General features: G+C 48.1%; 366 protein-coding genes, 13 tRNA genes and 1 other RNA gene (2 of these 380 cut by a window edge). 215 read left to right on the top strand and 165 right to left on the bottom strand.

From position 1 onward, the window contains the following. A protein-coding gene (locus AADH33_RS12195) for a Tex family protein (RefSeq protein WP_348549051.1) crosses the window boundary here: on the top strand, nt 1-1,804 show its 3' portion. It extends 719 nt beyond the left edge of the window; the window shows 1,804 of its 2,523 coding nt (coding positions 720-2,523); its start codon lies beyond the left edge, outside the window; it ends in the stop codon at nt 1,802-1,804. 171 nt (nt 1,805-1,975) lie between these two features. Here the strand turns inward: AADH33_RS12195 and AADH33_RS12190 are convergent, their stop codons facing one another. The 3 genes from AADH33_RS12190 to AADH33_RS12180 all read right to left on the bottom strand — a co-directional run bounded on the left by AADH33_RS12190 (nt 1,976) and on the right by AADH33_RS12180 (nt 5,398). After that, on the bottom strand, nt 1,976-2,500 hold the full coding sequence (locus AADH33_RS12190) for a hypothetical protein (RefSeq protein ID WP_348549050.1): 525 nt from the start codon (nt 2,498-2,500) through the stop codon (nt 1,976-1,978). Nucleotides 2,501-2,798: 298 nt separating this feature from the next. Further along, nucleotides 2,799-3,611 (bottom strand): hypothetical protein, encoded by an 813-nt coding sequence (locus tag AADH33_RS12185; RefSeq protein ID WP_348549049.1) that lies wholly within the window; start codon nt 3,609-3,611, stop codon nt 2,799-2,801. A gap of 500 nt (nt 3,612-4,111) precedes the next feature. Then, nucleotides 4,112-5,398 (bottom strand): saccharopine dehydrogenase family protein, encoded by a 1,287-nt coding sequence (locus tag AADH33_RS12180; protein WP_348549048.1) that lies wholly within the window; start codon nt 5,396-5,398, stop codon nt 4,112-4,114. A gap of 536 nt (nt 5,399-5,934) precedes the next feature. Between AADH33_RS12180 and AADH33_RS12175 the strand changes: the two genes are divergently transcribed. Further along, a complete protein-coding gene (locus AADH33_RS12175; RefSeq protein ID WP_011512513.1) occupies nt 5,935-6,090 on the top strand; it encodes a DUF1328 domain-containing protein in 156 nt (51 codons plus the stop codon). A 143-nt stretch (nt 6,091-6,233) separates the two neighbouring features. On the opposite strand, the gene AADH33_RS12170 is transcribed toward AADH33_RS12175, so the two are convergent. Beyond that, complete coding sequence (locus AADH33_RS12170; RefSeq protein WP_348549047.1) at nt 6,234-6,527, bottom strand: 4a-hydroxytetrahydrobiopterin dehydratase; 294 nt, start codon at nt 6,525-6,527, stop codon at nt 6,234-6,236. A 103-nt stretch (nt 6,528-6,630) separates the two neighbouring features. Beyond that, nucleotides 6,631-6,933, bottom strand: coding sequence for a GNAT family N-acetyltransferase (locus tag AADH33_RS12165; RefSeq protein ID WP_348549046.1), 303 nt, complete (start codon nt 6,931-6,933; stop codon nt 6,631-6,633). 479 nt (nt 6,934-7,412) lie between these two features. On the opposite strand from AADH33_RS12165, the gene ettA reads away from it, so the two are divergent. After that, the gene (gene ettA / locus AADH33_RS12160) at nt 7,413-9,074 is read left to right on the top strand and encodes an energy-dependent translational throttle protein EttA (RefSeq protein ID WP_100748724.1); all 1,662 of its coding nucleotides are present in this window, start codon (nt 7,413-7,415) and stop codon (nt 9,072-9,074) included. A 122-nt stretch (nt 9,075-9,196) separates the two neighbouring features. On the opposite strand, the gene plsB is transcribed toward ettA, so the two are convergent. Next, complete coding sequence (gene plsB / locus AADH33_RS12155; RefSeq protein WP_348549045.1) at nt 9,197-11,896, bottom strand: glycerol-3-phosphate 1-O-acyltransferase PlsB; 2,700 nt, start codon at nt 11,894-11,896, stop codon at nt 9,197-9,199. A gap of 352 nt (nt 11,897-12,248) precedes the next feature. Here plsB and ybaK point away from each other — a divergent pair, with 352 nt between their 5' ends. Continuing rightward, complete coding sequence (gene ybaK / locus AADH33_RS12150; protein ID WP_348549044.1) at nt 12,249-12,737, top strand: Cys-tRNA(Pro) deacylase; 489 nt, start codon at nt 12,249-12,251, stop codon at nt 12,735-12,737. A gap of 209 nt (nt 12,738-12,946) precedes the next feature. Here the strand turns inward: ybaK and AADH33_RS12145 are convergent, their stop codons facing one another. After that, entirely contained in the window at nt 12,947-14,767 is a 1,821-nt protein-coding gene (locus AADH33_RS12145; RefSeq protein WP_207968939.1) for an acyl-CoA dehydrogenase C-terminal domain-containing protein, read from the bottom strand. Nucleotides 14,768-15,215: 448 nt separating this feature from the next. Here AADH33_RS12145 and AADH33_RS12140 point away from each other — a divergent pair, with 448 nt between their 5' ends. Continuing rightward, nucleotides 15,216-15,338: a hypothetical protein gene (locus AADH33_RS12140; RefSeq protein ID WP_256713775.1), complete on the top strand. Its 123-nt coding sequence runs from the start codon at nt 15,216-15,218 to the stop codon at nt 15,336-15,338. A 17-nt stretch (nt 15,339-15,355) separates the two neighbouring features. After that, nucleotides 15,356-16,477: an FUSC family protein gene (locus AADH33_RS12135; RefSeq protein ID WP_348549043.1), complete on the top strand. Its 1,122-nt coding sequence runs from the start codon at nt 15,356-15,358 to the stop codon at nt 16,475-16,477. An 18-nt stretch (nt 16,478-16,495) separates the two neighbouring features. On the opposite strand, the gene aroE is transcribed toward AADH33_RS12135, so the two are convergent. Further along, entirely contained in the window at nt 16,496-17,356 is an 861-nt protein-coding gene (aroE, locus tag AADH33_RS12130) for a shikimate dehydrogenase (protein WP_348549042.1), read from the bottom strand. A 671-nt stretch (nt 17,357-18,027) separates the two neighbouring features. On the opposite strand from aroE, the gene AADH33_RS12125 reads away from it, so the two are divergent. Together AADH33_RS12125 and AADH33_RS12120 are read left to right on the top strand one after the other, a co-directional pair. Next, a complete protein-coding gene (locus tag AADH33_RS12125; protein WP_348549041.1) occupies nt 18,028-18,657 on the top strand; it encodes a hypothetical protein in 630 nt (209 codons plus the stop codon). Nucleotides 18,658-18,665: 8 nt separating this feature from the next. Continuing rightward, nucleotides 18,666-19,706: an aminotransferase class IV gene (locus tag AADH33_RS12120; protein ID WP_348549040.1), complete on the top strand. Its 1,041-nt coding sequence runs from the start codon at nt 18,666-18,668 to the stop codon at nt 19,704-19,706. A 4-nt stretch (nt 19,707-19,710) separates the two neighbouring features. On the opposite strand, the gene AADH33_RS12115 is transcribed toward AADH33_RS12120, so the two are convergent. Together AADH33_RS12115 and AADH33_RS12110 are read right to left on the bottom strand one after the other, a co-directional pair. After that, nucleotides 19,711-19,902: a DpnD/PcfM family protein gene (locus AADH33_RS12115; RefSeq protein WP_348549039.1), complete on the bottom strand. Its 192-nt coding sequence runs from the start codon at nt 19,900-19,902 to the stop codon at nt 19,711-19,713. A 79-nt stretch (nt 19,903-19,981) separates the two neighbouring features. Next, complete coding sequence (locus tag AADH33_RS12110; RefSeq protein WP_348549038.1) at nt 19,982-20,746, bottom strand: DpnI domain-containing protein; 765 nt, start codon at nt 20,744-20,746, stop codon at nt 19,982-19,984. Between the two features lie 125 nt (nt 20,747-20,871). Between AADH33_RS12110 and mltG the strand changes: the two genes are divergently transcribed. Continuing rightward, nucleotides 20,872-22,179, top strand: coding sequence for an endolytic transglycosylase MltG (gene mltG / locus AADH33_RS12105; protein WP_348549037.1), 1,308 nt, complete (start codon nt 20,872-20,874; stop codon nt 22,177-22,179). 175 nt (nt 22,180-22,354) lie between these two features. After that, nucleotides 22,355-22,987 carry a dTMP kinase gene (gene tmk / locus AADH33_RS12100; protein ID WP_348549991.1) on the top strand — a complete coding sequence of 211 codons (633 nt, stop codon included), beginning with the start codon at nt 22,355-22,357 and terminating at the stop codon, nt 22,985-22,987. Between the two features lie 85 nt (nt 22,988-23,072). Here tmk and AADH33_RS12095 read toward each other — a convergent pair whose 3' ends face one another. Beyond that, entirely contained in the window at nt 23,073-25,343 is a 2,271-nt protein-coding gene (locus AADH33_RS12095) for a cation:proton antiporter (RefSeq protein WP_348549036.1), read from the bottom strand. A 1,017-nt stretch (nt 25,344-26,360) separates the two neighbouring features. Between AADH33_RS12095 and AADH33_RS12090 the strand changes: the two genes are divergently transcribed. The 7 genes from AADH33_RS12090 to AADH33_RS12060 all read left to right on the top strand — a co-directional run bounded on the left by AADH33_RS12090 (nt 26,361) and on the right by AADH33_RS12060 (nt 33,244). Beyond that, nucleotides 26,361-27,815 (top strand): Do family serine endopeptidase, encoded by a 1,455-nt coding sequence (locus AADH33_RS12090; protein WP_348549035.1) that lies wholly within the window; start codon nt 26,361-26,363, stop codon nt 27,813-27,815. A 527-nt stretch (nt 27,816-28,342) separates the two neighbouring features. After that, nucleotides 28,343-29,518 (top strand): hypothetical protein, encoded by a 1,176-nt coding sequence (locus tag AADH33_RS12085; protein WP_348549034.1) that lies wholly within the window; start codon nt 28,343-28,345, stop codon nt 29,516-29,518. A 473-nt stretch (nt 29,519-29,991) separates the two neighbouring features. Continuing rightward, entirely contained in the window at nt 29,992-30,897 is a 906-nt protein-coding gene (gene dapA / locus AADH33_RS12080; RefSeq protein ID WP_075102200.1) for a 4-hydroxy-tetrahydrodipicolinate synthase, read from the top strand. A gap of 40 nt (nt 30,898-30,937) precedes the next feature. Beyond that, entirely contained in the window at nt 30,938-31,249 is a 312-nt protein-coding gene (locus AADH33_RS12075; protein ID WP_305956343.1) for a hypothetical protein, read from the top strand. Nucleotides 31,250-31,373: 124 nt separating this feature from the next. Next, a complete protein-coding gene (gene purC, locus AADH33_RS12070) occupies nt 31,374-32,087 on the top strand; it encodes a phosphoribosylaminoimidazolesuccinocarboxamide synthase (protein ID WP_348549033.1) in 714 nt (237 codons plus the stop codon). Nucleotides 32,088-32,233: 146 nt separating this feature from the next. Next, nucleotides 32,234-32,881 (top strand): DNA-3-methyladenine glycosylase, encoded by a 648-nt coding sequence (locus tag AADH33_RS12065; protein WP_348549032.1) that lies wholly within the window; start codon nt 32,234-32,236, stop codon nt 32,879-32,881. 51 nt (nt 32,882-32,932) lie between these two features. Beyond that, entirely contained in the window at nt 32,933-33,244 is a 312-nt protein-coding gene (locus AADH33_RS12060) for a Nif3-like dinuclear metal center hexameric protein (RefSeq protein ID WP_075102203.1), read from the top strand. Between the two features lie 38 nt (nt 33,245-33,282). On the opposite strand, the gene AADH33_RS12055 is transcribed toward AADH33_RS12060, so the two are convergent. The 5 genes from AADH33_RS12055 to AADH33_RS12035 form a co-directional block, all read right to left on the bottom strand. After that, nucleotides 33,283-33,651 (bottom strand): hypothetical protein, encoded by a 369-nt coding sequence (locus AADH33_RS12055; RefSeq protein WP_348549031.1) that lies wholly within the window; start codon nt 33,649-33,651, stop codon nt 33,283-33,285. 190 nt (nt 33,652-33,841) lie between these two features. Next, complete coding sequence (locus tag AADH33_RS12050) at nt 33,842-34,507, bottom strand: hypothetical protein (protein WP_348549030.1); 666 nt, start codon at nt 34,505-34,507, stop codon at nt 33,842-33,844. 808 nt (nt 34,508-35,315) lie between these two features. Next, complete coding sequence (locus tag AADH33_RS12045) at nt 35,316-35,519, bottom strand: CsbD family protein (protein WP_075102206.1); 204 nt, start codon at nt 35,517-35,519, stop codon at nt 35,316-35,318. 544 nt (nt 35,520-36,063) lie between these two features. Further along, nucleotides 36,064-37,392, bottom strand: coding sequence for a D-amino acid dehydrogenase (locus AADH33_RS12040; protein ID WP_348549029.1), 1,329 nt, complete (start codon nt 37,390-37,392; stop codon nt 36,064-36,066). A gap of 57 nt (nt 37,393-37,449) precedes the next feature. Beyond that, entirely contained in the window at nt 37,450-38,202 is a 753-nt protein-coding gene (locus tag AADH33_RS12035) for a CAF17-like 4Fe-4S cluster assembly/insertion protein YgfZ (protein ID WP_348549028.1), read from the bottom strand. 285 nt (nt 38,203-38,487) lie between these two features. Between AADH33_RS12035 and AADH33_RS12030 the strand changes: the two genes are divergently transcribed. After that, a complete protein-coding gene (locus tag AADH33_RS12030; RefSeq protein WP_075102209.1) occupies nt 38,488-38,841 on the top strand; it encodes a zinc ribbon domain-containing protein YjdM in 354 nt (117 codons plus the stop codon). A 72-nt stretch (nt 38,842-38,913) separates the two neighbouring features. After that, nucleotides 38,914-40,215 carry a glutamate-1-semialdehyde 2,1-aminomutase gene (gene hemL / locus AADH33_RS12025; RefSeq protein WP_348549027.1) on the top strand — a complete coding sequence of 434 codons (1,302 nt, stop codon included), beginning with the start codon at nt 38,914-38,916 and terminating at the stop codon, nt 40,213-40,215. Nucleotides 40,216-40,310: 95 nt separating this feature from the next. Here the strand turns inward: hemL and AADH33_RS12020 are convergent, their stop codons facing one another. After that, complete coding sequence (locus tag AADH33_RS12020; RefSeq protein WP_241900619.1) at nt 40,311-40,646, bottom strand: DUF962 domain-containing protein; 336 nt, start codon at nt 40,644-40,646, stop codon at nt 40,311-40,313. A 510-nt stretch (nt 40,647-41,156) separates the two neighbouring features. On the opposite strand from AADH33_RS12020, the gene ppx reads away from it, so the two are divergent. The 5 genes from ppx (at nt 41,157) to AADH33_RS11995 (ending at nt 47,588) form a co-directional block, all read left to right on the top strand. Further along, nucleotides 41,157-42,683: an exopolyphosphatase gene (gene ppx / locus AADH33_RS12015; protein WP_348549026.1), complete on the top strand. Its 1,527-nt coding sequence runs from the start codon at nt 41,157-41,159 to the stop codon at nt 42,681-42,683. 391 nt (nt 42,684-43,074) lie between these two features. After that, nucleotides 43,075-43,878: an acetyl-CoA carboxylase carboxyltransferase subunit alpha gene (locus AADH33_RS12010; RefSeq protein ID WP_348549025.1), complete on the top strand. Its 804-nt coding sequence runs from the start codon at nt 43,075-43,077 to the stop codon at nt 43,876-43,878. A gap of 313 nt (nt 43,879-44,191) precedes the next feature. Continuing rightward, nucleotides 44,192-45,850, top strand: coding sequence for a tRNA lysidine(34) synthetase TilS (tilS, locus tag AADH33_RS12005; RefSeq protein ID WP_348549024.1), 1,659 nt, complete (start codon nt 44,192-44,194; stop codon nt 45,848-45,850). A 202-nt stretch (nt 45,851-46,052) separates the two neighbouring features. Next, complete coding sequence (gene proC / locus AADH33_RS12000; RefSeq protein WP_348549023.1) at nt 46,053-46,886, top strand: pyrroline-5-carboxylate reductase; 834 nt, start codon at nt 46,053-46,055, stop codon at nt 46,884-46,886. Between the two features lie 132 nt (nt 46,887-47,018). After that, entirely contained in the window at nt 47,019-47,588 is a 570-nt protein-coding gene (locus tag AADH33_RS11995; RefSeq protein WP_105244639.1) for a YggT family protein, read from the top strand. 75 nt (nt 47,589-47,663) lie between these two features. On the opposite strand, the gene AADH33_RS11990 is transcribed toward AADH33_RS11995, so the two are convergent. After that, nucleotides 47,664-48,470 carry a hydroxymethylpyrimidine/phosphomethylpyrimidine kinase gene (locus tag AADH33_RS11990; protein WP_348549022.1) on the bottom strand — a complete coding sequence of 269 codons (807 nt, stop codon included), beginning with the start codon at nt 48,468-48,470 and terminating at the stop codon, nt 47,664-47,666. Between the two features lie 437 nt (nt 48,471-48,907). Here AADH33_RS11990 and AADH33_RS11985 point away from each other — a divergent pair. The 3 genes from AADH33_RS11985 to AADH33_RS11975 all read left to right on the top strand — a co-directional run bounded on the left by AADH33_RS11985 (nt 48,908) and on the right by AADH33_RS11975 (nt 50,164). After that, nucleotides 48,908-48,997, top strand: a tRNA-Ser gene (locus AADH33_RS11985). A gap of 188 nt (nt 48,998-49,185) precedes the next feature. Then, nucleotides 49,186-49,262 (top strand) — tRNA-Arg (locus tag AADH33_RS11980). A 227-nt stretch (nt 49,263-49,489) separates the two neighbouring features. Continuing rightward, entirely contained in the window at nt 49,490-50,164 is a 675-nt protein-coding gene (locus tag AADH33_RS11975; protein ID WP_348549021.1) for an RDD family protein, read from the top strand. Between the two features lie 97 nt (nt 50,165-50,261). Here AADH33_RS11975 and AADH33_RS11970 read toward each other — a convergent pair whose 3' ends face one another. From AADH33_RS11970 to AADH33_RS11920, 11 genes are all read right to left on the bottom strand, one after another. After that, nucleotides 50,262-51,272, bottom strand: coding sequence for a calcium/sodium antiporter (locus AADH33_RS11970; protein WP_348549020.1), 1,011 nt, complete (start codon nt 51,270-51,272; stop codon nt 50,262-50,264). Nucleotides 51,273-51,287: 15 nt separating this feature from the next. Then, the gene (locus AADH33_RS11965) at nt 51,288-51,458 is read right to left on the bottom strand and encodes a hypothetical protein (RefSeq protein ID WP_348549019.1); all 171 of its coding nucleotides are present in this window, start codon (nt 51,456-51,458) and stop codon (nt 51,288-51,290) included. 117 nt (nt 51,459-51,575) lie between these two features. Then, the gene (panD, locus tag AADH33_RS11960; RefSeq protein WP_075102220.1) at nt 51,576-51,956 is read right to left on the bottom strand and encodes an aspartate 1-decarboxylase; all 381 of its coding nucleotides are present in this window, start codon (nt 51,954-51,956) and stop codon (nt 51,576-51,578) included. A 145-nt stretch (nt 51,957-52,101) separates the two neighbouring features. After that, nucleotides 52,102-52,680, bottom strand: a complete 579-nt coding sequence (gene pth / locus AADH33_RS11955; protein ID WP_348549018.1) for an aminoacyl-tRNA hydrolase — start codon at nt 52,678-52,680, stop codon at nt 52,102-52,104. Nucleotides 52,681-52,869: 189 nt separating this feature from the next. After that, on the bottom strand, nt 52,870-53,544 hold the full coding sequence (locus AADH33_RS11950) for a 50S ribosomal protein L25/general stress protein Ctc (RefSeq protein ID WP_100748754.1): 675 nt from the start codon (nt 53,542-53,544) through the stop codon (nt 52,870-52,872). Nucleotides 53,545-53,938: 394 nt separating this feature from the next. Then, nucleotides 53,939-54,886 carry a ribose-phosphate pyrophosphokinase gene (locus tag AADH33_RS11945; protein WP_058367921.1) on the bottom strand — a complete coding sequence of 316 codons (948 nt, stop codon included), beginning with the start codon at nt 54,884-54,886 and terminating at the stop codon, nt 53,939-53,941. A 110-nt stretch (nt 54,887-54,996) separates the two neighbouring features. After that, nucleotides 54,997-55,072, bottom strand: a tRNA-Gln gene (locus tag AADH33_RS11940). Between the two features lie 163 nt (nt 55,073-55,235). Further along, nucleotides 55,236-55,311, bottom strand: a tRNA-Gln gene (locus AADH33_RS11935). Between the two features lie 301 nt (nt 55,312-55,612). Further along, nucleotides 55,613-56,569: a 4-(cytidine 5'-diphospho)-2-C-methyl-D-erythritol kinase gene (gene ispE / locus AADH33_RS11930; RefSeq protein ID WP_348549017.1), complete on the bottom strand. Its 957-nt coding sequence runs from the start codon at nt 56,567-56,569 to the stop codon at nt 55,613-55,615. A 104-nt stretch (nt 56,570-56,673) separates the two neighbouring features. Next, a complete protein-coding gene (lolB, locus tag AADH33_RS11925) occupies nt 56,674-57,252 on the bottom strand; it encodes a lipoprotein insertase outer membrane protein LolB (protein WP_348549990.1) in 579 nt (192 codons plus the stop codon). A gap of 274 nt (nt 57,253-57,526) precedes the next feature. Next, nucleotides 57,527-59,425: a tetratricopeptide repeat protein gene (locus tag AADH33_RS11920; protein ID WP_348549016.1), complete on the bottom strand. Its 1,899-nt coding sequence runs from the start codon at nt 59,423-59,425 to the stop codon at nt 57,527-57,529. A 564-nt stretch (nt 59,426-59,989) separates the two neighbouring features. Between AADH33_RS11920 and hemA the strand changes: the two genes are divergently transcribed. The 4 genes from hemA to AADH33_RS11900 all read left to right on the top strand — a co-directional run bounded on the left by hemA (nt 59,990) and on the right by AADH33_RS11900 (nt 63,726). After that, the gene (gene hemA / locus AADH33_RS11915; RefSeq protein ID WP_348549015.1) at nt 59,990-61,345 is read left to right on the top strand and encodes a glutamyl-tRNA reductase; all 1,356 of its coding nucleotides are present in this window, start codon (nt 59,990-59,992) and stop codon (nt 61,343-61,345) included. A gap of 123 nt (nt 61,346-61,468) precedes the next feature. Further along, nucleotides 61,469-62,602: an aminotransferase class V-fold PLP-dependent enzyme gene (locus tag AADH33_RS11910; RefSeq protein WP_348549014.1), complete on the top strand. Its 1,134-nt coding sequence runs from the start codon at nt 61,469-61,471 to the stop codon at nt 62,600-62,602. 189 nt (nt 62,603-62,791) lie between these two features. Further along, the gene (locus AADH33_RS11905; RefSeq protein ID WP_075102227.1) at nt 62,792-63,229 is read left to right on the top strand and encodes a YeeE/YedE family protein; all 438 of its coding nucleotides are present in this window, start codon (nt 62,792-62,794) and stop codon (nt 63,227-63,229) included. Nucleotides 63,230-63,306: 77 nt separating this feature from the next. After that, nucleotides 63,307-63,726: a DUF6691 family protein gene (locus AADH33_RS11900; protein ID WP_172953035.1), complete on the top strand. Its 420-nt coding sequence runs from the start codon at nt 63,307-63,309 to the stop codon at nt 63,724-63,726. Between the two features lie 130 nt (nt 63,727-63,856). Here the strand turns inward: AADH33_RS11900 and AADH33_RS11895 are convergent, their stop codons facing one another. Beyond that, nucleotides 63,857-65,524, bottom strand: a complete 1,668-nt coding sequence (locus AADH33_RS11895; protein WP_348549013.1) for an AMP-binding protein — start codon at nt 65,522-65,524, stop codon at nt 63,857-63,859. A 641-nt stretch (nt 65,525-66,165) separates the two neighbouring features. Between AADH33_RS11895 and AADH33_RS11890 the strand changes: the two genes are divergently transcribed. Continuing rightward, a complete protein-coding gene (locus tag AADH33_RS11890; protein WP_348549012.1) occupies nt 66,166-68,301 on the top strand; it encodes an NADPH-dependent 2,4-dienoyl-CoA reductase in 2,136 nt (711 codons plus the stop codon). Between the two features lie 100 nt (nt 68,302-68,401). On the opposite strand, the gene AADH33_RS11885 is transcribed toward AADH33_RS11890, so the two are convergent. After that, nucleotides 68,402-69,406, bottom strand: a complete 1,005-nt coding sequence (locus tag AADH33_RS11885) for a lipoate--protein ligase (RefSeq protein WP_348549011.1) — start codon at nt 69,404-69,406, stop codon at nt 68,402-68,404. Nucleotides 69,407-69,593: 187 nt separating this feature from the next. On the opposite strand from AADH33_RS11885, the gene AADH33_RS11880 reads away from it, so the two are divergent. Continuing rightward, nucleotides 69,594-69,848 (top strand): DUF4282 domain-containing protein, encoded by a 255-nt coding sequence (locus AADH33_RS11880; protein WP_348549010.1) that lies wholly within the window; start codon nt 69,594-69,596, stop codon nt 69,846-69,848. A gap of 204 nt (nt 69,849-70,052) precedes the next feature. Here the strand turns inward: AADH33_RS11880 and AADH33_RS11875 are convergent, their stop codons facing one another. Continuing rightward, nucleotides 70,053-71,660: a GMC oxidoreductase gene (locus AADH33_RS11875; RefSeq protein ID WP_348549009.1), complete on the bottom strand. Its 1,608-nt coding sequence runs from the start codon at nt 71,658-71,660 to the stop codon at nt 70,053-70,055. Between the two features lie 314 nt (nt 71,661-71,974). Here AADH33_RS11875 and trpB point away from each other — a divergent pair, with 314 nt between their 5' ends. Together trpB and AADH33_RS11865 are read left to right on the top strand one after the other, a co-directional pair. Then, a complete protein-coding gene (gene trpB, locus AADH33_RS11870) occupies nt 71,975-73,249 on the top strand; it encodes a tryptophan synthase subunit beta (protein ID WP_348549008.1) in 1,275 nt (424 codons plus the stop codon). Nucleotides 73,250-73,382: 133 nt separating this feature from the next. Continuing rightward, the gene (locus tag AADH33_RS11865) at nt 73,383-74,285 is read left to right on the top strand and encodes a DMT family transporter (RefSeq protein WP_100748769.1); all 903 of its coding nucleotides are present in this window, start codon (nt 73,383-73,385) and stop codon (nt 74,283-74,285) included. An 89-nt stretch (nt 74,286-74,374) separates the two neighbouring features. On the opposite strand, the gene AADH33_RS11860 is transcribed toward AADH33_RS11865, so the two are convergent. Then, on the bottom strand, nt 74,375-75,142 hold the full coding sequence (locus AADH33_RS11860; protein ID WP_348549007.1) for a hypothetical protein: 768 nt from the start codon (nt 75,140-75,142) through the stop codon (nt 74,375-74,377). A gap of 219 nt (nt 75,143-75,361) precedes the next feature. Between AADH33_RS11860 and AADH33_RS11855 the strand changes: the two genes are divergently transcribed. Further along, nucleotides 75,362-76,789 (top strand): outer membrane protein transport protein, encoded by a 1,428-nt coding sequence (locus AADH33_RS11855; protein ID WP_348549006.1) that lies wholly within the window; start codon nt 75,362-75,364, stop codon nt 76,787-76,789. Nucleotides 76,790-76,795: 6 nt separating this feature from the next. On the opposite strand, the gene AADH33_RS11850 is transcribed toward AADH33_RS11855, so the two are convergent. Next, entirely contained in the window at nt 76,796-77,983 is a 1,188-nt protein-coding gene (locus AADH33_RS11850; RefSeq protein ID WP_348549005.1) for a hypothetical protein, read from the bottom strand. 447 nt (nt 77,984-78,430) lie between these two features. Between AADH33_RS11850 and AADH33_RS11845 the strand changes: the two genes are divergently transcribed. Then, entirely contained in the window at nt 78,431-79,540 is a 1,110-nt protein-coding gene (locus AADH33_RS11845; protein ID WP_348549004.1) for an alkene reductase, read from the top strand. A gap of 235 nt (nt 79,541-79,775) precedes the next feature. Here the strand turns inward: AADH33_RS11845 and AADH33_RS11840 are convergent, their stop codons facing one another. Both AADH33_RS11840 and AADH33_RS11835 read right to left on the bottom strand, forming a co-directional pair. Further along, entirely contained in the window at nt 79,776-80,783 is a 1,008-nt protein-coding gene (locus AADH33_RS11840) for a pirin family protein (RefSeq protein WP_348549003.1), read from the bottom strand. Nucleotides 80,784-80,991: 208 nt separating this feature from the next. Beyond that, nucleotides 80,992-82,293, bottom strand: coding sequence for an NAD(P)/FAD-dependent oxidoreductase (locus AADH33_RS11835; protein WP_348549002.1), 1,302 nt, complete (start codon nt 82,291-82,293; stop codon nt 80,992-80,994). 407 nt (nt 82,294-82,700) lie between these two features. Between AADH33_RS11835 and acs the strand changes: the two genes are divergently transcribed. The 4 genes from acs to pgsA all read left to right on the top strand — a co-directional run bounded on the left by acs (nt 82,701) and on the right by pgsA (nt 87,800). Then, nucleotides 82,701-84,662 carry an acetate--CoA ligase gene (gene acs / locus AADH33_RS11830; RefSeq protein ID WP_348549001.1) on the top strand — a complete coding sequence of 654 codons (1,962 nt, stop codon included), beginning with the start codon at nt 82,701-82,703 and terminating at the stop codon, nt 84,660-84,662. Between the two features lie 223 nt (nt 84,663-84,885). Then, complete coding sequence (locus AADH33_RS11825) at nt 84,886-86,100, top strand: NAD(P)/FAD-dependent oxidoreductase (protein WP_348549000.1); 1,215 nt, start codon at nt 84,886-84,888, stop codon at nt 86,098-86,100. 73 nt (nt 86,101-86,173) lie between these two features. Then, nucleotides 86,174-86,614 (top strand): MgtC/SapB family protein, encoded by a 441-nt coding sequence (locus AADH33_RS11820; RefSeq protein ID WP_075102627.1) that lies wholly within the window; start codon nt 86,174-86,176, stop codon nt 86,612-86,614. Nucleotides 86,615-87,119: 505 nt separating this feature from the next. Beyond that, on the top strand, nt 87,120-87,800 hold the full coding sequence (gene pgsA / locus AADH33_RS11815) for a CDP-diacylglycerol--glycerol-3-phosphate 3-phosphatidyltransferase (protein ID WP_075102629.1): 681 nt from the start codon (nt 87,120-87,122) through the stop codon (nt 87,798-87,800). 232 nt (nt 87,801-88,032) lie between these two features. Here pgsA and AADH33_RS11810 read toward each other — a convergent pair whose 3' ends face one another. Continuing rightward, entirely contained in the window at nt 88,033-88,527 is a 495-nt protein-coding gene (locus AADH33_RS11810) for a pyridoxamine 5'-phosphate oxidase family protein (protein WP_348548999.1), read from the bottom strand. 537 nt (nt 88,528-89,064) lie between these two features. On the opposite strand from AADH33_RS11810, the gene purL reads away from it, so the two are divergent. Further along, nucleotides 89,065-93,072 carry a phosphoribosylformylglycinamidine synthase gene (gene purL, locus AADH33_RS11805; protein WP_348548998.1) on the top strand — a complete coding sequence of 1,336 codons (4,008 nt, stop codon included), beginning with the start codon at nt 89,065-89,067 and terminating at the stop codon, nt 93,070-93,072. Between the two features lie 94 nt (nt 93,073-93,166). Here purL and AADH33_RS11800 read toward each other — a convergent pair whose 3' ends face one another. The 6 genes from AADH33_RS11800 to rsfS all read right to left on the bottom strand — a co-directional run bounded on the left by AADH33_RS11800 (nt 93,167) and on the right by rsfS (nt 97,826). Beyond that, nucleotides 93,167-94,246: an XRE family transcriptional regulator gene (locus tag AADH33_RS11800; RefSeq protein WP_348548997.1), complete on the bottom strand. Its 1,080-nt coding sequence runs from the start codon at nt 94,244-94,246 to the stop codon at nt 93,167-93,169. Further along, nucleotides 94,236-94,946 (bottom strand): hypothetical protein, encoded by a 711-nt coding sequence (locus tag AADH33_RS11795; RefSeq protein ID WP_348548996.1) that lies wholly within the window; start codon nt 94,944-94,946, stop codon nt 94,236-94,238. Before AADH33_RS11795 ends, AADH33_RS11800 begins: the two co-directional genes overlap by 11 nt. A gap of 113 nt (nt 94,947-95,059) precedes the next feature. Then, nucleotides 95,060-95,260 (bottom strand): hypothetical protein, encoded by a 201-nt coding sequence (locus tag AADH33_RS11790; protein ID WP_348548995.1) that lies wholly within the window; start codon nt 95,258-95,260, stop codon nt 95,060-95,062. 28 nt (nt 95,261-95,288) lie between these two features. Continuing rightward, the gene (locus AADH33_RS11785) at nt 95,289-96,119 is read right to left on the bottom strand and encodes an N-acetylmuramoyl-L-alanine amidase (protein ID WP_348548994.1); all 831 of its coding nucleotides are present in this window, start codon (nt 96,117-96,119) and stop codon (nt 95,289-95,291) included. Nucleotides 96,120-96,409: 290 nt separating this feature from the next. Continuing rightward, on the bottom strand, nt 96,410-97,201 hold the full coding sequence (locus tag AADH33_RS11780; protein ID WP_348548993.1) for an MOSC domain-containing protein: 792 nt from the start codon (nt 97,199-97,201) through the stop codon (nt 96,410-96,412). Between the two features lie 223 nt (nt 97,202-97,424). Continuing rightward, nucleotides 97,425-97,826, bottom strand: coding sequence for a ribosome silencing factor (gene rsfS / locus AADH33_RS11775; protein ID WP_348548992.1), 402 nt, complete (start codon nt 97,824-97,826; stop codon nt 97,425-97,427). A gap of 71 nt (nt 97,827-97,897) precedes the next feature. Here rsfS and AADH33_RS11770 point away from each other — a divergent pair, with 71 nt between their 5' ends. Then, a complete protein-coding gene (locus AADH33_RS11770) occupies nt 97,898-98,056 on the top strand; it encodes a hypothetical protein (RefSeq protein WP_348548991.1) in 159 nt (52 codons plus the stop codon). On the opposite strand, the gene AADH33_RS11765 is transcribed toward AADH33_RS11770, so the two are convergent. From AADH33_RS11765 to AADH33_RS11755, 3 genes are all read right to left on the bottom strand, one after another. Further along, nucleotides 98,030-98,938: a nicotinate-nicotinamide nucleotide adenylyltransferase gene (locus AADH33_RS11765; RefSeq protein ID WP_348548990.1), complete on the bottom strand. Its 909-nt coding sequence runs from the start codon at nt 98,936-98,938 to the stop codon at nt 98,030-98,032. The genes AADH33_RS11770 and AADH33_RS11765 overlap by 27 nt on opposite strands. A gap of 207 nt (nt 98,939-99,145) precedes the next feature. Then, a complete protein-coding gene (gene pta, locus AADH33_RS11760) occupies nt 99,146-101,293 on the bottom strand; it encodes a phosphate acetyltransferase (RefSeq protein ID WP_348548989.1) in 2,148 nt (715 codons plus the stop codon). Nucleotides 101,294-101,442: 149 nt separating this feature from the next. Next, on the bottom strand, nt 101,443-102,675 hold the full coding sequence (locus AADH33_RS11755) for an acetate/propionate family kinase (RefSeq protein ID WP_348548988.1): 1,233 nt from the start codon (nt 102,673-102,675) through the stop codon (nt 101,443-101,445). A gap of 737 nt (nt 102,676-103,412) precedes the next feature. On the opposite strand from AADH33_RS11755, the gene AADH33_RS11750 reads away from it, so the two are divergent. From AADH33_RS11750 to AADH33_RS11735, 4 genes are all read left to right on the top strand, one after another. After that, nucleotides 103,413-103,727, top strand: a complete 315-nt coding sequence (locus tag AADH33_RS11750) for an LPS translocon maturation chaperone LptM (protein WP_348548987.1) — start codon at nt 103,413-103,415, stop codon at nt 103,725-103,727. Between the two features lie 267 nt (nt 103,728-103,994). After that, nucleotides 103,995-105,353 carry a diaminopimelate decarboxylase gene (lysA, locus tag AADH33_RS11745; RefSeq protein ID WP_348548986.1) on the top strand — a complete coding sequence of 453 codons (1,359 nt, stop codon included), beginning with the start codon at nt 103,995-103,997 and terminating at the stop codon, nt 105,351-105,353. 115 nt (nt 105,354-105,468) lie between these two features. After that, nucleotides 105,469-106,356, top strand: coding sequence for a diaminopimelate epimerase (gene dapF, locus AADH33_RS11740; protein ID WP_348548985.1), 888 nt, complete (start codon nt 105,469-105,471; stop codon nt 106,354-106,356). 43 nt (nt 106,357-106,399) lie between these two features. Next, nucleotides 106,400-107,440 (top strand): tyrosine recombinase XerC, encoded by a 1,041-nt coding sequence (locus AADH33_RS11735; RefSeq protein WP_348548984.1) that lies wholly within the window; start codon nt 106,400-106,402, stop codon nt 107,438-107,440. A gap of 93 nt (nt 107,441-107,533) precedes the next feature. On the opposite strand, the gene AADH33_RS11730 is transcribed toward AADH33_RS11735, so the two are convergent. Next, on the bottom strand, nt 107,534-108,433 hold the full coding sequence (locus tag AADH33_RS11730) for a carbon-nitrogen hydrolase family protein (protein ID WP_348548983.1): 900 nt from the start codon (nt 108,431-108,433) through the stop codon (nt 107,534-107,536). 288 nt (nt 108,434-108,721) lie between these two features. On the opposite strand from AADH33_RS11730, the gene rpoN reads away from it, so the two are divergent. Together rpoN and raiA are read left to right on the top strand one after the other, a co-directional pair. Then, the gene (gene rpoN, locus AADH33_RS11725; protein WP_348548982.1) at nt 108,722-110,443 is read left to right on the top strand and encodes an RNA polymerase factor sigma-54; all 1,722 of its coding nucleotides are present in this window, start codon (nt 108,722-108,724) and stop codon (nt 110,441-110,443) included. 590 nt (nt 110,444-111,033) lie between these two features. After that, entirely contained in the window at nt 111,034-111,414 is a 381-nt protein-coding gene (gene raiA, locus AADH33_RS11720) for a ribosome hibernation-promoting factor, HPF/YfiA family (protein WP_075101832.1), read from the top strand. A gap of 276 nt (nt 111,415-111,690) precedes the next feature. Here raiA and thiS read toward each other — a convergent pair whose 3' ends face one another. From thiS to AADH33_RS11700, 4 genes are all read right to left on the bottom strand, one after another. Beyond that, nucleotides 111,691-111,891 carry a sulfur carrier protein ThiS gene (thiS, locus tag AADH33_RS11715; RefSeq protein ID WP_075101831.1) on the bottom strand — a complete coding sequence of 67 codons (201 nt, stop codon included), beginning with the start codon at nt 111,889-111,891 and terminating at the stop codon, nt 111,691-111,693. Nucleotides 111,892-112,004: 113 nt separating this feature from the next. Beyond that, nucleotides 112,005-112,382 (bottom strand): DUF423 domain-containing protein, encoded by a 378-nt coding sequence (locus AADH33_RS11710; RefSeq protein ID WP_348548981.1) that lies wholly within the window; start codon nt 112,380-112,382, stop codon nt 112,005-112,007. An 82-nt stretch (nt 112,383-112,464) separates the two neighbouring features. Then, nucleotides 112,465-113,328, bottom strand: a complete 864-nt coding sequence (gene rpoH, locus AADH33_RS11705; RefSeq protein WP_198335748.1) for an RNA polymerase sigma factor RpoH — start codon at nt 113,326-113,328, stop codon at nt 112,465-112,467. A 241-nt stretch (nt 113,329-113,569) separates the two neighbouring features. Continuing rightward, nucleotides 113,570-114,028: a sulfurtransferase TusA family protein gene (locus AADH33_RS11700; protein WP_348548980.1), complete on the bottom strand. Its 459-nt coding sequence runs from the start codon at nt 114,026-114,028 to the stop codon at nt 113,570-113,572. A 273-nt stretch (nt 114,029-114,301) separates the two neighbouring features. Between AADH33_RS11700 and AADH33_RS11695 the strand changes: the two genes are divergently transcribed. Further along, the gene (locus tag AADH33_RS11695; RefSeq protein WP_348548979.1) at nt 114,302-115,999 is read left to right on the top strand and encodes a M48 family metalloprotease; all 1,698 of its coding nucleotides are present in this window, start codon (nt 114,302-114,304) and stop codon (nt 115,997-115,999) included. 88 nt (nt 116,000-116,087) lie between these two features. Here AADH33_RS11695 and AADH33_RS11690 read toward each other — a convergent pair whose 3' ends face one another. Both AADH33_RS11690 and rpsU read right to left on the bottom strand, forming a co-directional pair. Then, nucleotides 116,088-116,537 (bottom strand): GatB/YqeY domain-containing protein, encoded by a 450-nt coding sequence (locus AADH33_RS11690; RefSeq protein WP_317053002.1) that lies wholly within the window; start codon nt 116,535-116,537, stop codon nt 116,088-116,090. Between the two features lie 227 nt (nt 116,538-116,764). Further along, complete coding sequence (gene rpsU, locus AADH33_RS11685) at nt 116,765-116,980, bottom strand: 30S ribosomal protein S21 (RefSeq protein WP_010195908.1); 216 nt, start codon at nt 116,978-116,980, stop codon at nt 116,765-116,767. 444 nt (nt 116,981-117,424) lie between these two features. Here rpsU and AADH33_RS11680 point away from each other — a divergent pair, with 444 nt between their 5' ends. The 4 genes from AADH33_RS11680 (at nt 117,425) to crcB (ending at nt 120,007) form a co-directional block, all read left to right on the top strand. Then, nucleotides 117,425-117,793 carry a hypothetical protein gene (locus AADH33_RS11680; RefSeq protein WP_075101826.1) on the top strand — a complete coding sequence of 123 codons (369 nt, stop codon included), beginning with the start codon at nt 117,425-117,427 and terminating at the stop codon, nt 117,791-117,793. Nucleotides 117,794-117,870: 77 nt separating this feature from the next. Further along, nucleotides 117,871-118,395 carry a c-type cytochrome gene (locus AADH33_RS11675; protein ID WP_348548978.1) on the top strand — a complete coding sequence of 175 codons (525 nt, stop codon included), beginning with the start codon at nt 117,871-117,873 and terminating at the stop codon, nt 118,393-118,395. A gap of 152 nt (nt 118,396-118,547) precedes the next feature. After that, the gene (gene tsaD, locus AADH33_RS11670) at nt 118,548-119,585 is read left to right on the top strand and encodes a tRNA (adenosine(37)-N6)-threonylcarbamoyltransferase complex transferase subunit TsaD (RefSeq protein WP_348548977.1); all 1,038 of its coding nucleotides are present in this window, start codon (nt 118,548-118,550) and stop codon (nt 119,583-119,585) included. Nucleotides 119,586-119,635: 50 nt separating this feature from the next. Further along, entirely contained in the window at nt 119,636-120,007 is a 372-nt protein-coding gene (gene crcB / locus AADH33_RS11665) for a fluoride efflux transporter CrcB (RefSeq protein ID WP_348548976.1), read from the top strand. Nucleotides 120,008-120,132: 125 nt separating this feature from the next. Here the strand turns inward: crcB and AADH33_RS11660 are convergent, their stop codons facing one another. The 5 genes from AADH33_RS11660 to potA form a co-directional block, all read right to left on the bottom strand. Continuing rightward, entirely contained in the window at nt 120,133-120,636 is a 504-nt protein-coding gene (locus AADH33_RS11660) for a GNAT family N-acetyltransferase (protein ID WP_348548975.1), read from the bottom strand. A gap of 275 nt (nt 120,637-120,911) precedes the next feature. After that, nucleotides 120,912-121,802, bottom strand: a complete 891-nt coding sequence (locus tag AADH33_RS11655) for a LysR family transcriptional regulator (protein WP_100748798.1) — start codon at nt 121,800-121,802, stop codon at nt 120,912-120,914. Between the two features lie 107 nt (nt 121,803-121,909). Continuing rightward, nucleotides 121,910-122,710: a spermidine/putrescine ABC transporter permease PotC gene (gene potC / locus AADH33_RS11650; protein ID WP_100748799.1), complete on the bottom strand. Its 801-nt coding sequence runs from the start codon at nt 122,708-122,710 to the stop codon at nt 121,910-121,912. Beyond that, nucleotides 122,710-123,597 carry a spermidine/putrescine ABC transporter permease PotB gene (gene potB / locus AADH33_RS11645; RefSeq protein WP_348548974.1) on the bottom strand — a complete coding sequence of 296 codons (888 nt, stop codon included), beginning with the start codon at nt 123,595-123,597 and terminating at the stop codon, nt 122,710-122,712. The genes potC and potB overlap by 1 nt, the downstream gene beginning before the upstream one ends. After that, complete coding sequence (gene potA, locus AADH33_RS11640) at nt 123,597-124,862, bottom strand: spermidine/putrescine ABC transporter ATP-binding protein PotA (RefSeq protein ID WP_243456217.1); 1,266 nt, start codon at nt 124,860-124,862, stop codon at nt 123,597-123,599. Before potA ends, potB begins: the two co-directional genes overlap by 1 nt. Nucleotides 124,863-125,503: 641 nt before the next feature. Between potA and AADH33_RS11635 the strand changes: the two genes are divergently transcribed. From AADH33_RS11635 to AADH33_RS11625, 3 genes are all read left to right on the top strand, one after another. Beyond that, nucleotides 125,504-126,142, top strand: a complete 639-nt coding sequence (locus AADH33_RS11635; protein ID WP_207969706.1) for a carbonic anhydrase — start codon at nt 125,504-125,506, stop codon at nt 126,140-126,142. Nucleotides 126,143-126,341: 199 nt separating this feature from the next. Beyond that, complete coding sequence (gloA, locus tag AADH33_RS11630; RefSeq protein WP_348548973.1) at nt 126,342-126,920, top strand: lactoylglutathione lyase; 579 nt, start codon at nt 126,342-126,344, stop codon at nt 126,918-126,920. A gap of 77 nt (nt 126,921-126,997) precedes the next feature. Next, on the top strand, nt 126,998-127,969 hold the full coding sequence (locus AADH33_RS11625) for a mechanosensitive ion channel family protein (protein WP_348548972.1): 972 nt from the start codon (nt 126,998-127,000) through the stop codon (nt 127,967-127,969). Nucleotides 127,970-128,080: 111 nt separating this feature from the next. Here AADH33_RS11625 and AADH33_RS11620 read toward each other — a convergent pair whose 3' ends face one another. The 3 genes from AADH33_RS11620 to ribA form a co-directional block, all read right to left on the bottom strand. Further along, nucleotides 128,081-128,548 carry a c-type cytochrome gene (locus AADH33_RS11620; protein ID WP_348548971.1) on the bottom strand — a complete coding sequence of 156 codons (468 nt, stop codon included), beginning with the start codon at nt 128,546-128,548 and terminating at the stop codon, nt 128,081-128,083. A 413-nt stretch (nt 128,549-128,961) separates the two neighbouring features. Further along, nucleotides 128,962-129,996 (bottom strand): oxygen-dependent coproporphyrinogen oxidase, encoded by a 1,035-nt coding sequence (gene hemF / locus AADH33_RS11615; protein ID WP_348548970.1) that lies wholly within the window; start codon nt 129,994-129,996, stop codon nt 128,962-128,964. Between the two features lie 7 nt (nt 129,997-130,003). Then, nucleotides 130,004-130,690, bottom strand: coding sequence for a GTP cyclohydrolase II (ribA, locus tag AADH33_RS11610; RefSeq protein WP_348548969.1), 687 nt, complete (start codon nt 130,688-130,690; stop codon nt 130,004-130,006). A gap of 464 nt (nt 130,691-131,154) precedes the next feature. Between ribA and dxs the strand changes: the two genes are divergently transcribed. Then, nucleotides 131,155-133,188: a 1-deoxy-D-xylulose-5-phosphate synthase gene (gene dxs, locus AADH33_RS11605; RefSeq protein WP_348548968.1), complete on the top strand. Its 2,034-nt coding sequence runs from the start codon at nt 131,155-131,157 to the stop codon at nt 133,186-133,188. Between the two features lie 268 nt (nt 133,189-133,456). Beyond that, nucleotides 133,457-134,284 carry an inositol monophosphatase family protein gene (locus AADH33_RS11600; RefSeq protein ID WP_100748806.1) on the top strand — a complete coding sequence of 276 codons (828 nt, stop codon included), beginning with the start codon at nt 133,457-133,459 and terminating at the stop codon, nt 134,282-134,284. Between the two features lie 37 nt (nt 134,285-134,321). Here the strand turns inward: AADH33_RS11600 and AADH33_RS11595 are convergent, their stop codons facing one another. Both AADH33_RS11595 and AADH33_RS11590 read right to left on the bottom strand, forming a co-directional pair. Next, complete coding sequence (locus AADH33_RS11595; protein ID WP_075101810.1) at nt 134,322-135,761, bottom strand: WS/DGAT/MGAT family O-acyltransferase; 1,440 nt, start codon at nt 135,759-135,761, stop codon at nt 134,322-134,324. 93 nt (nt 135,762-135,854) lie between these two features. Further along, nucleotides 135,855-136,673, bottom strand: coding sequence for a thiazole synthase (locus AADH33_RS11590; protein ID WP_348548967.1), 819 nt, complete (start codon nt 136,671-136,673; stop codon nt 135,855-135,857). Between the two features lie 434 nt (nt 136,674-137,107). On the opposite strand from AADH33_RS11590, the gene gspE reads away from it, so the two are divergent. Beyond that, nucleotides 137,108-138,655, top strand: coding sequence for a type II secretion system ATPase GspE (gene gspE / locus AADH33_RS11585; RefSeq protein ID WP_100748809.1), 1,548 nt, complete (start codon nt 137,108-137,110; stop codon nt 138,653-138,655). A gap of 143 nt (nt 138,656-138,798) precedes the next feature. On the opposite strand, the gene AADH33_RS11580 is transcribed toward gspE, so the two are convergent. Beyond that, nucleotides 138,799-139,296, bottom strand: coding sequence for a RidA family protein (locus AADH33_RS11580; RefSeq protein WP_348548966.1), 498 nt, complete (start codon nt 139,294-139,296; stop codon nt 138,799-138,801). A 38-nt stretch (nt 139,297-139,334) separates the two neighbouring features. Then, entirely contained in the window at nt 139,335-140,117 is a 783-nt protein-coding gene (locus AADH33_RS11575; RefSeq protein ID WP_348548965.1) for a DUF4442 domain-containing protein, read from the bottom strand. Nucleotides 140,118-140,390: 273 nt separating this feature from the next. Here AADH33_RS11575 and AADH33_RS11570 point away from each other — a divergent pair, with 273 nt between their 5' ends. From AADH33_RS11570 to AADH33_RS11460, 23 genes are all read left to right on the top strand, one after another. After that, a complete protein-coding gene (locus AADH33_RS11570; RefSeq protein WP_348548964.1) occupies nt 140,391-141,863 on the top strand; it encodes an McrB family protein in 1,473 nt (490 codons plus the stop codon). Continuing rightward, nucleotides 141,863-143,386, top strand: coding sequence for an McrC family protein (locus tag AADH33_RS11565; RefSeq protein WP_348548963.1), 1,524 nt, complete (start codon nt 141,863-141,865; stop codon nt 143,384-143,386). Before AADH33_RS11570 ends, AADH33_RS11565 begins: the two co-directional genes overlap by 1 nt. A 249-nt stretch (nt 143,387-143,635) precedes the next feature. After that, nucleotides 143,636-143,712: transfer RNA gene (locus tag AADH33_RS11560), tRNA-Pro, on the top strand. Between the two features lie 104 nt (nt 143,713-143,816). Next, a tRNA-Arg gene (locus AADH33_RS11555) sits at nt 143,817-143,893 on the top strand. A gap of 38 nt (nt 143,894-143,931) precedes the next feature. Further along, nucleotides 143,932-144,007 (top strand) — tRNA-His (locus tag AADH33_RS11550). 401 nt (nt 144,008-144,408) lie between these two features. Continuing rightward, nucleotides 144,409-145,332, top strand: a complete 924-nt coding sequence (locus AADH33_RS11545; protein WP_207969719.1) for an AraC family transcriptional regulator — start codon at nt 144,409-144,411, stop codon at nt 145,330-145,332. A 238-nt stretch (nt 145,333-145,570) separates the two neighbouring features. Continuing rightward, nucleotides 145,571-146,611: a hypothetical protein gene (locus tag AADH33_RS11540; RefSeq protein WP_348548962.1), complete on the top strand. Its 1,041-nt coding sequence runs from the start codon at nt 145,571-145,573 to the stop codon at nt 146,609-146,611. 154 nt (nt 146,612-146,765) lie between these two features. Next, entirely contained in the window at nt 146,766-147,842 is a 1,077-nt protein-coding gene (locus AADH33_RS11535; RefSeq protein ID WP_348548961.1) for an RNA-guided endonuclease InsQ/TnpB family protein, read from the top strand. 75 nt (nt 147,843-147,917) lie between these two features. After that, a complete protein-coding gene (gspF, locus tag AADH33_RS11530; protein ID WP_348548960.1) occupies nt 147,918-149,120 on the top strand; it encodes a type II secretion system inner membrane protein GspF in 1,203 nt (400 codons plus the stop codon). Between the two features lie 499 nt (nt 149,121-149,619). Next, nucleotides 149,620-150,081, top strand: coding sequence for a type II secretion system major pseudopilin GspG (gene gspG, locus AADH33_RS11525; protein ID WP_348549989.1), 462 nt, complete (start codon nt 149,620-149,622; stop codon nt 150,079-150,081). Nucleotides 150,082-150,515: 434 nt separating this feature from the next. Beyond that, on the top strand, nt 150,516-151,055 hold the full coding sequence (locus AADH33_RS11520; RefSeq protein ID WP_348548959.1) for a protein-disulfide reductase DsbD domain-containing protein: 540 nt from the start codon (nt 150,516-150,518) through the stop codon (nt 151,053-151,055). 51 nt (nt 151,056-151,106) lie between these two features. Next, nucleotides 151,107-153,326 (top strand): cytochrome c biogenesis protein CcdA, encoded by a 2,220-nt coding sequence (locus AADH33_RS11515; RefSeq protein ID WP_348548958.1) that lies wholly within the window; start codon nt 151,107-151,109, stop codon nt 153,324-153,326. Between the two features lie 537 nt (nt 153,327-153,863). Continuing rightward, nucleotides 153,864-155,348 (top strand): phospholipase A, encoded by a 1,485-nt coding sequence (locus AADH33_RS11510; protein ID WP_348548957.1) that lies wholly within the window; start codon nt 153,864-153,866, stop codon nt 155,346-155,348. Nucleotides 155,349-155,394: 46 nt separating this feature from the next. Next, entirely contained in the window at nt 155,395-156,216 is an 822-nt protein-coding gene (locus AADH33_RS11505; protein ID WP_241900600.1) for a ComF family protein, read from the top strand. Between the two features lie 304 nt (nt 156,217-156,520). Next, nucleotides 156,521-157,465 (top strand): pilus assembly FimT family protein, encoded by a 945-nt coding sequence (locus tag AADH33_RS11500; RefSeq protein WP_348548956.1) that lies wholly within the window; start codon nt 156,521-156,523, stop codon nt 157,463-157,465. Continuing rightward, nucleotides 157,462-158,109 (top strand): type IV pilus modification protein PilV, encoded by a 648-nt coding sequence (pilV, locus tag AADH33_RS11495; protein WP_207970148.1) that lies wholly within the window; start codon nt 157,462-157,464, stop codon nt 158,107-158,109. Before AADH33_RS11500 ends, pilV begins: the two co-directional genes overlap by 4 nt. Next, nucleotides 158,110-159,069, top strand: a complete 960-nt coding sequence (locus AADH33_RS11490) for a PilW family protein (protein WP_243456343.1) — start codon at nt 158,110-158,112, stop codon at nt 159,067-159,069. It begins immediately after the preceding gene. Between the two features lie 20 nt (nt 159,070-159,089). Then, nucleotides 159,090-159,899: a pilus assembly PilX family protein gene (locus tag AADH33_RS11485; protein ID WP_100748968.1), complete on the top strand. Its 810-nt coding sequence runs from the start codon at nt 159,090-159,092 to the stop codon at nt 159,897-159,899. A 59-nt stretch (nt 159,900-159,958) separates the two neighbouring features. Beyond that, nucleotides 159,959-163,672, top strand: coding sequence for a pilus assembly protein PilY (locus tag AADH33_RS11480; RefSeq protein ID WP_348548955.1), 3,714 nt, complete (start codon nt 159,959-159,961; stop codon nt 163,670-163,672). Nucleotides 163,673-163,728: 56 nt separating this feature from the next. Continuing rightward, a complete protein-coding gene (locus tag AADH33_RS11475; RefSeq protein ID WP_348548954.1) occupies nt 163,729-164,316 on the top strand; it encodes a prepilin-type N-terminal cleavage/methylation domain-containing protein in 588 nt (195 codons plus the stop codon). Continuing rightward, nucleotides 164,316-164,762, top strand: coding sequence for a type IV pilin protein (locus tag AADH33_RS11470; RefSeq protein WP_348548953.1), 447 nt, complete (start codon nt 164,316-164,318; stop codon nt 164,760-164,762). The genes AADH33_RS11475 and AADH33_RS11470 overlap by 1 nt, the downstream gene beginning before the upstream one ends. A 313-nt stretch (nt 164,763-165,075) precedes the next feature. Then, nucleotides 165,076-165,501 (top strand): pilin, encoded by a 426-nt coding sequence (locus AADH33_RS11465; RefSeq protein ID WP_348548952.1) that lies wholly within the window; start codon nt 165,076-165,078, stop codon nt 165,499-165,501. A gap of 238 nt (nt 165,502-165,739) precedes the next feature. Further along, complete coding sequence (locus tag AADH33_RS11460; protein ID WP_348548951.1) at nt 165,740-166,210, top strand: pilin; 471 nt, start codon at nt 165,740-165,742, stop codon at nt 166,208-166,210. A 90-nt stretch (nt 166,211-166,300) separates the two neighbouring features. Here AADH33_RS11460 and fdxA read toward each other — a convergent pair whose 3' ends face one another. Both fdxA and mutS read right to left on the bottom strand, forming a co-directional pair. After that, complete coding sequence (gene fdxA, locus AADH33_RS11455; RefSeq protein WP_011279554.1) at nt 166,301-166,624, bottom strand: ferredoxin FdxA; 324 nt, start codon at nt 166,622-166,624, stop codon at nt 166,301-166,303. Nucleotides 166,625-166,828: 204 nt separating this feature from the next. Then, nucleotides 166,829-169,870, bottom strand: a complete 3,042-nt coding sequence (gene mutS / locus AADH33_RS11450; protein ID WP_348549988.1) for a DNA mismatch repair protein MutS — start codon at nt 169,868-169,870, stop codon at nt 166,829-166,831. Between the two features lie 552 nt (nt 169,871-170,422). Between mutS and secA the strand changes: the two genes are divergently transcribed. Then, the gene (gene secA / locus AADH33_RS11445) at nt 170,423-173,224 is read left to right on the top strand and encodes a preprotein translocase subunit SecA (RefSeq protein WP_348548950.1); all 2,802 of its coding nucleotides are present in this window, start codon (nt 170,423-170,425) and stop codon (nt 173,222-173,224) included. 248 nt (nt 173,225-173,472) lie between these two features. After that, the gene (locus AADH33_RS11440; RefSeq protein ID WP_334221056.1) at nt 173,473-174,024 is read left to right on the top strand and encodes a hypothetical protein; all 552 of its coding nucleotides are present in this window, start codon (nt 173,473-173,475) and stop codon (nt 174,022-174,024) included. A gap of 281 nt (nt 174,025-174,305) precedes the next feature. Here AADH33_RS11440 and AADH33_RS11435 read toward each other — a convergent pair whose 3' ends face one another. From AADH33_RS11435 to AADH33_RS11415, 5 genes are all read right to left on the bottom strand, one after another. Next, on the bottom strand, nt 174,306-174,947 hold the full coding sequence (locus AADH33_RS11435; RefSeq protein ID WP_348548949.1) for a YsnF/AvaK domain-containing protein: 642 nt from the start codon (nt 174,945-174,947) through the stop codon (nt 174,306-174,308). Nucleotides 174,948-175,180: 233 nt separating this feature from the next. Next, nucleotides 175,181-176,029, bottom strand: coding sequence for a PRC and DUF2382 domain-containing protein (locus tag AADH33_RS11430; protein ID WP_289056401.1), 849 nt, complete (start codon nt 176,027-176,029; stop codon nt 175,181-175,183). Nucleotides 176,030-176,433: 404 nt separating this feature from the next. Next, entirely contained in the window at nt 176,434-177,615 is a 1,182-nt protein-coding gene (locus AADH33_RS11425; protein ID WP_348548948.1) for a thiolase family protein, read from the bottom strand. An 89-nt stretch (nt 177,616-177,704) separates the two neighbouring features. Next, entirely contained in the window at nt 177,705-179,048 is a 1,344-nt protein-coding gene (locus AADH33_RS11420) for a homoserine dehydrogenase (protein ID WP_075101784.1), read from the bottom strand. Between the two features lie 272 nt (nt 179,049-179,320). Continuing rightward, a complete protein-coding gene (locus AADH33_RS11415) occupies nt 179,321-180,172 on the bottom strand; it encodes a DsbC family protein (RefSeq protein WP_207970162.1) in 852 nt (283 codons plus the stop codon). A gap of 343 nt (nt 180,173-180,515) precedes the next feature. Here AADH33_RS11415 and AADH33_RS11410 point away from each other — a divergent pair, with 343 nt between their 5' ends. Beyond that, the gene (locus tag AADH33_RS11410) at nt 180,516-181,592 is read left to right on the top strand and encodes an RNA-guided endonuclease InsQ/TnpB family protein (protein WP_348548947.1); all 1,077 of its coding nucleotides are present in this window, start codon (nt 180,516-180,518) and stop codon (nt 181,590-181,592) included. 470 nt (nt 181,593-182,062) lie between these two features. After that, nucleotides 182,063-182,989, top strand: coding sequence for a DUF808 domain-containing protein (locus tag AADH33_RS11405; RefSeq protein ID WP_348548946.1), 927 nt, complete (start codon nt 182,063-182,065; stop codon nt 182,987-182,989). Nucleotides 182,990-183,122: 133 nt separating this feature from the next. On the opposite strand, the gene AADH33_RS11400 is transcribed toward AADH33_RS11405, so the two are convergent. Further along, nucleotides 183,123-187,238, bottom strand: coding sequence for an Rne/Rng family ribonuclease (locus AADH33_RS11400; RefSeq protein ID WP_348548945.1), 4,116 nt, complete (start codon nt 187,236-187,238; stop codon nt 183,123-183,125). Between the two features lie 526 nt (nt 187,239-187,764). Continuing rightward, on the bottom strand, nt 187,765-187,932 hold the full coding sequence (locus AADH33_RS11395; RefSeq protein WP_172953039.1) for a hypothetical protein: 168 nt from the start codon (nt 187,930-187,932) through the stop codon (nt 187,765-187,767). A gap of 461 nt (nt 187,933-188,393) precedes the next feature. Between AADH33_RS11395 and AADH33_RS11390 the strand changes: the two genes are divergently transcribed. Together AADH33_RS11390 and AADH33_RS11385 are read left to right on the top strand one after the other, a co-directional pair. Further along, nucleotides 188,394-189,419 carry an RluA family pseudouridine synthase gene (locus AADH33_RS11390; RefSeq protein ID WP_348548944.1) on the top strand — a complete coding sequence of 342 codons (1,026 nt, stop codon included), beginning with the start codon at nt 188,394-188,396 and terminating at the stop codon, nt 189,417-189,419. A gap of 280 nt (nt 189,420-189,699) precedes the next feature. Then, entirely contained in the window at nt 189,700-190,440 is a 741-nt protein-coding gene (locus AADH33_RS11385; protein WP_348548943.1) for an HAD family hydrolase, read from the top strand. Nucleotides 190,441-190,749: 309 nt separating this feature from the next. Here AADH33_RS11385 and yihA read toward each other — a convergent pair whose 3' ends face one another. Continuing rightward, nucleotides 190,750-191,514, bottom strand: coding sequence for a ribosome biogenesis GTP-binding protein YihA/YsxC (gene yihA, locus AADH33_RS11380; protein WP_348548942.1), 765 nt, complete (start codon nt 191,512-191,514; stop codon nt 190,750-190,752). 384 nt (nt 191,515-191,898) lie between these two features. Here yihA and AADH33_RS11375 point away from each other — a divergent pair, with 384 nt between their 5' ends. From AADH33_RS11375 to AADH33_RS11360, 4 genes are all read left to right on the top strand, one after another. Next, nucleotides 191,899-192,231, top strand: coding sequence for a c-type cytochrome (locus AADH33_RS11375; protein ID WP_207970238.1), 333 nt, complete (start codon nt 191,899-191,901; stop codon nt 192,229-192,231). Between the two features lie 317 nt (nt 192,232-192,548). Then, the gene (locus AADH33_RS11370) at nt 192,549-193,217 is read left to right on the top strand and encodes a c-type cytochrome (protein WP_075101776.1); all 669 of its coding nucleotides are present in this window, start codon (nt 192,549-192,551) and stop codon (nt 193,215-193,217) included. A 425-nt stretch (nt 193,218-193,642) separates the two neighbouring features. Then, nucleotides 193,643-194,785, top strand: a complete 1,143-nt coding sequence (locus AADH33_RS11365; RefSeq protein ID WP_348548941.1) for a hypothetical protein — start codon at nt 193,643-193,645, stop codon at nt 194,783-194,785. Further along, the gene (locus tag AADH33_RS11360; protein WP_256713751.1) at nt 194,773-195,105 is read left to right on the top strand and encodes an RnfH family protein; all 333 of its coding nucleotides are present in this window, start codon (nt 194,773-194,775) and stop codon (nt 195,103-195,105) included. Before AADH33_RS11365 ends, AADH33_RS11360 begins: the two co-directional genes overlap by 13 nt. Nucleotides 195,106-195,124: 19 nt before the next feature. Here AADH33_RS11360 and bamE read toward each other — a convergent pair whose 3' ends face one another. Continuing rightward, nucleotides 195,125-195,544: an outer membrane protein assembly factor BamE gene (gene bamE, locus AADH33_RS11355; RefSeq protein ID WP_083608584.1), complete on the bottom strand. Its 420-nt coding sequence runs from the start codon at nt 195,542-195,544 to the stop codon at nt 195,125-195,127. Nucleotides 195,545-195,906: 362 nt separating this feature from the next. Here bamE and fur point away from each other — a divergent pair, with 362 nt between their 5' ends. Continuing rightward, on the top strand, nt 195,907-196,341 hold the full coding sequence (gene fur, locus AADH33_RS11350; RefSeq protein ID WP_075101773.1) for a ferric iron uptake transcriptional regulator: 435 nt from the start codon (nt 195,907-195,909) through the stop codon (nt 196,339-196,341). A 155-nt stretch (nt 196,342-196,496) separates the two neighbouring features. Here the strand turns inward: fur and AADH33_RS11345 are convergent, their stop codons facing one another. Further along, nucleotides 196,497-197,618 (bottom strand): PilT/PilU family type 4a pilus ATPase, encoded by a 1,122-nt coding sequence (locus AADH33_RS11345; protein ID WP_075101772.1) that lies wholly within the window; start codon nt 197,616-197,618, stop codon nt 196,497-196,499. Between the two features lie 124 nt (nt 197,619-197,742). Further along, nucleotides 197,743-198,798, bottom strand: a complete 1,056-nt coding sequence (locus AADH33_RS11340) for a type IV pilus twitching motility protein PilT (RefSeq protein WP_075101771.1) — start codon at nt 198,796-198,798, stop codon at nt 197,743-197,745. A gap of 351 nt (nt 198,799-199,149) precedes the next feature. On the opposite strand from AADH33_RS11340, the gene AADH33_RS11335 reads away from it, so the two are divergent. Beyond that, entirely contained in the window at nt 199,150-199,845 is a 696-nt protein-coding gene (locus AADH33_RS11335) for a YggS family pyridoxal phosphate-dependent enzyme (RefSeq protein WP_348548940.1), read from the top strand. A 34-nt stretch (nt 199,846-199,879) separates the two neighbouring features. On the opposite strand, the gene AADH33_RS11330 is transcribed toward AADH33_RS11335, so the two are convergent. After that, complete coding sequence (locus AADH33_RS11330; protein ID WP_348548939.1) at nt 199,880-201,154, bottom strand: hemolysin family protein; 1,275 nt, start codon at nt 201,152-201,154, stop codon at nt 199,880-199,882. Nucleotides 201,155-201,374: 220 nt separating this feature from the next. Next, a complete protein-coding gene (locus AADH33_RS11325) occupies nt 201,375-203,066 on the bottom strand; it encodes an NAD+ synthase (RefSeq protein ID WP_348548938.1) in 1,692 nt (563 codons plus the stop codon). 836 nt (nt 203,067-203,902) lie between these two features. Between AADH33_RS11325 and AADH33_RS11320 the strand changes: the two genes are divergently transcribed. From AADH33_RS11320 to epmA, 3 genes are read left to right on the top strand one after another with little or no spacing between them, the layout of a single operon-like run. After that, nucleotides 203,903-205,030, top strand: coding sequence for an AI-2E family transporter (locus AADH33_RS11320; RefSeq protein ID WP_207970234.1), 1,128 nt, complete (start codon nt 203,903-203,905; stop codon nt 205,028-205,030). Between the two features lie 39 nt (nt 205,031-205,069). Beyond that, nucleotides 205,070-206,227, top strand: coding sequence for a 4-phosphoerythronate dehydrogenase (locus AADH33_RS11315; protein ID WP_348549987.1), 1,158 nt, complete (start codon nt 205,070-205,072; stop codon nt 206,225-206,227). A gap of 43 nt (nt 206,228-206,270) precedes the next feature. Beyond that, the gene (gene epmA / locus AADH33_RS11310; RefSeq protein ID WP_348548937.1) at nt 206,271-207,329 is read left to right on the top strand and encodes an EF-P lysine aminoacylase EpmA; all 1,059 of its coding nucleotides are present in this window, start codon (nt 206,271-206,273) and stop codon (nt 207,327-207,329) included. A gap of 113 nt (nt 207,330-207,442) precedes the next feature. Here the strand turns inward: epmA and AADH33_RS11305 are convergent, their stop codons facing one another. The 6 genes from AADH33_RS11305 to AADH33_RS11280 form a co-directional block, all read right to left on the bottom strand. Further along, the gene (locus AADH33_RS11305) at nt 207,443-208,081 is read right to left on the bottom strand and encodes an NAD(P)H-binding protein (RefSeq protein ID WP_348548936.1); all 639 of its coding nucleotides are present in this window, start codon (nt 208,079-208,081) and stop codon (nt 207,443-207,445) included. A gap of 262 nt (nt 208,082-208,343) precedes the next feature. Then, entirely contained in the window at nt 208,344-208,793 is a 450-nt protein-coding gene (locus tag AADH33_RS11300) for a YaiI/YqxD family protein (RefSeq protein WP_075101764.1), read from the bottom strand. Beyond that, nucleotides 208,793-210,175 (bottom strand): 5-(carboxyamino)imidazole ribonucleotide synthase, encoded by a 1,383-nt coding sequence (locus tag AADH33_RS11295; protein ID WP_348548935.1) that lies wholly within the window; start codon nt 210,173-210,175, stop codon nt 208,793-208,795. Before AADH33_RS11295 ends, AADH33_RS11300 begins: the two co-directional genes overlap by 1 nt. A gap of 212 nt (nt 210,176-210,387) precedes the next feature. Continuing rightward, nucleotides 210,388-210,942, bottom strand: coding sequence for a 5-(carboxyamino)imidazole ribonucleotide mutase (gene purE / locus AADH33_RS11290; RefSeq protein WP_207970230.1), 555 nt, complete (start codon nt 210,940-210,942; stop codon nt 210,388-210,390). 142 nt (nt 210,943-211,084) lie between these two features. Beyond that, nucleotides 211,085-212,035, bottom strand: coding sequence for a metallophosphoesterase (locus tag AADH33_RS11285; protein ID WP_100748853.1), 951 nt, complete (start codon nt 212,033-212,035; stop codon nt 211,085-211,087). Nucleotides 212,036-212,179: 144 nt separating this feature from the next. Beyond that, entirely contained in the window at nt 212,180-212,788 is a 609-nt protein-coding gene (locus AADH33_RS11280) for a rhomboid family intramembrane serine protease (RefSeq protein WP_075101761.1), read from the bottom strand. Nucleotides 212,789-213,659: 871 nt separating this feature from the next. Here AADH33_RS11280 and AADH33_RS11275 point away from each other — a divergent pair. Both AADH33_RS11275 and AADH33_RS11270 read left to right on the top strand, forming a co-directional pair. Further along, nucleotides 213,660-215,258 (top strand): hypothetical protein, encoded by a 1,599-nt coding sequence (locus AADH33_RS11275; protein ID WP_348548934.1) that lies wholly within the window; start codon nt 213,660-213,662, stop codon nt 215,256-215,258. 321 nt (nt 215,259-215,579) lie between these two features. Continuing rightward, nucleotides 215,580-217,172, top strand: coding sequence for an OmpA family protein (locus AADH33_RS11270; protein WP_348548933.1), 1,593 nt, complete (start codon nt 215,580-215,582; stop codon nt 217,170-217,172). A 61-nt stretch (nt 217,173-217,233) separates the two neighbouring features. Here the strand turns inward: AADH33_RS11270 and AADH33_RS11265 are convergent. Continuing rightward, nucleotides 217,234-217,985 (bottom strand): IS5 family transposase gene (locus tag AADH33_RS11265; RefSeq protein ID WP_198411581.1). Its coding sequence is split into 2 segments (ribosomal slippage): nt 217,234-217,757 and nt 217,757-217,985, totalling 753 coding nucleotides; the frame shifts between segments, so codons are not numbered across the junction. Between the two features lie 180 nt (nt 217,986-218,165). After that, on the bottom strand, nt 218,166-219,248 hold the full coding sequence (gene nagZ, locus AADH33_RS11260; protein WP_348548932.1) for a beta-N-acetylhexosaminidase: 1,083 nt from the start codon (nt 219,246-219,248) through the stop codon (nt 218,166-218,168). 620 nt (nt 219,249-219,868) lie between these two features. Between nagZ and AADH33_RS11255 the strand changes: the two genes are divergently transcribed. Next, the gene (locus AADH33_RS11255; protein ID WP_348549986.1) at nt 219,869-222,085 is read left to right on the top strand and encodes a carboxy terminal-processing peptidase; all 2,217 of its coding nucleotides are present in this window, start codon (nt 219,869-219,871) and stop codon (nt 222,083-222,085) included. Nucleotides 222,086-222,626: 541 nt separating this feature from the next. On the opposite strand, the gene AADH33_RS11250 is transcribed toward AADH33_RS11255, so the two are convergent. After that, nucleotides 222,627-223,112 carry an FKBP-type peptidyl-prolyl cis-trans isomerase gene (locus AADH33_RS11250; protein ID WP_207970292.1) on the bottom strand — a complete coding sequence of 162 codons (486 nt, stop codon included), beginning with the start codon at nt 223,110-223,112 and terminating at the stop codon, nt 222,627-222,629. Nucleotides 223,113-223,458: 346 nt separating this feature from the next. On the opposite strand from AADH33_RS11250, the gene AADH33_RS11245 reads away from it, so the two are divergent. Further along, complete coding sequence (locus AADH33_RS11245; RefSeq protein ID WP_348548931.1) at nt 223,459-225,456, top strand: M61 family metallopeptidase; 1,998 nt, start codon at nt 223,459-223,461, stop codon at nt 225,454-225,456. A gap of 117 nt (nt 225,457-225,573) precedes the next feature. Here AADH33_RS11245 and AADH33_RS11240 read toward each other — a convergent pair whose 3' ends face one another. After that, entirely contained in the window at nt 225,574-226,443 is an 870-nt protein-coding gene (locus AADH33_RS11240) for a CopM family metallochaperone (RefSeq protein WP_348548930.1), read from the bottom strand. Nucleotides 226,444-226,553: 110 nt separating this feature from the next. Continuing rightward, a complete protein-coding gene (locus tag AADH33_RS11235; RefSeq protein ID WP_348548929.1) occupies nt 226,554-227,186 on the bottom strand; it encodes a pseudouridine synthase in 633 nt (210 codons plus the stop codon). A 527-nt stretch (nt 227,187-227,713) separates the two neighbouring features. Between AADH33_RS11235 and icd the strand changes: the two genes are divergently transcribed. Next, nucleotides 227,714-228,973: an NADP-dependent isocitrate dehydrogenase gene (gene icd / locus AADH33_RS11230; RefSeq protein WP_348548928.1), complete on the top strand. Its 1,260-nt coding sequence runs from the start codon at nt 227,714-227,716 to the stop codon at nt 228,971-228,973. Between the two features lie 181 nt (nt 228,974-229,154). Here icd and AADH33_RS11225 read toward each other — a convergent pair whose 3' ends face one another. Then, nucleotides 229,155-231,374 carry an NADP-dependent isocitrate dehydrogenase gene (locus AADH33_RS11225; protein WP_348548927.1) on the bottom strand — a complete coding sequence of 740 codons (2,220 nt, stop codon included), beginning with the start codon at nt 231,372-231,374 and terminating at the stop codon, nt 229,155-229,157. Nucleotides 231,375-232,226: 852 nt separating this feature from the next. Here AADH33_RS11225 and AADH33_RS11220 point away from each other — a divergent pair. The 3 genes from AADH33_RS11220 (at nt 232,227) to glyA (ending at nt 235,757) form a co-directional block, all read left to right on the top strand. Beyond that, nucleotides 232,227-233,603 carry a GNAT family N-acetyltransferase gene (locus AADH33_RS11220; RefSeq protein ID WP_348549985.1) on the top strand — a complete coding sequence of 459 codons (1,377 nt, stop codon included), beginning with the start codon at nt 232,227-232,229 and terminating at the stop codon, nt 233,601-233,603. Nucleotides 233,604-233,670: 67 nt separating this feature from the next. Next, nucleotides 233,671-234,216 (top strand): chorismate--pyruvate lyase family protein, encoded by a 546-nt coding sequence (locus AADH33_RS11215; RefSeq protein WP_348548926.1) that lies wholly within the window; start codon nt 233,671-233,673, stop codon nt 234,214-234,216. Nucleotides 234,217-234,500: 284 nt separating this feature from the next. Further along, nucleotides 234,501-235,757, top strand: coding sequence for a serine hydroxymethyltransferase (gene glyA / locus AADH33_RS11210; RefSeq protein WP_348548925.1), 1,257 nt, complete (start codon nt 234,501-234,503; stop codon nt 235,755-235,757). Between the two features lie 205 nt (nt 235,758-235,962). Here the strand turns inward: glyA and AADH33_RS11205 are convergent, their stop codons facing one another. From AADH33_RS11205 to AADH33_RS11185, 5 genes are all read right to left on the bottom strand, one after another. Continuing rightward, nucleotides 235,963-236,661 carry a ZIP family metal transporter gene (locus AADH33_RS11205; protein WP_348548924.1) on the bottom strand — a complete coding sequence of 233 codons (699 nt, stop codon included), beginning with the start codon at nt 236,659-236,661 and terminating at the stop codon, nt 235,963-235,965. A gap of 209 nt (nt 236,662-236,870) precedes the next feature. After that, a complete protein-coding gene (gene gltS / locus AADH33_RS11200) occupies nt 236,871-238,145 on the bottom strand; it encodes a sodium/glutamate symporter (RefSeq protein WP_100748866.1) in 1,275 nt (424 codons plus the stop codon). A gap of 88 nt (nt 238,146-238,233) precedes the next feature. Next, nucleotides 238,234-238,575, bottom strand: coding sequence for a barstar family protein (locus AADH33_RS11195; protein WP_348548923.1), 342 nt, complete (start codon nt 238,573-238,575; stop codon nt 238,234-238,236). A gap of 1 nt (nt 238,576) precedes the next feature. Continuing rightward, on the bottom strand, nt 238,577-239,110 hold the full coding sequence (locus AADH33_RS11190) for a ribonuclease domain-containing protein (RefSeq protein WP_348548922.1): 534 nt from the start codon (nt 239,108-239,110) through the stop codon (nt 238,577-238,579). A gap of 554 nt (nt 239,111-239,664) precedes the next feature. Continuing rightward, the gene (locus tag AADH33_RS11185) at nt 239,665-240,966 is read right to left on the bottom strand and encodes a glutamate-5-semialdehyde dehydrogenase (protein ID WP_348548921.1); all 1,302 of its coding nucleotides are present in this window, start codon (nt 240,964-240,966) and stop codon (nt 239,665-239,667) included. Nucleotides 240,967-241,346: 380 nt separating this feature from the next. Between AADH33_RS11185 and AADH33_RS11180 the strand changes: the two genes are divergently transcribed. The 10 genes from AADH33_RS11180 (at nt 241,347) to AADH33_RS11135 (ending at nt 253,068) form a co-directional block, all read left to right on the top strand. Continuing rightward, a complete protein-coding gene (locus AADH33_RS11180) occupies nt 241,347-241,667 on the top strand; it encodes a hypothetical protein (RefSeq protein ID WP_348548920.1) in 321 nt (106 codons plus the stop codon). Nucleotides 241,668-241,996: 329 nt separating this feature from the next. Beyond that, entirely contained in the window at nt 241,997-242,794 is a 798-nt protein-coding gene (locus AADH33_RS11175) for an ABC transporter ATP-binding protein (protein ID WP_105244772.1), read from the top strand. Between the two features lie 381 nt (nt 242,795-243,175). After that, complete coding sequence (locus tag AADH33_RS11170) at nt 243,176-243,976, top strand: transporter substrate-binding domain-containing protein (protein WP_172953041.1); 801 nt, start codon at nt 243,176-243,178, stop codon at nt 243,974-243,976. A gap of 106 nt (nt 243,977-244,082) precedes the next feature. After that, on the top strand, nt 244,083-245,018 hold the full coding sequence (locus AADH33_RS11165; RefSeq protein ID WP_348548919.1) for a transporter substrate-binding domain-containing protein: 936 nt from the start codon (nt 244,083-244,085) through the stop codon (nt 245,016-245,018). 101 nt (nt 245,019-245,119) lie between these two features. Next, a complete protein-coding gene (locus AADH33_RS11160) occupies nt 245,120-246,028 on the top strand; it encodes an ABC transporter substrate-binding protein (RefSeq protein WP_348548918.1) in 909 nt (302 codons plus the stop codon). 487 nt (nt 246,029-246,515) lie between these two features. After that, entirely contained in the window at nt 246,516-247,250 is a 735-nt protein-coding gene (locus tag AADH33_RS11155) for an ABC transporter permease (RefSeq protein WP_075101739.1), read from the top strand. 12 nt (nt 247,251-247,262) lie between these two features. Then, entirely contained in the window at nt 247,263-247,988 is a 726-nt protein-coding gene (locus AADH33_RS11150) for an ABC transporter permease (RefSeq protein WP_075101738.1), read from the top strand. A gap of 126 nt (nt 247,989-248,114) precedes the next feature. Next, nucleotides 248,115-248,765 (top strand): fumarylacetoacetate hydrolase family protein, encoded by a 651-nt coding sequence (locus AADH33_RS11145; protein ID WP_348549984.1) that lies wholly within the window; start codon nt 248,115-248,117, stop codon nt 248,763-248,765. A 346-nt stretch (nt 248,766-249,111) separates the two neighbouring features. Further along, a complete protein-coding gene (locus tag AADH33_RS11140) occupies nt 249,112-251,313 on the top strand; it encodes a PhoX family protein (RefSeq protein ID WP_348548917.1) in 2,202 nt (733 codons plus the stop codon). A 246-nt stretch (nt 251,314-251,559) separates the two neighbouring features. Beyond that, nucleotides 251,560-253,068 carry an alpha/beta fold hydrolase gene (locus tag AADH33_RS11135; protein ID WP_348548916.1) on the top strand — a complete coding sequence of 503 codons (1,509 nt, stop codon included), beginning with the start codon at nt 251,560-251,562 and terminating at the stop codon, nt 253,066-253,068. Between the two features lie 111 nt (nt 253,069-253,179). On the opposite strand, the gene AADH33_RS11130 is transcribed toward AADH33_RS11135, so the two are convergent. Then, the gene (locus AADH33_RS11130; RefSeq protein WP_348548915.1) at nt 253,180-254,151 is read right to left on the bottom strand and encodes an Hsp33 family molecular chaperone HslO; all 972 of its coding nucleotides are present in this window, start codon (nt 254,149-254,151) and stop codon (nt 253,180-253,182) included. A gap of 317 nt (nt 254,152-254,468) precedes the next feature. On the opposite strand from AADH33_RS11130, the gene AADH33_RS11125 reads away from it, so the two are divergent. The 11 genes from AADH33_RS11125 to AADH33_RS11075 all read left to right on the top strand — a co-directional run bounded on the left by AADH33_RS11125 (nt 254,469) and on the right by AADH33_RS11075 (nt 268,844). Beyond that, the gene (locus AADH33_RS11125; protein ID WP_348548914.1) at nt 254,469-255,458 is read left to right on the top strand and encodes a glutamate/aspartate ABC transporter substrate-binding protein; all 990 of its coding nucleotides are present in this window, start codon (nt 254,469-254,471) and stop codon (nt 255,456-255,458) included. A gap of 87 nt (nt 255,459-255,545) precedes the next feature. Next, nucleotides 255,546-256,292 carry an amino acid ABC transporter permease gene (locus AADH33_RS11120; protein WP_075101980.1) on the top strand — a complete coding sequence of 249 codons (747 nt, stop codon included), beginning with the start codon at nt 255,546-255,548 and terminating at the stop codon, nt 256,290-256,292. Beyond that, the gene (locus AADH33_RS11115; RefSeq protein WP_348548913.1) at nt 256,289-256,960 is read left to right on the top strand and encodes an ABC transporter permease subunit; all 672 of its coding nucleotides are present in this window, start codon (nt 256,289-256,291) and stop codon (nt 256,958-256,960) included. The genes AADH33_RS11120 and AADH33_RS11115 overlap by 4 nt, the downstream gene beginning before the upstream one ends. Before the next feature lie 150 nt (nt 256,961-257,110). Continuing rightward, nucleotides 257,111-257,842: an amino acid ABC transporter ATP-binding protein gene (locus AADH33_RS11110; RefSeq protein ID WP_100748976.1), complete on the top strand. Its 732-nt coding sequence runs from the start codon at nt 257,111-257,113 to the stop codon at nt 257,840-257,842. A 228-nt stretch (nt 257,843-258,070) separates the two neighbouring features. Beyond that, nucleotides 258,071-259,375, top strand: coding sequence for an FAD-dependent oxidoreductase (locus tag AADH33_RS11105; protein ID WP_348548912.1), 1,305 nt, complete (start codon nt 258,071-258,073; stop codon nt 259,373-259,375). Nucleotides 259,376-259,676: 301 nt separating this feature from the next. Beyond that, complete coding sequence (locus AADH33_RS11100) at nt 259,677-261,434, top strand: AMP-binding protein (protein WP_348548911.1); 1,758 nt, start codon at nt 259,677-259,679, stop codon at nt 261,432-261,434. Between the two features lie 198 nt (nt 261,435-261,632). Then, the gene (locus AADH33_RS11095; protein WP_348548910.1) at nt 261,633-263,243 is read left to right on the top strand and encodes a carboxyl transferase domain-containing protein; all 1,611 of its coding nucleotides are present in this window, start codon (nt 261,633-261,635) and stop codon (nt 263,241-263,243) included. Between the two features lie 136 nt (nt 263,244-263,379). Continuing rightward, nucleotides 263,380-264,174, top strand: coding sequence for an enoyl-CoA hydratase/isomerase family protein (locus AADH33_RS11090; protein WP_348548909.1), 795 nt, complete (start codon nt 263,380-263,382; stop codon nt 264,172-264,174). Between the two features lie 56 nt (nt 264,175-264,230). Next, nucleotides 264,231-266,336: an acetyl/propionyl/methylcrotonyl-CoA carboxylase subunit alpha gene (locus tag AADH33_RS11085; protein ID WP_348548908.1), complete on the top strand. Its 2,106-nt coding sequence runs from the start codon at nt 264,231-264,233 to the stop codon at nt 266,334-266,336. Nucleotides 266,337-266,545: 209 nt separating this feature from the next. Further along, the gene (locus AADH33_RS11080; protein ID WP_348548907.1) at nt 266,546-267,466 is read left to right on the top strand and encodes a hydroxymethylglutaryl-CoA lyase; all 921 of its coding nucleotides are present in this window, start codon (nt 266,546-266,548) and stop codon (nt 267,464-267,466) included. A gap of 190 nt (nt 267,467-267,656) precedes the next feature. Further along, the gene (locus AADH33_RS11075) at nt 267,657-268,844 is read left to right on the top strand and encodes an isovaleryl-CoA dehydrogenase (protein WP_348548906.1); all 1,188 of its coding nucleotides are present in this window, start codon (nt 267,657-267,659) and stop codon (nt 268,842-268,844) included. A 100-nt stretch (nt 268,845-268,944) separates the two neighbouring features. Here AADH33_RS11075 and AADH33_RS11070 read toward each other — a convergent pair whose 3' ends face one another. Then, nucleotides 268,945-269,673, bottom strand: a complete 729-nt coding sequence (locus AADH33_RS11070; RefSeq protein ID WP_075101988.1) for a pantothenate kinase — start codon at nt 269,671-269,673, stop codon at nt 268,945-268,947. Between the two features lie 123 nt (nt 269,674-269,796). Beyond that, entirely contained in the window at nt 269,797-270,813 is a 1,017-nt protein-coding gene (locus AADH33_RS11065; protein WP_348548905.1) for a biotin--[acetyl-CoA-carboxylase] ligase, read from the bottom strand. Nucleotides 270,814-271,118: 305 nt separating this feature from the next. Here AADH33_RS11065 and AADH33_RS11060 point away from each other — a divergent pair, with 305 nt between their 5' ends. Continuing rightward, entirely contained in the window at nt 271,119-271,922 is an 804-nt protein-coding gene (locus AADH33_RS11060) for a sulfite exporter TauE/SafE family protein (RefSeq protein WP_348549983.1), read from the top strand. Between the two features lies 1 nt (nt 271,923). On the opposite strand, the gene AADH33_RS11055 is transcribed toward AADH33_RS11060, so the two are convergent. After that, nucleotides 271,924-272,223 carry a DUF4298 domain-containing protein gene (locus AADH33_RS11055; protein ID WP_348548904.1) on the bottom strand — a complete coding sequence of 100 codons (300 nt, stop codon included), beginning with the start codon at nt 272,221-272,223 and terminating at the stop codon, nt 271,924-271,926. 138 nt (nt 272,224-272,361) lie between these two features. Here AADH33_RS11055 and AADH33_RS11050 point away from each other — a divergent pair, with 138 nt between their 5' ends. The 3 genes from AADH33_RS11050 (at nt 272,362) to ligA (ending at nt 279,747) form a co-directional block, all read left to right on the top strand. Further along, a complete protein-coding gene (locus AADH33_RS11050; protein WP_348548903.1) occupies nt 272,362-276,273 on the top strand; it encodes an AAA family ATPase in 3,912 nt (1,303 codons plus the stop codon). 234 nt (nt 276,274-276,507) lie between these two features. Then, complete coding sequence (locus tag AADH33_RS11045) at nt 276,508-277,515, top strand: cell division protein ZipA C-terminal FtsZ-binding domain-containing protein (protein ID WP_348548902.1); 1,008 nt, start codon at nt 276,508-276,510, stop codon at nt 277,513-277,515. A gap of 153 nt (nt 277,516-277,668) precedes the next feature. After that, nucleotides 277,669-279,747, top strand: coding sequence for an NAD-dependent DNA ligase LigA (gene ligA / locus AADH33_RS11040; protein ID WP_348548901.1), 2,079 nt, complete (start codon nt 277,669-277,671; stop codon nt 279,745-279,747). Nucleotides 279,748-280,016: 269 nt separating this feature from the next. Here ligA and AADH33_RS11035 read toward each other — a convergent pair whose 3' ends face one another. The 4 genes from AADH33_RS11035 to AADH33_RS11020 all read right to left on the bottom strand — a co-directional run bounded on the left by AADH33_RS11035 (nt 280,017) and on the right by AADH33_RS11020 (nt 284,684). Next, complete coding sequence (locus tag AADH33_RS11035) at nt 280,017-280,532, bottom strand: hypothetical protein (protein ID WP_348548900.1); 516 nt, start codon at nt 280,530-280,532, stop codon at nt 280,017-280,019. A 338-nt stretch (nt 280,533-280,870) separates the two neighbouring features. Next, nucleotides 280,871-281,290, bottom strand: coding sequence for a hypothetical protein (locus AADH33_RS11030; RefSeq protein ID WP_348548899.1), 420 nt, complete (start codon nt 281,288-281,290; stop codon nt 280,871-280,873). A gap of 377 nt (nt 281,291-281,667) precedes the next feature. Next, nucleotides 281,668-284,112: a YgiQ family radical SAM protein gene (locus tag AADH33_RS11025; RefSeq protein ID WP_348548898.1), complete on the bottom strand. Its 2,445-nt coding sequence runs from the start codon at nt 284,110-284,112 to the stop codon at nt 281,668-281,670. 104 nt (nt 284,113-284,216) lie between these two features. Beyond that, nucleotides 284,217-284,684, bottom strand: coding sequence for an Lrp/AsnC family transcriptional regulator (locus tag AADH33_RS11020; RefSeq protein WP_348548897.1), 468 nt, complete (start codon nt 284,682-284,684; stop codon nt 284,217-284,219). Between the two features lie 227 nt (nt 284,685-284,911). Between AADH33_RS11020 and rarD the strand changes: the two genes are divergently transcribed. Further along, on the top strand, nt 284,912-285,916 hold the full coding sequence (gene rarD / locus AADH33_RS11015; protein WP_348548896.1) for an EamA family transporter RarD: 1,005 nt from the start codon (nt 284,912-284,914) through the stop codon (nt 285,914-285,916). Nucleotides 285,917-286,018: 102 nt separating this feature from the next. On the opposite strand, the gene smpB is transcribed toward rarD, so the two are convergent. Then, nucleotides 286,019-286,495, bottom strand: a complete 477-nt coding sequence (gene smpB, locus AADH33_RS11010; RefSeq protein WP_348548895.1) for an SsrA-binding protein SmpB — start codon at nt 286,493-286,495, stop codon at nt 286,019-286,021. A 223-nt stretch (nt 286,496-286,718) separates the two neighbouring features. Between smpB and coaD the strand changes: the two genes are divergently transcribed. From coaD to pdxJ, 19 genes are all read left to right on the top strand, one after another. Beyond that, on the top strand, nt 286,719-287,237 hold the full coding sequence (gene coaD / locus AADH33_RS11005; RefSeq protein ID WP_075102063.1) for a pantetheine-phosphate adenylyltransferase: 519 nt from the start codon (nt 286,719-286,721) through the stop codon (nt 287,235-287,237). A gap of 97 nt (nt 287,238-287,334) precedes the next feature. Then, the gene (locus tag AADH33_RS11000; RefSeq protein ID WP_348548894.1) at nt 287,335-287,583 is read left to right on the top strand and encodes a YfhL family 4Fe-4S dicluster ferredoxin; all 249 of its coding nucleotides are present in this window, start codon (nt 287,335-287,337) and stop codon (nt 287,581-287,583) included. 111 nt (nt 287,584-287,694) lie between these two features. Next, nucleotides 287,695-289,008: an adenosylmethionine--8-amino-7-oxononanoate transaminase gene (bioA, locus tag AADH33_RS10995; protein ID WP_348548893.1), complete on the top strand. Its 1,314-nt coding sequence runs from the start codon at nt 287,695-287,697 to the stop codon at nt 289,006-289,008. Further along, entirely contained in the window at nt 289,005-289,730 is a 726-nt protein-coding gene (bioD, locus tag AADH33_RS10990) for a dethiobiotin synthase (protein ID WP_348548892.1), read from the top strand. The genes bioA and bioD overlap by 4 nt, the downstream gene beginning before the upstream one ends. A gap of 86 nt (nt 289,731-289,816) precedes the next feature. Next, an RNA gene (gene rnpB, locus AADH33_RS10985) (RNase P RNA component class A) lies at nt 289,817-290,173 on the top strand. A gap of 171 nt (nt 290,174-290,344) precedes the next feature. Beyond that, nucleotides 290,345-290,421: transfer RNA gene (locus AADH33_RS10980), tRNA-Met, on the top strand. Between the two features lie 247 nt (nt 290,422-290,668). Continuing rightward, entirely contained in the window at nt 290,669-291,481 is an 813-nt protein-coding gene (locus AADH33_RS10975; RefSeq protein ID WP_207969427.1) for an ABC transporter permease, read from the top strand. Between the two features lie 61 nt (nt 291,482-291,542). Further along, on the top strand, nt 291,543-292,214 hold the full coding sequence (locus AADH33_RS10970) for an ABC transporter ATP-binding protein (RefSeq protein ID WP_075102002.1): 672 nt from the start codon (nt 291,543-291,545) through the stop codon (nt 292,212-292,214). Beyond that, nucleotides 292,183-293,298 carry a capsule biosynthesis protein gene (locus AADH33_RS10965; RefSeq protein ID WP_075102003.1) on the top strand — a complete coding sequence of 372 codons (1,116 nt, stop codon included), beginning with the start codon at nt 292,183-292,185 and terminating at the stop codon, nt 293,296-293,298. Before AADH33_RS10970 ends, AADH33_RS10965 begins: the two co-directional genes overlap by 32 nt. A gap of 71 nt (nt 293,299-293,369) precedes the next feature. Continuing rightward, nucleotides 293,370-295,139, top strand: coding sequence for a polysaccharide biosynthesis/export family protein (locus AADH33_RS10960; RefSeq protein WP_348548891.1), 1,770 nt, complete (start codon nt 293,370-293,372; stop codon nt 295,137-295,139). An 82-nt stretch (nt 295,140-295,221) separates the two neighbouring features. Continuing rightward, nucleotides 295,222-297,825, top strand: a complete 2,604-nt coding sequence (locus AADH33_RS10955; protein WP_348548890.1) for a capsular polysaccharide biosynthesis protein — start codon at nt 295,222-295,224, stop codon at nt 297,823-297,825. A gap of 155 nt (nt 297,826-297,980) precedes the next feature. After that, a complete protein-coding gene (locus tag AADH33_RS10950; RefSeq protein ID WP_348548889.1) occupies nt 297,981-299,207 on the top strand; it encodes a capsule biosynthesis protein in 1,227 nt (408 codons plus the stop codon). Between the two features lie 373 nt (nt 299,208-299,580). Then, nucleotides 299,581-301,380: a translation elongation factor 4 gene (lepA, locus tag AADH33_RS10945; RefSeq protein ID WP_348548888.1), complete on the top strand. Its 1,800-nt coding sequence runs from the start codon at nt 299,581-299,583 to the stop codon at nt 301,378-301,380. 105 nt (nt 301,381-301,485) lie between these two features. Next, nucleotides 301,486-302,388: a signal peptidase I gene (gene lepB, locus AADH33_RS10940; protein WP_348548887.1), complete on the top strand. Its 903-nt coding sequence runs from the start codon at nt 301,486-301,488 to the stop codon at nt 302,386-302,388. Nucleotides 302,389-302,611: 223 nt separating this feature from the next. Further along, nucleotides 302,612-303,004, top strand: coding sequence for a DUF4845 domain-containing protein (locus AADH33_RS10935; protein ID WP_241900609.1), 393 nt, complete (start codon nt 302,612-302,614; stop codon nt 303,002-303,004). Between the two features lie 93 nt (nt 303,005-303,097). Then, on the top strand, nt 303,098-303,895 hold the full coding sequence (gene rnc / locus AADH33_RS10930; RefSeq protein ID WP_348548886.1) for a ribonuclease III: 798 nt from the start codon (nt 303,098-303,100) through the stop codon (nt 303,893-303,895). 238 nt (nt 303,896-304,133) lie between these two features. Continuing rightward, nucleotides 304,134-305,246, top strand: coding sequence for a GTPase Era (gene era, locus AADH33_RS10925; RefSeq protein ID WP_348548885.1), 1,113 nt, complete (start codon nt 304,134-304,136; stop codon nt 305,244-305,246). Nucleotides 305,247-305,316: 70 nt separating this feature from the next. Continuing rightward, nucleotides 305,317-306,114, top strand: coding sequence for a DNA repair protein RecO (locus tag AADH33_RS10920; RefSeq protein WP_348548884.1), 798 nt, complete (start codon nt 305,317-305,319; stop codon nt 306,112-306,114). Between the two features lie 93 nt (nt 306,115-306,207). After that, nucleotides 306,208-306,987: a pyridoxine 5'-phosphate synthase gene (gene pdxJ / locus AADH33_RS10915; protein WP_348548883.1), complete on the top strand. Its 780-nt coding sequence runs from the start codon at nt 306,208-306,210 to the stop codon at nt 306,985-306,987. Nucleotides 306,988-307,061: 74 nt separating this feature from the next. Here the strand turns inward: pdxJ and AADH33_RS10910 are convergent, their stop codons facing one another. After that, nucleotides 307,062-307,832, bottom strand: a complete 771-nt coding sequence (locus tag AADH33_RS10910) for a prepilin-type N-terminal cleavage/methylation domain-containing protein (protein ID WP_348548882.1) — start codon at nt 307,830-307,832, stop codon at nt 307,062-307,064. A 586-nt stretch (nt 307,833-308,418) separates the two neighbouring features. On the opposite strand from AADH33_RS10910, the gene AADH33_RS10905 reads away from it, so the two are divergent. Together AADH33_RS10905 and typA are read left to right on the top strand one after the other, a co-directional pair. After that, the gene (locus AADH33_RS10905; RefSeq protein ID WP_348548881.1) at nt 308,419-309,732 is read left to right on the top strand and encodes an OmpA family protein; all 1,314 of its coding nucleotides are present in this window, start codon (nt 308,419-308,421) and stop codon (nt 309,730-309,732) included. A gap of 367 nt (nt 309,733-310,099) precedes the next feature. After that, the gene (gene typA / locus AADH33_RS10900) at nt 310,100-311,947 is read left to right on the top strand and encodes a translational GTPase TypA (protein ID WP_075102015.1); all 1,848 of its coding nucleotides are present in this window, start codon (nt 310,100-310,102) and stop codon (nt 311,945-311,947) included. Nucleotides 311,948-312,129: 182 nt separating this feature from the next. Here typA and AADH33_RS10895 read toward each other — a convergent pair whose 3' ends face one another. The 6 genes from AADH33_RS10895 to cysM all read right to left on the bottom strand — a co-directional run bounded on the left by AADH33_RS10895 (nt 312,130) and on the right by cysM (nt 320,414). Continuing rightward, nucleotides 312,130-312,570 carry a hypothetical protein gene (locus AADH33_RS10895; RefSeq protein WP_100748912.1) on the bottom strand — a complete coding sequence of 147 codons (441 nt, stop codon included), beginning with the start codon at nt 312,568-312,570 and terminating at the stop codon, nt 312,130-312,132. A gap of 326 nt (nt 312,571-312,896) precedes the next feature. Then, nucleotides 312,897-313,832, bottom strand: coding sequence for a bifunctional DNA-formamidopyrimidine glycosylase/DNA-(apurinic or apyrimidinic site) lyase (gene mutM, locus AADH33_RS10890; protein WP_348548880.1), 936 nt, complete (start codon nt 313,830-313,832; stop codon nt 312,897-312,899). A gap of 76 nt (nt 313,833-313,908) precedes the next feature. After that, nucleotides 313,909-316,461: a RelA/SpoT family protein gene (locus tag AADH33_RS10885; RefSeq protein WP_348548879.1), complete on the bottom strand. Its 2,553-nt coding sequence runs from the start codon at nt 316,459-316,461 to the stop codon at nt 313,909-313,911. Between the two features lie 354 nt (nt 316,462-316,815). Further along, on the bottom strand, nt 316,816-318,357 hold the full coding sequence (rlmD, locus tag AADH33_RS10880; RefSeq protein ID WP_105244821.1) for a 23S rRNA (uracil(1939)-C(5))-methyltransferase RlmD: 1,542 nt from the start codon (nt 318,355-318,357) through the stop codon (nt 316,816-316,818). Nucleotides 318,358-318,575: 218 nt separating this feature from the next. Continuing rightward, nucleotides 318,576-319,400, bottom strand: a complete 825-nt coding sequence (locus AADH33_RS10875) for a 3'-5' exonuclease (protein ID WP_348548878.1) — start codon at nt 319,398-319,400, stop codon at nt 318,576-318,578. Nucleotides 319,401-319,424: 24 nt separating this feature from the next. Further along, nucleotides 319,425-320,414, bottom strand: a complete 990-nt coding sequence (cysM, locus tag AADH33_RS10870; protein ID WP_348548877.1) for a cysteine synthase CysM — start codon at nt 320,412-320,414, stop codon at nt 319,425-319,427. Nucleotides 320,415-320,857: 443 nt separating this feature from the next. Here cysM and AADH33_RS10865 point away from each other — a divergent pair, with 443 nt between their 5' ends. The 11 genes from AADH33_RS10865 (at nt 320,858) to tsf (ending at nt 334,403) form a co-directional block, all read left to right on the top strand. Continuing rightward, nucleotides 320,858-324,283 carry an ATP-binding protein gene (locus AADH33_RS10865; protein ID WP_348548876.1) on the top strand — a complete coding sequence of 1,142 codons (3,426 nt, stop codon included), beginning with the start codon at nt 320,858-320,860 and terminating at the stop codon, nt 324,281-324,283. A 334-nt stretch (nt 324,284-324,617) separates the two neighbouring features. Continuing rightward, nucleotides 324,618-325,430, top strand: a complete 813-nt coding sequence (locus AADH33_RS10860; RefSeq protein WP_348548875.1) for a crotonase/enoyl-CoA hydratase family protein — start codon at nt 324,618-324,620, stop codon at nt 325,428-325,430. 301 nt (nt 325,431-325,731) lie between these two features. Next, nucleotides 325,732-326,991: a multidrug effflux MFS transporter gene (locus AADH33_RS10855; RefSeq protein ID WP_348548874.1), complete on the top strand. Its 1,260-nt coding sequence runs from the start codon at nt 325,732-325,734 to the stop codon at nt 326,989-326,991. Nucleotides 326,992-327,315: 324 nt separating this feature from the next. Further along, entirely contained in the window at nt 327,316-328,191 is an 876-nt protein-coding gene (locus AADH33_RS10850) for a substrate-binding periplasmic protein (RefSeq protein WP_348548873.1), read from the top strand. Between the two features lie 12 nt (nt 328,192-328,203). Further along, complete coding sequence (locus tag AADH33_RS10845; RefSeq protein WP_348548872.1) at nt 328,204-328,572, top strand: hypothetical protein; 369 nt, start codon at nt 328,204-328,206, stop codon at nt 328,570-328,572. Then, nucleotides 328,505-330,454, top strand: a complete 1,950-nt coding sequence (locus AADH33_RS10840) for an ATP-binding protein (protein WP_348548871.1) — start codon at nt 328,505-328,507, stop codon at nt 330,452-330,454. Before AADH33_RS10845 ends, AADH33_RS10840 begins: the two co-directional genes overlap by 68 nt. A gap of 59 nt (nt 330,455-330,513) precedes the next feature. Beyond that, nucleotides 330,514-330,876 (top strand): response regulator, encoded by a 363-nt coding sequence (locus tag AADH33_RS10835; protein ID WP_075102026.1) that lies wholly within the window; start codon nt 330,514-330,516, stop codon nt 330,874-330,876. Nucleotides 330,877-330,905: 29 nt separating this feature from the next. Further along, the gene (locus tag AADH33_RS10830; protein WP_075102027.1) at nt 330,906-331,355 is read left to right on the top strand and encodes a chemotaxis protein CheX; all 450 of its coding nucleotides are present in this window, start codon (nt 330,906-330,908) and stop codon (nt 331,353-331,355) included. Nucleotides 331,356-331,394: 39 nt separating this feature from the next. Further along, nucleotides 331,395-331,844, top strand: a complete 450-nt coding sequence (locus AADH33_RS10825) for a chemotaxis protein CheX (RefSeq protein ID WP_083608603.1) — start codon at nt 331,395-331,397, stop codon at nt 331,842-331,844. Between the two features lie 469 nt (nt 331,845-332,313). After that, nucleotides 332,314-333,093 (top strand): 30S ribosomal protein S2, encoded by a 780-nt coding sequence (rpsB, locus tag AADH33_RS10820; protein ID WP_348548870.1) that lies wholly within the window; start codon nt 332,314-332,316, stop codon nt 333,091-333,093. Between the two features lie 428 nt (nt 333,094-333,521). Continuing rightward, entirely contained in the window at nt 333,522-334,403 is an 882-nt protein-coding gene (gene tsf, locus AADH33_RS10815) for a translation elongation factor Ts (protein ID WP_075102030.1), read from the top strand. A gap of 133 nt (nt 334,404-334,536) precedes the next feature. On the opposite strand, the gene AADH33_RS10810 is transcribed toward tsf, so the two are convergent. The 4 genes from AADH33_RS10810 to hflX all read right to left on the bottom strand — a co-directional run bounded on the left by AADH33_RS10810 (nt 334,537) and on the right by hflX (nt 339,021). Then, nucleotides 334,537-335,364, bottom strand: coding sequence for a lytic transglycosylase domain-containing protein (locus tag AADH33_RS10810; RefSeq protein ID WP_207969415.1), 828 nt, complete (start codon nt 335,362-335,364; stop codon nt 334,537-334,539). A 442-nt stretch (nt 335,365-335,806) separates the two neighbouring features. Continuing rightward, a complete protein-coding gene (locus AADH33_RS10805) occupies nt 335,807-336,496 on the bottom strand; it encodes an LrgB family protein (RefSeq protein WP_348548869.1) in 690 nt (229 codons plus the stop codon). A gap of 34 nt (nt 336,497-336,530) precedes the next feature. Beyond that, nucleotides 336,531-336,989, bottom strand: coding sequence for a CidA/LrgA family protein (locus AADH33_RS10800; protein ID WP_348548868.1), 459 nt, complete (start codon nt 336,987-336,989; stop codon nt 336,531-336,533). A gap of 589 nt (nt 336,990-337,578) precedes the next feature. After that, nucleotides 337,579-339,021, bottom strand: coding sequence for a ribosome rescue GTPase HflX (gene hflX / locus AADH33_RS10795; protein WP_348548867.1), 1,443 nt, complete (start codon nt 339,019-339,021; stop codon nt 337,579-337,581). A 333-nt stretch (nt 339,022-339,354) separates the two neighbouring features. Here hflX and AADH33_RS10790 point away from each other — a divergent pair, with 333 nt between their 5' ends. Beyond that, nucleotides 339,355-340,155: a lysophospholipid acyltransferase family protein gene (locus tag AADH33_RS10790; protein WP_100748926.1), complete on the top strand. Its 801-nt coding sequence runs from the start codon at nt 339,355-339,357 to the stop codon at nt 340,153-340,155. 121 nt (nt 340,156-340,276) lie between these two features. On the opposite strand, the gene AADH33_RS10785 is transcribed toward AADH33_RS10790, so the two are convergent. Further along, a complete protein-coding gene (locus AADH33_RS10785; protein ID WP_207969411.1) occupies nt 340,277-341,317 on the bottom strand; it encodes an NADP(H)-dependent aldo-keto reductase in 1,041 nt (346 codons plus the stop codon). Between the two features lie 63 nt (nt 341,318-341,380). Further along, complete coding sequence (gene fkpB, locus AADH33_RS10780) at nt 341,381-341,878, bottom strand: FKBP-type peptidyl-prolyl cis-trans isomerase (RefSeq protein ID WP_075102068.1); 498 nt, start codon at nt 341,876-341,878, stop codon at nt 341,381-341,383. Between the two features lie 124 nt (nt 341,879-342,002). Here fkpB and AADH33_RS10775 point away from each other — a divergent pair, with 124 nt between their 5' ends. After that, nucleotides 342,003-342,686: a DUF1294 domain-containing protein gene (locus AADH33_RS10775; RefSeq protein ID WP_348548866.1), complete on the top strand. Its 684-nt coding sequence runs from the start codon at nt 342,003-342,005 to the stop codon at nt 342,684-342,686. Between the two features lie 426 nt (nt 342,687-343,112). On the opposite strand, the gene lspA is transcribed toward AADH33_RS10775, so the two are convergent. The 4 genes from lspA to AADH33_RS10755 form a co-directional block, all read right to left on the bottom strand. Next, complete coding sequence (lspA, locus tag AADH33_RS10770) at nt 343,113-343,757, bottom strand: signal peptidase II (protein ID WP_348548865.1); 645 nt, start codon at nt 343,755-343,757, stop codon at nt 343,113-343,115. Continuing rightward, a complete protein-coding gene (ileS, locus tag AADH33_RS10765; RefSeq protein ID WP_075102038.1) occupies nt 343,750-346,611 on the bottom strand; it encodes an isoleucine--tRNA ligase in 2,862 nt (953 codons plus the stop codon). Before ileS ends, lspA begins: the two co-directional genes overlap by 8 nt. A gap of 408 nt (nt 346,612-347,019) precedes the next feature. Beyond that, nucleotides 347,020-347,571 (bottom strand): protein disulfide oxidoreductase, encoded by a 552-nt coding sequence (locus AADH33_RS10760; protein WP_075102039.1) that lies wholly within the window; start codon nt 347,569-347,571, stop codon nt 347,020-347,022. Nucleotides 347,572-347,823: 252 nt separating this feature from the next. After that, complete coding sequence (locus tag AADH33_RS10755) at nt 347,824-349,461, bottom strand: carbon-nitrogen hydrolase family protein (RefSeq protein ID WP_348548864.1); 1,638 nt, start codon at nt 349,459-349,461, stop codon at nt 347,824-347,826. A gap of 194 nt (nt 349,462-349,655) precedes the next feature. Here AADH33_RS10755 and AADH33_RS10750 point away from each other — a divergent pair, with 194 nt between their 5' ends. Continuing rightward, complete coding sequence (locus tag AADH33_RS10750) at nt 349,656-349,778, top strand: hypothetical protein (protein ID WP_256713765.1); 123 nt, start codon at nt 349,656-349,658, stop codon at nt 349,776-349,778. A 149-nt stretch (nt 349,779-349,927) separates the two neighbouring features. After that, the gene (locus tag AADH33_RS10745; protein WP_256713766.1) at nt 349,928-350,557 is read left to right on the top strand and encodes a BLUF domain-containing protein; all 630 of its coding nucleotides are present in this window, start codon (nt 349,928-349,930) and stop codon (nt 350,555-350,557) included. A 102-nt stretch (nt 350,558-350,659) separates the two neighbouring features. Here AADH33_RS10745 and AADH33_RS10740 read toward each other — a convergent pair whose 3' ends face one another. Next, nucleotides 350,660-352,102, bottom strand: a complete 1,443-nt coding sequence (locus tag AADH33_RS10740; RefSeq protein ID WP_075102041.1) for an FAD-binding oxidoreductase — start codon at nt 352,100-352,102, stop codon at nt 350,660-350,662. Between the two features lie 320 nt (nt 352,103-352,422). Between AADH33_RS10740 and serA the strand changes: the two genes are divergently transcribed. Beyond that, entirely contained in the window at nt 352,423-353,649 is a 1,227-nt protein-coding gene (gene serA, locus AADH33_RS10735; RefSeq protein ID WP_100748933.1) for a phosphoglycerate dehydrogenase, read from the top strand. Between the two features lie 118 nt (nt 353,650-353,767). On the opposite strand, the gene AADH33_RS10730 is transcribed toward serA, so the two are convergent. From AADH33_RS10730 to AADH33_RS10715, 4 genes are all read right to left on the bottom strand, one after another. After that, nucleotides 353,768-354,850 carry an oxygen-dependent tRNA uridine(34) hydroxylase TrhO gene (locus AADH33_RS10730; RefSeq protein WP_348548863.1) on the bottom strand — a complete coding sequence of 361 codons (1,083 nt, stop codon included), beginning with the start codon at nt 354,848-354,850 and terminating at the stop codon, nt 353,768-353,770. A gap of 273 nt (nt 354,851-355,123) precedes the next feature. Continuing rightward, entirely contained in the window at nt 355,124-355,705 is a 582-nt protein-coding gene (locus AADH33_RS10725) for a tetratricopeptide repeat protein (protein WP_317053806.1), read from the bottom strand. A gap of 391 nt (nt 355,706-356,096) precedes the next feature. Then, nucleotides 356,097-356,714, bottom strand: a complete 618-nt coding sequence (gene metW, locus AADH33_RS10720) for a methionine biosynthesis protein MetW (protein ID WP_317053805.1) — start codon at nt 356,712-356,714, stop codon at nt 356,097-356,099. Further along, nucleotides 356,711-358,024, bottom strand: coding sequence for a homoserine O-acetyltransferase MetX (locus tag AADH33_RS10715; protein WP_348549982.1), 1,314 nt, complete (start codon nt 358,022-358,024; stop codon nt 356,711-356,713). Before AADH33_RS10715 ends, metW begins: the two co-directional genes overlap by 4 nt. A gap of 358 nt (nt 358,025-358,382) precedes the next feature. Between AADH33_RS10715 and hemH the strand changes: the two genes are divergently transcribed. Beyond that, on the top strand, nt 358,383-359,402 hold the full coding sequence (gene hemH / locus AADH33_RS10710; RefSeq protein WP_201585995.1) for a ferrochelatase: 1,020 nt from the start codon (nt 358,383-358,385) through the stop codon (nt 359,400-359,402). Between the two features lie 121 nt (nt 359,403-359,523). Here hemH and AADH33_RS10705 read toward each other — a convergent pair whose 3' ends face one another. After that, nucleotides 359,524-359,841, bottom strand: a complete 318-nt coding sequence (locus AADH33_RS10705) for a hypothetical protein (protein WP_100748938.1) — start codon at nt 359,839-359,841, stop codon at nt 359,524-359,526. Nucleotides 359,842-360,114: 273 nt separating this feature from the next. Between AADH33_RS10705 and AADH33_RS10700 the strand changes: the two genes are divergently transcribed. Beyond that, nucleotides 360,115-361,404, top strand: a complete 1,290-nt coding sequence (locus AADH33_RS10700; protein ID WP_348548862.1) for a right-handed parallel beta-helix repeat-containing protein — start codon at nt 360,115-360,117, stop codon at nt 361,402-361,404. 43 nt (nt 361,405-361,447) lie between these two features. Here AADH33_RS10700 and AADH33_RS10695 read toward each other — a convergent pair whose 3' ends face one another. From AADH33_RS10695 to AADH33_RS10665, 7 genes are all read right to left on the bottom strand, one after another. Next, nucleotides 361,448-362,236, bottom strand: a complete 789-nt coding sequence (locus AADH33_RS10695; protein ID WP_348548861.1) for an SDR family NAD(P)-dependent oxidoreductase — start codon at nt 362,234-362,236, stop codon at nt 361,448-361,450. A 187-nt stretch (nt 362,237-362,423) separates the two neighbouring features. Continuing rightward, nucleotides 362,424-363,578 (bottom strand): RNA-guided endonuclease InsQ/TnpB family protein, encoded by a 1,155-nt coding sequence (locus AADH33_RS10690; RefSeq protein ID WP_348548860.1) that lies wholly within the window; start codon nt 363,576-363,578, stop codon nt 362,424-362,426. Then, nucleotides 363,575-364,189: an IS607 family transposase gene (locus AADH33_RS10685; protein WP_348548859.1), complete on the bottom strand. Its 615-nt coding sequence runs from the start codon at nt 364,187-364,189 to the stop codon at nt 363,575-363,577. Before AADH33_RS10685 ends, AADH33_RS10690 begins: the two co-directional genes overlap by 4 nt. Before the next feature lie 214 nt (nt 364,190-364,403). After that, nucleotides 364,404-364,946 (bottom strand): hypothetical protein, encoded by a 543-nt coding sequence (locus AADH33_RS10680; protein WP_348548858.1) that lies wholly within the window; start codon nt 364,944-364,946, stop codon nt 364,404-364,406. A gap of 260 nt (nt 364,947-365,206) precedes the next feature. Continuing rightward, nucleotides 365,207-366,373: a hypothetical protein gene (locus AADH33_RS10675; protein ID WP_348548857.1), complete on the bottom strand. Its 1,167-nt coding sequence runs from the start codon at nt 366,371-366,373 to the stop codon at nt 365,207-365,209. A 344-nt stretch (nt 366,374-366,717) separates the two neighbouring features. After that, entirely contained in the window at nt 366,718-369,663 is a 2,946-nt protein-coding gene (polA, locus tag AADH33_RS10670; RefSeq protein ID WP_348548856.1) for a DNA polymerase I, read from the bottom strand. A 256-nt stretch (nt 369,664-369,919) separates the two neighbouring features. Next, nucleotides 369,920-370,333: an organic hydroperoxide resistance protein gene (locus AADH33_RS10665; RefSeq protein WP_105244849.1), complete on the bottom strand. Its 414-nt coding sequence runs from the start codon at nt 370,331-370,333 to the stop codon at nt 369,920-369,922. Between the two features lie 340 nt (nt 370,334-370,673). Between AADH33_RS10665 and AADH33_RS10660 the strand changes: the two genes are divergently transcribed. From AADH33_RS10660 to rimI, 11 genes are all read left to right on the top strand, one after another. Continuing rightward, a complete protein-coding gene (locus AADH33_RS10660) occupies nt 370,674-371,606 on the top strand; it encodes a hypothetical protein (RefSeq protein ID WP_348548855.1) in 933 nt (310 codons plus the stop codon). A gap of 188 nt (nt 371,607-371,794) precedes the next feature. Next, a complete protein-coding gene (locus tag AADH33_RS10655; RefSeq protein ID WP_348548854.1) occupies nt 371,795-373,390 on the top strand; it encodes a peptide chain release factor 3 in 1,596 nt (531 codons plus the stop codon). Nucleotides 373,391-373,772: 382 nt separating this feature from the next. Next, nucleotides 373,773-374,660, top strand: coding sequence for an RsiV family protein (locus AADH33_RS10650; RefSeq protein ID WP_348548853.1), 888 nt, complete (start codon nt 373,773-373,775; stop codon nt 374,658-374,660). 103 nt (nt 374,661-374,763) lie between these two features. Beyond that, on the top strand, nt 374,764-375,702 hold the full coding sequence (locus AADH33_RS10645; protein WP_348548852.1) for an FHA domain-containing protein: 939 nt from the start codon (nt 374,764-374,766) through the stop codon (nt 375,700-375,702). 272 nt (nt 375,703-375,974) lie between these two features. Then, nucleotides 375,975-377,471, top strand: a complete 1,497-nt coding sequence (locus AADH33_RS10640) for an anthranilate synthase component I family protein (RefSeq protein ID WP_348548851.1) — start codon at nt 375,975-375,977, stop codon at nt 377,469-377,471. Nucleotides 377,472-377,663: 192 nt separating this feature from the next. Next, nucleotides 377,664-377,739 (top strand) — tRNA-Thr (locus AADH33_RS10635). Between the two features lie 67 nt (nt 377,740-377,806). Beyond that, a tRNA-Tyr gene (locus AADH33_RS10630) sits at nt 377,807-377,890 on the top strand. A gap of 80 nt (nt 377,891-377,970) precedes the next feature. Further along, nucleotides 377,971-378,044: transfer RNA gene (locus AADH33_RS10625), tRNA-Gly, on the top strand. 115 nt (nt 378,045-378,159) lie between these two features. After that, nucleotides 378,160-378,234 (top strand) — tRNA-Thr (locus AADH33_RS10620). A 521-nt stretch (nt 378,235-378,755) separates the two neighbouring features. Then, entirely contained in the window at nt 378,756-379,946 is a 1,191-nt protein-coding gene (tuf, locus tag AADH33_RS10615; protein WP_075102673.1) for an elongation factor Tu, read from the top strand. 121 nt (nt 379,947-380,067) lie between these two features. After that, complete coding sequence (gene rimI, locus AADH33_RS10610; RefSeq protein ID WP_348548850.1) at nt 380,068-380,559, top strand: ribosomal protein S18-alanine N-acetyltransferase; 492 nt, start codon at nt 380,068-380,070, stop codon at nt 380,557-380,559. Between the two features lie 70 nt (nt 380,560-380,629). Here the strand turns inward: rimI and AADH33_RS10605 are convergent, their stop codons facing one another. From AADH33_RS10605 to trxB, 3 genes are read right to left on the bottom strand one after another with little or no spacing between them, the layout of a single operon-like run. Further along, the gene (locus AADH33_RS10605) at nt 380,630-381,067 is read right to left on the bottom strand and encodes a MerR family transcriptional regulator (protein WP_192995269.1); all 438 of its coding nucleotides are present in this window, start codon (nt 381,065-381,067) and stop codon (nt 380,630-380,632) included. Nucleotides 381,068-381,088: 21 nt separating this feature from the next. Next, nucleotides 381,089-381,883, bottom strand: coding sequence for a leucyl/phenylalanyl-tRNA--protein transferase (aat, locus tag AADH33_RS10600; RefSeq protein WP_348548849.1), 795 nt, complete (start codon nt 381,881-381,883; stop codon nt 381,089-381,091). Further along, nucleotides 381,884-382,906: a thioredoxin-disulfide reductase gene (gene trxB / locus AADH33_RS10595; protein ID WP_348548848.1), complete on the bottom strand. Its 1,023-nt coding sequence runs from the start codon at nt 382,904-382,906 to the stop codon at nt 381,884-381,886. Between the two features lie 687 nt (nt 382,907-383,593). On the opposite strand from trxB, the gene AADH33_RS10590 reads away from it, so the two are divergent. Together AADH33_RS10590 and AADH33_RS10585 are read left to right on the top strand one after the other, a co-directional pair. After that, on the top strand, nt 383,594-386,851 hold the full coding sequence (locus AADH33_RS10590; RefSeq protein ID WP_348548847.1) for a DNA translocase FtsK 4TM domain-containing protein: 3,258 nt from the start codon (nt 383,594-383,596) through the stop codon (nt 386,849-386,851). Nucleotides 386,852-387,108: 257 nt separating this feature from the next. Further along, a complete protein-coding gene (locus tag AADH33_RS10585) occupies nt 387,109-388,602 on the top strand; it encodes an amidase (RefSeq protein WP_348548846.1) in 1,494 nt (497 codons plus the stop codon). Nucleotides 388,603-388,783: 181 nt separating this feature from the next. On the opposite strand, the gene AADH33_RS10580 is transcribed toward AADH33_RS10585, so the two are convergent. Both AADH33_RS10580 and rlmH read right to left on the bottom strand, forming a co-directional pair. Further along, nucleotides 388,784-389,674, bottom strand: coding sequence for a DODA-type extradiol aromatic ring-opening family dioxygenase (locus AADH33_RS10580; protein WP_348548845.1), 891 nt, complete (start codon nt 389,672-389,674; stop codon nt 388,784-388,786). A gap of 83 nt (nt 389,675-389,757) precedes the next feature. Continuing rightward, nucleotides 389,758-390,246, bottom strand: coding sequence for a 23S rRNA (pseudouridine(1915)-N(3))-methyltransferase RlmH (gene rlmH, locus AADH33_RS10575; protein WP_348548844.1), 489 nt, complete (start codon nt 390,244-390,246; stop codon nt 389,758-389,760). A 214-nt stretch (nt 390,247-390,460) separates the two neighbouring features. Between rlmH and AADH33_RS10570 the strand changes: the two genes are divergently transcribed. Continuing rightward, nucleotides 390,461-390,907, top strand: a complete 447-nt coding sequence (locus tag AADH33_RS10570) for a DUF2147 domain-containing protein (RefSeq protein ID WP_348548843.1) — start codon at nt 390,461-390,463, stop codon at nt 390,905-390,907. Between the two features lie 47 nt (nt 390,908-390,954). Here AADH33_RS10570 and AADH33_RS10565 read toward each other — a convergent pair whose 3' ends face one another. The 6 genes from AADH33_RS10565 to dapC all read right to left on the bottom strand — a co-directional run bounded on the left by AADH33_RS10565 (nt 390,955) and on the right by dapC (nt 398,491). After that, nucleotides 390,955-391,488 carry a DUF421 domain-containing protein gene (locus tag AADH33_RS10565; RefSeq protein WP_348548842.1) on the bottom strand — a complete coding sequence of 178 codons (534 nt, stop codon included), beginning with the start codon at nt 391,486-391,488 and terminating at the stop codon, nt 390,955-390,957. 298 nt (nt 391,489-391,786) lie between these two features. Next, nucleotides 391,787-392,302 carry an ABZJ_00895 family protein gene (locus AADH33_RS10560; RefSeq protein ID WP_348548841.1) on the bottom strand — a complete coding sequence of 172 codons (516 nt, stop codon included), beginning with the start codon at nt 392,300-392,302 and terminating at the stop codon, nt 391,787-391,789. A 38-nt stretch (nt 392,303-392,340) separates the two neighbouring features. Then, nucleotides 392,341-394,350 (bottom strand): D-alanyl-D-alanine carboxypeptidase/D-alanyl-D-alanine-endopeptidase, encoded by a 2,010-nt coding sequence (locus tag AADH33_RS10555; protein WP_348548840.1) that lies wholly within the window; start codon nt 394,348-394,350, stop codon nt 392,341-392,343. A 167-nt stretch (nt 394,351-394,517) separates the two neighbouring features. Continuing rightward, nucleotides 394,518-395,123 carry a 3'-5' exonuclease gene (locus tag AADH33_RS10550; protein ID WP_075102575.1) on the bottom strand — a complete coding sequence of 202 codons (606 nt, stop codon included), beginning with the start codon at nt 395,121-395,123 and terminating at the stop codon, nt 394,518-394,520. 33 nt (nt 395,124-395,156) lie between these two features. Next, on the bottom strand, nt 395,157-397,094 hold the full coding sequence (locus tag AADH33_RS10545) for a DUF294 nucleotidyltransferase-like domain-containing protein (RefSeq protein WP_075102574.1): 1,938 nt from the start codon (nt 397,092-397,094) through the stop codon (nt 395,157-395,159). Between the two features lie 176 nt (nt 397,095-397,270). Then, a complete protein-coding gene (gene dapC / locus AADH33_RS10540) occupies nt 397,271-398,491 on the bottom strand; it encodes a succinyldiaminopimelate transaminase (RefSeq protein ID WP_075102573.1) in 1,221 nt (406 codons plus the stop codon). Between the two features lie 189 nt (nt 398,492-398,680). Here dapC and AADH33_RS10535 point away from each other — a divergent pair, with 189 nt between their 5' ends. Continuing rightward, nucleotides 398,681-399,349, top strand: a complete 669-nt coding sequence (locus AADH33_RS10535) for a hypothetical protein (protein ID WP_348548839.1) — start codon at nt 398,681-398,683, stop codon at nt 399,347-399,349. A 100-nt stretch (nt 399,350-399,449) separates the two neighbouring features. Here the strand turns inward: AADH33_RS10535 and glnD are convergent, their stop codons facing one another. After that, the gene (glnD, locus tag AADH33_RS10530) at nt 399,450-402,206 is read right to left on the bottom strand and encodes a [protein-PII] uridylyltransferase (RefSeq protein WP_348548838.1); all 2,757 of its coding nucleotides are present in this window, start codon (nt 402,204-402,206) and stop codon (nt 399,450-399,452) included. Nucleotides 402,207-402,302: 96 nt separating this feature from the next. Next, nucleotides 402,303-403,097 (bottom strand): type I methionyl aminopeptidase, encoded by a 795-nt coding sequence (map, locus tag AADH33_RS10525; protein ID WP_348548837.1) that lies wholly within the window; start codon nt 403,095-403,097, stop codon nt 402,303-402,305. Between the two features lie 296 nt (nt 403,098-403,393). Here map and AADH33_RS10520 point away from each other — a divergent pair, with 296 nt between their 5' ends. The 9 genes from AADH33_RS10520 (at nt 403,394) to AADH33_RS10480 (ending at nt 417,519) form a co-directional block, all read left to right on the top strand. After that, the gene (locus AADH33_RS10520) at nt 403,394-404,470 is read left to right on the top strand and encodes an esterase/lipase family protein (RefSeq protein ID WP_289056820.1); all 1,077 of its coding nucleotides are present in this window, start codon (nt 403,394-403,396) and stop codon (nt 404,468-404,470) included. Nucleotides 404,471-404,529: 59 nt separating this feature from the next. Next, nucleotides 404,530-405,633 carry a lipase secretion chaperone gene (locus AADH33_RS10515; RefSeq protein WP_348548836.1) on the top strand — a complete coding sequence of 368 codons (1,104 nt, stop codon included), beginning with the start codon at nt 404,530-404,532 and terminating at the stop codon, nt 405,631-405,633. Between the two features lie 305 nt (nt 405,634-405,938). Then, nucleotides 405,939-406,127, top strand: coding sequence for a hypothetical protein (locus AADH33_RS10510; protein WP_348548835.1), 189 nt, complete (start codon nt 405,939-405,941; stop codon nt 406,125-406,127). Between the two features lie 92 nt (nt 406,128-406,219). Then, on the top strand, nt 406,220-406,708 hold the full coding sequence (locus tag AADH33_RS10505) for an META domain-containing protein (protein WP_348548834.1): 489 nt from the start codon (nt 406,220-406,222) through the stop codon (nt 406,706-406,708). A gap of 156 nt (nt 406,709-406,864) precedes the next feature. After that, the gene (locus AADH33_RS10500; protein ID WP_348548833.1) at nt 406,865-407,860 is read left to right on the top strand and encodes a Xaa-Pro aminopeptidase; all 996 of its coding nucleotides are present in this window, start codon (nt 406,865-406,867) and stop codon (nt 407,858-407,860) included. A 107-nt stretch (nt 407,861-407,967) separates the two neighbouring features. Next, nucleotides 407,968-408,624 (top strand): hypothetical protein, encoded by a 657-nt coding sequence (locus AADH33_RS10495; RefSeq protein ID WP_348548832.1) that lies wholly within the window; start codon nt 407,968-407,970, stop codon nt 408,622-408,624. Nucleotides 408,625-408,891: 267 nt separating this feature from the next. Next, nucleotides 408,892-410,913: a hypothetical protein gene (locus AADH33_RS10490; protein ID WP_348548831.1), complete on the top strand. Its 2,022-nt coding sequence runs from the start codon at nt 408,892-408,894 to the stop codon at nt 410,911-410,913. Between the two features lie 219 nt (nt 410,914-411,132). After that, on the top strand, nt 411,133-417,318 hold the full coding sequence (locus AADH33_RS10485) for a DNA repair ATPase (RefSeq protein ID WP_348548830.1): 6,186 nt from the start codon (nt 411,133-411,135) through the stop codon (nt 417,316-417,318). Between the two features lie 15 nt (nt 417,319-417,333). After that, nucleotides 417,334-417,519 (top strand): DUF2256 domain-containing protein, encoded by a 186-nt coding sequence (locus tag AADH33_RS10480; RefSeq protein ID WP_075102564.1) that lies wholly within the window; start codon nt 417,334-417,336, stop codon nt 417,517-417,519. 34 nt (nt 417,520-417,553) lie between these two features. Here the strand turns inward: AADH33_RS10480 and AADH33_RS10475 are convergent, their stop codons facing one another. After that, on the bottom strand, nt 417,554-419,047 hold the full coding sequence (locus tag AADH33_RS10475) for a hypothetical protein (RefSeq protein WP_075102563.1): 1,494 nt from the start codon (nt 419,045-419,047) through the stop codon (nt 417,554-417,556). Between the two features lie 424 nt (nt 419,048-419,471). Next, nucleotides 419,472-423,284, bottom strand: a complete 3,813-nt coding sequence (gene metH / locus AADH33_RS10470) for a methionine synthase (protein WP_075102562.1) — start codon at nt 423,282-423,284, stop codon at nt 419,472-419,474. A 744-nt stretch (nt 423,285-424,028) separates the two neighbouring features. On the opposite strand from metH, the gene AADH33_RS10465 reads away from it, so the two are divergent. Together AADH33_RS10465 and AADH33_RS10460 are read left to right on the top strand one after the other, a co-directional pair. Further along, nucleotides 424,029-424,583 (top strand): fasciclin domain-containing protein, encoded by a 555-nt coding sequence (locus AADH33_RS10465; protein WP_100749062.1) that lies wholly within the window; start codon nt 424,029-424,031, stop codon nt 424,581-424,583. Between the two features lie 234 nt (nt 424,584-424,817). Next, nucleotides 424,818-425,450 carry a fasciclin domain-containing protein gene (locus AADH33_RS10460; RefSeq protein WP_075102585.1) on the top strand — a complete coding sequence of 211 codons (633 nt, stop codon included), beginning with the start codon at nt 424,818-424,820 and terminating at the stop codon, nt 425,448-425,450. Nucleotides 425,451-425,631: 181 nt separating this feature from the next. Here AADH33_RS10460 and AADH33_RS10455 read toward each other — a convergent pair whose 3' ends face one another. Beyond that, nucleotides 425,632-427,191 (bottom strand): alanine/glycine:cation symporter family protein, encoded by a 1,560-nt coding sequence (locus AADH33_RS10455; protein WP_075102560.1) that lies wholly within the window; start codon nt 427,189-427,191, stop codon nt 425,632-425,634. A gap of 1,063 nt (nt 427,192-428,254) precedes the next feature. Between AADH33_RS10455 and AADH33_RS10450 the strand changes: the two genes are divergently transcribed. The 4 genes from AADH33_RS10450 to AADH33_RS10435 all read left to right on the top strand — a co-directional run bounded on the left by AADH33_RS10450 (nt 428,255) and on the right by AADH33_RS10435 (nt 432,016). Beyond that, the gene (locus AADH33_RS10450; protein WP_075102559.1) at nt 428,255-428,887 is read left to right on the top strand and encodes a LemA family protein; all 633 of its coding nucleotides are present in this window, start codon (nt 428,255-428,257) and stop codon (nt 428,885-428,887) included. A gap of 156 nt (nt 428,888-429,043) precedes the next feature. Continuing rightward, nucleotides 429,044-430,207, top strand: coding sequence for a TPM domain-containing protein (locus AADH33_RS10445; RefSeq protein ID WP_075102558.1), 1,164 nt, complete (start codon nt 429,044-429,046; stop codon nt 430,205-430,207). Between the two features lie 55 nt (nt 430,208-430,262). Next, nucleotides 430,263-430,787, top strand: coding sequence for a TPM domain-containing protein (locus AADH33_RS10440; protein WP_075102557.1), 525 nt, complete (start codon nt 430,263-430,265; stop codon nt 430,785-430,787). Between the two features lie 230 nt (nt 430,788-431,017). Further along, on the top strand, nt 431,018-432,016 hold the full coding sequence (locus AADH33_RS10435) for an adenosine deaminase (RefSeq protein WP_075102247.1): 999 nt from the start codon (nt 431,018-431,020) through the stop codon (nt 432,014-432,016). 120 nt (nt 432,017-432,136) lie between these two features. On the opposite strand, the gene AADH33_RS10430 is transcribed toward AADH33_RS10435, so the two are convergent. Beyond that, a complete protein-coding gene (locus AADH33_RS10430) occupies nt 432,137-432,973 on the bottom strand; it encodes an SIR2 family NAD-dependent protein deacylase (RefSeq protein WP_075102248.1) in 837 nt (278 codons plus the stop codon). A 35-nt stretch (nt 432,974-433,008) separates the two neighbouring features. Between AADH33_RS10430 and AADH33_RS10425 the strand changes: the two genes are divergently transcribed. Both AADH33_RS10425 and AADH33_RS10420 read left to right on the top strand, forming a co-directional pair. Then, nucleotides 433,009-433,371 (top strand): hypothetical protein, encoded by a 363-nt coding sequence (locus AADH33_RS10425; RefSeq protein ID WP_075102249.1) that lies wholly within the window; start codon nt 433,009-433,011, stop codon nt 433,369-433,371. A gap of 907 nt (nt 433,372-434,278) precedes the next feature. After that, entirely contained in the window at nt 434,279-434,671 is a 393-nt protein-coding gene (locus AADH33_RS10420) for a hypothetical protein (RefSeq protein WP_348548829.1), read from the top strand. Between the two features lie 388 nt (nt 434,672-435,059). On the opposite strand, the gene AADH33_RS10415 is transcribed toward AADH33_RS10420, so the two are convergent. Together AADH33_RS10415 and AADH33_RS10410 are read right to left on the bottom strand one after the other, a co-directional pair. Next, complete coding sequence (locus AADH33_RS10415; RefSeq protein WP_348548828.1) at nt 435,060-435,605, bottom strand: ImmA/IrrE family metallo-endopeptidase; 546 nt, start codon at nt 435,603-435,605, stop codon at nt 435,060-435,062. A 21-nt stretch (nt 435,606-435,626) separates the two neighbouring features. Continuing rightward, nucleotides 435,627-435,974 (bottom strand): helix-turn-helix domain-containing protein, encoded by a 348-nt coding sequence (locus AADH33_RS10410; RefSeq protein ID WP_348548827.1) that lies wholly within the window; start codon nt 435,972-435,974, stop codon nt 435,627-435,629. 182 nt (nt 435,975-436,156) lie between these two features. Between AADH33_RS10410 and rhuM the strand changes: the two genes are divergently transcribed. The 7 genes from rhuM (at nt 436,157) to AADH33_RS10375 (ending at nt 447,285) form a co-directional block, all read left to right on the top strand. After that, nucleotides 436,157-437,194, top strand: a complete 1,038-nt coding sequence (rhuM, locus tag AADH33_RS10405) for a RhuM family protein (protein ID WP_348548826.1) — start codon at nt 436,157-436,159, stop codon at nt 437,192-437,194. Nucleotides 437,195-437,436: 242 nt separating this feature from the next. After that, entirely contained in the window at nt 437,437-439,824 is a 2,388-nt protein-coding gene (locus tag AADH33_RS10400; RefSeq protein WP_348548825.1) for a type I restriction-modification system subunit M, read from the top strand. Then, nucleotides 439,821-441,131: a restriction endonuclease subunit S gene (locus tag AADH33_RS10395; protein WP_348548824.1), complete on the top strand. Its 1,311-nt coding sequence runs from the start codon at nt 439,821-439,823 to the stop codon at nt 441,129-441,131. The genes AADH33_RS10400 and AADH33_RS10395 overlap by 4 nt, the downstream gene beginning before the upstream one ends. Nucleotides 441,132-441,194: 63 nt before the next feature. Further along, nucleotides 441,195-441,920, top strand: a complete 726-nt coding sequence (locus tag AADH33_RS10390) for a hypothetical protein (RefSeq protein WP_348548823.1) — start codon at nt 441,195-441,197, stop codon at nt 441,918-441,920. A 183-nt stretch (nt 441,921-442,103) separates the two neighbouring features. Further along, nucleotides 442,104-442,814, top strand: coding sequence for a hypothetical protein (locus tag AADH33_RS10385; protein WP_348548822.1), 711 nt, complete (start codon nt 442,104-442,106; stop codon nt 442,812-442,814). 172 nt (nt 442,815-442,986) lie between these two features. Beyond that, entirely contained in the window at nt 442,987-443,877 is an 891-nt protein-coding gene (locus tag AADH33_RS10380) for a tetratricopeptide repeat protein (protein ID WP_201611068.1), read from the top strand. Between the two features lie 144 nt (nt 443,878-444,021). Continuing rightward, nucleotides 444,022-447,285, top strand: coding sequence for a type I restriction endonuclease subunit R (locus AADH33_RS10375; protein WP_348548821.1), 3,264 nt, complete (start codon nt 444,022-444,024; stop codon nt 447,283-447,285). A 407-nt stretch (nt 447,286-447,692) separates the two neighbouring features. Here AADH33_RS10375 and AADH33_RS10370 read toward each other — a convergent pair whose 3' ends face one another. From AADH33_RS10370 to AADH33_RS10330, 9 genes are all read right to left on the bottom strand, one after another. Beyond that, entirely contained in the window at nt 447,693-449,963 is a 2,271-nt protein-coding gene (locus AADH33_RS10370) for a YfjI family protein (protein ID WP_348548820.1), read from the bottom strand. Further along, nucleotides 449,950-450,120 (bottom strand): hypothetical protein, encoded by a 171-nt coding sequence (locus AADH33_RS10365; protein ID WP_274631570.1) that lies wholly within the window; start codon nt 450,118-450,120, stop codon nt 449,950-449,952. The genes AADH33_RS10370 and AADH33_RS10365 overlap by 14 nt, the downstream gene beginning before the upstream one ends. Further along, a complete protein-coding gene (locus AADH33_RS10360) occupies nt 450,107-450,283 on the bottom strand; it encodes a hypothetical protein (protein WP_274631569.1) in 177 nt (58 codons plus the stop codon). Before AADH33_RS10360 ends, AADH33_RS10365 begins: the two co-directional genes overlap by 14 nt. After that, nucleotides 450,270-450,554, bottom strand: a complete 285-nt coding sequence (locus AADH33_RS10355; RefSeq protein WP_274631568.1) for a hypothetical protein — start codon at nt 450,552-450,554, stop codon at nt 450,270-450,272. Before AADH33_RS10355 ends, AADH33_RS10360 begins: the two co-directional genes overlap by 14 nt. Then, nucleotides 450,551-450,835 carry a helix-turn-helix domain-containing protein gene (locus AADH33_RS10350; protein ID WP_299040039.1) on the bottom strand — a complete coding sequence of 95 codons (285 nt, stop codon included), beginning with the start codon at nt 450,833-450,835 and terminating at the stop codon, nt 450,551-450,553. The genes AADH33_RS10355 and AADH33_RS10350 overlap by 4 nt, the downstream gene beginning before the upstream one ends. 3 nt (nt 450,836-450,838) lie before the next feature. Further along, nucleotides 450,839-451,114, bottom strand: a complete 276-nt coding sequence (locus AADH33_RS10345; RefSeq protein ID WP_348548819.1) for a helix-turn-helix transcriptional regulator — start codon at nt 451,112-451,114, stop codon at nt 450,839-450,841. 146 nt (nt 451,115-451,260) lie between these two features. Then, nucleotides 451,261-452,136, bottom strand: a complete 876-nt coding sequence (locus AADH33_RS10340) for a coiled-coil domain-containing protein (RefSeq protein ID WP_348548818.1) — start codon at nt 452,134-452,136, stop codon at nt 451,261-451,263. A gap of 218 nt (nt 452,137-452,354) precedes the next feature. After that, nucleotides 452,355-453,866 carry a tyrosine-type recombinase/integrase gene (locus AADH33_RS10335; protein WP_348548817.1) on the bottom strand — a complete coding sequence of 504 codons (1,512 nt, stop codon included), beginning with the start codon at nt 453,864-453,866 and terminating at the stop codon, nt 452,355-452,357. 110 nt (nt 453,867-453,976) lie between these two features. Further along, nucleotides 453,977-454,053, bottom strand: a tRNA-Arg gene (locus AADH33_RS10330). 301 nt (nt 454,054-454,354) lie between these two features. Between AADH33_RS10330 and AADH33_RS10325 the strand changes: the two genes are divergently transcribed. The 4 genes from AADH33_RS10325 (at nt 454,355) to queF (ending at nt 458,081) form a co-directional block, all read left to right on the top strand. Further along, the gene (locus AADH33_RS10325) at nt 454,355-455,023 is read left to right on the top strand and encodes a c-type cytochrome (protein WP_075102250.1); all 669 of its coding nucleotides are present in this window, start codon (nt 454,355-454,357) and stop codon (nt 455,021-455,023) included. 320 nt (nt 455,024-455,343) lie between these two features. Then, on the top strand, nt 455,344-456,306 hold the full coding sequence (locus AADH33_RS10320) for an ABC transporter ATP-binding protein (protein WP_075102251.1): 963 nt from the start codon (nt 455,344-455,346) through the stop codon (nt 456,304-456,306). A 47-nt stretch (nt 456,307-456,353) separates the two neighbouring features. Beyond that, complete coding sequence (locus tag AADH33_RS10315) at nt 456,354-457,127, top strand: ABC transporter permease (protein ID WP_075102327.1); 774 nt, start codon at nt 456,354-456,356, stop codon at nt 457,125-457,127. 84 nt (nt 457,128-457,211) lie between these two features. Continuing rightward, the gene (queF, locus tag AADH33_RS10310) at nt 457,212-458,081 is read left to right on the top strand and encodes an NADPH-dependent 7-cyano-7-deazaguanine reductase QueF (RefSeq protein WP_075102252.1); all 870 of its coding nucleotides are present in this window, start codon (nt 457,212-457,214) and stop codon (nt 458,079-458,081) included. Between the two features lie 94 nt (nt 458,082-458,175). Here queF and AADH33_RS10305 read toward each other — a convergent pair whose 3' ends face one another. Next, nucleotides 458,176-459,900 carry a proline--tRNA ligase gene (locus AADH33_RS10305; protein ID WP_075102253.1) on the bottom strand — a complete coding sequence of 575 codons (1,725 nt, stop codon included), beginning with the start codon at nt 459,898-459,900 and terminating at the stop codon, nt 458,176-458,178. Between the two features lie 789 nt (nt 459,901-460,689). Here AADH33_RS10305 and AADH33_RS10300 point away from each other — a divergent pair. Further along, nucleotides 460,690-461,373: the 5' portion of a DUF4230 domain-containing protein gene (locus AADH33_RS10300; RefSeq protein WP_075102254.1), read on the top strand. 99 nt of this gene lie beyond the right edge of the window; only the first 684 of its 783 coding nucleotides appear in the window; it begins with the start codon at nt 460,690-460,692; the stop codon falls past the right edge of the window.

The raw sequence follows: 461,373 nt of genomic DNA, 5'->3' as shown, positions 1-461,373 counted from the left end.
CTTTGAGCACAGTGAGAGCCTAGCGCGTCTGCCCAATCATCGCTTGCTTGCGATGCTGCGTGGCCGCCAAGAAAACGTTTTGGGCCTAAAAATTGATGGCGAAGACGCTCCCTTTATCGAAAAAATCATCAGTCACTTTGATATCGATGCCAAAGCGCCTGCTGCCCGTCGTGAGTTTTTGCAGGCGGCGGCGACCAGCCTGTGGAAGGATAAATGGCGTCCGCATATCGAGCATCGTTTATTGACCGAAAAACGTCTGACCGCTGAGGCCGATGCGATTGAGGTGTTTGCCAATAACTTACAGCATCTACTCATGGCTGCACCTGCTGGCCGCAAGGTGATTTTGGGCGTCGATCCAGGTATCCGTCACGGCGTGAAGATGGCGATTGTTGATGCCCAAGGTCATGTCATGCTAGATGGCGAAGAAAAGCCAGTCGTCGCCACCGTTTATCCGTTTGCCCCTGATAATAAGATGGATGAAGCCAAAAAAGTTATCGATGAGTTATTAAGCACTTATAACGTTGATTTGGTCGCTATCGGTAATGGTACGGCGAGCCGCGAAACCGATGCGATGATCAAAGAGATTTTGGCCGCCAACGCTGAATTAAAAGCCAAAGCCGTGATCGTCAATGAGTCAGGCGCGTCTGTTTATTCTGCCAGTGAGCTTGCCAGTGATGAGCTTGCTAATTTAGATGTCTCGGTACGCGGTGCGGTTTCTATCGCCCGTCGCTTGCAAGATCCGCTATCTGAGCTGGTCAAGGTCGATCCAAAAGCCATTGGCGTGGGTCAATATCAGCACGATGTCAACCAAAACCAATTGGCCGACAGCCTAGACAAAGTAACTCAAGACAGCGTGAACGCCGTTGGTGTTGATGTAAATACCGCCAGTCCTGCTATTTTGGCGCATATCGCTGGTCTAAACAAAAACGTCGCTCAGCAAATCGTGACTTACCGCAAAGAGCACGGCGCTTTTGATAGCCGTGAAGCCCTCAAAAACGTGCCACGCCTCGGGGTCAAGACCTTTGAGCAAGCGGCAGGGTTTTTGCGTATCCACGGCGGCAGCAATTCGCTGGATGCGACAGGCGTCCATCCAGAGAGCTACGCGCTGGTTGATAGCTTGCTGGCGCAAACCGGTAAAGCATTGCCAGAGGTACTGGGTAACGATGGGGTGTTAAACAGCATCGATACCACAGCACTGGCGGTCAATGACGACAATGTCAGTATAAAAGCCATCATTGAAGAGCTGGCAAAACCTGCGCGTGATCCACGCCCTGAGTTTAAGACCGCTAACTTCCGTGAAGACGTCAATAGCATTAAAGACTTAAGCGAAGGCATGCAGCTAGAAGGCGTGGTCACCAACGTCACCGCCTTTGGGTGTTTTGTGGATGTCGGTGTGCACCAAGACGGGCTGGTACATATCTCGCAGATGGCCAATGATTTTGTCGCTGATCCGATGAACCGTGTCAAACCAGGCGATATCGTTTCAGTACGTGTCATCTCTATCGACGAAAAACGCGGCCGTATTGGCTTTAGCATGAAGCCTGAAGCAGAAAAATCAGCGCGGCCAGCCGCCAAGCCTGCGACCCGCAATACTGGTGGTGATGAAAAAGCGAGCCGTCCGCGCAGCAATCGTCCAAACAACAAGCGCCCAGCGGATAAACGTGCAACAAAACCGCGTGACCATCGTCAAGCTAATGACAGTGCCTCTAACCGCAGCAAGGCTCCAAAAGCCGACGCACCAGCCAAAATGGGGACTTTGGGCGCACTGCTACAAGAAGCCGGCGTGACCAAAAGCAAAAAATAATCAGTATTATCAAAGATAAAAAAAGGCAGCCATTGAGCTGCCTTTTTTGTGTCATACGCTTGTATCAATTGTGCCTTACTAGGCAAGATGCCATCTGTGTTTATGCTGTTTGTTAGCGACGCTATAATTGGGGCGCTGCTATTATCGAGACGCTATTATTGCGCCCAAATCTTAGCGTGCGATAGCGATACGGCGATTTTCTTTAAACTCGACATCCGCAGGCTGCGTTGCGAGTAGCTCACCACGCTTGTCTTTTTTCTTTTCTTGTAATGTGATTTCTGTGTTGGCAGCTTCGTCGTCGGTTGCGCCTTCACCTGCCAATAGTGGCTGATAGTTTGCATCACTGTGCTGCATGTTGAGTGCTGGTGCAGGCTGCTCGGTTTGCGCAGGTTGCATGCCAGCCGCTGCCATTGCATCATTTTCTTCCTCAGTCGCTTCTTCAGCAGCTTCCTCAGTCGCCACCTCCATGGTTGCTGCATCTGTGATAGCGACTGCCTCTTCACTTTCTACAGCGCCAGGTTGAGTGGCCAGTAACTCACCATCTGGGCCTTCGACTTCAGCCTGTAAGGTATTGTCTACGGGTTCGGCCAGTTTATCCGCTGGGGTCACCTCTGCTGTGTTGACTGGGGCTGCCATCGCCATGGTTGGTAAGATAAGCGTTGCACCCATAAGTAGTGATAAAGCCGTGTTTTTCATGATAAAACTCCAAAATATAATAAGATGATTATGTATAAAACCACAAATCCGCGCATAAGATGGTGAACTTTGAGTCACTACCTTATGTGCTGATATGAGCTTGTTATTATTCCCAAACGCAAAATACCAGCTCTAGGGCCAGTATTTCAGTAGTAAAGTCATTAAGGTTCTAACAGCTTGGTGTTTTCTTGTAACATTATGAAACATTGGTAATACATTTGCGACAATGTCTATCCAAGCTTGTCTTTGCTTTTTGGCGCTTTGAGCGCGTATTTAAAACAGGTTATATGCCAATCCTTTATTCATTTACTTCTTTCGTTACCTGGGGCATCTCGTCAGCATCAGGAACGCGAACCACAGGGAAGGTTTGGTTGATCTCTGTGTTATCAAGGACGTCGGCATCGGCCTCTTCGCCCACAATCACAGCGCGATTGGCACTATCTTCGATGGCGATTGCCGTGCCTTGAGTGGTGTTGACGCGTTTGATCTGATCGTCTGGGGCGATGATGACTTCTTTGACGCTGTATTTGGCTGGACGTATCACGCGCGTTGTCTCAACGACGACAGGCTCTACGCTGCGCGCTTCATTGACCGCAATTTGTGCCTCTGGGGCAGGGGCCTCACTGACGATAGGTGTGGGAAATTTATCGCCAAAATGGTTGTCACATTGCTGCATACTCAAGCGAACTGGGTTGCCAGCTTTGTCCATATAGACGTTGACGGGCATATCAGCAGCGATAGGGACATATTTGCCGACTAACGCGCCCGATACCCCATAACGACCGTTTGATTGTCCAACGCCTAAGTCACAGGCTCCTGCAGAGTAATCCTTAGTAGGTAAGTTATGGCGATCGACCACGCTTTGGGGGATCATCACTTCTGCTAGCGTCATTTGTTTGACGGCGGCTTCACCAGCTTGGCGCTTGGGGTTTTGATAAGTATAAGGGGTATAAAATTTGGCTGAACCATCTTTGACTGCGCTGACGCACTCATCATAGCTATCATAGCCAACGTTGCCATGGCTATCGGTGGTCATAGCTGCATTGGCAGAGCTTGCCAACATCATAAGGCCTGAAGTAAATACAGCGGCGGTTAATACGTGCAATTTCATTGTGGTTCCCTCTTCATTATTATTGATTTTGCTCTGTCTTGTATCGGTCTCATGGCTACGTAACATGAACGATGTGCCATTCACTGTGCGTTATCAGAAGCTAAGTGGTCAGGAGCGGTATTTATAAGGTGTTTATTCTTCATAAGATGTTTAGAAATAAGGCACAAAAAGTTATACGACCTTTGTTGTGCGACCTTTTTTATCCTACGCTAGTGACCAAAAGATGGTTGTGACATTAGGCTAGGAATGTGTAGCATAATGTATAAAAAAATCGTCAACAGGCAACATCTGTCACTAAAAAAGTACACTAGTTGTATTTTTTAACAGCCGCTCAGATTTGTCATTTGATGTTTCACTACATTTTCTAAAAATTTTTGCCATAAAAAACCGCACCTTATAAATAAGATACGGTCAGAGACTATAGTCGATCTGCTATAAAATAAGTACAGTGCGGCTGGGATGAATGTGATGCAGCCCCTCATCTACCCATGATAATAATGTTAGGCATCGAGCACCTCAAAACGAAGGCCGGCATGCTCCTCTAAGCGCGACAGTAAGGTATCGCCCATCGCGGCGGCTGGCGTCCAAAATCCGCCGGCCACATCGTCTTTGCTGGTATCTTGTGCCAAGCAAAGAGCGGCCTGTGCCAACATACGCGAAGTGCTGCCGTAACCTGGGTCTTTATCGCCGGTGACTTTGGTATTGATGGTCTGGTTGTCAGTGGTTTGACCAAACAGGCGAATATCGAAGTAGCCGTTTTCTTGCTCTTCTTTAGAAGGGCCAGAGCCTGACTTGGGCAGCACATGCTTAGATAGTAGCTCACGACTGGGTTTGATCATCATCGCTGTGGCAAATCCAAATAAGCCTGCGCTCATCGCATAGCTCGATAGTTGACCTTTGACGCCATCCTTCATCCACATCGCTTCATCGTATTTAAACTGACGCCCGTACTCATAGCCGAGCAGTTGGTTGGTACGATGGACGATACGGGTATTGATACTGGCCATGACAAAGGGCGCAAGCCAGCGTTTGTGCTCGCTGTCATATTTTGGTTTACTGACGTTGTCTTGGCGTACGTTTGGCGCGTCTTTATCATCGTTTAGCAAATAAGGGTTGGCCACTTGCTTGCGGCGCGATTTGTCTTCTCCGACTTCTTCAAATATCGTTGCCATTGAGGCAATAGTGCCGCCAGACAGCCCACCTTTTGCCGCCTTGACGCGCATATGAATGACATCGCATGTCTCACCAAATCTCTCTTCGGCTTGCTTTTGGGTAAAATAAACCCCCAAATCTGAAGGAATGGAGTCAAACCCACAGGAGTTGACAATACGAGCGCCACTTTGCTTTGCCGCCTCCTGATATTTATCCATCATGTCTTTGATAAAGATGGCCTCACCGGTCAGATCGACGTAATCGGTGCCATTTTCTGCACAAGACTTAATCAGTGGCTCGCCGTACTTGAGGTAGGGGCCGACGGTTGAGATGATGACTTGGGTTTGTTTGGTCATCGCATCGAGGCTGGCGGCGTCGTTACTATTGGCAATGATGGTGTCGACTTTGCTGGCAAGTTTGGACTGCAAGTCGTTTAGCTTTGCTTCATCACGGCCGGCGATGGCCCATGTGACATTAGAGCCGTCTTTGTTTTTGGCATTTGACAAAAAATGGGTCAAGTAATGGGCGGTGATCTGCCCGACAAAACTGGTCGCCCCATAGAGTACGACCGCATAAGGTCGTTTTTCAGTATTGTTTGCAGCGGTGTGATTGGTCGTATCCGTATTGGTATCCATAACTCTCTTCCTTATATGAATGGTTGTTTTTAGCGGCTCGTTCATTATCGTAGCTACCATCATCATAGCAACTTTTGCTCAATGATCATCTGGTCAAGTGCAGTACTAACAGTCATTTTATGGTTGGGTTGCGACAGTCAGTTCTCTATAAAAATGTGAGAGCAAGGCTGATGATTAGGGCGTGTCCTCCATACTGTGCCTAGCTGCTTTTTAGTGGGTCACTTTTTTAATGGGTCACTATGAGGGGTTATAACAGATTTAATGGACAAAAAAAGCGTGACTTATAAAACACCAACTGTCGCTACACACAATCTTTATAAACACAAACAAGATTTGGCGAGTATTAAGATTTGCTACAAAGGTTACATAATCCACCGATATTATTACCAAAATGAACGTTGTCTGGCGACAAATGTTGCTAATCTATGGTCGTAAGCCGTTGTAATAGGTATAAAAACAACAATTAATAAGTATGAAAACAAGGGATAGCAGACAGATCTGCGATCTGGTTTCGATTATCATTCAAGGAGAAGATTATGTTTCGCTGGGCTATTATTTTTGCCGTTATCGCATTGTTAGCAAGTTTCTTGGGCTTCGGCGGTGTCGCAGGCTTATCAGCAAACTTTGCGTATATTTTATTGGCATTGGCGGTGATTTTGTTCATCGTCGCATTTGTGAGCCGCCGTATGTAGTCGGCAGTTAAGAAGCTAAGATATTTAAATATACAGGCAAGATGCTTGAGTGTATTTGGTAAAAAAAGTCCTCGATTTGAATCGAGGACTTTTTTGTGGCTGCTGTGTTTTTGTGGCTGCTGTGTTTGTCTGCCAGATAGCGCTTATAAGCGTTTGGGCTGAATGATGTGCTCCATGCGTTTGGCCAAACGGATATCCAAGCTTGAGATGCCACCGGTATCGTGGTTGGTCAAGCGCACTTCTACCACATTGTAGATATTACGCCATTCAGGATGATGCTCGAGCGCCTCCGCATGAAAAGCGGCTTGATTCATAAAGCTCATGGCTTCGACAAAGTCGCTAAAGTGATAGGTCTTGACGATACTATTGCCGTCACGTTGCCATCCTGCCAGCTCTTCTAACTGTAGGTTGATTTGTTTGTCAGATAAACTACTCATATTAATAACCTTTATTGTTATGTGGTTTGGTTTATTAAAAATAACGATGACGTCAGCTGACTGGCGAACAGTCTTTTATATCAAATCCTTTATATCAATTTTTTTATACTAAATCTTGATACTCAGGTCGTCTATTGATGTATGAGGCGACAAATGAGCATTGCGGCACCACCTTTTTATCATGAGCGCGCGCATAGTCGAGAGCATGCTTGACCAGCGCTGTACCAAGACCACGGCCGCCTAGCTCTTTTGGTACGATGGTATGGTCATACACCAGTTTGTCGCCGCGCTCCTGATAGCTGATATAGCCTGTATGACCGTCGATGGTGGTCTCAAAGCGGTTTGCGGACTCGTTGTGGGTGATGGTTGGGGCGTTGCCTGCGGTAAAATCCTGTGTACTCATCATATGCTCCGTTATTGGTTTTATTAGATTGTTTTAGGTCGGGGGTATTTAGACAGTGGCTTTTATACGAAAACCCTCGATCAATGAATCTTATAAAAAGGCTCTCGATCGATGATAGGTGGCGTCATTGTCTATTTATTATCTGCCCAAATACGTTATGCCTTATTATGCGCTGTCTGCGAGGAAATTTATAGCCCTTTCGGGTAATCGTGGATAGGGTAAATGTTACGATAGCCTACCCTTATCAAAATCATTAAGGCTCGTTGAGGCCGGCAAAAAACTCGATAAGGTTGGCTTGTTTCACCAATTAATCCAATACTTTAGCAGAAAAGGCACGAAAGCCGTCTACTTGCTTGCAGGGTATGCGCCACAATGCGATAATGGCAGACAATTTACAACCCTGATTTTTGAGGCGCAGCCCACTGAGCATCCGTGCAAAGTGCGACTGTCACGCCTTGTCTATGCAGTCTATCGGAGTGTTAATGGCTCAATATATTTACACGATGAACAACGTGTCAAAACTTGTTCCGCCTAAGCGTGAGATTCTAAAAAACATCAACCTATCATTTTTCCCTGGTGCCAAAATTGGTGTGCTAGGTATCAACGGTGCGGGTAAGTCTACCTTGCTACGTATCATGGCAGGTGTCGATACTGAGTTTAGTGGTGAGGCGCGCGCGCAAACAGGTACCAAAGTCGGTTACCTACCGCAGGAGCCACAGCTTGATGACAGCAAAGACGTCCGTGGTAACGTCGAAGACGGTATGCGTGAGGCGTTAGATGCGCTCGCGCGTCTGGATGAGATTTATGCCGAATACGCAGAGCCCGATGCCGACTTTGATAAGCTGGCCGAAGAGCAAGGCAAGATGGAAGACATCATCCAAGCGTGGGACGCTCATAACCTAAATACCCAGCTGGAAAAAGCCGCTGATGCGCTACGTCTGCCGCCATGGGATGCAGATGTCAGCAAATTATCTGGTGGTGAAAAACGCCGTGTGGCGCTATGCCGTCTGCTATTGTCACGCCCTGATATGCTACTACTTGACGAACCGACCAACCACTTGGACGCCGAATCTGTCGCGTGGCTTGAGCAGTTCTTACAAAACTACAGTGGTACCATCGTCGCCATTACTCACGACCGTTATTTCTTAGACAACGTCGCGCAGTGGATTTTGGAGCTGGACCGTGGCCATGGCTATCCTTATGAGGGTAACTATACTGAGTGGCTCGAGCAAAAGAACAACCGTCTTGAGCAGCAGCAAAAGCAAGAAGAGTCTTTTGCCAAAGCACTGAAAAAAGAGCTTGAGTGGATTCGTAAAAATCAAAAAGGCCAACAAGCCAAGTCCAAATCTCGTGTGCAGCGTTTTGAGGAGCTAAACTCAACTGAGTTCCAAAAACGTAACGAAACCGCTGAGATTTATATTCCACCTGGTCCACGTCTGGGTAACAAGGTCATCGAAGTCAACAATATCTCCAAGTCTTTTGGCGATCGTTTGCTTTATGAAGACCTCAGCTTTAACGTGCCAGCAGGCGCCATCGTCGGTATCATCGGGCCAAACGGTGCGGGTAAAACCACGCTATTTAACATGATTACCGAGCGTGATACCCCAGATACTGGCTCAGTCGAGCTGGGCGAGAGTGTCAAAGTGGCGTATGTCGGTCAGGTACGTGACAACTTGGACGATAACAAAACCGTCTGGGAAGAAGTATCAGACGGCCTTGATATCATCAAGGTAGGCGACTATGAGACCCCAAGCCGTGCTTATATTGGCCGCTTTAACTTCAAAGGCTCAGACCAGCAAAAGCATGTCGGACAGCTATCAGGTGGTGAGCGTAACCGTTTGCAATTGGCTAAGACACTAAAGCAGGGCGCTAACGTATTGCTACTCGATGAGCCATCAAACGACTTGGATATCGAAACTTTGCGTGCGCTAGAGGATGCGATTCAAGTATTCCCCGGTACCGTCATGGTGGTCTCGCATGATCGCTGGTTCCTTGACCGTATCGCCACCCACATCTTGGCGTTCGAAGAAGAAGGCCCAGTTTGGTTCGATGGTAACTACTCTGAGTTTGAAACCTATCGCAAAAAGACCATGGGTGATGATGCCACGCCTAAGCGTATGAAGTATAAAAAGATTTCTACCTAAGAGCGGTGCTTATGGTGCCCAATAAAATATAGTGCTCAATAAAAAAAGACCTCTAATCAGTTAGAGGTCTTTTTTTATTTATGCTGCTCAGTATCGTGAGCGGCTTAATATAATGGTATCAATTAACGTTTACGACCAAACTTACGCTGCTTTTTATTGCTAATCTCAGTAATCGCGTGGGTAATTTCCTCTTCATCTAGGCTTGCAACTTGCTGCAAGATTTGCATCATATCAGGCGTCAGGACGTACTTAGCATGGTGAGCGATGTCATTGATACGATGATCAAAGGTCAGCACCCCAGTTTCTTCCTCTTTTTGTAAGTAGTCAAGGCGCGTCAAGGCACTGATAAAGCTAGTAAACAACGCCCGATCAAAGAAATCTGGAATGTCGTCGGCATATAGCACCGACAAGCGCTGACCGAGCAAGTGACACAAATCCACGACCTCGTTTTCAGTCAGATTGCCCGAGCCTTGCTGCGCGAGTAGGGCAAGGGTCATAAAGTAACGCTCAAGACTCTGCCCGACAGGCGTGGCCAGTACTTGTAGCTGCTGATAGCCTTTGCTATTGGACTCAGGGACGCTCAAGATACCATCGCCAAGCTCGACGATAAGACCATGAGCGAGCAGGCTATCGACTTTTTTGTTGAGGGTATCGTTTAGGCTGTGCGCCGGATAGTACAAAAACAGCTCGCTTTGTAAAAACGGATACAGCTGCGTGGCAATATTGTCCAAACGGCTGCGCTCGATGCGGCCATTACGAGCGACCAAGGCCGATAAGAACGACAGCAAAATAAAGACGTGCAAGATATTGTTACGGAAGTAGCTGAGCAACGCTGCCTGCTTGCCAGCAATCTGAATGATGTCGCCTAAGATGTGCGGCGTGCGCTCGATGAGCTTGAGCTTGATACCATAATCAATGATTTGCTGCGGGCTCATATCGGTGATAAAAGTATCATCGGCATAAGGCAGCTGCTGGGCGAGCCCCTGATACAAGGCGATTTGCTCGCGGCAAATGTCTTCATCAAGCGCCGCTTTTGGGGCTGATAGCAATACCAGTGACAATAGCGATACTGGCGTGATGACAGCGGCTTTGTTGATATGCTGCATGATTTTGACGCCGATATTGTCCACCATGGCGCTGGTTTTTTCGTCAAGCGGGGTATCGGTGCGATCGGCAGGCAGGCTGTCTGCTGGCACATCAAACTTGGTCATAAAGTCGCTTAGGTGCAACGGCGTACCAAAGCTCAAATGGACATTACCAAAGATACGCTCGATCTTGCGCCCGACTTTGAGTAAGCCGATAAGGGATTCGGACTCTTTTGGCTTGCCCTTTAGCTCACCAACGTAGGTGCCGCCCTCCATGATGCGCTCATAACCGATATAGGTCGGAATAAATACCACAGGCTTGTTGGTACGGCGCAGCTGGCTATGAACCGTCATCGCCAGCATGCCCATCTTCGGCGGTAACAATCGCCCTGAGCGAGAGCGGCCTCCTTCGATAAAGTACTCAATCGGCGTGTTGCGGGTGATGAGAGTATGCATATACTCACGCAATACCGCGGTATAAAGCGCGTTACCACGGAAACTACGGCGAATATAAAACGCCACCGCGCCGCGTAGTAGCGGCCCTAATACTGGTACGTCTAAATTGTCACCAGCGGCGACATAAGGAATGCTCAGACCGCGCTTGTAGATGACATAAGACAATAGCAAATAGTCGACATGGCTACGATGACATGGCACATAGACAAGCTCGTAGTCTGCCGCCAGCTCGCGTACACGCTCGAAATGATGGACTTCGACGCCATCATATAGCTGTGTCCATAGCCACGTCAAAAACTTGTAAAAACCACGAATGATCGAGTGCGAGTAGTCGTTGACCATCTCATTGGCATAGCCTTTGGCGACACTGCGCGCTTCACGTACGCTGGTGCCCGTAGCCTTGGCTTCGGCTTCTATTGCGTGCTTGATGGCAGGCGAGTACACGAGCTTGTCTACAAGGTTGCGGCGGTCTGATAAATCAGGGCCCAGCATACTGGCGCGCTGCTTGTCCAGATAGGTGGTGATCTGCTGCTGCAACATCCGCACCAGCTCGCGATTGCCATCCGCGCCAGTGGTCATGGTATAAGCGGGCATCTCGTCGCTGATAGGTTGAGTATGGTCGTCTTCTACGGGCGTGGTATGTAACTGCTCGTGGATCAGCGCGCGCAAGTCCTGCGGCGGATGAAACTGCACAAAGGTATCGCGCCCCATCACTCCGATATTAAATAATTGCTTGGTGATACTAGGGTCTTCCCAGTTATCGGCGGTCAACAACTTAAATAACGAGTCCTCTTTTTCTGGCGCACGCCCCCACAAAATAGACACCGGTACCAACCGAACCTTTAGCTCTGGGTACTGCAACACCGCAGAGACCAAACGCGATAGTCGCGGCGAGAGTTGGCTGTCTTTGGCACTTGGGTGCTTTAAAAAGATAATAGCGGCGTTTTCTTTGATGTTATGAGCGCTATCTTGGACGCCGACCAACGCAGGCGGCAGGTTGTGCTCTTGGGTTTGTAGGTCAATCAAAATACTATTGGAGCGCGAATAATCTTGCAGCACATAAAACCTGAGCGTCTGATCGTCGCTGTCAAATTCAGGCAGCTCTCCTAGTAATTTGGGTTTGACCGCGACGTCCAGCATTTGACCCGATAGCTTGCGATAGAGCTGATTGATCGGGGCATTTGCATAAGGCTTAGGCGTGATTGGTTGGCCGTCAGTTGCGGTATTGTCCGTGGTGACGGGCGCTTTAAAAATCCGTTTTTTTAGGAACTTCGGTATCATAATCAGTATCAAAAGTCATCAAATATAGTGCGCTTATGATGCCATAAAAGCCAGCAAAGCGATATATGCTGTCTGTATATACTACCAATATTCATAAGCCAGCGGTCATTGCTTATCTATCAATCATCGGGCAGTAAGCGAAAGCAGCGCTTAAAGACAGCACTTAAAGACAGCAGAGAAAGACAGCAGAGAAAGACAGCTTTTAAAAACAAGGCTAGGCGCGCGCAGCTGGCGGTACAATTGTTTGAAAGTTGATCCGTTTAGCGCAATAATGGACGCATTGACTGATGAAAGCCGCTCTGTTCTGATATCTATTAAAATACATCTATTAAAAAAGGTAAGTGAACCCCCTATGACGCCTGCTATCAATCTTGCCAAAAAACACCGTCTGGATTATCAATTACACGAATACACTCACGATGCACAAGCAGCCTCTTTTGGTCTGGAGGCGGCAGAAAAGCTGAGCGTGGATGCCGCTCAAGTCTTTAAGACCTTAGTGGTATCGAGCGATGCAGGCGCGCTTGCCGTGGCCATATTGCCCGTTGATAAGACCTTAAACTTCAAAAAAATGGCCAAAGCGTTGTCTGCTACCAAAGCCTTGTCTTGCAAAAAAGTACAAATGGCAGATATCAAACTGGTTGAGCGCACAACCGGCTACGTACTGGGCGGCGTCAGCCCGCTTGGACAAAAAAAGTGCTTGCCGATGATGATAGATTGCTCAGCTCAAACGCAGTCTACCATCTATGTCAGCGGTGGCCGTCGCGGCTTAGAGATAGAGTTGCCGCCGCATCAATTGGCCACGACGCTAAATGCGCATTTTGCTGCGATCACCGATGACTAGCAGCATGGTATCGACATGGTATCGATAGGCTGATGGCTGTTGGTATTTGTGACTATCGTTTTTATACTGAACTCACCATATATAACTCGACCACATTTTTATCTTCTCGCAGATATTTTCCCCCGCTTTTTGGTATTCTATGACACATAAAAAAAGCGCCTAAATCATAGGCGCTTTTTCATCGTTATAAATGAGTGCGAGGGGCAGTCTTAGTCTAAGAAAGCAAAGCTGTCGATATCCATCGCTGTCATGCTCTCGCTAGGGGCGACCATGGCTTCGGCGTGACCTGACGTACGTGGCAGTAGCTTATCGAAATAGAACTCGGCGGTTTGGATTTTGGCTTGGTAGAACTCTGGCGCTTCTGTACCGCCGTTTTCGAGTTTGTCATACGCGACCGCTGCCATACGCGCCCAGTGATAGCCCATCATCACATAGCCTGAGTACATCAAGAAGTCATCAGAGGCTGCAGAGATGATTTCGCGGTCTTTACGTGCCATCAGCATCAGACGAACGGTCAAGGTGTTCCACTCAGCACATAGCTTGGTCAATGCCCAAACGAACTTGCGCATGTCTTTATCCAGCGCATACTCGCCGCACCATTTCATGATGCTTGAGGTATAATCACGGATGATCTTGCCTTTAGATTGCAAGATGACCTTACGACCGAGCAAATCTAACGCCTGTACGCCCGTGGTTCCTTCGTACATGGTCGCGATACGAGCATCACGAGCGATCAGCTCCATGCCCCATTCTTTGATATAGCCATGGCCGCCATAGACTTGCTGACCGTGCTTGGCCGCTTCGATACCCAGCTCAGTTAAAAAGCCTTTTAGGATAGGGGTATAAAAACCAAGCTTGTCATCCCATTTTTCAAACTCTGCTTCATCGCCATTGGCCACGCCTTGTGACATTTTGTCCGCATAGCGCGCTGAGTGATAGATCATCGAACGACCACCTTCAGCAAAGGCTTTTTGGGTCAAGAGCATACGACGAACATCAGCATGATGAATGATGGCATCTGCCACTTTTTTAGGATCTTTGGTGCCTGATAAAGTGCGCATCGAGCGACGCTCTTTGGCATAAGGCAAGGCGTTTTGGAAAGACAGCTCAGTGTGCGCCAGACCTTGGATACCCGTACCGATACGCGCGGTGTTCATAAAGGTGAACATCGCTTTTAGGCCTTTGTTTGGCTCGCCGATTAGGTAGCCTGTCGCGCCATCGTAGTTAAGGACGCAAGTTGATGATGAACTGATGCCCATTTTGTGTTCGATAGAGCCACAAACCACCGCATTGCGCTCGCCTGACTCGCCATCGCTATTTGGCAAAAACTTCGGTACGATAAACAGCGAGATGCCGCGCGTGCCTTCTGGGGCATCGGGTAGGCGTGCTAAAGTAATGTGAATGATGTTGTCGGTTAGGTCGTGCTCACCGCTTGAGATAAAGATTTTGGTGCCGCTGATTTTATACGTACCGTCTTCTTGCGGGATGGCTTTTGATTTTACTTGCCCCAAATCGGTACCACACTGCGGCTCAGTCAGACACATGGTACCTGACCATGAGCCTTCGACCAGCTTTGGTAGATAGATGGCTTTTTGCTCATCAGAGCCGTACTGTAATAAAGTATTGATACAGCCAGTAGATAGGCCTGGATACATCGCCCATGGCCAGTTGGCCGTGCCGATCATCTCAGCTTTGATGAGGTTGATGGACATCGGCAAGTTCATACCGCCGTACTCTTCAGGGTATGAGATGCCTTGCCAGCCGCCTTCGACGAACTGCTGATAAGCTTCTTTAAAGCCCTTTGGGGTAGTGACTTCACCGTTTTCAAAATGACAGCCTTCTTCGTCAGCAGGCTGGTAAAGTGGTGATAGGACGTTTTCGGCAAAATCCGCCATGCCTTGCAAAATCATATCAACGGTTTCGGGATCAGCGTTTTCGCCGTTGTCTAAGCTTTTGTAATGCGTCTGATAATCAAACACATCGTTGATCAAAAATTTGATATCACGTAAGGGTGCTTTGTAAGTTAACATAATCGCTCTCTTTGGTTGGTTCGCTCTCATAGGCTTGTGGCGCAGTCGTTGAGCCAGTGTTTATGTAAGCGATCTTTACTTATTTGGGATAGAGGTAGACACTGTATCTATTTGATAACCAATGGTCTGTTGGTCGTCTGTCAGTGGTCATGGAGTGTGATAAGAGCAGCCAGTCGATGTCTTCCATGAAAGCCCTACAAACGTCCTTAGTAAAAGTCAGCTGCTATGGCGTTTGTATGAGTATAAATCTTCTATGCATACAAATATACAATAGATAACTAATATTCATGTTTTTAATAAAAGTTTATTACTTTTAGTTTTGTTGAAATACGAATGATGGGGCTTTTTTTAGTCTGTTACTTTTATCACTTTTCTTTTAGCAGTTTTATCTTAGCACTTTTATATCAACACCTTTATATCAGTGTTTTTATATCAGTGCTCTGCTTTTGTGGCCACCGTTATCACAGCGGTTTGGGAGCAAGAGCAGCGTGACAATAATCAACAGGCATTACCTAAGCAAGCATTACCTAAAGAGCAGGGTAGGCCACCGAGCAAATACACCTATATCTAGGAGACAGTAGGCCAATTATGGGCAAAAAACTACGCAACCAGCATGTCGTTTGGCGCACCGCCTTGTGGACTCGTATCAAGTCGCTCATCGATGGCGAGCTGGATCATCTGCTTAAGGTCAATCGCAGCAAAAGACCATGGCACATGCCCATTATCGCCGCCCTTGCTATTAGTTTTCCGGTGTTTGTCGGGGCATATTTTGATGCGCTGCCTTCAGGTATTAAGGCGTCGCTGGGGGCGATGATTATCTTAAACCTACCGCTGGTGGGTACGTTGCCGTATCGGTTGGTGACGGTCATGGCATGGGGGTTTGCGATGGCGATGAGCTTTGCTTTAGGGCTGATAGCTCAGCAGTTGCCATGGCTTAGGTTGCCGGTGTTTGTGCTGATGGCCTTTGGGGTCGTGGTGCTGGGGCGTTACTATCGTCAGCCGCCACCTGCGGGGTTGTTTGTGATGATGGCAGGCGCGATAGCACTGTTTATGCCGACACCACTGGCGCAGGTGCCAGCGGCGATGGGGTTGGTGGTATTGGGCAGCGGGGCGTCGATGTTATTGGCGGCGCTGTATACGCTGTTTTTGTTGATGACGCGTACGGTCGCGCCTGCGCCTGTCTATCATTATGAAGCAGATACGATCGGTGATAGTGCGATTGTGGCGGGCTTTGTCAGCTTGACCTTGGCGCTCGCCATGTTTTTTGAGATGCCCTATCCTTACTGGGCGGCGATGAGCTGTTTTATCATCATTCAGGGTATGCAGCTACGCACGATGTGGATCAAGCAGCTACACCGACTACTCGGCACCATTGCTGGCATGGCGGTCGCTGGCTGGATGCTGTCGTGGGGGCTGTCACAGTGGGGCGTGGCCGCCTCGATACTCGCGATGATGCTGTTGATTGAGTCATTGGTCGATCGGCATTATGGTCTGGCCGTCATCTTTATCACGCCGCTGACTATCTTTATCGCAGAGTACGGCAGTGCCTCGATGGTGGCACCGATAGCCGAGGAAGTCATGCGTGCGCGGATGCTTGATACAGCGCTCGGCTGCGTGGTCGGCCTAGGTGGCGGGCTGGCCATGCATTCGATGCGCCTACGTCGCCCATTGAGGCGTATAGAAAACTGGCTGCTGGCGCGTGTTGGTTAGGCGCTATTTATCACAGTATTATTTATCATGTAACGCCGCAGTCGCTACGGCGACATCTACCTTTTGCGTCGTCCAGCGCTCAAAGCTCAAGGCTGCTTGGCCGATGAGCATGCCGTAACCGTCTGATGTCTGCGCGCCGCGAGTGGCAAAGTGCTGCAAAAACGGCAGCGTGCGTCCGTACATCATGTCATAGGCATAATGAGCCGTTAGCGTATCTGCCAGTGGCAACGTCTCACCAGATAGCCCAATAGAGGTGGCATTGATAATAATGTCAAAGGCTCCTGTCAGCTCGCTTGTCGCGCAGGTCGAGATAGCATGTGCGTCAATCACGTCGCTTGCAGCGCTCAGCTCACAAGCCAACTCCTCCGCCTTGCTCACTGTGCGATTGGCAATGCTCAAATCACCGATACCTGCCTGAATCAGTGGCAAAATCACCCCGCGAGCTGCGCCGCCAGCGCCGATCAGTGCCACGCGCGCGCCTGCGAGTGGCCAGCCCAAGCTCAGTATATGATTGACCAAACCTTGACCGTCTGTGTTATCGCCATAAATGGCCTCAGAGATGGATGCACCGTTTTTTAACAATGCTGTATTTAACCATAAAGTATTGACTGCGCCTGCTACTTTGGCATGTTCAGACAAGCCGCCACGCGCCGCGCAGCATGCATAGGCGACTTGTTTAAACGGTACAGTGACATTGGCACCCACGCCGCCGCCATGAAAAAACGCTTCGAGCAGCGCAGTAAAGCTGGCGGCATCATCAGGACAGTATTGACGCTGATAGCTAATATTCATCCCCGTCTGAGCGGCAAACTGGGCATGAATCTCAGGGGATTTACTGTGGGCAATGGGATTGCCGATGACGATAAAGTGTTGGGTCATAGAGAGTCCGCGGATAAACAATGGGCAAAAGATAATCGATAAATCGCTGCTAGAGGCCAATCATCATAAGGGATAACGCGGGTGTTGACAAACCCTACGCTTGAGCAGATTGATATAGGTCATGGCTATGCGGAAGCGGAAGTACGCTATGCGTTTTTTTGACAACAGGTTTTCCAAAAAAGGTTTTGCTGAAAAAGGCTTTGCTGGGTTAGGTTTTTAACAAATCTGTACTTTCTGGGAGGGGGATGCGTAACGTAAAGGGTAGTCAAGTGTTATGCAGTTGGGTAAACTAACAAGCGTATGAGGCGCGTATGAGCTATATAGTCGATGCCCTCTAAAAAGCGCATAGCGCTACTGGGATGCTATTTTTAAACGTAGGTTGCGCAGCCTCTGGGAACGCAGCACGCAAGTAAAATTTATACCAGTAGCGCGTTTAAATTTATATAACAGTTTTATTTTCAACTGACTATATAGAGTAGAGCATCACTATTTTATAAAGTACCAGTGAATATAAAGTACAAGTGAATAAAGCATAAGCTGTTACCCAATCATTCATCGTTATCAGCGGCATCGCTGCCAGCTCGTTAATACTACGTTGAGACCCATCTAAAAGTGTGAGTAAATTGCCCATGTGGAATAATAACCTACAGACCCTTCTAGTCGGTACAATAATGGCGACGGCTCTGTCATTGAGCGGCTGTGATAGCAACAAAAACGATCCCGAAACCTCAGATGCGGCCACCGATAGCAGTGCGCAGACCGTTACTGAACCGCAAACCCAAGACAATGCGGCTTCAAACTCAGACCTCGACGGCGCGGTGGCTGAGCAGGGCACGCCTGTCAAATACGATGTCTCGGCATGGAGCAATGAAAAAGTAGAGCCCCTAAAGGTCACCGAGCTGGACGGCATCAAAACCACATTTGGCAAAGTGCTTAGTACAGATGAAAACAGTCTCGACTATGCCAGCAATCCAGCATCCAAATATCGTTTTATGAAGACCGACGCGCCGTATCTGGATATTATCGACTCCGAAAAATATCTCGAGCTTGGCTGGTACTATGCCAACCCCACCGACTCAGAAACAGAAAAAGAGCACAGTCAAAACCATGCCAAAAAAGCCTACAAGCTGGCACGGCAACTGATGGGCGACGATGGCGGTAAAGTCATCGCCGATATGCTGGCGGGCCAAGTCGTCAAAAACAAAGTCATCGGTGGTCAAAAAGTCGAGCTGGCCAAGTGTGAGTTTTATAGCTGTATGCTGATCATCAATAAATCAGCCGCCCAAACAGATGACGGCTAAGCGATTCGATGCTGCCATCTGATATAGCACTACCGCCTGCTAACGCCGCCTCCCTACCGAGCAGTGCTTGGCACTGTCTACAATTGGCCGGCCAGCACCTAGAGCCGCTAGACTTAGATGCTGCAAAACAACGATCAGCAGCATCTGCAGTCGCCTTAGACAATCGCGGACTGGCATACGCTGATGGTTTCTTTACCACCATGGGCGTCGTCGACGGGCAGATACTGTGGCAGCAGCAGCATCGACAGCGACTGCTTAGCCATGCAAAAGCACTGCAGCTGGATATAGACTGCCCAGCACTCATGAGCCAACTGTCCGTCTATGGCAAACAGCTGCAACAAGGCATGCTAAAGCTGATCGTCACGCGTAGTACGCAGGCGGTACGCGGCTATGGCTATGCGTCTGATGCAGCTGGTCGCGCCTGTGATGTCTGGCTAAAAGTGGCCGCTATGCCTGTCAAGACAGCAGAGCAAATCACGCTACCTGATGGACGCAGGATGCCTAGGCAGCCTAATTGTGCCGCCGTTTGTCTATCGGCGAAGATCGCTTGCCTACCGCCGCCATTGGCTGGACTCAAAAGCCTCAATCGCTTGGATAATGTCCTCGCAAGCGGTGAGCTGCAACGGTACAAAGCGCAATGGTTAAATGCTCAGCCGGTGCCAAACCCTCCACAGCCAGAGATCGGCGAAGGTCTGCTACGCGATATGAGCGGACACTGGGTGGAGGGCACGATGAGCAATGTGTTTTATCAACTAGCAGAGTCGCCGCCACCTGTGTCAACCAGCAGCGATAACGACCAGACTCAGGCCAATTATCTGATCACTGGCCAATGGTATACGCCGTCGATGGCGCAGTCGGGTGTCGCTGGGGTCATGCGACAGGTAATCATCGATGCGCTTGCGAATACAGAACGACCAGTAGTCATGCGTTCATTACATGATGAGGATTTGCCACAGATAACGCGGCTATTCTTTTGTAATGCGCTGCGCGGAGTAATGCCGATGAGCTCGCTTACTTTGCTATCAGGTGAGGTGGTTGAGTTTAATTAGTCGCTTACTTCACATCAAAAATATTAAATTTGGTATCAACTAAATCATCATAATTTAACTCAATATCTTCATTTCTATACTTCTCTTGCGCTTGCATAATCGCTGAAGAATCGTCTTCAGCCTTTATGTCTATAATAGCGCTCATCGTTTCAACTATTTCTATTTGATAAGTTTTTAAGCCTGTGTCATTTTTCATAATCATTCTCACTGTTGCTAGGGTTGGTGCTGCTGATCCTAGCAAAAAGACTTTAGAGAAGTGATCGCCTATAGTAAGCTTATCTTAATTTTCGATACTGGCCACGGCCCACAAACTCAATAATGCCTTTATCTCGTAGCACTTGTAGTTGCTGGCGAATTTTATCTTTTACATGGTTGTTGTCAGGATGCTTGAGTTGTAATTCATCAGCAAAAGCATAAACTTGTTGTAGGCTAAATTTATCACCCAATCTATCAATACACTGCCAAACATCTAGCGTCCAACCTCGTGAAGTGATGGATTGCTGACGTAAAAACAACGTCTTTTGAAACTGCTGCGTGACACTGTCGCGCGGTATCACTTGCTGGTCTTTGACCAAAAACACCTTTCCCGTTTCTGGTACTCGGCGCAGGTCAATATTGCAGCCAACCCAACCTGCACGTCTGGCAGAGGCTGCCAATGGTTTGCGTTTTATAATGATATCGGGCTTAAAAAACTGCTTAGGGATAATCAAAAAATTATTAACGCGATACTCTTGGGAGTAGGTCAAAAAGAAGAAGCTTGGATTGTCGTCGCTATTGATACGCGCAAGCATGGTGGCATAAGCGCCATCATTGATAATATTGCTTAGTTTTGATTGTTTGCTTTTTAGCTCGTATTGCTCGGCACAAGCTGCACAATAAAAATCAGCCACAGGTTTATTATTGCTAAACTCAGCTAATGGTTGAATGCCGCAGTTGGGGCAGTAACCGTTGTCTTTTACCCATGCCTCACTAAGCACACGAATAATCTGTGGTTTGGAGTTGTAGTTTTCGGCCAGACTTTGATTAAAATATAAGTTCATGATGCGTTTTTGTGCCCAGTAAGTAGGTGTAAGCGCTGCAGTAAAAGTAACAAGCTAAACAAATCCCATTGAAAATCACACGGTTCAGTGCTAAATTCTAGCAAACTTCTGCCCTGCGAGTTGTCATGAGCACACCAACCCCTGAGTCGCCGCCCGAACGCCCCAATGATACACCAGAAAACCAGCAAGACCATGCTGCATCGTCGAATGCTGAAAAGCCGCGTACGGATGACACGCCTGTAGAATCGTCAGCCACCAACGTAGCAGACACCCCTGCGACAGATGTATCGCTCATCAGCGGCGAGGGCAAACCGCGCACTTACAAAGTCGACAATCCGTCGTTTTTTATGCAGCGGGGCTATCAGGTGCTACTGGTGCTGGGGCTAATCGCCGCGTTTTTTTTGGTGATGGTTTATCAGACGCTGTTTGGCCGTATCGAGCAGCCAGCGCAGATGGTGACGATTGAGCAGGGTCAGACTTACTATGGGCTATTGCCGCAGTGGCAACAGCAGATTCCGCTGTTTTCTGCCAGTGTGGCCAAGCTCTATATCAAGTCGCAAGTCGATGCGCCGCTGCACGCTGGTATCTATCAGCTGCCTGAAAATCCAACCATCGCTGAGGCACTACAGATACTAGAGCAAGGCGCAAAAGCTGCCATGGTCAAGATACAGATCATCGAAGGCAAGACCGCAAGCGACCTTTATCAGACTTTACGTGACAACCCAGGCATCAAAAAAGAAGTATTGCTAGATAGTGACGACAGCACCCCTCCCGCGAGTAATGCCAGCATCGCTCAGGGGCTCGACTTGGTCGGTATCTTGCCAGAGGCGGTAATCAGTAGCAACGATCCCATCGTCAATCACAACCTTGAGGGCTGGTTTGCGCCAGACACTTACTATTATGGGGAAGGCTCAACCGATAAGCAGGTACTAACGGATCTGTATAAGCGTCAGCAGCAAGCGCTGTTTGATGCGTGGGAAAGCCGTGCGCCGAACCTGCCGTATCAGACGCCTTATCAGGCACTGGTCATGGCCTCTATTATCGAAAAAGAAACCAGCATCGCTGATGAGCGTCCGTTGGTGTCGGCAGTGTTTAAAAACCGTTTGGATAAGGGCATGCGCCTGCAAACAGACCCAACCATCATCTATGGTATGGGCAGCCGTTATGATGGTAATATTCGCCGTAAAGACATCGATGAAGAAACGTCATATAACACCTATCAAATCGATGGGTTGCCGCCAACGCCCATTGCCCTGCCGTCGGCCGCTTCTATCGAGGCGACCTTGCATCCAGCAGATAGCGAGGCGCTATATTTTGTGGCAACAGGCAATGGCGGGCACAAATTTACCAATAGCTTGGCTGAGCACAATCAAGCGGTAAAAGATTACCTAAGCGTCATGCGCGACAAGAAAGCACAAACACCGCCGCAGTAATACCCGTTAGCAATAATTTCCGTTACGTGATGCTCTTTTTGAAACCATACCCCTATTTATCAAGCGCTATGTCACCTCATAGCGCTTAGCCATGACACAAGGTCATCTCATGTCTGTATCTATACCTGCCAATGCCGATAACAATCTGGCGCAAGACACTACTAGTAATCAGATAATACAAGGTCGCTTTATCAGTTTTGAAGGCACTGAGGGCGTGGGTAAAACCACAGCGATCGAGCAGCTATGCACACGTTTAGATAGCCGTGGTATCGACTATCTGCGTACCCGCGAGCCTGGTGGCAGCCCATTTGCTGAGCATCTGCGCCAGATACTCCTAGACCCTGCGACCGACATAAATGACGACACTGAGCTACTGTTGATGTTTGCTGCGCGCTGCGATCATATGCAGCAAGTGATTTTGCCCGCGCTACAAGCTGGCAGGTGGGTGATATGTGATCGTTTTACCGACTCAACCGTGGCTTATCAAGGGTTTGGCCGCGCCCATGGTGATGAGGCTGTGCGCACGAAGATTGATATGCTGATTGCCCAGTTTGTACCGCAGTTGCCTGAGCTGACGTTGTGGTTAGATTTACCAGTCGCTGAGGGGATGCGGCGTGCTGGCAAGCGCAGCGCTGCCGATCGCTTTGAGCAGCAAGCGGATGCGTTTTTTACGCGGGTGTATGAGGGGTTTGACACGCTTGCGCGCCAGTATCCTGAGCGCATACAGCGCATCGAGGCGTCGGGCAGCGCCGAGGAGGTTGGTGCGCGCATCTGGCAGGCGGTACAACAGAGGCTGGAGCTAATATAAAAGCGGCGGCGTAGAAAAAACCCCCAACGTCGGTTGGGGGTTTCTCTATGGTTACTTGTCTGGTGATGCGTCAGTTATGGCTCAGTTATGCGTCTGGGTCTTTGTGGCTGTCCATGTCGGTTGCAGTATCTTGACCGGAATCAGGGAAGCGATTGGGATCCAGCGAGCCTTTTTTGGTCTTAGGCGCATGACCATTGCCATTGGTATTGCTGCTATTAGCTGCCTTGGTTTTGGCGACTGTAGCGGAGCTGGCAATATCAGCGTTTTGTACTTGAGCTGCTGAGCGGTCTGGCGTCGCGGCATCCAACGTCGCGGCGGCGTTTGCGGCTGTATCCAAGCTGCTGCTTGCGTCTTTTGGCATGTGCGTTGGCGCATTTTGCTCAGGATTTTGCTCGGCAGTTGTATCGCCAGCGACTTTGTCTGCGCCCGTTACGCTCACAGGCTCGGTAGCGTCAGTACTTTCTTCGTTCAGCTCTTTTTCTTTGCGTTTTTCAGGCGCTTTGGAGCTGGATTCAAAGTTGGCATCCGCCGCCATACGCGCTTGCTCTTGCTTTGGCGTTACATCGACTGGCTTTGGTTGCACCTCATCGTCCACTACCAAGGAGATAAGCTTGCGATCGCGCGGCACCGTCCCATCAAACTTGTCGGTGATGACGTGGAGCTTGCCTTCTTTGTCGACGGTATAGAGCGGCACAAATTGTTTATTATCGGCCTTATACTGCTCAAAACTATAGCTGTCAGTGATGTTGGTGATTTTGATACGTGCCTTTTTGGACAGCATACTGGCAAGCTTGGTATAGGTGACGTCTTTGCCAAACAGCCATTGTGAGTGGAAGTTTGACTGCTTATCGTCGCGCTCGCTTTTGACTTTTTCGTCACTAAACTTAAGACGATACAGCTTACGCTCACCGAACTCGTGACGATAATGTATCTCAGATAAGGTGTTCATCTCCTTATCCATACTCATGGCAAACAGACGGCCGATACCGATCAAATCCAGATGATGGTCGGCGTGGTCTGAGATGGGGTTGCCAAAGTAAGTACGTAGGCCACTCATGCGGGCGCGAGCAATATTGGTGTAGTTGTTGTGAGCGACGATGACATCAAAGCCTTGGTCCTTGAGTGAGGTGGCGATAAGAAGCGCGACAGGGTTTGAGCCGACCACCAATATGCCATTGGTTTCAGGCTCACGCACGCCCAGCAAGTTCCCGACCATTTTGGCACCCAAGCCTTGGATCAAGACCGTACCGATGATGACCATAAACACCAGTGGCACTAGCAGCTCGACGCCTTGGATATCATACTCTTGTAAGCGGATAGCAAACAAAGATGAGATAGCAGCAGCGACGATACCACGCGGCCCAATCCAGCTGATCATCAGCTTTTCATTGGTCTTAAGGTTTGAGCCGATGGCCGATGCCCAGACAGACAAAGGCCGCGCCACAAACATGACGATAGCCAGCAGCACCAATCCTGCAAACCCAACACTTAGCAAGCTTGCCAGCTCAACACGGGCAGCAAGGATGATAAAGAGCACAGAGATGAGCAAGATGGTTAAGGATTCATTAAACTCCAAAATCGTCTCGCGCGGGAATTTGGGCCAGTTGGCCAGCGCCACGCCCAATACCGTCACGGTCAATAGACCAGACTCGTGCTCTAAATGGTTCGATACCGAAAACAGCACCAGCACAAAGGCTAGGGTAAAGACATTGCGCAAAAACTCAGGAATCATATGACGACGCATGAGGAATGCAAGCAGCCAAGCGCCTGCCATCCCAAGTGCTGTCGCTAGTACCACAATCTTGGCAAACAATAAGATACTGCTGGCTTCGCCGCCTGAGATGATGTACTCATAGACCAATACCACAGCGATGGCGCCGATCGGGTCGATGATGATGCCTTCCCATTTGAGGATATTGGAGATGGTCTTATTGGGGCGTACACTACGCAGTAGCGGCATGATGACTGTCGGGCCTGTCACACAAACCAAGGCGCCGAATAGCAGGGCAATCAGTGGATCGACATCAAATAATAAATACGTCGATAACGCCACGATAGCAATGGTGATCAGTACGCCGACCGAGACCAGCATTTGTACGACAGTGCCGTGTTGCTTGATTTCATCAAACTCTAGCGTCAGCGAGCCTTCAAATAGAATAATCGCCACCCCCAAAGAGATGAAAGGGAACATCAGCTCACCGAGCACCAAATCAGGGTCAAAAATACCCAAGACTGGCCCGACGATGATACCTATCAATAATAAAAATAAAATGGACGGTTGCTTTAAATACCAAGCCAGCCATTGGGCGGCGATGCCAATCCCAACCACGCCAGATAGTAATAGGGCGGTATCCATACATTAATCCTTTTGTAATCTTGTCATATGTTATATCTATCCATTGCTTGGGCGACCGCGCTGCCTACTATCTGCAGTGTGTATCGATGTCGCAAACGGTCGCAAGCTTTTTAGTAGCAAGGCCATCGGCAGATAGCCATCATGCATCCAAACATGAGCCAGATGTGATATATACTATAAAGTAATAAAGACAAAAGCATTCCTAGATAAAAATACCAAATCCAACAGTCAATCCGTGTCATCAAACCTACGCCAATCATGGTACTCGGTTGGCAGGTTTATATGACTCGTATGGCCTACTTAGTAGCTGATAGGCGGTTTTGAGTTATTGACAAGGTTGAGATAAGGTATAAACGCCTCTAGTCATGCAAAAGATGGAAAATAAGGGCGATACGAGCCAAGTTGATAAACGCAAGGTCAATCCAATCAATACTTTTAATTGACTTTTGTTTGTTTATAAAGTTATTTGGCTTGCTATCATAACATGATTTTATTTCATCGCTGCTAGTTGCCGTGTGACTGACTATTGCGTGATAACCGACCATATTGAGCAGCGATAGCGCCGCAGCAGAGCACAACGGGATGCTAAAAGATACCGCTCTTATGCAGATAATACAGGCCAGCGCTTTGATTTATCATACAGTAGCTATCTTTTTGTCGCCATCTTTGTCGTACCGATGGCCTAACATTATCATAAAGACACGGATGGCCAATGGTATTGCAGCAAAAAAACCAGTAACCTATTGCATAACAAAAAGGGATTGAAATCAGGGACAACAGTACGGATAAAACGATAAGACATGGCCATAGCCCACTTTTGCATCAAGCGGCTATTTTGCATCACATGGCTGTGCTGCTACATTGTTTGTCTCGTCCTGTCCGAATAGGTTTTATTGCGTGCTATCAGGTGTCATACAGACTGTGCAAAACGTATTCCAGCAGCACTGTACATAGCATCGTCTTTGAGATGCAGAACGGCCACTGACAATAATAATGATCACTCATATGGAGGACACGATGCCTATCAATATGTCTACAGCGCCAGCCAAACCTCGTATGCGCCATTGGCTACAGCGCAGCACTTTAGCGCTTGCCATGAGCACAGCGATGCTGACAGGGGTATATACCACGGCGATGCCAAGCGCGCATGCTGCCGTCACCACGGCGGATTTTTCGGATTTGGTACAGCAGGTCACCCCAGCGGTGGCGCGTGTCAATGTCACCAAAACCGTCAGTGAGGCGGAGCTTGCTAAGGCGCAAACGGCAGAGCTGCTCAGGCAGTTTTTTGGCGATCGTCTGCGTATTCCGGATCAAGCCGCGACCCCAGCGATTGAGCATGCCTACGGCACCGCGTTTTTTGTCACTACAAATGGCTATATGTTGACCAACCATCATGTGGTCGAAGGTGCGGACAAAATCACCGTCACGCTCAACGATAGGACAGAGCTGGATGCTACCTTAGTCGGTAGCGATGAGCGCTCGGATGTGGCAGTACTAAAGGTCAGTGGTAAGCAGTTTCCCGCGTTACCGATCGGTGATTCAAATGGTTTAAAAGTTGGGGAGCCTGTACTGGCGATTGGCTCGCCCTTTGGTTTTGATTATTCGGCCTCGGCTGGTATCGTCAGCGCCAAATCGCGCAATTTTTCACGCGATACCAGTGTGCCGTTTATCCAAACCGACGTGGCACTGAACCCAGGGAACTCAGGTGGCCCACTGTTTAACCAGCGCGGCGAGGTCATCGGTATCAACTCGCGTATCTTTAGTGGTACAGGTGGCTATATGGGGCTGTCGTTTTCTATCCCGATTGATGCGGCGATGGATATCTACGAGCAGCTAAAAACCCATGGTGAAGTCGCCCGTGCTTATCTGGGTATCTATCCACAAGACATCGATCGCAACTTGGCAGAAGCGTATAACTTGGCGCGTCCGCAAGGGGCGTTGCTGACTCGCGTATCACCAGATTCGCCTGCCCAAAAAGCAGGGCTAAAATCTGGCGATATTATTTTGCAGTACAATGATGTGAAAATCATGCGTGCCTCGGATTTGTTGAATTTACTCAACCGTGCCAAGCCCAACGACGCATTTCATGTGCAGATTCAGCGCGATGGTAAACGGATGCTCGCGCGTGGCACGCTGGCCTATGCGCCCAATGATGTCCGAGCACAAAGCGGCGATCAGCAAGACAATGATATACAGCTTGGGCTGCGCTTACGTGACTTGACCGCCGATGAGCAAGCAGAGCTGGCAGTTGACAATAAAACCGGCATCTTAGTCACCACAGTCGATCCCACAGGGCTGGCGGCGCGCTCAGGCATCATGGCAGGCGATGTGATTACCAATTTTCACCAAAAGCCGATTAAAAAAGTCACTGATTTTTCCAGTGCTATCTCAACGTTACCCAAAAAAGGCGTGGTGACCATTGAGGTCATTCGTCAAGGTATCCCAGGTATCATCGGTCTGCGTATCGAGTAGCCTTGTGTCATACAGGAGCCGTCACGCAATACGAGCATCTGACTGGAGGGAGCTGGATAAATAGGGCAATGATTGACATAGGCTGTCAGTATAATGAAGCAGCCAGCAGAATGATGAGTGGGTCGATCAATCCTATGCTTCATTCCTATGGCTCATTAGAGACGTCTCGGTAATGATCATCAGTACGACACGCAAGATAGGTCCAGTGAATACATGGGTTTACAATTGTGCTTGTCTATCATAGAGCTCGGCCTCTATAATGGCTGATTTTTTATCCAACTCGCCACATATCGTTTGGGCGATGCTGGCTTGTCGCACGTTTGGTTGTGGCAGGCGTTGTCTGATCGCTAGGGTTTGCTAGATACTGCTTTATGATCTGCGTCTTGTCAGCCCTATGTGGTCGGCCTAGTTTATAAGGCATTGTAGCCCCTGCGAAATAAGCATTGATTGATAAGCAATAAGGGCTAAGTGCTGCTTAAAAGCCACTGTTTGATTGTTCCACCTTCACCCATAACCGCTAGGTAATTATGACTGACCACGCATTTTATACGCTAAGTATCTCTATAGCAGCCGCATTGCTTGCGTATATTCTACTATGGTCAGGATTACAGACGTTCAATGCCAATCCGACCAAACGGTTTTTGCGTATCTGGGGCAAGCTCATACTGTATTATGCCGCGTACACCATGCCTATTTGGGCGCTGCTCCTACTGACAGGCTGGATGGAGGGTCTATTTGCCTTAGCGTGGCCGGTGCTGCTCATCGCGGTGGCGGCCATGCTACTCTATTTTTATACCGTTATCATTCAGCCCAATTGTTTGCGCCTTGAGCACCATACTGTCGATTTGGATTTGTCGACACCACTGACGGTCGCTGTATTGGCAGACCTACGCATTGGGTTATATAGTGGCAAGCCGCGCCATATTCGTAAGCTGGTTGCGACCATCAATGACTTGGCAGTGGATGCGGTTTTGATTACCGGTGATTGGCTGTATTATCCTAGCGCCGATTTGGTCGGGCAGTTGATGCTGTTTAAAGGGGTCAACAAACCGGTCTATACAGTGATGAGTACCTCAGACTTGCGTTATCAGTCGCTCAACACCACCAAGCAAGGCCAGCCATTATTAGAAGACACTTTGGCCTGCGCATTTGATGTGCTTGATATCAGCTACATTGGTCAGCAGTGTACCTCGTTGCCGCTCAGATGCGCCGCCATGCCGCCATCTGCCAGTCGTTTTGACAATACAAAAGAACCCCAACGTTTAGCGGCGCACGCAACAGATGCGCCTGTAGCCGTGCTGTGTGGTTGGCAAGATGTCCCTGTACAATGTGGCGAAATCAATGAGAAAAACAGCGCGGACAAAGCCAAGCTTGGGACAAAAATCACCCACGCGCGTCAGCCGGTGATTATTTTGGCCTCACGGTTTGATAGTATCAGCGATTTGCCAAAATCGCCACAACCACGGCCGTTATTGATCACAGGGGCAGCAAAAGCCACACAAAAAAACATATGGCAGGCGCAAAAGCAACAAGACATCCAGCGCAGTGGCCACAAAGGTATGCTTGGCAATAGTCGTATGGGTAAGCAGCGCGGTTTATACCAGCATGCCAGTGCCCAGATATTTGTCAGTAGCGGTATTGGCACGCGTGGTCTGCCGTTTCGCTTGTATCGGCCCACTATCGATGTGTTGACGATTCGTTAATATTTTGTCAAACACTTATCAGCGCTGCTGCATTGCGCTACACTAATCAGTCATTAATAAGCCACCAAACGGTGACTCATTAATGACGGGTAGCACTTTTGATGCAGGTCATGGATGAGCGGGGGTGAGCATTTTATTGATTGACAACGTAGATGTAATCTCAATTGATTGATAGCGGTCAAATCAAAATATGCTACACTAACAGGCGTTTTTTATGATTATGTGTTAATGATTCTGTTTTAGAATCAGACAGATTTAGAATCAGACAGACGCATTTATATCGCAAGTGCTTGGTGTACACCAGCATTTCCACAGTACGACAGTACGTAAGATAAAACATCGCACGTAATACCATGAGCGTCTATTTTTGCCTATATAACGATAGGTAGAGTAGAGGCGCACACTGGCATTTGCAAACGACCTATCATGTGACAGCTTTGATAAAAGCTAGGATAATACAGTAAGGCACGGTTATGAGCACAGCATACGACGAGATTAAAACCCGACTACAAGGCTCAATGGTAGCCTTGGTAACGCCCATGCACCCTGACGGCACGGTCGATTATAAACGTCTGGCAGACCTCATAGATTGGCAGATTGAGCAAGGTACGCATTGTCTGGTGGCCGTTGGTACTACCGGCGAGTCAGCAACGCTATCGATGCAAGAGCATAGCGATGTGATTCGTTATTTTGTGCAGCATGTCAAAGGTCGCGTACCGGTGATTGCGGGCACAGGCGCCAACAACACCATGGAAGCCATCAAGCTGACCCAAGATGCTGCCGACGCTGGTGCAGATTGTGCCTTGCTCGTTGCGCCTTATTATAATAAGCCGCCGCAAGAAGGGTTGTTTCAGCATTACAAGACCATCGCCGAGGCGGTCAACATTCCGCAGATGCTCTATAACGTGCCAGGACGCACCGTCGTCGATATCGCCCAAGAGACCGTCGAGCGCTTATGTGATATCGACAATATCGTTGCTATCAAAGACGCCACAGGCTCAGTGGGCCGCGGTGAGCAGCTGATCAAAGCTGTAGGTGATAAAATGGTGGTGCTATCTGGTGATGATGGCACCGCGCTTGATTTGATGAAAGTCGGCGGTAAGGGCAATATCTCCGTGACGGCCAACGTCGCACCAAAAGCCATGAGTGAGACCTTTACCGCTGGTCTGCGCGGCGACTTTGCCGCTGCTGACAAAGCTCATGATGTGGTCAAGCATCTGCATCGTGATCTGTTTATTGAGTCAAGCCCGATTCCTGCCAAATATGCCTTGCACAAAATGGGTATGATCGACAAAGGGATTCGCTTGCCGTTGGTATGGCTGGCACAAAAGCATCATGCCACTATCGATGAAGCCTTGGTGCGTGCCAACTTACTATAGTAGTATCGAGCAATAATTGCTAACTCAGAGAGATAACATGATGAAAACATCATCGACGATCACAAAGATAATCCCTGCGCTGCTAACCGTCGTTTTGGGCAGCACCTTCGTATTGAGCGGTTGCCAAAGTATCAAAAACGTACTTGGCAAACGCGACAATGGTAGTTTGGAATACCAACAAAGCAAAAAACTGGCACCGATTGAGTTGCCAGCGAATAAAGAGCCTGCACCTTTTGTCCCTTTATATCCTACGCCTAACGCTGGTACAAACACCCTAACACTAAAAAATGACTCAGGCAGTCAGTATCAACTGCCAAAGCCTCAGCGTACGGTTAGCACGCCTTCAAACTAATTTTATTTCTTTACTTATACCGCTGAGTTTTTGCCTTGCCGATTGTATATGATCGACTGAGCCAAACCAAAGCGGTAGCTGCGCGTTTTTACCACATAAGCTTGAACGAACAGGAACTCCCATAATGCAAAAGCAACAACTGCTGTACAAAGGTAAGGCCAAATCTGTATATGAAACAGAAGACAATGATCTTCTGATTTTGCACTTCCGTGATGATACCTCAGCGCTGGATGGTAAGCGTATCGAGCAATTGGCACGCAAGGGCGTCGTCAATAACCGCTTTAATGCGTTTATCATGCAAAAACTGGCGGATGCGGGTATCGAAACCCACTTTGAAAAGCAGCTGTCAGAAGATGAAGTGTTGGTCAAGCGTCTGGATATGATTCCGGTAGAGTGCGTGGTGCGTAACTTTGCCGCTGGCAGTTTGGTACGCCGTTTGGGCTTAGAAGAAGGGCAAGCACTGACGCCGCCTACTTATGAGCTGTTTTATAAAGACGATGCGCTGGGTGATCCTATGGTAAATGAGTCACTGGCCATGTCTCTTGGTTGGGCGACCAAAGAGCAGTTGGCAAAAATGCAAGAGCTGACCTATCAGGTCAATGACGTACTAAAAGCGCTGTTTGCCGCTGGTGATTTGATCTTGGTCGATTTCAAACTTGAGTTTGGCGTATTCCATGACCGTATCGTCTTGGGTGATGAGTTTTCACCCGATGGCTGCCGTATTTGGGATAAAACCACCAAGAAAAAACTGGACAAAGACCGTTTCCGTCAGTCATTGGGTGATGTGATCGAAGCATACGAAGAAGTGGCCAACCGCATTGGCGTCCCATTAAGCTAAGCGATTTTTTTAGACCGTTATAAAAGACTGAGCCGTGTGCTCAGTTTTTTTATGCAAAAAATTACGGAACTGGTAAAAAAGACGCACGGTACAAGTACGGTATTCTACTTATAATACCTTTGAATGTGTCACGTAGGTCGATAGTCATGTCTCACACGCGGTTTCCCAAAACAAACAGCAAGGCACTAGAGCCGATTTGGTTTACGCGTCCCACCTGTGTGGTCGCCGCTGATTTGATAGGTAAGGTACTGTGCAGGCGGCTGATAGATAGCGACGGCACAGAAAAAATCCTACGTATGCGCATCTCGGAGACCGAAGGCTATATTGGGGCAGCAGACCCAGCTTGCCACGCTCATGCTGGCACGCGCACCTCACGTACCAAGATTATGTATGAGCCAGGTGGCGTATTTTATGTTTATCTGACTTATGGCGTTCATCATATGCTCAACTTAGTCAGCGGCGCTGCCCAGTCGCCCGAGTCTGTGCTGATACGTGCAGGGTTTTTGACCGGCGACAGTGACTGTCTCACAGACGAGCAGCCATGGAGTCCCCGTAAGCAGCTGACAGATCCCAAACAGTTTGCAGGACCAGGTAAGCTCACCAAACGCTTGCACATTGATCGTGATTTATATGGCAAGCCTATTGCCCCTGTATCTGACGTTTGGGTCGAAGACGATGGCTGTCAGCCGCCAGTGTCATTGCGCCCGCGTATCGGCATCGACTATGCAGGCGACGCCAAGGACTGGCTACTACGCTATATATGGACTGATCATCCATCGTTATCTAAAAAATAGTAAGTTTATAGCTATAGTAATTTTTTTAAATAAGCTCGAAGGAAGTGTTTTATGTATAAATTAACCGTTTTTATCCCTGATGAGGCGCTCGAGGCGGTAAAATCAGCGCTGTTTGCCGCGGGCGGCGGTAAGATTGGCAATTATGAAGCATGCTGCTGGCAAGTGCAGGGTACAGGGCAGTTTAAGCCTTTGGCAGGTAGTCACCCGCATATCGGGGCGCAGGATAGACTAGAAAAAGTAACCGAATGGCGCGTTGAGATGGTGGTGGCAAAAGAAAATATCGAGCAGGTCATCAGTGCGTTAAAGCAGGCGCACCCTTATGAGACGCCTGCTTATGATGTCATTGAAGTACTTGACTGGTAAGAGATGAGGCAGGATAGCGAATAGTGGCTTAATTAGGTTCAATCTTCTTTTATTTTAATCACCTGATAGCTTGGGTAATCAAGCTCGATCTTATAGTCTTCGCCGCCGCGTCTGGCTTTTACCTTTATTTTGTGGTCGCCTTTTTTGTATTTTACATCTTTGACACGGTACCCCATGCTGCTGACTTTATTGGCAGCGCGCTGTTCGATTGCAGGCTGATACAGCTCTTTATCGATATTTTTCAGCGTTTTTTTGTGCTTCTTATACAGCTTGGTGTCTTTATAAATGTCTTCATATAGATCGCCATAGGCATTGTAGCCAGGCGCGGTGACGCAGCCAGTCGTCAGCGCCAAGGCAGCAACCATAGCAGTCACTGCGGCAGGCTTTACAAAAGTAGTGATGTGCATAAAAACCTCTTATGGGGTCAAAATGTGATGAGTCAGTTTATAAAAAATGGCCAAACAAACCAAGGGCTGGCTTATTTGACCAGAGGCATCAAGACCACAACGATGCCAAAATCTAATAAAAAGTCGCGCGAATAATGCACGGACAAACAAGAATAATCGATAAGACGCGCACTATCTTATCAAATACATATTAGTCTTTTTCTATTTTGATGACATTTAGGTTGGGATAGCCAAGCAGGATTTCGTACTCTTGGGAGCCGCGTTTTGCCTCAATCTCAAACACTCCGCGATTGTTTTTTTCTTCCAGCTCAATATCTTTGACGCGGTAACCCATGGCGCCAACCTTTCTGATCGCCCGTTGTTTGATGGCAGGGTAGCGTGACTCTTGTTTGATACGGTCTTCGACATCATCACCTTTATAGTGCTTATTGTACTTACCATGATTCTTATATTTATCGTTTTTATATTTACCGTTCTTATAGTAGTCTTCGTCGTCCCAAATATTGGACCAAGATTTTTTGTTTGAGCTGATCAAGCGCAGATCAGGATAGCTATATTTTAGCTCATATGCTTGGTTGTTCTTTTTGGCATAAGCAATGAGCGCGCGGCGGCCTCGATGACTGTCTGCTCTAATATCCATTACTTGATAGCCTTTACGGCGCAAGTTATTGCGTAGCTGCTGACTGACGCGCTTATAACTGACACGGTCATAATCACCATCTCCGCTGTAGATGGGGTAATCATAACCGTATCCAGGCGCGGCGACCGTGCAACCGACGGTAGAGACACTCAGTAATGCGATAGCAAGACCAGAGGTGACCACCGCTGATAAAGACGAAGGTCGTAATATTTTCACAATGTCTTCTCCTATAGGTGATATTTCTTCTTTTTGAAATATTTGCTTACATAACCATAGTAGGACGCTAATCTCATTGCTGCGTGTCTTGGCTGTTAATAAGTTGTAAACTTTGCAAATATTTGCGTAAGCATCGGCTACTTTGGGTGACTAATGTGCGGGATGCAGAGAGGTTCAGCGCCAATCTATTTTTATTGCCATATGATTTTTTCAAGCAGGCGGTTATTTTTATAAAATAAAATGGATAATTATCAATAGTTTGGATGGATAAAAATGAGTGTATAAGGTTTGATGTAAGTATATGCTTACACGCAATGACGCTTACGCCACTTAACATCACATTATAGATTGGGCATTATAGTCACACGGCATTAGGGAATGTGACTCAAGGATTGAGTAAACCGCATTAAGGATAATGATTCAGTGATCAGCATCAGGATGATAATGGGAACTGAAGTAAGGACACATTTTCTTTGCTGACAACAGCAGTGATTGCTGGTAGTCGTAGAAAAAGGGCAGGATGCCCAGTATCACATTATGTTGAATAGCGTGCAAGGATGCACATGACGCAACCGTGATAGGTAACATGGATGGTTAACAATAAAACCGCATAACAATTCATTGCTATGCGGTTTTATTGTATCTGCTCGTTCAATACAAAAAAAAGACCGCATACTCTCATGCGGTCTTTTTTATTCTCTACTATTTATCATTTACTTAACAGCAAGTACTCAAAAGCAAGTAATTAAGCTGGTCACTGTGAATGAGTAAAGAAGACTAGCTTAGTAAGTACAATTAGTAGTTACTGTTAGTAATTATTGTGGCGACGCCATTCGTCTACTTCGCGCTCTGCATGGTCCTTGGCATGGCCATAACGCTCTTGTACACGGCCTACTAGCTTGTCGCGGCTGCCTTCGATATGAGTGAGGTCATCATCGGTGAGCTCTGCCCATTTTTGTTTAACCGCACCTTTCATTTGGTTCCATTCACCTTTTAACGTATGTTCATTCATTATTATATTCCTTCTGTTATGATCGAGTTTAGTATTGAAGCTAAGTCTAAAGGCTAAGCTTTTAGATATTAAGCCTTAGAATATTAAGTGATAAGACATGCGTTCCATCTGTCTTTTTATACCGTATCACTCAGTGGCTGCTGATTGTTACCAACACTTAACTTGCATTGGCAATCAAGCGTGAGCCAACTGGTGATATCTAATATAGGCGCTCACAATAGCCTTGTCTGTATAGGCAGTGTTTAGAGTGTTGCACCATTATAGAGATCTACGTGCCTGTGTTAGGAGTGGCATCTTTGTGTAATAAAAGGCAGGTTTTTCAACAAAGTACCGTAAAGACAATATCGCAAAAATGGAAATGGATAAAAATTTATTAGCAAGATTAGGGACTAAATATTAGGTACTAAACATATTAGCCATTAAATATAGTCAATCCGAAATAAAGCTGGTATGCAAGATACTATTTGCTACAGGGCGTCACGTGCTACGAGTATTTAGCGTCACGGGCTACGGGTATCTATTTTACGAGAATGCTCGGCAGCTTTTATGCAGTAGTCACACCGACAAAGTCAAAATCGACGGATGGAGTTTTGCCCTGTATTAACAGACTAATAGCTTTTGCCGAACCACAAGCGTGGGTCCAGCCAAGTGTGCCATGCCCCGTGTTTAGCCATAAATTATCAAAACTCGCCGCCGTATTGTGACTACCGTGACGGACATGGCCTTTGTGCGCGCGGCCTATCAGCGGTACGTTTGATGGGGTCATCGGCCGCAGCCCTGTCCAGTATTGTACAGAGCTTGCAATGATGCCTTTTGGAAATAGCTGCTGCACACGGCGAGTGATGGCCGCGCAGCGAGTGGGGTTTAGATCCAGATTGTAGCCGTTGAATTCGGCGGTGCCCGCGACCCGTAGCTTGTCACCGAGGCGCGATGCCACCAGTTTAAACTCATCATCGATTAGGCTGACAAACGGCGCTAGATGCGGGGCGCGAGGATTGACTTGATAAGTGGCTGAGTAGCCTTTGGCGGGGAAAATAGGCAGCTGTACATCGAGCGGTTTCATCAGGGCGACGCTATGGCTACCAAGCGCCAGCACATAGCTGTCGGCGCTAAAGCTCTGGGCGTTTTCGTCTTTGGGCCGAAGGGTGACGCTATGCACGTGCGGCTGCGACGTTTGGGTATCAAGATTGATGGCGAGGACATCAGTATCATACAAAAACTGTACGCCAGCTTTGAGGCAGCGCGCAGCCAAGCGCTGAGTAAATAAATGGGCGTTGCCCGACTCATCACGGCTGGTATAGGTTGCGCCCGTGAGCTTATGAGCGATGGGGTAGAGCGCAGGCTCTAAGCTGACTGCAGTACAAATATCGATGATATGGCGCTCACAGCCAAGTGCTTGCATACGCTCGGTCGGAGCAATGGCTGCCTCAAACTCTGCTTGATCGGTATAAAAATGCATGATGCCGCGCGTTTGCTGCTCATACTCGATACCGATATCCGCGCGTAGCTGCTGCAAAGCCTCTCGTGAAAACAGCCCCAATCGGACCATCTGTACCAGATTGGCATCTGCTCTGTTCGCGCGGCACTCTTGCAAAAACTGCAGCGCCCATCTGAGCTGCGCCTTGTCCGCTCGCAGGCGATACAGCAGCGGTGCGTCTTCTTTACCTAGCCACTTTAGCGCTTTTTTCGGGGTTGCAGGATTGGCCCAAGGGGTGGCATGCGAGACCGAAATCTGCCCGCCATTGGCAAACGAGGTCTGCATTCCTGCTGCGGGTTCACGCTCGATGACGGTCACATCATAGCCTGCTTGGCGAAGATACCATGCGGTGGTCACACCCACCACGCCTGCCCCGAGTACCGCGATATGTGTCATAGATTGCTCTGCTGCGTTTTTAAAAAAAGTGCTGTTACGGCTGCGAGATGTTTTGTGCTATGGCTGGCGGGCCACATCCGCTTGCAATGCTGGTGGCAATGCCAACACTGTCAGCTCGCTGTCGGCTAAATGTTCTGGACGGGCAACGACTAACGCCTCAAAGCCATTATTGCTAGCAATGGCGTTGACCACCTGAATCTTACCGAGTTTGTCGCCGGCTGCTGGCATCTCGCCTGTGTCACTGACGTAGTGCAAAAACGCCTTTGGCGCTGATTTAAAATAAATACGGGCGATGACTTCTTGACCCAAGTAGCAGCCTTTATCGTAGTCCATTCCGCCGCGCTGATGCAGGCGTAGCTCTTGCGGCTGAAACTGCCCTTGTGTCGCCGCGACGATCCAGTAGTTGCCAGTGGCGATACTTTGCTGCGCCCATGCATTGGCCTCTTCTATCGTATGGTGCTCGTCTTTGTGACTAAAAGTCGGCTCATCAGCGAGCACACAAGGATAGATGGCGGCTGGAGTGCTGGTCTCAAACTTCGAAAATGCGCCGTACTTTTTAAGATGGGCTTGTAAGCTGTCGGCACAGTCAGCGCTGATGACGATATCAAAGTGATTTTCGGCTTGTTTTTTGATCCAAATGCCAAACTCGATGCGGCCCTTTAGGTTGCTAATGGCAGCAGCTTGATAGCTGAGTCCGAGTTTGGTGACGTCAATGGTCAGCTGACTTTGCAAGAATTTTTCGGCATCCTCGCCTTGGAGCGTCAATTGAGAAAACTGCGGCAGAGTCGGTATATCGGTAGATTGAGTCATTGTTATTATCCTTTTTTGAGCGCTGATTAGCAGGGTTTGCGCATAGTAGGTAAGGGCTGGTATCAGACTCCTTTGACCAAATACGCGCCTATAAAAACCAGATGAGATTAAGAAGAGTACCACAAAAAGTACTGCCGTAAAAAACAACAGTGCCTCGCCAATGGTTACGGTATAAGTTGGGTAGAGTGACCATTTTTCAACCGTACAAATTGGTTAAAGATGGCGAGTTACGGTACAATGTTAGCTCTACAATACACCTAAATATTGCTGGCTGCCGAGGAAACGATGAGCTTACCAAATTGTCCAAAATGTGATGCTGAATATACGTACGAAGATGGTGCGTTGCTGGTATGTCCCATGTGTGCTCATGAGTGGACAGCCGCGGAAACTGACGCTGCAGAAGCCGAGGCTCAAGGCGCTGTCATCCGCGATGCCGTCGGCAACGAGCTACAAGATGGCGACGCGGTGACCGTCATCAAAGATTTAAAAGTTAAAGGCTCCTCACTCATCATCAAGGTAGGCACCAAGGCCAAAAGCATTCGCTTGCTACCAGACGCAAGCGATGGTCATGATATCGACTGTAAGCTCGATGGCTATGGGCCGATGAAGCTAAAATCCTCGGTGGTAAAAAAGGCATAAAATGCCTGCAAGCCAACAGACGAAAGATGGCTTATGTCACCATTACCTTTACTACAATAATAGAGAATATTTATGAGTACTAAAAACGAACAACTATTTGCGCAAGCTCGCAAACATATCCCAGGCGGTGTCAACTCACCTGTCCGTGCCTTTGCTGGAGTGGGTGGTACGCCGATTTTTATGCATCGTGCCAGCGGTAGCAAAATCTATGATACCGAAGACAATGGCTATATCGATTATGTTGGCTCGTGGGGGCCGATGATTTTGGGTCATGCTCATCCAAAGGTGATCGATGCGGTCAAAAAAGCGGCGGATGATGGCCTGAGCTTTGGTACACCAACCCCGTTTGAAACCACCGTTGCCGATAAGATCTGCGAGATCGTGCCAAGCGTTGAGATGATTCGCATGACCAACTCAGGCACGGAGGCGACCATGAGCGCCATCCGTTTGGCGCGTGGCTATACGGGACGTGACAAAATCGTTAAGTTCGAAGGCTGCTACCATGGCCATTCAGACAGCTTATTGGTCAAAGCAGGCTCAGGAATGCTCGATATCGGCGAGCCAACCTCAAAAGGCGTGCCAGCGGATTTTGCCAAGCATACCATCACCATTCCTTATAACGATCCGCAAGCGATTAAGGATTGTTTTGAAAAGTGGGGTGATGAGATTGCTTGTGTCATCTTGGAGCCGATCGCTGGCAACATGAATATGGTCGTGCCCACGCAAGCGTTCCACGATACCTTGCGTGCTGAGTGTACTGCCAACGACGCCGTGCTGATTTTTGATGAAGTGATGACGGGTTTTCGTGTCGGTCTTGGCGGCGCGCAGGCACATTTCGGTATCGACCCTGATTTGACTTGTTTTGGCAAAATCATCGGCGCTGGCCTGCCAGTAGGCGCATTTGGTGGAAAAGAGAAAATCATGTCTTGTATTGCCCCACTAGGCGGCGTTTATCAAGCGGGTACGCTATCGGGCAACCCACTTGCCATGCGTGCAGGTATCGCGATGTTTGAGGACTTAACAGTCGCAGGTTTTTATGACGAGCTATCGGCCAAAGTAGATAAGCTAATCAGCGGCTTTCAGGCAGCTGCGGACAAACATGGTATCAATCTACGCACCAATAACGTCGGCGGCATGTTTGGCATGTTTTTTGTCAAAGACTGCGACACTACTGTACCGCAAAACTTCAATGACGTGACGCAGTGTGATATGGAAGCCTTTAACACCTTTTTCCATGGCATGTTAGATCGCGGTATTTACTTGGCGCCGTCAGCATATGAAGCAGGCTTTATGTCTATCAAGCACAGCGATGCAGACATCGATGCCTCAATCAAAGCCGCTGACGAGATATTTGCTGAGATGGCAGCAGCGTAATTGCGGTTTTTAGCTTGGGTTTGAACGCCCTAAGAGGGTCAGTATCATAAATGGTGCTGACCTTTTTTTATGGATATGAATGCGGTGTACAGCCTTTATTTGATTTTATCAAACTTAGCATCTTTTAGGCTCAGTCGGCCGCGCAGTACGTCACTGTACATACGAAAGTCGCTGACAAAGCTTTTTAGTGGAGACTTAAACGACGCGGGTTTGTTTTTTTCAAAGAAAAAATGCCCGACCCAGGCACAGGCATAACCTGCGGCGATGCCTTTAAGCAGCGGGGCGGGCGAGCGCGACTTGACCGACTTTGCCAGGCCCAGTAAGCCAAAGCTACTACCTGCGAAGTGCAACCGGCGGCAAGCCATGTTTTGATGCTCATCTAAATAAAAATCATAAAAGCTTTGTTTGGTTGGGCTGACAGCTATCATCATGCTTTTTTTAGCATTGCTGGCCGCTTGAGCATCGGTGTTTTTGGTAGTGTTTTGTATGGTAGTTTGATTCATTTATTTAGCTTCCTTGCTAATCGTTTATTGAGTGTGGACATTAGGGGGCTTTTTGTTTTACTAAAACGGCTAGGTGGTCATTAAGTGACTGTTATTTATTATAATATTGGTCGTTTTTAATGTAGCAAAACGCTATCCTTAACACAAGCAATGGATGTTTATGGCGCATTTGTTATTTTGTCGATGATGCGCTTGCTGCTTAATTAGCATTTGGGTCGCTTGCCAGTGTTTGGCATAAATGCTTTAATGGCGAAAATTGTGTCACTGCTGTCTGTTGGCCTCTTACATTGATGTTGATGGCCCGTTTTTGTCATGTGGTTTTTATAGTTTGGTTATTATAAGGTGTTTGACAGCTTGGCTTTGCTTGAGCCAGCCGTTTGACCCAGCGCCGCCCATGTATGTACCTTTTATCCCACTAATATGGTAACGATTTCGCTTATGCCCATTGATTATTTTACAAACCCGCCAATCGCCGACGATGAAATGATGGCCGCCATTGATATCGGCTCCAATAGTTTTCACTTAGCCATCGCTCGTTTAGATCATGGGGAGGTGCGTAAAGTCGTCTCTATGTCAGAAAAAGTGCAGCTGGCCGCGGGGCTGGATGAACACAACATCCTAAGCGCGGCGGCTGAAAAGCGCGGCCTTGAATGTCTTAGCCGCTTTGTGGCGCGTTTGGATTCGGTGCCGCCTGAGCGCATTCGGGTGGTCGCCACCAACGCCTTGCGCCAAGCCAAAAACGCCAATGACTTTATCAGCCGTGCCAATAAAATTTTGCCCAAGCCTATCGAGATTATCGCAGGACGAGAAGAGGCGCGTTTGATTTATTTGGGCGTCTCACATACCAATGCCAGTAGTGATAAGCGTTTGGTCATCGATATTGGTGGCGGCTCGACGGAGTTTATCATCGGCCAAGAGTTCGACCCGTTACTAACGGAGAGCTTGCAAATGGGCTGCGTGGCCTTTACCCAAAAGTACTTTGCTGATGGGCAGATTACCAAAGACGCGTTTACCAATGCCATCGCAGGCGCACGTAAAGAAGTATTGGCGATCAATGGCCGCTACCAAAAAGTCGGCTGGAGTAGTGTGGTCGGCTCAAGCGGTACCATCAAAGCGGTACGAAATGTCTTGGTGTCAAAGGGCTGGGCCGATGAGCAAGAGCGCATCACCTATAAAGGGGTGAAAAAACTCGAAAAGCTGCTGCTAAAGATTGGCAACGTCGGCGATATCGATTTAGAAGGTGTCAAAGAGCACCGAAAGGCGGTGTTTCCAGCGGGGGTGGCGGTGCTGCGCGCGGTGATGAAAGTGCTGGGCATCGAAACCATCGTCTATTCTGACGGCGCGCTGCGCGAAGGCGTCATGTATGATATGTTGGGGCGTTTTGCGAGTGAAGACGTGCGTGACCGCAGTGTGCTGGCGTTGATCAAACGCTATTCGGGCGACAAAAAACAAGCCAAACAAGTGGTCAAAACCAGCCGGCATTTATTTGAACAAGTCAAAGACACGCTGGGTCTGAGTAGTGATGATGGCGATTTGCTCAGACGGGCGGCGTTTTTGCACGAGATAGGGCTGGCGATCAGTCACAGTAGCTACCATAAGCACAGTGCTTATTTGCTTGAGCACTCAGATATTCCGGGGTTTTCACAGGTCGACCAAAAGCGCATGGCGCAGCTGATGCTCAATCACCGCCGTAAGCTAAAAGCCGATATGTTGGAGCAGACCTGTACCATCGGCGGCAACCAGCTGGTCTATCTGTGCTTGCTCTTGCGTTTGGCAGTATTGGCGCATCACAGCCGCAGCGACCATGAGCTACCAGCATTACAGCTCGCTGTCGTCGATGATCACTGCTGGCAGATCACGGTTGCCGATAGTAGTGAACACTATGCGTTTTTGTTGCCAGATTTGCATACCGAGATTGATCAGTTTGCCAAATGGGGTATCAAGCTTAGCGTGATAGAGGCCTGATGGCTCTAGCATTTATGACTATAGTCAGTTCGAAATAAAATCGATACGCTCATATAAACGTGCAACTGGTACGAATTTTCCTTGCTTGCTGTGTCTACGCTGACAGAGGCTACGCAAAATTCATACCAGCTGCACTATATCGGTTTTAAAGTGAATTAACCATATTATTATGCCAGATGACGGACAACATCGACGTATCAATGTGCCTTACCGGTGGCATGTGCCCTATCGTTAGTAAGATGGTTTACAGATCTAGGTAACAAAAGCCGCTTTGACAATAATGTCATGCCATTTAAGATGTGCTACTATAGCTTCTGTTGAGTTTACAACTGTACTTTCATTATCAAAAACCGATAACATTATTGAGTATAATTATTAAAGGGAAGCATTTATGAGCACTGTCTGGGATAGTGTGCAGCTTGCACGGCACGCCAAGCGTCCATTATTTATGGACTATGTCAATCAGCTGTTTACCGAGTTTGATGAATTACATGGCGACCGCGCGTTTGCCGATGACAAGGCCATCGTGGGTGGTCTGGCGCGTTTTGAGGGTCAGCCTGTGATGGTCATCGGTCAGCACCGTGGCCGTAGTACGCGTGAGCGTATCGCCCATAACTTTGGTATGGCCAACCCCGAAGGCTACCGTAAGGTCATTCGTTTGGTAAAAATGGCCGAGCGGTTTAATATTCCGGTGATGACCTTTGTCGATACCCAAGGCGCGTATCCAGGAGTGGGCGCAGAAGAGCGCGGCCAAGCACAAGCCATCGCGGAGAGTATCGCAGTCTTCTCTAGTCTACAAGTTCCTATTATCGTGACCATCATCGGTGAAGGCGGCTCAGGCGGTGCGCTGGCCATCGGCGTGGGTGACAGGGTCAATATGCTACAAAACAGTATCTACTCGGTCATCTCACCTGAAGGCTGTGCTTCTATCTTATGGAAGACGGCCGAAAAAGCCCAAGACGCCAGTGAAGCATTGAAGCTAAACGCGGTAAACCTGCATCAAATGGGTCTAATTGATGCGGTCATTGAGGAAGGTAAGGGCGCGCACGTCCAGCCGCAGCCTGTCATGGATGCGCTAAAGTCCTTGCTCACTGAGCAATTAAAAGCGCTCAATGAGATGGATGTTGAAACTCGCTGCGCGCTGCGTTATGAAAAGCTCAAATCCTTTAACTCTGAAGTGATGCTGCCTTGCTGATTTGTTGATGAGTCATATCGCAAAATAAAAGTGCTAAAATAAAAACGTGTCATTATATGGCGCGTTTTTTTATGCATAGGTGATTTATAAGATTTTGAGCCAATAAATTGCCCAATCATCTAAGCGCCCAGACATTCTCCGCTACTTTTTAACTACTACGATTTAAACACTTTAAAAAATAACTTTGTATTGAGTGACTTGATCGCCATGTATCTGACGTATTTGGACTTTACTATAATTAGCAGCACCATTTCTATACGACGTATATATGTTAAGGCTCATGATATTTTGATTGGTACAGACAAGGCTGATTATGACCAGTAGCGCAATTATTCCCTCTCCTATTAAGCCAATAGCGACGCGACCGATTGATGAAGGTTTGGCGCAGGCATTGCTGAGTAGTCTGACAGAATACAGCGCGCAGCTGCATGGCCGGCGTGTCTGGCTGGCCTGTAGTGGTGGGCGAGACTCTTTAGCGCTGGCGGCGCTGTGTGTCCAGCTATATCATCGCGGCCGCTTGCCGTTTTTGCCGCAGTTGCTGCACGTCGATCATGGCCTGCAAGCAGATAGCGGCGTCTGGGCGCAGCATGTCGCGCGTTGGGCCACCGCGCAAAATATGCATTGTCAAATCTTGCGCGCACAGGTCGAAGGTCAAGATGAGCAGGCAGCACGGCATGCCCGCTATGAGGTGATGCGCGCCGTACTCAAGACCGACGATATACTGATGCTTGCGCATCATGCTGATGACCAAGCCGAAACGATACTGATGCGGCTGATACAAGGCGCTGGGGTCAATGGGCTATCAGGTATGCAGCCGTGGCGCAAGCAGACACAAGGTGGCCGGCGCAACGCACTGTGGCGGCCATGGTTGACCGCCAAACGTATTACGATCAGCCGTTATGCGCAGCGTCTACAACTCCCCTATATTGATGACCCAACCAATGAGGCAGGGGACAACGTCCGTAGTGGTCTGCGCCGCGATGTCATGCCAGTTTTGGCCACGTACAACCCAAACATCATTGATAATATCGCCCGCAGCGCCCAGCTATTAAGTGACGCACAATCCATCGTCAATGATCAGGCAGTAGCGGATCTGCAGCGGGTAGCAGTCAGGGATTTGCAGCTCGCGTCCGCCCAGCGGGTACTAGATATAGCAGCGCTAAACACGCTGCCGCCATACCGTCAGCGCCAATTGCTGCATCATTGGCTTACTCAAGATGAGCCATTACCACCCACAAAGCAGCTGGTAGATGCGGTATTTGGCCTTAGCCGGCGTCAGGACTCTAACCACCAAACCGCGCTTTTTTGGCAAGCGAGTCTACAGTCTTACGTCATTCGCCGTTATCGTCAGCGGCTGTATCGCATAAGTAGCGACTGGCTGGATTGGCTGACGTTACCGCTGGGTAAGGTGGAGCATGTAATCTCTGATCTGACAGATGAGGTAGCTAGTACACCTGCTATCAGACCGCAGCCTATATTGATGACATTACGCAGTGACACACATTTCGTTTGGCAAGCCAAGATTTGGCCTCATGCTTTGGCTACTTTATTGGGTGGTGATAGAAGCGGCAGTGCTGCGTTAATCAAGGACACGTTAAGCAGGGACAAGTTAAGGGATAAGCTTAACCATCAGGGTACCATTCGTCTCTCGTTTGCGCCGTTAGCGCGGCAGCAGCGCGTGCGCACGCTGTCCATGCCGCGGCCACAAGCGGGCAAAAAACTATATCAAACGCTGGGCATACCAGTATGGCTGCGTGAAAGCTTGGTGATAGTAAGCGTCGACTGTAGCTCAAAAGACGGACAAGACGATCTGATCGAAAACGCAGCTGCCGTGCCTATCTTATTGCTGTCGCCTTTTAATTGTTGGATATTGCACACAAATATCATACGCGTAGAGAGTAATCACTCAGTGGTGCTTGATGAGATAGCTGAGGGTGTCGTCAGTCAGATTATGATACAAAAAGCGCGCTAGACAACAAAGCCAGCAATACCAAAGCAACACTAAAGTCCGTCCAAATAGAGGCGATAACTCTATCAGTCAATGAGGCAACAAGCGGGCAAGTAAGCCGCTGAATTTATCAAACGATGCCAGTAGCAGTATGGTAAACTGAGTGTCATTTTCCCTAGCAGTATGTTAGTTTGAATACTTTTGGATTTTCGCGTAGGAGACAAGTATGTCAGTATTAGATAATAAAAAAATCAGCTTTATCGGCGGCGGCAACATGGCGCAGGCTCTGATTAGTGGGCTTGTCAGCTGCGGTGTGGAGCCAAGCTTGATTATAGTCGCTGACCCTAGTAGCGAGGTGCGCGAGCAGCTATCTGCTAAAGGACTAAACGCTGTTGACCCAGCCGCCGATGCCACAGCTGCTGTTATCGGTGCTGACATCGTGGTATTGGCCGTCAAGCCGCAAGTGATGAAAGCGGTAGTGAGCGGCTTTGCCGATGCGCTAGATCAGCAACTGGTGATTTCGGTCGCGGCAGGTCTGTCGACGGCTTTATTGACAGACATGCTCGGCGGCTATAGCAATATCGTGCGCGCGATGCCAAACACACCAGCGATGATTCAGATGGGTGCGACTGGTCTATATGGTACAGACGCTATCTCTGCAGAACAAAAGCAATTGGCAACGGCGGTGATGGAAGCTTCAGGGCTAGTCATGTGGGTCGATGATGAAACACATATGCATGCGGTCACGGCCGTTTCAGGCTCGGCGCCTGCTTATATGTTTTACTTTATCGAGTCGATGGTTGATGGTGCAGTCGCGCTGGGATTGGATAAAGAGCAAGCGTCAGCACTGGCCATGCAGACCATGCTAGGCGCGGCAAAAATGGCGATGAATAGCGATGACGCACCAGCCGAGCTGCGCCGTAAGGTCACCTCGCCAAATGGTACGACGCAAGCGGCCGTCGAGTCTATGCAAGCCAACGAGATTGGTCGTCAAATCATTGAAGCCATGCAAGCCTGCTACGATCGCAGCCAAGCGCTGAGCGAAGAGATGAGTAAATAATCGCTGACTACTGTTTTTCTATCTTGGGATATGTCATGCATGATGGCATATCTCACTTATAATCAAAAAACGCCTGATAAAGACATTCGTCTTCTTAAAATCCGTCAATAACGTCACATTGAGTAGCGCTTCATGAACAACATGTTATTTCAAATCTTTGATTTGGTCACCACTTTCGCCATGATGTTGGTGTTTATTCGTTTTATGCTGCAGTTCGCTGGTATGGATGCTCGTAACCCCATGATAGCCCCTGCCTATAAAGCGACCCATATCGTCGATGTGTTTGGGCGTATTTTTCCGACCGTCGCGCAAGGCCGTATCAGCATCGCTGCCATTGTACTGATGTTTTTGATCCGTCTGATCGACATCTCTGGCAAAGCCGCTTTGATGCATAAAGGCATTGCGCCGGTGCCGTTGTTTTTTACGGGCACCACCAGCTTATTATTAGACTTTTTGCGTATGTGTCGCTACTTGGTCATCGGCTCTATTATCGTCAGCTGGATTGTGGTGTTTACCCAGTCTCAGCATCCGATTATCGGTATTATCATCAGTCTGGCCGAGCCTATTTTGGCGCCGTTTCGCCGCATCACGCCAAACTTAGGCATGCTTGATTTGTCACCGATGGTGGCTTTTTTGGCGTTTTATTTACTCGAGATATTCATCGGTGGTTTGGCCGCCAGCTTTATGCCAATGTTGGGCTAACACTAGGGCGCTGCGCTGTTAATTAGCCTGAGTAAAGGGCGCTCTATCGATATAGAGCGCCCTTTTTGTATATATTTATTGGATAGGTGAATAATTGACAAAACGATTGGGTATCAATTGGGCGGCGTCATCGTCAGGGTGCGGGACGTCAGCGGCGCGTAGCGTCTGAGTGATCCAATTATCTGCCGCTTTGACGGCGTCAATCAGCGCATCGCCCATGGCTAAGCGGCCCGCGATAAAGCTGGCAAGCGAGCAGCCAGAGCCATGAAACTCGCCTTTTAGGCGCGGCAAGATACTCTGATGTACCATCTCACCATTGATATACAGATACTGCTCGATATCGCCGCTGTCGAAGTCATGAGAGGTTTTTATCAAGACGGCATGGGTGCCTTGCGCACACAGTTTTTGTGCAGCGACATGTAGGTCTTGCTCGCCGCTTAGCGCACGCAGCTCATGCGTATTGGGTGTGATTAAGGTGGCGTAGGGGAGCAGCTTGCGAAAGGCGGTGACCAAGGTCTGCTCGTCGCCCAAGCTGCCGCCGCTATTGGCAACCAGCACAGGGTCCAAGACAAAAGGCGTGTCGGCGTCGATGGTTTGCTTGGTAAACAGCTCTGTGAGCATGGCGATATTGTCAGTGGTGCCAAGCATACCGGATTTTATGGCACGGACCGGCAGATCTTCGAGCACGGCGCCGGCTTGATCTTTGACCAAACTGGCGGCGCACGCCTCAAACCCAAACACCTGCTGCGAGCTTTGGATGGTGATGGCGGTACAAGCGATGGCGGCATGGGCGCCGGCTTGGCCGATGGCCTCGATATCCGCTTGTAGTCCAGCACCGCCTGAGGGGTCCAATCCTGAAAAACACAGTACCACGGGTCGCATAACATATCCTTTTATTTATAAGAGCTATCAAAAAAACTGATAAATACTATAGCCAGCCAATAAGAAAAAAGCCAGCGCCAGCATGGCGTTAACCTGTTTTAAAATAAGTAGCGCTCTACAGACATAAAAAGCGCCAGTTTTGTGTTGCATTGATTGTACCCATGGCAGGTGTTTTAATCAGCCAAATCAATTCATTGTAACCCTAAAGATAGGGGGCATCTAATGTACAGATTTGGGCAGTATTTTTGGTCACAATGAGCGATAAAAGCATTTAAATCAGTAATTATCATAAAAGCGAGATTAAATCTGCCCACAAGGCTTGCAATTCGTTTTGGCTTTGTTATAATACTCGCCCACGACATAAGACGTATCGTTAGCATCGATACTGTATTTGTAAGGCTGTTTTTGAACAGTATTATGAGTGTCTTACTTCGTTCGGTGAAGTGGGTGAGTGGCTGAAACCAGTTCCCTGCTAAGGAACCATACGTGTAAGCGTATCGAGGGTTCGAATCCCTCCTTCACCGCCATTTATTTTGTTGTTATAATAGTGCTAACGCAGTATATCGACGATAAATGATTTTTTAGCGATGACCTCAAAAAATAATTTGAAATTATCTTAAAAAACCAGTTGACACAAGCGATATTATCTATATAATGACCAACCTAATTTACTGCAATTGTTATTAAACACTGTGGTGAATGATATGCAAAATACGCGCCTGTAGCTCAGTTGGATAGAGCACTTGGCTACGAACTAAGGGGTCGGGAGTTCGAATCTCTCCAGGCGCACCATTTGCATACTAGCTTATCTTGTTAAGATTTAAGCACAACTTAAAATAATCGCCTGTCTTATGACACTTTGGCGATTTTTTTGTGTCTGTCTTTTTTATATCTATCATTTGTGTACAATACATACCAGTAGCAGGTAGCGCATATGTCTTTAATCATCAATGGTACGATAAGCGTTTGAATTACGGTACAATAGCGCTACTATCCACTGCTTGCTATGAGCTTGTACCATGTCAAAAAGTTTACCCAAACGCCGGCCAAAAACTGCGCCCAAACCCTCTGCGCCCAACCCATCTTCGTCCGGCGCGCCTGTACAGCAAGACCCAAATGAAGCACCTAGCATTGCCAAACCCTTAACTCGGGTGGTGGCGATTTTGTATGATGGTATGCTGATTTTGGCGCTGTTGTTTTTGGTCGGTACGATGTTGACGGTGATTGGTACTTTGCTGACCATGGAAACCGGCACCGAATCGTCGCAAGCGCAGTCGCTACCGACTTGGTATCAAAACCTTGTCATGACGCCGGCCTTTGTTTTGACCTTGGTGGCGTTTTATGGGATATTTTGGCGGCGCGGCGGACAGACCCTTGGCATGCAGACGTGGCGGCTAAAGACCGTCAACAATGCTGGGCATTTATTGACTTGGGGGCAGTCGTTTAAACGCATATTGGCGGCTTGTTTGATGCCGTTGCTGTTTGGTGTCATCGGTAGCCTGATCGGTGGGTCGCGCACTATTATGCTAACCAGTGCGTTCTTGGGTTTAATTTTTAATTACGTGTTTTGTTTGTTTAATCGCCGCGGTCTTGCCGTACAAGATATGCTCTCAAACTCCATTACTCTTAAGATGCCAAAAGTGGCGCATGAGGGACTATGGCGCGGTTTTAAAAACCGTAAGAAAAATCAATAACTGTGAGTTTGTATGATAAGCGTCGTTTGTACCGCTTATCATACAGGGATGATAAAGCGCTGGCAGTTAGCGCACCTACCTCAATCTCATCTTATCTCTACATATTGACGGTTTGCATCAGCCACAGTGTGTAGCCGACAAAAAACAGCATCAACGCTGTACCTGAGCCTCGGCCAAAGGGGCGATGTTTGATAAAAGCGGCGCCGCACAGCACGACAAGTAACAGCGTAATCGCACTCATCGCCAGCACATCACGCGACAAAATAATCGGGCTGGCGCTAATCGGAGCGATGACTGCTGCCAGACCCACCACGCCTAAAGTGTTGAAAATATTAGAGCCGATGATGTTGCCCAGTGCCATATCGTGTTCGCCTTTGCGTGCCGCTGATAGGCTGGCCACCAGCTCAGGCAAAGACGTGCCGACGGCGACGATGGTCAGACCAATAATCAGCTCGCTCAATCCCCATAGTGTCGCCAACTCTACTGCACCCCAGACGATGGCGCGTGAGCTGGCCACCAGCATGGTCAGTCCAAGGAACAACGCCCACAAACCACGTAGCAAGCTTGGCTCACTATCTGCTGCGCTCAGTGCGTTATCTGCTATGCTGTGCTCTATAATTTTATTATCATCGATATCATCGACCTTATGTGAGCTGCCTTCTCGCAAGCTCAGCACGATTTGGATGCCTAAGACCACGACCAATAGTGCTAAGAGTACCAGTCCGTCAATGATACTCAGCTGTCCGTCACGCAGCTGCCACGCGGCCAAAGCGGTAATGATGAGCAATATTGGCAGATCGCGTTTTATGATGCCTTTATGGATGATTATGGGGCTTATTAGGGCAGTTGCGCCCAGTACCAAGGCGATATTGATGATGTTTGAGCCATAGGCATTACCCAGTGCCAGCTCCGGACTGCCTTCTAAGGCGGCCAGTACCGACACCACCATTTCGGGTGCAGAAGTGCCAAGACCCAAAATAATGACCCCAATCAAAAAACTGGGTACATTGAGTTTTTTTGCCAGCGCCGTGGCACCATCAATAAAAACGTCTGCACTCCATACCAAAATCGCCAAGCCGATCAATACAGCAATAACTGCCAACCACATCAGTATGTTTCCTTATCAATGAATCATGACACCAAACTCAAAAAGCACGCCAAACCCTGTCAAGCCGTTAAAACTTGTCAAACCGTTAAAAATAGGTTTATCTACAAGGTAGCTGGCAGGTATTGTCCAGCGCCGCCCATCTTTAAGTTTGGAGAAAAATATAAATGTGCCAGATAAAAATGGCACAAAAAAAGCTGAATCCTCTGTAGAGTCAGCTTTTATGTACGATAGTCATATATATGCCCTGACGGCTGACAGCGGTGATGCCTAATATGGGTCAGCAGCGCTTGGAGCGTCAGGCGCTTAAGCCACTTGTACAGGGATAATATTGGCGGTGTCTTTTACCGTGTTGTCTTCGTTGCAGTAAACCAGTTTTGGCTGGTAGGTCGCAGCTTCTGCTTCATCAAAGTGCGCATAAGCACAGATAATGACGATATCACCTAAGTCTGCCATATGAGCAGCAGCACCATTTAATGAGATGATACCAGAGCCTGCCTCGGCGCGAATCGCATAAGTACGAAAACGCTTGCCATTGGTGACATTATAGATGTCGATTGATTCGTTTTCGCGCAGACCGGCGAGGTCCAATAAATCACCATCGATACCGCATGAGCCTTCGTAGTGCAGCTCGGCATGAGTGACGCGGGCACGATGTAATTTGCATTTAAGCATATTAAGTAGCATAAGTTGCTTCCTTAGCGTAACAAAGATTAATGAACGAAATCATCATGTTAGTGGGGGCGATTTTGCCAAAATAAAAGACTACTATAAAGTATCACGTAACAAGTCCAGCGGTAAAAACCCAGCGGTAAAGGTCTGGCCATTATAATTAGGGCAGTTTAAAGCCATTAATTTGGGAACGGGCTTTTTCGATATCACCGCCTAACAGCAATGGCAACGCATCAAACGCGGCGCTCAGAGCACTGTCGATGGCAATCTGCTCATCAGGTGAGGCCTTTGAGAGGACATGTCCACTGACCTTTGATTTGTGACCTGGATGCCCGATACCGATACGCAGTCGATGAAAGTCGTTGCCGATATGCGGGGTGATATCGCGCAGACCGTTATGACCGCCATGGCCGCCATTGGTTTTGAGCTTGATACTACCCGCTGGAATATCCAGCTCGTCGTGCGTGATCAACAGCTCATCGTTGTCGATGCCATAAAAGTTGACCATCGGTACCACCGATTGACCCGATTTGTTCATAAAGGTCGATGGCATCAGCAAGCGTACATCAGCGCCATGAATCTGTCCGCGTCCCGTTATCCCATGAAACTTTTTGTCAGGAGAAAGGGCGATATTGAACTGCTGCGCCAAATGATAGACAAACCAAAACCCTGCATTATGACGCGTAAACATATACTGCTGACCGGGATTACCAAGACCGACAATAAGCTTTATGGCCATAAAAACATCCTGCTTAAATGTGATAAATGAGCGTAAGGTTGGTCGTGCTGTCGTTTATGTCTGACAGCACTGTGATGCTCAAACCCTACTTACAAAAACAGCAGGAGATATACATCACCTGCTGTTTTTTTGACGAAACGAACCTATCAGCAGGTCGACGGCATAGTGCCACGACCTAGCGGTCGTTTATTATTCGCCGTCTTTGTTTTCAGCGCCTTGCTCGGTCGCAGGTACGTCAGCTGCATCAACTTCGTCAGCATCTTCATCAACTTCTTCAACCGTTGGTGGCTGCATGTTAACGATAGTACGGTCGTGTGCATCTTCCATATCAAGTTCGAAGATGATAACACCTTCTGGTAGTTTGATGTCTGATAGACGGAATAGATCGCCGATTTCCATGCCTGATACGTCAACTTCTAGGTATTCAGGTAGTTGTGATGGTAGGCAAACGATTTCGATATCAGAGACTAGGGTAGACAAGATACCGCCAGCTTTTGTACCTGGTGCTTCTTCACGGCCAGTGAAATGCACAGGAACATTCATGTTGATTTTCTGACCTTTTACAATGCGCTGGAAATCAGCATGCATTGGGAAGCCTTTCGCTGGATGGCGTTGTAGGTCTTTGATAACGACCTGATGCGCTTCGCCATCGACATTTAGCGTCAAGATGTGTGAGAAAAACGCTTCAAATTCAAGAGACTTAACCAGCTCATTGATTTTGATAGAAACCGCAGTTGGCTCTTCGTCACCACCATAGATGATAGCAGGTACTAGGTTCTGCTTACGTAGGCGGCGGCTCGCACCTTTACCTTGCTGTTCTGCAGAACGGGCAACTGCACTTAGTTCGAAATGATTAATACTCATGGATATAATCCTATAAAAAGATAAATGAAGTGTCTGGTCATAAAAAAGTGGATTTGCGACCAATCCACTAATACGTGATGAAAGCTCGATGACCGGTCATCAGTGACGCTGACAACCAAAAAACAGAGCAATATGTTTGCCGTCATCGTTTACTGACAAATATCAGCAAAAACCTATCTGGCAAACGTGATCAGCACTTTTAAAGATGCCAACCATCAAAGATCACACAAACGGTCGGCACAGGCGCGCATTATACGTGGTTTTGTAGCAATAATAAAGACCTACGAAAAATGCGAACATAAAAAACAGCGCCATATCATCAAATATGGCGCTGTTTTTTTATATCAGGTGTCTGTGTAGCTGTATGTGCAAACCGCCACTGACACAGAAGTCGTTAGGCGTCAAACATGGCGCTGATAGACTCTTCGTTATTGATGCGGCGTAAGCTCTCAGCGAGCATCGGTGCGATACTGACTTGGCGGATTTTGCTACAAGATTGAGCAGCAGGAGACAATGGAATGGTATCAGTCACGACCACTTCATCTAGGGCTGACTCAGAGATGTTTTTTAGCGCATTACCCGATAGTACAGGGTGGGTGATGTAAGCCAATACGCGGCGCGCGCCGTTTTCTTTTAATGCTTCAGCGGCTTTGCATAGGGTGCCTGCAGTATCGACCATATCATCAACGATGACGCAGTCACGATCACGTACATCACCGATGATGTGCATCACTTGCGACTCATTGGCACGGGCACGGCGTTTATCGATGATCGCCATGTCGGTGTCGCCCAATTGTTTGGCCATCGCACGAGCACGTACCACACCGCCAACATCAGGTGATACCACCATGATGTTGTCGTAGTCTTGTTTTTGTAGGTCATTTAACAGGACAGGGGTGCCGTAGATGTTATCGACAGGGATATCGAAGAAACCCTGAATCTGATCTGAGTGCAAATCTACGGTCATGACGCGGTCGATACTGACGATATTTAGCATATCGGCGACGACTTTGGCTGAGATAGGAACGCGAGCTGAGCGTGGACGACGGTCTTGACGGGCATAACCAAAGTACGGCATCACTGCTGTGATACGGCCCGCACTAGAGCGACGAAGCGCATCCGCCATCATCATGATTTCCATCAAATTGTCGTTGGTCGGTGCACAAGTCGGCTGCATGATAAATACGTCTTTACCGCGCACGTGCTCTTTGATTTCCACGGCAATTTCGCCATCAGAAAAACGCGTGATGTCAGCTTTACCAAGAGGAATGTGTAGGTGGTCGGCGACGGTTTTCGCAAGTTCTGGATGGGCGTTGCCCGTAAAAATTGCCAAATAAGGCATGACTGAAGTCCTATTTATTGACTCAAGCAGCGACCACTAAGCAGTGTCTAACTGCCCAAATAAAGAAAAGAGTGGTGAAAGTAATTATAGACTACTAAGATAGTAAAAAATGGCAGGGGTAGCTGGACTCGAACCAACGGATGTCAGGATCAAAACCTGATGCCTTACCAACTTGGCTATACCCCTGTAATGTCTAGGCAGGACGAGCGCTGAATGCTAACAAAGTATTAGCTAGGCGTCGCTACCTATCAACCGTCTAAGACGGCGTTCCCTAGCGGTGTTCATTGCGAACTATACCGAAATTGGGAAGGTGTTGTCAATTGCTATCACTAGCAATCCAAACTAAAAATGGCAGGGGTAGCTGGACTCGAACCAACGGATGTCAGGATCAAAACCTGATGCCTTACCAACTTGGCTATACCCCTATTGTGGCGACCTATTATAAGTAAATTTTTAGATTTTGCAAGTCATTTGCGCCTTTTTCTGGTATTTATTCAAAAATTTTGCACTCGATTTTTTATATAGTCGATTCCAAATAACACAGATACACTATATTTCAACGTGGAGCGGGTATAAATTTTTCTGGCGTGCTGTTGTGATACTCTTTTTAAATACAGTTACGTAGTCTCCATCGGCGTAGCGCGCAAGGAGCATTTATATCAGCCGCCTTAGTGTGTATAGGAAAGCCGCTGCTTTTGGGACGCAGCCTGTACTCTGATAGCGCCATTATAAGTTATCTACCAAGTAAGCAGGGCAAGGCGCATTTGCCAGCCACTTTTTTATCAATGCCTTATCGGTAGCAATACTGGCATCCAATGGCAAAAACACCGCACTACCAGAACCGGTCATCCGTGCTGTGCTACGTGCTACCGTCTCTAAGCTTTGTAAATATTGTAATGCGTCATCGACGGCAGGGGCGAGGCCGGTGACGACAGGCGTGAAGACATTGTGATAAGGCATCTGTAAATATTGCACATAAGAGTTGGACTGGTTTTTCATCGTCTCAATTGATATTGCCGCGATATCACGCTGCAACTTAGGATGGGCAAACAGCTCAGCGGTGCTGACATGCGCCGTAGGCGTCAAAACCAAATACTGCTGATCTGGTAGTGCTATCGGTGTTAATTGCTCGCCAATGCCCTGCGCAATCGCGGCCTGACCAAAGATAAAAATCGGCACATCCGCGCCCACTGTCGCACCGATATTTATCATCTCATCTTGGGAGAAGTCAAACGCCCATATCTCATTAAGTGCCAGCAGCGTCGTTGCCGCATTAGAGGAGCCACCGCCCAGCCCTGCGCCCATGGGTAAGTGTTTGTCCAGCTCAATCGTCACTGGCGCAAGCTGCTTGGGTAGCTTGTTTGACGCTATGGCCGCGGCCAATAAAGCGCGGGCAGCCTGAAAGATCAAATTGTCCGTGACATGGCTGGTGATGGCTTCTGCGCCTGTCAGTCTTAATAGTCGCCCACATAGCTGGTCGATCGCTAAAGTGCTATCGATGTCTACTAGGCCATCTACAAGTGAGAAATGCAGATAATCGCCCCAATCAAGCAGGCGAAAAACCGTTTGCAGATCATGATAGCCATCAGCGCGCTTGCCAGTGATGTGCAAAAACAAATTGAGCTTGGCAGGTGAGAGACGAGTCATCGTAGAAGCAGTTGATGCTGCTATATTTTCAATCATACGTTTTCAGTCATGTTTTTTCATCATAAGGTACAGTCATAAAAAGCTATCTTAACGAGCAACGATGGCTTTTGAAAGGCGATCCGTTGTTGGTACCTGATGGATTAATGGTTAATCGTCATGACAACCTTGTTGCCTTGTGGCTGCACTGCGCTGATTTTGGAAGGTCGTTTGTCTGAGCCTTTATAAGTAAAGCTGGCTGTCCACTCACCATTGACCGAGCTTATCAGGCGGTTTTGTGCATCGAGCTTGGGCGCGCTGTCTGAGGGCGCGGGGCGACCAGATATCCAGTAGGGCATTTGCGAGATGGGCGCTTGCCAGCCTGTGGCTTTTTTTAGTAGGGTCTCAGGATCATCAGCGGTCAAAGTACCGGTTTTTTCACTGACCAAGGTGGCCGTCTGACCATCGTATTCGATATTGGTTTTGCCAATACCGAGTGCGCCAATCAGCTCGATGGCAAATCGATCGTCTTGTTGGCCCCATGCATAAAACGCACTGCCACCTTGTGCGCCGCTACTGTCGCTGGCAGGTGTGGTAACACCAATCTTGCCGGTGATATTAAAGCGCTCAAGCTTGTTTGGCTGCTCGCTGTTTTGACCTTGTATCATGGTGCCTGATTGATGGCTAGCATTGGCAGTCTTTAGAGACTGACAGCCAGAGGTGATGGCAAGGGTAGCCGCCATCGCTGTCAGCAGGATCAGCTTTTGCGATTTAGCTTTAGACTGAAACTTAGATTTGCACTTGGATTTATATTTAGATTTGGATTTAAACTCGGCAGAGAGCTGAAAAAAAAGGGTGGTAACTGGCATAAAACATCCTCAAAAACAAACAAATTTGCAAAAATAATAATTTTGATCAAAGGCTAGCTTAAGCGCTATTTGTTACTCGCTTATACGCGGCTGTTAGCTTCTTATAAGTGCCTTGTAACCGGTACTCCGCCCCCGCTTTTCACAGACTCTAATACAGTTGTATGCGGTCGCTGATATTATGCTGACCAAATGAAAAGCGCTGCTGCAAGTCGGCAAGCAAGGCCTCGACTTTGGCGTTATCGCCCAGGCCTTGATAGGCACGTAGCAACAGCGTGCCTGAGCGTAAGGTCGGAAAGACATCATAAGGCGTCTGTAGATAGTCGATGACTTGCTGATAGCGTTGGTTGGTCAAGGCGTTACTTGCCAATATGTTGAGCGCTTGCAAGTGCAGCTCGTTGTCGTAGCGTGGATCATCATAACGAATCTGGATGATGTCGGTCGCCAAGGCCAAGCCTTGCTCAGAGTTTGGCTCATTGGCCAAGAGCAGCTGGGCGTAACTTAGCTGATAGGCCATATTGCTCGGATCGAGCGCGCGCAGATGATTGAGCAAGGTGCGTTTGACGATATAGTCGTTTTTATCATCGAGGAGCTGAGCGCGAGCAAACAATAGCATCTCATTGTCAGGGTATTTACGCGCTGCCCGAGTCAACAGCCGTAGCGCTTCATCCGGCTCGTTTTGTTGCCATAAAATATCGGCCTGCATGACATAAGTGTCAGGGGCAAAGACGCTAAATTGTTTGCGTAGTTTTTCTAAAGTACTGATGGCGGCAGCGACATCGTCATCAAGTAGCTCAAACGCCACCACCTTTCGACGTGCCTCTAATACCAAGTCTTCTTGCATCACTGCATTGAGATAGTGTTTGGCTTGCTCAAAGCGCTGCTGACGCTCAGCACTGATGCCTAGATAGTAATAGGCCCGATCGAGATAAGCCGGAGATTTGGCGAGTATATTTAGCAGCTCATCAGCGCTGCGGTACTCTTCGATATCCAGACTGACCAAGGCGGCAAGCAAGGTAATCTCCGCATCCTCACGAAAACGCTCGTGCGCTTGTAGTAATAATTGCCACGCCTCTTGGCTTTGTTTTAAGTCCAGTAAATAGCGAATCTCGTATAGGTACAGACTCTTGCTATCAGGGTTGCGCAGGCGCGCTTGGCTAAGGTAATTGACCACGGTTTCGGCGGTGACGATTTTGCGTAAGATATCTGCCTTTAGGGTAATAAAAGGCACATAATCAGGCTGGCGTGCCAGCGCACGGTTGATATGTACAATAGCAATCTCAGGCTCATTAAATTGATAGAGCAGGCCTGCCTTTAGTACCGACAATGACGCATTTTGCTTGCTATCGAGCGGCTGAAGCGCGGCGAGTAGATCGCGTTTGTCAGCATCGGTATTGGGATAGATACCGATTAATATCTCGCTTAAGTCGGCGCGTGGATCGTAGCGTAAGATGCGGTTTAGTGTCTCGCCTGCCAAGACGTAATCGTGTGCGCGTAGTGCCAAATGCGCGACATAAAACCACGCAGGCACGTGATCGGGGTTTTGCTCTTGCCACGTTTTGGCAAACTGTAACGAGTCGCCCACACTCTCGTTTTGTAAAGATAAGCTCAGCGCCCGCTCAAAGACAGCGGTGGCATCTTTTTTGAATGATTGCTGTTTATAAATGGCGACGGCGCGTTGTTTGTCATCGCGATCAGCGGCAAACTCCGCCGCCAAAAGCGCGTACAAGCTTGGCTCGTTTAGCTCAGGCTGCCAGATATTAGCAGGAGCCAAGCGCTGCACATCGACAGTCTCTGGCAGTCTTTCGCCGGCGCTGGGTGTCGCTGCGCTCGTAAGGGTGCTGGCGCTGTTTTGCTGGTTTTCTGCCTTCGCTGGAATATCGATAGCACTGGCGTGCACAGGGGCAGATAGGCACAGACAAACAGCCAACGATAGCGTTAGCCGATAGCGTTGGCACAAGCGCTCTATAATGAGGTTTAATAAAGCGCGTAGGCTCAATCGCTCATCAAGTGCTGGCGGTGCCCGAAATAATGACCCAAAAAAAATCATAAATAGCTGTGTTCGCCCGATAGTGACTGCCTAATCCATAGGTAGCGTTTAATAAGGGGTGGTTCGTCAGGTTAAGGTGCGTTTTCAATGATGCAGGCTGAGATGAAAACTTAGGGTAACACTCAGATGAAAGCGCCTGTCAAACATTATAAGAGTAGAATGACAAGATAAACAATAGCAGCCGTGTTACTCAAATAGCGCACAATTACAGATGCAGGACATCATGTAATTATACCCGTCATAAAAGTCGCCTAGGTGGTTGATTTGTCGGGCAAGTGCCCAGATACAAGCAAATACTCATCCGAAGTGGGTGAGTGTTAATTAACGCTGGTAATAATGATATAATAGGCGATTTTAAGCTCTTCCTTTTAGCGCTGTCGTCGCAAACGGTACTTTTTGTTTATATATTATATATAGTGAGTTTAGGATAAAAACGATACAGTTCCGTGTTGAAATGCAATGTATCTGTTTTATTTAGAGTCGACTATATAAGAATTGGTTTATATAAACAATCGAAACACCGTATGGCTGGCAGGTGAGCGTCATTTTTATGGTCTATCAATAATGAGATTAGTGGTCATTGGGGTCAATCACAAAACCGCACCAGTCGCTCTACGAGAGCGCTTGGCGCTTGTTGGTGACGATGTGAATGTCGCACTCGAGCAGTTAGAGGCCTTTACCGATGGCAGCGTGATCGTCTCGACCTGTAACCGTACCGAGATTTATGCACTGGTACCGCAGCCTGTAGAAAGCGAGCCTGCCCAGTCTGCAACCAACGCCGCTACGACTAGCAGCACCACTCTATCGGCCGCCGCCATCAGCGCTCATATTGTCAAGATAAAAACATGGCTGGCTGAGTTTAAGCAGCTGCCACTGGCCGAGATTGAGCCTCATCTATACGTGCACCGTGACACCCATGCTCTGACGCATTGGCTGCGAGTGGCCGCAGGTTTGGACTCGATGATATTGGGTGAGCCGCAAATCCTTGGTCAAATCAAGCGCGCCGTCCATTTGGCACAAGACCAAAAAGCCTTGAGTAATCAGCTCGGCTGGATTGTCGATCAAGTCTTTGCCGCGGCCAAACGCGTGCGAAATGAGACTAAGGTGGGCGCGCAAGCGGTGTCGCTTAGCTTTGCTGCGGCCAAACTGGTCACGCAGATATTTGATGATTTGCCCAGTCGGACGCTATTGGTCGTTGCCGCAGGGGAGATGAACCGCTTGGTGGCGACGCATATCGCAGGGCTGGGTGTGGGGCGAGTGATTATTTGTAACCGCAACCCTGAGCGCGCCGAAGCCTTGGCGGCCGAATTGCGCCATCCCAATCGCCGCGTCGAGGTCAGAGCACTTGCAGAGCTGCCGCAAGTGCTGGGTGAGGCCGATATTGTCAGTAGCTGTAGTGGCAGTATGGATGTACTCATTGATAAAACCATGACGCTACAGGCACTCAAGCGCCGTCGTTATCAGCCGATGCTGATGATCGACTTGGCAGTACCGCGCGACATCGACTCGACCATTAGCCGTATCGATGATGTATATCTGTACTCGGTCGATGATTTGCAGCATGTGATTGCAGGCAACATCGAGCAGCGCAGGCAGGCAGCGGTCGATGCCGAGTTGCTGGTCAGTCAGTTGGTCGTTGAGATGGATCGCCGCTTTCAGGTCCGTCAAGTTGGCAAAGACATCCAGCAGTACCGTGCCCGTACTCATGATCAGGTGGACAAGCTGCTACAAGCCTCTATCGCCAAGCTACAGCAAGACAATGCCGATCCCGAAGACATCCTCACCGAGCTGTCACGTCGCCTTACCCAGACGCTGACCCACGCACCATCCAAGCTTATGCGCAAAGCCGCCCGCCAAGGCGATAGTGAGCTGCTAGATTTTGTGGTCTCGGGACTCCAAGACGCCCACCGCCGCCGCTAAATCTCTTACTCGCCCGTTCACTAAACACGGGTTGGTTTTTTGGTAGATTACCCCCTATAATCAATGGGGCGAAAACACAGGTTATACCCATCCAGAAATCCGACAACGAGCAAGGAGCATCCCATGACTGCCTTACGTCAAGATATTGATCCAAACGGCCTACTAGAATACTCCGTGGTCTATACTGACCGCGCCCTAAACCATATGTCAAAAGCCTTTCAGCAAGTCATGAACGACTTATCTGCTGACCTAAAATCTGTCTATAACGCCGATGCGGTCGCCATCGTTCCTGGCTCTGGCACTTATGGAATGGAGGCTGTGGCGCGCCAGCTGGCCAATGATGAAGACTGCTTGATCATTCGTAACGGCTGGTTTAGTTATCGTTGGACGCAAATTTTAGACAAAGGCAAAATCGCCAAGTCATCAACGGTACTGACAGCACACCGCGAAGACGGCGATACGCCAAAGCCGTTTGCTCCTGTCGCGATCGAAGATGCAGTCGCTAAAATTAAAGAGACCAAGCCTGCCATGGTATTTGCCCCGCACGTCGAAACCTCATCAGGTATTATCTTATCAGCAGACTATATCAAGGCATTGGCCGAAGCGGTCCATAGCGTTGGTGGCTTGCTGGTCATTGACTGTATCGCCTCAGGGTGTGTCTGGCTTGATATGAAAGACTTGGGCATCGATGTGCTGATCAGCGCCCCACAAAAAGGCTGGAGCAGCACCCCAGGCGCAGGGCTGGTCATGCTAAGTGAAGCGGCTGTACAAAAAGTAGACAACACCGAGTCGGACAGCTTTAGTATTGATCTAAAACAGTGGCTAAATATCATGCGCGCCTATGAAAACGGCGGCCATGCTTATCATGCGACGATGCCCACTGACAGCTTGCGTCAGTTCCGCGACACCGTCAATGAAGCCAAAAAAATCGGCTTTGATCAGTTATGTGAGGCGCAGTGGGAGCTGGGTAAGCGCATTCGTCACGTGCTCGAAGCCAAAGGGATTGCGAGCGTGGCAGCAGAAGGCTATCAAGCACCAGGCGTGGTCGTCTCATATACTGACCGTGATGATATGCATAAAGGCGCGGCGTTTGTGGCGGCTGGCGTACAGATCGCCTCTGGTGTACCGCTCAAAGTCGGCGAGCCTGATAATTTTAAAACCTTCCGCTTAGGTCTGTTTGGTCTGGATAAATTGACTGATATCGACGGCGCAGTGCAGCGTTTTGAAACTGCGCTAGATGAAGTATTGGCCAGTTAATAGCTCGTATTAAACTGAGGGCATGCCCTAATCACCATTTATCTGATTGGGCATCATCCAGATCACATACTGAACCTATAATCATTGGGTTCAGTATTTTTTTACCCTTTTATTATATTTTATTATATAATGTATTTATGTAAAACGAATGTATTTTATTTTTGATAAAAATTGGCTTAGGTAAATATGATGAGTATACAAATAGATTGGCTGGCCTTTACGCCGATATCCTTGGTTGGCGGTCTGCTACTAGGGACATCGACTGTTGTTTTGCTATTGGGTATTGGGCGTATTGCCGGCATCAGCGGTATCGTGTCAAGCGTGCTAAAACCCAAAAATATAGAGATGTGGCAGATACTGTTTATCGCAGGTCTTATCGTCTCGCCTTTACTATATAGTCTGGTGCGACCACTGCCGGATATAGAAATCACCACGTCATTGCCCTTGTTGCTCGTTGCTGGGTTATTAGTGGGTTTTGGTACGCGTTTGGGGTCAGGCTGTACCAGTGGCCATGGTATTTGCGGCAACGCGCGCCTGTCAAAACGCTCAATGGCAGCGACGGCGACATTTATGTTGTTTGGTGTCGTGACTGTGTATGTGGGCAGGCATGTACTCGGTATGTTTTAAAAATGACTTAACGCAGTATAGACGGCTCGTTTTATCTATAACGGCTTGAATAAACAGATGAAGTATGAGGCACAATAATGCTAAAAAATATGATTGGATTACTGGCCGGTTTATTATTCGGCTTGGGACTGCTGATAGCAGGCATGACCGACCCTGCTAAGTTGCAAGGGTTTTTGGATGTCTTTGGCGCGTGGGATATCTCCTTGGCCTTGGTGATGGGTGGGGGGCTGCTAGTGGCGATCATCGGTGTACAGTTGGCCAAGCGGCAAAAAACCAGCTGGGCGGGCACTTTTATCTTATTGCCAAGTAAGACTGTGATTGACAAAAAGCTGCTAATGGGCGCGATGATGTTTGGTATCGGTTGGGGGCTTGTGGGTATCTGTCCAGGCCCAAGCATTGTGCTACTGGGGACAGGGCACTGGCAAGCGTATGTATTTGCCGCTGCTATGCTAGCAGGTATGCTCATCTATCAGTGGGTGGAGCCAAAGCTTGATTGAGCGCTGGTGACTTAAGTGACAATACCCATATATCAAAACTTATGCATCAAAACTTATGCATCAAAAAGGTCAGCCTAACGATAGCCGTTAGGCTGACCTTTTTACAGTAGTGATATAAAACGATTAATGGTTATGCTTTGGCACTGGCGGTGACTTTGGGTATCTCGTGTGCCAGTGATTTGGCCGCTTGGCGCAGCTCGTATTTTTGTACTTTGCCCGTGCTGGTCTTAGGTATTTCAGCAAAGATAATGTACTTGGGCACTTTAAAGCCTGCCAAGTACTGCTTGCAGTGCTCCATCACATGGTCGCGCTGCAAGGTGCTACCAGCATGAATCTCGATAAAGGCCACGGGCACTTCGCCCCATTTGTCGTGCGGTGCGGCGACGACGGCGCAGCTTTGGATTTCAGGCATTTTGTATAAGACGTTTTCGACCTCGATACTTGAGATATTCTCGCCGCCTGAGATGATGATGTCTTTTAGCCTATCCATAATCTTGATATAGCCATCAGGGTATTTGACCCCCAAGTCACCGGTGCGGAACCAACCATCAGCAAAGGCTTCTTCGGTCGCTTTGCGGCTTTTTAGGTAACCTTTCATCACCATATTGCCGCGCAGGGCCAGCTCGCCCATCTCTTCCCCATCAGCGGCGACTGGCTCCGTGGTGCCTTGTTTAAACAGCTCAAAACCTGTCATCAGATGCGAGGTCACGCCTTGACGTGATTTTTTCTGGGCGCGGCCAGCGACATCCAGCGTCTCCCACTCGTCTTGCTCAGCGCAGATGGTGACTGGCCCATAGACTTCGGTGAGACCGTAGACGTGCGAGATATGAAAGCCCATGGCTTCCATCGCCGCCAGCATGGTCTCAGAGGGCGGCGCACCAGCGACCCAGCCTTTGACTTCATGAGTAATGGCTGCTTTATATTCAGCCTTGCCACCTGCGATCATGTTGTGCACCACAGGCGCTGAGCAGTAATGCGTCACTTGGTGCTTGGCAATCAGCTGCAAAATCAAATCTGCATCAATCTTGCGCAGGCAGACGTTGACACCGGCGCGCTCGGCGATGGTCCAAGGAAAGCACCAGCCATTGCAGTGAAATAGGGGCAGTGTCCATAGATACATCGGATGTTTGGGCATGTCCCAATCTAGAATATTGGAAACAGCGTTAAGCGTGGCACCGCGGTGGTGATAGACCACGCCTTTTGGTTTGCCCGTGGTGCCCGAGGTGTAGTTAAGGGCGATGGCATCCCACTCATCCGTTGGACGTTCCCAGTTGTCTAGGTTGTCTGAGCTGGCGATGAGCTCTTCGTAGCTCATTTGACCAAAACGCTCAATATCGATCGCGGCATCTGTCGCATGAATGACGATAAGATTGGGAAAGGCCTCATCAATAATCTCGGCATGCTCAGCAAACTCACTGTCCAAGATCAATACTTTGGCTTCTGAATGCTGCAAACAAAAGCTAAGCGCATTGATATCGAGACGGGTATTAAGGGTACAAAGCACACCGCCTGACATCGGCACCCCAAAGGCGCATTCGACCATCGCTGGCGTGTTTGGCATCATCACCGCGACGGTATCATTCTTATCGATACCCAGTTTGCGCAGACCATCAGCCAGCTGACGACAGCGATCATAAGTCTGTTGCCAGCTCTGGGTGAGGTTGTTGTGCGTCAGATCGTCGTAGATAATGGCGGTTTTGTCAGGGTAGACCTGCGCGCTACGGATGATGAAGTCGATAGGAGTGAGCGGTTGGTGATTGGCAGGCGTTTTGCCAAGACCGGTATGAAAGTCTGTCATTAGGATAGTCCTTTATCGTATTTCTATAATGCGATGGTGCAAGGGATGAGCGAAGCGGCTGCTAAGTCAGCTCAACCCAAAGTCAGCTCAAAATAACACAGCGACGCCAATGTCATCGTATTACTGGTAAAACGCGACTCACGTGCGGTGCATTGGTCATCAGAGTTATCGGCTCAAAGCCTGCGAAAAACTGCTCGCAGTCGCATGGTGGCAGCTGTAACGTCACTCAACGACAACGTTTGTCACTGAATGGCGGCTGTCAGTAAACTGCCTAGCGTATCACTGAATGGCCCGCTAAGTAGAGTGAGTTTTGCGTCACAGGCGACAGGCTTTTTGTCTGGTTGCTTGACCGACTGTTTGGCTGAGCAAAAAGCAGCGCCCCGCTATTATAGCCAATCGTACCGAAAATGGGGCAGGTTTTATGGCGGATGTTTAAACAAATGTCAAAAACCGTATTGTCCATCCATCGCGGCAATATATTGCCCACTCATCAGTCGCTTGTCCGCGTAGCTGATAATAATAGCGGTGTGTTAGGATATCAGCAATGCTCAATCCCGCAGCCCAGCTGATATAAAAGCGGAACTTTTGCACGCTCAGCCAGCTTAAAAGTAGTCTCACAAACCATTCATAAGGAAAATGATATGACAGCCAGCCGCACTGCCAAAACCATAGAAACTGCTCGCGCAAACGACCACTATCCACATCTATTCGAGCCATTAGATTTAGGCTTTACCACCTTAAAAAACCGTCTGGTCATGGGCTCGATGCACACCGGCCTTGAAGACCGTTTTTATAATTATGGCAAGCTGGCGGCTTATTTTGCAGAGCGCGCAAAGGGCGGCGTGGCGATGATGATCACAGGTGGTATCTCGCCCAATCGCGAAGGTTGGCTGCTACCCGCTGGCGGCACCATGAATAGCAAAATGGACGTCATCAACCATCAGCGCGTCACTCGTGCGGTACATAAGTTTGATAGCAAAATTATCATGCAAATCTTGCACAGTGGCCGCTACGGTTATCATCCATTTATCGTGTCATCAAGCCCCATCAAATCACCCATCACGCCGTTTAAACCGCGCAAGATGAGCGTCAAAAACATCGAGCAAACCGTCGAGGACTACGCACGCTGCGCCAAGCTTGCCAAGCAGGCAGGCTATGATGGTGTTGAGATTATGGGCTCAGAGGGCTACTTGCTCAACCAGTTTTTATCTCGTCATGTCAATAAACGCAGCGATCAATACGGCGGTGATATCAATGGCCGTATGAAGTTTGCTGTCGATGTGGTCAAAGCCGTTCGTGCGGCGGTGGGTGAAGACTTTATCATTCTGTTCCGTTTGTCAGTGATTGACTTGGTCAAAGACGGCAACGTCATGGACGAGGTCATCACAGTCGCCAAGGCACTAGAAGAAGCGGGCGTCACCATTATGAATACCGGTATTGGCTGGCATGAAGCACGCGTCCCGACTATCGTCACCAGCGTGCCGCGCGCCGCTTTTGTCGATTTCACCGCTGAGATTAAAAAGCACATCAGTATCCCAATGATGGCAGCCAACCGTATCAACATGCCAGAGACAGCAGAGGATATCGTCGCCAGTGGTCAGGCGGATATGATTCAGATGGCGCGTCCGTTCTTAGCCGATGCGCACTGGGTTAATAAAGCCAAAAATGGTCAGACGGATCGCATCAATACTTGTATCGCTTGTAACCAAGCCTGCCTCGACCATACGTTCGAGAATAAACGCTCGACTTGTCTGGTCAACCCACAAGCCTGCTATGAGACGGAATTGGTTTATAAGAAAACCAAAAATCCAAAAAAAGTCGCAGTCATCGGTGGCGGCGTCGCTGGTATGTCAGCCGCTCATGTCGCGGCATTGCGTGGGCATGACGTGACATTATTTGAAGCCAAAGACGTCTTGGGCGGTCAGTTTAACTATGCCAAAGTCATCCCTGGTAAAGAAGAGTTTTTTGAGACCATTCGCTACTATATCAATGAGCTTGAGCACTTAGGTGTTGAGATTAAACTCAATACCAAAGTCGATAAAGCCATGCTTGAGAAAGCCAAGTTCCATCATGTTATTGTCGCGACAGGCGTAGTCCCAAGAAGCCTTGAAGGCAAGCTAGAAGGTGCTGAGCTGCCACAAGTCATCAGCTATGCTGAGCTGCTATCGGGCGAAAAATCAGTTGGCGAGACGGTTGCAGTCATAGGCGCAGGCGGTATTGGCTTTGATGTCAGTGAATATCTGACAGCCAACCACGGTCAATCACTTGATGAAATCGGCCCTGACGTGCTAAAAGATCCAAGCTATCGACCAGAGCCGCAGTCTATCAGCGAGTGGCGCGCAGAGTGGGGCGTGACCTCTGATACGAGTTACCAAACCGAGGGCGGCTTGATTAAGCCTGAAGCCATTAAGCCGGTTCGCCAAGTGTACTTGATGCAGCGCACTAAAGGCCGTCTGGGTAGCGGACTCAATAAAACCTCTGGCTGGGTGCATCGCGCTCATATTAAGTCGCACGGCGTCATCCAAGTTGCTGGCGTACAGTATGATAAAATCACCAACGAAGGCATTTGGGTGACCAATGCCCAAGGTCAAAGCCAGCTGCTGCGTGTCGATAGCGTGGTGGTCTGTGCCGGTCAAGAATCCGTGGTAGAGTTGATGCCAAACGTTGGCGATGCGCCAGACGCGCAGTATCATTTGATTGGCGGTGCAAAGCTCGCCGCTGAACTAGATGCCAAACGTGCGATTCGTGATGGCGCTGAGGTTGCGGCGAGTATTTAGTCAGACGTTCTAACGAGTATGCATAGGCTGAGTTTTAGAACAGTCAGCCTAGCAAGTTTAAATATAAAAAACGGCAGAAAGTATTCTCTGCCGTTTTTTATTAACCTTCCATCTCACTAGTCAGCCACTTAGACACGTCATCAATTTGCGCTGCCAAATCAGCATGAGCCTTACCTAATTCAGCAAGCTTGGCTTTTATCTCATGTCTATCATATTTGATATCAGTCAATGTCTCTTTTAATAGATCAATTAATTCAACGTTTAGCGCATCAGAGAAGATAACCACATCGCGTATCACTGCTTGCTTCACATCAAGGTGCAAATCAATAATGCCCCAATCAAATCGCGTCTCGATATGATGGCTAAATTCAGGCGTCTTACCAAAGCGCCAATCCCAATCTGCCATTTGTTGATAGTATTTATTGAGAGCTGGCTGCTTGGCGAGACTGGCTTCATCCAACTCTTCTACTGGCGCGGTATCATTATAATATTCGTAAAACGCTTCGATAATCGCATCCGATAAAGTCTCGTGATTGATATTCTCATTAAACTCAACCAAGTTTGCCACGCGCGCACGAACCGATTTAATGCCTTTGGCTTTGAGTTTAAGCGGATGCGGATTGAGATAGTCGCCGAGCTTTTGCATGTTGGCATTGACGAGTAACGTACCATGATGAAAGCTGCGATCGGCGGCATGTTTAAAGGCGCTGCCGGATATTTTCTTATCACCAACTTGCATGTCGTTGCGCCCAGATAAATCCGCCTCTATGCCCAATTTCTTCAGCGCATTAATAATAATGGTAAAGTTTGCGTCTTGGTCATAGTCGTTTTTGGGTGATAAAAAGGTAAAGTTGGTATTGCCCAAATCATGAAACACCGCACCGCCACCACTTTGCCGCCGCGCCAAAAACACCTCGTCTGCTTCCATCTTATCGATTTTGCATTCCACCCACGGATTTTGCGAGCGGCCAATGACCACGGTCTCGCTATTGCGCCATAGGAATAATGTGTGCGAGTCTGCGTCGAGGGTATTAAATATCCAATCTTCGGTGGCGAGGTTAAACCACGGGTTGGTCACGGCGGATTTTAGGATGCGTAGTTTCATTTTTTGTCCTTTTTCAATTATTTAAAAGCAGTATGAAAATTAATCACGATTAAAGTGAACTTATGTCTCTAATTAGATTGTTTTGTTAATCTACATAGGTATAATGTTGCTACAATATTACACTTAATATTAAGCTTTATTTTGTCATTAGCTTTAACAATCCGCATTCCATTTAGGACATTAGACCATGAATTCGTTATTATCATTTGATTCTTTCATTACACCCAGAGTTATCACTATTATATATTGGCTATCGCTATTTGCCGTTTTTGTTGGCGGAATTAGTGTGATGTTCTCAGGTATGGGTGCGGCAGGATTTTTTGCAGGGTTAATGGTTATGGTGTTTGGTGCAATCTCTGTCAGAGTGTATTGCGAGCTTATTATGGTTATATTCCGCAATAATAAATACTTAAAGACAATCAGTGAGAAAAGTCAACGGTAAGTAAGCGCTTGAAAAAAAGTGTTCGGTCTTAACAAGCTGTGCCTAAGTAGGTTAGCGCATATATAGCCCACCGTTTAAGACCAAACATGATTTTTGATATAGTCATAGCAGTTTTATCTTAATTCACAATAGGCATAAATATATTTATAAAGAAATGCTACCAAGAGGTTTTTCCACCTAAGAAAATTCTAAAACTCTAACACCCTACCCAAAATCTTCTTTTAAAACCCTCGCCATATTCCGCTCAGCAAGCCCAGTGATAAATACATACGGATTGACCCCAGCGCTACCGGGGATGAGCGCGCCGTCTTGCACGTAGATATTCTTATGCCCTTTGACGCGGCCTACGTCATCAGTCGCCAAGCCGAGCACACAGCCGCCTAGCGGGTGATAGCAAAAGTCATCACCGAAGCCTTTGGTAAACAGCAAGTTTGAAGTCGAGCCGCCATTTACTTTGGCGAGTTTGTCGATCAGCTCTTTAGCAGCGTTCACCGAATACTCGTTTTGCTCGCGTTTCCAGTTGAGTTTCACGGTTCTGCTGGCTTTGTCATAGTAGTAATTGCCGCGCTCTGGATTGTCCGTAATGGCAAGATACAGCGTCGTCCACGTCTCAAGGCCGAGTGGTAGGGGCGCAAGCTCAGCAAAGATTTTATACTTAGAGCCGTCTCTGTCGCCGTCCCACATATTGATGCCCTTGACTGGAATGGTCGATTGGGTAGTCCCCGCGGCATGGACGAAATTGCGCCCCGTCATGATGTTGCCATTAGGGCCCCAATGCTGGCCAATGTGTTTGTTTAGGTTATTCAGCTTGCCTTCGGCTTGGCTTTTGAGCAATAGCTCTGAGGTGCCGGTACTACCAGCGTTGAGGAACAGTTTGTCGCAAGTGTAATGCTCGATACTAGCGATGTTATCGATGCCGCCCGTGGTATTGAGGACATGAACTTCTAATCTGAGTTGCTCATTATCGAGCGCTTGGATGCTATTGACTTTGCGTAGGGTTTTTACCGTGACATTGCCCGTGACTTCGGCATCTTTGAGGTAGGTTAAATCAAGTGAGAACTTGCCAGCGTTATTGCCGTAGATGACTTCACCGCCGAGTGCTGAGGCATAGACTTCGCCACGCGCTTCCTTTTGCATGTAATCAAAGTCATAGCTGTTGCCAAAGAATTCGGTTTTCATGCCTGCTCTCTCTGCTTGGCGTTCCGCAGCGCGGGTAAATTCGTAATGCTCGGATTCATTAAAAAACGACTCAGGAATTTGGCTGACTTTCAGGTTTTTCATGGCACGGGGAAAATAAGTATCGTACATCTCGTCACTATCTATCCACGGAAAGACGGTTTCAAAATGCGCGCGCCTTGGCTGGATAGCAATTGCGCCATTGACGATAGAGCCGCCGCCGTAGGCGCGTCCAGCAAAAACTTTCATCTCGTCATACTCAATCAAATCTAACACGCCGGGATATTTCTTAATAGGAATGGGAATCGGAATCGGGGCGTTTGGCATATTGCTAAACCAGCTGGAGCGTTTATCGGCGCTGATCATTTTGCAAAAGGTATCGTGCTCAGGCGTTCTGTCCCAGCGCATGCCCATCTCAAGTATCAGTACTTTATGGCCTTGCTCGCTTAAGCGCAGTGCCGATACCGCGCCGCCGTAGCCACTACCGACGATGATGTTAGGAAAGTGACCCGCTTGGGTGACAGTCGTAGGCAGTTTTGGCTGCTTGGCGAGAGTTTGGCAACCGCTGATGGCTGCAGAGGTGCTGACGGCTCCCAGCCCTAAGCCCATGGCTTTGATAAGTTGACGACGCTGCATAAGCTTCCTGATGGTCTGATTTATCTAATGAACGAGAGTCTAGCAATATTACCTTACTTTATTATTTCTTGGTGACAGTTTGTGCGATGTCTGCCGTCTCAGTGACATATCGTGCATAAAAAACGGTGCATGACGCGAGGAAGGGGCAGTCAAATATACGATGCGACTTGACCTAGATGACAAGTTGGCTTAGAATTTGTTTCAATGTACTAGAACAAAGGTACAACTAAATTTGTTAACCAAGTTTGTTACAGTCAAATCTGTTTTTAATGAAAAAATCACGGCGTCACATCAAATAGATATAAGGGTTCACGATGACAACAAAAAACACCGCCAGCAGCCATACCACACAAAACCATAATACAAAAAACGTAACAGACAGCTACGGTCTGCACCAATCAATCTTGCCGAGTAATGACGGGCTATATGGCGAGTTCGGCGGCAAAATCGCTCATCCTCAGCTGGCTCAAGCCATGAGTGAGATCGAAGCTGGGTTTCGCAATATCATCAAAGACGATGATTTTATCACTGAGATGCAGCGCTTGCGTGAGACGTATGTGGGCAGACCAAGTCCGATATTTCATGCTAGGCGACTAAGCGCACACTGTGGCGGCGCACAGATTTATTTTAAGCGTGAAGACCTCAACCATACGGGCGCGCACAAGATCAACCACTGCCTAGGTGAAGTCTTACTCGCCAAAAAACTGGGCAAAACCAAAGTCATCGCCGAGACGGGCGCAGGCCAGCATGGGGTAGCACTAGCCACGGCCGCGGCGCTGATGGGCGTGGAGTGCGAGATACACATGGGTGTGGTCGATATCGAAAAAGAACATCCAAACGTCAGCCGTATGCAAATCTTGGGTGCCAATATCGTGCCTGTCTCGCATGGAGCGGGGACGCTAAAAGAAGCGGTCGACAGTGCTTTTGAGACGTATCTCAATGAGCTGGACACCAGTATGTTTGCCATTGGTTCGGCGCTCGGGCCTGCGCCATATCCAGAAATCGTCAGCTACTTTCAGTCAGTGATTGGCCGTGAGGCACGCGTACAGTTTTTGGACGCTACTGGAAAATTGCCTGACAAAGTAGTCGCTTGTGTCGGCGGCGGCTCCAATGCCATTGGTCTTTTTAGCGGGTTTTTGGGTGATAACAGCGTAGAAAAAATAGGGGTCGAGCCAGCTGGCGAGGGGTTGGAGACGGCCAATCATGCTGCCACCATGACACTTGGAGTCAAAGGCGAGATTCATGGGTTTAAATGCTACGTGCTACTCGATAAAGACGGCGAGCCTGCGTCTGTGCATTCGATCGCCTCTGGTCTGGACTATCCAGGTGTCGGCCCGCAGCACTCACTCTTGAAGGATAACAATCTGGCCACTTATGAGTCGGCGACAGATGCAGAGTGCCTAGAGGCATTTATGGCGCTATCGCGGCTTGAAGGCATCATACCTGCTCTAGAGACGGCACACGCCATCGCCTATGCGATGCGTGCGGCCAAAGACATGTCGCCTGATGAGACGATTTTGGTCAATTTATCAGGCCGCGGTGACAAAGATATTGATTTTGTCTTAGACAAAGTGGATTTGTCAAAATAACAATCAGATGTCGATATTTAATCGCTACTTACGCTATGTTCAATACGTCCTAAGCTGTTATCATTGCCATGTTTTATCACATGGCATTTTTTATGACTGCTAAGACAGTCTCAGCGCTAACTAGGACGAACCCATGAGCAAACGCGATCTCATTATTTTTATCACGCTGTCGTTTATGTGGTCGCTGTCGTTTGTTTTTTATCGCATTGGCGTGCCTGAGTTTGGCTCATTAGCGTTTGCCAGTCTACGGGTGATATTTGCTGGACTGGTGATGCTGGTGTTTGTCATGGTCAATAAGAAAAACCGTGACGGTCTGCGCGATCATTGGCAGCTGCTGGCACTCGTCGGTATCTTTTCTGCGGCACTGCCCTTTATGCTATTTTCTTTTTCAGCACAGTCGGTCAATGCAGGAGTGTTGGCGGTGCTCAATGCCTCTGTGCCAATGATGAGCGGCTTTATCGCCAGTACTTTTTTTAAAGACCGGCTGTCCAAAAGACAAGTGCTGGGCTTAGTAATCGGCGTAATCGGAGTCGCTATTTTGATGAGCGAAAGCTTGTTTGCTGGCGGTGTCTCAGAGGCCGGATTGGCTAACGGTTTGTTGCCGATGGGCTATGCGCTACTTGCCTGCGTCGGCTATGCAGTCGGAGCCAATATCACCCGTCATTATTTATATAATGTCTCACCCGTGGCCATCACTGCAGGCTCGCTGATCATCGCCAGTATTTTGATGCTGCCTGTGGCCTTTTATGCTTTTCCTTATGATCAGAGCATCAGCGCCAAGGCGTGGGTGTCGGTGGTTTGTATAGGTGTCTTTTCTACAGCGATTGCCCTCATCTTTATGAACCAATTGATCAAAAATATCGGACCGACGCGGGCGACGAGCATCACTTTGGTGATTCCGATTTTTGCCATTATCTTGGGCTATGTGCTGCTGAGCGAGGCGCTAGATACCCGCGCCATCATTGGCTCGGTGGTGATATTAATCGGTACCTATCTGTCGCTTGAGCTGTCGGTTAAAAAACTGCTGAAATCCTAAAGTCGCGCAGGCCATCTCATCGCTGAAAGGTAAGGATTTGCAGTCAAATACTAGCAGCCAAATACCATGTCAAGCCCGCGGCGGCGTGGTTAATTTGCGCCTCCGATCATGATCAGCTGAATAGGGAAGGTAATGATGTCAAAGGCTTTGGCAAGAGGCATCAACGCCTTTAGCCTTTTTTCTTCTGCCAACGTGGTGTCTGGCTGATAATGATAAAACGTCAGGGCGATTGGCTGAGCAAAACGGTAAGGCAGCGTCTCGCTATTTTTAATGGCCGGTGCTACCGTGACGGGCAGACGCCGCAAGGTTTTTGTACAGCGGGTCATGCCGCCAGCAAAGCCATCGTGACACGTAAAGCCAGCGTCCTCAAGCTGATCCGTTTCACCGGCGGCGAGCTGCTGCGTTGATTTTTCATACCCTAGTCTCAAAGCCATACAGCCCTGCACTGAGGGGCAGCCGCTTTCACCAACTCTTATCGCAAAATGCGGCGTGTCTTTTGTTGGCATGGGTTTAAAGGAAAAATGCGCCAGATCGACGTGATTCAGTATAGCTGTCAGCTCAGGGTCTTGGTTTGCGCTTTGTACTAGATAGCTGTGTTTTTCCCCTGCAAACACAATCGCATTATCCACGCCCTCAATAGGCGCGCTAGGCTTACCAACGGCGATGAGTCTATCGGTCAGCTGCTCGTCCGCGACCCATTTTGCGTCTTCTTGTCGCATTAGCTGATAGTCGAGCTTTTCTGTCGCAAGACAGCCGCTCAAGGCCAACATAAGCCCCACACTACAAGCCGCTGGCAAGTATTTTTTTGCAAGGTGTTTTCGATACTTTGTTTGGGGCGCTTCGGTTGGCGTTTGCATGTTTTTTCTCTGTTCGATCGATGTTTTTGATACGTTAAATACGCGATATTGCCACTATTTAATACGAATAAAACACCGCCTATTGGATGACGGCGTTGCTTTCATATTGACAAATGTTAGCTTTCTCTATTTAATCGAGAGACACACAAGCTAGGGATAGGACGGTGGTCTCGCGTTTTGTCCTATCTTAGCGTTTTTTACTGACAAAAGGATATTGTCATGACATCTCTGCCATCTGCACGGTTGGCTCGCACGGTTGCGACTTCTCGTTTTTCTTATTTTAATCCAGCCTCACGATATCTGCTGGCGGCCAGTAGTCTCACCGCACTGAGTCTGAGTTTAAGTATCAGCGCTGCGCATGCCGCTGGCCTAGAGTATAGCAAGCAGTCTGTTGCGCCGTTTTTTGAGCCGGGCAACTATGCTGAGCTGTCCTACGCCTATATCGATCCAAAAATCGAAGGCACCGATATCGCCGGCAACAAAATCGACGACATGATGGATGATTTCGACTTGCCTGGAGCGGCGATAAAAATTGCACCGACCACCAACACCGCGTTGGCGCTGATTTACGAAAAGCCTTTTGGAGTCGATACCAAATATCCAGCAGGCAATATATTTAATAATGAAATGGGGCCGACAGAGGCGCGCATCGAGACGACAGGTATCACGTTATTGGGCGGCGGTAAGGTAACCAACAATATCTGGCTGTATGGCGGGCTTGAGCACCAGACACTAAAGGGTAAAGTCACAGGCGCGCAGCCTGTGGGCATGACTACGGCAGTGGCGGAAGTGCTGGATCTGGTCGGTGCCGCGTTTGGCGTGCCAACTCTGGCGGAGTATAACAATCTGGTCGATAAGCAAAACAACGGCACCATTAGCGCAGCGGAAGCAGCAGCGTTAGAGACGGTCAATGGTCTTGCCACGCCAGTGGCAGAAGCGCCGACCTATTATACGCTGGACTTTGAAGACAAAAGCACCCTCGTACCAGTACTGGGCATGGCTTATGAGATACCCAAGATTGCCCTACGAGCGGCATTGACCTATCGTGCGCCTGCCAAGTATCAGGTGGCAGGGGTGGAGAATTTGCAAGTGATTTTGCCGCCTGCTGCTGGCGGTGATGGGGTCACGCCCAGCCCTGCTACCGATGAGGTTGCCTTACCATTATCCGGTAAGTCAGAGGTAAAAATGCCGCAATCGCTCAACTTTGATTTTCAAACCGGTCTGAGTGAAAAATACCAGCTACTTGGGATGCTCAATGCGCGCTGGGTGGACTGGAGCGATTTTAGCGTGACGCCGCCGGTGGCTACCGTGGCCACACAAGAGCCGCTCGCCGCTTACAAAAAAGATGGCTACGCAGTCGAGGTGGCACTGGGTAAGCAATTTAACCCACAGCTCTCAGGAGAGATTCGCGCCGGTTATGACCATGGCACTGGCGCACCGCTTAGCTTATTGGGGCCTTATGACGCCATCACCACCTTGGGACTGGGCGCACAGTATAAGCTTAGCGAGCAATTGAGCGTTTCTGCCGGTGGCCAGTACATGTGGTTTGAGGGTGGCCCTGTCGATACCAAGGTCGATGGCCGTGTGGCAAATATCGACGACGGCACTGGCTACGCGCTGGGCATGAAGCTTGGCTACCACTTCTAGTGCTTTTTATGCAGCGGCTTGCGCGTCTATGCACACAATACCTGTCAAGCAGTCCTTGCTATCTGCTGGCTGCGGTAGCGCGAGGTTTAGGGCGCGGCTTAATTGATAGCGGGCGATGTTGTCTTTATTGATGTTATCGCCGCCACGTTCACCGCTAGCAGGTATCGGATAGCTCTGCTGGCGCTCGCTCGCCGTCTGCTGCATAAATGCCAAAAAAGTCTGTGCGTCTTTTGCCAGCTGACTATTTGGACGGCTGGCCAGCTGCTGGAGCAGCCTATCATTTGTAGGCTGAGTCAGTGTTCGTATGTCATCATCTGTCCACCGCGTACGCTCTGAGCCAAAAAACAGTAGATATCGATACAGCGTAAATAACCGTTTGGCATCATCATAAAAATAGCTGTCAGGATAGCGCGCCATAAAACCCTCCCAAAACACCGCGCGCTCAGCCACAGTATCAAAGGGTATGGTAATCGCGGCATCAAACCACAGCTTGTGCTGGTTGTCCTGCCCCATACGCTGGATAAAATCACGCTGATCGTCTGGCAGATAAGGGGTAAATATCTCTGCCATGGCGGTCAGATCATGATAAAACTCAAAGTTGCCTGCGCCGATATAGCGTACCTCGATATCAGAGCGGCCCATGACCAGACCAATGAGATAGCGAACCCGTGGCGGCACTTGTTTTAGTTGTGCCACGGTGATTTTTTCGCCGCGCTCGACGGCATTCATCACTGTAAAAAACGCGGCGCTGTCGGTCGGACGATTAAACTGCAAAAAACGCTGATACATCGCTTGATACTCGATCAGCAGTTGCAGCACTTCGGTATTATTGGCGCTTGGTAAGCACGTTTGTATCTGGCGCTGCACTGTGTGAATGCTTTCTGCCTGACTTTTATGATCGATGGCGTTTATGGTGCCGTGTAGTTTGGTACAGATTAGCTGCTGTTTTAGGGTTTCTTCAGATAGCGCCACCAGTGCTTTGGTCAGCGCTTTTGGCGTTCTGGCTTCTGTTAGCTTGGGCGTGTCAGTAGTGGTCGGCACAGGGGCGCTTGGTGATTCGGTGGTTGGCGCATCCGTAGCGGTATCCTCCAATGGGGTGCTATCTGCTGCCGGTGGCTGACAAGCGCTGATGCCCACGCACAATAGTCCAAGCACCATACTGTATGCCAATTTGCTTTTTTGTCTAAACTGCATCCCCTTTATACTCTATCGCATGACATATCTATAGTCGATTCTAAAGAAAACAGATACATTATATGTCAACGTGGAACTGGGATAAATTTTCCTTGCGTGCTGTGCCTGCGCTGCTCGATGCTGCATAAAACTCATCCCAGTCCCACTGTATTGTTTTTATACTGAACTCACTATAGTTTACTTATCAGTGAGGTGTTTTTGTTTGTAACGCTTGCTTGAATAAACCCATCCGCTCCCTATAAAGATAACGGTCGTTCAATATGACTTTTTATGTCTCTATTCGGTCGCAGCGCATATCGATACGAAGCGCACCGATACCATAATAAGTCTGCATGACAAAGCATTGAGCGACGTGATAGCGATGTATCTGATTTATTTAGCGTCGACTATAATCAGCAGCATAATAACGAACATTCACCAATAACGACAAACACCATAGGGCACAATATGGCACACGATAATTTATTTGAACCCGTAAAAATGGGCACCCAAACCCTAAAAAACCGCATCATTATGGCACCTCTGACCCGTCTGCGCGCAGTCGAGCCAGGCGATGTGCCGACCGCATTGGCAGGCGAGTATTATTCGCAGCGCGCAGGGGCAGGGCTGGTCATCACCGAAGCGACGCAGGTGTCCTTTCAGGCCAAAGGCTATGCTGGCGCGCCTGGTATTCATACGCCAGATCAAGTCACTGCATGGAAAGCTGTGGTCGATAATGTCCATGCCAAAGGCGGCAAAATCGTCGTGCAGCTGTGGCACACAGGACTGGTCGCGCACAAAAGCGTGCAGCCAAATGGGCAAGCGCCGATCTCCGCCTCCGATGTCAAGGTCGGCGCTCGAACCTCACTGCGTGATAGCAACGAGCAAGCGATCCGTGTGGAGGCCACGCCGCCGCGTCCAGCCACACTAGATGAGATAGAGCAAGTGATCAAAGACTTTGCGCAAGCGACAAAAAATGCCAAAGAAGCGGGGTTTGATGGGGTAGAGATTCATGGCGCTCATGGTTATCTGCTGCATCAGTTTTGGGTTGAGCAAACCAATAAGCGCGAAGATGCGTATGGTGGTAGTCGCGAAAACCGCGCGCGTTTGACGCTCGATGTCATCGATGCTTGTGTCGATGCATGGGACGCCGATCATGTCGGTATTCGTGTGTCACCGCAAGGCTCGTTTAATGGCGTAGATGCTGGCTACGATGAAGACGATAATATTTGGCTGATCGAGCAGATCAATGCGCGCGGCCTGATGTACCTGCATATCTCAGAGCCTGATTGGGCGGGTGGTACGCCTTATACCGAAGGCTTCCGCCAGCGTATCCGCACAGCGTTTGACAACATGATTATCGCAGCTGGCGGCTATACTGCCGAAAAAGCGTCGCAAAATATCCAAGCCGGCTACATCGATGCGGTGGCATTTGGTCGCGACTATATTGCCAACCCCGACTTGGCCGAGCGTATCCGCCAAGCGGCGCCGCTTAATGAGCAGCATCCGCAGACTTTTTATGGTGGCGGCAGTGAGGGCTATACTGACTATGCGTTTTTGAATAAAAAACAAGCCTAACGTCGCGATGACTAACTTTAAATCTTAAGCGTTAAAAAGCCGCTTTACATCTTTGTAAAGCGGCTTTTTTATGAGAAATTCGATGTTAGGACTTCGATATTTGTTAATTTTGACAGATCCTTTAGTAGGGTGTGTCCTCATTTTTAGCCCATTTAGATGGCTATTGATTGAATTGAGATACGCCCTAGTATCGACGATATAGCGGTCATTGACATAGCGGCGACTGATACAGGGGTTATTGACCAAAACGACCCGCTTGATAATCACGCAAGGTTTGATGCAGCTCTTCTTTGGTATTCATGACAAAGGGTCCGTGGGCTGCTACAGGCTCGCCGATAGGCTCACCGCTAAGTAGCAGCAGTTTGGCAGACGTTTCGACAGGCGTTTTTTGGATAGGCGCTTCGACAGGAGTAGCGTCCAGCTCGTCAGTGTGAGCGGCGAGAAGGCACAGCTCAATACGGTCATGAGTTGCCACTTGCTCCGCCGCCATCTCAGCGCGGTGCTGGGTAGGCGCGGCAAATTGTATCAAATGACCCGCACTGATGGCGGTGCCATTCACCAGCACCTCGCCTTCTTGTACCAGCAGGAGCACATTGTGGGTATTAGGGAGCTGTAGCGTCGTTGCACCTGCACGGTGTAGTGCGATGTCCCAGAGGTTGATGGGCGTAAAGGTACTGGCCGCCCCTTTGATGCCTTGCCAATCACCAGCGATAATCGCCGCTGTGCCAATCGCTGTTTGATGATTACTATCTGCTGTCAGCGTCACCATCGGCATGTCGGCGCGCTTGATGCTCTGATATTTTGGCGCTGTTAGTTTATGAGCGCTCGGCAGATTGACCCACAGCTGTACCATGCTAAAGAGCCCGCCGCGCGCACCAAACGCCTCAGAGTGAAACTCCTCATGCGTGATTCCGCGCCCTGTGGTCATCCACTGGGCATCACCTGCCAAAATATCGCCGCGACCGCCGGTCGAGTCAGCGTGGCTGATCTCACCTGCATACGCGACAGTCACTGCCTCAAAGCCTTTGTGCGGATGTTGTCCGATGCCGTGCGGCTTGGTCTGATAATGAGGGTTTGGGGCAAAGGTGGTCGGCTGGCCATAGTCAAATAACAAAAACGGGTCAGTATGGCGATAGTTAATGTCGGAGTCATTATCCAAATGGTTGATTAAGGTTTTTACATAAAAACCATCACCTATCCAGTGCGGCGCTTTGTCACCATGAATATGTTTGATCGGACGCATGTATCACCTCATAAAAATAGTATATGGCTTATGCAGCATAACGGGAGCCAAGCGTCAGATGCCCCAATGTAGTATTATCTTACTATATATTCAAAATAACACATATTATGCTTGTTTGAGTCATTATCTCACTGACGCAAGATTGGTTGGGTTGGGTTTTTTGCACAGAGCAAGAGCAGTGGAGGCATGATAATGCGGCTTATACCACTTATACTACCTCGCCGCATACATGGCCACTGGCCCACGCCCACTGAAAATTATAGCCGCCCAGCCAGCCGGTGACGTCTAACACCTCACCGATAAAATATAAGCCCTCTTGCAAATTGCTTTGCATGGTCTTTGATGATACCTCGTCGGTGGTCACCCCGCCGCGTGTGACCTCGGCGGTGCGGTAGCCCTCGGTGCCAGAGGGTTTGAGCTGCCAGCTGTTGAGCGCCGCGCCCAGCTCCAGTAGCCGCTCGTCCTTGATATTGGCAAGCTCGGTTTCTTTGATATCATCCCACAGATGCGCTTGTAGGGCGGAGAGCAGTTTTTTGGGTAGCGGGCTGGTGGTATGGTCAGCCAAAACGGTACGAACCAGCTGGCGCGGATGGGATTTTTTGTGAGCAAGCAGGAGCGCAGTCATATCAGTATCTGGCAGCAGGTTGATACGGATGGTTTCTCCAGTATGCCAATAGTTTGAAAGTTGAAGCATGGCAGGGCCTGAGAGCCCGCGATGGGTAAATAGTAGCGGCAGTCTAAAGGAGATGCGTTCATTGCTGGCAATTACCGGTAGGCTGATGCCTGCCAGTGAGCGGATAAGCTCGCCAGTCTGATCGGTAAAGGTAAAAGGCACGAGGCTGGCATCGGTTGCCACCAGAGTATGATCAAACTGCTGCGCCAGCTCATAGCCAAGACCACTGGCACCCATCGTCGGAATCGACAAGCCGCCCGTTGCCACCACCAGCGACTCACAGCGGTAAGTGGTTTGTGGCAACGTCGGCGAGCTTGTGGCCTCTTTTCTTGCTTGCTTTTCTTTTTTACTCAGCGATCTGCTGGTGCTCAACTCAAAGCGTGCACTGTTGGCACTATCGATCGGTTTTACGCCATCAATCTGTGTACTAAGCTTGATATGCACACCGGCTGCCGCGCACTCATCTAGCAGCATGGTCACGATGTCTTGGGCTGAGTCGTCACAAAATAGCTGACCGTGCTCACGCTCATGATAGGGAATATGGTGCGCCGCTACCATACCGATAAACTCCCAATTGGAATAACGGCTCAAGGCCGACTTACAAAAGTGCGGATTGTCGCCGATAAAATGGCTCGGCTCGACGACATAGTTGGTAAAATTGCAGCGTCCGCCCCCTGACATGAGGATTTTCTTGCCTGCTTTATTGGCATGGTCGAGCACCAGCACGCGGCGACCACGGCGACCAGCGGTAAGCGCACAGTATAGACCGGACGCGCCCGCACCGATGATGATGACGTCGTAATGGGTAGAGTGGGAAGCGGGACGATGGTTACTCATGGGGATCTCATAAATAAAAAGGGGTGGAGGATGCGCGTGACGTCTAAATCAGCCCATATAAAGGGAAGCTGAACAGGTTAAGTAAGTGACAACAGCCAAAAACCCTCATCGGCGAAAAAAAGCCAATATAGGCGCGTGTCATCGCCGCTGGCGTGTAGCTATTGTCCATATTTCATATCAGGTTACAAGGATTAAATGTAATGGTGTAGTCGCGCGCCAGCAATAAGCAAGTATACGGTTGTACAGTGAAATTGTTATGAATGGGCGTTGATGCCTTGCAACCGTCCCGCTTATTTGTCAAACTAACACAGAGTGTCACACATTATGGAAGATGACTCTTATTGCTTGTACAGGCAGTCGCGCGCGGCGGTTTGTGCGAGTCATAATAATGAAAAAGGATGAATACTATGACGCAAAAATCATTTCCTGTTGCAGACGACTTTCTTGCCGCCGCCAATACCAGTGCGGAGCAATACCAAACAGACTACCAGCAATCTATCGAATCTCCTGAGAGTAATGATGCCTTTTGGGCACAGCGTGCCGAGCTGGTCGATTGGATAAAAAAACCCACCAAAATCAGCGACGTCAGCTATGATTTGGACGATTTTCGTATCAAATGGTTTGAAGACGGTCAGCTCAATATCTCTGTCAACTGTCTCGATCGTCATCTAAAGACCCATCCTTACAAGCCTGCCATCATTTGGGAAGGCGATCATCCGTCACAGCATAAAATCATCTCATTTAAAGAGCTGCACGAAGAAGTCTGTCGGTTGGGCAATGCACTGCGCAAGCTGGGTGTCGAAAAAGGCGATCGAGTGACCCTATATATGCCGATGATACCAGAGGCGATGATCGGTATGCTGGCCTGTACCCGCATCGGCGCAGTACACTCTGTGGTATTTGGCGGTTTTTCTGCCGAGAGCTTGGGCAATCGCTTGGTTGATAGTCGCTCCAAAGTCATCATTACCGCAGACGAAGGCGTGCGCGGCAATAAACACACCCCGCTAAAAGCCAACGTCGATCGGGCGTTGGACATGGATGGCACCGACACGGTCACCAACGTCGTCGTCGTGCACCGTACTGGTAACTCAGTACCGATGAGTGGCCGCCGTGACATTTGGTACCATACCTTAATCGATGGCGAGTCTGAGCATTGCGAGCCTGAAGTGATGAATGCCGAAGACCCGTTGTTTTTATTATATACCTCAGGCTCCACGGGTAAGCCCAAAGGCGTGCTGCACACCACAGGCGGCTATCTGACGTATGCCATCTCAACTTTCCGTGACGTGTTTGATGTCAAAGACGATGACGTCTATTGGTGTACGGCGGATGTCGGCTGGGTGACGGGGCATACTTATACCACTTATGCACCCCTTGCCAATGGTACGACGACCGTGATGTTTGAGGGGGTGCCTGAGTATCCAACGTGGGCGCGCATTGGTCATATCATTGATAAGCATGACGTGACGATTTTGTACACGGCGCCGACAGCGATTCGAGCGATGATGAAAGAGGGCGATGCCTTTGTCCGTGAGTCGGATCGCTCCAGCCTACGCTTGCTGGGTACGGTCGGCGAGCCAATCAACCCAGAGGCTTGGGACTGGTATTATCATATCGTTGGTAGTGGCAAATGCCCCATCGTTGATACATGGTGGCAGACTGAGACAGGCGGTATTCTCATGGCTCCCATACCAGGTACAGTGGCGCCAAAACCAGGGGCGGCGATGAACCCGCTATACGGTATCAAGCCAGAGATTGTCAATAGTGATGGCGAGGTTTTAGAAGGCGCTGCCGAAGGCAATCTGGCAATTAAAAGCAGCTGGCCGGGGCAGATGCGTACGATTTATAACGACCATGAGCGCTTTTTAAAGACATACTTTAGTGAGTACCCAGGTTATTACTTTACAGGGGACGGCGCGCAGCGCGACGAAGATGGACACTACTGGATCACCGGCCGTGTCGATGATGTGCTCAATGTCTCAGGCCATCGCTTAGGCACAGCGGAGATCGAAAGCGCGGTGGTGGCGCATCCGGCGACCGCTGAGGCGGCCATCGTCGGTATGCCGCATGAGATACGCGGCATGGGGGTCTGTGCTTTTATTATCCTAAAATCTGGCGAGGCGGCCACAGAGTCGCTAAAAGCCGAGCTAAATCGCCATGTGCGTACAGAAATCGGTCCGATTGCCAATCTTGATGCCATCTATATCGTCGATGCACTGCCCAAAACCCGCTCAGGCAAGATCATGCGCCGTATTTTGCGTAATTTGGCTGCAGGGCAGTATGTGGGTTTGGGCGACTTATCCACGCTTGCCGATAGCTCAGTGATCAATCAGCTGGTTGAGGTGGTCAAGGCGGAACGCGGTGAGTAAGCAGGCAGATAATTAAGCAATAGTATCAACAATAAAAGAAGCCATGTTATCGACGGTAGCATGGCTTCTTTACGTAGATGATATTGATATCAGCAGGTTTTAGGGGTTCAATAGCTTTTATGAGCTTCGCTGCCTGTATATGGCCTGTCTTCACATGACGGCCTGCATATGCTGGCTTACGCATATTATTTTTGATCAAAACACCACAAGGCCGACTGTCGTTATGTCTGAGCACACTCTACACTCTTGCCATCCTGCCGATACCGCCGCACCGACTATCGCCATCATCGGTGGCGGGTTGACGGGACTGTTTACCGCCACTTTGTTGGAGCGTGCGTTTGGTCACACGCCTGCTACCCAGCCAATGCCGCAGCTGACGATTTTTGAAAAATCACGCAGCGTGGGGCGTTTGGCCACCCGATATCGCCGCGACAGCCAAACGCATAAAAACTGGCAATGGGCGTTTGGGGCGCAGTTTTTTACTGCAAAGACCACCAGCTTTCAGCAGTTTATAGCGCCATGGCTCGACGTGGGTATGATACAGCCGTGGTGTGCCAACGTGGTCGAGCTGATCGCTGCCCATACGGCGGGTCAGCGGCCCTCTACCATAAAAAAAGAGCGCTGGAATACCGAGCAAGCCCGCTATATAAGTACCCCAAAGATGACCAGTTGGGGGCGCGCGCTGGCAGGCGAGCTACAGCACACCACCATGCGCTTTCAAACCCGTGTGGCACCACTGGCGCAGTACACTGAGCCAGCAGCTGGCGAAAATAAGCAACAAACTAAGCAAAAGACTGAGCTGTTTGATGAAGCAGGCCATAGTCTTGGGCTATTTGACTGGGTGATCTGTACCGCGCCAAACGTGCAAGCGGGCGAGCTGATGGCTGGCAGTGGCTTTGACAAACAAGAGAGTATCAGCGCCATCAAGATGCAAGCTTGCTACACGCTGATGCTCGGCTGGGATGAAGGGCAGGCGCTTCCCGCGGCGCTGACGGATGCAGAAGACGGTGGCAGATGGGACGTCGCTTATGTCAATGATTCGATCATCGATAGGATATTTATAGAGCAGCGAAAACCTGCCCATGAAACGCTGCTACCGAGTATCACCATCCATGCCCGCAACGACTGGTCCGAGCAGCAGGTCGATGAAGAGATAGAGCCTGTACAAGCTGCGCTATTGACAGCAGCGCAGCATGCTTTGGGCTGGGATGATGCCTGTGCTCTCACACAGATCGACTGTCATCGCTGGCGCTATGCCGCGACGCGCTCCGATGCGCAAACCCCCGCCCAAGGCGTACTCACTGATTCGTCTCGTCAATGGATCGTCAGTGGCGACTGGTGCGGACAAGGCAATATCGAGAGCTGCTATCACATGGCGCAGCAGACAGCTGATGTGATCTGCGCCGCGCTTGCAGGGCGGTGCGTTGCTACCCCTTGATAATGACAGAGGGCATTTATAATAACCGGCGCTGGGCGGGAGGCCCGTTGGTAATATCCAAGGAGGAGATGCTATGTTTGGATTCGATATAGACTTAGACCTCATGCAGTACCACTTTTTTCAATTGGGTATTGCCTTTATTTTATCATTGCCCATCGCGCTCAACCGCGAGATGAAAGACAACGGCGCGGGGCTGAGGACGTTTCCGCTAGTGACGATAGCCTCTTGTGCATTTATGCTGGTGGGTATGGATATCTATGAATCAGCAGGTGAGGCGAGGATTATGTATGCCATCATCACGGGTATGGGTTTTATCGGCGGCGGGGCGATATTTAAAAACGAGATGGGTTCAAAAGGCACTGCCACGGCGGCCAGTTTATGGAACACGGGCGCAATCGGTATTTCGGTGGCCTATGGTCGCTACGAGATTGCCATTATTCTGTCAGCGGTTGGTTTTTTGATTTTGCAGTTTTCTGAGCCCTTTAAGAGCAAAAAAGAAAAAGACACCCCATAATCTGCTGTAGAAAACCTACCAGCCAAAAAAAAGCCCACAGAGGAGGTGCTGTGGGCTGAGGAAAACTGGACAGGTAGCAAAATCGTGCTACAAGGCAGTGGTGGTGTCTTGTTGTTATTATGCGGTTATTACGTGTTTTCATCGACACTGCATGGCACTAAACACATCAGTAGTATGCTTAAAAGTACTGTATATGGCCGTGTTGGTTCTTATCTACAAAGAGCTCTAAAAAGATATCTTCAGTACTGACTATACTTACTAAGATTAGGGCAATTATAATCCGTTCAATAGGCAGATATATTTACTTACATATTTAAGTGTACAAGTGTTTTATTTTGCATGGCCATCATAACGCAACTGATGGTGACTTGGCTACGATTCGGCGATTTTGGTTACATGACATTACGTTTTATCTTTGGGGGCAGTATAAGAGATGGCATGACGGCTTGCCCGAAAAGTGCTAAGCTATCTGCCATTATTATGTCTATATAAAACTGGGTTTGCCATGACTGAGAGTACGCATTTGCATACGCAGGAACCACCAAGTAAGCAAAATACCAAAAGTATTTTTAACTTGCCAAACAATCTGACCATTGCTCGTATCTTAATGATTCCGCTGTTTGTAGCCATTGCTTACTGGCCGCCAGCGATGGGAATTGGCATGCCTGCCATCTCAGATAATGTCATCGCGCGGGTAGGGATGAGTGAGTTTAGCGATAGCTTACTGCGCCATTTATTATTGACGGGTGTGTTTATCTTAGCGGCGATTACCGATTGGCTCGACGGTTATTTTGCTCGTAAGCTCAATGTCACCTCAGCCTTTGGCCGCTTTTTGGACCCTGTCGCTGACAAGCTGATGGTGGCGGCAGCTTTGATTATCCTCGTGCAGTGGCACCCAAATATCATCATGGCCATCGCAGCGATTGTGATTATCTCGCGTGAAATCGCGGTATCGGCGCTACGTGAGTGGATGGCTGAGCTGGGCAAAAGCACCAGTGTGGCGGTCTCTTATGTCGGTAAGCTCAAGACCACTTTTCAGATGGTAGCGATTACCGTACTGCTGCTAAACTGGGAGTCGCTTGAAACCATTGGTTACGCGCTTATGGTGGCCGCCGTGGTTTTGACGCTATGGTCGATGATGATTTATCTAAAAGCGGCGTGGCCGTACCTCAAACAAAACGGCTGATATTTAACTGTGTCTATATATTTAACTGTGTCTATAAAGTCATCTACAGGTCAAAGACCCTAGTTTTTAATACTCGATATCAGCACATAATCCTCAACACATCATACTTAACACCTAATTCCCAGCAAAAAAACGCCAGTCGCATCAGCCACTGGCGTTTTTTGCTATGGTTATCGCTTATATTTATACTTCTTATTATTTAATACTTCTTATAGCGCGATTGCCTCTATAGTTATAGCGTTACTGAATTGTTTTCCCCCAGATTGGTCGCTTTTTTGCCATCCATGACCACAGCGGTGGTCATCTTAAACATATTGACCACTGAGCTACCACTGAGCCAATATTCAGCGCCATGTGGCACGACTTTGATGAGCTGGACATTTGGGTCTTCTTTGCCTTGCTCGTAGAATGCATTATAAATCGGCGACCATAGCTCATCGAGCTTTTCTTGGTCTTCGACCAGTTCGGCTTTACCATTGATCGAGACGTAATTTTTGGCATCTTGGCTGACATAAGCCAAGTTTACTTGTGGGTTTCTTTCGATGTCTTTGACGGTTTCGGTGGTTTTATCACCGATAAACCAAATCTCTTTGGCACCGATGCTGGTTTCACTAGTGGTCATCGGGCAGGCATGCAGGTGGTCTTCATGCGTACGGGTGGTCATCATGGCAAATTTGACATCTTTTACCAATTCTTGCACTTTATCGATATGGTCTTGTCTACTCATAGGGATTTCCTTTTCTTTATAGTTTGTTAGGGTTATAGATTGTTGATATTTGATAGTGTGTTATTTGATGGTGATGTCGATTGGCTTTGAGCAGAGGCTTTGGATAAAAATATAAAAGACCTCCGCTATCAAGCAACTGCCATCTAGCATAACGACTACTGGCAAAGCATTTATATAGGCTGCCAGTAATGCGATGTGACGGTTTGTAAGGACTATAAGTATTAGGTAAAAATTGTGACGGCATCCATCAAAGCTTGCTGCTTTGCAAATCCTCAATGCTAAACAGATAAGTCAAGTAAGACTATATGAGTAAGGCTATCTATGCATAAAACATCAATGAATGACAATGCGCCATGTGGCTCTAACGGACAAAAGGACAGTCATTAGCACAGCAGATTGCTGCTGCATCAGGTAAAGAAAGCTGTCACTTCGGCAATTTATCGTGGTTTTGGCCTGCTTATTATGGGGCTTCTTGTTATAATACGCAGACCATTTACTTTGCATGGCAGAGATGCCTTTCTTACGGATTATGCCTTTATGATGACCATCGCCGGACAACCGTTTCTTACCGATTTTCAGACGCAGCAACTCATCAGTCAGTTTCAGCAAAAGACCGAACTAAATGTCAGCCAGATCCATACTCAGCAAGTGTATGTGCTATCACGAAAGCTTGTTGATGAAGACGCGCAAAAAGCGCGGGACTTGCTGGGCGTCACAGCGGGCACTGAGCTTGTCGCCCCAGAAGCCAATCAGATACAAGTGATCGTCGGGCCACGTTTTGGGACGATCTCGCCATGGGCAAGTAAAGCGACCGATATTTTTAATAACTGCGACATCGCGCTCAATCGCACTGAGCGTGTCGTGGTATATACCCTCACCGTTGCAGGCGGCACTACGGGCACTGATGGCAAGCTGCCTGCTGCCGCTGAGCAGTTGTTATTTGACCGTATGACCCAGAGCTTGGTTTATGACTTAAACGACGTGAGCAAGTTGTTTGATGACGAACCACCAGCGGCGCTCAACCGTATCGATGTGATGGGTGAAGGACGCAGTGCCCTTGAGTCGGCCAATACCCAGTTTGGTTTTGCGCTATCGAGCGAAGACATCGACTATTTGATGAATGCCTATGTCAATGAGCTGCAGCGTAATCCGACCGACGTCGAGCTGATGATGTTTGCGCAGGCCAACTCAGAGCATTGCCGTCACAAGATATTCAACGCTGAGTGGACGATCGATGGCGAAGTGCAGCCAAAATCATTGTTTCAGATGATAAAAAACACCTATCAATCAAACCCGCAAGGTATCTTGTCTGCTTACAAAGACAACGCGGCGGTGATGGCAGGGGCAGAGGGGCTGCGTTATTATCCGGTGCCGACCGATGCGATGGATGCCAACTCAAGCCATCCGTATGACTTCCATCAAGAAGCCATCGATATTTTAATGAAAGTCGAAACCCATAACCACCCAACGGCGATTGCTCCTTATGCTGGCGCGGCAACGGGCGCAGGCGGTGAGATTCGTGATGAAGGCGCAACAGGCCGCGGCGGTAAGCCAAAAGCCGGTCTGACAGGCTTCCACGTATCGCACTTGCATATCCCTGAGATGCCTGAGAAGTGGGAGCAGTCTGGTCAATTAAGCACGCAGGATTACGGTACGCCAGATCGTATGGCCACCAGCCTTGAGATTATGACCGAAGCACCACTTGGTAGCGCCAACTTCTCTAACGAGTTTGGTCGTCCCAACCTATGCGGCTATTTCCGCAGTTTTCAGCTTGATACCTCGGCGGCAAAAGACGGCAGCGAGATGCGCGGCTATCATAAGCCAATTATGCTGGCGGGCGGTTATGGCAATATCAAACGCAACCTCATTGAAAAAAACGCCATTCGTGAAGGCGACCTGCTTATCGTCCTTGGTGGCCCTGCGATGCAAATCGGTCTGGGTGGCGGAGCAGCATCGTCAGTCGATAGCGGTGAGTTGGATGAAGGTTTAGACTTTGCTTCAGTGCAGCGTGATAACGCCGAGATGGAACGCCGCTGTCAAGAAGTCATCGATCGCTGCTGGGCCTTAGCGGGTAACGATGCTGACGCTAGTAATGCCAGTAAAGACGGCAACCCAATCGTCTCTATCCATGATGTTGGGGCAGGCGGCCTGTCAAATGCCATGCCTGAGTTGGTCGATGACCATGACATGGGCGCGCATTTAAACCTACGTAAAATCCCATCGCTAGAAGCAGGCATGTCGCCAATGGCCATCTGGTCAAATGAGGCGCAAGAGCGTTATGTCCTCGCGATTCGCCCAGAGAGTAAAGAGCAATTTGATGCGATCTGTGCTCGTGAGCGCTGCCCGTATGCTATCTTAGGTAAAGCGACTGAAATACGTCAGCTTGTCGTTAATGACGAATTACTACCTGAGCAGCCGGTTGATATGCCGATGCAAGTATTGCTCGGTGGCACGCCAAAGATGCAGCGCAGCTTTGAGCGTCAAGAGACTGAGTTGTCTGCACTGGACTTGGCTGATATCAGTTTAACCGAATCCATCAAAGACGTGCTACGTCATCCAACTGTCGCTAGCAAGTCTTTCCTTATCAGCATCGGTGACCGCTCGATCACCGGTATGGTGGTACGTGATCAGTATGTGGGCCGCTATCAAGTGCCAGTCGCTGACTGCGCGGTGACAGCATCAGGTCTGGTGGCGCTAGATGGTCAGCCGATGACTGGTGAGGCTATGAGTGTCGGCGAGCGTACGCCTGTCGCCCTTATCAATCCAAAAGCCTCGGCGCGTCTGGCGGTTGGTGAAGCCATTACCAATATCGCCGGTGCCCGTATCGCTCAGCTATCCGATATCACCATGTCGGCGAACTGGATGGCGGCATGTGGCGACGACGCGGAAGACGCGGCATTGTTTGACGCCGTTCACGCAGTTGGTGAAGAGCTGTGCCCGGCACTCGGTATCGCTATTCCAGTCGGTAAAGACTCGCTATCGATGCGTGCCAACTGGACGGATAATGATGAAGGTGAAAACCAAGACAAATCAGTCGTCTCGCCTATGAGTTTGGTCGTGACGGCCTTTGCACCGGTCGCTGACGTGGCAAAAACCCTCACCCCTGAGCTGGTCAACGGCGACAGTGCGTTTTACCGTATTGACTTATCTAAAGGCAAGCTGCGTCTGGGCGGTTCAATCCTCGCGCAAACGGCAAGCCAATTGGGCAACGAATGTCCTGACCTTGAAAAGCCAAGCGATTTAATCGATTTCTTTAACTTTATCCAAGCGGGTAACGCGCAAGGCGTCATTAGCGCCTATCATGATATTGGTGATGGTGGTTTGCTGGCGACGATTGCAGAGATGCAGTTCACCAGCCGTCAAGGTATCAAGCTGTCATTGGCTGATGATAACCTACTCGGTCAGCTGTTCAGTGAAGAGCTGGGCGCGGTCATCCAAGTGTTACCAGAAAACGTCGCAGCTTTGATGGAGCTAGCGGAGCAATATAACGTCGGTGATATGCTTAGCCTCGTCGGTCAAAGCACTGAAGAAGACAGCCTGCTTATTCAAACCCCTGCTCTTATGGGTGACGATACCCTACGCTTTAGCCGTTCTGAGCTACAACAAGAGTGGAGTCAGGTCAGCTATCAAATAGCGCGTCGTCGTGACAATCCAGCGTGCGTCCAGCAAGAGTATGACTTGATTAGCGATGCTAGCCATCAAGGGCTCATCGCTGCGCCAAACTTTGATCTCAATCAAAAAGTCGAAGAGCCATATTTAGCTAGCCGTGAAAACAAGCCAAGAGTCGCAATCCTGCGTGAGCAAGGCGTCAACGGTCAGACAGAAATGGCAGCAGGCTTTACCCAAGCAGGTTTTGAAGCGGTCGACGTGCACATGAGTGACTTGCTTGAAGGTCGTATCAATCTACGTGACTTCGATGGTCTGGTCGCTTGTGGTGGCTTTAGCTATGGTGACGTACTGGGCGCAGGCTCGGGCTGGGCAAATTCTATCTTGTTCCATGACGAATTACGCATGCAGTTTGTGCGCTTCTTTGCCCGTCCTGATACCTTCTCACTCGGTGTCTGTAACGGTTGTCAGATGATGGCGCAGCTCAAAGACCTCATCCCAGGCGCAGAAAACTTCCCAAGATTTATTGCCAATAAATCGGCTCGATTTGAAGCGCGTACCGTCAACGTCAAAGTTGAGCGCACCAAGTCTATCCTGTTCAAAGGTATGCAAGACAGCATCTTGCCAATTGCTGTGGCGCACGGTGAAGGCTACGCCACGCTGGACAACACCGAGATTGACGGTATGGCAAAACACGGTCAGCTTGCCATGCGCTTTGTCGACAGCCAAGGTCGTCCAACCGAGACGTATCCGCTCAATCCAAACGGTTCGCTCGGCGGTGTCACGGGTCTGTGTAGCACTGACGGCCGCGTCACCATCATGATGCCGCACCCTGAGCGTAATCTAAAAGCCTATAACCACAGCTGGAAACCAGAAGCGTGGGATGAGGACGGCGCGTGGATGCGTATGTTCCGTAATGCGCGGGCTTGGTTGCGTTAAAGTCGACTGAGTCGATTTAGAATATTGTTTGAGGTAATAAAAAAAAGGTGGGCGTAAAGCTCACCTTTTTTTGTTTGGGATTATTTGAAAGGACCTATAGTAATCTTAGTTTAGGCTTAGTATTCTCACTAATCAAATTGAACGTTATATCGTCTAAAATTTGAAACCCAAAATCAATATTCTCATAAAAACTTCTACCTTCTTTTTCCAAAAGAACCTTAATAATCTTATTTAATAAAATAGGTTTTTCACGTTCAATAGGGTCAGGCTCTGATTTATTATATCCTAGCTTACTAAACTCGATACAATTAGAACGATAAAGCCAATCAGTTAATAATCTGTTTGTATGTAAGTTATAGTTCATAGCTGCAAGAGATACTTTCCAATATTTTTTATAGCTTATAAGATTCGGTAGGTTTAGATTGTTTGGAGCCATAGCGACAAATGCTTCTTTCGGCATTAAAAAGCTGGATGCAAATCTATCAGCTTCGTGCTCTTTGTCTTTCATGTTTTCAAGTACATTTTTATCATCACTATGTAGAACTAGGTGACCAAGTTCATGAGCCGCATCGAAACGCATTCTTTCTGCTGACTTTGCTGTATTCAAAAATATTATAGGTTGTCCATCATGATAAAAAGAAAATGCATCAACCTCTTTTACTTCCATAGGTAAACGAAATACTGCAATGCCATGTGATTCAAGCAATGCAATAATATTTTTAATCGGTAGAACACCTAATTGCCAATCACCACGAAGTGTTAAAGCAGCTTTCTCAGGCTCATTAACTAAAGTGTCAATGTCGAAACCTTGAAAAATAGGGAGATTAGAGATCTTTTTATCAAAATATTCTAAGGTTTGAATTGCAAATTCACTATAAGCACGCGCAGAATTTCTGTATCGAGCCTTTATGCGCCTATATGAACGGAAGAATATCTGCTCATCTATTACTTGTGTTTCGAAAGTAGAGTTAAAGAAACTAAAGGGTAATCTTAATGACTCACTCAATATCACTACTTTTTCAAAATCAGGAACAGAAGTCTTTTTTTCATTCAGATAGTTTGAGATGGTAACTTCAGTACAAGACAAAATATTTGCTAAATCTTTATTAGTCTTACCCTTCAAATCCTTCGCTATTTTTAAACGGCGCTTATTGAATTCAAAGCTACTCTTCATTACTCGCATTTTTATACCCAATTTCAAATGAGTCTTCATTTACTGAATCGTCAGCAAACTCACTCATGTATGACTGAACCTCATTTTCTAAATCTGAAGAAAACATTAATCTACAGTCATGGTCGATTGGAAAAAATTTTCCATCATCCATTTCTATATAAGACATTGGTCTTGCTAGTTCATAAATTAGACTTGGAGCATCATCTTGGTAGATTTCATGTTTTCTAGATGGATAGTATAAGATCCAAGTTTCTAGCTTTCCGCCAGTCATATTTCTATACTTATTTACATCAATCTTATGTTTGGTTTCAATGCCTTTTGAACAGTTTGAAGATATTGGCAAGTCCATATTGCCCAAGGCATCATTACTAGACATAATAATAATTTGAATGTTATTACCAATGATAGTTAAGGTAGGTTGGCCTTGATCTCGGTTGAACTCAACTTCATTAGAAATAAGCTGGAGAGCTATATTTTCTCCAATGTCACCCCAGCGTGCTATACCGCTTGCGCAATTCACTGTAGTCTTCATATTGAAGTTTTGATCAGCTTTTTGTATAGCGTCAAATACAACTTTCGGAGTAAAACCAAATTTTTCTTTCAGCACTTCGATAGCTTCTTCATTATTTATGAGTTCACCGTCTTTGTTACGGCTATTTAAATCACTGAACATCTCATACTGCGGTGCTTGGTACGTCATATCTATCTCATCCATGTTATTTTTATAAATTATAACATCATTCAATGTAGTAAAAAATAAAAATAATGAGATAGGTTAAACTTTTTATGATTTACTTAATTATCCAAATCACGCTATTTATTTTCTCTCTGAGCCTCAGCGATCAACTCATGAATCCTAGCGCTTTCTCTTAGCACACAAGCCTCATAAGCCGACAGCTGCTCAGGCTCTTGTTCTTTTTGCTTTTCTTGCTCCTGCTCTTGTTTGGCTTTTTCTTCTAGGTATTTCTGTAGCTCGTCTTGTTCATTTTTCTCATTGTATTGTGAGTTAGTCATGGTTTATGTCTCCTAATGTGTTTATCACTTAATAAAAGTCATCACGACCAGCATACTTTTTATTTAATGCCCTTAAGATAGCATAAGTCTCCAAATCCATCTCGCCCGTTGGTCGCTCTGGGCGAAAATGTAGCTGAAAGGCATAGACGACATCTCGGCTGGCTTTGTCCCACGCGTCTGTGTCATTGATTTGATAACCGTAATCACGAAACGCTTGCTTAATCTCGGGTATCGTCGCTGCGGCAAAGGCGTCTGGATGCATAAAGAACTGCTTATCAAACTCATCATACCAAGCGCCAACGCCGTACTCTTTATATAGATGCTCCCAAGGGAACTTGGCACCGGGGTCGATTTTACGGGACGGCGCTATATCAGCATGGCCGACGATGTTTTTCGGCGGGATGTCATAACGCTTGGCAATATCTTGCACCAGCTCGGCGACTTTTTTAATCTGTAATTCATCAAATGCCACAAAATGCTCGTACGGATGATAGTCGAGCGCGCCATTGTTTAGAGTGTTGCGATATTCAGGCTTGATGCCTGCATTGACAATCTCGATGCCGATGGAGGTATCGTTAAGTATCGTCCTACCGGCAAACCCGCTGTCGCCTGCATGCCAAGCGCGCTCGCTCTCATCTACCAAGCTATAAATCTTATCATCGCGTGTCTCCAAAATCAGATAGTGGGCGCTGACTTGACCGGTGGTCAGGGTTTTTATCGAGCGCTCATTGTCTGAGACGGTGTAGTGCAGGACGATGGTTTTAATGCGCTGGCTTTTGCCCGTAGCTTGATAACTGGTGCTATCAATGACATAACGCGGCGTCGATGTTGCCACGCAGCCGCTGAGTGGCAGGATCATGCACAGAGCCCATGCGAAAGGTTTTACCATGTTTGGCCTATTTGAAAGTTTTTGCTTTTACAATAATGATGTACTCTTAAGAATGCATTCTAAGGCGTGGCCTCAATCCAATCGACTGTCATTTAACACAGTCAGCTAAACGGCTTATAAATGGCTAAATCTGGCCAAGTGCTGTCAAACGGCAATTTGTCTCATTTTTATCCCTATTTTTCAAATGAGGGCACGCCCTAGTATAAGGCTTTTGCGTATTTATTTTTTCAACCATTATGATTGGTATTGCTATCTGTTTTTTAGGTCGATGGGCGATCAGCACTGTGTGTCTTGATGGTATCTTGTCGTATTTTTTTGGCCAAAACGGTCTTCCAGCTATCCTCCAAGCACTCAATCGCCAACCACGGCTCGATCACCTTGGCATCATACTTTTCTTTTGAATTGGACAACTGCCATAGCGTTTGGAGCGTCGCAAAGGGATAAGGACGCTTGACCAGATAGACAGGCAAACCTGCATCGACCATCCCATCGCGCACCACCTGAAAGTACCAGCCAGCGATGCCTTGTTTGCTTACCCATGCCGCGATGTTGGGCACTTTGGTAAACTGGCCGATTTGGTCGTTTATTTTGTAGCAAGGACGGCGTGGCTGGACGATACGCAGCTGGAGGCTGGCAGTATTCTCTATTTCACCATACTGAAAAACATCACCGATACAGACGCTAGACTCTTCCATTTCAGGCAGGTCATTTACTGCTTCAGTGATTAGGTTTTCGCCGAGTGTGCCGACCCGCACGTTAAGATCAAACGCTGTATTGATCTTGGTATAAGTGGCGCGCGGCAGCTGGTGCACCGCTTTTAGCGGGCCGCCATGATGCTTACGATCGGCTTGTTCGTCTGTGGTCAAGCCCATAAAGTCAACGGCGACAGGGGCGCTAATCGGTGCTTTGTCAATTGCGCTCATGGCTTCGCGGGCGAATGGCATGGCTTTGCCTGCGCGCACCTCTATCAAGGTCGCGATATGCAGCGGTAACGGGTGATTAAAATCTGTATGAGCGTTTGGGGTAGCGGTGTTGGCAATGGCAGTACTCATGGCGTGTCCTAGCAGATAATTATCTGGAGATAAAATGGTTTTATCATGACACCATAGTAGCGCAAACGCGGCGCAGTTGCAGTCTTGTTGACCAAAACCCAAAAAAAAGACCAGACGGGTTCGCTGATCTTTTTTGTATCACTTGCATTAGCCTATATAAGGCAGTCGGCTAATATAAGTCGATATATATGCGTCTGTAGAAAAGACAGCTGGTGGCCGTAGATTAATTGCGGCGACCGGCTTTCTTTTCGCGCGGGGTAGCGACCAGCTCAGCTAGGCTCTCAGGCGATGACCACAGACCCTCTAGGTCATAAAACTCGCGGGCTTGCGGGGTCATCATATGCACGACGACAGCCCCTAAGTCGATCAAGGTCCAATCCGAGTCGTTACCGCCTTCACGGCCAAGTGGCATAAAGCCTGCTTGCTTGACTTCGGCTCCGACGCTGTCAGCCATCGCGCGGACATGGCGCTTTGAGGTACCGTTTGCGATGACGATACGCTCCATGACATCGGTTAGGCTCTCTACATTCATCACGGTGACGTTTTTTGCCTTCATGTCATCGAGGGCGCTTTCTACAATGGCTAAGCATTCTTTTAAACGGTCGTCAGTCATGGTATTGGTCATAAATTTTCATCTCTTAAATCGTAAATATATAAAATAAAATGTTAAAGCATCCGTCTGCCTAGGACGACATTATGTCAAAGTGGCTATTATGTCAAAGTGGCTATCAAGCCAGTAATCCAACCATTCGCCAAAACATCAGTCAGCGTATCAGCGGTCAAGTCCTAGAGAGGCGAGCGTGGCAAAATAACAAAGATAAGGCGATTTTAACGGAATTGCGCCGCAGAATATAGCTGATGGGCGATAATATAATGATAAACAGCAGGATTTAGCCATTTAGCGAGTGGATCGGGCGGGTTCATAATAGCATTGATAGCGGATGCTGCGGTCATTTGCTCGTCTATAACTGGCTTGGTATGGTTGCCAGCCGCGCTATCAGGCACCGCTTCGCTATCACCACGGGGCTGCTGCTGTAGCGTTTGCCGTATCTGCGTGCTGGAGATGGCTGCTACTTGCCGCATGTCTATATAAATGCGGCCAGACGCTGGGTTTTTCAAGATGGCCTGCTCTATCGTAGGGTCTGTAGGCGTTTGAATAAAAGAAGGCTGAGAGATAGGCTGGGTCAATGCCGCTGGCGAGTCGGTGACTGCTGCCTGCAAAGGTGTGGGCAGCCAATATTGTAGCGCTAGTCTAGTGTTACCCATATCAGGGACTGACATACTATCGCGATAAAAGACCCACAGATGTACATAATCGGTCAACTGTAGCCCATCTTGCCATTTATTCAAACTGCGGGCGCTGTCCATACCCATGATAAATATCAAGCTGTCGGCAGGATAACGCTGGCGCAAAGTGCGCACGCTATCGATGGTATAGACAGGCGGCGGCTGCCAAATCTCAAGCTCATCTATGTATAGTGGCGTGTCTTGTATCGCCAGCTTTAGCATGGCCAAACGATGCTTAGGATCGCTGCTTTGGCGCTTGAAGGGTGAGCGCGCATTGGGCAACAACGACACATAAAGCGCGCGCTGCTGCGCTTGGGCGAGTGGTAGCAGGCTTTGATAGACTGCCATCGCCATCTGTACATGCCCGCGATGGACAGGGTCAAACGAGCCGCCAAGATAGGCGCGAATGGCAGGTGCAGGTTGCGCAGGTTGCAGGGCAGTATTTGACATAGATAAACGAATAAAAAGCGGATAAAAATGTAGTGGCTCAAAGACGTGAGATGAACTATAGCATCATTGTGAGAGTGTGGCAGCAGATGTCATGAAAAGCGCACTATATTTGCTTAAATCTCACTAATAAAAAAACCGACCATCAGTATGACAGTCGGTTAAATAACAGAAAAAATAAAAGACAGTACTACGTAAGCCAAGCGATGATTAAATCAAGTCGCTATAGGCTTGGATGGCGGTCAGGGCGATGGTATAGATGATATCATCGACCAGTGCGCCGCGAGATAAGTCATTTACCGGCTTGTTGAGGCCTTGTAGCATGGGGCCGACGCTGACCACATTGGCACTACGCTGTACGGCCTTATAAGTGGTGTTGCCCGTGTTTAGGTCTGGGAAGATAAAGACATTGGCTTGACCTGCGACCGGTGAGTCGGGCGCTTTTTGTTTGCCGACACTCATCACAGAGGCGGCGTCATACTGTAGCGGGCCATCGACTTTTAGCTCGGGTGCCCGCTCGCGGACGATTTGGGTGGCACGCGTGACTTTTTCCACATCCGCGCCGCTCCCTGATGAGCCAGTAGAGTAGCTGATCATGGCAACTTTTGGGTCGATACCGAAGGCGGCGGCCGACTGCGCTGACTGAATAGCAATCTCGGCGAGCTCTTCGGCATTTGGGTCTGGGTTGATGGCGCAGTCACCATAGACCACCACTTGCTCAGGCAACAGCATAAAGAACACCGACGATACTAAGGAGTATTGCGGTGCGGTTTTGATGAGCTGAAAGGCAGGGCGCACAGTGTTTGCTGTGGTATGAATAGCACCAGATACCAAGCCGTCGACTTCGTCTAGCTGTAGCATGATCGTCCCTAAATAGACCGTGTCTTTTAGGTATTCGGCGGCCACTTCTGCACTGGTCTTGCCTTTGCGCCGCTCGACGACAGCAGCGATATATTTGCTCATATCAAGGCTATCGGGATCGATGATTTCAAGGCCATCAGGAATGGTCAGATCGCGGTTTTTGGCCACTTGCTCGACATCGGCGCGCTTGGCGAGCAGCACACAGTTGGCGATACCGCGGCTTTGACAGATGCAGGCTGCTTCGACCGTACGCGGCTCCGCGCCTTCTGGTAGGACGATGCGTTTTTTGGCATGTTGGGCTTTTTTGACCACTTGGTGACGAAACGCAGAAGGCGACAGGCGCGGCTCATGGTTTTGGCTAAAGTACGTCTTAATCCAGCTCAAATCTAGGTGCGCGGCCACATAACGCGCCACTTCATCAGCGCGCTCGGTGTCGTCACTTGGAATCTCAGAGCTCATATGTACAAGACTTTGTACCGTCTCGTAGCTGTCGGACTCGACACTCATGACCGGGATGCCCGTTTTGAGCGCCGACTGCCATAGCTCAGCGACGGTGGCACTTGGCTCGACGCCGCCTGTCAATACCAGTCCTGCCAGCGGGATACCATTGATACAGGCCAAGCCTGCAGCCAATAGCAAATCATCGCGATCGCCTGGTACGACGATCAGAGTGCTGCGTTTAAACACCTCGTCGACACGTGACACCGAGCGTGCGGTGAGGCTAATGCGGGTGATGCGGCGCGATTTGGCTTCGCCGACGTTGAGCCACTTGGCATCAAGCTCGGTGGCGATATCCCACGTGCGGGGCACAGACAGCGAGTCACTAAACGGCACTACCCCGATCAGGCGAAATGCATCGGTATTAAAAGTAGGGGAGAGGCGCTGCACCTCTTGCATAAAGGTGTCATCTAAGCTGACGATGGCCTCGCCTGGTGCGACGGGCTGCGTCTCAAAGGTGTTTGGCACGTCGTGTACGCGCATCAAAATCACCCCAAGGGTGCGGGCGTTGACGATACCGCCGAACTCGCGCGCGTGCACATCGATTTTATCTGCCAAATGCGCCGGATTTTTGGTGTCGGCCGTGCTGACAAAGATGATTTTGGCATCGAGTGCATGTGCGATGGCACGGTTGATCTGTGAGGCATAAGAGGTTTCTGTGGTTGGCACCAGACCTTCACAGATGACCACGTCATGATTGTCGCCAATCGTATGATAATTGACCACCACTTCTTCCATCAAATCGTCTAGGTTGTCATCACCCAGCATACGCTCAACGCGCTGACGGCTGATCGATTTTGGTGGATTGAGACCAAAAGCATGCATGGTCAAAGCGCTGGTACTGTCCAAGCTATGCTGCTTATCAAAGGTATCATCTTGCAAAAACGGCTTCATAAAGCCGGCTTTGATACCGTTATAATCAAAAGCGCGAATCAGGCCGAGCGCCGCTGATGTCACACCGATACCGCGACTAATGGGAACAAGTAAAATGGTTTGCATAGTGTATCCTACGGTTTATTGTATTTTTAAAGCGTGTTCATCCTTGCCAGAATGAGTCAAATGCCGCGCTTTTTGATAGCGATCATCGAAGGCACGGACAAAAACGCTGACAAACCCATCCTAACGACGGATCTGTCAGCAGACAGAATCTAGGTGAGGCTCAAGGCTTCACGGGTTTCTTGAGCGATGCGGCATTCTTCGTCCGTTGGGACGACCCAAAGCTCCAGATGGCTGTCCTCTGCGTGGAAACTGCCTTCGCTACCGCCAAACAGCCCTGCGTTTTTGTTGGCATCGACCTTGATACCAAAATGACGCATCACTTCTAAGATACGAGTACGCGTGGTGACCGAGTTTTCACCGATACCACCGGTAAAGACGATACCCGTCAGCTCAGGCAGCGCACAGCTTAAGCTGGCCAGATACTTACCCACGCGGTAGCAGAACATCTCGATAGCCAGTTTGGCATCTTGGTGGCCTTCGTTGGCCGCTTCTTCGACTGTACGCAGGTCGTTCGATAGCCCTGAGATACCCAGTAGGCCACTTTCGTTATTGAGCATCGCATCGATGTCTTCTAAGCTCATATCGAGCTGGCGCTTTAGGTGCATGTGCAAGCTTGGGTCGACATCGCCACTACGGGTGCCCATCATCAAGCCCTCAAGCGGGGTCAGCCCCATGCTGGTATCCAGACTCTTACCATCATAGACGGCGGTCGCCGAGCAGCCGTTGCCCAGATGGGCGGTTAGCCAGCCATGCGGGCCTTTTGTTTGAGTGATTTCACTGGCGCGCTCTGAGACATAGGCATGAGAGGTGCCATGAAAGCCATAACGGCGGATTTTATGCTCTTCGTAGAGGGCTTTTGGTACCGGGTAGCGAAATGCCACCGGCGGCATGGTTTGGTGAAAGGCGGTATCAAAAACCACCACCTGCGGAATCTCGGGGTAGATGGCTTGTACCGCTTCGATGCCCAAAGCGTGAGCTGGGTTGTGTAGCGGGGCCAATATTTTTAGGCGTTTGACTTCGTCTAAGACATGCTCGTCGACACGTACCGCTTCTGAGTACTCGCGGCCACCATGGACCACGCGGTGTCCGACAGCGATAAAGTGATATTGCTCTAATAACTCAAGGATTTTTTGTAAGGCCAGTTTGTGCCGGCCGCCTGGGATAGAGATTTCTAGCTTATCGCCATTGATGGTGGTGTGTTTGATACGGGCGGTGTCAAGGCCTAAGTTTTCGGCCAGCCCAGTAATACGGATAGAGTTATCTTCGCTGATGAGGGCGTATTTGATAGAAGAAGAACCGCAGTTGAGGACTAAGGTAGGGTTGGTTAGGGTGGATGTTTCTGCGTTTTGGTCGTAAAAATTGGGATTTAGGCTGTCGCTCATACTTTCTCTATCCTTAGATGGTTTTTGTTAAATGGTGACTCAGCAAATGAGTCGCGGGGTAATACACAAAAACCAGCGATATCCAAGCTGACATAGGTCAAGCAAGCATATGGCTGATTTGAGGTATCCTTGGCTGTCACGGTCGTTCAGTGTGTGTTGAGTTGCCCGCTAGCACCCAAACACAGTCGCAAGGTCCGTCTATAATGTAACACATTTTTGTGGCTATACCATGATAACTATCAGGGTTAAAGCCATAAATCGTTGCTTGGCAAATACAACTGTACACCGAGTGTAGTCAATGTCTATCGAGCGTTAACACAAAAAATAGCAGCCAATAAAAATTGTAAGAAAGTTTGTCTAAATCAGGATAATGCGCTTTTTTGTGCTTAAAAACTGTCCGTTTGTCCGCCAGTAAAACGATGAGGAATTTATTACCCTATCATATTCAGTATAGGGGGCGCTTTATGTCATAATGCGATTACCCAATCCGCCCATGGACGCTTTTTTGGCGGACTCATTCGCTTATTTATAGTCGATTCTAAATAAAACAGATACGTTATATTTCGACGCAGAGCTGGTATAAATTTTTTTGGCGTGCTGTGCCTGCGCAGACAGATGCGGCGCAAAATTCATCCCAGTCGCACTGTATCAGTTTTTATACTGAGCTCACTATATATTGTTATATATCATACTGTTATATACACCATTATCGGTCATTCACATAGGTCATTCACGCTATGCTTTTTACTCGCCGCTCGACTCATCTCCAGAACGCACCCAGCGCAGTCGCTCATCGCCGCGCCGGCCTTTCTTCTATGAAGCCAGTATTTATCATGAGCGCCGTATCACTGCTGGTTTTGTCAGGCTGCGGGCAAAAGGGCGGCCTGTATCTGGTGGATGATAGTCACCAAACAGTGCAGCAAAGCACAGAGACGCTCGGCAGTACCAGCCATCCGCAAGATGCCGCCTTTGCTGGTATTGATGATGATAAGTATCAGCCGCGCCATGATTGGCAGCTACCAGCGCCCAGTACCGATCCCAACGACTACTAAGGCAAATGACCAAACTAGTAAGTTATGAATTCACTAAGCAACTAGCAACTAGCAACTAGCAACTAGCAATTAAGCATCGCAGGGTAGCCGCTCTTAGTACAAGCCAGCTTGTGAGCTTGATTGTCTCGGTGTCCACACTGTTATGGCAGTGTTTGGGAGTCGTTTATATGCTAGCCATACAATCTTCGATAGGGCTGTTGCCGCGCTAGTCGTGCATTTTTGTCCTTGCCATCTTCTTAATACCTTGATCAATGTAGAGATATTTATATGAGTCATTCTGAGCAAAAAATCGGCGAATCCGTCACTACCCATACCGCACAAGGGCTGTATATCGACCCGCAGGCGTTAACCGCCCATCTGCCTGCGCTGGATTATCGCGATGGCGCACTGCATATGGAGCAGGTCAATATCGATGAGGTGGTCAAGCACTACGGCACGCCATGCTATGTATACTCCAAACAAGCAATATTGGACGTTTATCACGCCTATAGCAAAAGCTTTGCCAGCGTAGAGCATCAGATATGCTACGCCGTAAAAGCCAACTCAAACCTTGCGGTGCTAGGGGTGCTGGCACAGGCGGGCGCTGGGTTTGATATCGTCTCACGCGGCGAGCTGATGCGCGTACTGGCAGCAGGGGGTAGGGCTGATCGCGTGGTATTCTCAGGCGTCGGCAAAACCTATGGCGATATTGAGTATGCCCTCACCCAAGGTATCGGCTGCTTTAACATCGAGTCTATCAGCGAGCTTGCGTTGATCAACGAGGTAGCAAAGACGCTGGATAAGCCTGCACCGATCTCTCTACGTGTCAATCCAGACGTCGATGCCAAGACCCATCCATATATCTCAACGGGCCTAAAAGACAATAAGTTTGGTGTCGCGCACCAAGAAGCGCTCGCGGTCTATCAGCAAGCCGCGACTTTGTCGCATATCGAGATTGTCGGTATTGACTGTCATATTGGTTCGCAGCTGACAGAAGTGGCGCCTTTTGTAGCGGCATTAGATAAAGTCATTGAGCTGATACAGGGTTTACATGATAACGGTATTGAGCTGCGTCATATCGATTTGGGCGGGGGCCTCGGCGTCCGCTATATCGATGAGATGCCAGTATCTATCGAGGACTTTGCGCAAGCGTTACTGCCTAAGCTGAGTGAGCTGGGATTGACAGTGTTTTTTGAGCCGGGCCGTAGCATCGTGGCCAATGCTGGTGTACTGTTGACCCGAGTTGATGTCCTCAAGCCGACAGCGCACAAAAACTTTGCCATCGTCGATGCGGCAATGAATGATTTGATCCGTCCAGCGCTCTATCAGGCTGAAATGGCAGTGATACCAACTGTGCTGCCAAGCGCTGGTATCGAGACGCCTGATACCCAAGCGTGGGATATCGTCGGCGCTATCTGTGAGACGGGCGACTTTTTGGCAAAAGATCGTCTGCTATCCTTACAGACAGGCGATACGCTGGCCATCACAGGAGCGGGGGCTTATGGCTTTACCATGAGTAGTAACTACAACTCACGCCCGCGAGCCAGTGAAGTCATGGTAGCGGACGGGCGTCATCAACTGATTCGCCCGCGCGAGACAGTCGAGGCGCTCTATGCAGATGAGCAGCTGTGGCAGGATGCGCCCTAGCCTGTATGGCCGAACTGATGACGATAATTGGGTATTTAACGGTGATAATTATCATTGTATCTGACAGCGTGCTAATATAACGCATACATAAAAATTAGGATAGGATATCAAGGGTATGCTAATAGAATTTACAAAAATGCATGGTCTGGGCAATGATTTTATGGTCATCGATTTGGTGACCCAGCGCTTAGATCTCACCAGAGAGTTGGTGCAATTGTTGGGCGATCGTCATCTCGGTATCGGCTTTGATCAGTTATTGGTCGTCGAGCCGCCTATGCGTCCTGACGTGGATTTTAGCTATCGTATTTTTAATACCGATGGTACAGAGGTAGAGCAGTGCGGCAATGGCGCGCGCTGCTTTGCCCGTTTTGTGCAGGCACGAAAGCTATCATTTAAGCAGCGTCTGCGTGTCGAGACGGCCAGCGGCATCATCTCGTTGACCACCGACCGCTACGGCTGGGTCGAGGTCGATATGGGCAAGCCCAAGTTTGAGCCAGCCGAGATTCCCTTTACCCCAAAAGCCACCACCAAGATTCAAAACGCCTATCATCTCGATGTCGATGGCACGCCTGTGCAGCTTTATGTGGCCAATATGGGCAATCCCCATGCGGTAATCAAGGTCGATGACGTCCTAAGTGCTGATGTCGAGATGTTAGGTAAAGCCATTGAGTCGCACCCTGCTTTTCCAGAGCGGGTCAATGTCGGCTTTATGCAAATCATGAATCAGCGGCACATTCGCTTGCGTGTCTATGAGCGCGGTGTGGGCGAGACCCAAGCGTGTGGTACAGGTGCCTGTGCGGCGGTGGCCGTCGGTATTCGTGAAGGCTGGCTCGACGAAGGCGAAGAGATACGCGCGCAGCTATATGGCGGTAGTATGATTATCAAGTGGCAGCCTGGTTATTCGGTGATGATGACCGGCCCGACGGCCTTTGTCTACGAAGGAGTGTTTAGTCCGGATGGGCTGATGGCGCAAGCGGGTATCAAACCAAGCTCTGAGGGTTAATAAAAACTGCCCAGCGTGTACGTTTGGCGAGTAGGTAACAGCAATGGTCATGTCCAGCAAAAGGACGTCTCATAACAAGACGCAGCGACGCACCAGTCAAACACAAGACTTAGATAAAGAGGTAGATACAGACTTAGGGCGAGCGGCGGCACTGCGTGAGCTGCTGTCCCCAGTGCATCGCTGGCTCAACACTTTGTCGGTACGCAATCACTCTGAGCACACCTTAACGGCTTATTTTGCTGGGTTAAATCAGTTGGCGCTGTTTTTGTGGGGCAAGCGTCTGACATGGACGCGCTGCGACAAGCGCCAGTTGGCTCAGCATATCAGCCAGCGTCTCGATGAAGACAAGCTTGCCCTGGCCAGCGTCCAACAGGAGCTGTCCGCTATTCGCCATTTTTATGGTTGGCTGATAGAGGAGGGCATAGCCCGTATCAACCCAACCACTGGTTATCAGCTCAAACGCAGTGCCAGACCTCTACCATCTATCGCGGATGTTGATTTACTTACTCAATTGCTTGAGCAAGAAGTGCCCGATACTCCAGAGCAGGCGCGCCTTTGGTTACGTGATAAGGCGATGTTTGAGCTGCTCTATAGCAGTGGTCTTCGTGTCGGCGAGCTGGTGGCACTTGATGTGAGCGATATCGACTTGTCTGACTTACGCGTGCGCGTTACAGGAAAAGGCAACAAAACGCGTTTGCTACCGCTAGGGCGCAAAGCCGCTGAAGCCATACGCCGCTATCTGCCGCACCGTGAGCTGTGGGTTGAGCAGATGGACACCGCGCTGTTTATCAGCGAAAAGTTGGGCACTCGCCTATCGACCAGAGCGGTGCAGCAGCGTCTAAAAGTAGCCGCTGCCCGCGCTGGTATCGCCCAAAACATGTATCCACACTTGCTGCGTCACTGTTTTGCCTCACACATGCTCTCAGGCAGTGGTGACCTGCGTGCGGTACAAGAAATGCTCGGGCACAGTGATATCAGCACCACACAGATCTATACCCATGTTGATTTTGCCAAGCTCACGCAGGTTTATGACCGCGCTCATCCGCGTGCCACTCACACACAAGTTGATGGTGATACCGAGTAGGTTTGGCCTTATCTATAAGGTTCTATCGTCTTGTGCCTTGTGACGGCATTGCCCTATTAACAATTTAATCATCAAATTATTTGTCAGACGGCTTTATGCCAAACGATGACAGTCAAAAATCGGCAATTTTTGTCGTCCTTGCTGCTGTTGCGATTTGTCTAAAGACGCCATCACCATGGCATAGCGCTGGTTTTCTGTGGTGCTCATTTTTTGTAGCTTACTGTCATCGTAGCTGCTGAGCACCGTGCCATCATAGGCGGTGATGGCAGCATGTCCCCATGTCTGCCGTGTGTGACCGTCCTGGTAAGTGTGATCTCCTCCTTGCGCCGCCCCAATCACCATGCATTGACTGTCTAGTGCCCGTGCCCGTAGCAGCAGTGACCAATGCGCTTGCCCAGTCAGATAGGTAAAGGCTGAAGGAGCACTCAGCATATCTGCCCCAGCTTGACGCAGGCGCTGAGCCAACGCTGGAAAACGCAAATCAAAGCAGACCATCATACCCAGCTGGTAGACTGTATCCTCAGTCTCTAGCGGCGCTACGACGGTTTGGGTGCCAGGCTCAAAGGTCGCCGCTTCATTATAGCTGCCTGTTTTGTCAGCGACTGTCGCGGTAAACAGATGAATCTTGTCATAGCGAGCCACGCGCGTACCGTCAGGGGCAAACACTTGGCTGACTTGACGCAGCCTACCATCAGGGACGACTATACCATCAGGGCGATAAGGACAAGGCAATGAGCCTGCCAGCACATAGATACCATGAGTGCTGGCATAGCCTGCTATCGTCGATGATAGCTCATCGAAGCGCTCGGCTGTGGCAGACTGTTGCCCCATGCTACAGCAGTTTTCTGGTAGCACCACCATGTGAGCGCCTTGTTGGGCGGCGGCGCTAATGGCCGTCTCAATGTCTGCTAGGTTTTGCTCGATGTCCTGCTGGCTATTCATTTGAATGGCAGCGACGGCAAATGATTGGTCGTTCGCTTGGTTGTGGTTCATAGTATTCTCAATTGTGTTTTAGTTGTCGTTTGTTTTGGTGTTTATTTTAATATTGAGCTTTTGCAGGCTTTGCCAGTCGGCTGCGTCGGCATGCCAGCAATGATAGCGAAAACATTGATTTTAGAAGGTTTTATAGTAATAGTAAAATAAGCGTATCTGGGCTGGGTATAAATTATCGTAGCGAAATTGCAACAAAAAATGCTATCGTCGTGTCCTGTTAGGGCTAAATCATGATCTTAGCCAGTTGTTTATTGACTATCACCATCGTCGGAGTGTAATAAGCCACCCATGAGTATGTCGTTCGGATTGGCAACCACGCTGAGTACCTCACAAAAGCTGACCCCGCAGATGCAGCAAGCCATTAAGTTGCTGCAGCTCTCTAGTCTTGAGCTGGCGCAAGAGGTTCAGGCCAAGCTCGATAGCAATCCTCTGCTCGAACGCATCGAGGACGGTGAAGAATATGGCGACAGTGAGGGCTCTGACAGCGGCGCGAACGACAGTATGGAGACAGCTGAGCATAGCTTAACGCTTGATGACTGGAATCAGACGACGGCCACCGATGCGTTTAGTAGCACCGCAAAAAAGACGGACGAGTATGAGGCAGATAGTGGCGTAGACATAGACCGTTTGGAGACAGCTGGTCTGGAGACAAACGGCGCTCCTGCAGGTGATGATAATCTAAAGGACTTCGACGCAGCGGCCTACAATGATGATGACAATGTTACAGACTATCGTACAGATAACTATAGTGCCGATAATTATAATACCGATAACTATGCATCCGCCGCGAGCAGTCAGACGACCAGCAGCGCGCAGCACGCGAATGAGGACTTTGATAGCTATCAAGGGGGCACCTCTGCCACTATTCAAGACCATGTGCGCTGGCAATTAAACTTTAAGCGTTTATCAGACACCGATACCTTGATCGCTGAGTATTTGATCGACTCGATGGATGAGATGGGGTTTGTTCGGCTCGATATCGATGAGCTGTTACAGAGCTTGGATACCATGGCCAGCTTTTATCAGTGGGAGGAGCGGGTCGAGCGCGATGAGATACTGGCCGTGCTTCGTATTGTCCAGTCTTGCGATCCACTGGGCGTTGGCGCTCGTGATTTAAGCGAATGCCTTGCCCTGCAGCTCGCAAAGCTCGATCCCAGTACCGCATATCTAAAAGAAGCTCACGCGCTTTTATCTGCTAGTGAGTATCTGGTCAGCAATAATATCAAGGCATTGACTGAGTACACAGGGCTGACTTCTGAGGACATCATGCCTGCCTTGACGTTACTGCGCACATTGACCCCGCTACCAGGCGTCGTCTTTCAAAAAAACCAGCCCGACCATGCTCAGTCGCCAGACAGCTACGACATACCCGATGTGCTGGTCACGCCCATTCGTCGCCCTACGGGTTTGCCTGACGCGCAGGAGGCCGGCTGGCAAGTACGCCTAAACCCTGAGACGCTACCCAAGCTACGGGTCAATCAAGAGTACGCCAGCTTGGTCAAGCGCGGTGATGATAGCCCTGATAATCAGTACCTGCGTGACAACCTCACCGATGCCAGATTGTTTATCAGGAGTATCGAAGAGCGCAATCAAAACCTACTAAAAGTCGCGACCAGCATCGTGCATCATCAACAAGCGTTTTTGCAGCAGGGTGCCACCGCCATGCAGCCATTGGTTCTCAAAGTCATTGCCGATGAGGTCGGGCTGCACGAATCGACGGTCTCACGTTTGACCACCAGCAAAACCATCTTGACACCGCAGGGCTTATTTTCGCTTAAGCACTTTTTTTCTTCGCATGTCAGTAGCGCAGATGGTGATGTCTCATCGACCGCTATCAGCGCCATGATAAAACAGCTGATCGCCGACGAAGACCCCAAAAAGCCCTTATCAGACAGCCGTATCAAAGAGACGCTATTGGCGGATGGTATCGATATCGCTCGGCGTACGGTGGCCAAGTACCGTGAAGCGATGAATATCGGCTCGTCCACCCAGCGTAAACAAAAATATTAACGCATCTTTTTATCATCAAGCACTCATGTTCAGGCGCTTATTTTCGAATAGATATGTCTTCAGTCCATTTCATTTTATATGCTCAAAAACTAAAATAGCGCCGCTAGTATCACGATATGAGCGGCGTTATTTTTTTGCGTCAATATCAGCCATAGACCATGCTACTGTGTTGCTGCACTCTATATCTAGATATAAAAAATAAAATTTTTTGATTATATAGAAACTTGATAGAAACAACAGTTTTTATTACATTTAATTACAATTTAATGGCTTGCTACTACGCCGCTTTCATGACAAATTAGAGTCATACCAACAACGAAACCCAAGTACAAAATCTAAGAGTTTAACCTCAGTACGTATTTATAGAATGTATTTACCTTGACGGTATTTATCTTCATTAGCAACCAAAGAGACGATATAAGGATACGTTGATTTTTGCTAAAGATACTGGTGGCTAACGGTCTATCTATCAGAGGCATAGCTAACAAGGGTCTTAGATTTGATTAATGAGTTGTTGGTAAGGCAGGGTGATACAGGCAGGACGGCTATGTCATCTGTTGATTGTGAGTTATAAACAAAAGGACAATAATATGAATGTTTCTATCAGTGGTCATCATATCAGTGTTACCGAAGCCATGGACAAGGCAGTTCGCGAAAAGCTAGAAAAAGTAGAGCGACATTTTGATCAGATACAGAGTATTAAAGTGATACTATCGCTCGATAATAGCGGCGCCAGTGACGGCGGCATGAAGAGCCATAAGGCCGAAGCCATTATGCGAGTGGCGGGTCAAGAGATGTTTGTCCAAGCGTCTGAAGATGATATGTACAAAGCCATCAACGACATGGCAGACAAGCTCGATAGACAAGTCCGTAAGTACAAAACCCGTCAAGAGCGTAAGAAAACACAAGGGGCAGGGCGTGATGGACGTTATCAAGATGTGACGCCAGCCGAGATAGCGCCAGCGGTATGATCCTATTAAGGTCTAATAGGGCGTAGGACAACACAACTACTATTATAATGTCATTACCTTATTAGGCCTTAATTTCTTATAAACAAATAAACGGCATAAAAGAAAAGACCTTAGCTCATAAGTGCTAAGGTCTTTTTATTTTGTGCCATTTACTATATCAGAGCCGGTTGCTATATCAGAACTATTTAATCAGAGCCGTTTATTATCAGCATAGCGATTTTATATCGAACTGACGATACGTAACGGCAGAGTAAATAGCTATACGGTCGCTAAGACCTAGCCACCGCCGACGGCTTGTACCACTTCGATGCTCATGCCTTCTTTGACACGCATGCCAGCAAGCTCGCTTTTTGGTATCAGCTCGCCGTCGACTTCTACCGCATAGCGACCTTTACTCAGGCCAAGCTCATTGATGACCAGCTGCACCGTCTGGTGTGTGGTTTGTAGATGTTTACCATTGACACTAATAGTACTCATAACAGATGCTCCCTAACGCAGTCTTGTTCCTTTTATCGGCGCTGACATATGGGTCATACTATCAGTCGCCTTACTCTTTATCATTTTTTATCATGGCTATCAGCCCTGACAAGCTATTTTGCGGCCGCCGGCTTGATGGCAAACGCGGATATCGCCAGCCATAGCCAGCCTGCTATCATCAGTACGCCGCCGATAGGCGTGATAGCGCCAAACCAGCGCGGCGCGCCCAGCGTCATCGCATATAGGCTACCAGCAAATATGATAATACCGACTTGTAGCAGCCATGCGGGGGCTTGCGTCGCGTACCTTAGACGTATCAACATGCCGACGATCAGCAGACCGAGCGCATGGACAAATAAATACAGCGTTGCGGTATGCCACCACTCTAACTGCTGCAGGCTGACGAGGTTTTTTAGACCATGCGCGCCAAATGCCCCTAGAGCCACGGCAATGGCCATATTAATCGCCGCAATTCCTATCCAATTTACCATAGCAAAACTCGTGTTATGTACTGCATCATGCTCTGCACTATCTATTTCTCTGTACCATTTGCTGCCATGTACTCTGTACTGTCTATTGAATGTCATCAGGTAAGATAACGCTATCGATGGTCATGGCATCGCGAATCTTGTCCATGGCGTTTTTTTCGATCTGGCGTACGCGCTCCGCTGAGATAGAGTAGACTGCTGCCAGCTCATGCAAGGTGGATTTTTGCTCAGAAAGCCAGCGCTGCTCGACGATGTCACGTGAGCGATCATCCAATGTGCCCATCGCAGCAAGCAGTGCTGAGGAGTTGTTTTCTTCCCAGTCTTCTTCTTCGAGCTGTTCGGCGGGATCGATGCCATCTTCTAAAAACAACTGCGGCGCATAGCGGCCGTCGTCATCATCACTAGATTGTGCTTCAAATGAGGCGTCGTAAGAGGTCAGACGCGATTCCATCTCTAGCACTTGCTTACGCGTGACGTTTAAGTCCTTGGCAATAGCATCCGCTTCTTCTAGCGTCAGCTGGTTATTGGTTTTTTTTAAGCTGCGTAGATTAAAAAACAGCTTACGGTGCGCTTTGGTGGTGGCGACTTTGACGATACGCCAGTTACGAATCACAAACTCATGAATCTCTGCCTTGATCCAATGAACGGCAAAGGATACCAAACGTACGCCTTTATTAGGATCAAATCGTTTAACCGCCTTCATCAGCCCTAAGTTGCCTTCTTGAATCAAGTCCGCCTGCGGCAATCCGTAGCCTGAGTAGCTACGAGCAATATGAATGACAAAACGCAGATGTGACATGACCAATAAGCGCGCCGCTTCTACATCGCCTTCGTCATAGTAGCGATGCGCCAGCTCCTGCTCTTGGGTCGGTGTCAAGATGGGGATTTGATGAACAGTATTGATATAGGCACCCAAGTTGACGCCTGGCGCGGACAAGTGGGTCGGCATCGCAGGCACCAAGTCACGGGTGCTAGTGTCGCCAAGGGTGCGAGCGTCGTAGGGTGGCCGCTCGGCCGCGGCTTTTAGCGCCGCATCGCGTGCTTCATTTTTTATCGGCGCTGCCTCGTCTTTTTTACTCGTTTTTGCAGCATTATTAGAAGGATTAGCCATATTTTTGACCTTGGTTAAATAGTTAAGCAAATCGTCAGATAAAAATCTTTATAGTTGTAATTGTAAAGGATAGCCATCGTTAGTTGCTATCGGTTTTGGTAATGATGAAGTGATATATTGTATCGAAATGCGCGACAGATTTATCGTCATTGGCAGGTTGATGGGTCACTTCATGGACGCTTAAAGACAAGGGTGCTGCGCTGCCCGTTTGCTGGCTTTGGCGACAAAACGCGGTGATATCTGCTTGTGAATTGGGGTCAGTCGCTACCACATATAGCGACTCGCCTGCTGCCACCTCACGCAGAGCCACTTTGGTCTTTAATAAAGGCATCGGGCAGGCCAATCCGCGGCCGTCGACCAGTTTTTTTATCGTCAGGCGCGGCGGTGTCATGTCCAGCGGCGTATCGCTGATGAGTACTGCGTCACCCAGCAATCGTAGCAGCTCGCAGCTTTGCTGTTGCTCAGTTGCAGGCAAATCCGCCGCAAAGTAAATAACGTCAGAGGCGGGGCGGGTAATGGGCTGACTATCGGCAGACATAAACAAACCTTATCGTATGCGAGGGTTTTAACTTAAGAGGGGAGTGATGGCTTGTCATTATAACAAATAGCGCAAGGGCGATTGCAGTTGAATATAGTCAACGTCATATTCGGTTCATTAGAATGATAATGAGATAACGATTGCACAGTCATGTTGCACAATCGTGACGGTCTGCGTGGTGATTGGTAGTCACAAGCGCGGGACAATTGATTTTGCCCAAACAAGCTCGTATAGTCGAAACGATGTTAGGGTTTATTTGTATAGGATGCGCATTTGTTTCATTTTCATCAATCGCTCACAGGCCGTACAGTCGCCTATGAAGTAGCAAAGTCGCCGACTTTACTGACGCCTGATACTGTCTCTATCCATAGGCGCAGCGTGGCTCACCGGCTGTCCTTATCTATCCTATCAGCGGCGATATTGACCATATCGGCGATGACCGCTGTGACCCCTAAGAGTAGTCACGCCGCCGGCAATGATCTGCGTCAAGCGTCGTCTGCGCCTTATGATTCGTGGCAGTCCACCGACACACAAGAGCTAAGCTTGCCAAGCTTACGCGGGCAAGGGCTGAGCTTTGCTGAGCAGTATCAAAATAAGCTGCTCGGTGAGTGGTCATTACGCAATATCAATAAAAGCATCAAGATGGAGCATGATCCGTGGATACACGAGACCGTCAAAGACATGACATGGCGACTCAATGCGCAAGCAAGGCAGCAGGCACCGATGGGCTTGGTCATTATTGATAATCCAAGTATCAACGCTTTTGCCGCGCCAGGGGGCGTCATCGGTATCAACACGGGGACGATACTCGCCGCCAGTAGTATGGATGAGCTGGCAAGCGTCGTTGCTCACGAAGTCGCTCATATTAGTCAGCGCCACTATGAGAGCGGGGCAGACGAGCGCAAAAAAGCGCTACTGATGCAGATAGGTGGTATGCTGGCAGCCATTGCGGCGTCGGCGGTCGATGGAGATGCTGCCGCAGCCGTGATGATGGGGAGCCAGACTGCGACGATGAACAGCAGCATGGCGTTTAGCCGCAATAACGAGCGCGAGGCCGACCGTGTGGGTATGCAAATTATGACCCAAGCGAGCTATGATCCAAGGGCGATGCCAAGATTTTTTGCCACCATGAATCAGCAAAGCCAGCTCAATCAAGTTGAAAATCGATTTTTACCAAGCTTTGTGCGCTCGCATCCACTAAGCAACGAGCGTTTGAGCGAATCGCAAAGCCGAGCCCAGCACTATCCGCCTTTATCATTGTCCGAGCAGCAGCGCCACCAAGCACTGTTTGATCTGCTCTATTGGCGCGTACAGAGTACAGGTCAGCATGCGTCAGAAACGGTGCTGACGACAGCCGCCAAAAACAGCGTTGGGGCCAAGCTGGCATTGATGCACTGGTATGGTGAGCAGCAGCGCTTTGATGATGCCAATGAGGTACTTGCAGCACTAAACAAACTGCCCGCAGCTCAGCGTCAAGGGCTTGAGCCACTTTTATCGATTACTCATAGCCAGTTGTTAGCTGAGCAAGGCAATTGGGCGAAAGCGGCGGACATTTTGGCCAGCCAGCAGCGCCTATATCCTGAGCGCCGTGATTTGCGACTCTATTTGGCAGAAGCGCTGACCAATAGCAATCAGCCGCTCCAAGCGCAGGCATTACTCAAGCCTTTGACTCAGCAGCAGCCAAGTGACCGCTATGCGTGGCAAAGCCTGCAATTGGCTAACGAAAAACTGGCCAAAACCACCACCACACCAAAGCTGGCTAATATCGCCACCATCAATGCGCTGCGCTATCGCAGTCATGACCAGCTGTGGAGTGGGCGTTATGATGCCGCGCTTACCTCGTTGACACAAGCCAAGCAGCTGGCAGAGAATCTCCAAAACACTGCGCAAGCTGGTAGCGTGCGCCCACTACTGGCCAGTATTAATGCTGAAATCAAAAACGTAAAAACCGCCCAAGACTTTGAGCCTTAGGCGGTTACTGATTGGGGCGGTTACTGATGTAAATGCTCACTGAGATACAGCTGCTCGCGCGAAACCGTTATACTTAGATTTGCAGCGCTTAGCCTTGTAGCGCGTTTTTGACCAGCTTTGAGATGGTGGCAGGGTCGGCGCGGCCTGCTGTTTTGCTCTTTAGCGCGCCCATGACACTGCCCATATCGCGCATCGATGTTGCGCCTTGTGCTTGAATCTCTGCATTGACCAAGGCGGCAAGCTCGTCATCGTCCATCTGGGCAGGCATAAACTCATTAATGACATCGATCTCAAACTGTTCTTTGGCTGCCAAATCATCACGGCCATTTTCGGTAAAGATACCGAGTGACTCTTGGCGCTGTTTTAGCTGCTTTTGTAGTACCTCTAAGACGGCGGCATCGTCTAGCTCGGTCTGACGGTCGATTTCGATTTGTTTGACGACTGACTGCACGTTGCGTAGCACCTTAACGCGCTCGAGCTCACGCGCTTTCATAGAGGCTTTGATGCTGTCTGACAGTGTTTGTTTGAGTTGGCTCATTGTTATTATCCTTATGGGTTAGAGATTAGGGAAGCGTGCCATAAAAACAGCCTGCGTTGGTGTTTTTTATGGATATGGTTTATGAGTATAGTTTTATGAATACAGTATAAGCTGATAACAATATATCAATAATAATAACAAAAATTGTAGCACAAAAAACGCCACTGATATCGATCGATAGCAGTGGCGTTCCTGTAGCGCTGGTATTTAGCTAATCAAATAAGTGATTAGTACATACGAGTGGTACGAATGGTTTCGCGTTGCAATTTTTTCTTATAACGCTTTACAGCAGCGGCTTTTTTGCGCTTGCGTACTTGCGTTGGTTTTTCATAAAACTCACGCTTACGTACGTCTGATAGTACGCCGGCTTTTTCACAAGCACGTTTGAAACGACGGATAGCGATGTCAACTGGTTCGTTTTCTTTAACCTTAACTGCAGGCATGAAGACTCCTTGATTAGGATGAGATATAAGGGCATTAGTTTGGCTGTATAGTAGTATTTAGCCGTAATATCTCAAGATTACCGGCATCAGCTCAAACTAGGACAATTTTGTGCTAGAGCACAAGGGCGAGTATTTTAATAAAAAATAGTAGTAAAGTCAATGGTTTTTGCTGATTAATCCATAATTATCATTAAGTTGCGCCCTTTTTATCCACTGGTACAGTATAGCGGCGTCATGAATACCAAACAAAAGCGAATGACGCCGTGAGAAGGCTTGATTGGTCAGTGCAAGGTGAGATGGACTATATGCATCAGTAGAGCTGCTTTTGGCAGGTGTGGCCATCAAGAAAAAACCCTACTGTCTATAACGGTTTGGGTAGAGTTTATGCTATGATTATTTGCATCATATCAATCGTTTTATGTGCACTTTATTGAGGATGTTGCAATGAAAAAATCAGTACTAAATACGGCGCTAAGCACCGCATTTGTCGTCGCTTTAGGCTTTGGTATCAGCGCGTGTAGTGGCGACAAAGAAGGCGAGTCGCATCAAGTGTTGGCCAAAGACCGTGTCGATGAGGCCTCTGAGCTTGCCCGTAGCAACGCTCCTGCAGCTGAACAGATGGATTTCCCCGAGACAGCGCCGATGGCGACAGAAAGCACTGATGCTGAAAGTACCGATGCCGAAAGTACAGACGCCCAAGATGAGGCGACAGATGCTGGCACTGCTGAGGCCGCTGCTACCGATAGCGCAGCTGACATGGCAGCTAGTGATGCGGAAGCAGACGCCGATGCTGAGCCTGCGACCGACGAATAACGCTCTTTTGGCGATCTATCAGTGTATGCGCTGTCGTCGGCAGCCATCGACATACAATAGCAAATAGAGGTGTGATCATGATGAACAAACCACAGCGTATAAATACATTGACCGTATCGGCCATCAGTATCAGTGCATTATTGATGCTAAGCGCTTGTAGTGATAATAACACTACCGAGCCGCCCGCGGATTCGCCTGCCGAAACGAGCACGGCAGTAGAGGAGGCACCTGCCGCCGCGCCTGAAGCGCCTGAACCGCAGACGTCTGAGCCAGCCGTGCCGGCAGAAGCGCCAGCAACGACGACAGCTGAACCGGCCGAAGCAGTCGAGCCACCAACCCCAGATGAGCCTGAAGTGTTGGCAGCTGATGCAGGGGCGAAGCTATACGAGTCCAACTGTAAAGTCTGCCACGAAGCAGGTCTGCTCGATGCACCAAAATACGGTGATAAAGCAGCATGGACGCCCCGCCTTGCTAAAGGTATAGATACGCTACATATGCACTCAGCGCAGGGCTTTAACAAGATGCCCGCGCAGGCGACTGACAAAGTAAGCGAAGCGGAGGTCTATGCAGCGGTTGATTATATGGTAGCTGCCGTGAGCTGATTTAGGCGATATGAGCCATTGAAATTTGCTAAACTGGCCGTCATTGTGATAGACAATGGCGGTTTTTTTTGTGCAAGTGCTTAGATAGAGAGTCGCAGATAAAAGCGTGGTCAAAACCAACACGCAGACCAAGGTATGATAAAGGCAAAAATATGAAGGTATTGGGTTTAGAGACGTCTTGTGATGAGACGGGGCTGGCGATCTTTGACAGTGAGCAAATGGATAGCGACAATCAAGGTTTGGTCGGGCAGGTGCTGTATTCACAAATAGAGCTGCACGCCCTTTACGGCGGCGTGGTACCCGAGCTTGCCAGCCGCGATCATATTCGCAAACTGGTGCCATTGCTCAATGAGCTACTCGAGCAGTGCGATGTCAAAAAAAGCGAGCTCGATGCCGTCGCGTATACCAAAGGCCCAGGCCTAATCGGCGCGCTGATGACGGGCGCGCTATTTGGTCGCAGCTTGGCATATGGCTTGGATATCCCTGCGATAGGGGTCCATCATATGGAAGGGCATCTGCTGGCGCCGCTGATGGGTGCCAATCCACCAGCGTTTCCGTTTGTCTCGCTACTGGTATCTGGCGGGCACACGCAGCTGATCGCCGCACAGGGTATTGGACAATATGAAATCCTAGGTGAGTCCATCGACGATGCCGCGGGTGAGTGCTTTGATAAAGCGGCAAAAATGCTCGGCCTGCCGTATCCTGGCGGCCCTAATATCGCTAAATTAGCCGAAAATGGCGATCCCAGTGCTTATGACTTGCCGCGTCCGATGCTGCATCGTGGTCTGGATTTTTCTTTTAGCGGTATGAAAACAGCGGTGCATAATCTTATCAAAGACACTGCTGGCTCTGATAGCGACCCACAAGTGCGCGCCGATATTGCCGCCAGCTTCCAACATGCCATGGTCGATACGCTAGTCAAAAAATGCGTGAAGGCGTTAAAACAAGTAGAGATGAGTCGCCTAGTGATCGCAGGCGGTGTCAGTGCCAATACGCACTTGCGGGAGACCTTGGAGCGCGAGCTGGCCAAGATCAATGCCACCGTGCATTACGCGCCGCCAGCGTTATGTACTGACAATGGCGCGATGATTGCTTACGCTGGCTTTGAGCGCCTGCAAGCAGGGCAGGCCGATGATCTAGCCGTCAGCTGCGTACCGCGTTGGCCGATGACGGAACTGCCTGCGGTGTAATGTTTAGCAGCCATATACAGTTTAAAAGCCATACAAAGGAAGGATAATCTATGCAGTGGCTTGCCATCGGTTTGGGAGCAGCACTTGGCGCTTGCCTGCGGGCGTGGCTGTCGCGTTTTAATCCCGTACATAGCTGGATACCGCTTGGTACGCTTGGCGCGAATGTGTTGGGCGGTCTGCTAATTGGTCTGGCGCTGGTATGGTTTGAGCGTATGGGGAGCCATTTGCCTGATCATGTACGGGTATTTGTGATAACTGGGTTTTTGGGCGGGCTGACCACCTTTAGTACCTTTAGTGCTGAGGTATTTGGATTTATCCATGATGGGCGGCTGTTGGCAGGTCTGGTGTTGATTGGTCTGCACGTTGGGCTGACACTGCTGGCGACTGCGATTGGCTTTTACTTTTTTAAGTTGGTTTTGTGAGCTTTGCTAGATATTACTTGCTTGATGGTCTGATATAAGTGGTTCTATTATACCAGTCTGTTTTAAGTGGTCTGTTAATAGGTTTGAAGGGTGAAATGACTGGTTCCGCTAGGGTATACCCAGAATCACCCGTTTTTAGCTTTCCGAATTCTTGCCATCTGATAGGCATTAACATACTCGCCATTGCGATAAGCATAATCCACCATTTCACCTTCTATCATAAAGCCCAAGCTTTTATATAAACCAATGCCTCCGGTGTTATCGGTATAGGTAGTAATCTCAATACGTTTTATATCCAGCCAATTATCGCCCAAATCTAGCGCTGCAGTTATAAGCGCTCGCCCCACACCCTTACCTTGTGACGCGGACTTCACGCTGACCCCAAAACTTGCTACATGGCGTCGACGTTTTGATATCATGGTCTCAAGCCCTAGACACCCTACTACTTCACCCTCAACTTCAGCCACCAGAAAATACGTATTTTCAGATATATCCGCCAGTCGTTTACGCCATAAGGTCTTGGACGGCATAGGCAATTGCAAAGTATTTGCATATAATGCTTCATCTGCATGAATGGCTTGCAACGCTTCTGCATCTTCTGGCTCGGCATGACGTATTTCAATTTTCATTATATTTATCCTTAAATACGAATTGTTGTGTAACTTGCACGTTGAACCGCCCCGGGATTATCAGAGACTCAACTCTCTGAGATATAGCATATAGTTCGATGCCTGTATAGCGCATCGATTACGAATAGAGTGTGTATGGCAGGTACACAACGAAGTACACTGCGACTATTTCAGTGAGCAAAATCACTGATACCATTAGCCTACAGCCAAACGTTCAAGTCCTCACTAGGGTACCGAACTTTTACCCATAAAGAGTGATTATGGTAAATAAAACTTTAAACCGGCTTTACAATCCCTTCCAATAAACTCGCAAATCCCTGCATATACGCCATATCTTGACTCGCTGTACGCGTTGCGGCATATAGCTGACAATGCACGCCGTCCCCCAATGGACGAGATACCACCCAGCCTTTTTTCTCATACTCCGCCACCACCCAATCAGGGAGAGCCGCAACTCCGCGCTCACTGGCGACCAGCTGTATCAGCATCGCCGTCAGCTCTGTGGTACGGACATTTTTGAAACTCACATCGCTTGGGGTCATAAAGCCTGCGATGATATCGAGGCGTTTGGCTTCGACGGGATAAGCGATCAAGGTTTCATCGATTAAGTCATGAGGCGCGATAAAGTCTTGCGCCGCCAAGTCATGCGTGGGCGACAGTACCAAACGGCTCTCATACTCAAATAGCGGCTGATAGCTGATACCCTCTATCGGCAAATCACTGGTGGTGATAAGCAGATCAATATCGCCCTCCATCAATAGATGATGCGGCTCCGGCTCAAACCCTGTGGCAAAGTCCAGCTCGACATCCGACCACTCACGGCGATACTGATTGAGTATCGGCATCAGCCAATCAAAGCAGCTATGGCACTCAGAGGCCAGACGCAAACGACCAGCTTGCCCATGGGCGAGGCGTTTTAGGTTGGATTTGGTGCGGGTGACTTGCGGTAGGATGCTGTCGGCCAATGCCAGCACTATCTTGCCTGCTGGGGTAAAGCTCAGCGGGCGCGTGCGGCGATTGACGAGGCTGACATCATAATAGTTTTCCAGCTCTTTTAGCTGATGCGAGACGGCAGAGGCGGTGACATGCAGCTCATCGGCCGCCGCAGCCAGCGAGCCATGCGCGCGCAGTGCCGTCAATGTATTGAGATGACGAAGCTCTAACATAAGATAACCTAAGCACTTGAGTGAGAAAAATTCATTATAAACAATCTATCAGTGAATTCCACTCAAATATTTCTATCAAGTGCTTGCTATTAGCCAGCCTTCAACGTCTAGCGTCGCCGTAATAATAGCTGTGAGATGACGACCAGTACCAAAGAGGCTACCAGTAGTAACGTACCGATGGCGTTGACCTCAGGTTTGAGGCCGACGCGTACCATCGAATAAATCCGCAGCGGCAAAATCTCATAGCTAGGCCCTGTGACAAAGGTCGACACCACCACATCATCGAGTGATAAGGTAAAGGCGAGCAACCAACCTGCCATCACCGCTGGCAAAATCACTGGAATCAGGACGGTGCGTACCATGGTCGATTCACTAGCGCCCAAGTCGCGTGCCGCTTCCATCAAGCGCTCATCCAAGCTGCTCAGGCGTGCAAACACGGTGATGACCACAAAGGGCAAGCAAAAGGTGATATGGGCGAGCAGCAGCGAGACAAAGCCTAACTGCAGACCAATTAACAAAAATAAGGCCAATAGTGAAATCGCAAGGACAATCTCAGGCGACATCATCAGTACAAATAGCAGCCCGTTTAACAAGCCTTTGCCGCGAAAGTCGTAACGATGTAGGGCAAGAGCGGTGAGCGTGCCGATTAAGGTTGAGACGGTGGCGGCAACCAAACCCAAGACGATAGAATGCCAAAATGCATCGAGCATCGCTTGGTTGTTGAATAGCGACTCGTACCATTTGAGGCTAAAGCCGCCCCAGTTGTAGCCGATTTTTGATTTATTAAATGACATCACCACCAAGACGATAATGGGCAGATATAGCAAAGCATAAATCAGACCAAGATAGCCTTTGGCCGCGATACTGCCGAGGCTCGGCGGTTTGATGTGGCGTTGGTTATTAGGCATTAGGCCACCTCATTAAAATCAGTCTTACCAATGCGGTGGCTACTGGCACGATAAGCGAGCAATAGCACGGCCATCGCCAGTGTCAACAGCACGCTTGCCGCTGCCCCAAAGGGCCAATCACGCGCGTCCAAAAACTGGTTTTTGATGATATTGCCAACGAGCAGGTTACGCGAGCCGCCCAGTACGTCCGCCACATAAAACATCCCCATCGCAGGCAGCAGCACCAAGAGCACCCCTGAGATAATCCCAGGCGTGGTCAGTGGCAGCACCACGTGCCAAAAAGTCTGGGTTTTCGACGCACCCAAGTCTTGCGAGGCCAGCAGCATGTCATTGCGCAGATCGGTAAAGACCGCATACAGCGGCAGCACCATAAACGGAAACAGCAAATACGTCAGGCCTGCTATCACCGCGCCTTGCGTGTACAAGATATCGATAGGCGCGTCGATGATACCCAGCGTCAGTAGGGACTTATTGATCAAACCATTATTGGCAAACAATAATTTGAGCGCATAAGTCCGCACCAAAGAGTTGGTCCAAAACGGCAAAATTAAAAGCATCATCAGCAGCGGCTGCCAGCGCGTCTGGGCTTTGGAGACCAGCCAAGCAAACGGATAGCCGAGTAATAAACAAATCACCGTGGTGATACCAGCCATCCAGAGGGAGTGGACAAACACCTCAAAATACAGCGGATCCACCATACGTATATAGCTGTCGATATTGACAGGCAGGCTGATAAAGGCGCTGCTATCACGGGTCAAAAAACTGACCGCGATGACCAAGATATTTGGCAATAAAGCAAATATCAGCAGCCAACCCCAGATGAGCCATAGCGTTGCAGTACGAAACGGGCTTTTATTACCCAAGTTAAAACGGCTAGTACGCGCCATTAGCTGACATCCTTTTGTATGGCTGTTTTTTGTATAGCCACGCTTTGCTCAGGCGCTTGTGGTTCTGTTAAATGGTCTTCGGGCAATACCCACTCCCAGCCATCGACCCACGCCACCTTGACCGCTTCATTGAGCTTATAATCAAAGCTAGGGTCGTCTTCATCAAAAAACTCAGAGGCTTTGATGATATGACCATTGGCCAGCTCGATAATCGAGTCTAAGGTACTGCCTTTATAGTTACTCTCGATGACACGGCCCAGCAAGCCTGCATGGCTGTCGTCTTTGGGATCATAAATGCGTAAGTCTTCAGGGCGCAGCAGTAGGTTGACGATGTCGCCTACTTGTACATCGTTGGCAAAAGCAGGACGACGTAGATTACGCAATGTGGCTTTACCTTCTTGCACCTGCGCTTCACAAACTTCGACCTCGATGCGGCCATTGGTCACGCGTCCATCACGATCTGGCTGATCGGGGTACACGCCTTTGACCTCTGCCTTAAACAGATTGGTCTCACCGATAAATTTGGCCGTAAATAGATTGGCAGGGGTTTCATAAATCTCGATCGGCGTACCGATTTGCTGAAACTTGCCGTCTTTCATCACCGCGATACGGTCGGACATCGACAGTGCTTCTTCTTGATCATGAGTGACAAAAACAAAGGTAATGCCAAGCTCGCGCTGCAAGCGTTTGAGCTCTGACTGCATCTGCAGACGCAGCTTGTGATCGAGCGCCGATAAAGGCTCATCGAGTAACAGTAGTTTGGGGCGATTGATGACCGCGCGCGCAATGGCCACGCGCTGCTGCTGACCGCCAGACAGATCTTGCGGGCGACGATTGGCAAGGTGCTCTAGCTGCACCATTGCCAGCATCTCACGTACCCGCGACCGAATCTCGTCTTTGGGGACTTTTTTGAGCTTAAGGCCATAGGCGACGTTTTGCGCGACGCTCATATGCGGAAACAGCGCATACTGCTGAAACACGGTGTTGACCGGACGTTTATCCGCGGACAGCCCTGCCATCTGCACGCCGTCTAGATAAATCGCCCCTGCCGTCGGCTGCTCAAACCCCGCGATTAAACGTAGCAGCGTGGTCTTGCCGCAGCCTGACGGGCCAAGCAGGGTCAAAAACTCACCATGCTGGATATCAAGATTGATGTCTTTTAAGACCTCAGTTTGATCGTAGGTTTTTTGTAGGCCAGTCAGTTGTAGCAGTACAGTGTCTGATGACGCAGGGTTGGTATGCGTGTTTGCTAAAGATTGGGTCATAAATCTGGTTCCTAAGCCTCTTGCCTGTCCGTACTTTTTTTAATATCAGTACTTTTTTAGTATAAGACACAACAAGGGCTGGCATGAGCATGGTCTGGTTATTGCGTATTATAACAAACCCTTACTATAAATCAGTGCAACTTCGTTATCAGTTACGCGAGTCATACCCGCAAGCCAAAGCGGATGGCGCGGATGGCGATAGCGCTCGTTATATGGTTTTTACGGTAGTATAATAGTAAGGCGTTTATGTGCTTGGGCATTTTTCTTTTGGGCAGACTGTATTATCCTAAGCGCGGCTTTTGTGTGGTTAATCTACTTAAAATAGGTGCCGTCCTATTGGCATAAAGTGTGTTGATATGCAACGTGCCAGTTTTATGTTGAATGGGTTGCATTTCATCATGAGCATGAGGGTCTTGGGGATAGTGGTCGTGGCGTTTATAGCGATGTTAACGACATTAAAACAAAAGTTTTTAGCATTTTTTTGTCGGTGTTCCTATACAATCATGTCATGGCTGACACCAAAGTGTGCGGCATGACCTCATCGTCATTGGCCGTCTTTTGGTCTATATATCCAGCATCTTCTTCATCCGCGATATATGAGCAGCCATCTATCATTTAACATTCGAAAAAAAGGATTTCTCATGCCTAACGACACACGCCCCAAAACTGGTCAAGAAGCGCTTGAGCTTTTAAAAGAAGGTAACGCCCGTTACGTCGACAGCCTCACCAACCCAGATCCTGCGATGCAGAGGCGTCCAGAGCTTATCAGTGATCAAGACCCGTTGGCGATTATCTTGGGCTGCTCAGATGCACGCGTACCGGTTGAGATTGTCTTTGACCAAGGGTTAGGGGATTTGTTTGTGATTCGGGTGGCAGGAAATGTCGTCGCACCGTCACAGATTGGCTCGGTTGAGTTTGCTGCCGAAAAATTCGGTACCAAGCTGGTGGTGGTGCTCGGCCACTCACACTGCGGTGCGGTGACCGCTTGCGTAGAAGCGCTCATCAACCCTGAACAAAACTACACGCCAAACCTGCAGTCTATCGTCGATCGTATTCGTCCAAGTGTTTACAATTTGCATGAGCTGGCGACTGCCAATGGTCAAGACGTCGATGCCGATGAGCTGTTAGATCGCTCTATCAGTGCCAACGTGCGTATGTCTGTCAGTCAGCTCAAACATGGCTCCCGAGCTCTAGAGGACTTGACGACGAGTGGTAAACTGCTCATCGTTGGGGCAGAGTACGACTTAGAAACCGGTAAGGTACGGTTTTTAGAAGACTGATCTGTGCTTGGGGTTTTGTACTCACTTGACGAAAGCTGCCCTCAAACCAGAGCGGTGCGCTTTTTGCTTACAAAACCCTATCATTGATTGGTGCATTTTTGATTATCATAAAAGTAGCAAGCGCATTGCCATGCTGTGATTCGCTTGCTGATTCATTTGTTTTTTATATTAATTTTATATTAGGTATATTAGGATTGTTATGTCTCATTCAGCGTCTAGCTCAACCTCTCTTGATGATGCGGCGACTATCGCGCAGCCTGCCAGCAGCGTCGCGCATGCAGGTATTCAGCCGATCTCAGCGCAAACCTCAGGCTTTACCTTTAACCACACCATGCTACGCGTAAAAGACCCTGCCAAGTCGCTTGAGTTTTATACTGGGGTGCTGGGTATGACCCTATTGGCGGTCAAAAAATTCCCTGAGATGGAGTTTGATTTGTACTTTTTGGCCAAGCTGACCGATAGTGAGCGTGAGAATCTGCCGTCAGGTGCCGATCTAGAGATCTTTGCCTTTCGTCAGCGCGGTATCTTGGAGCTAACCCACAACTATGGCACAGAGAGTCAGGCCGATTTTAGCTATCATGATGGCAATAGTGGGCCGCAAGGCTTTGGTCATATTTGTTTTAGTGTGCCAAATTTGGCAGACGCGGTGGCTTGGTTTGACAAAAACAATGTCGAATTTAAAAAACGTCCAGAAGATGGCAGCATGAAACACATCGCCTTTATCAAAGACGTCGATGGCTACTGGATCGAGATTGTGCAAGCAGACTTGATGGCGTAGAGTGCTAAGGCGCATGATGCGCCACAAAACACAATGAGCCGCTGCGTTACCCAATCAATCAAAGGAGTGAACCGCCCATGCCTACCCCTGAGGCAGGAACCACAGTAAACGCTGACCGTGCCCCTGAGTCGACGACTGACACGCTGACGTATCACAGCATCTTTGATTCGGCCAATGACATCATGGTGGGGTTTTTGGAGCGTATTCCTTATTTTGTCGCATCGCTCATTGTTATCCTGATTTTTTGGTTTTTGTCGATACTTTTCAAAAAAATCGTTCATAAACTTTTAGGTAGCCGTAGTCGCCATCAAAACTTGGTTAAGGTGTTTCAGCGGGTAGGCGGGGCACTGATTATTTTTATCGGCTTTATGATTGCGATGGTGATTGCGGTGCCAGGGTTTACGCCCGCCAAGCTGATTGGCGCACTCGGTATCGGCTCGGTGGCGATTGGTTTTGCGTTTAAAGATATCTTCCAAAACTTACTATCAGGTATTTTGCTGCTGCTCTCAGAGCCGTTTCGTATCGGTGATCAGATTGTCTCAGGCGACTATGAAGGGACGGTGGAGGACATCAAAATCCGCGCCACCACCATCAAGACTTATGACGGTCGGCAAGTGGTCATTCCCAACTCAGATCTTTATACCTCGGCGTTGACGGTCAATACGGCCTATAAGCAGCGCCGTTTGCAGGTGGCAGTCGGTATCGGCTACGAAGATGATATCGAAGCGGCAAGAGCGGAGATTTTACGTGCGTTAGATAAGGCCGATAGCGTCTCGACGAAAGCTCAGCCTAGCGTGATTGCGACTGGATTTGGCGGCTCGTCTATCGATCTGACGGTACGCTGGTTTATCGAAGATGGCACGCAGGCCAATAAAGTCGCTTCCATTCATCAAGTCATCGTCGAGATCAAAAAAGCGCTGGATGCGGCAGGGGTCAATATCCCGTTCCCAATACGTACCATAGATTTAAGCGATCCGTCTGTCAGTGCTATTGTGGATAAAATGCAGACGCAGCAATCTCCTGCTACCGATCCGCAAGCGGCAAAGTAAGCCGATAGATACTTTTATAGCAACCAAACAACCTATAGCAAAAAAAACCGCCAAATCAGCAGATAAGGCGGTTTTTTGTGTCAGGTGGTTTTGACAGATGTTGCTCTAGACTTAGTCGTTTTTGACTTTAAAGTCAGTGTGGCATGATTTGCAGCTTTGGCCCACTTGACCAAACGCTGGCATGACATCATCCATGCTAGTGGCGGTTTGGGCGGCTGCATTTAGCTCAGCTGTCACTTGTTGGAAGTTTTCTGCTTCCGCGCGAAAGCCGTCAACATTTGACCATACCGCTTCAGTTGCGTTACCCGCGGCTTCTTGGTTTTCAAAATGGCTCCAAGGCGTGGCGGCATCTTCTGCCAAAAACGCAGCCTGCTCTTTAAAGATCTCTGCATCAAAGGTGTCAGGGGCTTCGGCCATATCGCCCATGACGCCCATCGCATCGCCCCAGCTTTTCATGCTGTCTTGACGCGCTTTGACATCAGGGTCCACAGAGGTGCTACAAGCGCTGAGGCCTAAAGCGGCCGCCATCAATGTGATACCAAAGACCGAGGTAAGTGAGGATTTGATAACTTGGGCCATATAAATTACTCCTTTAAATTTGGCTAATCGTCGGCGTGCTGAGAAAAACGCGCCACAAATGACGTTTTATTATAAAAATGAACGCATAACGTTTAGAAACATCAGTGCTTCTAAATGACTTTTGCTAAAAATACACTCTATTGTAACGGTTAACTAAGTAAGGATAGTTAAAATAGTTGTTATCTCATCGTAATATCCATCGCAAGCGCGTTTGTCAGACGTGGCCTATCAGGCATCGTCGACGTGTCTTGGCGGATGGTTTTGCTGTTTTGATATCTGCCTTATATAAATAAGGTCAGCCATGACAGCTGACCTTATGTGCACTTGGTAAGTGAGACAAAAACTTAAGCAATAGAAACGTAAGCAATAAAAACAATAGAAAAATACCTTGGTCTTTATTATAGGCAGACCTGCTATAGAGTCAACCAGTCGCGCGGTTTTAAGTAAAAATCTGTCAGCTCAAACTCAGGCGAGCCAGGCTCTGGCTCAAAGCGGTAATGCCAGCTGGCAAGCGGCGGCATACTGACTAGGATAGACTCGATGCGGCCATTACTTTGTAGCCCAAAGAGGGTACCGCGGTCATAGACGAGGTTGTACTCGACATAGCGGCCGCGCCGATACAGCTGAAACTGACGCTGCTCGTCGGTATAAGGGGCGGCTTTATGCTGCTCAAAAATAGGCAAAATACCATCGAGATAGCCGTTGCCTACTGCTTTCATAAAGTCAAAACACGTCTCAAAGTCCCAGCCGCGGCTCTCGCTATTGACATCGTCATAAAACAACCCGCCAATGCCGCGCTGCTCATTGCGATGACGCAGATGAAAATACTCATCGCACCACTGTTTGAAATCAGGATAAACGCTGTCGCCAAACGGCGCGCACAAATCATGACAGACCTGATGCCAGTGGACGCAGTCCGCTAGCACAGGATAAAACGGTGTCAAATCAAATCCGCCGCCAAACCACCAAATTGGCGCTTCGCCTTCTGCTTCGGCGACGAATAAGCGCACGTTGGCATGGCTGGTCGGGACGTTTGGGTTTTTGGGATGGACGACGAGGGACACGCCCATGGCTTGTGCTTTGCGCCCTGCGATATTGGGGTGGCGCGCCGTCGCCGACGCGGGCAGGTTGTGCACGTGAATGTGGCTAAACATCACGCCGGCTTTTTCGATCACCTCACCGTCTGCTAAGACACAAGAGCGGCCGCCGCCGCCTTCTGGGCGCTGCCAATCATCAGGGACAAAGGTGGCATCACCGCCGCCGTCACGCTCTTGTGCTTCGAGCGCTTGGCAAATACGTGCTTGCAAATCGACCAAAAACGCGCGGACGCGAGCGATATCGTTATCGTTTGGTATGGCAGGGTTTGCCGCATCTGCTTGTGCCTGAGCGACGTTTTTGTCTATGACGTTTTGGTCTATATTGGTATTAGCTGTATCTGGAATACTCATAACATATCTATTTATTTAGGTGTATGGCAGTATTAAAGTCTTTGTCGAGCAAATGTCCCATGCGGTCGCGTTTGGTGGCGAGGTAATCCGCATTCATATCGTTGACACCCACCAGCAGAGGCACGCGCTCCACCACATTGATACCGTGTTCGGTCAAGTAGGCGACTTTATCTGGATTGTTGGTGATGAGCCGCACCGCATCGACGCCGACATGGGCGAGCATGGGGCCGCACATGTCATAAATGCGCGCATCAGCAGGTAAGCCTAACATTAAATTGGCATCTAGCGTATCATGGCCCTGATCTTGTAGCGCATAGGCGCGGATTTTGTTGGTCAAACCAATACCGCGGCCTTCTTGGCGCAAGTACAAAATAGCGCCGCAGCCTGCTTCTTGGATGGCTTGCATGGCAGTATTGAGCTGCGGGCCACAGTCACATTTTAGTGAGCTAAAGGCATCGCCAGTAAGGCATTCAGAATGAATACGTACCAAGGGCACCGGCGGCTCTGAGGCTGCATGTGCTGTGCTCGGCACACCGAGGTTGTCTGCCGTCTTATCAGCCGCTACTTGCTCACACGCAGACAGACCAACGGTCAGCATCACATGCTCTTGGCCGTCGTCGTTTTCAAAAACATGAATATCAAACTCGCCATGACGAGTTGGTAGTTTGGCACTGGTAATAAATTGATATGACATTACTGTCCTACATAAGCCGGTGGTGGTGGCAGTAGAGTCTGTAAAAACGCGATCACCTGCTCATGACGATAGCATGGTTTTGCGCTTTATGGTAAAAACACACAAAGTTCACAGACGGCGCACGATGATTAAAGCGACAATTAAAAAAAAATGCTATTATGCCATACTATTTTGACGGATACAGTGACAAGTCTTTACCCTTACATTACTATGTCGTCACGAACATTCGGTATTGATGTCTGATAATAAGGCATAATACTCATCCCAAGCCGCGCCGCGCTATATATTATGCTCGCGTGCTTGCTGTGAGACGCCGCATGATGGACTTTATGCCGGTGTTACATAAATAACTATATGGCTTGTTACATCAATAATGATGTAGATATTATTGACGTCGCTTGGCTATCTTTTTTTTATACCCTAAAGCACGTTTTGTCAGCAGATTGGTAGGTATCGTACGGTTTATGCAGCAGTCACCTTATTCCCCACAGTCTCAGTCCGTATCTGCGTCAGCCACTACGTCTGCGGTTCAACTGCCCAGTCTGCAGCAGACTTATACGGCGATCCCACGTGTGCGCCCGCAGACGCCGCTGCTCGATAGTATCGATACGCCTGCTGATTTAAATGCCTTTAGTAGCGCTCAGCTGATTGCGTTAGCCGATGAGCTGCGCCTTTTTTTGTTGTATTCGGCCGGTCAAAGTGGCGGACACTTTGGTGCCAACCTAGGTGTGGTCGAGCTGACCATTGTCCTGCATTACTTGCTAGATGCGCCGCACGATCAAATCGTTTGGGATGTGGGACACCAAGCCTACGCTCATAAAGTGCTGACGGGTCGCCGCGATCAGCTGGGCAGTATCCGTGCAAAAGACGGGTTGACGGCGTTTCCTGAGCGCGCCGAGTCTGTGTACGACACCTTTGGTGTTGGTCATTCATCGACCTCCATCTCAGCGGGTCTCGGCATGAGTCTGGCGCTGCGGTATCAGGGGCTGCCGCAGACGGTCGCTTGTATCATCGGTGATGGGGCGATGACAGGCGGCATGGCGTTTGAAGCCATGAACGACGCGGTGCAGCAAGATGCCGACTTGTTGGTGATTTTAAATGATAATGACATGTCGATATCTTGCTCGATTGGCGGGTTTTCGCGGCATTTGGCCATGCTATGGGAGTCGGGGTATCAAGTAGATATCTCTGATACCGGTCAGCCTATCGTCTGCCAGCGCCCTGATATGCAGGGGTTTGATCGGCGCAAACGCCACAAAGAGATGCGCGATGTGCCGCAGCTCGAGGACAATTTATTCAAAGCCATTGGCTTTACCTACTTTGGTCCCTTTGATGGCCACAATATACCTGAGCTACTGCGCGTCTTGTCATTAGCAAAACAAGTCAAAGGCCCCGTGCTGGTACATGTCTATACCACGAAAGGCAAAGGCTTTGCGCCTGCAGAGCTAGACCCAGTTGGCTATCATGCCATTAGTAAGCTACCAGATGAGCAGCCGCATGATACGCCGCTTGCTGCTAAAAAATCGCAGCCTGCGCTAAAGTACTCGCAAGTATTTGGCCAGTTTTTGTGTGACAAAGCGCATGAAGATGACAAATTGCTCGCCATCACGCCAGCGATGGAAGAAGGCTCAGGCATGACCGACTTTGCCCGTCAGTTCCCAGAGCGGTTTTTTGATGTGGCGATTGCTGAGCAGCATGCCGTCACACTGGCTGCTGGTATGGCAACGCAAGGCGTCAAACCCATCGTGGCGATATACTCGACGTTTTTGCAGCGCGGCTACGATCAGCTGATTCATGATGTGGCTTTGCAAGATCTTGATGTCACGTTTGCCATCGACCGCGCAGGATTGGTGGGCGAGGACGGCGCGACCCATGCGGGTGTGTTTGACTTTGCTTTTTTGCGCTGCGTACCCAACATGCTAATCGCGGCGCCAAAAGATGAAAACGAGTGTTATCATTTATTAAATACTTGCTATGAGTATCAAGGCTGTACGGCTGTTCGTTATCCGCGCGGCGTCGGTACAGGTGCTGCCATCGAGCGCCCCGCGCAGACCTATGACATCGGCAAGGCAATGATTGAGTCGGTAGTAGGACAAGATGAGGCCCCTCTCAAACTGGCGCTACTGGCGTTTGGTAGCATGGTCGCCGCCGCTGATTCGGCTGCTCAAGATATCGCTCAGCAGTTGCACTGTCAGGTACATGTGGTCAATATGCGCTGGGTGAAGCCACTAGATACCGTATTGTTAGAAGAGATACTGGCAGACGGCATCACCCATATCGCCACCCTAGAGGAGCACATGCTGATGGGCGGCGCGGGCAGTGCAGTCAATGAATACTTGCTCAATGAGTCGGCGGTCTTTAAGCATCATCGCCCAGCCATTTGCAATATCGGTATTCCGGATCGTTTTATCGCGCACGGCGCGCCCGCAGAGCAAATGGCCGACTGTGGTCTGGATGTTGCAGGTGTGGTCAGTCAGCTCAAGCAACTGCTAAAATAAAACCCTATCATTCATAAAAAATTGCTAAAATAGCAGAGTAAAAAATAAAGCTTATAGGTTTTTTTCTTAAACCTCGCCTACTTGCCGTAGGTGTGAATTATTTGACAACTTGGGCGGTGCCACGACTAGCAATCATCTATTTGGTTTGCTTGGCGGCTAGGGTTTTTGTTAGGTTGATAGGATTTAGTTTTAAGTCGGCTTTATTTTTTGTACATTTTATCAGTGTTATCTCTTAAGTATATTCATTCATCAAGCAAATAGGTTATCTATGGAACCCATGGTCGTCATCGCAGCACGTGCTGCTGAAAAAGTCGGTAAAGAGATTTTATACGCGCATCAAAACCGTCACAAAATCGAGCTAGACATCGAGTCAAAAGGGCTTGATGGACTGGTCACCCGTATTGATCGTTTTAGCGAAGAGCTGACGATTGAGACACTAAAAGCCAGCTACCCAAACCATTCGTTTTTGGGTGAAGAGTTTGGTATGCAAGAAGGCCGCGGCGAAGATGCCGACTGGTGCTGGATTATCGATCCACTAGACGGCACCAAAAACTTCGTCCATGGCGTGCCGCAGTTTTGTGTCTCTATTGCCGTACAGTATAAAGGCGTGACCGAGCACGGCGTGATTTATGATCCTGTGCGTGACGAGATGTTTTCTGCCAGCCGCGGCAAAGGCGCGCGTCTCAACCAACGCCGTATCAATGTCAGTGAGCGTAAAGTCATCGACGGTGGGCTATTTACCACCGGTCATCCGCTTGAGCGCAAACGCAATGGCGAAGTCATCTCTTATGCCAAGCAGCACTTTGAAAGCCTACAAAAAATCTCTGAAGCGGGCGGACAAGTTCGCCGTTTAGGCTCAGCCGCGCTGGATCTGTGCTATGTGGCGGCAGGTCGTTTTGATGGTTATTTTGAGATGTCTATCAAGCCGTGGGACATCGCAGCAGGTGAGCTGATTGTCACCGAAGCACGCGGCGTGGTCGTCGATCATACTGGCGCGCACAACTCGATGACATCAGGCTCTATCTTTGCTTGTAACGTCAAGCTGCTCAAGCCATTGATGCAAGTGGTGGTACCGACTTGGGGCGATGCGTTTTAAGCTGCCTTCAACGATCAAATCTTAAAAGCTGGTACCATTATGGTGCCAGCTTTTTTATGTGCTTAGGGTTTTGGTCATCACACTTGTCCTTGACCGTGATGCCCTGAAACTCAAGCTCTTTGCTGGTCGCCTCTAGCAAATCCAGCTCTTCTTCGATCAGTATCAGCATGTCTTGTATATGCGGTAGCGCTTTACTACAGGCAGTGATGCCAAACTCAATCCTATCGAGGTAGCTGGCGAGCGTGATATTCATCGCTTGACCATCAAAGACGATAGAGGCAGGGTATAGCGATTGTAGCTTTGCGCCATTCCAGTATAAGGGCTTGGTTGAGCCGGGTACATTGGAGATGATCAGGTTAAAGGCTTGTTTTTTGGGGAATAAGCCTGTCGCCAGATTGATGCCTTCCCACGCATACGCAATCACGCTGTAATTGATCACTTGGGCCTGATTCATACGGCGAAAACGGCGTTTGCCGTTATTCATGCTGCGGTGGATAAGCTCGATGCGGCGTAGTGGATCATCAAGGTGCGTGCCGAGGTTTGCTAGGACAAATGACAGCTGGTTACCTGAGACGCTATTATCAGTACGTAGCGACATCGGGACAAAAGCGATCAACGGCTTGCTGGGTAGGGCATCCATGGCGAGCAAATAACGACGAATGGCCCCTGCACAGACGGCAAGCACCACATCATTTTTGCTGATTTTTAGGCGGGCGGCGATATCGTTAAAGCGTTCGATATCATAAGACTGCGCAGCGATACGACGAGAGGCGGAGATACGTTTGTTTAAGATGCTCATCGGCGCATCAAAGGTGCCGACATAGCCTTCGTCGCCATGGTTTTTGAGGTTGTCCAGCAGCTCAGTAAACACCGGTTTGATGGTAGAGATTTGCTCTTTGATGATGCGCCGCACGGAGCGCTCTTTGGGCAGTATGGCGTTGACTTGGTTGCGGTGGCGCGCCATCAGTGACCACACAGGCAGGGTGACAGGCTCGGTGGCGGACTGCGATAGGGATTTTTGTACCAAACGCATGGCTGCAATACCGTCCACCAATGAGTGATGGATTTTAAAATACAGCGCAAATCGCTCAGCACCGCCCTCAGTCTCGGGCTGGATGCCTTCTATCACGTGGCATTCCCATAGCGGCATGGCGCGATCTAGCAGCCGTCCGTGCTCCCTTGACACATACATCAGCAGCTCGCGAATCCGCGCAGGGTTTGGCAGCGCGACATGATGCAGATGATGCTCCACATCGAAGTTTTTGTCTTTTTTCCAAAAGATCAGATGCTCTAGCACTTGGTTAAAAGGAAAGCTTGGCGGCACGTCGGACTCTTGCATTTGTTTTACCAGCTGATAGACAAAATCACTATCCGCCGCTTTTGGTAATTCAAATAAAAACAAGCCGCCAACGTGCATGGGCTGTTTACGCGACTCAAGAAGTAAAAATAATTGATCGACTGCTGTGAGAAGTCGCATAATAAATCCTTTTATGAGGTTGGAGAAAAGACCTGTGATGGTGGTGTCATATCTAGCGCCACACGATCAGGTGTCCGCTGAGCTAGCAAACGTCTACTGAAAAAAGTAGCCTGTCTGCGGCGAGCTGGCGGCTGCCATTTTGCGCATCGGCATACGGCCCGCCAAAAACGCCTCACGCCCAGCCCATATAGCGTGCTTCATGGCTTCTGCCATCAAGACTGGGTTTTGCGCATTGGCAATGGCAGAGTTCATCAAGACACCATCGCAGCCAAGCTCCATGGCAATCGCTGCATCCGAGGCAGTGCCGACGCCTGCATCGACCAATACGGGTACGTTGGCGTTTTCGATGATTAGGCTGAGGGTATGGCGATTGAGCAGGCCAAGTCCAGAGCCAATCAAGCTACCGAGCGGCATAATCGCCACGCAGCCCATGCTCTCAAGCTCTTGGGCGACGATAGGATCGTCAGACGTATATACCATCACCTCAAACCCATCCTCTATCAAAACTTTGGCCGCTTTTAATGTTTCCATGACGTTAGGGTAGAGGGTTTTTTCATCGCCCAACACTTCAAGCTTGACCAGATTGTGCCCGCCCAGCAGCTCGCGAGCAAGCTTACAGGTACGAACCGCCGTTTCGGCATCAAAACAACCAGCAGTATTTGGCAAAATAGTGTATTTGTCTGGAGAGATGACGTCGAGCAAATTGGGCTCATCGTTGTTTTGCCCAATATTGGTACGGCGAATGGCGACGGTGACAATCTCTGCCTCCGACGCGCCGATGGCCTCACCTGTCTGCGCCATGTCTTTATATTTTCCCGTCCCGACCAATAACCGAGAAGAAAAGGTACGACTACCGACGTTAAAGGTGTCTGATAGCAGCGGCGTGGGAGTGGGGTGGGCGTTTTCTGACATAACTCAAATCCTAATAACGGGCGGCAAGATGACCTAATAAATAGACAGTCAAATATGAAAGGGTGTGTCTTAGTGCAAACATGCACCGCTTATCAGACAAGTCTTAAACTGATAATAGCGCACTATCGACAAAATAAAAATCCTCTGTGGACTTGGCGCGTTAGATGGCGCAATTGGCACCAAGCGATAGGGGCGCGCGTCTTGCAGATAAACTAATACGCATCTGACACAAAATGCTATTATACCAAACTCATGCAGGTTTACAGGCAGTCTTTTTTGGACTAAGGCGGTGCGCCGCTGAGCCGCGCTATGCTAAGCCGCGCTCTATAGTCAAGAGCGCTATGCCATTTTAGAGAGAGTCGATTTTACACATACCTCTGCTGTCATCATATGCTGCTCATACCGCAGTTATTCTTAGTTATCAGGTCGTTCTTATGATGCAATTGCCTTATAGTTTTGCCAAACGCCATCAGGTTTTGGTCATCCTTGCGATAGACCCTGAGCTGCCCGCGACGCTGGTACTGACCAAGGCCACACCGCTATCGGCGATTAATGAAGCGGTGCGGTTTTTGCAGCAGCAGGGCGTGCGCGGCGTGCCAACCTATGACAGTGTCAGCGCCGATGAGTTTGAAAAACGCCTAAACGCCGCTTATGCAGGCAATACGGGCGAGTCACAGCACATTGCTGCAGGACTTGAAGACCATCCGGATCTCGATAGCTTGGCAGATAGCGTGCCTGAGACAGAAGACTTGATGGATCAGCAAGACGACGCCCCCATCATCCGCCTGATCAATGCGCTACTGTCTGAGGCCATCCGTCTCAATGCGTCTGATATTCATATCGAAACCTTTGAAAAACGCTTGGTCGTGCGTTTTCGCGTCGATGGCGAGCTAAAAGAAATCATTAGCCCAAAACGTCAATTAGCGCCGCTCTTGGTCTCGCGTATCAAAGTGATGGCCAAACTCGATATCGCCGAAAAACGCGTACCACAGGATGGCCGTATCAGCTTGCGTCTAGCAGGGCGTGAAGTCGATGTGCGGGTGTCGACGCTGCCCTCTAGCTTTGGCGAGCGGGTGGTGATGCGACTGCTCGATAAGCAAGCAGGCCGCTTAAACATGACCTATCTGGGTTTGTCTGACAGCGACTATAGTGAGCTTAAGCGCCTTATCCATCGCCCGCACGGTATCATCTTGGTGACTGGGCCGACGGGGTCTGGTAAGACCACTACTTTATACTCGGCATTGACTGACCTAAATGATCAGACTCGCAATATCTTGACCGCTGAGGACCCGATAGAGTTTCAGCTCGATGGCATCGGCCAGACGCAGGTGAATAATAAAGTCGATATGACCTTTGCCAAGAGTCTGCGCGCGATGTTACGACAAGATCCAGACGTGGTGATGGTCGGTGAGATCCGCGATTTAGAAACCGCAGAAATTGCTGTACAGGCGTCACTTACCGGACATTTGGTATTATCGACGCTACATACCAACACCGCTATAGGGGCCGTCACCCGCTTACAAGACATGGGGGTTGAGCCTTTCTTATTGTCATCATCACTGATAGGGGTCGTCGCCCAGCGTTTGGTACGCACCTTGTGCCCGCATTGTCATGGCTGGCAAGCTGCAGATAGTGAGCAGGCCAAGCTCTTTACCGAGATTGATCTGACATCGGGGCCATCAGGCGCACAAGCGACAGACACCTTTATCAAACTCCCCAAACCCGTCGGCTGCGACAAATGCAATCAGACAGGCTTTAAAGGTCGTACCGCCATATATGAGGTGGTGCCCATCGATGATACGCTGCGCCGTATGATTCATAGCAACACCGCTGAGTATGAGCTAGAAGCCTACGCCCGCCAAAAAACATCGTCGATTCGCGCTGATGGACTGCACAAAGTGATAGCAGGTCGGACGACGTTAGAGGAAGTGCTGCGCGTGACCAAAGAAAGCGCGCTAAATGATGAACCGCTTTTAAATTGATAGGGGGGTTATAAAGGTGCCTAGCATATAAACGGCAAAAAAATAACTGACTATCAAAGCCAGTTATTTGGTCGTGCTCTATTGGTAATGACTGGTATGCAGTAGCACATTGATAGTGAATACCGCAATAGTGAATACCGCGATTATTTGACAGCGATACATTCAACCTCGACGCTTGCGCCCGCCGCCAGATCTGAGACGCCAAAGGCTGAGCGCACCGGATAAGGCTTGGCCATCGTGGCTTTGTAGACGTCATTAAAGTCAGCAAAGTCATCCATGTCGGTCAACATCGCCATGCATTTGACCACATCTGACTTTTGGTAGCCATACTTTAGGAGCGTGGCGTGAATGTTGTCTAGCGCTTGCTTGGTTTCGGCTTTGACGCCGCCTTTGACCAGCTTGCCGTCTCTAAAGCCGATCTGGCCTGACATATATAGTGTATCGCCGACCCGCACCGCTTCAGAAAAAGGATAGTTGCCACCGTCTCCCAAAAAGACAGGGCTGGATTTGCTAAGCGTGGCATGTTGGCTGGCATTTGCTGGAGCGGCTGCGGCAGTCATGCTAAGCCCCAACGCGCAGGCGCTGACCAGCAGTACCTTGGATAAAGGGGCTGTCAATGTATGGATAAGTTTGGACATCATTGTCTCCTTGTTATGGGTTTTTTATTTAATCACGCAATCTATGTGCTTTTGGCCATATCTGTAGTGGCGGCAGACAAGTCTTGCGCAGAGGGTGTATCGCTTAGTTGTGAAGCGGGTTGAGCGTCATCGATCTGGTCGTCACGCGCATCTGCCAATGCTGCGTCAGCGCTTGCTGCTGTTTGCGCATTCGCTTTACCTTGACGTCTGGCTTCTAGCTCTGATTTGGGTATCCAAGCCCATGTCATCTCGACCACGATAGGGTCGCGATCGCTATCAGACTCGCGATCATGGATGACGCAAGGGATGACCATCTCGCCTTTTGGGGTATTGAGGATGGTCAAGCGCTGCTCATCAGACAAGGTGGCGATAGCAGCGATCTGGCCTTTTTTGATGGGGCGATAAAAATCTACCGAGTAAGATTTAATCAGCAGGACACGGTCAGAGGGCAGGTTTAGACCCAAAATAAACCCCGTGGCTGTTTCGGCCAGCAGGGTGATGGCAACGGCGTGGATAGAGCCGATATGGTTTTGTACGGCTTTGGTGTTGTTTAAGCTGACCGCCACTTGGTTTGGCTCAACCGTCTCATAGTAGACGCCCGTGGTGCCGACATAGGGCACCACTTTACCAAAAGCCTTGGATAAAATACTAGAGCGGGCGCTGGCCGGTAAGTATTTGGTCACTGACAATAGCTTGGTAAATTGGTTACTGACGGGCTTGAGCGTGCTGTTTGGTGGTTCGACTGGCGATCTTGTGCTGTCAGCTACTTTGGCTGGCAATTTATTGGTCAGCTTGGTAGGGAGTTTTTTTAATAATCCTGACATACAAAATTCCTTTATATAGATAGGTTAAAGGTGACATTGCGTATGATGAAACCTCATCAATAACGACGAAGCGCCTATTGGCTGCCAAGTCGTCACCGCTACTATGGTACATTAACCGCGTTCTGCCTACTATTATTAGCATGAACTGCTGCGCTTACAAAATGATAGAAAGGTAACGAGCAGACCGCCCTAACGTCGCCATTTTCCTTGTTATAATCAGCCCGCCTATTGCTTGTTTCATGTTTATACACTTTTGCTCTGCTGGATAATGTTATGTCTGATGTCTTGCTCACTCAACCAAACCGCTCTCACCAACCGGTCAATATCATCTACACGGGTGTCGCTGGTACCGGTAAGACTTATCGATTGCTACAAATCGCCCAGCAATACACCGACGATCTGCCCACCGCTGATGATGAGGCGCTATTGGCCCAGCTGTTACAGGACTTGAGCTGGCGCGAGGTGCTATGCTTGATATTTTTGCAGATGCGCAAGTCGCAGCAGGACTTACTAAAAGTACCAGAGATTGTCGCCCATCCTTTTTTTGTGGCAAAGGCAGCCAAAAATGCCCGCGACAAAAACTTAAGCAGCACCGCTTGGTTGGCGCTGCGTCGCCACAGTCCTGCTGACTCGCAGACGGTCAGCTGTGACAATCGTGCCAGTCAAGCGTATTTTGATAAGGATGAGAGCGGTGCGTGGTATTTGCTGCCTGATAGCATCGACTTGCTAGAGGGTTTATCACAGCAGCTAGCCGAATTTGAGCACGCGCAGCTCGACAATAGTGCGCGCCAGCAAGCCCTTAGCCAGCAGCGCTTTAGTATGGTGAGCTTTCACCAAGCATACGGCTATGAAGAGTTTGTCGAAGGGATTCGCCCTGTCATGACACCTGCCAATACCGCTACCAATGCCGCAGGCCGACAGATGCAGTATGGCATTCAAGATGGCGCGTTTTTGTTGTTGTGTCAGCGCGCCGCTCGCGACCCCAAACAGCGCTATGCTATGCTGATCGATGAGATCAACCGTGCCAACGTATCACGAGTCTTTGGTGAGCTGCTAAGCTTAATTGAGCCAGATAAACGCACTGGCATGGCCAATGCGATGATGGTAAAGCTGGCGTATTCTGGCCGTACTTTTAGTATTCCGGCCAATGTTGATATTTATGCCACCATGAACACGCAAGATCATTCTTTAGCTCCGCTAGATATGGCGCTGCGCCGGCGCTTCCGATTTGTCGATTGTCCGCCACAGCCTGAGCTGCTACCCAGTATAAAGACAGACCACAGCGCAGACAGTGCTGAGCCAGTTGCCACGATAGCGCTCGATAAACTACTCAGCAGCCTCAATCAGCGCATCACGCAAACGCTCGGCAGCGAGTCGCAGTTGGGCCATGCGTTTTTGTGGGCGATAGAGAGTCTGGAGTACTTACAACGCGCACTGGCCGAGCAAATCATTCCACAATTAGCGCAAGCCGCAGGTGGGCAGGTGGCGGTGCTACAATATATCTTTCAAGATGACGAGCAGCCGCTAGCGATGCAGTTTATACAAGACAGCCAAGCGCTGCTGGCAGGTAGCCGGCCTACACAGACGGCGACGCAAAACGACAGCGCCGCTGGCTATTTGGGTCATGATTCATTTTTTGGTCAGCCGCACTCGGCTCTAGGGGCAGGGAGCTATAGGATAAATGCAGATCTTATAGCAGGCACAGGCGCATTTGCGCAGGCGGCTATCTATCAGCGGTTATACTGATGACTGTGCTCCATAACGATAGCGACCTTCATACCGCTGGTAATCCTGAGCTGCGGCGGCCAGCTGTTTCTCAGACAGGCATTATGACAGTGTTTGAGCATCAGCGGCTGACCGCGCGCGACTTTGCGTACGTGACTGATTTTGAGTGGCTACTGGCGCAAGAGTTTGCGGTATTTGGCATCAAGCGCAAGCGGGGCCAGTGGCAGCTTCAGGTGGGTCACTATATCGGTATTGTGCACCTGCCAAGTGGCATGGTGCTCGAGATATTACCCAAACGGATGGCAGCGACAAATACACCGCCTCAGCGTCAGTCGCCATCAAAGCAGCAGCGCGCTATCAGCCGCACTCGGCTTTGGGTGCAGAGGATGCTGGCAGATTTGATCGCCAGTAATGACTCATCACCGCAGACACTGCCAAATAGCAAACATCTTGGGCAGTTTGGTCGCCACGCCGCACCCTTACCGATCAACGCTTTGCCATTGTCAGATTGGCTCATTCAGCAGTTTTTGCAAGGACTGACGCAGCACCCACCCACCCAGCACTATCAAACGCAGATCGATAACCAAACCTCATTGCAAGGTCGCCTAGTGATAAAAGCGCAACTGCAGCGCAACCTGCTGCAGCCTCATAAGTTCGTGTGTGAGCGCAGTGTGCTCAGCCAAGAGATGCTAGCCAATCGGCTGATCAAAAGTGCTTTAGAGCAACTCAGCCCATTACTACAGACCTCCGTGCGTTTTCGTCGCATCGGTGCTCAGTTGTCGACGACATGGCAGCGGATCTCTGCGCTACATACTCATGAGCTGACGCAGTTGGCGACGGTCTATCAGCAAGCCAAACGCCAGTTTGCTATGCAACCACTGCATGCGAACGCCATGCAAGGTGCGCAGCAGCTATTAGAGATGGCGTATTGGCTACTGCGCCAGTCAAGTGTCGCTGGGGCAAATGGTATCGCGCCACCTGCAATAAAACAGCGGCCACCATCACTACGTTTGTGCCTACTGCTAGATATGAACCAAGCTTTTGAGCAGTGGGCCAGCTTACGTATCGCCGCACTGTTTCGGCGCGTCAGTACGGATTATCAGCCGCTGTTTCAGGCGCAGCGGGTCTGGTTAAATGACGAGGAGGGGCGAGCTTGTTTGTCTATCCGCCCTGATTTGTTGATTTATCAAACGCCGCCTGACAATGACAACTCAACTCATACAGATCACAAAGCAAAGGCGATCACTGACAGGGCAGGTTGCTATAGTCATGTGATCGATATCAAATGGAAAACGCTAGCCAATGCTGCTGCTATCAGCCCCAGCGATGCTTATCAATTGGCCAGCTATGCGCAGGCTTATCAAGCGCCGCAGGCTTGGCTGGTGTATCCTGTACAAGATGACACGCAGCAACCGACGAGGCTTCGCCAGCTGCCTGTCACAGAAGCGCTCGCCAGCAAGGTGCCAGATTATGCCACGCTATGGCTAATACCCTTTAACGTCAACACAGGCACGATAAATAAGGGCAGTGACTTGCTTCCTTGAGAAAATGTAGTATAATGCCCCTGTCGATGAGTAGGTAACATCGATATTAAGGCGTTGATTGTGGCCTTTTTTATAAAAACATGCGTTTTTGCGGTGATTTAATAATTCTTTTAAATTTATCAAAAATAGGTGTTGACACAATCGGCTTTACCCCTTAATATATGCACCTCGATAGCGATGAACATGAACAAGTTAGCGGCCTTGCCAACGACAAGTTACTTAACAAAACTATCGTAAAAATAGAAATATCGGAGTGTGGCGCAGTTTGGTAGCGCATCTGGTTTGGGACCAGAGGGTCGTAGGTTCGAATCCTATCACTCCGACCATCTATTTATTTAAGAGCCTTACAGGCTTTTTTTTATGTATAATGATTGAGTTTATACTACAATAGTATTGTAATCTTAATTAGATATATAAAAAGCCCTTAAGAGCGCCTGTAGCTCAGTTGGATAGAGCACCTGCCTTCTAAGTAGGTGGTCGCAGGTTCGAATCCTGCCAGGCGCGCCATTTAGCCTGCATATCTTGCCTTCCTTGGCCATATTATGGCGGTTGTAGCTCAGTTGGTAGAGCCCCGGGTTGTGATCTCGGTTGTCGTGGGTTCGAGTCCCATCAGTCGCCCCAATTTTTCTTTTTCTCTCTTTATCTGTCAGCAGCCTCTTTGGCTCTATTGCTGAACCTCTTTTGTTTCTTTATTAGACTTCCCTGTCGTTACTCTTTATATTTATCCTTCGATGCTCATAAATAATGACACTGGTTTTGGCCGGCGTTTTTTTGTGCCTGCGTGTTTATACCGCGATCTGATGCTTGGCGCTCATATTTGTCATTCTACCGTTTGATTTAAGTGCCATTTGCCGAGCACATAAGTGCGGACAGTATTGGCGCGCCTCGAGTTTGGTCTATGTGTCTAACGTATGTATATTTTTAACCAGAGTCCACGAGCGGATATTTGACTTGTGTCATCTCTATGAGATAGTTTATTTTGCTAGATTTGGACACTGCTGATAATCACTGAGGAACGACAGATGGACGCTCTAAGCGTATTGCTACAAAATGTGCATTTGTTTGAAACCAAATACTATCGGCTAAATTGCGTCGGTAATTGGTCTTATTCATTGACGAGAAAAGACACAATTTTATTTTACTTGGTGATGTCTGGCAGTTTTTGTATCGATGTTGGCAATGATCGACGAGAGGTACAGGCAGGCGATATTATCATGATTCCCAATACGCATCAGCACACAAGCTATGCGCTAGCGTATGATGGTGATGCCGCCCAGCCGCTAGATGAGATGCTCAATAGCTGCAAAGCGCAGACGCTAGATGTCAAAGGTGAGGGCGAGTCTAATTCGTCTCTGATTTTGATTGAGTGTAAGTATGACAAAGAGATGATACGGCCTTTATTGTCTGTCCTGCCATCGATTTTGCCCGAAATCAATGAAGAGTCCGATGGCAGGTTTGAGGTCATCGATGTGGAGATTAAGCTGCTGACCTTGGAGGCTGAGCGCGAGCGTATGGGTAAGACTGCGGTCATCAATCACTGGGCGAGTATCATGATGATTGAGTGTTTGCGCGTCTATATCGAAAGCTTGCCCGAAGCCACTGAGAATTGGCTAAAGGCCATGAAAGACCCATTTTTGACCAAAGCCTTGGCCGCCATGCATGAAGCCCCAAGCAAAAGCTGGACGATACATAAGCTGGCAGAGGTCGCGGGGATGTCGCGTTCAAGCTTTGCGCAGCGCTTTAAAGACACAGTCGGTATGCCGCCGCTAACGTATCTGATTGATTATCGCTTGCGTTTGGCGGCGCGCTATTTGCGGTTGCAACAAAACAGCATCAGCCGTATCAGTGAGCTGGTCGGCTATGCGTCGGATTCGACCTTTAGCCAAGCATTCAAGCGCGTTTACGGCGTCTCGCCCAAAGCCTATCGCCAGCAGTATCACGGCTAGCGCATGACGTGATGCCGCGTTTATCTGGCTAGGTATTTTGTCTAGTCTAGGTGTTTTAAGCCGCGTGCGGCGGTGGGTATTTTGCTGATGGACGGCTGACAATACGTCGATGTTCAGGTACTATGGAATATTGAGTCATCTGGACGCCAGCGCTTGTGACAAGCGCGCTATATTTCCTTATAAAGCAGGCATATAGTCAGATCTAGATGATGTTTCATTTTGCTGCAGATGGTATGTTATGACTGAACCAACCGCAAAGCCAAACGCCCAAGCCGGTAGCCAATCCGCTATCGAAGCCAATGGCAACAAACCAAGTAATGCGCCTCAAGGCACCGTCTGTGATGCGCAATACCCCATGACAGACGCTCAAACGGATGACAGCGCTGTGACTTTTGATAAAGCGGCACTGTTGGCCTTGTTTACGGTTGATAGCGCTGCGGACACGGCGCATACAGTCACGTCACAGGTGCAAGCTGATGCTTCTACCGATAAGGACAGCGTTGCCGCCCAGCGTCTGGCCTTGTACCGTGCTCAGCATGAGCGTACGCGGCTCTTGTATATGGCTCCTGCCAATATCCGTCCGACTTATTTGGTACAAACGCTCAAATCACAGTTTGTAGAATACCAGCAATATTTGCTGGCGCAGCAGCTTGATAAACGCGGGCTGATTGATACCGATGGGCTTGAGCGCCTTTGGCAGCAGCTACATGTGGTCGACGACATCATCGCTGATATCGTCCGCCACATGCCCGCGCAGCAGCCAGCAGGGTGGCAGCTGACCACTCAAGATGGCCGTAACCCGCTGTGCTTTGCCACGATCGGTAGGCTCAAAAACACCAAACCTATCTTTGATCAAGGCAGCCTCAATAGCTATGTGCTTGGGCACTTTGGGGTGAGTAGTTTTACTTACGATAGAGGCTATTATATCGGCCATGTAGTCGGCTATTTATTTAGTTGTTATTTTTGCGCGCATCTGTCCATTAGCTATAGCGTCACGGCGCTTGCGCCCGAGGTGGTGGCGGATTATAACTATGCCAGTTTAGAGACACCGCATATGGTGCGGCTGCTACAAGGGCTAGACGGCTATTGCAAAAAACGCATTTATCAATTGGCCGTCATCTGTGCACGGCTGAGCGTGTTTGCCAGTGACAAACGCATCGAGAGAATGCTGATCGCTGAGGTCAATGACTTTGATAAAAAGCTCCAACAGCAGCATTTAGATGTCTTGCTCCTCCAAGGGCTGATGCCGGATAGCAACGACTCCACACCGCTGTTTTAGGCGACAAAGCCATACCCTAAGGTTTTGAGCGCTGTTTTATCATCTAACGCCGTAAAGCCACATCTTTCTAGGGCGTAGATATCAGACGTCAGCCATTGTCGCCCAATATTGCGAGTGCCTTGATAACCAAACGCATTGAGATCATAATTATTCCATGAAAACGCTCAAACTACGCATCAAAGACAAACATGCCACTCAGCTCAATATCTTGGCTGGGGCGGTTAACTTTGTCTGGAATTACGTCAATGAGCTAAGTTTTAAACATTTACAGCGCACAGGCAAATTCTTTTCAGCTTATGACTTGGCCGCTTATACCAAAGGGGCGGGTGAATACCTAAATCTGCACAGTCAAACCTTGCAAGCCATCTCTGAAACCCATGCCAAGGCTCGTAAACAATTTAAAAAAGCCAAACTCAACTGGCGTACCAACAACCCAAAGGCCAAGAGAAGAAGTTTGGGCTGGATTCCTTTTAAAAAGACCGCTATTAAGCACCTAGCAACCCGTCAGTCAGGCAAGAAAAGCCTTAAATCTACTATTCAGCTAAGCCTTGCTAAGGGTGAAAAGCTAATCATTGATATGTGGGATAGCTATAACCTCTCGCTCTACAACATCAACACTTGCGAATTGGTACAAGACAATCGTGGTCACTGGTACGCCTGTATCACCGTTAAAGAGTTTCCAAAGATTAAGTGCGGCACGGGTCAGGTTGGTATTGATTTAGGTTGTAAAGATTCAGCAGTCAGTAGTGAGGGTGACAAGCTACAAATCAAAGTCACCCATCAATACGCCGAAAAACTGGCCATTGCCCAAAGAGCCAATAATAAAAAACGAGTTAAGGCGATACACGCCAAAATCAAAAATACCCGCCAAGATTTAATACATAAATTCACATCGAAGCTTATTAAGGCCAACAGCCTAATCGTTGTTGGTAAAATTAAATCAACATCATTCACTTCAAGCAAACTGGCCAAATCCGTCTATGATGCTGGTTGGTTTGAAATAAAGCGGCAACTGGACTACAAATGCGCGAACGCAGGTTGTCACTATATCGAAGTCAATGAAGCGTACACCACCCAAACCTGCTCGTGTTGCGGCTCTCGCCAAGACAGTCCGAAAGGTAGATCAGGTCTTGGTATAAGAGAGTGGTTTTGTCGTTCTTGTAAAACGATCCATAACAGAGATGTTAATGGAGCAAAAAACATTCTTGCGGTCGGGCTTGGCCGTCTTTAGTAGGAATCCCCGTCCTTTAGGTCGGGGAGGAAGTCAACATTCACTCTCTTTGATCTTCTTAGGATATCTGCTGCTATGCCAGCCTATCATTTTAAAGCGCTTGATGAGCGCGGCAGTATGCAAAAAGGCCTGCTCGAGGGCGATTCGGCGCGGCAGATACGACAGCAGCTGCGTGATAAGCAGTGGACGCCCGTGGAAGTCAGTGCGGTCAATGACAGACAAGCTAAGCATAAAAACCGCTATAAAAAACCCTCCGCTTACGAGCTGGCGCTCTTAACCCGTCAGCTGTCAGTCTTGCTGGCAGCGGGTATTCCGTTAGAGGAGACGCTTGCCGCCGTCGCCAAACAATCACCAAAGACGCATATTAAATCTCTCATGCTCGCTGTGCGCTCTCATGTGTTAGAAGGCTTGAGTCTTGCGCGCGCACTACAGCAAGCAGCCAGCTTTCCGCCGCTATATATCGCGACCATTGCGGCAGGCGAGAAATCTGGTCATCTGGATTTGATCCTCAACCAATTGGCAGATTACACCGAAAACCGTTTTGCTTTACAAAAGAAAATCCAAGGGGCGATGGTCTATCCGATTGTGCTGATGGTGATGGCGGTCGGAGTAATCATGGGCTTGATGAGTTTTGTGGTGCCAAAAATCGTCAAGGTCTTTGAGCAATCAGAGCAAGCGCTACCGCTGATCACCCAGATCGTACTCACACTGTCCAATTTTATCACTCAGTGGTGGTGGCTGATGCTGTTGGTATTGGCCGCGCTGGCCTTTTTGTGTTATCGCTTTGCCCAAACGCAAGCGGGCAAGCTGGCCATTGACAGTCTGGTACTCAAGCTACCGATAATGGCGCGCTTGTCTAAGGGGCTCAATGCCGCGCGCTTTGCCAGTACTTTGGCGATATTGGTGCGCTCAGGGGTGCCGCTGATTGAAGCCCTACATATCGGTGCGGCGGTGACGACCAACTTACATATCAAGCAAACCATTGTGAGCGCAGCCGATCGAGTCACAGAAGGCGCTAGCCTCTCTACGCAGTTAGAAAAATCTTCCTATTTTCCGCCGATGATGGTGCAGATGATCAAAAGCGGTGAAAACTCAGGCGAGCTAGAAAACATGCTCAGTCGAGCGGCCAACATGCAAGAGGCCGAAGCCACCAACTTTATCAGTACGTTACTGTCATTACTTGAGCCTTTGATGCTGGTGTTAATGGGCGTGGTGGTGATGATTATCGTCATGGCAGTGATGCTGCCGATTGTCAATATGAATGATTTGGCCGGTTAAACGCTATGTAACTTAGGGTGAATCGACGATATAGACTTTGTTTTGAGCGAAATGTATGGGCGATTAGATAACGGTGAGCCGTGGGTCTATCTTACTTAAACTTGCGCCAGCTTACTTAAGCTTTACTTACTGTTGTACATTGTTGACTGCGAGCAGGATAAACTTCTGCCAACCCCCGTAGTAAGCTATAGTAGCCAGCGTCAGTGTCTCTAAAACCTGCCCGCTGGTTTATAAAACCAAAAAATATATAAAGCCAAAAAAGGTAAATTCATAAAATAAGTCATCTGGCGGCGCTGGATAAAAATAAAATCATGGTCTATAGTGACCATGATGCCGATATCGATAGATAACGGCAAATAAATCAAATCAGGTAACCATACGCCAAGTAGCGCCAAGTATTAAACGCCATGTAAGCGCCCTGATAACTGACACAACTGCGATGATAAAAGTGATGATAATGACTGACAAAACCCCAGCCGCCCCCCGAGCACAGATGACGATGGACAATACAGGTAGCAGCCCGATAAATACCACTCATGCGAAGCCAAGTGGCCAATCCGGCTTTACCTTGATCGAGATTATGGTGGTGATTGTCATTTTGGCCATCCTAGCAGGCCTTGTGGTACCCAAAGTGGTGGGACAAAGCGACAGAGCCCGTATCAAAACCACTGAAACCGCGCTGGCCACTGTCTCAAACGCGCTTGATATGTATAAAGTGGACAACTCGCGTTATCCTACCACCGCGCAGGGACTAGAGGCACTGCTCACGCCGCCAATCGACGCCAAAAACTATCCCGAAGGCGGCTATATCAAAGGTGGCTATCCGACAGATGGCTGGGAAAATGAGATGCAGTATGTCGCTCCAGGTAGCGAAGGCCGTCCTTATGACTTGTTTTCATTAGGAGCCGACGGCCAGCAGGGCGGTGAAGGGCAAGATGCGGATATTTACGCGCAGCTATAGTCCATAATAACAGGATAAGCAATGTATTGCGGCACAGGCTATAGCCAGTCCAAAATGACATCGACATGCCGATATTACCCGTGCTACTGCTATCAATTTACTTGCGGGCTGTGCTCCTAGAGGTTACGAAAAACTCATTCCAATAGCACTGTACCAGTGTTAGAAAGAAGCAGGCTCAAGCTTTGCAGTTTTTTATAATGATTAGATATCAACCAATAACAGATTATTGGTTGATATTTTTTATTAGTGACACAAATTATGATTTTTGTTAACCACTCTTTATTGAGTGCGTTTTGCTATAGACTGTCTCGGTATATATATTAATATTATAATTATTTTTAATGTATTTTGCTTTGTATAAGCAGCCTCGCTGCTTTGAGCATGATTTAATCTGCGTTATCAAGTTTGACATCAGTTATTAAGAGGTATCATTTATGGGTATATCGACATCTACGACAAAATACCAGTCAGCCAGCGTGCGTACGGCGGCCATCATTTTTGCTAGTAGCTTACTGATAGCAGCGGGAACCATAAGCGCTCAAGCAGCCAGCCTTAGCGGTTTATTTAACAGCAGCAATAACGGGTCGTCAAAGTTTTTATCAGTTGAGCAAGCGTTTAGCGTGGATAGCAGCAGCAAGGCCACCAAAAAAGGCACGCAGCTGTCGATTACGTTTGATATCACCCCTGAACATTATGTTTATAAAAACCAGCTGAAACTGCGCTTCCCTAAAGGCATCAACGCCACGCCATTTACCTTTAAACAAAAGCCTGTGACCATTGATGATCCAACCTTTGGCAAAGTGCCTGTATTTACTCAAAAAAGTGTCACCGCTACCACCACCTTAACCACTGCCAATGGCAAGGGCGCAAAAAACGTCCCTGTGGTGATTCATTGGCAGGGCTGTGCTGAGGCAGGGTTATGCTATCCGCCAGAGAAGATTGCGACCAAAGTTGATATCGCAGTGCCACGCTAAGCCGTTGCTGACATTTTGATTCGATTCTGAGTAATAAATAGGTAGCCTTTCATGCCCGCACATATAGCAACACCGCCGCCGACCACGACTACCCGCGAAACCATCGCTCCTAAACAAGCCAAGCATGCGCCCCATTACAGAGTAAAAAACCGCCCTTATCTATCGGCACTTGTGCTAAGTACCAGCGCTTTGCTGGCAGGGCTAAGCGCGCCGATGCCCGCGCACGCAGCAGGATTGGGCGATTTGTTTGGTGGTAGTAGTGACAGTCGTGCACAAAAAAAGTTTTTATCCATCGACGAGGCCTTTGATGTCAGCAGTAGCAGCAGCCCTGCCAAAGCTGGCACGCGCTTGTCGATCAATTTTGATATCACCCCTGAGCACTATGTTTATCAAAATCAGCTCAAGCTGACACTGCCTGATGAGGTAAAGGCCGCGCCGTTTACCTTTAATCATCAGCCCGTTTCTATCGACGATCCGACCTTTGGCCGCGTGCCAGTGTTTGATCAGGCCAATGTAGTGGCGAGCACCACGCTGAGTACGACAGATGGCAAGCCTTTAGACAATGCTGCGATAACAATTGGCTGGCAAGGCTGCGCCAAAGCAGGGCTGTGCTATCCACCAGAGAAGATAAAAACCACAGTCAGTATCGCCGCTGCACCCTCCCAGAGCCGCGCCAATAATGCATCAGCGACTGGCCAAGGCGCGACAGCTAAAAGCACTGCGGCCAATGCTGATGCTAATACCGTAGATACTGACGCTCAAGATAAGGCGACCATCAGTGAGCCGCTAACTACATCATCGGCTACTGCGTCGCCAGAGAGTGCCAGTGGCCTTGCTGGTGGGCAGATGGATGATGAAGTCGTCGATTATGATTTGATAGAAGAAGTGTCATTGGAGGGTGAGATTGCCGGTGCAGCTGCGCCCATAGCAGACACCCAGCAGTCTTCTGATCGCGCCTCAAGTAGTAGTGAGACTGCCGCTATCGGCGCGATGGATAGCGACCCTTTTGGTCTAGCGTCTCATCCATGGCTGGCATTGGCATTGCTGTTTTTAGCAGGTTTGGGCTTGGCCTTGACGCCTTGCGTCCTGCCTATGCTACCCATTGTGGCCAATATCGTCGCCCGTGAAGACAATCCCACGGTCAAACGCGGTGTGCTTTTGACAGGCAGCTACGCCATTGGGGTAGCCACCGCTTATGGGATTTTAGGTGCGGTGATTGCGGTGTTTGGTGAGTCTTTGGGTATCATCGGCTGGCTACAAAACCCGATTATCTTAATCAGCTTTGCCATTGTGTTTGTACTTTTGGCGTTATATATGCTGGGTGTTTTTAGTATTCGTTTGCCCAATGCCATCAGTAGTAAGATGCAGCGCTTGAGTCAAGCAGGAGATAGCAAGCTTGGTAGTGCGGGCGGCAGCCTAATCGCTGGTTTTTTATCGGCGCTGGTGGTGTCGCCCTGTGTCTCAGCACCGTTATTTGGCGCGCTGCTGGCGGTGTCTACCATTGGCAGTCCGCTGCTTGGGTTTGTCGCTTTATTTATGCTGGGTTTCGGTCTGTCCGCGCCGCTGATCCTAATCGGTGCCACTCAAGGCAAAATCATGCCCAAAGCTGGCGAGTGGATGAACTGGGTCAAGCAAGGTTTTGCGTTGCTGCTTTTTGCTGTGGCGCTGCTGCTGATTGAGCGCGTCTTTATCTCGCCTGTCATGCTGGTCGTATGGGCGCTTTGGTTTATGGTACTGGCGACATGGGCATGGAGCTGGCTTGGTAAAGGTCGTATCTTAACCCAAGCGCTGGGCTTAATCGCTGGGATTTGGGCGGCTTGTCTGATGGTGGGTGCCGCTTTGGGTAACGACGACAGTCTGCATCCGCTGGCCTCTCTAAGCGCCGCGCCTATGATGATGACATCTGCAAACGGCGTAACAGGTGCGAGCAATAGCGCCAATGACGCGCACATCACCACCCTTGCCGAGCTAGATGCTATTTTGGCTGACAATCCGAAAGTCATTGTCGATCTGACAGCAGAGTGGTGTGTTGAGTGCCGTATTATGGACAAAAACCTATTTCACAATCGTCCCGCCCAGATGCAAGACTGGCTGCTGGTCAGACTCGATATCACAGAGACGACAGAGGACTCAAAAGCCATCTTAGCGCGTTATCAACTATTTGGGCCGCCAGCATTGCTCTATTATCAAGACGGGCAGTTGGTCAATCAGCAAGTAGGGGAAATCGGGCGTTCGGTATTTGAGCAGACTTTAGAGGCGCTCAATCGCTAATTATCTACATGGATGAATAATAGCTGAAAGGGTGAATGTCTCACCTTCAAACACCCGCCTGATGTAACAGCTAATGCTGTATATTTTGCCAATCAAAAGCTAAGCGCCTACTATGTTAGGCGCTTGGCTTTTTTGGTAAGGTGTCTTGGAAGTAGGAGAGTGACCGACTAACTATTTGCTTTTATAGGTATTAAATGTCTTTGTCTGTTTATCTTGTCTGTTTATCTTGTTTGTTTATACAGACATGGTGCTTGATATAATGGTAACCTTTATTGTCTCTCGTTAGTCAAAGTAAGCTCATACGGAGATTTGTCTTTTTGTGTTTGTTATTATCTGTATTTGCAGCAAGGATAACGCTAGTATAGTGCCTATATTTTCATTACAATAAAGCAACAATGCTGAAGGGGCTAGGCGAATTGTCAGCACAGCCCTCGATGTCCATTAATGAATGGTTTTTATATTAGCGCTGATGCTAATGGTATATTCATTATCTAAAATACTCTACTGACCTTATTATTGGTCAGATAAAGGACACCTATGTTTGCCCATATCATTACTCAACGTCAATTACCGCAAGCCTGTGCCACAAGCCAGCCATCTGATGGCTTATCACTCAACTGTCGTCAAAGTAGCCATCGCCATCTATGTGTTGCAATCGCGGCGGCTTTGAGCTTGACGGCCTTACAAGCTCATGCTGCGATGGACGAGCAAACTTATCGGGAGCTGCCAGTTCCAGACGCGGCGTTTGAGTATGAGGATTATGAGGTGCCGCAGAGTGAGGCCGATACTGAGCAACCAGCGAGCGCAGAGGCAGGTAAGCAAAACCGTAAAGTGGTCAGTAAAGAGTTTATCGCCAAACAAGCAGAACTGTTTGCTGAATGTACCGAGGTACAGCTGGCGACCGCGCGTTTGGCTTGTTTTGATAAAGTGGCAGAGCAAGGCAAAACGCCGAGCTATACCACCACCAAACAGCCTGTGGACTTAGCCAAAACCTTTCAAAGCACACTGTCAGGCAACCCGCAAGTGGTGTTTGTAGAAGAAAGTTCTACCATCACAACCGATAGCAGCAGCGCCGTCGCTGCCGAGCTGCCCCAACAAGCGGCGTCCTCGCCTGAGACGCAGAGTCTAGACACGGTGGGGTTGACCCAGCGAGAAGCCAAAGTGCTCGAAAGTGTCGGTGTCAAGCAAACGGACATCGAAAAGTACACCCCGCTGAGCCTATCTTATGATTTGGATAAAAACAGTGAGCGCGGTACTTGGACCGTCAGACCTTATCGTCCAACCTACGTATTGCCGCTGTTTTATACCTTTGACCCTAACTTGGGGCCAAGCACCCCTTCACAAGATACCGAGCCTTTTACGTCCAATGACGTCCGTGAGACGGAGCTGAAGTTTCAGCTGTCGTTAAAGACCAAAGTGGCAGAGGACTTGTTTGATAGTAGTGCTGATTTATGGTTTGGCTATACCCAAGAGTCGCACTGGCAGGTATATAACGAAGATAACTCTCGACCGTTTCGCGCCACCGACTATCAGCCTGAAATATTTTTGACCCAGCCTGTGACCGCTGACTTACCCTTTGGCGGCCGTCTACGTATGCTAGGTGCAGGTGCCATTCATCACTCTAATGGCCAAGATGATCCGTTATCGCGTTCGTGGAACCGCGCGTATCTGATGGCAGGGGCTGAATGGGGTAAGTTGTCGGTCGTGCCGCGGCTCTGGGCGCGCGTCAATAACGAAAGCAGCAGCAGCGAAGACAACCCTGATATCGAAGACTACATGGGCTATGGTGATATCAAATTCTTATACGACTTGCCAGATCAGCAAAGCCTAAGCGGCACGTTGCGCTATAACCCCAGCACCAACAAAGGCGCGGCGCAGATCGACTACATTTATCCACTGACCGAAAACGTCAATGGCTATGTACAGCTGTTCCAAGGCTATGGCGAGTCTATCATCGACTATAACCACGAAAACACCTCCATCGGTTTTGGTATCGTCTTAAATGATTGGAAGGGGTTTTAAGGCCTTATCGGCGTCGACGGTCTTTGACTGCTAAGGAGTACAAGCAATGCGCCGACTGGCTCCTTATCAAACTGGACTATGGCTGGCAGAGTATGTAGATATACGCTGCCAGCTATGCCGCGTATATCGCAGCACCGCACCATCCCAGCTGCTGTCTTCTCATCTATCCCCAGCCACTCCTCCGATTGCTGATTCAATGCTTACCGATATTTACCGTGGTAAGGTTGCTCGGTATATCCATCGTCACTTGAGTCGCGGTCTGCTCTGTGCTCATTGCCATCATGGTATTACGTGGCTACCCAAACCATTTAGAGTCGATATCGCAGCTGGCAGCGCCTTGAGCATTCATGCGTCTACTTTTTATGACTATCCTATTCGGCAAGCCATTCGCGCTTTCAAGCATGACGAAGACATGAGCAAACTGCCACTGCTGCTCCATGCGATTCGTCAACTACCACGGCCACATGGCTGCCATCACGATAATGCTGTCATCGTCGCGATGCCAACCACCCCTCAACGTCTGGTAAAACGTGGCTTTGATCCGGTCAGTATCTTAGCCGCGCAGCTGTCTAAGCATTGGCAGATACCGCTATGGCAAGGTGTCCGGCGTATCGATCACACCGTCAGCCAGCAAGGCCTGACACGCGCTGAGCGCCTCAGTAATCTCAATAATGCTTTTGTGCTGACCGAAACCCCGCCAGTTAAACGTTTACTGCTGTTCGATGATGTCGCAACCACAGGCGCGAGCCTACAAGCGCTGGGTCGCGCTTTGTATAAGCCAGCTACCAATACCGCCTCTGCGTCCTCATTGCCGACCAACCGCTACCACCTATCTGCCTATGCACTCGCTCATGGGAGTCAGCAGTAAGCTTGCTGGCTTGCGACTTCGATTTGATATACACTAAATAATTCTGGAATGTTTCTGTAACGATGATATGAGTAACTGATAAGATAAGAGACCGTATCGCTAGACTTGGTAAATCTATTAGATCAGCAATGAGCATAGACTTGAGTAATAGTAAATGGTACAAAAATTGCAGGTATATAGTTCAAGCCTATTAAACAACCTTTTAAGATGCCTTTATAAAGATTAAATTTCAAGCGGTTAAATACGCTATTGTTTGATAAGAATCACGTCAGTTTTTGACAGTAACCAAGAATAGGATAGCGACATGCATAATTCTACGGTAAAGATATCACAAGCCAGATTTATAGCTTGCTTAGGGTTTACATTAGTTGAGCTAATGGTGACGATCGTGGTCTTAGGTATTGTTGCAAGCATTGCTGCTCCTAGTATAAGTAAACAGTTAGCAAATCAGCGAGTCAAATCAACAACCGCTACTTTAGTAAATGTGTTAAAAGAGGCTAGAGCTGAAAGTAGTATTAATAAAATACCCGTAACCGTCAGCTATATTAATGGAAATCAGTCAAACAATATGATCAATGTTGAGGTTCCCTATTCAGGCCCGTTAGTATCTTTAACAGTAACAAGGCCTAAAGACTGGACAAGCTTTTTTATTAATTCAGCATGGGCGTTAGATAAGCCACCGACAGATCCAGATAGTGGCGGAAACGGAAACGGAAACGGAACTGGGAACGGAACTGGGAACGGAACTGGGAACGGAACTGGGAACGGGAACGGGAACGGAAACGGAAACGGGAACGGGAACGGGAACGGGAACGGGAACGGGAACGGGAACGGGAACGGAACTGGGAACGGGAACGGGAACGGGAACGGGAACGGGAACGGGAACGGGAACGGAAACGGGAACGGGAACGGAACTGGGAACGGAACTGGGAACGGAACTGGGAACGGAACTGGGAACGGAACTGGGAACGGAACTGGGAACGGAACTGGGAACGGAACTGGGAACGGGAACGGGAACGGAGCTGGAAACCCTACAGAATCAAACTTAGTAATTATTGCGACTTATCCATATGATGCGAAGAGTATTGTAAAGTCTTCAGCGAATAAGATAACTTTCAGGCCTAATAAAACAGTAAGTACCGGGGTCACATATACTATTTGTGATAGTAACAAATCCGCCACCTCTAGACAGGTAGTTGTTAGTAGCGTAGGACTAATCAGTAGCAAGCTAGGAGGGGTTTGTGAATGAGAGTTAATAATAGGCAGTCAGGTATCGGGCTAGTAGAGGTATTGGTTGCTGTATTACTGTTGTCTGTTGCAGTATTGGGATTTAGTGCCTTGCAAATGCGGGCCATTAGCGCAACTGACGAGAGTCTTATACGCACAAAGTCTTTGACTATAATACGTAACTTAGCTGAGGTTATGCGTGCCTATCCTGAAGCATATGTGACAGGTAGTGGCAGCAGCTTTGCCAAAGCAGTAGCTAGTGATAACAACGCAGTACCAACTGTACAAGCGGTGGTTAGTAGTAATGCAACGGATAGCGTTACGATCGATAGTCAAGTCGTGAGTATTGTAGGAACAGATAGCTGTCTATCTACCACCACTAAAACCATAGAAGGTAAAGAGATCGCCCAGCAGTCCTGTGATATCAATCAGTTAGCAGCACGTGATGCTTTAATAGTTAAAAAAATGGCAAAAGATCAAGATCTTAGTGTTAGTATCGTTATGTGCCCAGGTACATCTGCACAAGCCATTCAACAGCAAATGTGTGTTATCACGGCATGGAGTGATACCAAGGCTATCCTTGATGATAATGATAGTAAAGCTTGTGCCTCTGCTAATGGTGTATATAAGACAGGTAGTCACTGTCTTATCTCGGAGGCTTACTAGATGACAAAATACCGTACTGCCCGTTTGTTGTCCAATGCATCTTTAACGAGCATGCGTGGTTTCACTCTTATTGAGTTGATGATTGCTTTAGTTCTTGGGCTTTTGGTTTCTGCAGCTGTAATGCAGGTCTATTTGATTAATACTCGTACCATCACTATCCAACAAAGCGCTTCTGAGGTACAAGATAGCAGTATTTTCGCTATGCAAGCTATTGAAGAACACGTTCGTCTAGCAAATCTAGGGAACCCTATCAGTTATATCACGGATGCTACTGATCATGGTGGTATTGTATTAACTCAAACCAACTTAGGTACAAATAATACAACCGCCACCAAGTACCTTACATTAAATAGCGCTACTGGTTTATCCAACATCAAAGATAAGCCAAGTGACCAATTAACTATTCAGTATAAGAACATCACTCCATATGATCTATATGATTGTGAAGGTGGAAAAATTGAGGTAGCAGAACAAGACTGGGTCGTTGAGCGTTACTTTGTGCGTCTAGCAACAGGTGCAAGTAATTCAGCTACCACTAAAGACTTGGTATTAGCTTGTACAGCAGGGCGTGTAGATACAGATGGTAATGTGACAGAGGCATTTACTGGCAATGGTGAAGTAGTAGTTGCAGCTATTGATCAATTCAAAATCCTTTTGGGTGTGCAGGCAGCTGTCGATCAGCTGACTTATTTGCCACCTAGCGTTTATTTAGATATTGATAAGCCAACTGAGGGCGAAAAACCTGCTATTACAAGCGTCAAGCTTGGCATGATCGTACGTAGTAACACACCGCTCATCACTGATACTGATGCAGATGAGTTTACTTTGTTAGGCACAAAGCACGAACTTAAAGCAGATAGCTCGCGTAAAAAATACTATCGACGTAGCTATGAATCGACTATATTGTTACGAAGTGCTCGGATAATGAGCATTGTGGCTACTGTCAATAACACACCATAAAGGAGAGTCAAGTGTCTGATATGCCGAGCTCATATCCTAGCGAGTTGCCAGTTGCCCAACAGGGTGCTGTATTAATCGTGGTATTGTTATTTTTGATGTTAATCATCTTGGTAGGTGTTATTGCGGTCAGACAGAGTACGACAGACTTACGACTGGCCACCAGTGACCAAATAAATACCTTATTATTACAGTCAGCTGATAATGCTCATCAAAATATAGAACAGAGCATCAATGGCAGTAGTAACACAAATATTTATAACGACATGATCTCACGTAGTGGTCCTTTTGGACACTTCATGTTAAATAGCGATAGTATAGATCATGAGTATATCTTTTGCTTTCGTCCACGGGGGCAATTTTTTGACATCAATAAAGCCTCAATCATTACTCCATCTGGTAGTTTGAATAATAAAGGTTATTGTAATCCAGCTGTGTCTGATGACTACATCAGCGCTCGTAATGCCAGCATGACTCAGGTCAGTGTTGCCCTAACGCCGCCTAGCTCTGAAAACGAGCCTTTTAGAAGTTATACAATCGGTCAAGACAGTAGCGAGATATCTAGTCAAGCTTTTACTTTTGATATCAATAGTACGGCAGTATTACCAGCATATGGTGACACATCGGTAGGTAGCAAAAATTGTTTTGAACAAACAAGCCGCTTACACTCAGTAAATGATACGGCTGATACTATCGGAGGCTGTATGACAAAAGCGGGTGTGCCAAGTACGGTCATCTATGAGATGGCCAATGTCGAAAACCAATCTAAACGCACTAAATGTGTCAATTTTGGTAAAGGTAGCGGTAAGCTCTGCACATTACCTACTAGTTAGTCCAACCACCATAGTTATGTCTGAGTCAAATATTAAAATATTGCTATTAGGAGTAGGTCATGATCTACAGAAATAACAAATCGTACTCACGCAAGTGGCCTATCAAAGCATTGACAGCGTCAATAATTATGGGTCTGATAACGACATCTGCGCATACCAATACTGCCACTATTAAGCGTAAACCGATTGGCGACTTAGAGATTTATGCACCTGCTAAGCCTGGAACGGCTGCTATTTTTATGATGTTAGATACATCAGGAAGTATGAGCTATTATGACGGCTCTTGTAAGGGTAAAAAGAGCGATAGAACAGATAAAGCCATTCAGCTGGTTGTGTATGAGCGTGAAAAAGATGCAAATCAGCCCGATGGTCTGCTACGAGATGAAAACGGTAATACAGTTTTAAACTTTAATAAAGTGCATGCGCAAGGAACCTATACTCCTTATGGTTGTACTGATAGGTATGATCAAAGTAATATAACAACTGATCGCATGACACAGCTCAAATTAGCCCTTTTAGAGCTACTTGCTGATAGGGTTTATAACGTACAAGATGGAAGTCTCAAACCGACAGGTTCGCTACCTGATGATTATAGTATTGGCATGGGGAATTATAGCCTCAATGGTGATGGTAGTCGGGCAGTTATTCTAACACCTACCCGCGAGTTGAGCGCAGAGCAGCGTGTTGAATTGCTCAATAAGGTCATAGGTCTAAACCCTACTGGAGGAACGCCTACAGCCCACGCTTTAGCAGAATCAGGTGCTTATATGATGGGCACCTCTACAAAAGATAGTGGTTATAGTAATAGTACTTGGTGGAGCGGTTTTGACTACTCTGATAACAGTACCAAAAATAACGGCAGTTATATATCGCCCCTCAATGATGAAGAATGTAGTGGTAATGGTATTTATCTATTAACTGATGGTTATCCTAATGGTAGTAGCACTAGCAGAGCAAAAGCTATTATGAATAACTCACTGTCTTACTCATCATCTTTATCTATAAATACTTGCAGTGGTTTGCCAAATGTAGATAGTAATAGAGGCTGGGCATGTATGGCAAGCTATGCTGCGCTACTACGTAACCCTGCTAACAACCCAAAAGGGCTGCCGATCAAAACGGCGACCGTTGGGTTTGGTAAAGATTTTGATGGCTTAACAGGTACTCGTAATATTATTGTCAATGGTAAATCAAAAGAAGTCACCGATTGCAACAGCGGAAACAATGTCGATGACGATATTCGTAACCTTTGTAAGCTTGGTGAACGCAAAGGTGATGATGAAGTAAAAACCTTTGGCGATGGCGGTTTTTACTATACAGAAAAGTCTGAAGATATTGCTGCCAGTATCGTTGACTTTGCTTCAGGTTTGGTTCAAATAATCAACACAGCACCCTCTGGCACGATCACAATTCCTGATGATCCATATCGTGCTGCTAATCAGCTACCTTATGCCTATCTACCTATGCTAGATCCAGATATTGCCTCAGCAAGCAGTATCTGGCGCGGCAACCTAAAAAAGTATGACCTAAATAAAGGCACATTATATGGTAAAAACGATAAGCTGCTATATGAAGATGTCGCAGGTAACCTAAGTGCTGCCACTCAAGACTTGTGGCAAACCGTTGGAGTTAGTGTAGATGGTAAGCCGGCTAACAATAATATTGCCGCTGGCGGTGTCTATGCACAGCTGAAGTCACCAAACTCCGGACTATCTAGTCTGCGTACTGTCTATGTAGAAGACACTCTACAGGACAAAAAGACGCCTGTTTTACGCAAAATAACTGTGGATAGTAATGGTAAGCCACAAAACTTCGGCAACCTTGTTGATAGTGTTTATACCGACGCAAATGAAATAAACAAACGTCGTTTACTGAGCTTTTTAGGTTTTAGTGAAGTATTGACTAAAGATGGTCAGTCGACTAGCTCTGATGAAGTAGATAAGCTAAAACTCGACCAGCCTACCAATGAAGTCAAGGTACTTGGTGGAGTAGTGCACTCTACACCCACAGCAGTCTCTTATGGCGCGACCTTAGATAACAATGGCCGTATCACTGATACGCGCGACGATTACGTATTATTTGGCTCAATGGATGGGGCACTGCATTTAGTCGACGCTGATACAGGTGTAGAAGAGTTCGCTATCATCCCTAAGCTTATGGTGGAGACGCAACCAAAAGCATTGGTAGAAGGTTCTATAAAAGATGAAGTTGGAACACCATATTTCGGTGTTGATGCGCCGTGGCTGGTCACCACTGATTATAAATACGATTTAGAGAATAAAAGAGTCACAGTGGACACTACAGATGATAAGGGTATGTTTGCTTATGGTGGCTTGCGAATGGGTGGACAAGCTTTCTACGGTATAGACATTAGTGATAAATCCAGTCCTAAAATTAAATTTAGTATCACGCCAAACACCTTAAACGGTGAGCCCTCGACGAAGTTTTCTCGACTTGGACAAATTTGGAGTAAACCAACAGCGGCCAAAATTCGCTTAAATAAAGGATCAGACGCTAACAAAAACACTAAACCTACTGATGTCCTGATATTTGGTGGTGGCTATGATATGAGCTACGAAGACGCTGAGTATGCTCCTACTGATAGCAAGCCTGCTAAAGGCAATGCTATCTACATGATTAATGCTAAGACTGGCGATTTAATTTGGTCAGCGACCAAAAGTGATAATAGCAACATGATTCATAGTTTTACGGGCGAAATTACCGTACTTGACCGTGACAATGACGGGCTGATGGATCATCTTTATGCTGCTGACCTTGGTGGACAGGTGTTTCGAGCAGACTTTGAAAATGCGCGAATCGAGCAGTTTGGTTTTGACGCAGTTGATAAGTTTAGCAATAAAAGTATGACTCGTATCCTAAATGCCAGTGCTGATGTCGACAAAAAATATGCATACCGTTTTTATACCCGTCCAGTAGTAAGCTTCTACCGTAGCGAAGGCGGCTCTAACAACGGTAGTATCTTTGCCCTTATTAATGTCATCTCTGGTAATCGTAGCTCGCCACTGTCGACGTTGCGTGACAACAATGAGTATGCCAATCGAGTCTACGGTATCATTGACACTGATATCTCGAGTATTGATTTATACAAAGATGGATTCACTAAAACCGTCACTAATTTGAAAAATGAAAACTTGGTGAATTTGGCCGATAAGCTTGCGGGTACTGTGACTGCCGATAAGAAGTCTGAGGTCAAGAAGTTGATGATTACGGGTGGCAAAAAAGGCTGGTATTATCCACTGACTCGTTTTGACGGCTATAGTAAAGTCAGGTACAACAAGGGTGTAGGTGACATGGCTGCTATCAACAATATCTTATATACCACTGTCTATAACCCCGATAAAATCTATGGCGCCGTCTCAAGTTGTGCAGCACGAATCGTAGGTGGTTCAGAGCGTCAGCTATATTGTCTACCTTACGGTATCTGTATGGATGATGATTCAGTGACAGGCACTGGTGGCTACGTTCCGGCAGGACAAGGTATTCAAGAGCTGACGCTTGGTGCATACAACGCTGATAACAAAGACATAAAGGTCTTGATAGGTACTACTACTATTGTTGATCGTATCGAAGCTGCAAACCGTGCTGGATACGGTCAAGATGGTTTTAAAAACGACAGTAATATCAAAGATCTTTATCCTGGTACTGATAAGCCAAGTCAAGCTGGCGGTGATGGTAGCGCAACGGAATACTTATTTAATGAGCGCTATACGCTACAGCCAAAAGCATGGTATGAGCAAAACAGCAGTCAATAAAAAACTGGTGTTTTATAGTGAGACTTCGTCAAGATAAAAGATAAGGGTGACAAAAGATGGCGGCAAACATAATGGCATATCGCTCATCAGTCGCGCGCCGCGTGGCTCAGGGCTTTACGCTTATCGAGCTGATGATTATCATTTTTATCATCGGTATACTAGCTGCCATTGCTATTCCTAGCTATCGGCGCTATGCAGTACTAAATGCGGAGCGTGACGTCCAAGCTAAGATGCAACAACTTCAAATAGAGCTGGAGCGATGGCGCAGCAGACAGCTTAGCTATCAAGGGTTTGCTCCGCAAAAAATAACTACTAGCAACGGTACTGCTACTCCAACTTATGTTTATGACGACAGACCAACCAATAAGACGATTTATGTCCCAAGTGGGAGTAACGCTAGTAATTACCGTTACCAGATTACGTTGGTTGATGGTAGAGACACCAGCAGCTCTTTGATAACTAGCGGCACTGATGTTGATACAGTCACAGGTCGCTCATGGAAAATGCTAGCTTCACCTAACAACACAGGTATCACTAAAAATGCTCACTATATGATGCTCGGCAGTAACGGTGTGCGTTGTCAAAGTAAGAATGAAGTAAAAATAGGCGATAAGAACTGCGGCACAGGCCAGAAGGAGTGGTAATGATCAACAGTAGCAAGCATACACAGAGTGGCTTTACTCTCGTCGAGATGATGATCGTCGTCGCTATCATCGGTGTGCTCGCGGCTATCGCTTATCCCAGCTATCAGCGCTATGTCATCAAGACCAAGCGGGTCGATATGATGACAGAGATGCAAAATATCGCCTCAGAGATTGAAAGTCGCAAGCTGGCACAGGGTAGCTACCGTGCTATCAGTGCGCAGATCAAAGCAGACTTTGCGACCGCCTATCCTCAGCAAGGTGCAGCGCTATATACGGTCGGCTTTACCCCTGATCCGCTCGCTTCTACGTGGATGATTACGGCAACGCCGAAGTCTGGTACGCAAATGGCAAGTGATGGCGTCTTGAGTCTTAATTATCAAAACATTAAATGCCGTACTATCGGTACTGAAAAAAAATGCGGCACTGGCAGCGAGTGGAATGACTAAAAAATAGTCTGGCAACTGACAATTATTGTCAGTTATTGTCAACGAAAGTGGCCACTATTGACATAAACTGACACTTTTAGGTATGATTAGCGTAACAATTAGTGTCAGTAGATAGCAGTATGGTAAGTATCTGCACGAAAATAGCGATAAGAATTGGGCACTTAGCATATATACCTACTGTGACTAATGATATTGGCACGCTATATGCATCTACTAGAGCACGAAAGACCAATACACTATATCCATTACATAACATAACGAGAGATAGCGCGAGCGAATATCCGTTATCTTTATCCCCTCTAAAGGAGTTCTTATGAACGCTCAAAAAGGTTTTACCCTAATCGAACTAATGATCGTGGTTGCTATCATCGGTATTCTAGCCGCAGTTGCTATTCCTGCGTATCAAAACTATATTGCTAAATCACAGGTATCTGTCGGATTAGCTGATATAACTGCTGGTAAAGTGAATACTGAGTCACAACTGGCCGAAGGCATAAGTGCTGCTATTACAACTCCAGCCGAGATTGGTTTAGCTGCTGACACATCAGCCTGTTCTGGCATTACTGCAGCTGTTGCTACAGATGGTGAGTCAACAATTGAGTGTACCTTACAAGGGGCTTCACAAATTACAGGTGAGACTATTACATGGTCTCGCACTGCCGATACTGCAGGTACTCCTGGGGTATGGACATGTGCTTCAACTGTGGACGGTAAGGTAAAACCTAAAACTTGCTCTTAATAAATGAAGTTTAGTCTGGATTTGAGCTTCTCAAGGAAAATTCTTTAAATAGTATTTTCTATAACTTCGCAAAGTTCGAAAACTTAACGAAATGTCCAGTGTATGCAAAGTCTGATTAAACGCAAAAAAGCCAAACGAATTGTTTGGCTTTTTTGCGTTTAATAACTGGCTAGTCGCCAAACCTAACTGGCACACTCTCTGCACCATAGCAATTATCACATCAATTGATAATAACGCTATGAAGTATCAATATAATACTGCCGCAAATCGTCATCTGACACAATCAGGCAGCGCACAATCCGGCTATACCTTGATAGAGTTAATGATCGTCGTCGCTATCATCGGTATCTTGGCAGCGACAGCGACCATCAGCTATCAGATGCAGGTCAGAAAGACCCAGATCATGACTGTTTATAAAGAAATAAATCAGTATCAAATGCCATATCGCACACTGATTGACAATGGCGCAGGGGTGACAGGTTTTAGTCCTCGTGGGCTAAATATGCCAGCCCAGACCAAATATTGTCAGTTTACCGTCACAGCACCGCTGTCTGGCAGTACGACAGCAAATGCTATTATTTGTCGTATTCAAAACCTGCCTTATTTGCAAGCGCAGACGCTCAGCCTTGATTATTTAGCAGATGGGACGTGGCAATGTCGGGCAAGTGCGGGTATCAAAGACGCATATTTACCACAAGCTTGTCAGTAGTTATGATAAAAAAACCACCGAATAGCCTCTGCCGCTCGGTGGTTTTTTATTGACGGGGTTTATCCCCGCATCAAAGTGCAATCAGGCTGCCTACTTCTCTAAATACTGAATCTTACCCTCGACGCCGTCCCATTTGGCGGCTTCTGGCATCTGCTCTTTCATCTCTGTGATGTTTGGCCATTTTTGCGCCAGCTCTTCATTTAGCTGAGTGAACATCTCTTGCCCCTTCGGCACCTCGTCTTCTGAGAAGATGGCATTGGCAGGGCATTCAGGCTCACATAGCGCGCAGTCGATGCACTCATCAGGGTCGATGACCAAAAAGTTTGGTCCTTCATAAAAGCAGTCCACAGGACAGACTTCCACACAGTCGGTGTATTTGCAAAGAATGCAGTTATCTGTAACGACAAAGGTCATAGTGATGTCTACCTGTTATTGATTTGGCTGATATGGTGCCTGTATCGTCAGCACCTACCGCGGCGAGTATGACGGCGATCGCGATACTCAATCGTCGCGGCAGTCTGCCTAATGATGCACCATAAGGGCTAGAGTAACTAAAAAACTAGATTGACTAAAAACAAGCCACATTTTAGCGCCTTTATGCTGATTTGACAATTCCCTTTAGTGACTAATGATATCCTTAAGATGATAGAGCAGATCATGCGCTTGTTTGGGTGTTAGGTTGTCAGGGTTGATGGCGGCCAGCTCGTCTTGCAAGCTAAATAGTTGATTTTGCTGTGGAATATCTACCGCTGCTTGCTCATGGCTTAGAGGGCTGGCCTCTATCGTGGTCAGCGGCTTTTGATTATCAAGCTGGCAATTATCCGTTCGCGACTTAGCTAAGTCGCTTTTGTCATCAACGCCTTGAGAGTCATCAACGTCTTGAGAGTCATTAACGCTTTGAGTATTCGCCACCATCGTTGGATGATCGCGCAAGTAGCGTTTGGCATCACCAATCACCGATGGCGGAATGCCGGCCATCTTGGCGACATGGAGGCCAAAGCTAGAGCTGGCCGCGCCATCACGGATTTGGTGCAGCAGTAGTAGTTGACCGTCGATTTCACTGGCGGCGACATGGACGTTACGAATACCTTTATTTTGTGCAGCCAATTGTGTCAGCTCAAAGTAGTGGGTGGCAAACAGGGTCAAGCAGCCGATCTCAAGCAGCCTGTTGACACAAGCGTGGGCGATGGCCAGCCCGTCGGTGGTGGCGGTACCGCGGCCGACCTCATCCATGAGCACCAGTGACTTATCGGTCGCTTGGTTTAAGATATTGGCCGTCTCGATCATCTCGACCATAAAGGTAGACTTGCCGCCTGCCAGATCATCAGCCGAGCCAATACGGGTAAAGATGCGGTCGATATCACCGATGCGCGCGCTGGCCGCTGGCACAAAGCTGCCGCAGTGCGCGAGCAAGACAATAAGAGCGGTCTGGCGCATGTAGGTGGATTTGCCGCCCATATTGGGGCCTGTGATCATCAGCAGGCGCTCAGGATGTCCTTCTTTAGTATTGGCACTGCCCAGCGCGCAGTCGTTGGCGACAAAGGCATGGGCGCGCGCAGGTTTGCTAGTGTGTTGGCTGGGGTTTTGGCTAAAGGTCTGCGTTGCGCCTTGCGCGGCTGGGCTGCTGGTATTGTCGGGGGTTAATGCCGCCTCGACCACCACATGGCGGCCTTGCTGGATGTCGATACTGCTCTGGTCGATACGGGTCTGGCTGCTGTTTTTTAACAAGTTGCCATCGTTTGAATCGTTAGTCATAACGGGACGTTGCCAATTATAAAGGGTCGCAAGCTGCGCCCAGTTGCTGAGCACATCTATTTGGGCGATGGCAGCGCTTAGCTGCTGCAATGCGGCCAAATGACTACTGAGTATCGTCAGCAGCTCATGATATAGCTGTTTTTCGCGAGCCAGTGCTAAGCTTTGTGCGCTTAGATATTCGGTCTCGACTTCCTTTAGCTCATCGGTGATAAAACGCTCACTACTCTTGAGCGTCTGTCGCCTGATAAAGTGCGCGGGTGCGTTTTTGGCTTGCATTTTGGGCAGCTCAAAATAAAAGCCGCTGACTTTATTAAACCCGACTTTTAGACTGGGTAGCTGGTTGTCCTGACGGGCGCGCGCGACCATCTCATCTAGTGTCACTTGGATATTGTCATGCAGGTGTGTGAGGCGATCAAACTCGGCGTCATAGCCTGCTGCCAGCATACCGCCATCGCGGATATGAGCAGGCGGCTCTGGGATAATGGCACCTTCGATCAGCTCGGCGACAGATTGTACCGCAGGTAGCTGCGCGGGCAGTTGCTGCATGAGCATGGCCAGCAGTCCTGCCTGCTCGTGATGGATGCCTGCTTGCTCTAATAAGGTGCTCAGCTGCGCGCTGCTGTTGATACCGTCCACCAATTTGCGCAAGTCTCGCGGTTTGGCGCTCATCAGGCCGATGCGGCTGGTGATGCGCTCGATATCACCGATGGCGCTTAGCGTGTCGCGTATATGGCTGACCAGTGAATTACTTTCTACATGCTGATTAGTATGTTTGTTTTCGCCAGACTGGCTGTTTATCTGCAAGAGACTGGCTATCGCATCTAAGCGCATATTGATACGCGCATGCTGGCGCAAGGGGCGTTTCATTTGTTGCACCAGCAGGCGACGTCCCATCGGCGTTTGGCAGTGACCCACGACCGAGATCAGCGATGTGCCGCTGCTACTGACTGGAGCAAACAGCTCAAGGTTTTGCTGACTACCGGCATCGATGATCAAGTAATCATCGCTAAACTCGACGATAAGCTGATTGACCTGCGGCACGTGACGCTGCTGGGTTTGCTGCGCATAATGAATCAAGGCGGCACAGCTAGACTGGCTAAGCGGCGCGTCATGGATACCAAGCCCATCGAGACGCTGCACCCCAAACTGCTGACAAAGGGTGTCTGCGGCATGGGCGCGATGAAAGTCATTGGCAGCGACTTCGATGATCGGACAGTCCAGGTGCTGTCGCAGCCATAGCGGCCAGTCGGTATCAGCACTGCCAGTAGCATTGCTTAGTGCTTCGCTGATGATACATTCGCTAGGGGCGAAGCGGGCGAGCACCGTCAGCATCTGCGTTTGTAGGTCATCGTAGTCATCATGATTGGCGCTCAGACTCTGAGTGGTCAAGGTGCCAGCGGCCAAGTCGAGCTGACTGACGGCGGCCTGTAGTGGCTGCTTGCTGTTTGCGCGCGGCTGGGCGGTATCGATTGCCACCACCGTCGGCGTGTGGTTGGGCGCGATCAGTGCGTCATCCGTGATGGTGCCTGCGGTCAGCGTTTTGACCACCTCACGGCGCATGATACCAGTGGCCTTGCTACTCTTTTTTTGTTTATCGCCCATCGCCGATGGGGCGGATGAGGGGCTGGCTGCATCGGTTGATGCGTCGTCCACTTGCTCACAGACGACCACTGTCTGACCTGCCGCGATGAGCCGCGCCATGTAGCTGTCGGCAGCATGAAACGGCACACCCGCCATGGCAATGGTATTGCCTGCCTTGTCGGTGCCGCGGCGCGTGAGCGTGATGTCTAGTATTTGCGCGGCGCGCTTGGCATCATCAAAAAATAGCTCATAAAAATCACCCATCCGGTATAGCAGCAGCGCTTGTGGATAGTTGGCTTTCATGGTTAGATATTGCACCATCATCGGCGTGTGATCGGCCAAATGATAAACAGTATCGCCGATAAGTAGCTGATCGGCGTCTGCAGATTTGGCAGCGCTTGCCTTGGATGAAGGCTGTTTGGCCGCGGTATCTGTTGTGGGCGCAGGATGGCTAATACGAGCGTGCGGGGCAGAGGTGTTGACGGTCATGCAGAGTCTCTTATGGTACTTAAATGGGTTTGCTTAGAAAGAATGCGTACTTTTTAGAATAAATCAGGGATGCAGGTTGGCAGCTATTTGCGTTTATTGATATCACCAAACAGCTGTTAAATTAAGGGTATAGGCGCTATTTTAACACGTTCAGCGCTGTTTTTACGTCGGCAAATATCTGCTCACAGCCCTTGTATCCATCAGCGTCATAACCATATATAATGACGGCACACTTAATTGGGCGATACTTAGTTAGGCGCAGTATCATAAAATAGCGCGCAGTATTAGATAAACTGCGCCGAGTGACGACAAGCACCCAGTAGGGTGCGACGCTAGGCATTGGCTAATGCGCACTAATTATCGAATATTTCCATAGGTCAAAAAATTATGTTATCAAAGATTATAGGCAGTGTGGTTGGCACCAAAAATGACCGCGAACTAAAACGCATGCGCCGCGTGGTCAGTAAGATCAACGCACGAGAGGCTGAGATACAAGCCCTGTCTGATGAGCAATTACAACAAAAAACTGCCGAGTTTAAAGCGCGGCACCAAAACGGCGAGAGCTTGGATGCGCTATTGCCAGAAGCGTTTGCTGTCTGCCGTGAGGCGTCATGGCGCGTCAATGGCATGCGCCACTATGATGTGCAGCTGATCGGTGGTATCACCTTGCACGAAGGCAAAATCGCCGAGATGAAAACAGGTGAAGGTAAAACCCTCATGGGTACCTTGGCCATGTATCTAAACGCTATCAGCGGCAAAGGCGTGCATCTGGTCACGGTCAACGACTATCTTGCGGCGCGTGATGCGGAGCTAAACCGTCCGCTCTTTAACTTTTTGGGCATGACCGTCGGCGTGATTTACTCACAGCAGCCGCCACAAGAAAAAATCGACGCCTATCAAGCTGATATCACGTACGGTACCAACAACGAGTACGGTTTTGATTATTTGCGTGACAACATGGTGTTTAGCCTCGCTGAGAAAAAACAGCGCCCGCTGAATTTTTGTATCATCGATGAGATTGACTCAATTTTGATTGATGAGGCACGTACGCCGCTGATTATCTCAGGGCAAGCCGAAGACTCTTCACGCATGTATGCGCTGATTAACACTATCATTCCACGGCTTAAGCGCTCAAAAGACGAAGAAGCCAATAAAAATAACGAAGATGAAGATTTTTGGATTGATGAAAAAAACCGTCAGATTGAGATTAGCGAAAAAGGCTATGAAAAAATCGAGCGTTTTTTAACAGAAGTCGGTGAGCTTGGCGAAAACGAGAGCTTGTATAGCCCAAGTCGCTTGCCGCTGCTCGCGCACGTCCAAGCCGCCATTCGCGCCCATCATGTGTTTGTCAAAAACGTCCACTATATCGTTGATGACGGTGAAATCATCATCGTTGATGAAAACACGGGCCGTACCATGCCCGGTCGCCGCTGGTCAGAGGGCCTGCACCAAGCGGTAGAAGCCAAAGAAAACGTCGAGATTCAGGCAGAAAACCAAACGCTTGCGACCACAACTTTCCAGAACTATTTCCGTCTTTATGACAAACTCTCTGGTATGACGGGCACGGCCGATACCGAAGCGGCGGAGTTTAAATCCACGTATGATTTAGACGTCGTCGTGATTCCAACGCACGAGCCGATCGCCCGTATCGACATGGACGATCAGATTTTCTTGACCAAGCTTGGTAAATACAAAGGCATCATCCGCGAGATCAAAGAGATTCAGGCCAAAGGTGCGCCGGTACTGGTCGGTACAGCGACGATTGAGGCCAGCGAAGAGTTGTCTTATCTGCTCGATCAAGAAGGCATCAAACATAACGTCCTAAACGCCAAGCAGCACGAGCGTGAGGCAGAGATTATCGCGCAGGCAGGTAGCCCAAAAGCGGTGACCATCGCCACCAACATGGCAGGCCGTGGTACTGACATCATCTTGGGCGGTAACTGGCAGTCGTTTATCGAAGACATCGATGCGGTCAGCCCAGAAGAGATGGCGCGCCTAAAAGCAGAATGGCAAGTCAAACATGACCAAGTCGTGGCCGCTGGTGGTCTGCATATCATCGGCTCTGAGCGTCATGAGTCACGCCGTATCGACAACCAGCTACGTGGCCGTGCCGGTCGTCAAGGTGACCCTGGCATGTCGCGCTTCTTTTTATCATTAGAAGATGACTTGATGCGTATCTTCGCAGGCGACCGCGTGGTCAATATGATGCGCGCCATGGGGCTAAAAGAAGACGAAGCCATCGAGCATAAGATGGTCTCAAAATCGATCGAAAACGCCCAAGGTAAAGTCGAAAGCCGCGACTTTGATGCCCGTAAAAATCTACTCAAATACGATGACGTCGCCAATGAGCAGCGTAAAGTCATCTATAGTCAGCGCGATGATTTGCTCGCAGAGATGGACTTAAAAGAGGCCATCGATGTCATGCATCATGAAGTCTATAATGCCATGATCGATCAGTTTATTCCGCCAGGCTCTATCGATGACCAGTGGAATATCGACGGCTTAGAAGACGAGCTAGAGGATGAGTTTAAAATCTCGATGCCGATTAATGATTGGCTGGATGAAGACCGCCGCCTAGATGAAGAAGGCTTGCGAGCCAAAATCATCCAAACGGCATTGGATCGTTATCATACTCGCCGCGAGCAAATGGGCGAAAAAGACGCCGCCCAGCTTGAGCGTCACTTTATGCTGCAAAGTTTGGACAAGCACTGGAAAGAGCACTTAACCCAGATGGACCAGCTACGTAAAGGTATCCATCTGCGCGGTTATGCACAAAAAAACCCAGAGCAAGAGTACAAGCGCGAGTCCTTTGAGCTGTTTCAGATGATGCTTGGTGCCATCAAGTCTGAGACCGTACAAGACTTATCACGCGTACACATCCCGACCAAAGAAGAATTAGAAGCGCTAGAGGCGCAGCAGCGTGAAAACGCCGCGCAAATGCAGATGCAATTTGAGCACAATGATGTCGATAACTTAGACAGCAACGCCGGTGCCGCGCAGCCACCAGCGCAAAACCGTAACCAAGCAGCAGGCGCGGCCGCCGCTGGTATGACGGCCGGTGCTGCAGGTGCGAATGCCAGTGCGAGCGCTGCTGGGGAAAACCCATATGCAGGCATGCATATCAGCCGTAACGCGCCTTGTCCTTGCGGCTCAGGCCTGAAGTACAAGCAGTGCCATGGCAAGATCTAAGCATATCAAGCAGTTTAAATGAGATGTTTACAGGCCCTTATCTTGCACAGATAGGGGCTTTTTGATGAATGAGATTAGGACATCAAGAAAGACACCAAGAAAGACATTAAGTGTCTTTTTTGGCTTGCAGACAGCCTCTAGAAGCAGGTAAATGCTCACTGTTTTTGTATGGATTGTTTACAAATTGTACATAGGCGCGCATTTAGGGACACGCTATAGTATTTAACATATTTGTTTTGGAGAGTGTGATGAACGTAGAATTATTAAAACAATTTCGAACCTCTGTCGTTTTAACGGGCTTATTGGCTGGTGTCATGACTGTCAGCGCTTGCCAAAAACAGCAAGAAACTGAGCCTAGCCTAGAAGAAAGCATCAGCGAAGAGCAATCTGTACCGATGTCTGCTGAGCCTGCCGAGCCAAATGATGTGGTAATGGACGCGCCAGCTGATGAGGTGGCAGATGATACGGTCGCGATGGTCAATAGTGGTGTCACTCAGATGACCTACTCATGCTCGCCAGCATTGGAGGTAAAAGCAACTTATAAAGACGCTGATAATCAAGTGGTCATCGAAACAGCCAATGGCACTGCGACTTTGACCAAAACCAATGATGCGAGCAACCCAGAAGTTTTCAATCTCGATACCGCCATCGATGGTGGTGTAGGGTTTGTACAGTGGCGTGTGGCGCATACAGAGCGTGAGACAGGTATAATGCGTACCGCTGGTGCCGATGCCGATAATGTCAGCACTTATGAATGTAAAAAATCAGCCGAGCCTAGCGCCGATGAGTCAGCTGCCTAACCACGCCGTCGTGATTTTATCATTAGACAGCTAACCAACTAAACAGCTAACCAGCAGTGAGAGCGAGTCTGCAGTCGATAATGACTAATACACTCATATGGTTATATTTATATTTTACGAATCCGCATTGATGATCGATACTGTACGCAAAAAGCAACGCTACCACAGCGTTGCTTTTTTTGTCGTATTGCCTTGTATTACCTTTATGTCGTCAGCTTACTTATCGTGGGCTTCTGATAAAGCTGTTAAAGTTGATGCACATTAAGATGCACCTATCGGTTTTATTTTGAATTGGCTATATCATCAGTGGCATCATGCTCATGAGCCAAAAACCCTTCTTCGGTGACATCAAGCTCTTCATGCTTCAAGGTCACCTGAATACTATCGGTATGGGTATGTGTGGTTTTATTGACATCAACTTCTTGAATGGCAAATGTCTCCTTGGTAATGGTGGCAACTTGACGAGATAAGACGATCTCGAGCGGTGCTTCATCGATTTCAATCTGCTGGCCATTGACCGTCACCACCGCTTTGCTATCTAGCGCAGGCTCGACGTGACGCAAAATATCTTTATCATCGTACTGACCTGATAGTAAGTCTTGGCTTTCGGCATCATGGTATTCAGTACGAATGGTAAGATATTCTTCTACCAGCTCTATTGGCACATCGATGGTCTTGGTGCGACGGTGCTTGGTCACTGTGACTTTGCCGACATCAAGACGCTCTTTGTTGACCACAGGGCGCTCTTCTAGCAGCTCTAAATGACCAACCTCTTGTGATGAGGGATGTCGGTCAGCTGCTGGATCTGTATCTTCGGCCGTCTGCGTGGTGTCTTTGTGAAGAGGAGTGACTGATGTAGAGATGCCATCGTCTTTCGATGGGGCGCGGTTGGAGTCGGTGACGGCATTAGGGTCAGTGGTCATTTTGATATCCTTATATTATGAAATACTATCAATGTCATGGCGCAAGATCGATATGCTATTTGGTGAAAGCCAGAAAAAAGGCCAGAGACATGCTCTGGCCTTTATTTGCTAAGTGACGCTGCCTCCTATCTTGTAGTGCAGGCATACTTAACTGTAAGTGGCGACTATGACTGGTGTGTTTGTTATATTATTATAACCAATCAGGGAGGCGGCCAGTATAAGGCTGTTGTGGATTACATACCGCGAGCACGGCGTACGTCTTCGGCAGTGATGTCGTCACGATTGACGATGTTGCCTTCACGGTCTACCACATTACCATCACGGTCAATGTCTAGCTCTTCGCGCTGAATGGTTTCGACGATCGTCTCAGTATGGCGCTCAGTCGTCTTACCGACGTTGACTTCTTCTGCCACATAAGTGTCTTTGCCCACGCGTGCGCGCTCTGCTTCTAGCTCGACTTCGATGGTTTCATTACCATCGACATCTCCGATGCGGCGATCTGTTGGACGATCGACATTGGTACGCTGGATATTGGCATGCTCTTCTTCTAGCTCGACATCGACGTTGCGCTCTTCTGTGACCACATGTTTACCGACTTTGACCAGACCTGCTACGATGCGATCTTTATTGACGGTTAGACGCTCTTCTAGTAGCTCTAGGGTGTTTGGTGCCTCATAAGCATGGTCAGCAATTTCCATACGCTCAGCTTCTGGCACGCTGTCTGCGACAAAGGCTTGACGGTCTTTTTCGTATTGCTCTTTATAGCTGTACTGATAATCATGGTCGTATACTTCCATCGCTTCGACTTGCGCTTCTGTTAAGCTATCGAAGAATACATCATCACCGACGATACGTGCCAGACCTGCTGGGACAAGGACTTCTTTTGAGCTAAACCAGCCGCCTACATCTACGATCAAATAACGGATACGGCCAGTAGTGTCCTCTACCAGTGCACCTTCGATTTTACCGATTTTTTCTTCATTGACGCCATAGGCAGTCTTGCCCGTTGGGTCGTAGTAGTCATCACCGATTAGGTCGCGGTGCGTGGCTTGGATGTCTTTTAAACGGATTAGCTGGCTCATTATTGTCTTCCTTTTTTATGAGTTCATTATTGATTATTAAAATGACAACGTTTGGTTAAGTCATTGAATGTTACCTCGGCAGTTGCTACCTCAACTTGTAATTATCGTAACACCCTGATTTTAGATGAGATATATAAGCAAGGTAGCAAAGTGTGCGCTTGAGGTAATGACGTGTAATAGGCTGTAAGTGTCATAACAGAGTAAGGGGTACAAGTTAACGCGTTTTTACACGGTGCAATAATTTGGCTATTTTAGGAAATGACAAACACAAAAAAAACCGCAGAGCATATCGCCGTGCGGTTTTGATACATTTAAGAGCTTTATATATTAAAGAATAAGCAGCCTGACTGCTATTAAGGCTTATATTAATCTAAATATTGCCTCTATCATCAGGCAGCTGCTGATTAAGCAAGCTCGATGGCTACCGCCACGGCTTCGCCGCCACCGATACATAAGGTCGCCACGCCTTTTTTGCCGCCTGTACGCTTAAGTGAATTGATCAAAGTGACCAAGATGCGCGCGCCAGAGCATCCAACTGGATGACCAAGAGCACAAGCGCCGCCTTCGACGTTGACGTTGGCATGGTCAATGTTTAGCTCATCCATCGCCGCCATCGTGACCATAGCAAAGGCCTCATTGATCTCCCAAAGATCGACGTCTGCAATCGTCCAACCAGCTTTTTCTAGAACCTTTTCAATCGCCCCAATCGGTGCAATGGTAAACTCGCTTGGATGACGAGAGTTAGACGCGGTGGCGATGATACGTGCTTGATAGCCACGACCTTCTTCTTTGGCTTGTAATTCTTTCATCAACACGACTGCTGCTGCACCGTCTGAGATTGAGCTGGCGTTTGCGGCGGTGATGGTACCGTCTTTGGCAAATGCTGGGCGCAGGGTAGGGATGCGCTCGGCGTTGGCAAGACCTGGCTGCTCATCGGTATCGACCGTTTGCTCGCCCTTGCGGGTTTTAAAAGTAACGGGTTCGATCTCGTCTTTAAAGTGATCGTCTTTGATTGCTGTCAGCGCACGATTGAGCGATTCGATGGCAAACTCGTCCATTTGCTCGCGTGTATAGCCTTTTTCGTCAGCCATTTCTTGGGCAAACATGCCCATCAGCTTGCCCGTTTCTGCGTCTTCTAAACCGTCTAAAAACATATGGTCTTTGACTTCTTTGTGTCCCATACGGTAGCCTGCGCGCGAGCCTGGCATGATATAAGGAGCGTTGGTCATCGACTCCATACCACCTGCGACTGCGACCTTAAAGCTGCCCGCTTTGATGCCATCGTGAGCCTGCATGACCGCTTTTAGGCCTGAGCCGCACAGTTTATTGATAGTGACCGCGCCTGTCGCATCAGACAAGCCGGCGTTGCGCATCGCTTGGCGGGCAGGACCCTGACCTAAGCCTGCTGTCAAAATACAGCCCATAATGACTTCATCAATACTGTCGACATCGACACCTGAGCGCTCGACAGCGGCTTTGATCGCCGCCCCGCCAAGCTCGGTTGCGCTCACATCTTTTAGCGAGCCTTGAAAACCGCCCATAGGAGTACGGGCACCGTTTAAAATCACAATTGCATCATTTGACATCGTTATTATTCCTTTTTACGTATTTAAATGAACGTGTGGCACTTTTTGGCCAAACGCTGACAGGCTAGCAGCTATCCATCTTGCTGTTTTTACGCTAGCTCATCTAGGCGAATGCGTACTACTTTATCAGTAATTGTGTCTAGTTTTTCGATTTTTTCGATGGCCAGATTCATGCGGCTCTCAACCACAGGCAGCGTCAAGATAATGACAGGCACCTGACCAACCTTGTGCGCCGGTTTTTGCAAAATCGCATCGATATTGATACCTGCATCGCTGAGGATACGCGTGATATCGGCCAGCACTCCTGGGCTATCATAAGCATGGACGCGCAAGTAGTAACCCGTGGTCATCTGCTCAGCGCGTAGGATCGGTGTGTCAGATAGTTGCTCAGGGATAAACGCGAGGTGCGGCACATGGTGACCGTTGTTGCTTGTATCGTCGGCATCCTTGCTACCTAACACACGTACCAAGTCCATGACATCAGCCATTACCGCCGACGCGGTCGCGCCTGCACCGGCGCCATCACCGCAGTACAAGGTCTGCCCGAGTGGGTGTGAATTGACCAAGACTGCGTTTTTTACGCCATTGACATTGGCCAAAAGAGCGTCTTGCGGGATGAGGGTCGGATGGACGCGCAGCTCGATACCAGTCGCAGCATCGTCGCCTGTGCCATCACGGCGCACCGCAAAACCTAAATGCTTAATGCGATAGCCCAGCTCTTCGGCATAGTTGACGTCTTGTAAGGTGATATCTGTGATGCCTTCGCAATAGACCTTATCAAACTGTAGCGGGATGCCAAAGGCGATAGAGGCCAGTAAGGCCAGCTTATGCGCCGCATCGATACCCTCGACATCGAACGTTGGGTCGGCTTCGGCATATCCTAACGCTTGGGCTTCGCTCAGTACATCAGCAAACGGACGACCCTTATCACGCATTTCTGTCATGATAAAGTTGCCCGTGCCGTTGATGATGCCGGCCAGCCACTCTACTTTATTGGCTGCCAAGGCTTCACGCATCACTTTGATGATTGGAATACCGCCTGCGACTGCTGCCTCGTATGCCACATGGACATGGTGTTCTTCTGCAAAAGCAAAGATCTCATTGCCGTGTTCGGCGAGTAAGGCTTTGTTTGCGGTGACCACATGCTTACCGTTTTTGATGGCATGCATGATGACTTCGCGGGCGAGTGTGGTGCCGCCGATCACCTCGATCACGATGTCGACATTGTCGCTTGCCGCAATTGCCATCAAGTCACTGCTTTGCATAATATTGGGATCAATATCATCACGATGACGGCGCGTACCCACTTCGGTAATGGTAATGTCTTGGCCGCTGCGGCGTTTTAGCTCATCTAAATTGTCATTGATTAGATTGATCACGCCCGTTCCGACGGTGCCTAGACCAAGTATCGCTAGTTTGATGGAATGACTCACAGTATCCTCAAGAGGTTAAATATAAGACGCCCAGCATAACACTGCTATCAGATAAATGCGCTGGTCGTATCGAGCATACGGTGGGCGCAAATGTCGTTTTTGATAGGGCTATCAAGGCGTCATTATCGTTGAATAAAAAAGACTCACATTGATGTTTACACTACGGTTGTGTTGCTGATGTTTTATGACACTTCATCGTATCATACCGACATGCAGTTGTGACGTCCACCCAAACTGACTGTCGCCAAAGTCAATGATATAAAAGCAGCGTGCTAGCTGGCGTCAATCGCTGTTTGTGCCAGCTGCTCAGCCGGCAGATAGCCACCGATTTGCTGGCCAGACTCCGTAAAGATAGCTGGCGTACCGCGCACGCCCAATCTTGCGCCTAATGCCATATGCGCTGCAACTGGGTTTTCGCAGCTAGGCGCTTGCACGTTGGCGCCCATTTTTGCTTGGTTCATAGCGGCATGGCGATCTTGGCTGCACCAGATTGCCTCCATTTTGGGTACCGATGCTTGACTACGAGGCCACGCCAAATAACGCACTTCGATGCCGCGCGCATTGATATCAGCCATCTCTTCATGCAGCTTGGTGCAATAAGGGCAGTCGGCATCGGTAAACGAGTAGACCACCGCTTTGGTCTCACCCTTGGCTGGGTAAATAATCAGCTCATCTTTATCGACTGCTTGCAATGCTTTTTGGGCGGTATTGGCCACCAATGCGGCGCTGATATCGACCGGCGCGCCGTCACCGACCGCGATGATCTGACCTTGAATGATGTGCTTGCCCGACTTATCCGTAAAAAAAGACGGCAGCCCTTCAGCGGTCGCCCAATAGATACCGTCCATATCTGTCGGTACGGCTGAGAGGATAGTCTCCTCGATCCCCGAGGTTTTTAGGTTTTCTTGCAACGCGCTGACCACCGCTGCATCACTCTCTGCCGATACTGTCTTGGTATTTGCCTGAGTGCTATTGACCACGCCGGTGTTGCTGGTGGCATCGGCGGCATTGTTTGAGCAGCCAGCAGCAATGGCGACCAATAACGCCCCCATCATAAAGCGTGATAGGCGGGTTTTGCGAAATCCAATGACAGCGTGGGCTTTTTGGGTGATGGAGGATGACATATAGGTTTCCTGTAGGCATTGCGCCTAATCATAAATGCGTCGGCATAAAACAAATAAACGCTATCGCGTGCAGTATGAGGCAACGTGAGAAAACTGCCGCCATCATGCCAGACTGTGATCGCAGATATAGCGCTTATCAATGAAAGTTAAAAGGTTCAATATAAAGGGGTTTTTCTCTCAAACGAGAAACGTCCCCACTTGATAATGCCGCTTATCTTAACATATTTATGATCCAGCGCCTTATATTCACATCCTTCTAGAGCGTGGATATCAGGCGTCAGCCATTGTCGCCCAGTATGGCGAACCCCTTGATACCCAACTGCATTGAGATCATAATTATTCCATGAAAACGCTCAAGCTACGCATCAAAGACAAACACGCCACTCAGCTCAATATCTTGGCTGGTGCGGTTAACTTTGTCTGGAATTACGTCAATGAGCTTAGTTTTAAACACCTTAAGCGCACAGGTAAATTCTTTTTAGCTTATGATTTGGCCGCTTATACCAAAGGTAGTGGCGAATATCTAAATCTGCACAGTCAAACCTTGCAAGCGATTAGTGAGGTTCACGCTAAATCCCGTAAACAGTGTAAAAAAGCCAAACTCAACTGGCGTACCAATAATCCAAAGGCCAAGAGAAGAAGCTTGGGCTGGATTCCGTTTAAAAAGACCGCTATTAAGCACTTAGCAACCCATCAATCAGGCAAGAAAAGCCTTAAATCTACTATTCAGCTAAGCCTTGCTAAGGGTGAAAAGCTAATCATTGATATGTGGGACAGCTATAACCTCTCGCTCTATACCATCAACACCTGTGAGCTGGTACAAGATGCACGAGGCAGATGGTATGCCTGTATCACCGTTAAAGAGTTTCCAAAGATTAAGTGCGGTACTGGTCAAGTCGGTATTGATCTAGGCTGCAAAGATTCAGCAGTCAGTAGCGATGGCGATGTTCTAACCACTAAGCTGACCCATCAATATGCTGAAAAACTGGCCATTGCTCAAAGAGCTAAAAACAAAAAGCGGGTTAAGGCGATTCACGCCAAGATTAAAAACACCCGTCAAGATCTGATCCATAAATTCACATCAAAGCTTGTTAAGGCCAACAGCCTAATCGTTGTTGGTAAAATCAAATCAACATCATTCACTTCATCCAAACTGGCCAAATCCGTCTATGATGCTGGTTGGTTTGAAATAAAGCGGCAACTGGATTACAAATGCGCGAACGCAGGTTGCCACTATATCGAAGTCAATGAAGCGTACAGCACCCAAATCTGCTCGTGTTGCGGCTCTCGCCAAGACAGTCCGAAAGGTAGATCAGGTCTTGGTATAAGAGCATGGTTTTGTCGTTCTTGTAAAACGACCCATAACAGAGATGTTAATGGAGCAAAAAACATTCTCGCGGTCGGGCTTGGCCGTCTTTAGTAGGAATCCCCTCACTTTAGGGAGGGGAGGAAGTCAAGATAAATAATAGCCATAGCTGAGCAAGCCTAGCGATGGTCAGGTACGGCGATCTTATATACTTCTATGACGGCGCTAAATAAACACCAGCAGCACGTGGCACATAGTAGTTGTTATGTCCGTTTTATTTGGGGCTGATGATATCTAAAATGACGTCATCGCGATGTTGAAAAACATAACGTTTATACACCTAAATTCAAAAAACAAGATACATTTGTACTATGTAATATCAAAGCTTGGCTAGTTAATATCAATGTTTAGCTACCGTGCTGAGCCACAACATCTGGTTATGATGTCTGATCGTGATGTTCGAGCAGATAGTCTACTGCTAATGGCATTGTTTTTGCTAAAAATTTATATAAATTCTTTGTATATATCCCCTTAATATTATTTATTTCAATCACTCACTTCAATGATTGCGCTAAGGAGCCCACATGGCAGGTGCCAGTTTATTAACCCTACTCGATGATATCAGTGTGATATTGGATGACGTCTCCGTCATGACCAAAGTCGCGGCCAAAAAAACCGCGGGGGTGCTGGGCGATGATTTGGCGCTAAACGCAGAGCAAGTCACGGGAGTCAAGGCCAACCGCGAGTTACCAGTGGTGTGGGCAGTCGCCAAAGGCTCTTTTGTCAATAAGCTAATATTAGTCCCAGCGGCACTTATTATTAGTGCTATTTACCCGCCTTTAGTGACATTTTTATTGATGTGTGGCGGGTTGTTTTTGGTTTATGAAGGTGCAGAAAAAGTCATTCATCGATTTTGGCCGCATGCTTTGCCGCATGATGAAGAGCAAAACGCTCGCCGGCAGGCCAATGCCGATGAAACCGTGGACTTGGTCGCCTTTGAAAAAAACAAAATCAAAGGGGCGATACGGACCGATTTTATTTTATCAGCTGAGATTATCGTCATTGCCTTAGGGTCGACAGCGAGTGCCACGTTGTTGGAGCGCAGCCTAGTATTGTCCATCCTTGCCATCGCTATCACCATCGGTATTTATGGGCTGGTGGCAGGTATCGTCAAGATAGATGATGCTGGTTTGCATTTGATGGAGCAAGAAAGCAATTTTAAACAAAAACTTGGAAAAGTGATGTTTGCTGCCGCGCCAAAACTGATGAAGTTTCTTTCTATCGCCGGTACTTTAGCGATGTTTTTGGTCGGTGGTGGTATCTTGGTGCATGGCATTGGCTTTTTGGACCACGGTGTCGAGGACATCGCCCATTTGACGGGTATCTTTGAGAGCGTGACCACCGCTATTTTAAATGGAGTTATCGGTTTTATTATTGGTGCTGTTATTGTTGGGATTTTTACTATCGTTGGCAAAATGCGCGACGACGATACAAAATCAGCGACGCACTGAGCTTGAATGAAAAGCGCTAAACAGATAACGCATTACTCAGCAAAGTGAAGAAAAATAAAAGCCCCGATAGTGAACTATCGGGGCTTTTGAGTATTTATGCTTGTACTGTTTTTAATAATACAAGCGACGGTGATTAACTGTCTGCTTGCTTATCGGCATCCTCAGCGTCTGGCTTTTCAGCTTGTGTCGGCTTTTTGTGCTCAGTCTTCGGCTTACGACTGCGCGCCTTAGGAACCTTGGGCGTGGTCAAGTTAAACATGCCAGTCTGTGGCAATAACTGCTCGGCCACATTTTCAATCATGTTTTTATAACTGGCGATCGTGGTTTTGGACTTGGCCGCTTGGCTGTCTTCCTTTTCTGCGCCTTTGTCTGCGTCTTTAGACGGCGCCTCTGACTCAGATGTATCGCCTTGCTGAGCGACTTCGCTGTCAGACTCAGCCGTCTTTGTGCGAGTATCGGCATTGTCAACATGATCAGCTGATGAACTAGTAGCAGGCGCCACGTTTTCATCGGCTTTTAGCAGTTGCTCACTTTCAGTGCTGACATTGTCTGCCTGTGCTTGATTGGCTAGGGCAGTTGCATCGACATCATGAGCGTCCACCTCGTCTGCCTGATAATCAGGATGCTGACCACGGGGGTCATTGCTAGCGCGTTTGCCGATCGCTCGCGGCGCGACTGCTGTTTTGCCTTGGGTGGTCGCAAACTGACTAACGGCCTGAGTCATCGCCTCAAAGCGCGCCAGATAGTCTGCCGCCAATGGCTGGTAGCCATAGTTGCTAAAGTCAAAGTCTCGAGCTTGAACGTCAGCAACTGGCCGCTGTGCTTGTGGCGCGGTGTCAGCAGATTTTGCTTGCTGTGAGTGTGCTTCGATAGCTTCGATAAAGCAGCGGATCACACCGTCATTTTTTAGACGGCTCTCGGCATCGGTGAGTGCTTGACGCACAAAGTCACCAACGCTACCACTTACCGTTGGTACAGGTGTTGCCGATTCTACCGCTGGCTGCTGAGTGGGCTGTGCCTGCTGACGACGCACGACACGAGGGTCGTTACTGGCCTGTCCAAATTTCTGAGCGGTGACGTAACGGTTGGCAAACAAGGCATCATGCGTGAGCAAGGGTGCTGCGCCAACATCCACACCGGCTTTATCCGCAGTAGGACTGCTTTCGGCACTTATGCTCTGTGTGCCTTTGGCAGTGGCGTGCGTCTGTTTTGCAGAGCTGCCATGTGTATTGCTGGTATCACGGTTACCCGTATTTGCCGCGGTGTCCTGCGACTTGGCAGCAGCGCTATCAGCCGGAGCGGGGCTCTTCGCAGCTGATGGCTCATCGGCGGTCGGCTGTTTAGCAGTTGCCTGCTCATTAGCGGTTACCGTTTTGCTGTGCACCGCTTTATCACCGCTGGTATCTGCCTGCGCCGTAGAGCCGTTTTTACCAGATTTCTCTGCGCTTTGGCGATTTGCTGACTGCTTATCGACAGGCAATTTTTGTGAATCGCTTTTAGCCGTAGCTGCTTGATCAGCGTTTGTTTTGCTCGCAGTATCGTTTGCTGTACTGTCATTTGCTGAATGGGGCTTGTCAGCAGATGAGCGTTTGGCAGAGGCCGGCTTACTATCATCTAAGGATAGATGCACCACTTCTGGCGATTTTAGCACTGCTGGGGCTTCGTTGACCTGCAGCATGACCTCGTTTGGGTCTTGGTTACGGCGCGTGTTCGCGGCGTGTTTGTTGGTGTTTGCGTCGCCGTTTTTGCCAGAGGGCTGCTTGACGCTATCAGAGGTAAGCGTCTCACCGCGCTCTAGCTTGCCACGTGAGCCGCGTTGGCTGTGCGACTTACGTTTATTGAGCGGCTGCTCGTCTGCTGCCTTATGCTCACTGGTGCTGCTATCCGTATTATGACGCTCGCCAGTATCGCGGCCGTTATCTTGGCGGTTGTGGCGACTGCGCTCACTGCTACGTCTGTTGTCTTGCTGACGTTTGTTTTGCTCCTCATTTGCGCTTTCGGCGGTATCGGAGCTGCTTTGGGTCTCAGCGCTTGCGTTTTGATTACTCTCGCTATTTTGCTCTTTGCGTTGACGCGGCTTAGCAGAGCGAGACTTACGTGATTTGCGTCTTCTTCTGTCGTCGCTGCTCTCTTCGTTTTTATTGTCTGAGCTGCGACGCGCTTGCTGGCGGTTGGCGCTGTCTGATTTGCCATCGGTCTGCTGTTCAGGGGCTTGTGAGGTTTGCTCGGTGCTCGTGGTACGGCTTTCGGTACGGCTTTCGACACTAAGCGCGCTGTTATCGATTTGACCAAAGGCGCCTAAGCTTTGTGCGCCAGTGTTGACCAAGGCTTCGATTGCTTCGGCAGCATCACGGCTGCTCACGGTAGGCGTGGTTGATGCTTGCGGTGCCTGAGCAAACAGGTTGGATAGCCAAGCAACGGCTTGCGGCTGGGCGGCGGTCACACTCGCTGACGGCGTGGCTGCTGGTTGAGGCTTATCCGCTTGCGGCGCGCGCGTCGCGGTGTTGGTGCTGTTGTTTTGATGACGATCTTTTTGATGACGGTCTTTTTGATGGCGTTCGCTTTGCTGCGCGCTGTTGTTTTGCGCTTGTGCAGGAGCGTTTGACGGTGCTTGGGCGCGGCTTTTGTTTTTCTGTGCTGCGCTTTTGTCGCTGCTTTGGCGCGGCTGACGCGTTGGCTGCTGCTCAGGGCGTTCGTTGTCCGCCGTTTGCCAGTCAACGTCGTAGCCAAGATCGCTATACTCTTGCTGCTGGGTATCAGTGATACGCTCGTAGCTGGATGGGGCAAAACCATCGCGGTTGAAGTGCAGCTTAAAGTTGGGTGACTCAAGATGCGCGTGCGGCAAGATGGTGATACGCGTGCCGCTGTCTTGCTCGAGATAAACCAAGCTGTCGCGTTTTTCGTTTAACAAAAACGCCGCGATATCGGTCGGTACTTCGGCCTGTACTTCACCTTGACGCTCTTTTAGGGCGATCTGCTCGATTTGACGCATGATTGACAATGACAATGAGCGCAAATCACGAATCATACCGTTACCATGACAGCGCGGGCAGATATAGCCGGTTGATTCTTCAAGTGACGGACGCAAGCGCTGACGGCTCATCTCCATCAAGCCAAACTTGGAGATATCACCGAACTGCACGCGGGCGCGGTCGTATTTGGTCGCATCAATCAGACGTTTTTCGACTTCTTTTTGATGCTTATTGTCATTCATGTCAATAAAATCAATGACAATCAAGCCACCCATATCACGTAGGCGTAGCTGACGGGCAATCTCGTCAGCGGCTTCTAGATTGGTGTGATAGGCGGTTTCGGCGACGTCTGAGCCTTTGGTTGATTTGGCGGAGTTGATATCGATAGAGACCAGCGCTTCGGTTTGGTCAATGACGATAGAGCCACCTGAGGGCAAGCGCACTTCGCGCTGATAGGCCGTCTCGATTTGCTTTTCGATATTAAAGCGCGAAAACATCGGCTCATAATCGGTGTATTTGCGCAGCTTTTCAGCTTGTTTTGGCATCACTGCATCGATAAAACCTGCCGCTTCGATATAGGCGTTTTCGTTATCGATCCAAATCTCAGCGATATCGTCACGCAGATAGTCACGCACCGCACGGGTGACCACGCCAGCTTCTTGATGCACTAAGCGCGGCGATGGGTATTTTTTATTCTGCTCTTGGATGGCTTGCCAGATGTTGAGCAAGTGATTGAGATCGTGCTGCAAGTCTTCTTGGGTTTTGCCGATACCAGCGGTACGGATGATGACACTCATACCTTTTGGCAAGTCAAGATTGCCTAGCATGCGCTTCATGTCTTCACGCAGCTTGCCTGATATTTGGCGGGAGATACCGCCGCCACGAGGGTTGTTGGGCATCAGTACCAGATAACGGCCAGCGAGTGATACATAAGTCGATAGGGCTGCGCCTTTATTGCCGCGCTCTTCTTTTTCGACCTGAACGATTAGCTCGTCGCCTTCTTTGATGAGCTTTTTGATGTTTTCATCACGTGGGTTGCCGCTTAGATACTCAGCAGAGATTTCACGAATCGGCAAAAAGCCCTGACGCTGTGAGCCGTATTCGACAAAAACCGCTTCAAGCGATGGCTCGACACGGGTCACATGACCTTTATAAATGTTGGATTTTTTTTGTTCGCGGGTGCGGTTTTCTAGATCAAAATCGTATAGATGGTTGCCTTTACAAAGGGCGACGCGAATCTCTTCGTTTTGAGTGGCGTTGATCAAAATGCGTTTCATATTTTATCCTATGAGTACGCATAACGACGACTAAGCTTGGACTTTAGGAGGTGCCGGCAAGTGCTGCAAATGGCGACATCGGCGGCAGATATGGTGACCGGAGAACATAAGCAGTCAGCCTCAAGGGCTGCTTTACGGTGATCTAAAGAGGCCAGCAGTGTCAGACAAGCTATATCAAACAAGCTATGCCAAACCATGCAAACGCAGATTGTTCTAAACATCTATGCATCAGCGTCTTAGGTAAGTTTTTGGTCAGTGGTTTTTAGGGTCATTATGACCGCACACTTTGTCAGAGTGGGCAAGCCTTAGCGACAGCTCTAAAAATACTGATCCTAAAAAAGGCGCTGTGTTGTTGCTGCTATGCATCCTCAAAGTCTAGCAATAATTGCTGTCATCAATACTATTATAAAAAAATAGCGCGATGCAGCATCTGTTAGATCAGGTAAAACAATGGGTCTTGCTTTATTTTTCGTTCTTTTGCGATTACGTCAATCATATCTTGGGCGTTTTGTTAGCTATAGTCGCATCAGTCATCGGCGGGGCGTACTTGGCAAACAGAGTAAATGACCGGCTTATCGGCACGGTTTATGTCTATGTCTTTATTGTCATCTGTTTGACCACCGATACTAAGGCGGCTATCGATATCTGTCTCGATGCTAAGGTAAAACGTCCCATACTTGCTCGGCTGCCTCACATAAAAGACGTTGATAATGTGTTATCAAAAACAGTCGTGATTATGCGGGTAGTAAATCAGTGTTATGGGGTAAATGGTCAATAAATAGGCGTTTTGCCAGCATTATTCACGCAATGGTATTTTGTGTCACTATCAGTTTTATCATACAAATAGCCATGCGGTAAAGAAACTTGCTTTTATCAAAAAAGAAGCATTCATGCCGCGTTTACAATTTATGGGGCGGTCTGAGAAGCGATGTCTATAAAAACAGCTTTACTCAGTTTATGCACCCTAAAATCAGATGAGACGGCCCATCTTGGCAGAGGCATCGCTAACTGCGCTTGGGCAATCACTCATAAAGCCGTGATTGGCAAAATAGCGTTAGGCAATCTTTTGCAATAATGATTATTGCGCAGCTTCTGCTTAATTGGCGCTCAACATGCTAAACTATAGCAAATCTTTGTGTAAATACCTAACGAAAAATGACAAACTCAAAAACGACCGATGACGCGCCGATCCACGAAGCGCCTGCTATTTTCAATAGCAAAACACGCCCGCAAAGCGCTGATGATGAAATCAGCAACTTTGCCAGAGTCAATTATCTAGAGGTAACGCGCCATCAGCATGACCAGCGTTTGGATAATTTTTTGCTCAACCGCCTAAAGGGTCTGCCAAAATCGCACATCTACAAAATGATTCGCTCGGATGAAGTGCGTGTTAATAATAAACGCTGTAAAGCACATGATAGAGTCCAGCGTGAAGACGTCGTGCGTATCGCGCCCATTCAGCTGGCGACGCGCGAAAAGCCCATCATCAGCAACGAGTTTGCCAATAGCTTGCTGGCACGAGTGGTGTATGAAGATGAGGGGATGTTGGTGCTAAACAAGCCTTCGGGCATTGCGGTGCATGGTGGTAGCGGGTTGGACTTTGGTGTCATCGAGGCCATGCGTGAAGTCACTGGCAAAAAATATCTGGAGCTGGTGCACCGTATCGACAAGGATACCTCAGGCTTGCTGATGATCTCTAAAAAACGCTCAACGCTAAAAGCCTTGCAGCAGCATCTGGTGGATAAAACCATCCAAAAGCACTATCTGTGTATCGCCAAAGGCCAGCCTGTGATGGGTGAGCAACGTATCGATGCGCCATTGTTACGCTATACGCTTGCTAATGGTGAGCGCCGTGTCAAGGTGGATAGCCAAGACCCGCAAGCCAAAGACAGCCAGACGGACATTATCATTCATGAACGTTTTATGCTGGCCGATCAGCCTGTGAGCTTGATTGAAGCCAAGCCGCTCACTGGGCGCACCCATCAGATTCGTGTACACTTAGCGCATATCGGTCATGCCATCTTGGGCGATGATAAATATAACGTGCACGACAAATCAGGCGTCCATCGTCTGTGCTTGCACGCGTGGCGTTTGGATATCCCAGGCTATAAGAGTATCACTGCGCCGCTGCCAGAAGACATGGCCGACTGGCTCCCTGAGCAGAGCACATTACCTGATTAGTATTGTCCCATTAGTGTTGTCCCACTCTCGCGTATGATGACAGTGTGTCTATCTTCTTGTGACTGTTCAACACGACGCGCTAAGGACGGACGATAAAGTCGAATACGTGCGCTAAACGTCACGCCCGCTTATTTTTGATAAGTCGCCGTGACGTTTTTGTATTGACACTCGCCATGTATCGTCGTTATTCATAGTCTTTATTCATAAAAGTCATCAAGTCACACGTCAGCTTATCAAGTTTTAAAGGTCGTCAAGTCTTAACAGTTATCAAGGTTTATTTATGAATCCACAATCTGCTGCCAGTATTGCTATTGCCGAAGCCAGCTCTCACGTATCCAACCCGCATAATCTAGCCGATAAAACGCTGATTATCTTTGATTGGGACGGCACCTTGATGGATTCGGTGGGTTTAATCGTGGAGGCCATGCATGTGGCAGGGGAGGCGCACGGGTTTCAAACGACAGATAAGGCTGTGCAAGATATCATCGGTCTTAGCCTGATGAATGGCATTGATATTTTATATCCGCAGGCCAGCGATTTACAAAAGCAGGGCATTCAGCAAAGCTATGCTGAGTACTATATCGCCAATAGCCACCGCACGCCGCTGTTTGCTCCGATAGAAAGCATGCTACAAACGCTACAGCGTCAAGGCAAACAGCTGGCCGTGGCCACAGGCAAAAAACGAAAAGGTCTAGATCGGGTGCTTGCAGCCTCGAGCAGTCATCAGTATTTTGTGATGACCCGCTGTGCTGATGAAGCAGGCTCAAAACCTGATCCGCAGATGCTCATTGATATATTACAGGCTACTCAGCAGGGTATCGCCGACGCTGTTTTTGTCGGTGATAGCGTCTATGATATTGAGATGGCGACGCAGCTGGGTATGAGTAGTATTGCGGTTAATTACGGTACAGCATCAGCGGCAGAGCTTGCCGCACAGCAGCCTACCTATCAGGTTGAGACGCCGCAAGCATTAATGGCGCTATTATGTGGCGAGGGCGTGTCTTCAAGTCACTCGCTATAGTCAGTTGAAAATAAAACTGTTATATAAATTTAAACGCGCTACTGGTATAAATTTTACTTGCGTGCTGCGTTCCCAGAGGCTGCGCAAAATTCATCCCAGTAGCGCTATGCGCTTTTTAGAGTGCATCGACTATAGTTATCTACATGGGCTAAAAATGGCCAAATTTTGTCAACCATCGTCAAATAGCTGGTCTATATCCCGATATTAACGGCGCTATTTTCCTTGTTTGACCGCAATTTATCTCGTCTTTATCACTATTTTCAAAATAAAGACACGCCCTAGCACGCCGCTCTATCCGCGTAGCGCCGCTTATTTAGCGCCGTCTTTTGCATCACTCCCTTCTACAGCTGTCGTCGTCTCGCCATCTTGAGTGTCGGCAGACTCACTGAGGCTGGTTTCAATGATTTTATCGCCATCGAGCTGATACTCATACCATTTGCCCATCACGCCAGCCAGCTCCTCTAACCCTTCTTTGCGCAAGGCAGAAAACAGCTGAATGCTACAGTTTAGCCCCAGTTTTTTTAGTCTTTTTCGGGTATTGAGCAGGGCGTTTTTGGCGGCGCCGTATTTTAGCTTGTCTGCTTTGGTAAGCAAGATGTGTACGGGCAAATCTCCATCTTTGGCCCAATGCAGCATTTGCTCATCAAAAAACTTAAGCGGATGACGGATATCTGTCATCAACACCAGCCCTGCAAGGCTTGAGCGCGATACCAAATATTCTTCTAGCTCAACCTGCCATTCTTTTTTCATCTCTAAAGGCACAGCGGCGTAGCCATACCCTGGTAAGTCGACAAGTCGTCTGTCGCTATCACCGACGCTAAAAAAGTTGATCATTTGCGTACGACCAGGGGTTTTGGACGAGCGTGCCAGCTGGCGTTGGTTGGTCAGCGCGTTGATGGCAGAGGATTTGCCCGCGTTTGAACGGCCTGCAAAGGCGACCTCTAAGCCCATGTCGGCAGGACAAAGGCGAAAAGTCGGCGCTGACATCATAAAGGCGGTTTGTTGAATTTTTTGACGAGACTTGGTGTTAAATAAGGCTTGGTCGGTGGCGACATCGGTAAACGGGGTACTCATAAGTGACTCATTAATCTTAAAAAATTGGATACAGTGGTAAGGCGTTGCGTCGTTTAGACCAGCGAGAGGCGACAGTAGGACATAAGCGTCACATAACGTTTATAGCAGTCGGCATGGCAGACGACTTGATGATTGCTTATTCTATACTATTCGTCCGCTTACTTATTGAAATAACGGCAATTAATATCATATAAATATCACAGGCACTCACATATCGCAGGCTATCATGGTAGTAACACCAGTCATCATTAGGTTACCAAAGCCAAACTATATTTATCTGTATTTGTATGACATACATTGTTACAATATTTGCTAAGAGATAGTTAGTGACACACGTTTAATCAAAATAGACTAAACGAATGTCATATCCAAAGGAGGTGTTCAATGTCTTCAATCACCACACTTTTTGACCGTACTCAGCGTGTACTCATCAGCGGCGCGGCGGCGCTCATCTTAAGCAGCACGATGATAACGGGCGCTGCTGCTGATATCGCAGCGACCTATAATAACTCATGTGCAGCCTGTCACGATAGTGGCGCACTCAATGCCATCAAAAAAGGCGACAGCGCCAAATGGCAGCAGCTCATCAAACAAAAGAGCATGCCGACCTTGATAAACTCAGTAAAAAGTGGCATGACGCAGATGCCAGCGGGCGGACTCTGTGACAGCTGCAGTGATGATGATTATCGTCAGCTGATCGAGTATATGAGCAAATAATCAGTAGAAAATCAATAAGTCATGCCATCTAAAGCGCTGGGCTTTATTGCCCGAAAGCGCTTTTATTTTTTTGCAAGCGGCATAATAAGCCGACTAGAAAAACTGGTAGATGTGACGATTAAGTAGGCAAATGCTACAAAGTCTTGCTATAATAATCGAAAATAAACCCTGATGTTAGTAAGTACTTTCAGATTGCTTGTGGCCAAGACCTTAAATTATATACTTGCCTCGCTGATTATAGGGCGGTCGGTATCAGGTATCTTATCAGTACAATCACTCTAAATAATGCTTACACCGAGTTAGTAGGATTTGTATCAATGAAAAAGTTAATCGCTGCTGCCAGCTTATGCGTTGCAAGTTTCAGCGTACAAGCTGCTATTATTGTTCCTGAGCATGACGTCGATGCAGGCAAGAAAATTGCAGAGACCGTCTGCGCTGCTTGTCACGGTGTTGATGGTGTTAGCGTTGTCCCTGCGCAGCCTAACTTGGGTGGCCAAAACGTAAAATACCTCTATAAGCAGTTGGTCGAGTTTAAAACAGGCTATCGTAAGAATGGCATCATGCAGTCGCAAGTCGCCAACTTATCTCAGCAAGACCTAGCCAACGTGGCAGGTTATTATGCCAGCCAAGCGCCTTGGGGTGTCGGTTTTGGTAATCCTGCGACCAACCAAGAAGCCACCAAACTCTATTTGGGTGGTGATAAGTCGCGCGGCGTGATCGGCTGTGCAGGCTGTCATGGTCCAGATGCCGCTGGTAACGAGTGGGCAGCATTTCCGCGCTTAGGTGGCCAGCATGCCGAGTATATCTCAACTCAGCTAAAACTATTCCGCGCCGCAGGCCGAGCCGATGATATCGATAGCGATGAGCAAAAACGTATCAACGACGCTGCCAAAGAAGGCGAGATGGGTATGATGCAGACGGTAGCATCGAAGCTATCAGATCGTGATATTCGTATCCTATCAGACTACATTAGTGCCGTTCACTAATTTGTAGCAATCACGGCACAGGCCACAGAGCGCGGTTGTCCGTTGATTTGATAATGAGTGTCTGATAGCCAGTCGTTATTATGTGATAATGAAGCATTATTTAATGATTAAACCCCGATTTCGGGGTTTTTTTATAACTGCTGCTCCCTTATATTATCACTATCATGACCTTATAAAGATACAACCCCTCATAGGGGCTTATCTTTATGTCATGATGTTGTATCGTGATAAATTACTGTTCCTCACTTAAGCGCGTGTCGTCAATTAGCCTGTTGCGATCGATTGTGGGCTTACTATCATGAAAGTTTGCCCGTTAACAGCTTCGTTGTTTTAAAATCTGTTGTTGCAAGCTCAGTGTTTTGCACCTTAGCTATATAGTCGATGACATAAACGATGACACGCCCTAGCTCATTTGGATTTAGATTATGATGATCCGTTATGCTTCTTACTTCATTGCTGCCTTGCTGCCGTTACTGTTGTTTCGCTGGTTTGCCCCTGCCTCAGTCGGTGAGATAGATTTTTGGCTATTGTGGCTGCTGGCGATGGTATTGGTATCGCTGCCTGTGGTGTATGCAGAGATAGCGCTGGCGTATCGGAGCGTCGATGCGCCACTGGCTGGTATGCAAAAGCTGACCCGCGAGGCGGATGCCAGTCCGATATGGCGCAGTTTTGGTTGGCTTGCGGCGCTGGTGTCGATTGTCATCGCTGCGCTGGTCATCTCGGGCGCTAGTACAGGTATCTTGGCGGCTTTGACGGTGCTTGATAGCGCGCCTGCGCTACCGAGCTTTGCAATGGCGGCAGGTCTGATGGTCATCGCTGTATTGCTGAGCTTAGTGGGTGTCGCGCCGTTACCGATTGGTCTGGGGCTGATGGTCGCGGGGCTACTGCTGGGTGCGGTCAATGGACTGCCAAATATTGACTTTGCCATGACAGAAGTAAGCTTAGGCGAGTGGGCGCGCGCGGTTGCCTTGGCGCTGGTCAGTGTGGGGGCGGGTACGGGGCTGTATTGGTTCGGTCAAAGCTTGGCCAGCAAGCAGTCAGTGACAGCCGTCGGCGTGGACAATCACAACGCCCAAAAACCTGCTCGTAGCCAACTGGCCGCCGAGCCGCGTGCGACCAAGTTGGTGCTACCGATTTGGATACTGCAGCTACTGGTCGGGATGATGGCTTTGTTTGTCAGTGGTATGGCATTGCCGCCTATCGCTCAGCTATTGTATTGGGTGGGGGTGCTATTCGTTGTCAGTTATTTGCTGCACTATAGTACCCAGCAGCTGGCGCATAAGTTTGGGCTGGTGGTGAGCTTGGCGATCACTTTGGTGGTGGCATTGGCGTTGGCCGTTGTGATTCCTGCCACTTGGTTGGTCGGTATCTTGGTCATTATTAGTAGTGTCGCGGTGCTGTTCCTATCGATATTTGCGGGATGGCAAATGAAAATTAGTCATTTGCGCAAGTCGCTTAATTTCGGTAGTGAAGGGTTTTATAACTTGTGGCGCGTGGCGATACGGTTGGTGGTACCACTGGCTCTGATATTGGCATTACTGGGTTGGGTGCTACAGTGGCTGAGCTAAATAACGACGCTATCACCGTATATCTGGCCTATGCCGAGGATGCCACGCGTCAGCACTACCAGTCACTACAGGTGCGCCCTGATACCACGCTGTATGAAGCGCTATCGCAAGCAGGGTGGCTGACGCAGTTTGCCGCTTTGGCCGCGTGGTGCGAGGAGATGGCGGAGGTGGCAACCCCAATGGCAAAGCGCTGGCATGTGGGTGTTTATGCAAAAAAACAGCCGCTTAGCTATTGCTTGCAGCCTTTTGATCGTATCGAAGTCTATCGTAGTTTGAGCGCTGATCCGATGTCTCAGCGCAAAAACAAATCACGAAGCTAGCGGCTTGTCAGCCCTCACGTTATGATGCAGGCAAGCTTTCTATACCCTCGATGCGGCTGACCAAGCCATTATCATCAAAGTAGACAATCAGGTGCTGGCTGGCATTTTTGACATCAGCAATGCCTTGGCGCTGGCCTTCGGTGCCCGCTTGATAGTCGTAGATATAGTCCCAGCGCTTTGGCTCTAGGGTGTCTTTAATCGCGGGACTGCCGAGGATGTATAGCACTTGGTTTTGGTTCATGCCCACTTGCAGCTTTTGTGCTTGAGCTTGGGTGATGGCAGTGCCCTGTGGTAAATCAATCTTATAAACACTCAGTAAAGAGCAGCCGGACATCGCGACGGTAGCGCTGAGCATACTGGTTAGGATAATGTTACGTAATGCGCGTGCAGGGCTGAACGGACGAAAAGTTAATGTCTTTATCATGGTAAGATGACTCATAAGAAATGGGTTAGGTGCGGCCATCATCAATGCTAAGGTGTCTGGCCGACTATCTTGAACAAATGATACGTCATTTACTTGCAATTGCCTACCACTTACGACATTATTTACCAAACGCTATCGAGGCGATTTGGTTATTTGTTTTTTAAATTCATAGACTTGCATTGATATTTTTAGCGAAATGATAGACCATATAGGCGTTGAAGATAAGCAAGGGTCATACGCGAGATATCAATGAATTGCAAAAGGCATGTTTGGCATGTCTTAGATAAAACACGTTTAATAAAGTAATTTTTTAGCTTATCTACCTCCTATTTTTTGGTTCTTTATTTGCTAAGACTGTCACAGTCACAAGGGATATTATGGCTTCTTTTACCAATCAAGATTTACGCAAAGCAGGGTTGAAGGTCACCTTACCACGTATCAAAATTTTAGAGCTGCTAGAAAATGCAGAGCTGCATCATATGAGTGCCGAAGAGGTGTACAAGGCGCTGATCGACCAAGGCGAAGATGTGGGGCTGGCCACGGTGTATCGAGTATTGACCCAGTTTGAACAAGCGGGCATCGTCGAGCGTCACAACTTTGAAAACAATCTATCGGTGTTTGAGATCACCCAAGAAGAGCATCATGACCACTTGGTCTGTGACCACTGCGGCAAAATCGTCGAGTTTCATAATGAAGCTATCGAAGAGGAGCAGCTCAAAGTTGCAGAGTCGCATGGTTTTAAATTATCGGGTCACTCACTGGTGCTATACGGTATTTGTGATGATCAAGAATGCAAGGACAGCGTCAAATAACAGCGGTTAAGTTATCAAAATCTGATAAGGCTTTATCACCTTTAACCGTTTTGTTATTTGTTTAAGTGCTTACATACTCAAATACTAGCACGCAGCAAAAAGCCCTCACGATTTTTATGAGGGCTTTTTTTATGGGCTTGATTGAAGCGCTAAGCTTATGTGATATCTAGCGACAAACCGTCTGCGCCTTCGTCCAAAAGGTGGGCGCTGTTTTTGCTACTGAGCTTGATTTTTAGGCGCAAATCGTTTGGTGAATCAGCATGCAAGATCGCTTCTTTATAGGTAATCTCGCCGTTTTCATATAAATCAAACAGTGCCTGATCGAAGGTCTGCATACCGCTCTCTCGTGAGCGCTTCATCACATCTTTAATCTCATGAATCTCGCCTTTACGGATATAGTCGCTGATGAGCTGGGAGTTCAATAAAATCTCAATCGCCGCGCGTCGCCCTTTGCCATCCGGTGTTGGGATGAGCTGCTGGGCGATGATCGCTTGCAGGTTGAGCGACAAATCCATAAACAGCTGGTTGTGACGGCTGGTCTCAAAAAAGTGAATAATACGATCAATGGCTTGGTTGGCGTTGTTGGCGTGTAGCGTGGCAAATACCAAATGCCCCGTCTCAGCATACTGAATCGCGTAGCTCATGACCTCGCGGTTACGAATCTCACCAATCAAGATGACATCAGGGGCTTGGCGCAGGGTGTTTTTTAAACCTGCTTCAAAAGAGTGGGTGTCAATACCGACCTCGCGCTGGGTGATGATACAGCCGCGATGCTTATGGACAAACTCGATCGGGTCTTCGATGGTAATGATATGGCCTTGCGAGTTCTGGTTGCGATGGCCGATCATGGCAGCAAGCGTCGTCGATTTACCCGTACCTGTCGCACCGACCAGTAGGATGATACCGCGCTTTTTCATCGCCAGCTCTTTGAGAACAGGTGGCAGGCGCAGCTCTTCGACGGTTGGGATTTTGTTTTCAATTTTACGCAAAATCATCCCAGCCATGTCGCGCTGTACAAACGCGCTGACCCGAAACCGTGCCTGCTTGGCTTCATCAGTGATGGCAAACTGACACTCGTTGGTCTCTTCAAACTCTTGCTGCTGACTGGCCGTCATGACGCTTTGGACCAGTTTTAGAGTTTGGGCAGGGGTCAGCGGGGTCTTACCCACAGGCAGTATCTTGCCGTTCACCTTCATCGAAGGTGCCACTTCAGCAGTAATAAAAAGGTCAGAGCCGTTTTTATTGATCATTAACTGCAATAGTTTATCAATGTCCATGTTGTACCCGCTTTCGATGTCAATCGCCTAAAAAAATATCTAAAATTATGTGATCCGTGATGTCCGCAGTGATGCTGATACTGCAGAGCACTGCGTCAGTGCTGTCTTAATGGCAAATTATCGCCTATAAAAAAGTCTCAGGCTGCTTGGCATAAGGGCGCGCCACGTCTTTGCTGATGGTGCCTTTGGCCACGAGGTTTTTTAAAGTCTGGTCAAGGGTGATCATACCGTCGCCTGCGCCTGTTTGAATCGCCGAATACATCTGGGCGATTTTGTTTTCGCGAATGAGGTTACGGATGGCCGGCGTACCTAGCATGATCTCGTGGGCGGCGATACGGCCACCTGCTTGACGGCGCAGCAAGGTCTGTGAGATGACTGCCTGTAGCGACTCTGAGAGCATGGCGCGAATCATGTCTTTTTCGGCGGCAGGAAACACATCAATCACACGGTCAATGGTTTTGGCCGCTGAGCTGGTGTGCAAGGTGCCAAAGACTAAGTGACCGGTCTCAGCTGCCGTTAGTGCCAAGCGAATGGTCTCAAGGTCGCGTAGCTCACCCACCAAAATAACGTCGGGATCCTCACGCAGTGCCGAGCGTAGGGCTGGCTCAAACCCCAAGGTGTCGCGGTGTACTTCGCGCTGGTTGATAAGGCTTTTTTTCGATTCGTGGACAAATTCGATCGGGTCTTCGATGGTCAAAATATGCTCTTTGCGGCTCTCATTGATATAATCAATCATGGCTGCCAGTGTCGTGGATTTACCAGAGCCGGTCGGGCCAGTCACCAGCACCACGCCGCGTTTGAAGTCTGACACGCGTTTGAACACATCGCTCATGCCCAAATCTTCCATCGTTAGGACCTTAGAGGGAATGGTACGAAACACAGCACCTGCGCCGCGGTTTTGATTAAAGGCGTTTACCCGAAAGCGGGCAAGATTGGGAATCTCAAAAGAAAAGTCCGTCTCAAAAAACTCCTCAAAATCGGCGCGCTGCTTGTCATTCATGATGTCATAAATCAGCTGATGCACCGCTTGATGCGTCATCGCTGGCATATTGATGCGCGTCATCTCGCCATCGACACGAATCATGGCGGGCATACCGGCTGAAATATGTAAATCAGATGCTTTATGTTTAACCGTAAAACGCAACAAGTCTTCGATGCTTAAGGTGTTTTTTTCAGCCATAATCGGATAGTCCTATCAGTCAAAAAAGGTCAAACAAAAGATGATAAAAGCCAATGATAGTGTGATGCTAATATCTAGCGCAGCAGGACACAGCCTTGAATAAAGCGATCCGCCAGCCTACCTTGTCTTTACCATGACGCTTATATTCAGTAGCATATGTTAGACCATGTAACAATATCATAACAAGACTGCTAGCATTTAACCATCTACTGCCCAAAGAAAATGTAAAATTTGTCTAGCGTTGTAGGTCGCAGATGGGGAGCGAGACAGTTAATGTTAGACCCAACTGCTAGACCCAACCGCAACGGGCGAAGCTTATAAACAAACCTATATAACAACAGCGAAAATACTATGGATAAGCAATACTTAATCGACAATTGGCAACGCGTTCATGCACAGCTGGTGGCAGCTTGTGAGCAAGCGGACTCTCAAGCCGAGCAGGTAACACTACTGGCCGTCTCCAAAACCAAACCTGCACAGATGATCGCGATGTTGGCGCAGCAAGGTCAGCGCCACTTTGGCGAAAACTACTTACAAGAGGCGCTCGAAAAAATCAATGAGTTACAAAGTCAACCTGACGCTGAGCATATCGTTTGGCATTACATCGGCAGTATTCAGCGCAACAAAACCCGTGACATCGCTGAGCATTTTGATTGGGTACAAACGGTCGAGCGCGGCATTATCGCCAAGCGCTTAAATGATCAGCGGCCAAAGGATTTACCGCCATTGAACGTATTGGTGCAGGTCAATATTGATGATGAAGACAGTAAGTCAGGCTGTCTGCCAGCCGAGTTGCCTGAGCTAATAAGTGTCATGAAGAGCTATGAGCGTCTGATACTGCGCGGACTGATGATTATCCCTGCCAAGACAGATACCAATGCCTTTGCCCGTACCCAGCAGTTGTTTGAAGACATTAAAGATAAGCACCCAGACTTGGCGCATTGGGATACGCTGAGCATGGGCATGAGTGGGGACATGGCGGACGCCATCGCTCATGGCTCGACGATGGTGCGCGTGGGTACCGCCATATTTGGGTCGCGAGAGTAGATGCCGTCCTATCTTTTCTCTAACTACTCTCCAATTATACTGTCTCATCAAGTCTGGTAACCAGCATTTGGGTGATTTTGAGGTTGTCGGTGGCGATGATCTCAAAACGATAGTTGGCATATTCGATAGAGTCGGTCTTTTTGGGGATTTTGCGCAGCATATACATCATAAAGCCGCTGATGGTTTCATAGTTTTGATTGCGCGGCAGATTGACGATATCGAGCGCGCGCACCACATCTTCGATAGGCGTCATACCATCGATCAGCCATGAGTTGTCGGTGCGCTGAACGATAGGCTGCTCCTCTAATGTCACAAGCTCGCCCATGACGATGCTCATGACATCTCTCAAGGTAATGACGCCCACCACCAAGCCATACTCATTGACGATGACGGCAAAGTCAGCACCTGTGGATTTAAACATCTCCAGCACTTCAAACAATGATAAGGTATCTGGCACAAACAGCGCTGGTTTTATCAGGGACTTGTCCGTGAGGCTCACTTCTTGTTTATTGAGTACCAACGCCAAAAAACTACGAGATTCGACATAGCCGATGATATGCTCTAAATCATCGTCATGACAGACTAAAAACTTATTGTGCGGCTGTTCAATCATCGTCTCGACGATTTGTTCGGTACTCATTTTTGTATCGAAGTACACGATATGCTCGCGAGGGTTCATCACTGAGGTGACGGTGCGCTCCTGCATCTCAAAGATGTTTTCTATCAAATGATGCTCTTGTTTTTTGAGCACGCCTGCCTCGGCACCAGCATCCATCACCGCATAGATGTCTTCTGGCGTGATGTCATCTTGACGAATGGTGGAGATACCAAAAAACTTAAACAACATATTGGCCGCGCCGTCAAACACCCAAATAACAGGCTTAAAGATAAACGTCAGCGCCATCATTGGCCGCACCAAACGCACGGCAAAAGCCTCGGCATTGGACATCGCCAAGCGTCTGGGCATCAAGTCCGCGAGCAAAGAAAACAGGCTGGTGATGAGGACAAAGGAGGTGACTGACGAGACGGCTTCGTTTTTCACCACCAATTGAAAATAAGGGCTGATAGCAGACTCACCGATAGCACCTGCGGAGATGGCCACGGCGTTCAACACTACCTGCACCACAGTGATAAAGCCACCAGGATTTTCTTGCATATGTAGCACATCAAGGGCGCGTACCTCTCCTTCTTTTGCTATGATTTGTAGCTTGATCTTGCGAGCAGCAGCAATGGCAATCTCAGCGCCAGAGACAAAGGCACTCAAGGCAAGTAATAAAAGCAAAAACACACTAGCGGTTAGCAAACTCATGACAGACTCGGTAAAAAGGTAAGATTCATTAAAAATAATGCAGGATTAGCATAAAAAGAAAAACAGCATGGGTATAGAATCCTTATGTATAAAAACCAAAAAAGCTGGGCAAGCACCCAGCTAATCATAAGGCAGTAAAGTAGTATTAAGCGCTGCTCTTGCATCTAAGTTGGTATCAGTTGGTAAAGGCTTAGATGCTAAAGGCGCAAGCGCTGAGCGTTTAGCCTTTGATTGACCACTTATTGACCAGTGGATAGCGGCGCTCACGGCCAAAGGCTTTGTGGCTGATTTTGGTGCCGATAGGAGCCTGACAGCGTTTGTATTCGCTGTTGTCCACCATCTTGATGACCTTGGCCACCATAGCTGCCTCAAACCCTTTATCGACGATTTCTTGATAGCCCATGTCTTCATCGATATACGACATCAAGATGCTGTCCAATACATCATAATCAGGCAGGCTGTCTTGGTCTTTTTGGTCAGGACGCAGCTCAGCGGACGGCGGACGTGTGATGACACGCTCTGGAATCACAGGCGTGTCCTCTAGGCGGTTACGGTAGCTTGCCAGCTTATATACTTGTGATTTATAGACGTCTTTTAGTACATCAAAACCGCCTGCCATGTCGCCATATAATGTTGAGTAACCAACGGCCAGTTCTGACTTGTTGCCAGTGGTGATGACGAGATGACCAAACTTGTTGGACAGTGCCATCAGCACCACACCGCGCGCGCGCGCTTGGATGTTTTCTTCGGTGGTATCAGCAGGCGATTTGTTAAACAGTGGCGCTAGCGTATGACGGATACCTTCCACTGCATCAAAGATTGGGCAGACAGTATAAGAAACGTTTAAGCGGCGCGCTTGTGCTTGCGCGTCCTCTAAGCTGATCTGTGAGGTATATTCGTACGGCATCATCACTGCATAGACTTTATCTGCGCCCAGCGCGTCGACCGCGATACAAAGCGTCAAGGCAGAGTCGATACCGCCTGACAGGCCGACGATGACACCTGAAAATCCAGAAAGATTGACATAATCACGTAGCCCCACTACCAATGCTTGATACATCTCCGACTCGCGGCTCAAGCTCAGTGGCGCTTTGGTTTGGCTGTCGAACTTGGCTGTTTTGACATCTAAAGTGGCCAGCAGTAATTGGCTCATAAAACGCGGCGCTTCGTGGGCGACGCTGCCATCTGCTTGTATCACCATCGAGCCGCCATCAAACACCAAGTCATCTTGTCCGCCCACGGCATTGATATAGATAATAGGTAAGTCGTTTTCGCGGCTGCGCTTGGCCAGCATGGTCTTGCGGTTTTCTTGTTTTTCGATCTCAAACGGTGAGGCGTTTAGGCTGACGATCATATCAGCGCCTTGTTTTTTTAGCTCAGCGACTGGGCCTTTTTCCCACAAGTCTTCACAGATCAGCAGACCGATGGTGATACCTTTATAGTCAAACAGCACTTGATTGCGGCCTTTATCAAAGTAGCGGCGCTCATCAAACACGCCATAGTTTGGCAAAATTTGCTTATGATAAAAGCCTTTTTGATGACCATTATGTAAGATGGCCGCTGAGTTGAAGGTACCGTGATGATCGACGTGCGGATAGCCGACAATCATAACGATGTCGTCGATATCGCTTAGGGTAGATAGCGCGCTTTTGACGCGGCCTGACAAGCTTGGGCGCAGCAATAGGTCTTGTGGTGGGTAACCCAATAAGGCCAGCTCTGGAAAGACGATAACGTCGGCGCCTTGCTCACGTGCTTGCAGCGCTAAGGTACGCATTTTTTCGGCGTTGGCAGTGATATCACCGACCAAAAAGTGTGACTGCGCCAGTGCAAAAGTAACGGTCTCTGGCGGCTTGCTAGTATAACTGGCCTCGCTCGAGGGGTTTAGATTGGGATTATCAGTGTCTTTTGACATTGTTATTTTTCCTATCGTTATAGTATTTAAAATGTGGTCAGGCAGTGTGGGTCTAAAAATCCAACATTCATTCAAACAACATTTATGCAAAATAATGCGGTTATACAGCACTGGTATAGACCGCTTGATTATTAAATCATACAGCGCCTAGATGAAACTTTCGCTTTGAGAGAAGGCGTAAAGCGGCACCTGATACGTGCGCCAATATCCTGCTAATCTCTCAAATTAGCGTCATCGATAACACGACGCTAACCTCTTGATTTGATATCAAAATGGCGATGTCCATGTGACAGCGGCTTTATAACGGTCTTTCTTTTATGGTGGATTGCCATTGATGCGCCCAAAAAGCGTAAAATAATCGCTTTAGTATAACATCAATTACCGTGACAAATAGAACGCGCCGGTGAATTACCTGATGAGATATCTGCTACAAATGGGCAGAAGCGCGCTGCTGTCGGTGATGGTTTTTATCGACCAAAACCCTATGATGCAGTGTGGTTATTGTGCTCATAGCTCGGTAAGATTGTATAGAGAAAGTTGTAAGTAAAGATTACAACATAGCGTTATTTATTTGGGATATTTTGTTGCATAATGAGGGGGTGATAATCGCTTTGTTTTTGGCGTGTTTTTATAAAAAGAATGGCCGCTAAATGTGTTACGGTATCATAGGGATTACTACTGCTATCGTGATGGTGTTATCGGTATGAATGTTGGACAAACCCTCGCTTGTGAATACGACTTATGGACATGATCTATAGACGGATATTCATCACCCATTTATAAACTTGTCAGCAAAGCTGTGATGGTCTTTGCTGTCAGCCCTTGGTTTATACGCTATGATTGAAAACTGGACAAAAGAATTTATTATTCAGCGCCTGCTGGCCGTTACCTTATTGGTTGCGTTATTTGTACTGTGCTTTCAGGTGGTACAGTTTTTTATTGTGCCGGCTTTGTGGGCGGCGATTTTGGCGTATGTGACGTTTCCTATTTATAGTTTTTTTTATGAAAAAGTAAAGCTCAGTCCGGATTTTAGCGCGGCGATTATGACCGTGAGTATCTCACTTATCATCGGTATACCGCTGGTCATTGGGGTTTTTATTTTACAACAAGAAGCGTTGAGCCTTATCAGCAACTTGATCTATCGTATCAAGGTGGGCTATCTGGATGTGCCAGAGTCTATCAAGGACTTGCCAGTTATCGGTCAGCAGGTCAAAGATATCTTGTGGCGCATCAATAAAAACCCAGAGGGCACGCTAGAAGCGTTTCGGATGTGGGTGCAGTCGCACTTATACTATGGCAAAGTCGCCTTTGATGTGGTGTTTAGTGGACTTGCCAAGCTGGGTATGGCATTGATGACGCTGTTCTTTTTTTACCGAGATGGCACCAGTTTGGTACGGCAAATACGCCAAGCCCTGCGCAATATCATTGGCAATCGCATCGATGGCTATATTGATTCGGTCGGCACGACGACGCGAGCGGTGGTCTATGGCATCGGGCTGACCGCGCTGGCGCAGGCTTTGCTTGCGGGTATTGGCTATTATTTCTCAGGCGCGCCCAGTCCTATTTTGTTGACCATCGTTACCTTTATTATTGCCTTGATTCCGTTTGGGACGCCGTTTGTGTGGGGCGGGGTGTCGGTCTGGCTGCTAAGCCAAGGCCATACAGTAGAAGGTATCGGTCTGGCACTGTGGGGGATATTTGTCATTAGCTGGGTGGACAATTTGATTCGGCCTATCGTCATCAGCGGTGCCACCAAGATTCCTTTTATCATTATATTTATCGGGGTATTGGGCGGGCTAACAGCGTTTGGCTTTGTCGGTCTGTTTATCGGGCCTGTGGTACTAGCCATCGGTCTGGCCGTGTGGCGTGAGTGGATATCTCAGCATAAAAATGAGATATTTGCTCAGCAAGACGTGGTACTGTCTGAGACTCAGACGTTGCCAACTGTGACTAAATCAGAATAGAGGTACACGACCATGTTAAATAAGAGCGCGGATGTGGCAATGGAAAATAAACCAAATGCGGCAACAGATCTTACCATCGTGGCCGATAGCAATATCGCCAGCTTGTCTGAGTTTTTTAATAATGACACGCTCAGTGGGGCGACAGGACGGCGCGTGCGTATGATCAAGGTGGCAGGGCGCGATATCGATGCGCAGCTATTGGCGGATACGCAGCCCAATGTCTTACTGATACGCTCAGTAACCCACGTCAACGCAGATTTATTGAAAGACAACGACAGTGTGAGGTTTGTCGGTTCGGCGACGATTGGCACCGATCATGTCGATCAAGATTACTTAGCGGCGAGTCGTATTCACTTTGCCAATGCGGCAGGCTGTAGCAAGCACTCTGTGGCGCAGTATGTGCTGAGCGCTATTTTGACCTTGCGGCCTGAGTACTGGCAGCGATCATCGACGCCGCCCACATTGGGCATCATTGGGCTGGGCAATATCGGTAGTACCTTGGCGCAATATGCCAGTAGTTTGGGCTGGCAAGTGCTCGGCTATGATCCACTACTACCAGCCTCAAGCCTCAATAATGCCAGCTTTGCGCAAGTCATCGAAAAAAGCGATGTGGTCAGCCTGCATGTGCCCTTGACCGACAAAGCAAATGCGACCAGTGCGGCGGGCAGTGCCCATCATAGTAGTCATGTCAGTGAGTATCCAACGCGGCATTTAATCGACAAAAACGCTCTGGATGCGATGCCAGCCAGTACCTTATTGATCAACAGTGCTCGCGGGCCCGTCATCGATGCTGCTGCTTTGCAGGCGGATATTGAGCGTACCGGTCGGCAAGTGGTGCTCGATGTCTTTGAGCATGAGCCGCAAATTGAGGAAGCACTGCTCAGCAAACTGGCGATTGCCACCCCACATATCGCTGGCTACACCTTGGAAGGTAAGCTGCGCGGCACTCAAATGATCTATGATGCGCTCTGTGAAAAACTCTCAATCAGCCCTGCGCAGTCGATGCATCAGCTGCTACCGCTCAATATGTTTTTGTGGTCTGAGCTAAAGGCGCACCCTGATAGGCTGGTTAAGTTTTATGACATCATGCAAGATGATAAAGCGCTGCGAGCCACGCTCGCTGAGGGTCAGGTAAAGGCCGCGGCTTTTGATCAGCTTCGCCGTGACTATCATTTGCGCCGCGAGTGGCAGTTTTAGGCGTATTTTCCATAGGTTTTTATAAAAGTTGTAGTACATCATCATGAGTTCCAAAGCATCAGTCACATCAAGCCCAAACGCTTGCTCCCAGCCCAGTTATGCGCCGACCATGACGCTTGCCATGGCACAGCAGCGCGCGCATTTTATGAGTAAGGTGCGGCAGTTTTTTGCAGCGCGTCACGTACTAGAGGTGCAGACGCCGCTACTGTCGCAAGCGGGCAATACCGATACTTTTTTGCAGTCGGTCGCTGCGGCGGTCACCTATCAAGACAAACCGCGCACCTACTATCTACATACCTCGCCTGAGTTTGCTATGAAGCGTTTACTCGCCAGCTGGCAAGTGCCGATTTATCAGATCTGTCCTGTGTTTCGAGACAATGAGATAGGAGCGCGGCATAATATTGAATTTACCATGCTAGAGTGGTATCAGCCCCATTATAGTCTTGAGGATATGGCCGCCGAGCTGGGGGCGTTATTAGAAGCGCTATATGGTCATTCAGTGGTGCTAAGTCACTATCGTTATGTCGATGCTTTTATGGATTTTGTCGGGATTCATCCGCTGACCGCCAGCCTTGCGACGCTACAAGCAGTTGCAGAAGATAAAGGGTTGATGGGGTTTGATTTTAATGCGGGCATCAATGGGGCCGAAAAAAACGACACCGGTCAGAGCGAGGATAGCATCCGCCAAAGCTGGCTTGACTTGCTGTTTAGCCACATCGTCGAGCCAAACTTAGGTCATGATCTGCCGACGCTGATTATTGAATATCCACCAGCGACGGCAGCACTGGCAAAAACAGCGGTGGATAAAGAGGGTAATACCGTTGCCAAGCGTTTTGAGCTGTATATCAATGGCATCGAGATTGCCAATGCGTATGATGAGCTGGCAGATGGGCCAGCGTTACGCCAGCGTTTTGAGCAGGACAATGAGCGGCGTCAGCAGCATGACCTGCCAGCCATGCCAATCGATGAGCATCTATTGGCAGCCTCTGATGCGTTGATGCCTTGTAGCGGCATCGCGGTTGGTATCGATCGGTTATTGATGGTGACAACAGGGGCGCGCAGCTTGGAGGAAGTGATTGCCTTTCCTAGTGGTTTGGCGTAACTGTGCTATAAGCGTTCTGCGTTAAGTCTTTTAAGAGACCACCATAAAAAAGCGAGTCAAGCAAAAAGGTTGACTCGCTTTTGTCTTTTTTAGCTGTAACTGTCGTTAATCTACTACAACGTGGCGATGGCTTCGTTGATGGCGGTTTCACCATTATGCAGACTAAAGACTTTTTTGATGGTATTGTTTGCGTCCAGTACCGCAGTCAAGGTCGCCGCCACATCTGCAATCGCATTTTCGCCTGCATTGTCATCGTTGATGGTGATTTTGCCAGTACCTGCACGCTCCTTTAGAGCCCCTGCTTGTACGATGGTATAGTCAAGCTTGCTGTCGTTGACCAGCCACTGATCGGCGTAATGCTTACAGATATAGTATTCTTTTAGATCAGCTATGCCAGGAGTGTCCCACTTGCTGGTGTCTAACGAAAACACCGTGCTTAGCATGATATAGCGTTTGATGCCTTTGTCTTCTACCGCTTGCATGGTTTTTACGGCGCCATGTAAGTCCACTTCTAAAACGTCTTTGCCGCCTGAGCCTGCGACAAAATAGACCGCATCGATATCTTGCTCTATTTGCTCGGCGATGGCGTCTTTTTCGGCGGTGATATCTAAGTCTAGCTGACGGTAATTGTCGTTATCAAACAGTTTTTTATCCTGACGCGTGGTACCGATGACCTGATGGTCGTCTGCCAATAGTTGCTCGACCAAATCTGTACCCACACGGCCACTTGCTCCAATCACTAAAATTTTCATATGCATTCCTATTGTTATATATATAAATTACGATGACGTTCTCGTTTTTATCATTGAACATTTGATAGTGCGGTGTTTTAAACGATACTGCATGTTGCCAATGTCATCGTCTTATCAAAGCGTGTCTGAAAACGTACATCTTAAAAACTGTATATAGGCTAACAATAATAAACGGCACACTTCGTTATGAAGCGTGCCGTTTGCATAGTGTTTGGTTATAGAGTGTATAGGGTTTGCAAGAGTGGCAAAAATACGCGGGAGATTAGCGCACTAGCTTATTTAGACCATCGGCAAAGGCCTTTTTGTCACGCTCGCCATAAGGCTTTTGTCCGCTCATCTCTTGTGGCTCTAGGACGCCAGTGCCGCGCATGGTATCCATAAAGTCACGCATGTTCAGCTTTTGCTTGATATTTTCTTTATTATAAATGACGCCGCGCGTGGTAAGGACCAACGCGCCTTTGTCTAAAATATCATTGGCCAAAGGAATGTCGCTGGTGATGGCCAGATCGCCTGCCTGTATTTGCTCAACGATATAATCATCGGCTTTATCAAACCCCGATGGTACCACCGTCATGGTAAGCAGGGGTGAGCGGCGCAGTTTAATCGGCTGATTGGCGACGAATATCGCCGCCGTTTGCGTGCGCTCAGCAGTCTTGATAATCAAGTCTTTGGCAATGGATGGTACCGAATCTGCATCTACCCAAATCTGCATTATTTTTTGGCCTGTGTGGTTTTGGCCTGTGTGGGCTGTGCCTTCGCCTCACTGTCCACTTGGCCCTCTGTAGCTTGGGTTACAGCGGTGTTAGCGACCTTGCTATCGAGCAATTTGGTATTTTGGGCAGTGCTATTCGTTTGTGGACTGGCCGGCTCTTGAGGCTTTTGGATGGCAGCGTACTCTTTATCCAAACCGACTTTGTTGGGCAAGATGGCGACCAGCTTGGCCATCGATGGCTCTAAATCAGTGACGTCATTGGGCATCAAGGTGATATGAGCGATTTTACGATCGTCGCGCTCAGCCTTGTGGTAGCTGTGATAATGGGCACCATCGATAGCCAGTACGTCGCTGATGTTAGGGTATTGACCCAGCACATTGACCATAATCGCTGGATGGACGTTATCAGTATCGCCTAATGGCAAATCGACCACCGCGCGGATATGGTTTTCAAATTGACTGGTAATCGCCCCTTCGATGCTCCAATGCCCAGAGTTGTGTACACGCGGCGCAATCTCATTGGCCAGCAGATAGTCATGACCGCGCGCATCTTTGGTGACAAACAGCTCAAGCGCCATCACGCCTACATAACCTAAGTGGTTCATGATCGTGGTGATGGCTTCTTTGGCTTGGCTAAAGATGTGGCTGGTGCCGACAGCAGGCGCTTGGGTCTTGGCCAAAATACCGTGATGATGGTGGTTTTCGACCAAATCATAACAGCGCACACTACCGTCTTGGGCGCGCGCCGCAATGATAGACACCTCGCGGCTAAAGTTGATAAAACCTTCGGCAATCAGCGGCGCTGGGGTAGGCGTTAGACTGCCTTTACCGCTGACCGCGTCTTTGAGGTCTTGCCAAGCTTTGGTGATATCGCTGTCTTGTTTGATGACATACTGGCCTTTGCCGTCATAACCGCCGCGGCTAGTTTTTAGAACGATGGGCAGCCCTAATTCATCGCAGGCTTGCTTTAACTGAGCCTCAGAGCTGACTTCTTGAAAAGGCACCGTGGCGATTGCTAAATTGTTAAACATCCGCTTTTCTTTTAAGCGGTCTTGAGCGATATCTAAGGCCACTGGCGGCGGAAACATACCTTGCTTGTTGCCTGATTTTGAGAGGCTGGCCAGTTTTTCGACCGTGGCAGTTGGTGTGTTTTCAAACTCTAAGGTAAAGACATCGGCCGCTGCGATAAAGTCATCGAGCTGCGCGCTTGAAAATACTGTGCCATAAAGGCTGGCTGGGCAGTCAGCATTGTCCTCTAAAAACACGCATTGATAGCCGAGCGGTAGCGCAGCTTGGGCGAGCATCATGCCCAGCTGACCACCACCTAAGATACCGATGGTACGGATAGTTTGAGTAACAGGATAAGCATTGGCTGTGGTCATGATAGTAACTCTTTGAATAAATAATGGATGAAAACGAGCGTATTAAAATAGGAAAAGGCGCAATGTCTGCACCTTATTCTTGGGTGAACCCGCATGCTAAACGCACATTTTAAACAATCGCTAGACGCGCTAAGATGAGTGATCGCTTGGCTTTGCATGTTTTTGCATGGTTGTTTCGTATAATTAACCATCAGCCCAGATACCATAAATCGCTAGGCAGATTGATTAATGATACCTGGGGTTGGGCTGGCAAGGATGGTATCGGTTTGTGTCTGACGCAGCGTATCGAGCTTATTGGCCACCGCCTCGTCATGTAATGCCAATACTTGAATCGCCAGCAGAGCGGCGTTATATGCGCCTGCCGTCCCAATAGCGAGAGTGCCGACCGCCACGCCTTTTGGCATCTGTACGATAGAGAGTAGGCTGTCCCAGCCGCTGAGCATGGAGGACTTGACCGGTACACCAAAGACAGGGAGCGGCGTTTGGCTGGCACACATACCAGGCAGATGTGCTGCCCCGCCAGCACCCGCGATAATCACTTGTAGGCCATTGTCTTTTGCACACTTGGCGTAGTCAAACAATCTATCAGGCGTACGGTGCGCTGAGACCACTTCGCAATCAAAGGCAATATCGAAGTCGGCTAGTAGCTGGGCGGCGGCGCTCATGGTGGCCCAATCAGATTGTGAGCCCATAATGATGCCGACTTTTGGCTGGCCAGCAGGAGAGGCGATAGGATTAGGTTGAGTCGTAGCTGATTGGGTGCTCATGATGCGATATCCTCAAAAAGACCATCATACAAAAGTTTTGCCGCATTCGTAAAGCCAAGATTGAGGTTTCGCTATATTATCGCGTTTTTGTCCCCTCAGGCATCACAGAAGCGCCAGCAGGTAGCGCTCATCATACGCAGTCTTAGTGCTGATCGTGACGATACTGTACAAAGTTATCTGCTGTGAGTGGTAGTGGTTTGGTCGTATCAAGCTGATAGCACGTCAGATAGCCGCTGTCTACGGCGGCAGAATAATCTGTACAAGCGACTTGCGCGCTGAGCGGCTCAGGCGTACCTGTCAGCCAATAATGCCCGACAAACACAGGTTTGTGGGTTTTTAAGGCAAAATCGATATTATCAGCCAAGACGTCTTGAGGAATCTGCGCCAATGCCGAGGCGGGCGCGCGAGCAACTTCATACAGCGTGCGCTGGTTCAACGCATCCAGCCACCAGCGTACTCGTACCCGCTTGCGCTCCGTGCCTTCTTTATCGACCATCACTAAGCCGTCTGGCAAAGGTGTCTCCACACCTTTTAGCACCCGCTCTAGCGCATCAAAGGCTGTGCTAAACTCACGCGAGGTCACCTCAAGCGCATGCGGCGTCAAACAATTATCTGCGGTGAGCAACGGCTTTAGCACAGCCATGCTATCTACATCCCAGCAAGCATGGACAAAACAGGCATAGTCAGTCTCGAGCCACAACGGAATCTCATAAAAACGCTTAAGCCAGTACTGATGCGCCGCCGAGCCAAAAGGCACCTCTGCCAAAAACGCCTCGTGTTGACGGGTATGCACCGTATCGTGCGAGCGCAGATACTCGCCAGGCGCGTCTGGGTCGGGTGTGGCAAAAGCCAGCGCGTTATACTCATGATTGCCCATCACCGCATCGGCGACATCAGCATCTAGCATGGCAAACACAATCTCCAACGTCGCCACTTGCTGTGGCCCACGATCCATCAAATCGCCAATAAACAGCGCTCGATGACCCTCTGGCGGCACAAAGTATTGACCATTATGGACATAACCCAACTGTTTAAGCAAACCGACAAGCTTGTCCGCGTAGCCGTGAATATCACCAATAACATCTATAATCATAATAAAACAACATAAAGGAGAAGTTATGCGCTTATAAAAACGCAATACATAAAAAGTCAAACCATCAATGAGATGATCGTCTATCGGCCATTATCAGCCATAGCCATAGCCATAGCCATAGCCATAGCCATAGCCATAGCGGCTCTAAAAACCTGGCGACAGCAGCGCGTTGATAAAGTGCGGCAAGACACGCGGCTCTAAAACAATCGTGGCCACCACCCCAAACGCGCCGCCCCACATATGCGCCATATGATTGATATTTGAGCCGCCGCGCCTATCTGCATAAATACTATAAGCCACGTACGCTACTGCAAACAAAATCGCCGGAATCGGAACAATGGCAAATAAGTAAAGGCTTTCCCACGGTGCCAGCAAGATAAAGGCAAACAGCACTGCTGAAACCCCGCCTGACGCGCCAAGACTCAGATAGCTGGCATTGTTTTTGTTTTTTAGATAGCTTGGCACCATAGCGATAACAATGGCAAGCACATAAAACACCACAAACCCATAGCCAAACAAAAACGGCTGGTACAGCCCTTCGATGGCGCGACCAAAAAAATACAGCGTAAACATATTAAACAATAGATGCATGCTGTCGGCATGAATAAAACCATGCGTCACAAAACGATCCCACTGTCCGTTATTTACCGCTGGCGGATAAAAAATAAAACGGTTAAACAAGCGTTTGTTTTGCCATGCCAACAAGCTGATGATAACCGTAATAATAATGATAAGAGTGGTATGGTTTAACAAAGAAAAATCCTTAGGCCGCGCCTGATGTATGACAATGCGAGAAATGACAACGTTCAAAGCCTAAGCGTTACGGCTGCATAAAAACTGACGATCGTTACTAGGGCGTGTCCTCAATTCAATCGATAGCCATCTAAATGGGCTAAAAATGGCTAAATCTGGCCAAACGGTGTCAAATAGCTGACTAATATCTCGATATTACCTGCGCTATTTTCCTTGTTTGACGGCGATTTATCTCATTTTTATCACCATTTTTAAAATGAGGACACGCCCTCACTTCATAACCAAGGGTTTATGATAAATTGATTTTTTAGCGATAGTCTGCTTAAAAGTCAATACGCTAAAAATGCGCTCTTAGAGAGATACATTTTACTTATCGGCTGTGTCTGCTGAAGCTATCTCACTTTATCTTTACGTAACTTAAGTCTAGGTAATCTCAGCATAAGCCATATTTATCCCAGCCATGCGCTAGTGGTGTTATATTTTATAGTGAACCAAATTATCGCTGATCGAGCACCGAGGTAAGCCATAATACTATAAGTCATAATACTAACAGTAGTTGAGCCAATGCCAAAACCTATTATGTGACAAAACGCTGCGTTTTTATGCTTTTCTGGTGAATAATGTAGCCATGCAATGATTGATAGCAGTCAAACCTGACTTAGGTAGCGTTTGAGCTGGCATGAGTTTGAGCTGGCATGATAGGTCATCAATGTCGATGTGATTTTGCTACACTGGCGCTGTTATTGAAAGCATACAGCCAGTACTTTTTCTTTACCGATACTGCTTTTCAATAGCGTCAACCCTAGTCATAATAAAATACAAACTTGTCATTTTGTAAATTTCCATCAATGGCCGATAGAGGCAGTCATCTATGAGCATCATCGATCAACTAGAGCAAACCGTGACCCCAGCTGTCTTAGGTGAGCAAGCGAGTCACCAAAGCGTGGCTTATATCAGTTTGCTTGAGCAGTTCTATGCGGTTTTGGCTGCCCGTTTGGCGCAGCCAGATATATACTCTGAGCTATTGCGTAGCGATGAGGTAATCAGTACAGAGGCGGCTGTAGAGCGTCCGTTTTTTGTGCAGCTATGGCCAGACTCTGCCGTACAGCAAGAGATGATACAAGCGCTGGCGGCCGATCATCATATTGATGAAACTGCGACCAAACAGCTACTGACAAATGCCGCGCCGCTGGTCTATCGGGAGCTTATGATCTTGGCAAATGGTCAGTTTTTGCCCGCATTTCTACAGCAGCAGACGTCAGCGCTGCGCCAATATTTACCGATATGGTCAGCACCTATCATCACCGCAGCAGCCAGCGGCGGCTTAACGGATTCTGAGACGGCTACCAATGCGCCTATTAACCCAAACGATACCGATGACTCTGATGCACGTGCCTATGGTACACATAGTTCTGAAGGGCATTTTGATAAAGCAGGTAGCGCTATACACGCCAGTCCAGCGGCGCATCATCTGGCCGAAAACATCAGTCTAAAGCAAGAAAGAGTACGCAGCCGTAACCTGCGCCGCGACTTGTTGGTTCGGGTGTTTTTGTTGTTGTTGGCAGTGGCTGCGCTTGGCCTTGCTTTATGGGCGTTTGTCCTAAAACCCAATAGCGCGCCGCCAGCCGAGCCTGTTGTCACCGAGCCTGTGGCCGTGCCGCCTGCGCCTGAACCAGTAGCCGCGCCGACGCCTGTTGAGCTTATCGTAGGTGTGGACGATAGTGGTAGTTTATACACTTGTAGCGCGATTGTCGGTGATACAGCACTACAAAACACCTTACAGCAAGCGCTCAGATCAAGCTTTGGCGAGCAGGCAGCGATCTGTCAGTTTACCGTACAACAAGGGGTTGCCAACAGTATTGCCAACCTACCAGCAGAGCTATTGCCCAATGTGTTGACGATGCTGAGGTCCACGCCCTTTGCCCGCTTGCATCTACAAAACGATCGACTTACGCTAGAAGCGCCAGATGCCATGCTACTACAGCGCTTGCTCAGTGAGATGCGGGCTTTGGTGCCAGCCATGGTCATCGATAGTACCGCGCCCATCCCTTTACCTGATGCCTCGAACGCCGCGACCAGCGAATTGGATGATGCTGATAGTCTGAGCAATGATGCATATCCCAATGACCAATACCCCAATAATGCTACTGGTGCTGGCGAATATCAGGCGACAGACGATGAAACAGGCGATAGCGTCATGCCTGCGCCCAACAATAATGCCAGTATACCTGCCGATACGCCCAACACTGCCTCTAATAACTTGCACAGTAATATACCGACTAACAATATACCGTCTAATAACAATACGTCTAATAACAATACGTCTAATAACAATACGTCTAATAACAATACGTCTAATAACAATACGTCTAATAACAGCCAAACTAGGCCGTCAGGCCCTATTTCGCTATCAGAGGTAGATGAGATGGCAAATAGTGTGATCGTCGCCGAGCCAGCACAAGTGAGGTAGCGATGTGATCGCTACAGATGGCTCGTTTTACTAAACAGTTATCTCTGTGTTTTCCTTTAAGTCTTTTTCTAAGCTTTTGTCGGACAGTCGCATTTGGGCGGGTCGCAGGGTGGGATAGTTACGTGTCTCAACTGAAACATTACTTAACGTAGCATTTGCACAACAACCTGTTGATTGTGAACGGATACTTAATACTTTTATAATAACAAAAGTTGAATGTATGAGTTGAACCTACAAAGCGGTGAACCTGTAAAGTATTGTTAAAAAAAGCATTGTGAAGAGTGTAATTACATAAATACGTATTAACGGAGGAATTATCCAATGAATATTATCAGTCATCTAACACGGACCGTCAGCCCTGCAGTACTAGGAGATGATCACAGCCCAGCCAAAGAAAGCTTGCTTGAGCAGTTTTATGCTATCTTTGCCGCGCGTCTTGCTGATCATGATACTTATGGACGCTTTGCAAATGAAAACATCGCCCGTGATGATCAAGGGTTTTATGACCGCATCTGGACAGAAGGCGCTCACCGCGATCAAATCTCGCGTGAGCTGGCGGGCAAGCACAATGTCGATGCTACCGCCGCTCGCGGTCTGATTGCGATGGCAGCACCGCTCGCATTTCATGAAATCAAAAGTTTAGCCGGCACCACACCTGTGCCGCAGTTCTTAAATGATAATTTGGCCAGTTATCAGCATCATATTCCTGCATGGGCAAGTACGGTCTTGCCAGCTGGCATGTTGGCGGCTACCCCAGCTGCGGGTACTCGTATCTCTGATACCACCAGCACCGCACCATTGCAGCATACCGAAGAAGAAAAAGGCAGCTTTATGAAAGCGCTGCTACCGATTATTGGTTTGATCATTTTGGGAGCGCTGGCATGGGCGCTACTTAGAGGCTGTCAAGAAAACCCTGAACCTGTTGCCACACCAGTTGCCAGTGAGCAACAAGCAGCAGGCGATGAGCAAGTGGCAGTTGCCGCAGATGTAGAGCCTGCCTCACTGCGTATCGCGACAGGCGAAAACAATGAGCTGTATGCCTGCCGTATGAATGCCGGTGACGAAACCCTACAAAGCAAAGTGATGAACGCACTGACTGCCGCATTTGGCGATGAAGCCAATAAATGCCGCGCAGACGTCGATGATAACTTTGCCACCGATATGCCAGCCGCCGCTCAGCTTGCTTCTATTTTGCCCATCGTCAAAAACGTGCCAAACGCCAGTATGATCATCAAAGGTGACACCATCACCGTCAACGCCCCAGACGAAGCGGCGTTACAACAGCTAGTGACCGATTTACAAGCGGCTGCGCCTGCCATGACTGTCCAAGCGGAAGGCCCACTGGACTTACAAGGCGAGATTGACGACAGTCTAACGGCTGCTGATGTCGCTATGACCAACTTGGGTGACAATCCAGACCCTCGTGATGTGGCGCGCGCCTTGAGCATACAAGTGATTAATTTTGAATTAGACAAAGCAATCATCCCTGATGCCAACAAAGCGCTACTAGATCGTGCGGCTAAAATCATCAATGAAGTACCAGATATGGAGCTGATGATTATCGGCCATACAGATAGCCAAGCGTCTGACGACTACAATATCGAGTTGTCACAAGAGCGCGCCGATGCTGTCAAAGAGTATTTGGTCGCCCAAGGGGTCGATGCCAGCAAACTGTCCACCAAAGGTATGGGTGAATCAGAGCCAATCGCCGATAACTCAACTGAACAAGGCCGTTTCCGCAATCGCCGCATCGAGTTTGTCGTAAACGATGAGATTAATGTAGCAAATGAAGGCATGGTAATCAGTAACGATGCGCTTGATCCGGATTTAAACCCGCTAGATAGTAACAACGATGACGTATTGCCAGATGGTGATGATGTCACTCAAGGTAGCGCTATCGATCCAGCAAACTAATATCAGCTACGCTCAAATAACAGCTACGCTCAAAAAAACCGCTTCTTATTAGGGCGTGTCCCTAATTCAGTTTGCAATGAATCATAGTACAAGCTAGATACAGCATAGACTTATAATTACGAGCCAATTTCTCGTATCGAGTCGCAATACTACGGAACTGCTTTAGCCTTGCAAACGTGTTTTCAACTAAGTGTCGTAGCTTATATAAATAATGATCAAACGCTACATCTGGTTGTTTAGCATTTCTTCTTTTAGGGATGACAGGGCTTATGTTGTCTTGCTTTAGCCTGTTTCTAATGGTTTCAGAATCATAAGCTTTATCAGCAATGAAGTAGGTCGCATCCGTTAACATCTCTATGATGTCATCTACCGCTTGGCTGTCGTGGACGTCACCCCCAGTGATTTTAAAATCAATCGGGTTTCCATGCGAGTCGACGGCGAGATGTATCTTGGTGGTTGTTCCACCTCGAGATTTTCCAGTGGCTCGAAGCTCTCCTCGTCTGGCGCCGCTTGAATGCTGATGACAGCGGATGTAGCTTCCGTCTGCGAATACCCATTCTTCATCAATACTTGCTCGTAGGTCAAAAAAAATTGCTCCCATAAGCCTTTTTTTGACAACCTGTTAAATCGATTATAGGCGGTTTTCCATGGACATAGCTCACTCGGTATATCACGCCATGGGGCTCCTGTACGAAGTTTCCACAATATGGCTTCCATAACTTGTCTGTCGTTTTTCCAAGTATGACAGCCATGAGCTTTCATGGTACTTTGGAGTTGTTCCCATGTATTATCATTGAGCACTGTTCTTGCCATAATTTAGAGAGCCATGTGGTAAATAGTCTCTTTATTTTAAAGGCTTTATACTTGCTTTTCCAGATTAGGGACACGCCCTAAGAAGCGGTTTTTATTTATCACAAATGTAATGATCAAAAACAAAGTATTGAATCTAGGGCGTGCCCTCACTTTAAAAATGGCGATAAAAACGAGCAGCGCTTATTTATAAGCGGTGGGGTCTATTGACTCACTAGCAGAATGATTAGCAGGTGTCTCGGCCGCTGCAAAAAACGCCTGCGTCACGTTTTGCTTGGCTTGCTGCCAGTAGTCAAACTGCTGACAAGTTGACTCAAGATTGCCTTGCCATGCTGGTATCTTGCCGGACATAGATTTGATACGGTTTTGGTTAGGATAGGGCAGCTCTTGCGCTGCTTGGGCGGCTTCATGAGCCGCGATACGGTCATTACAGACCAAAGCAATATCGCAGCCTGCGTTGATGGCCGCTTTTACCCGCGCACTGACATCGCCTGCCGCCTGCGCACCTGCCATCGACAAATCATCTGAAAACAGCACACCATCAAACTCTAATTGCTCACGGATGATGTCTTGTAGCCAAATCTTTGAAAACCCTGCAGGTTTATGATCCACTTGCGAAAAAATCACATGGGCGGGCATCAGCGCATCGAGCCATGGTAGGGTTTGGGCAAAGGGCTGCATGTCACTATTGATGATCTCATCCAAGCTGCGATTATCAATCGCTTCTGCCACGTGTGAGTCAGGTGCGATGGCACCGTGCCCAGGGAAATGTTTGCCTGTGGTCGCCATGCCAGCGGTTTTCATGCCGCGCATAAACTGAGAGGCCAAGGCAATGATGGCTTGCGGCTCTTGATGAAAGCTGCGATCGCCGATGACTTGGCTGATACCGCCTCTATCAAGCACAGGTGCAAAGCTCAAATCAATCCCCACGGCCAGCACCTCTGCCGCCATCAGATAACCGCAGTCATAAGCGAGGCTTAGCGCCTGAGCTGGATCTTGCTCAAACCGCTCACCCAGCTTGCCCATCGCTGGCAAAGGGCTAAAGCCGTTGCGTAGTCGTGCCACGCGCCCACCTTCTTGATCGACGCCGATCAAGATATCAGGATTGTGGTAGCGTATGTCATCACACAGCTGGCGCACTTGCGCGGCGTCAGCGACGTTGCGGGCAAACAAAATCACACCGCCGACTTGTGCTTGTTTGATTAAACTGACATCTTCAGCGGTCAGGGCAGTACTATCGATATCAATCATTAAAACGCCATACATTGCGTTATCCTTTTTGGTTATTACTTGATAAGTGGTTATCTTAAAATGCGACTGTTACTGTTATTTAATAAAATTGACAATAAGGAGTACTAAGGTGGGTGACGGTGCTTGTGAAGACTGTACCGTTTAAGCCCCATCGTTTAAGTTCCTTAGGCTCGTTACAGACACGCCTTAGTATATTGTGTAGATGGCCTTATTATGACAGTTATTAGGCACGGCGTATAATGCGCCAGATAAATGGCTTTAAATTGATGGGCTTATGGGGTTTAATGAGTGATCTCGTCGATGTACAAAAAGCGCTAGCAGCGCAAAGATGGACTGCGATAAATATGACAGAAAGTTTGGTACAGAGCGGCGTAGCGTGTAAGATTGTTTATACAGTTTAAGACAGTTTTATATGGAGGCTCGTGATAATATTGATTGATTTTTCACGATATTTTAATGCTATCTGGTCACTTCTGTATAGAATGCCGTATAGGTAGTCAGCTATTACAATCACTACAATCTGCGATACCAATGATTGTAATAACAGAGAGGGTATCAAGATAGCAGCAGAGCAAAGCCTTCTGGATTTTTACAATAACGATATTATTACTCACTTAAAAAACTAGGTATATATGATGAAAAAACAACCAGCACAGTGGTTACTCAGTGCAGTGTCAGTGGGCATCGCCGGTATTATTTTAACCCAAAGCTATAGCACCGCTGTGGCAGAGACCAGCACCGAAGGCTTTGTACCGACGCCTGAACAAAAAGTCACCACGCGCCAAGTCGCCGCCTTGCTAGATCGTAGTCATTATCTCAATCAGCCACTCGATAGCAACATGGGTAGCGAGATTTTATCGATGTATATCGATAGCCTAGACCCCAATCACACCTTGTTTTTGCAATCTGATGTCGATGAGTTTAAGAAAAAATACGCCGACGAGTTTGGCGCACGCCTCAAGCGCGGAGATTTGTCGGCGGGGGTAGAGATATTTGAGCGTTATCGCAAGCGCTCAAGTGAGTACTTCGCCATGGCAAGTAAAATGCTCAAGACCGATATTGATTTGACGGGTGATGAGACCATCGTTTTAGACCGTGAAAATCTTGGGCATTTTAAGACCAAAAAAGAGCAACGTGACTACTGGACGCGCCAGCTAAAATTTCAGCTGATCAGCATCACCTTGGGGCAAGAGGACGAAAAAGCCAAAGAGCAGGTGTTTTTAAACAACCCCGATATCACGCGTGGTCAAGACCTCGTCCGTGATGACAAACGCACACCAAGTGAGATATTACTCAAACGTCTCACACGTCAGCAAGAGCAGTTTAAACGTCTCAAAGACGATGAAGTCATGGAGACGATTTTAAATACAGCGATGCTGACCTATGACCCACACAGCAACTATTATGCGCCTATCCAAGCGACTGAGCTGCAAATTCAGTCAAGCTTGCAACTAGAAGGCATCGGTGTATCGATTCGCCCAGATCGCAAAAACCCAGACTATACGCGTATTGTCACGCTAGTCGATGGTGGCCCTGCAGCCAAAACTGGCCAGATAAAACCCAATGATTTGATCGTCGGTATCGCCAAAGACGGCAAAAACATGACCGATGTGGTCGGCTGGTCGACGCGAGAGATTGTCAGTTTGATTCGCGGTAAGCGCGGTACCTCAGTGACTCTCAAACTACGCCAGCCCAATACGCCAGACTCAAGTGCTCGCACCGTGACGGTGGTGCGCGATATCATTCAACAAGAAGAGTCGGGCGTCAAGCAGCGCGTCGTCGAAGTACAGCGTCCTAATATTGACAAAACGGCCAAACGTATCGGTGTGCTTGAGATACCAAGTTTTTATCTCAATTACCGCGCACGGCGCAATGGCGAAGACTATCGCAGCGTCAGCATCGATACCGAAAAGGCGCTAAAAGCCCTTAATAAAGAAAATATCGATGGGCTTGTGGTGGATTTGCGCAACAACCCTGGCGGCTCTTTGGATGAAGTGGCCAAGATGCTGGGCTTTTTTATCAAGAGCGGGCCGCTCGTGCAGATTCGTGACAACCGTGGCAACATCCAAGTCTACCGCGACAACGATGGCGGCGAGCAGCTGTATGATGGCAAAATGGTAGTACTGACCAACTTAGCATCTGCCTCGGCCAGCGAAATCTTTGCTGCCGCTATCCAAGACTACGGACGCGGACTGGTCGTTGGTAGTACGACCACCGGTAAAGGCTCTGCTCAAATCCAGCTCGATAGTCTAGCGCTTGGGACAGCGACCTTGACCCAGCGTAAGTTTTATCGTGTGACGGGCGGCAGTACGCAAAACAAAGGTGTCGTCCCAGATATCGAGCTGGTCAATATCTATGATGATGCGACCTTTGGAGAGCGCGCGCAGAAAAAAGCCTTGCCTTGGGACACCATCAAAACAGCGCCGTACAAGCCTGAGGGCAAGTTTAGCAGCGATACCTTGGCGACACTCAATCAACAATCCAAGATTCGCCAACAGCAAAACCCGCAGTTCGTCTATCTCTCAACGCTCAATGATATCCGTGATATAGAAGATGAGAAAAAACCCATTCGCTTAGATATCAATAGCCGCCGCGCCAAGATGCAGCTGATCGAAAAACGCTCGCTTGAGGCAGAAAACAAGCGTCTGATTGCAACGGGCGAAAAGCCTTACAGTGATTGGAATACCTATCAAGCGGCGATGGATGCAAAGTTTGAAGAGCGCAGTCAGATGAAAGCCAATGAGCGCCCAGAGCTGCCAGAGGACGAAGTCTTTATCAATGAAGCTGCCTATATCATGTTAAGCGCAGAACCAAAGCAGCTGCTGAGCCCTAAAGAGGCGCTAGAGAAATGATGGGTGCTATCGAAACAACAATAGTATGTAAGCATATGCTTACACCGATTGACGTTTCGACCTCTTACTAACGATAGGGCAATCTGCGATTATAACTGTACGGCACGATTGAACGGAACGGTTCATGGATACTAGGGATTGGTATCTTAAAGGTCGCATCAGGGATAGGTGGTTTGCTGATTAGGGATGATAAGGCTGGATGCCTGTCAGTTATGAGATACCCCGGGATTAGGTATTTGATAACATTAACATGGATGGTTAGTGATAAAAGCCGCATAATGCTTGTCGTTATGCGGCTTTGTTACGTCTAAAGGATGGCGATTTATTGATAAACCATTGCGCCGCTCTCAATGACGCTTGTGCTAGCATGGTTCGGTCAGCTGCTAAAAACGCTGCTTCCACAAAAGCATCGTATAAACGAGCAGGCACAAAACAGCAGGCATAAAAAAAGCCGACTCAATTGAGTCGACCCTGTTGGCCAGTTGGCTGATTTATCTTATAGCCACCAGACCTTTTACTGCTTACCAAATGCAAGTAGCGATTAGTGCTGAACGCCACCAGCGCCATGTACATGGCCGTGGTTTAGCTCGTCTTCAGTAGCAGCGCGCACTTCTTGAATTTCAACATCAAACGTCAAACGCTTACCAGCCAATGGATGGTTGGCATCGACAGTGATTTCTTTGTCGTTTACCGCTGTGACGGTCACGAGCATCACTTGGCCGCCCGCTTCTGACTGGAACTGCATACCTGGCTGGATATCGTCGACACCTTGGAAGTTTTCACGTGGCACTTGCTGTACCGCTTGCTCTTGGTACTCACCGTAGCCATCAGCAGGCTCTACGACAGCGTTTACTTTTTCGCCAGCAGATTTGCCTTCTAGTTGTTTTTCTAGACCTGGGATGATATTGCTGTGACCATGTAGATAGGCAAGTGGTTGACCTTCTGGTGACTGGTCAAGGATGTTGCCTTCGTCGTCTTTTAGCGTGTAATTGAATGTGACGGCGGTGTCTTTTGCGATAGTAGTCATAAAATATCCTAAATATATCGATGTAAAAAATTAAATACGGTTGCAATAAACCTAAAAAAGCCAATCAGCCAGCCAAATAGCCACGTCATTAGTCAATTATCATCAGTTTATTTCGGTTTGTAAAAGTAACTTTAGCAGTTAGCATCTTTAATTGAGATGGCTTTGATAACTTTCAAGGCAAAAAACAGAAAAAATGCCAATTAATCACGTTAAATAGCTATTTTTTTTGAAATATAAACGGATGGACTCGTCATATGCCTGAACGCTCCAGTATAAAACGCTTATCAGTTGCGTTTTGTCTGTCGGGCTTCTACCATAATGATAACCATAAAAATGAGACAAGAAAATGACACAGATTACCTCAAAGGCCAATGAGCAGCCAGCCAACTATGATGCCAACGTACAGAGTACAGCAGACATCGATATTCGTTATCGTTTTGATTTTGCCCGTTTTGCTGAGCATTTGGTGGATGTGACGCTGAGCTTTACCGCCAGTACCGATGCGCCGCAGCTTTGGCTACCTGCGTGGATACCAGGCAGCTACTTGATGCGCGAGTTTGCTCGCAATATCACCGCTGTCCATTATCAGGCGCTAGATGAGCAGGATACAGCTCGTGATACGTTGTCACAGCTTTATCGTGGTCAAAAAATAGACAAGCACACATGGCAGCTCCCGCAGATAAAGGCAGGACAGAGCGTCAGCGTTCATTATGAGGTCTACTGTTATGATCTGTCGGTGCGCACCGCCTACGTCGATCAGCAGCGACTGTATGGCAATTTTACCTCGCTTGCATTGGCTGTTGAAGGACAAGAGCAGCAAAAGCTGCAAGTCAGTCTCATCGTTCCTGCAACGTTTTTGGCAGATAAAGATGAGGCGCGTGTTTGTCTGGCGATAGGCGTGGACTACACAGAGCTGCAGCTAGAGGGGCAGCTGTGCTTTGCGCTACAAGTGCCCAGCTATCATGACTTGATTGACTATCCGTTTGAGATTGCCGAGCAAGATAGGTTTGACTTTATTATTCAAGACAGCGCGCATCAGACACTGCGTCACCGTTTTTATCTGTCAGGCAAGCACAGCAGCAATATGGGCAGGTTGCAGCAGGACATCACTCAGATATGCCAGAGCTATGTAGACTGGCTAGGCGATGCGCCTTTTGCAGATTATACCTTTATGACCTTTGCTAGTGGGCAGGACTATGGCGGGCTTGAGCATATCAATTCTACCAGCCTGATCACCCCGCGCCGCGACCTACCAAGTGTCGATGAGCCAAAAATACCCAGCAGCGATTATCAGCGTTTCTTGGGCTTGTGTAGTCATGAGTACTTCCACGCATGGTGGGTCAAGACGGTGCGTCCCGACGTGATGCTCGAGGTTGATCTGCGAAAAGAGGCGTTTACGCCTTTGCTATGGGTGTTTGAAGGATTTACCTCCTATGTGGACGACTTTATGCTGCAATCATCAGGTGTCATCGATAAAGCCAGCTATCTGAAGCTGCTGGCTGAGCAAATCAATCGCTACTACCAGACGCCAGGACGCGTATATCAGAGCGTGGCTGAGTCGAGCTTTGATGCTTGGATTAAGCTGTATCGCAATGATGAAAACACAGGCAACGCAGGTATCAGCTATTATAATAAAGGTGCCTTGGTGGCGCTTTGCTTGGATTTGACTTTGCTTGAGAAAACCAAGGGTCGCTATCGCTTGTTTGATGTGATACAGGCATTCTATCGACAGGCCAAGCAAAATGACAAGAAGCGCATCGGTATCAGCAGTGCCGATATGGGCGCAGTTATCAGTCAGTTTATGCCGCTTGATGTCTGGCAGGATTTTGAGCGCCGCTACGTCAATGGCGTTGAGGAGTTGCCGATACAGACATTACTGAGTGCCAATGGTGTCAAGCTACATGTCAATAGTAAGGAGACGGCGGACAAGCATGTGCCTTGGGGTATGCGCTGTAGCGACACCCCAGCAGGTCTCAAAGTCAATCGAGTCCTACGCGGTAGTGCGGCGGCGCGTGCGGGTATCTCCGCCCATGATGTGATCGTCGCCATCGACGGTATCAAAGCCGACGCCAAACAGCTATCGTCTCTGAGTACGTCTGCGCGCAAGATTGACTGTCATTTGTTTCGCCGAGATGAGCTGATGTCGGTCACCGTATTACCCAAAGCGACCGCTGATAAGAAAAATGCAGCAGTAGATACTGAGCAAGACGGCCTCTATCAAGATTGCCCTTATAAAGTCACTTTGCATCTTGCAACACCCACGAGCACATCGCCCAATGATGAGGCGGCATCGCCGACCCAAGCAGGCTGGCATACATGGCTAAATGTGTGGGCAGATAGGTAGGCTAAAGTCGCCCTTTATTTGTCTGAGAGTAGATTAGAGGCTAAGGGCTAAAGACTGTTCGCTGTGTCGCCAAAGAGAGGCTTGGTGACACAGCTGGCTTGCTATGTTTGTGTGTATTTATGACTCACCATCTTCGGCAGGTGCTGTAGCAGGCTCCTTAGACGGCTGAGATTGAGACGATTGAGCATGATCGTCTGACGCCTCAGTAGTAGAGTCCGCATCTGCACTGGTATTTGTCTCAGCGGTGTCCGCGCTATGGCTTGCAATCCATTTTTGCATCAACTCAATCTCAGCTTGCTGGGTGTCGATGATGCTTTGTGCCAACTGGCGCATCTCTTCGTCAGTACCGTACTTGAGCTGTACGTTGGCCATATCTACCGCGCCGATATGATGCGGCAGCATACCGCGAGCAAACGCCATGTCTGGCTGCGGGTCGGCGATACCAAGCACCATATCACCGTGTAAGACATCCATGCTTCTGGCATACGCCTGCTGCATGGCTTCTGTATGCGGGTTGGTTTTGACGGTGTCGGGGTGGCTGGCAAGCCATTTATTTAACGTATCAATCTCTGGCTGCTGGGCATCAATGACGTTTTGCGCCAGTTGCCGCATGCTATCATCTGTCCCGTGTTTTAGCTGGATCTTTGCCATCTCAATCGCCCCGCGATGATGACCAAGCATGGCTTTGGCAAACGCGGTATCAGGATCGTTATAACCCATACCGATCATCATCTCATCGTGCATACGCGTCATCGCCCTCGTATAGTCTCTGAGCATATCGGTCATTTGAGTCTCGTTTGCTGCATCATCTTCTGCCAGCCCATCATCCGTTTGTGCATCAGCTGGGTTGACCTCTAGGTCGGTCACGGGCGGCGTTGCGGTATCGCTAGGCGTCGCCTCATCCTCAGTCGCCGGCTGACAGGCGCTTAATATCAGCGCAGCAGCAATACTGGTGGCAAGCAAAGAAAAGCGACGAGAAGCAATCATGACATATTCCTATTATAAAGCGGCAATGATAAAAACAGACGAGTGATGAGATAATATCCGTAATGTGCTGAATCTTAACAGATAAACCTTACCAGTTCGAGACATGATGTTTAGAGTGCGTGCCCAATCCCTAATTGTCGACAGCGCTCGTCATTCAGATGAATACGGACAAACTCACCGACCCCCAAACGGCCTAACTCAAACCCTGCAACCGACCAGCGTATCAAACGCAGACAAGGCAGACCCACATGAGCGGTCATACGCCTGACTTGGCGGTTTTTGCCTTCGTAGATGGTCAGCATTAGCCAAGACGTTGGGACGTTTTTGCGCTCACGTATCGGCGGATTGCGGGGCCATAAGGCTATTGGTAAGTCCGCCTCTGTGACCATCTGGGCGAGTGCAGGTAAGGTTTTACCGTCTTTTAGGTGCACGCCTTCGCTCAAGGCTTGTAGCTGTGCAGGCGTTACGATCCCCTCGACCTGTACCAAATAGGTCTTGCCTTGTTTGTGCTTGTCTTTTTTAAAGCTCGCCGCCGATGGTGGCTGGGTAATGGCTTTATTGACGCGGCCATCACTGGTCAAAATCAGTAGCCCCTCTGAGGTTGCATCAAGCCGGCCCGCCACTCGCAGCGACTTATCGGTAAAGTATGCCGATAGGGTGGCGTGGTCATTATTACTGTCGTCACGGAACTGACTTTGCATCCCATAAGGCTTATTAAATAAAATGAGACTAGAGCTCGGCATGGTGTAAACATTCCTAAAATAAACTGACAAAGCGGTCAAAGGGTACTATTAAGTATAAAACAAGTATAAACAGCGCCGGTTGCAGCCGTTGGTGTGGTATCGGTTTTGAATGCTGCGACTATAACACCGTCCCATCAGCGAATAAACACCATGTTATCATTATGGTTTTATGTCTTTGACATCTTGATAGGCACTATAGTCAATCCGATATAAAACGATACAACGTTTCATTGGAGCGCATTGATAGCCACGTATCCGATTTTAAACAATAAATGGCGAAGCAGCATACAGTAACATCTCATCAAAACCCTAGCATATAACGCCTTGTGATTTGTTAATGCTGTATAAACTATCTTTATAATTATGCTCGTTATGAGCCAATTGTGTTTTTGTCCTCTATGGTTTAGGCAAGTTTTGCAGTATGGTAAATGACATAAGGAGTTACTCATCAGATTGGCAAAAGTACGATAAATGACCAAGATATATAATTAAATAACTCATAATTAAATCATTAAGGAGTGTTACTCATGTCCTACGATAAAGTGATCGTCCCAAGAGACGGCGAAAAAGTCACGGTAAATGCTGACTTGTCTTTAAATGTGCCCAATCATCCGATTATCCCTTTTGTCGAGGGTGATGGTATCGGAGTCGATATCACGCCTGTGATGATAAAAGTCGTCAATGCAGCAGTAGACAAGGCTTATCATGGCAAAAAATCCATCATTTGGATGGAGACCTATCTCGGCGAAAAAGCGGCAAAAGTATACGATGGGGATTATTTGCCCAACGAGACGCTGGAGATTTTAAAAGACTATGTCATCAGTATCAAAGGGCCATTGACGACCCCAGTGGGCGGTGGTTTTCGCTCGCTCAATGTCGCGGTACGTCAAGAGCTCGATTTGTATGTGTGCCAGCGGCCTGTGCGCTGGTTTGAAGGGGTGCCAAGCCCAGTGCAGCATCCCGAGCTGACAGACATGGTAATCTTCCGCGAAAACTCAGAAGATATCTATGCTGGCATCGAATGGAAGGCAGGCAGTGATGAGGCTAAAAAAGTCATTAAGTTTTTAAAAGAAGAGATGGGCGTCACCAAGATTCGCTTTGATGATAACTGCGGTATCGGCATCAAGCCTGTCTCAAAAGAAGGCTCGCAGCGCTTAGTGCGTAAGGCCATTCAGTATGCCATCGACAATGATCTGCCTAGTGTCACCTTGGTGCATAAGGGCAATATCATGAAGTTTACCGAAGGCGCGTTTAAGGATTGGGGCTATGAGCTTGCCGCCGAGCGCTTCGGTGCCGAGCTATTAGATGGCGGGCCTTGGATGACGATGAAAAACCCAAAAACAGGCAATGACATCGTCATCAAAGACGTCATCGCTGATGCCTTTTTGCAGCAAATCCTCATGCGCCCTGCTGATTATTCAGTGGTGGCGACGCTCAACCTAAACGGCGACTATATATCCGACGCCCTCGCAGCAGAAGTTGGCGGCATCGGTATCGCACCAGGTGCCAATAAAGGCGGCGCAATCGCGGTTTATGAAGCGACGCATGGTACGGCGCCCAAATACGCTGGACAAAACAAAGTCAACCCAGGCTCGCTTATCTTATCCGCTGAGATGATGCTGCGAGACATGGGCTGGACGGAAGCGGCCGATTTGATCATCAGCGGTATCCAAGGTGCTATCGCTAATAAGACAGTGACCTATGATTTTGAGCGGTTGATGCCAGATGCTATTTTGCTGAGTACTTCTGAGTTTGGTAAAGCCATTATCAAGCACATGCACGCTTAAACATCGGAGTATGTCTGCAATTTAATTAATGCGTCTTTACATAAGGACGCACCCTAAAAATAAACAAAAAAACACCCCTTAGATCTCAGATCTAAAGGGTGTTTTTTATGCTAAAAGTGGGCGTAAAGGCTTAAATACATCCTTTACGCCCAGCGCTCAGGCATATCAGCGGCGCATCAGATTATAATGAGGCGATCGCTTCGTTGAACAACGTGCTTGGACGCATCACTTGCTCAGCCAGTTTTTCATCGGCTAAGTAGTAGCCTTTGATATCTACCGACTTGCCTTGGGCATCATTTAACTCTTTGATGATGGACGCTTCGTCACGCTGCAGTTGTTCTGCCAGCGGTGTAAACTGCGCTTTTAACTCACTATCTTTGTCTTGAGCCGCTAGCTCTTCTGCCCAGTACATCGCTAGGTAGAAGTGGCTGCCACGGTTGTCAATCTCGCCTGTCTTACGCGATGGTGACTTGTTGTTTATTAGCAGTTTTTCTGTGGCTTTGTCGAGGGTATCTGCCAATACTTGCGCTTTGGCATTGTTGTCGTTTTTGGCCAAATGCTCCAAAGATTCGGTCAAGGCTAAGAACTCGCCTAGTGAGTCCCAGCGCAAGTGGTTTTCTTCTACCAACTGCTCGACATGCTTTGGTGCTGAACCGCCTGCACCTGTTTCAAACAAACCGCCGCCTTTCATGAGTGGCACGACCGATAGCATCTTGGCACTGGTACCAAGCTCTAAGATAGGGAACAAATCTGTTAAGTAATCACGCAAGATGTTACCAGTAGCAGAGATGGTGTCTAGACCGCGAGCGACGCGCTCTAAGGTATAACGCATGGCGCGAACCTGAGACATGATCTCGATATGTAGGCCATCGGTGTCATGGTCTTTTAGGTACATTTTGACTTTTTTGATCAGCTCGTTTTCGTGCGGACGGTATGGGTCTAGCCAGAAGATCACAGGTGTGTCTGACTCACGGGCACGGCGTACGGCCAGTTTTACCCAGTCTTGGATCGGGGCATCTTTGGTCTGACACATGCGCCAGATATCGCCTTTTTCGACGGCTTGCTCCATGAGGACTTCACCAGTATCCACATCTACGATACGAGCGATACCAGCGTCGCTTGACTCAAAGGTTTTGTCGTGTGAGCCGTATTCTTCCGCTTTTTGAGCCATGAGGCCGACGTTTGGTACTGTGCCCATGGTGGTTGGGTCAAAGTTGCCATGCCATTTGCAGAAGTTAATCATTTCTTGATAAATACGCGCAAAGGTAGACTCTGGCATGACCGCTTTACAGTCATACATTTTGCCATCTGCGCCCCACATCTTACCGCCTGAGCGAATCATCGCAGGCATTGAGGCATCGACGATCACATCGCTTGGTGAGTGGAAGTTGGTGATGCCTTTTGAGGAGTCAACCATCGCCAGACGTGGACGATGTACTTGACAAGCATGCAAGTCGCGCTCAATCTCTTCTTGTAGAGAGGTTGGCAGCTCTTTGATTTTGTCGTAAAGTGATGCCATACCGTTATTGACGTTGATGCCTAACTCATCAAAGAGCGCACCATGTTTTTGAAAAGCGTCTTTATAATACGTTCTGACCGCATGACCGAAGACGATTGGATGCGAGACTTTCATCATCGTGGCTTTTACGTGCAATGAAAATAAGATACCTGCTTCGCGGCAGTCTTCCATTTCGCGCTCATAAAACTCAAGTAGCGCTTTTTTGCTCATAAACATCAGATCGATGACTTCTTTGTCCAACAAAGCAATCTCTGGCTTTAGGACTTTGGTGGTGCCATCTTCGAGCAACAGCTCCATACGTACGGTACGAGCCTTGTCGAGGGTCATCGATTGCTCGCCGTCATAAAAGTCGCCGCTGTGCATGTGTGAGACGTGGGTGCTTGACCACTGTTTCCACTCACCCATTGAGTGCGGATGCTTGCGTGCGTAGTTTTTGACCGCTTTTGGCGCGCGGCGATCAGAGTTACCTTCACGCAGTACGGGGTTGACCGAGCTACCTAGTGCTTTGCCGTAGCGCTTACGGATGCTTTCTTCTTCCTCAGTTTTTGGCTCATCAGGGAAGTCAGGTAGGGCATAGCCTTTGCTTTGCAATTCCTTGATAGCGGCTTTTAGCTGCTGTACTGAGGCACTGATGTTCGGCAGTTTGATGATGTTGGCATTTGGGTCTTGGGTTAGGCGACCTAGCTCTGCGAGGTTGTCAGCTACGCGCTGCTCTTCAGTGAGGTACTCAGGGAATTCGGCCAACACACGCGCGGCCACAGAGATATCGCTGATATCGACAGAGACGCCTGCTGTCTTGGTAAAGGCTTTGACAATCGGCAAGAATGATAAGGTCGCCAGCGCTGGGGCTTCGTCAGTTTTTGTATAAATAATTTTTGACATATTAGTAGAATATTCCTATAGGCTGTAGTGAATAATAAAGCTCAAATATAATGCTACAAATCGTTAAACGACATATCGTTAAATAATACTATGCAATAGCAAACGCTATGGTTCGATCTAGTACATTATATGTAGTCTCTTGCAATGGTTGAGGCTACTTAAGTTTCTTGTTGCTGTTGGCTAGCCTTTATAACCGTAGTGGCTAGCTTTGATTGGTTTTTATTCAAAAGGCGCTTGCAATGATGATATCACCATCTAAAAAAAGCGACCTAAAAGCAAATGGCTAAGAGTATATTATAAAGGATCCACTATAAATTCGATACGGTGTCAATCCTATATCATGAACTAAGTATACTGTTTTCGCTTATGTCCTATGTACCAAAATTATATTAAGCTAAGAACAGCGTTATTCTACCAGTCATCCGCTTTTATATCATCCCTTCCCAGCGATTACTGTCATTTCATGGGTGCTTACCCGTTATCAATTAAGTAAATCCAAACCGTGTGTCATTCTTATTTGCCAGATTCCCAAATCTCTATTATCCATTCTGATTATCAAGCGTCGCTCTAAAACCGCGCCTTTACTGTCAGTGGTTTTTATAAAGTGGTGAGTGTGCTTTGCAAATTGTGACAGCAAACCGGCAAAAATTTGCTAGGCTATTGTAGGTGAGGGCATACCTATGTCTCACATATAGCGACAAACCTGAGCTAAAGCGGCGATGGCTGATATTTGCTGCCGTTTTGACGCGAGCAGGCATCTCACCATGTTTGGCTGTCTCTTATAAGTGATTGACTGATATACGCCCTAAATAAAACATTGACACACATAGAGCGGCTAGAGTGACCATGAGCATACGTTTAAAATACGCACTGATGAGTGATACCAGCTGGCAGCAGATGGCAGAGTGGCAAACGCCAGACACGCCTTTTATGTCCTTTGATTTTTGGCAAGCGCTGGCAGACACGGGCGCCATCGGTGAGCAGGCAGGCTGGCTACCGATATATGTCTTGATCCATCAGGTCGATGAGGGTACAACGCCGCCAAACGCCGCTGACATCAAAAACAGCAAGGCACACTCTGACGGTGACAATAAGGCATTAGCTGCAGGCGACAAGGTATCCGCCACGCATCCTATAGCGGTGCTGCCAGTCTTTATTAAGGGTCACCACCGCGGTGAGTTTGTGTTTGATCATGCTTGGGCAGAGGCCTACGCGCGCTATGGTGTCGACTACTATCCGCGGCTGGTCAGTAGCGTACCTTATACGCCGATTACCGGTCAGCGGTTTTGGCTGGCTGATGGCGAGCGCCTGCGTGCCGATATCATTAGAACTGCCCTAGCAGGCGTAGATGATATTGCTCAGCATGTGGGTGCGTCAAGCTGGCATGGACTGTTTGTCACGCCTGAGCTGGCCGATATTGTAGCTGCCGCCATGCCGACAGATAGCGATGTCATAAGTGCACTGGCAGCGCAAGAGCAGGGCGGCGCAGCGGCGGCCATCGACATACCTTTACTGGAGCGTCAGGGCTGTCAGTTTTTGTGGCAAAACCAAGACTTATTAAAAGGCGCGCAGCCATTTGCAGATTTTGAGGCGTTTTTGGCAACGTTAAGAGCCAAAAAGCGCAAGACCATCCGCGCTGAGCGCCGCAAGGTCGGCGAGCAAGGCATCCGTTGTCAGCGTAAATGCGGTGATGCGATTTGTGAGGAGGACTGGCATGCTTTTTATCATTGCTATGTGATGACCTATGCGGTGCGCGGTCAGCAGCCTTACTTAACGTTAGATTTTTTTATGGCGTTGGCCGCGAGTATGCCTGAGCACCTGATGCTGGCTCAAGCGCGTGATGCGCATGGTGATATCATTGCCAGTAGTTTGTTTTTGTACGATAAGCCCGATAGCAAAGGCGCGACTTTATACGGACGCTATTGGGGCGCGCTGGCGGACTATGATAGCTTGCATTTTGAGCTGTGCTATTATCAAGGCATCGAGTTTGCTATCGAGCAGGGTTTGAGCTATTTTGATCCAGGGGCGCAAGGCGAGCATAAGCTGGTTCGCGGTTTTGTACCGACGACCACCCACTCGTTGCACCGCGTTTATGATGGGCGGTTTGTGCCAGCGATTGCGGATTTTTGCCGTAGAGACAGAGAGCATATGGCTGAGTATCGCCGGCGAGCATTTGACGCCTTACCGTTCAATGCTGATAATATGCCCGCCGCTGATGCCAGTCGCTAGCGCTGCTCTCATCTATTTTTTATCTGTCTTTTATCTGTCTTTTATCCGTCATCATTAGCCGCTTATTATGCCTAATAATTCTCTGTTTTGCCCTGTACCGCCGCCCGCCGATCTACACGCTTGGCTCAATGTCGAAGGCTCTTTGACTGCTGTACTTGAGGTAAAAGCTCGGCAGCCCTTGCGCGTTGAGCGCCGCTTTGAGGGCTATCGCGCGCTGACATTGGCACAAAAACGCCAGCTGGGTGTACGAGGCGCGCAGCTAAATCGGCCGATGCTGGCGTGGGTACGCGAGGTGTACCTATATGGCAATGATGAGCAGCCGTGGGTCGAGGCGCAGAGCATCTTTCCGTTGCCCAGTCTTAAAGGCCGCGCTCGCCGTTTGCAGCAGCTCAAGGGTACGCCCATCGGTTATGTGTTATTTAAGCGCAGCCGCACCTTGCCCAATCAGCGTTTTATCTCGCAGACGGCCAAAGGCTGGCAACGGCAAACGCGTTATGACTGGTATGGGCGTACGCTGCTGATCAGCGAGACGTTTTTGCCCGCGTTCAGCCAAAATAGACAATCACAGATAGGCTGCAACAGAGAACAGAAAAATTTATATCCAAGCATATAAATATACCGTGATAAATACTTTATTTTATTGGCTATTTATTTGCGTTATAAGGCCATTTAATTTGTTCAGCTTAGCGTGAGGTTTTTTTGCGCTCACCATACAAATTTTCATGTTACACTTAAACTTTAGCGATGATATCGACGCCTGCGTGTCGATTTGATTGTCGATATAGACACGTCAATGACAGGCCAATTGCCTGTGCTTGCCTGTTTTACCTCCTTTTGCTACTCGCTTCTTTTCGATAAACACTACCATTAACGATAGCCACTACCTAGGACATTATTATGTTTAAAGATATTTCTATCAAAGAGTTTGATCCAGTACTTGCAGAAGCCATGGCCGCCGAAAGCGTGCGTCAAGAAAACCATATCGAGCTTATTGCCTCAGAAAACTACTGCTCACAAGCAGTCATGGAAGCACAAGGCACCGATCTAACCAACAAATACGCGGAAGGCTATCCAGGCAAGCGTTACTACGGCGGCTGTGAGCACGTCGATGTGATCGAGCAATTGGCCATCGATCGCGCAAAAGAGCTGTTTGGTACAGAATACGTCAACGTCCAGCCGCACTCTGGTAGCCAAGCAAACTCTGCTGTATTTTTGGCTTTGCTAGAGGCCAATGACACCGTACTTGGTATGAGCCTAGACGCTGGTGGTCACTTGACTCACGGCGCGCACATCAACTTCTCAGGCCTGAACTACAACGCCGTACAGTATGGCCTCGTCGAAGGCACTGGTCTGATCGACTATGATCAAGTTGATGCTCTGGCTCGTGAGCACAAGCCAAAGATGATCATCGCAGGTTTTTCCGCGTATTCACAAGTCGTTGATTGGCAGCGTTTCCGTGATATCGCCGACGAAGTGGGCGCGTACTTGCTGGTTGATATGGCACACGTGGCGGGTCTGGTTGCAGGCGGCGTTTACCCAAGCCCAGTGCCCTTTGCCGATGTGGTCACCACCACCACGCATAAAACCCTACGCGGCCCGCGCTCAGGTATGATCTTGGCGCGTGATGAGAAGCTGGCGAAAAAGCTAAACTCTGCTGTCTTCCCAGGCAACCAAGGTGGCCCGCTCATGCACGTCATCGCGGCAAAAGCGGTTTGCTTTAAAGAAGCGCTAGAAGACAACTTTAAAACCTATCAGCAGCAAGTGGTCAAAAACGCCCAAGCAATGGCAAAAGTCATCCAAGAGCGTGGCTATGAAATCATCTCTGGCGGTACTGAAAACCACTTGATGCTCATCAGCCTAGTCAAGCAAGAAATGACGGGTAAAGAAGCAGACAAATGGCTTGGTGATGCCCACATTACTGTGAACAAAAACGCTGTACCAAACGATCCAAAATCGCCGTTTGTTACCTCTGGTATCCGTATCGGTACGCCAGCGATTACCACGCGCGGCTTTAACGAAGCACAAGCAGGCGGGTTGGCAGGCTGGATCTGTGACGTACTAGACAGCCGCGGTGACGAAAAAGTCGCTGCTGAAGTACGCGGCAAAGTAGAAGCCATCTGTAAAGAGTTACCAGTTTACGAAAAAAACCAGTAATTTTCGATTGCTTGATTTTTACCGTTAGGTTGAAAAAAACCGCTTAGCTTAATGGCTAGGCGGTTTTTTATTGCACTGGCGTTTATTTTTTAAGTGGTCAGTTTATGCGAACTAAACGTCTATATGTACTAAGTTATGCAATCCGTCACTTTAAAAAACTCTCTGCCGATATTACTTGATAGTGCAAAGTTACCTAACACACTTTTTAGCCACCAAGCTGGTTTAGAGCCAATGCTAAGATGAGGCCAATGGTGGTGCTAATACCCGCCCAATGGTTGCTGCGTTTAAAGGCGGTCGGGAAGACCTCGGTGGCCAAAGAGGCAATGACTGCCCCTGCGGCAAAGCAATTGATCGCACTAATAACGGCGTCATCGACATTTTTTAGCAGTATCTTGCCCAAGATAGCCGCCAGTGATAATAAAGCTGCGGCCCCAACCCATAGCATCAGCACTTTTTTATTGCTGGCACCGTTACGGCGCATTTCTTTGGCACCGCCTGCTGCTTCTGGCAGGTTCGATAACAAAATAGAGCCGGCCAGAGCCGCCACTTGCATGACGTTGCCGCTGATCAATGCCACACCCAGCGCTAGGTTTTCTGGGATGCCATCGAGAGTGATGGCTGCCAGCAGCCCCGAGCCGCCATCGGCATTGAGCTTTTCATCGAGTAGATAATCGACACTCGCAAATACCACTGCGCCCAACAGGGCAAAAGCTGCGGTAATCCAAACCCCGCTGTCAGTCACTGCCGGCTGTACCAGCTCGATGACCACTGATATCATTAGCGCGCCACCAGCGACCGCCAATAAATTCCCCTCAAACCAGCTTGGCAAGCGGCCATAAAGCCCCCATAGTGCTCCGATAATCAGAGCGCCGGATACCACAACAATCACTGCAAATATCAACATAGTATGCCTCATTATTTTTATAAGGTATTGATAACGGCTGATGGGTTTTGTGTCATTAGAAGTTGCGTAACGACCGGGTTAGGTACTGTTAGCGCTATGCTTTTTTATATTAAACGTCCAAAAAAACCTCAAACGCCCAAAAAAGCCCCGATTATAAAAATAATCGAGGCTTATAAAGCGCAATTCAGGTTAACTTTTGATTAAATAGCTTACATAAACGGCAGTTTGATAAATATTTGTAATATCGTGGCGTTGACGATATCGACAAAGAACGCCCCAACCATCGGCACAATCAAAAACGCCTTAGGCGAAGGCAGGTAACGATCAGTGACCGCCTGCATGTTGGCAATCGCCGTCGGCGTCGCACCCATACCAAACCCGCAGTGCCCTGCTGATAACACCGCCGCGTCATAGTCTTTGCCCATGACCTTAAAGGTAATCAAGTAAACATAGATGATCATAATAGCGGTCTGCACCAATAGGATGATCAGCACAGGGCCTGCCAGATCAGTCAGCTGCCATAGCTTGAGAGACAATAGCGCCATGGCCAAAAACAAGCTCAAAGAGGCATTACCAAACACATCGATTGAGCGATCAAACATATCGAAGTTAAATAAAGTGGTGAGCACATTACGAATGATAACACCGCCTGCCAGCGCCCAAACGAAGGTAGGTAGCTCAAACCAAGTATCGGCGGCCAGCAGCGTCATCACATCGGCAAACGCCAAAGCGGCTGCAAATAGCGCCAACGTCTCAATGGTCGAGGAGGCGGTGATAAAACGCATACTGTCAGGTCTTTCAAAGATTTCTTTGTTGCTGTGTGCAGAGTCTTCATCATGTTTGGTGCTATATAGCGATTGCGCCCCAGCGACTTTTTCGATATCACTAGGGTTGGGATTGGCAGGGGTTGGCTTGAGACCGAGCCGCCGAATCAGGCGGCGCGCCACAGGGCCACCGATGATACCGCCTGCGACCAGACCATAAGTGGCCACTGCGATACCAAGCGTGGTCGCACCCACCACGCCATAGTCTTCTTCTAGCGTAATGCCCCAAGCGCCTGCGGTGCCATGTCCGCCCGTCAGAGCGATGGAACCTGTCACCAGCCCAAGCAGAGGATCGAGTCCCAACACGCTGGCCATAGCAACGCCCACGATGTCTTGTAGCACGATAAACACCGACACCACGATCGTAAAAATCAGCAGCGGTGTGCCACCAGCTTTTAGGCGACTAAAATCAGCACTGAGACCGATGGAGGCAAAAAACATCAGCATGGTCGCGGTTTGGAGTCCCTGATGAAAGTTGAAAGTATAGCCCCACACCATATTGAGAATATAGACCACGATTGCCGCGACCAAGCCGCCAGCCACTGGTTCTGGAATATTAAAGTCTTCTAAGAATTTAATCCTTTTGACCAAAAAGCGCCCCATTAGCAGCACTAAAGTGGCCAGTATCAGCGTGTAATAGCCGTTTAAGGTAATTTCCATACGTTAATCCTTTCTATAAAAATAAATTAACCTGAATTCGGGATAAATATGGCTTTATCTCGAATTCAGGTTTGGTGATGATTTTTGGTTAAGCGGAGTCTGTCGGCGGTGTTATGACCCACAGTTGCGGCTTGCCAAACTCTTTATAGGCGTCCTCAATGATGCGTTGAAACATCGAAAAGTCTTTAGTCGTTATGTCGGTTACCGTCGTCAAATCCAGCACCAGCTTGGTCACATCGCTGTCGGTCAAACAGTCCCAAGCGCTGTCCCAGTTGTACGAAAAATAACTGGGAAAGTGGCACGCTGCTGCCAGACTGCTCAGCAACGTGTGCTTGTTGAGTACGTCAGCGATAGGGATGACAGTTGCCTGCTGTAGCGCCCTATCGTGCTCGGCGCTGTCAGGATTGACATAGTAAATGGCTTGGCTCATGTTATTTTACTTCCAGTTTGCGAAAGCTATCGTAGTGGTCCACGGTCAGATAGTAGATGGTGGGCGGATGACCGCCTGTGACGATACGCCTAGCACCGCGGTGCGATATGCCGGGCATGGGCACAGTGTACTCACGGTAATAGCCTTGCGTCTGTATCGGTAGCCTGCCTTCACGGTTATAAAAAGTCGAGCCGTCTTTATGCGGATAAGGAAACGGCCCGCCTTGTCGAATCAGCGCGATGGTATGGTCTATTTGTGCGTCACCGGTGATAGGGTCGGCGCTGTTAGCTGGCCGCGATAGGGCAGCCGAATCGATACTCGGATCAGGCTCGGCGCTATCGCGATACTCGGTGACCGCAGCACCTTCAGAGCGATCGACCAATGCCCCAGTATTTATAGCAGCATTTATATCAGCGAAAAAATAAATCGCCGCGACAATCAGAGCCAACACACCAAATAACGTGGCACGTGGGCTGTTATTGTTTTGCTTGCCGCTTTGCATAAGGGCATCGTCCTTTAGGTCGTTGGAAGCCATTGACTACTCATCACATGATGGGACTACTTATCACATGATTGCTGATCTCAGCAAAGCCTATCGCATGATGGTTTGCGCCACAACCGATACGGACGTGAGCAAAACGTTATCAAAGGGTGGGTTTATATCGTAAGTTCGGCTCAAAATCAATACCTTGCTCATGGCGGATATCAAGGTAATAACGCGGTAAGAATATGCTAGGGCGTGTCCTCAATTCGATCGATAGTCATCTAAATGGGCTAAAAATGGCTAAATCTGGCCAAACGGTGTCAAATAGCTGACTAATATCTCGATATTATCTGCGCTATTTTCCTTGTTCGACGGCGATTTATCTCATTTTTATCGCCATTTTTAAAATGAGGACACACCCTAAATAGATAAAAGTTATTTTTTGTTTACTATCGCTGGCTGCTGAATGCCACACAGTAGCAATTTAATAAAAAACGCCAGCAACTTAGCTGACGTTTTTGGTGGATTATACGTTAAGTTAGGCGATGGATGATAGGTTTGCGTCCAATTCACCTTTGATAAGTGGTCGATAAATATGTGATAAGTTACGCGCGCGTCTCGCCGTGACCATAGACGATCCATTTTTGTGAGGTCAGGCCTTCGAGCCCTACAGGGCCGCGCGCGTGGATTTTGTCGGTTGAGATACCAATCTCAGCACCCAAGCCATACTCAAAACCATCGGCAAAACGGCTAGAAGCATTGATCATCACACTGGCCGAATCCACCTCACGGATAAAGCGCTGCGACTTGGTATAGTTGTCGGTGATGATAACGTCGGTATGATGGCTGCCATGGGTGTTGATATGTTCAATGGCCTCGTCGATACCAGATACCACCTTAACCGCCAAGATAGGGGCCAGATACTCGGTATCCCAGTCCTCGCTAGTGGCTGCTGATAGATGACCTTGCAAGGTCGCATTGTCATTTAAGATGGCTTGTGACTTATTATCAAGGCGCAGTTGCATGGCGTCATCCGCTTTTATGATGGCTTCGGCAATCTTTGGCAACAGCTCACTTGCGACATGCTCATCGACCAATAGTGTCTCCATGGTATTACAGGTGCCATAACGATGGGTCTTGGCATTGACACTGACTTTAATGGCCGTTTCGGCATCGGCATTGCTATCGATAAAGGTATGGCAGTTACCATCTAAGTGCTTGATGACCGGTACTTTGGCATCGCGGCTGATGCGCTCGATCAAGCCTTTGCCGCCGCGAGGTACGATGACATCGACGTAGTCTGTCATGGTGATCAGCTCACCGACTGCCGCGCGATCCGTTGTTTGTAAGACCTGCACACTGTGCTCAGATAGGCCGACCTTTTTTAGTCCTTGTAGGATACATTTGGCAAGTGCTTGATTGGACTCAAAAGCCTCAGAGCCACCGCGCAAGATGATGGCGTTACCTGATTTTAGCGCCAGTGAGGCGGCTTCTAAGGTGACGTTGGGGCGCGACTCATAAATCATACCGACCACACCGAGGGGGACGCGCATTTTGCCTAAATGAATACCAGAGGGGCGGTAGGTCATGTCAGTGACCTCACCGATAGGGTCAGGCAATGCCGCAACGTCTTTTAGGCCTTGTAGCATACCATCGAAGCGCGCGTCGTTTAGCTCAAGGCGATCTAGTAGCGCGGTGTCCAAGTCGTTTTTTTGACCGTTGTCCATATCGATTTTGTTGGCGGCCAAGATGTCTGATTTGGCGTTTTTGAGTACGTCATGAATCGCCATCAGCGCCGCGTTCTTATCGCCAGTATTGGCTGCCGCGAGGGCGCGTGAGGCGGCGCGCGCTTGCTTGCCGACCGTTTGCATATAAGTGGTAACGTCTGTGGTAGTGGTTTGAGTCATAAATATGTCCTTATGGTTATCAGTGTCTGACAGGGCGATCAATGCCATAAATAATAAAAGCGCCTAGCAAGGCAAAAGTTTAACAAATATAGAAGGTTAAATGCTCAGATGGCATTGTGCTATTTAACATAGAGGAGATTGCCTCGATAGTAAAGACGATTTTGTGAACAGCGCCCGCTTGACCGCATCTATTTGTCGACTTTCAGCGGTTTGCCATGGGCGCTTACATGACAGTTACCTGTTTTTAACACAATTGCGCTGTAACTACTAAGGTAGTCAAACGACATCATCAGTATAGTGAAGGGTCAAGTAGGGGCGGCCGAACGCCAATGCCCCTGTCAAATAAATCAATATACTCTGTACTAATGAGGAAGAATGACATGGCTATGCTCTATAAAATGGACAAAAAATGGCTAACCGTTGGATTGGTGGCGGCCGCCTTGACACTCAGCGCTTGTGGCAAAAAAGACGATGCGCCGATGGAGACCGAGCCTGCTGTCGACGCGCAAACCACAGTAGAGACCGAGGCGACGGGTGTTGCGACTGCAGAGTCTTCTGATGATGTGGCAGTGGCAAGTGCTGATACCAGTGTCGACGACGCAATGGCGGTAGGTGACAATGACGATGTCGCGGTGGCAACTGCTGACGATGCCGAAGTGCTGGATGGTACAGAGAGTTCAGAGCACATCTCGACTTATTAAGCGGTCTGACTAGACAAGATAATTAGACAAGAGGATTAGATGATAGGTGGTGCCTGATGTTTTTTGCAGATAAGTAGGCATCAAAGCAAGTAGGCGTCAAAGGCGATAAGATAACAGCACGCCGAGCCTGCTAAAGTGATAAAATAGCGCCCAGTGCTGTCGATGCAGACTGGGTTTTTTTATGTGGGTAAAGGGCGGCCAACGTGGTGCACGGGCCAAACGCTTAGGTACCTGACATAGATAATATTTGCCTTTTTGCTGCGGAATAAGAGACAATGGCACATTTTTATTCGTGTTTTCACTCATATTTATTGGAAGTCTGCTAAACCATGCTTGATACTGCAAAAAATCCGACTCGGCCTATCGCCTTAGATTTACAAGATATCCATAAAAGCTACGGCTCATTAGCAGTGCTAAAAGGGGTGTCGCTCACCGCCTATGATGGCGATGTTATCTCGATTTTGGGTTCGTCCGGCTCAGGAAAATCTACGTTGCTGCGCTGTATTAACCTATTAGAGAAGCCCAATCAAGGTCGTATATTCATCGGTGATGAAGAGCTGATGCTAAAGCCTGCCAAATCAGGCGAGCTACAAGCGGCAGATATCAAGCAGTTAGAAAGCTTGCGCGCGCGCGTGGGTTTTGTCTTTCAAAACTTTAACTTGTGGCCGCACAAGACCATTTTGCAAAACATCATCGAAGGCCCGACGCAGGTCCTAAAAATCAAAAAAGATCAAGCCATCAGTGATGCCGAAAAACTGCTCGACAAAGTAGGGCTGCTTGACAAAAAAGACGCCTATCCGGCCAATCTCTCTGGTGGTCAGCGTCAGCGTGTCGCCATCGCTCGCGCGCTTGCCATGCAGCCGCAAGTACTGCTGTTTGATGAGCCGACCTCGGCGCTCGATCCTGAGCTGGTCAATGAGGTGCTGGCGGTGATGCGCGAGCTGGCAGAAGAAGGGCGTACCATGCTCATTGTCACTCACGAAATGCGCTTTGCTCGCGAAGTCTCAAGTAAGGTGGTGTTTTTACACCAAGGCGTCATTGAGGAAATCGGCACGCCTGAGCAAGTATTTGACAATCCTACCTCTGAGCGCGTCAAGGACTTTATGTCCTCTCATCGCCAAAACTAGCCGCATGGCTGCTATGCACTGTATTACAAAACTAAAATAGCATTAAAAAATTAGGGCAGCGCGGCCGTTGCTGTCCTAAAGCGAGTTAACTAATTAACTAAGCCTGACAATCACCTCTATAATAAAATCTAACGCTTGGTCATGATTTTTAGTCATGGCTATGTGGTCATTAGCATTAATGGTTTATTTCTCAACAATAACAGTCCGTATGTAAAACGTTTGTTTTTGATATTTTACTCAGGTATTATCAGAAGGTTTATAGGCGGCCGTGCATGACGGTTGTCTGTCTATTCTGCTATCTATATTGCTTGTCTGGCAGGGACGTCAGAGAACAAAATATCAGAACCCTATATCAAAAACTCATCAGAATTTAAGGAATGTATGATGTCGAATTCTCGCCTATTATGGTCGTCGATGACCGTTACTGCAGCGTTGATGCTGAGCGCTTGTAGCCAACCAGCCAATGAAACTGCTGATACCAATGCTGACGCACCGGCAGCAGAAACTGCTGGCAAGACCATTCGTATCGCCACCGAGGGCGCTTACCCTCCTTTTAACTATACCAATGCCGATGGCAGCTTGGGCGGGTTTGATATCGATGTGGCCAATGCGCTATGCGAGCAAATGCAGGCGGATTGTGAAATCGTCGCTCAAGAATGGGACGGTATTATCCCAGGTCTATTGGCACAAAAATACGATGCGGTAATCGCAGGTATGTCTATCACCGCTGAGCGCCAAGAAAAAGTAGACTTTAGCGAGCCATACTTTGCCAACACCATGGTTTGGCTGACCAAAACCGATGGTAGCTTTGATCCGACCTCGGTCGAAAACCTCACGCTCGGTGGTCAGCGCTCGACCACGCCTGGCGCTTATCTACAAGATAACTACGAAGGCAAAGACGGCAACACCGTGCAGTTGTACGACAACTACGACAACGCTTATTTGGACCTAAAATCAGGCCGTAGCGATGCGGTATTGGCCGAGAAAGTCTCAGCCAAATCTTGGCTGGCAGACAATACCGAAGGCTTTGGTATTGTAGGCGATGAAATTGACAATGACGATAATATTGCCATTGCCGTGCGCAAAGGTGACTCACTCAAAGAAGACTTTAACAAAGCCCTGAGCGAAATCCGTAGCAACGGTGAATTGGCGCGTCTTGAGCAGATGAATTTTGGTCAATAAGCTGTCGGGTGTGTCAGCAAACGAATACTGACCCGCCTTATAAATAAACAGTAACCCATAAGTCATGAGTGACAAACGGCTGGTAAATATATTAAGGAATAACCCTATGACAATTTCAATGACTCGCTCTATGAGCAAAAAAGCCCTTTGGCTTGCGCCACTAAGCGCGGCCATGCTAATGCTGGCAGGCTGTAACAATAGCTCGGCACCAGCAGACAGCGCCGAGGCAGATGCAGCAGACGCCCCGTTAAACATCAAAATCGCCACCGAATCGAGCTACAAGCCTTTTAGCTATACCGATGCTGATGGCAAACTGATCGGCTATGAGATTGAACTGGTCGATGCCTTATGTGCGCAAATGAAAGCAGAATGTGAAGTCATCTCACAAGACTGGGATGGCTTGATCCCAGGTCTCAATGCACAAAAATTTGATGCCGCCATCGCGGGTATGTCTATCACCCCTGAGCGTAAAGAAGTGGTGGATTTTAGTGACCCTTACTTTCACAGCGGTATCATCTTGATCGGTAAAAAAGGCGATGACCTCGCTATCGATGCGCTAAAAGGCCAGCCGATTGCGTCTCAGCGCTCAACCGTTGCCTCACAGTATCTACAAGATGAGCACAGCGATGCGGATATCAAACTCTATGACACACAAGACAACGCATATCTAGACCTTACCTCAGGTCGCGTGCGCGGTATGATGTCTGATAAAGTGACAGGTATTGACTGGCTAAAAACAGAAGCTGGGCAAAACTACGAAGTCAAAGGCAATGAGATCAGCAGCGACGATGATGCGATGGGTATTGCTTTTCGTAAAGGCGATCCGCTAGTAGCGAAGTTTAACAAAGCCTTGTCTGAGCTAAAAGCCAACGGCACCTACGATCAAATCACGGGCAGTTATTTTGGTACCAGCTCAACCGCCGCTGCGCAAAAAGCCGTCGCCACAGAAGGTGTGGAAGAAGTGCTGGTCGTTGATGATGGCGATGTCGATGCCAATGCGGTCATCGCTGACCAAGAGCAAGCAGAAGCCGCAACGAACTAATCTTACCGCTCATCGCTATTTGGGCGCATAGGGTCATCTCTGTGACTGCTGGCGCAGGGTAGCGATGGGTATTGTTTTTATCACGACTCTCAAGGATGATCATGAATAATCGTTTTGACCAACGCCTCGCCGTCGCCACTGTACTTGCCAAAAGCTCTATCAGCGTCCGACATTGTTTAGCACCATTTATCGCGATAAGTGCGCTTGTTACGTTGGTCGGTTGTGGTACTGGTCAAAACGAAACCGCCTCTGATGACCCTCAAGACACAGCCGCCGCTGCCGTGACAGGTGAGGTACTGCGTATCGGTACCGAAGGTGCTTATGCGCCGTTCAACTATACCAATGCTGATGGCAGCCTTGGTGGATTTGATGTCGATATCGCCAATGCCATCTGCGCTGATATGCAGATGACGTGTGAGATCATGGCGCAAGACTGGGATGGTATCATTCCAGGACTCAAGGCAGGTAAGTACGATGCCATCGTCGCGGCGATGTCGGTCACGCCTGAGCGCGCCAAGCAGGTGGCATTTACCGAGCCATACTTTAGTAATGCGCTGGTGTTTTTGGCCAAAAAAGACAGCAGCTTTGATCCTACCAATAGCAGCGACATCAATGCGCACTCTATCGCCGCTCAGCGCTCGACCATCTCATCGCAGTGGCTGGAGAACGCCTATCCAAAGGCCGATATCAAGCTGTATGACACCTTGAGTAATGCCTTTTTGGATTTGGGCTCAGATCGCGTCGATGCTATGATCTCTGATAAACTGCCAGCGCTAGAGTGGCTTAGCTCGCCATCAGGTAGCAATTATGCGCTCAAAGGCGAGGAGATCGATATCAATGATAACTTTGCGATTGCCGTGCGTCCTAACGATGAAGCCTTGCAAGCCAAAATCAATCAGTCGCTGGCCAATCTCAAGGCCAATGGCACTTATGATAAAATCAATGAAAAATACTTTGCCGTGCCTACCAGTGCAGTGGCAACGCCAGCAGTAGATGACGCAGCGCAGTAAGCTTGTCGCCCCTGCTTGGTAAAACCACAGGTCTGCTGAGATATTCTATGGCGTGGTTGTCTTTATAAGATCATTATAAGGTTATTAGCTATTAATTAGTCAGCACAAGGACATTGCCATTGAATTGCCAGTGGCGATGTCTTTTTTGTTTTGGGCAGATCAGTGCTTTATGGCTGCAAAAAAAGGTCGACTTTTATCAAATCTATCTGATTTGTTTGCTATTTATCCTGATAAGTGTCTATTTAGGCAACGCTTTTACGTCTGAGTATTAACATAGCGGCGAGCGAATATGATAAAATCAGCGCTCATTTCTACTGTGTCAATTACCGTCGCCATAGTCGTATGAATATCACGTCACTCTATGACGCAAAAAACCGCCCGTCTATGCGGTTTTTTATACGACTATCAGCCGCGCTCAGCTATTGATGCTGATTCTTTTAACTCATATTTTGCAACTTGCTAATATAAAGAGACTGAGTGGATAATTGTGTTTGATTTACAAGGATTTGGCGCGCTTTTATTAAGCGGCGCTACCGTCACCATAAAGCTTGCGCTGACTAGCCTAGTCATCGGCATGGCTTTGGGCCTGCTCGGCGCGACAGCAAAGATGTCCAATATCTGGGTGCTGCGTAAGCTGGCGACTGTCTATACTGCCACGATGCGCGGCATACCTGAGCTGTTGTTGGTGCTGTTTATTTATTATGGCGGCTCCATACTGCTGATGAGCATCCTCAAAAAATTCGGCTATAACGATTATATCGAGATTAGCGCGTTTTGGGGCGGGGTCATGGCGCTCTCGATTGCCTTTGGTGCTTATGCCACCGAAATTTTTCGCATGTCGATTCAAGAGATTCCAGTCGGGCAACGCGAGGCCGCGCAAGCGATTGGTATGCGTCCGCTGCAGACTTTTTATCGTATCACCTTGCCGCAAGTGTGGCAGATTGCCTTGCCAGGTTTGGGCAATTTGTTTTTGGTATTGCTCAAAGACACAGCGCTGGTCTCGGTTGTGGGTCTCAAAGACATCATGTATCAGTCCTCGCGGGCCGCGCAGTCGACACAGCAGCCATTTACGTTTTATATGGCGGCGGCCATTATTTATTTGGGTCTGACCATGTTGATTACCGGTTTTATGATGTGGCTTGAGTGGCGTGCCAATCCAGCGGCGCGCTACGCCAAAAAAATCAGCCGTCAGTCAACACAACGTCAATCGACCATAGGGTAGAGGAGAGAGACTATGGATTGGAATTGGCAGGTCATCTTTGACCATATCCCTGATTTGATGGGTGGTGCGGTGCTGACCGTACAGTTGGTGGTGGTATCAGGTATCATCGGATTGTTTTTTGGTCTGATTTTAGCACTGCTACGCCTATCGAAAAATTGGGCAGTACAGGTATTACCGTTTTTATATATTTTCTTTTTCCGTGGTACGCCGCTGCTGGTACAGATATTTTTGATTTATTATGGTCTGGGTCAGTTTGAGGCCGTGCGCGACTCGTTTTTATGGGAGCCGGTGCTCAGTCAAGCTTACTGGTGTGCGATCATCGCCTTTACCATGAACACCAGTGCGTATTTGGCGGAGATCATTCGCGGTGCGATTCAGGCCATTCCCGTAGGCGAGCTAGAAGCTGCGGATGCGCTGGGTATGTCGAAGTGGCAAAAGCTGACCCGCGTGACACTACCGCGCGCCTTTGGTATCGTCATCCCTGCTTATAGTAATGAAGTCATCTTTATGCTAAAAGGTAGTGCGCTGGCCTCGACCATCGCTTTGATGGACATCACAGGGGTGGCGCGGACGATCAGTGCGCGAACCTATACCTTGATGGAGCTATTTTTTGCAGCAGGTGTCATTTATCTGCTATTGTCGTGGGTGATCTTGTTTAGCTTTAGAATGTTTGAAAAACGTATGAATCGCCATGCCAGCTATGTACCACCCGATGTGGCGACCAATACCATCCCTTAAGGATATCAGTCAGCATCGCTGCTTTTGATGTCTGTGAATAACTTGCTGTGAGAGCCGAGTATGAGTCAATCGCCCCATATGTCGCTGGTCAATGCCATCGCCGCCAATGCCAATAATGATGAGAGCATGACCGATGCCAATCAAAGCTTGCGTGCGCCGATTGGTAAAGTGGTTTGTGTCGGTCGCAATTACGCCGCGCATGCTCGCGAGCTGGGCAATGAGGTACCTACCTCGCCGATGCTGTTTATGAAGCCCGCCTCTTCGGTGGTGTCTATCCGCCAAGGCGTGGTCCGTCCAGATCCGGCAGTATTTGGTGACACGCACTATGAGACCGAGCTGTGTATCCAGCTGGCAACGGATTTATCTGCTGCGACGATGGAGGAAGCAAAGCAAGCCATCGGTGCGGTGACGGTGGGGCTGGATTTGACTTTGCGCGACTTGCAATCTGAGCTAAAAGCAAAAGGCCATCCATGGGAGCGCGCCAAATGCTTCGATGGTGCTTGTGTGCTGGCTGATTGGCTCGATCCCCAAGCGTTTGGCGACTTTCGCAATGTCGCCTATCAGCTGTATATCAATGATAGCCTCCAGCAAGACGGCGATAGCGCTTTGATGCTGTTTCCGGTGTATGAGCTGCTGGTCAATATCAGTCATGCCTTTAGCTTACAGGCAGGTGATGTGATTATGACGGGTACGCCAAGTGGTGTTGGGGTGCTGCATGCTGGTGATACGCTGACCCTAAAGCTTGGCGCGCATGAGTGGCAGGCAGAAGTACACTAGGACATTGCCTAGCTAGTGCGTACTTTATCTAATGAAATTGTCTAAAAAATCCCAAGTGATCGCTTGGGATTTTTTATTGGCGCTGTTTTTTATGAAAACGACTTTTGTGGGAGTGGTTTTTATAAGACTGTTTTAGGAAGCTATTTGATGAGCATGGTTGACGCTTATCTCTGTAACAACTTGGCAGCCTTTGGTGGGCCGCTGAATGATAGGTTTAGCAGTTATTGTCAACGTACTGTCATAAATGCTCGGTAGACTTGAGCGTAACTTATATCGTTGTGGTGGATTTGATAAAGCCGCAACCCATCCTTTACGCCACTCTAGCCAAATAGCAAGGTGACTGAACATGACGTTATTGAACAAACCGCTCGCTCATGAAGCCGTAGAAGACTCAAACACGAGCAATAATATCGAATTTCAAACCATCATCAATCGCCGTATGCATCGCCGCCATATCTTAAAAGGCGGTACAGGGCTGACGGCGGCAGCGTTTTTTGGGGCGCTGCCTTTGGTTGGCTGTAGTGACGACGATGACGACAGCATATCTCGCCTGCCCAGCGACGATGACCAAGCCGCCCTCCCAGCACAAGGGAGTCTCAAACGTCCCGATACCCTAAAATTCACTGCAGTGGCGCATTCGACAGCCGATACCATGAGTGTGGCGGAAGGCTATCAGGCAGAGATAATACTGCCACTAGGGACACCGCTGATGTCTGGTATCGCCGACTGGAAGGACAACCGTGAGCAGTCCGCTGAGTCGTTTGAGTGGCGCATGGGCGACAACCATGATGGCATGTGGTTTTTTGGCAAAAAAGGCAATAACTACGATGCCAAAGCCTCTAAAAACGGCCTGCTGGTCATGAACCATGAGTATGTCAATAGCAGCGAGCTTAGCCCATTTGGTTATCATGTCATCTCGGATAACAATGCGGCACCCATTTATCAAAACCGTCGTCTGGCCAGTGATGTGCGCCGCGAGGTCAACTGCCACGGGGTCGCTGTCGTTGAGATGACGCGCCGTGCCGATGGGATGGGTTATGAGATGGTCAAGGATTCAAAATACAACCGCCGTATCACCAGCAGTACGCCCGCCCAGCTGACGGGTCCTGTGGCAGGCTCTGATTTGGTCAAGACAAAGTTTGATCCAACAGGGTTTCAAACGCGCGGCATCAATAACAATTGCGGCGCAGGACTGTCGCCGTGGGGTACCTACCTGACGACAGAAGAAAATTTCTTGGGCGTATTTGCGCGTGGTCAAGACGCCGAGCAGCTAAGCGCAGGTCATAACTACGGGCGTGAGCGCTATGGGGCCGGCGAAAACTTCCCTGGCTGGGAGTATCTTTGGCATACGCCTTATGCCAAAGATGAAATCATAGCCGATGAGTTTGCCCGCTGGGATATGACCGCGACAGGCGCTGATGCTACTGAGGATTATCGCAATGGCTTTAATACCTTTGGCTACATCACTGAAATCGATCCTTTTGATCGGCACTCAGCACCACAAAAACGCACGGCACTCGGTCGTTTTGCACACGAAAACTGTGCGTATGCGCCCGTCGAGTCAGGTAAACCTGTGGTGTTTTATATGGGGGATGATGCGCGCGGCGAGTATATTTATAAGTTTGTCTCAAAGGCTCGATGGTCCAATGCAGATATCGGCGGCGGCCTAAAAGCTGGCGACAAATACCTAAATGAAGGCACGCTGTATGTGGCGGTGTTTCACGAAGACGGTCGCGGCGAGTGGCGGCCACTGGTCCATGGACAAAATGGACTTGATGCGACCAATGCTGAGCTGCCCTTTGCTGGGCAAGATGAGGTGTTGGTCTTTGCGCGCGCTGCTGCCGATGCCTTGGGTGCGACCAAGATGGATCGTCCAGAGTGGGTATCGGTGAGCCCCATGACAGGCGAGGTGTATGTGACCTTGACCAACAACAAATATCGCGGCGAGCGTGAGGATCAGCCTCTCTCAGCAGCCAACCCGCGCAGCTACGAGGCGCGTGGCAAATCGCGCGGAAATGATAATGGTCATATCATTCGCTGGGCCGAAGCAGGCGGTGACCATGCGGCGACTCGCTTTGAGTGGGATATTTACTTATTTGCCGCGCCCAGTGAGCTGGCGGCAGAGAACTTATCGCAATTAAACAAAAACAATGACTTGTCATCGCCTGATGGCCTGTACTTTGATCCGCGCGGGGTATTATGGATTCAGACCGATGATGGCGCGTATACCGATACCAGCAGTTGTATGCTATTGGCCGCGTTGCCTGGTCAGGTCAATGATGGCGCGCCGACCACCACATCTGCAGGCCAGCAAACCCGCGTCGGAATGACTGCTAGTGATGACAATATCAAACGTTTTTTTGTCGGTCCTGAAGGCTGTGAGGTGACAGGCATCACCATGACGCCAGATTTTAAAACGTTATTTATCAACATTCAGCATCCTGGCAACACATGGGGCGCGGTGGCTGGAGGTAGTACGCCGCGCTCGGCCACCGTGATGATTACTCGCGAAGATGGCGATGTCATATTGGCAGAATCCTTTACTTAGAGCGCTTGGATGACTCGGCTACGATAGTGAAATGGCTGCGATGGTAAAACGGCGGCACGGTGATTACAGATACGGATAGTGATGTTAGCTAAAACCGCAAGCGCTGGCTTGGGGTTTTTTTGCTGTAAGTAGCGGCAGATGTCACGATTTTTTATCGTAAAGCGGCTACCGGTTACATCATTTTTTTCTATTTCAAGCATTTACAGGCTAGTATATAACTATCTTTTGACCAAATGTGTCCATTTTATGAACGCACTAACGAGTAACACTATGGACAGTGTAGAGATTATTTATAAAGACAGCTTGAGGCCTGATAGCTCAGATGAAGCAGGTCATGAGCTGGCCGCGCATTTTGCCTCAGAGACTGCTACTGCAGACCACACAGTAGCGCCGCATCGCGACCTGTATGAGCAAATCGATCAGCTAGCCGCCATCGATATCGATGAAATCATCAAACTGCAAGCCGATGATGCCAATGCCGTGACGACACATCCTGTGCTGTATGCCGACTTTTTTGAAGGGCTTGCGCAGCTGGCGACGATGGGCGTGGTGGAGGTGACAGAGATTGTGGAAGCCATTCACCGCGAGGTGATTTTACGCCCTTTGGGACGGTTTAATGAAAACCACCTTAACAATTGGCAACGGGGTATCACGGGGCGTATATATGGCACCATACGCCAAGTCATGCTACTGGTGGGCAACAATCTGGCCGCGGTGCTGCGTATCTATAAAACCATGATGCGCCAAAAAAACACTCAGCCGTTGCCCGACACCCTAAAAAAACTGGTCAATGTGCTAAACGGCGTGATGGGTGATCATCTGGTCAATCATAAAAACGCGCTTGCCATACCGATGCAGCTCTATGATGGTAATGGTGATACGCAGTTAGCGCCGCTCTCAGGGCGAGTGGTGATCTTATGTCATGGCTTATGTATGAGTCATCTTAGCTGGCAATCTGCAGAAGGCAATCATCTGGGGGAGGCCATCGCACGCAGTCAGCCCGAAGCGACAGTACTGTACCTTGATTATAATACGGGGCGGCGTATCTCGCGCAGTGGCCGTAAGCTGTGCCAGCTACTACAAGACTTGATCGAGCAGCATCCCAATATCGGTCAGATCGATCTGGTCGGTCACAGTATGGGCGGCTTGGTCGCTCGCAGTGCGCTGTTTTATGGCGAGCAAGACCATCTGGCTTGGGTCAAGCGGGCCGGCAATCTCATCACCCTCGGCTCACCGCACCATGGCGCGGTGCTAGAGCGTATCGGTCATCATGTACAAGACATCATCGCCAAGCTGCCGTTTGCAGGCTCGCTTGCCAAGTTGGGCGAGATGCGCAGCGCGGGTATCATTGATCTGCGTCACGGTAGTATTCGCGATGCAGACTGGCGGGCGCTGGAGGGCCGTAGTGTGCTGCCGCAAGACTTTCGGCATCCTGCGCGCTTGCCAAGTGGTATAAAGACGTATTTTGTCGCCAGTGCATTGGTCGAGACCCATTATGACTCGAAGATGACACACCTGCTGGGCGATGGTCTGGTCTCTGTCGCCTCAGCGCTTGGAGAAGATGATGCCGAACATGCTTTGTTTGTCCCTGATGGGCATAAAGCACTATTTTATGGCGTCAGTCATATGAATCTGATTCATAGTAGACGGGTGCGCGAGCAAGTAGTGGCGTGGCTGTTAGATAATGGCCGCAGTGACTACGCTGAGCAGCCGCGGATATATTCTTATCCCAAAAGTCTGGGACTGATGGTATAAAGGCAGGTTAAGCTAGATTGCCTTTGCTAAGCACAGCATCATAAAAAAAGGCCCTCACGCTTTATGTTGAGGGCCTTTTCTTTTACTGAGAAATGTTTTACTAGATACCGCCTATTTAGCAAAGATAGCGGTCACATCGTCTTTATCAAACGGATAGATCTCACCGCAAAAACCGCAGTCCATCTCAAACGTCCCGCCTTGCTCTTCGACGATATCTAACGCTTCTGCTTCACCGATTTGCTCGATGGCCATCTCGCATTTTTCGCGTGAGCAAGTACAGCCAAATGATAACGCCACAGGCTCAGGTGCCACGATATTTTCTTCATGATACAAGCGGTATAAAATCTCGCTGGTATCGAGTGTGGTCAGCTCTTCTGCTTTTAGCGTACGCGTAAGGACGCTTAAGCGCGGCCATAGGTCATCATCGATGCCGGCGTCTTGGTTTTGCTCGACTTCGTAGGTTTCCTCAGCGGTACGTGGCAACATTTGTACCAAGATACCCCCAGCTTGTAGACCGTCTGATGCTAAGTTGATTAGCGTTGGAATCTGCGCGGACTGTTTTTGGTAGTGCGCCAAGCAGTCTGCCAAATTGTCATGACTACGCTCGACGATACCTTGGTAAGAGTCGCCGCCGTCAGGCTGGATATTGATAAACAATACGCCTTGACCCATCGCGCCAAGCTCGGCAAAAGCGTCTTTGGCTGTGATCATGCTCTCCCACGCTTGCACTTGCGCGTCGGTGTCGGCCTTCCAGCTGGCAAGCGCGCGGATGATGCCGTCTTGGTCACACTCCGCCATTGCCCAATTGAGCAGGCTCTCAGGGTCTGAGGACTGCAGCTGGATAGACAGACGGCCGTTGATTTTGACCGTACTGATCAGCAAACTTGCCGCCGTCATCATCTCGCCCAATAAGCGTTTGATCGCTTCAGGATAGGGCTTTTGGGCAATCGTGGTCGCATAGCTGCGCGATAGACGCACCACATCACCGCGTACAGGCGAGTCTTCAATAAAAAAACGCTGGCGAATGTCGTTGTAGCTGGTGGTTTGGGTGTCAGTATTTGGTGCTTGAGTATCTTGAGTCATAACTGGCTTATGTGATTGAGAAGTTGCTAACTTTATGGGGATTGTTGCGTATTTATCAATCTTATCAATTACCCTTGATGGCCGTCGCGGGTTAGATGGGTAATCGCCAAAGACCATCATTCTATATTTTGCACAAAAAAGTTTATCGCCCGTTGCAATTTTGTTGTACAGTAACATTAAGTTGCATTGTGATAAACAATAGCAATAACGACAAGGGTGCATGACAACCAGTCAGTCGATAGGGGGTGATTTATAAACCCATTATCGTCCAAGCACTCGTTTAATTTAGTGATAATGTGATAAAAAGGATGTATCTCATGAGCTATCTATCTTCCAAATCTCTCTCTAAGAGCTTGACCCTAGCGGCCTTTATGGCGTTTGGCCTCGCTGGGTGTAATAACAGCAACCAAGCGACCAGTGAGACAGCGCCTGCCGATGAGACGGGTACCGCGACCAGTGCAGTAAACGGCACGCTACAAAAAATCAAAGACTCAGGCACCATCGTGGTCGGTCACCGTGACTCTTCTATTCCTTTTTCTTATATCGCGGACGACCCAAATCAGCCGATAGGCTATGCCCACGACCTAGAGATGAAAGTCGTCGAGGCCGTCAAACAAAGGCTCAATATGCCTGATCTTAATGTCCGCTATAACCTTATTACCTCGCAGACGCGTATTCCTTTGGTACAAAACGGTACTGTGGACTTTGAGTGTGGCTCAACCACCAACAACGAAGAGCGCCAAAAGCAAGTGGCCTTCTCCAATGGTTTTTTTGAGATTGGGACGCGTCTGTTGACCAAAAAAGACTCCGGTATCAATGACTTTGCCGACTTAAAAGGCAAGACGCTAGTCACCACCGCTGGCACGACATCAGAGCGCTATATCCGTCAATATAATGACGACAATCAGATGGACACCAACATCATCTCAGCAAAAGATCATGGCGAGGCGTTCTTGATGTTAGAAAACGGCCGCGCTGACGCTTTTATGATGGATGATGTGCTGCTCGCTGGTGAAAAAGCCAAAGCCAAAAACCCAGATGAATGGGTCATCGTCGGTGAGCCGCAATCGTTTGAGATCTATGGCTGTATGATGCGTAAAGACGACCCTGAGTTTAAAGCGGTGGTCGATGAAGCCTTGGCCAATGTCTTTAGCTCAGGCGAGATCAATAGCATCTATGATAAGTGGTTTTTGAACCCAATTCCGCCAAAAAACGTCAATCTCAACTTTGAGATGTCTGACAACCTAAAGGCACTGATTGCCAACCCGCACGATGGTGCGCAGCCAAAAGCGGCGCCAGCACAGTAATCGTTGTCCCAAACCCTAGCTGGCCTATGCGTATGTCATGTGTTGTTTGACGCATAGGCTTTTTTATCGCTGCTTGGAGAGACAACCATGAATTATAGCTGGAACTGGGGTGTGCTGTTTGAGCAGACCGGTATCGGTAGCGAGCTGTATATCCATTGGATGATTACCGGTCTTGGCTGGCTGCTACTGATTGGCAGTATCGCTTGGGCCATCGCCATGATCGTCGGCACCATCTTAGGTATCATGCGCACGCTGCCGAGCAAGACGGCGCGAGCGATTGGTACCGCTTACGTGACGTTTTTTCGTAATATACCATTACTCGTACAGCTGTTTTTTTGGTTTTATATCGCCCCTGGTTGGCTGACACCGACGATACAAGAATGGTGGTATAAAGACCTGTCGCCCAATACCTCTGCCATGCTCTCGGCGAGTATCGGTTTGGGGCTGTTTACCGCCGCCCGTATCGTCGAGCAGGTGCGCACGGGTATCGAGTCGCTACCAGATGGCCAAGTCAACGCCGCCTATGCGCTTGGCTTTAGCATCCCGCAAGTCTACAAAGAAGTCCTACTGCCGCAAGCCTTTCGTATCATCTTGCCGCCGCTCAGCTCTGAGCTGACCAACTGCTTTAAAAACGCCTCAGTCGCTTCGCTCGTTGGGGTGATGGAGCTGATTAGCCAAACCAAAACCATCAGTGAATACACGCAAAACAGCATTGAGATCTATACCTACGCGACGATTATCTACTTGGTATTTAACTTGTCCTTAATCGCGATAATGGGACTAATCGAGCGCAAGCTGCGCGTGCCTGGGCTGATTGCAGGAGGTCAAAAATGAATATGATGACTGAGCTTGCCACCGCCTATCCCGGGTTGATGGGCGGCATGCTGACCACGCTTAAGGTGTTGTTTTTGGCGATTTTGGGCGGTATCAGTTTGGGGACGGTACTGGCGCTGATGCGTTTATCGGGTATCAAAGTGCTTGAGATACCAGCAAAACTGTATGTGAATTATTTTCGCTCAGTGCCCTTGCTGCTGGTGCTTTTGTGGTTTTATTTTGCTGTACCGATGATTTATTTTTGGATCGCGGGTAAGTATCTACAGCTCGATGCGGCGTTTGCCTCTTGTGTGGTGGCCTTTATGATGTTTGAGGCGGCGTATTTTTCCGAGGTGGTGCGTGCTGGCATTCAATCGATCGGCAGCGGGCAGGTCAATGCCGCCAAAGCGCTGGGCATGACTTATGGGCAGACCATGCGTTTGGTTATCTTGCCGCAAGCCTTTCGCAAAATGCTGCCGCTGATTTTGCAGCAGTGTATTATTTTATTCCAAGATACGACGTTGGTGTTTGCCATTGGTTTGACGGATTTTTTCCGCGCAGCCTACGTGCGCGGTGAGCTGATGGGGCTTCTGACGCCTTATATCTTGGGCGCTGGTGCGGTTTATTTTGTCATTAGCTTAAGTGCGTCTATGGGCGTGCAGCAGCTACAAAAGCGTTTGAGGTTCTGACACACCCTAAACTGCGCGGTCGCGGTTGACGAAATTTTTAAACAATGATTACTAAGATAATGTGGTTAGGAGCTAGTAATGAACAATGCTGATACATATGTAAATGCCTTTGGCGGGCTGGTCACCAATAATGGTCATGCCAGTGATGAGATGGTCATTGAGATGGCAAATGTCAGTAAGTGGTATGGCGACTTTCAAGTGCTGACTGACTGCACCGCCCATGTGCATAAAGGCGATGTCGTCGTGGTTTGCGGGCCATCGGGTAGTGGCAAGTCAACGCTGATTAAGACGGTCAACGGGCTTGAGCCTTTTCAACAAGGCGAGATTATGGTCAATGGTGTCTCTGTTGGCGCGGCCAAAACCAACTTGCCCAAGCTACGTAGCCGTGTCGGTATGGTGTTTCAGCATTTTGAGTTGTTTCCGCATTTGACCATTATCGACAATTTAACCGTCGCGCAAATCAAGGTGCTGGGCCGTAAAGAGTCTGAGGCTAAACAAAAAGCCATGGCTTATCTAGATCGCGTGGGGCTGAGTGCGCAGGCACCAAAATATCCTGCTGAGCTATCAGGCGGTCAGCAGCAGCGCGTGGCGATTGCCCGTGCATTGGCGATGGACCCTGTGGCGATGCTGTTTGATGAGCCAACCTCGGCGCTTGATCCTGAGATGATTCAAGAGGTGCTTGATGTGATGGTCGAGCTGACTCGCGATGGCATGACCATGATGTGTGTGACCCATGAGATGGGCTTTGCCAGTCAGGTCGCCAATCGCATTATTTTCATGGATGAAGGTCATATCGTCGAAAATTGTAGCAAAGATGAGTTTTTTGAAGGGGCAAAAAGTGAGCGCGCCCAGCTGTTTTTGTCCAAGATTTTAAATCATTAATAGCAAGGTTTTTGCTGCTACTTTAGCGCCTTGATGTAGAGACTGTTCAATGAGCCCTAAGCATTTGCCAAAAAGCGTCTATGAATTTAGGCGCTTTTTTTTGGTTTTTTTGGCTATAACGATCCAGTAGCGGGGGATAAGCAAGTAGATGAGTGCATGACTGTTTACTGCTACAATAGCGCTCAAGATACCGACAATGAAAAGTTTATACATTATATTGGAGCTATTATGAGCATAGAAAATGCCGAGACCCTAGCAAATTCAACAAACCCCGCCAATGCTGAAAACCCTTTACATACTGAAAACCCCGCACCAGCGAAAAACCATGCGTCAGCGGAAAACAAGGGCATCGTCATCGTTGGTGCTGGCTTGGCAGGTTGGCACGTCATCGATGCCATTCGAGCAAAAGACAAAGACATCGCCATCACTCTCATCACAGCGGATAGTGGCGATCGTTACCATAAGCCAATGCTGACAATGGCTATTAGTCAAAACAAGCGGGCGGCAGATTTGGTACGTGCAACTGGCGCTGATGCTGCCAAAGCGGCAAACGTCAATCTGCTGGCCAACACGCAGGTCACGGATGTTGACGCCACTACGCAGCAGTTGCAGATGGTCTCTGCCCTGCGCTCTGACCCTGTTTATACCAACTATGCCACCATCAGCTATGACAAGTTGGTACTGGCGATGGGCGCGCAGCCGATTTTTCCAAAGAGCCTGCCGGAGGACTTGGTGTGGCATGTCAATCATATTGAGCGCTTTGGGCAGCTACAAGAAAAGCTGGCAGCAGGCAGTCAGCATGTCGCCATCGTTGGCGCTGGTATGGTGGGGACAGAAATCGCCGAAGATTTACTCAAAGCGGGACATGAAGTCACCTTGATTGATTTAAATGATGCGCCTTTATCACAAATGCTACCAGCAAAAGCGGCCGCTCGTATCGCGGCAGCGGTCCAGTCCCAAGGTATTCACTTTTTGGGTGGTTATCAAGTATCGGGTGTCACGCGTCAGGAGGACGGCAAGCTACAAGTCCGCTATGCGCCAGTGGCAGACAGTGCTGGCAGCGCGGCCGCTCAGTCATACGAGCATTTGGTCGTCGATCATGTGATTGCCAGTACTGGCCTCACGGTCGATGCCAGACTGCCCACTGCGGCAGGGGTAGAGTTTGATCACCGGACTGGTATCGTGGTGGATGCCACCACCTTACGTACGCAAGCGTCAAATATCTATGCCATCGGTGATTGTATGTCTATCAATGGCGTTGCCTGCCGTTATGTTGCCCCGCTGCGTGCGCAGGCGGCGACCATTGCCGATGATATCTTAGGGATGGCACATGACGGCTATGATCATAAACCGCCAATGATTCGCCTAAAAAATAAAGCCATCTCTGTCATGGCCACTGGCGTACCACAAGCGACAGGCAATTGGCAGGTAAAGACTGACACGGATGACGAATTAATCATGGAATTGCTAGATGATAACCATGACGTCAGTGCGACAGTAACGATTAAAGCGCCGCCAATGGTTAAATCTTAATCAACGTTTAATCGCTGTAAGTTTAACTTTTAGCTTTCATTTTTAATTTTTCTCAAAAGCCAGCTGTGTAACAAATACTAGCTGGCTTTTTTGCCGACAATAATCGCGGATTTTTATGCTATCTTTTACTGGGCTAATATTTTTAGCAGTTAATTTAAATGATACATAATGTATTACTATTATTGACAGTTTCGTTTTAGGCGGTATAGTAGTGAATCATATATGATAGATACTCAAGGAAGAAAAATTGGCCCACGGGCGGTTTTTGAGTAGAATAAAAAGCACAACGAAAGGACTCGTTATGACGCAACCTACTGCATTTGACCACATATTAAGCAACATCCCTACCGTAAATATGGGCGCGCGCTCAGCGAATGCGCCACTGACCCAAAGCTATGACAAAGGCCCTGATGTGCCGCTGATTGAGGCGACCATCGGCGACTTTTTTGACGCCATTGTTTCCAAATATCCAGAGCGTGAAGCGCTGGTTGTCTGTCATCAAAACATCCGCTGGACGTACCGCGAATTGCAGCAACATGTCAATCAGCTGGCCAGCAGTATGATCGAGATGGGGCTTGAGATTGGCGATCGCATTGGTATCTGGTCGCACAACAACGCCGAATGGCTACTTATGCAGCTTGCCACGGCCAAAGTCGGCGTGATCCTCGTCAATATCAACCCGGCCTATCGTACTTTTGAGCTGCAATATGCGCTCAATAAACTCGGCTGCTCAGCACTCGTACTCATGCGCCATTTTAAAAGCAGCGACTACGCTGGCCTTATCCGTGAGCTGTGCCCTGAGATTTATCATAAAGACTACACCCAGCTGGATTTGGTCGAGATTCCCACCATCGAACGTATCATTTGGATTGATGAGCCAGACTCTGACGAAGCGTTTGGGTTTATGCAAAAATTCTCTGACTGGATGGCGGAAGGCGATGCCAACGATCCGCGCGTGGCCGAGCGTCAAGCACAGCTAAAAAACACTGACGCTATTAACGTTCAGTTCACCAGTGGCACAACTGGTACGCCAAAAGGCGCGACCTTAAGCCATCGCAATATCCTCAATAATGGCTACTTCATCGGTGAGGCGATGAACCTTACCTTCGAGGATAGACTGTGTATTCCGGTGCCGCTATATCACTGTTTTGGTATGGTGCTCGGCAATTTGGCCATCTTGACGCATGGTGGTTGTATCGTCTATCCAAACGATGGTTTTGAGCCGTTATCAGTCCTACAAGCAGTCGAAGAAGAAAAATGTACGGGGCTGCATGGCGTACCGACGATGTTTATCGCCGAGCTTGATCATCCTGAGTTTGAAAACTTTGATTTATCGACCCTGCGTACAGGCATTATGGCCGGCTCTAGCTGCCCGATTGAGGTCATGCGCCGTGTCATTGATAAGATGCATATGAAAGAGGTGACCATCGCTTATGGCATGACCGAGACTAGCCCGGTTTCTTGCCAGACCAACGAGCACACACCGCTTGAGAAGCAAGTCTCGACCGTTGGCTTGGTACAGCCTGCACTTGAGGTAAAAGTCGTCGATACCGAGACGGGTGAGATTGTGCCGTTAGGGGAGACAGGAGAGCTGCTCACACGCGGCTACTCGGTGATGAAAGGCTATTGGGGCAGCCGCTTTAAGACCCGTGAAGCGATCCAAGACGGCTGGATGCATACTGGCGATTTGGCTACCATGGATGAGGACGGCTATGTCAAAATCGTCGGCCGTAGTAAAGACATGGTCATCCGCGGCGGCGAAAACATCTATCCGGTTGAGATTGAGAACTACTTATATCGCCATCCCAAGATTCGCGATGTACAAATCGTTGGCGTACCAGATAAGCGGTATGGTGAAGTGCTGGCCGCTTGGATTATTCCCAAAGAGCCGGGCTGCTTGAGTGAAGACGACGTGCGCCAGTTTTGTAGTGAGCACATTGCTCATTATAAGGTACCGACTTATTATCGGTTTGTTGAAGAGTATCCGATGACCATCACCGGTAAAATTCAAAAGTATAAGATTATCGAGCAGATGAAAGCAGAGCTGGGTTTAGACTAAGCGCACTTCTCGGGTACAAAACATCCACGACACCGGTGAGTGATACAAAAGACAAATGGCTACCAATCTATCGGCTAGCAGTCGTATAACTAGCAGTCGTATAACTAGCAGTCGTATAACTAGCAGTCGTATAACCAGCAGTCACTATAGACCATATAATCAATCACTTGCACTTACGCAGCAAAGAAAAGGGATATCATGAGCACTATCATAACCAGTAAACTGAGTCCAAACGCCAGCGATTTTCAGCAAAACCGTGCCGCCATGCAAGAGATGGTCGATGACTTATATGTACACCTGCGTAAAGTCGCTCAGGGCGGCTCAGAGCGGGCGCGAGCCAAGCATGTAGCGCGTGGCAAACTGCTGCCACGTGAGCGAGTCGAGCGTTTGCTGGATGCCGGCACCCCGTTTTTAGAGGTGGCTCCGATGGCGGCGCACGACATGTATGGCGAAGAGATACCCGCCGCGGGCGTGATTGCCGGTATTGGCCGTGTCAATGGCACTGAGTGTATGATTGTCTGTAATGATGCCACGGTAAAAGGCGGTACCTATTACCCAATGACGGTCAAAAAGCACTTGCGCGCGCAAGAGATTGCGCAAGAAAACAATCTGCCTTGCGTGTATTTGGTGGACTCAGGCGGCGCAAACTTGCCCAACCAAGATGACGTATTCCCTGACAAAGAGCATTTCGGCCGTATCTTCTTTAATCAAGCCAATATGAGTGCGGCGGGTATCCCGCAGATTGCGGTGGTTATGGGTAGCTGTACGGCAGGCGGCGCGTATGTACCGGCGATGAGTGATGAGTCTATCATCGTCAAAGAGCAAGGCACTATATTTTTGGGTGGGCCGCCACTGGTAAAAGCAGCAACGGGCGAAGAGGTCAGCGCCGAGGATTTGGGCGGCGGTGATGTACATACCCGTCTGTCAGGAGTCGTTGATCATCTGGCACAAAGCGACACGCATGCGCTATCGATTGCGCGTGATATCGTCAGTCACCTTAACCGTCCAGCCAAGCACATCCCCAATCAAATCAAGCCGCGTCCGCCGCGCTACGATGCCAAAGAATTATACGGCATCATCCCGACCGATAAGCGTAAGCCCTTTGATATCAAAGAAATCATCGCTCGCATCGTCGATGATAGTGCCTTTGATGAGTTTAAAGCGCGTTTTGGCAACACGCTGGTCTGCGGCTTTGCTCATATCGAGGGTATGCCAGTTGGCATTATCGCCAATAACGGCATTCTGTTCAGCGAGTCAGCACAAAAGGGCACGCACTTTATCGAGCTGTGCTGCAAGCGTAAAATCCCGCTGGTGTTTTTACAAAACATCACCGGCTTTATGGTCGGCCGTAAATACGAAAACGAAGGCATCGCCCGTCATGGTGCCAAAATGGTGATGGCGGTGGCCAACGCCAAAGTACCGAAGTTTACCGTCATCGTCGGTGGCTCATTCGGTGCCGGTAACTACGGTATGTGTGGCCGCGCTTATAGTCCGCGCTTTTTATGGATGTGGCCAAATGCGCGTATCTCAGTGATGGGCGGTGAGCAAGCGGCCTCGGTCTTGGCAACCGTTAAGCGCGACAACTTCGAGCGTAAGGGCGAGACATGGAGTAGCGAGGACGAAGCGGCCTTTAAAGCACCGATTCGAGATATGTACGAAGCGCAAGGCCATCCGTATTATGCCACCGCGCGTCTGTGGGATGATGGGGTGATTGATCCTGCTGATACGCGTCAAGTGCTGGCATTGGGGCTAAGCGCCGCCTATAACGCGCCGATTGAAGAGACGAAGTTTGGGGTCTTTAGAATGTAGATTGGTACCATATTTTCGATGAGAAAATGCTTTGGTTTAAAATAAAAACTGGGTTACTAAGGCCGAGAACATTACGCAAAAATATCCGTAAAAAAAGACATGCAAAAGTTACCACAAAATATTGAGATAACGCTATATGAAGAATTATAAAAGCCTATTGGTTGATATCGAACAGCACGTGGCGACGGTGACGCTAAACCGTCCTGAGATACGTAATGCCTTCAACGATGAAATGATTGCTGAGCTGACGGAAGTTTTCACCATGCTTGGCACTGATGATAATGTGCGAGTCATCGTGCTAGCAGCAGCAGGCAAAGCGTTCTGTGCGGGCGCCGATCTAAACTGGATGCGCGCCATGGCGGATTATAGCTATGAAGAAAATTTAGCCGACGCCGATAAACTGGCGCAAATGCTCAAGACCATTTATGAATGTCCTAAGCCAACCGTGGCTGCCATTCAAGGTGATGTCTATGCAGGTGGTATGGGTCTGGTCGCCGTCTGTGATGTGGCCATCGCGGTGAAGATTGCCAATTTTTGCCTTAGTGAAGTGCGTTTGGGACTAGTTCCTGCCACCATTAGTCCGTATGTCGTAAGAGCATTAGGAGCTAGGGCGTCGCATCGCTACTTTTTAAGTGCAGAAGTGTTTGATGCCAAAAAAGCGCGTCAATTGGGCTTTATCCATGAGCGCGTCAGTGAGGAAGCGCTCGACGATGCGGTGGCAACGTTTTGTGCCAAAATGGTCAAAAACAGCCCCGATGCGGTAAAAACCTGCAAGCAGCTATTGCATGATATCGCAGGCGCGCCCATTAGCGACGAGCTGATCGCCAATACGGTAAAAGGCATCGCTGATATTCGCTCATCCACACAAGGTAAGGAAGGCGTGCAAGCGTTTTTGCAAAAACGTAAGCCTGATTGGTTGACGGCAGACTAGCGACAAACAACGATCGCCAAGCCGACAAATAAAAACGACAAGACACAGGGATAGTTATGTTTTCTAAAATTTTAATCGCCAACCGTGGTGAAATTGCCTGCCGTGTGGCCGCGACTGCCAAGCGCTTAGGCGTCCGTACCGTCGCTGTTTATTCTGATGCTGACCGCGGCGCCAAACATGTCGCCGTCTGTGATGAGGCCGTTTATTTGGGTGGCTCATCGCCGAAAGACAGCTATCTAAAAGGCGATGCGATCATTGCGATTGCTCTCGATGTAGGCGCGCAAGCGATCCATCCAGGCTATGGCTTTTTAAGTGAAAACGCTGACTTTGCTCAGGCTTGTCAGGATGCGGGGCTGGTGTTTATCGGTCCATCTGCTGATGCGATTCGCGCGATGGGCGGCAAGTCTGAGTCCAAGCGTTTGATGGAAGCGGCTGGCGTGCCGCTGATACCGGGTTATCATGGTGACAATCAAGATGCCGAGTTTTTAAAAGCGAAGGCCGACGCGATTGGCTATCCTGTATTGATTAAAGCCAGTGCCGGCGGCGGCGGTAAAGGCATGCGTATCGTTGAGCAAAGCAGCGATTTTATCGAAATGCTAGACTCTTGTCGCCGCGAAGCAATCACCAGCTTTGGTAATGATCAGGTACTCATCGAAAAATACGCGCTAAAGCCGCGCCATATCGAAATCCAAGTATTTGGTGATACGCATGGCAACTATGTGCATCTGTTTGAGCGCGATTGCTCGGTGCAGCGCCGCCATCAAAAAGTGCTAGAAGAAGCGCCAGCTCCCGGTGTCGATGCAGCGATGCGTGAAGCGATGGGGACAGCGGCGATTGAGGCGGCGCGTGCGGTCAGCTATGTCGGCGCAGGGACGGTTGAGTTCATCGTTGAGCAGCGCGAAGGCGAGATGAGCTTTTATTTTATGGAGATGAATACCCGCCTACAAGTTGAGCACCCAGTCAGTGAAGCCATCACAGGTGTCGATTTGGTCGAGTGGCAGCTCTTGGTCGCCTCCGGTCAGCCATTGCCAAAGTCGCAAGATGATTTGGCGATTAATGGCCATGCGATTGAAGCGCGTATCTGCGCGGAAAACCCTGACAATGATTTTTTGCCAGCGACGGGCACACTCTTTACGTATCAAAAGCCTGAGCACAGCACTTTTACCATTACCGATGTACGTATCGATGATGGGGTACGCGAGGGCGATGTGATTAGCCCGTTTTATGACTCTATGATTGCCAAGCTTATCGTCCATGCGCCGACCCGCGAGCAAGCGTTAGCGAAACTCGACCGCGCACTCGCTCAAACGCGTATCGTTGGTTTGCCAAATAACGTGGCGTTTTTGCGTTATATCTTAAATACTGAGTCGTTTAGCCAAGCCAATCTCGATACGGCGCTTATCGAGCGTGAGGCGGACGAGTTATTTGATCAGCATCCGCTTGATTTATCGACGCTGGTTGTGACGGCCATTGCCCAGCAGCTGGCTAGTGAAGGCATGGCGCAAGACGCCGATCCGTTTAGTAAGCCGACTGGTTTCCGTGCTTATAACGATTACACGCGCTCGTTTAGCTTGGTTTATGATGAGCAAGTGTACCAAGCACGTATTAGCAACTGGCACAATGCAGATAGTTCGGAAAGTAAAAAAGGGGCTGAAAATAGCAGCAGCTTTATACTAGTGATCGAAAAAGAAATCGCGAACGCTGACGAAACTGCCAATGCCAATGTCGCCGCGCCAACCGAAGCGGTATATGAAGGTGAGGTCAGCTACGCCAGCGATGACGCGCACAATCATACATTATGGCTCGATGGCGCACGTATCAATGCGCAGAGCTGGGTGAACTATGAAACCGTCTATGTGTTCACCGATCGTGGCCGTGACGAGATTACACTTGTCGATGTGATGGCGCATGTAGGCGAAGAGTCTGCGGCAGTCGGTAGCTTAAAATCACCGATGCCAGGGCAAGTCGTTGCCTTTAAAGTGGCTGTCGGCGATAGTGTAAAAAAAGGCGAGCCACTCGCCGTGATCGAAGCGATGAAAATCGAGCACACCATTACTGCACCCACCGATGGCGTGGTGGGAGAGTTGTTATTTGCAGCGGGCGATTCGGTGGCCGATGGTGATGAGCTGCTGCGTATTGATACAGAAGCTAGCAGCGCTTAAGCGCTGAAGTATAAGAAGTGGAATATATAGTCAATTCGATATAAAAACGATACAGTGAGATGAAAAGTTGTTTTTCGTAGCATCTGTCGGCGTAGGCACAGCACGCAAGAAAAACAACTTTTCATTGAGCGACTTGATAGCCATGTATCTGATTTATGTGGATTCGATTATAAGAACCGAAATATAAGAAAAATGAAAGGATAATAATCATGAGCCATTCGTATCCAGAGCACGTCACCATCGTTGATGTCAGCCCACGTGATGGCTTGCAAAACGAAGCCATGACGGTACCGACGGCGGTTAAGCAAACGTTGATTAACGATTTAATCGCAGCAGGCGTCAAAAAGCTGGAAGCAACCAGTTTTGTCTCGCCAAAGTGGGTACCACAAATGGGCGACAACAGTGAACTGATGACCGCGCTGGCAGAGACGCGGCATAATGACGTTATTTATTCGGTACTGGTGCCCAATATGCGCGGCTTTGATAATGCTATCAATTACCGCCCTGATGAAATCGTTATCTTTGGTTCAGCCAGTGAAACCTTTAGTCAAAAAAACATCAATTGCAGTATCGATGAAAGTATTGAACGTTTTGCACCCGTTGCCGCTGCGGCAAAAGCGCAGGACATAAAGGTACGCGGCGTCATCTCTTGCACGGTTGGTTGTCCTTATGAAGGCGAGATTGACCCAAGCCAAGTAGCGTATGTCACCAAACGTTTGGTAGAGATTGGTGCTGAGCAGATTGGTATTGCTGATACGATTGGTGTTGGTACGCCGCTGAAAGTGCAGCGCGCCCTACAAGCTGCTTTAGAATATGCTGATATCAGCATGCTATCAGGGCATTTTCATGATACTTATGGTCAAGCCGTCAGTAATACCTTGGCCGCCTTACAGATGGGCGTCAGCGAATTTGATACCTCGGTTGCGGGTCTTGGTGGCTGTCCGTATGCCAAAGGTGCAACGGGTAATGTCGCCACCGAAGATGTCGTCTACATGCTGCATGGTATGGGTATCAACACAGGCATAGATTTGGATAAACTGGTCGTCGCTGGTGAGCGTATCAGTGAATTCTTGGGTCGCCGCAATGGCTCAAGCGTGGCGCGTGCGCTGATTAATAAGCGTCAGTCTTAACGAAAAAATAAAGCGAGTCATAAGCTAAATGAATAGAAGTAAATGAATAGATAGCTGGTATAAATTTTTTGAAGCCTCTGGAGTGACGCAGTCGCACAGCAAGCGATAAAAATTTGTACCAGCTATATGGTCTCTTTTTAAATGGATCTAAATTTTTAAGAAATTAAACATCAAAATACAAGGAATGGTTATGAGTTTACCCGGATTAAATTTCCAGCTTGGCGAAGATATCGATGCACTGCGTGACGTGGTACAGCAGTTTGCGGCTAATGAAATCGCTCCGCGCGCCAGCGAAATCGACAGCAGCGATGAGTTCCCAATGGATCTATGGCAAAAGATGGGCGACCTAGGTCTGCATGGCATTACTGTTCCTGAAGCGTACGGCGGCTCGGACATGGGCTATGTGGCTCATATGGTCGCAATGGAAGAGATCAGCCGCGCTTCTGCCTCTGTAGCACTAAGCTATGGCGCGCACTCAAACCTATGCATCAACCAGATTAAACGCAATGGTAATGAGGCGCAAAAACAAAAATATTTGCCTAAGCTCATCAGTGGTGAATTCATCGGTGCGCTCGCGATGAGTGAAACCGGCGCTGGCTCAGATGTGGTCAGCATGAAGCTCAAAGCCGAAGAAAAAGACGGCCATTATGTGTTAAACGGCAGCAAAATGTGGATCACCAATGGCCCAGACGCCGACGTGATGGTGGTGTATGCCAAGACCAATCCAGAGCTGGGTGCCAAAGGCATGACCGCATTTATCGTAGAAAAAGGCATGAAGGGCTTTGGCACCGCACAAAAGCTCGATAAGCTCGGCATGCGCGGCAGCCATACCGGTGAGATGGTCTTTGATAATGTCGAAGTCCCCAAAGATAATATCTTAGGCGGCGTCGGCAATGGCGTCAAGGTGCTAATGAGCGGTCTTGATTATGAGCGTGCGGTACTTGCCGCAGGCCCTATCGGTATCATGCAAGCGGTGATGGATAATGTCGTGCCTTATATCCACGACCGTAAGCAGTTCGGTCAAGCGATTGGTGAGTTTCAGCTGATCCAAGGTAAAGTCGCGGATATGTATACCATCTTGCAGGCGGGACGCAGCTTTTTATACACGGTCGGTAAAAACCTCGACATGTTGGACGCGCGCGGCGCGGATCATAGCCGAGAAGTGCGCAAAGACTGCGCCAGTGTGATCTTGTGGTGCGCCGAAAAAGCCACGTGGATGGCAGGCGAGGGCATTCAAATCTTTGGCGGAAATGGCTATACCAACGAGTATCCACTTGGCCGCTACTGGCGTGATGCCAAGCTCTATGAAATCGGCGCGGGTACCAGTGAGATACGTCGTATGCTGGTTGGGCGTGAGTTATTTAACGAGACTAAGTAGAAACACGTAATTTCACATTAAACCAAAAAAGCAGGTCGCTTAAAACGTCCTGCTTTTTTATGTTTATTTTATGTCTTATAAAAATCTTAGATCAAAAATGTTATGTCTGTTTACTATGGTCAAAATAGCGTGCCAGACCATTTAGTAGTAAATCATCACGTAGTCGTACTGGGCGATTGACATGCTGGGCGATAATGGCGGCATCACCACCAGTCATGATGACTTCGAAGTTGGGATGACGATGGCTGATCTCGTTAATCGCGCCAACGATAGAGAGCAGTATACCGCGATGCACCGCGTCTTGGGTGGTCATGCCCTGACCGACGCTATCAAAGGCACCGTTAGAGATGGTGATTTGCTTGGTACCAGAAAATAGCGACTCACGCTGTAAATAAATACTGGGAAAAATATAGCCGCCCAAATGTGTCGCATGATCGATCAAGTCAATCGTCACCGCGGTCCCGCAACCTATCACGCACTGGCGCTTTTTTTTATCGACTGCGCCTAGCATCTGTAGCCAGCGATCACAGCCGAGCTGCTGATCGTTATAGTCGCTACGCATCAATGGGTGCGCGGCATCGACGTGGACAAACTCAAACGGGATATTTAGACGGCTGAGGGTTTCGGTGACTTTTATATTGAGCGCTTCGCCGAGCACAGATGAGATACCGATAAAATCGGGCGCATATCGCTCAAAGCGATCGGTGAGACCCATGAGTAATTCGGCAGGCGCTTGCAAATGCTGCTTGGCATCATGGTCGACGATCTGACCGATATCATCGGTGAGCCAGTATTTTAAGCGGGTATTGCCAAGATCTAACCAGAGCATAAAAATCCCTTTATATAGTCAATTCACTAAAAAATGTTATGGCAAAGCTTGTAGATGAAGCTTGTCAATAAAACCCAGAGACTTTTATGCCATAAGGGCGATAGCGCCCGCAGGCTCTATGCGTTAGGCCTGATGAATCACGTCAATGCGTCCAGTAAAAAGCGCAGAAATATTACCGTTATCTTGGCGCAATTGCAAACACCCATGTGTATCGATACCGCAGGCATATCCTGTCACTACAGTGCTATTGCCATGATGCTCTTGAGTGACACGTAGGCGCCGTCCTGCGAGGGCATCGACGTCATCAAACTGCTCTAAAAAACGATCCAAATAGTAGGTATGACCGGTGGGTTTTTCTAAACTAAAATATTCAAAACGCGTCATCGCTGCCATCAGCGCTTTGCTCATTTGCTGATAGAGTGTTTTGAGATTTGGCAAGCGTATCGTCGCCGCGTCAGGCAGCATCTGACAGATATCTTGTAGACTGATCGCCTGATAGCTCATGCCTTCGCAAGTCTGCGCGGTCAGCGCTGGTGCCGCTTGTACATTTAGCCCCACACCCATCACTACACCGACCAACTTGCCTGCTATGGTGACAGGCTCTATCAAGATACCCGCAAGCTTTGAGAACGGCTGAGTTTGTATTGCTTGCTCAGAGGGTGTCAGCGCCGGCTTGGATATGGCAGCATAAAAGCCCAAGTCATTGGCCCATTTTACCCCGATAGGCGTCAGCTGGCGCGCGCGCAGTTGCTCATTGAGCGCTTGAATGACAGGCATCTTTGCCAGCTCGACACCGATGACTAAAGACAACAAACCGCTAATCGGCTGATGCACAGGGTGATATAACGACAAGTAAACATTACCAGGTGGCGACTGCCAAGAGCGTCCGTGCTGCCCGCGACCAGCGCTTTGGGTGTCGGCAGTCAGCAGATGCATCTGTGCGGCATAAAGCGTGCCATCTTGTACCGCTGTGATCAGCTCGCTATTGGTTGAGGCGCTACTAGCGAGGTGCCGATGGTTGAGCTCAGGCAAATGTACAAGCGTTGGCGATGTATCTGATACAGTTGGCGTAGAGGCCTCGGCTAAAGGGTCAAAAGGCGCGTCAAAAGAAGCGGCAGATAAAGGGGCTGATGGCGGCATAAGTTTCGTCGATGTGGTTAAGGTCGTAGGAACAATCTTTGCTATACTGAGCGCGGGTCACGGCTTGGTATGAATAAGCGCGAATGAGCATGAATAATCATAGTGACGCGGCTTAGTGGCGGTAATCAAATAGCATAAAGATCAGCTGCAGGTTTGGCAAATAGAATATATAGTCAATTGCAAATAAAACGGTTATATAAAGTTAAACGCACTACTGGTATAAGTTTTCCTTGCGTGCTGTGCCTAAGACCTACAAATGCGTAGATGCGCTAAAAATACTCCCAAAATAAAAGGCTGAGCTAATGATGTTATATGTGTGGTTTGTGATTGCAGGGGCGTTTGCTGGGGTCAGTGCAGGCTTGTTTGGGGTAGGCGGCGGTATGATTATTGTGCCCGCCTTGGTGTGGATATTTACCGCCTATGACTTTTCGCCTGACGTCATCACCCATCTGGCGATCGGTACCTCGCTTGCGACTATCATTGTCACCTCTATTAGCTCGTTGACAGCACATAATAAACGCGGCGGTGTGCGCTGGGAAGTCTGGCGCAAGATGGCGCTGGGCTTGGTCATCGGAGGCCTTGTCGGTGCCGGCATCGCCGATATGATCGATGGAAAAGTCTTGCAAGCCATCATCGGTGTTGGTGCGTTATTGGTCGCGCTAAAGATGCTGTTTTTGTCTAACAAAGAGCAGCTCGGCAAGCCTTTGCCGCCCGCTGGCGTGCAGTTTGGCGCGGGCACAGGGATTGGTATGGCGTCCTCTATCTTTGGTATCGGCGGTGGTAGCTTGACCGTACCGTTTTTAAACTGGGCAGGACTGCCAATGAAGCAAGCGGTTGGCACCTCGGCCGCGTGTGGCTTACCGATTGTGGTGGCAGGCGTGGTAGGATTTGCATGGTTTGGTCAAGACGTGGTCAATTTGCCTGAGGGTACGCTCGGTTTTGTCCATATCACAGGGTTTTTATGCATATCCGTCGCCAGCTTTATGATGGCAAAGGTCGGTGCCAAGCTTGCCCATGTGTTGCCAGCCGCCACGCTTAAGCGCGCGTTTGGCGTGTTGTTATTGTTTGCCGGCGGGCAGTTGCTGCTGAGTGCGATTGGGGTGATATGACTTATCTTTTCTCAAGCGCATCGAGGCCCAAGCGCATCCATTTTATGGCCAGCTCGTCATGGTCGGTGAGCATACTCCATAACGCATCTTCGCTAAAGATAGAGTGTGCTTCACCCGAGTGCTCGATGGGCAGATCTGCTTCACGATCTTTCATCCACTGTGGATCCAGATAGTAGGTCTTTAGGTCATTTAGCAGCGCTGCTGCTTGTGCGAACTGCTCTTGCGCCTCTAGTTGCTGGCGATATAGCTCGCACCACTGCTCATATTTTTTCTGCAATTCTTGTGGATTATAATCAGCCATTTTATTTCCTTTTGTTTTTTATGTTTAGATAAATCGCTTGAACATCAAGCCATAGTATCACACCTGCACAAAGTCCAAAAAATCGTCATCATTTGCGGTAGAATAGCCGCCTGTTTTTGTTAAGTTTGTCGATCCTTCATGCGTCTAAAATCTCTTAAGCTGGCAGGATTTAAATCCTTTGCCAATCCTACGACCTTTACCTTTCGTCATGGCATCACCGCCATCGTCGGGCCAAACGGCTGCGGCAAATCCAACGTCATCGATGCCATTCGCTGGGTGCTGGGTGAGACCTCCGCCAAGCAGTTACGCGGCGGGGCGATGAGCGATGTTATCTTTGCCGGTACCCAAGACAAAGCGGCCAAAAGTGTCGCCAGTGTCGAGCTGACCTTTGAGCATACTCAAGATGAGCAAACTGGCATTCGCCATGAATTAAATTTGTACCATGAGCTGTCTGTGCGCCGTCAGGTCAATAAAGAGGGACGCTCAGATTACTTTATCAATGGCACGCGCGCGCGCCGCCGTGATGTGGTCGATGTGTTTTTGGGTACTGGACTTGGCGCACGCAGTTATGCAGTCATTGAGCAAGGCATGATTGGGCGTATTGTCGAGTCAAGCCCGATGCAGCTACGTGAGTTTATCGAAGAGGCGGCTGGGGTATCGCGCTATCAAGCACGCAGAATAGAGACACAAAAAAAACTTGAGAAAACCCAAGACAATCTGGCGCGCCTGCATGACATGCAAAGCGAGCTGGTCAGTCAACAAAAACGCCTGTCCAAGCAAGCCGCTAGCGCTGAGCGTTATAAAGCGCTGGCACTGACACTGGCGGACATCAAGCAGCAGCTGGCCATTCAGCAGCTGTATCAGGCCAAGCATAGCCAGCAGCAGCAAAAACGCGCCCATGAGCAAAGCTGTGCTGAAACCGCTCGCCTGCAAGCACAGTATGAGGATCTAAAAGCCAAGCAAGATAAGCTAACGGCTCATATCAATCAAGAGCAATGGCTCAAAGACGATGCACAAAGCCGCCATTATCAGCAGCAGCTCAATTATCAAAATGCCGAGCACGCGCTAAACGATGCCAAATCGCAGCTTGCCAGTTTGGCGCAGCAGATGACCAGCTTGGCGCAGCAGCGCGAGCAGGCCGTCAATGAGATTGAACGCATTACCGCCGAGCAAGCCGAGCAGCAAAACGTGCTAGAAAAATTGCGCCCGCAGCTCGATGAGATAGCGAGTAAACGCAAGACGCATCAACGTGACGAGCGGCCGCTACAGCACGCCTATCATGACGCACAAAACCAGCTGTCACGGCTACAAGGCAATCATCGTGTGCTAGAGCAGCAGCAAGCGATTAATAGCCAAGCACAAAAACGCCAGCAGCAAAGCCATGAAAAATGGCAGCGCCGCCAGCAAAACTGGCAAAACCTCTGGCAGCAGCTACAGCAGTCACTGTCTGCCAAAGTAAATGCGGCCAATATACATAGCGCAGATGGACAAAGTCCGACCTTAGCGTCGCACATTGCTGAGCTGAATAAACAGCTACAACAGATTGAGCGCCAACAAGATAGCGTCGATGAGCGACTCTCCGAGCTGCAGCCGCGCGCGCATGACTTGCAGCAGCTGTTATATAAGCAGCAGCATACGCTGAGCGAGGAAGAAAAACGTCATGCAGCGTTGACCAGTGAATACGACACCTTGCATCAGATACTGCATCCAACACCTACGCCAAAATCACAACAGGCTGCTAAGGTAAAAACCACCGATGTAGTAACAACTGATTTGGCAAATCAAGTAGTAAATAACGATAACGACTTAGCCATTACCACCTTGCGCGAGCAGATTGAGCTGAGCGCCGCCGGCAAGCAGCATGCTGAGCTGCTCGATAAGGTGCTAGCACTATGGCTTGATAGTCATGTGCTGGCTTCTAAACAAGCAAGTAGTGAAAAAGTTAACGGCGAGGTGCAAAAAGCGAATAGCTTATGGCAAGCGCTTGAGTATAACTTAAGGGATTTGCTTACTTATCAGAATGCGCAAAACGCGCAGACTAATAAACAGGACAACTCGTCAATAGAAACGGGTCATAGCTTGTGGCTATCTGCTAAGGAAAATGATGTAAACGAAAAGCCATTTGTTGGCGCATTGCCAAATACTTTGACTGATAAAGTACTGCCTTTATCACAGCTGGTAGCTGCACCTAAATTAGCGCTTTGGCAGCAGTGCTATTTATATACAGCAGACCTTACAACAAACAGTCATCAGATCCTCGATGTGCTGGCAGATATATTAAAAGCTCTCCCACCGTCAGCGATTTTGCTAACGTCTGATGGCTGGCTTATCAGTCGTCAAGGTACGATAAATCTTGGCAAGCTTATTGGTGCGCAAGATGGTCAAAACGACAGCAATAGTCAATTTTTGACGCAGCGCCTACAGCAGCGCGAGCGTCTGCAAACATTAGAAGAGCTGCTTGATGGGCTTGAAGATAAAATAGAAGAGCAGCGAAAAGCCATTGCCAATAATCAGCGAAGCTATGATGCATTGACGATTGGATTAGAGGAGGCGCGGGCGCAAGCTGAGCAGCTGACGCGTGATAAATATAAATATCAGGAGCAGCTGACAACCCAGCGCGCTGCCGCTGAGCGCCTGCAAGCAGATAGCCAGCGCCTAACTGCCGACAAAGCAGCCCTGGAGCAAGAGCAGCAGGAACTGGCGCACGAGCAGCAGGCGCTTACGCATGAGCAGCAGCATATCGCAAGCGAGCTGGCAGCCCTTGCGCCGCAAATCACTGAGGCGCAGGCGACTATGCAGCAATTGCAAACTGAGCGCCGTGAGCAGCAGCGCCGTCAGCAAGCAGATGACGACGCTTGGCAAGCTCTGCAGCTGCGTGTACAGCAAAGCCAGATGCGCCTTGAGCACAGTAGCAGTAGCCTAAAACGCGCAAATGCGCAATATGATAAGGCGCAACAAAACGAGAAAAGTTTAAAAACACAGTATGAGCAGCAGCAAAACAAACTGCCCGCGCTGCAGACCGCCTTGCAGGCACTGCAACAAACGCGCGATGAGCAGCAGTCGCTCTTGGCAGAGCGCGCTGCGGCTTTAACCGCGCTAAAAGAAACTTACAATCAGCAGCAGGCGACTTTAGATGCGCTACAGCAGATGCTACAGACGCAGCAAAGCGAGCAGGCCGATCTTGCCACTGAGCTGGCATTGAGCACCGCGCGTTTAGATGAGGCGAGTCGCTATGCTGAAGAAGCCATGGCCGAGTATCACCGTACCAGCGAACAGGGTGACACCGCGCAATTGATGAGTGTCTCAAGCTTGTTGGCGGATTTTATCGCCCATGATCGCCGCGTGCGCCCTGATAAAGTCGCCGAGCTTGAGCGCGAAAAAGCCAAGCTTGAGCAGCAAATCAGCAAGATTGGCGCGGTCAATCTGGCCGCCGTGGCAGAGCTGGCTGAGGTCAATGAACGCCTAGAGCCGCTCGCGCAGCAGACCACTGACATCACTGCCAGTATGGAGACATTGAGCGAGGCGATAGCCGCTATCGACGAGACCACCAAGACCTTGTTTATCGAGACCTTAGAGGCGGTGAATACCGAGCTTGCCAATTTGTTTGCCAAAGTCTTTGGCGGCGGTCAGGCAAGCTTGACTTTAAACTTAGAGGATCTACCAGCAAACACGCCCAAATCAGAGCAGTGGCGGGCAGGGCTGACCTTGATGGCGCAGCCAAAAGGCAAGCGTAATAGCCGCCTTGCGGTACTCTCAGGCGGCGAAAAAACCCTAACAGCGCTCAGTCTTATTTTTGCCATTTTTAAGCAGCATCCTGCGCCGTTTTGTGTGCTTGACGAGGTCGATGCGCCGCTCGATGATGCTAATGTCGGGCGTTTTACTAGCCTCATTCATGAGCTGGCAGATGATTTGCAGTTTATCTTTATCAGTCATAATAAGCTGGCCATGCAGATCGCCGATGAGCTCAAAGGCATCACCATGCCAAGCGCTGGGGTCTCTCGTTTGGTAAGCGTCTCGCTCGATGAGGCGGCGCGCTATATTAGTGAATAACAAGGAGAATGAGGACAGGCGCTAGACAAAACAAATCACGGAGCAATAAAATAGTGATAACAGCAAGCGGCGAGCAATGGTATAGTAAATAGCACGCCAGCAACGTCACACAACTGTGTCAGGCTGATGAGAAACGATGACTATATGATGACGATATTCATAAGCCATGCTAGACTATTGCCATTTATTGTTTCTTGTGTATTCCCTTTTGTCATATATTAGGATGTATCTCTCATGACCGCTATTCAGTTTATCTTGATTGCCATTGCTGCGTTTATCGTGCTCGCAGGACTGTATATGGTCATTCGTAGCTTTAAGCGTCGTAGCAGCGCTGACGCTCCTGTCGTCAATTATGACAAAAACGGCATCCCGATCATACCGCGTCATGAGCGCAGCATCGTCGACCAGCCAGATTTAGAAGACACTGTCGCCGGCGAGACCAGTATCGGCCCTGATCGCAGTTATTTAGATACCGTGGTTGAGCAAGAGCCTGTGACTGCGCCTCACAATACCGAGACCCCGTCAGCCACGGTGCAAAGCTCGGCCAATGATACGCCTGATAGCAATGATGAAGACTATATGCGCTGGCAGGAAGCTGAGCTGCGCCGTGACGATGCAGAGTTTGCCGACACAGCGGCGCAGATGGGCAGTGAGCAAGAGCTCGATGCGTTCTCAAGTTTGGTATCGGCGACTGACAGCTTGATGCCATCGATTGATACGGCAGAAGAGCCAAGCTTTGATAGCAACAGCCCCATACTAGATCAGCACCTCTCAGAGCCGGTCGATGAAGCGCAAAACGCGCCGCTTATCAACGCCAAAGACAACATTAACATCACTATTTTGCCAACCCAGTATCGTGATCGCCCAGCGGCGATTATTCGTGGCCGTGATTTGCTGGCATTGATTGACAAATATGGCCTGCGTTATGGGGCGATGAACATGTTTCACCGCTATGAAAAAAAAGACGGCACAGGCATGCTATGGTTTAGTATGATGGGCATCACCGAAAGCGGTATCGCCCCTTTTGATCCGCATAGCGTCGCGACCAATGTCTATAACGGTGTGGTGGTGTTTTTGTCATTGCCGCATCCGCAAGCGCTGCGCAGCTTTGATAGTATGATGAGCATCGCTTATATGATGGCAAGCGATTTGGACGCCATCTTACTTGATGAAAATAACGAACCGATCACGCCCGAATACAAGCAGCAGCTACGCAACCAAGTCCGTGACTATGAAGCCTAAGCGCCAGCGCTAAATAAACCAATAAAAAACAAAACCAAAAGGCAAAAAACATCATGATAGTGTGATGTTTTTTGCTTTTTTTATGAGCGGTTTATCACAATATTAGCCAAACTTGTTATGATATCAGCATCTAGAATAATCAAGACGCTGACTATGACCGACCTGCACTTATCGCCTGCCACGGCACAAAAAAACCAACAACCCGCCACACCTGATGACATCGTGGCACAGATGCGCACGCTGATTGCCGCCATCAAAAAACACAATTATGCCTATTATGTACTCGACAATCCTATTTTGGACGATAGCGAATACGATCAGTTGCGCCGCGCATTGCTTGAGATCGAAAAAGAATATCCAGATTTGGTGCAGTCCGATAGCCCCATCAACCAAGTCGGCGACATACCGCTGTCGGCGTTTACGCAGGTGACCCATGACATCCCTATGCTATCGCTTGGCAACGTCTTTGATTATGACGAGCTGCACGGCTTTATGCGCCGCGTCAATGATCGCCTGAGCGATGCCCAGCAAAACCCTGAGTATGAGATGGAGCTAAAGCTAGATGGCCTAGCGGTGTCACTCAAATACGAGTATGGGCAGTATGTGCAAGCGGTGACGCGCGGTGATGGGCAGACAGGCGAGGACATCACCCAAAACGCCAAAACCATTCGGAATTTGCCACTGTATCTTTGTGAGGCAAAAGACATCCCGCTATTAGAAGTGCGCGGCGAGGTGCTGATGCCAAAGGCGGGGTTTTTACGTTTAAACCGTCTGGCAGAAGAAAGCGGCGACAAAACCTTTGCCAACCCGCGCAATGCTGCCGCCGGTAGCCTGCGCCAACTCGACCCTGCTATCGCCGCCAGCCGCCCGTTGGCGTTTTATGCGTATTCGGTCAATCAAGGTCTGCCGGCGGCGATTGAAACCCAGTCCGATGCACTTGCTTGGTTAAAAGAGCTTGGCTTTACTGTGAGTGCTGTCGAGGTGGTACAGAATCCACGCGAAGCACAAGCCTACTATGAATCGGTGATCAAGAGCCGTGACGCGCTACTGTTTGAAATTGATGGGACCGTGATTAAGGTCAACCGTTTGGCATTGCAGCAGCAGCTTGGGTTTTTGTCGCGTGAGCCGCGCTGGGCGACGGCCTACAAATTCCCTGCCGAGACGGTGATGACGCGCTTAAACGATATCGAATGGCAAGTGGGGCGCACCGGGCAGATCACACCTGTGGGTAAGCTTGAGCCGGTGCAAGTCGGCGGGGTGACGGTCAGCAACGTCACCTTGCATAACTTTGGCGAAATTCAGCGCTTGGATGTGCGCGCAGGCGATATGGTCAGTGTGCATCGTGCCGGTGACGTCATCCCCAAAGTCACGCGTGTCTGGCACGACCAGCGTCCAGCAGACGCAAAGCCAGTCGAGCTACCATCGGCTTGCCCCGTGTGTGACTCGCCTGTGGTGCTGCCAGAGGGTGAGGCTTTGGCGCGCTGTAGCGGCGGTTTGTTTTGTCCTGCGCAGCAAGTCGAGGCGCTTATCCACTTTGTCTCACGGCGGGCGATGGATATCGATGGGCTGGGCGAGCGCTGGCTGATGAGTTTTTTTGAGCATGGCCTTATCAAAACCGTCGCTGATATCTATGACTTACACAACCATACCGACGAGCTGATCACTTTTGAAAAGCTGGGCGAAAAGTCGGTACAAAACCTCATCAGTGCTATCGACGCCAGCAAGCAGACGACACTCGCACGCTTTATCTACGCGCTTGGCATTCGCGGCGTGGGTGAGACGACCGCGCAAAACCTCGCCCTGCAGTTTGGCGAGCTTGATGCCTTAATGTCTGCCAGTATCGAAAAACTGCTCCTCACGCCTGATGTCGGTGCGATCACCGCCGAGCTGATTTATGAGTTTTTCCGCGCGCCGCACAATATCGAGGTCATCACCGCGCTACGCGAGGCGGGCGTGCATTGGGACAAAGTCGAGCAGCTCGCAGCAGAAGGGCTACCACTTGATGGGCAGACGTGGGTCATCACCGGTGCGCTCGATAGCATGGCGCGTGATGAAGCCAAAGCCAAGCTACAAGCGCTCGGTGCCAAAGTCTCAGGTAGCATCTCGGCAAAAACCACCGCGCTACTGGCAGGTGATAAAGCTGGCTCAAAACTGACCAAAGCAGAAAAGCTTGGCGTACAGATAGTAGATGAGGCAGCGTTTTTGGCGATGGTTGGGGATGAGAGCCGTTAAAAAATTGCACTGCAATTTTAGGTTCGGTAATAGTGAAAAACAAAAGCATGGCCTCAGCATCGCTTGCTTTAATAGTGGGCAAATATGCGGGTCATGAGCCGTCTTCCTTTAGTGGTTCACTCGGCGCTCGTCCCTCGCGCAAGAGCAGAGCGAAAATTTTCTGCATCTATTTGAGTAGGGCGCGCCCAGCGCACGAGATAAGATGAGTTACTATAGAGCGTGTTGAACATTCGACCATGACACTACTGCTCAAACAGCCTCTATAGCTTCTACTCCGCCATTTCCCCATGCGCCTTTGCCTCACTTTTTTTACCATCTGGCTGAATGACGATAGGCAAGACCAACCCTTTTGCAAAGTCATCCGTCAATACATAATCATAACGGCTGGCCGCCACGTCAGGCGTGGTATGAATGACAAGTTTTATCTCTTCACTATCGATAATCTCGTGTGAGGTATAGCGCTCGCTCAGCTGATCTAGCACTTTTGAAAGTGCTTCGTTGCTCGCCATGCTCACCGTGAGGTTGTGCTGGGCAGTAGCAGTATCCATATCAAAATACTCGGCATAATCGAGGACGTTTTGGCTATCGATGGCAAAGGGGTACTCATAGGTACTGCGCTCAGCAGGCTTTTCGCCGCTCGCGACCGACGACCAATCGATGGTGTAGGCGGCAGGCGCTGAGGTTTGTGCAGTGCCATCGCTTGACACTGCTGCTTGCTCAGTCGCAGGTTCAGCCACCTCAGTTGGCTGGTCACAACCTACTAGCGCCCAACCAGCAGTAGCCATTAGTAATATACTCGTTAAGCGCATTCCCATCGATGTATCCTCTTTGTTATTGGTCGTTATGAGTGGTCGTTATGATTATCCGTTGTGCTATTTTGCCAGCTTTTGCTTGGCTTCTCTAGGGTGTGTCATCCACACTTTCTAATACCTCGATATTACCTGCGCTATTTTCGTTATTTGATTAGGGCGTGTTGAACATTCAACCATGGCACTGACAGAGACTATTAACACGCATAAAAAAACAGCCATCTTTTGATGACTGCTTTTGACGTACTTTATTGGTTTGGCTTTTTGACTTTCTGTCGTTTAAACGCAAAAGCTTAACGACTAAATCTTAAGTATTATCTACCGATCTGGCAGTTTACTTGATATTCTTTACCGTTTGCCCATTTGATAGCAAAGATACCTTTGTCGCCCTTCATATGCCAAGCATAGACTGCTTCTGGATTTGAGTCATTGATATAGCTGGCTACGTCACCTTGTACGCCGCCGTTTAAGATAATTGGCTGCTCTGCCCATTTTACTTTAGGCATGGTGGCGTTTAACATAACTTGTTTTTTATTGATAGACTGTTTTGCCATGATTTGGCTGTCATCAGTACAGGTATAAGGTGCTGGTGCCATACGGTCGTAAGCGGCATCCGTGACGCTCTCTGATGCTGGCGTGTTTGTAGCGTTTGGCGTGGTCGGTGCGGTCGTGGCACAAGCGCTTAGCAATGCTAGGGCAGGTAAGGCAGTGACGATTTTGGTTAGGGTGTTCATAGTATTCTCCAAATATTTAACAAAATTATAAGAGGTCTTAAGACGTCTATAACAATTATCATGTATTTATTATTAACAAAGCATTAAGCTAACAATGCATTAAGCACAGGCATAAGCATATAGAGCCTATGGTAACGAAAGCCGCCTTTGATGAGTGTTAGAAATTGTTTGTTACATGTTCATTAAGTTACGTAAACACTGACTAATGTAACGCTATGGGACAGTCGTTAGTGATAGCCGGCTCGCTGCCAGTGCCACATTTGACAGTTAATTCGATATAACACCCTACAATTATCAAAAAAACGCCTGCCGACAGTTGGTCGATAGGCGTTTTGCTTAAACAGCGCTTGGGATAGTCACTCTAGCCATAGCCAAGACTATTTAGTCTTGCGCGGCGGCAGGCCCGTATGCTGCGTCTGAAAGTTGCCTTTACTGACGCGCTTTTTGCTATTTTTGTTCCCAGCTTTATTGGTCGTTGGGCGCTCAGAGGCGCGGTTGCTGCGTTTGAGCGAATCATTACCGACGCGGCTGTTCTTTTTGCGTGCAGACTGGTAGCTGTCTTGCACCGCATCACGGCCTTCTAGATGGGCATTATATGGCGGTATCAGGCAGCCGCGATTTTTACCAATTAAGTCACTACGGCCCATGTCTTGTAGCGCTTTACGCAGTAGTGCCCAGTTTTTTGGGTCATGGTAGCGAAGAAAGGCTTTGTGCAATTTGCGCTGCTTGCCTGATTTGACGATGTCCATATCACCACCCTCACGGCTGACCTTGTGTAGCGGGTCTTTGTGGGTATGGTACATGGTGGTGGCGGTCGCCATGGGGCTAGGATAAAACGCCTGCACTTGGTCGGCGCGGTAGCCATTACGCTTTAGCCACAGCGCAAGGTTCATCATGTCCTCATCTTTGGTGCCAGGGTGGGCGGCGATAAAGTAAGGAATCAGATACTGCTCTTTGCCAGCCTCGGCGCTGAAGCGCTCAAACATGGCTTTAAATTCGTCATAGCTGCCCATGCCAGGTTTCATCATCTTGGACAGTACGCCTTCTTCTGAATGCTCTGGGGCGATTTTTAGATAGCCACCGACATGATGGCTGACCAGCTCTTTGACATACTCAGGGTCTTTGACCGCCAAGTCATAACGCAAGCCTGAGGCGATTAGAATTTTTTTCACACCTTTGATATCACGGGCTTTACGATATAGCTGGGTGAGGTTGCTGTGATCGGTAATGAGGTTTTCACAGACATCAGGATAGACACAAGACGGCTTGCGGCAGTTTTTCTCAATGGTCTCATCTTTGCAGTTGAGGCGGTACATGTTGGCAGTAGGGCCACCAAGATCGGAGATGACACCTGTGAAGTTAGGCGCAGTATCGCGGATGGCTTCGACTTCACGTAGGATGGAGTCCTCTGAGCGGTTTTGAATGATGCGGCCTTCGTGCTCAGTAATTGAGCAAAAAGTACAACCGCCAAAACAGCCGCGCATAATATTGACGGAGAATTTAATCATGTCATAAGCAGGAATACGGGCATCGCCGTAGCTCGGGTGTGGTAGACGCGCATAAGGCAAGTCAAAGACGTAGTCCATCTCTTCGGTCGATAGCGGAATCGGTGGCGGGTTGAGCCAGACATCGATAGAGGTGAAGGAGTTGCCTGCGCCGCTACTATGGCGCTGCACTAGCGCTCGCGCATTACCGGGGTTAGTCTCAAGATGCAGAATTCGGCTGGCGTGAGCGTAGAGTACGGGATCTGATTTGACATGATCGTAGTCGGGCAGACGAATGACCGTTTGCTCACGTGGCGGCATTTTAAATTTATGCTTACGCGCAGTCAGCCTTTTATCATCAAAGCCGCGCATCTGCACCACTTGCGTATCAGTATCGACTTGCTCAGCGTTGAGGACTTTATTAGAGACAGGCTCTGCGACAAATCCCGCATATTGCGCAGACATACCAGTCATGGCTTGGCCAACAGGTGAATCGCTAGGTTTTTCTTGTTCAATCTTACAGCTATCAACGTCTTCGGTCATCACATACGGGTTGATAATCGGATCGACACGGCCGACCGTATCGACGTCATTGCTCGCGACTTCCGTCATATGCGCTTGCCAATGGCGGCGTGTCGGTGTCAATAGATACGCCGTACCCCGCAAACTGCTCATCTGCTCAAAAGTATAGCCTTTTGATAGACCATGCACCACGTCGACGATAGCGCGCTCAGCATTACCGTATAACAAGACATCAGCGCGCGAGTCGAGCAAAATACTACGGCGCACTTTATCGGACCAGTAGTCATAATGGGCGATGCGGCGTAGGCTGCCTTCGATACCGCCTAAAATGATGGGCACGTCAGGATAGGCTTCGCGGCAACGCTGACTATAGACGATAGCAGCACGGTCCGGGCGTTTATTTGCCACATTGCCTGGCGAGTACGCATCATCACTACGTATCTTGCGATCAGCGGTATAGCGATTGATCATGCTATCCATGTTGCCGGCGGTGACGCCATACGCGTAAACCGGTTTGCCAAGCTCCATAAAGGCGTCTTTACTCTTCCAATCAGGCTGCGCGATGATACCGACGCGAAAGCCTTGCGACTCAAGTAAGCGCCCGATGATTGCCATACCAAAGCTTGGATGATCGACATAAGCATCACCTGAGATAATAATCACATCGCACGCATCCCAGCCTAGCGCGTCCATCTCTGCGCGAGTCATCGGTAAATAAGGCGCTGGCTCGTAGCAGCTTGCCCAATGCTTATCATAGTCATAAAGCGGCTTAGTGCCTTGTTTAAAGGCGGTATGGGCAATGGTATCGGCAGACATGGGCAGACCTGTATATTTGAGGCTAATTAAAAGGCGCTCATTTTAACATGAATTACACTCAGGATGTGATATTCAATTACCGATAAGTGGTTGATAGTTTAAGATTAATCCAACATTATCTTCGTACCACTTTTAGTAAAGTTCATCACAAACTGACTGCTAAAACTGCGTACATTATTATCATACGTCAGTAAATCGCGAGTGAATTGGTGATAATCTTGCATGTTTTTGGCATTGACCATCAGCATAAAGTCCGCATCCCCTGACACCTCATAACAGCTCATCACCCGTGGCTGGCTACTCATCAAGCGCTCAAATCGGTGCTGCATCGAGTTATTCGAGCGTAGCATCTGGATCATAACCACTGCTGTCAGGCCATATCCCACCTTGTTTGGATTAACGATAGCTACTTGTTTGCTAATCACCTCACTATCTATTAACGCTTGTACGCGTCGCTGCGCGGTTGCAGTAGACACGTGTACTTTTTCGGCAATGGTTTTTAGCGGTAAAGTCGCATCGTCTTGTAATAGATTCAATATAGCTTTGTCGGTGTGATCAAGAGTGTACGTCATAGTAGTAGGCTTCTTAATTAGGCGAGGATTACTAAACAATAAGGATAATCAGTAATAAAACTGAACCGTGATAAATAATGAATAATACTGTGATATTACGGTAAAAAAATTCAAAAATAGTTAATTATAGAAATAATATCTCAAAGCGCTCGCGTAAACTAGCTTTCCTCAGCTTAATAACAACAAAGATGCTGAGCCATAAAATCTAGTTCAATTTTGGAGCGTTTATGTCAACCACTACCTTATCATCGGTATTTACAAGCACTGTCTCACGCTTGCCTGTACCTGCGATCTGGGCTTCAGGTAGCGCCAAGCAGCGCACGCTAATCATGGGCGCGGCATTAGCGGTATTGTCGAATGTATTATTTGGCGTACTTTATGCTTATAGTCATTTTTTAGCGTCACTATCTGGCACGCAAGTTTTTATCTGGCGCATGCTAGCAATGTGGGCAGCGCTAGTAGTGTATTTAGTGGTTAGCGGGCGTTTAAGCTTACATATTGATAAGTTAAGACAGCTAAGATCAATCAAGCAGTGGGCATGGTTACTATTACCAACGCCAATATTTTTGAGCCAGTTTTGGCTATTTATGTGGGCACCAGTCAATGGTCAAGGCGTACAAACGGCGATGGGCTATTTTCTATTTCCCTTAATGATGGTAGTGTTTGGCTGTGTGCTATTCGGTGAGAAGCTGAGCCGTTTGCAGTGGCTAGCGGTAGGCTTTGCGGCGCTCGGCGTTGGTAGTGAGATTGTGCGTACGCAAAGCATGTCGTGGGCGACGCTTTGGGTGTGCGGCACTTATCCTATTTATTATATTTTGCGCCGCTTGCAGGGCATCGGGGCGGTGACGGGGTTGTTGGTGGATTTGACCATTTTTGCGCCATTCGCGCTCGCGTATTTATGTTTGTTTGCGCCGAGCAGTGTCGCGCTGGTGAGCGGCTCTGGGTTTTTTATTTTGATGCTGGCAGGACTGGGCGTGCTGAGTGTGCTGGCGATGAAAACCAATGTCGATGCCAGCCAGCTGCTCCCTGTCAATGTTTACGGCATGATGAGCTATCTGGAGCCTGCGTTGCTGTTTATTTTGGCAATCACGATCTTGGGCAATCCATTTGAGTCGGCGATGATATATAGCTATGGGCTGATCTGGCTCGGTATTGTGTGTTTACTGCTTCATGGTATCCGTCAGCTGCGCGGTGCTAAAAACGAGACGTTAGGTACAAAAGCTGCCGCTTAACGCATGTACGCTGGGGTGATATTTATAATAAAACAGGACGATTTACGCGGTGGTAAATCGTCCTGTTTATCAGCTCGATAGGAGCAACGCCTGCCAGAGCATTTAATCCAAATGCTGCTTAAAGCCGCGCTGCTTATCGCGCTCCCAGTCGCGGTCTTTCAGGGTTTTACGTTTATCGTGTTGCTTTTTACCGATGGCAAGGGCGATCTGACACTTGACCATCGAGCGCTTCCAGTAGCAAGACAGCGGCACACAAGCATAGCCCTTTTGATTGACCGCGCCATATAATTTGTCGATCTCGCGGCGGTTGAGCAGCAGTTTACGGGTACGGATGCTATCGGGGCTAATGTGCGTCGAGCTAGATAGCAGGGGCTGGATATGAGCACCAAACAAGAAAGCCTCACCATTACGAAAGGTAATATAAGCCTCGGTGATGGACATTTTGCCTGCACGAATGGCCTTGACTTCCCAGCCTTGCAATGACAAGCCTGCCTCAAAGGTTTCTTCGATAAAATACTCGTGCCGCGCTTTTTTATTGGCGCAGATTTGATTGTCTGGTTTTTTTGCTTTTTTTGACATAAATTCTCCATCAGGATGTCAGTGCGCTGCATCCTTGTCTTACCATTCCTCATCCAAGACCATCGGCGGGCCTACTATTTGAGATGAGTCGAAGCGCTTATTGTAGCAAAGCAAAGGGGCAAAAGGTAAACCGGCTGTTAGGACAAATGTAGCAGATAAGTATTAAATGTAGGCAAAATTTGCTAGCATGTGCAGTATCATTAACGACCAGATTAGCACTGCTATGAATTCAGCAAATGTCGCCCATGCTTCAAAGCTTCAGACCAAGATTTTATACCCTGGCACCTTTGACCCCATTACCAATGGCCATGTCGATTTGGTGACGCGCGCGACCAAATTGTTTGATGAGGTGGTCATTGCCGTGGCATCAGGGCACCACAAAAAACCGCTGTTTAGTTTTGAGGAGCGGGTGGCCTTGGTCGAGACGGTGTTTGCAGATTTGCCGCAAGTGTCGGTGGTGGGTTTTGAAGGTTTGCTCGTGGATTTTATGCGCCTGCAAGGTGCCACTGCCGTCTTGCGTGGCCTGCGTGCGATGTCGGATTTTGAGTATGAGTTTCAGCTGGCCAATATGAACCGCGAGCTCGATGAAAATTTTGAGGCGGTGTTTTTGACGCCATCGCAAAACTACTCGTTTATCTCATCGACGATGATTCGTGAGATTGCCAAGCTTGGCGGCGATGTCAATAAATTTGTGCCGCCTTGTGTCTCGCAAGCTTTTGCCAAAAAGCTCACGCTTAACTAGCCGTCACCGTTTATCTGCTGACAGTTATTTTATCCTTCACCAAACTCGCCAGAGTAATCTGCCGCGCTTGTTATTAGTCATACATAAGGAGCAGTTTATGGCATTGTTAATCACTGACGAATGCATCAACTGTGATGTCTGCGAGCCTGCTTGTCCAAACGAAGCCATCTCTGAGGGCGATGATATATATGTGATCGACCCTGACCTGTGTACAGAGTGTGTCGGTCACTTCGATGAGCCGCAGTGCGTGGTCATCTGTCCTGTCGACTGTATTCCAAAAGACCCCGATCATGTCGAAACCGAAAGCGATTTATTGGCCAAATACAAGCGTATCACTGGTCGATAATGCGCTGAGATGCTGCTGCCCAACAACGCCTAGGAATAATATGATGAATACGGATGTTCAATTGCCCAGACACTTTTTTCAACATACATACTTTTCGTTTGCGAGCGGACGATGAGTATGCCTACCAGCGACTTCGACCACCAGCACTTGTGGCATCCCTATGCCAGCTTGCCGCCTACTTATCCAAATATCGTCATTGACCATGCCGAAGGTATCTATATCGTCACTCAAGATGGCACGCGCCTCATAGATGGCATGTCGTCATGGTGGGCAAGCGTGCATGGCTATAACCATCCGGTGCTCAATGCGGCAATGACTCATCAGCTCGGCAAAATGGCGCATGTGATGTTTGGGGGCTTGACCCATCAGCCGGCGATAGACTTGGGTGAAAAACTGCTCTCCATCGTACCAGCAGGCCTCGATGCTGTTTTTTATGCTGATAGCGGCAGTATTGCGGTGGAAGTTGCGCTAAAGATGGCGCTGCAGTATCAGATTGCCGCCAAGCGTCCGCAAAAGTGCCAGTTTGCCTCGACGCATTCAGGCTATTATGGCGATACGTGGCACGCGATGAGCGTCTGCGATCCTATCAATGGCATGCATAGTTTGTACGGTAAGCAGCTGCCGGTGCAGCATTTTGTTCCAGCCCCGCCATTGGGGGTTGATCGCGCTTTGAGCGCAGCTGAGCGTCAGACGTTAAGCGATTTTTTTGCCAACAATAGCGAGCATTTAGCAGGGTTTATCATCGAGCCTATTATTCAAGGCGCAGGCGGCATGCGCTTTTATAATCCGGAGTATTTGCAATTACTGCAGCAGTTATGTAATGCGCATGATGTGCTGTTGATCACCGATGAGATCGCCACAGGCTTTGGCCGTAGTGGTAAGCTGTTTGCCTGTGAGCATGCCGATATCAGCCCCGATATCATGACCGTGGGTAAGGCGCTAACGGGCGGCTATATGACCTTTGCGGCCACCTTATGCACCCGCCATATTGCCGATACCATTCATCACAGCGATTATCCTGCACTGATGCACGGGCCCACCTTTATGGGTAATCCGCTGGCCTGCGCGGTCGCTTGTGCGTCGATTGATTTGATTTTGTCTTACGATATCGAGACACGTACGGCAGATATGCAAGCTGTTATGGAGTCGCAGCTTGCGCCTGCAGCGACATTGGATGGTGTCAAAGAGGTACGTTGTTTGGGCGCGGTCGCTGTCATTGAATTGGATGAAGCGGTCGATATGCCCGTTTTTCAATCCTTACTGATTAAAAATGGCATTTGGGTTAGACCCTTTGGTAAATTGGTCTATATCATGCCTCCCTTTGTCATGACGGATGATGAGCTAGTGACGTTATGCCGAGCGCTACTGACCGTCGTTACCTCTTATTTAAATCAAACCTGTGTCACCAATAGAGCGGCTATATGAGTGTGCTATTTATCTCCGGTATCGATACCGACATTGGCAAAACTTACGCCACCGGCATGCTGGCTAAGGCCTTGATGCAGCAGGGCATAAATATCATCACCCAAAAGCTGGTACAAACGGGTGTTGGGGTTGATTTGGTCAGTGGTGAGATGGATATTGCTGATGATATTGTTACTCATCGCCAGTTGATGGATGTACCGCTACAGCCGTGTGACCTTGCTCACACCACATGCCCTTATCGTTATAAAAAACCAGCGTCGCCGCATCTGGCGGTCAGGCTGGCCGATGACGTGTTAGACCCTGATGTCATCACTCAGGCGACGCGGCAATTGCAAGTAAACTACGATGTGGTGTTGCTAGAAGGGGCAGGCGGCTTGCTCGTACCCATAACCGAGCAATTACTGACGCTAGATTATATTGCCACCCAAGGCTATCCAGTGGTTTTGGTGACCTCAGGTCGCCTTGGCAGTATCAATCATACTTTGCTTAGTCTTGAGGCCATCAAGGCGCGCGGTTTAACGCTGCATAGCGTGATTTATAGTCCCATTCATGATAATGCAGCTCAGACAGATACTGAGATTGCGACGAGTACCATGGCGTTTTTACAGCACCATCTGCAGCAGTACTATCCGGCCACGTACTGGCTGACCCTGCCCTATATAAAGCAAGATAAGCAACGCCACACTCTGCCAGATTTTTATTTGCCAAATGGTTTTATCTGAGACGGCTACAAGCGATTATTTGACGAGGCGAAATTAGTCACAAAAGATATTCCCAGATGAGCCTTGGGTTTGCTATACTAACGCCCTTGGTAGACTAGGCGATCGCCGCTGCACACTGGCAACAGATGCGCAGGGGAGGAAAGTCCGGGCTACATAGGGCAGCGTGCCAGCTAACGGCTGGGCAGGGTAACCTGACGACCAGTGCAGCAGAGAGGAGACCGCCCCGCGCAAGCGAGGTAAGGGTGAAAGGGTGCGGTAAGAGCGCACCGCGTGGCCAGCAATGGTGCACGGCATGGTAAACTCCACGCGTAGCAAGACCAAATAGGCATCGGCATGGCGCGGCCCGCGTTCGATGCGGGTAGGTTGCTTGAGCGTATCAGCGATGATGCGCCTAGAGGAATGATCGTCCACGACAGAACCCGGCTTATCGGTCTACCAACTTTTTTATGCTTCGTTTTTTAAGCGTTGTGTTTAAGCATTTTTTTACGCTTCGTTTGTATAGTTAGCAGTGATGTTTTTGCGCTTAATTTGAATAAAATTCATTTTTTTTGCAAAAAAAGCCAATTAGGGGTTGACGATACCCACCTCTATCGGTATTATACCGAGCCTTAAATGGCGATGTAGCTCAGCTGGTTAGAGCGCACGACTCATAATCGTGAGGTCGAGAGTTCAAGTCTCTCCATCGCCACCATATATCATAAAACCTAATCAGTTTTAAAAAGCCAATCTTTTATGATTGGTTTTTTTTTGCCTAAAATAATTTAAAAAATCTATCAGGCTGAGGGCTTTTTATCATGAAGCCGCTTATAAAACAGCCATTAAGCTTACGGATTTCTTGCTATATCATTGGTTTATCGGTTTACTCACAGATTAATTCTTGTAACTTATGTCCTGCTTACTTATCATAGGGGCTGTTTTCGGTAAAGTCCTGTAACGCCATGTCTGTACAATTGCCTCCTTATCGTCCCATCAAGCACCGTAGTGGCCTTAAAGTCATGGGTGCGGCATTTCATGCGTTGCTGATGCGTGAGCTACAGACGCGCTTCGGTGGTTATCGTTTGGGCTATCTGTGGGCGCCGCTTGAAGTCTTGTTTCAAGTGCTTATCTTTTTGGTTATTTTTGGCGTGATTATTGAACGCGCTTTACCAGGGATGGGTTTTCCGCTGTTTTTGGTGACAGGCATGGTGCCTTTTCGCATGTTTCAAACGATAGCGACGAGAGCATTAGGCGCTGTTGAAGGAAACAAAGGCTTGTTGATGTATCGCTCGATACGTCATATTGATGTCATTATTGCTCGATCGGTATTAGAACTAATCATCTATTTTATTACCTCGATTATTTTGTTAGTTGGTTTGGCCTTTTTTGATATTTATGCCAGCTTAGAGAATCTACATATCGTACTGTTTTGCTGGATCACACTGTTTTTATTTAGTTTTGGCATTGCACTGATGATGATGGTTATTGGTTATTATGGTGGTGAGATTAGCAAGGTGATTACCATTATATTTACCATCTTGTACTTTGCTTCCGGCATTATTTACCCGATTCATGTGGTACCAGAGCCATACTTTAGCTACCTGCTTTATAATCCTTTTATTCATAATATCGAGCTGATTAGGCATGCTTTTGCCCCTAACTATCCCGCTTATCATATTGATATCACCTATTTTTTAAAGTGGACAGTAGCTGTTAACTTCTTAGGTTTGCTCATGTATAAAGCGGTAGAAAAAGATCTAATACGCTCAAAATAAAGCTCGTAGTATTTCATTTTTATGATATTTATAATATCTAGTTTTATTTTATGGTAAATAAATGATTGAAGTTAAAAACATTTCTAAGTCATTTATGACAAAAAAAGGTCGGCATTATCTTTTTAAAGATCTCAATCTGACCATTGGTGATAAGCAAAGTGTTGGCTTGCTCGGGCGTAATGGCGCGGGTAAGTCAACCTTGCTGCGTATCATCTGCGGACTTGATGAGCCAGACCATGGTGAGATCATCACCGACTCTACCATCTCATGGCCAGTCGGTGTGGCAGGGGGCTTTCAAGGCAGTTTGACGGGTCGGCAAAACGTCCGCTTTGTGTGCCGGCTGTATTCTAGCGGGGCCTATATCGATGAAAAAATTCGTTTTGTCGAAGAGTTTGCAGATATTGGTAACTATTTTGATATGCCTGTCAAAAGCTACTCATCTGGTATGAAGGCTCGTTTGACCTTTGGGCTGAGTCTGGCGTTTGATTTTGATTATTATATGCTCGATGAAGCCGGAGCGGTGGGTGACGCGGCATTTCGTAAGCGCAGCGAAGAGATTTTGGCCGCCCGCCGTGAGCAAGCAGGGTTTTTGATAGTGTCGCATAATATCGGTGATATTAAGCGTAACTGCGATATTGGTATTGTATTAATGGATCAGACAGCACACGTCTTTGAAGATACAACAGAAGCGATTGAGGTTTATGAAAAGCATATCCACAAAGCAAAAAAGTAAGATAATTAACCTCTCGTTATTTATCGGCTTAGTCATACTGCCTTGGGTGCTCGTGATATTTTATGTCATGACGCTGGCTCATCCGCGTTATATATCGACCGCTGATGTGGTGGTAAAGCAAGTCAGCGAGTCAAGTGTGCCGTCCGGTGGTGGTCTGTCTGCGCTACTGGGTGTCAATAGCACCAGCAAAGAAGACGCCACCTATCTGACGGAGTACATCTTATCGAATGATATGGTCAAGCGCCTTGATGATAAGTTTAAGTTTCGCGAGGCTTATTATGTCGATGGTTCAGACCCCATCTATGAGATTGATCCGGATGCCACGCAAGAAGAGCTGCTCGATTACTTCAAAAAGCGGGTACACATCAACCTCGATGAGCAAAGCTATGTGCTGTCGGTGGCGACAGAAGCCTTTGATTCACGCTACGCGTTTGAGCTAAATAAAACCATCCTGAACGAGTCTGAGCAATTCGTAAACCGTATCTCACAAGAAGTTGCGCGTGATCAGTTGGTGTTTGCCGAAACCCAATTAGAAGAGTCACAAGATCGCCTAAACGACGCCAAAGAAAAACTACTCAATTATCAAAACACCAATGAGATTTATGACCCGCAGGCCAACGCCCAGATTATCAATCAGCTGATTGGCAGCCTACAAGGACAGCTGAGCTCTCTACGTACTGAGGAGCGGCAACTGCTTAGCTATCTCAATCCTGATGCGCCGCAAGTGGTGTCGATCAGAAGCCAAATCAAAGCGATTGAAGCGCAAATTCGTCAAGAGCAAACCAAACTGACCTCGCCAAATACCACCAAGCTAAACCGTCAAGCGGTGCAGTTTGAGACCATCAAAGCGGATGTGGACTTTGCCACAGAGCTGTATAAGCTATCGCTATCATCACTTGAAAAGGCGCGCCTAGAAGCCTTTAAAAAGATGAAAAACCTGATTGTGATCTCAACCCCTTATGAGGCCGAAGAGGCGTTGTATCCACGCCGCGCTTATATTATTTGGACATCACTTATATTGTTATTGATATTCTACGGTTTTGTGCGTTTGGTGATGGCCGTTGTTCGCGATCATCGTAGCTAGTTTTGCGGTCTGCCAGCTTTGACCGACCAGATATCACTAATGATCGACAGATCAGTAAAGGAAGTTAATTCATGAATACGAAACCACGTGCGATCGTGATGATGATAAGTGTGGCGATGGCTGCTATGAGCATGTCAGCAAACGCCGTCAGTTATGCCGAGCAAATGGCAGGCTCTAGTTTTGGTACAAGCGCCAATAATGCCAGCCAAGATCAAAACCGCAATAATATCAATGTCTCAACCCAAGCGTTTGCTGGCGGTGTACCCGGGCAGGCCACCACCCAAGAAGCGGTGAATGCCGCCAGCTTGCCCAGTCAGTCGGTTATTAACACCACCCGCCCTTACCAAGACATCAACACCCAAGACATGATGTTTGGTGAGCAGCTATTTCGCGGGGCTTTTTCGACCACCTCCGGCTCGACCTTTAACGACAGCTATGTGATCAACCCAGGCGACAATGTCCAAGTACGCATGTGGGGCGCTTATCAATTTGCCTCCACCATGACAGTCGATCCACAAGGCAATATTTTCTTGCCAAACGTCGGTCCGGTACGTATCGCTGGGGTTCAAAACGGCAACTTACAAAACGTGGTCAAAAGTGCGGTCAATCGTATTTATCGCTCAAACGTCGGCGTCTATGCTTCTTTAGAGCAAGCACAGCCGGTCAAAGTATTTGTCACCGGTTTTGTCAAACAGCCTGGTTATTATGGCGGGCTGGCGGCGGACTCGGTGCTGTCTTATCTCGATAGGGCGGGTGGCGTCGACCCGACACGCGGCAGCTTTATCGACATTCAGATCAAACGCAATGGCCAAATGCTCCAGCAAGTCAATCTTTATGATTTTTTATTGGCCGGTAAGTTGCAGCCTTTTGCCTTTCGTGATGGTGATGTGATTACAGTGGCCCCGCAGAAAAAAACCTTTGAGGTCAGTGGTCAAGTACAAAACGAATATACCTTTGAGTTTGATGTCAACGACCTGACCATCGGTGATGTCTTGCAAGTGGCCAATCCTGCCGCCAACGCCACCAACGTCAGTATTACCCGCAGTGCAGGCCGCGCCCAGACGGCGGAGTACTACTCACTGGCAGAGGCGCAAAACGTGCCTGTCTATAATGGTGATCAGATGGTGGTGACCTCGGATCGCTATGCTGGGACGATCGCAGTGCAGGTAAAAGGAGCACATACGGGCAATGGCGCGATGGTGGTGCCCTATGGCGCCCGTCTCAAAGACATCGTGCCGCAATTGCAGCCAAGCCCGCTGGCTAAGTTGACGCATTTGACCATTTATCGTCAGTCAGTCGCTGAGCAGCAAAAACGCATGATCAATGAGTCGCTTGATCGCCTAGAAGAGCTGACACTTGCCACGCAGTCAACGACTCGTGAAGAGGCCGCCCTGCGTCAAGATGATGCCGCTTTGGTCAAGCAGTTTGTGGCAAAAGCGCGAAATGTACAGCCAGATGGCCAGATCGTTGTGGTGCCAAACTCATGGCAAGACATTATCCTTCAGCAAGGCGATGTCATCGAGATCCCCGCGCAGACGTCTGTGATTACGGTCAATGGACAGATACGCGCGCAAGGGGCGTTGACCTTTAACCCAGATTATACCGTCGGCGATTATGTGGCCAATTCAGGCGGCTTCGGTGATAATGCAGATACCAAAGAGATTTTGGTTATCCACCAAAATGGCGCCAGCGAAGTGGTGAATACCGCTTATCGTATCCAGCAAGGCGATGAGATTATGGTGTTGCCAAAGGTTAAAACCAAACGGGTAGAGATTGCGCGCGGACTGTCGCAGATTTTCTATCAGTTGGCCATCGCTGCAAAAGTGGTGCTGGATCTATAACGACTGATAGGCGTTTTATAGGATAAGGTGTTTATACTAAAATATTAGTGGTTAATAAATCATTGACTGACAAGGGGAAGTAATGGCAAACAGCGTCACAGACGAAGGCAAAAGCGCCTCTATATCGGCCTTTGATGATACGCTGTTTTTGCCCTTAACCCAGCGCTTGCAGCCGATGCAACTGGCGGTGATTGGTAAAGGTATGCAGCGTAATAATCTTTTGCTGCCACAAGTGCTGCATGCTGATATTCAGCGCTGGTATCCGTGGTCAGCAGGGCAACAAGGTGTCACGGCCTCTGCTGCCTCACTGCTGTCTAGGTTGCCCTTACCAAACCATATCAAGAATCAGATCAAAACCATATCGAAGCCTCAGCCTGAGGCTTTTATCGGTTGGGGACGCAAAAAAAGCTTTCAGCGCGCGCGCAAAGCCGCCAGCAAACAAAGCTGTGCTGCGCTGAGTATCGAAGACGGCTTTTTGCGCTCACTAGACTCTGGCATCAGTAGCCGCCATGCTGTCAGTGTGGTCGTCGATGATGTGGGTATTTATTTTGATTTGACCCAAAGTTCGCGCTTAGAGCAGCTTATCGTTGCTCGTGCCAGTTTTGATAATCATAACAATCATAACAATCGTGACAGTGCTGGGCATCATGCGCTGCATCACCGTCGTGCTCAGCAGCTGATGGCACGCATCTGTGCAGAAAAGCTGAGTAAATATAATGCGGTGACGACTTGCCCCTCACTCAATGAGTTGGCAAATAGCAAAGCGGCAAAGCGAAAAGTCGCCAATACCGCAAGCACTCCTCGGCAGCCACATATCTTATTAGTCGATCAAGTCGCAGGCGATGCCTCTGTCAAAGGGGCTGGTGCAGATAAACGTCAGTTTAGGCGTATGCTAAAAGCCGCTTGCCGCAATCATCCGAATGCCCATATTTGGATAAAAGCACACCCTGCCGCCCGCACAGGCTATCTGACTGGTCTCAAGTTACCCAAAAACGTGCAGGTGTTGACACAGGTGCTCAATCCTATCGCCTTACTGGCGCAGCTCGATCATGTGTATACAGTCAGCTCGCATATGGGTTTTGAAGCGCTGATGCTCGGTAAGCAGGTGCATTGTTTTGGGGTCAACTGGTATAGCGGCTGGGGGCTGACAGATGATAGCGGTGCGCCCAAACGCTTGTATCATACTGTCATGCACCGTCGTCAAAACTTTGCGATGAGTTTACCGCCGTCAAAACCCCAGCCTAATTCAGCCTTGTTTCCACCAGTTTTTTCTCAAACGACCTCTAAAGCCAATATGGCGAGAAACGTAAGCGCAACTTTAGAGGTACTGTTTTATAGTGCTTATGTCGATTATAGTCACTATGTCGATCCTGCGAGCAGCAAAGCTTGCGACATAGAGGCGGCGATTGAGTGGCTGGTGACCAACCGTCACTGGCAGTCGCAGCTGGCAGGTCGTTTGACGGTTTATGAATTTAGCCGCTGGAAGCTGCCATTTGTTAAGGCTTTTGTGGATCTGCCGCGTACTGATTTATTTATCAAACCAAAACCTCGCCTAAAAAACCTGCTGCATCCCGATCATTTACGGGTGGATTATCAGCAGCCGTTACTGGTTTGGGGCTTAGCAAAGCGGCAGCAGGTACAACAAAAACGCCAGCGCAAGCAGGTAGGTTTTGGTGCAGATAGCCCAGCTATCTACTGTATGGAAGATGGTTTTATCCGCTCCAACGGTCTGGGCGCAACGCTACTGGCGCCTCTATCTGTGGTGATAGACAGACAAGGCATCTATTACGACGCCACCGAGCCCTCGGATTTGGAGACGCTGCTACGCCACTGTCAGCCGCTAAGTCAGCCGCAGCGTCAGCGCGTCCAAAACCTACAAACCAAACTGCTCACCCAGCGAGTCAGTAAATACAATGTGGGTGCGAGCATTAGTCGTCAGGCAAGTCGTGACGGCAGCTGGCTCATACAGGCAAAGCAGTCTGGCAAGCGTCGCCTCCTCATCGTTGGACAAGTAGAAGATGATCTCTCTGTGCAGCACTGCGGGTCAATGATCAAAAAAAACCGTGATCTGATCGCGCGCGTTAGGCAAGACAATCCTGATGCATATCTCATTTATAAACCGCATCCCGATGTGGAGGCAGGACTGCGCGCTGGCAAGGTAGGCGCTGATGGCTTACAGCTGGTAGATGCGGTCGCTTATGATACCGCGATGCCTGATTGCCTAGAAGGGGTCGATGCGGTGCACACCATCAGCTCGTTGACAGGCTTTGAGGCGCTGCTTCGCGGTTTGAGTGTGACGTGTTATGGTCTGCCATTTTATGCAGGGTGGGGGCTGACCACAGATATCGACGCGCAGCTGCCGCCAAAATCTCAGTATCTGGCCAGACGTAATCGCGGCACTCCTTTATCGCTTGAGCAGCTACTGTATTGTACTCTGATTTGCTACCCGTTATATCGTCTGCCAGATGGCCATGGGCTGGCGCAAGTGGAGCAGGTCATCGACTATTTGTACCCGCCTGATGACGATACTTTGATGGTCAGTCCAGAGACTTCTATTACTCCCTGTACACAGAGCCCTATGCGCGCTTTATTGCCAACGCCCACCCAATTAAAACGCCGCGCCGCGACGCGTTTTATGCAGTATCGCCATCAGTGGCAACAGCGCCTCAGCAATAAACCGCACTAACCTTATCTCAACAATCAACGTAAATCCCCTGCGACAGTCATGCCTTTTTTAGGTATAATTGCCTGTCGTTTATGCGGTTTTTTTGTATATTGGCCTGTTTTGATGCGACCTTCTTTTTCTTTGATTAATGGTAATTTGATACTATGACAGCTTCGATGTCTCATCTGCTTACTCATCGACATGTCTTGCTATTACAAGGAAAAATGGGCGGGTTTTTTCATCGTTTCTCAAGCTTTTTGCAGACGCAAGATATCAAGGTCAGCAAGATTAACTTTAATGCTGGCGATGCGCTGTTTTATCATCATCCCAATACTTACGAATACACAGGCACATTGGCGCAGTTTTCGTCGTGGTTGTCTGCTTTTATTCAAGAGCAAGGGGTTGATGCCATCGTCTGCTTTGGCGACTGCCGTCCGCACCATACTCAAGCGGCGCGGGTCGGTGAGCAGCTAGGCACCTCGTTTTTTGTATTTGAAGAAGGCTATTTGCGCCCTGATTACATCACCTTGCAGGAGCATGGCATCAATGGCTACTCACGCCTTAATACGGCTGATATCAAGGCGCTGAAAAAAGCCAATGACCAGCCGCTCTATACGCATAATCGCTTTTATCGCTTGAGCGTCGCGGCTATTGTTTACTATGCGGCCACTTGGCTGTATAAAAGCCGCTATCCGCATTATTCCCATTATCGTGGCATGACCGCCTGGCAAGAGGCAATCGCTTGGCTAAAAGCGCCGTGGCGCAAGCTGCGTGGCTACTTACCTGACAAGCGCTTACAACAGCGGCTAACGCGGCAAGATAGCAACAATTATTTTTTGATTAGCTTACAGGTGCATAATGACTCGCAAATCACTCATCACAGTGACTATCGTGATGTGGTGCAGTTTATTGACGAGGCCATCGCAAGCTTTGCCCATCATGCCGATGCTGCGCAGCTGCTGGTATTTAAGCATCATCCGCTAGACCGAGGTCATCGGGATTATCGTGAGTTGGTAGCAAGTTTGGCGGCGCGCTACCAAGTCGCAAATCGGGTGTTTTATGGCTGTGATATGCATCTGCCCACCTTGATGAAGCACAGTATCGGAATGGTGACCATCAATAGCACCACGGGTCTACAATCGGTATATCATAAAAAACCGACCAAGGTCATGGGCCGCGCTATCTATGACACTCCCAAGCTGACGGATCAAAAACCACTTGATAAATTCTGGCAGCAGCCAAAGGGCCCCGACAACGAGTTTTATCTGCGCTTTCGTGAGTATCTGATAGAGCAAACCCAGCTAAATGGTGCTTTTTATGGCAAGTCGCCATGGATATATAAGTATCTAAGCGCGACAAAAAACACTGACGATTCGGCGTTTTCTGAGAGTAAGATGCCCTAAAAAATAACGGGGATAAACGTGAAATATCGCAAAAGACACAGGCGCGATAAACAAATTAGCCAACAATCTGTTGCCTCCTTTTTTTCTGTAGCGTTATCGGCTTGTAACGTCACTGGTAAATCCTCTGCCAACGCATAAAATCGCCTTACTTTATAGTGGAAAACTGCTAGAATACGCTTTTATGTTTGCGCATAACGGTTGGCGTCTTCAGTGGTTGATTAAAGATAGTGATACCGGATATCGGTCTGATAATGTCTGGATCTTTATGGCTCATTTATAGGCCGTCAGTTTTTAGATAGCGACCGTGTGACATGCGCCTGACAGCATTTGCTCGAATTTTTTATTCTATCACCCTTAATTTAGTAGGCGCTTTGTGACTGCATTAGCAAATATTCGTAACTTTTCAATCATTGCCCACATCGATCATGGCAAGTCGACGCTTGCCGATCGTTTTATCCAGATGTGCGGTGCCTTGCAAGATCGCGAGATGCAAGCGCAGGTACTCGACTCCATGGATATCGAGCGTGAGCGCGGTATCACGATTAAGGCGCAGTCGGTCACTTTGTTTTATGACCATCCAAATGGCGAGCGCTATCAGCTTAATTTTATTGACACGCCAGGCCACGTCGACTTTTCTTATGAAGTGTCGCGCTCACTTGCTGCCTGTGAAGGGGCGCTGCTGGTGGTGGACGCCGCGCAAGGCGTCGAAGCACAGTCGGTGGCCAACTGCTACACCGCGGTCGATCAAGGTTTGGAGGTTATGGCAGTCTTAAATAAGATTGATTTGCCACAAGTAGAGCCTGAGCGCGTGATTCAAGAGATTGAAGACATCATCGGGATTGAAGCCATTGATGCGCCGCGTGTCTCTGCCAAATCAGGTCTAGGCGTCGATAAGCTATTAGAAACGTTAGTAGAGGTTATCCCTGCGCCAACAGGCGACCGCGACGCCCCGCTACAAGCCCTTATCATTGACTCTTGGTTCGACAGCTATTTGGGCGTGGTATCGTTGGTTCGTGTCCGTGAAGGGACGGTGAAAAAAGGCGATAAGATTTACATCAAATCGACCCAAGAGTCTCATCCTGTCAGCTCTATCGGTGTCTTTACGCCAAAACCTGTCGACACCGGCGTCCTAGAAGCAGGGGAGGTGGGTTTTGTCATCGCTGGTATCAAGGATATCGCAGGTGCGCCGGTGGGTGATACTATCACGCATGCCAGCACGCCTGACGTTGAGCGTATCCCAGGTTTTCAGCAAATCACCCCGCAGGTCTATGCAGGTATGTTCCCTGTCGATGCCAATGATTTTGAGAAATTCCGTGAAGCCTTACAAAAACTACAAATCAATGACGCCTCGCTTTTCTTTGAGCCAGATACCTCAGATGCGTTAGGGTTTGGTTTCCGCTGTGGCTTTTTGGGCATGCTGCATATGGAGATTATCCAAGAGCGCTTAGAGCGCGAGTATGACTTGGATTTGATCACCACTGCACCATCGGTGATTTATGAGATTGTCAAAAAAGACGGTGAGATCATCTATGTCGATAACCCATCGAGATTGCCTGAGCCAAACAATATCGAAGAGTTCCGCGAGCCGATTGCTCGTTGTCAGATTTTAGTACCGCAAGATTACTTGGGCAACGTCATGACTTTGTGTATCGAGCGCCGCGGCGTACAGGTCGATATGCGCTTTATGGGCAAGCAAGTCCAGCTGATCTTTGATATTCCGATGGGTGAGGTGGTCATGGACTTCTTTGACCGTCTAAAATCAGTCTCGCGCGGCTTTGCCTCATTGGATTATAACTTTGAGCGTTATCAAGTCGATAAGCTGGTGAAAGTGGATGTACTCATCAATGGTGATCGAGTTGATGCGCTAGCGATGATTGTCCATCAGGACCAAGCACGCTTCCGTGGCAACCAGCTAGTGACCAAGATGAAAGAGCTGATTCCGCGTCAGATGTTTGATGTGGCGATTCAAGCGGCGATTGGTAGCCAGATCATCGGTCGTAGTACGGTCAAAGCCATGCGTAAAGATGTCCTAGCCAAATGTTATGGCGGTGACGTATCACGTAAGAAAAAGCTGTTGTCTAAGCAAAAAGCGGGTAAAAAACGTATGAAGCAGGTGGGTAGCGTCGAGATTCCACAAGAAGCCTTCTTAGCCGTGCTGCAAGTGGATAGCTAAGAGTACATGCTGCTTTGGTAAAGGTTTGATAAAAAATACGTCATAGATGGTTTGATCTTATCGAGGATGCAATAAGATAAGCCGCTCGTTAATAGGCAAGTTATTATGGATTTTGATTTTAATTTAATTTTAGTGCCATTAACCATCGGCTTAGGTATCATCTGGCTATTAGATAAGTTGACCCTCAAACAGCGTAAGACTCGCGGACGTGGCAAGGAGAGCTTATTGGTCCGCTGGGCCTATGACTTTTTCCCCGTATTGGCCGTGGTGTTAGTGGTACGCTCATTTTTGATTGAGCCTTTTAATATTCCCTCATCATCGATGGTGCCTACGCTGTACACAGGCGACTTTATCGCAGTCAATAAGTATGCGTATGGTGTGCGTCTGCCTTTGACGTACAATAAAGTATTGGACACAGGCGAGCCTGAGCATGGCGACGTGGCCGTGTTTCGCTACCCAGAAAACCCAAGTATTTACTACATAAAGCGTGTGATTGGTCTGCCAGGAGATACGGTGAGCTATGATAACGGGACGCTTGCGATCAATGACGTACCAGTAAAAACCAAGCCTGTCAGCTTTACGGCCAATACAGATCTGACGTCTCAGCTTTATTTGCCAGGACAGATTGCCCCCGGTCAAATACTCACCGAAGAGAGCGCTGCTGCCATGGGCCAGCAAGAAGAGCGTGAAGCGCAGTATTTTTCCGAAACTCAAGGGGATACGACGCATCTTGTGCGCTATTTGACCGATATGAATAGTGCGCAATATGCGCCTTTTTTGCAGCAACAAGCGCCAGAAGTGGTCAGCTCTGAGGGTACACAGTGGCGTATCCAGGTACCAGAAGGTCAGTATTTTGTGATGGGTGATAACCGTGATCGCAGTGCTGACGGTCGGTTTTGGGGTTTTGTGCCCGAGCAAAACCTAGCGGGCAAAGCGGTCTACATCTGGATGCATAAGCCGCCTGGCCTAAACCTGCCCACTTTTGCACGTAACGGTACGATTCACTAACCGTAAAGGCTGACTAGAGCGTCTCTTCACTTAGGGTTTGGTTTGAGGCAGCGCGTACAAGCATGATATGTCTGCTGATAAAAAGCAGCAGCGCCGCTATTGGTTTTTTTATCGATAATAGTTTTGTGCTAATATTGTTACTATCTAATCAACGATCGCCTCATAGGTAGGCGGCGGTTAAAAATAGTGATTTATCAATATGGACCAGTAGAGGAAAAGGATCATGCAGCAGATATCTGGCTTGGCAACGCAGCGCGGTGCAAGTGTGACCAGTATCGTTTTAGTCATTATGGTTTTGGGTGTTGCTGCCAAACTCATCGTTGCTATCGTACCCGCTCACATCGGTGATTACCAGTTAAATAAGACTTTGAATGCCCAGCTAAAAGAGTCGAATAAGAATAATGAAACCGCCAGGCAGTACGTCGAACGTGTCAATCGGCAGCTATCTATCAATGCTGATTATGACACCAAAGCAGAGGACGTCTTTACCTTTACCAATAAAAAAACGGGTCAACTGGCGATTCATAAGCAGTATGCGGTCACCAATAATTTCTTTGGCAATGTCGATATCGTCAATCGTTTTGAGGCCGATATCGATATGAATAGCGCAGAGTAGCGCAGCCGAGCCGCCGATGATTTTTATAGCGCATTTATCATTCCAATCATTCACCACCTCAGTAAAAACAGAAGGGATAACCATAAGCCACGCATGAAACCAACTTCGCAGCATTCCCAAGCGGTTACTACTCCCAAAAAAAATAGCACGTCTGTCGACAACCACGTTGTGAGTACAGAGTTTGTCCAACGATTAGCGGTTTTGACGCGCAAATTAGGCTATGTGTTCAACGATTTGAGCTTGCCAAAGCTTGCGCTGACGCACCGCTCTTTTGACAGCAAAAAAAACTACGAGCGTTTAGAGTTTTTGGGTGACGCCCTGCTAGGGATGATCGTCGGAGAAGCTTTGTACCATCGTTATCCGACGCAAAATGAAGGGCGATTGACGCGTATGCGAGCCACTTTAGTACGTCAAGAGTCGCTGGTAATCATCGCGCAAAATCTTGAGCTTTCCAACCATTTGATTTTAGGCGTGGGCGAGCGTAAAGGTGGCGGACGCAATCGCGCTTCTATCTTGGCCGATGCTGTAGAGTCTTTGATTGGGGCGATTTACCTAGATAGCCAAGACATGGACATTACGCGCCAGTGCGTACTGTCGTGGTATGGGGATTTGATCGACAATGTCAACGATCAAAAAGCCTTAAAAGATGCCAAAAGCCGTTTGCAAGAGTGGCTACAGTCCAAGCAATTTGATTTACCGCATTATGAGCTATTAGAGACTCGAGGGAATGCGCCGCATCAGATATTTGTGGTGCGCTGCCATGTCAATATCAATGAATGCCCTGATATTACTGAGTCTGGTGAGAGTCGCCGTATCGCTGAGCAAAAAGCGGCCGAGCTGATGATTAATCAGTTGCACAAGCTGCCAAACTCTGCCAAAAAACGCTTATAGCAAGTGATAAACCCACAGCCTTACATATAATATGGTTATTGCAAGTAATATGATTATTGCAAGGCAGTTTGTCCACATTGATTTTACTCGTCTTGACCGCATATATTATAAAAGTTCACCTATTTATTAGCCCATAACGCAATGGATGTTTTAATATTGGTGATAATGCACCATTTAACGCCTAGTGATTTTTTATCAAACACCGTTTGGCTGGTGATAAACCCTACAGGATTACCTTATGAGCAATCATTCTGATTTGCCATCACACAATGCAGATAATACTGACAATATGACTGAAAACACCCCCATGCCCGCAGACCAAAATCAGGTAGCAATGAGTACAAACGAGATCAATCAGTCAGAAGATGTCTCATTAGAAAACGATGCCGCCATTGAGGCGTTTTTTGCCCCGAGTAGCCAGACGCGTATCGCGGAAGATTTCAAGTCGGGCTATGTGGCGATTGTTGGTCGTCCAAACGTGGGTAAATCGACGCTGATGAACCACTTGCTTGGACAAAAACTGTCTATTACCTCGCGCAAGCCGCAAACCACCAGACATCGTATCCACGGTATTTTGTCAAACCATGAGATGCAAGCGGTGTTTGTCGATACGCCAGGTATTCATCGTAACGAAGTACGGGCGATCAATGAGCGTATGAACAAAGCCGCGGTTTCGGCCTTGGTCGATGTTGATTTGGTACTGTTTGTGGTCGATTCGGATCAATGGCGCGATGATGATCTGCTTACCTTGCAAAAACTTGGTGAGACAGATCTGACCGTGGTATTGGTCATCAACAAAGCCGATACCTTGAAGGATAAAGGTACGCTATTGCCCCTGATCGAAACGTTCCACGAAAGCTTTGACTTTGCTGATATCGTTCCTGTGTCTGCGCTAAAAAACCAAAACCTAGATCGCTTACAAGAGGTGATTGCCTCACACTTACCAGTGGCGTCGCCTATTTATGATACCGAGCAAATTACTGACCGTTCAGAGCGTTTTTTGGCCAGTGAGATCATTCGCGAAAAAATCATGCGCAGTGCAGGCGATGAAGTGCCCTATGATTTGACCGTGCAAATTGATGAGTTTAAAGACGAGCCTGCGCATACAGATGCCAAAACTGGCCGTCCACGCAAAGCTTGTACCTTTATTGATGCGACCATCTATGTGGAGCGTAGCGGACAAAAAGCCATCGTCATCGGAGATAAGGGCCAGCGTATCAAGCAAGTCGGCATGGACGCTCGCAAGGATATGGAGCAACTGTTTGACAAAAAAATCATGCTGACCTTATGGGTAAAAGTCAAACGTGGCTGGTCTGATGACGAACGAGCCTTGACCAGTTTGGGCTATTGATGAGCAGCGATACCGATAGGTATAGTCGTTTTTAAGCCACCTGATAAGCATGGGTGCTGAGGTAATAGACATGCGTAACGAAGCGTTGACAGGTTACTTATTGCATCAGCGTCCTTATCAAGAAAAGCGCGCATTATATTGTCTTTTTTCTCAGCAGCATGGGATTATACATGGGGTTGGCAAAAAAGGCGCACCGCTATTTATGCCTTTGCAGCTATTTGCCAGTGGCAAGCGTGATTTAAAGACGTTTAGTCAAATCAACATCGCTGTACACAGTAATAGAGATGGAAAGGCCTCTTTAGATGCTCATCCCGATAATGCAGCGGTAGATGACGCTCACACGCTTGCTGCCATGCCTTATGAGACAATCACGGGTCAGCAGCAGTATTCGGCATTGTATCTCAACGAGATATTATGGCGTCTTTTGCCAACCGAAGATCCAATGCCGACACTGTGGCAGCACTACCAAAACAGCCTATACCAACTCAAACAGCCTTTAACCCAGCAGCAGCTGCGTCTATGCTTACGTCAATTTGAAAAGCACCTATTTGATGAGCTTGGTTTTACCCTGACTCTCAGTCATGACAGTATGCAAGACGCGATTGTGCCTGAGGGGCTATATCGGTTTTTGCCAGATGCTGGGTTTTTGGCCATATCGCGTGACACCATAGAGTCTGAGCGTTTAACAAGTGCCAGTGGTTATGCGGTGTTTTTGGGTGCAGATATCATAACAATGGCGCAGTCAGGCATCACTACCACGACGCTAGACGACTGGTCAAAACTACATCGTCATCTGATTGATCATTTATTAGAGTATCAGCCCCTGCAAAGTCGATTGTTGTGGCAGCAGCAGCGGCGCTATCAATGATTACGTCTAGCGGTAGTCACGTTCATCAATCAATCGTTACGTCTATCAATAGTCATGCTTGTCTATTAGGTCTCGTTATTAAAAGGATGTCTTATGACCACTTCTTCATTATCCACCGCTCATGGTACTTTGCAAAAACCTTTGTTAGGCGTCAATATTGACCATGTAGCGACATTGCGTCAAGCACGCGGTGTCAATTATCCAAGCCCTTTGGCAGCCGCCTTATTATGTGAAAAGGCGGGCGCTGACGGTATCACGATACACCTACGTGAAGATCGTCGCCATATTCAAGATGCTGATGTCTATGAGATAGCAGAGCAGCTGACGACGAGAATGAATTTAGAAATCGCTGCAACAGAGGAGATGCTAAAAATTGCCAGTGAGGTCAAGCCATACTGGGTATGTCTGGTACCTGAAAAGCGTGCTGAGCTAACCACAGAAGGCGGTCTTGATGTCGCAGGGCAACTGGCTTGGTTGACTGATTATATCGGTAAGCTACAAGCTGCGGGCATTAAAGTGTCACTGTTTATTGACCCTGACGACAAACAAGTCGCAGCAGCCATCGAGTGCGGCGCGGATGCCATCGAGCTACATACCGGTGCTTATGCCGAAGCAGGTTTGGCCGGTGATACAGATGCCCAGCAAAATGAGCTTGCGCGCATCAAAGCGGCGGTTGCGACTGCGCAACGTCTCAATAACCAGCTACTGGTCAATGCAGGTCATGGCCTCACACGTGACAATGTCCATGCCATTGCACAGATAGAAGGGATTTATGAGTTAAACATCGGCCATGCGCTCATCGCAGATGCCGTATTTGCCGGACTAGAGCAGGCCGTCGTGATGATGAAAGACGCGATGTATAAAGAAAGCTAAAAAATCTGCGTAGCTAGTTAATTAGATGTTACCTATTTAGAGGTTGCTTATTTAGAGGCCATAATAGATAAGGCTCATTTATCACATTGAGTGGGGTGGTTTTCGTTAAGCTTTTGCTTAACAATGCCGCCTTGGTTGAAAGAGATGAGATACATGGCTTTATTATAAGTGGCCGTTGGGCAGTATTTTATATGACCAAAGTGCCCACGCGGTTTGCCACTATCTCCCCAAAACTTAGTATAGTGGCGTCTGCCGCCTACGCGTAACATGACCTTACTGTGTTTTAGCTTCAGTGACTGCTGCACCAATAGCTGATCAACCTGCGTATCGAAGTGCTTGTTGTTATTTTTATCGATAAATAATAAAAGGGTTTTGTCACTGTTTCTATGACAGCGGCCACCTGCGTTTGATAAGCACAGCAACACGTTTTGTCTTCTGATAAAACTTTCAGCCTTGGCTAAAGCAAGTGTATCCTCTAGTTGGTTTTTGACGCGTTCAGCTTCCATTCGCGCCAGCTGCGTCTGTATGGCTGGTGCCGCCATCATCGCTATAATAGCCATTATCGCCACAGTGATAATCAGCTGAATTAAGGTAAAACCCTGACAACCTCTATACACGTGCGGAAAATTCGTGATCTTGGATTTATCTAATGAAGTGATTGGATACGGTAAGCGGGGCGACCAAACTATATAGTCTTTACCTCTCTTATAAAGCAAGTAACGTCTTGCTTTGTCAAATAACAGTGCGCCCAAGACCAACGTTACTTTACCAGCGCGACCAACGCGGCAAATTCTAAGTAGCTCTATCCTAATTCTAAGTAGCTCTATCCTAAGTAGCCAGCTCATGAGGCGTGTAACCTATACTAAGTGAAGGAATATAATAACGGGGTTCCACTTATTTCCTTGTTACTTCATTATATATTTGCATTTTTAAATATATCGCTAGTTTTTTATCAAAGTGCCATTATTTTGCTTTACACAAAACTGTATAAATACACTATAATCTACAGTGAATAAATGTCGACTTATGTAGTTTAAACAAAATATATGTCTACTGTCAAAAAATGTTTCAATTGGTGAATGCTGGGTTTTAGCAATAGAGAAAAATTACTAACTGTATTAAAATACGCTCAGACAGTAGGTATTGTTAAGTGAACTATCTATTGCGAACTGACATACAAAAGATAAAAAGCGTAAGGTGTGTTAGTTCTAGGTAACTTAAGCTGGTTATTGTGTTTTAGTTACGACATTATCGTGTAATAATGTGTAGCTCGTTAACGAAAAAAGTTGTAAACTGAATTGATAATCGCTAAGCTACTCCTTAATTGGTTTTGCTTTGTAACTTAAAATTCGTAAGAGATGTCTATTTTAGAGCGTCTTGAGAAGCGGTTTTGCTTAACGCATCACTAAAATTATCCTTTGGAGGAAGTCCATGAAATTGAATAAAATTGCTCTAGCTCTGGTTGCTGTAGCAGCTGCGCCTTTAGCAGCAAATGCTGGCGTAACAATCAGCCCGCTATTACTTGGTTATCACATGACTGAAGAGTTCAGTGATACTAGTGAAAAACAACGTGAAGTCCTTCGTACTGGTAAAAACTTGTACGCTGATGCTAATGGTACTGAGTGGTTAAATGAGCCACGCGGTAATGATAACGGTGGCGTAGCGCAAGAAAGTGGTCTTTATACTGGTGCAGCATTAGGTATTGAATTGACACCTTCTACGCAGTTCCAAGTTGAGTATGGTGTTACTAATACCAATGGTGAAGCGTCTGAAGACTCAGCGGTTTCAGGTGTTAACCGTTTTGACGTAGAACAAACCATGCTTTCTGGTAACTTCTTAATCGGTACTGAAGAGTTCACGGGTTACACTGACAGCGCATTCAAACCATATGTATTGGTTGGTGCCGGTCAATCTAAAATCAAAGTAGAGAACCAAGAATCTTACAGAGCTTCATCTCCAGTAGCTGGATATGAAGCTGGCGAAGTAGTACAGGCTGGTACTGAAGTATCAGAGTCTAAAGACACTATCGGTAACCTAGGTCTAGGTGCTATGTATCGTATCAACGATGCACTAAGCCTACGTGGTGAAGCTCGTGCGATTCACAACTTTGACAACAACTGGTGGGAAGGCATGGCATTGGCTGGCCTAGAAGTTGTACTTGGTGGCCATTTAGCACCTACAGTAGCAGTACCACCTATGCAAGAGCCAGTAGTTGACAACACGCCAGTCGTGGTTGTTGATGACCTTGATTCTGATGGTGATGGTGTACCTGATAGCATCGACGCTTGCCCAGGCACTCCAATGAACGTTGTCGTTGATGAGCGCGGTTGCCCAGTTCCAGTAGATATTACTGATGAGCTAAAAATGGAACTACGCGTATTCTTTGACAACGACAAGTCAACGATCAAAAACCAGTACAAGCCAGAAATCGCTAAAGTTGCTGAGAAGATGCGTGAGTATCCTAACTCTACCGCTCGCGTAGAAGGTCATGCTTCTAAGACTGGTCCTTCAGCACGTTATAACCAACGTCTATCTGAAGCTCGTGCCGTTGCGGTTAAATCTATGCTAACTAACGAATTTGGTATCGCGCCAAACCGTCTAACCACTGTTGGCTATGGTTACAACAACCCAATCGCGCCAAACGACACTGAAGAAGGTCGTGCTATGAACCGTCGTGTTTATGCCATCATCACTGGTGACAAAACAATGACTGTTGAGCAAACTAAAGACATGGTTGTTCAGTAAATAACAACTGATAGACTTAAGTCTTGAGTGAAAAACACTCATATATAGTTACAAAAAAAGCCGCCCATAGGGTGGCTTTTTTTTATTTATGTATTGAGAAAAGCAAGTAATTACATAAATTTATCGGGCAATAATGTTATACTAGCAGCCCAAACATTCTGTAAATTGACAGAGTGTACATTAGCATAGCTATCTGTATGATGAATTTATCAGTGTAGATATTTGATTCTCTTGAAATAATTAGAAAGTCGGTACTTATTGGACGACTTTTTAAATCAGTATTAAATACCTGTCTGATTGATGATAAAAGTTTATCCAGCGGCGCTTATTGCTACTGCATTTTTTTAAGACGAAACGAGCATTTTATATGGCGAACGATATCAAACACCTGCGTAACATTGCAATTATTGCCCACGTTGACCACGGTAAAACCACTTTGGTTGATAAGTTATTACATCAGTCTGGTACTTTTGGCGACCGTGCAAACATTGCTGAGCGTGCGATGGACTCAGGTGATATTGAGCAAGAACGTGGTATTACTATTTTGGCTAAAAACACAGCCATCCGCTGGACAGATCAGACTGATGGTACCGAATACCGTATCAACATTGTAGACACCCCAGGTCACGCCGATTTTGGCGGTGAAGTCGAGCGTGTTATGTCAATGGTTGACTGTGTATTGTTGGTAGTGGACGCGGTTGATGGCCCAATGCCACAAACTCGTTTTGTGACGCAAAAAGCATTTGAGCAAGGTCTAAAGCCGATCGTGGTTATCAATAAAATCGACCGTCCAGGCGCGCGTCCTGACTGGGTCATGGATCAAATCTTTGATCTATTTGATAACTTGGGTGCAACCGACGAGCAGCTTGACTTCCCAGTAGTATATGCTTCAGCGCTAAACGGTATTGCAGGTTTAGATGCTGATGATTTGGCAGAAGACATGACGCCGCTGTTTAAAACCATCGTTGATGTGGTACAGCCACCTCAAGTAGATGCAGATGCGCCATTCCGTATGCAAATCTCAAGCCTTGATTACAACAGCTTTGTTGGTGTTATCGGGGTTGGTCGTATCCAGCGCGGTAAAGTAAAGACCAACACACAGGTCACGATTATTGATAAAAACGGCAAAACACGTAACGGCCGTATTTTAAAAATCATGGGTTACCACGGTCTTGAGCGTATCGATGTAGAAGATGCTCAAGCAGGTGATATTGTTTGTATCACGGGTATCGATGCACTAAATATCTCAGACACCATCTGTGATCCAAACCATGTAGAAGCACTGCCAGCGTTGACGGTTGATGAGCCAACGGTATCTATGAACTTCCAAGTAAACAATTCACCGTTTGCTGGTCGTGATGGTAAGTTTGTGACGTCACGTAATATTCGTGAGCGTCTAGAGCGCGAACTGATTCACAACGTCGCCCTGCGCGTAGAAGATACAGAATCTCCTGATAAATTTAAAGTATCAGGTCGCGGTGAGCTACACCTTTCAGTATTGATCGAAAACATGCGCCGTGAAGGTTTCGAGCTTGGGGTATCAGGTCCTGAAGTTATCGTAAAAGAAGTCGATGGTAAGCTACAAGAACCGTATGAAAACGTGGTTTTTGATATCGAAGAAGAGCATCAAGGCCCTATCATGGAGCAAGTTGGTCTACGTAAAGGCGAGATGACCAATATGGAGCTTGATGGTAAAGGTCGTATGCGTATTGAGGCAACGATGCCTGCGCGCGGTTTGATTGGTTTCCGTTCTGAGTTTTTAACGTTAACCTCAGGCACGGGCATCATGACATCGAGCTTTTCTCATTATGGTCCTCAAAAAATTGGTGATGTCGGTGGCCGCGCTAATGGTGTATTGGTGTCTATGGCCAATGGCGTATGTCTAGGTTTTGCACTATTTAACCTACAAAAACGCGGTAAGCTATTTGCTGAGCCACAGCTAGAAGTCTACGAAGGCATGATCGTCGGTCTAAACTCACGTAGTGATGATATGACCGTTAACCCAACGACGGCAAAACAGCTAACCAACGTTCGTGCTAGTGGTACTGATGAAGCGTTGACATTGACGCCAGCTGTGAAGTTCACCCTTGAGCAAGCGCTTGAGTTTATTCAAGATGATGAGTTGGTCGAGGTGACACCAAAAGCCATTCGTATCCGTAAGCGTTATTTGACGGAAAGTGATCGTAAGCGTCACAGCCGTAGCAAAAAAGGGTAAGACAAACCAGAGCTTAAACATTCAGTGCTCACATATAGTACGAAAATTTGTTTAAGCTAAAAATTCAGTAAAAAAATGGCTAACCCTAGGGTTAGCCATTTTTTTTGCATATGCGTTAGGACAAAGATAATGAGATTTAGAGCAAAGACTAAGGTAAGGGGATTAGAGCAAAGAAGCAAAGACTAAGGGGTTACGACCACATAATCATTGGTATTGATTAAGATCTCTGATGGCTGGTCTACGACGATACGTACGACGTTATCATTGACGGCTTGTGATTTATAATAGTTATCCTCGGCGACGGTACAGCCTAAGCAGCGACCCATGGCACTCCACGGCTCAACGAACAGCTTTTGCTGCGCTTGATCTGGGTTACCCCCGATGATAGAAAATGGCAAACTGACGATATAAGCGGCAGTGCCAGCAACTGCATTGACCAGTTGCAAAGGCTTGCCTACGACGGTATCCACGACCATGGTTTCATAAGAGGGGCCAAAGTCGCTTTCATCAATCTCTATCGCTGCCAACGCAGGCTGCATGCTAGCCGCCATAAAACCTAAGCTTGCGACTGCTGTAAAAAGTTTCTGCTTAACGGCGCGTTGGTTGTTGGCTCTAACAGTCATAATGATATCCTAAAACTCATGATTAATATGGTTTGCTGGTGCTTTTAAAGCAACTAGGAAACCGCGTCTCTATAAAGTTATCGCAATAATAGACAGCTTGAATATTACAGATAGATGAATGATTTGCACAACTTATGTAAGTGCTAGCACTATTAAAGCAAGATGTGCGTCAATAAGCAACAAAAATGCGTACAATCGCGCGGCGGAAATATAGCGGCGGAAATATAAACGGCGATTGTATTATCGATAAATAGTAGAGCATTATGAGTGGTTGTTTAAAGCCAATGAGATAACAGTCAGCTGAGCTGCTAACAGTTGAGCACCACCTAAGAGTTTAGAGGCTGACAGTTGGCACAGTAGACACTTGCGCGGCCATTAAGTTTGATGTTTTTGAGGGGTGTATTGCAGTGTGGACAAGCTTCTCCTTGTCTGCCATAAACATTGAGTGTTTGCTGAAAATAGCCCGTGGTGCCGCTTGCCACCGTAAAGTCGCGTAGAGTCGAGCCACCAAGCTCTATGGCTTTTAATAAAATATCTTTGATATGAGCGACCAAAACCAATAGCTGCTCATAGGAGAGCTGATGGGCTGGGGTCGCAGGGTGAATACCTGATAAATATAGGCTTTCTGTCGCATAGATATTGCCCACACCAACGACGACCTGCTGCTCCATAATCACTGATTTAATTGCGCGGGCGATCGGCTGTTTCTTTGATTTGGCGGTACTGGCAGCCGCTGTATCATTGCTGTCGTTAGGTGCAGTTGTCCGCTGAATCAGATGGTACAGATAGTCAGCGGTGAACGCCTCTGACAAAGGCTCAGGGCCTAAGTGATCAAGCAGCTTGGTGCGATAGTCTCGATACCAGAGCACCGAGCCAAACCGTCTAGGGTCATAGTAGTGCAGCTGGGTTTTGTTGTTGTCAGTATCGCGAAATGTGATCACCAGATGATCGTGTTTGCGTTTTTCGGTCGTATGCTCGTGTTGTTGCAGGCTGCCTGACATACCCAAATGCACCAATAGCTTTTTTGGCTCCTTTATATGAGCGTGCTGAGAGCCATCATCAGAAGTAGAGGGTGAGAAGTTTAGGATCAAGTATTTGGCGCGGCGCTCCACACTGACTAAGGTGTGATGAATCAAACTTCCCAAATCATCTGGCATAGCCCAGCGCAGTTTTGGCTGAAACACTTGTATATCAACGACTTGCTGACCATGTAAGGGATTTAGGCTGGTTTTGGTGGTTTCTACTTCAGGCAATTCTGGCATGGTGTTTTATGATAACTCTATGATTAAGGTAAGTTTGTAAGCTTAGGTCAAGGGACAGGCTATAAAAATACGCGCCTTATGCGACGGCACGTCTGGCATGCAAGATACCATGCTGCTGTTCGAGCTTGGCCAATAGTTTAGACAAGTGCGCCAGTCCTGATACTTCGATGTGAAACTTTAAAAAAGCGATATTGTCGTCATTACTTAACGTCTCAACTTGGCGAATATTGACGTTTTCTTTGTCAATAATCTGTGTCAAATCGCGTAATAACCCTCGTCTGTCATAGGCCTCTACATGTATATCGACTGGTTGATAGCGGCCAGGTTGGACGCGCCAGCTGGCCTCTACCTCGCGCTCAGGATCACGCTCGATAAGACGCATATATTCTGGGCAGCCACGATTGTGGACACTGACACCGCGTGACAAGGTAATATAGCCGGCGATGGGTTCGCCATGGATAGGGTGACAGCAGCCCGCCAAGTTAATCTCGATATTATCCAGTCCATCGATTCGTATCTTATAGGCATCGAGCTTGCTTGTGTCTTTGGTATCGATGCTGGGTACAAAATCCTCTGGCGGTCGCTCCGGCTCTAGCTGTAGCTGACGCGAGATATGACTGGTGAGCTGGTTTAAGCCGATGTCTCCGGTGACCAACCCGACGATGATATCATCGGTATTATTGACATTAAAATGCTGGGTATAGTCATTGAGATCAATGCTATTGGGATGTACGGACAAGCGCTCAAGCTCTTTGCTGAGCATTTGCCGCCCAATCTCGATGTTTTTGTCACGGTCTTGCTTATTAAACCATTGGCGTAGTTTTGAGCGTGCACGGTTGGTATGGATATAACCAAGCGAGGCCACCAGCCAATCACGATTAGGCTCACGTGAGGCTTTGGTGATAATCTCTACTTGCTCGCCCGTTTTGAGCTGGTAGGTCAGCGGCACATAGCGCTGATTGACCCGCGCTGCCTGTGCGCGATTGCCCACCTGCGTATGGACATAATAGGCAAAATCAAGGACGGTCGCGCCTTTTGGCAGCTCGGTGATATCGCCATCACGACTAAAGATATAAATGCGCTCCAGCTCATCGAAATCGACTAACTGCTCTTCTTCATCAAGCTCCAGCTCTTCGATTTCTTCACCTGCTACAACTGCCGAGCGCGGCTGATTGCGGGTTTCGTTATTAATGGACAAAAGCTGCCGCAGCGAGCTGATTCTTTGATTGAGGTAATTGTCTTTTTTGTTTTTTAGGCCTTCTTTATAATTGACATGCGCGCACATGCCAAGCTCGGCCTCAAAGTGCATCTCGTGCGTTCGAATCTGTACTTCCAGCGATTTGTTTTCGGCAATGACGGCAGTATGCAGCGAGCGATAGCCGTTGGACTTCGGGTTGGTGATATAGTCGTCAAACTGCTCAGGAATATAACGCCATAAGCCATGCACGAGCCCAAGTACGTGATAGCAATCTGAGGGGCTGGTGACCAAAACCCGTAGCGCCCGAATATCATAAAGCTGATCAAACGATAAGCCTTTGAGCTTCATTTTTCGATAAATCGAGTAGATGTGTTTGACGCGTCCCGACACTTCTCCTTCGATACCGGCGTCTGCCAGCGCCTCATTGAGCTTGTCTTGCACGCGCTGGATATAAGACTCGCGCTCACTGCGTTTTTCTGACAGCAGCTTAGCGATTTCTTTGTAGCGCTCAGGTGCCAGATAGCGAAAAGCCAAGTCTTCTAGCTCCCACTTTAATTGAGCGATACCCAATCGGTGCGCTAGTGGGGCATAGATGGTCATGACTTCTCGCGCCACGCGATTTTGCCGCTCTTCACTAGAAAACGTCAGCTCACGCATGGCAAAGGTACGCTCGGCAAGCTTTATCAGTACAACACGGACATCGTTGGTGACCGAGATGAGCATGCTGTAGATGTTAGAGAGCTGGTCACGCTGGTTGTTGACAAAGTGGTCTTCTAAACGCTTGTTGCTCTCGATGATCTCCGACAGCTTACCCATCGCCAAGGTATCTTTGACCAAAGTGGCAATGTCTGCTCCGAAGTTTTTTTCGATATCTGTCAGGCTAATGATAGACTTGCGCGCGCTACGATAGAGCATCGCTGCCACCAAGGCATCTTCGTCTTGATACAGGTACGTCAAAATATCGGTCATGCCAATACCTGTGACATAAGCGCCTGAGCGCTCGGACTCACTGGTATTCATATGGCTGCGAATAAACTCACAAGCCGCGCTGAGATTGGGCACCGCATCTTGGCCGATACGTTTGGCGACATTGTCCAGCCACGTTGGGACGTCGATGTTGACTTGATCTAGATTAATCGCCTCCAGCTCTTTTTTGGTCAGGGTGTTGTTTTTGTCCAAAAGCGGATTGTTTGCATACTCATTGGCAAGCTTTGGATCATGTGTATGCAGTGCATGGTCGGCGGAGCGATCAAAGGTGGTGTGCAGCTTATGAGTGGCCAGTTGGTATTTGATATCGAGAGGAATTTGGGCATAGCTATTGGCAGATTGGTGAGAGCGCTGGCTCGCAACCAGTTGCGCCGCTAGTGTAGCACTGTCGGCCTGAGTGGTTTGTCCATCCACCAGCGGCAATCCTTCACGAATTTTAACCATAGCCGACTCCTCTTAGCTATCTTGAATTGATTATAACTTCATCTACTCTGCACGCACTTTGGATGAGATCACAAAGTGTCAGCTATAAACCAATACAACTGCTAAAAAATCCTTTTTTAGCAGCTATAAAATGCAAGTAAAATATATAAAGCTATGAGTGCAAGTCTTCGCCATGTGCTGATAGAGTAGACATAGGAAGATTGTTTATTATTATCTCATTTTGAGGCGACAAATCAAGCGAGGCTATGTAATGTCTGTTGTTGATAGGTTGAACTAGCGGGTTTGCCTCTCGATACTATCTATAGTTTTAATAAAGACAGCGTGTCCTTTTTTGGTAAGGACACGCCGGTAATATCAAACCGCAACCTTCTCAAAACGGGCAATGGACTCTACATGACCGGTATGACAAAACATATCCATCACCCCAGCATGCGTCAGGCGATAGCCTTGCTCTAATAAAGCCTTGGTGTCGCGCGCGAGCGTCGCTGGGTTACAAGAGACATAAACGATGCGCTCAGCGTTGAACTTGGGCAGATATTGCATAATCTCCCACGCGCCAGAGCGTGGTGGGTCGATCAAGAGCGCATCAAATCCTTGGTTGGCCCACGGCTGATCTGAGCAATCATGCGTCAAATCCTGACTATAAAATTCTGTGTTGTTAAGGCCATTACGGCGAGCGTTGTCTGCGGCGCGCGCGGTCATTGCGTCACTGCCTTCTACGCCGACCACCGAGCCTGTCTCTCCGACAAGCCGCGCTAAGGGCAGACTAAAATTGCCCAGTCCACTAAACAAATCCAGTACCCGTTCGCCTGCTTTTAAATCCAACAAATCGCAAGCAAGCTTGGTCATTTGACGGTTGACGGATAAGTTCACTTGCGTAAAGTCAGTTGGAATAAATTCATACGTCAGGTCAAACTCGGGTAGCTGATAATACAAACGTCCAAACTGCTGACTCATATCATCATCAGCGCTCAAGGCGATACGCTGAATGCTATCAGCACCTTTGGGCTGTAGATATAACTGCCAGCTGCGCGCTGCAAAAAACGCCTTTAGTTTTTCTACATCAGCCTCTGACAACGGCGCTAAATTGCGTACGATCAAAGCAACGGGCTGATTGCCGTCTGGTAGTCCGTCTATTTGTTCACCCATCGCCAGCTCAAGCTGGGCAATCTTGTCACGGCTCTCTAAAGTACTAATCAGCGCTTTTAGGTTTTCAATCTCAAAACCGATACGCGGGTCTAGAATATGACACTCGTTTAGCTCCGCCAAAAAGTTACTAGAGCGCTCTCGAAATCCGACCAAGGCCGTTTCTTTTTTGGCGACATAGCGTACGCCCAAGCGCGCTTTGGTGCGATAGCCGAGGCGATCACCGACCACAGGCGCCAGCCAAGTATCAGGCTCGGCATTGGCCTGATGGATGAGCATCTCTGCCAATACTGATTGCTTAAAATTGATTTGGCCATCTGGCTGCCAATGCTGCAAGCTACAGCCGCCGCAGACGCCGAAATGCGGGCAGGGCGGAACCGCACGCTCAGGGTTTGGATTGGCCGTAATACTCACAGCGTCGCCTTCTTCAAAGCTGGCACGACTGTTGGTCAGCTTCACTAAAGCGCTCTCACCTGGTAGGGCAAAGCTGACAAAAACTTTTTTGCCGTGCTTGTCTTCGATATGGCCGTCATCTACGCCAAAGCCATTACCATATATTGCCACGCCGCGACCATCATGTGATAGACCATCAATCGAAAAAGGCAGCGGCTCAGCTTCTTTTAACCGCCGGCGCGTCTTTGAAGAGGGCTTGGATTTTTTTTTGTTGGGCGGAATGGTGATTGTTTGGCGAGCGCTCTCAGGCGTCGTCGCCTCGGGTGCCGTAGAAGTCTTTGAATCGGTGGGCTGCATAAACCTGCCTTAATAATAAATGATAAATAACGAAAAATAAGGGTGAGTGCTATAAATTCACTCAAAAAAGAGCACAAGCGCTACTGGGATGAATTTTGCGCAGCCTCTGTGAACGCAGCACGCAAGTAAAATTTATACCAGTAGCGTACTTAAACCTATAACAAATTTACTTTCAACTGACCATCTTATTTATAGCACCGCTTTATAGCTTGGGCTTTTTAAGATTTGGGCGCAGATGACCAGTCAGCGATAAACTCATGATGACGTGGACTGCCATCTGCTTGGGTATATTGTCTTAAATAAGTCAGGCTCTGCTGCTGCCATATATCAAAATCCTGCAAAGACAGCTGTCCGGTTAGTCGTAGCCAGCGCAAATAAATCAGCCACGTATTCATGACATCAGACTCGCAATATATCGACAGTGTCTGCCAATCTGCATCATTAACCAGATCGCCCACCATGCTACCATCGACACTGGTCTTGCCAGGCAGACCGTAGAGGCTTGCGACCACATCCATGGCTTCGCGGCGACTGGCACCATACTGGCTAAATCTATCCATCAAGTCTAGATGGCAAGTATGAAAGCGATTGACGTAATTATCAAAACGCATGTTTTTGATGCGCTCGCCTTCTTCAAATAGCCACGGCGCTGCCAAGTCGTACTGCATGGCGCGATAAATAAGCACCGGAATATCAAAGCCAGAGCCGTTCCAGCTGATCAGTTGCGGCAGTTTTTCAAGATCACTAAAGGCCCGAAAAAACTTAGCAAGAATGTCTTTTTCGCTAAATTTGTCCGCCGTCAAAGAAAACAAAGAAAACTGACCGTCTTTGATATACAGCGCTGATATACAGACGATACGCTGCAGCGGCAGACGCATAAAATCATGTCCCGCTTCTTGTGTGCGTATTGCTGTCATTGCGCTGAGGGCATCGGCATCGTTAAGCTCAGCCAACTGCGGATAGATACGGCGCGCCGCATCAGTATCGGCAACAGTCTCGATATCAAAGACCAGTATCGGGTCGGATGGTAAGGCTTGTGACATAGGTAAACCTAATTAATTGTTAGCTTATTGTGCGGCGTTTTCTGTGCCGTTAATGACATTGTCGTCATTAACACTGTCGTCATCTACATTGTATAAACCAGTCGATAAATAACGATCGCCGCGGTCGCAGACGATAAAGGCGATGACGGCATTAGGGTTTTCTTTGGCGACTTGCAGTGCCGCCCATGCAGCGGCACCAGATGACACCCCAGCGAAAATGCCTTCGGTTTTGGCCAGTTTGCGCATATAGATTTCGGCGATACGTTGATCGACATCCATCACCTCATCGACCAAATCAGCCTCAAAGATACCCGGCATATATTCAGCAGGCCAGCGGCGGATACCTGCGATAGAGGCGTCTTCATCAGGCTGTAGGCCAATCACTTTAATATCTGGGTTTTGCTCTTTTAGATAGCGAGACACCCCAGTAATCGTACCTGTGGTCCCCATAGAGCTGATAAAGTGAGTAATTTTACCGTCTGTTTGTGTCCACAGCTCAGGGCCTGTGGTGAGATAATGCGCTTGGCTATTGTCAGGGTTGTTGAACTGGTCCAACACAATCCCTTTGCCATCGGCTTGCATCTGCAGAGCCAAGTCGCGCGCCGCTTCCATGCCTTCATCGACTTCGATGAGGGTGGCACCATAAGCCGTCATGGCGTCTTTGCGCTCTTGGGTTGAGTTGGTCGGCATCAGCAGCGTCATCGGATAGCCGCGCATGGCGGCAACCATGGCGAGCGCAATGCCCGTATTGCCGCTGGTGGCCTCAATCAGCATATTACCTGGTTTGATATCACCGCGCCGCTCTGCTTGATAAATCATATTAAATGCTGGGCGATCTTTTACCGAGCCTGCTGGGTTATTGCCTTCTAGCTTGGCCAAGACCGCCGTGCCACCCGCAATCTGCTCTTGCTCAGGCAGGCGCTGCAATTTCACCAAGGGTGTCTGCCCGACGCAATCGGCAAGGGCGGTAACTTGAGAGATGAAGGTGGCGTTTGACGTGGCCGTAGCTGACATAAGATACCCTTATTGTTAATATGAATGTTCAAACCTGACTTATGCACTTGCAAAGCGTGACACAGCGCGCAAAAATAGCGGCAAGTAAAAAGCTGCGCCATTATATCATTTTGTTTTTGCCTACGCTGAATGCATGCAGAGATTTTGGTAAATGAATGGTGCTTATAAATGGTAGTTGAGACAAATACTGTTAAAATACTTGTATGATTCAGAGACGTTATGATGCAGCCACCACACTTATCGCCATGACTGATACCCAACGACTGATAGCTATAGCCAAGTGATAACGATAGCGCTATAGTACAGGACGCGATGGCGCAAAGTCGCTGTGATAAATCTAGCGTATGTCCTCCATTCAATTGATAGTCATCTTATCTTGTTTTTATCATTATTTTAAAATGAGGACACGCCCTAGCAAAACATTGAGATGAGAGCGAGCTTGCATGGCACACAAAAAACGTTTTGATACCAGTAGCGCCTATGGTCAGCTGATCATATTGGTGTTTTTGCCGATATGTATATTGGCCGCTGTCGGCGGTATTTTGGTGTTTCATGAGACCATGCGTGCCAGCGACTCTGAGCAAGAAGTGTTGGCCGAGGCGGTGTTGATTCGTTATACCCCAGAGATTGCAGATCTGATTCCTGAGCTGTTAGAGCAAGAGCGCCAGCAGGCGGGCAGTGCCTCCAAGGCTGCCGTCTCGACCCTAGAGGGCATTCGTGACAGGTTAGGCCGCATGCAGTCCGAGCAGCACGTGCAGCGCATCGCGATTGTTAATGAAGACAATAAGGTGCTGGCCACGGTCGGTTATGGGCTCAATGAGCCTTGGCCAATGATTGATGCTTCAGCGCAATTTATCTCGCAAAAGCCCACACCGATCGGCACCGCTTATGGCAGCGTGCTTGGTGAGTTTGAAGGGCAGCGGCTGTGGTTGCTCGTCGATATGGACAACGAGCCGCTTTATATCGCGCGTTATCGCATCGCCATGGCGCTGGTGATTACGGGGTTGTTTACCATCCTGATTTTGCTGTTGAGTTTAAACATTTACTCAAAACGCTGGATCGCACCGATTTATGAGCTGCGCTTGCAGTTGCAGCGCACTCACGTCGACAATTTATATCAGCCGATTCCGGTGGAGTCGGATGGCGAGCTAAACTTATTACAGCAAGATTTGGTCAATACCTTGCGCCGCTTGCACAGAAGCTTTCAAGACCTCAAAGACCATGCCGAGCAAACTGAGGACGATTTGCGTTTGGCGTTTGATGAGATGGAAATGCAAAACATCTCGATCAGAAACGCGCGTGATGCCGCCATCTCAACCAGCCAAGCCAAATCGGCGTTTTTGGCTAATATCAGCCACGAGCTACGCACCCCGCTCAACAGTATCGATGGTTTTATCAACCTGCTGGCGCGTCACGGCGAGCTAAATCCTGAACAAGATTTGTACGTACAGACCATTCGTAAATCCTCAGCGCATCTGCTGGCGCTGGTCAACGATGTCTTGGATTTTTCTAAAATCGAGGCGGGCAAGCTGGTGCTTGATCGTCATGAGTTCGATCTTTATGACACCATTTATGATGTGGTTGATATGCTCTCGCCAGTCGCCGCCGAAAAAGGCCTACGCATGGCAGTGCTGTTTTATAACGATGTGCCGATGCGTATCAATGGCGATGCCTTACGCCTCAAGCAAGTACTGACCAATATCGTTGGCAATGCGATTAAGTTTACCGACAGTGGTGATGTGGTGGTGCGGGTCAGCCTTGATGATCACCGTGATAATTATCTGATGATAAGTGTGCAAGACAGCGGTAAGGGCATCTCGCTTGCTGATCAAAAAATGCTGTTTCAAAGCTTTAGTCAAGGCGATCCTTCTATCACGCGTCAGTATGGCGGGACTGGGCTGGGTTTGGTCATCTCCAAGCAGCTGACGCGACTGATGGGCGGTGATATTGGGTTTTATGACAATGCGCAAGAAAACATTGCCAATCAAGGCGCGACGTTTTGGTTTCGCATGCCAGCGCACGTCGATGTGCTCGAGGCGGCGACAGGGCAGACCATTGAGCTGCCTGTGCTCGCGCCGCTTGCTAGCGAAACTGATGAGTTTAATGTGCTGGTGTGGATCAACCATCCAGCCTCGATACAAGTGCTCAAAGCCAGTCTGCAATATCTACCAATTCAGCTGACCCAAGCCAACTCATTGCCAGGTGTGCTTGAATCGTTAAAAGAGCATGGTAATTACTGGGACTGGGTTATCGTCGATGATGATACCCAAGACGATATGATGGCGCTATTAAAACAAATTCGTCTGCACTATCAGGGTAAGCTTGCTGTTTTTGGCTATCAAGTGGCCGCCGATCAGGCTCTGCTCAATCGTTATCATGCCAATATCTTATATGAGCCTTTGGATAAAAGGCAGCTGTATGCCATGCTCGATACACAAAATCGCCGCCAGCCAACGAGTCTGCAAGAGCCGCGCTGGAAAGGGGTGACGGTGTTGGCGGTGGATGATCATCTGCCCAATCTCTTGGTACTCGATGCGCTGCTTAGCGAGCTGGGTATTCATGTCGTCACCGCCAGTAGCGGCTTTGATGCGATAGAGATTATCAGTAAGCAGCAAACCAAAAATCTAAAAACTGCTAAAAGCCAAAAGCAAAGTCTGTCAAACAAAACCCAGCTCTCTAAAGCCGAAGCGCGAGATGACATGAGCAAAAAGTCAAACTCTGCGCTGTATGCAGAGGAGACGGTCAATGAAGATAAAGACACCCATAAAAACAACATCGACTTGATATTTATGGATATCCAAATGCCGCGTATGTCTGGGCATGAAGCGGCCAAGCAAATCCGCAGTATCGAAAGCGATGACAGTCACATTCCTATCATCGCCTTGACCGCGCATGGGCTGGCTGATGAGCGTGACAAGCTGATAGCCAGTGGTATCAACGACTATGTCGGTAAACCCATTAGTCAGCCGCAGTTGCTGCAAGTGCTACAAAAATGGCTGAGCCGCACCTCGACCACGCCGCAACTAACCGCGCTATCTGAAGCCAATCTACATGGACTGGGCTTGCAAGACACGGATGCGGCCTCTAGTCACATCGACGCATCAACAGACATCGACACGCAAACCTTCTCTGAATGGCCGCTGGGCGCGACGACCAGCACGTATCCTGTCAGTAAAAGCGAGCGCACTACCGATGCTAGCGAGCCGCCAAAAATAACGCGACCATTATCACTCAAAAAAATCCGTGATGACTATTTACGTGACAGTCAGCCGCGCGAAGACTATAGACGAGAGACACCGCGAGAGACTCAGCCGCGCTACGATAGCTTACGCTTACAAAAGCAAGGACAGGCACCGTTGCTGAGTCCGCCATCAGGGTCAATGGATCCTGCCAGCGAACCAAATACTGATCTAGCCGCGCGGCCGCAGGAGCAAAAGGATACAGCGATAGACAGCCCGCATTCAGAGATTTTGGACTGGCAAGATGCGCTGACTCGCTCAGCCAACAAGCCTGATCTGGCAGCCAAGCTGATTATCATGATGCTCGACACCATCAATGATGAAAAGCAAGCGTTGACTCAAGCCTGGGAGGCGCGCGACCGTAGTATGTTGGCGCAAATTGCCCATCGTATATTGGGCGGTAGCCGCTATACTGGCGTGCCGCAGCTGCGTCAGGCCAGCCAAGATTTAGAAGATAAGTGTTTGTTGAATATCCAGCATACCACGCCTGCGCAGTTTGCCATGCTCCAGCCTTATTACGAAGCGCTACTGACCGCATTAAATAATTTGCAAACGCTGGATTTGTCCGCCTATCCGCAGCTCAATTACCATCGTCTAAGCGAAAACGACATGACGTGGAAAATGATTTAGGAGTAGTGGTTTAGAAGTAGTGATGAAGTAACAGTGATTGAGAGGCAATAAAAAACGCAACTTCATGTTGCCATGCTCGTATGGTCGATCCACCATAAAATAAATACCGTGCGACTGGGAGTGATTTTACGCAGCATCTGTCTGCATCGCACAGCAAGCAAAGTTGATACCAGTCGCGTGCGAAAAATCACGTACTTCTTTTATTTGAGATTGACGATACAGTCTCGCTATAAAGTATCGTGGCAGTCAGTTATTGCTAAGGTAGGATATGGATAAGCCTGCTAACATTATCGCTATCAGTCTATCTTTTACCCATTCATAAATAAGGATCGTTATGAACGCCATTGCAACTTACCAATACGAAACGCTACAAGTGAGTGTCACTGATAATATACTCACTGTGACGCTAAATCGTCCGCACAAAAAAAACGCCATGAGCTTTAAGGTCGTAGAAGAGCTAATCGCTGTGGCAGGCCGAGTGAGCAAAGATAAGACAATACGAGCGGTCATCTTAAACGGTGCCGAAGGGACGTTTTGTGCTGGCATCGACTTGGGCGATTTGAACCATCCCAAAAATCAAGCGTTTGCAGTGTGGGAGCTGGTGAAGCCGTGGCAAAGCTCGTTTCAGCGTGTTTGCTTGATCTGGCGTGATGTGCCAGTACCGGTCATCGCGGTCTTAGAAGGCTACTGTATCGGCGCTGGGCTACAATTGGCGCTGGCGTGTGATGTACGCATCAGCCATCCTGAGTGTAAACTGTCTATCATGGAGGCCAAGTGGGGGCTGGTGCCAGACATGGGTCTGACGCAATCGGCGTATGGCGTGGTGCGAGAGGACGTGCTAAAAGAGCTGGCGATGACAGCACGCGTCGTCGATGCCAGTGAAGGCAAAGCGCTAGGTCTGGTCAGTCATTGCAGCGAGACGCCGCTTGAGCAAGCACAGCAGCTCGCCGCTGAGCTTGCCGAGCGCTCACCAGATGCGGTGCTCGCCAGTAAGCGTGTGATCAATGCCATGCATCATCAGCCTGCAACCACGCTCTATAAAGAAAAGATGTGGCAGCTAAAAATGATGCTGGGCCGCAATCGCAAGCTTGCACTGAGAAAAGCCAAACAAGCCAGCACCACCTTTGCCAAGCGACAGTTTCGCTAGTCTTCTATAATGAGTCATAAATCATAAGGGTTTACATCAGAGGTAGAAAAATTTAGACAGAGTCTTATGTTTTATATTGAGTGTTTTTAGTGGTTAAGGGTTGTTTTATTCGCGTTAGGCGTCTATTGCAATAGCGGTCAAAATCACGATATAACCACCATATAACATTGTCCGCTTGCATAGACGTTAGTAAATATGCACTATTGCTATAAGCTGCCATTTTATGACGGCAGCAAACCAAAAACGCTATCGTAAAACTATAAAATATAAAACAATAATCACTATATAATCTGGTCTAAATATGTCTGCTCCAAAATCCTCCCCACCTCCAAAACCCATCGCCGCCGAGCGCGTTCGCTCGGCTGACTTGCCCGTTGCTTGGATTATGATGCTTGGGCTGATCGTCGCGGTAGGGCCTTTATCCATCGATATGTATCTGCCAGCACTACCCTCGATGGCAGATGATTTTGGTGTGTCAACCGCCTTTATGGCCAACTCAGTCCCAGCGTATTTTTTGGGTCTGGTATTTGGTCAGTTGTTTTACGGTCCCTTTAGCGATCGCGTTGGTCGAGTCAAGCCGCTGTATATGGGCATGACGCTTTATGTGATTGCTTCTGTTATCTGTGCCACCACGGATAATGAGTATGTGTTGTTTGTCGGCCGTACCATGCAGGCTCTTGGTGCCTGCGTCGGGGCAGTGGTAACTCGAGCTGCGATTCGTGATCGGCTAACGGCTAAGCAAACCGCAAAAGCTTTTTCTATCATGATATTGGTGATGGGACTGGCACCGATACTCGCGCCGTCTTTGGGCGCACTGTTTTTACAGTTTTTTAATTGGCACTCTATCTTTTGGTTTTTGGCCGCCTTTGGGGTCCTCAACTTACTGCTCACCAAATTCTTCTTTTTTGAAACCCTTACCGAAGAAAACCGTAACGTACGCCCTGCCAGAGAAGTGCTGAGCCAATATTGGGACTTGTTAAAAGATCCCAGCTTTAACTACCCTGCGATCGGTGGCGGGCTGTTGATGGGTGCGATGTTTGTCTATATCAGCTCAGCTTCTGAATTAATCATGGACACTTATGGCGTCTCGGCCACGCATTTTGGCTGGTTGTTTGGAATGAATGCGGCAGGGTTTGTGGGTTTGACTCAGCTGAATCAGTGGTTGACCAATCGCTTTCGTATCTTGAGCATATTACGTTTCGGGGCGATGATGCAGGTGCTCTCTGCAGGCACGTTGTTTTTTGTCGGTATATTTTTAGGGACCGATGCTTGGTTGCCACTGGTGCTGGCGTGTATTTTCTTTTGTATTGCAGGCTTGGGATTGACCCAGCCAAACGCCTCGGCGATTGCGCTGGCTTTTCAAAAGCAGCGTGCGGGTATGGCAAGCGCGCTGCAAGGCTCGCTGATGTTTTCAGTGGGTATTTTTGGTGGTTTATTATTAAACTTATTCCCGCTTAATCCAGTGTTAAAAATCGGTATTGCTCTTTTTGTCCTGATGAGCTTGGGTGCGTTTTTAATCTGGCAGATAGATCGTAATTTAGACCTCGATGACGCAGAGTAGCGGCTGCAAGTTTTTGAGACACCCAATATTGGGTGTTTTTTTGTCTTAATAAAAGGGCTTTGATACATGGGCGTTACGCGTGGTTAATGTAGAGCCTGATGATTTTATAAGACACGCCTTATAATGACTGAGGTGTCATATTTAATCGTAGTTGATTGAAAATAAATAGTTTGTTGTTACCAAACAAATTTATCAGAAGTATTTCAATTAGAAAAAAATTAGTGTAGATTGTAACTTTATGTTTACACTGTGATACTTTTTGAAATTATAGATTGCTGTCCAGTGATGTTAAGACAATAAGCTTTGCGATTTTAAGGACAAAACATGATGCAGTTATATCGAGTATTGCCAGTTATATTAAGCGTTGGTTTATTTGGTTGTGGTAATTCTTCTACCACAGAAAATACCAATGCAGCTGGCACACCAGTGACGGAAAGCAAAGATAACTTTGTGAGCAGCTTGCCGGATACAGCACCGACACTAAAAGTAGCTACAACAGGTACGATGCCCCCTTTTTCATTGCAAGATGATTATGGAAATATGCAGGGTATTGATATTGACTCGATCCGTGCTATCGGTGAAGAGCAAGGGTTCAAAGTCGAGTTTTATAAAGAAACGTGGCAAAACATGTTTGATAGCGTGGAGTCAGGATCAAGGGATATCGCCATTTCAGGTATTTCATACAAGGATGATCGTAATACTCGTTACGGACTATCTAAGTCATATTTCTTTAACCCTTCTGCAATGATGTATGCAGAGAGAAAGCTCAATGCCAAAAGCTTACAAGATTTAAAGAATGTAAGAATCGGGGCAATGGAAGGTGCTAAACCTGTCGATCAGTTAAATGAACTAGGTGGGTATGAGGACAACCTGACCACTAACACAACTGCTTTTTTATTGTATGAAGATTTGGTTCAAGACAGGGTTGATGTAATTCTGCATGATATGCCTATTTTGCAGTACACAGCGAAAAATCATCCAGAATACGGCGTCACTATCGTTCCCTACGAAAGTGAAGACAATCCATCGGCGCAACAAGTCATACTGATGGCTAAAGGTAATAACGAGCTTATTAAAAATGTCAATGAAGGTATTACTAAGCTAAAAGAAAAAGGGACTTTTAAAGAGATTGAAGAAAAGTGGTTGGGTTCAACGGAGCCAGACACCAACAGTGAACCGACTTCTACTCAAGCGAATTAAGGATTTTCAAACATGGCCACCACACCAAATATCGACAATAAACGCTATCAAGGTCTGATCATCTCTATTGCACTGTTTTTATCACTCATCGGTGCCTTGCTAGCCTTTACCTTTTATACCTCCAGCCTCTTAGAAAGAAACACCGCTTTGATCGACCAGACCAACCAAGTCGCCAACAGTGCGCAGTCGGTCATCAAAGATCTTTTTGACTTAGATAACAGTTATGGTGAAGACACAAGCTCGCCGCATATTCAGCGAGTATTGAACCGTTTAGAAGAAAACACATCACTGATTACTAACTCTCTTTCTGCTATTGAGCAAGGCGGCAAGATCACTGACAGTACAGGCGAAAGTTATAATCTACACAGGCGAAAGTTATAATCTACCCAAGGTTGATGATAGTGCCCAAGCCAATATTGCCGCTGCCAAAGAGCAGTGGCAGGCACTTGAACCCAAAATTCAGACCTACCTAAAAGACGCTGATAACATCATGGTGCCGTCGGCAGATGACTTGACTCGAGCGGTTGAGCAAGCCAAAACCTCCAGTTTGCTGATCAACGACTCGCTAGATAATCTGACACGCGACGTATTTAGTAATGCAGAGCGCCAAGCCACCACCATTCGTCTGATTCAGGTGTTGGGTGTTGCGGCGATTTTTGCTTACTTTTTGATTTTCGTATTCTTCTTTGTGCGCCGCTTACGTGAGACCGATGCCGAAGCTGCTGCTGCGCGCCGCGAAACACAAGAAATTATGGAAACGGTCAATACTGGTCTATTCTTGCTAGATAAAGACCTAAAGATTGGTCAACAGCACTCTCGTGCCCTCAATGGCATCATCGGTGCTGACAATTTGGCAGGTGAGAACTTTACCAGTGTCTTACGTGGTCGTATCTCTGATAAAGACCTAAACACCACCAAGCAGTTTATCGAGCAGTTATACAACCCGCGCGTCAAAGAAAAGTTGGTGGATTCATTAAACCCTTTACATAAGGTAATGCTACATGACGCCGGCGAAAATAAAGGCGCTGATAGCCGCTTCTTGGATTTTAAATTCTCACGCGTTTATGACAAAAAAGACATCGCCCGTATTTTGGTCAACGTCAATGATGTCTCTGATGCCGTCTACCTAGAGCAGCGCTTAGAAAAAGAGCGCTCGCAAAATGACATGCAAATCGAGATGCTCACCACCATCTTAAATGTAAATCCTAAGATCATTAATGAGTTTATCGCCAACACTGATGCGCATATCAATAAGATGAACAACATCTTAAAAAATCCTGGTAGCTCACAATACGAGCTGGAAAACAAACTAAAAGCCATTTATCGCGAAATGCATAGTCTAAAAGGCGAAGCATCAGCGCTAAAACTGCACAGCTTTACCAAGATTGCCTCAGATGCCGAAGACAAGTTGCATGCCTTACAAAACCAAGGTCAGCTATCAGGTAATGACTTTTTGCCATTAGCCGTGCATTTAGATGATTTGTTGAGCTTGTCCAATACCATTGCAACGCTCGGTGAGCGTATCAATCGCTCGGAGCCTGCCGCTAGTAAACCCGCTACTGCCTCTACCACCGCATTAAGTGATGCCGTGGCACAGCAAAGCATAGCGCTTGCTGAGAGTACCGCACCCAAAAGCCAACCAACCAGTTTATCGATTGGTAACATCAGTTTGGATGGCGGTCAAGATATCGATTTGAGTGATAATGCAGCTGAAGACCAGCTGTCTTTTTATCGTGATTTTGCCAAAGATATTGCTGCAAGACAGGGCAAGCAAGTACAGCTCAACAGCCATACATTGACCCAAGTCAATATCCCAGAGCATCTGGCCAAGCCCATCAAAGAGATTGGTATCCAGCTGCTACGAAATGCCGTGGTGCACGGTGTCGAGGCACCAAGCGTCCGTCATTCGCTCGGTAAAGAAACAGCAGGCAAGATTGATCTAGAAGTACAAGACAACGGCCAAGAGGTCATGCTCATCGTGCAGGACGACGGTCAAGGCATCGATTACGACAGTATCCGTCATAAACTGGTGGCAGAAAACCACGTCGATAATGAAGCAGCAAGTCAGCTGACGCATAGCGACTTGCTCAAGCAGCTGTTTTCTTCAGGTTTCTCTACCAAAGAAGACGCTGATGAAGACGGTGGCCGCGGCGTGGGTTTGGATATCATCAAATCACTGGTCAAGGACTACGACGGCAAGCTGAATGTAAATAGTGAACGGGGCAAAATGACAAGATTTGTCATTACACTACCAAAAGCTTAATAAGAGACGTTAGGCATATTGTTCACCACAACGATGTGCCTCATTACAGGTAATAGGTTATGCATAAATTAATGATTGTTGATGATTCTAATATCATTAGAAACCGTATTCAGCGTGCGTATGACTCAGGTGAGTTTATGCTGGTCGCTACTGCGACCAGTGGTGTGCAGGCGCTAGAGAAGTTTAATATCCATCGTCCTGATGTGATCACCATGGATCTGACCATGCCGCAAATGGATGGTCTGGAGTGTATCGAAAAAATCATCGCCACGGATCCTGATGTCCGTATTTTAGTCGTATCTGCCTTGTCTGATAAAGCCACGGGGATTGAGGCGCTATCGCTTGGTGCCAGTGGGTTTTTGTGCAAGCCGTTTTCAGAAGAAGAGCTTGTAGAGTCTTTGCACGAGCTGGTGCAAGATTAATACCATTCAACGACTTGAGTAATGTCTATATGAAAGAACAAAAGCTACAGATTTTTTTAAACATCATTAGCAATTATTTTGATCAGTTTGGTGGAGAAGAGCTCGTCGCTGACACGCCGTATTTGCTAGAAAACAAACAGCCCAAAGTACATGACTACACTGGTGTGATTGGTATCTCTGGTGGTCAAAAAGGCGTGGTGTATTTTTCGGCGACTCACAAGTTGTTGTCCTCGCTACTAGATAGCATGGGCGAGACTGATAAAAGTGATGACAATTATATTGATCTAGCAGGCGAGGTTGCCAATACCATCGCAGGCAACGCCCGTACTGAGTTTGGCTCAGAGTTTCATATCTCGGTACCGTTTGTGTTTAAAGGAGCGCCCAAAAGTATCGTCTTACCAAACGATGAGCGTTCTTTTATTATCCCGATTACTTGGCATTCGCAAGTCGGTGAGATTGTGGTCTGTTTGCAGGACTGATGATCTCGCTATTACGTTCTAATACGGATGTTCGTTATTATGATTAAAGTAGAAAAATTGGGCGTATTTTTAAGTTCGATTAATGCGTTTTTTACGCAGATTGATGGGACAGAAGTAGACATCGATACGCCTTATTTAAATAACAATAAGACAGCAGTAGGCTATGACTACAGCGGCGTTATCAAAATCTCAGGTCCGCTACAAGGCTGCGTCTATGTCAGTGCGCCAAGCGCGATGCTGCGTGCGGTGGTTCAGGCGATGGGCGAGACCGACTCCTCTATTACGATGCTGAAGGATTTGCTCGGAGAGATGGCCAACACCATCTCTGGTAACGCTCGGACGGAGTTTGGGTCAGAGTTTATTATCTCGCCGCCGCACATCGTCGAGAGCGCGCCCAACGTATCGTATCTACCCAAAGATCGGCAAAGCTATATCACGCCCTTTACCTGGCGTGGTCACAAGGCCGTCATCGGTATCTGCATCACTTAATGACAATTAACTGATCAACGACAATCAACTGACAGCGCCTCGTTTATCGCTTTGCCTCGACGAAAAGCGACAAAAAAGCGACAACAGTAAAAAGCGATACAATGGTATCGCTTTTTTTTTGATACGACGATTTGAGGCGTGAGGCTCACGAGTTGTTAAATCGCGGTTTGTCCTCATAAAGCGCTGGAGGTTGTGAGGCGTTGTATGATAAAATACGGCGCAGCTATTTCTATAATTTGCTTTATAGGAGGGGTTTGAGTTTTTTGCTAAAACCCAACATGGCTTCTTTTTTACACCAACCAATGACACACACATCATGGCAAAAAATTGCTGGGTGTTTGGCGACTTGATTAATTTGCAAGATAGGGTCAGTGCCATGATTATAGGCACGACCTACAGGCAGATGCGTGTTGCTAGATAGGCAGTTTTTGTGATGTGGAGGCATAACCCAACCAACAGGATATTTCACATGGCTACAAACAACCCAACCAAAATCGAAATGCGCGACTTACTACAAGCCGGCGCTCACTTTGGTCACCAAACACGTTTTTGGAACCCAAAAATGGGTCCTTATATCTTTGGTGCACGTAACAAAATCCATATCATCAACCTAGAGCACACCGTAAAAGCGTTCAACGAAGCGTTGACTTACGTAAACGGCCTAGCTGCCAAGAAAAACAAAGTATTGTTTGTTGGTACCAAACGTGCCGCTAGCGGTATCATCCGTGAGCAAGCCCAGCGTGCTGGCATGCCATACGTCGACCATCGCTGGTTGGGTGGTATGTTGACCAACTGGAAAACACTACGTCAGTCAATCAACCGTCTAAAAGAGCTTGAGAAGCAATCAGAAGACGGTACTTTTGCTAAGTTGACCAAACGTGAAGCGCTTGAGCGTACTCGCGATATGGAAAAACTTGAGCGTTCACTAGGCGGTATCAAAGACATGGGCGGCCTACCTGACGCTATCTTTGTGGTAGACGTAGATCACGAAGCGATCGCTATCAAAGAAGCCAAAAACCTTGGTATCCCAGTAATCGGTATCGTTGATACCAACTCTAGCCCAGACAACGTTGACTACATCATCCCAGCTAACGATGATGCTATCCGTGCTGTGACTCTATACGTCACGTCTATGGCTGATGCGATCATCGCTGGTAAAGAATACGCACAGACTCAAGCGGGCGGCAAAGCTGAGCAAGCACCTGCCGAAGAAGCCAATGCAGAAGAAGCAGCAACGCCAGCTGAATAATTCGCTGCATTAAAAGTGTTACTTTGTAAGGATGTCTTGATAGCACCGCTAGCAGCATCCATATAAAGTCATTAATGATAAGCTCGTAGTAGGCATGATGCAGTTTTACTCGTCATGCCTTGTTGTTAAATAATAGCGCTGAAACCATGGCTATTACATAACGTGATGAAATGATGGCTGTCAAACGCCCTCAATCAACCACTGCTATTACATAAAATATATTAAATACATGCTGATGACATGATCGTCATCTATCATAAACTGGCCAAACGAGTATTATCGTTTATTCCAGTGGGTAGAGTCGCTCGATGTCATGATTTGTTTTTATTAATAAGCAGATAATACGAGCGTTTTTCTTAAGTCATCAGCAGCCTTGAGAAAAATAGACATTAAGCCCTCCTATACATAACTATACTAAGGTGACTCTTATGACAGAAGTAAAAGTATCTGCCAAAATGGTAAAAGAATTGCGCGACCGTACTGGTCTTGGCATGATGGAATGTAAAAAAGCCCTACAAGAAGCCAATGGTGATGTTGAAGTTGCCATCGATAACTTGCGTAAGTCTGGTCAAGCAAAAGCGGCCAAAAAAGCAGGTAACATCGCAGCTGACGGCGCTATCATCATCGCTCAAGGCGACAACAAAGCGTTTTTGTTAGAAGTAAACTGCCAAACTGACTTTGTGGCAAAAGACGCCAACTTTACTGCTTTTGCAGAAAAAGTAGCCAACATCGCGCTAGAAAATAACGTCACAGACGTTGCTGCTATCTCTGAGCTACCATATGGCGATGGCCAAACCGTTGAAGAAGCACGCGTGGCTTTGGTACAAAAAATCGGCGAAAACATTCAGGTGCGCCGTGTAGAAACTCTAGAAGGTGCCAACCTAGCATCATATCGCCACGGTCTACGTATCGGTGTTGTGGTATCGTATGAAGGCGGCAGCGAAGAGACTGGCAAAAACCTAGCGATGCATATCGCGGCGTTCAACCCTGTAGCAGTCGACGACGAAAGCGTTGATGCTGATGTGTTGGCTCGCGAAAAAGACATCATCGAAGCCAAAGCCAAAGAGTCTGGCAAGCCTGACAACATCGTTGAAAAAATGATCGAAGGTGGCCTACGTAAGTACCTAGACGAAGTAACACTACTACGTCAGCCATACGTCATGGACAACGACAAAAAAGTTGGCGATGTCCTAAAAGCGGAAGGCGTAAAAGTACTAAGCTTCAAACGTCTAGAAGTGGGTGAAGGTATCGAGAAAAAGCAAGAAGACTTCGCAGCTGAAGTTGCAGCGGCTCAAGCGGCTAGCAAGTAATATCCAAGTAACATCTCTGTGTACTTGCACTGATGAGGACGGTTAAGCCATTGGTTTTGCCGTCAGACACAAAAAAGCCCGTTACTCGATAACGGGCTTTTTTGTGTCTGAGCTTGACCCCTTTATGGACTTACTAGCGTAAGGCCTCGTAGGCAGATTTGATATAACTTGGGCTATTGCTATTACTGCTCGTGCCATAGCTGACATTTTGTAGCCCATTGTTTGTACTACTCATATTGACTTGATTGCTGGCATTGATACTGGCGTCAGACAGACCGGCGTCATTTTTGTATAAGCTATGATAGCGGCTCATCACTCTTTTGACATAGTTGCGCGTCTCTTTAAAAGGCGGGATGCCGCCGTATTTATCGACATTGCCTTCGCCTGCGTTATAGCCTGCCACAGCGTGCTCGACGTTGTTATTAAAACGGCGCATCAGCCAGGCGATGTATTTGGCTGAGCCTTCGATGTTGTCGGCAGGGTTCCAAGGATTACCCACATTAAATCGCCGTGCGGTAGCAGGCATCAGCTGCATCAGCCCTTGAGCGCCGACTGGTGAGCGAGCATTTGGATTAAAAGCCGACTCAGTATGCATCATGGCTTTCATCAAGGCAGGATCGACGCCATGACGTGCCGCGGACGCGCGAATATAGCTATCATAGGCGTTGCGACTGGCACTACTACTCGCCGGACTGCTGCCATAGCCATTGCTGCTGCCGTCATACATCTTAGAGTCTTTATAATAAGTGACTTTGACTTTTTTGGTGAACTTATCAAAGTTGCCACTGGGGCTAACGTTGGTCAAGAGCACCTGACCGCCTTGGTCTTTGTAGATATACATATTGCCCGCATGAGCACTCACACTCAAGCTTGAGATAGCAAGGATACTGGCAATACCAGTGATGGCATTTAATAAAAACGGAGACAAACAGCGAGTCTTGATGGTAGTCGTATTTATCATAGAGATATCACTTTTTATCGAGTAGTCGCAAATGACTGTCGCTGATGAGTCGGCCAGCTTATAAAGGCAAGTGCTTATTTTATTTGCTGTGTTTTGTCGCCAGCTATCTAGCAACAACCCTAACGTCTTGATGTTTTGTTAAGATCATTTGCAATAGATACAAAAAATAATAGTTGTTTACTATAACATATAATAACTTTTTGACGCATGGGATTGTCAAAATAATACGAAAAAGTGAGCGTTATTTTGTAAATAATACGAAATAAATCAATAGGCTATCATTTACAGTGTACGTATATCAGTACCAGCTCAGCTGCCGCAAGGCCTGATGGTGGTAGTAAGTGGCTATGATAAGTGAGTAGGAGCGGTGGGATAAGAGCAAGAGGATAAGAGCGGCCAATGCTTTGAGTTTGTCTTTAATTGATGAGAGGTCAGGGAGTAGCTATAACGTAACGGCACTAATGAATATCGGTACCCAAATCGCGGTGACCAGCCCATTGACTGCCAGTCCAAAAGCTGCATAGCGTCCGGCGGTATGACTGATCTGCCACGCTTCGACTGTACCAAAAGCGTGAGCGGCCAAGCCAAGTGCTAAGCCTTTGGCACGGTCATCATCGACACGGCGAAATAAAAAGCGCGCCAAAGTACCCCCAACGATACCTGAGACAATGATGATAAGGTTGGCCATCGCCAGCGGCGCTTTGATCAAATCCGCCACACTAAGACCGATAGGGGTGGTCACTGAGCGGGTGGCAAATGCCAGTATCGTCTCGTGACTGAGTGACAGCAGATAGGCGAGCGACATTGGCAGCAAAGCACCGACCACGCTTGCAATCATGACGATAAGGGTGAGTTTTTTGACAGGTAAGCCTTTAAAGTTCATGGCGGCGAGTGGCACTGCCAATAAAACCGTGACGTATCCTAAGAGATGGTCAAACACAGGCTTTGCGACGCTATAGTAGTGATTGTAGTCCCACTGCAGCACAAACAAAAACAGCAAAACCAGCGCTAAGGCCGTGATGACCATCGGTAGCCACGATAGCTTACGCGCTAAGATACGGGCAATGACGTGGGCGACCAAGGTCAATAATATCGCCGCAAGGGTTGCTGTCAATACGCTATCAAAAGTCATAAGTCTGCCTTGTTCATTCAGCTGAGCGCTGCCCTTATTGCTTGCTGGTGATGCTGCCGGTGTTGCCAGCTTGCGAGTCATTATCACTATTAGAGTTAGACTCAGAGTCTTGATTGAGCCAGCGATTGGCCAATAATGCTAACCCCCAAAGCGGTATCAAGGTGCTGATCAGCATCGTCAGCATCACACCCCACAGCTCGTCTCCTAAGGCAAATAACAATAAACCTGCACCAGCAGAAACGGGCAAAAAAGCAAAACCGCTATCAACCAATAACGTATTGCTGGCTTGAGTGAGCCAGCTAGGTAGGCCTTTTAGCAAACGCCACGCCATCAATACCACAAACATCGCCACCAAACCGACGATATTGGCCGCTTTTTCGATACCTGCCCATTGACAGACCAGCACCGCTGTTTCACGGACAAAAATAACCATCGCTAATGTTAATATCAGCGCCAGCCATAGCGGTAGGTTGGAGGAGTGAGTGGACTTCATAAGCAGTTTTGGCCAAATCGGAGATGGGTAGGCGCAGCGATAACGGTTGGCGCATGGCTATGGCAGCTGCATCCTTATAAGTACATTGTGTCGTTATGGTATTTTGTATATGGCATATCGTATAGGCGATTATATAGAGAGTCACGTAACTAATAAAGCCTATCGTCGTGACTAAATAAAAGAGAGATAAAGAGAGATAAGATAAAGAGATACACTGCATACACTCGCTAGACTGGTACAAATTTTTTTGCGTGCTGTGCTTGCGCCGACAGATGCTACGAAAAATTTATTTCAGTCTCGCTGTATCCTTTTTTTATGGACCTGACTATAGGTATAACCGCCCTAGTATCATCGCGCTATTCTGTCTTATGGTCTTATGGTCTTATGGTCTTATGGTCTTATGGTCTTATGGGAGATGATATTGTGAAAACAGGTTTTAGGAAAGGTGGCTTTAAGAGAGACAGCTTTAAGAGAGGTAATAAAAAACAGACGATATCAGCGATACCGTCTGTGTGTAGGGCTTTGTCTGTAGGCAGATCAAAGCGGTTTGCAAATAAAAGCTGAGCCGCCCACCGCCTGCTTTTATAAGTTATGAGTCAGGCAGGCTGCTTTTTTGAGGAGAAGACTGTGCTGTGTTTGTCTCAAACTCATCAAAGGCTTTTTCTTCGGCCGCAGTCAAGGTAGGCTCTATGTTGTCATCTGGCTTTTCAAACTCTTCAAGCGTCGGCATCAGTAGCGTCGCTTGCGCCAGCGGTAGGACATCTACAGGATCGAGATTGGCTTGTCCAAGCAGCTGTTTGAGCCGCTCGCTTGGCAAACGAATGGTTAGGCACTCGTGGCCTGTGTCATCATAGCTTTCTTCTAAGATGACGCCTAGCTCATACAAGGTGTTTTTAAATTGACCCGCGCCATAAGGCAACGTCAAATCAAAGGTGGTCAATGCGCCAGTGAGCAGCTGCTGTACGGCAAGCGACAGCGCTTCTATTCCGAGGTTTTCTTTTGATGAGACGTAGACGCGGTTTGGTTGGCCTTCGCTGGCATAACCAATATGAGCAGGCTCGCCTGTGATATCGATTTTGTTGTACACATTGAGCACGGGCACATCGTTATCAATTTCGGCCAAGACATTTTTTACCGCTTCGATTTGCTCGTGCATGTCTTCGCTAGAGGAGTCGATGACGTGCAGTAGCAAGTCCGCCTCTAGCGTCTCTTCTAGTGTCGCGTGAAACGACTCGACCAGCTCGTGCGGCAAATGACGCACAAAACCGACAGTATCGACCAGTACTACACGTCCCACACCTTGCCAGTCGAGGCGACGTAGCGTCGGGTCTAGGGTAGCAAACAGCTGGTCGGCGGCATAGATATTTTCGTCAACCAAGCGGTTAAACAGGGTCGATTTACCAGCGTTGGTATAGCCGACTAGCGAGATGGTCGGTACGTCAGATTTTTGTCGACGGGCGCGGCCTTGTGCGCGGGTTTGCCGGACTTTTTCGAGTTTGTTTTTGAGCTGATTGACTCGCGTTTGTAGTAAGCGGCGATCGGTCTCAAGCTGGGTCTCACCCGGCCCGCGCAGACCGATACCGCCTTTTTGCCGCTCCAAATGCGTCCAACCACGTACCAGCCGTGTCGATAAATGGTTGAGCTGCGCCAGCTCCACTTGTAGCTTGCCCTCATAAGTACGGGCGCGCTGAGCAAAAATATCCAAAATCAGTCCGGTGCGATCCAGCACGCGGCATTTGACCACCGACTCGATATTACGCTCCTGCGAGGGCGATAAGCTGTGATTAAAAAGAACAATGTCGGCGTCGTGCTCACGCACTAGCTCTGCAATCTCTTCTGCTTTGCCGCTACCCACAAAAAACTTGGCATCAGGTTTTAAACGTGAGCCTGTCACCAATGCCAAACGATCGGCGCCTGCTGAGTCTGCCAATAGCTCAAACTCGCTAAGATCGTCAGGGTCTTGGATTTGACGAATGTCTAAATGTACAATGATGGCACGCTCGCCACCTTCATGTCTTTCAAAATAATCCAAAGAATATCACCTATTTAATAAAGTAAATAAATCGCTACCATCTGTCTGTCAACTATCGAGGCGGCGTTCATATGACCTTTTATATGTGGTCTTATCTGTTGATATTAAAGCGTAACGACACAATTAGCGATAGATTTATGTTACACAGGTTTTTGTTTCCTAGCGCGAAGAGCGGCTGGTAAGTTAGCGCGTTTATAAACGGCTTTATTGCGCGTTTGTATAAAACTCGGCACTGACTCAGTGAACAGGCTATCACTGAGTCGCATAACTTTGCTATACTTAGCTCGTTTTTTTGTTGATATAAACAGCAGTTATTTAATCATGAGGGCGAAGATGAGCCAAGCTAAGTCAAACTTTTCACTCAGACAACAGCTAGGACGCGGCAAGCAAATCGCTGGTATGACCACAACGATGGTCGGCGGACTGCGGGCTGCTCAGCGTCTTGGTGCCTTTAAGCAGCCGCCACGCGAAAAGCTACCCCGTTATATTCAGGCGTTTTGTCGTAAGATGGCAGGCTCTTTTGGTGTCAAAGTTATCGAGGTCGAGCCAGTACAGCAGCATCATGGCCTGTGGGTGTCCAATCATGTGTCATGGATGGATATCCCTGTCGTGGGAACGGTAAGCCCCGCGTTTTTCTTATCCAAGGCGGAGATTGGTGAGTGGCCGGTGTTTGGTAAGTTGGCGCATGCTGCCGGCACGCTCTTTATTGAGCGCGGCTCCGGTGATGCAGGCTCAGTGGCCACGCAGATTGCTGAGTTTTTGACCAAAGGGTTTTCGGTTATCTTCTTCCCTGAAGCGACCACTACCGATGGCAAAAAAGTCAAGCGTATCCACGGTACCCTGCTACAAGCTGCGATAGACGCAGATGTCCCTGTGCGACCGATCCTTATCGCTTATGTCGACAAAGACGGCGCGCTCAGTGAGGCATTGCCGTATTATGGCAAGATCACCATGAAAGAGAGCTTAAAAAAGGTGCTAGATAGTAAAGACGTGACGGCTTATGTGCTACCATTAGAGCCGATAGACCCTAAAGGCTATAGCAAAAGCGAGCTGACCGACTTGCTGCAAAGAAAAATGCAAGAAGGGTTGGCCGATCTGCATGCGCGGGTACTGAGTGTGCCACCTAGTCAATAATCAGTTGAGCTGTACAGTCAAATGAAAAGTCGCTGAATAAAAAAGGCGCCAATCGCAGCAATATTTACCGCGATTGGCGCTTTTTTTAGTGCTTTGTCAGTGACACATTGGGCGCCGCTTATTAAGGTGACGGATTGGGCTGGCGCGTGTGCACTGCTTCAATGGCATCCAAGACATCGTCAGTGAGCGTTAAATCAATACTATCGATATTGGACTTTAACTGCGTAAGTGTGGTCGCGCCAATGATGTTGCTGGTGACAAATGGGCGTGAATTGACAAAGGCCAGCGCCATCTGCGCCATATCCAAGCCAGCATCGGCCGCTATGTTGGCATACTCAGCGGTGGCGGCAATGGCCTGCTCATTGATATAACGGCTAAAGCGATCATACATGGTCAGGCGCGCGCCAGCTGGGCGTTTGCCGTCCAAGTACTTACCTGATAGTACGCCAAACCCAAGCGGCGAGTAGGCAAGCAAGCCGACGTTTTCACGATGGGCAATCTCCGCCATGCCGACCTCATAGAGACGGTTGAGGAGACTATACGGGTTTTGTACCGTTAGCGGCGCGATTAGACCGTTTTTGTCCGCTTCCCACAGATAGCGCATCAGTCCCCATGCGGTATCATTCGACAGCCCATAAGCACGAATACGGCCTTTTTTAATCTCATTATTCAGTGCTTGGATGGTCTCCAAAAATGGCGTTAAGTCTTCTAAAGACTGCGCTGCCATATCGGCATCATAACCGCGCTGCCCAAAGAAGTTGGCTTGTCGCTCAGGCCAATGCAGCTGATAAATATCGATATAATCGGTTTGTAGACGCTCAAGGTTGCTATCGATGGCGCTGCTGATTTGCTCAGCATTAAAGCGCGTTTTACCGTCACGCAAAAAGCTCATGGGTGACATTTTACTGGCCAGTATGACCTTGTCACGCTGCTGGGTCTTGGCAAACCAAGTACCGATATAACGCTCGGTATCGCCTTGCTTGTCTTTATCTGGTGGTGACGGATACATCTCTGCTGTATCCCAAAAGTTGACGCCTTCGCTCAGTGCCATATCCATCTGGGCGTGTGCCTCAGCCTCGGTGTTTTGCTGCGCCCATGTCATGGTGCCCAGACAGATTTTAGAAACCTGTTCATCGAGTTGCGGCAACGTTGTATATTGCATGTCAGTCTCCTTGTGGACTTTGATTTTAGGGTTGAGCGTTGAGTATTGAGCGTTGTCAGGGCATTACATGATTTGGATGCCAGTCACCCCAGGTGGGGTTACTTTAAAGACTTTGACCTTAAACAATACCGACTGACCGGCCAGCGGATGGTTAAAGTCGACCTCAATCTCATCCTCATTAATCGCACTGATAATACCGGGTAAGGTGTTTTTTCCTTTATCTTCAAACTCAACCATCATGCCGACTTCTGGATGATCGGCGATAAGAGCAAACTGCGGACGGCTAAAGTGCTGAACGTTGTCAGGGTTCCATTCACCAAATGCCTGCTCTGGCTCAAGGTGAGCTGTGCGCGTGTCGCCTGCGCGTAGATTCATAAGTACTTGCTCAAACCCTGGCAACAAGCTTTCATCGCCGACCGTCAGCGTCACTGGTGCCTCACGGCCAAAGGTCGAGTCAATCACCGTGCCGTTTTCTAATGAAACTTCAAAGTGTAGGCTAACAAGGCTACCAAAAGTGATGCGCGTGTCTTCGTTGGGGTTAATAAATTGTGATTCAGTCATAATCAAAAGCCAGTTGTCATAAATATAATAAAGAAATGATAAGTCATTTTGCTGGGTGTGTAAGCGCAAATAGTGTAACGCAAATGGTGTAATATATCTGCCATATCTTAAATAGGGCAGGATTATGGCAACTCAAGCACCCAGCAAACAACAGGGACACGTGCATAAATGGCAAGACGACAAAGGCTTTGGTTTTATCGAAACGTCAAGCGGGGCGTCGCTGTTTTTTCACATTAGTGAGTTTAGAGCGCAGCGCCGTCCTGAGGTTGGTGAAGCGGTGGTCTTTGATGTCGGACAAGATAGCCAAGGCCGCCTGCAAGCCAGACAAGTCCAAGAGCTGAGCTTTGTCCAACAAAAAATGGCAGAAAAAAACCGCCAAATTCGTCAGCGTAATCGCAAACGTAATGCCCAAGCAGAATTTGCAGCGGAGCAAAAGAAACGCTTGTTCCTTGGTATTGGTTTTTATGGGGTTGTAATTTTATTGGCGGCAACTCAAAAGCTCAGCTGGCTGGTGGTTGCATGGTACGCTGTGCTAGGCATCGTCACTTATATTACTTATGGCAAAGACAAAGCTGCTGCTCAAAAGGGTGACTGGCGTACACCTGAGTCAACCTTGCACGTGCTGAGCGCGCTTGGCGGCTGGGTCGGCGCATTAGTGGCACAGACGTATTTGCGCCACAAATCACAAAAGCCTGAGTTTCGTATCGTTTATTATTTAACGGTTATTATCAACTTAGCAGGATTACTCTTTGTCATCATGGGCGGCGGCTTAGAGACGTTGACAGATGTATTATCAGGGTTTCTGTAAATAAAACTAAAATATTAGGCACAAATAAAACATGATGTTTTCACGGGATTTGAAACACATTAAGTCAAATTGTCAATGTAAACTAGGGCATGTCTTTATTTCGAAAATGGTGATAAAAATGAGATAAATTGCGGTCAAACAAGGAAAATGGCGCCGTTAATATCGGGATATAAACCCGCTATTTGACGATGTCTGGCAAAATTTGGCCATTTTTAGCTCATTTAGATAACTATCGAGTGAATTGAAGACACGCCCTAAGGAAGTTGCAGAAAACTTAATAGAATTTAATGCGTTGTGTCTTGTTACAATAAGTCAGAAATTTAGAATAGAAACGTAGGGTTTAGGGTAGACAAAAAAGGTGGGCTACGACTGCGTAACCCACCTTTTTGATTTATAAGTTAAACTGGTCTATCTAACTACACGCAATCATGACCGCGGCATTTCACGCTTTTTTTCCAAAAATAGCATGTCGATGACGATGAGCACGACGCCGATACAAATAGCAATATCGGCAATATTAAAAATCGGATAATGCCACACATCAGCATAATGCACATGAATAAAGTCAATCACATGGCCATGTAGTAAGCGATCAATCAGGTTGCCAATGGCACCGCCAAGCACCAGCGCAAGGCCTGTCGATAGCAGCTTGGCTTGCCGCGGCGCTTTGATTAGATAGCCGATCAAAAACAGCGACATCACCAGCGCCAGTCCCGCAAAAAACCACTTTTGCCAGCCGCCTGCATCGGCCAAAAAGCTAAACGCGGCGCCATAGTTGTAAGCCAGTGTCCAGTTGAGAAACGGCTCTAACACTGGCACAGGCTCAAGAAAATTGAGCGTGGTCTCAGCCAGCCATTTGCTCCACTGGTCGATGATGATCACCACCAGCGATAACGCATACCACATAAAGGCGCGACTGCCATTGGCGACCATCTTAGGGGTCTTAGTTAGGCGACCTCTAGGCGTCGATGAGCTGCCAGTGGTTGCATGTGCCGGCTTGGGGGAGCCGTCGGCCTCAACCTGCGGCGACTTGTGAGGTGAGTCTGACGGGTTAGGCGCAGAATTAGGCATAGTGGCGCACCTCGCCTGTACCGCTCACGTTGGTCACGCAGCGCGCGCATAGCTCAGGATGGGTGCTATCCACGCCGATGTCATCACGGATATGCCAGCAGCGTACGCACTTGGTGCCTGTGGCTGCACTCACTTTGACCTGCAAGTCGCTTGACTCATCGGCATGGCTCTCTGCTGGTACTGAGCCAGAATCTGCGCTCTGAGCAGGGGCTTCACTCATCGGCTGCAGGGTTGCGCTACTGGTAATCAAGACAAAACGTAGCTCTTCGCCAAGCTTGGCCAAGCTCTCTTGCATCGCGCCGCTGGCATACAGATCGACGCCCGCTGATAAGTTGGCATTGATGATTTTTTCGCCACGCGCTGTTTCGATATGTTTGTTGACGATGTCTTTGGCCTGCATGATGCGTTGCCAGTCGTCGCTTGTGATGGCGCTTAGCTCAAACGCTGGGAAGGTGTACCATTCTTGGGTAAACACATAACCTGCGTCTTGTCCGCTTTTGCCTTCTAGTACTTCCCACGCTTCTTGGGCCGTAAAGGACAAGATAGGTGTGATCCAGCGAATCAGCGCATGAGCGATATGATAAATCGCCGTCTGGGCAGAGCGGCGCGGCTGTCCATCGGTCTGAGTGGTGTACTGGCGATCTTTGATGATATCTAAATAAAAGCTGCCCAAGTCTTGTGAGCAAAACGCGGTGACGTGCTGGGTGACTTGGTGAAAGTCCATCGCATCATAAGCGCTAATGATTTGTGCTTGCACGGTTTGCGCGCGCTCAATGATGAATTTATCAAGGCTGACCAGCTTATCCATCGCCACGCTGTTGGTCGCTGGATCAAAGTCATCAGTATTGGCAAGCAAAAAGCGCAAGGTGTTACGGATACGGCGATACATGTCGATCGCGCCCTTAAACACGGTTTTACCCGCGCTCATCTCATAACGATAATCACTCGAGGCAATCCATAAGCGCAGCATGTCCGCGCCCGTTTTATTGATCTCGTCTTGCGGGGTGATGATGTTGCCAAGCGACTTACTCATCTTGCGGCCGTTTTCATCTACCACAAAACCATGAGTCAATACTTGCTTAAATGGTGGACGCTCGTACATCGCCTCTGAGGTCAGCAAGGAAGTCTGGAACCAGCCGCGATGCTGATCTGAGCCTTCTAAATACATATCCGCTGGATTGGTCAGCTCATCACGTTGATCCAGTACAGCAAAATGCGTGGTCCCTGAGTCAAACCATACGTCTAGCGTGTCGGTCGCTTTGTCATAGTCAGCAGCCTCATCACCCAAAAAGTCCTCACAGCTGGCATCAAACCATGCTTCCACGCCGCCATCAGCGATTTTTTGTGCTGCAGCTTCCATCAGCTCCAGTGTATTTGGATGTAGCTCGCCTGTTTCTTTATGCGTAAAGAAAGTAATTGGCACGCCCCAAGTACGCTGGCGTGAGATACACCAGTCAGGACGGTCAGTCATCATCGCCTCGATGCGGTTTTGTCCCCAAGCTGGCGTCCATTTGACCGTTGGAATATCAGCAAGCGCTCGCTCGCGTAAGCCTTTAGCTTCCATATTGATAAACCACTGCGGGGTGGCGCGGAAGATAATCGGCGACTTGTGACGCCAGCAATGCGGGTAGCTGTGCTCGATTTTGGTATGGCTGACGAGGTGGCCGTTTTCGTGCAAGGTGGCGATGATTTTTGGGTTGGCTTTATAGATATGCTCTCCGGCAAATACCGCGGCGCTGTCTAAATACACACCCGTACCGCCCACAGGGTTTTCTACAGGTAGGTTGTATTTTAGACCGACGATATAATCGTCAAGACCATGACCTGGCGCGGTATGGACGAGGCCTGTACCGCTATCGGTGGTGACGTGATCGCCTAGGATAAGCGGCACTTGACGCCCTTCAATCAGTGGGTGCTGGGCGTGCAGACCTTCAAGCTTGCGTCCTGATACGGTCGCCAAGATACCTTTGTGGTCAAGCTTTAGCTCGGTCAGTGCAGTTTCGACCAAGTCTGTCGCCAATAAAAAATGACCTTTGTCCGTTGCTACCACGCTATAGTCGTGCTCAGGATGCACAGCAATGGCTTGGTTGGCAGGCAGCGTCCATGGCGTCGTCGTCCAAATGATGGCAGCAATGCCATCGCCGATGCCATTTAGCGATTCTACCTTGTCGGTATCCACTATATCAAAGCTGACGTAGATGGCGTCAGAGACTTTGTCTTGGTATTCTACTTCGGCTTCGGCGAGGGCAGAGCTACAGTCCAAGCACCAGTTCACAGGCTTCATGCCGCGGGTTACGTGACCATTGTCATAGATTTTCGCAAGTGCACGGACGATATTGGCTTCCTGCGCAAAGTTCATGGTGAGATAGGGGTTGTCCCAATCACCAAACACGCCCAGACGTTTAAAGTCGGCTTTTTGTAGCTCAATCTGGGTGCTGGCATACTCGCGGCACAGACCACGAAACTCAGTGGCCGAGACTTTTTGACCGACTTTGCCGACCTTGGCTTCGACTTTTTGTTCGATAGGTAGGCCATGACAATCCCAACCAGGAACATAAGGTGCATCAAACCCCGACAGCGTTTTTGACTTAACGATGATGTCTTTTAAAACTTTATTGACCGCATGACCTAAGTGAATCTGACCGTTGGCATAAGGAGGGCCATCATGCAAAATATACTTTGGCGCACCTGTGCGCGCCTTACGAATTTTGCCATAGACATCATCGGCTTCCCACGCCGCTAGCCAGTCAGGCTCGCGTTTGGCGAGGTTTGCACGCATGGCAAACGGGGTGTCGGCGAGGTTTAATGTATCTTTATAATCGTGGCTTGGGGTGTCGGTGCTTTTGTCAGTCATAGAAGGTATCTTATAAAATGATGGTTAGAAGTGGGAAAAAGAGCCGAATACATGCTGATCTAAAATAGCGTGCGGATGTTACGTGAACGCTACGCTTACTGTGTCACTATTAATACTGGTATTTGGTTGCGGCGCTAGTTAGTAATATAGCGGCTTCCAACTACAATCACCTTATGTCGTCACAAACAGATAAAAGCGTCTGCCTACATCATAAATACTAATGAGATGATTGCAATACCATATACTGATATCAAAATAATAAGAAAAGTGGCGATAATAATGACAGCTATTATATGACAAAACCAGTGGGGTAAAAAGAGCTGGCCGGTATCGTCCTGTTTTTAGCCAAAACCAATAGTTTATACCATCAAACCAAGACTAAAAAAGAACAAGGCTAAAAAACAAGAACTAAAAAACTGATGACAGCCATAAGCGTAATTTTAGTGACCACAATGGCTGAATGCCCGTTAGACCTTGCGCCATCTCACCCTCTTTTAAGATGACATAAGAGGGCGTTACTTGTCCTTGCCAGTCAGCAAATATCTCGCCTTCTTGATCATTGATGGTGGTAAAGCGGTAGTTGTGTTCGCTCAGGTAGCTATGCAGCGTTTGATCAGAGCCTGATTGGATCGCAATGGTCACCACCGGGTAGTCATTGGCCGCCGCGAGCGTGTCTATGGTCGGCGAGGTCACACGGCAAACTGGGCACCACGTTCCCCAAAAGTACACTAGCGCGGGCCTATCGTTACTGAGCGCTGCCAAGTCAATGCTTTGTCCTTGATAATCGGTGAGCTGCAATTGCGGGTTGGCAGGCATGACTGGCTGCCGCCACCAATTAACCGCGGTATAAATGACGGCAAACATCAAGCCATATATCAGTATCGTCTTGATAAGCGACAGCGCTTTTTGCTGTGGCGTTTTTTTAGGCTTTGCCGCTGTGGTATCAATATCAGTTGTCATAAGGGCTACTTTTCTATGCTTGTCATGGTATCAAAAAGTGTCTGGTCGCTGTTTGTTATCGCGTGTGCTAGGCTGTGCCCTCATTTTTATCACCATTTTTAAAATGAGGACATGCCCTAGATAAAAATAAACGGCTGAATGCTCAGCCGTATGATTCCTAAATGCTTTAAAATACTAATGCTTTAGAGCACTTTCAAAATATCGTCCATCGCTATTGCTGTATCGATTTTATGTCGGAGTGACGATAAGCGCTTAAGGTTTTTGTGCGCGGTCTTGTAGTGGGTCACCGGTCAGCACGCTGCCTGAGTTTTCTCGGCGCTCGCTTGTGCTGAGCTTGCTGGCTGGTACTTTCGACTTTTTCTTCCATTTTAGGCTAAACAAGTCATCGCGGCGGTCAAGCAAGTTATGTACCGAGCCTTCGTTACGGACGTGGATCAGCTTGTCCAAATCTAAGTCAGAGAAAAAAACCATCTCAGTGTTTGCGGTGGTTTCTGCCATAATTGCGTCATGAGGGAAGGCAAAATCTGATGGCGAAAAGATAGACGACTGGGCGTACTGAATATCTAAACTCTCAACCTGTGGCAAGTTGCCAACAGAGCCGCAAATCATCACGTAGCATTCGTTTTCGATGGCGCGCGCCTGCGCACAGTGGCGTACGCGCAGGTAGCCGTTTTGGGTGTCCGTCCAAAATGGAACAAACAAAATATCCATGTCATCTAGAGCCATCAAACGGGCAAGCTCTGGGAACTCGATATCATAACAAACCAAGATGCCGATACGTCCAGCATCCGTATCAAAGACTTTGATCTCGTCACCGCCTTCGATGACCCACGCACTGCGCTCATGCGGGGTGATATGGATTTTGCGCTGCTCTTCTACTGTCCCGTCACGGCGACACAAGTAGCTGACATTATATAGGGTGTCTTCTTCATCCAGTAAGGGCATCGAGCCTGTGATGACGTTGACGTTGTAACTGACTGCCAAATGTGAGATCTCATTTTTAAACCACTCCGTATAGCCGGCCAAAAATCGAATAGCGACGTTTTGGTCGGTGGCCTCACAAAGCCCCATAAGCGGCGCATTAAAAAACTCAGGCAGGCAAGCAAAGTCAGAGTTGTAGTCGGCCATGATATCGACAAAAAACTCCACTTGCTGTAGCAGCTCTTCAGGCGAGTCAACCTCACGCATCTGCCACTGAATACCGCCGATACGCACCTCTGACTTGCGGGTGCTGGGCTTGTATTCTTGTGGTTCATAATAGATATTGGCCCACTCAAGTAGCGTAGCAAAGCCCTTGGACTGGGCATCATCTGGTAGGTACGCGGTCAAAATACGCTTGACGATAAAGCCATTGGACAGCTGAAATGACAGCGCAGAGTCGTGAATCTCACGAGACTCGACAGCATCGATATACTCGCCAGGGGTCAGGTCTTGGTGGTTGTGATAATTGGGAATACGGCCACCGGCCAAAATCGCGCGAAAGTTAAGCTGACGGCATAGCTCTTTGCGCGCATCATACAGCCGGCGTCCGAGGCGATACCCGCGATAGTCAGGGTCGATCAGTGCGTCCAAACCATAAATCGCATCGCCTTTTGGATTGTCTTTGATGATCTCTTTGTGACCGATCAAATCGTCATAGGTATGCGGGTTAGAAAACTTGGCATAGTCAACGCGCATCGACAGCACGATGCCGATCAGCTGATCGTGGTCAAACAGCGCAATCTGTCCTTCAGGAAAGGCGTCTATGAGCGTATGAATGGTGTTTTTTGACCACGCGCCGCCTAGGTTGACGTAGACGCGATCCATCAAGGCTTTTAACTGAGGGTAGTCTTTTTTCTTAATCTCGGCAATCGTCAAATGAAAGTCGTCTGTTTTTTCAATCTTGCTCATAAGGTTCCTATCTGCTGTTTTTATAAAAAATTTTCGTGTAACAAAGGCAATAAAAATATTCCCATTAGAGAATATTGTCGTTACAATGATTTATTGTCATATTTACAATGGGTTAGAGTGATATAGTCCATCTGATATACATCAGATACAACGCTTTATTGAGCGACTAATAGCCATGTATCTGATTTATTTGGATGCGATTATACTCTCTCATCTGCCCTGCTGAATTTGCCAGTAGTGTTGTAGATATCGCGGTGCGTTTTTATCGTCATAAAGACTATATTGCTGGCTATGATAGCAAGTCACATGGGCAATGACAGTCTAACGTGGTAACTATTTGCTACGTTTTTGTGAGCCGGCTTTGATGTCAGTCATGTGCATTCATCTATTGTTATCATTCAGGCAGCGTCTTGTTTGGCTTATTTGCTTCGGTTATCGGCACAAGTGCCCCTTTAGGATTTTTATTATGCCCCTCACTCATACCACTGCATTTAGCCAACTAGAGAACATCGCAGATGATGCGTTGGTACAGTTGGTGTATGTCAGTAGTCTGACGCTGCGCTCGCGCTTAAGCGCCTCGATATTTGATGAAGTAGAAGGCCATGCGCAAGATTTTAATGAGCAGCATGGTATCACCGGTACGCTCTGTTATGGCAACGGCCATTTTTTGCAATGTATTGAAGGCGAGAAGGCCGAAGTGGCGGCGCTGACGCAGCGTATCTTTGCCGATCATCGCCACAAACATGTCGAGGTGCTGCTGTTACGGCAGGTAAGTGGCCGCCGCTTTGCTGACTGGCGCATGCGTTTGCTTTTTTTGGAGCGCTGGCTTTGGTCGCCTGCCACCAAGCAGCAAGCAGCGCAATTGTCACCGTATCTGCCATTTGCGCCGCACGGCTGGTCGCCTGAGCGTACCGAGCAGTTTTTACAACTTATCAAAACCTTTGATAGCCCGCCCCATATCAAAGCCGCTGGTATTACTTATAATGCGCTGGGCAATATGGTGCGTCATATCGCCGCCCCGCATCAAGCGTTTTTAGTGGTGCAAGGGTTTTTAAGTGTGCTATTAATCGTTGGTTTGGTGCTGTTATATTTATAAGCGGTGCTATTGTGCTAAAAGATAATAGAAAAATGACGCTAAACTCTGAGGTTTAGCGTCATTTTTTATGGTTATAGATGGGCTGTTTTTATAAAAAACCTCTTACACATCAAACACCTTACCACGATTCATAATACTATTGGGGTCAAACACCTTCTTAATCTCACGTAAATACGCAATCTCAGTCTCACTGCGGCTATAGTGTAGATACGGTTTTTTCGTCATACCCACCCCGTGCTCTGCAGACACCGAGCCGCCGTATTTTTGTACCGTCTCAAACACGTATTTATTGACAATTTGACACTCACTAAAGAAATCATCTTTGCTCATGTTTTCAGGTTTTAGAATATTGAGATGCAAATTGCCATCGCCGATATGACCAAACCAGCACACCTCAAAGTCTGGATAGTTGCTGGCGACGATATGATCAATCTCAGCGATAAACTCTGGCACATAGCTGATGAGTACTGACACATCGTTCTTATAAGGGGTAAAGACTGAGATGGTCTCAGAGATATACTCACGCAGCTTCCACAGCTCTGCCGCTTGCGCAAGACTTTGGCTCATGACGCCATCGACGACCCAGCCTTCAATCATACAATGCTCAAAGATGGCCATGGCTTTATCCATGATAGGCTCATAGGGCGCTTCAAACTCAAGTAAGGTATAAAACTTGGTGCGAGATTCAAAAGGCTCTTGTACTTGACCATGGGCCATGAGTTTATCGATAGCGACGTCATCAAAGAATTCAAAGGCGGTCAGATCAATCTGCGCTTGAAAGGCGGATAACACATTCATGACATCATTAAAGCTGTCCATACCTAGTACCATGACGTTTAAGTCTTGCGGCTGACGCTCAAGCTTGATTTGGGCATGGGTGACAAAACCTAGGGTGCCTTCACTACCGATAAACAGCTGACGCAAGTCATAGCCGGTGGCGTTTTTTATCATGCCGCGGTTGAGCTGCAAGATATCCCCTTTACCAGTGACGACGGTGAGCCCCATGATCCATTGACGGGTCATGCCATAGCGGATGACCTTGATGCCGCCCGCGTTGGTGCCGATGTTGCCGCCGATTTGACTGGAGCCTGCTGAGGCAAAGTCGACAGGGTAGTATAGGTCTTTTGACTCTGCGAACTGTTGCAGCTGTTCGGTGATGACGCCGGCTTCAATCTCGACCATACGATCGGCAGGATAAAAGGTGCCGATTTGGTTCATTTTGTCCATGCTGACGACGATTTCGCCATTGGCGGCAACGGCACCTGCCGACAGACCGGTACGGCCACCACTGGGGGTGAGGACGATGTTGTGCTCATTGGCAAGCAGGACGATGGCTTGTACTTGTTCGGTGGTCTTTGGAAAGACGATGGCAGAGGCGGCTGGGGCGAAGTGTTTGGTCCAGTCTTTGCCCCAATATTCAAGGCTTTCTGGGTCGGTTTTGATTTGGGTTGGGTCAAACTGATGGCTTGTAAGCAAACAGTCTAAAAGGCTTTGGACGGCGGCGGTACTAGGGTTAGACGGGCTTTGGCTAGATAAAGAAGTCATGGTCAACTCTCGGTATAAACGGTAAGTACTATGCATAAAGGGGATTATTATATCGCTAAATGGATATAACGCGGCAGTTATAAGTATGCTTATATAAGGGGAGGTCGCCCTCAAAAAAAACAGTTCAACCCAGTTTGGCAGCGTGTCGCTACCAGAGTTTACTATAGCATAAATAGTTTTCAGGCTAGATAATCAATAATTCATCTAATCTGCTAACATCGAGACGGAATTTTGTGTAAGATATCTGGACTGTTTTCGTTTCACCCATCATAGATTATCGAGCAGATAATCTTATAAGACAATCATAGGACAGTTCTCATATGGCGTTATCATTAGAAAAAGACAAAATTCGTTTTTTATTGCTTGAAGGTCTGCACGACAATGCCCTAAAAGTATTAAAAGACGCGGGCTACCACAACATCGAAAATATCAGTCACGCCTTAGATCAAGATGAGCTGATCGAAAAAATCAAAGATGCGCATTTTATCGGTATTCGCTCGCGTACGCAGCTGACCCGTGAAGTGCTGGAGCATGCGCACAAGCTCATCGGTATCGGCTGTTTTTGTATCGGTACCAACCAAGTCGATCTAGACGCGGCTCGCGACCTAGGTATCCCCGTCTTTAACGCGCCATACTCGAACACCCGCTCGGTGGCTGAGCTGGTATTGGCAGAAGCCATCATGCTATATCGCGGCATTCCAGAAAAAAACGCCACCGTTCATCGCGGCGGCTGGGGTAAGTCTGCTACCAACTCGCATGAAGTACGCGGCAAAACCATCGGTATCGTCGGTTATGGCTCTATCGGCTCACAGTTGTCTGTACTGGCCGAAAGCTTTGGTATGAAAGTCATCTATCATGATGTCGTGACCAAACTTCCATTGGGCAACGCCGTACAAGTGGGTAGCCTAGAAGAGCTGCTATCGACCGCTGATATCGTCACCTTGCATGTGCCTGACGTCCCAAGCACCCGCTACATGATGGGCGCTGAGCAGTTTGCACACATGAAAGACGGCAGCTACTTTATCAACGCCGCTCGTGGTACTTGCGTAGAGATTGATGATTTGGCAGCCGCGCTTGAGTCTGGTAAGCTTTTGGGCGCTGCGGTTGATGTGTTTCCAAAAGAGCCAAAATCAGCGGACGAAGAGTTTGAATCACCACTACGTAAGTTTGACAATGTGATCTTGACACCGCATATCGGCGGCTCAACTCAAGAGGCACAGGCCAATATCGGTCTTGAAGTGGCTGATAAGTTTGTCAGATACTCAGATCAAGGTGATACAGCGACGGCGGTGAACTTCCCAGAGGTTTCTATACCGTTTAAAGAAGGCTCACATCGTCTGCTACATATCCATAAAAACGTGCCAGGCGTACTGTCACAGATCAACCGTCTGTTTGCCGAGGCGCATATCAATATCTTGGCGCAGAGCCTGATGACAGAAGGCGACGTTGGTTATCTCGTGATGGATGTGGATTATAACGATTCAACCGCCGCGCTTGATCAACTAAAAGACGTTGAAGAAACCATTCGCGTGCGTATCTTGTTCTAACATTAACTGTGATCGTTTGATGTTAAACTGATACAAAAAAAGAGATGCGCTATGAGTAGGGCATCTCTTTTTTATGGCTAGTCGTTTAACATTTAAAGCAGGGTCTGTTGTCAACCGATTAGGCTTTGGCTTTATTGGCCGCTTCTGCTTGGCGACGTGCTTCAATTTTAGCCGCTTTACGCTTTTCGATGATGTCCATCACATCGCTACCGATATGCGCTTCACCACGTTTTTTGGCCAGCTGCATTTGATGCTCGCGCTCACGGAATCGAGCCTTTTGTTCCTCAGTCGCTTTGTCGATACAATGCGGGCACGACTCACCTTTGATATAGGCGGCGCTTTGCATGTCCTCGGCTGTAATCGGCATACGACAAGCAAAGCACTGCTCGTAGTTGCCTTTTTCGAGATTGTGATTGACCGACACACGGTTGTCAAAGACAAAGCAGTCGCCTTGCCACATAGAGTCACTGGCAGGGATTTCTTCTAGGTATTTTAAGATACCGCCTTCTAAATGATAGACTTCCTCAAAGCCTTGCTCGCGCATATAGGCCGTGGACTTCTCACAGCGAATACCGCCGGTACAAAACATCGCCACTTTTTTGTGTTTGGTTGGATCGAGTTCTTTTGCCACATATTCTGGAAACTCACGGAAGGTTTCAGTGTGTGGGTTGACGGCGTTTTGAAAGGTGCCAATCTGTACTTCGTAGTCGTTGCGGGTGTCGATTAGGAGCACGTCAGGATCAGAGATCAGCGCATTCCATTCGCTCGGCTTGATGTAGCGGCCGACAGATTGCAGTGGATCGATATCTTCTACGCCCATGGTGACGATTTCTTTTTTGAGCTTGACCTTGGTACGATAAAAAGGCTGGACGTCGGTATAAGACTCTTTAAACTCAAAACGACCAATCGCTTCAATGCTACGCAAATAATTAAGGACCGTATCAATGCCTTGGCGGCTACCAGAAATCGTACCGTTGATGCCTTCATTGGCCAGCAATAAAGTGCCTTTGACGTCATTGTCCAGCATAGTGTTTAAAATCGGCTCACGGTACTGCGCAAAGTCAGCAAAGCGGGTAAATTTATAAAGTGCAGCAACGACGATATTATTGGTGACGCTATCGTAGGCCGGTGCGGCGTTGTTTTCAGCTGCCGTACTGCTTTGGGTGTTGTTTTGGGTATGGCTGTCTTGAGTGGTACTCATGGTGGTCTCCTGCGGGCTAGGTCGCAAACCTAGTGCATATGATTTAAGGTATTTGTGAGATAGATAACACTAGCGCAATTGTGGAATTGGCTGGTGCGCGCGTAGTGTAGCAAATTTTGCTGATGTTTTGAAGATTTTGTGAGAAGGGCGGTGTTGTGATTGATACGATTTTAAGGAGAGTCATCTGTCTCTGAAACGGCTCGATAGTCACTCTAAAAAGAACAAAATCCAGCGCATCGGCTGGATTTTAATCGCTGAGAGTCAGTGTAAAAGCTATTTGCTTTGGAACCAACGATCCGCTTGGCTACGAGCATTGGCGATGTCTGAGCTCGATAGGTTCAACGCCAGCTGGCCGATTTTACCACGGGCCTTGTTGCGTACTTTTTCATCGAGCATACCGTCACGGGCAGCCAAATCATACCATTTATAGGCATCGACCAAGTTTTTTTGTTTTTCATCAAGCAAGGCTAGCGTGTAGCTGGCGCGATTGTCACCACGCATGGCCGCTTTTTCTAACCAGTGGCGTGCTTGCTGAAGGTTGGGCTTCACGCCTTCACCGCGTAGATACATGATGGCCAGATTTAGCTGGGCTGGGGCAACACCTTGCTGCGCGGCTTTGGTATACCACTGAATGGCTTTCTGAGTGTTTTGCGCCACGCCTTCGCCCTTTTGTAGGCGCTTGGCTAAATAAAACTGCGCATGGTCATTCCCTTGCGCCGCACGGTTGGACAACTCACTGATAGGCATCAGCTCAAAACGTGAGGTATCAAGCGGTACGTTTGATATTAACTCAGCATTGGCAAGACCTGCGCAAGAAAATAAGGCAGTAAACAACGCAGCTTTTAATAGTTTCATAGCAGCTCCAAAATTAGGCAGTTAATAAGCAAAAAAATTGTACCGCTAAAGTATCTTAGACGGCGCTAATGATAAGGGAGCGTCGTATCAATGACGTATTATCCAAACGTCCCAAACCATTCATCAAGTATAGTGAGCCCTTTACCTCATCGTCTTGCTCAGCAGTTGCTGTCAAGCCATAAAGACGAACGGTGCAAATACGGGTGTCAGTGACATTATTTTGCTAGCTTAACACCCACACTTACGAAACTCAAATACTAATTACAAGAAATCATGGCCGATTATACCTGAGTGTCTTCAATAAAATCATAGAGTTACTCGCGCGTAAGAATAAATCAATCATTTTATAAAAATCAGATAAGGAGGATTAGGGCCGTTTGGTTTTTGAATATTACACAGGCTTCCGTTTGGTGACGCGATAGATAGCGACATCTGCCAAGAGGTTGGGTGCTTGACGGATTAAAGAGGTCATCAGCGGTGAATGGCCTTTTTCTGAGTCGCTAACAGCAAAGCGGTTGATGATATGAATGTCATGCTCAGCACACAGCTGCTCAAAGTCTTTAAAGGTACACAAATGAATGTTTGGGGTGTTGTACCACTCATAAGGCAGGGCTTCTGAGACGGGCATCAGGCCTTTTAGTCCAAGGTGAATACGGTTTTGCCAATGGGCAAAGTTGGGAAAGGTGATGACCGCTTCACGGGCCACGCGTAGCATATCGAGCAGCAAAACGTCGGGGGCTTTGACCGCTTGGAGCGCCCGTGCCATGACGACGGTGTCAAAGCTGTCGTCAGCAAAGCGCGCCAGCCCATCGTTGAGATCTTGCTCGACGATAGAGAGACCCTTGCTGATGGCTTCATTGATTTTGTCTTCATCAATCTCTAGGCCATAACCCGTCACGCCCAGCTTTTGCTGCAAGTGCGCGAGCAGCTCACCATTACCACAGCCCAAGTCCAGTACATGCGATTGCGGCGCGATCCAGCGCTCAGCCAACTGATGGTCCATTCTCATGAGCGTTCTCCTGTGCCGGCCATGTTAGTGGTCATAAAAGGGGCGGTCAAAAAGCCTTTGATCGCGCCCATATAACGGGGGATATCAAATAAAAACGAATCATGACCATGTGGGGCGTCGACATTGATATAGCTGACCGGCTTGCCTGTGGCCATCAGGGCATCCACGATTTCTTGTGAGCGCTCAGGGGCAAAGCGCCAATCAGTGGTAAACGACACCACCAGATATTGGCACTTGGTATGGGCAAGGGCGGATTTTAAGGCGCTCAGCTCAAGCTGGTTGTCGGTATCGTCGCTGTGCTCAGCAGTATGGTCGCTACCTGTGTGCTCGTTACTGATGCTGGTAGCCAGACTATCATCGATGGCTATGTCGTCGGCAGTATTCGCATAATTGGCATAGTCGCGCGTAGGATCAAAGTAATCTAAAGCTTTGGTCATGAGCAAATAGGTATTGGCATCGAAGTTTTTGCTAAAGCGCTCGCCTTGATAGCGCAGATAGCTCTCTACTTGGAACTCGACATCGTAGCCGTACATAAACTTGCCCGATTTTAGATCGCGGCCAAACTTGGCCTTCATGGCGTCATCGGTCAAGTAGGTGATATGGCCGACCATACGTGCCAATATCAGGCCGCGGCGTGGATAAGTGCCGGCTTGTATATAGCGGCCGTCTTTGAAGTCTGGGTCAGAGAGAATGGACTGACGGGCGACTTCGTTAAAGGCGATGTTTTGTGCCGATAGCTTGGGCGTGCTGGCAATAATGACGCAGCGTTTTAGCCTGTCTGGATAGTCGACTGACCATTGCAGCGCTTGCATACCGCCCATAGAGCCGCCGACGATGGCATGCCAGACATCGATGCCTAAGCGGTCTGAGAGCAGCGCTTGGGTTTTGACCCAGTCTTTGATGGTGATCAGCGGAAAGTCAGGGCCATAGACTTGTGGCTCGCTGCCATCAGCTTGATCGAGGGTATCAGGGTTGATGGTGGTGGGTCCTGTCGAGCCAAAGCAGCTGCCGATATTATTGACGCACACCACATAAAACTGATTGGTGTCGATGGCTTTGTTGGGTCCGATCATATTGTCCCACCAGCCCGCTTTTTTGTCATCATGGCTATAATACCCTGCTGCATGATGGCTGCCAGACAAGGCATGGCAAATCAAAATAGCATTTGATTTGTCTTGATTGAGCGTGCCGTAAGTCTCTACCATCAAATCAAAAGACGGCAAGGTGCGATTGCACTCAAGGGTAAGCGGCTCGGCAAAATGGATTTTTTCGGGCGTGACGATTCCGACTGAGCCTGCCTGATCGGCCAAGCCTTGTGGGTCGAGTGTATCTGTTGGGAGTTGGTCACTGGTACTATCAGAGCGTGCGTTCAAAGCTACCTCGCAAGACAACAATCATCTATAAATAAGCGTCAATAAAATCACCAGCCACACAAGCAAAATAGCATGCATGTTCTTATACGGTTTTGGTGATGGTTGGCTCTATTGTATGGCGATGGACGTAGGAGTACAACCTCCGTACGCAGTCTTTATTTGACCTGCGTAGCAAATTGTATAAAGACGGCCTTTACCATGCGTTTTTTGGCGATAAAATGCTACACTAATCAGATGCTCAATGAATAATGCCTTCACAATCCTTTTTATCACTTATGAATCACACACGACTTTTATGAAACCTAAACTGCCGCCACGTATAGCCGTCTTATTGGTCAACCTTGGGACACCTGATGAGCCGACAGCGCCTGCTGTTCGTCGTTATCTCAAACAGTTTTTATCAGACCCTCGGGTGATTGAAATCCCTAAGTTTTTGTGGGCCATCATTCTTAACTTGTTTGTTCTGCCTAGTCGGCCGAAGCGCGTCGCAAAAGCTTATGCCAGTATCTGGGAGGGCGACTCGCCGATCCGCAAGATATTAAACGGCCAAGTGGCATTATTAGAGCCGCGTCTGGCCGACAGCGCAGCGCCGTTTCGTGTGTCGGTACATGCGGCGATGAGCTATGGCAATCCTGGTCTGCCTGAGGTGATGGACAATCTACGCGATGAGGGCGTGGATCACTTTGTCATTTTGCCATTGTTTCCGCAGTACTCCGCCACCTCAGGCGGTGCTGTCTATGATGCGCTGACCAAATGGACGCTGACGCAGCGCAATTTGCCCAACTATACCATTGTAAAGGACTACTTTGCCCATCCACTGTATATTCAGGCACTAGCAGACTCGATTCGTCGTTTTCAGGCAGAGCATGGCAAACCTGACAAGCTGATGTTTAGTTTTCACGGTATCCCGCAGCCGTATGCGGACAAGGGAGATCCGTATCCAAAGCGCTGTAAGTGTACTGCCGCCCAAGTGGCCCATGCGCTAGGTTTGAGAGATGATGAATGGATCATCAGCTTTCAGTCGCGTTTTGGCAAACAAGAATGGGTCAAGCCATATACCGATGTGGTACTAGAGGAGTGGGGTCAGTCTGGCGTGCGCTCGGTGCAGGTCATCAGTCCTGCATTTTCTGCTGATTGTCTAGAGACGCTAGAAGAGCTGGCGATTGAAAACCGTGATAATTTCCTCAATGCTGGCGGGCAAGAGTATCATTATATACCTGCACTTAACCTTGATGAGGCGCACATTGATTTACTTGAAGCGCTTAGCAAACCATTGGTCAAAGGCTGGGCGGGCACGCTTGATGGTTGGGCGTAGTTAAGTTTTTTGATCTTAATGAAAGCCTTTTGGTCTTAATGAATGATAAAACACCGGACATGATGTTCGGTGTTTTTTTATCAGTGTTTGATGTCATTGATGCTGTACTGAGCAGATAGGGTTAGAAGTTATCATCGTTGCTGCGCTCAGCAGCGTCGGTATCCGCGATATCGACGATGTCTGGATAATCCTTGTCATCTAGATTGTCCTCTACTAATACCTCATCGACACGGGCTTCATCGATATTTTGGCGATGCATCGGTGTGAGGCCTTGCGTGGCCTCGCTGCCTGCTTGTGAGTTGTCAAACCCTGCGCTATTGTCAATGACGTCATCGTCATCAATCGTATGCAGCATTGGATTGTCTAAATCGACTCGCTGGTTGTCATCGCCATCGACACGGTCTTGCGCCTCTGGGAGCGGGGTTTTTGTATTATCCATCTTTCATTCCTTTTATATTATGATTGATTTTTATCTGTATGATGAGGATTAGTGTGCCGTGTTAGCTCGAGCTCGACTAGTAGTAAGGTGTCACAGGATGTTCAAAAAATGTAAGACAACCCGCAGTGAGCGTTATTTATAGTTAGTTCAAATTAAAATTGTTATAAATCTAAACGCGCTACTGGTATAAATTTTACTTGCGTGCTGTTATCACAGAGGCTGCACAAAATTCATCCCAGCAGCGCTATGTCATTTTTAGAGTGAATTGACTATATGACCCTTGTTTCTCGCCTAAAATATGTCAATGTACTATCGATCATGGTCGGCCTGATAACCGCGATGAGTTTAAGCGCTTGTGACGATCAGCCAGCCGTCAGTCAAACGGACGTTATAAAAAAGCCGTTGGTCATGGATGCTAAGCTACCAACCACCGCGGCCGTGATAGAGTGCGCGCAGCTGACGCCCAAGCAAGCTGTGACGATAAAAGGTCATAACACCCTGAGTAAAAACTGCGACTTAACAGGTCAGTCGATACGCTTTGAGCTCAGAGACTCTCACAGCTCGCTTGACTGTCAAGGGGCGCAGCTGAGCACCAGTGCTGATGATTCATCAAAGGCCAGTGCTATCGTGATTAAACCAAAGACGGATGCTGCTATTGAGAATATTACCGTTGCCAATTGTCATATAACAGGCTACGGCCATGCGCTGCATATTCGCCAATACAGAAACCCCAATCAGCGTTATACGCGCGGCGTTATCGATTCTACTGCCAATCGCGCGCTGGCCCCAAGAGATATCCGCGTCATCAATGTCAGCAGTCAGAATAGTATCAACAGCGGCATGTTCGTCGGCGATCACGCACACGGCGTGAGCTTTGAGCACGTGCGTATTCAAAACGCTGGCACTGTTGGGTTATATTTAGAGTTTGGTAGTCGCGACAATGTCATCAAAGACTCTGTGTTTGTCGGTAATGGTTTTCGCACGTTTAAGCCCAATCGTGAAGCCATCGCGGTGGACTCATCAAGTAACAATCGTATTGAGAATAATCAATTTATACACAATGGCGCAGGCAGTATCTTGCTCTATCGCAACTGCTTTGAGCATGCTGATGACCCGTCACGTAGCAATCACTTTAAGCGTACTGAGTCGAGTCGTGACAATATCATTCGTGGTAATGTCTTTCAAAATGAACCAGTGGGCGTGTGGGTGGCGTCAAGGCAGTCGCGCAACCTAAAAGGGTTTGAATGCGGCGCGTATTTGGTCAAGCAAACGCTGTTTGCCAGCTATCACTTAGACAGTGCTAAAGACAATCAAATCATTGATAATCAGTTTACCCAAGTCGAGCAGGGCGTTATTGTGGAAGATGATGGCACGCTGATTAGGGATAACACGTTCGCCGCCGACGTTCGTTTGCCCATTCAGGTTGGTTCAAAAATTCGCGAAGACACTGCCGCAGGGCCAGTCAAACATACACTGATTAATAACAATATATTCGCTGATAAAACCATAAAGCAAGCAATTGACATTCGAGCGGCAAGCAAAAAGGCCACTCAGATTGAGTAGCCGTCAGGAGAATACGATAAGCTATGGGTAAATGGGCTGCGCTTTATTTGGCACCTACTTTGGTATTTACCCAGCGAATCACAGGATCGGGCGTGACTTGTGAGAGGGTTTGAAAGACTTTGGCTGGCATGCCGACCGAGTAGTGCGTGCTTTTGAGTTTACGATTGGGGCGGGTGGTCAGTTTGCACAGAGTCTTTGCCACATCATTGACAGTCAAATTGATACCCAAGCGCTCAATACTGGTGACACTAAGGTCCTCTGTCATGTCTGATTTTACCCACAGCGGCATGATATCAATGACCTTAATCCCAAGGCGGTCATACTCGATATTTAGCCCTTCGGTAAGCCCACGGACAAAAAACTTGCTGGCAGAGTACGCTGCAACCTCGGGCTGGCCGTAGATGGCCGAGGCCGAGGAGACATTGACGACTTTACCATTGGTGCTATCCGCCAAATAAGGCGCAAGCTTATGACAGCCGATAAGCACGCCTTTACAATTGACATCGACTAAGGCCAGCTGCTCTTGTAAATCAGTCGTCGGCAAAGTGCCACTGACCAACACGCCTGCGTTATTGATTAGTGCATCGATACTGCCAAAATGATCAATCATTTGTGTGATGGCGTCGTCCCATAGCTCAGGCTGGGTGACATCTAGTTTGCCGATAATGACACGGTTTTTTTTCAGCGCCTTTTTAAAGGCTTTGTCGTCGATGGCATCCTCAAGCGTGGCCGTATTGGTGGCAAACAGGCCGACGTTGTGGCCTTTTTCTGCCAGTTTTTTTGCGGTGGCCAGACCGATACCACGTGAGGCGCCAGTGATTAAGATATTCATAATAAGTGACTCGGTGATTTGGGTATGTCCCCATTTTTATTACCGTTCCGAAAAACTTATCTAAATCTACTCACGTAGTTTTAGTATTTTCTTCCTGCTTCATAGATGTTTGCCTTTGTGGTTACACGCAGGTCTTATATCATCTCCACAGGCTAACACGGTGGAACTCACCGCTTTTGCTAACCCATCAGTGATGGGTTAAAACTTTATCAGCATGTTGCAATATATTGATACTGGCGTTGATATCTCTATCATTTGCTTGCTGACAAGACGGACACTGCCATCGTCTAACTGATAGTGGTAATTCGTCTTTGGTTAGCAAGTGACCGCAATTAGAACAAGTTTTAGATGATGGAAACCATCTATCTAACTCTTTGACGGTTTTACCGTATTGATTAGCCTTATAAACAAGCTGACGCTTAAACTCATAAAAACCTAAATCACTAATCGCACGACTTAATTTGCGGTTCTGCATCATGCCTTTAGTGTTTAGGTTTTCAATCGCAACAACATCATACTCACTCACTAAACCAGTAGTAAGCTTATGTAGTGCATCCTTACGGATATTACTAATTTGCAGATGCAATCGTGATAGCTTGGCTTTCGCTTTAGCACGATTATTACTGCCTTTTTGTTTACGACTTAATTGGCGACTAAGCCTTTTAAGTTTCTTGAGTTTCGCCTTAAGTGGGTTGGGTGCTTTAACTTTACTACCGTCTGACAAGGTGATTAAGTTGGCAATACCTAAATCTATACCAGTTTGTTTACCTGTCTTTTTAGCAAGGGTTATAGCATCCGCTATTTCAACAGCAATAGAGACAAACCATCTCCCACCTCTGCTAAAGACTTTAGCTGAGAGCATTTTACCGACAAAACGCAGCTCTTCACGCATACGAACCCAACCTAGATTTGGTATGCGAATCTGCTTGCCTTTTACAGCGAACTGGTCATTGGATAGACTAAACCTATCGTTAATGCCTTTTTTACGAAACTGTGGATACTTAGCCTCGCCCTTAAAGAAGCGCTTATAGGCATCACCTAGTTGCATAATAGCGAGCTGTGGGGCGCACTTCGTTACCTCAAGCATAAACGGGTACTTATCACGCTTAATGGCGTTTAATTGTTTGCGCAGTTTGCCTTGGGTAGGCTTTAGTAATTTGCTTTCATCAACGTCAATACCCATAATATGACAAGCATCACGATAGGCTTTATCTTGAGCATACTGTCGTTGCCACTGAGCTAACGCCCAGTTATAGGCAAGACGAGCAACACCACAAGCTTTAGCGAAATAAGTTGCTTGCTTGTTGTTTGGATTAAGCTCAACAACATGACCTCGTATCATTCTAAACTCGCCTTAACTGCTTCAATGAGTTTTTTGTTTTTCTTGCTACGTGACCCGTAAAGTCTTGCTGAAAACACGGTGATAATCTCAAGTACGTCTTGTGCTAACTCTTCCTCAAACGATAAGTTCTCGCCCTGATTGATAATAACCACTTCGACTTGACGAGCTTCACATAAAGCAAATACAAGCTCCGCACCAAAGCGCAGTAACCTATCTTTATGAGTTAGCACCAGCCTATCTATCTTGTTGTCTAAGATATCGTCAAGTAAGCGCTTTAAGCCTTTTTTATGATAGTTCATACCACTACCCAAATCGCTAATCACCTCGAATGACCAGCCTTGAGCAGAGCAGTACAGCTCAAGCATCTCAATTTGACGCTGCAAGTCTGGCTTTTGGTCATGACTTGATACACGAGCATAAGCTATGGTTTTGCGTTGTTGTTCCACCTTATTACGAGTCAGGTTTGGGTTTATTTTAGATAAGTCGTATCTACGATGACCTTTTGGTGTTCTTTGAGCTACAAGCACCCCTGTCTCATCCCATTTTCGCAGGGTTGAAACGGAAACGCCTAACTGGTTAGCTGCTTGTTTTATGCTTAATAATCTATTCATAGTAAGTAATTATAAATAGATTTAGATAGAATTTATGTTACTGTTTGTAGCCCTTGTCAAAATGAGGACACGCCCTAGCAGTAATGGATAAGCCGAGAGCAAGTGGATATCAGAGATATGTGCGCTCGGGCGTTGATCCAGTATAGCAAATCTGGCGGCAAGTATTGATAGGCGGCGCGGGCACGGCGGCTTTGGCCAAGGTTATATCAGATATCTACGCTGAATGCGACACCGCGTGAGAGTGCGATAAGTCTGCGCGCGCTGATTGACAGTCATAGTCGCTTAACGTAAAGCGCCATAGGTATATTAAGGCAATGGCATAGATGGCGGTTTCTGACAGCTCCTCGATCACCACACCAAGGGCTTCAGGTATGCCAATCATGTTTTCGCCCATGTATTCTAGTAGTGCCAGTACCGCTACCGTCACATATAACGATATGGGCACACGCTTTAATACTGCCAAAAGATAGCGCCATGAGTAAGCCAGCAGCCCAACAATCATCAGGTAAACGACGGTTAGCACACAATCTTCCCACCAGTCATAGGGCTGGCTTAGCAATAAAAAATCAGCTGGGATAAAAAGATCGGGTAAGTAGTTTAGCTCGCGGCGTATGACCGCAAAAAACACCAACACTGCCGCCAACCAAAACGCTTCAGTTTTTTTGCTATGACTGCGCCGAAAATACTGTAGACAGCGTATCCAGCAAGCAAACAATATAATAATGCCAGGGGCTTCGATAAGACCATCTGTAATCAAAATAAGGACTCCAGATTTTGCAATAAAAAAAGCGAGCGCTAAGGCTCACTTCCAATCACAAGTAATAGAAAAATAAAGATATAAAATAGAATACAGCGTTATTATACGCTTGATTATCCATAAATGGCATTATGAAACATAACTAATTGGTCATAAGGGATTGTTAATATTTACAAAATAGTCAACACTGTTTCATAGATGGCAACATATTATTTGTCTCGTGCCGGCTGCCAAGCGAGACAATAAAGGGCTATCGCGAGCTAAAACAGTGCCTCCATGCGTAATAGCGCTGATGGGTAGTGGTCTTTGTTTTCTGTTTTGTCATTATAATAGTTTAGCTCTGTCTGCACGTAGAGCCACTCCCGCCAAATCGGCTGACGGTAAGTGATGGCTGGGCCATAGCTATTGAGCAGTGATTTGTTTTTATCAAAATAACCACTGGTCGAAATACCATAGGCCAGCTGCTTTTCTTCACCGAGCTGATGGACTTGTCTTAGATCATGGCTCCAGTCGGTGTCCTCCCTGCTGTCTTGATTGCGGTAGCGCACGGTAGTACGGTTGTTAAGAAAGCGTGCTGGATCAGCGCCATACCGCAAGGTAAGTCCGCCTTTGGCGTAGTGTTCGCTATCGAGGCCATAACGATAAAAACTATCGGTGGTTACTTGTAGCTTCTCGTTTTGATACCAGTCTCGATCGACACTGACTTTGACATACAGATCATCAAGTGAGCGTACGCCGACATCGACATCTGTTTTGACGCCCAATTGCTCCTCGATCTCATCGTTGAAGCGTGACCAGCGCAGCGCAATAGAGGCGTTGTCTTCACGAGTCTTTTTACTATTAATTAATCTATCAGAGCTTTCGGTACTGGCCTGATAAGCCGCTCCTGTCGCGCTTTGTCGTAAAAAATCATCGTCATCCAAGTCTTCATCACCGATAATCAAGCTTAGGCGGCGCTCTAAAACTGGTAAGCGTAGACGTCCACGAACCCGAGGCTCGACGTTCACATCACTGCCTGATATTGGGTTATTGGCCCAGCGCGTGTCTAGCACCAGCCGTAGGCTCGCGGTAGCAGGCGCTTTTGGGTCAGGCTCACCAAACCACCCGTCCATTTCGTGTGCCCATTCGTCTAGCTGCGCTTTTGCGTCTTGTCGCCGCTCATCGGCCCAGCCCCATTTTACTGAGGACTCAATGGGCTGCGGCGCGGCAAATGGTGAGCGCGCTTGATAGCCCAGCTGCTGATAGGCTGTGTCTGTTTTATGGACATCACCGATCTGAGGACTGGATGAAGAGTGGGCGGTGTTTTGATGCTTTGCTGGTATGGCGGCGCTATAATCAGCCAACGCTGGCGTGCACAGGCTCAGCGCAGCTAAAGCGGTATAAGTCAAAGTATGACGAGTCGGTGTGGTAAGGCTTGAAGGTCTCATAATGACAGATAGTCGCCTGTAAGCAAAAATTGAAAAATAATCATGTCATATTGACCGATTTCCCAACAGTTGACAAGGCGTATGCGGTCGCGCGCATCGCTATGTGGTTATAGGGCGGCGATAACTATTGTGACAAATATAAGATAGCAAATAACAAATCAAAAATAGGCCAAGCAGGCCGCTCAGCCCTTTTAGGGGTCAATAGTAATAGATGCTATAGTCAATCCGCCATAAAATGAGTACAGTAGCACGTTATATCAGCTGTACTCTTTTTATTTAGGATCTACTATATAGTTGATTCGATAGTGCTTATCGTAGCTGGTGCGATATCTGTTTTTGGGCGATTAATGCGCCTCGTCCCAATTAGCACCACTATCTGTTTCTACCAGCAATGGTACGGCAAAGTCGACTTGCCAGCCTTTTTCAGCTGCAGTGGTCGTTAACACATCTTGCATCGCATCGGTGATAAGCTGACTAATTTCATCGACCTTATCGCTATCAACTTCAAATACCAACTCATCATGGACTTGCAGCAGCATTTTGGCTTGGTCTTTGGGCAATACCTTATCGACAGCAATCATGGCAAGTTTGATGATGTCAGCGGCAGAGCCTTGTAGTGGCGCGTTGATCGCGGCTCGCTCAGCGCCTTGCTTGACCATGCGGTTACTATGAGTGATATCGGGCGTGTAGAGCTTACGGCCCAATATCGTCTCGACATAGCCTTGCTCATAAGCGCTGGCTCGCGTGTTGATCATATAGTTTTTGACACCAGGATAGCGCTCAAAATACATGTCGATATATTCTTGCGCCTCACCGCGGCTCATCTGTAGCTGTTTGGCAAGGCCAAAGGCGCTCATGCCGTAGAGTAGACCAAAGTTAATGGCTTTGGCATTGCGGCGCTCGGTCGGGGTGACATCAGCGACTTCTTTACCTAGCACTTCTGCTGCGGTGGCTGCGTGAATGTCCAGACCTTCGTTAAAGGCTTGCGTCAAGTTCTTGTCGCCTGAGAAATGCGCCATCAGACGCAGCTCAATCTGTGAGTAATCCGCTGCTAAGATAACGCGACCTGCTGGCGCGATGAAGGCTTGGCGAATCAAGCGGCCGGTGGCGGTGCGAATTGGGATGTTTTGTAAGTTAGGATCCGTCGATGAGAGTCGTCCGGTACTGGTCAATGCCTGATGATAGCTGGTATGTACGCGGTCGCTTTTGGCGTCTGCCACATTGGCCAGCGCATCGGTGTAGGTGCTTTTAAGCTTAGACAGTCCGCGATACTCAAGGACAATCTCGACCAATGGGTGATCAATCTTTGACAGTATCGCTTCGCCAGTCGAGTATTGGCCTGACTTGGTTTTTTTGCCGCCAGGGATGCCCAGCTTATCAAACAGCATCTCACCCAGCTGCTTTGGCGAGCCAAGGTTAAATTCTTCTCCAGCAATTTCATAAGCGCGTTTTTCGAGCGCGATGATTTCTTCATCAAACCGCTCTGATAGCTCATTTAAAAACGAGCGCTTGATTAAGATACCGTTTGCTTCCATTTGGCACAGTATCTCGGCCGTTGGAATCTCTAACTCGTGCAGCAATTTGGCATTATTTTCGTTATCAGACAGTTTTTTATGAAAGATATCAAACAGCTGATAAGTGATATCGGCATCTTCACAAGCATAGTCGCTGGCGATATCGATGGCCACCTGATCAAAGGTGACTTGTTTGGCGCCTTTACCCGCGACATCTTCAAAGCTGATCGTTTGCGTCTGTAGATAGTAGCGTGCCAGATCATCCATACCGTGGCGAGTGATGGCGGCATTGATGACGTAGCTTGCCAGCATGGTATCCATCGCCCAGTTGTTGGGGCTGGCGTGAATCGCGCCGATCAAGTCGATATCATAATGACTTAACACATGAGCGTCGTATTTGAGGTGCTGGCCGATTTTACCGATATTTGGGTTTTCTAAGATAGGCTTTAAACGCGCCAATACCGTATCGCGATCCAGCTGCTTGGCGGTCAGCTCATCCCCTTCTAAACTATGGGTCAGCGGTACATAGTAGGCTTCGTGCGCTTGCAGTGCAAAAGACAGGCCGACGATTTCGGCTTGTCGCCAATAGACCCTGGTGGTCTCGGTATCGATGACGAAGTGCGGCGCGGCTTCTAGTCGTTTGACCAAGCTATCAAAAGCAGGTGCGTCTAAAATCGTATGCCATGCGCTATCGCGACTTTTGCTATCGGTGATATTGTCGATAGTGCTTGACTGTAAGGATTTAGCGATTTGCGCTTGTGATTCACTATCGGCCTGAGCGTGCGCCACGCTTTGTGAGCCATTGGCAGGGTGGTTTGGATGATCAAGCGAGGCCAGCTCGTTTCGAAACTCAAGCTCTGTGTACAGAGCGCGTAACTCATCGATATGGGCGCACGGGTCGGTATTGATTTTTAGATCGGTCCAGTCTTGGCCAATCTCTAAATCGGTGACGATAGTGGCCAGCTGCGCGTTGAACGGAATGTCATCGGCATACTCGACCAGATTTTTGCCAGCACGGCCTTTGATATCGGCGACATTGGCCAGCATGGCCTCGATATTACCGTATTTATTGAGCAAATCTTTGGCGGTTTTTTTGCCGATGCCCGGTACGCCTTTGATGCCATCTGATGAGTCGCCCATCAACGTCAAAAAATCGATCATCTGATGCGGCTCAATCCCGAATTTTTCGACCACGCCTGCGCCATCAGTAATTTTGCCCGTAAAACTGTCTTCTAGTATCACGCAGTCATTAATCAGCTGCATCATGTCTTTGTCACCTGTCGAGATGACCACGTGATGACCTTCAGCGACGGCGCGATAGGCCAGCGTACCGATGATGTCGTCGGCTTCTGCGCCCTCGATACGCAGTAGTGGAATCCCAAGCGCGGCAACCAAGCGATGAATATACGGAATCTGCTCAGCCAGCTCTACATCCATTTTGGGGCGATTGGCTTTATACTCTTCAGACATCGCATGGCGAAAGGTCGGTGATTTGGTATCAAAGCACACCGCCATATGGGTGGGGTGATAGCGGCGCATCAGCTTTAATAGCGCATTTAACGTACCGCGTATGGCGTTGGTGATGAGGCCTTGCGAATTTTGCATGGTCTTTGGCAAGGCATGATAAGTGCGAAACAGGTAGTAAGAGCCGTCGACCAAGATAAAAGGTGGTTGCTCTTTATCCACATGACTGGTGTCCATCGTTGCGACGTTGGGCATACAGGCAAAATTTGGCAGGGTGTTTGGGTTGATGGGCGAGTGGGAGTTGTCAGTCATAGAGGGTCACTTATCAAGTATTTGGCAGCAGGTATTGGGTAATAAAATATGGGATAAAAACAAGCATTAGGTAAAAAGATACCCTCATTATAACGATAAAAACCCTTCTTGCCGAATGAATGACAAACGAATAAGACGAACCAATAAAAGCCGCCATGCATACAAGATGTGTACAAACAAAAGCGTCAGACAATAAAAAAGAACCCAGACTCGCTGCGTTCCTTTTATGCTTCGTGACACTATAGTAGCCGAGGACTTATTGAACTTCTGATGTCACCTCGACGTCGATATTGCCGCGTGTGGCTTTTGAGTATGGGCAGACTTGGTGGGCTTTTTCGACCAGCTTTTGGAACTCATCAGCAGATAGCTCAGTGTTTTTGCCAATCACGTGGATTTTTGCCGCCAGCTTATAGTCGTGCCCTTCGCCTTGCATCAGGTCCACTTCTACTTCGGTGGTGGAGTCAAATTTGGCTTTTTCCATTTGTTTGACCGCGCCTAATGCGCCATCAAAACAAGCGCTGTAACCCATGGCAAATAGCTGCTCTGGGTTATTGCCGTCTTTGCCAGAGCCGGGCGGTACCATATTGATACTCAGATCGCTATCAGCGAGACTGGCTGAGCCTGCACGGCCGCCGGTGGTTGTAGCTTTAGTAGAATATAACGTTTTCATAACACATCCTTTGTTGTTGGTTTTGTCGCTCGAGGTGAGCTTTATTGATTTAGAGACTATTGTATTAAAATTGATTTAGAAACTTATGTATTAAAGACTTATATAAATACGATTGTAGGTGCGAGCGTCGAATAAAAGCTGGTAAGCTCGTATTGTTTTTATCCATGGTAGCAAGCTATTTGATGCACACAATGAGTCAGGCGTAAACATATATGACAAGTTTGTAAATTTACAAACAGTGTGCGTACAACAAAACAGCGTTGATATATAAATAATGAGTGTACTACGGTAAACTAATCACACCAATGTCGCTGTTTGGTCCTCAGTATAGATGACAAAAATGGCAACCGACCTGACCATGACAAGGATATATTTAATGAGCAACTCTATAAAAAAACGGATGGTGATTCCCAGCGTATTGTCTGTGTTGGCGCTGACGATGGTTGGCTGCGGCGAAGACGATGGTGTGTATGGTTCGGGGAATAATAACATCACAGTGAGTAGTTTTGAGAGTCAGTCAAATGCGATTACGCGTATCGATACAACTTACCGAAATGGCGAACGTCAGGTACAGCCAGTCAATATTATTGGTATTGCCCAGCCTGACGTTGATAACTTAGAGAGCTCGATAGTGTTAGCTAATAGATTTGAAGGTACCATAGCCGATAAAGACATTAGTGTTGATGGTAATATAGTTAGTCGTCCTATTTACCAGAAAAACAGTAATAATAAATCAATGTTTACTATTGATTATAAAGAGTATGATTTATATGGTGTCAGAGCGGACAGTTACAGTGTGGATAAAGTCACAGGTAAGCGAGCTGGCGTACTAACAGACTTATATAATTACTCGAGAATAAGCAGTAAAGTTTCTTTTCCTAAAAACGCGCAATGCTATATTCCTATGACAAACAGTGAGCGTGAGTTTGTCTACTTTAATGAAAAGGGTATGACAGGTTATAAAAACATCGACTCGTGGGTAGAGTTTATTGAAAATCAAATTGGTGACGACTATAGCAAGAAGATTACTAGAGCCAGCCTTGGGTTTAATAAACAATACCCTTTAGCAAGCGTGCAAGCTTATAATGATGACCAGCAAATCGTTGCGACTTATAACGGTGTAGAATATAAAGGTCGGGTGTATAATGCTAAGCATGTGGCGAGTGGAGTTAATGACTCAAATAATGATCCTCTGAGCGGCGTAGTCGATTGCACGTTGGTCAACGACGTAGCGGCTGACTTTTTAGAGCGAGAAATCAAACGCTATTATTAAAAAAAGCCCATAATTTAGGCCAAAAACATCGTAACCTCCAAGGTCGCACGCTCTATTGGGCTATCATAGAGCGTGTTTTTTTATGCGCTAATTCTGCAGCCTGGCGCTAAATCCGTTACAATACGCTCATATTTACCCTATTTATTTAGACTAATCTCTAAATGACCCAACTGCTGAAGCCGAACATTATGAGCGTAGACCCAAAAAAACTAAATCAAGAAGTTGCCAAGCGCCGCACCTTCGCCATTATCTCGCACCCTGATGCGGGTAAGACCACCATGACCGAAAAGCTGCTCCTGTGGGGGCAAGCCATTCAGGTAGTGGGTGAGGTCAAAGGCCGCAAAACTGACCGTCATGCGACCTCTGACTGGATGAGCATGGAGCAAGAGCGTGGTATCTCTATCACCACCTCCGTCATGCAGTTTCCTTACAAAGACCATATGGTCAATCTACTAGACACCCCAGGTCACGCCGACTTCTCAGAAGATACTTATCGTACTCTGACCGCTGTAGACAGCGCGCTGATGATGGTCGATGGTGCTAAGGGTGTCGAAGAGCGTACCATCAAGCTGATGGAAGTCTGCCGTATGCGCGACACCCCCATCATCTCATTTGTCAACAAGCTTGATCGTCAGATTCGCGAGCCGCTTGAGCTGCTCAGTGAAATCGAAGACGTTTTAAAAATTAAATGCATTCCTGTTACTTGGCCGATCGGTATGGGACAAGATTTTGTTGGGGTCTATCATCTGGCCGAAAACAAAACCTATCTGTACGAAAAAGGCCATGGCGGTGATATGAGCGTGGCAGAAACCCGCGAAGGCTATGATTATCCTGATATCCGTGAGCGTTTGGGCAAGCTGATGTTTGATGCTTTTGAGGAGTCGCTTGAGCTGGTACAAATGGCGCTCGAAGACTTCGATGTTTCGGCGTTTTTAAAAGGCGAGATGACCCCTGTATTATTTGGTACCGCGCTGGGCAACTTTGGTGTCAATATGGTACTTGATACTTTGGTGAAGTATGCGCCGCCGCCCAAAGCGCACCCGACGCATGAGCGCGAAGTGGCTGCGACCGAAACCGCGTTTAGTGGTTTTGTCTTTAAAATTCAAGCCAATATGGACCCGCGCCACCGTGACCGCATCGCGTTTTTGCGGGTCTGCTCAGGTAAATACGAAAAAGGCATGAAAATGAAGCACGTGCGCCTAGGAAAAGACGTGCGTATTGCTGACGCCTTAACCTTTTTAGCGGGCGACCGTGAAGCATTAGAAGAGGCGTATCCGGGTGATATTATTGGTCTACACAACCACGGGACGATCTCTATCGGTGATAGCTTCACCGAAGGCGAGGAGTTGAACTTTACGGGGATTCCGCATTTTGCCCCTGAGCTGTTTCGCCGCGTAGTATTAAAAGACCCGCTCAAATCCAAGGCGCTACAAAAAGGCCTGCAGCAGCTGAGCGAGGAAGGCGCCACGCAGGTATTTATGCCGCAGATCAATAACGATTTGATTTTGGGCGCGGTCGGTGTCCTGCAGTTTGAGGTGGTGGCCCATCGTCTGAAAGAAGAATACAAGGTACAATGTATCTTTGAGCCTGTCTCTATCGCGACGGTACGCTGGATTCATTGTGATGATGAAGCGGCGCTGGCGAAGTTTAAGAAAAAAGCCCATGATCAGCTATCGATAGATGGCGGTGGTTATTTGACCTATTTGGCGCCCTCACGAGTGAATTTGCAGCTCATGCAAGACCGCTATCCAGAGGTGACATTTAGTAATACCCGCGAGCACTAATATACACTGTTGCGCCGCGCTTGCTATCTAACGCGGTGCGACTGACAATCATAAAAAGGCGCGATTTTTTCGTGTCTTTTTTATTTATTTGCCTCTGTCCTGACGGGCTGACATAGCACACAGGTCATGCGCTAACACCTCAAAAACACAAACAGTGTTCCTACAATATATCGGTATTGTTACGATAAAATATCAAGTAGCGTGTCAGTTTATAAGATTTCATTGATAAAAGCCTGCCGAGAAGCAGAGCGCTTTGGCAGCTTGATGTTGCATACTGCGATTTTAGAAGTTTGAGTTTTAGAATGTTTTAAAAGCTGACACTTGAAAAACTGATATTTTCAAAGCTTGATAGATAAAAACAATAGGTATAAAAAGAGGCTATATGAACACCGTGTCTGGTTCTATCGTAACTTGCGCCCATAGCATACGCTCGCTGATATCGGCGCGGCTGCCTTTGCAGACAAGACCTTTGCAAGCAAGCGTGTGGCGTGTGCTGGCGACGGGCGTGTTGGTAGGGTCGCTTGCCATGCCAAGCTTTGCTGCCAGCTTAATCAGTGAGCGTGACTATTTGGATTACCAGCTACCAAAACCGCTACAAGATAAGTGTGCCAAGCGTGACAATTGTCCAACGATAGAGGTTCAGTATCTACAAAGCAACCATGCTTGGATAAATGATATCGTCAACGCCCGTATTGATGCACTAGTGGTCAATAGCAAACCTAGCGAGTCAGGCGCACGAGTGGTAAAAACGCCTGACGATGTCAAGGAGGCGCTTGATGAATTTGTGGCCTCACAGTTTGCGGAGGTGCCAGCAGACAGCGTGTTTGTCTATAGCCTTATGGTCACGCCAGAATACTTAGGTCACGTCAATGATTTTGAGTTGTTTGAGATAAACTCATACGTCTTTACGGGCGGCGCTCACGGCATGCCCTATAGTGAGTACTTAATATTTGATCAACAAACCAAAAAACCAATCCAGCTGGCAGACATGCTACAGCCCAACAAAAAATCTCGCTTTAAAGCCTTAGCCTATAGCGCTTATAAAGAATGGGTCAAGACAGTCGATGAGGAGGCTGCTAGCTATGAGAAAAGCTGGCCGTTTACCCTAAGTGATAATGTCACATTGACAGATCAAGGCATCGATATTCGCTATCAGCACTATTCTATCGGGCCTTATGCTTATGGCATGCCAGTGCTGAGCATCCCTTATAGCCAGCTTCAGGGGGTTATCAAACCGCAGTTTTTGCCAGCGCGCTTGTCGAATAAATAGTGATAGCTGATGTGTCTGGCACATTTGCCTGCTCACCGAGCAAATCTGAGAGATACCTGAATACATTACATGTAAAATTTCATAAAAAATAAGGAGTCATAGCATGATGAACCATACAGATAATGCACATACCACCGCAGACGTAGACAGTTGGCGTCTCAATGCCCTAACCGAAGCGTTGGGCGATTTGACATTGACTGTCACAGATAGCCTCTCTGTTGGCCGTGGCAGCGACAATGATGTGGTGCTAGGTAGCAAGCAAGTCTCGCGTAATCATGCTGTGCTTAGCGTATTGGACGGTCAGCTCTACGTAAAAGACTTGGATTCATCCAACGGTACGTTTGTCAATGATCAGCGCTTGGAGGGCAATAAGTCAACGCCGCTACAAGCAGAAGACACCTTGGGCTTTGCCAGTTTTCGCTTTCAAGTCAGTGCCCCTGTACGGGCGCAAGAGGCCGCTCAGACGATAGAGCAAGCAGCCTCAACTGACGAAATGGCTGCAGCGAGCACCCCTGTGGTTGACACCGCGGACACGCCTGAAAAGCCAGCAGCCCCTGAAACGCCCGTTATCAAAGAAACGGGTATCGATGAGGTGCTATCGGCAGCTGAGCAGACAGAGCCGGTCAACGACACACCAGTGACGCAGACTGCATCTGCAGGTATCAAAGAAGAGACCATCATAGAGCCTGTCACAGAACAGCCAGTGACTCATAAGGCGCCCACTACAGCAGATAAGACAATGGATGAAGCGGTGCCAGACGAGCATGATAAAACCACCAAAACTGCGCTACAAGAAGAAGCGGATCCTGAAGTGCTGCGCGCCAAGCAAGCGGCGACTGCTCAGTTTTCTGGGACTGCCAATCTCGGTCAGGAGCGCGACCTCGGTACCGAAGGCAATAACGCCATGGATCAAGCCATCAATAACCCTGCCAATGCTGGCCAAATAGAGAAAAAATCCAGCGGCGGCTGGTTTGTATGGGTGTTTATCGCAATTTTGATTATTGGGTTGGCGTTATGGTTGTTTAATATGGGTGGCGCTTAATTTTAATGGTGCTTAATTTTAATGCAGTACTGGCCAGTCCGTTTGAGCCGCTATAACCTCAGCGGGCTTTGGTATAATTAGGGGTTACTAGGTAGCCGCTATCAGTCTACCAGTTATCCTTACTACGCCACTGATAATAAAATAAGCCACCAATCTACCATTTTTATAGCGTCAACATTCAGTAGAGTGTTGACGCTATCTTGCATTTGTATTGTGACTATCGTTTTTACTGTGCTTATCTTTTGCCAATCGTTTGCTAAGAGAGTTTCATTATGATGACCTTTGAAGAATATCAAGCTTTTCAAGACCGTGGTTTTAGCCATGCGCCACTGATAAAAAAACGCTTGATGGATGCCCAAACGCCAGTATCGGTGTTTTCTAAAGTGCGTGATTTGAGCGGTTCGGCCTACTTGTTTGAGTCGGTGGCAGGCGGTGAGCGTTGGGCACGGTATTCGATGATTGGTCTGGGTGGTGATATGATCGTGCAATATATAGATGGGGTGATGACGGTCAAAAAAAATGATCATATCGATGTGGAGATGGTAGACCAACCATTTGAGTATATTCGTACTCTGATGGCAGGGTATCAAATGCCAACCTCAACAGACATTCCAGCCCTGCCAAGCTTTAGCGGTGGCCTGGTTGGGTACTTTGGCTATGATATGGTACGGGTGATTGAGCCGAGTATGGGGGAGTGTGAAGCGCCCAACCCAATGACCATGCCTGATATGTGGCTCATGCTATCGATGAATGTGATAGTCTTTGATAGGCTAGAAAACACCCTATCTATCATCGTCTATGCTGACTGCAGAAGCGATGACGGCTATAGCCATGCCATTCGCGAGCTAGAAAAAATAGAAGACAAGCTGACAGAGATGCCAAGCTTGTACGCCCCTATCATGCCCACACCTAAGTTTAAATTGCATACTGGCATGGATAAATACAGTGCGGATGTCAATAAAATCAAAGACTACATTGTGGCAGGGGAGGTGCAGCAAGTGGTGCCAGCCCAGCGCCTGACCGCGGATTATAAAGGCAACTCGCTGGCAGTGTATCGTGCGCTGCGATTTTTAAACCCATCGCCGTATTTGTTTTTAGTGCATGGCTACACGTTAGATGATCACAAACGTTTTGATATCATTGGTGCCTCTCCTGAGATGCTATCTCGCGTAGAGAATGGCCGTGTCAGCGTGCGTCCGCTGGCTGGCACGCGTAAACGTGGCCAAGATGCCGCCGCTGATTTGGCACTTGAGACGGCGCTGCTCGCTGACCAGCAAGCGGTCGCCGAGCACTGCAAGCTCGTTGACTTAGCTCGTGATGATCTTAGCCGCATCTGTGAAGATGTCAGCGTTGAGGTCAGCCAAAAAATGGCTGTTGAGCGTTATTCGCAAGTGATGCAGATGGCCTCTCATGTTGAGGGAACCATAGCTGCTGACAAAGATGCGCTTGATGTATTGTGTGCCACTTTTCCTGCAGGCTCACTATCAGGTGCGCCCAAAGGCCGCGCGATGCAAATCCTCGATGAGATTGAGCCGGTGCGTCGAAGCGTCTTTGGCGGCTGCGTTGGTTATTTGGGCTGGCATGGCAATATGGACACCGCGATTGCGGTGCGCACAGCAGTAATGCGCCGCGGCAAGATACATATCCAAGTAGGCGCAAATGTAAATGACGGTGCTACTGCAGATGCGATGTGGGAGGAGACCAACCAAAAAGCCCAAATACTGATAAAAGCTGTAAAAATGGCCTGTAATGGATTACGTATTCGCTAATGGCTAGGCTTGCGGCGAGCGGTAAGACAAGCATAAACGCTATGACCGCAATAAAAGCGCTTTTATGGCCAAAAAAAACAGTAGTATAATCAACCGTTTGACAATTAATGTGAAATTAATCGCAAAAAAAATAAAAAAGGGCTTGCGTCTCTCAAAATATTTGATAGAATAGCCACCACTTTGAGAGAACAAGCCGACTTAGCTCAGTTGGTAGAGCAACTGACTTGTAATCAGTAGGTCGCCAGTTCGATCCCGGCAGTCGGCACCATCTCTTTCAAAGTCGCTTTTTATAAAACTGCCTTGTTTTAAAGTCATTTTTGTTCAAAGCATCCTAAGGTGGGATTGGGGAGCGGTCAAACCCAACAGACTGTAAATCTGTCGCGAAAGCTTCGAAGGTTCGAATCCTTCTCCCACCACCATATTTTAAGTTTGTCATAGCGCCAAGCATGCTCTTATTATGATAGACTCTCTATTAGAGTCAGCCAAAACAAGAGTAATTGCGGGTGTGGTATAATGGTAACACCTTAGCCTTCCAAGCTAATGACGCGGGTTCGATTCCCGCCACCCGCTCCATTTATACACCATCGCAAAGATTATTAACAATACATCACGACAGTCAGTTATCATCGCTGCATCGTGATATTTTTTTAGTAAACCTACGGATTTCTGCTGTAGTTATTAAAAATATGCTCATATAGCTCAGCGGTAGAGCACTCCCTTGGTAAGGGAGAGGTCTCGAGTTCAATTCTCGATATGAGCTCCATTTATTGTTTTAACTTTTTGTGTTTGCTTTGCAGCTTTAATACACAGCTTTACGTCGATATCGAAATTATAGAATATTGAAAACTATAAAATTAGTGTGGCAGATTATAATTCAAAGGTGACACTGAGGTGTTGCCTTTTAGTGCTGTCAATTGGTTAATAAAAAAGTAAAGCCTTAGCTGGTAGATTGGTTAGGGATTCGTAAGATATCGTAACCTAACCGCCATATCGCGATACCATGGATGATGGGCAATCGCGCAAAAAGTAAGTATAATAGCCAAACATATAAGCGTGATAAAAAGTAAGTTTGAATAAAAACAAGTTTGAATAAAGCATTGAAACGTACCCTGTTTATAAGCAAATAAAAAGTCTTGTGTTTGCGATAACACGTTAAGCAAGGTCGTTTTGGTAGTTAAGCCATAGCGTCAACGGTTTGATGGTTGAATATGCATCAAAAGCCGTCAAACAGCTATTCACTGATCTTTTATTGATAAAGATTCACCAAAAAAAGAGGAATTACCCATGGCAAAGGCCAAGTTTGAACGCAACAAGCCACACGTCAACGTCGGCACCATCGGACACGTTGACCACGGTAAAACAACCCTAACTGCCGCTATCGCAACCGTAGCAGCAAAAACCTCAGGCGGCGAAGCCAAAGACTACGCAGCCATCGATAGCGCGCCTGAAGAAAAAGCACGTGGCATCACCATCAACACCTCACACGTAGAGTATGACACCGACACCCGTCACTACGCCCACGTTGACTGCCCAGGTCACGCCGACTACGTTAAAAACATGATCACCGGTGCAGCACAAATGGACGGCGCCATCCTAGTTGTATCAGCAACTGACGGCCCAATGCCACAGACTCGTGAGCACATCCTACTATCACGTCAGGTAGGCGTACCATACATCATCGTCTTCATGAACAAATGCGACCTAGTAGACGACGAAGAATTGCTAGAGCTCGTCGAAATGGAAGTACGTGAACTCCTAAATGACTACGACTTCCCAGGCGACGACACCCCAATCATGAAAGGTAGTGCCACCCAAGCCCTAAAAGGCGACGAAGGCAAATACGGCGAGCCAGCAGTTGTAGAACTACTAAACACCCTAGACACCTACATCCCAGAGCCTGAGCGTGACATCGACAAAGCATTCCTAATGCCAATCGAAGACGTATTCTCAATCTCAGGTCGTGGTACCGTTGTAACTGGCCGTGTTGAATCAGGTATCGTAAAAGTTGGTGACGAAATCGAAATCGTCGGTATCAAAGACACCCAAAAAACCACCTGTACTGGTGTTGAGATGTTCCGTAAGTTGCTAGACGAAGGTCGTGCAGGCGAAAACTGTGGCGTACTACTTCGTGGTACCAAGCGTGAAGACGTACAACGTGGCCAAGTACTAGCCAAGCCAGGTTCAATCACCCCGCACACCAACTTCGACGCCGAAGTATACGTACTATCAAAAGAAGAAGGTGGCCGTCACACGCCATTCCTAAACGGCTATCGTCCACAGTTCTACTTCCGTACCACTGACGTAACTGGCGCAATCCAATTACAAGACGGTACAGAAATGGTCATGCCTGGTGACAACGTTGAGATGAGCGTAGAGCTTATCCACCCAATCGCTATGGACAAAGGCCTACGTTTCGCTATCCGTGAAGGTGGCCGTACTGTAGGTGCTGGTGTGGTAGCTAACGTTAAAAACTAAGTGATACTGATCTCAGCACAAGCTGACACCGAGTATTGAGTAGTGAAAAGCCATCCTTTATAGGGTGGCTTTTTTTGTGGGAATTGTAGGGGCTATGGGGTTTTATTAAAAAGGGGGCGGCATGACTGTAATACAAAATTTGTCAAAAGACACTCAAAACTTTAGGGAAGTGGTGCAAGCGGTAGCTGCTATCGAGTCTATCGTCCAGCCGCAGGATGCGTGGTCGTATCAGGCGATGATTGATTTGTTTGAGCAAGACAGTGTCCATCTGCTGATCGCTTATGAGTCAGCAGAGTCGGCTGCAGCCGTGCAAGGTTACTGCCTATATCAAAGCGTCTTTGAACAAGCCGAGATTTTACGCATTGGCACTCATCCTGATTATCAGCGCCGCGGGATTGCGTCGCAAATTTTTGCGCAGTTATACTTAGCGCTGAGAGATAAACAAGTAGATAGCCTGCTATTAGAGGTGCGAGCGGACAACGCGCCTGCGATTGCGTTATATAAGCAGCAAGGCTTTGAGGTGATCCATCAGCGTAAAAACTATTACCAGCTAGCCCAGAAGCCAGCTGTCGATGCCCTGATCATGCAGCTGACTTATCCTGATTTTAAATGATTGGTTCATGATTTTAAATGATGGGTAGATGATACGTAATGCGCTCGTTTATCAATGCAGCAATGCAGCCTTACAGGTCTGCAGGGAGTTTTCTTTTGCAAACGTCGACGTTGGGTTTGTAGTCACTGTCTGCTCTCATGCGCTCAAGCACCTCGATGCGCTCGGTGAGCAGCTCAACCATGACATTGATATTGGCTTGTTGTTTTTTTACTTGTGCCAGTTTTTGCTGTGTGAGGAGTAATTGTAGGTCGATGTCTAATTGGCCATCATAATAGTCATTGAGGCTGTCTCTGATTTCGGTAAGTGTAAAACCAATGGCTTGCGCGCTTTTTATCAGCTCAATACGTTCAACACATTCAGGATGGAACTCAGTATACAGCCGTGAGCCTGCCTGACGCTTGCGCGATCTGAGTAGGCCTAGCTGGTCATAGTGACGGACCGTGTCTTTGGTGGTATTGGCTTTGGCAGCCAGCTTTCCAATTAACAAAAATGAGGTATCAAGTGCCATAATAATCTCAAAAGTGGGGCGCTATTTGCCGCCTTGCCAAGGGTGTGGTGTATCAAGTAGCGAGACTGCTAGTGGTCGGTGGGAGTCACTGTGCCAATGCTCAGCGCCACTTACGATCAAGCTATCTAGCTGATGCAAAAAGTCAGCACGAGGTAAGGTGGTGGCGCCTAAGCTCATGAGGTGCTCGTTTGGCAATTGGCAATCGACCAATGCGACCTGACTTTGCTCGCATAAACGCATTAAACCCCAAAACGCCATCTTGGATGCGTTTGACGCACGGTGAAACATCGACTCTCCAAAATAAATACTACCCAGTTTTAAACCATAAAGTCCCCCGATCAGTGTGTTGGTTTCATCCCATACCTCGATACTATGGGCAAAGCCTTGGGCGTGTAGCTTGCTATAAGCGTCGATCATCTCTTGATGAATCCAAGTATGCTCGCCTTCAGGCAGACCATTGCTACGCGGTAAGCTACAAGCATGAATGACTTCGTCAAACGCTTGATTGAGGGTGAGCTGCCAGCGCTCCTTTTTGACCTGACGGCGCAATGACTTACTGGGTATATACTCAGCCGGCACCATGACGCAGCGCGGCTCAGGACACCACCACGCGATAGGCTCGTCTTCATTAAACCAAGGAAACAGCCCCTGCGCATAAGCAGAGATGAGCGTCTCGGAGGCCAAATCACCACCCAGCGCCACAATGCCGATGCCATCAGGGTCGATGGTGGCGGGGTCGGGAAAGTCATAACGCCCAAGACTTTTTAGGGTCTCAGGCGTGATGGGATTATGGTTTTGTTGCCAAAGATGACTCATTTAGGCTTCTTTATCAGCAGTCAATGTCGAGGCGTAGGTATGGTCAGAAGCATCTGCCTCACCGATGGCATCGAGATATTTTTCTGCATCAAGGGCGGCCATACAGCCGGTACCTGCTGAAGTAATGGCTTGACGGTAGACGTGATCGGCGACATCACCTGCCGCAAATACCCCTTCGACACTGGTCTGAGTGGCGTTACCATTTAGGCCGCTATTGACGACAAGATAACCGTCTTTCATATCTAGCTGATCTTTGAACAAGTCGGTATTTGGCTTATGACCAATCGCCACAAACATACCCATGACATCTAGGGTTTTGGTGCTGCCATCGACGGTAGATTCGATCACCACGCCATTGACGCCCATGTCATCACCGACGACCTCACGGACCTGATGGTTCCATTCTATTTTGACATTACCGTTTTTGGCTTTTTCAAACAGCTTATCTTGCAGGATTTTTTCGGAGCGCAAGCTGTCGCGGCGATGCACCAAAGTCACCTCAGAGGCGATGTTTGATAGATATAAAGCTTCTTCGACCGCGGTATTGCCGCCGCCGATGACCGCGACTTTTTGGTCTTTATAAAAGAAACCGTCACAAGTAGCACAAGCAGATACGCCAAGACCTCTAAACTTGGTCTCTGACTCCAAGCCCAAATACTGCGCCGAAGCGCCCGTTGAGATGATGAGCGCATCACACGTGTAGCTGCCATTGTTACCGGTCAATTGAAACGGACGTTCGTTTAGATTGACGTCATTGATATGATCATAGACCAGCTCGGTACCGAAACGCTCGGCATGTGTCTTCATACGTTCCATCAACGCAGGCCCAGTCAAATCGTACGCATCGCCTGGCCAGTTATCAACTTCTGTGGTGGTGGTCAGCTGGCCGCCAACTTCCATACCCGTGATCATGACAGGCTTTAGGTTGGCGCGCGCAGCATAGACAGCCGCGGCATAACCGGCAGGACCGGAGCCCAAAATAATAAGCTTTTCGTGACGTGGCGCTGTAGTGTCAGTTGCCATAAAATATTCCTTACTAACGATAAAATGAAAAATATAAAAAGTGAAATGTGCGCTGCTGTTAACCCGTATATTCTCAGTCAGCTTAAATGCCTAAAACGACTGCAGTTTTTGGCTACTACTCATCGTTTATTACGCAAAAATTATCCCAGTCTTGTCATCTGTTTCTTTTCTGATCAGACCGTAAGTAGAGTGAGAGCCGCCCAGCATTGAGGGTTAAAAATTGTGTCTAATGTGGTGTTTCTAATTGCTATGTGATAATAACATAAGGGCAGTTGGCAAAAAGTGCAAGTTTGCTAAAGCAAACATGGGTATCATTACAATCAAAGCATCAAATCCTTGAATTTTAGGGCGCTAAAGGTAAGCGCTAATCGGCCAAGTCTTTATCACACCCAGTATAATTGTGATGATAAAGGTGTATTGTTTTATTTTCTTAAGAAGACTGTCGCCACTGTCACTATGTATTTGTTATTATAAGAAGTTATGCCAAACGCAGTAAGGGCTAAGTAATCTTGTCGTCTATTCTGATAGCCGCGCTTATAATCGCTCTATGCAAGTAGCCATTGCCGCTGCGCACGGTACCTTGGTACAGATTGCTCGGTACCGCTTATGTCAGCACTTTATGCCAGCATGGTTAGCGTTAATCATGGGTTGGCGACCATTTAGTATTATTAACAAGGCAGATCTTACGTGATATCAGCACCGCTAATTGAGTATTTAAAAAAAGGAATATTTACCCTGCTGGGGTTAATACTGACCGTTTATCTGTTTGTCATTTTGATGACGTATACGGGTAATGATCCCAGCTGGTCGCATATCAGCAGCGATATGACCACGATCAACAATATGGGCGGTAAAACTGGTGCATGGTTGTCAGATTTGTTGTATCGGTTTTTTGGTTTTGGTGCGTGGTGGCTACTGGCGTTTATGGTCTATGAGTCCATCTTGATTTGGTGGGACAATAAGCCAACGTTTTGGCTGATGCGTCTGGTCGCTTATGTGTTTTTGTTATTAAGTGCCAGTGCGCTGTTTGCCCAATTGGTCGCGCTGGTGCAGCAGGTTGCAGACCCTGTGGCCACTGAGTTAGAAGGGGTGGCGGGCGGTATCATCGGCCTTGAGCTTCAAGCCCGTTTGGCGCAGTTGTTATCGCAGTGGGGGAGTGTGGTGTTTTTGACCGTGTTTGTCACCATCACTACAACCTTTGCGTTTAATATTCACTGGCTGAGTATCTATCAAAAAATTACCGCGCTGGCTTGGCTTGGCTCAGGAGTCAAAAATAAAGAGGCGGCCGCTGCTGATGACCAAGCGAGCAAGCAATACAGCGCTGCTGGGCACAGCGATGCTCAACAGGCAGCAGCATCAGAGCACGAGCAGCTAGCATTAGAGCTGCCCACTGCTGATGCTACGGATGGTGAACAGTCTGTGGATAAAAGTGGCCGATTTGGCAATGTGTTGTCCGAGTTTTTGACCACATCAGGATTGGCTGATAGCGTCAAAGCCTCGGTGGCTGCAGCGACACAAGCTGCAAAAGCGACTACATCGTCTGACAGCGTAGCGTCGCCTATCATGCCGACGCAGTCGAGCGCCGAGCCGCAAGGCCCCGTAGCCGCCGCCAAAAGTGGCGCGGTCAGTGCCAGCGATGCAGCCGCGGCGACGGCCACCCCTGTGATGACTCGCAAAGTAGAGCCAAGTTTTGCATGGAATGATGCAAGCACGGTGGAGGATTTGTTGGCCAGCGAGCAGGCGCACTACCATGCTGACGATAGCTATGTTGCAGATACGGCCGACGATATCTCTGAGACGGCATCTACCGTATCCGCCTCTTATGATAAGAGTGATGAAACGCTAGATAATGAGGCGACTTCTGTGGCGCAAGCCATAGAGACTCCCACTACTGATACGGTAACTGACGATGTCGATACCTTGGCTGAGGCATGGCTGGCAGAACACGCAGAGACGCTCACCCCTGCTACTGCAGCAGTCGATGACATCGTACATGATGTGTCCATGCCAGATGCTACCGCGCCCAGCTCAGCATCTGTGGAGAGCCCGACAGCTGATAGACCAGCGGCAGAGGAAAGAGAAGCAAGCGTATCACATAGCTCAGTGGTAGAGACTGTCGAGCCATCACTCAGCTCGGCGTCTACCACGCAACCCTCTGCTGTAGAGCCTACCTCATCAGAGGTCGCTACCTTTACCGCAGATACCGCGGATATGACCCCGACCAACACGCCGCCTGCCAACCCCAAACAAGCACCAACAGTGGAGGCGCTGACACCAGAAACATTTACCAAGCCTGCGGTGAGCTTTGCGGTACCAGAGGGGGATAGTAGCAATCATATTACCGATATGATGCCAGATGATGATGGTGATGCAGAGACAGTTGCAGCCGTCATGCCAGATATCAGTGATGATGCCGCATTTAGTAAAAAATCACGCTCGATGCAAACAGCGTCATATCGCAATAGCCTCACGCCGATACCTGAGATGTCTATCTTGGACAAGCCAGACCCTGACCGTAAGCCCAGCTATACCAGCGCAGAGCTTGAGCAGTTGTCTGAATTATTAGAGATTAAGCTGCAGGAGTTCAATGTCAAAGCAAGCGTGGTGAATGCCATACCAGGGCCGGTGGTGACCCGCTTTGAAGTCGAGTTGGCACCAGGCGTCAAAGCCAGTAAAGTCACGGGTATCTCGCGAGACTTGGCACGCTCGCTATCGATGGCCTCTTTGCGTGTGGTTGAGGTGATCCCAGGCAAGCCTTATATCGGTATCGAAGTACCCAATAAAAAACGCGAAATGGTACGCCTGATTGAGCTGCTCAATACGGAAACATACAAAGACCCTAAAGCGCAAATCAGCATGGCGATGGGTAAAGACATCGGGGGCAATCCGATCATCACCGATCTTGCACGGGCGCCGCACATGCTGGTTGCCGGCACCACAGGATCTGGTAAGTCGGTACTGGTCAACTCCATGCTACTGTCGATGCTCCTCAAATATACTCCCAATGAGCTGCGCCTGATCTTGATTGATCCAAAGCAGCTTGAGCTTGCCAACTACAATGATATCCCGCATCTACTGACGCCTGTGGTCACCGACATGACCGAAGCGGCCAGTAGCCTCTCGTGGTGCGTGGCGGAGATGGAGCGCCGCTATCAACTCATGAGTCTGCTCAAGGTACGTAAGCTGGGCGAATTTAACAAAAAAGTCGCCGCCGCCGAAAAAGCAGGCAAGCCTATCATCGATCCGCTATGGCGACCCAATGACAGCGTCAGTCTTGACCAAGCGCCCAAGCTTAAGACATTACCGATGATTGTGATTGTCGCAGATGAGTTTGCTGATATGATTATGCAGGTCGGTAAACAGGCCGAAGAGCTGATCACGCGGTTGGCACAAAAGTCACGCGCGGCTGGTATTCATTTGATGCTCGCCACTCAGCGTCCGTCAGTCGACGTCATTACCGGTTTGATCAAAGCCAATATTCCAGTGCGAGCCGCCCTCCGTGTGAACTCAAAGGTCGATTCGCGTACCATCTTGGATAGCGGCGGCGCAGAAGACATGCTGGGCAACGGCGATATGCTGTTTTTAGGGCCAGGACAGATCGAGCCGGATCGTGTGCATGGCGCCTACGTCAGTGACGAAGAGGTCAACCGTGTCTGTGACGCATGGCGTGAGCGCGGCGCACCCGACTATATTGACAACATGGCAGGGAACTTTGAGCTATCCAGCCCTGGCGGTGGTAGTACTGGCAATGCGTCGGGTGAAGACGACGATTTATACGATGAGGCAGTCGCCTTTATCATGGAAACGCGCAAAGTATCAGCCTCTAGTATTCAGCGTAAGTTTAGCATCGGCTATAACCGCGCTGCTCGTATTGTCGACTCTATGGAGGAAGCTGGACTGGTCAGCTCGATGGGCAAAAGCGGCAAGCGTGAGCTGTTGATGTGATGAACAGTGAATTTGATTGAGTGATAAAAAGCGAGTTACAGTAAGTAGCTCGCTTTTTTTATGAGCGTTTGTAGCACAGTCATGTTATTGGCAAAGCTGACCGCATAAAGCGGCACAGTGATAGGTATTAGCGTCAAGCATAAGTTCATGGTCTGGTATGACGTGAACACAGCAGTATCGATAAGGTGGTTACTATTGAGGCCATGAAACCGATATACTAAAAGTGATAAACAACTTAAGAACAAGGAAGCTCGGTTATGTTTAAAGAATACACCCAGTATGATGCGATAGCGCTAGCGGCATTGGTCAATGCCGGAGAGGTCAGCGCAAGAGAGCTGCTGGATGCGGCTGTCTATCAAGCCAATAAGCTCAACCCTAAGCTAAATGCCATCATTCATCGTTTTGATGAGCGTGCCTATCACGCAGCGGCGCAAGGCCTACCGGCAGGCGCGTTTACAGGCGTGCCTTATTTGCTCAAAGATTTGTCATTTAGCTTTGAGGGAGAGCCTGTCACGATGGGCAGCCGTAGTGTCAATATTGTCTCAGAAAACGACAGTGAAATCGTCAAGCGTATGAAAGCCGCTGGCGTCAATACCTTTGGCAAGACCAATACCCCTGAGTTTGGACTGATCATCACCACCGAGCCCAAGGCGCATGGCGCAACGCATAATCCCTTTAAAAAAGGCTATAGTGCTGGCGGCTCTTCAGGCGGTAGTGCAGCGGCAGTGGCAAGTGGTATTGTACCAATGGCAGGCGCTGGTGATGGTGGCGGCTCGATACGCTTTCCTGCGGCGTGGTGCGGCGTGTTTGGCTTAAAGCCCAGCCGTGGCCGTAACCCCATGGGCCCGACATTTGGGGAGGGCTGGGAAGGCGCTGTCGCCGATCATGTGATTACCCGCTCCGTTCGCGATAGTGCCGCGATGCTCGATGCCACCAGTGGCGCTGAGATTGGCGCGCCCTTTATCATTGCGCCGCCAGAGGGGTCGTTTTTGCAGGCTGCGATGCGCGCACCGCGGCAGTTGACCATTGCGCTACATCAGCAGCCACTGATTGCAGGTACGGTGGTGGACAAGGAAGTACTGGCGGTCCTTGAACAAACCGCCAAGCAGTTAGAGGCCATGGGGCATCGCGTGGTACCTGCTGAGCCTAACATCAATATCGAGCAGTTTTGGCATGATTTTATGGTTGTGGTGTGCGCCCATACAGCATTTACCATTGATAATATCGAGCGTGATTTTGGGCGGCAGCATATCAAAAAACTAGAGCCGCAAACCTACAATATGGCGCTTTTGGGTCGTTCACTATCCGCAGTAGACTTGGCACATGCCAAACACGGCTGGCACCATAGTCAATACCAGACAGGGCTATTATTAAAACAGTATGACATGATCTTGTGTCCGACCGTACCGACACCAGCGGTCAAGCATGGCGTACTACCGCCTAGCCGTATGGATGAGATGCTGATGCGTAGCGCAGAGCTGCTCAATAAAGGCATAGATATGGGGAAATACGCCTTTAGCTCAGGCGTGATCGAAAAGCTGAGCAAGCCTGTTCTAAGTAAGATGGCTTTTACCTTATTAGGCAATGTCACAGGTTTGCCTGCGATGTCATTGCCAGTCGGTATGAGCAAAAAAGGCTTACCAATTGGTATGCAGCTGATCGGGCGCATGAACGATGAGGCGACGTTGTTTAGTATCGCAGGTGAGATGGAGCGCGCCGGATTGTTTACCAAGGCGGCATGTGCGCAGTAGCAATCTGCAAAGCAGCCTAAGGCGTGTCCTCAATTCAATCGATAGCCATCTATCTAAATGGGCTAAAAATGGCTAAATGGTGTCAAATAGCTGACTAATCTCTCGATATTATCTGCGCTATTTTCCTTGTTTGGTGGCGATTTATCTCGTTTTTATCGCCATTTTTAAATGAGGACGCGCTCTAGTCAAAACGATAGATGTCCATACCTAAGCTATGGTGCGCCATGCTTTGATGTACCACTGAGACGCGCTGTCCGGCACCCAAAGCAAAAAACAGCGGCAACAGGTGCTCATCACTGGGATGGATGTCTTTATAATTGGGATAACGCTGCCAATCAAGAGCGCTTGGAATGTCGGTTTTGAGCTGCTTGAGTAGCCATGTTTTAAAGCTGTTGGCGCTCTGATCGATACTGTCCGCCTGCCAGCGCAGGGCTTGCAAATTATGAGTGATATTGCCTGAGCCGATGATCAGTATCTGCTCATCACGCAAACGCGCCAGCTGCGCCCCTAACTGATAGCAGGCGACACTGTCATAATGCTGCGGCAAAGAAACCTGTACGATCGGGATAGTGGCCTCTGGATACAAATGCGTGAGCGGCGCCCAGACGCCGTGATCGGAGGCGCGCATGGGGTTTAATCTGCAAGTAATACCGCGCGCGGTGAGCTGCTGCGCAAGCGACTCGGCAAGCAATGGATGACCTATAGCGGGATATTGTATCTCATACAGCTCAGCGCCAAACCCAGAAAAATCATGCCAAGTCTTTGGCTGAGGGTTGCTGCTGATCTCAAGCTTTGCTGATTGCCAATGCGCCGACATAATAATGATGGCTCGCGGCACAGGCAGGTTTTGACCGATACGCGCCAAGGCACTGGTCGTCGCTGACTGCTCTGTGGCTAGGGTTGGCGCGCCGTGCGAGACAAATAGCGCTGGCAGCTTTGCGTACTTAGAGAGAGGAGAGGTATCGGGCCACACGTCAGCGGCACTAATGGGCGCTAACGTGTGGCTGCCTGATGGTCGCTGCTCGGCGCTCGGCGCCATGGCAGTAGGTGCTGTGTTTTTTGGATGAGTCATGTAGCGTTTATTAGGGCTTGCAGCGATATTTCAATCCTGCCTATCTATTATCCTACCAAAAGCCTGATCTGTCTTGTGAGTATTTAGTTGCCACGATGATAGGGGTGGTTGTGATTGATGCTCATGGCGCGGTAGAGCTGCTCCATCAATACCACGCGTACCAGTGGATGCGGCAGTGTCAGCGCCGATAGTGACCATTTGACATCGGCCTTTGCCAACACTTCTGGCGACACGCCATCAGCGCCGCCAATGACCAGTGCGATATCATCGCCTTGCTGCATCGAGTCTGCCAGTTTTTCCGCCAGTTTTTCTGTTGAGAGCATTTTACCTTTGACATCTAGTACCCATAGCTGCTCGCGGCTAGATGCTTGGTGAGCGGCTAATATGGCTTGTCCTTCTTGCTCGCGGTACTGAACGAGGTTGGCTTCAGAAGGGTTCTTTGTCCGCTTTGCTGCCGCTATTTCGACAATTTCAGTACTGAGCATGGGCTGAATACGTTTAAAGTATTCATCAAAACCAGTTTGTACCCATTTTGGCATCTTAGTGCCAACGGTCAAGATTCTTACCTTCATATGATGTACCACTTCGATAATTAAAAAATATAACAAAAGAGAATGTAACAAAAGAGTTCTACGCCTAAGGTATTGTAACAAACAAGCCTTTTACCTCGCATTTTTTTGTGCTTTACTAGCGTTTGACAGACAGTTGTTCTTTCTATTTGTTTTTAGTGTTCTTTTATGATTATTACATATTCAGATAGACCGTTTTTAACGAAAGGAGTCGTTTATGAACCGTATTACAGCCAGTACGCTCACCCTTATGGCAGGAGCCTTATTGCCCCTATCTGCGCAAGCGGCCTCACTAGATGGTACGCAGTGGCAAACCATCGATGACAAGACAGGGGAGAAAAAAGCCATCATTCAGCTAAACGAAAGAGGTGGTAAGGTTTCAGGTAAAATTATTAAAGTGCTCGACAAAGAAAAAGCCAAAGCCGTCTGTACTAAATGTCCTGGCAATCTAAAAAACCAGCCGGTGGAAGGCTTGCAGATTTTGACAGGCCTCAAAGCCGATGGTAATAATCAGTGGAGCGATGGTAAGCTGGTCGACCCTGAGTCTGGCAAAGTGTATTCAGGAAAAATCACCTTGAGTGACAATGGTCAAAGTCTTGATCTGCGCGGTTATGTCGGCACGCCACTATTTGGCCGCTCACAGACGTGGCAACGCATCAAATAGAATGCTTACTGCACTATTTTCCTTAAAATCAGTCAACTCAAAACCACTCACATCAAAGGCTTAATGGTCTGCGAAACAGTGTTTTCTTTGCCGTGCGTGTCATCCGTAGGTTTGGGGATAATGGTCAGCTTGGCGTCAGATTCAAAGACCACCGCTTCGACATCATCAAAGTTGTTGACGCCTTGAGAGCGCATCGCACATTCTATCTCTTGACGAGTCAGGCGCTCAGATCGCATGGCATCTGGCAAAAACTGGCCTTGATAAAAGACGATACGCGGCTCTGATAAAATAAAGTTGCTAAACTGCGGTGATACCGAGGCGTATTTGGTGACCAAAAACTGCAACAGATACAGCACCAATATCGAGGAGACCCCTTCGATAAACGGAATGTCTTTGAGCAAGATGGTGCTGGCACCCAGAGACCCGATCATCACCGTGACGATCCAATCGAAGTTGTTGAGCTGCGAGGTGGAGCGTTTGCCTGAGACTTTGGTCACCAGTACGATTAAGACGTACACCATGACGGCCGTCAACACGATACGGCCAAGCTTATCTATATTGTCAAAAAAAATCATGTCCATAAAGCTAGCTCCTATTGAAAATACTAAAGCAAGTCGCTTAACACAGTAGGCGTTTACCTTAGCCTAACGGATTTTGCTCAGCAATAGAAAAAAACTTTGTAGCACCGTGTATAGTCAGCGTTTTTTTAAGGCACTCATATAGTCAATGCTAAATAAACTGACAGGCAAGATAGCAGGTGCCACGCCGCCACATTGTATGGATATTTATTTTGCGTAGCATCTATCGGCGTAGGCTCAGCATGTCATCGTGCTTTAAGTGAACAGACTCCTGTCGGGTCGTTTAGGATTTTAGAGCGTCTTATAGGGTTTTGGGCGCAGGATCGAGTAGGCGGTTAAATGCCCAGATGCTGATGCGCGCGCTGACCAGTGACAGCACCACGATCATCACTAGCGCAGAGAGTAAGGGTAATGGCTGCTGCTTGGCCATCGCCAGCAAAACCTCACGGCTGATATCGTCAAACAGCAAAAACCATAACGCTAAAAAATACAGCCCCGTCAATAGCCAGACGACCATGATACCGCCCAGCATCAAACGGTTTATTTCGTCTTTGTAGAGAGCGCGCTGCTGATGTTTAACAAACTTGTTAACTGCGATATAGGCTGCAAGGATGATGGATAGGACGGTGACCAGCTGTGCATTCAATGCCAGTTTGGTCTGAATCAGCATAAATAGGGCACTGGCCAATACATAACCGATCGCAAAGTATCCAATGTATGGCGGCAGCTGAGGCTGGGTGCTCGCGCGTGTCGTGGCCAGTCCGTGAGGGTCGGTAGCGGGGCTGGGTTTATTGAGATTGGTGGTTTTGCGTGACATAAGCGCGCCTTATTCAGATAAAAAAAAGAGTCGCCGCATTAGTGCTGCGCGGTCCAGTCCAGCATCGCATCGAGTACGGGTCTTGCCGTATAAGCATTGAGCGCTTGCTCGCTATTGATGATACCCACGACCACATAGTCTTGCCCCGATAGGCCTTTGACATAGCCTGCCATGGAGGTGACGTTATTGAGCGTACCTGTCTTGATCCAAGCGCGGCCAATGGCAGCTGACTCAGGCAAGCGGGCACTGTGCGCGCTAATGGTGCCACTGACACCAGCGACGCCGAGCGAGTTGACATAAGCGTCAAAACTTGGGTGATCGTAGGCGTAGGTTAGCAGCTCGTTTAGGTTAGCCGCGGTGATCGTGCAATCACGGCACAGGCCTGAGCCGTTGGTCAGATACGGCGCAGGCGATTCTAGATGGCGTTGCCACCACTGGTTGATGGTCTGTAGGGCTACCGGATAGTTGGTGGTCGCAGGTTTGCCAAACTGATAGAGACTCGTGTTTTTTCCTTTTGCTTTCTCTTGTCCTTTTGACTTGCTAACGGCGGTCTGAATGGTTGTAGCAGTGTCAGCCGCGGTCGTATTAGTATCAGATGGCGAGGCGTAAGCGGCAATGGATAATGCCACTTGCTCAGTCATGACGTTGTTTGAAAAATGGTTGATGTCATGGATTTGCTGAGCCAAGTTTAAAGACGGGTAGCTGACCTGTGGCAGCGGTGACATCGGTAGCGCGCGTAAGCCTATTTTTGGCTGTTTATGCGATGACGCATTATAAGGCGTCTCGCGGCTGAGTACATCGCCTGTCAGGGTATTGCCCAGTGCTTGCCATTTGGCCTTAATTACCCGCGCGGCAAAGTCTTTGGCATCAGGATAAGCCACATAAAACGCGTGCTCTTGGCAGCTATTTGGCAGGTTTTGATGAAACACCAGTTGGCTGGCTTGCCATACTGGCGCAAGGCTATAGCGCGCCTGTCCGCAGCTCGCTGAACGAGTATTTATGGTGGTGGGCAGCTGATAATCGGCCAGCTGCGGCGTGTAGGTGAGTTGCGCGCGGCCAGTGTCCAGCGGATAGCTTTTGATACCGATGGTACTAAAATTGACCAAAAAACCATCAGGGCTTGCGTTATAAGGACGCAGCGGCGCATTGTCAAAGGCGGCAGGGTCTTTGCCCACCTTATCAAACACTGCGCTGTCGACGATGATATCACCGTCGATATGACGAATACCTGAAGCTTGCACGTGATAGAGCAGCTGCTGTAGGCGCTCGTGCGTCATTTTTGGGTCGCCGCTGCCTTGTAGTACCAAGTCGCCATACAGGCGCTCGCCGATGATCACGCCAGTATGATAGACGCGGGTATGCCAGACAAAATCCGCACCAAGCGTATCTAGCGCGATAAAGCTCGGCACCAGCTTCATGGTACTGGCAGGGGTGCGCGCTACCTGAGCTTGATGACTCAGTAAGGGTGAAAAAGCTATCTTGGTCGTTGTATGTGCGGTGCTTTTTTGCTCGACACCCGTGCCGTCGTTGACGCTACTATCGTTGGTGCTACTGTCTTGGTTCGTTTGCATCTTGGCATTTGGCCACTTGGCCTCTGACGGTAGGGTGGGAATGCTCTCTAAGCTTTGATAAGTAGAAGGGTCGTCGGTATAAGCGTGTAACTGCCGCTCATGCTTTTGGATGGTTTGTTTTTCTATCGTCACAAGCGTGCTTTGATAACTGGCATCGTTGTTTGAGCGCTCTGCTGGATGCTGGCTGTCGGTGACTTTGATAGGCGCTGGTAAGTGACTGGCGTTTTTGTCGCCCACTGGCGTGATGACGATACTGATGTCGGCGTCGCTCAAATCTGCCCGTGACAAGGCGGTTTGGATGGCCTCTGGCAGCGCCGCTTGGGCAACAAGCGGTGCCGTCAGCGCAGTGGCCAATAATGCTTGTCTGACCAAGTGCCTGCCAAGTCGATGCGGTCGTAACGGTGCAACCGCAGCGTGCGTCGGCGTATCAAAGGCAGAAGGCTTGTCATGATAATGGGGGGTAGAAGTGGATTGCATGAGTATCATTCATCAGGTGGCAAAAACAGCCTATGGTATCATGAGTTCCGCTTTTCGCGTAGATGGGGCGTGTTGATTATCCAGGGTATGTATCAGTCTCGCGCATTCATGCAGGGTATTTATTTTCTGTAGGGTCTTGCCGTATCGGCGATAGCTGATGGCACGCTCTAGCGCACATGCAAAAACGCCATGGCAGTCATGGTGGCATCATTATAGGCATCATGCGCACCCAAATCAGGAATCTGATAATGCGCTAAGATGTTGGTCAGCTGCTGCGCTTGGCTGGAGAGCCCTTGGGTTTGACCACTCATACGCCGACTGTATAAGTGCCGAATATCGATGATTTTATTGGGCAAGGTGGTGCCCATGTAATCTTTTACCAATGGGTTTAAAAACCCCATGTCGATCTGCGGACAAAACCCCACAATCGGACGGTTACCGATAAAGGGCAGTAGCCGCGCCAGCATCTCATCATAGCTCATACCATACTTGACATCAGCGGTACGTAGTCCATGGATTACGATGGTGTCGCGGTCAGGCATGACGGGCGGGCGACAGACCAGATGGATGCCATTGCCCGTATCGATGCTAGAGCTATCGATATGAATCGCGGCCACCGATAGTAGGTGGTGCTTTTTGGGGTTTAGTCCCGTCATCTCACAGTCGAGCGCCACCCAGCGCTCAGCGGCAGGTTGATCAAACATCGCCACCAGCTCAGGCCGCTGCAGCTGCATTTTTTGCCATTTGCATGATAGTTGGGTCAGCCAGCTCATATTCTGTACTCTATCTTTGCTGTTTGCGCCGCTCTAGGCAATCTCTAATTGATAATGCTGCCGCAGCTGGTTTTTAAAGCTTTTGACAACGGCCAAACACTCTTTTAATAAATCACGCTCAAGCGCGGTTAGCGTCATGGGGTTGACCTGCCGTGCATGTTTATCATCGGTTGAGAGCGCCACAGAGAGCCGCTGCGCCATAAAAAACTCCAGCGCCTCTAACAATGTGTCAGCCCGCTCTTGGGTCAATGCGCCCACCTTGACCAAGGCCTTTAGGCGGTTTTTACTGCTAGGGACGGCCAAGATATCGTTTTCTAGAGCGAGGGCGCGAATACCGTGTACTAACGGAAAAATCCCTGCTTTTTTTAGATCGATATTTTGCGAGGCGCTTTTACCTGCTAATAATGGTACAAACTTTTGCCACCATTGATTGATATCACCAAACTGTAGCGCTGCCCGCGCAAACTGGCGCACAAACATAGGGTCTGAGCGTCGATGCGCGGCCTTGAGGTGCTGACGAACGTGCTGCAAGAGCGTCTCATCACCGCAGACATATTCGCCATCGAGAATGGCAGACAAGTAGATGGCGTGCATGGGATCGGTGTTTTTAAACCATGAGCTGATTTGAGCATTAAACTGTTGTAATGGCTGTCGCCACATCGGGTTGGTCATCATGATATTGCCGTCACATAGCGGATAGCCAAGTCGCGCCAGCTGCTCATTAAAGCGCGCCGCAAACTGCGGCAAATCCGGATGAGTATAGCCATCACGGATGATCAGTGCATTGTCTTGGTCGGTGCGCATGATTTGCTCGCCGCGGCCCTCGGAGCCCATGACGATAAGACAGGTGTGACTCATCACCTCATCAGGGACGAGCAGTTGCCATAGCTTGGTAAATACCTGAGCGTTCAAGGTCTGTACCATGCGGCTGATGTTACCGATTTTTACCCCGTTTTGATGCTGGGCACGGATATAGCGTCCTATCCTCTCGACGGCTGTGCCCAAACTGCCAAAATCTTGGGCTTGCTCGATTTGAATACTGATGAGCTGCGAGTGGTGGCTGATATGCGCGAGCATGTCGCTTTGGCCAAGCACACCTGCTACCGCACCATGGTGATTGATGACAGGCAAGCGATGAATACGGTAACGCGTCATGGTCAGCAGAGCATCACCGATCTCATCGCTCGCCTTGATGGTACGTAGATTAAAGTTAGCATAACGCTGGCATGGCGTGGTGGTAAGGTCTCGCTGCTCACTGACCGCGCGGCAAATATCGCTATCGGTCAAGATACCCAGTGTCGCATCGATGCCATGTTGTGCGTTTGCGATGGCCAGTCGATGCGTAGGTGCTCGCACCAGTACGTGCTTTAATCCAGCATCTGTCATCGTGCGCGCCGCTTCATATAAGCTGGTATCAGCATCGACGATATGTACAGGCAGTAAACGGACATCGATGACCGGCTGCAGCATGATCTGCTGTACTTCTTGCTGATCATCGTAAGCGGCATGGACAGCAGGTTTATGATTGCGGCGCTGCTGCAGGGCTTTTAGCCGCTCAGGTAGTTTGTCAGAGAGCATTTGCCGCACCAGATGATTTTGTGCGCTGATTTTATCGACCGCTGCACCTTTGACTTGTAGTAGTAACGTGTCCTCGGTGGCGCGAAACTGATAACGTTGTCTGTCTTCGTCCGTCAGCTGCGTGTTGGAGGACTCAGGCAAGCGGCGGCTGTCAAACCAGTCGTTGTTATTGGGCTCATCTGAGTGATTACTACCCAAGTAGGCCGCGACAAAATGACCTGCCAATAACTGCTCAATCTGGCCTTTGATGACCACATATAAGTATGACATCTCGTCTGCAGGTAGGCTTTCGTCTTTGGCAAGGTAGCGGATTTTGGTGTGTTTTCTGATGCTTTGGCGCTCAGCCAAGCTCAGCACATCAAAAGGCGGCTGGGTAAAATCAAGATGGGGCATGGCATCATCCTTGATGGCATCGTTGCGACAGTCTATTTTACTATAGCACTATTTAACCAAAAAACCTTTAATAACCAGCATCCTATCATGGTTATTAAAGGGTGTTGATGGCTATACAAACGGCCGCTCTGTCTGTGTATTACTCAGGCTAAGGAGAATGGGTCTGCTTGCCGGTTTTACACCTCAAGTAACGCCCGAATACGGCGGATGGCTTCGCGGCTTTCTTCTACACTGGCCACCAGCGCGATACGCACATAGCCCTGACCGGGGTTGTGTCCAGCGACCTCACGCGACAGATAGCGCCCTGCTAAGGCGTGGATATTGGCCTGCTCATACAGCGCTTTGACAAAGACTTCATCATCGCCATCGAACTGCTCAGGGACTTTGACCCAAAAGTAAAAGCCAGCCTCAGGCATACGTAGCGATAACACATCGCCAAGCTCTGCCATCCATAGCGCAAATTTTTCTTGATACAGCGCGCGGTTGTGCGCCACGTGTTTTTCGTCTTGCCACGCGGCGATAGAGGCCAGCTGATGCGGTATTGGCATCGCACAGCCTTGATAGGTGCGATATTGCAAATAGGCCTGCAAAATCTTAGCGTCGCCAGCGACAAACCCTGAGCGTAAGCCCGGTAGGTTGGAGCGCTTGGATAACGAGTGAAAGACGATACTGTTTTTAAAATCATGTCGCCCGAGCGCGGCGCACGCTTGTAGCAGACCTATCGGTGCTGTATCAAAATATAGCTCGCTATAGCACTCGTCGCTGGCAATGATAAACCCATACTGATCTGACAAGCGCAGCAGATATTCCCAATCCTCCATTGTCATCACCGAGCCTGTCGGGTTGTTGGGGCTACAGACAAAAAGTAGCTGCGTGCGCGCCCACACATCTGTTGGCACTGCCCGATAGTTACCCTTAAAATTATTCTCCGCAGTACAAGGCACAAAGTACGGCGTCGCCTGCGCCAATATTGCCGCACCCTCATAGATCTGATAAAACGGATTGGGCATGATGACAGTCGGGGGTGCGCCAGTTGCCGGTTGTGCGTCATCACACCGATGATCGACGACCGCTTGTACAATGCTAAAAATCGCTTCACGCGTGCCCATCACAGGGAGCACTTGGGTGCGAGGATCGACATGATGCAAAAAGAACCGCCCCTCCAACCAATGCGCGATGGTCTGACGAAGCTCAAACAGACCATTGGTGGTCGGATAAAGGCTTATTTTGTCCAAGTTTTCGTGTAATGCGTCCAAGACGAAGCTCGGTGGCTGATGTTTTGGCTCACCGATGCCTAGCTTTATCGCACTGTAACGGGGGTCTGGTGTGCTATCAGCCAACAAAGCAGCCATCTTGGCAAAAGGATACGGATGCAGGTGTGTTAAGTTGTGATTCATAGGTAGGATAACTATAATAGACAATTAATAATAAAGTTATAAAAAAAAATTACATTTGAGCAGTGTAGCACTTCTTATATTTTTTGTCTTTTGCTTCTCTTGTCTATAAAGATGCATTTATTGATAACTTTTCATAATAAAAAACAGCGGTCGGCGCGATATGTTGGCTGATAGTAAGGGTAATTTGATATGTCTAGTGTCCTAAATAATGACCAACTTCACGCTAAAGATATCAACAATGGCGTTGATAATAGTGTAACGCGTGTCAAATTATACGAGCTGCTACAAGAGCGCGAGCAGTGCTGGTGGCAGACGCGTCAGAATTTGATTAACCTAAAAGAGCGGCAGGTGTTTTGGTATGGCGAAAACAGCCTGATGATGTGGCTGATGTGGCAGCTGGTCAGCTATGTGCTGGTGGCTATGACGCTAATGCTGCTGAGCCGATTTTTAGACCTCTCGCTACCGCTCTGGCAGTATGTGGGGTTGTTTGTCATTCAGACGGCGATATTTGTCGTCATCTTGATGAGTAAGGGGCGACTCGCCAACAAGTTGCAACAAAAAATCGATAATGACGAGCTACTCCGCGATCAGGTGCTCAATGAGATGGCGATACTGGCAGAAGACTGTCTGTACCCTGATGTGCATGCCAAATCGCCTATTTCGTTAGAGCAGATGTATGAGGCGTTAGATGGGCGCTTTCATTTAGCCAGCTTACAATGCTTGCTACAAAAAGAAGTCGATGCGGGGCGCTTGATATTGACGCAGACGCAAGTGGAGGCGGAGGTTTTGCCACTAGAGCTGGCCGATGATGAGCTAAAAGAGCATGCTCGTGAGATGGTATATAAAAGCACCTTATAAGTGACGCTATAGCGATAAGCCCCATCAATGTATTATCAATGATGGGGCTTGTCTTTACGTAACAGTAACAGGGTTTACGATAGCTTTTAGGCTGGCCGCTTTATCCTCTACTCGTGTCTTTTGGAGCTGTCAGGCTGGCAAGCAGCGCAGTTTTTAAGGCGCTTAGCCTATCAGCGGACAGCGGCTCATCGTTTTGATCACTGATATAAAACATATCTTCTGCGCGCTCGCCTAACGTGGTAATACGAGCAGCGTGCACTTCTATTTTTTCTTGCAAAAACACTTGTCCAACGCGCGCCAGCAGCCCTGGCTGATCTAAAGTCTCTAGGCTCATGATATGCTGATCTGAGGCGTCATTAAACTCAAAGCTAATCTCCGTTTTTACCTCAAAATGGCGCAGCTGCCTAGGGATGCGTTTATGCACCAGCTTTGGTAAGGCAGGGGCTTTGAAGGCGTCAATCAGTCGCTGCTTGAGCTCTTGCTGGCTGTCTTCATCGACCAGTAACGTACCACTCGGATCGAGCAGCACATAGGAGTCCAAGGCAAAGTCGCGAGTGGCGGTGATGATGCGCGCATCGAGCACATCTAGGTTCATCTGATCAAAGACGGCCATGGTCACAGCAAACAGATTCATCTGATCTTGGGTGTAGACAAAGACCTGAACGGCATCAAGCGCCAGCTCACGATGCTCGCGCAATACCACCAGTGGCGGGCTATCGGCATTAGATGCCAGACCGATGGGCGGATGGTTTAGGATGGCTTCGGTGTGCCAAAAGATATCCTCTGGTATCTCGCGCAAAAAGTACTCATCGCCCAGATCGTCCCAAAGACGTAACACTTCCTCGCGATTCATATGCTGATTGTCGACATTGTCGAGCATCTTTAGCGCTTGTTTACGCGTAGCGCTGATCATATCTTGGCGATTGGTCGGGGCGTCGATATCAGCGCGTAGGATACGGCGTGTCTGCGAGTAGAGCTGTTTCATCAGGGTCGCCCGCCAGCTGTTCCAGAGCTGCGGATTGGTGGCGTTCATGTCGGCGACAGTCAGGACGTATAAATGATTGAGGTGGGTGACATTGCCGACCAAATCCGCAAACACTGTGACCACCTCTGGATCTGAGATGTCCTTTTTTTGGGCGGTCATCGACATCAGTAAATGGTGACGGGTCAGCCAGCCGACCAGATGCGCGTCGGCTTTGCTCATACCGTGCGCCAAACAAAACTCAATCGCTTCTGTCTCACCCAGCAGGCTGTGATTGCCGCCGCGACCTTTGGCAATATCATGAAACATCGCTGCCAGTACCAATATCTCTTTGCGCTCAATCCGCTGAAAAATCGCACTGACCAAAGGAAAGTCCTCAAAAAACCGCGGATCGGTAAAGCGGTGCAAAATACGAATCAAAAACAACGTATGAGCATCGACCGTATAGCGGTGAAATAGATCATACTGCATCAGTCCGGTGACTTGGGCAAAGGCTGGAATGTAATTCCCCAAGACGCCATAGCGGTTCATGGTGCGCAGACGATGGAACAAATAGTTTTGTTCTTTTAAGTTGGCCAAAAACAGCGCTTGATGGGTAGGGTTGTCGCGATAAATCTGATCAATGCCGCGCGCGGCGATTTTTAGTGCGCGCAGCGTGTGGGTACGGACATTTTTAATACCGTACTGACCCATGAGTAAAAACATCTCTAAAATCGACTCAGGATGCTGAGCAAACACCCGATGATGCGCCATCGCGATTTGGTCACCGACTTGGTTAAAGCGGGCGTTGATGAGGTGCTTTTTTGGCCGTTCGTCATCGGGCAGTTGCGGCTCGATAATGGTCTCATAGTAGTGGTTGGTCAACATCTCAGAGAGTGTCGATATTTGCATGGCGCAGCGATAATAGTCGCGCATAAAACGCTCGACAGCAGCATTGGGCTGATCATCAGGCTGCATCTCATACCCCATCATCTGCGCGACCTCGCGCTGATAGTCAAACAACAGCTTGTTTTCATTGCGGCCTGTGAGCACATGTAGATAATGACGGATTTGCCACAGATAGCCCTCAGCGAAGCTTAACTCGTCAAACTCTTTTTCGGTCAAAAAGTTTTGTTGTACCAAGTCATAGAGCTTGCCCACGCGAAAATACCGTTTGGTCACCCAGCCGATGATATGGATATCCCGTAGCCCGCCAGGCGCGGTCTTGATATTGGGCTCCAGATTATATTCGGTGGCATTGTGCTGGAGATGGCGCGCCATTGCTTCTTGGATTTTTACCTCAAAAAAATCACGCGGCGACCAGCATTTATTGACGATTTGGGTGGGAACATCTTGTAAAGCGTCGTTGCCGACCAGTAGCCGCGCCTCTAACATCGCACTGGCGATAGTATGATCGGCAGCAGCTTCTAGGCCATCATCGACGCTGCGTACCGACAACGCAGGCTCAAGGCCGACATCCCACAGTAGCGCCACCAGATTGTCGATCTTGCCGCTGGCATCGGTGTCGACTTCCTCAAACGACAACAGCAGTATGTCGACATCTGAGTACAGCGACAGCTCACCGCGTCCATAGCCACCTGTCGCAAACAGGGCCAAATCCGTCTTATCCAGCTCAAACCAATAAAACAAAGCAGTCAGCAGCTCATCAATCGCCTCGCTACGCGCGCCAACCAGCTGACGAATATTGACACCGCGCTCAAGGGCACGGCTGATATCCTCATTGATTTGGCTCAGCCATTCAGGAATACCCAACAAAGCAGGCTCTGAGGTGCTATCGGCGCTGGCGCTTGCTGGCAGCGCGTCGGTAGTCACTGATTGCTTGGAAAATAGGGGTAAGGGTGTCAAATCGATAGAGGTGACATCGCAATTAAACATGAGGATATCCAATTAATAGGGTAAAAAAATTGTTGATACCAAAAGTATCGCAATTATAGTCCAAAAAAAAGACCGCCTAGGCGATCTTTTCTTGTCTTACTGGGTCAAAAAGCTCAGGTCTTCTTCAGGGCGCGTGGTAAACACTTCACAGCCATGGTCGGTCACGACCATCGTATGCTCCCACTGAGCCGACAGCTTACGGTCTTTGGTAATCGCCGTCCATTCATCAGGTAAAATCTTGGTCTGCCATGTGCCTTGGTTGATCATCGGCTCAATGGTAAAGGTCATGCCCGTTTTTAGCTCAAAGCCTGTGCCTTTTTTGCCGTAGTGCATCACTTGTGGCTCGTGATGGAATTCATCACTGATGCCATGACCACAAAACTCACGGACGATACTAAAGCGCTCAGGCTCGACCACTTCTTGAATCGCTGCACCAATATCACCGAGACGCGCGCCGTCTTTGACTACGCTCATACCCGCATATAGCGCGTCTTGTGCGACTTTGCAGATACGCTGCGCCATGATAGAGCCGTTACCGACGATCCACATCTTTGAAGTATCGCCATAGTAGCCGTCTTTGATCACGGTCACATCAATATTGATGATATCGCCATCTTTGAGTAGCTTGCTTTCGGTTGGGATGCCGTGACAGACCACGTGGTTGACGGATGTACAAATAGACTTAGGAAAGCCATTGTAGTTCAGCGGAGCAGGAATGGCCTGTTGCACATTGACTATATAGTCATGAGCGATTTGGTTGAGGGCTTCGGTACTGACGCCGACTTTGACATGCTCATCGAGCATGACAAGGACATCACTGGCGAGTTTGCCGGCCACACGCATTTTTTCTATGGCCTCTGGGGACTGGATAAGGGATTTTTTAGTCATCATCTTGTGTCTTATAATTATGGGGTTAATGTGGGGAGATTATACCATAAATGGACCGATGGCAGTTTTATGATAATTGATATTAAATCTATCATTATTATTGACAATAGTTGCTTTACAGCCCCATTCGAGCCGTTATGACCCTCCAGTCACGATAATATATTCATATTCTGACAATTTAGTTGAATCTTGTAAAAGATAGAAGTAATGTAATTTTGCATGCTAAAGGGATTAGCAGCAGTCTTTGCCGACGTTATGAGGTAAAGGCACTCACCATTAATGATGACAAGGATGTTGTTATGACGCTCTCCTCGTACGTTCGTGCTGCGCTCACGCCGCGCACTTTTTTACCAATACTGGGCTCTATCAGTACTGGCGTTTTATTAATGACCATGCAAACCACCTCAGCGCAAGCGGCAGGGCAGTACTATAATTGTGCCAACGCCAATGGCTGCACGCTAGTCGATAGCAAATACTTTACCTCCAGTTACACCAAGACTCAGTATCCAGTGGTCATGGCTCATGGGCTTGGCGGTTTTACCAAGATGTTTGGGGTCTTAGATTATTTCAACGGGATTCCTAGTGAGCTGATGAAAGGTGGATCAGAGGTGTACACCACCAAAACATCAGCGGTGAATAATAGTGAAGTCCGCGGCGAGCAGCTATTACAGCAAGTCAAAACCATCACTGCCATTTCAGGCGATCCAAAAGTCAATTTGTTTGGGCACAGTCAAGGCGGTATAGACATCCGCTATGTCGCTGGCGTTGCACCAAAATACGTCGCCTCGGTCACCGCCGTATCAAGCCCAGAGCAGGGCTCAAAAACAGCCGATTTTGTCAAAAACGTCCTTGAACCAAACAATGACACAGGTGAGCCATCAAACGTCACGACACAGCTGGTATCAGGGGTGTTTAATTTGATTGGCGGCTTTACAGATGTGGGATCAGGCATCAGTTTTAAAGAGATACAAGCGCAAGATGGCTGGCAATCACTCATGGCGCTATCAACCGATGGTGCGGCCAAATTCAATGCCAAGTTCCCCGCAGCAATGCCAACAAGTTACTGTGGTCAGCCAACCAGTACCTCTGCAAACGGTATCAAATATTACTCATTTAGTGGGGTAGGACAAGTCATAAGAGCCCTTGACCCTAGTGATTATCTGCTTGCAGCAACAAGCGTACCGTTTTTATTTGACGCCAATGATGGTCTGGTCTCTGCCTGCTCAAGCCGACTCGGGTATGTGATTCGTGACAACTACATCATGAACCATTTGGATTCAGCCGATCAGGTATTAGGTTTGACCGCATGGGGCGAGTCTAAGCCCAAGTCCATTTATCGTACTCAGGTCAATCGCCTAAAAAACGCCAATCTCTAACCCCAATGACCATCTATTTAATGACGATCTATTTAATGATTGCCTAAGAACTCGTATCTATGTCAAAACATCGCCGTCCAGCCTATTTACCAATCGCTATTATCGCCGTGGTCATCATAGTCATCGCGGCGGCGGTGATTGTGTGGTTTAAACCAGATAGTCAACGAATGGAGACAGCACAATCAGCGTCCATTGCCTCTGCAGATACCTCTGAGAGTACGTTGTCCACTGCACTAAATATTGAGCAAACAGAACAAACCGCTTCAGCCCAGAACCAGTCTGCATTTGTCACTGGGTTAGAGCGTTTGCCGCGCTCATTAAGAGGCACGCAAGTGGATGGTGAGATTATCATTGATGAGCACAAGCAATTGGTCGTTACGGAAGGCTTACGGCGGTTGTTCGATTATTTTTTATCAGCAATAGGAGAGGAGGACGAAGCCGTTATTTTTGCGCGTGTTGAGCGTTATATTCGCCACCATACCCCAGAGCCAGCTGCCAGCCAAGCGGTCGCTATCTTTGGCAACTATGTGGCGTATCTCAAAGCACTGCCTGATATAGAAAAACGCTATGGCAATCTGCAACTGCAAGCGAGCAAAAGCGGTGAGCTGGATTTGAGTGCCATTGCTCAGCAAAAGCAAGAGGTGGCAAGATTACGTCAGCAGTATTTTGACAAAACCACCATCGAAGCCTTCTTTGGTGCAGAAGATAACTACGATGACTATAGTATAGAGATGGTCAGAATCAACCAAAACGAGCAAATGAGCGAGGCACAAAAACAGGCTGCCAGACAAGATTATGTGAGCCGTCTACCAGATGGTGCGATCAAAACCAATATCCTGCAGCAAGCCAATCTTAATGAGCTTATGGCTCGTACTGAGCAGATGAAAGCGGCAGGTGCCAGCCCTGAAGCACTATACAATATGCGTCGAGAGCTAGTGGGCGCACCAGCGGCAGAGAGACTGGCACAAGTCGATCAAGAAGATGCCAATTTTGACCAGCGCTTTACTCAGTATGAAACGCAAAAGGCGCAGCTATTGAGTCAAAGTGCCGATCCAGCAGCGGCGCAAAGTCAGATCGAGCAGCTTGAGCAGCAACTGTTTGATGACGCTGAGCGCAAGCGTCTGTCTGGCTATGCTGCGCTGCAAAAAACACAGACTCAATAGATGAATTTTATTAACATTAAATAGCTTACCGTAATGTAAGGGACAGGTATGCGAAAAGTGTGAATAAGCGATGGTGATTGGGAAAAGTACGATCCAATGGCTGTGGCTTTAATACAACGATAGTGATACTTTGCTAATGAAGAGCCAAACATTACTGGTACAGATGTGATCTAAAATAGTGGTACATACGCTTATTAAGACTGACGTTGTATCTACCGTTGTGATAAGTGATATCAGTCATCAGATGCGATAGTTGCACGATAAAAACACCTCACTATTTAGTGGGGTGTTTTGGTTTGAGAGAAATGTCACCAGCCAAAATTATCAAAAGTTATCGCGCTTTTGGTGAGTTGGATGACTGGAGCTTACCCTCAATTGTCAATATTGTCGCGATTGTATCGGGCAACAAATATCTGCCAAGTAATAACTCAATTAATAATGACAGCAAGCGCTGGGTGAGACACTATATGGCGACTGCTAAAGATCATTTATAGCAATAAAAAAATTTTGATTGGGTCTTTGGCAGTTGCCCTAAGCGCAAGCTTAAGACGCGATAAACTTGCTGAATTCAATAGAAGGAATAAGTATGAAAAATATGACAAAAATGATAATGGGTGCCACCTTTGTTATAGGTGCGCTTACTGCTGGTTGCCAGACAACGGCTACCTTGCCTGCGCCAGTCAGTCAGCCCGTCACTGTAGAGGCATTACAAGCGCACAATTGGCAGTTGGTTGATGCCAAACGTATGAATGGTGAGCGAGTAACCGCACTATTTTTTGATCCAGCCAAGCCGCTCACTTTGAGCTTTATGAATGATAACGGTAGAAACTACGTGGCATTTATGAACACCTGCAACAAGATGAGCGCGGGCTACAGTGTCGTCAATGGTGATGTGCAGATCAAAAACGGCATCAGCACAATGATGGCCTGTCCTGAGCCGCAAGCCAGTTTTGATAAAGCTGCATTAGCAACCGTACAAGGCAAGTATAGCCTCAGCAAAAACGCCAAAAAAGTGCCAATCTTAACCATCAAAAATGACAATCAAGTGGCTTACTTTAAAGCTGTGTCTAAATAAGCTAACGATGTATAAGAGCAATATAAACACTCTGTTTAGATTTGATAAGGCCTCACTCATATGTGGGGCCTTTTTTTATCCGAAGTTTGTCGAACTTTGCGCTACACTAGCGTAAAGCTGCTGTTATGCCTTATAGATTTCACTGGATACTACTTTATGTCTAAAACCATTATGTCGAAACCAACCACGAATAACATCATGATAAAAAGGGCGACGACGATCGCTATACTGGCAGCTCTCACTGGCTGTCAGACATTGTCTAGCACTGAAATCAAAAAGCCGAACAATATAGTAGTGAATAGTAACCCGTTAACTGCTGCTATGCCTGCCATTGATCGTCAAGGACACATTGCTTACGTAGAAGAGCAAGGGGTAGGAAGCGCCAAAGTATCGACACTCTATAGTATCCGTCCTGATGGCAGTGATCGTCAGCGCATTGATCAGATCACAGGTTATATCTATGCCCCAGCGTGGTCAGCTGATGGTCAACAGCTCGCCTATAGCAAACAAGCACCGCGCGAGCATCCTAAAATATATATTTATGATAAAAGCAATAAAACGCGCAATCTGGTGGTCAATGCTGAAGGCAGTAATATGTCAGCGTCATTCTCACCTGATGGTCAATATCTGCTATATAGCTCAACGGTCGCTGGCAATGCAGATATTTATAAAAAGCGCCTCAATGATGGCGACACCCGCCAGCTGACGACGTTGCCCAGTACCGAAGTGCAGCCAAGCTATGCGCCTGATGCTCAGAGTTTTGTCTATGTCAGTGACAAAGTACGTGCAGGCAGTCCTCGTCTTTATCGTTATTACTTTGCTACCCAGACGGCCGTGCCTATCACCACCGCTGGCTATGCTGCCAGTCCGCAGTTGAGTATGGATGGACGGCATCTGGCGTATCTCAATGGTCGCAAGGCTGCGGTGATGACGCTGGCGACTGGGCACGTGCTCAATTTGGCAGATACAGGGCTCGATGAGCCAGCGCGTCTGTCGCCTTCGGGTACGTACGCCGTTTATCCAGCGTATGCGCCAGATGTAGACGGCTCGCAGCGCAGTCATGTGGTGATTCACTCACTGTCTGGTCATCCAAGCTATACCATCAGCAGCCAAGATGGCGGGGTGATACGCTCGCCAGTTTGGGGACGTTGACGACAAAAGTTGTATATTTAACCTGATAAATAGGTATAATCGGTAATAACGAAACATAAGTCGGTTGCAACAGCCGGTTTGGTTGTAGGATAAGGAGTGTGCGTTTGATGCAGGAGTCTTTTGCGGTATTTATCACTAAGATAAGTCTTTATCCGACAGTGATCTTTACGGGTTTGGTGATGTTTGTCACCTTGTATTGGCTGGTATCGTTACTTGGCATGGCCGACATGGATACGGTCGAGCTTGGCGACGATGGCAGTGAGGCAGATATCTCCGATCTTTCATCGACGGGCTTTTTTACCGGTCTTATGCTCAAGTTTGGTCTTTATGGCGTGCCGCTTATTATTATCTTAACCCTTATTAGCCTTATCGGCTGGCTGCTTAGCTATCTGTATACCAGCTTTTTGCATCAATACTTTCATTCAGGTGCGCTTTATTATGTGTTTGGTACCGGGGCGTTGGTGTTTGTCTTGGTGGTATCGATGTGGCTAACTGGTCTTATCATCTCGCCTATCCGCAAGAACATCGCCAACATTCCCAAACGCAGCGCCGCAAGCAACATCGGTAAAGTTGCCATCGTGCGGACGCTAAGCGTGACCGACAAGCATGGCGAGGCTGAGCTGGCTGATGGCGGTGCAGGACTGATTCTCAAGGTGCGCTCACAGAGCGCTGACAATCTATTGAAGCAAGGCGATAAGGTCATATTGGTTGAGTATATCGCAGACGCCAATGCCTACTATGTGACGGCGGCCGAAGACGAGTAACGGCGATATATTGTATCGATGACAGGCGATAAGCACTGAGCTTTGTCTTGATTAGGCTTTGTCTTGATTAGGCTGTGTGTTCATTAGGCTTTGCGTTTATTAGACTAAAGAGTATGGCAGTGAGACCAACTACTAACTATCCGTCAATCAATACCCACCAATAAATACCCGCCGCTGTGGCGATATCGCAGTCAAATTTTATGAAAGAGACGATATATAGCTTTACATTATATAGTTTTACACTTGCGTTTTATTAGAGGAATAAATATGGACATACTTATCATCGTCGGCGTGGTTGTGGTGCTGGCGTTTGTTTTTATTATGGCAGCCCTTTTGATGCTCAAGGCCTTTTATTTTAAGGTAGAGCAGGGCAAAGCACTGATTATCAACGGCGTGAACAAAATCGCGGTGCGTTTTGATGGTGGCTTTGTCTGGCCGGTCATCAACAAAAAAGAGCTGATGCGTATCTCGCTTATCACCTTAGAGGTCGATCGCCGCGGCAAAGAAGGGCTAATCTGCGCTGATAATATGCGTGCCGATATTACGGTGGCGTTTTATTTACGAGTCAACGAAACCGAAGAAGATGTGCTCAAAGTCGCCAAATCGGTCGGGGTGGAGCGCGCCTCTGATAAAGTGGCGGTCAATGAGCTGTTTAATGCCAAATTTTCTGAAGCACTAAAGACGGTCGGCAAACAAATCGACTTTGTCAAACTCTTCGAAAACCGTAGCGAGTTTCGTGACAGCATCGTGCAAGAAATCGGTAATGATCTCAATGGCTATGTCCTAGAAGACGTGGCGATTGACTATCTGGAGCAAACGCCAAAAGTGTCGCTGGATGCCAGTAATATCTTGGACTCTGAAGGCATCAAAAAAATCACCCAGCTGACCGCGATGCAAAACGTCATCACCAATGAGCTTGAGCGTGACGAAGAGCTGGCGGTGAAGAAGAAAAATGTCGAAACCGTCGAGGCGATGCTGGAGCTGGAGCGTCAGCAAGCAGATGCCGAAGCCAAACAAAAACGCGAAATTGCGTCAGTCATCGCTCGTGAAACAGCCGAGACGCGCAAAATCGAAGAAGAAGAGCGTAAAAAATCAGAAACCGCTATCATCATCGTCGAGCAGGATCTGGCCATTCAGCGCGAAAACCAGCAGCGCGAAATCGAGGTTGCAGAGCAAAACCGTATGCGCGCCGTCATCATCGAGCAAGAAAAAGTGACGCGAGCGCAGGATCTAGAGATCGTCTCGCGTGAGCGTGAAGTTGACTTGCAGCGCATCGAAGCTGAGCGTGCCATCGAGCTTGAGAAAAAAGAAATCGCCAACGTCATCCGTGAGCGTATCGCAGTCGATAAGACCGTGGCGCAAGAAGAAGAGCGCATCAAAGAAGTCCGCGAAGTCAGTGAGGCGGAGCGTGACAAGCAAACGCGCGTTCTTGCCGCTGAGGCAGATGCAGAAGAGCTCAAAGTGCGTCAAGTCAAAAAAGCCGAAGCTGAAGAGCTGTCAGCGAAGCATAAGGCGGTGGAGATTACCACCCTTGCCAATGCCAATTTAGAGGCGTCGGCCAAAGATGCTGAGGCCAAAGTTAAGCTGGCTGAAGGAATCAAGGCCGAAGAGTCGGCGCATGGTTTTGCCGAAGCGGCCATCCAAGAAGCCAAGGCCATGTCGCTAGAAAAAGAAGGCATCGCCAAAGCCAATATCATCAAAGCAACAGGGCAGGCCGAAGCGCAATCTGAGCGCGAAAAAGGTCTGGCTGATGCCGAGGTAATCGCCGCTCGCGGTGAGTCAAACGCCAAAGCCGAGCGCGATGTCGGTATGGCCAATGCGCAAGTCGTTGCCGCTCGCGGTGAGTCGGATGCCAAGGCTGAACGCGACGTCGGTCTGGCCAAAGCCGAAGTCACGCGTGCGCACTTCCAAGCTGAGGCCGATGGTCTGGTCGAGAAGTTCAACGCCATGGGCAGCATGAGTAAAGAGGCTCGTGAGCACGAGGAGTTCCGTATGGGGCTTGAAACTGCCTTGCAAGAAGCCATGGCGTCTATCGATGCTGGTAAAGAGATTGCCAAAGAAAATGCTGATGTATTGGCTGTGGCGCTACAAAAAGCCAAAATCGATATCGTCGGCGGCGAAGCCCACTTCTTTGACAACTTTGCCAAATCACTCTCTATCGGCAAAGCCATCGATGGCCTTGCTGGTAAGTCAGATACCCTAAGCGGTATCCTCAATGGTGTGCTGGCCAATCAGGCAATGAATAAAGCCAACAAGTCAGATAACGCGCCGACTCAATATAATGATTAGTATGTTTGATAGTCAAAAATCTGCTGCTGTGGCGGCAGGTTTTTTGGTCAGCTCATGACAGTACCGAGCTGGCTGGTCTAAAAAAGCTTATCCACGCCTTTGTCGCTTAACGTTACTTTTCGTTTTTTTAGACCAGTCAAGATTTTCTTAGATTTATCTCATCTTTTCTTATTGCCCAAAATTCTTTTATTATATAAAAACAGAAGTGGACGACTCACGATGGCGGATACGCAAAACTCAACCAATCTAGATAGCACCGACAACGATAGCCAAGCCAATCAAGCCCAGCCCACCAGTCAAGCCGATCAGGCCGTCGCTTCAGGTAACGCCTATGAGCTTATAAAAAAACGCCTTACCGAGCAAGGTAGCCGCTTAGAGCAGCAAACCGCGACCTTAAATAATGCGCGCCTACAGGAGTTTGGCAGCACGCAGATGCAAGTGATTGCCCGCACGCGTATTCGTACCGAATATAACTGCGTGGCGCAAGATATGGTACAGGTCGGTGATTATTTGCTGTTTGGTTATAACGTCTTTATGGGGCTTAAGCGCGCCAGTAGTATCAAGGATGTGCTATCGCTATATCGTCTGAGCAAGGCAACTGATGGTGGCGATACGGCTGAGGAGGGCGCGCAGAAAAGCCGAGCCAATCCAGAAGAGGCGTATCAGTTAGAAGAAGTCGAGTTGGCAGGGACTTTTTTAGATCAGCAAGCTTTTGTGCAAGACTTCAACGAGCTATACCGCTATTACAAGCAAACGCGCCTTATGCAGCTGACGGTCAAAGACAGCAAGCTTTTGCTGGCGTTTCAGATCGGTGAGCGTATCAGCGATATTCGGGTGTTTCGCTTTGCGCTCGATTTTAGCGAAGGCACACCAGAGGCTGCGCAAGTGGCTTACGTCGACAATCGCGGTGAGCGCGATATTGAGCTACCACCTGCTTATGATTTTGAGTGGATAGAGACCACGCGTGAGCAGATGATTAATGGCAAATATCCGCACATGAATATCCTAGACACCATCTTTGTGGAAACGGTCGGCGGTGACTTGACCATCAAAATCGAAAACAATACCGAGTCAGGGCAGGGCATCTATAGCGAGCCGGTCGATGACCGTACCCAGTCGCTTACCGATGCTCAGATCGATTATGCCAAGGTGGGCAGCTTGATTTTGCTCAAGATATTACCGTATCGCGAGGACAGCTATCGCTACTTTGTTTATAACACCTTGACCGAGGCTGTGCTGCGGCTGGATGCCATCGGGCAGTCGTGTGTGCAGCTGCCTGAGGATCACGGCATCATCTTCCCTGGAGGCTACTATCTGCAGACAGGCGAGTATAAACTGTTTGATGCTCATAATGGCGATGCCAACACCAGTACGGGTAGCGGCACGGGAAAAAACCTAAAGTTTAAACGTAAGATCATCTCGCCCAATGGCGAAGATGTATTGTTTTTGTTTTATGACCGAGCACTTGGCGTCACGGGGCTATTTCCTTACAACCTTATCAAAAAACAGCTGGCAAACCCCATTTATTGTAACGGCATGGCGCTGGCTGAAAACGGCCGTTTGGTGCTGTTTAGTGCGCAAAATGAGCCGTCACGCATTCATCCAATGCAGATATGGCATACGCCGTATGCGTCGCATGAGTATGTCAGCGAGTTGCCTGAAAGCACGAGCTTTTATGGCAAAATCGGTAACAAAGAGCTGGTACGCGGTATCTCAGATCTTTATAGCATCACTCGCCTCATTGACAATCAAAGCGTCTCGCAAAAGCTTTATGAAGAGCTCGCCGACAATACCAGCCGTCTCTTTGATAGCTATTATTGGTTGTCCGAGCCAGAGCTGGGCGATATTGCAAGCAGTATCAAAGACGTCACCGCCACTGCCGAGCTGGTCATTGATGAGTTTGCCAAAGTCCAAAGTATCCAAAAGCAGACCCAAACAGCACTAGCGGATGCCGACGCTCAGCAAAATGATATCCTGCGGCAAATAAAAATCACAAACTTTGAGTCAGCCAGTGACTATGTGGCGCAGTTATCGGCGCTCAGGCGACAAAAAGGTCGGCTGGTCGGCTTAGAGGACTTGCGCTATCTAGATGCCGATAAGTTACAAGCATTGCAAAAGCAATTGGAGGAAGCAGAGAGCGAGCTGGCCGAAAAAACCGTGACGTTTTTAAGCGGTGAGGAGGCATTATCCAGCTATGAGGATATCTTAGCAGATGTCAGCGAACGTCTAGACACCGCCGAAACCAATAGCGAGCTCAAACCGGTGCTTGAGCAAATCGACGATACCGCTGCAGGGCTGGACTTGTTGACCGAGCTGCTGGGCACCCTCGATGTCGCTGATGCCACCGTCCGTACGCAAATCATCGATGACATATCGACCATTTACTCGCGCCTCAATCAAAACAAGGCCAAGCTCAATCATAAACGTAAAAGCTTAGGTTCTGCCGAAGCGATTGCGCAATTTGGGGCGCAGTTTAAGCTGTTTGGTCAGTCGATTGCCAATGCCTTATCGATTGCCAATACGCCGGAGAAATCAGATGAGCAAATGGCCAAGCTACTGGTGCAGCTAGAGGAGCTTGAGAGTCAGTTTGCTGATCCTGAGACGGGGGGCGGCGATCAGTTTTTGGCAGATATCATCACCAAGCGCGAAGAGATTTTTGATACTTTTGAAAATCATAAACAGCAGCTGCTCGATGCCCGTAATCGCCGGGCGCAAAACCTAGGCGATGGCGCACTGCGGATGCTTGAGAGTATCAAAAAACGCACCCAAAGCACTGGCGTCACTGGATTTGCCGAGGAAGAAGCGCTCAATACTTACTTTGCCTCTGATGGTCTGGTACAAAAAGTGCGGAGCATCGCCAAAGACTTGCAACAGATGGGGTTTAGCGTTAAAGCAGACGATATCGACGCACGCCTCAAAGCCATTCAGGTCGAAAGCTATAAGAGCCTCAAAGACAAGTCGGATCTGTTTGAAGACGGTGGGCAAATCATCAAGCTCGGCCGTCATCGCTTTTCGGTCAACACTCAGCCGCTGGACTTAACGCTGCTCAGTCGTCAGCAAACAGACGGTAGCCGTGTGCTAAACCTACATCTCACCGGCACAGACTATTATGAAGTGCTCGATAATGCAGAATTAAATGCGCTGCGCCCGTATTGGGACATGAGTATCGCCTCTGAGTCTGATACGGTGTACCGCGCTGAATACTTGGCCTATCGCATCATCGAGAGCGCGAAAAACAATCAAGACGGCCTGACTCAGGCGCGTCTGTATCAGGCTTATGACGACACGGTCAGTATGGCCAATGCGGCTCATACGATAGATAGCAGCGGCGAGATTACTACCAGCAGTCCACTGGCCACATTGGTCAAAGCTTATGCCACGCCGCGCTATCAGCTTGGGTTTGACAAAGGCATTCATGATCATGACGCCACATTGCTATTGCTCCAAATCCTGCCCACGCTACGCGATGCCGGTTTACTTATTTATACGCCGCAAGTGCGCGCGCTGGCGCAGCTGTTTTATTGGCAACTGTCCCTGGTACAAGCGCTTGGCCTAGAGGCTTTGCGCCCCTTTGGCTATGACACTTGGCTAAATGAAAACGTGCTGATACAAGTCGGCAGCTGGCTCGATAGAGCGGTGACTGCCGAGCAGCTGCGGCGTAGTCTTGGCAGCGATCGGGCGCAGGCGCTATTAATTGCCGATATGACCATGCTCATGCGCGAGTTTGTCACGGCTTATGATGGCAGCCATACAGGCAGTAATAGTCATCATACTAGCAATAGCAATGACGCCACTATCTTTCAACACCAGTACGTACAGCAAGCCTGCGAATACTTGGTCAGTGTCATGGGGCAGGCTGGCACTGATGCAAGTGGGATGCTCGCCAGTGGTCTAGATAGTGATGCTGTCGATCACAAGCTATCATTATCATGGCAAACCAGCCAGCAAGCACAAGCGCTGTGTGATCAGCTGCGCCAAGCATTGGATGCTAACCCAAGCGGCGGGCAAGCTACTCAAAGCATGACGCAGCTGCAGTCCTCTATTGGCAAGCTGACCTTGCAGCCCAAATCTGCCTATGAGCTACTAGCCACTTGGTTTTATGCTTTGCTAGATAGCATAGCTACAGATCAGACTACAGATGGTAGCAGTGCTGATGATGCTGATGCGCCTAGCGAAGATGTGCGCACTAAGCGAGCAGAAGAGGAAGCGCGGCGTCAGCAGCAGGTGGAGATCGGTCGCCATTATGTACCTGAAGCGATTGCTATCATGCTTACCCAGTTAGATGACCCCATGCGCGCATCTTTATTGCAGCGCTTGAGTACGTCGGGCGTCAGCGTTGATGCAAGGGCGTCGGAGCACGCCTCGGCATCGACCTTATCCTTTATAGCAGCATCCTCGTCTTTATCCAATGGCAAACACCCGCTAAATCAAGTACAAAGCTTTGCACGTAGTACAAGTAAGGTGGCGCTTGAGATACAGGTGGGCAGCTTATTGGGCGAGCATCAGCGTATTCATCAGCAGACCCTCACCTTTGCGGTCGATGATTTTTTAAGCCGTTTGCATCATCACGACAGCCAAGTCATTCCGGCCTATAGGCGCTATCTGGCGATGCGTACTGAGATATTGCATGAGGCAAAAGACGAGCTGCGGCTAAATGAGTTTATGCCGCGTCCGCTATCATCCTTTGTGCGTAACCGCCTGATTAATGAGAGCTATCTGCCGTTGATCGGTGACAATCTTGCCAAGCAAATGGGTACCGTCGGTGAGGACAAGCGTACCGACCTGATGGGTATCCTTATGATGATATCACCGCCAGGGTACGGCAAAACCACCTTGATGGAATATGTGGCGAGCCGCTTAGGGCTTATTTTTATGAAGATAAACTGCCCCTCGCTCGGTCATGATGTCACCTCCCTCGACCCCGAAAAAGCGCCCAATGCCACCGCACGCGAGGAGCTAAACAAGATTAACCTTGCCTTTGAGATGGGCAATAACGTCATGCTCTATCTGGATGACATCCAGCATACGCACGCCGAGTTTTTACAAAAATTCATCTCACTGGGCGATGGCACGCGGCGCATCGATGGCGTTTGGCAAGGCAAGACCAAAACCTATGACATGCGCGGCAAAAAGTTCTGTGTGGTCATGGCGGGTAACCCCTATACCGAAAGCGGCGAAGCCTTTAAAGTCCCTGATATGCTCGCCAACCGCGCCGATATCTATAATCTTGGCGATATCATGAGCGGTATGGAGGAGGTGTTTGCGCTCAGTTATATCGAAAACGCCTTGACTTCAAACAAGGTACTCGCGCCCCTTGCCAATCGTGATTTAAGCGATGTGCATCGACTGATCAAAATGGCAAAGGCCGACAATGCAAACCTCGCACAAGCCCAAGCTAGCGAGCTAAGCTATCCGTATAGCACCTCAGAAGTTAATGAAATTGTTGCTGTCTTGCGTCATATGTTTGCCGTGCAAGCAGTCATCCTCGATGTCAATCAGGCCTACATCGCCTCTGCCTCGCAAGATGATAAATACCGCACCGAGCCGATATTTAAGCTGCAAGGCAGTTACCGCAACATGAATAAGATGACCGAAAAACTATCGGCCGTCATGAATCAAGCAGAGCTGGATCAGCTAATCGATGATCACTATTTGGGCGAGTCGCAGCTACTCACCCAAGGCGCAGAGAGCAATCTACTGAAGCTTGGTGAGATGCGCGGCGTGCTGACAGAGGATGAAAAGGCACGCTGGGCGCAAATCAAAACCGACTTCTTACGCAATAAAGCCATGGGCGGTGAGGATGGCGATATCGGCGCACGTATCGTCGCGCAGCTTGTCGATCTTGCTAGCGGCTTTCATGCCATTAGCAGTCAATTTGAGAGCTATGTAACAAAAAATGATCCTGAGCAGCTGGCGCGTTTAAACGAGTCAGCAGAGCAAATAAAACGAGAGGCTCAGCTTGAATCACAAAAAATTCTCGCTGACAGCGTGCTCTCAGGTTTTGTAGACAATGCCAAAGTGGTCAGCGATAGTATCGATAATGGCTTTGAGAAAAGCATGACTCAGCTAACACAGCTCTACAAGCACGACCATAAAACCGAAGGCGAGTACCTCAAACAAAACCAAGAAATGCAAAAACAGCTTATGGTACAACTGGTGGGCGCGCTCGAGCAACTGGCACAGCAGATGGCTCACAGTCTATCGAGCCGTGCTGACGATCAAGCATCGACCACCGATGTCACAGAGCAGGCCGCGCTGATAGCACACGCTCTAAAAGATGCGCTTGCACCGCTAACGATGCGTATGGATGAGAAGCTGGCGATTGACAGCAGCACCGATCAATCAGGTAAGCTGATCGTCAATAGCCTAAATAAGCTGAATAAAATATTTGACGATTATGAGTAATCGGTAAGGGTAATCATGGCCCATAAAAAGGCAAACCTACCACAGAAAATATGCCCCGTGTGCCAACGCCCATTTACCTGGCGCAAGAAGTGGGAGAAGGATTGGGACAATGTGCTGTATTGTTCGGAGCGGTGTCGGCGGGGGAAAGTAAAAAATGAGCCGTCCAAACTAGAAAACTCAGCCTATGAATCGATAAGCTGAGTTTGATTCTGATAAGTTCATTTTTTATTACTAATTATTGACGATCAAACACAATGGTTTCGCCATCATCATTATTTACTTCATCTTGATCTGAATATGCCTTAAAGGTTAGAGTATCGTCTTCGACATTGACATTCATCTGGTAGAAAAATGATAAGTCTTCACCACCTGTACTACTATACAACGACTGCCCAAGGGTAAACAGACCATTATTACCTAGAGTATAGGTATTCCAGTCCATCCCAGAGAGTGGCACAGTACTGTATTCATAAGGCAACTCTTGATCGACTTCGATATGGAAAAAAGTCTGATCATCTAAAAAACCAAACAGTACTAGCTCATCATCTACCTGACCTGCCTGTGCTTTCCAGATGCCTAACTCATTTTCGGACTTGGCTTTTGAGAGGGTATATAGCTCATCGACCTCTATGACATTATCATCGTCTTCATCAACACCTAACGTCAGCGTATCACCAGAGATTTGCACTGTTCTTAACACGTTGTCTGATAGGCCGGACGTACCATTATTATCATAAACGATTTTATCAATTTTGAGTTCGTCACTTGCTTTTAGTGAGTATTTGCCCCATTCTATTCCATCATCAGAGCCTCTCGAAGAAGTCGTACCAGTTACTTGCGTCTGCATATAGGTACCATCGTCTAAAAAGGATAAAGTTACCAGCTCCTCATCACCCAAATCCATGCGCCACAGTCCTGAAAGCATCTGTGCATCGACTGTTCCTTTAACAGCAGTTCTTGAAAAGCTAAATGAATCATCGTCGACATCAAGGATGAGCTTCTCATCATCAGTCACGCGCGCATAACGAGTGCTTTGCTCTGAGAGTCCCTTTCCAGCATTACTATCAAAGGTTGGGTTGGTTGTGAGTTGATTGGTGGTTGGATTAATGGCGTAAGTACCCCATTCAAGACCATTTTCATCGTTATCAACTGAGAGATCCGAGTTCACTTGTACATGAACGTACTGATTATTATCTAAAAAAGCCACGCCAATCAGCTCATCATCTGTATCATCTACATCATCAAAGCTCCAAGCGCCTACGATACCGTCGGGTTCGATTTCTGAAAACTGATATTGTTCATCACTATCGATGCTACCGTTTTCATCTTCATCGACTTGCAGGATCAGCTTACCATTAGACACACGAGCTGATAGATTTGGCGCATCTGACAAACCCACATCACCATTTTCATCAAATAACTGTGTGGTGGTTAATTCGCCAGTCTTTCTATTAATCTCATAGGTTCCCCATTCTAGGCCGCCTTCTGGATCATCGACCAGCGATTCATTGTCAACCTGAACTTGCACATAAGTGCCGTCACTCATAAAAGATATAGCGCTCAAGTTGTTGTCATTGCCACCGTCTTGGCTCCAAAAACCAACGATATTGGTGTCAATAACTGATTGATCAGGTGGTGATGTAGATGGTGAGTCATCATTATCATCCCCACACCCTTGTAAAAACAGCGCAGTAGTAATGGCCAGTAGTGTCAATTTAAAAGTTTTCATTTTCTTTCTCTCCTTGAATAAAAAATGTAAAATCGAGCTAGGCTTACACGAACGTCCTTGTTCCTCCTTTTATTAAAAAACGTCTTGAAGATGGCAGAATGGTATATAGTTTAAACATGCTATTTATATATAATTATAAATATATCAAAAAAATTCGGATATGCGAATAAAAATATAAACAATTTTATATATTAAGAAGATGGTTTAAGTAACTGAAGAGCAGAAAATACAAACGTTGTCGTATATCAAAAGAGAGCCTTTTGGATGATGCCTAGCAAACAAAAAGTGATAGCGCCATTGTTAGACGGTGTTAGATGAGATGCGGCGAAAGTTACGACAATAACAATAATAAAAAAACGGCGTACTAACTAATTCTTAGTTAGTACGCCGTGGGTTAAAAATATCTAGCTAAACCATTAATAATCTACAAATTCGGATTTAACCACTTCTCAGCCGTCTTTATATCCCAATCCTTACGTTTAGCATAATCCTCCAACTGATCACGCCCAATCTTTCCGACGTTAAAGTAGTTACTATCAGGGTGCGAGTAATAAAAGCCGCTGACCGAAGATGCCGGCCACATGGCAAAGCTTTCAGTTAGCGTTGTGCCGATAGCGTCCACTGTACCCAGCCAATCAAACAATTTGCCTTTTTCCGTATGCTCAGGACAGGCAGGGTAGCCCGGCGCTGGGCGGGTACCGACGTATTTTTCTTTGATCAGCTCATCGTTGGTGAGTTCCTCACTAGCCTGATAGCCCCAATAGTCTTTGCGGATGCGCTCATGCAAATGCTCGGCAAATGCTTCGGCTAGACGATCAGACAGCGCTTGTACCATGATGGCATTATAATCATCACCCGCCGCTTTGTACTTTTCAGCAAGAGCTTCTGTGCCGACGATGGAGACGGTAAAGCCGCCTAGATAGTCAGTGTGCTTCTCTGATGGTGAGATAAAGTCGGCCAAGCTAAAGTTTGGCTTGCCGCTGGCTTTGTCGCTTTGTTGGCGCAGATGCTCAAAGGTATGGGTTGGCTGCCCGCCATTGGTAGGCGCTTTATCATAAACGGTGAGGGTATCGCTACCTGTGCGCCGCGCGGGCATGATTTTAAATACCCCTTTAGCGACGACTAACTTTTCATCGATCATTTTTTGTAGCAGGTTTTGCGCATTGTTAAATAAATCACGCGCCGCTTCTCCAACGACCTCATCTTGCAAAATTTTAGGATATTTACCCGCCAGCCCCCACGAGATAAAAAACGGCGTCCAGTCGATATAAGGCAGCAGGGTTGCGATCGGATAGTCGTCAAGTATCACTTGGCCGAGTGTATTTGGCATAGGTGGCACATAGTTGTCCCAGTCATAGTCAAAGCCACGCATGATGGCGTCAGCGTACGATATCTTGGCCGCTTTAGGCTGGCGCTTGGCCAGACGCTCGCGCACCTTGACATACTCTTCGCGGGTTTCATCGATCAGGCCTTGACGGTGCTCTTTCGACAGCAGCTTGGTCACCACGCCGACCGAGCGTGAGGCGTCCGAGACGTAGATGACCGCATCGTTTTGGTATTGCGGTTCGACTTTTACCGCGGTATGCGCTTTAGAGGTGGTGGCACCGCCGATCATCAGTGGCAGGGTCATGCCGCGCTCTTGCATTTGCTTGGCGACATAGACCATCTCATCGAGGCTCGGGGTAATTAGTCCTGATAGGCCGATGATATCGACTTTCTCGCTAATAGCGGTATCGAGGATTTTTTCACACGGTACCATGACGCCCAGATCAAGGATGTCGTAGCCGTTACAGCCGAGTACCACACCAACGATGTTTTTGCCGATATCATGGACGTCGCCCTTGACCGTTGCCATAAGGATTTTACCTTTGACTTCGCCCTCGACTTTTTCTGCTTCGATATAAGGGTTGAGCCAAGCGACCGATTGCTTCATCACGCGCGCCGACTTGACCACTTGCGGCAAAAACATTTTACCCGAGCCAAATAAGTCACCGACGATGTTCATGCCATCCATCAAAGGCCCTTCGATGACGTCGAGCGGCTTGGGGTATTTCTCCCATGCTTCTTTGGTATCGGCTTCGATAAAGGTGGTGATACCTTTGACCAGTGCATGGGCGATGCGCTCTTCTACCGTGCCCTCGCGCCAGCTCATATCGACGGTGCTGTCTTTTTTCTTGCCACCATCTTGATAGCTCTCAGCGATGGTCATCAGACGTTCGGTGGCATCTTGTCCACTCTCGCCTTGATTGCGATTGAGCATCACATCCTCAATCGCCTCGCGCGCCTCAATCGGGATATCGTCATAAACCTCAAGCATTGATGGGTTGACGATACCCATGGTCAGACCATTTTTGATCGCATGATAGAGAAATACCGAGTTGATGGCTTCACGAATCGGGTTACCACGGAAGCTAAACGAGACGTTGGACACGCCGCCTGACACCATGGCATTAGGCAGGTTTTCGGTGATCCATTTGGCCGCGTTAATAAAGTCAGCGCCGTAGTTATTGTGCTCGGTGATACCGGTGGCGACCGCAAAGATATTGGGGTCAAAGATAATGTCCTCAGATGGGAAGCCAACTTCGTTGACCAACACGTCATAGCTGCGCTGACAGATCTGGATTTTGCGCTCATAGGTGTCCGCTTGCCCATCTTCATCAAAGGCCATAACGATGACCGCAGCCCCGTAGCGCATACAGAGCTTGGCATGCTTGACAAATTCGTCATAGCCTTCTTTTAAGGAGATGGAGTTGACGACCGATTTGCCTTGGATACGTTTAAGTCCTTCTTCGATGATGTCCCACTTAGAGGAGTCCATCATCAGCGGCACACGGCTGATATCTGGCTCGCCCGAGACCAAATTGACAAAATGAATCATCGCTTGTTTGGAGTCGAGCATGCCCTCGTCCATGTTGATATCGACGATTTGCGCGCCGCCTTCGACCTGATCGCGTGCCACATCGAGCGCTTCGGTATAGGCTTCGGTTTTGATTAGGCGCAAAAACTTCTTGGAGCCTGTGACGTTGGTACGCTCACCAACGTTGACAAACAGACTGTCGGCGGTGATGTTAAATGGCTCAAGTCCAGACAGACGGCAGGCAGGGGCAATCTCTGGTATCACGCGCGGCGGATAGTTCGCCACCATATCTGCAATGTGGCGGATATGCTCAGGTGTGGTCCCACAGCAGCCGCCGACGATGTTTAGGATGCCCGCTTTGGCAAAGCCTTCAAGCAGGGCAGCGGTTTGCTCGGCGGTCTCATCGTACTCTCCAAACTCATTGGGCAGCCCCGCATTTGGATGCGCTGAGACATAAGTGTCAGCGATGTTCGAGAGCGTCTGAATATGCGGGCGCAGCGCATCAGCGCCGAGCGCGCAGTTAAAGCCAACAGATAACGGCTTGGCGTGACGGATAGAGTTATAAAACGCTTCCGCTGTCTGACCCGATAGCGTGCGACCTGAAGCATCGGTGATGGTGCCTGATATCATAATCGGCAGCTCAAAACCGATATCGTCAAACACGCCGGTGATGGCAAATATTGCCGCTTTGGCGTTTAGGGTGTCAAAGATGGTTTCAATCAACAGGATATCGACGCCGCCTTCGATCAGTGCCAGCGTTGCCTCGCGGTAGTTGAGCACCAGTTCATCAAAGGTAATATTGCGAAAGGCAGGGTCATTGACATCAGGGGACAGCGAGCAGGTACGCGAAGTTGGGCCGATGACCCCTGCGACAAAGCGTGGCTTATTAGGGGTTTTTTCGGTAAATTCGTCAGCTGCCGCCCGTGCTATCTGCGCGGCGGTCTTGTTTAGCTCTGGCACCAGATATTCCATATCGTAGTCAGACATCGATAGCCGCGTACCATTAAAGCTATTGGTCTCGATGATATCAGCGCCTGCTGCGAGATGATCGTGATGAATGTCGCGTATCATTTTCGGCTGGGTAAGTACCAGCAGATCATTATTGCCGCGCACGTCTTGCTCGATATCAGCGAAGCGCTCACCGCGATAGTCGGCTTCCTCGAGCTTATACGTCTGAATCTGCGTTCCCATCGCCCCATCAAGCATCAAGATACGCGACTTCATTTGCTCAGTGATACGCACGCGAGCGGTGAGCTGCTGCTCTTTATAAGGGAAGACGGCAGGTGGCGTTAGTACAAAGCCGTCCGCTGACGGTGCTGAGTGATCGGCTTGCGAAGAAGCCTGGGAGGTTGGCTGTTGAGTCGTCGGCTGTTGAGTCATAGGAGCGCTGCTTATTTCGTCAATATTTAAAAAAAGAGAGGGCAAAAAGGTGTCAGTACATAACGCGTATATAACTACCGGTTATTACCACAAAATAGAATAGGCAAATTCGCATTATTTTAGCATGAAAAATCTATCGCACACGGGCAGGCCGATATTCCTTTGTGTCATATGATAATAAAGCGTTTAAGCATGAGTGATCAAACACTGCACAAAAATCACGCCCTCATAACACTTATCAGCTAAGCGGTAATGTTTGAGCTGATAGCAGTTTAGGCCATTTGATAAACAGGCACAAATGAATATCATTTCGCTTAAAGATTACATAAAGCTTTGATTTTGACCATGGAAACTTAAAAACCTGCCCAAAAAACTGACAAAACTTACATCCATCGCACAAAAAATAGCGTAAATATGGATAGATGAATGATTGCTATATGTTAATTTGTATACATAAGGATTTGCATTTTATAAGTAATACTAACAAGCCTTCTGATAATGTGGTTTATCGAAATGCGGCTTGTTAATCAGTTGTCATATCAGTAGATATCGTAAAGAGTGGATAAAGAAAGTAGCGTGTTGTGTTATCCAATAGGTATTGTGCAGCACACCGTAATTTTTATTTACTTATTGCTATATAAATATCTGACTTTGGTAATATAAATAAAGGGTAGTGGCTTATGGATTAGCAGGCCTTATGAGTAAATCACCAATCTGACAAAATTCATAATCAAGGATGTTTATATGAAATTCTCTAAAATCGCTACGATAGGTACATTGGCCGTTTCAATCGCTGGTCTTAGTGCCTGTAATAACATGATGCCGACCAAAAGCGCGCAAATGAAAGCGCCGATGCACAGCCAATCTATGACAAAGATGAACGTCGTGCAAATCGCACAAAGCAATTCTGATTTTTCGTTATTGGTAGAAGCGGTCGTAGCAGCAGATTTGGCCGGTGCTTTATCTAATCCCAATGCTCACTATACGGTATTTGCGCCAACCAACGCCGCCTTTATGCAAGCATTAAAAGAAACTGGCATGACAAAAGAGCAGCTATTTGCCAACAAGCCATTACTGACCAAAATCTTAGGCTATCACGTAATCAATGGCAATATGGCCATGTACGCCAAAGATGTCAAACCAGGCAATGTCACGACCGTGAGTAAAGATACGCTGATGGTGACGCCAAAAGGGCAGCTGATGGATGAAATGGGTCGTACCACCAATATCATCAAAACCGATATTGCGGCGAGCAATGGGGTGATACATGTGGTGGATCGTGTGTTGATGCCCAAATAACCATAAACATTGATAACCATCACGACCATGTGCGCTGTGCTTATACGCGACAAACGCTATCAGCGCAGTGATGGTCTGGACTCTCGCATCCCGCTCAATACTATTATTCAGCTTGTACTTATCCAGTTTTTATTGAGACTGCTTTTAATAAAACTGCTATTTATAAAGCTACTATTTATAAAGTTGCTATTAATCAAACAACCAAAATTCTATCCGTTAAATAAAGGAAGCATCATGTTAAAAAGGAATCTATTATCTATCGCTGTCGTTACCGCCGCAGTATCACTGGCTGCTTGTAATGATACTGAAACTGTGACCGAGCCGGTGGTCGAGCCTGACACCACCACAGAAACAACAGAAACCATGAGCGAGCCTGTAGAGATGACAGAGCCAATGGCTAATACTGAGCCGATGGCCGAAACGGACGCTATGGGTGAGACTGCCGCGACGCAAACCATCGGAGAGATGGCTGCCAGCAATGAAAACCTGACAGTTTTGACCGCAGCGCTGCAAGCGGCTGGGCTCGACTCCATGCTAATGGCTGAGGATAAGTACACCGTATTTGCACCGACAGATGAGGCGTTTGGAGCGTTGCTGACCAAGCTAGGCATCACAAAAGAAGAGCTACTGGCGGATCAAGAAACACTCAAAAGTGTACTGCCATACCATGTGGTTCCAACGGTCGTAAAAGCCGCTGATATTCCGTATGGTACAGACATTGAAACCGCCAATGGTGCGACGATTTCTATCAGTGATGCCAATGTTATCACTGATGAAAATGGCAATACGGCCAATATCGTCGGCACGGATATGATGGCGACTAATGGGGTCGTACATGTGATTGATACCGTTTTATTGCCCAAGTAATCGCAGCGTTATGTCATTTTTAAGAGTATTAACGGCGGCTTTTTAAGTAGCTGTTAGCTCTTTTAGCCTAGAGCATTTTTATGGATAAGTATTAAAGATAATGCAGCCAAATAACGGCTAAAAAAACCCGAGACACTGGTCTCGGGTTTTTTTATTGTTAAGACTCAATACAATCGAGCGATTATTTAGGCTCTTTATGTAATGGGTCCGCATTCACTCTTTGTTGCTCTTTTAGATGACGCTCCTCCCAGTAGGTAGCGTTTTTGATGCCAAATTTCTTAGGATCAAAGGTAAACCTGTTAGAAGTAGTACCGCCGCCTGCTTTGAGCTGGGCTTCATAATCTCGCAAAATATCGATAGCAGGACGTGCCACAAAGAAGATGACGATGATACCAACGATGTTGAGCCATGCCATAAGACCAACGCCAACATCGCCGAGACCCCAGATGTAGCCTGAGCTGTTGAGCGCGCCGTAAGCTACCATAAACATGATAACGAGCTTCACGATAAACTGACCTGTCTTACTCGCGCCTTTACCCATTGAGCGGGTCAGGTATGAGATATTGACTTCCGCGATATAGTAGTACGCCAAGATAGTGGTGAAGGCAAAGAAGAATACCGCGACAGCAATAAAGGTGTCACCAAAGTTGCCGTAGACAGACTCCATCGCCATTTGGGTGAATGATGGAGAGTTGATCTCAACATCAGCGGCGACGTTTTGGACGATAAACTGTCCTTCAGCCAGCTCGCCTTGGATGTTGTACATGCCAGTTGATAAGATCATAAAAGCAGTGGCAGAACAAACAAGCAAGGTATCTACATAGACTGAAAACGCTTGTACCAAACCTTGCTGAGCTGGGTGATCGACCGCAGCGGCAGAGGCGGCGTGAGGACCTGTACCTTGACCTGCTTCGTTTGAGTAAATACCACGTTTTACGCCCCAACCAATGGCAGCACCAAAGCCTGCTTGAGCAGTAAAGGCATCCCCAATGATTGCGCCAAATACTTGCGGGATCATGCTGAAATTGGTAAACATGATAAGTAGAGCTAGGATAATGTAGCCTAGCGCCATAAATGGTACCGCATACTCAGTAAAGGTTGCGATACGCTTGATACCACCAAAGATGATAAAGCCTAAAACCACCAAAATGATAGCAAGAGCGATCAGACGTGTGGTACCCGTCTCTATGCCAGCTAGGGTCATCGCCGAGCCTTCACCTGCGACCTGCGCGACAGCGTTGATGACGCCGTTTGCCTGTACGCCAGGTAAGAACACACCACAAGCGACGATAGAGGCTATGGCGAATAAGATACCATACCATTTTTGGCCAAGGGCACGCTCGAAGTAATATGCAGGGCCACCGCGATATTCGCCAGTAACGACGTCGCGCTCTTTATAGATTTGACCCAAAGTCGATTCGACATACGCGGTAGATGCGCCCAAGAACGCCACGATCCACATCCAAAATACTGCACCTGGGCCACCAAAGCCGATCGCGGCTGCAACCCCCGCGATGTTACCCATACCGACGCGGCCTGCGAGCGAGACGGCAAGTGCCTGGAATGATGAGATACCATCATTGTCTGGCTTGCCTTTAAACAACAGTCGGAGCATCTCCCCAAATAGACGAACTTGCACAAAGCGCGTCATAATGGAATAAAATAGACCTGCGCCCAAGCATAAATAGACCAGCGCTGGGCTCCAAATAATTCCATTTGCTAAACTGACTAAACCTTCCATATTATGTATTCCTAGTACTGTCTCAAAGTGGCGCTGTATGCTAGGCGTAAACTAACTGGTTAACTTACTTATTCAAGTTAAGCAGTTAAATTATCAGCATCGACTTACCTGTGCTAGCGCAGTCTCATACGTTGTGTCACCACTAAGAATGGACTGTAGTTGTCTGTATTTGTCCGTAGGGCTGATCAGCAAAGCATTCTACTGCTCGCCGCTATCTGTATCATATCAGTCACGGCTACGATTTATTGCTGTCTGAGCATAAGGCACGGTATAAATGACCAAGCGCTCAGATACGTTATAAGTAGACCCACAAACAAAACAGGCGGTTATATAATTAAATAGCCATCAAACTGATAGCAGGGCTTGCTATGAGCAGCACGGTGCGATGACAGGGTATTGGATCAATAACAAACAAATCTGTTTAGTAAGTATTACGCAGTTTGTCAACGTTTTCATCAAGCTATCGATGGGCTGCTAATACTAATTAAACCATATGTCCACTACCAAATGTATTCAAACCGTACGGCTACGTAACTGCAATTTGCCATATTTTTCTATTAATTACTAGAATTTTCTTTATATATAAGCGTATATATTCATATTTAAGAAGGCTGTTTTCTCAAGGGTGGCAAGGAAACAGACCTATGTTTATGCCTGTCCTGGCAGAAGCTTTTTGTTAAAAAACGATACAGGCGTCTGCTGACCGGCGACATCGCGGTTGTGTTTTGGTAACGATGAATTGTAAAAGCACTACGATAGCGCCATTATTACTACCATATCGTATAAGCTATAATGATAAAAACAGACGCGAAATCGACGTAAACAGGTCGCGCAAAAAATGCAAAAAGAGAAAGATAAATAAGCGGCTTGCGCTTGTGACTGTTTGGGTTTTTGACTATGGAGTCCGTCTATTAAATTATAAGGCCTACCTATATAAGCATAAGTTATAAACCAATTCAGGTTATGGGCAGAGGCAAGTGACAAACAAGGTCGGCGTATATCAGCACGACCGACAAAAAGATTATACATAAGTTGCGATATATTTATTATTAGGAGAGAAATGATGACACGTAAATCTATGGTAAAACCCATGCTGATAGCAGCGGTACTTGCGACGTCTAGTGCCGGCCTCAGCGGCTGCGGCTATAATAATTTGCAAGCGCAAGATGAGCAGGTGACCGCATCGTGGTCAGAGGTGGTCAACCAGTATCAGCGCCGCGCAGATTTGGTGCCAAACTTGGTCAAGGTGGTACAGCAGTATGCTGAGCAAGAGCAAGAGGTGTTTACTCAAGTGGCCGAAGCGCGTGCGCGTGCTGGCAGCATTACCGTCACGCCAGAGGTGCTAAACGACCCAGAAGCGATGGAGCGTTACGCCGCCGCTCAAGAGCAGATGACAGGGGCGCTGTCGCGTTTGATGGCAGTGTCTGAGCGCTATCCTGAGCTCAAGTCAGATGCGTTGTTTCAAGATTTACAAGCGCAGCTAGAAGGCACAGAAAACCGTATCGCCGTCGCGCGCAACCGTTATATCCAAGAAGTGCAGGGCTATAACACCACCGTGCGTCAGTTCCCGACCAATATCACTGCCAAAGTATTTGGAATGGATACTAAGCCAAACTTTAGCGTGACCGACGAAGAGGCCATTTCGACTGCGCCAAGCGTCGATTTTGGTGACTCGGCGAACACGAGCGCTGAGTAGCTTCTAAGTCGCCATAAAATAAAGCGGTGTTGGCCGCTTTATTTGTTTTAGGGGTTGTGGCACTGGTGTTTATGACCCAGACTTTTATGAGCTTAAATTTTAGTGTTTTATAATTTTATAATAAGTACAGCGGTCACTTAAGGTGGTATAGATTAGATGAATCATTCAAAAGCAATCTTATCAGTATTACTATTTACACTGAGTCTGGGCGGTGCACCGATGCTGCACGCCGCGCCCAACGACGCTGCTGATAATGCGGTCGCTGTAGATAATGGCTCAAACGTGCAGAGCCGCAGTGTCGAAGAATTGGTGGCAATTGCCAAAGCAGACGAATCCAATGAAGCCATTAATGAGGCAGTATTGGGGAATGAGGCGATCAACGAAACCATTCTTAGCAATGACAATCAAGATAGCAATGACGCCATCAATTCTAATGCAGCGCAAACGACTGCTGCGCCGATACAATCAAGCGCCAAAAGCGTCGATGCTGACAAACTGATCCTAAATTCGCCTGTGGTGGATCAAGCCAATATCTTAAATCCGCAAGAAAAACAGCGCTTAGAGGCGCAGCTTAAGAGCATCTATCAGCAAGGTTTGGCGCAGGCGGCGGTTGTGATTGTACCGACGACCAACGGGCTGCCGATATTTGACTATGCGTTACAAGTGGCAGAAAAATGGCAGCTGGGCGACCAAGATATCGATGATGGTCTGCTGATGGTTGTCGCGGTCAATGACCGTAATATGTATGTTTTGACCGGTTATGGGCTTGAGGGCGTGTTGCCTGATGCTGCGGTCAATCGCATCATTCGAGAAGACATCACCCCTTTGTTTAAACAAAACAATTATGGTGCTGGTATATTGGCAGGGGTAGACGCGCTAAAGACACGCCTGAGCGCTGATCCTGAGGTGTTGGCGCGTGCCGATGCCCAAGCGGCAGAGCGTAGTGCGCAGCAGGGAGATGACGAGGTACCATCGCCGATCTTTTTGTTTATCATGGCGATGATTTTCGGTGGTTTTATCACCAACATATTTGGCCGTGTGTTTGGCTCTATCCTGACAGCTGGCGGCTTTTTTGCAGGTTCACTGGCGCTGGGTGGCGGATTTTTTATGACCGTCATTATGGCGATATTTTTGTGGATGTTCCTTATCTCACGTGGCTCAGGCGGCGGTGGTGGCCGCGGCGGCGGCGGTGGCATGATTTTCTTACCGGGCATGGGCGGCGGTAGTGGCGGCAGCTTCGGTGGTGGTGGTTTTGGTGGCGGCGGCTTCGGCGGCGGCGGTGGTGGCTTTGGCGGCGGTGGTGCCGGTGGCTCTTGGTAGCCTGATACAATGAAAAAACAATCGTGAGCAACGACGTATTTGAGGAAGTAATATAATGGCAGAAAACAATACTGCACATCCCAGCTTTGCCCGCTGGTGGCGCCAAGTCTTGTTTGTGCCTTTGATGCACAGCAAATGGCTGACAGCGGCTGCCAAAGCGCGCTTGACAGCAAAAGTAACCAGCGCGGAGCGTGGTCATCGCGGCGAGGTGTTTTTGATTATCGAAAACCACCTTCCTATTCAGCAGGCTTATCATATGGGCTGCCGTGAGCGCGCCATTGATTTGTTTAGTGAGTACCGTGTTTGGGATACTGAAGAAAACACAGGCGTGCTGGTCTATGTCAATATCTGTGAGCACAGTTTAGAGATTGTGGCAGATCGCGGCATCAGCGCCCATGTCAGCCCGACAGTGTGGCGCGCCATGTGTGACAAAGCTGTTGCTGGTATTGCTAACCAAAAAACAGAAGAAAGCTTGCTTGAGCTATTAGATGAAGTGGGGCAAGTGCTGCGGCAGTATTATCATCTCGAGCATGACCCTGCGGGCAACGAGCTGTCTGATACAGTGGTGTATTTGAAGTAAGCTTGCTAGTCTTTACTTGCTGGTGTTTAAAGAAAGCCTGCTCAATGCTTTTACTAAGCATTTTTACTAAATGTTTTCACTTAGGAGCTTTCACTTAGCAGGCTTTTGTTAAATTCTTAAAGCGCTGTGCTGCTCACTTATTCACCTGTAGGGTTTTGTCTATAGGGTTTTTGCGTCAATTCAAATATAATATCGTCTGTCCTAAGACAAACCGCCCTTACTGAGATATTATGATTGAATTAATAAAAAAACTGCCAAAAGCTGAGCTACATTTGCACATCGAAGGCTCGCTCGAGCCTGAGTTGATGTTTCGATTGGCGCAAAAAAACGACATCCAAATACCTTATAAAGACATAGACGACGTCCGCCGCGCCTATAACTTTACCAACCTACAAACCTTTTTAGATATCTATTATGCTGGTGCCAACGTCCTTATCACCCAGCAGGATTTTTATGATTTGACGTGGGCCTATATCCTAAAGTGCGTCGAAGACAACGTCATTCATACCGAGATATTTTTTGACCCGCAGACCCATACCGAAAGAGGTGTTGAGTTTGCAACCATTATTAATGGTATCAAATCAGCGCTGGCAGATGCCAAGGCTGAGTACGGTATCAGCTCTTGTATCATCATGTGTTTTTTACGGCATTTGTCGCAAGATGCAGCATTTGAAACTTTAGAGGCTGCCATGGCATTCAAAGATGATATCGTCGGAGTGGGCCTTGACTCATCCGAGCTGGGCAACCCGCCGTCTAAGTTTACAGAAGTATTTAGACAGGCCAAAGCCGCTGGCTTCAAAGTGGTCGCCCATGCTGGCGAAGAGGCAGATTTTTCTTATATTTATGAGGCGTTAGACGTTTTACGCAGTGACAGGATCGATCACGGCGTGCAGGCGATACATAGCGAGGCACTGATGCAGCGCCTAAAAGAGGAGCAAATGCCGCTGACCGTTTGCCCGAATTCCAATATCGAGCTTAAGGTGTTTGAGAGCTATCAAAACCATAATATAAAAACGCTGTTAGACTATGGGCTAAATGTCAGCGTTAACTCTGACGACCCTGCGTATTTTAAAGGTTATATCAATCAAAACTTTATCAATCTGGTAGAAAACTTGCCGCTGACAGAAGACGATATCGTCACTTTGGTAAAAAACTCCTTTAGAGCGTCATTTATAGACGATGATCTAAAACAAGCGTATTTGGCACGAGTGGATCTTGCGCTGCAATAAGCACGGCTCACGATGTCAAAAAAGGGGGAGCGCTTTATATAATGCGCTCCCCCTTTTCATTGCGCGACTTGATAGCGACGTATCCGATTTATTTGGACTCGACCATATCATTGGCCGCACTTATAAATCAGTAATCGCTTCTATCAGCGGCGGCAGTATCACGCCTGCTTTTTCTGCAAACGTGATATCGACGATGGTGTTTGGCGTGGGATTGGGGTTTATCTCAATAACTTGCGCGCCGTTTTGTTTGGCTAACTGTGCCAATCCCGCAGCAGGATAGACGAGGCTTGAGGTACCGATACTGATAAACACCTCGCAATTAGCCGCAGCTTCTTCGGCAGTCTGCCACGCCTGTACAGGTAGCGCTTCGCCAAACCAAACAATATCTGGTCTGATATAACCACCGCAATGCGGACAGGTGAGCAAGGTGTTGTCAAAGCTCATATCGAGACGCGTATTAACGCTCATAGTGTTTTGCATAATGTCTTGATGGTCGGATGGGGCGCTTGATTGCTCCTGATAGGGCGCATTACACTGACCACAACGGTTGCGCCACAGATGTCCATGTAGGTGAGTCACCGAGCTACCCGCTTGTTCATGCAAGTCATCGACATTTTGGGTGATGAGTGTCACTGTTTGATCGGAGGTTTGCGCGTGATACTGCCACTGAGCCAATGCATGATGCGCAGGGTTTGGCGCTTTATCAGCCACCAACTGCCTGCGCCACTGATACCATGACCATACTAGCTTTGGATCACGAGTGAATGCTTCAGGAGTGGCCAAGTCTTCGACACCGTAGTTTTCCCATAACCCTGTTTGCTTATCTCGAAACGTTGGGATGCCGCTTTCTGCAGAAATACCAGCCCCAGTCAAAATGCAAATACGTGATTTCGATTTCAACAGTTGTGCTGCACGCTCTACTTCTGCTATGAGTGCGGGTGTTAATTCTGCTAACATGAGCCAACCCTTATTAATGATGGATATGTTTTCTTATGATAGACGGAATGTGGTGGCTTGTCATACTCTTCACTGTGATTGCCGCCTTGTGGTTATTGGCAAAATCACGTGGCGCAAAGACGGACGCAGGGCGCAGTGGTAAGCAATCAAACCAGCTGCCTTCTAATGACGCGCTACAAAAAACCTCAGTGCTGTTTAAGCAGTTTTTTCCTGATTATCAAGTCACGCGTAAAGCCAAGCATTTGCTCATCCGTAAACACAATAAAAAAGTGGCGATGATTACCATTGATAAAACACTGGCAGCCGGTCAGCGCCGTTTGGGCGATATTCCTGTGATCAATTATCACCGCGTGCCCAGCCGCGCCCAGCTTGCTACTCATTTGCAAGAGGCAGAGTAGGCGGCGCTTGTATCAGTGGATAAAGAGCAAGTAGGTATTTTAAAAGAAAGTTTTTTAGAGCTGGCCGTTTAACAAGTTGACCGTTTAACAGAGGCGGCTTAAATAGTTACGTGACGAATAACAAGCGAGAGGCTGCGAGTACATTTAACAACACTTGATAAAAGCTACTAGGTCATGATAAATAATATCAAAAGATTTGAAGTGTTGAGATTAAAGGACTTTAGAAGTATGAGGTAATGCTAAGGAAGGATGAAATATAGTGATTGGTGCGCTCGGCGGGAGTCAATCATATCGCTGCAAGTCTTTTTACGAGTAGCTTAAAGATATTATTGGAATATATTTAACAACAAATTTAACAACATTTTTCTATCGCTAACTAAAGCATACGAATTTTTAAATATCTTGAATATAAAAAAAGAAGCCTTGGCAGCTCTAGGGGATACTAACACAAACGAAATGTTTAATGCGTTCTCCGTATCTAGCCAATACCAAGGCTCCTTAAATAGACTTTATCAAATTGGTAGGATAAAGGCCAATTACTAGTCTGGTTTCTCCAGTTATATAACAAATCTCACATTCAGACTTGCCGAGTAATGTCGAATACCCTTATGATGGTCATATTTTGTCTAGGATGAGGTATTACCTCATCGCTGACATACAATCTATTGTGCCGCTTAGAGTGTGTACTAGTAGAAGAGACCAAAGCAAGCGTCGTTGCTGAGAGCCAACTTATCGCTGAGATAGGTTTGCCTGAGGAAGCGCAAGAGAAATTCTTTATAAGTGCCAGCAAGCGATCCTTTTGCAATATCTCGCCGATGGATCTTAGCAAGGTGGTTAATTGTGAAAAAGCGAAATAAGCGCTCAAGTGTGATAGTACTAGATTAAATCGAGTCAGGGACGGCGTACCATGCGAAACAATTTGTCCAGGTGGTTAATTGGTGCCGCTGCAGTATTTATAGTCGCTTGCACTCCCGCCCAAGACAATAGTGACAAGTTTGTCTCGGGTCATACTGTGGTGCACGAGGTTTTCTGGGGTGCTGATCATGATAATCCTTACCCTTTCACCACATCAGGCGAGATATCGTGTGTCTATTACCCTGATTTTGGTATTGAAGTGTATTTTGAGCCTGCAGGCTATATTGACGAGTCCTCTATCGGTACACCGCTTAATAAAGCCGCTGCCGATGCTCTGAAGCGTGATGGTATGAAACCGAATGTGCCGTACAGTATCAAGGAAGGCGCTGATTTGAGCGAAGCTGTAGAGGTTGGGTTGAGGGTATGTGATGAGCTGGTGAGATAGGTTTGAGGATGATTAAATAGAAAAGCCTCCTTACGGAGACTCTTATTTTAAATTAATAAAAAAATTGTGCTATTAGCGTTATGGTCCGCTGCTAGGTACTAAAAAACACCATGCTTCATAACCATACTCGTGAGCATCTAGCTGTTTGCCTGAATTACCGCGTACTTTACGGAAGCGACAACACACCCACCTCATACCCTTAGGGGCAGGTTTACTGTTTATTTTACGTTTGGCCATTAGATAATCCTCTTGGCAATTTACGACCAAGGATTGTTTAAGGCCTTAATAACTGATAAAATATAATTTCTCAGGTTATATCTAAGCAGTAATCAAGGCTTCTGCACCGTCTTGGTCACTCAGTGCAAAACTGATTTAAGTGTAATTTAAATTAGTTCTTACTCGCTTCTTTAAGTCTAAAACTTGCGCATTGACGACTAACTTGAAATTTTTGCATAATTTCATCTTCCGTTAATCCTTTGCATTGACTTACTGGGGCGAGTAGCTCTGCAGCAAAACAGTTAGCTTGCCACTCTGAATCTTCATATATCTTGTGTCCCTTCGCATTACTTCTGGCTAAAGCAACACCTTCATGCAACATAAAATGCCCAAATTCATGGGCAATAGTAAATCTCGCTCTAAAATCTCCTTCATGTAGAGCATCATACACATCTTGTCTTATAAACATTTTCATACTATCTGGTGCCATTGCTGCTTCTGTATCGCCCATGATATTTCTGCCTAAAGGGAAGAACTCAAATTCTTTCTCAGTTAATCTCGGTAGGTCTAGCTCGAGTGCTTTTAAAATATCAACACAATCAGCAGCTCCTGTTTTGCATACTTTTCTCCTAAATGCCCCAGCTAGCCCTGCAATTGAACCTTTACTTCGAGGCTTAACCTTAATACCCGTATTATGCTTTTGTATGAAATCCAACATATTAAATCCTCTAATAGTCTGCTAACTGTTCAAAAAATCTTCAAGCTTTTTCAAATCAAAACTTTTATTATCCATTCGTCTTGCGAACATTAACGCCAACTCAGTTTCATAAATATCACTCCCTTTAATAACTACGTCTGGCTCTAATTTACTAGCAAGCTTTGTAAGCTCTGTACCTTCTTGCTCTGAAAGCTGTAAAGTGTCAATAATGCCGTTAAGTAAGTGTGCATTGACTGGTTTTCTGCCTGTTTCTATAGCAGATAAATAAGGAGAAGATACACCGATAGAATCTGCCATTGTTTTCAACATAACCTCGTGATCAATACGAAGTTTTCTAAGTTTTTTACCGAAATCAGTAACTGTTGCCATTGTGTGCTCCTTGATGTACTAACTATTTGGTACTGCATTAAACGTATTTTTATTAGTATCATTAAATAGGATATTATCCTATAGGATAGCTTAAGTCAATATAAAAAATATTTTTTGTATTTAATAATTAATTACCTCATACTTATAGTACATTTTACTGTAATTATAACTTGAGGCTTTTCATGTCTAATTTATTACCTTATCAAATCTCTGAAGATGAAAGCGTAGATCTATCATTCATAGACGATACTATTTGGATCACACAGAAAGGGATGGCAATGCTATTTGACTGCTCTACAGATAATATAGCTTTACATCTTAAGAATATATTTAAAGATAATGAGCTTGACCAAAAAGCAGTTACCGAGGAATACTCGGTAACTGCTTTAGATGGGAAAAATTATATTACTAAGCATTACAATCTTGATGCCATCATCGCTGTTGGCTACCGTGTCAACTCGAAAAAAGCAACACAGTTCCGTAAGTGGGCTACCCAAGTTCTACATACTTACATTCAAGATGGCTATGTTGTAAATGAAGCACTTTTACGTGGTGACCCAGAGAAGCTAAATGAGCTTGCTGCAAAAATTCGAGAGCTTCGTGCTGACGAGAAAAACGTATTCGCCCAAGTTCGTGAATGTTTCAAAATATCAGCGTCAGATTATGAGCCAAGCTCACAAGAAGTCCGCACCTTTTATTCTCTGCTCCAAGACAAGTTTCATCATGCTATTACTAAAATGACCTCATCTAAGTTAATCATGGATCGTGCAAGCTATAAAGAAGATAACATGGGCTTGGTCAGTTTTAAGGATTTATGGCCCAGCAAGCAAGAAGCCCAAACAGGCAAAAACTATCTAACAGAGAATGAGCTTTATCGCATGTACTTGTTGTCAGAGCAGTTTTTGCTGTTCGCTGAATCATCAGCGCTCATGGGCAAGAATTTAACAATGAAAGACTTGCATGAACAATTGAACAAGCTGTTAGACTTAAACGGCTACCCAGTATTCAATGGATATACAGATTATATTAAAGATCATGCTATGCGCCACGTTGAGACTGAATACAACAGATTTAGAGACATTAAGAAGTTGCACATGCTAGGCATTGATGTTGACTTGGTGGAATACGAATTAGGTGCTTATAAAAGCTATCAAGAAGAAATTGATGCTATTACCACGCAGCAACTCAATAAATACTACCGCATATTAGCCGCCTCATAAAAACTTTTAAACAACCTAGAACCCAGCTTACTCCATCATCCAACCCGCTATGAAGCGGGTTTTTATTAGTGAGTTTTATACCATTAAACTCATTCTTTCATCCCTATAATGCACATTCAGACTTGCCGAGTAATGTCGAATACCCTTATGATGGTTATATTTTGTCTAGGATGGGTATCGCCTCATCACTGACACACGACCTACATCTTATATCCCTGCTCAACAAACAATAAGACGAACCCATGACCAAAAACTTCTCTCAAACAGCGGCTTTCATCTGGTCTGTCGCTGACCTATTACGTGGTGATTTCAAGCAATCACAGTATGGCCGCATCATCCTGCCATTTACACTACTACGCCGCCTAGAGTGCGTACTAGAAGAGACCAAAGCCGCTGTCGTTGCAGAAAACCAGCGTATCGCTGATATGGGTCTGCCAGAGGAGGCGCAAGAGAAGTTCTTGATACGTGCCAGCAAGCGACCGTTCTACAATACCTCGCCGATGGACTTAAGCAAGATGGGTCAAAGCGATATTAAGGATAACCTAAACACTTACGTGCAATCCTTCTCTAAAGATGCGCGTGAGATATTTGAGCACTTTAAATTTGAAGAGTTTGTCGGTCAATTGGCTGATGCCAACCTGCTATATAAAGTGGTGCGGATGTTTGCCACTACGGATCTTAGCCCTGAGGCGATCTCTAACCATGAAATGGGCTTTGTGTTTGAAGAGCTGATTCGCCGCTTTGCTGAAAGTTCTAACGAGACCGCAGGGGAGCATTTTACCCCGCGTGATATCGTTCGTCTGACAACCTCACTGGTATTTATGGAAGATGATGACGCGCTGACCAAAGACGGTATCATTCGCACCATATATGACCCGACAGCAGGGACGGGCGGCTTCCTGTCATCAGGTATGGAATACGTGCTAGAGCTAAACCCTGACGCGGTCATGCGTACCTATGGACAAGAGCTAAACCCTGAGTCTTATGCCATCTGTAAAGCTGATATGCTGATCAAAGGGCAAGAGGTGAATAACATTAAGCTGGGCAATACCTTATCCAGTGATCAGCTGGCAGGTGAGCAGTTTGATTATATGCTGTCGAATCCGCCGTTTGGGGTGGACTGGAAAAAGATATCAGGTGAGATTAAGGACGAGCACGAGCAAAAAGGTTTTGACGGTCGCTTTGGCGCGGGCTTGCCGCGGGTGTCTGATGGTTCGCTATTGTTCCTGATGCACTTATTAAGCAAGATGCGTCCGATCGTTAGTAACGAGCAGAGTGATGAGCAATCGACAGCCAATAGCAATCAGGGCAGCCGTATCGGTATCATCTTAAATGGCTCGCCATTGTTTACAGGCGGTGCAGGAAGTGGCGAGAGTGAGATCCGTCGTTATATCCTTGAGGCTGATTTATTAGAAGCCATCATCGCTCTGCCTACCGATATGTTCTATAACACGGGTATCGCGACCTATGTCTGGGTATTAAGCAATAAAAAAGCAGCCGCGCGCCGTGGCAAGGTGCAATTGATCGACGGCAGTAACCTATACAGCAAGATGCGTAAATCACTTGGCTCAAAGCGTAATGAGATGTCTGATGACGATATCAAAACCATTATCAAAAGCTTTGGTGACTTTGAAGTGGTCGATGCGCGTGTGCTAGATAAGCCTGAAGAGGTGAAGTCGAACCGTGGCCGCCAGTCTGCCAATCCTAAAGCGGAACCTGCTAAGACCTTTGCCAGTAAGATATTTGCCACTCATGAGTTTGGCTATCGCCGTATCACCATTGAGCGGCCGCTACGTCTGTCTGCCCAGCTGTCTGATGACGCTATCGAGAGCTTACGCTATGCACCAAAACCGTTCGATATGGTCATGCCAGCGTTATATGAGGCATTTGGTGGTCATTGGACGACTGACAGCGACAGTAATGGTAGTGATAAAAGCTACGGCGACTTATCAGCGGTCACGACTGAGGCGCGTGCGATGATTAAGGCGGACTTCTCTGAGCTAAAAGAAAAGCAAATCAAAGACGTGCTTGATGCCAAGCTCTGGCAAGATCAGCTTGAGATCATGAATAAAGCCAAAGCCTTGCAAGCAGCTATTGGTGAAAACCAGTTCGATGATTTTAATGAGTTTGAAAAAGTGTTTAAGCAAGCATTAAAAGACGCTGATGTGAATTTGGACGCTAAAGAAAAGAAACAGCTGATGGATGCTATCACATGGAAAAACCCTGAGGCAGAACCCGTCATCAAAAAAGCGGTCAAGGCTGAAAGTCCGCTCTATGGTGCATTTAGCTATAAACCCGCCAATTCGAACAAGTCAGCCAAAATAGTCGAGTTCCAAACAGATAGCGATCTACGTGATTATGAAAACGTACCACTTAATCCTGAAGTGACGACTACTGAGCTGATTGAGAGTTACTTTGCACGTGAGGTACAGTCGCATGTGCCTGATGCGTGGATAAATCCTGATAAGACAGATGCTATCGATGAAGAGATTGGCATCGTGGGCTTTGAGATACCGTTTAACCGTCACTTCTATGTGTATGAGCCACCGCGCCCGCTAGCTGAGATTGATGCGGACTTGGATGCAGTTAGTAGCGAGATTATGCAGTTATTGAGTGAGGTGCATTCATGATAAACAAATTGCCTAGATACTCAAGCTATACAGATACAGATATAGATTGGATTGAGAAGTACCCAAGTCACTGGCAACTTATCCCTTGTCGGGCTGTGGTAGATCATATTGTCGAAAAAAACGAAGGTGGAAAAATACAGAATTATCTTTCTTTAATGGCTAACGTTGGTGTTATTCGTTACGAAGATAAGGGAGATATCGGTAATAAGAAGCCTGAGGATCTTTCTAAATGTAAGATCGTGAAAAAGGGTCAGTTAGTTATTAATAGCATGAACTATTCAATTGGTTCTTACGGTATGTCCCCCTACAATGGTGTGTGCAGCTCCGTTTATATAATCTTAGAGCCAAAGAAGAATTTACTTAACAGGTATGGTTTACGTGTATTTGAAAACTCTGCTTTTCAGAAGCATCTAGCTACATTTGGCAATGGAATACTAGCTCATAGAGCTGCTATAGGTTGGGATGATATCAAAGGTGAGTATATTCCTTTAGCTCCAAAAGATGAGCAAGAAAAAATACTACAATTTCTTGACCACGAAACCAACCAAATCGATACCCTAATCGAAAAACAGCAAACCCTTATCCAACTGTTAAAAGAAAAGCGCCAAGCCGTTATTAGTCATGCCGTGACCAAAGGCTTAAACCCTGATGCGCCGATGAAAGATTCGGGCGTTGAGTGGCTTGGGGAAGTGCCTGAGCATTGGATAGTAACTAAATTCAGTCATTGTGCTCAAATAAGAAACGGGTTGGTTGACCCTAAAGCTCCTGATTTTAAAAAATTAGTTTTATATGCACCAAATCATATTGAAAAAGGTACAGGTAAGATTGTCTATAAAGAGACAGCCGAAGAACAAGGCGCAGATAGTAGCAAGTATCTTTGTTATAAGGGAGAGGTGATCTATAGCAAGATACGACCTGCATTAGCAAAGGTAGCTATTTGCGAAGAAGAAACCGCGTTGTGTAGTGCCGATATGTACCCGATAAATGCAGTAAATGGATTAGATAATCGTTTTTTATACTTTTTCATGTTGTCTGACAACTTTACAAAAGCAGCAATTTTAGATTCTGACAGAGTTGCAATGCCTAAGATAAATAGAGAATCTCTAAGTGATTATAGATTGCCTGTGCCCCCAGTTATTGAACAGATGGCAATATGCAAATTTATAGCCAATCAAAACACTAAACTTGAAGAGCTGGAATCTAAAGCAACTAAAGCCATCCAACTGATGCAAGAACGCCGCACCGCTTTAATATCTGCTGCTGTTACGGGTAAGATTGATGTGCGGGGCTGGCGAGCGCCTGAGTAGCTGTAAATAGAGATTAAGCGCATATTGCGTTTGATAAACAAGAAAATCAATAAAAGGAGTTATATGATGAAAGCAGTTACCGTAGCAGCTCTATTGGCATCAATGGCCGTGACCACCATCGCCCAAGCACAGACCTATAAATGGCAAGATGATTTTTGCAGTATGCAGGGTGACTTTGATAGTAAAAAATATACCGCTAAGCAAATCGAAAACTCATATTTTGTGCTAGAGAGCTTAACAAGATCAAATCTAGATAGCTTTTTTTCACCTATGAGTATTGACGCGTTAGACAAATTGTCGATGAAAGACCTAGATATACTAACCGAAGAATACAAGCAAGTTAAGCGCAATGTAGAACGACTTGACGTTGTGCCTGAAGCAAAAGGCTATAAACAAGAGTTACTGAAGTCAATTGATGGAGAGTATAAACAGAATAAACTAACTATTTTAGGATATCTAAACCCCAACGATGCACTTAAGCAAAGCCCGAAAATGTGCCATCAATATATAAAGCCGTTATTACAAAACGAAGCAGCAGTACAAACTAAGTGGAAGCAGATAGTTGAAGAACGTGCAGTATCAAATAGCTATGCCATGTCACGTTATCTAGACGAAAAAGCCAGTAACCCTGCTAAATATGCCAAAATTGATTTGGTTACTTTTGGCTTTGGTAACTGCGTGAATGAGCAGGTCTATCATGCTGACTCTGAAGTGGTATTTAAAAATCAGCAAAAACTGAATAAAACATTATTTGGTAAAAGCTTTAAGCAGATGTGCGATGAGCCGTAAAACTTGGATTACGTTTTTTAATGAAGCCGAATAAACCGCCCAACTCGTGCAAGTATGCCGCACCGCTTTAATGTCGGCTGCCGTCACGGGTAAGATTGATGTGCGGGGCTGGCGGGCGTCTGATATTGAAGTAGGAACTTAATCACTAAACTAACTGTAATGATTTGCAAGAAGGTATAAGTAATGCTTGAGTCTTTAAAAGCCTTAAGGGTATTAAAAAAAATTAATAAATTCAATGCAAAAGGTGACCATGAAGCTGCCCTAAAGTTATGTAATGAAGGATACGCGACCTATGCTAGTAGCAAAAAATTAGCAACTCGTCTCCATGCGCAGGCTATTTTGACAGCGAAAGGTACCACCTTACTTTATCTCGATAGAAATCTTGATGCGATTTCAAACTCCGATAGCATCATTAGGCTAATTGCTGAGAGGGTAGATAGTGATCTTTGGTCTGCCTATGGCAGAGAAGCTCACTGGACTAAAATAAGAGGGCTATACGCCCTAAAAGATTATGAAAAAGTCGTTCAGCTTATAGATTCAATCAGTGATGAATATACAACCTATACTGACAGCGTGACAGAATGTATAACAGCTAGTATGTTACTGCTAAAAACTGAAGTTCTAAAGGTAGAAGGAGGGTTTAATGCTGAGCGATTTGAGATACTTCGAAAAATAGTTAGCCGCTATCATCCCAGTAGTGAACCCAATGTGATAGCACAAGTCATAACAGCAATTAGTGAGATGTTAGTTACTTGTATTCAAGAAGATCATTATGAACATGCTTTTCAAATGTACCAGCATGCGGTGTCTCTGTATGGACCACATAGAATAGAAGTACAGAGAATGGAAGCTGCTTTACAGCCATTCAAAGCGTATTTAGATGGGAATGAATAGTGTTGTAGCACGAGTTATATGCACCTAAAAGCCGTAAAAAGAAAGTATTGCTTTCTAAATAAATTATTGAACTCATGCAAGAACGCCGCACCGCTTTAATCTCTGCTGCTGTCACGGGTAGGATTGATGCGAGGGGTTGGGTTGCGCCTGAACATAAAAAAAGAATAAATCTATGAAACTATTTGTCCCAATACGAAGCTTTACCTCTAAAGCAAAACTCTTAAACTTAATCTCTGCAAGCCTAATATTCATAAGCGCAGTATTTGGACTTTCGCAATTAGCGCAGGCAAGTGAGTCGGCTGCCAGTCAGGCACCAATCGATGACGGCTCTATCGCCGCTCAATATGAGATAGGCGCGATGTATGCCGCAGGTGAAAAAGTGCCTCAAGATTATGCCAAAGCTGCTGAATGGTTTCATAAAGCTGCCGACCAAGGGGATGCAACAGCACAATGGAATCTAGGTATTTTCTATAATTCAGGTCTAGGAGTAGCCCAAGATAGTTTTAAAGCGTTCCGATGGTTTGAGCAGGCTGCTAACCAAGGCGATCTGATGTCACAATATTACTTGGGGACTATGCACGAATATGGTCGAGGTACCAAGCAGGACTATGATAAGGCTCACAAGTGGTATAAAAAAGCTGCAGTCCAATCAAAAGCGACTATTCAAAATAACTTTGACTATTATTATGACAACGAGACCGCAGTCGACCAAGCCAATATTGAAGCGCTCGAATTATTACAAAAGTCAGTCGATCAAAACAATCCAACTAGCCAAAACAATCTAGGTGTGAGGTACTTAAAAGGTAATGGCGTAGCGCAGGACTACAAAAAAGCGTTTGAGCTGATCCAAAAATCAGCGGTTCAAAATAACAGGTATGCCAAGCGTAACATGGGGATGCTTTATATGGGCGGTGATGGTGTTGATCAAGATCGCGAACAAGCCATGAAATGGTTTCACAAAGCATGCGGGAGTGACGATCCTATGAGCTGTGATCTTTATGAAGCTTTGTTTTTGATGGATTATGAAGTTATAGCTTCTTTAGTCATGTCACAAGAGAGTTGAAATATATGATGTGCGCTACTTAAGCTGCTAACGATTTTATAAGGAAGTCGCTATCACTATACAAAACCCATATCCAATTTCAGAATTTATAGCGCTTTCGATCTAATTTTTTTACGCAAAATAATAAAACCAAACGGACTTAACATGACCAACGCTCACGACTTCACCTACGAAACTGTCTTTCAAGCCGATATTGTCACTCAGATGCAAGCGCACGGCTGGCAGCTCGGTCATGCTAGCGGCTATACGGCAGAGACCGCACTATACGAGAAAGACGTGCTGGACTTTGTGCAGACCACCCAACCGCAGGAGTGGGAGAAGTTTTGTCGCACCTTTCCTATCGACTCTGAGCGTCACTTTATCGCCGCCTTGGTAAAGCAGCTTAATAAGGCGGACGCAAACGCCACCGATAGAGCCTCGCGCACTTATGGCACATTAGGTGTATTACGTCATGGTTTAAAGATTCGTAACGCGCGGTTTAGTTTGTGCCAGTTTAAGCCTGAACATAGCCTAAACCCTGAGACCATGGCACGCTATGAGGCCAATATCTGCCGTGTTGTCCCTGAAGTGGTATATAGCCCGCATGCCAGCGTAAAGGATAGCACTGACGGAAAGGTCGCTAAGCGTAACCGTATCGATATCGTGCTATTCGTCAATGGCTTACCCGTGACGACGATGGAGCTAAAATCCGAGTTTAAACAAGCAGTACAAAATGCCATTACTCAGTATAAGCGCACCCGCCTGCCAAAAGACCCTGATACTAAGAAACCTGAGCCGCTGCTGACCTTTAAGCGCGGCGCATTGGTACATTTCGCTGTCAGTCAATATGAAGTCTATATGACCACGAAGCTGGCAGGTGATAGCACTTACTTCTTACCTTTTAACAAAGGCACTAGTGATGGCGGTGCGGGTAATGACGTGCCAGCGGATAGCAGTCGTTATGCCACCGATTACCTATGGAATGAAGTGCTCACGCCAGAGAACTTACTCGCTATCCTCGGCCACTTTATGCACTTGCAGATCGAAGAGGAAGAAGACGCGATCGGGCGCAAGTCCAAAAAAGAGACCATGATGTTTCCGCGCTATCATCAGTGGGACGTGGTGACCAAGCTGGTCGATGCCGCCATTACTGAGGGCGCAGGTCAAAAGTATCTCATTCAGCATAGTGCGGGTTCGGGTAAGTCTAACTCTATCGCATGGACAGCGCATCAGCTATCCACCTTGTACAACAGCGACGGCGATAAGCAGTTTGACTCAGTTATCGTCATCACTGACCGTACCGTACTTGATGATCAGTTGCAGGATACCATTTATCAGTTTGAACATGCTGATGGTGTGGTGGGTAAGATCAATAGAAAAGAGGGTGACGGCTCAAAGTCTGAGCAGCTTGCCGAAGCATTGGTCAACTCCCAGCCGATTATTATCGTCACTATCCAAACCTTTCCCTTTGTACTCAAAGCTATCGAAGATTCTAGTGTGCTTAAGTCGCGCCGTTATGCCATTATTGCCGATGAAGCGCATTCCTCACAGACAGGCTCTACCGCACGCCAGCTTAAAGAAGTGCTAATCTCTGGTGATATAGAGAGTAACGCGAATGATGATAAGCCGCTCTCTAGTGAAGATGTTTTGGACGCCACGCTCGCCGCGCGCCGTAGCAGTCCTAATCTCAGCTACTATGCCTTTACCGCCACGCCGAAGCCAAAAACCATTGAGCTGTTCGGCCGTCTGCCTAACCCTGACTTGCCCGCCGCCAGCGATAACCTACCAGCTGCTTATCATGTCTATTCTATGCGCCAAGCGATCGAAGAAGGCTTTATCTTAGATGTGCTCAAGAACTACACCAACTACAAAGTGATGTATCAGCTCACTCAAAAGCTGGCTAGCGATGACGATGAAGTCGATGCTCGCCGCGCTAAAATTAAGCTGAATAATTGGGTGCGACTGCATGAGCACAATATCGCGCAGAAAGTTAAGATCATCATTGAGCACTTTAACGACAACATCAAAGGCTTACTCGGCGGGCAAGCCAAAGCCATGGTCGTGACAGGGTCGCGTAAAGAAGCGGTACGCTATAAGCTGGCGTTTGATGACTATATCGCTAAGCACAGCTATCGCGGCATCAATGCCATGGTCGCGTTCTCAGGGGAAGTCACCTTTAACGATAATGACCCTGATAGCGGTGCACTACTTGGCGAGAAGTTCACTGAGCATAATATGAATATCGGTCTCAAAGGCCGTGATATGCGTAAAGCCTTTGATACTGATGACTATCAAGTGATGCTGGTGGCCAATAAGTTTCAGACAGGCTTTGATCAGCCGAAACTATGCGCCATGTACGTCGATAAGAAATTAACAGGCGTGGACTGCGTACAGACCCTCTCACGGCTGAATCGTACCTATAAGGGTAAAGCTGAGAGCGGTACCTTTGTGCTCGACTTCTTTAATGATCCTGAAGATATTTTGGAGGCCTTCCAGCCGTATTATGAGACCGCCACTTTAGTGAATGTGTCTGACCCCGATCAGGTGTATGACCTGTATGAGAAACTACGCGCCAGCGGTATCTTCTTATGGCATGAGGTCGAGCAGTTTGTTGAAGCTTTTTATAGTAAGAGTAAGTCTAACGCTGCCATTAGTAACATCTGTAAGCCAGCGGTTGAGCGTTGGCAGAAACGCTATAAGCTAGCACGCGAGCAAGCCCAGCACGCTAAGGAAATGCTTGAGCGTACCAAAGCGACAGGCGATGTGGTGCTGATGACCAATGCCGAGAATGACTACAAAGGTTTTAAGGCTGATCAAGATGCGCTAGAGATCTTTAAAAAGGACTTAGGTACATTTACCCGTCAATATGAGTTTATGTCGCAAATCGTGGACTATGACGATAAAGAGCTAGAAAAGCTGAGCTTATACGCCCGTAACCTGCGGCCATTATTACGCGAAAGTGTGGACAATGAGGATGATATTGATCTAACCAACATCGCTATGAGTCATTACCGCGTCTCAAAGCTGCACCAGCAGGATCTAAAGCTACAGGAGGGTAGTGGTGAGTTAGAAGCTGGCGGCGGTGGCGGTACAGCAAAGCCAAAGGATCAGAAAGAAGAGCTGTTATCAAAAATCATTAATCGATTAAATGAGGTGTTCGCAGGCGAGGACTTTACCGATAAAGACATGATCAACTTCCAAAACACCATTTGGGATAAAGTGACTGAAAATGAGATCGTGGTAAAGCAGTTTAGTAATAACAGTACCGATCAGATTATGCTCGGCGGTTATCCTGATGCGGCGATGGATGCGCTATTCGAGAGCCAAGAAGCCTACGAAGGTATGACCATGCACTTACTGTCTAACCCTGATCAGTTTAAGAAGTTTATTCGTTTGATGCTTGATACGAAGTTGGGTAAGCATGCGTAGGTGAGGTTCTTTAGGGAAAAGTAAGGGTTTAAGGGCAGCATTTATCTAGATAAATAAGCTCCTTTTTTCTGCTTCCTCTTGCTTCCAAAGCCCTTCGCCGATCCCGCTGTATCTATTACGTATCAAGGGATCGGCGTAATTGCAGTTTTTTGAAAAACGTGTTTCCTGCTTCCAAATTCGCTTGCTTCCATCGACCTTGGCTCTAGATATTTGATGGATCTACTAAGGATAGTAGAAGTATGAATAATTAATATTATGTACCTATTTACCTGCCAGCCTATTCTGTTGAATTAACCATATTGGCTCTAACCTAAGCCTGACAAAACTGACAAAACTAATTAATAGGCAATAAAAAAGACGCTATATCTCAATAACGTCTAACTATTGCACTGACATAACTGACGAAACTATAAAAGCTCATTTAATCTTGAGTTGATATAGTAACGCTTTGTCGGCCTGCCTCCCTGCACTGTGCTTGGTATCTCCTGACAGCTTAACCAGTCATTTTCTACTAATATTTCAAGCGCGTTCAATACGTCACCAGTATCAGTTAACCCTTTCCAACTTTTGCGGGTCAGCTGCCTAGCCGCAAAGCCATGACTGATCCAATCGGTTTTGTCGGTTTTGTCAGCTCCTTTTTTGACCATTTTCATTACTTTATCGGCTAGATAAGACGCTTTGATATTGGCGTTGTCGGTAACTATGCTATAAATGCGTATCATGTGAGTTTCTAACATGTCATGCCATGCTAGAGCTGCATTAAGCGCTGTTATACTGACTGCGCCTAATGACGCGTCATGTTCGATGCAATCGACTAAATGAAATATAAGCGCTAATGATGCTACGGTTTTAGGATATTTAGTCATATGCTCAGCCATCACACTATGCTCACACTCATCAGCTTTTGCTTTGTTTTCATCGTACCAACTCATAAACTTTTTATAAGCGTCATCAGTGAAACGATAGTAAGGTCGCTTGTGGTAGTCATCAATCGGGTTTGCACCATACTTGATGAAGTCGCCTAAGCTCATATTGTCGATGGTTTCAAATAAGTCATAAACGATTTGTCTTATTTCAGCGTTTGGCGCTATATCGCGCTCTTTTAGTCCTTTAGTATGGTCAGGATAAATGGCGAGCTGAAACCGTTGTATCAGTCCATCGTTGTCTAGCCCTTTAATCGTTTTTTCTAAGTAGCGCTCGAGCTTGTTTGGCTGTATGCCGCCAATAACAGACAAGCAATGATTCTCAATAAATATCGAGCCACGTATAACCCTATCCATCACATGACTGCCAGTACCGTTGTAAGCAGATAGATAAAACTCTCTAGCTTCTCCGTTGCTTTCACCGTCTATCGATACCAGTAACCCTGTAAGCTCATCACGTTCTACTAGCAAGCCGTTTTGTGTTTGACTGAGCGTTTCACCTAACTTTTGATAAGTGCTGTCGTTGGCTATGTAGCGCTTCATAATCGGCTCACTTGCATCAGCGTTCTGTATTTCGGCTATCGTTTGCGCTTTTGCTTTGAGGTCGTCATCAGTTATTTTATGCTCAGCATCATCAGCTTGCTGGGCTTGCTCTTTTGCGAGTTTTTGTAATTCACTCTTTATCGCTTTGGTCTTAAATTCGTTGATCTCTTTTTGAGCTGCAAAGTTTTTTTGTGATTGCTGATACTCAGTTTTTGCTTTGCACGTTAGGCTTTTAAGTGGTTTCATACCTGCATCAAGTGCTGGACTTTTTTTAGTCGATGGGTTGCCAATAATAGCTCCCCATAAGTTTGGTACGACTTCCCAGTCGTCGTCGTACATTTTTGGGTAGATACTAACCTTTGTACCAATAACGCTTGCTAACGCGGTTATCAAAGGTATGGCAATATATTCAGCTGGGGTGCTTAAACGCTCAGCATGGTTATTCACGTAGCGCTGTAAGCTGTCGGGTAACATTCCATCAGTTACACTCTTAACTGGTGGCAGTGTTTTGCTAATCGGTTTGGGCTTTGGTTTGCCTAATGTCTGTAAGTCGATAACCTCAGCATCAGTGATCAAGTTATTGTAATCAGCGTTAAGCTCAAGCGCGTCATAAATGAGCGTATGTTCACAGATAATCGCTTCAACATTCACGCCTTTGAGTGGTGTTATGACTTTGGCCTTATTCTGTGAGGTCGTCATAATGGTGACTTGCTGCACCTCTGCAAAGTGCTTCACCGTCCGATTAAACAAACTCGGTACAAGGCAAGTGAGTACCGTTGTATCAATGCCTTGCTTGCAATAAGCGTTATAACATCGCACTGCCTCAGTAAGATCAGCTATGATTATCCACTTACTATCACGACTCATTGAGCCAATGACAAAGGCGCTCGGTATATCAGTATCAGATATAAAGATACGTCCATTATTGTCAAGTGGCGTGCTGGCGAGTGTGACAATCTCAGCTTGATTATTAACTTTTAGCAGTCCTATAGTACCAGCGGTGTCGAGTTGCTTCTCTCCTGCAAGCGCTCCTGTAAATATGGTAATATCTCTATCTAGATAGATAACTGAGTTTAACGTTCCATTGCTTAGTAAGCTTTCTAATGCGTCATGACCTGCAACATCTGCAAATGTAGCTAGTCTAAAATCTGCGATATGTTGTGACAAGCCTGTGCTAATAGCATGGGCTTTGTTATCTTTATCGGTTGTCATTGCTGCCCCCATCACCATGTGTTATGCGCTTTGCTTCCTGTTTATAGTGTGGGTAGTGATAAGCGCGTCTGTCTTTACGCTTTTGAGCTTTACCGTGTTTTGATTTGGCAAAAACTAATTGCGCGTCCATAAAAGTTTGTGATTTATCGCTGCTCATGGGTCACCTCGCTATACTGTACGGTACAAAACATTGGTGACAGTAGTAAGCCGATGACGACTACCCATACCATAAATTCTAGTAGCTTTGATGGTAGGCTGCGCTTGCCAGCTCGTACTTCATGCTGGGGCTGTAGGTTATCTTTAGGATTATTGCTGCTCATAGGGGTTCACCTCCAATTCAGGCATCAAGATCAGCTGGGTCATGATGCTTTCGCTCAAACCAATAGCGCTTTCATTAATACTCACCAAAGCCGCCCTTACTGCTATTATCACGCCTTTGCTGGCTGGGTCGCTAACTTCTATCATATTGAGCGCATAAGCTAGGCTTTCACAGTCCTCAGCGTAGCTTTGTATATAATCATCTACTAATGACAATTCATGACTATCTACTGCTACTATGCGCGGCTCTAATATGTCGTTTGATTGGCTCATGCGGCCACCTCGCTGTTAGATAACTCACTTTTAACTAAGGTTGGTTCATCGAGCCAATAGACCGCGAACCATTTATTGTTATGCTTGACCATTTCACTTTGAATAATCAGTCCTTCCGCTCGTAAGTCATATATGCGAGGGGCTAGACTTGTAATTCTGTAAAGACGGATAGAGTCCCAAATAGTGATAGTCGCGCCTGTCATTAGGTGCGCCCTGATTATCTCTATTTGGGTCTTAGGAGCTTGCTCGTTGGTCACTGGGGCGGCGGCTGTAGTAGTCATGGTCTATACCTCATCTTTTGAGTGGGCATGACTGTCTAGCCAGCTATTGATTTCAGACAAGCGCCATAGACTAGCCCGTCCGATTTTTACGGGTGCTGGGAATTTGCCTTCATTGATTAGATGATAAATGTGTTTGGCGCTAAAGCCTGTGATGCCGCGTGTGGCGGCTTTGGCGGTGACGGTGCGCTTGTGACCAGTTTTAGTAGTGTAGGTCTTAGCTTTACGTTCGGGTTGGTTGGCAAGGTCTGCCATTCTTAGATGTTTATCTGATAACTTCATGTTATTTCACCTTATAGCGGTTTAAGGAATGGGCGGTAATGCCCTGCTATAAGATGAATGTTACTTATCAGGATTGTTCGCAGCACCCTAGCTGGGGTGGTTCCACACCTCAACTGAGGTATGGGTTTATTTTGAGGTGGTAGCTATCAAGGTTTAAACGCTTTCTTTTTAGTTTGTTCTAAAGTCATTTTTGCATCTCTAAAGCGAGTTTCTAAAGTAGTTTTACCCTGTCCATAGATTGATTTATCAGTAATCCTACCAATGATTACAGCTTCGCTAGTAAATGGAGGTCTAACGCTCTCTACCTTTGGTATAGTCATTAATTCTAGTAGTAAGCCTATAGTCGTTTGATAGCTTTTTTCGTTGCGGTCACTCAATATGTCGCCGGTATCAGCTTTCTTATTTAACTGCTCATTAAGTTTTTTTATATCTTGCTCTTGCTGCTTTATTTTAGCGTTGGCGGCTGCTAGTTGCTCATTATGCCCTAACGTTAGCGTTCCTATTAAAAAATTACTATCAGCTAGAGATTGTATTAATCTCTCTATTTTCTCAAGTGCCTCATCTAATTGTTGCTCTACACAGACTGAGTTACTATCTGCATTAGTAAGGGTTTCATCATCAAAATGTAATAGACCTTCCAAGGGCTTAAAATTAAGAAGTTCGGACTTTTTAAAAAACGAGTGCATGTTGTTGAAGTAAAGTTCTGTTATTTTCATCCTAACGTCATCGCTTAATTGTTCTAAACTTTTACTGTTATGAAATATCCAGTCATCGGCACCCCAGATCACTGACATTTGAATTTCAGTCAAAAAATGCTTTATAGATTTATCATCAAAATCAGCCTTTATTATCTTGTAGTCCCCATCAATATAGTAAAAGTCTTTATCAGATAAATCATGATGTAATAAATAAGTGGCTACCTCATAAACTGGCTGATTATTAAGCCCTGATAGATGACAGATAAAATCTCTAAAACTAATATAGTCTTTCGTAGGCTCTATAAGCCTGTCTATTAAACTCACATTTGCACCCTCACACCCTTAAAGAAAAAAAAGAGCAAGGCGCTGACAGCTAAGGGTGCGGTTGCTGTCTTTCGGCTAATTAGACCTAACCTTGCAATTAGTTATGACAGCGATTAACGCTATCAAGTTCGTTCTTGTCAATTTTGGCAGTGCTGTTTTATAGCGTATTGATATTTTTATGCCTTTAGGCTGGCGCGTCTTGTTGTTAAATGCTGTTGTTAAAGCTGCTCGGCAAGTTTGGCTAGTACCTCTTGCGATACCCCTTTTGATTTTAAATAGCGAATTAGAGTCTCTTTTTCGTATGCCACAATTTGCATTTCCTGCCTACCTCTTTCTGTCATGACATTATTTAATGCTTCAGGACTTAATAGACCAAAATTGACTGCGCAACCTGTTCGTAAGTTCTCAATATGTCTTGCCCATTGATTCATCATTACTTGGCGTTCAGCAAGGTGAGCAGATAGATCGTATCGGTTTTTAACACTCGATTGATCAAGATGAGATAGCTGGATTTCAATAACATTTTCTGAGAACTTTAGTTCATACAGCCCTGTGCTGGCAAGCTGCCTGAAACCATGGCCAGTCATCTTAGGGTAGGGATCGCCTGTGTAACCCATACGCTGTAGCGCCTGATTGAACCATGCTTCACTATAAGTCTTGTTTGACTCAAAGTTATAGAACACATAGCCTGTATGCTCTGTTAGGGGACGCATACGTTCAATGACCGCAATTGCTTGCGGTGATAAAGGAATAATATGATCTTGGCGCATTTTCATTTTATGCGCTGGAATGCGCCATACATTTTTATGATAGTCAATTTCTGACCATTCAAAAAATCTTAACTCTTTAGTACGAACAAAGCATAGTGTCATCAGTTGCAAGCCAGCAACCGTCTGCTCATGACCGTTAGGATGGTTTTTTATATAATCGTCAATATGACGTAGCAACTCGGGGAATTGGTGCTGCTCTACCGCTTTCATGCGTTCGGCTTTATGCGGTCTAAGTGCCTTGTTACGTCCAATAGCAATATTGGTAATATCATAGCCTAGCGTATTAATAGCATACTCAAAGATGGCGCTGATCAACCCCATGCACTTATGCGCGGTCTCTGAGGTGTGTTTGCCTTGCTGCTCAAAAGTGGCTTGAATGGCAAGCCCTGTCTTAATAATATCTTGCGCGGTGATGGCACCAATAGGGTAGTCACCTAGATGTTTTAAGATGTGGTTATCTAAGAACCCTTGCAGCTTTTGTACGTTCTTTGCGGTAGTCTTGGATTTTTCATCAAGATAGCTTTTAGCAATGACTTTAAATAAGTCCTTTTGCTCAAAGTTGTTCTTTTCAATGCTTTTGTGTTCGGTGGGGTCGATACCATTAGCCAATAATGCTTTTGCCTTGTCACGTTCGATACGCGCTTGCTTGAGTGATACTTGCGGCTTGAATGATGAATCAATCACTTGTTTTGATGATTTATAGATACCGATCTGGTAGGTTTTTTGTTTAGGCTTAATATCTTTATTCGATTGATAGCGGTATGACATTTGCCAAAACAGTGATCCGTTAGGATGTTGTATTAGAGATAAGCTATTACCATCACTGTGACGGGTGACTTTATCGGGTGCTGACTGCTTAGCTATGGACCTCACACCGTTATCAGTTAATAGATAGTCTTTTCTCATATTCAGGGCAGCCGTAAAAAATGTTAAATGTTTTAACAACAAATTTAACAACATTCTATAGGTGCTAATAGGTAATGACAAGTAATATCAAAAGACTTAAACTGAAGCTATTAAAGGTGTGTAGGGGCTTGAGGTAATGCTAGGAAGTGGTGAAATACGATGATTGGTGCGCTCGGCGGGAATCGAACCCACGACCCTCGGCTTCGGAAACCGATACTCTATCCAACTGAGCTACGAGCGCATAAAACAGACTTAAAAATCAAGACCGCTTAGTCTAACAAATAAAAGTCAGAAAGCCAATAAACGAAGGCAGAGATTGAGGTTTTTTAAGAAAAAACAGGATAGTCATTAAACAAGCATGGCAATCTACCCGCCTTTTCCCTTATAATGTCAGGGAGAATTCATATTTATAATCACCGATTGCAAGTGTGCTGGCACGCGGGATGGCTGTTTGCTATTGATGACGAGAGGTCGTCAAAGGAGGACAGACAGAATGTCCGAGCCGTGCCAGCCTTTGTATACGTAATAAGAGAACGTGACGAATGAGAAAAGTAGTTATGTTATCGGCAGCTGCCATTCTAGGAATCGCTAGTATCGCGGTGAGCCAAGCTGAAAGTGTTGTAGACACGCCTGTGACTGTTTCTGATGTAGCAGAAGAGCAGGAAGTGGTGGAAAACGCACCTGAACAGTTGGGCGATGACCCACAAGCTGCTGCAGATACCACTGATGGCGACGCTGCGACTGACGCTGCGGCCTCAGAAGATGGTCAAGCAGATGACGCAGTAGAAACTGCCGCTGCCGCCCCTGCCGCCGAAGAAGAGATTCCACAAGATACGCCGCAAGTGCAAAAGCTGATCGCGCTATATCCAAACTTGATTGCTCGTATTCAGCCAGTTGCCAAAGTCTGTTTCGAAGACGACGAAGTGTGTGACGTGACCGCGCGCGCCGCTGGCCCAGCCGCTGGCGATGGCCCTCGCGACGGCAAAGCTGTATATAATGCGGTATGTCAGACATGTCACGGTGCAGGCCTACTTGGCTCACCTGTGTTAGGCGATGCTGGCGCATGGGGTCCACGTATCTCAAAAGGTAAAGACACCCTATATACCCATGCCATCAATGGTTTTAACGCCATGCCTGCCAAAGGCGGTGCGGATATCCCTGATGAAGAAGTCCAAAACGCTGTCGATTATATGGTTGAGCAAGCAAGCTAAGCATTTGCTTTTATCGGCTTAGAGTGTTTAGTATAGCCTGAATAGGCATCCGTAACCTGTCACGGTCTATTGACTTGTCGTGAGCGACTTGCCGCAAATTATATGTATCTGTAAGCTATATGTGTAAAGCCTATAACTCGCCTATTTCATTTTATGAGGTAGGCGTTTTTTTTATGATGAGTATTATCAAACGAATGGTTCTGGTAAGGCACCGTTGAAATCCGACCTTAGTAGCCTCATTTTATGAGATTACATCGTCTCATTTAGCTGTTTTTCTCTTCTCAAACGCTTTTACATCGATAATCAATAAAGAGGTATTCATGTCTGAGGTACCAGCACTTGCTATCCAGAATTTATCCAAAACCTATGGTAATGGGTTTTCGGCACTCAAAGATGTCAGTTTAACCGTCCCGCAGGGTGGTTTTTTTGCGCTGCTGGGGCCAAACGGTGCTGGTAAGTCAACGATGATTGGCATTATTAGCTCACTTTTTAAACCCACCACTGGTAGTGTCAAAATCTTTGGCACCGATTTGCTCGAAAACCCAGCGCTGGCCAAGCAGTATCTTGGTGTGGTGCCGCAAGAGTTTAACTTTAATCAATTTGAAAAAGTCCAAGACATCTTGATTACCCAAGCAGGGTATTTTGGTATCCCGGCCAAAGAAGCCCGTCCAAGAGCCAAGCGCTTGTTGACCGCGCTTGGGCTGTGGGATAAGCGCAACAGTAAATCACGCGAGCTATCTGGCGGGATGAAACGTCGTCTGATGATTGCTCGTGCTTTGATTCACAAACCAAAACTATTGATTTTGGACGAGCCGACGGCTGGGGTCGATATCGAGCTGCGCCGCTCTATGTGGGAGTTTATGCAGCAGATCAATATCGAAGAAAAAACCACCATTATCTTGACCACTCACTATCTTGAAGAAGCAGAGCAGCTGTGTAAACGCATTGCGATTTTGGATCATGGTGAGATACGCATCAATACCGAAATGAAAGATTTGCTCGCTCAATTGTCGGTGGAGACATTTGTTTTTGATCTTGAAGCCCCGTTGACCCAGCCGCTAGAGCTGGATGGGGTGACAGGGTTGTCGCAGCCTGATGAGCAGACCCTAGAGGTAACCTTAACAGAAGGCGAGTCATTAAATGGTGTGTTTAACCAATTATCTGCTCAAGGCATTACGGTGGCCAGTATGCGCAACAAAGCCAACCGCTTAGAAGAGCTATTTATGCGCTTGGTAGAAAAAAACATTCAAAGTGCAGACAGTATGAAGGAGGCGGGATTATGAGTCAAAAGGCCGTTGATCAAGATCAGACCATCGACTATCACAAAACCATGTCGTGGAATAAAAGATGGATCTCTTTTCGTACCATCTGGTTAAAAGAGGTGCGCCGAATCCTGCGTATCTGGCCGCAGACCCTACTGCCACCTGTCATTACCATGAGCCTGTATTTTGTCATCTTTGGTAAGATGATCGGCTCACGTGTCGGTGAGATGGGCGGGGTGCCGTATATGCAGTTTATCGTGCCTGGTCTAATCATGATGGCGATTATCACCAACAGTTACTCCAACGTTGTCTCAAGCTTTTTTAGTGCCAAGTTTACTGCCAGTATTGAGGAGCTTTTGGTTTCACCGGTCTCCAAGCATGCGATTTTGATGGGGTATATCAGCGGCGGTATTTTCCGTGGGCTGGCGATCGGTTTGATTGTCTCGATTGTGGCGTTGTTTTTTACCGATTTGGGTATCGAGCACTTGTTTGTCACGGTGTTTACCGTCCTTGGTACCTCGATTTTGTTTTCATTAGGCGGCTTTATCAACGCGGTATTCGCTCGCTCGTTTGATGACATCTCTATCATTCCAAGCTTTGTATTGACGCCGCTTACTTATCTTGGCGGGGTATTTTATTCGATGGAAAACCTCTCACCGTTTTGGCAAAACGTCTCGTTATTGAACCCGATTGTCTATATGGTCAACTCCTTCCGCTACGGTATTTTGGGGTATTCTGACGTCAACGTTTGGTACTCGATGGCGGCGATTTTTGTATTCTGTGCGATATTTTATACCATCGCTTATCGTTTGTTGAGTAATGGCTCACGCGTGCGCTTGTAGTGGTCAGCGTGTGAAGCGATAGCGATGCCCAAAGCGCTGTCGGTTGAGCAGTTAAGGTTTAACGACTAAATAGTAGGAAAGTAAATGAGCATACATGGCATCTTAGGTGAGCAAACCACCGATTATCCGACGCAGTATAGTCCAGAGACGCTATATCCGATTGCGCGCAGTCTGGGTCGTGACGCGATTGATTGGCAAGACGATAAATTAGCGGTGGGGGTGGACTGGTGGCAAGCTTTTGAGATGTCTTGGTTAAATAAGCAAGGCGTCTCGCAAGTTGCCATTGCGCGCTTTGCTATTCCTGCCAGCTCGCCATTTATTGTCGAGTCAAAATCGTTGAAGCTTTACTTAAACAGCCTAAATTTTACCGAGTTTGCCAGCTGGGACGACGTGCAGGCACTGATAGCCAAAGACTTATCAGCCTGCGTGCAAGCTCAGGTAGCCGTTGAGTTGTTTCGCTTAGACGATGAGACATTTGGGCTACATATTGCTCAGCCTGATGGCGTCTGTATTGATGATGCCTTGGCAAATAGTAGCGAAAAGGTAACACTGTGTGCGCATCCCGATGCGTCATTGCTGCGTGATGAAGCAGAGGCGCTTGGTGAGAGTGTGATAAGTGATGGCACTCAGCCTTATCATTTTTATTCTAATTTGCTGCGTAGTAACTGTCCGGTGACCAACCAGCCGGATTGGGGTACATTAGCTGTGTCAATCACAACGGACCAACCCCTTCATACGGCCAATATGCTGCGCTATCTCTTAAGCTTCCGTCAGCACAATGGTTTTCATGAGCAGTGCGTCGAGCAGATATTTGCTGACTTGAGCCAACACTATCAGCCACGCGAACTGATGGTTCGTGCGTGGTACACCCGCCGCGGCGGTATCGATATCAATCCTTGCCGCGTCAGTGATATGAGTTTGTTGCCGACGCCAAGTCGTCTGATTCGTCAATAGAGCCATAGTTGAAATAGCTTGGCTGATACAAAAAAAGCGCCTGTCTTATTCAATAAGACAGGCGCTTTTTATCGCATAGGTTTTACTAATAAAACTATTTGCTACTTACTTTTGCCATGACTTCTTCGCGGCTGAGCATTTGTTTTTCTGATTCACGGCGATTGACGTATTCAAACTTGCCTTCGGCCAAGTTACGGTCAGAGACCACGATGCGATGCGGGATACCAATCAGCTCAAGATCGGCGAACTTGACCCCTGGACGCTCATTACGGTCGTCTAGCAATACGTTGACGCCCTGCGCTTTTAGCTCTTCGTATAACGCGGTGGCCGTTTGCATGACGGTTTCTTCTTTAGACTTCATCGGAATGATAGCGACTTCAAAAGGCGCAATCGAGTCCTCAACGGTCGGCGTTTGTGGCCACATGATGCCGTTTTCGTCGTTATTTTGCTCGATGGCTGCTGCGATGATACGGCTGACGCCGATACCATAACAGCCCATCATCATGGTCAAAGGCTTGCCATCCTCACCAGAGACGGTTGCGTTCATCGCTTGCGAGTATTTATCGCCCAACTGGAAGATATGACCGACTTCGATGCCGCGTTTGATTTTGAGCGTGCCTTTACCATCAGGAGAAGGGTCGCCTTCTTGCACATTACGCACATCAACGATACGCGTAATGCTGGCGTCACGTGCCCAGTTCATGCCGATGGTATGTTTATTCACTTTATTCGCGCCTGTCACAAAGTCTGACAAGGTCGCCGCTGAGCGATCGACAAATACCGGCATATCCAAATCCACACCGATATAGCCTTTATGCAGGCCAGCGGCTTTTAGCTCTTCATCAGAGGCCAAGGTCAATGGCACGTTGGCTTCTTCGATTTTCTCAGCTTTGATGGTATTAAGCTGATGGTCACCGCGTAGTACCACCGCAATCAGCTGCGGCGTGCCATCTTCTTTATGACCATGGACGATCAAGGTTTTGACGGTATTGGCAAGCGGGATATCTAAGTGTTCCGCCACCATCTTACAAGTGGTCATGCCTTCGGTGAGCACGTCTTCGCGCTCTTGCTTTGGCGGTTGGCGTTCAGCCATATTAAATGAGATAGATTCGGCAAGCTCGACGTTGGCCGCATAGTCTGAGGAGTCAGAAAAAGCGATATCATCTTCACCGCTGTCAGCCAACACATGAAACTCATGCGAGGCAAAGCCGCCGATAGAGCCGGTATCCGCTTGTACCGCACGGAAATCTAAGCCTAGGCGGGTGAAGATACGCGTATAAGCCTCATACATATCATGATAAGTCTTTGCGAGCGAAACTTGATCGACATGGAACGAGTAGGCGTCTTTCATAGTGAACTCACGCGCGCGCATCACGCCGAAGCGGGGACGAATCTCGTCGCGGAATTTACCTTGAATTTGAAAGAAGGTAATCGGTAGCTGCTTATAGCTGCGCAGCTCGCCTTGGGCTAGATTGGTGATGACCTCTTCGTGTGTCGGGCCTAGCACAAAATCCCGATCGTGACGGTCTTTAAAGCGCAATAGCTCAGGACCATAGTCATCAAAACGCCCGGTGGTCTGCCACAGCTCAGCGGGCTGCGTCATCGGCATCAGGACTTCTTGAGCGCCTACGTTTTGCATCTCTTCACGAACAATACGTTCGACCTTTTGTAAGACGCGTAGCCCCATGGGCAACCAGATATAAAGCCCCGAGGCGATTTTGCGAATAAGACCGGCGCGCACCATCAACTGGCTTGAGACGATGTCGGCGTCGCTTGGGGTTTCTTTTAGAGTGGCAAATAAAAATTGACTGGCTTTCATAAATAAAGCGTAACCTTATCAACGATAAAAAAATAAGAAATAGTGGGGTGTTGAGCATAGGGCTATCGTTTCATGGACGCCGTAAGCTTACCTTTATCACTTAGCAATGAACTAGGGGCTTCCTAGTAGATAATGTGTCGCAACTGGTCTCTAACCACTAATCGCGGGCAACTACGCTTTTGCGGCCAAGACACTGGTAAAGCAGTATCGTCTCAAAACTGCTCTCACAATAAAAGGGCAGATTTTGATTGACGTATTGATGAGTAGGCGGCGACATATGGGAATTGAACAAGTCATCAAACGTGTGATGAAAACCTATCTTGCAAAAAACCTGACCAATAAATCTGTGCCGACATTTTATCAATACAATCTGTCTATGTTAGGTAAAGTTCGCCTAAGACGCAATGACTTTTTGTGTTTTCAGCCGCAACTTTGGTCAAAGAATGGCAGATGATTATTGAGACTCGATTATTTACCAGTGTTAAGCTGATTTATGGCAAATGGCGCGCGTATTTTTACTCATAATCTGGTCGCAGGTTATGTTGCGTCTTGGTAGTTATTACTTGAAGTAATAGGTGATTAGTAGCATTTACAGATTTATAGTTAATAGTATTTATATATAGTTAGTAGCATTTATAGACAGACAAGCGGATGAGATAGGCAAGTGGTATCACGCAGCGAGATAAAAGTACGATTTGATAATAGCGAGGCAATAAAAAGCGCTGTTAAGTCGCTATCGCCAAGCGACTCATCTGCTCTATATAACTGATAATACTGAAGGTGGTGTCAATGAATCATCCCGATAATAAAGCGCCTGCGGATAACGCGCGCGACAACAAATATCCAGCGCCAAATCCACCAACAAAAAAGCCCATTGCCTTTATGGCGTGGCTGATATTGCTGATTGGTTTGGCCGCGCTGGCGTTTGCTATCTATAGTATGCCGCCGGCAAGTGAAGAAGCGCCTATCGAAACCATCACTCGTGAGGGCGTGGTGACGCAAATTCAGCAGTTAAATCGTCTACAAACGGTGGCTTTTAGCGTGGATACAGTGATTACCAGCGAGCGGCAAGGCAGCTGGATGAAGCTGTGGCAAGATGAACAAAAGGGGCTGTTTATCGCGCGTGGTCGAGTAGATGCGGGCATAGATTTGAGTGCGCTGACGCCTGAGATGGTACAAGTCATCCAGCCCGATCCAGCGACTGATGACAGTGAATCGCTGCGCAAAGCTGCCCAAAATGACACGCAGGCCACAACTGTCAATACCGCTGCCATGATGCCGCAAATCAATATCACTTTACCGCCGTCAGAGATATTTTCAGTATATCTGGATGATATTGAGATTTATGACTGGCAGACGGGCGCGTTTGGGCTGATGCAGGTCGATCCAAAGATACTTGCGCAAGCACAGACCATGGCAAAAAAAGAAGTGCTCGAGCGTGCCTGCCGCGGTGATGTGATGAATATTGCCTTG

The sequence above is a fragment of the Psychrobacter sp. KFRI-CH2-11 genome, from assembly GCF_038239325.1.
Lineage (GTDB): Bacteria > Pseudomonadota > Gammaproteobacteria > Pseudomonadales > Moraxellaceae > Psychrobacter > Psychrobacter celer.
This window is presented reverse-complemented; position numbering and strand designations above follow the sequence as displayed.

What these genes read in the sequence shown, in the direction of transcription:
- AADH33_RS10785 (WP_207969411.1), bottom strand. Translation starts at nt 341,317, where the DNA reads ATGCAATATACAACGTTGCCGCAACTCGATGAACAGGTTTCTAAAATC.
- AADH33_RS10645 (WP_348548852.1), top strand. Translation starts at nt 374,764, where the DNA reads ATGATGAACCATACAGATAATGCACATACCACCGCAGACGTAGACAGT.
- AADH33_RS11835 (WP_348549002.1), bottom strand. Translation starts at nt 82,293, where the DNA reads ATGAGTAACCATCGTCCCGCTTCCCACTCTACCCATTACGACGTCATC.
- AADH33_RS11655 (WP_100748798.1), bottom strand. Translation starts at nt 121,802, where the DNA reads ATGTTAGAGCTTCGTCATCTCAATACATTGACGGCACTGCGCGCGCAT.
- AADH33_RS11880 (WP_348549010.1), top strand. Translation starts at nt 69,594, where the DNA reads ATGAATTCGTTATTATCATTTGATTCTTTCATTACACCCAGAGTTATC.
- AADH33_RS11245 (WP_348548931.1), top strand. Translation starts at nt 223,459, where the DNA reads ATGACACAGATTACCTCAAAGGCCAATGAGCAGCCAGCCAACTATGAT.
- AADH33_RS10650 (WP_348548853.1), top strand. Translation starts at nt 373,773, where the DNA reads ATGAACACCGTGTCTGGTTCTATCGTAACTTGCGCCCATAGCATACGC.
- metH (WP_075102562.1), bottom strand. Translation starts at nt 423,284, where the DNA reads ATGACTCAACAGCCGACGACTCAACAGCCAACCTCCCAGGCTTCTTCG.
- rpoN (WP_348548982.1), top strand. Translation starts at nt 108,722, where the DNA reads ATGAGTATGTCGTTCGGATTGGCAACCACGCTGAGTACCTCACAAAAG.
- AADH33_RS10455 (WP_075102560.1), bottom strand. Translation starts at nt 427,191, where the DNA reads ATGGAAGGTTTAGTCAGTTTAGCAAATGGAATTATTTGGAGCCCAGCG.
- AADH33_RS11115 (WP_348548913.1), top strand. Translation starts at nt 256,289, where the DNA reads ATGAATATGATGACTGAGCTTGCCACCGCCTATCCCGGGTTGATGGGC.
- dapF (WP_348548985.1), top strand. Translation starts at nt 105,469, where the DNA reads ATGCTAATAGAATTTACAAAAATGCATGGTCTGGGCAATGATTTTATG.
- AADH33_RS11255 (WP_348549986.1), top strand. Translation starts at nt 219,869, where the DNA reads ATGAAAAAACAACCAGCACAGTGGTTACTCAGTGCAGTGTCAGTGGGC.
- AADH33_RS11300 (WP_075101764.1), bottom strand. Translation starts at nt 208,793, where the DNA reads ATGCAGATTTGGGTAGATGCAGATTCGGTACCATCCATTGCCAAAGAC.
- rpsB (WP_348548870.1), top strand. Translation starts at nt 332,314, where the DNA reads ATGGCTACAAACAACCCAACCAAAATCGAAATGCGCGACTTACTACAA.
- AADH33_RS11025 (WP_348548898.1), bottom strand. Translation starts at nt 284,112, where the DNA reads ATGTCTGCCGATACCATTGCCCATACCGCCTTTAAACAAGGCACTAAG.
- AADH33_RS11635 (WP_207969706.1), top strand. Translation starts at nt 125,504, where the DNA reads ATGCCTAACGACACACGCCCCAAAACTGGTCAAGAAGCGCTTGAGCTT.
- AADH33_RS10725 (WP_317053806.1), bottom strand. Translation starts at nt 355,705, where the DNA reads ATGAAACTATTAAAAGCTGCGTTGTTTACTGCCTTATTTTCTTGCGCA.
- AADH33_RS11235 (WP_348548929.1), bottom strand. Translation starts at nt 227,186, where the DNA reads ATGCCGAGCTCTAGTCTCATTTTATTTAATAAGCCTTATGGGATGCAA.
- AADH33_RS11170 (WP_172953041.1), top strand. Translation starts at nt 243,176, where the DNA reads ATGATGTCGAATTCTCGCCTATTATGGTCGTCGATGACCGTTACTGCA.
- AADH33_RS11995 (WP_105244639.1), top strand. Translation starts at nt 47,019, where the DNA reads ATGAACAACATGTTATTTCAAATCTTTGATTTGGTCACCACTTTCGCC.
- ligA (WP_348548901.1), top strand. Translation starts at nt 277,669, where the DNA reads ATGACCGACCTGCACTTATCGCCTGCCACGGCACAAAAAAACCAACAA.
- gspF (WP_348548960.1), top strand. Translation starts at nt 147,918, where the DNA reads ATGCCAGCCTATCATTTTAAAGCGCTTGATGAGCGCGGCAGTATGCAA.
- AADH33_RS10810 (WP_207969415.1), bottom strand. Translation starts at nt 335,364, where the DNA reads ATGATAAATACGACTACCATCAAGACTCGCTGTTTGTCTCCGTTTTTA.
- AADH33_RS10555 (WP_348548840.1), bottom strand. Translation starts at nt 394,350, where the DNA reads ATGCAATCCACTTCTACCCCCCATTATCATGACAAGCCTTCTGCCTTT.
- AADH33_RS11865 (WP_100748769.1), top strand. Translation starts at nt 73,383, where the DNA reads ATGAGCAAACGCGATCTCATTATTTTTATCACGCTGTCGTTTATGTGG.
- AADH33_RS12010 (WP_348549025.1), top strand. Translation starts at nt 43,075, where the DNA reads ATGAGCACTGTCTGGGATAGTGTGCAGCTTGCACGGCACGCCAAGCGT.
- lepB (WP_348548887.1), top strand. Translation starts at nt 301,486, where the DNA reads ATGGATTTTGATTTTAATTTAATTTTAGTGCCATTAACCATCGGCTTA.
- AADH33_RS12125 (WP_348549041.1), top strand. Translation starts at nt 18,028, where the DNA reads ATGGCGACGGCTCTGTCATTGAGCGGCTGTGATAGCAACAAAAACGAT.
- AADH33_RS10430 (WP_075102248.1), bottom strand. Translation starts at nt 432,973, where the DNA reads ATGTTAGCAGAATTAACACCCGCACTCATAGCAGAAGTAGAGCGTGCA.
- AADH33_RS11120 (WP_075101980.1), top strand. Translation starts at nt 255,546, where the DNA reads ATGAATTATAGCTGGAACTGGGGTGTGCTGTTTGAGCAGACCGGTATC.
- gltS (WP_100748866.1), bottom strand. Translation starts at nt 238,145, where the DNA reads ATGGAAATTACCTTAAACGGCTATTACACGCTGATACTGGCCACTTTA.
- dapC (WP_075102573.1), bottom strand. Translation starts at nt 398,491, where the DNA reads ATGAATCACAACTTAACACACCTGCATCCGTATCCTTTTGCCAAGATG.
- mltG (WP_348549037.1), top strand. Translation starts at nt 20,872, where the DNA reads ATGAGCACACCAACCCCTGAGTCGCCGCCCGAACGCCCCAATGATACA.
- AADH33_RS10325 (WP_075102250.1), top strand. Translation starts at nt 454,355, where the DNA reads ATGAGAAAAGTAGTTATGTTATCGGCAGCTGCCATTCTAGGAATCGCT.
- AADH33_RS10320 (WP_075102251.1), top strand. Translation starts at nt 455,344, where the DNA reads ATGTCTGAGGTACCAGCACTTGCTATCCAGAATTTATCCAAAACCTAT.
- fdxA (WP_011279554.1), bottom strand. Translation starts at nt 166,624, where the DNA reads ATGACCTTTGTCGTTACAGATAACTGCATTCTTTGCAAATACACCGAC.
- AADH33_RS10565 (WP_348548842.1), bottom strand. Translation starts at nt 391,488, where the DNA reads ATGGACATGATTTTTTTTGACAATATAGATAAGCTTGGCCGTATCGTG.
- AADH33_RS11475 (WP_348548954.1), top strand. Translation starts at nt 163,729, where the DNA reads ATGGCGGCAAACATAATGGCATATCGCTCATCAGTCGCGCGCCGCGTG.
- AADH33_RS10395 (WP_348548824.1), top strand. Translation starts at nt 439,821, where the DNA reads ATGATAAACAAATTGCCTAGATACTCAAGCTATACAGATACAGATATA.
- AADH33_RS10935 (WP_241900609.1), top strand. Translation starts at nt 302,612, where the DNA reads ATGCAGCAGATATCTGGCTTGGCAACGCAGCGCGGTGCAAGTGTGACC.
- AADH33_RS12075 (WP_305956343.1), top strand. Translation starts at nt 30,938, where the DNA reads ATGAAAACATCATCGACGATCACAAAGATAATCCCTGCGCTGCTAACC.
- raiA (WP_075101832.1), top strand. Translation starts at nt 111,034, where the DNA reads ATGAATGTTTCTATCAGTGGTCATCATATCAGTGTTACCGAAGCCATG.
- AADH33_RS11030 (WP_348548899.1), bottom strand. Translation starts at nt 281,290, where the DNA reads ATGAACACCCTAACCAAAATCGTCACTGCCTTACCTGCCCTAGCATTG.
- AADH33_RS11095 (WP_348548910.1), top strand. Translation starts at nt 261,633, where the DNA reads ATGAGCACTATCATAACCAGTAAACTGAGTCCAAACGCCAGCGATTTT.
- typA (WP_075102015.1), top strand. Translation starts at nt 310,100, where the DNA reads ATGGCGAACGATATCAAACACCTGCGTAACATTGCAATTATTGCCCAC.
- AADH33_RS11780 (WP_348548993.1), bottom strand. Translation starts at nt 97,201, where the DNA reads ATGAGTACTGCCATTGCCAACACCGCTACCCCAAACGCTCATACAGAT.
- AADH33_RS11215 (WP_348548926.1), top strand. Translation starts at nt 233,671, where the DNA reads ATGCCTAATAATTCTCTGTTTTGCCCTGTACCGCCGCCCGCCGATCTA.
- trxB (WP_348548848.1), bottom strand. Translation starts at nt 382,906, where the DNA reads ATGGCAACTGACACTACAGCGCCACGTCACGAAAAGCTTATTATTTTG.
- AADH33_RS11415 (WP_207970162.1), bottom strand. Translation starts at nt 180,172, where the DNA reads ATGTCATCCTCCATCACCCAAAAAGCCCACGCTGTCATTGGATTTCGC.
- trpB (WP_348549008.1), top strand. Translation starts at nt 71,975, where the DNA reads ATGACAACAAAAAACACCGCCAGCAGCCATACCACACAAAACCATAAT.
- AADH33_RS12115 (WP_348549039.1), bottom strand. Translation starts at nt 19,902, where the DNA reads ATGAAAAATGACACAGGCTTAAAAACTTATCAAATAGAAATAGTTGAA.
- AADH33_RS12035 (WP_348549028.1), bottom strand. Translation starts at nt 38,202, where the DNA reads ATGACTCAATCTACCGATATACCGACTCTGCCGCAGTTTTCTCAATTG.
- AADH33_RS11070 (WP_075101988.1), bottom strand. Translation starts at nt 269,673, where the DNA reads ATGCTCTGGTTAGATCTTGGCAATACCCGCTTAAAATACTGGCTCACC.
- AADH33_RS12145 (WP_207968939.1), bottom strand. Translation starts at nt 14,767, where the DNA reads ATGTTAACTTACAAAGCACCCTTACGTGATATCAAATTTTTGATCAAC.
- AADH33_RS10640 (WP_348548851.1), top strand. Translation starts at nt 375,975, where the DNA reads ATGATGACCTTTGAAGAATATCAAGCTTTTCAAGACCGTGGTTTTAGC.
- AADH33_RS10850 (WP_348548873.1), top strand. Translation starts at nt 327,316, where the DNA reads ATGATGCAGTTATATCGAGTATTGCCAGTTATATTAAGCGTTGGTTTA.
- bamE (WP_083608584.1), bottom strand. Translation starts at nt 195,544, where the DNA reads ATGAGTCATCTTACCATGATAAAGACATTAACTTTTCGTCCGTTCAGC.
- AADH33_RS10965 (WP_075102003.1), top strand. Translation starts at nt 292,183, where the DNA reads ATGAAAAGCATATCCACAAAGCAAAAAAGTAAGATAATTAACCTCTCG.
- lolB (WP_348549990.1), bottom strand. Translation starts at nt 57,252, where the DNA reads ATGGCGGCTACCCTTGCCATCACCTCTGGCTGTCAGTCTCTAAAGACT.
- AADH33_RS11990 (WP_348549022.1), bottom strand. Translation starts at nt 48,470, where the DNA reads ATGCGACCCGTGGTACTGTGTTTTTCAGGATTGGACCCCTCAGGCGGT.
- AADH33_RS10730 (WP_348548863.1), bottom strand. Translation starts at nt 354,850, where the DNA reads ATGAGTACCACTCAAGACAGCCATACCCAAAACAACACCCAAAGCAGT.
- AADH33_RS10490 (WP_348548831.1), top strand. Translation starts at nt 408,892, where the DNA reads ATGGACATACTTATCATCGTCGGCGTGGTTGTGGTGCTGGCGTTTGTT.
- AADH33_RS11335 (WP_348548940.1), top strand. Translation starts at nt 199,150, where the DNA reads ATGGATAAGCAATACTTAATCGACAATTGGCAACGCGTTCATGCACAG.
- AADH33_RS11540 (WP_348548962.1), top strand. Translation starts at nt 145,571, where the DNA reads ATGACTGAACCAACCGCAAAGCCAAACGCCCAAGCCGGTAGCCAATCC.
- AADH33_RS12020 (WP_241900619.1), bottom strand. Translation starts at nt 40,646, where the DNA reads ATGATGATAGCTGTCAGCCCAACCAAACAAAGCTTTTATGATTTTTAT.
- AADH33_RS11580 (WP_348548966.1), bottom strand. Translation starts at nt 139,296, where the DNA reads ATGATGTCCAAACTTATCCATACATTGACAGCCCCTTTATCCAAGGTA.
- AADH33_RS11660 (WP_348548975.1), bottom strand. Translation starts at nt 120,636, where the DNA reads ATGAAAATTGAAATACGTCATGCCGAGCCAGAAGATGCAGAAGCGTTG.
- AADH33_RS11425 (WP_348548948.1), bottom strand. Translation starts at nt 177,615, where the DNA reads ATGTCAAATGATGCAATTGTGATTTTAAACGGTGCCCGTACTCCTATG.
- AADH33_RS12165 (WP_348549046.1), bottom strand. Translation starts at nt 6,933, where the DNA reads ATGATGAGTACACAGGATTTTACCGCAGGCAACGCCCCAACCATCACC.
- bioA (WP_348548893.1), top strand. Translation starts at nt 287,695, where the DNA reads ATGAGTATGCCTACCAGCGACTTCGACCACCAGCACTTGTGGCATCCC.
- AADH33_RS11505 (WP_241900600.1), top strand. Translation starts at nt 155,395, where the DNA reads ATGCGCCGACTGGCTCCTTATCAAACTGGACTATGGCTGGCAGAGTAT.
- AADH33_RS11270 (WP_348548933.1), top strand. Translation starts at nt 215,580, where the DNA reads ATGAATATTATCAGTCATCTAACACGGACCGTCAGCCCTGCAGTACTA.
- AADH33_RS10975 (WP_207969427.1), top strand. Translation starts at nt 290,669, where the DNA reads ATGTCTGTACAATTGCCTCCTTATCGTCCCATCAAGCACCGTAGTGGC.
- AADH33_RS11470 (WP_348548953.1), top strand. Translation starts at nt 164,316, where the DNA reads ATGATCAACAGTAGCAAGCATACACAGAGTGGCTTTACTCTCGTCGAG.
- AADH33_RS11225 (WP_348548927.1), bottom strand. Translation starts at nt 231,374, where the DNA reads ATGTCAAAAATTATTTATACAAAAACTGACGAAGCCCCAGCGCTGGCG.
- AADH33_RS11055 (WP_348548904.1), bottom strand. Translation starts at nt 272,223, where the DNA reads ATGGCTGATTATAATCCACAAGAATTGCAGAAAAAATATGAGCAGTGG.
- AADH33_RS11500 (WP_348548956.1), top strand. Translation starts at nt 156,521, where the DNA reads ATGCATAATTCTACGGTAAAGATATCACAAGCCAGATTTATAGCTTGC.
- AADH33_RS10885 (WP_348548879.1), bottom strand. Translation starts at nt 316,461, where the DNA reads ATGGTTAAAATTCGTGAAGGATTGCCGCTGGTGGATGGACAAACCACT.
- AADH33_RS10960 (WP_348548891.1), top strand. Translation starts at nt 293,370, where the DNA reads ATGAATACGAAACCACGTGCGATCGTGATGATGATAAGTGTGGCGATG.
- AADH33_RS12045 (WP_075102206.1), bottom strand. Translation starts at nt 35,519, where the DNA reads ATGAATGAACATACGTTAAAAGGTGAATGGAACCAAATGAAAGGTGCG.
- AADH33_RS11060 (WP_348549983.1), top strand. Translation starts at nt 271,119, where the DNA reads ATGTTATATGTGTGGTTTGTGATTGCAGGGGCGTTTGCTGGGGTCAGT.
- AADH33_RS11330 (WP_348548939.1), bottom strand. Translation starts at nt 201,154, where the DNA reads ATGAGTTTGCTAACCGCTAGTGTGTTTTTGCTTTTATTACTTGCCTTG.
- AADH33_RS11080 (WP_348548907.1), top strand. Translation starts at nt 266,546, where the DNA reads ATGAGCCATTCGTATCCAGAGCACGTCACCATCGTTGATGTCAGCCCA.
- AADH33_RS10835 (WP_075102026.1), top strand. Translation starts at nt 330,514, where the DNA reads ATGCATAAATTAATGATTGTTGATGATTCTAATATCATTAGAAACCGT.
- AADH33_RS11570 (WP_348548964.1), top strand. Translation starts at nt 140,391, where the DNA reads ATGTCTGATGTCTTGCTCACTCAACCAAACCGCTCTCACCAACCGGTC.
- AADH33_RS11790 (WP_348548995.1), bottom strand. Translation starts at nt 95,260, where the DNA reads ATGACTAACTCACAATACAATGAGAAAAATGAACAAGACGAGCTACAG.
- AADH33_RS11855 (WP_348549006.1), top strand. Translation starts at nt 75,362, where the DNA reads ATGACATCTCTGCCATCTGCACGGTTGGCTCGCACGGTTGCGACTTCT.
- AADH33_RS11390 (WP_348548944.1), top strand. Translation starts at nt 188,394, where the DNA reads ATGACAAACTCAAAAACGACCGATGACGCGCCGATCCACGAAGCGCCT.
- icd (WP_348548928.1), top strand. Translation starts at nt 227,714, where the DNA reads ATGTCCTACGATAAAGTGATCGTCCCAAGAGACGGCGAAAAAGTCACG.
- AADH33_RS11180 (WP_348548920.1), top strand. Translation starts at nt 241,347, where the DNA reads ATGGCTATGCTCTATAAAATGGACAAAAAATGGCTAACCGTTGGATTG.
- gloA (WP_348548973.1), top strand. Translation starts at nt 126,342, where the DNA reads ATGTCTCATTCAGCGTCTAGCTCAACCTCTCTTGATGATGCGGCGACT.
- AADH33_RS12095 (WP_348549036.1), bottom strand. Translation starts at nt 25,343, where the DNA reads ATGGATACCGCCCTATTACTATCTGGCGTGGTTGGGATTGGCATCGCC.
- AADH33_RS10580 (WP_348548845.1), bottom strand. Translation starts at nt 389,674, where the DNA reads ATGACTCATCCAAAAAACACAGCACCTACTGCCATGGCGCCGAGCGCC.
- acs (WP_348549001.1), top strand. Translation starts at nt 82,701, where the DNA reads ATGACGCAAAAATCATTTCCTGTTGCAGACGACTTTCTTGCCGCCGCC.
- crcB (WP_348548976.1), top strand. Translation starts at nt 119,636, where the DNA reads ATGCAGTGGCTTGCCATCGGTTTGGGAGCAGCACTTGGCGCTTGCCTG.
- AADH33_RS11730 (WP_348548983.1), bottom strand. Translation starts at nt 108,433, where the DNA reads ATGAACCACAACCAAGCGAACGACCAATCATTTGCCGTCGCTGCCATT.
- AADH33_RS12090 (WP_348549035.1), top strand. Translation starts at nt 26,361, where the DNA reads ATGCCTATCAATATGTCTACAGCGCCAGCCAAACCTCGTATGCGCCAT.
- AADH33_RS12185 (WP_348549049.1), bottom strand. Translation starts at nt 3,611, where the DNA reads ATGAAATTGCACGTATTAACCGCCGCTGTATTTACTTCAGGCCTTATG.
- AADH33_RS10955 (WP_348548890.1), top strand. Translation starts at nt 295,222, where the DNA reads ATGGCAAACAGCGTCACAGACGAAGGCAAAAGCGCCTCTATATCGGCC.
- fkpB (WP_075102068.1), bottom strand. Translation starts at nt 341,878, where the DNA reads ATGACTGAATCACAATTTATTAACCCCAACGAAGACACGCGCATCACT.
- secA (WP_348548950.1), top strand. Translation starts at nt 170,423, where the DNA reads ATGTTATCAAAGATTATAGGCAGTGTGGTTGGCACCAAAAATGACCGC.
- AADH33_RS10660 (WP_348548855.1), top strand. Translation starts at nt 370,674, where the DNA reads ATGGCAACCGACCTGACCATGACAAGGATATATTTAATGAGCAACTCT.
- nagZ (WP_348548932.1), bottom strand. Translation starts at nt 219,248, where the DNA reads ATGTATGGCGTTTTAATGATTGATATCGATAGTACTGCCCTGACCGCT.
- tsaD (WP_348548977.1), top strand. Translation starts at nt 118,548, where the DNA reads ATGAAGGTATTGGGTTTAGAGACGTCTTGTGATGAGACGGGGCTGGCG.
- AADH33_RS11285 (WP_100748853.1), bottom strand. Translation starts at nt 212,035, where the DNA reads ATGATTATAGATGTTATTGGTGATATTCACGGCTACGCGGACAAGCTT.
- AADH33_RS12030 (WP_075102209.1), top strand. Translation starts at nt 38,488, where the DNA reads ATGAGCTTACCAAATTGTCCAAAATGTGATGCTGAATATACGTACGAA.
- AADH33_RS11490 (WP_243456343.1), top strand. Translation starts at nt 158,110, where the DNA reads ATGACAAAATACCGTACTGCCCGTTTGTTGTCCAATGCATCTTTAACG.
- hemA (WP_348549015.1), top strand. Translation starts at nt 59,990, where the DNA reads ATGAGATTAGTGGTCATTGGGGTCAATCACAAAACCGCACCAGTCGCT.
- AADH33_RS11860 (WP_348549007.1), bottom strand. Translation starts at nt 75,142, where the DNA reads ATGCAAACGCCAACCGAAGCGCCCCAAACAAAGTATCGAAAACACCTT.
- AADH33_RS11440 (WP_334221056.1), top strand. Translation starts at nt 173,473, where the DNA reads ATGAACGTAGAATTATTAAAACAATTTCGAACCTCTGTCGTTTTAACG.
- AADH33_RS11295 (WP_348548935.1), bottom strand. Translation starts at nt 210,175, where the DNA reads ATGACCACAGCCAATGCTTATCCTGTTACTCAAACTATCCGTACCATC.
- AADH33_RS11340 (WP_075101771.1), bottom strand. Translation starts at nt 198,798, where the DNA reads ATGGCTGAAAAAAACACCTTAAGCATCGAAGACTTGTTGCGTTTTACG.
- AADH33_RS12135 (WP_348549043.1), top strand. Translation starts at nt 15,356, where the DNA reads ATGGGCAAAAAACTACGCAACCAGCATGTCGTTTGGCGCACCGCCTTG.
- AADH33_RS11130 (WP_348548915.1), bottom strand. Translation starts at nt 254,151, where the DNA reads ATGACTCAAGATACTCAAGCACCAAATACTGACACCCAAACCACCAGC.
- AADH33_RS11250 (WP_207970292.1), bottom strand. Translation starts at nt 223,112, where the DNA reads ATGACTACTATCGCAAAAGACACCGCCGTCACATTCAATTACACGCTA.
- AADH33_RS10910 (WP_348548882.1), bottom strand. Translation starts at nt 307,832, where the DNA reads ATGAGCTGGCTACTTAGGATAGAGCTACTTAGAATTAGGATAGAGCTA.
- AADH33_RS11675 (WP_348548978.1), top strand. Translation starts at nt 117,871, where the DNA reads ATGATGAACAAACCACAGCGTATAAATACATTGACCGTATCGGCCATC.
- AADH33_RS11325 (WP_348548938.1), bottom strand. Translation starts at nt 203,066, where the DNA reads ATGTCAAAAGACACTGATAATCCCAATCTAAACCCCTCGAGCGAGGCC.
- AADH33_RS11840 (WP_348549003.1), bottom strand. Translation starts at nt 80,783, where the DNA reads ATGCGTCCGATCAAACATATTCATGGTGACAAAGCGCCGCACTGGATA.
- AADH33_RS11105 (WP_348548912.1), top strand. Translation starts at nt 258,071, where the DNA reads ATGAGCATAGAAAATGCCGAGACCCTAGCAAATTCAACAAACCCCGCC.
- AADH33_RS11765 (WP_348548990.1), bottom strand. Translation starts at nt 98,938, where the DNA reads ATGTCAAATACTGCCCTGCAACCTGCGCAACCTGCACCTGCCATTCGC.
- AADH33_RS10390 (WP_348548823.1), top strand. Translation starts at nt 441,195, where the DNA reads ATGATGAAAGCAGTTACCGTAGCAGCTCTATTGGCATCAATGGCCGTG.
- AADH33_RS10400 (WP_348548825.1), top strand. Translation starts at nt 437,437, where the DNA reads ATGACCAAAAACTTCTCTCAAACAGCGGCTTTCATCTGGTCTGTCGCT.
- AADH33_RS11110 (WP_100748976.1), top strand. Translation starts at nt 257,111, where the DNA reads ATGGTCATTGAGATGGCAAATGTCAGTAAGTGGTATGGCGACTTTCAA.
- AADH33_RS10825 (WP_083608603.1), top strand. Translation starts at nt 331,395, where the DNA reads ATGATTAAAGTAGAAAAATTGGGCGTATTTTTAAGTTCGATTAATGCG.
- AADH33_RS11750 (WP_348548987.1), top strand. Translation starts at nt 103,413, where the DNA reads ATGCTTTTTACTCGCCGCTCGACTCATCTCCAGAACGCACCCAGCGCA.
- AADH33_RS11400 (WP_348548945.1), bottom strand. Translation starts at nt 187,238, where the DNA reads ATGAAACGCATTTTGATCAACGCCACTCAAAACGAAGAGATTCGCGTC.
- AADH33_RS10875 (WP_348548878.1), bottom strand. Translation starts at nt 319,400, where the DNA reads ATGTCACAAGCCTTACCATCCGACCCGATACTGGTCTTTGATATCGAG.
- AADH33_RS10760 (WP_075102039.1), bottom strand. Translation starts at nt 347,571, where the DNA reads ATGACAACTGATATTGATACCACAGCGGCAAAGCCTAAAAAAACGCCA.
- AADH33_RS11565 (WP_348548963.1), top strand. Translation starts at nt 141,863, where the DNA reads ATGACTGTGCTCCATAACGATAGCGACCTTCATACCGCTGGTAATCCT.
- AADH33_RS10520 (WP_289056820.1), top strand. Translation starts at nt 403,394, where the DNA reads ATGACGCTCTCCTCGTACGTTCGTGCTGCGCTCACGCCGCGCACTTTT.
- AADH33_RS10465 (WP_100749062.1), top strand. Translation starts at nt 424,029, where the DNA reads ATGAAATTCTCTAAAATCGCTACGATAGGTACATTGGCCGTTTCAATC.
- AADH33_RS10700 (WP_348548862.1), top strand. Translation starts at nt 360,115, where the DNA reads ATGACCCTTGTTTCTCGCCTAAAATATGTCAATGTACTATCGATCATG.
- AADH33_RS11920 (WP_348549016.1), bottom strand. Translation starts at nt 59,425, where the DNA reads ATGATTTTTTTTGGGTCATTATTTCGGGCACCGCCAGCACTTGATGAG.
- AADH33_RS10375 (WP_348548821.1), top strand. Translation starts at nt 444,022, where the DNA reads ATGACCAACGCTCACGACTTCACCTACGAAACTGTCTTTCAAGCCGAT.
- AADH33_RS12170 (WP_348549047.1), bottom strand. Translation starts at nt 6,527, where the DNA reads ATGAGTAGTTTATCTGACAAACAAATCAACCTACAGTTAGAAGAGCTG.
- AADH33_RS10865 (WP_348548876.1), top strand. Translation starts at nt 320,858, where the DNA reads ATGGCACACAAAAAACGTTTTGATACCAGTAGCGCCTATGGTCAGCTG.
- AADH33_RS10410 (WP_348548827.1), bottom strand. Translation starts at nt 435,974, where the DNA reads ATGGCAACAGTTACTGATTTCGGTAAAAAACTTAGAAAACTTCGTATT.
- AADH33_RS11890 (WP_348549012.1), top strand. Translation starts at nt 66,166, where the DNA reads ATGACAGCCAGCCGCACTGCCAAAACCATAGAAACTGCTCGCGCAAAC.
- dapA (WP_075102200.1), top strand. Translation starts at nt 29,992, where the DNA reads ATGAGCACAGCATACGACGAGATTAAAACCCGACTACAAGGCTCAATG.
- AADH33_RS11825 (WP_348549000.1), top strand. Translation starts at nt 84,886, where the DNA reads ATGTCTGAGCACACTCTACACTCTTGCCATCCTGCCGATACCGCCGCA.
- AADH33_RS11150 (WP_075101738.1), top strand. Translation starts at nt 247,263, where the DNA reads ATGGATTGGAATTGGCAGGTCATCTTTGACCATATCCCTGATTTGATG.
- rimI (WP_348548850.1), top strand. Translation starts at nt 380,068, where the DNA reads ATGACTGTAATACAAAATTTGTCAAAAGACACTCAAAACTTTAGGGAA.
- AADH33_RS11895 (WP_348549013.1), bottom strand. Translation starts at nt 65,524, where the DNA reads ATGACAGACTTTCATACCGGTCTTGGCAAAACGCCTGCCAATCACCAA.
- potC (WP_100748799.1), bottom strand. Translation starts at nt 122,710, where the DNA reads ATGCCTAATAACCAACGCCACATCAAACCGCCGAGCCTCGGCAGTATC.
- AADH33_RS11810 (WP_348548999.1), bottom strand. Translation starts at nt 88,527, where the DNA reads ATGAGTAGACAAGACCATATCGATAAAGTGCAAGAATTGGTAAAAGAT.
- AADH33_RS10655 (WP_348548854.1), top strand. Translation starts at nt 371,795, where the DNA reads ATGAGCGTAGACCCAAAAAAACTAAATCAAGAAGTTGCCAAGCGCCGC.
- AADH33_RS10585 (WP_348548846.1), top strand. Translation starts at nt 387,109, where the DNA reads ATGTTTAAAGAATACACCCAGTATGATGCGATAGCGCTAGCGGCATTG.
- AADH33_RS10495 (WP_348548832.1), top strand. Translation starts at nt 407,968, where the DNA reads ATGCAGGAGTCTTTTGCGGTATTTATCACTAAGATAAGTCTTTATCCG.
- mutS (WP_348549988.1), bottom strand. Translation starts at nt 169,870, where the DNA reads ATGATGGTGCAATATCTAACCATGAAAGCCAACTATCCACAAGCGCTG.
- AADH33_RS10550 (WP_075102575.1), bottom strand. Translation starts at nt 395,123, where the DNA reads ATGAGCTGGCTGACCCAACTATCATGCAAATGGCAAAAAATGCAGCTG.
- AADH33_RS11195 (WP_348548923.1), bottom strand. Translation starts at nt 238,575, where the DNA reads ATGAGCCAAGCCATTTACTATGTCAATCCTGACAGCGCCGAGCACGAT.
- AADH33_RS10860 (WP_348548875.1), top strand. Translation starts at nt 324,618, where the DNA reads ATGAACGCCATTGCAACTTACCAATACGAAACGCTACAAGTGAGTGTC.
- AADH33_RS11910 (WP_348549014.1), top strand. Translation starts at nt 61,469, where the DNA reads ATGACTGCCTTACGTCAAGATATTGATCCAAACGGCCTACTAGAATAC.
- AADH33_RS10315 (WP_075102327.1), top strand. Translation starts at nt 456,354, where the DNA reads ATGTCGTGGAATAAAAGATGGATCTCTTTTCGTACCATCTGGTTAAAA.
- AADH33_RS10790 (WP_100748926.1), top strand. Translation starts at nt 339,355, where the DNA reads ATGAGCCAAGCTAAGTCAAACTTTTCACTCAGACAACAGCTAGGACGC.
- AADH33_RS11800 (WP_348548997.1), bottom strand. Translation starts at nt 94,246, where the DNA reads ATGAAGAGTAGCTTTGAATTCAATAAGCGCCGTTTAAAAATAGCGAAG.
- hemF (WP_348548970.1), bottom strand. Translation starts at nt 129,996, where the DNA reads ATGAGTATTCCAGATACAGCTAATACCAATATAGACCAAAACGTCATA.
- AADH33_RS10800 (WP_348548868.1), bottom strand. Translation starts at nt 336,989, where the DNA reads ATGAAGTCCACTCACTCCTCCAACCTACCGCTATGGCTGGCGCTGATA.
- AADH33_RS11975 (WP_348549021.1), top strand. Translation starts at nt 49,490, where the DNA reads ATGTCAAAAAGTTTACCCAAACGCCGGCCAAAAACTGCGCCCAAACCC.
- AADH33_RS11460 (WP_348548951.1), top strand. Translation starts at nt 165,740, where the DNA reads ATGAAGTATCAATATAATACTGCCGCAAATCGTCATCTGACACAATCA.
- AADH33_RS10970 (WP_075102002.1), top strand. Translation starts at nt 291,543, where the DNA reads ATGATTGAAGTTAAAAACATTTCTAAGTCATTTATGACAAAAAAAGGT.
- AADH33_RS11945 (WP_058367921.1), bottom strand. Translation starts at nt 54,886, where the DNA reads ATGCCTTATTTGGCAATTTTTACGGGCAACGCCCATCCAGAACTTGCG.
- AADH33_RS11405 (WP_348548946.1), top strand. Translation starts at nt 182,063, where the DNA reads ATGGCAGGTGCCAGTTTATTAACCCTACTCGATGATATCAGTGTGATA.
- AADH33_RS12060 (WP_075102203.1), top strand. Translation starts at nt 32,933, where the DNA reads ATGTATAAATTAACCGTTTTTATCCCTGATGAGGCGCTCGAGGCGGTA.
- AADH33_RS10450 (WP_075102559.1), top strand. Translation starts at nt 428,255, where the DNA reads ATGACACGTAAATCTATGGTAAAACCCATGCTGATAGCAGCGGTACTT.
- AADH33_RS10500 (WP_348548833.1), top strand. Translation starts at nt 406,865, where the DNA reads ATGTCTAAAACCATTATGTCGAAACCAACCACGAATAACATCATGATA.
- AADH33_RS10360 (WP_274631569.1), bottom strand. Translation starts at nt 450,283, where the DNA reads ATGAGCAGCAATAATCCTAAAGATAACCTACAGCCCCAGCATGAAGTA.
- AADH33_RS10425 (WP_075102249.1), top strand. Translation starts at nt 433,009, where the DNA reads ATGATAGACGGAATGTGGTGGCTTGTCATACTCTTCACTGTGATTGCC.
- AADH33_RS11820 (WP_075102627.1), top strand. Translation starts at nt 86,174, where the DNA reads ATGTTTGGATTCGATATAGACTTAGACCTCATGCAGTACCACTTTTTT.
- AADH33_RS11165 (WP_348548919.1), top strand. Translation starts at nt 244,083, where the DNA reads ATGACAATTTCAATGACTCGCTCTATGAGCAAAAAAGCCCTTTGGCTT.
- AADH33_RS11365 (WP_348548941.1), top strand. Translation starts at nt 193,643, where the DNA reads ATGATGATCCGTTATGCTTCTTACTTCATTGCTGCCTTGCTGCCGTTA.
- AADH33_RS11770 (WP_348548991.1), top strand. Translation starts at nt 97,898, where the DNA reads ATGTCAAAGTGGCTATTATGTCAAAGTGGCTATCAAGCCAGTAATCCA.
- ribA (WP_348548969.1), bottom strand. Translation starts at nt 130,690, where the DNA reads ATGTCATATCAATTTATTACCAGTGCCAAACTACCAACTCGTCATGGC.
- AADH33_RS11875 (WP_348549009.1), bottom strand. Translation starts at nt 71,660, where the DNA reads ATGCAGCGTCGTCAACTTATCAAAGCCATGGGCTTAGGGCTGGGAGCC.
- AADH33_RS11145 (WP_348549984.1), top strand. Translation starts at nt 248,115, where the DNA reads ATGACCGATGCCAATCAAAGCTTGCGTGCGCCGATTGGTAAAGTGGTT.
- metW (WP_317053805.1), bottom strand. Translation starts at nt 356,714, where the DNA reads ATGAGAATGGACCATCAGTTGGCTGAGCGCTGGATCGCGCCGCAATCG.
- AADH33_RS10905 (WP_348548881.1), top strand. Translation starts at nt 308,419, where the DNA reads ATGAAATTGAATAAAATTGCTCTAGCTCTGGTTGCTGTAGCAGCTGCG.
- AADH33_RS12055 (WP_348549031.1), bottom strand. Translation starts at nt 33,651, where the DNA reads ATGCACATCACTACTTTTGTAAAGCCTGCCGCAGTGACTGCTATGGTT.
- AADH33_RS11320 (WP_207970234.1), top strand. Translation starts at nt 203,903, where the DNA reads ATGATTGAAAACTGGACAAAAGAATTTATTATTCAGCGCCTGCTGGCC.
- AADH33_RS11700 (WP_348548980.1), bottom strand. Translation starts at nt 114,028, where the DNA reads ATGTCTGCCGATAGTCAGCCCATTACCCGCCCCGCCTCTGACGTTATT.
- AADH33_RS10805 (WP_348548869.1), bottom strand. Translation starts at nt 336,496, where the DNA reads ATGACTTTTGATAGCGTATTGACAGCAACCCTTGCGGCGATATTATTG.
- AADH33_RS10675 (WP_348548857.1), bottom strand. Translation starts at nt 366,373, where the DNA reads ATGAGACCTTCAAGCCTTACCACACCGACTCGTCATACTTTGACTTAT.
- AADH33_RS10705 (WP_100748938.1), bottom strand. Translation starts at nt 359,841, where the DNA reads ATGGATAATACAAAAACCCCGCTCCCAGAGGCGCAAGACCGTGTCGAT.
- AADH33_RS11690 (WP_317053002.1), bottom strand. Translation starts at nt 116,537, where the DNA reads ATGAGCCAACTCAAACAAACACTGTCAGACAGCATCAAAGCCTCTATG.
- AADH33_RS11900 (WP_172953035.1), top strand. Translation starts at nt 63,307, where the DNA reads ATGCTAAAAAATATGATTGGATTACTGGCCGGTTTATTATTCGGCTTG.
- AADH33_RS11845 (WP_348549004.1), top strand. Translation starts at nt 78,431, where the DNA reads ATGGCACACGATAATTTATTTGAACCCGTAAAAATGGGCACCCAAACC.
- AADH33_RS10665 (WP_105244849.1), bottom strand. Translation starts at nt 370,333, where the DNA reads ATGAAAACGTTATATTCTACTAAAGCTACAACCACCGGCGGCCGTGCA.
- AADH33_RS11140 (WP_348548917.1), top strand. Translation starts at nt 249,112, where the DNA reads ATGACGTTATTGAACAAACCGCTCGCTCATGAAGCCGTAGAAGACTCA.
- AADH33_RS10460 (WP_075102585.1), top strand. Translation starts at nt 424,818, where the DNA reads ATGTTAAAAAGGAATCTATTATCTATCGCTGTCGTTACCGCCGCAGTA.
- hemH (WP_201585995.1), top strand. Translation starts at nt 358,383, where the DNA reads ATGAAACCTAAACTGCCGCCACGTATAGCCGTCTTATTGGTCAACCTT.
- AADH33_RS11755 (WP_348548988.1), bottom strand. Translation starts at nt 102,675, where the DNA reads ATGAGCGACAGCCTAAATCCCAATTTTTACGACCAAAACGCAGAAACA.
- rarD (WP_348548896.1), top strand. Translation starts at nt 284,912, where the DNA reads ATGTCAACCACTACCTTATCATCGGTATTTACAAGCACTGTCTCACGC.
- AADH33_RS11785 (WP_348548994.1), bottom strand. Translation starts at nt 96,119, where the DNA reads ATGATCCTGCCACTCAGCGGCTGCGTGGCAACATCGACGCCGCGTTAT.
- AADH33_RS11410 (WP_348548947.1), top strand. Translation starts at nt 180,516, where the DNA reads ATGAAAACGCTCAAGCTACGCATCAAAGACAAACACGCCACTCAGCTC.
- rpoH (WP_198335748.1), bottom strand. Translation starts at nt 113,328, where the DNA reads ATGCCGACCCACTTGTCCGCGCCAGGCGTCAACTTGGGTGCCTATATC.
- AADH33_RS11385 (WP_348548943.1), top strand. Translation starts at nt 189,700, where the DNA reads ATGAATCCACAATCTGCTGCCAGTATTGCTATTGCCGAAGCCAGCTCT.
- ybaK (WP_348549044.1), top strand. Translation starts at nt 12,249, where the DNA reads ATGACGCCTGCTATCAATCTTGCCAAAAAACACCGTCTGGATTATCAA.
- polA (WP_348548856.1), bottom strand. Translation starts at nt 369,663, where the DNA reads ATGACTGACAACTCCCACTCGCCCATCAACCCAAACACCCTGCCAAAT.
- AADH33_RS11680 (WP_075101826.1), top strand. Translation starts at nt 117,425, where the DNA reads ATGAAAAAATCAGTACTAAATACGGCGCTAAGCACCGCATTTGTCGTC.
- AADH33_RS12065 (WP_348549032.1), top strand. Translation starts at nt 32,234, where the DNA reads ATGTCTCACACGCGGTTTCCCAAAACAAACAGCAAGGCACTAGAGCCG.
- AADH33_RS10485 (WP_348548830.1), top strand. Translation starts at nt 411,133, where the DNA reads ATGGCGGATACGCAAAACTCAACCAATCTAGATAGCACCGACAACGAT.
- rnc (WP_348548886.1), top strand. Translation starts at nt 303,098, where the DNA reads ATGAAACCAACTTCGCAGCATTCCCAAGCGGTTACTACTCCCAAAAAA.
- AADH33_RS10845 (WP_348548872.1), top strand. Translation starts at nt 328,204, where the DNA reads ATGGCCACCACACCAAATATCGACAATAAACGCTATCAAGGTCTGATC.
- AADH33_RS11625 (WP_348548972.1), top strand. Translation starts at nt 126,998, where the DNA reads ATGCCTACCCCTGAGGCAGGAACCACAGTAAACGCTGACCGTGCCCCT.
- ppx (WP_348549026.1), top strand. Translation starts at nt 41,157, where the DNA reads ATGCCCATTGATTATTTTACAAACCCGCCAATCGCCGACGATGAAATG.
- AADH33_RS11100 (WP_348548911.1), top strand. Translation starts at nt 259,677, where the DNA reads ATGACGCAACCTACTGCATTTGACCACATATTAAGCAACATCCCTACC.
- AADH33_RS11795 (WP_348548996.1), bottom strand. Translation starts at nt 94,946, where the DNA reads ATGACGTACCAAGCACCGCAGTATGAGATGTTCAGTGATTTAAATAGC.
- AADH33_RS10685 (WP_348548859.1), bottom strand. Translation starts at nt 364,189, where the DNA reads ATGAATAGATTATTAAGCATAAAACAAGCAGCTAACCAGTTAGGCGTT.
- panD (WP_075102220.1), bottom strand. Translation starts at nt 51,956, where the DNA reads ATGCTACTTAATATGCTTAAATGCAAATTACATCGTGCCCGCGTCACT.
- AADH33_RS10560 (WP_348548841.1), bottom strand. Translation starts at nt 392,302, where the DNA reads ATGTCACGCAAAACCACCAATCTCAATAAACCCAGCCCCGCTACCGAC.
- pdxJ (WP_348548883.1), top strand. Translation starts at nt 306,208, where the DNA reads ATGACCACTTCTTCATTATCCACCGCTCATGGTACTTTGCAAAAACCT.
- AADH33_RS10740 (WP_075102041.1), bottom strand. Translation starts at nt 352,102, where the DNA reads ATGACTTCTTTATCTAGCCAAAGCCCGTCTAACCCTAGTACCGCCGCC.
- AADH33_RS11535 (WP_348548961.1), top strand. Translation starts at nt 146,766, where the DNA reads ATGAAAACGCTCAAACTACGCATCAAAGACAAACATGCCACTCAGCTC.
- rlmD (WP_105244821.1), bottom strand. Translation starts at nt 318,357, where the DNA reads ATGCAGCCCACCGATTCAAAGACTTCTACGGCACCCGAGGCGACGACG.
- AADH33_RS11905 (WP_075102227.1), top strand. Translation starts at nt 62,792, where the DNA reads ATGAGTATACAAATAGATTGGCTGGCCTTTACGCCGATATCCTTGGTT.
- thiS (WP_075101831.1), bottom strand. Translation starts at nt 111,891, where the DNA reads ATGAGTACTATTAGTGTCAATGGTAAACATCTACAAACCACACACCAG.
- AADH33_RS10380 (WP_201611068.1), top strand. Translation starts at nt 442,987, where the DNA reads ATGAAACTATTTGTCCCAATACGAAGCTTTACCTCTAAAGCAAAACTC.
- AADH33_RS11465 (WP_348548952.1), top strand. Translation starts at nt 165,076, where the DNA reads ATGAACGCTCAAAAAGGTTTTACCCTAATCGAACTAATGATCGTGGTT.
- epmA (WP_348548937.1), top strand. Translation starts at nt 206,271, where the DNA reads ATGAGTTCCAAAGCATCAGTCACATCAAGCCCAAACGCTTGCTCCCAG.
- AADH33_RS11185 (WP_348548921.1), bottom strand. Translation starts at nt 240,966, where the DNA reads ATGACTCAAACCACTACCACAGACGTTACCACTTATATGCAAACGGTC.
- AADH33_RS11190 (WP_348548922.1), bottom strand. Translation starts at nt 239,110, where the DNA reads ATGGCTTCCAACGACCTAAAGGACGATGCCCTTATGCAAAGCGGCAAG.
- AADH33_RS11735 (WP_348548984.1), top strand. Translation starts at nt 106,400, where the DNA reads ATGGTCATGTCCAGCAAAAGGACGTCTCATAACAAGACGCAGCGACGC.
- tsf (WP_075102030.1), top strand. Translation starts at nt 333,522, where the DNA reads ATGACAGAAGTAAAAGTATCTGCCAAAATGGTAAAAGAATTGCGCGAC.
- AADH33_RS11000 (WP_348548894.1), top strand. Translation starts at nt 287,335, where the DNA reads ATGGCATTGTTAATCACTGACGAATGCATCAACTGTGATGTCTGCGAG.
- AADH33_RS10690 (WP_348548860.1), bottom strand. Translation starts at nt 363,578, where the DNA reads ATGATACGAGGTCATGTTGTTGAGCTTAATCCAAACAACAAGCAAGCA.
- coaD (WP_075102063.1), top strand. Translation starts at nt 286,719, where the DNA reads ATGAATTCAGCAAATGTCGCCCATGCTTCAAAGCTTCAGACCAAGATT.
- ispE (WP_348549017.1), bottom strand. Translation starts at nt 56,569, where the DNA reads ATGATTGAAAATATAGCAGCATCAACTGCTTCTACGATGACTCGTCTC.
- fur (WP_075101773.1), top strand. Translation starts at nt 195,907, where the DNA reads ATGGCTTCTTTTACCAATCAAGATTTACGCAAAGCAGGGTTGAAGGTC.
- AADH33_RS11430 (WP_289056401.1), bottom strand. Translation starts at nt 176,029, where the DNA reads ATGAGCCAGCTAATCCGTTTAAAAGACATCCAAGCCACGCACCGCGAC.
- potB (WP_348548974.1), bottom strand. Translation starts at nt 123,597, where the DNA reads ATGGCGCGTACTAGCCGTTTTAACTTGGGTAATAAAAGCCCGTTTCGT.
- AADH33_RS11375 (WP_207970238.1), top strand. Translation starts at nt 191,899, where the DNA reads ATGTCTTCAATCACCACACTTTTTGACCGTACTCAGCGTGTACTCATC.
- AADH33_RS10370 (WP_348548820.1), bottom strand. Translation starts at nt 449,963, where the DNA reads ATGACAACCGATAAAGATAACAAAGCCCATGCTATTAGCACAGGCTTG.
- AADH33_RS12180 (WP_348549048.1), bottom strand. Translation starts at nt 5,398, where the DNA reads ATGGATACCAATACGGATACGACCAATCACACCGCTGCAAACAATACT.
- yihA (WP_348548942.1), bottom strand. Translation starts at nt 191,514, where the DNA reads ATGAGTACCCCGTTTACCGATGTCGCCACCGACCAAGCCTTATTTAAC.
- AADH33_RS10415 (WP_348548828.1), bottom strand. Translation starts at nt 435,605, where the DNA reads ATGTTGGATTTCATACAAAAGCATAATACGGGTATTAAGGTTAAGCCT.
- queF (WP_075102252.1), top strand. Translation starts at nt 457,212, where the DNA reads ATGAGCATACATGGCATCTTAGGTGAGCAAACCACCGATTATCCGACG.
- lysA (WP_348548986.1), top strand. Translation starts at nt 103,995, where the DNA reads ATGAGTCATTCTGAGCAAAAAATCGGCGAATCCGTCACTACCCATACC.
- AADH33_RS11575 (WP_348548965.1), bottom strand. Translation starts at nt 140,117, where the DNA reads ATGTCAGGATTATTAAAAAAACTCCCTACCAAGCTGACCAATAAATTG.
- AADH33_RS12175 (WP_011512513.1), top strand. Translation starts at nt 5,935, where the DNA reads ATGTTTCGCTGGGCTATTATTTTTGCCGTTATCGCATTGTTAGCAAGT.
- AADH33_RS11020 (WP_348548897.1), bottom strand. Translation starts at nt 284,684, where the DNA reads ATGACGTACACTCTTGATCACACCGACAAAGCTATATTGAATCTATTA.
- glyA (WP_348548925.1), top strand. Translation starts at nt 234,501, where the DNA reads ATGTTTAAAGATATTTCTATCAAAGAGTTTGATCCAGTACTTGCAGAA.
- AADH33_RS10855 (WP_348548874.1), top strand. Translation starts at nt 325,732, where the DNA reads ATGTCTGCTCCAAAATCCTCCCCACCTCCAAAACCCATCGCCGCCGAG.
- cysM (WP_348548877.1), bottom strand. Translation starts at nt 320,414, where the DNA reads ATGTCAGCTACGGCCACGTCAAACGCCACCTTCATCTCTCAAGTTACC.
- AADH33_RS11275 (WP_348548934.1), top strand. Translation starts at nt 213,660, where the DNA reads ATGAGCATCATCGATCAACTAGAGCAAACCGTGACCCCAGCTGTCTTA.
- AADH33_RS11435 (WP_348548949.1), bottom strand. Translation starts at nt 174,947, where the DNA reads ATGACCACTGACCCTAATGCCGTCACCGACTCCAACCGCGCCCCATCG.
- AADH33_RS11175 (WP_105244772.1), top strand. Translation starts at nt 241,997, where the DNA reads ATGCTTGATACTGCAAAAAATCCGACTCGGCCTATCGCCTTAGATTTA.
- mutM (WP_348548880.1), bottom strand. Translation starts at nt 313,832, where the DNA reads ATGCCAGAATTGCCTGAAGTAGAAACCACCAAAACCAGCCTAAATCCC.
- AADH33_RS11125 (WP_348548914.1), top strand. Translation starts at nt 254,469, where the DNA reads ATGAGCTATCTATCTTCCAAATCTCTCTCTAAGAGCTTGACCCTAGCG.
- pgsA (WP_075102629.1), top strand. Translation starts at nt 87,120, where the DNA reads ATGACTGAGAGTACGCATTTGCATACGCAGGAACCACCAAGTAAGCAA.
- AADH33_RS11545 (WP_207969719.1), top strand. Translation starts at nt 144,409, where the DNA reads ATGGACGCTCTAAGCGTATTGCTACAAAATGTGCATTTGTTTGAAACC.
- AADH33_RS11135 (WP_348548916.1), top strand. Translation starts at nt 251,560, where the DNA reads ATGAACGCACTAACGAGTAACACTATGGACAGTGTAGAGATTATTTAT.
- AADH33_RS10510 (WP_348548835.1), top strand. Translation starts at nt 405,939, where the DNA reads ATGTCACCAGCCAAAATTATCAAAAGTTATCGCGCTTTTGGTGAGTTG.
- AADH33_RS10745 (WP_256713766.1), top strand. Translation starts at nt 349,928, where the DNA reads ATGCCCCTCACTCATACCACTGCATTTAGCCAACTAGAGAACATCGCA.
- AADH33_RS10420 (WP_348548829.1), top strand. Translation starts at nt 434,279, where the DNA reads ATGCGAAACAATTTGTCCAGGTGGTTAATTGGTGCCGCTGCAGTATTT.
- AADH33_RS11710 (WP_348548981.1), bottom strand. Translation starts at nt 112,382, where the DNA reads ATGGTAAATTGGATAGGAATTGCGGCGATTAATATGGCCATTGCCGTG.
- pta (WP_348548989.1), bottom strand. Translation starts at nt 101,293, where the DNA reads ATGCAAACCATTTTACTTGTTCCCATTAGTCGCGGTATCGGTGTGACA.
- AADH33_RS10365 (WP_274631570.1), bottom strand. Translation starts at nt 450,120, where the DNA reads ATGAGCAGCGATAAATCACAAACTTTTATGGACGCGCAATTAGTTTTT.
- AADH33_RS12120 (WP_348549040.1), top strand. Translation starts at nt 18,666, where the DNA reads ATGCTGCCATCTGATATAGCACTACCGCCTGCTAACGCCGCCTCCCTA.
- potA (WP_243456217.1), bottom strand. Translation starts at nt 124,862, where the DNA reads ATGACCCAATCTTTAGCAAACACGCATACCAACCCTGCGTCATCAGAC.
- AADH33_RS11205 (WP_348548924.1), bottom strand. Translation starts at nt 236,661, where the DNA reads ATGTTGATATTTGCAGTGATTGTTGTGGTATCCGGCGCTCTGATTATC.
- AADH33_RS10570 (WP_348548843.1), top strand. Translation starts at nt 390,461, where the DNA reads ATGAACCGTATTACAGCCAGTACGCTCACCCTTATGGCAGGAGCCTTA.
- AADH33_RS11600 (WP_100748806.1), top strand. Translation starts at nt 133,457, where the DNA reads ATGGAACCCATGGTCGTCATCGCAGCACGTGCTGCTGAAAAAGTCGGT.
- AADH33_RS11590 (WP_348548967.1), bottom strand. Translation starts at nt 136,673, where the DNA reads ATGTCAGAAAACGCCCACCCCACTCCCACGCCGCTGCTATCAGACACC.
- AADH33_RS12190 (WP_348549050.1), bottom strand. Translation starts at nt 2,500, where the DNA reads ATGAAAAACACGGCTTTATCACTACTTATGGGTGCAACGCTTATCTTA.
- AADH33_RS11850 (WP_348549005.1), bottom strand. Translation starts at nt 77,983, where the DNA reads ATGCAGTTTAGACAAAAAAGCAAATTGGCATACAGTATGGTGCTTGGA.
- AADH33_RS10750 (WP_256713765.1), top strand. Translation starts at nt 349,656, where the DNA reads ATGCGATTATACTCTCTCATCTGCCCTGCTGAATTTGCCAGTAGTGTT.
- pilV (WP_207970148.1), top strand. Translation starts at nt 157,462, where the DNA reads ATGAGAGTTAATAATAGGCAGTCAGGTATCGGGCTAGTAGAGGTATTG.
- map (WP_348548837.1), bottom strand. Translation starts at nt 403,097, where the DNA reads ATGATGACTAAAAAATCCCTTATCCAGTCCCCAGAGGCCATAGAAAAA.
- serA (WP_100748933.1), top strand. Translation starts at nt 352,423, where the DNA reads ATGGCGTTATCATTAGAAAAAGACAAAATTCGTTTTTTATTGCTTGAA.
- AADH33_RS10345 (WP_348548819.1), bottom strand. Translation starts at nt 451,114, where the DNA reads ATGAAGTTATCAGATAAACATCTAAGAATGGCAGACCTTGCCAACCAA.
- AADH33_RS11620 (WP_348548971.1), bottom strand. Translation starts at nt 128,548, where the DNA reads ATGGCCCAAGTTATCAAATCCTCACTTACCTCGGTCTTTGGTATCACA.
- AADH33_RS10350 (WP_299040039.1), bottom strand. Translation starts at nt 450,835, where the DNA reads ATGACTACTACAGCCGCCGCCCCAGTGACCAACGAGCAAGCTCCTAAG.
- AADH33_RS11035 (WP_348548900.1), bottom strand. Translation starts at nt 280,532, where the DNA reads ATGGCTACTGCTGGTTGGGCGCTAGTAGGTTGTGACCAGCCAACTGAG.
- AADH33_RS11045 (WP_348548902.1), top strand. Translation starts at nt 276,508, where the DNA reads ATGACCGCTATTCAGTTTATCTTGATTGCCATTGCTGCGTTTATCGTG.
- tilS (WP_348549024.1), top strand. Translation starts at nt 44,192, where the DNA reads ATGACCAGTAGCGCAATTATTCCCTCTCCTATTAAGCCAATAGCGACG.
- AADH33_RS11315 (WP_348549987.1), top strand. Translation starts at nt 205,070, where the DNA reads ATGGAAAATAAACCAAATGCGGCAACAGATCTTACCATCGTGGCCGAT.
- rlmH (WP_348548844.1), bottom strand. Translation starts at nt 390,246, where the DNA reads ATGAAGGTAAGAATCTTGACCGTTGGCACTAAGATGCCAAAATGGGTA.
- rhuM (WP_348548826.1), top strand. Translation starts at nt 436,157, where the DNA reads ATGTCTAATTTATTACCTTATCAAATCTCTGAAGATGAAAGCGTAGAT.
- AADH33_RS10385 (WP_348548822.1), top strand. Translation starts at nt 442,104, where the DNA reads ATGCTTGAGTCTTTAAAAGCCTTAAGGGTATTAAAAAAAATTAATAAA.
- purL (WP_348548998.1), top strand. Translation starts at nt 89,065, where the DNA reads ATGATGACCATCGCCGGACAACCGTTTCTTACCGATTTTCAGACGCAG.
- lspA (WP_348548865.1), bottom strand. Translation starts at nt 343,757, where the DNA reads ATGCCTAATTCTGCGCCTAACCCGTCAGACTCACCTCACAAGTCGCCG.
- AADH33_RS12040 (WP_348549029.1), bottom strand. Translation starts at nt 37,392, where the DNA reads ATGACACATATCGCGGTACTCGGGGCAGGCGTGGTGGGTGTGACCACC.
- era (WP_348548885.1), top strand. Translation starts at nt 304,134, where the DNA reads ATGAGCAATCATTCTGATTTGCCATCACACAATGCAGATAATACTGAC.
- AADH33_RS10755 (WP_348548864.1), bottom strand. Translation starts at nt 349,461, where the DNA reads ATGAGCAAGATTGAAAAAACAGACGACTTTCATTTGACGATTGCCGAG.
- AADH33_RS10440 (WP_075102557.1), top strand. Translation starts at nt 430,263, where the DNA reads ATGGCAGAAAACAATACTGCACATCCCAGCTTTGCCCGCTGGTGGCGC.
- proC (WP_348549023.1), top strand. Translation starts at nt 46,053, where the DNA reads ATGTCAGTATTAGATAATAAAAAAATCAGCTTTATCGGCGGCGGCAAC.
- AADH33_RS11595 (WP_075101810.1), bottom strand. Translation starts at nt 135,761, where the DNA reads ATGCGACTTCTCACAGCAGTCGATCAATTATTTTTACTTCTTGAGTCG.
- purE (WP_207970230.1), bottom strand. Translation starts at nt 210,942, where the DNA reads ATGAGCACCCAATCAGCTACGACTCAACCTAATCCTATCGCCTCTCCT.
- AADH33_RS11515 (WP_348548958.1), top strand. Translation starts at nt 151,107, where the DNA reads ATGCCCGCACATATAGCAACACCGCCGCCGACCACGACTACCCGCGAA.
- AADH33_RS11970 (WP_348549020.1), bottom strand. Translation starts at nt 51,272, where the DNA reads ATGTGGTTGGCAGTTATTGCTGTATTGATCGGCTTGGCGATTTTGGTA.
- aroE (WP_348549042.1), bottom strand. Translation starts at nt 17,356, where the DNA reads ATGACCCAACACTTTATCGTCATCGGCAATCCCATTGCCCACAGTAAA.
- AADH33_RS10305 (WP_075102253.1), bottom strand. Translation starts at nt 459,900, where the DNA reads ATGAAAGCCAGTCAATTTTTATTTGCCACTCTAAAAGAAACCCCAAGC.
- purC (WP_348549033.1), top strand. Translation starts at nt 31,374, where the DNA reads ATGCAAAAGCAACAACTGCTGTACAAAGGTAAGGCCAAATCTGTATAT.
- gspG (WP_348549989.1), top strand. Translation starts at nt 149,620, where the DNA reads ATGGACAATACAGGTAGCAGCCCGATAAATACCACTCATGCGAAGCCA.
- tuf (WP_075102673.1), top strand. Translation starts at nt 378,756, where the DNA reads ATGGCAAAGGCCAAGTTTGAACGCAACAAGCCACACGTCAACGTCGGC.
- AADH33_RS10515 (WP_348548836.1), top strand. Translation starts at nt 404,530, where the DNA reads ATGTCAAAACATCGCCGTCCAGCCTATTTACCAATCGCTATTATCGCC.
- AADH33_RS10695 (WP_348548861.1), bottom strand. Translation starts at nt 362,236, where the DNA reads ATGAATATCTTAATCACTGGCGCCTCACGTGGTATCGGTCTGGCCACC.
- AADH33_RS11065 (WP_348548905.1), bottom strand. Translation starts at nt 270,813, where the DNA reads ATGCCGCCATCAGCCCCTTTATCTGCCGCTTCTTTTGACGCGCCTTTT.
- dxs (WP_348548968.1), top strand. Translation starts at nt 131,155, where the DNA reads ATGCAGCAGTCACCTTATTCCCCACAGTCTCAGTCCGTATCTGCGTCA.
- plsB (WP_348549045.1), bottom strand. Translation starts at nt 11,896, where the DNA reads ATGATACCGAAGTTCCTAAAAAAACGGATTTTTAAAGCGCCCGTCACC.
- AADH33_RS11075 (WP_348548906.1), top strand. Translation starts at nt 267,657, where the DNA reads ATGAGTTTACCCGGATTAAATTTCCAGCTTGGCGAAGATATCGATGCA.
- AADH33_RS10475 (WP_075102563.1), bottom strand. Translation starts at nt 419,047, where the DNA reads ATGAAAACTTTTAAATTGACACTACTGGCCATTACTACTGCGCTGTTT.
- AADH33_RS10335 (WP_348548817.1), bottom strand. Translation starts at nt 453,866, where the DNA reads ATGTTGTTAAATTTGTTGTTAAAACATTTAACATTTTTTACGGCTGCC.
- AADH33_RS11885 (WP_348549011.1), bottom strand. Translation starts at nt 69,406, where the DNA reads ATGAAACTACGCATCCTAAAATCCGCCGTGACCAACCCGTGGTTTAAC.
- pth (WP_348549018.1), bottom strand. Translation starts at nt 52,680, where the DNA reads ATGGCCATAAAGCTTATTGTCGGTCTTGGTAATCCCGGTCAGCAGTAT.
- AADH33_RS10445 (WP_075102558.1), top strand. Translation starts at nt 429,044, where the DNA reads ATGAATCATTCAAAAGCAATCTTATCAGTATTACTATTTACACTGAGT.
- gspE (WP_100748809.1), top strand. Translation starts at nt 137,108, where the DNA reads ATGATGCAATTGCCTTATAGTTTTGCCAAACGCCATCAGGTTTTGGTC.
- AADH33_RS11510 (WP_348548957.1), top strand. Translation starts at nt 153,864, where the DNA reads ATGTTTGCCCATATCATTACTCAACGTCAATTACCGCAAGCCTGTGCC.
- ettA (WP_100748724.1), top strand. Translation starts at nt 7,413, where the DNA reads ATGGCTCAATATATTTACACGATGAACAACGTGTCAAAACTTGTTCCG.
- AADH33_RS10830 (WP_075102027.1), top strand. Translation starts at nt 330,906, where the DNA reads ATGAAAGAACAAAAGCTACAGATTTTTTTAAACATCATTAGCAATTAT.
- AADH33_RS10775 (WP_348548866.1), top strand. Translation starts at nt 342,003, where the DNA reads ATGGCAACTCAAGCACCCAGCAAACAACAGGGACACGTGCATAAATGG.
- glnD (WP_348548838.1), bottom strand. Translation starts at nt 402,206, where the DNA reads ATGTTTAATTGCGATGTCACCTCTATCGATTTGACACCCTTACCCCTA.
- AADH33_RS11520 (WP_348548959.1), top strand. Translation starts at nt 150,516, where the DNA reads ATGGGTATATCGACATCTACGACAAAATACCAGTCAGCCAGCGTGCGT.
- AADH33_RS10605 (WP_192995269.1), bottom strand. Translation starts at nt 381,067, where the DNA reads ATGGCACTTGATACCTCATTTTTGTTAATTGGAAAGCTGGCTGCCAAA.
- AADH33_RS11050 (WP_348548903.1), top strand. Translation starts at nt 272,362, where the DNA reads ATGCGTCTAAAATCTCTTAAGCTGGCAGGATTTAAATCCTTTGCCAAT.
- AADH33_RS11240 (WP_348548930.1), bottom strand. Translation starts at nt 226,443, where the DNA reads ATGATTGCTTCTCGTCGCTTTTCTTTGCTTGCCACCAGTATTGCTGCT.
- AADH33_RS11480 (WP_348548955.1), top strand. Translation starts at nt 159,959, where the DNA reads ATGATCTACAGAAATAACAAATCGTACTCACGCAAGTGGCCTATCAAA.
- AADH33_RS11370 (WP_075101776.1), top strand. Translation starts at nt 192,549, where the DNA reads ATGAAAAAGTTAATCGCTGCTGCCAGCTTATGCGTTGCAAGTTTCAGC.
- AADH33_RS11345 (WP_075101772.1), bottom strand. Translation starts at nt 197,618, where the DNA reads ATGGACATTGATAAACTATTGCAGTTAATGATCAATAAAAACGGCTCT.
- AADH33_RS10895 (WP_100748912.1), bottom strand. Translation starts at nt 312,570, where the DNA reads ATGACTGTTAGAGCCAACAACCAACGCGCCGTTAAGCAGAAACTTTTT.
- AADH33_RS10480 (WP_075102564.1), top strand. Translation starts at nt 417,334, where the DNA reads ATGGCCCATAAAAAGGCAAACCTACCACAGAAAATATGCCCCGTGTGC.
- AADH33_RS11485 (WP_100748968.1), top strand. Translation starts at nt 159,090, where the DNA reads ATGCCGAGCTCATATCCTAGCGAGTTGCCAGTTGCCCAACAGGGTGCT.
- AADH33_RS10920 (WP_348548884.1), top strand. Translation starts at nt 305,317, where the DNA reads ATGCGTAACGAAGCGTTGACAGGTTACTTATTGCATCAGCGTCCTTAT.
- aat (WP_348548849.1), bottom strand. Translation starts at nt 381,883, where the DNA reads ATGAGTCATCTTTGGCAACAAAACCATAATCCCATCACGCCTGAGACC.
- bioD (WP_348548892.1), top strand. Translation starts at nt 289,005, where the DNA reads ATGAGTGTGCTATTTATCTCCGGTATCGATACCGACATTGGCAAAACT.
- AADH33_RS11305 (WP_348548936.1), bottom strand. Translation starts at nt 208,081, where the DNA reads ATGAAAATTTTAGTGATTGGAGCAAGTGGCCGTGTGGGTACAGATTTG.
- AADH33_RS11085 (WP_348548908.1), top strand. Translation starts at nt 264,231, where the DNA reads ATGTTTTCTAAAATTTTAATCGCCAACCGTGGTGAAATTGCCTGCCGT.
- AADH33_RS10435 (WP_075102247.1), top strand. Translation starts at nt 431,018, where the DNA reads ATGATTGAATTAATAAAAAAACTGCCAAAAGCTGAGCTACATTTGCAC.
- AADH33_RS10545 (WP_075102574.1), bottom strand. Translation starts at nt 397,094, where the DNA reads ATGCCCCATCTTGATTTTACCCAGCCGCCTTTTGATGTGCTGAGCTTG.
- AADH33_RS11090 (WP_348548909.1), top strand. Translation starts at nt 263,380, where the DNA reads ATGAAGAATTATAAAAGCCTATTGGTTGATATCGAACAGCACGTGGCG.
- AADH33_RS11160 (WP_348548918.1), top strand. Translation starts at nt 245,120, where the DNA reads ATGAATAATCGTTTTGACCAACGCCTCGCCGTCGCCACTGTACTTGCC.
- AADH33_RS10355 (WP_274631568.1), bottom strand. Translation starts at nt 450,554, where the DNA reads ATGAGCCAATCAAACGACATATTAGAGCCGCGCATAGTAGCAGTAGAT.
- rsfS (WP_348548992.1), bottom strand. Translation starts at nt 97,826, where the DNA reads ATGACCAATACCATGACTGACGACCGTTTAAAAGAATGCTTAGCCATT.
- smpB (WP_348548895.1), bottom strand. Translation starts at nt 286,495, where the DNA reads ATGTCAAAAAAAGCAAAAAAACCAGACAATCAAATCTGCGCCAATAAA.
- AADH33_RS12110 (WP_348549038.1), bottom strand. Translation starts at nt 20,746, where the DNA reads ATGAACTTATATTTTAATCAAAGTCTGGCCGAAAACTACAACTCCAAA.
- ileS (WP_075102038.1), bottom strand. Translation starts at nt 346,611, where the DNA reads ATGACTGACAAAAGCACCGACACCCCAAGCCACGATTATAAAGATACA.
- hemL (WP_348549027.1), top strand. Translation starts at nt 38,914, where the DNA reads ATGAGTACTAAAAACGAACAACTATTTGCGCAAGCTCGCAAACATATC.
- AADH33_RS10505 (WP_348548834.1), top strand. Translation starts at nt 406,220, where the DNA reads ATGAAAAATATGACAAAAATGATAATGGGTGCCACCTTTGTTATAGGT.
- AADH33_RS10950 (WP_348548889.1), top strand. Translation starts at nt 297,981, where the DNA reads ATGTCTCATCTGCTTACTCATCGACATGTCTTGCTATTACAAGGAAAA.
- rpsU (WP_010195908.1), bottom strand. Translation starts at nt 116,980, where the DNA reads ATGCCTGCAGTTAAGGTTAAAGAAAACGAACCAGTTGACATCGCTATC.
- AADH33_RS12085 (WP_348549034.1), top strand. Translation starts at nt 28,343, where the DNA reads ATGACTGACCACGCATTTTATACGCTAAGTATCTCTATAGCAGCCGCA.
- AADH33_RS10535 (WP_348548839.1), top strand. Translation starts at nt 398,681, where the DNA reads ATGTCTAGTGTCCTAAATAATGACCAACTTCACGCTAAAGATATCAAC.
- AADH33_RS11950 (WP_100748754.1), bottom strand. Translation starts at nt 53,544, where the DNA reads ATGAGTATTAATCATTTCGAACTAAGTGCAGTTGCCCGTTCTGCAGAA.